At 68.0% G+C, this 454,974-nt stretch carries 395 protein-coding genes, 2 tRNA genes and 8 pseudogenes (2 of these 405 running past the window's edge); 213 read left to right on the forward strand and 192 right to left on the reverse strand.

Annotated features, from left to right (window positions below; all coding sequences use genetic code 11):
- The 9 genes from recF to MNR01_RS10805 form a co-directional block, all read left to right on the forward strand.
- Nucleotides 1-528 carry the final stretch of a DNA replication/repair protein RecF gene (gene recF / locus MNR01_RS10765; protein WP_241917806.1) on the forward strand. It extends 588 nt beyond the left edge of the window, so only the last 528 of its 1,116 coding nucleotides appear in the window; its start codon lies beyond the left edge, outside the window; the stop codon is at nt 526-528.
- 300 nt (nt 529-828) lie between these two features.
- On the forward strand, nt 829-3,294 hold the full coding sequence (gene gyrB / locus MNR01_RS10770; RefSeq protein WP_241917807.1) for a DNA topoisomerase (ATP-hydrolyzing) subunit B: 2,466 nt from the start codon (nt 829-831) through the stop codon (nt 3,292-3,294).
- Nucleotides 3,295-3,449: 155 nt separating this feature from the next.
- Entirely contained in the window at nt 3,450-4,253 is an 804-nt protein-coding gene (locus MNR01_RS10775) for a M48 family metallopeptidase (RefSeq protein WP_241917808.1), read from the forward strand.
- Between the two features lie 132 nt (nt 4,254-4,385).
- Nucleotides 4,386-5,603 carry a hypothetical protein gene (locus MNR01_RS10780; protein WP_241917809.1) on the forward strand — a complete coding sequence of 406 codons (1,218 nt, stop codon included), beginning with the start codon at nt 4,386-4,388 and terminating at the stop codon, nt 5,601-5,603.
- Between the two features lie 173 nt (nt 5,604-5,776).
- Entirely contained in the window at nt 5,777-6,451 is a 675-nt protein-coding gene (locus tag MNR01_RS10785) for an energy transducer TonB (RefSeq protein ID WP_241917810.1), read from the forward strand.
- Nucleotides 6,452-6,527: 76 nt separating this feature from the next.
- The gene (locus MNR01_RS10790; RefSeq protein WP_158732005.1) at nt 6,528-7,280 is read left to right on the forward strand and encodes a MotA/TolQ/ExbB proton channel family protein; all 753 of its coding nucleotides are present in this window, start codon (nt 6,528-6,530) and stop codon (nt 7,278-7,280) included.
- A 42-nt stretch (nt 7,281-7,322) separates the two neighbouring features.
- Nucleotides 7,323-7,745 (forward strand): biopolymer transporter ExbD, encoded by a 423-nt coding sequence (locus tag MNR01_RS10795; protein WP_241917811.1) that lies wholly within the window; start codon nt 7,323-7,325, stop codon nt 7,743-7,745.
- Between the two features lie 15 nt (nt 7,746-7,760).
- A complete protein-coding gene (locus tag MNR01_RS10800) occupies nt 7,761-8,177 on the forward strand; it encodes a biopolymer transporter ExbD (protein ID WP_241917812.1) in 417 nt (138 codons plus the stop codon).
- 158 nt (nt 8,178-8,335) lie between these two features.
- Nucleotides 8,336-8,749, forward strand: a complete 414-nt coding sequence (locus tag MNR01_RS10805) for a biopolymer transporter ExbD (protein ID WP_241917813.1) — start codon at nt 8,336-8,338, stop codon at nt 8,747-8,749.
- Nucleotides 8,750-8,829: 80 nt separating this feature from the next.
- Here MNR01_RS10805 and MNR01_RS10810 read toward each other — a convergent pair whose 3' ends face one another.
- The 4 genes from MNR01_RS10810 to cls (MNR01_RS10825) all read right to left on the reverse strand — a co-directional run bounded on the left by MNR01_RS10810 (nt 8,830) and on the right by cls (MNR01_RS10825) (nt 12,128).
- A complete protein-coding gene (locus MNR01_RS10810; protein ID WP_241917814.1) occupies nt 8,830-9,615 on the reverse strand; it encodes a pyridoxine 5'-phosphate synthase in 786 nt (261 codons plus the stop codon).
- Nucleotides 9,616-9,655: 40 nt separating this feature from the next.
- Nucleotides 9,656-10,141 (reverse strand): hypothetical protein, encoded by a 486-nt coding sequence (locus tag MNR01_RS10815; RefSeq protein ID WP_241917815.1) that lies wholly within the window; start codon nt 10,139-10,141, stop codon nt 9,656-9,658.
- A 165-nt stretch (nt 10,142-10,306) separates the two neighbouring features.
- Nucleotides 10,307-10,573, reverse strand: a complete 267-nt coding sequence (locus MNR01_RS10820) for a hypothetical protein (RefSeq protein WP_241917816.1) — start codon at nt 10,571-10,573, stop codon at nt 10,307-10,309.
- 118 nt (nt 10,574-10,691) lie between these two features.
- Nucleotides 10,692-12,128 (reverse strand): cardiolipin synthase, encoded by a 1,437-nt coding sequence (gene cls, locus MNR01_RS10825; protein ID WP_241917817.1) that lies wholly within the window; start codon nt 12,126-12,128, stop codon nt 10,692-10,694.
- Between the two features lie 224 nt (nt 12,129-12,352).
- Here cls (MNR01_RS10825) and MNR01_RS10830 point away from each other — a divergent pair, with 224 nt between their 5' ends.
- Complete coding sequence (locus MNR01_RS10830) at nt 12,353-13,411, forward strand: autotransporter outer membrane beta-barrel domain-containing protein (protein ID WP_241917818.1); 1,059 nt, start codon at nt 12,353-12,355, stop codon at nt 13,409-13,411.
- Between the two features lie 97 nt (nt 13,412-13,508).
- Complete coding sequence (locus MNR01_RS10835) at nt 13,509-14,597, forward strand: PA0069 family radical SAM protein (RefSeq protein ID WP_241917819.1); 1,089 nt, start codon at nt 13,509-13,511, stop codon at nt 14,595-14,597.
- A 148-nt stretch (nt 14,598-14,745) separates the two neighbouring features.
- On the opposite strand, the gene MNR01_RS10840 is transcribed toward MNR01_RS10835, so the two are convergent.
- Nucleotides 14,746-16,551, reverse strand: coding sequence for an SLC13 family permease (locus MNR01_RS10840; protein WP_241917820.1), 1,806 nt, complete (start codon nt 16,549-16,551; stop codon nt 14,746-14,748).
- Between the two features lie 117 nt (nt 16,552-16,668).
- Between MNR01_RS10840 and MNR01_RS10845 the strand changes: the two genes are divergently transcribed.
- On the forward strand, nt 16,669-17,802 hold the full coding sequence (locus tag MNR01_RS10845; RefSeq protein WP_241917821.1) for a PAS domain S-box protein: 1,134 nt from the start codon (nt 16,669-16,671) through the stop codon (nt 17,800-17,802).
- The gene (locus MNR01_RS10850; protein ID WP_158731994.1) at nt 17,802-18,236 is read left to right on the forward strand and encodes a response regulator; all 435 of its coding nucleotides are present in this window, start codon (nt 17,802-17,804) and stop codon (nt 18,234-18,236) included. Before MNR01_RS10845 ends, MNR01_RS10850 begins: the two co-directional genes overlap by 1 nt.
- Nucleotides 18,237-18,254: 18 nt before the next feature.
- Here MNR01_RS10850 and MNR01_RS10855 read toward each other — a convergent pair whose 3' ends face one another.
- The 3 genes from MNR01_RS10855 to MNR01_RS10865 all read right to left on the reverse strand — a co-directional run bounded on the left by MNR01_RS10855 (nt 18,255) and on the right by MNR01_RS10865 (nt 21,833).
- Nucleotides 18,255-18,998 (reverse strand): 2OG-Fe(II) oxygenase, encoded by a 744-nt coding sequence (locus MNR01_RS10855; protein ID WP_241917822.1) that lies wholly within the window; start codon nt 18,996-18,998, stop codon nt 18,255-18,257.
- Nucleotides 18,999-19,068: 70 nt separating this feature from the next.
- Nucleotides 19,069-20,484, reverse strand: coding sequence for a sigma-54 dependent transcriptional regulator (locus MNR01_RS10860; RefSeq protein WP_241917823.1), 1,416 nt, complete (start codon nt 20,482-20,484; stop codon nt 19,069-19,071).
- Nucleotides 20,485-20,780: 296 nt separating this feature from the next.
- A complete protein-coding gene (locus MNR01_RS10865) occupies nt 20,781-21,833 on the reverse strand; it encodes a class 1 fructose-bisphosphatase (protein ID WP_241917824.1) in 1,053 nt (350 codons plus the stop codon).
- Between the two features lie 163 nt (nt 21,834-21,996).
- Between MNR01_RS10865 and MNR01_RS10870 the strand changes: the two genes are divergently transcribed.
- Together MNR01_RS10870 and MNR01_RS10875 are read left to right on the forward strand one after the other, a co-directional pair.
- Nucleotides 21,997-23,460 carry an NIPSNAP family protein gene (locus tag MNR01_RS10870; RefSeq protein WP_241917825.1) on the forward strand — a complete coding sequence of 488 codons (1,464 nt, stop codon included), beginning with the start codon at nt 21,997-21,999 and terminating at the stop codon, nt 23,458-23,460.
- 76 nt (nt 23,461-23,536) lie between these two features.
- Complete coding sequence (locus MNR01_RS10875; RefSeq protein ID WP_241917826.1) at nt 23,537-24,220, forward strand: YafY family protein; 684 nt, start codon at nt 23,537-23,539, stop codon at nt 24,218-24,220.
- 29 nt (nt 24,221-24,249) lie between these two features.
- Here the strand turns inward: MNR01_RS10875 and MNR01_RS10880 are convergent, their stop codons facing one another.
- Nucleotides 24,250-25,764, reverse strand: a complete 1,515-nt coding sequence (locus MNR01_RS10880) for an acetyl-CoA hydrolase/transferase family protein (RefSeq protein ID WP_241917827.1) — start codon at nt 25,762-25,764, stop codon at nt 24,250-24,252.
- 152 nt (nt 25,765-25,916) lie between these two features.
- On the opposite strand from MNR01_RS10880, the gene crcB reads away from it, so the two are divergent.
- The 4 genes from crcB to MNR01_RS10900 all read left to right on the forward strand — a co-directional run bounded on the left by crcB (nt 25,917) and on the right by MNR01_RS10900 (nt 28,993).
- Complete coding sequence (gene crcB, locus MNR01_RS10885) at nt 25,917-26,300, forward strand: fluoride efflux transporter CrcB (protein WP_241917828.1); 384 nt, start codon at nt 25,917-25,919, stop codon at nt 26,298-26,300.
- Nucleotides 26,301-26,481: 181 nt separating this feature from the next.
- The gene (locus MNR01_RS10890) at nt 26,482-27,735 is read left to right on the forward strand and encodes a histidine kinase (RefSeq protein ID WP_241917829.1); all 1,254 of its coding nucleotides are present in this window, start codon (nt 26,482-26,484) and stop codon (nt 27,733-27,735) included.
- Nucleotides 27,728-28,507 carry a LytTR family DNA-binding domain-containing protein gene (locus MNR01_RS10895; protein WP_241917830.1) on the forward strand — a complete coding sequence of 260 codons (780 nt, stop codon included), beginning with the start codon at nt 27,728-27,730 and terminating at the stop codon, nt 28,505-28,507. The genes MNR01_RS10890 and MNR01_RS10895 overlap by 8 nt, the downstream gene beginning before the upstream one ends.
- A 90-nt stretch (nt 28,508-28,597) precedes the next feature.
- Nucleotides 28,598-28,993, forward strand: a complete 396-nt coding sequence (locus tag MNR01_RS10900; RefSeq protein WP_241917831.1) for a hypothetical protein — start codon at nt 28,598-28,600, stop codon at nt 28,991-28,993.
- A gap of 7 nt (nt 28,994-29,000) precedes the next feature.
- Here the strand turns inward: MNR01_RS10900 and MNR01_RS10905 are convergent, their stop codons facing one another.
- Both MNR01_RS10905 and MNR01_RS10910 read right to left on the reverse strand, forming a co-directional pair.
- Entirely contained in the window at nt 29,001-29,639 is a 639-nt protein-coding gene (locus tag MNR01_RS10905; RefSeq protein ID WP_241917832.1) for a response regulator transcription factor, read from the reverse strand.
- Nucleotides 29,640-29,649: 10 nt separating this feature from the next.
- A pseudogene (locus MNR01_RS10910) lies at nt 29,650-30,853 on the reverse strand (histidine kinase).
- Between the two features lie 51 nt (nt 30,854-30,904).
- Between MNR01_RS10910 and MNR01_RS10915 the strand changes: the two are divergent.
- Together MNR01_RS10915 and MNR01_RS10920 are read left to right on the forward strand one after the other, a co-directional pair.
- Nucleotides 30,905-31,603, forward strand: coding sequence for a hypothetical protein (locus MNR01_RS10915; protein ID WP_241917834.1), 699 nt, complete (start codon nt 30,905-30,907; stop codon nt 31,601-31,603).
- A gap of 177 nt (nt 31,604-31,780) precedes the next feature.
- Nucleotides 31,781-33,202: an FAD/NAD(P)-binding protein gene (locus MNR01_RS10920; protein ID WP_241917835.1), complete on the forward strand. Its 1,422-nt coding sequence runs from the start codon at nt 31,781-31,783 to the stop codon at nt 33,200-33,202.
- Nucleotides 33,203-33,245: 43 nt separating this feature from the next.
- Here MNR01_RS10920 and phhA read toward each other — a convergent pair whose 3' ends face one another.
- The gene (gene phhA, locus MNR01_RS10925) at nt 33,246-34,139 is read right to left on the reverse strand and encodes a phenylalanine 4-monooxygenase (protein ID WP_241917836.1); all 894 of its coding nucleotides are present in this window, start codon (nt 34,137-34,139) and stop codon (nt 33,246-33,248) included.
- Between the two features lie 121 nt (nt 34,140-34,260).
- Here phhA and MNR01_RS10930 point away from each other — a divergent pair, with 121 nt between their 5' ends.
- Nucleotides 34,261-34,737 carry an Lrp/AsnC family transcriptional regulator gene (locus MNR01_RS10930; RefSeq protein WP_241917837.1) on the forward strand — a complete coding sequence of 159 codons (477 nt, stop codon included), beginning with the start codon at nt 34,261-34,263 and terminating at the stop codon, nt 34,735-34,737.
- Here the strand turns inward: MNR01_RS10930 and MNR01_RS10935 are convergent.
- On the reverse strand, nt 34,734-35,471 hold the full coding sequence (locus MNR01_RS10935; RefSeq protein ID WP_241917838.1) for a glutathione S-transferase: 738 nt from the start codon (nt 35,469-35,471) through the stop codon (nt 34,734-34,736). The two genes, MNR01_RS10930 and MNR01_RS10935, sit on opposite strands and share 4 nt — an antisense overlap.
- On the opposite strand from MNR01_RS10935, the gene MNR01_RS10940 reads away from it, so the two are divergent.
- Both MNR01_RS10940 and MNR01_RS10945 read left to right on the forward strand, forming a co-directional pair.
- Nucleotides 35,445-35,915 (forward strand): Lrp/AsnC family transcriptional regulator, encoded by a 471-nt coding sequence (locus MNR01_RS10940; RefSeq protein ID WP_241917839.1) that lies wholly within the window; start codon nt 35,445-35,447, stop codon nt 35,913-35,915. The two genes, MNR01_RS10935 and MNR01_RS10940, sit on opposite strands and share 27 nt — an antisense overlap.
- Before the next feature lie 53 nt (nt 35,916-35,968).
- On the forward strand, nt 35,969-37,033 hold the full coding sequence (locus tag MNR01_RS10945; protein WP_241917840.1) for a pyridoxal-phosphate dependent enzyme: 1,065 nt from the start codon (nt 35,969-35,971) through the stop codon (nt 37,031-37,033).
- On the opposite strand, the gene fabR is transcribed toward MNR01_RS10945, so the two are convergent.
- Complete coding sequence (gene fabR, locus MNR01_RS10950) at nt 37,030-37,674, reverse strand: HTH-type transcriptional repressor FabR (protein ID WP_241917841.1); 645 nt, start codon at nt 37,672-37,674, stop codon at nt 37,030-37,032. The genes MNR01_RS10945 and fabR overlap by 4 nt on opposite strands.
- A gap of 175 nt (nt 37,675-37,849) precedes the next feature.
- Here fabR and MNR01_RS10955 point away from each other — a divergent pair, with 175 nt between their 5' ends.
- Both MNR01_RS10955 and MNR01_RS10960 read left to right on the forward strand, forming a co-directional pair.
- Entirely contained in the window at nt 37,850-38,962 is a 1,113-nt protein-coding gene (locus MNR01_RS10955; RefSeq protein WP_241917842.1) for a ferredoxin reductase, read from the forward strand.
- 8 nt (nt 38,963-38,970) lie between these two features.
- On the forward strand, nt 38,971-40,125 hold the full coding sequence (locus MNR01_RS10960) for an acyl-CoA desaturase (protein WP_241917843.1): 1,155 nt from the start codon (nt 38,971-38,973) through the stop codon (nt 40,123-40,125).
- A 25-nt stretch (nt 40,126-40,150) separates the two neighbouring features.
- Here MNR01_RS10960 and MNR01_RS10965 read toward each other — a convergent pair whose 3' ends face one another.
- From MNR01_RS10965 to MNR01_RS10985, 5 genes are all read right to left on the reverse strand, one after another.
- The gene (locus MNR01_RS10965) at nt 40,151-41,197 is read right to left on the reverse strand and encodes a patatin-like phospholipase family protein (RefSeq protein ID WP_241917844.1); all 1,047 of its coding nucleotides are present in this window, start codon (nt 41,195-41,197) and stop codon (nt 40,151-40,153) included.
- A 184-nt stretch (nt 41,198-41,381) separates the two neighbouring features.
- Complete coding sequence (locus MNR01_RS10970) at nt 41,382-42,410, reverse strand: TIGR00266 family protein (RefSeq protein WP_241917845.1); 1,029 nt, start codon at nt 42,408-42,410, stop codon at nt 41,382-41,384.
- A gap of 100 nt (nt 42,411-42,510) precedes the next feature.
- Entirely contained in the window at nt 42,511-43,200 is a 690-nt protein-coding gene (locus MNR01_RS10975; RefSeq protein WP_241917846.1) for an aspartate/glutamate racemase family protein, read from the reverse strand.
- A complete protein-coding gene (locus tag MNR01_RS10980) occupies nt 43,197-44,897 on the reverse strand; it encodes a M28 family metallopeptidase (RefSeq protein ID WP_241917847.1) in 1,701 nt (566 codons plus the stop codon). The genes MNR01_RS10975 and MNR01_RS10980 overlap by 4 nt, the downstream gene beginning before the upstream one ends.
- A 185-nt stretch (nt 44,898-45,082) precedes the next feature.
- Nucleotides 45,083-45,847, reverse strand: coding sequence for a rhomboid family intramembrane serine protease (locus MNR01_RS10985; protein WP_241917848.1), 765 nt, complete (start codon nt 45,845-45,847; stop codon nt 45,083-45,085).
- 91 nt (nt 45,848-45,938) lie between these two features.
- On the opposite strand from MNR01_RS10985, the gene MNR01_RS10990 reads away from it, so the two are divergent.
- Complete coding sequence (locus MNR01_RS10990; protein WP_241917849.1) at nt 45,939-47,108, forward strand: class I SAM-dependent rRNA methyltransferase; 1,170 nt, start codon at nt 45,939-45,941, stop codon at nt 47,106-47,108.
- A 159-nt stretch (nt 47,109-47,267) separates the two neighbouring features.
- Complete coding sequence (gene rmuC / locus MNR01_RS10995; RefSeq protein ID WP_241917850.1) at nt 47,268-48,626, forward strand: DNA recombination protein RmuC; 1,359 nt, start codon at nt 47,268-47,270, stop codon at nt 48,624-48,626.
- A 140-nt stretch (nt 48,627-48,766) separates the two neighbouring features.
- Here rmuC and MNR01_RS11000 read toward each other — a convergent pair whose 3' ends face one another.
- From MNR01_RS11000 to MNR01_RS11025, 6 genes are all read right to left on the reverse strand, one after another.
- On the reverse strand, nt 48,767-49,912 hold the full coding sequence (locus MNR01_RS11000; protein ID WP_241917851.1) for a VacJ family lipoprotein: 1,146 nt from the start codon (nt 49,910-49,912) through the stop codon (nt 48,767-48,769).
- Nucleotides 49,913-49,991: 79 nt separating this feature from the next.
- Nucleotides 49,992-50,273: an STAS domain-containing protein gene (locus MNR01_RS11005; protein WP_241917852.1), complete on the reverse strand. Its 282-nt coding sequence runs from the start codon at nt 50,271-50,273 to the stop codon at nt 49,992-49,994.
- A gap of 2 nt (nt 50,274-50,275) precedes the next feature.
- A complete protein-coding gene (locus tag MNR01_RS11010) occupies nt 50,276-50,956 on the reverse strand; it encodes an ABC transporter substrate-binding protein (protein WP_241917853.1) in 681 nt (226 codons plus the stop codon).
- Nucleotides 50,953-51,516 carry an outer membrane lipid asymmetry maintenance protein MlaD gene (gene mlaD, locus MNR01_RS11015; protein ID WP_241917854.1) on the reverse strand — a complete coding sequence of 188 codons (564 nt, stop codon included), beginning with the start codon at nt 51,514-51,516 and terminating at the stop codon, nt 50,953-50,955. Before mlaD ends, MNR01_RS11010 begins: the two co-directional genes overlap by 4 nt.
- Before the next feature lie 38 nt (nt 51,517-51,554).
- Nucleotides 51,555-52,304 (reverse strand): MlaE family lipid ABC transporter permease subunit, encoded by a 750-nt coding sequence (locus MNR01_RS11020; RefSeq protein ID WP_200607968.1) that lies wholly within the window; start codon nt 52,302-52,304, stop codon nt 51,555-51,557.
- Nucleotides 52,305-52,332: 28 nt separating this feature from the next.
- Nucleotides 52,333-53,121 (reverse strand): ATP-binding cassette domain-containing protein, encoded by a 789-nt coding sequence (locus MNR01_RS11025; RefSeq protein WP_241917855.1) that lies wholly within the window; start codon nt 53,119-53,121, stop codon nt 52,333-52,335.
- 231 nt (nt 53,122-53,352) lie between these two features.
- On the opposite strand from MNR01_RS11025, the gene recC reads away from it, so the two are divergent.
- The 3 genes from recC to recD are packed head-to-tail and all read left to right on the forward strand — an operon-like array spanning nt 53,353 to nt 62,101.
- Nucleotides 53,353-56,679 carry an exodeoxyribonuclease V subunit gamma gene (recC, locus tag MNR01_RS11030; protein WP_241917856.1) on the forward strand — a complete coding sequence of 1,109 codons (3,327 nt, stop codon included), beginning with the start codon at nt 53,353-53,355 and terminating at the stop codon, nt 56,677-56,679.
- Nucleotides 56,676-60,254, forward strand: coding sequence for an exodeoxyribonuclease V subunit beta (gene recB / locus MNR01_RS11035; protein WP_241917857.1), 3,579 nt, complete (start codon nt 56,676-56,678; stop codon nt 60,252-60,254). Before recC ends, recB begins: the two co-directional genes overlap by 4 nt.
- Entirely contained in the window at nt 60,251-62,101 is a 1,851-nt protein-coding gene (gene recD, locus MNR01_RS11040; RefSeq protein WP_241917858.1) for an exodeoxyribonuclease V subunit alpha, read from the forward strand. Before recB ends, recD begins: the two co-directional genes overlap by 4 nt.
- A 201-nt stretch (nt 62,102-62,302) precedes the next feature.
- Here the strand turns inward: recD and MNR01_RS11045 are convergent.
- A pseudogene (locus MNR01_RS11045) lies at nt 62,303-63,208 on the reverse strand (LysR substrate-binding domain-containing protein); the annotation flags it as partial.
- A 205-nt stretch (nt 63,209-63,413) separates the two neighbouring features.
- Between MNR01_RS11045 and MNR01_RS11050 the strand changes: the two are divergent.
- The 7 genes from MNR01_RS11050 (at nt 63,414) to MNR01_RS11080 (ending at nt 72,136) form a co-directional block, all read left to right on the forward strand.
- The gene (locus MNR01_RS11050; protein ID WP_241917860.1) at nt 63,414-63,653 is read left to right on the forward strand and encodes a hypothetical protein; all 240 of its coding nucleotides are present in this window, start codon (nt 63,414-63,416) and stop codon (nt 63,651-63,653) included.
- A complete protein-coding gene (locus MNR01_RS11055; protein WP_241917861.1) occupies nt 63,650-64,648 on the forward strand; it encodes an SDR family oxidoreductase in 999 nt (332 codons plus the stop codon). Before MNR01_RS11050 ends, MNR01_RS11055 begins: the two co-directional genes overlap by 4 nt.
- Nucleotides 64,645-65,838: an efflux RND transporter periplasmic adaptor subunit gene (locus tag MNR01_RS11060; protein ID WP_241917862.1), complete on the forward strand. Its 1,194-nt coding sequence runs from the start codon at nt 64,645-64,647 to the stop codon at nt 65,836-65,838. The genes MNR01_RS11055 and MNR01_RS11060 overlap by 4 nt, the downstream gene beginning before the upstream one ends.
- Before the next feature lie 113 nt (nt 65,839-65,951).
- Complete coding sequence (locus MNR01_RS11065) at nt 65,952-69,122, forward strand: multidrug efflux RND transporter permease subunit (RefSeq protein WP_241917863.1); 3,171 nt, start codon at nt 65,952-65,954, stop codon at nt 69,120-69,122.
- On the forward strand, nt 69,115-70,692 hold the full coding sequence (locus MNR01_RS11070; protein WP_241917864.1) for an efflux transporter outer membrane subunit: 1,578 nt from the start codon (nt 69,115-69,117) through the stop codon (nt 70,690-70,692). The genes MNR01_RS11065 and MNR01_RS11070 overlap by 8 nt, the downstream gene beginning before the upstream one ends.
- 201 nt (nt 70,693-70,893) lie before the next feature.
- Nucleotides 70,894-71,484, forward strand: coding sequence for a GTP cyclohydrolase I FolE (folE, locus tag MNR01_RS11075; protein WP_200607948.1), 591 nt, complete (start codon nt 70,894-70,896; stop codon nt 71,482-71,484).
- A gap of 157 nt (nt 71,485-71,641) precedes the next feature.
- Nucleotides 71,642-72,136 carry a BON domain-containing protein gene (locus tag MNR01_RS11080; RefSeq protein WP_241917865.1) on the forward strand — a complete coding sequence of 165 codons (495 nt, stop codon included), beginning with the start codon at nt 71,642-71,644 and terminating at the stop codon, nt 72,134-72,136.
- A 42-nt stretch (nt 72,137-72,178) separates the two neighbouring features.
- Here MNR01_RS11080 and MNR01_RS11085 read toward each other — a convergent pair whose 3' ends face one another.
- Nucleotides 72,179-73,669 (reverse strand): FAD-dependent oxidoreductase, encoded by a 1,491-nt coding sequence (locus tag MNR01_RS11085; protein WP_241920592.1) that lies wholly within the window; start codon nt 73,667-73,669, stop codon nt 72,179-72,181.
- 5 nt (nt 73,670-73,674) lie between these two features.
- Entirely contained in the window at nt 73,675-78,141 is a 4,467-nt protein-coding gene (gene gltB, locus MNR01_RS11090) for a glutamate synthase large subunit (protein WP_241917866.1), read from the reverse strand.
- A gap of 427 nt (nt 78,142-78,568) precedes the next feature.
- Between gltB and MNR01_RS11095 the strand changes: the two genes are divergently transcribed.
- Complete coding sequence (locus MNR01_RS11095; protein WP_241920593.1) at nt 78,569-79,867, forward strand: TCR/Tet family MFS transporter; 1,299 nt, start codon at nt 78,569-78,571, stop codon at nt 79,865-79,867.
- A 4-nt stretch (nt 79,868-79,871) separates the two neighbouring features.
- Here the strand turns inward: MNR01_RS11095 and MNR01_RS11100 are convergent, their stop codons facing one another.
- The 3 genes from MNR01_RS11100 to MNR01_RS11110 are packed head-to-tail and all read right to left on the reverse strand — an operon-like array spanning nt 79,872 to nt 81,052.
- Nucleotides 79,872-80,309: a barstar family protein gene (locus MNR01_RS11100; RefSeq protein ID WP_241917867.1), complete on the reverse strand. Its 438-nt coding sequence runs from the start codon at nt 80,307-80,309 to the stop codon at nt 79,872-79,874.
- Complete coding sequence (locus MNR01_RS11105; RefSeq protein ID WP_241917868.1) at nt 80,306-80,752, reverse strand: ribonuclease domain-containing protein; 447 nt, start codon at nt 80,750-80,752, stop codon at nt 80,306-80,308. The genes MNR01_RS11100 and MNR01_RS11105 overlap by 4 nt, the downstream gene beginning before the upstream one ends.
- 3 nt (nt 80,753-80,755) lie before the next feature.
- Nucleotides 80,756-81,052: an I78 family peptidase inhibitor gene (locus MNR01_RS11110; protein WP_241917869.1), complete on the reverse strand. Its 297-nt coding sequence runs from the start codon at nt 81,050-81,052 to the stop codon at nt 80,756-80,758.
- A 225-nt stretch (nt 81,053-81,277) separates the two neighbouring features.
- Here MNR01_RS11110 and MNR01_RS11115 point away from each other — a divergent pair, with 225 nt between their 5' ends.
- The 3 genes from MNR01_RS11115 (at nt 81,278) to MNR01_RS11125 (ending at nt 85,745) form a co-directional block, all read left to right on the forward strand.
- Nucleotides 81,278-81,907, forward strand: a complete 630-nt coding sequence (locus tag MNR01_RS11115; protein WP_241917870.1) for a DUF938 domain-containing protein — start codon at nt 81,278-81,280, stop codon at nt 81,905-81,907.
- Between the two features lie 135 nt (nt 81,908-82,042).
- Complete coding sequence (locus MNR01_RS11120; protein ID WP_241917871.1) at nt 82,043-83,953, forward strand: peptidase M61; 1,911 nt, start codon at nt 82,043-82,045, stop codon at nt 83,951-83,953.
- A gap of 202 nt (nt 83,954-84,155) precedes the next feature.
- A complete protein-coding gene (locus tag MNR01_RS11125) occupies nt 84,156-85,745 on the forward strand; it encodes a BCCT family transporter (RefSeq protein WP_241917872.1) in 1,590 nt (529 codons plus the stop codon).
- On the opposite strand, the gene MNR01_RS11130 is transcribed toward MNR01_RS11125, so the two are convergent.
- On the reverse strand, nt 85,721-86,314 hold the full coding sequence (locus MNR01_RS11130) for an HAD family hydrolase (RefSeq protein WP_241917873.1): 594 nt from the start codon (nt 86,312-86,314) through the stop codon (nt 85,721-85,723). The genes MNR01_RS11125 and MNR01_RS11130 overlap by 25 nt on opposite strands.
- Nucleotides 86,315-86,500: 186 nt before the next feature.
- Between MNR01_RS11130 and MNR01_RS11135 the strand changes: the two genes are divergently transcribed.
- Nucleotides 86,501-87,850, forward strand: coding sequence for an APC family permease (locus tag MNR01_RS11135; protein ID WP_241917874.1), 1,350 nt, complete (start codon nt 86,501-86,503; stop codon nt 87,848-87,850).
- 24 nt (nt 87,851-87,874) lie between these two features.
- Here MNR01_RS11135 and zapE read toward each other — a convergent pair whose 3' ends face one another.
- The 5 genes from zapE to MNR01_RS11160 form a co-directional block, all read right to left on the reverse strand.
- Nucleotides 87,875-89,002 (reverse strand): cell division protein ZapE, encoded by a 1,128-nt coding sequence (gene zapE, locus MNR01_RS11140; protein ID WP_241917875.1) that lies wholly within the window; start codon nt 89,000-89,002, stop codon nt 87,875-87,877.
- Nucleotides 88,999-89,691: an alpha/beta hydrolase gene (locus MNR01_RS11145; RefSeq protein WP_241917876.1), complete on the reverse strand. Its 693-nt coding sequence runs from the start codon at nt 89,689-89,691 to the stop codon at nt 88,999-89,001. Before MNR01_RS11145 ends, zapE begins: the two co-directional genes overlap by 4 nt.
- A 56-nt stretch (nt 89,692-89,747) precedes the next feature.
- Nucleotides 89,748-91,490, reverse strand: a complete 1,743-nt coding sequence (locus MNR01_RS11150) for an ExeM/NucH family extracellular endonuclease (protein ID WP_241917877.1) — start codon at nt 91,488-91,490, stop codon at nt 89,748-89,750.
- Between the two features lie 125 nt (nt 91,491-91,615).
- The gene (locus MNR01_RS11155; protein WP_241917878.1) at nt 91,616-92,131 is read right to left on the reverse strand and encodes a c-type cytochrome; all 516 of its coding nucleotides are present in this window, start codon (nt 92,129-92,131) and stop codon (nt 91,616-91,618) included.
- Between the two features lie 187 nt (nt 92,132-92,318).
- Nucleotides 92,319-92,395, reverse strand: a tRNA-Arg gene (locus tag MNR01_RS11160).
- A gap of 189 nt (nt 92,396-92,584) precedes the next feature.
- On the opposite strand from MNR01_RS11160, the gene ubiA reads away from it, so the two are divergent.
- A complete protein-coding gene (gene ubiA, locus MNR01_RS11165) occupies nt 92,585-93,493 on the forward strand; it encodes a 4-hydroxybenzoate octaprenyltransferase (protein WP_241917879.1) in 909 nt (302 codons plus the stop codon).
- 34 nt (nt 93,494-93,527) lie between these two features.
- Here the strand turns inward: ubiA and MNR01_RS11170 are convergent, their stop codons facing one another.
- On the reverse strand, nt 93,528-94,082 hold the full coding sequence (locus tag MNR01_RS11170) for a DUF308 domain-containing protein (protein WP_241917880.1): 555 nt from the start codon (nt 94,080-94,082) through the stop codon (nt 93,528-93,530).
- A gap of 147 nt (nt 94,083-94,229) precedes the next feature.
- On the opposite strand from MNR01_RS11170, the gene MNR01_RS11175 reads away from it, so the two are divergent.
- A complete protein-coding gene (locus MNR01_RS11175) occupies nt 94,230-94,745 on the forward strand; it encodes a Rid family hydrolase (RefSeq protein ID WP_241917881.1) in 516 nt (171 codons plus the stop codon).
- Between the two features lie 98 nt (nt 94,746-94,843).
- Here MNR01_RS11175 and MNR01_RS11180 read toward each other — a convergent pair whose 3' ends face one another.
- From MNR01_RS11180 to MNR01_RS11200, 5 genes are all read right to left on the reverse strand, one after another.
- Nucleotides 94,844-95,386: a DUF308 domain-containing protein gene (locus MNR01_RS11180; RefSeq protein WP_241917882.1), complete on the reverse strand. Its 543-nt coding sequence runs from the start codon at nt 95,384-95,386 to the stop codon at nt 94,844-94,846.
- A gap of 233 nt (nt 95,387-95,619) precedes the next feature.
- Nucleotides 95,620-96,210 (reverse strand): mobile mystery protein B, encoded by a 591-nt coding sequence (locus MNR01_RS11185; RefSeq protein ID WP_241917883.1) that lies wholly within the window; start codon nt 96,208-96,210, stop codon nt 95,620-95,622.
- Nucleotides 96,211-96,216: 6 nt separating this feature from the next.
- Nucleotides 96,217-96,705, reverse strand: a complete 489-nt coding sequence (locus MNR01_RS11190) for a mobile mystery protein A (protein ID WP_241917884.1) — start codon at nt 96,703-96,705, stop codon at nt 96,217-96,219.
- Nucleotides 96,706-96,911: 206 nt separating this feature from the next.
- The gene (locus MNR01_RS11195; protein WP_241917885.1) at nt 96,912-98,381 is read right to left on the reverse strand and encodes an Hsp70 family protein; all 1,470 of its coding nucleotides are present in this window, start codon (nt 98,379-98,381) and stop codon (nt 96,912-96,914) included.
- A gap of 79 nt (nt 98,382-98,460) precedes the next feature.
- Complete coding sequence (locus tag MNR01_RS11200) at nt 98,461-99,162, reverse strand: ComF family protein (protein ID WP_241920594.1); 702 nt, start codon at nt 99,160-99,162, stop codon at nt 98,461-98,463.
- 109 nt (nt 99,163-99,271) lie between these two features.
- On the opposite strand from MNR01_RS11200, the pseudogene bioB reads away from it, so the two are divergent.
- From bioB to MNR01_RS11235, 7 genes and pseudogenes are all read left to right on the forward strand, one after another.
- Nucleotides 99,272-100,273 (forward strand): annotated as a pseudogene (gene bioB, locus MNR01_RS11205) (biotin synthase BioB); the annotation flags it as partial.
- A gap of 101 nt (nt 100,274-100,374) precedes the next feature.
- Nucleotides 100,375-101,598 (forward strand): 8-amino-7-oxononanoate synthase, encoded by a 1,224-nt coding sequence (bioF, locus tag MNR01_RS11210; RefSeq protein ID WP_241917886.1) that lies wholly within the window; start codon nt 100,375-100,377, stop codon nt 101,596-101,598.
- A complete protein-coding gene (locus tag MNR01_RS11215) occupies nt 101,595-102,002 on the forward strand; it encodes an ACT domain-containing protein (RefSeq protein WP_241917887.1) in 408 nt (135 codons plus the stop codon). The genes bioF and MNR01_RS11215 overlap by 4 nt, the downstream gene beginning before the upstream one ends.
- Nucleotides 102,003-102,085: 83 nt before the next feature.
- Nucleotides 102,086-102,844, forward strand: a pseudogene (gene bioH / locus MNR01_RS11220) (pimeloyl-ACP methyl ester esterase BioH); the annotation flags it as partial.
- 104 nt (nt 102,845-102,948) lie between these two features.
- Nucleotides 102,949-103,863 carry a malonyl-ACP O-methyltransferase BioC gene (bioC, locus tag MNR01_RS11225; RefSeq protein WP_241917888.1) on the forward strand — a complete coding sequence of 305 codons (915 nt, stop codon included), beginning with the start codon at nt 102,949-102,951 and terminating at the stop codon, nt 103,861-103,863.
- Nucleotides 103,860-104,852: a multidrug resistance efflux transporter family protein gene (locus MNR01_RS11230; RefSeq protein WP_241917889.1), complete on the forward strand. Its 993-nt coding sequence runs from the start codon at nt 103,860-103,862 to the stop codon at nt 104,850-104,852. The genes bioC and MNR01_RS11230 overlap by 4 nt, the downstream gene beginning before the upstream one ends.
- A gap of 42 nt (nt 104,853-104,894) precedes the next feature.
- Nucleotides 104,895-105,497 carry a hypothetical protein gene (locus MNR01_RS11235; protein ID WP_241917890.1) on the forward strand — a complete coding sequence of 201 codons (603 nt, stop codon included), beginning with the start codon at nt 104,895-104,897 and terminating at the stop codon, nt 105,495-105,497.
- Here MNR01_RS11235 and MNR01_RS11240 read toward each other — a convergent pair.
- From MNR01_RS11240 to MNR01_RS11255, 4 genes are all read right to left on the reverse strand, one after another.
- The gene (locus MNR01_RS11240) at nt 105,467-106,990 is read right to left on the reverse strand and encodes a glycosyltransferase family 39 protein (RefSeq protein ID WP_241917891.1); all 1,524 of its coding nucleotides are present in this window, start codon (nt 106,988-106,990) and stop codon (nt 105,467-105,469) included. The genes MNR01_RS11235 and MNR01_RS11240 overlap by 31 nt on opposite strands.
- A 107-nt stretch (nt 106,991-107,097) precedes the next feature.
- Nucleotides 107,098-107,526 carry a ketosteroid isomerase-related protein gene (locus MNR01_RS11245; protein WP_241917892.1) on the reverse strand — a complete coding sequence of 143 codons (429 nt, stop codon included), beginning with the start codon at nt 107,524-107,526 and terminating at the stop codon, nt 107,098-107,100.
- Between the two features lie 175 nt (nt 107,527-107,701).
- The gene (locus MNR01_RS11250; protein ID WP_241917893.1) at nt 107,702-108,727 is read right to left on the reverse strand and encodes a pyridoxal-phosphate dependent enzyme; all 1,026 of its coding nucleotides are present in this window, start codon (nt 108,725-108,727) and stop codon (nt 107,702-107,704) included.
- Between the two features lie 9 nt (nt 108,728-108,736).
- Nucleotides 108,737-109,666 carry a DMT family transporter gene (locus MNR01_RS11255; RefSeq protein ID WP_241917894.1) on the reverse strand — a complete coding sequence of 310 codons (930 nt, stop codon included), beginning with the start codon at nt 109,664-109,666 and terminating at the stop codon, nt 108,737-108,739.
- 225 nt (nt 109,667-109,891) lie between these two features.
- Between MNR01_RS11255 and MNR01_RS11260 the strand changes: the two genes are divergently transcribed.
- Together MNR01_RS11260 and mnmG are read left to right on the forward strand one after the other, a co-directional pair.
- Nucleotides 109,892-110,524: a hypothetical protein gene (locus MNR01_RS11260; protein WP_241917895.1), complete on the forward strand. Its 633-nt coding sequence runs from the start codon at nt 109,892-109,894 to the stop codon at nt 110,522-110,524.
- A 718-nt stretch (nt 110,525-111,242) separates the two neighbouring features.
- Nucleotides 111,243-113,132 (forward strand): tRNA uridine-5-carboxymethylaminomethyl(34) synthesis enzyme MnmG, encoded by a 1,890-nt coding sequence (gene mnmG, locus MNR01_RS11265; protein ID WP_241917896.1) that lies wholly within the window; start codon nt 111,243-111,245, stop codon nt 113,130-113,132.
- Between the two features lie 34 nt (nt 113,133-113,166).
- Here the strand turns inward: mnmG and MNR01_RS11270 are convergent, their stop codons facing one another.
- Nucleotides 113,167-114,036: an AraC family transcriptional regulator gene (locus MNR01_RS11270; RefSeq protein ID WP_241917897.1), complete on the reverse strand. Its 870-nt coding sequence runs from the start codon at nt 114,034-114,036 to the stop codon at nt 113,167-113,169.
- A gap of 137 nt (nt 114,037-114,173) precedes the next feature.
- Between MNR01_RS11270 and MNR01_RS11275 the strand changes: the two genes are divergently transcribed.
- From MNR01_RS11275 to MNR01_RS11285, 3 genes are read left to right on the forward strand one after another with little or no spacing between them, the layout of a single operon-like run.
- The gene (locus MNR01_RS11275) at nt 114,174-114,935 is read left to right on the forward strand and encodes a hypothetical protein (RefSeq protein ID WP_241917898.1); all 762 of its coding nucleotides are present in this window, start codon (nt 114,174-114,176) and stop codon (nt 114,933-114,935) included.
- 46 nt (nt 114,936-114,981) lie between these two features.
- On the forward strand, nt 114,982-116,289 hold the full coding sequence (locus MNR01_RS11280; RefSeq protein WP_241917899.1) for a sialidase family protein: 1,308 nt from the start codon (nt 114,982-114,984) through the stop codon (nt 116,287-116,289).
- Nucleotides 116,286-116,711: an aldehyde-activating protein gene (locus tag MNR01_RS11285; RefSeq protein WP_241917900.1), complete on the forward strand. Its 426-nt coding sequence runs from the start codon at nt 116,286-116,288 to the stop codon at nt 116,709-116,711. Before MNR01_RS11280 ends, MNR01_RS11285 begins: the two co-directional genes overlap by 4 nt.
- Before the next feature lie 51 nt (nt 116,712-116,762).
- Here MNR01_RS11285 and MNR01_RS11290 read toward each other — a convergent pair whose 3' ends face one another.
- The 9 genes from MNR01_RS11290 to glyQ form a co-directional block, all read right to left on the reverse strand.
- Nucleotides 116,763-117,200, reverse strand: coding sequence for a nuclear transport factor 2 family protein (locus MNR01_RS11290; protein ID WP_241917901.1), 438 nt, complete (start codon nt 117,198-117,200; stop codon nt 116,763-116,765).
- A gap of 64 nt (nt 117,201-117,264) precedes the next feature.
- Nucleotides 117,265-117,480 carry a DUF4287 domain-containing protein gene (locus MNR01_RS11295; RefSeq protein WP_241917902.1) on the reverse strand — a complete coding sequence of 72 codons (216 nt, stop codon included), beginning with the start codon at nt 117,478-117,480 and terminating at the stop codon, nt 117,265-117,267.
- Nucleotides 117,459-118,259: a CPBP family intramembrane glutamic endopeptidase gene (locus MNR01_RS11300; RefSeq protein ID WP_241917903.1), complete on the reverse strand. Its 801-nt coding sequence runs from the start codon at nt 118,257-118,259 to the stop codon at nt 117,459-117,461. Before MNR01_RS11300 ends, MNR01_RS11295 begins: the two co-directional genes overlap by 22 nt.
- Nucleotides 118,260-118,392: 133 nt before the next feature.
- Entirely contained in the window at nt 118,393-118,905 is a 513-nt protein-coding gene (locus MNR01_RS11305) for a GNAT family N-acetyltransferase (RefSeq protein ID WP_241917904.1), read from the reverse strand.
- Between the two features lie 69 nt (nt 118,906-118,974).
- Nucleotides 118,975-119,685, reverse strand: a complete 711-nt coding sequence (locus tag MNR01_RS11310) for an SIMPL domain-containing protein (RefSeq protein WP_241917905.1) — start codon at nt 119,683-119,685, stop codon at nt 118,975-118,977.
- 40 nt (nt 119,686-119,725) lie between these two features.
- Nucleotides 119,726-123,622, reverse strand: coding sequence for a translocation/assembly module TamB domain-containing protein (locus tag MNR01_RS11315; protein WP_241917906.1), 3,897 nt, complete (start codon nt 123,620-123,622; stop codon nt 119,726-119,728).
- 7 nt (nt 123,623-123,629) lie between these two features.
- Nucleotides 123,630-125,426 carry an autotransporter assembly complex family protein gene (locus tag MNR01_RS11320; protein ID WP_241917907.1) on the reverse strand — a complete coding sequence of 599 codons (1,797 nt, stop codon included), beginning with the start codon at nt 125,424-125,426 and terminating at the stop codon, nt 123,630-123,632.
- 80 nt (nt 125,427-125,506) lie between these two features.
- Nucleotides 125,507-127,573, reverse strand: coding sequence for a glycine--tRNA ligase subunit beta (gene glyS / locus MNR01_RS11325; RefSeq protein ID WP_241917908.1), 2,067 nt, complete (start codon nt 127,571-127,573; stop codon nt 125,507-125,509).
- Nucleotides 127,574-127,595: 22 nt separating this feature from the next.
- The gene (gene glyQ, locus MNR01_RS11330) at nt 127,596-128,519 is read right to left on the reverse strand and encodes a glycine--tRNA ligase subunit alpha (protein ID WP_241917909.1); all 924 of its coding nucleotides are present in this window, start codon (nt 128,517-128,519) and stop codon (nt 127,596-127,598) included.
- A 138-nt stretch (nt 128,520-128,657) separates the two neighbouring features.
- Here glyQ and MNR01_RS11335 point away from each other — a divergent pair, with 138 nt between their 5' ends.
- Both MNR01_RS11335 and MNR01_RS11340 read left to right on the forward strand, forming a co-directional pair.
- On the forward strand, nt 128,658-129,395 hold the full coding sequence (locus MNR01_RS11335; RefSeq protein ID WP_256451841.1) for a glutamine amidotransferase: 738 nt from the start codon (nt 128,658-128,660) through the stop codon (nt 129,393-129,395).
- A gap of 64 nt (nt 129,396-129,459) precedes the next feature.
- Complete coding sequence (locus MNR01_RS11340; protein WP_241917910.1) at nt 129,460-130,305, forward strand: BPSS1780 family membrane protein; 846 nt, start codon at nt 129,460-129,462, stop codon at nt 130,303-130,305.
- A 116-nt stretch (nt 130,306-130,421) separates the two neighbouring features.
- Here the strand turns inward: MNR01_RS11340 and tatC are convergent, their stop codons facing one another.
- From tatC to MNR01_RS11360, 4 genes are all read right to left on the reverse strand, one after another.
- The gene (tatC, locus tag MNR01_RS11345; RefSeq protein ID WP_241917911.1) at nt 130,422-131,198 is read right to left on the reverse strand and encodes a twin-arginine translocase subunit TatC; all 777 of its coding nucleotides are present in this window, start codon (nt 131,196-131,198) and stop codon (nt 130,422-130,424) included.
- A complete protein-coding gene (tatB, locus tag MNR01_RS11350; protein ID WP_241917912.1) occupies nt 131,195-131,659 on the reverse strand; it encodes a Sec-independent protein translocase protein TatB in 465 nt (154 codons plus the stop codon). The genes tatC and tatB overlap by 4 nt, the downstream gene beginning before the upstream one ends.
- A 34-nt stretch (nt 131,660-131,693) precedes the next feature.
- Entirely contained in the window at nt 131,694-131,930 is a 237-nt protein-coding gene (tatA, locus tag MNR01_RS11355; RefSeq protein ID WP_241917913.1) for a Sec-independent protein translocase subunit TatA, read from the reverse strand.
- A gap of 103 nt (nt 131,931-132,033) precedes the next feature.
- Entirely contained in the window at nt 132,034-132,906 is an 873-nt protein-coding gene (locus MNR01_RS11360) for a lipid-binding SYLF domain-containing protein (RefSeq protein WP_241920596.1), read from the reverse strand.
- Nucleotides 132,907-133,234: 328 nt separating this feature from the next.
- Between MNR01_RS11360 and hemH the strand changes: the two genes are divergently transcribed.
- Both hemH and MNR01_RS11370 read left to right on the forward strand, forming a co-directional pair.
- A complete protein-coding gene (gene hemH, locus MNR01_RS11365; protein WP_241917914.1) occupies nt 133,235-134,260 on the forward strand; it encodes a ferrochelatase in 1,026 nt (341 codons plus the stop codon).
- A gap of 14 nt (nt 134,261-134,274) precedes the next feature.
- Nucleotides 134,275-135,144, forward strand: a complete 870-nt coding sequence (locus MNR01_RS11370) for an alpha/beta hydrolase (RefSeq protein ID WP_241917915.1) — start codon at nt 134,275-134,277, stop codon at nt 135,142-135,144.
- A 22-nt stretch (nt 135,145-135,166) separates the two neighbouring features.
- Here MNR01_RS11370 and MNR01_RS11375 read toward each other — a convergent pair whose 3' ends face one another.
- The 3 genes from MNR01_RS11375 to ttcA form a co-directional block, all read right to left on the reverse strand.
- Nucleotides 135,167-135,967 (reverse strand): SprT family zinc-dependent metalloprotease, encoded by an 801-nt coding sequence (locus tag MNR01_RS11375; protein ID WP_241917916.1) that lies wholly within the window; start codon nt 135,965-135,967, stop codon nt 135,167-135,169.
- A 159-nt stretch (nt 135,968-136,126) separates the two neighbouring features.
- The gene (locus tag MNR01_RS11380) at nt 136,127-137,032 is read right to left on the reverse strand and encodes a recombination-associated protein RdgC (RefSeq protein WP_241917917.1); all 906 of its coding nucleotides are present in this window, start codon (nt 137,030-137,032) and stop codon (nt 136,127-136,129) included.
- A 135-nt stretch (nt 137,033-137,167) separates the two neighbouring features.
- Nucleotides 137,168-138,073, reverse strand: coding sequence for a tRNA 2-thiocytidine(32) synthetase TtcA (ttcA, locus tag MNR01_RS11385; RefSeq protein ID WP_241917918.1), 906 nt, complete (start codon nt 138,071-138,073; stop codon nt 137,168-137,170).
- 82 nt (nt 138,074-138,155) lie between these two features.
- On the opposite strand from ttcA, the gene MNR01_RS11390 reads away from it, so the two are divergent.
- On the forward strand, nt 138,156-138,365 hold the full coding sequence (locus tag MNR01_RS11390; protein ID WP_241917919.1) for a YdcH family protein: 210 nt from the start codon (nt 138,156-138,158) through the stop codon (nt 138,363-138,365).
- A 32-nt stretch (nt 138,366-138,397) separates the two neighbouring features.
- Here MNR01_RS11390 and MNR01_RS11395 read toward each other — a convergent pair whose 3' ends face one another.
- A complete protein-coding gene (locus MNR01_RS11395; protein ID WP_241917920.1) occupies nt 138,398-141,109 on the reverse strand; it encodes a tetratricopeptide repeat protein in 2,712 nt (903 codons plus the stop codon).
- Between the two features lie 272 nt (nt 141,110-141,381).
- Between MNR01_RS11395 and MNR01_RS11400 the strand changes: the two genes are divergently transcribed.
- Complete coding sequence (locus MNR01_RS11400) at nt 141,382-142,089, forward strand: hypothetical protein (RefSeq protein WP_241917921.1); 708 nt, start codon at nt 141,382-141,384, stop codon at nt 142,087-142,089.
- Here MNR01_RS11400 and plsB read toward each other — a convergent pair.
- Together plsB and MNR01_RS11410 are read right to left on the reverse strand one after the other, a co-directional pair.
- Complete coding sequence (plsB, locus tag MNR01_RS11405) at nt 142,073-144,907, reverse strand: glycerol-3-phosphate 1-O-acyltransferase PlsB (RefSeq protein WP_241917922.1); 2,835 nt, start codon at nt 144,905-144,907, stop codon at nt 142,073-142,075. The two genes, MNR01_RS11400 and plsB, sit on opposite strands and share 17 nt — an antisense overlap.
- A gap of 26 nt (nt 144,908-144,933) precedes the next feature.
- Nucleotides 144,934-145,842 carry a hypothetical protein gene (locus MNR01_RS11410; protein WP_241917923.1) on the reverse strand — a complete coding sequence of 303 codons (909 nt, stop codon included), beginning with the start codon at nt 145,840-145,842 and terminating at the stop codon, nt 144,934-144,936.
- Between the two features lie 321 nt (nt 145,843-146,163).
- Here MNR01_RS11410 and MNR01_RS11415 point away from each other — a divergent pair, with 321 nt between their 5' ends.
- From MNR01_RS11415 to MNR01_RS11435, 5 genes are all read left to right on the forward strand, one after another.
- Nucleotides 146,164-146,769, forward strand: a complete 606-nt coding sequence (locus MNR01_RS11415) for a hypothetical protein (RefSeq protein ID WP_241917924.1) — start codon at nt 146,164-146,166, stop codon at nt 146,767-146,769.
- A gap of 62 nt (nt 146,770-146,831) precedes the next feature.
- Complete coding sequence (locus MNR01_RS11420) at nt 146,832-147,467, forward strand: hypothetical protein (RefSeq protein WP_241917925.1); 636 nt, start codon at nt 146,832-146,834, stop codon at nt 147,465-147,467.
- The gene (locus MNR01_RS11425; protein WP_241917926.1) at nt 147,464-147,928 is read left to right on the forward strand and encodes a hypothetical protein; all 465 of its coding nucleotides are present in this window, start codon (nt 147,464-147,466) and stop codon (nt 147,926-147,928) included. The genes MNR01_RS11420 and MNR01_RS11425 overlap by 4 nt, the downstream gene beginning before the upstream one ends.
- Nucleotides 147,929-147,930: 2 nt before the next feature.
- On the forward strand, nt 147,931-148,764 hold the full coding sequence (locus MNR01_RS11430; protein ID WP_241917927.1) for a hypothetical protein: 834 nt from the start codon (nt 147,931-147,933) through the stop codon (nt 148,762-148,764).
- The gene (locus MNR01_RS11435) at nt 148,761-150,731 is read left to right on the forward strand and encodes a carboxypeptidase-like regulatory domain-containing protein (protein ID WP_241917928.1); all 1,971 of its coding nucleotides are present in this window, start codon (nt 148,761-148,763) and stop codon (nt 150,729-150,731) included. The genes MNR01_RS11430 and MNR01_RS11435 overlap by 4 nt, the downstream gene beginning before the upstream one ends.
- 225 nt (nt 150,732-150,956) lie before the next feature.
- On the opposite strand, the gene MNR01_RS11440 is transcribed toward MNR01_RS11435, so the two are convergent.
- The 5 genes from MNR01_RS11440 to MNR01_RS11460 all read right to left on the reverse strand — a co-directional run bounded on the left by MNR01_RS11440 (nt 150,957) and on the right by MNR01_RS11460 (nt 155,563).
- Nucleotides 150,957-151,877 (reverse strand): 5'-nucleotidase, lipoprotein e(P4) family, encoded by a 921-nt coding sequence (locus MNR01_RS11440; RefSeq protein ID WP_241917929.1) that lies wholly within the window; start codon nt 151,875-151,877, stop codon nt 150,957-150,959.
- A 71-nt stretch (nt 151,878-151,948) separates the two neighbouring features.
- Nucleotides 151,949-152,440, reverse strand: a complete 492-nt coding sequence (locus tag MNR01_RS11445) for a GNAT family N-acetyltransferase (RefSeq protein WP_241917930.1) — start codon at nt 152,438-152,440, stop codon at nt 151,949-151,951.
- A 113-nt stretch (nt 152,441-152,553) separates the two neighbouring features.
- Nucleotides 152,554-152,805 carry a hypothetical protein gene (locus MNR01_RS11450; protein WP_241917931.1) on the reverse strand — a complete coding sequence of 84 codons (252 nt, stop codon included), beginning with the start codon at nt 152,803-152,805 and terminating at the stop codon, nt 152,554-152,556.
- Nucleotides 152,806-152,906: 101 nt separating this feature from the next.
- Nucleotides 152,907-153,296, reverse strand: coding sequence for a VOC family protein (locus MNR01_RS11455; RefSeq protein WP_241920597.1), 390 nt, complete (start codon nt 153,294-153,296; stop codon nt 152,907-152,909).
- A gap of 287 nt (nt 153,297-153,583) precedes the next feature.
- A complete protein-coding gene (locus MNR01_RS11460; RefSeq protein ID WP_241917932.1) occupies nt 153,584-155,563 on the reverse strand; it encodes a UvrD-helicase domain-containing protein in 1,980 nt (659 codons plus the stop codon).
- 198 nt (nt 155,564-155,761) lie between these two features.
- Between MNR01_RS11460 and MNR01_RS11465 the strand changes: the two genes are divergently transcribed.
- The 3 genes from MNR01_RS11465 (at nt 155,762) to MNR01_RS11475 (ending at nt 158,176) form a co-directional block, all read left to right on the forward strand.
- Nucleotides 155,762-156,544, forward strand: coding sequence for an SEL1-like repeat protein (locus MNR01_RS11465; RefSeq protein ID WP_241917933.1), 783 nt, complete (start codon nt 155,762-155,764; stop codon nt 156,542-156,544).
- Nucleotides 156,545-156,657: 113 nt separating this feature from the next.
- Nucleotides 156,658-157,533 (forward strand): methylglyoxal synthase, encoded by an 876-nt coding sequence (locus tag MNR01_RS11470; protein ID WP_241917934.1) that lies wholly within the window; start codon nt 156,658-156,660, stop codon nt 157,531-157,533.
- Between the two features lie 19 nt (nt 157,534-157,552).
- Entirely contained in the window at nt 157,553-158,176 is a 624-nt protein-coding gene (locus MNR01_RS11475) for a thymidine kinase (RefSeq protein ID WP_241917935.1), read from the forward strand.
- A gap of 2 nt (nt 158,177-158,178) precedes the next feature.
- Here the strand turns inward: MNR01_RS11475 and MNR01_RS11480 are convergent, their stop codons facing one another.
- From MNR01_RS11480 to mutM, 3 genes are all read right to left on the reverse strand, one after another.
- Nucleotides 158,179-161,010: a serine/threonine-protein kinase gene (locus MNR01_RS11480; protein ID WP_241917936.1), complete on the reverse strand. Its 2,832-nt coding sequence runs from the start codon at nt 161,008-161,010 to the stop codon at nt 158,179-158,181.
- A 21-nt stretch (nt 161,011-161,031) separates the two neighbouring features.
- Complete coding sequence (locus MNR01_RS11485) at nt 161,032-161,595, reverse strand: ECF-type sigma factor (RefSeq protein WP_158731879.1); 564 nt, start codon at nt 161,593-161,595, stop codon at nt 161,032-161,034.
- A gap of 115 nt (nt 161,596-161,710) precedes the next feature.
- Nucleotides 161,711-162,523: a bifunctional DNA-formamidopyrimidine glycosylase/DNA-(apurinic or apyrimidinic site) lyase gene (mutM, locus tag MNR01_RS11490; RefSeq protein WP_241917937.1), complete on the reverse strand. Its 813-nt coding sequence runs from the start codon at nt 162,521-162,523 to the stop codon at nt 161,711-161,713.
- A gap of 49 nt (nt 162,524-162,572) precedes the next feature.
- Between mutM and MNR01_RS11495 the strand changes: the two genes are divergently transcribed.
- From MNR01_RS11495 to MNR01_RS11530, 8 genes are all read left to right on the forward strand, one after another.
- Nucleotides 162,573-163,463 carry a CHAD domain-containing protein gene (locus MNR01_RS11495; RefSeq protein ID WP_241917938.1) on the forward strand — a complete coding sequence of 297 codons (891 nt, stop codon included), beginning with the start codon at nt 162,573-162,575 and terminating at the stop codon, nt 163,461-163,463.
- Between the two features lie 160 nt (nt 163,464-163,623).
- Nucleotides 163,624-164,811 (forward strand): fatty acid desaturase, encoded by a 1,188-nt coding sequence (locus MNR01_RS11500; protein WP_241917939.1) that lies wholly within the window; start codon nt 163,624-163,626, stop codon nt 164,809-164,811.
- A 44-nt stretch (nt 164,812-164,855) separates the two neighbouring features.
- Nucleotides 164,856-165,203: a hypothetical protein gene (locus tag MNR01_RS11505; protein ID WP_241917940.1), complete on the forward strand. Its 348-nt coding sequence runs from the start codon at nt 164,856-164,858 to the stop codon at nt 165,201-165,203.
- A gap of 127 nt (nt 165,204-165,330) precedes the next feature.
- On the forward strand, nt 165,331-166,416 hold the full coding sequence (locus MNR01_RS11510) for a histidine kinase (protein WP_241917941.1): 1,086 nt from the start codon (nt 165,331-165,333) through the stop codon (nt 166,414-166,416).
- A gap of 2 nt (nt 166,417-166,418) precedes the next feature.
- Complete coding sequence (locus MNR01_RS11515; protein ID WP_241917942.1) at nt 166,419-167,318, forward strand: LytTR family DNA-binding domain-containing protein; 900 nt, start codon at nt 166,419-166,421, stop codon at nt 167,316-167,318.
- A 241-nt stretch (nt 167,319-167,559) separates the two neighbouring features.
- Nucleotides 167,560-170,658, forward strand: coding sequence for an efflux RND transporter permease subunit (locus MNR01_RS11520; protein WP_241917943.1), 3,099 nt, complete (start codon nt 167,560-167,562; stop codon nt 170,656-170,658).
- A 26-nt stretch (nt 170,659-170,684) separates the two neighbouring features.
- Nucleotides 170,685-171,788: an efflux RND transporter periplasmic adaptor subunit gene (locus MNR01_RS11525; RefSeq protein ID WP_241917944.1), complete on the forward strand. Its 1,104-nt coding sequence runs from the start codon at nt 170,685-170,687 to the stop codon at nt 171,786-171,788.
- Between the two features lie 226 nt (nt 171,789-172,014).
- Nucleotides 172,015-174,384, forward strand: a complete 2,370-nt coding sequence (locus MNR01_RS11530; RefSeq protein WP_241917945.1) for a Tex family protein — start codon at nt 172,015-172,017, stop codon at nt 174,382-174,384.
- Nucleotides 174,385-174,495: 111 nt separating this feature from the next.
- Here the strand turns inward: MNR01_RS11530 and MNR01_RS11535 are convergent, their stop codons facing one another.
- Nucleotides 174,496-176,157, reverse strand: a complete 1,662-nt coding sequence (locus MNR01_RS11535; RefSeq protein ID WP_241917946.1) for an MFS transporter — start codon at nt 176,155-176,157, stop codon at nt 174,496-174,498.
- A 14-nt stretch (nt 176,158-176,171) separates the two neighbouring features.
- Nucleotides 176,172-177,629, reverse strand: a complete 1,458-nt coding sequence (locus MNR01_RS11540; protein WP_241917947.1) for a DcaP family trimeric outer membrane transporter — start codon at nt 177,627-177,629, stop codon at nt 176,172-176,174.
- A 290-nt stretch (nt 177,630-177,919) separates the two neighbouring features.
- Between MNR01_RS11540 and acs the strand changes: the two genes are divergently transcribed.
- The 5 genes from acs to MNR01_RS11565 all read left to right on the forward strand — a co-directional run bounded on the left by acs (nt 177,920) and on the right by MNR01_RS11565 (nt 183,485).
- Nucleotides 177,920-179,872 (forward strand): acetate--CoA ligase, encoded by a 1,953-nt coding sequence (gene acs / locus MNR01_RS11545; RefSeq protein ID WP_241917948.1) that lies wholly within the window; start codon nt 177,920-177,922, stop codon nt 179,870-179,872.
- Nucleotides 179,873-179,881: 9 nt separating this feature from the next.
- Nucleotides 179,882-180,550, forward strand: coding sequence for a response regulator transcription factor (locus MNR01_RS11550; protein WP_241917949.1), 669 nt, complete (start codon nt 179,882-179,884; stop codon nt 180,548-180,550).
- Nucleotides 180,551-180,716: 166 nt separating this feature from the next.
- Nucleotides 180,717-181,547, forward strand: coding sequence for a helix-turn-helix transcriptional regulator (locus MNR01_RS11555; protein ID WP_241917950.1), 831 nt, complete (start codon nt 180,717-180,719; stop codon nt 181,545-181,547).
- Between the two features lie 32 nt (nt 181,548-181,579).
- On the forward strand, nt 181,580-182,029 hold the full coding sequence (locus MNR01_RS11560) for a VOC family protein (protein ID WP_241917951.1): 450 nt from the start codon (nt 181,580-181,582) through the stop codon (nt 182,027-182,029).
- 136 nt (nt 182,030-182,165) lie between these two features.
- Complete coding sequence (locus MNR01_RS11565) at nt 182,166-183,485, forward strand: sorbosone dehydrogenase family protein (protein ID WP_241917952.1); 1,320 nt, start codon at nt 182,166-182,168, stop codon at nt 183,483-183,485.
- Nucleotides 183,486-183,488: 3 nt separating this feature from the next.
- Here the strand turns inward: MNR01_RS11565 and MNR01_RS11570 are convergent, their stop codons facing one another.
- Together MNR01_RS11570 and cls (MNR01_RS11575) are read right to left on the reverse strand one after the other, a co-directional pair.
- Entirely contained in the window at nt 183,489-186,947 is a 3,459-nt protein-coding gene (locus MNR01_RS11570) for a PAS domain-containing hybrid sensor histidine kinase/response regulator (RefSeq protein ID WP_241917953.1), read from the reverse strand.
- Nucleotides 186,948-187,032: 85 nt separating this feature from the next.
- On the reverse strand, nt 187,033-188,454 hold the full coding sequence (gene cls, locus MNR01_RS11575; protein WP_241917954.1) for a cardiolipin synthase: 1,422 nt from the start codon (nt 188,452-188,454) through the stop codon (nt 187,033-187,035).
- A gap of 289 nt (nt 188,455-188,743) precedes the next feature.
- On the opposite strand from cls (MNR01_RS11575), the gene MNR01_RS11580 reads away from it, so the two are divergent.
- A complete protein-coding gene (locus MNR01_RS11580; RefSeq protein ID WP_241917955.1) occupies nt 188,744-189,616 on the forward strand; it encodes a helix-turn-helix transcriptional regulator in 873 nt (290 codons plus the stop codon).
- Between the two features lie 33 nt (nt 189,617-189,649).
- On the forward strand, nt 189,650-192,508 hold the full coding sequence (locus tag MNR01_RS11585; RefSeq protein ID WP_345779007.1) for a TonB-dependent receptor: 2,859 nt from the start codon (nt 189,650-189,652) through the stop codon (nt 192,506-192,508).
- 192 nt (nt 192,509-192,700) lie between these two features.
- Here MNR01_RS11585 and rpmG read toward each other — a convergent pair whose 3' ends face one another.
- The 11 genes from rpmG to MNR01_RS11640 form a co-directional block, all read right to left on the reverse strand.
- Nucleotides 192,701-192,865, reverse strand: coding sequence for a 50S ribosomal protein L33 (rpmG, locus tag MNR01_RS11590; protein WP_137851610.1), 165 nt, complete (start codon nt 192,863-192,865; stop codon nt 192,701-192,703).
- A gap of 13 nt (nt 192,866-192,878) precedes the next feature.
- Nucleotides 192,879-193,115, reverse strand: a complete 237-nt coding sequence (rpmB, locus tag MNR01_RS11595) for a 50S ribosomal protein L28 (protein WP_158731856.1) — start codon at nt 193,113-193,115, stop codon at nt 192,879-192,881.
- A gap of 360 nt (nt 193,116-193,475) precedes the next feature.
- The gene (locus MNR01_RS11600) at nt 193,476-195,284 is read right to left on the reverse strand and encodes a DUF885 family protein (protein WP_241920598.1); all 1,809 of its coding nucleotides are present in this window, start codon (nt 195,282-195,284) and stop codon (nt 193,476-193,478) included.
- A 185-nt stretch (nt 195,285-195,469) separates the two neighbouring features.
- The gene (locus MNR01_RS11605) at nt 195,470-195,811 is read right to left on the reverse strand and encodes a lipid-A-disaccharide synthase N-terminal domain-containing protein (protein ID WP_241917956.1); all 342 of its coding nucleotides are present in this window, start codon (nt 195,809-195,811) and stop codon (nt 195,470-195,472) included.
- A gap of 10 nt (nt 195,812-195,821) precedes the next feature.
- Nucleotides 195,822-196,556, reverse strand: a complete 735-nt coding sequence (locus MNR01_RS11610; RefSeq protein WP_241917957.1) for a glycosyltransferase family 2 protein — start codon at nt 196,554-196,556, stop codon at nt 195,822-195,824.
- Nucleotides 196,557-196,564: 8 nt separating this feature from the next.
- Nucleotides 196,565-197,545 (reverse strand): NAD-dependent epimerase/dehydratase family protein, encoded by a 981-nt coding sequence (locus MNR01_RS11615; protein ID WP_241917958.1) that lies wholly within the window; start codon nt 197,543-197,545, stop codon nt 196,565-196,567.
- A 188-nt stretch (nt 197,546-197,733) separates the two neighbouring features.
- Complete coding sequence (locus tag MNR01_RS11620) at nt 197,734-198,159, reverse strand: hypothetical protein (protein WP_241917959.1); 426 nt, start codon at nt 198,157-198,159, stop codon at nt 197,734-197,736.
- A 39-nt stretch (nt 198,160-198,198) separates the two neighbouring features.
- Nucleotides 198,199-199,104, reverse strand: a complete 906-nt coding sequence (locus MNR01_RS11625; protein ID WP_241917960.1) for a ParB/RepB/Spo0J family partition protein — start codon at nt 199,102-199,104, stop codon at nt 198,199-198,201.
- The gene (locus MNR01_RS11630; RefSeq protein WP_241917961.1) at nt 199,101-199,922 is read right to left on the reverse strand and encodes an AAA family ATPase; all 822 of its coding nucleotides are present in this window, start codon (nt 199,920-199,922) and stop codon (nt 199,101-199,103) included. Before MNR01_RS11630 ends, MNR01_RS11625 begins: the two co-directional genes overlap by 4 nt.
- A 175-nt stretch (nt 199,923-200,097) precedes the next feature.
- Nucleotides 200,098-200,772: a 16S rRNA (guanine(527)-N(7))-methyltransferase RsmG gene (rsmG, locus tag MNR01_RS11635; protein ID WP_241917962.1), complete on the reverse strand. Its 675-nt coding sequence runs from the start codon at nt 200,770-200,772 to the stop codon at nt 200,098-200,100.
- A gap of 45 nt (nt 200,773-200,817) precedes the next feature.
- On the reverse strand, nt 200,818-201,414 hold the full coding sequence (locus MNR01_RS11640; RefSeq protein WP_241917963.1) for a 4'-phosphopantetheinyl transferase superfamily protein: 597 nt from the start codon (nt 201,412-201,414) through the stop codon (nt 200,818-200,820).
- Between the two features lie 81 nt (nt 201,415-201,495).
- On the opposite strand from MNR01_RS11640, the gene MNR01_RS11645 reads away from it, so the two are divergent.
- Together MNR01_RS11645 and MNR01_RS11650 are read left to right on the forward strand one after the other, a co-directional pair.
- Entirely contained in the window at nt 201,496-202,851 is a 1,356-nt protein-coding gene (locus MNR01_RS11645; RefSeq protein ID WP_241917964.1) for an AMP-binding protein, read from the forward strand.
- Nucleotides 202,852-203,013: 162 nt separating this feature from the next.
- Nucleotides 203,014-203,283, forward strand: a complete 270-nt coding sequence (locus MNR01_RS11650) for a GlsB/YeaQ/YmgE family stress response membrane protein (RefSeq protein ID WP_241920599.1) — start codon at nt 203,014-203,016, stop codon at nt 203,281-203,283.
- A 72-nt stretch (nt 203,284-203,355) separates the two neighbouring features.
- Here the strand turns inward: MNR01_RS11650 and xth are convergent, their stop codons facing one another.
- Nucleotides 203,356-204,126 (reverse strand): exodeoxyribonuclease III, encoded by a 771-nt coding sequence (xth, locus tag MNR01_RS11655; protein WP_241917965.1) that lies wholly within the window; start codon nt 204,124-204,126, stop codon nt 203,356-203,358.
- A gap of 255 nt (nt 204,127-204,381) precedes the next feature.
- Here xth and MNR01_RS11660 point away from each other — a divergent pair, with 255 nt between their 5' ends.
- Together MNR01_RS11660 and ltaE are read left to right on the forward strand one after the other, a co-directional pair.
- Nucleotides 204,382-206,289 carry a glycosyltransferase 87 family protein gene (locus MNR01_RS11660; protein WP_241917966.1) on the forward strand — a complete coding sequence of 636 codons (1,908 nt, stop codon included), beginning with the start codon at nt 204,382-204,384 and terminating at the stop codon, nt 206,287-206,289.
- 38 nt (nt 206,290-206,327) lie between these two features.
- Nucleotides 206,328-207,338 (forward strand): low-specificity L-threonine aldolase, encoded by a 1,011-nt coding sequence (gene ltaE, locus MNR01_RS11665; RefSeq protein WP_241917967.1) that lies wholly within the window; start codon nt 206,328-206,330, stop codon nt 207,336-207,338.
- 6 nt (nt 207,339-207,344) lie between these two features.
- Here the strand turns inward: ltaE and MNR01_RS11670 are convergent, their stop codons facing one another.
- Nucleotides 207,345-208,781, reverse strand: coding sequence for a coniferyl aldehyde dehydrogenase (locus MNR01_RS11670; RefSeq protein ID WP_241917968.1), 1,437 nt, complete (start codon nt 208,779-208,781; stop codon nt 207,345-207,347).
- 94 nt (nt 208,782-208,875) lie between these two features.
- Between MNR01_RS11670 and MNR01_RS11675 the strand changes: the two genes are divergently transcribed.
- From MNR01_RS11675 to MNR01_RS11710, 8 genes are all read left to right on the forward strand, one after another.
- Complete coding sequence (locus tag MNR01_RS11675; RefSeq protein WP_241917969.1) at nt 208,876-209,415, forward strand: gamma carbonic anhydrase family protein; 540 nt, start codon at nt 208,876-208,878, stop codon at nt 209,413-209,415.
- A 75-nt stretch (nt 209,416-209,490) separates the two neighbouring features.
- The gene (locus MNR01_RS11680) at nt 209,491-210,009 is read left to right on the forward strand and encodes an RDD family protein (protein ID WP_241917970.1); all 519 of its coding nucleotides are present in this window, start codon (nt 209,491-209,493) and stop codon (nt 210,007-210,009) included.
- Nucleotides 210,009-210,689: an RDD family protein gene (locus MNR01_RS11685; protein ID WP_241917971.1), complete on the forward strand. Its 681-nt coding sequence runs from the start codon at nt 210,009-210,011 to the stop codon at nt 210,687-210,689. The genes MNR01_RS11680 and MNR01_RS11685 overlap by 1 nt, the downstream gene beginning before the upstream one ends.
- A 1-nt stretch (nt 210,690) precedes the next feature.
- Nucleotides 210,691-211,707 (forward strand): stage II sporulation protein M, encoded by a 1,017-nt coding sequence (locus tag MNR01_RS11690; protein ID WP_241917972.1) that lies wholly within the window; start codon nt 210,691-210,693, stop codon nt 211,705-211,707.
- Nucleotides 211,704-213,371 (forward strand): DUF4129 domain-containing protein, encoded by a 1,668-nt coding sequence (locus MNR01_RS11695; RefSeq protein WP_241917973.1) that lies wholly within the window; start codon nt 211,704-211,706, stop codon nt 213,369-213,371. The genes MNR01_RS11690 and MNR01_RS11695 overlap by 4 nt, the downstream gene beginning before the upstream one ends.
- Complete coding sequence (locus tag MNR01_RS11700; RefSeq protein WP_241917974.1) at nt 213,368-214,498, forward strand: DUF4350 domain-containing protein; 1,131 nt, start codon at nt 213,368-213,370, stop codon at nt 214,496-214,498. Before MNR01_RS11695 ends, MNR01_RS11700 begins: the two co-directional genes overlap by 4 nt.
- A 34-nt stretch (nt 214,499-214,532) precedes the next feature.
- Nucleotides 214,533-215,525 (forward strand): MoxR family ATPase, encoded by a 993-nt coding sequence (locus MNR01_RS11705; RefSeq protein ID WP_241917975.1) that lies wholly within the window; start codon nt 214,533-214,535, stop codon nt 215,523-215,525.
- A 70-nt stretch (nt 215,526-215,595) separates the two neighbouring features.
- Nucleotides 215,596-216,930, forward strand: coding sequence for a DUF58 domain-containing protein (locus tag MNR01_RS11710; RefSeq protein ID WP_241917976.1), 1,335 nt, complete (start codon nt 215,596-215,598; stop codon nt 216,928-216,930).
- A gap of 88 nt (nt 216,931-217,018) precedes the next feature.
- Here MNR01_RS11710 and MNR01_RS11715 read toward each other — a convergent pair whose 3' ends face one another.
- The 4 genes from MNR01_RS11715 to aroE all read right to left on the reverse strand — a co-directional run bounded on the left by MNR01_RS11715 (nt 217,019) and on the right by aroE (nt 219,540).
- A complete protein-coding gene (locus tag MNR01_RS11715) occupies nt 217,019-217,351 on the reverse strand; it encodes a hypothetical protein (RefSeq protein ID WP_241917977.1) in 333 nt (110 codons plus the stop codon).
- Nucleotides 217,352-217,523: 172 nt separating this feature from the next.
- The gene (locus tag MNR01_RS11720; protein WP_241917978.1) at nt 217,524-218,339 is read right to left on the reverse strand and encodes a PHB depolymerase family esterase; all 816 of its coding nucleotides are present in this window, start codon (nt 218,337-218,339) and stop codon (nt 217,524-217,526) included.
- A gap of 75 nt (nt 218,340-218,414) precedes the next feature.
- On the reverse strand, nt 218,415-218,669 hold the full coding sequence (locus MNR01_RS11725) for a YkgJ family cysteine cluster protein (RefSeq protein ID WP_241917979.1): 255 nt from the start codon (nt 218,667-218,669) through the stop codon (nt 218,415-218,417).
- Nucleotides 218,670-218,697: 28 nt separating this feature from the next.
- Complete coding sequence (gene aroE, locus MNR01_RS11730) at nt 218,698-219,540, reverse strand: shikimate dehydrogenase (RefSeq protein WP_241920600.1); 843 nt, start codon at nt 219,538-219,540, stop codon at nt 218,698-218,700.
- Between the two features lie 81 nt (nt 219,541-219,621).
- Here aroE and MNR01_RS11735 point away from each other — a divergent pair.
- Nucleotides 219,622-220,509, forward strand: a pseudogene (locus tag MNR01_RS11735) (TolB-like protein); the annotation flags it as partial.
- Between the two features lie 139 nt (nt 220,510-220,648).
- Here MNR01_RS11735 and hemB read toward each other — a convergent pair.
- The 9 genes from hemB to MNR01_RS11780 form a co-directional block, all read right to left on the reverse strand.
- Complete coding sequence (gene hemB / locus MNR01_RS11740; protein ID WP_241917980.1) at nt 220,649-221,641, reverse strand: porphobilinogen synthase; 993 nt, start codon at nt 221,639-221,641, stop codon at nt 220,649-220,651.
- 61 nt (nt 221,642-221,702) lie between these two features.
- Nucleotides 221,703-222,746: a sulfate/molybdate ABC transporter ATP-binding protein gene (locus MNR01_RS11745; protein WP_241920601.1), complete on the reverse strand. Its 1,044-nt coding sequence runs from the start codon at nt 222,744-222,746 to the stop codon at nt 221,703-221,705.
- A 184-nt stretch (nt 222,747-222,930) separates the two neighbouring features.
- The gene (gene cysW / locus MNR01_RS11750; protein WP_241917981.1) at nt 222,931-223,785 is read right to left on the reverse strand and encodes a sulfate ABC transporter permease subunit CysW; all 855 of its coding nucleotides are present in this window, start codon (nt 223,783-223,785) and stop codon (nt 222,931-222,933) included.
- Nucleotides 223,778-224,650, reverse strand: coding sequence for a sulfate ABC transporter permease subunit CysT (gene cysT, locus MNR01_RS11755; RefSeq protein ID WP_241917982.1), 873 nt, complete (start codon nt 224,648-224,650; stop codon nt 223,778-223,780). Before cysT ends, cysW begins: the two co-directional genes overlap by 8 nt.
- Before the next feature lie 2 nt (nt 224,651-224,652).
- Nucleotides 224,653-225,678: a sulfate ABC transporter substrate-binding protein gene (locus MNR01_RS11760; protein ID WP_241917983.1), complete on the reverse strand. Its 1,026-nt coding sequence runs from the start codon at nt 225,676-225,678 to the stop codon at nt 224,653-224,655.
- A 20-nt stretch (nt 225,679-225,698) separates the two neighbouring features.
- On the reverse strand, nt 225,699-227,141 hold the full coding sequence (locus MNR01_RS11765; RefSeq protein WP_241917984.1) for a porin: 1,443 nt from the start codon (nt 227,139-227,141) through the stop codon (nt 225,699-225,701).
- 233 nt (nt 227,142-227,374) lie between these two features.
- On the reverse strand, nt 227,375-227,623 hold the full coding sequence (locus MNR01_RS11770) for a hypothetical protein (RefSeq protein ID WP_241917985.1): 249 nt from the start codon (nt 227,621-227,623) through the stop codon (nt 227,375-227,377).
- Between the two features lie 128 nt (nt 227,624-227,751).
- The gene (locus tag MNR01_RS11775) at nt 227,752-228,741 is read right to left on the reverse strand and encodes a pteridine-dependent deoxygenase (protein ID WP_241920602.1); all 990 of its coding nucleotides are present in this window, start codon (nt 228,739-228,741) and stop codon (nt 227,752-227,754) included.
- 14 nt (nt 228,742-228,755) lie between these two features.
- Nucleotides 228,756-230,174 (reverse strand): NAD(P)/FAD-dependent oxidoreductase, encoded by a 1,419-nt coding sequence (locus tag MNR01_RS11780; protein ID WP_241917986.1) that lies wholly within the window; start codon nt 230,172-230,174, stop codon nt 228,756-228,758.
- Nucleotides 230,175-230,409: 235 nt separating this feature from the next.
- Between MNR01_RS11780 and MNR01_RS11785 the strand changes: the two genes are divergently transcribed.
- The 9 genes from MNR01_RS11785 to MNR01_RS11825 all read left to right on the forward strand — a co-directional run bounded on the left by MNR01_RS11785 (nt 230,410) and on the right by MNR01_RS11825 (nt 237,634).
- Nucleotides 230,410-230,679, forward strand: a complete 270-nt coding sequence (locus MNR01_RS11785; protein WP_241917987.1) for a phosphopantetheine-binding protein — start codon at nt 230,410-230,412, stop codon at nt 230,677-230,679.
- 14 nt (nt 230,680-230,693) lie between these two features.
- Nucleotides 230,694-231,386, forward strand: coding sequence for a ketosynthase (locus MNR01_RS11790; protein ID WP_241917988.1), 693 nt, complete (start codon nt 230,694-230,696; stop codon nt 231,384-231,386).
- 49 nt (nt 231,387-231,435) lie between these two features.
- Nucleotides 231,436-231,729, forward strand: a complete 294-nt coding sequence (locus MNR01_RS11795) for a hypothetical protein (RefSeq protein WP_241917989.1) — start codon at nt 231,436-231,438, stop codon at nt 231,727-231,729.
- Entirely contained in the window at nt 231,726-232,745 is a 1,020-nt protein-coding gene (locus tag MNR01_RS11800; protein ID WP_241917990.1) for an acyltransferase, read from the forward strand. Before MNR01_RS11795 ends, MNR01_RS11800 begins: the two co-directional genes overlap by 4 nt.
- A complete protein-coding gene (locus tag MNR01_RS11805) occupies nt 232,672-233,355 on the forward strand; it encodes a LolA-related protein (RefSeq protein ID WP_305852235.1) in 684 nt (227 codons plus the stop codon). Before MNR01_RS11800 ends, MNR01_RS11805 begins: the two co-directional genes overlap by 74 nt.
- Nucleotides 233,356-233,365: 10 nt before the next feature.
- Entirely contained in the window at nt 233,366-235,729 is a 2,364-nt protein-coding gene (locus tag MNR01_RS11810; RefSeq protein ID WP_241917991.1) for an MMPL family transporter, read from the forward strand.
- Nucleotides 235,719-236,141 carry a phosphotransferase gene (locus MNR01_RS11815; RefSeq protein WP_241917992.1) on the forward strand — a complete coding sequence of 141 codons (423 nt, stop codon included), beginning with the start codon at nt 235,719-235,721 and terminating at the stop codon, nt 236,139-236,141. Before MNR01_RS11810 ends, MNR01_RS11815 begins: the two co-directional genes overlap by 11 nt.
- A gap of 90 nt (nt 236,142-236,231) precedes the next feature.
- Nucleotides 236,232-236,972 carry a 3-oxoacyl-ACP reductase FabG gene (fabG, locus tag MNR01_RS11820; protein WP_241917993.1) on the forward strand — a complete coding sequence of 247 codons (741 nt, stop codon included), beginning with the start codon at nt 236,232-236,234 and terminating at the stop codon, nt 236,970-236,972.
- An 80-nt stretch (nt 236,973-237,052) separates the two neighbouring features.
- The gene (locus MNR01_RS11825; protein ID WP_241917994.1) at nt 237,053-237,634 is read left to right on the forward strand and encodes a DUF4156 domain-containing protein; all 582 of its coding nucleotides are present in this window, start codon (nt 237,053-237,055) and stop codon (nt 237,632-237,634) included.
- 8 nt (nt 237,635-237,642) lie between these two features.
- Here the strand turns inward: MNR01_RS11825 and MNR01_RS11830 are convergent, their stop codons facing one another.
- The 3 genes from MNR01_RS11830 to MNR01_RS11840 are packed head-to-tail and all read right to left on the reverse strand — an operon-like array spanning nt 237,643 to nt 240,528.
- Entirely contained in the window at nt 237,643-238,485 is an 843-nt protein-coding gene (locus MNR01_RS11830) for a glycosyltransferase family 2 protein (RefSeq protein WP_241920604.1), read from the reverse strand.
- 10 nt (nt 238,486-238,495) lie between these two features.
- Entirely contained in the window at nt 238,496-239,353 is an 858-nt protein-coding gene (locus MNR01_RS11835) for a beta-ketoacyl synthase chain length factor (RefSeq protein ID WP_241917995.1), read from the reverse strand.
- Nucleotides 239,350-240,528, reverse strand: coding sequence for a beta-ketoacyl-[acyl-carrier-protein] synthase family protein (locus tag MNR01_RS11840; RefSeq protein ID WP_241917996.1), 1,179 nt, complete (start codon nt 240,526-240,528; stop codon nt 239,350-239,352). The genes MNR01_RS11835 and MNR01_RS11840 overlap by 4 nt, the downstream gene beginning before the upstream one ends.
- A gap of 148 nt (nt 240,529-240,676) precedes the next feature.
- Here MNR01_RS11840 and MNR01_RS11845 point away from each other — a divergent pair, with 148 nt between their 5' ends.
- Nucleotides 240,677-241,360, forward strand: coding sequence for a YdcF family protein (locus MNR01_RS11845; protein ID WP_241917997.1), 684 nt, complete (start codon nt 240,677-240,679; stop codon nt 241,358-241,360).
- Nucleotides 241,361-241,482: 122 nt separating this feature from the next.
- On the opposite strand, the gene MNR01_RS11850 is transcribed toward MNR01_RS11845, so the two are convergent.
- The 3 genes from MNR01_RS11850 to MNR01_RS11860 all read right to left on the reverse strand — a co-directional run bounded on the left by MNR01_RS11850 (nt 241,483) and on the right by MNR01_RS11860 (nt 246,443).
- Nucleotides 241,483-243,303, reverse strand: a complete 1,821-nt coding sequence (locus tag MNR01_RS11850) for a DUF885 domain-containing protein (RefSeq protein WP_241920605.1) — start codon at nt 243,301-243,303, stop codon at nt 241,483-241,485.
- A gap of 204 nt (nt 243,304-243,507) precedes the next feature.
- Nucleotides 243,508-245,715, reverse strand: coding sequence for a S9 family peptidase (locus tag MNR01_RS11855; protein ID WP_241920606.1), 2,208 nt, complete (start codon nt 245,713-245,715; stop codon nt 243,508-243,510).
- A gap of 41 nt (nt 245,716-245,756) precedes the next feature.
- Complete coding sequence (locus MNR01_RS11860; protein WP_241917998.1) at nt 245,757-246,443, reverse strand: glutathione S-transferase N-terminal domain-containing protein; 687 nt, start codon at nt 246,441-246,443, stop codon at nt 245,757-245,759.
- Between the two features lie 152 nt (nt 246,444-246,595).
- Here MNR01_RS11860 and MNR01_RS11865 point away from each other — a divergent pair, with 152 nt between their 5' ends.
- On the forward strand, nt 246,596-247,204 hold the full coding sequence (locus MNR01_RS11865) for a TIGR00645 family protein (protein ID WP_241917999.1): 609 nt from the start codon (nt 246,596-246,598) through the stop codon (nt 247,202-247,204).
- Between the two features lie 6 nt (nt 247,205-247,210).
- On the opposite strand, the gene MNR01_RS11870 is transcribed toward MNR01_RS11865, so the two are convergent.
- Entirely contained in the window at nt 247,211-248,137 is a 927-nt protein-coding gene (locus MNR01_RS11870; protein ID WP_241918000.1) for a hypothetical protein, read from the reverse strand.
- A 52-nt stretch (nt 248,138-248,189) separates the two neighbouring features.
- Here MNR01_RS11870 and uvrD point away from each other — a divergent pair, with 52 nt between their 5' ends.
- A complete protein-coding gene (gene uvrD, locus MNR01_RS11875) occupies nt 248,190-250,385 on the forward strand; it encodes a DNA helicase II (RefSeq protein ID WP_241918001.1) in 2,196 nt (731 codons plus the stop codon).
- A 48-nt stretch (nt 250,386-250,433) separates the two neighbouring features.
- On the opposite strand, the gene MNR01_RS11880 is transcribed toward uvrD, so the two are convergent.
- The 4 genes from MNR01_RS11880 to MNR01_RS11895 all read right to left on the reverse strand — a co-directional run bounded on the left by MNR01_RS11880 (nt 250,434) and on the right by MNR01_RS11895 (nt 252,904).
- Complete coding sequence (locus MNR01_RS11880; RefSeq protein WP_241918002.1) at nt 250,434-251,138, reverse strand: MOSC domain-containing protein; 705 nt, start codon at nt 251,136-251,138, stop codon at nt 250,434-250,436.
- A gap of 32 nt (nt 251,139-251,170) precedes the next feature.
- The gene (locus tag MNR01_RS11885) at nt 251,171-251,911 is read right to left on the reverse strand and encodes a 2OG-Fe(II) oxygenase (RefSeq protein ID WP_241918003.1); all 741 of its coding nucleotides are present in this window, start codon (nt 251,909-251,911) and stop codon (nt 251,171-251,173) included.
- Nucleotides 251,912-252,144: 233 nt separating this feature from the next.
- The gene (locus tag MNR01_RS11890; protein WP_241918004.1) at nt 252,145-252,594 is read right to left on the reverse strand and encodes a GNAT family N-acetyltransferase; all 450 of its coding nucleotides are present in this window, start codon (nt 252,592-252,594) and stop codon (nt 252,145-252,147) included.
- 10 nt (nt 252,595-252,604) lie between these two features.
- Nucleotides 252,605-252,904, reverse strand: coding sequence for a DUF2782 domain-containing protein (locus MNR01_RS11895; protein WP_241918005.1), 300 nt, complete (start codon nt 252,902-252,904; stop codon nt 252,605-252,607).
- Between the two features lie 114 nt (nt 252,905-253,018).
- Here MNR01_RS11895 and polA point away from each other — a divergent pair, with 114 nt between their 5' ends.
- Both polA and MNR01_RS11905 read left to right on the forward strand, forming a co-directional pair.
- A complete protein-coding gene (gene polA / locus MNR01_RS11900; protein WP_241918006.1) occupies nt 253,019-255,796 on the forward strand; it encodes a DNA polymerase I in 2,778 nt (925 codons plus the stop codon).
- Nucleotides 255,797-256,362: 566 nt separating this feature from the next.
- Nucleotides 256,363-256,854 (forward strand): YetF domain-containing protein, encoded by a 492-nt coding sequence (locus tag MNR01_RS11905; protein ID WP_241918007.1) that lies wholly within the window; start codon nt 256,363-256,365, stop codon nt 256,852-256,854.
- Between the two features lie 79 nt (nt 256,855-256,933).
- Here MNR01_RS11905 and hemF read toward each other — a convergent pair whose 3' ends face one another.
- Nucleotides 256,934-257,860 (reverse strand): oxygen-dependent coproporphyrinogen oxidase, encoded by a 927-nt coding sequence (gene hemF / locus MNR01_RS11910; protein WP_241918008.1) that lies wholly within the window; start codon nt 257,858-257,860, stop codon nt 256,934-256,936.
- 122 nt (nt 257,861-257,982) lie between these two features.
- Here hemF and MNR01_RS11915 point away from each other — a divergent pair, with 122 nt between their 5' ends.
- Both MNR01_RS11915 and MNR01_RS11920 read left to right on the forward strand, forming a co-directional pair.
- Nucleotides 257,983-259,695, forward strand: coding sequence for a DUF3300 domain-containing protein (locus tag MNR01_RS11915; RefSeq protein ID WP_241918009.1), 1,713 nt, complete (start codon nt 257,983-257,985; stop codon nt 259,693-259,695).
- Nucleotides 259,696-259,707: 12 nt separating this feature from the next.
- Nucleotides 259,708-260,610, forward strand: a complete 903-nt coding sequence (locus MNR01_RS11920) for a DUF2950 domain-containing protein (protein ID WP_241918010.1) — start codon at nt 259,708-259,710, stop codon at nt 260,608-260,610.
- Between the two features lie 60 nt (nt 260,611-260,670).
- On the opposite strand, the gene MNR01_RS11925 is transcribed toward MNR01_RS11920, so the two are convergent.
- On the reverse strand, nt 260,671-263,043 hold the full coding sequence (locus MNR01_RS11925) for a S9 family peptidase (protein ID WP_241918011.1): 2,373 nt from the start codon (nt 263,041-263,043) through the stop codon (nt 260,671-260,673).
- Between the two features lie 178 nt (nt 263,044-263,221).
- On the opposite strand from MNR01_RS11925, the gene MNR01_RS11930 reads away from it, so the two are divergent.
- The 4 genes from MNR01_RS11930 (at nt 263,222) to MNR01_RS11945 (ending at nt 269,423) form a co-directional block, all read left to right on the forward strand.
- Complete coding sequence (locus MNR01_RS11930; protein WP_241918012.1) at nt 263,222-264,625, forward strand: cytochrome ubiquinol oxidase subunit I; 1,404 nt, start codon at nt 263,222-263,224, stop codon at nt 264,623-264,625.
- A complete protein-coding gene (cydB, locus tag MNR01_RS11935) occupies nt 264,625-265,638 on the forward strand; it encodes a cytochrome d ubiquinol oxidase subunit II (protein WP_241918013.1) in 1,014 nt (337 codons plus the stop codon). The genes MNR01_RS11930 and cydB overlap by 1 nt, the downstream gene beginning before the upstream one ends.
- Nucleotides 265,639-265,840: 202 nt before the next feature.
- The gene (locus MNR01_RS11940; RefSeq protein WP_241918014.1) at nt 265,841-266,110 is read left to right on the forward strand and encodes a YcgL domain-containing protein; all 270 of its coding nucleotides are present in this window, start codon (nt 265,841-265,843) and stop codon (nt 266,108-266,110) included.
- Between the two features lie 37 nt (nt 266,111-266,147).
- On the forward strand, nt 266,148-269,423 hold the full coding sequence (locus MNR01_RS11945) for an ankyrin repeat domain-containing protein (protein WP_241920607.1): 3,276 nt from the start codon (nt 266,148-266,150) through the stop codon (nt 269,421-269,423).
- A gap of 5 nt (nt 269,424-269,428) precedes the next feature.
- On the opposite strand, the gene MNR01_RS11950 is transcribed toward MNR01_RS11945, so the two are convergent.
- Nucleotides 269,429-271,258, reverse strand: coding sequence for a monovalent cation:proton antiporter-2 (CPA2) family protein (locus MNR01_RS11950; protein ID WP_241918015.1), 1,830 nt, complete (start codon nt 271,256-271,258; stop codon nt 269,429-269,431).
- 160 nt (nt 271,259-271,418) lie between these two features.
- On the opposite strand from MNR01_RS11950, the gene MNR01_RS11955 reads away from it, so the two are divergent.
- The 6 genes from MNR01_RS11955 (at nt 271,419) to MNR01_RS11980 (ending at nt 281,025) form a co-directional block, all read left to right on the forward strand.
- Nucleotides 271,419-272,264 (forward strand): energy transducer TonB, encoded by an 846-nt coding sequence (locus MNR01_RS11955; protein WP_241918016.1) that lies wholly within the window; start codon nt 271,419-271,421, stop codon nt 272,262-272,264.
- Nucleotides 272,265-272,453: 189 nt separating this feature from the next.
- Nucleotides 272,454-275,765, forward strand: coding sequence for a YadA-like family protein (locus MNR01_RS11960; RefSeq protein ID WP_241918017.1), 3,312 nt, complete (start codon nt 272,454-272,456; stop codon nt 275,763-275,765).
- A 31-nt stretch (nt 275,766-275,796) separates the two neighbouring features.
- Nucleotides 275,797-277,569 carry a S8 family peptidase gene (locus tag MNR01_RS11965; protein WP_345779008.1) on the forward strand — a complete coding sequence of 591 codons (1,773 nt, stop codon included), beginning with the start codon at nt 275,797-275,799 and terminating at the stop codon, nt 277,567-277,569.
- Nucleotides 277,570-277,983, forward strand: a complete 414-nt coding sequence (locus MNR01_RS11970) for a hypothetical protein (protein ID WP_241918018.1) — start codon at nt 277,570-277,572, stop codon at nt 277,981-277,983.
- 101 nt (nt 277,984-278,084) lie between these two features.
- The gene (locus tag MNR01_RS11975; RefSeq protein WP_241918019.1) at nt 278,085-280,502 is read left to right on the forward strand and encodes a winged helix-turn-helix domain-containing protein; all 2,418 of its coding nucleotides are present in this window, start codon (nt 278,085-278,087) and stop codon (nt 280,500-280,502) included.
- A 295-nt stretch (nt 280,503-280,797) separates the two neighbouring features.
- Nucleotides 280,798-281,025 carry a hypothetical protein gene (locus MNR01_RS11980; RefSeq protein ID WP_241918020.1) on the forward strand — a complete coding sequence of 76 codons (228 nt, stop codon included), beginning with the start codon at nt 280,798-280,800 and terminating at the stop codon, nt 281,023-281,025.
- Between the two features lie 72 nt (nt 281,026-281,097).
- Here the strand turns inward: MNR01_RS11980 and rho are convergent, their stop codons facing one another.
- The gene (gene rho, locus MNR01_RS11985) at nt 281,098-282,816 is read right to left on the reverse strand and encodes a transcription termination factor Rho (protein WP_241920609.1); all 1,719 of its coding nucleotides are present in this window, start codon (nt 282,814-282,816) and stop codon (nt 281,098-281,100) included.
- A gap of 302 nt (nt 282,817-283,118) precedes the next feature.
- Entirely contained in the window at nt 283,119-283,445 is a 327-nt protein-coding gene (gene trxA, locus MNR01_RS11990; protein WP_200607627.1) for a thioredoxin TrxA, read from the reverse strand.
- Nucleotides 283,446-283,732: 287 nt separating this feature from the next.
- Here trxA and rhlB point away from each other — a divergent pair, with 287 nt between their 5' ends.
- From rhlB to rpoH, 6 genes are all read left to right on the forward strand, one after another.
- A complete protein-coding gene (gene rhlB / locus MNR01_RS11995) occupies nt 283,733-285,469 on the forward strand; it encodes an ATP-dependent RNA helicase RhlB (RefSeq protein ID WP_241918021.1) in 1,737 nt (578 codons plus the stop codon).
- 189 nt (nt 285,470-285,658) lie between these two features.
- A complete protein-coding gene (ftsE, locus tag MNR01_RS12000; RefSeq protein ID WP_241918022.1) occupies nt 285,659-286,345 on the forward strand; it encodes a cell division ATP-binding protein FtsE in 687 nt (228 codons plus the stop codon).
- A 74-nt stretch (nt 286,346-286,419) separates the two neighbouring features.
- Nucleotides 286,420-287,334, forward strand: a complete 915-nt coding sequence (gene ftsX, locus MNR01_RS12005; RefSeq protein ID WP_241920610.1) for a permease-like cell division protein FtsX — start codon at nt 286,420-286,422, stop codon at nt 287,332-287,334.
- Nucleotides 287,335-287,345: 11 nt separating this feature from the next.
- A complete protein-coding gene (locus MNR01_RS12010; RefSeq protein ID WP_241918023.1) occupies nt 287,346-288,188 on the forward strand; it encodes a response regulator in 843 nt (280 codons plus the stop codon).
- Nucleotides 288,185-288,904 (forward strand): uracil-DNA glycosylase, encoded by a 720-nt coding sequence (gene ung, locus MNR01_RS12015; RefSeq protein ID WP_241918024.1) that lies wholly within the window; start codon nt 288,185-288,187, stop codon nt 288,902-288,904. The genes MNR01_RS12010 and ung overlap by 4 nt, the downstream gene beginning before the upstream one ends.
- Nucleotides 288,905-289,018: 114 nt before the next feature.
- On the forward strand, nt 289,019-289,909 hold the full coding sequence (gene rpoH / locus MNR01_RS12020) for an RNA polymerase sigma factor RpoH (protein WP_241918025.1): 891 nt from the start codon (nt 289,019-289,021) through the stop codon (nt 289,907-289,909).
- A 142-nt stretch (nt 289,910-290,051) separates the two neighbouring features.
- On the opposite strand, the gene MNR01_RS12025 is transcribed toward rpoH, so the two are convergent.
- From MNR01_RS12025 to tal, 3 genes are all read right to left on the reverse strand, one after another.
- Nucleotides 290,052-291,317 carry an NAD(P)/FAD-dependent oxidoreductase gene (locus MNR01_RS12025; protein ID WP_241918026.1) on the reverse strand — a complete coding sequence of 422 codons (1,266 nt, stop codon included), beginning with the start codon at nt 291,315-291,317 and terminating at the stop codon, nt 290,052-290,054.
- Nucleotides 291,314-292,624: an MFS transporter gene (locus MNR01_RS12030; protein ID WP_241918027.1), complete on the reverse strand. Its 1,311-nt coding sequence runs from the start codon at nt 292,622-292,624 to the stop codon at nt 291,314-291,316. The genes MNR01_RS12025 and MNR01_RS12030 overlap by 4 nt, the downstream gene beginning before the upstream one ends.
- 118 nt (nt 292,625-292,742) lie before the next feature.
- The gene (gene tal / locus MNR01_RS12035) at nt 292,743-293,693 is read right to left on the reverse strand and encodes a transaldolase (protein WP_241918028.1); all 951 of its coding nucleotides are present in this window, start codon (nt 293,691-293,693) and stop codon (nt 292,743-292,745) included.
- Between the two features lie 136 nt (nt 293,694-293,829).
- Between tal and MNR01_RS12040 the strand changes: the two are divergent.
- From MNR01_RS12040 to MNR01_RS12050, 3 genes and pseudogenes are all read left to right on the forward strand, one after another.
- A pseudogene (locus MNR01_RS12040) lies at nt 293,830-294,552 on the forward strand (NYN domain-containing protein); the annotation flags it as partial.
- 81 nt (nt 294,553-294,633) lie between these two features.
- Nucleotides 294,634-295,374, forward strand: coding sequence for a protein-L-isoaspartate(D-aspartate) O-methyltransferase (locus tag MNR01_RS12045; protein ID WP_241918030.1), 741 nt, complete (start codon nt 294,634-294,636; stop codon nt 295,372-295,374).
- A 65-nt stretch (nt 295,375-295,439) separates the two neighbouring features.
- Entirely contained in the window at nt 295,440-297,866 is a 2,427-nt protein-coding gene (locus tag MNR01_RS12050) for a hypothetical protein (protein ID WP_241918031.1), read from the forward strand.
- On the opposite strand, the gene MNR01_RS12055 is transcribed toward MNR01_RS12050, so the two are convergent.
- Entirely contained in the window at nt 297,860-300,043 is a 2,184-nt protein-coding gene (locus tag MNR01_RS12055) for a primosomal protein N' (RefSeq protein ID WP_241918032.1), read from the reverse strand. The genes MNR01_RS12050 and MNR01_RS12055 overlap by 7 nt on opposite strands.
- 461 nt (nt 300,044-300,504) lie before the next feature.
- Here MNR01_RS12055 and MNR01_RS12060 point away from each other — a divergent pair, with 461 nt between their 5' ends.
- Nucleotides 300,505-301,515, forward strand: coding sequence for a sigma-70 region 4 domain-containing protein (locus tag MNR01_RS12060; protein ID WP_241918033.1), 1,011 nt, complete (start codon nt 300,505-300,507; stop codon nt 301,513-301,515).
- Nucleotides 301,505-302,131, forward strand: a complete 627-nt coding sequence (locus MNR01_RS12065) for a DUF3106 domain-containing protein (protein ID WP_241918034.1) — start codon at nt 301,505-301,507, stop codon at nt 302,129-302,131. Before MNR01_RS12060 ends, MNR01_RS12065 begins: the two co-directional genes overlap by 11 nt.
- Nucleotides 302,132-302,284: 153 nt before the next feature.
- On the opposite strand, the gene MNR01_RS12070 is transcribed toward MNR01_RS12065, so the two are convergent.
- Entirely contained in the window at nt 302,285-303,778 is a 1,494-nt protein-coding gene (locus tag MNR01_RS12070; protein WP_241918035.1) for a DUF3667 domain-containing protein, read from the reverse strand.
- A gap of 156 nt (nt 303,779-303,934) precedes the next feature.
- On the opposite strand from MNR01_RS12070, the gene MNR01_RS12075 reads away from it, so the two are divergent.
- Both MNR01_RS12075 and sppA read left to right on the forward strand, forming a co-directional pair.
- On the forward strand, nt 303,935-305,317 hold the full coding sequence (locus MNR01_RS12075) for an MATE family efflux transporter (protein ID WP_241918036.1): 1,383 nt from the start codon (nt 303,935-303,937) through the stop codon (nt 305,315-305,317).
- 135 nt (nt 305,318-305,452) lie between these two features.
- The gene (gene sppA, locus MNR01_RS12080) at nt 305,453-307,336 is read left to right on the forward strand and encodes a signal peptide peptidase SppA (protein ID WP_241918037.1); all 1,884 of its coding nucleotides are present in this window, start codon (nt 305,453-305,455) and stop codon (nt 307,334-307,336) included.
- Between the two features lie 82 nt (nt 307,337-307,418).
- Here the strand turns inward: sppA and MNR01_RS12085 are convergent, their stop codons facing one another.
- Nucleotides 307,419-307,622, reverse strand: a complete 204-nt coding sequence (locus tag MNR01_RS12085; protein ID WP_241918038.1) for a hypothetical protein — start codon at nt 307,620-307,622, stop codon at nt 307,419-307,421.
- A gap of 128 nt (nt 307,623-307,750) precedes the next feature.
- Here MNR01_RS12085 and MNR01_RS12090 point away from each other — a divergent pair, with 128 nt between their 5' ends.
- From MNR01_RS12090 to MNR01_RS12120, 7 genes are all read left to right on the forward strand, one after another.
- The gene (locus tag MNR01_RS12090) at nt 307,751-308,527 is read left to right on the forward strand and encodes an SDR family oxidoreductase (protein ID WP_241918039.1); all 777 of its coding nucleotides are present in this window, start codon (nt 307,751-307,753) and stop codon (nt 308,525-308,527) included.
- Between the two features lie 255 nt (nt 308,528-308,782).
- Nucleotides 308,783-310,906: a TonB-dependent siderophore receptor gene (locus MNR01_RS12095; RefSeq protein ID WP_241918040.1), complete on the forward strand. Its 2,124-nt coding sequence runs from the start codon at nt 308,783-308,785 to the stop codon at nt 310,904-310,906.
- A gap of 10 nt (nt 310,907-310,916) precedes the next feature.
- Entirely contained in the window at nt 310,917-311,198 is a 282-nt protein-coding gene (locus MNR01_RS12100; RefSeq protein ID WP_241918041.1) for a hypothetical protein, read from the forward strand.
- Nucleotides 311,198-311,461 carry a hypothetical protein gene (locus MNR01_RS12105; RefSeq protein ID WP_241918042.1) on the forward strand — a complete coding sequence of 88 codons (264 nt, stop codon included), beginning with the start codon at nt 311,198-311,200 and terminating at the stop codon, nt 311,459-311,461. The genes MNR01_RS12100 and MNR01_RS12105 overlap by 1 nt, the downstream gene beginning before the upstream one ends.
- A 4-nt stretch (nt 311,462-311,465) precedes the next feature.
- Nucleotides 311,466-313,079: a PepSY-associated TM helix domain-containing protein gene (locus MNR01_RS12110; RefSeq protein WP_241920611.1), complete on the forward strand. Its 1,614-nt coding sequence runs from the start codon at nt 311,466-311,468 to the stop codon at nt 313,077-313,079.
- A gap of 55 nt (nt 313,080-313,134) precedes the next feature.
- Nucleotides 313,135-313,614: an NUDIX domain-containing protein gene (locus MNR01_RS12115; protein WP_241918043.1), complete on the forward strand. Its 480-nt coding sequence runs from the start codon at nt 313,135-313,137 to the stop codon at nt 313,612-313,614.
- Nucleotides 313,615-313,690: 76 nt separating this feature from the next.
- Nucleotides 313,691-314,695: a cupin-like domain-containing protein gene (locus MNR01_RS12120; RefSeq protein WP_241918044.1), complete on the forward strand. Its 1,005-nt coding sequence runs from the start codon at nt 313,691-313,693 to the stop codon at nt 314,693-314,695.
- 58 nt (nt 314,696-314,753) lie between these two features.
- On the opposite strand, the gene MNR01_RS12125 is transcribed toward MNR01_RS12120, so the two are convergent.
- The 14 genes from MNR01_RS12125 to MNR01_RS12190 form a co-directional block, all read right to left on the reverse strand.
- Nucleotides 314,754-316,361 carry a serine hydrolase domain-containing protein gene (locus MNR01_RS12125; protein ID WP_241918045.1) on the reverse strand — a complete coding sequence of 536 codons (1,608 nt, stop codon included), beginning with the start codon at nt 316,359-316,361 and terminating at the stop codon, nt 314,754-314,756.
- A gap of 109 nt (nt 316,362-316,470) precedes the next feature.
- Entirely contained in the window at nt 316,471-316,722 is a 252-nt protein-coding gene (locus MNR01_RS12130) for a hypothetical protein (RefSeq protein ID WP_241918046.1), read from the reverse strand.
- Nucleotides 316,719-318,161 (reverse strand): aminotransferase class V-fold PLP-dependent enzyme, encoded by a 1,443-nt coding sequence (locus MNR01_RS12135; protein ID WP_241918047.1) that lies wholly within the window; start codon nt 318,159-318,161, stop codon nt 316,719-316,721. Before MNR01_RS12135 ends, MNR01_RS12130 begins: the two co-directional genes overlap by 4 nt.
- A 112-nt stretch (nt 318,162-318,273) precedes the next feature.
- Entirely contained in the window at nt 318,274-319,077 is an 804-nt protein-coding gene (locus tag MNR01_RS12140) for an SDR family oxidoreductase (protein WP_241918048.1), read from the reverse strand.
- 111 nt (nt 319,078-319,188) lie between these two features.
- Nucleotides 319,189-320,100, reverse strand: a complete 912-nt coding sequence (locus MNR01_RS12145) for a dienelactone hydrolase family protein (protein ID WP_241918049.1) — start codon at nt 320,098-320,100, stop codon at nt 319,189-319,191.
- Between the two features lie 93 nt (nt 320,101-320,193).
- Nucleotides 320,194-322,050, reverse strand: a complete 1,857-nt coding sequence (locus tag MNR01_RS12150; RefSeq protein WP_241918050.1) for a CocE/NonD family hydrolase — start codon at nt 322,048-322,050, stop codon at nt 320,194-320,196.
- Between the two features lie 158 nt (nt 322,051-322,208).
- The gene (locus MNR01_RS12155) at nt 322,209-322,874 is read right to left on the reverse strand and encodes a DUF4124 domain-containing protein (RefSeq protein ID WP_241918051.1); all 666 of its coding nucleotides are present in this window, start codon (nt 322,872-322,874) and stop codon (nt 322,209-322,211) included.
- Complete coding sequence (locus tag MNR01_RS12160) at nt 322,874-323,635, reverse strand: DUF4124 domain-containing protein (protein WP_345779009.1); 762 nt, start codon at nt 323,633-323,635, stop codon at nt 322,874-322,876. The genes MNR01_RS12155 and MNR01_RS12160 overlap by 1 nt, the downstream gene beginning before the upstream one ends.
- Before the next feature lie 14 nt (nt 323,636-323,649).
- Nucleotides 323,650-324,258: a DUF1579 domain-containing protein gene (locus tag MNR01_RS12165; protein ID WP_241918052.1), complete on the reverse strand. Its 609-nt coding sequence runs from the start codon at nt 324,256-324,258 to the stop codon at nt 323,650-323,652.
- 101 nt (nt 324,259-324,359) lie between these two features.
- A complete protein-coding gene (locus MNR01_RS12170; RefSeq protein WP_241918053.1) occupies nt 324,360-324,923 on the reverse strand; it encodes a Sua5/YciO/YrdC/YwlC family protein in 564 nt (187 codons plus the stop codon).
- A gap of 113 nt (nt 324,924-325,036) precedes the next feature.
- The gene (locus tag MNR01_RS12175; RefSeq protein ID WP_241918054.1) at nt 325,037-327,544 is read right to left on the reverse strand and encodes a DNA topoisomerase I; all 2,508 of its coding nucleotides are present in this window, start codon (nt 327,542-327,544) and stop codon (nt 325,037-325,039) included.
- A 435-nt stretch (nt 327,545-327,979) separates the two neighbouring features.
- Complete coding sequence (locus MNR01_RS12180) at nt 327,980-328,468, reverse strand: DUF494 family protein (protein ID WP_200607559.1); 489 nt, start codon at nt 328,466-328,468, stop codon at nt 327,980-327,982.
- A gap of 89 nt (nt 328,469-328,557) precedes the next feature.
- Nucleotides 328,558-329,727 carry a DNA-processing protein DprA gene (gene dprA, locus MNR01_RS12185; protein ID WP_241918055.1) on the reverse strand — a complete coding sequence of 390 codons (1,170 nt, stop codon included), beginning with the start codon at nt 329,725-329,727 and terminating at the stop codon, nt 328,558-328,560.
- Between the two features lie 91 nt (nt 329,728-329,818).
- Nucleotides 329,819-330,967 (reverse strand): LysM peptidoglycan-binding domain-containing protein, encoded by a 1,149-nt coding sequence (locus MNR01_RS12190; protein WP_241920613.1) that lies wholly within the window; start codon nt 330,965-330,967, stop codon nt 329,819-329,821.
- Nucleotides 330,968-331,232: 265 nt separating this feature from the next.
- Between MNR01_RS12190 and def the strand changes: the two genes are divergently transcribed.
- The 4 genes from def (at nt 331,233) to MNR01_RS12210 (ending at nt 335,857) form a co-directional block, all read left to right on the forward strand.
- Complete coding sequence (gene def / locus MNR01_RS12195; RefSeq protein WP_241918056.1) at nt 331,233-331,748, forward strand: peptide deformylase; 516 nt, start codon at nt 331,233-331,235, stop codon at nt 331,746-331,748.
- A 117-nt stretch (nt 331,749-331,865) separates the two neighbouring features.
- Nucleotides 331,866-332,780 carry a methionyl-tRNA formyltransferase gene (gene fmt / locus MNR01_RS12200; RefSeq protein ID WP_241918057.1) on the forward strand — a complete coding sequence of 305 codons (915 nt, stop codon included), beginning with the start codon at nt 331,866-331,868 and terminating at the stop codon, nt 332,778-332,780.
- An 11-nt stretch (nt 332,781-332,791) separates the two neighbouring features.
- Nucleotides 332,792-334,114 (forward strand): 16S rRNA (cytosine(967)-C(5))-methyltransferase RsmB, encoded by a 1,323-nt coding sequence (gene rsmB, locus MNR01_RS12205; RefSeq protein ID WP_241918058.1) that lies wholly within the window; start codon nt 332,792-332,794, stop codon nt 334,112-334,114.
- 57 nt (nt 334,115-334,171) lie between these two features.
- Nucleotides 334,172-335,857, forward strand: coding sequence for a glycosyltransferase family 39 protein (locus MNR01_RS12210; RefSeq protein WP_345779010.1), 1,686 nt, complete (start codon nt 334,172-334,174; stop codon nt 335,855-335,857).
- 41 nt (nt 335,858-335,898) lie between these two features.
- On the opposite strand, the gene MNR01_RS12215 is transcribed toward MNR01_RS12210, so the two are convergent.
- Nucleotides 335,899-336,768, reverse strand: coding sequence for a glycosyltransferase family 2 protein (locus MNR01_RS12215; RefSeq protein WP_241918059.1), 870 nt, complete (start codon nt 336,766-336,768; stop codon nt 335,899-335,901).
- Nucleotides 336,765-337,562: a glycosyltransferase family 2 protein gene (locus MNR01_RS12220; protein WP_241918060.1), complete on the reverse strand. Its 798-nt coding sequence runs from the start codon at nt 337,560-337,562 to the stop codon at nt 336,765-336,767. Before MNR01_RS12220 ends, MNR01_RS12215 begins: the two co-directional genes overlap by 4 nt.
- Nucleotides 337,563-337,608: 46 nt before the next feature.
- On the opposite strand from MNR01_RS12220, the gene MNR01_RS12225 reads away from it, so the two are divergent.
- Nucleotides 337,609-338,661 (forward strand): CDP-glycerol glycerophosphotransferase family protein, encoded by a 1,053-nt coding sequence (locus MNR01_RS12225; RefSeq protein ID WP_241920614.1) that lies wholly within the window; start codon nt 337,609-337,611, stop codon nt 338,659-338,661.
- Nucleotides 338,662-338,677: 16 nt separating this feature from the next.
- On the opposite strand, the gene MNR01_RS12230 is transcribed toward MNR01_RS12225, so the two are convergent.
- The 3 genes from MNR01_RS12230 to MNR01_RS12240 all read right to left on the reverse strand — a co-directional run bounded on the left by MNR01_RS12230 (nt 338,678) and on the right by MNR01_RS12240 (nt 341,725).
- Nucleotides 338,678-340,156: a PH domain-containing protein gene (locus tag MNR01_RS12230; RefSeq protein WP_241918061.1), complete on the reverse strand. Its 1,479-nt coding sequence runs from the start codon at nt 340,154-340,156 to the stop codon at nt 338,678-338,680.
- Nucleotides 340,157-340,183: 27 nt separating this feature from the next.
- Nucleotides 340,184-340,693 (reverse strand): PH domain-containing protein, encoded by a 510-nt coding sequence (locus tag MNR01_RS12235; protein WP_241918062.1) that lies wholly within the window; start codon nt 340,691-340,693, stop codon nt 340,184-340,186.
- Between the two features lie 63 nt (nt 340,694-340,756).
- On the reverse strand, nt 340,757-341,725 hold the full coding sequence (locus tag MNR01_RS12240; RefSeq protein WP_241918063.1) for a lauroyl acyltransferase: 969 nt from the start codon (nt 341,723-341,725) through the stop codon (nt 340,757-340,759).
- A 108-nt stretch (nt 341,726-341,833) separates the two neighbouring features.
- On the opposite strand from MNR01_RS12240, the gene dtd reads away from it, so the two are divergent.
- Both dtd and rpoD read left to right on the forward strand, forming a co-directional pair.
- Nucleotides 341,834-342,274 carry a D-aminoacyl-tRNA deacylase gene (dtd, locus tag MNR01_RS12245; RefSeq protein ID WP_241918064.1) on the forward strand — a complete coding sequence of 147 codons (441 nt, stop codon included), beginning with the start codon at nt 341,834-341,836 and terminating at the stop codon, nt 342,272-342,274.
- Between the two features lie 60 nt (nt 342,275-342,334).
- Entirely contained in the window at nt 342,335-344,203 is a 1,869-nt protein-coding gene (gene rpoD, locus MNR01_RS12250; protein ID WP_256451842.1) for an RNA polymerase sigma factor RpoD, read from the forward strand.
- 74 nt (nt 344,204-344,277) lie between these two features.
- On the opposite strand, the gene MNR01_RS12255 is transcribed toward rpoD, so the two are convergent.
- Nucleotides 344,278-344,661 carry a nuclear transport factor 2 family protein gene (locus MNR01_RS12255; RefSeq protein ID WP_241918065.1) on the reverse strand — a complete coding sequence of 128 codons (384 nt, stop codon included), beginning with the start codon at nt 344,659-344,661 and terminating at the stop codon, nt 344,278-344,280.
- 194 nt (nt 344,662-344,855) lie between these two features.
- On the opposite strand from MNR01_RS12255, the gene MNR01_RS12260 reads away from it, so the two are divergent.
- Both MNR01_RS12260 and MNR01_RS12265 read left to right on the forward strand, forming a co-directional pair.
- Nucleotides 344,856-345,575, forward strand: coding sequence for a helix-turn-helix domain-containing protein (locus MNR01_RS12260; RefSeq protein ID WP_241918066.1), 720 nt, complete (start codon nt 344,856-344,858; stop codon nt 345,573-345,575).
- 92 nt (nt 345,576-345,667) lie between these two features.
- Nucleotides 345,668-346,957, forward strand: a complete 1,290-nt coding sequence (locus MNR01_RS12265; protein ID WP_241918067.1) for an MFS transporter — start codon at nt 345,668-345,670, stop codon at nt 346,955-346,957.
- Here MNR01_RS12265 and MNR01_RS12270 read toward each other — a convergent pair.
- Both MNR01_RS12270 and MNR01_RS12275 read right to left on the reverse strand, forming a co-directional pair.
- Nucleotides 346,936-348,105, reverse strand: a complete 1,170-nt coding sequence (locus MNR01_RS12270) for a mandelate racemase/muconate lactonizing enzyme family protein (protein WP_241918068.1) — start codon at nt 348,103-348,105, stop codon at nt 346,936-346,938. The two genes, MNR01_RS12265 and MNR01_RS12270, sit on opposite strands and share 22 nt — an antisense overlap.
- Nucleotides 348,102-349,052 (reverse strand): dihydrodipicolinate synthase family protein, encoded by a 951-nt coding sequence (locus MNR01_RS12275; protein ID WP_241918069.1) that lies wholly within the window; start codon nt 349,050-349,052, stop codon nt 348,102-348,104. Before MNR01_RS12275 ends, MNR01_RS12270 begins: the two co-directional genes overlap by 4 nt.
- A gap of 255 nt (nt 349,053-349,307) precedes the next feature.
- Here MNR01_RS12275 and MNR01_RS12280 point away from each other — a divergent pair, with 255 nt between their 5' ends.
- From MNR01_RS12280 to MNR01_RS12295, 4 genes are all read left to right on the forward strand, one after another.
- Nucleotides 349,308-351,959, forward strand: coding sequence for a TonB-dependent receptor (locus MNR01_RS12280; protein ID WP_241918070.1), 2,652 nt, complete (start codon nt 349,308-349,310; stop codon nt 351,957-351,959).
- A 79-nt stretch (nt 351,960-352,038) separates the two neighbouring features.
- Nucleotides 352,039-352,779 carry an SDR family oxidoreductase gene (locus MNR01_RS12285; RefSeq protein ID WP_241918071.1) on the forward strand — a complete coding sequence of 247 codons (741 nt, stop codon included), beginning with the start codon at nt 352,039-352,041 and terminating at the stop codon, nt 352,777-352,779.
- A 32-nt stretch (nt 352,780-352,811) separates the two neighbouring features.
- Nucleotides 352,812-353,747 (forward strand): 2-dehydro-3-deoxygalactonokinase, encoded by a 936-nt coding sequence (locus MNR01_RS12290; protein WP_241918072.1) that lies wholly within the window; start codon nt 352,812-352,814, stop codon nt 353,745-353,747.
- Nucleotides 353,744-355,234: a 2-dehydro-3-deoxy-6-phosphogalactonate aldolase gene (locus MNR01_RS12295; protein WP_241918073.1), complete on the forward strand. Its 1,491-nt coding sequence runs from the start codon at nt 353,744-353,746 to the stop codon at nt 355,232-355,234. Before MNR01_RS12290 ends, MNR01_RS12295 begins: the two co-directional genes overlap by 4 nt.
- A gap of 13 nt (nt 355,235-355,247) precedes the next feature.
- Here MNR01_RS12295 and MNR01_RS12300 read toward each other — a convergent pair whose 3' ends face one another.
- From MNR01_RS12300 to MNR01_RS12320, 5 genes are read right to left on the reverse strand one after another with little or no spacing between them, the layout of a single operon-like run.
- Entirely contained in the window at nt 355,248-356,636 is a 1,389-nt protein-coding gene (locus MNR01_RS12300) for a glycoside hydrolase family 47 protein (protein ID WP_241918074.1), read from the reverse strand.
- Nucleotides 356,633-357,871, reverse strand: coding sequence for an AGE family epimerase/isomerase (locus tag MNR01_RS12305; RefSeq protein WP_241918075.1), 1,239 nt, complete (start codon nt 357,869-357,871; stop codon nt 356,633-356,635). Before MNR01_RS12305 ends, MNR01_RS12300 begins: the two co-directional genes overlap by 4 nt.
- Nucleotides 357,868-358,875 (reverse strand): carbohydrate kinase, encoded by a 1,008-nt coding sequence (locus MNR01_RS12310; protein ID WP_241918076.1) that lies wholly within the window; start codon nt 358,873-358,875, stop codon nt 357,868-357,870. Before MNR01_RS12310 ends, MNR01_RS12305 begins: the two co-directional genes overlap by 4 nt.
- Entirely contained in the window at nt 358,872-360,158 is a 1,287-nt protein-coding gene (locus tag MNR01_RS12315) for a sugar MFS transporter (protein WP_241918077.1), read from the reverse strand. Before MNR01_RS12315 ends, MNR01_RS12310 begins: the two co-directional genes overlap by 4 nt.
- Nucleotides 360,155-361,198, reverse strand: a complete 1,044-nt coding sequence (locus MNR01_RS12320; RefSeq protein WP_241918078.1) for a LacI family DNA-binding transcriptional regulator — start codon at nt 361,196-361,198, stop codon at nt 360,155-360,157. Before MNR01_RS12320 ends, MNR01_RS12315 begins: the two co-directional genes overlap by 4 nt.
- A 184-nt stretch (nt 361,199-361,382) precedes the next feature.
- On the opposite strand from MNR01_RS12320, the gene MNR01_RS12325 reads away from it, so the two are divergent.
- The 3 genes from MNR01_RS12325 to MNR01_RS12335 all read left to right on the forward strand — a co-directional run bounded on the left by MNR01_RS12325 (nt 361,383) and on the right by MNR01_RS12335 (nt 364,721).
- Nucleotides 361,383-363,776 (forward strand): GH92 family glycosyl hydrolase, encoded by a 2,394-nt coding sequence (locus tag MNR01_RS12325; RefSeq protein ID WP_256451843.1) that lies wholly within the window; start codon nt 361,383-361,385, stop codon nt 363,774-363,776.
- A 100-nt stretch (nt 363,777-363,876) separates the two neighbouring features.
- Nucleotides 363,877-363,952 (forward strand) — tRNA-Ile (locus MNR01_RS12330).
- Nucleotides 363,953-364,103: 151 nt separating this feature from the next.
- Nucleotides 364,104-364,721 (forward strand): hypothetical protein, encoded by a 618-nt coding sequence (locus tag MNR01_RS12335; protein ID WP_241920701.1) that lies wholly within the window; start codon nt 364,104-364,106, stop codon nt 364,719-364,721.
- Nucleotides 364,722-364,850: 129 nt separating this feature from the next.
- On the opposite strand, the pseudogene MNR01_RS17475 reads toward MNR01_RS12335, so the two are convergent.
- The 6 genes and pseudogenes from MNR01_RS17475 to MNR01_RS12365 all read right to left on the reverse strand — a co-directional run.
- Nucleotides 364,851-365,075 (reverse strand): annotated as a pseudogene (locus MNR01_RS17475) (aquaporin); the annotation flags it as partial.
- 69 nt (nt 365,076-365,144) lie between these two features.
- A complete protein-coding gene (locus MNR01_RS12345; RefSeq protein ID WP_241918079.1) occupies nt 365,145-366,086 on the reverse strand; it encodes a hypothetical protein in 942 nt (313 codons plus the stop codon).
- 56 nt (nt 366,087-366,142) lie between these two features.
- The gene (locus MNR01_RS12350) at nt 366,143-367,630 is read right to left on the reverse strand and encodes a hypothetical protein (protein ID WP_241918080.1); all 1,488 of its coding nucleotides are present in this window, start codon (nt 367,628-367,630) and stop codon (nt 366,143-366,145) included.
- Nucleotides 367,627-368,883: a hypothetical protein gene (locus MNR01_RS17505; protein WP_305852236.1), complete on the reverse strand. Its 1,257-nt coding sequence runs from the start codon at nt 368,881-368,883 to the stop codon at nt 367,627-367,629. The genes MNR01_RS12350 and MNR01_RS17505 overlap by 4 nt, the downstream gene beginning before the upstream one ends.
- Nucleotides 368,884-369,335: 452 nt before the next feature.
- Nucleotides 369,336-369,791: a DUF6010 family protein gene (locus MNR01_RS12360; RefSeq protein WP_241918081.1), complete on the reverse strand. Its 456-nt coding sequence runs from the start codon at nt 369,789-369,791 to the stop codon at nt 369,336-369,338.
- Between the two features lie 97 nt (nt 369,792-369,888).
- Nucleotides 369,889-370,245 (reverse strand): helix-turn-helix domain-containing protein, encoded by a 357-nt coding sequence (locus MNR01_RS12365; protein ID WP_241920616.1) that lies wholly within the window; start codon nt 370,243-370,245, stop codon nt 369,889-369,891.
- A 304-nt stretch (nt 370,246-370,549) separates the two neighbouring features.
- Here MNR01_RS12365 and MNR01_RS12370 point away from each other — a divergent pair, with 304 nt between their 5' ends.
- The 6 genes from MNR01_RS12370 to MNR01_RS12390 all read left to right on the forward strand — a co-directional run bounded on the left by MNR01_RS12370 (nt 370,550) and on the right by MNR01_RS12390 (nt 374,451).
- Nucleotides 370,550-370,738, forward strand: coding sequence for a DUF1801 domain-containing protein (locus MNR01_RS12370; RefSeq protein ID WP_241918082.1), 189 nt, complete (start codon nt 370,550-370,552; stop codon nt 370,736-370,738).
- A gap of 28 nt (nt 370,739-370,766) precedes the next feature.
- Nucleotides 370,767-370,892, forward strand: a complete 126-nt coding sequence (locus tag MNR01_RS17480) for a hypothetical protein (RefSeq protein ID WP_256451844.1) — start codon at nt 370,767-370,769, stop codon at nt 370,890-370,892.
- A gap of 48 nt (nt 370,893-370,940) precedes the next feature.
- Nucleotides 370,941-372,161 (forward strand): helix-turn-helix domain-containing protein, encoded by a 1,221-nt coding sequence (locus MNR01_RS12375; protein WP_241918083.1) that lies wholly within the window; start codon nt 370,941-370,943, stop codon nt 372,159-372,161.
- A gap of 43 nt (nt 372,162-372,204) precedes the next feature.
- Complete coding sequence (locus MNR01_RS12380; RefSeq protein ID WP_241918084.1) at nt 372,205-372,879, forward strand: glutamine cyclotransferase; 675 nt, start codon at nt 372,205-372,207, stop codon at nt 372,877-372,879.
- 143 nt (nt 372,880-373,022) lie between these two features.
- Nucleotides 373,023-373,805 (forward strand): thioredoxin family protein, encoded by a 783-nt coding sequence (locus MNR01_RS12385; RefSeq protein WP_241918085.1) that lies wholly within the window; start codon nt 373,023-373,025, stop codon nt 373,803-373,805.
- A gap of 19 nt (nt 373,806-373,824) precedes the next feature.
- Complete coding sequence (locus MNR01_RS12390) at nt 373,825-374,451, forward strand: hypothetical protein (protein ID WP_241918086.1); 627 nt, start codon at nt 373,825-373,827, stop codon at nt 374,449-374,451.
- An 80-nt stretch (nt 374,452-374,531) separates the two neighbouring features.
- Here MNR01_RS12390 and MNR01_RS12395 read toward each other — a convergent pair whose 3' ends face one another.
- Together MNR01_RS12395 and MNR01_RS12400 are read right to left on the reverse strand one after the other, a co-directional pair.
- Nucleotides 374,532-375,344: an outer membrane protein OmpK gene (locus MNR01_RS12395; RefSeq protein ID WP_241918087.1), complete on the reverse strand. Its 813-nt coding sequence runs from the start codon at nt 375,342-375,344 to the stop codon at nt 374,532-374,534.
- A gap of 73 nt (nt 375,345-375,417) precedes the next feature.
- The gene (locus MNR01_RS12400) at nt 375,418-375,987 is read right to left on the reverse strand and encodes a hypothetical protein (protein WP_241918088.1); all 570 of its coding nucleotides are present in this window, start codon (nt 375,985-375,987) and stop codon (nt 375,418-375,420) included.
- A 204-nt stretch (nt 375,988-376,191) separates the two neighbouring features.
- Here MNR01_RS12400 and MNR01_RS12405 point away from each other — a divergent pair, with 204 nt between their 5' ends.
- The 6 genes from MNR01_RS12405 to MNR01_RS12430 all read left to right on the forward strand — a co-directional run bounded on the left by MNR01_RS12405 (nt 376,192) and on the right by MNR01_RS12430 (nt 382,820).
- Entirely contained in the window at nt 376,192-377,232 is a 1,041-nt protein-coding gene (locus MNR01_RS12405; RefSeq protein ID WP_241918089.1) for an NADP-dependent oxidoreductase, read from the forward strand.
- Nucleotides 377,233-377,308: 76 nt separating this feature from the next.
- Nucleotides 377,309-378,088 (forward strand): hypothetical protein, encoded by a 780-nt coding sequence (locus MNR01_RS12410; RefSeq protein WP_241918090.1) that lies wholly within the window; start codon nt 377,309-377,311, stop codon nt 378,086-378,088.
- A 242-nt stretch (nt 378,089-378,330) separates the two neighbouring features.
- Nucleotides 378,331-380,928, forward strand: coding sequence for a Fe/S-dependent 2-methylisocitrate dehydratase AcnD (gene acnD / locus MNR01_RS12415; protein WP_241918091.1), 2,598 nt, complete (start codon nt 378,331-378,333; stop codon nt 380,926-380,928).
- Nucleotides 380,929-380,989: 61 nt separating this feature from the next.
- Nucleotides 380,990-382,174, forward strand: a complete 1,185-nt coding sequence (gene prpF, locus MNR01_RS12420) for a 2-methylaconitate cis-trans isomerase PrpF (RefSeq protein ID WP_241918092.1) — start codon at nt 380,990-380,992, stop codon at nt 382,172-382,174.
- 68 nt (nt 382,175-382,242) lie between these two features.
- Nucleotides 382,243-382,551: a hypothetical protein gene (locus tag MNR01_RS12425; RefSeq protein ID WP_241918093.1), complete on the forward strand. Its 309-nt coding sequence runs from the start codon at nt 382,243-382,245 to the stop codon at nt 382,549-382,551.
- A 35-nt stretch (nt 382,552-382,586) separates the two neighbouring features.
- Nucleotides 382,587-382,820, forward strand: a complete 234-nt coding sequence (locus MNR01_RS12430; protein ID WP_241918094.1) for a hypothetical protein — start codon at nt 382,587-382,589, stop codon at nt 382,818-382,820.
- 628 nt (nt 382,821-383,448) lie between these two features.
- Here the strand turns inward: MNR01_RS12430 and MNR01_RS12435 are convergent.
- Nucleotides 383,449-384,966, reverse strand: coding sequence for a DUF1214 domain-containing protein (locus MNR01_RS12435; RefSeq protein WP_241918095.1), 1,518 nt, complete (start codon nt 384,964-384,966; stop codon nt 383,449-383,451).
- A 180-nt stretch (nt 384,967-385,146) separates the two neighbouring features.
- Between MNR01_RS12435 and MNR01_RS12440 the strand changes: the two genes are divergently transcribed.
- From MNR01_RS12440 to MNR01_RS12465, 6 genes are all read left to right on the forward strand, one after another.
- Nucleotides 385,147-385,482, forward strand: coding sequence for a hypothetical protein (locus tag MNR01_RS12440; protein WP_241918096.1), 336 nt, complete (start codon nt 385,147-385,149; stop codon nt 385,480-385,482).
- A gap of 246 nt (nt 385,483-385,728) precedes the next feature.
- Entirely contained in the window at nt 385,729-386,259 is a 531-nt protein-coding gene (locus MNR01_RS12445) for a GNAT family N-acetyltransferase (RefSeq protein ID WP_241918097.1), read from the forward strand.
- Entirely contained in the window at nt 386,256-386,747 is a 492-nt protein-coding gene (locus MNR01_RS12450) for a BLUF domain-containing protein (protein WP_241918098.1), read from the forward strand. The genes MNR01_RS12445 and MNR01_RS12450 overlap by 4 nt, the downstream gene beginning before the upstream one ends.
- 6 nt (nt 386,748-386,753) lie before the next feature.
- Nucleotides 386,754-387,974 (forward strand): serine hydrolase, encoded by a 1,221-nt coding sequence (locus MNR01_RS12455; protein WP_241918099.1) that lies wholly within the window; start codon nt 386,754-386,756, stop codon nt 387,972-387,974.
- A gap of 93 nt (nt 387,975-388,067) precedes the next feature.
- A complete protein-coding gene (locus tag MNR01_RS12460) occupies nt 388,068-388,982 on the forward strand; it encodes a VOC family protein (protein ID WP_241918100.1) in 915 nt (304 codons plus the stop codon).
- Nucleotides 388,983-389,089: 107 nt separating this feature from the next.
- Nucleotides 389,090-389,629 (forward strand): hypothetical protein, encoded by a 540-nt coding sequence (locus MNR01_RS12465; protein ID WP_241918101.1) that lies wholly within the window; start codon nt 389,090-389,092, stop codon nt 389,627-389,629.
- Between the two features lie 58 nt (nt 389,630-389,687).
- On the opposite strand, the gene MNR01_RS12470 is transcribed toward MNR01_RS12465, so the two are convergent.
- The 3 genes from MNR01_RS12470 to MNR01_RS12480 all read right to left on the reverse strand — a co-directional run bounded on the left by MNR01_RS12470 (nt 389,688) and on the right by MNR01_RS12480 (nt 392,173).
- A complete protein-coding gene (locus tag MNR01_RS12470; protein ID WP_241918102.1) occupies nt 389,688-389,960 on the reverse strand; it encodes a hypothetical protein in 273 nt (90 codons plus the stop codon).
- Between the two features lie 84 nt (nt 389,961-390,044).
- Nucleotides 390,045-390,491 (reverse strand): Ohr family peroxiredoxin, encoded by a 447-nt coding sequence (locus MNR01_RS12475; protein ID WP_241918103.1) that lies wholly within the window; start codon nt 390,489-390,491, stop codon nt 390,045-390,047.
- A 347-nt stretch (nt 390,492-390,838) separates the two neighbouring features.
- Nucleotides 390,839-392,173, reverse strand: a complete 1,335-nt coding sequence (locus tag MNR01_RS12480; RefSeq protein WP_241918104.1) for an epoxide hydrolase family protein — start codon at nt 392,171-392,173, stop codon at nt 390,839-390,841.
- A gap of 471 nt (nt 392,174-392,644) precedes the next feature.
- Here MNR01_RS12480 and MNR01_RS12485 point away from each other — a divergent pair, with 471 nt between their 5' ends.
- The 4 genes from MNR01_RS12485 to MNR01_RS12500 all read left to right on the forward strand — a co-directional run bounded on the left by MNR01_RS12485 (nt 392,645) and on the right by MNR01_RS12500 (nt 396,752).
- The gene (locus MNR01_RS12485; RefSeq protein ID WP_241918105.1) at nt 392,645-394,030 is read left to right on the forward strand and encodes an epoxide hydrolase; all 1,386 of its coding nucleotides are present in this window, start codon (nt 392,645-392,647) and stop codon (nt 394,028-394,030) included.
- A gap of 54 nt (nt 394,031-394,084) precedes the next feature.
- Nucleotides 394,085-394,537, forward strand: coding sequence for an Ohr family peroxiredoxin (locus MNR01_RS12490; RefSeq protein WP_241918106.1), 453 nt, complete (start codon nt 394,085-394,087; stop codon nt 394,535-394,537).
- 189 nt (nt 394,538-394,726) lie between these two features.
- Complete coding sequence (locus tag MNR01_RS12495; RefSeq protein ID WP_241920617.1) at nt 394,727-395,509, forward strand: SPFH domain-containing protein; 783 nt, start codon at nt 394,727-394,729, stop codon at nt 395,507-395,509.
- Between the two features lie 118 nt (nt 395,510-395,627).
- Nucleotides 395,628-396,752 carry an alpha/beta hydrolase-fold protein gene (locus MNR01_RS12500; protein WP_241918107.1) on the forward strand — a complete coding sequence of 375 codons (1,125 nt, stop codon included), beginning with the start codon at nt 395,628-395,630 and terminating at the stop codon, nt 396,750-396,752.
- A gap of 295 nt (nt 396,753-397,047) precedes the next feature.
- Here the strand turns inward: MNR01_RS12500 and MNR01_RS12505 are convergent, their stop codons facing one another.
- The gene (locus tag MNR01_RS12505; RefSeq protein WP_241918108.1) at nt 397,048-397,629 is read right to left on the reverse strand and encodes an ester cyclase; all 582 of its coding nucleotides are present in this window, start codon (nt 397,627-397,629) and stop codon (nt 397,048-397,050) included.
- 241 nt (nt 397,630-397,870) lie between these two features.
- Here MNR01_RS12505 and MNR01_RS12510 point away from each other — a divergent pair, with 241 nt between their 5' ends.
- From MNR01_RS12510 to MNR01_RS12520, 3 genes are all read left to right on the forward strand, one after another.
- Complete coding sequence (locus MNR01_RS12510) at nt 397,871-398,251, forward strand: hypothetical protein (protein ID WP_241918109.1); 381 nt, start codon at nt 397,871-397,873, stop codon at nt 398,249-398,251.
- A 69-nt stretch (nt 398,252-398,320) separates the two neighbouring features.
- Nucleotides 398,321-398,704: a YbjQ family protein gene (locus MNR01_RS12515; protein ID WP_241918110.1), complete on the forward strand. Its 384-nt coding sequence runs from the start codon at nt 398,321-398,323 to the stop codon at nt 398,702-398,704.
- 85 nt (nt 398,705-398,789) lie between these two features.
- Nucleotides 398,790-399,041 (forward strand): YdeI/OmpD-associated family protein, encoded by a 252-nt coding sequence (locus tag MNR01_RS12520; protein ID WP_241918111.1) that lies wholly within the window; start codon nt 398,790-398,792, stop codon nt 399,039-399,041.
- Between the two features lie 43 nt (nt 399,042-399,084).
- Here MNR01_RS12520 and MNR01_RS12525 read toward each other — a convergent pair whose 3' ends face one another.
- Nucleotides 399,085-399,903, reverse strand: a complete 819-nt coding sequence (locus MNR01_RS12525; protein WP_241918112.1) for an arginase family protein — start codon at nt 399,901-399,903, stop codon at nt 399,085-399,087.
- Nucleotides 399,904-400,020: 117 nt separating this feature from the next.
- Complete coding sequence (locus tag MNR01_RS12530) at nt 400,021-401,181, reverse strand: IS30 family transposase (protein ID WP_241918113.1); 1,161 nt, start codon at nt 401,179-401,181, stop codon at nt 400,021-400,023.
- Between the two features lie 262 nt (nt 401,182-401,443).
- Between MNR01_RS12530 and MNR01_RS12535 the strand changes: the two genes are divergently transcribed.
- Together MNR01_RS12535 and MNR01_RS12540 are read left to right on the forward strand one after the other, a co-directional pair.
- Nucleotides 401,444-401,674 carry a hypothetical protein gene (locus MNR01_RS12535; protein ID WP_241918114.1) on the forward strand — a complete coding sequence of 77 codons (231 nt, stop codon included), beginning with the start codon at nt 401,444-401,446 and terminating at the stop codon, nt 401,672-401,674.
- 631 nt (nt 401,675-402,305) lie between these two features.
- Nucleotides 402,306-402,482 (forward strand): hypothetical protein, encoded by a 177-nt coding sequence (locus tag MNR01_RS12540; protein WP_241918115.1) that lies wholly within the window; start codon nt 402,306-402,308, stop codon nt 402,480-402,482.
- Nucleotides 402,483-402,496: 14 nt separating this feature from the next.
- Here the strand turns inward: MNR01_RS12540 and MNR01_RS12545 are convergent, their stop codons facing one another.
- Both MNR01_RS12545 and MNR01_RS12550 read right to left on the reverse strand, forming a co-directional pair.
- Nucleotides 402,497-403,684 (reverse strand): glycoside hydrolase family 18 protein, encoded by a 1,188-nt coding sequence (locus tag MNR01_RS12545; RefSeq protein ID WP_241918116.1) that lies wholly within the window; start codon nt 403,682-403,684, stop codon nt 402,497-402,499.
- Nucleotides 403,685-403,812: 128 nt separating this feature from the next.
- Nucleotides 403,813-404,256 carry a fasciclin domain-containing protein gene (locus MNR01_RS12550; protein ID WP_241918117.1) on the reverse strand — a complete coding sequence of 148 codons (444 nt, stop codon included), beginning with the start codon at nt 404,254-404,256 and terminating at the stop codon, nt 403,813-403,815.
- Nucleotides 404,257-404,591: 335 nt separating this feature from the next.
- On the opposite strand from MNR01_RS12550, the gene MNR01_RS12555 reads away from it, so the two are divergent.
- From MNR01_RS12555 to MNR01_RS12570, 4 genes are all read left to right on the forward strand, one after another.
- A complete protein-coding gene (locus MNR01_RS12555; protein ID WP_241918118.1) occupies nt 404,592-404,789 on the forward strand; it encodes a hypothetical protein in 198 nt (65 codons plus the stop codon).
- Between the two features lie 11 nt (nt 404,790-404,800).
- The gene (locus MNR01_RS12560) at nt 404,801-405,175 is read left to right on the forward strand and encodes a hypothetical protein (protein ID WP_241918119.1); all 375 of its coding nucleotides are present in this window, start codon (nt 404,801-404,803) and stop codon (nt 405,173-405,175) included.
- 103 nt (nt 405,176-405,278) lie between these two features.
- Nucleotides 405,279-405,674, forward strand: coding sequence for a GFA family protein (locus MNR01_RS12565; protein ID WP_241918120.1), 396 nt, complete (start codon nt 405,279-405,281; stop codon nt 405,672-405,674).
- A gap of 76 nt (nt 405,675-405,750) precedes the next feature.
- On the forward strand, nt 405,751-406,992 hold the full coding sequence (locus tag MNR01_RS12570; protein WP_241918121.1) for a glycosyltransferase: 1,242 nt from the start codon (nt 405,751-405,753) through the stop codon (nt 406,990-406,992).
- A gap of 12 nt (nt 406,993-407,004) precedes the next feature.
- Here MNR01_RS12570 and MNR01_RS12575 read toward each other — a convergent pair whose 3' ends face one another.
- Nucleotides 407,005-407,463: a MarR family transcriptional regulator gene (locus tag MNR01_RS12575; protein WP_241918122.1), complete on the reverse strand. Its 459-nt coding sequence runs from the start codon at nt 407,461-407,463 to the stop codon at nt 407,005-407,007.
- A 265-nt stretch (nt 407,464-407,728) separates the two neighbouring features.
- On the opposite strand from MNR01_RS12575, the gene msrA reads away from it, so the two are divergent.
- The 4 genes from msrA to MNR01_RS12595 all read left to right on the forward strand — a co-directional run bounded on the left by msrA (nt 407,729) and on the right by MNR01_RS12595 (nt 410,358).
- Nucleotides 407,729-408,235 carry a peptide-methionine (S)-S-oxide reductase MsrA gene (gene msrA / locus MNR01_RS12580; RefSeq protein WP_241918123.1) on the forward strand — a complete coding sequence of 169 codons (507 nt, stop codon included), beginning with the start codon at nt 407,729-407,731 and terminating at the stop codon, nt 408,233-408,235.
- A 184-nt stretch (nt 408,236-408,419) separates the two neighbouring features.
- Nucleotides 408,420-409,301, forward strand: coding sequence for a DUF2167 domain-containing protein (locus MNR01_RS12585; RefSeq protein ID WP_241918124.1), 882 nt, complete (start codon nt 408,420-408,422; stop codon nt 409,299-409,301).
- Nucleotides 409,298-410,005, forward strand: coding sequence for a hypothetical protein (locus MNR01_RS12590; RefSeq protein WP_241918125.1), 708 nt, complete (start codon nt 409,298-409,300; stop codon nt 410,003-410,005). The genes MNR01_RS12585 and MNR01_RS12590 overlap by 4 nt, the downstream gene beginning before the upstream one ends.
- Nucleotides 410,002-410,358 (forward strand): hypothetical protein, encoded by a 357-nt coding sequence (locus tag MNR01_RS12595; protein WP_241918126.1) that lies wholly within the window; start codon nt 410,002-410,004, stop codon nt 410,356-410,358. The genes MNR01_RS12590 and MNR01_RS12595 overlap by 4 nt, the downstream gene beginning before the upstream one ends.
- A gap of 9 nt (nt 410,359-410,367) precedes the next feature.
- Here MNR01_RS12595 and MNR01_RS12600 read toward each other — a convergent pair whose 3' ends face one another.
- Together MNR01_RS12600 and MNR01_RS12605 are read right to left on the reverse strand one after the other, a co-directional pair.
- Nucleotides 410,368-411,393 carry an acetylserotonin O-methyltransferase gene (locus tag MNR01_RS12600; protein WP_241918127.1) on the reverse strand — a complete coding sequence of 342 codons (1,026 nt, stop codon included), beginning with the start codon at nt 411,391-411,393 and terminating at the stop codon, nt 410,368-410,370.
- A gap of 69 nt (nt 411,394-411,462) precedes the next feature.
- Nucleotides 411,463-412,098, reverse strand: coding sequence for an XRE family transcriptional regulator (locus MNR01_RS12605; protein ID WP_241918128.1), 636 nt, complete (start codon nt 412,096-412,098; stop codon nt 411,463-411,465).
- 226 nt (nt 412,099-412,324) lie between these two features.
- On the opposite strand from MNR01_RS12605, the gene MNR01_RS12610 reads away from it, so the two are divergent.
- From MNR01_RS12610 to MNR01_RS12635, 6 genes are all read left to right on the forward strand, one after another.
- Complete coding sequence (locus MNR01_RS12610; RefSeq protein ID WP_241918129.1) at nt 412,325-414,367, forward strand: serine hydrolase domain-containing protein; 2,043 nt, start codon at nt 412,325-412,327, stop codon at nt 414,365-414,367.
- A gap of 19 nt (nt 414,368-414,386) precedes the next feature.
- Nucleotides 414,387-415,385, forward strand: coding sequence for a dipeptide epimerase (locus tag MNR01_RS12615; protein WP_241918130.1), 999 nt, complete (start codon nt 414,387-414,389; stop codon nt 415,383-415,385).
- A 14-nt stretch (nt 415,386-415,399) separates the two neighbouring features.
- Nucleotides 415,400-416,713, forward strand: coding sequence for a peptide MFS transporter (locus MNR01_RS12620; RefSeq protein WP_241918131.1), 1,314 nt, complete (start codon nt 415,400-415,402; stop codon nt 416,711-416,713).
- A gap of 99 nt (nt 416,714-416,812) precedes the next feature.
- Entirely contained in the window at nt 416,813-419,131 is a 2,319-nt protein-coding gene (locus tag MNR01_RS12625; protein ID WP_241918132.1) for a TonB-dependent receptor, read from the forward strand.
- A 6-nt stretch (nt 419,132-419,137) separates the two neighbouring features.
- Nucleotides 419,138-420,181, forward strand: coding sequence for a DUF1611 domain-containing protein (locus tag MNR01_RS12630; protein ID WP_241918133.1), 1,044 nt, complete (start codon nt 419,138-419,140; stop codon nt 420,179-420,181).
- A 26-nt stretch (nt 420,182-420,207) separates the two neighbouring features.
- Complete coding sequence (locus tag MNR01_RS12635) at nt 420,208-421,809, forward strand: serine hydrolase (protein WP_241918134.1); 1,602 nt, start codon at nt 420,208-420,210, stop codon at nt 421,807-421,809.
- Nucleotides 421,810-421,875: 66 nt separating this feature from the next.
- Here MNR01_RS12635 and MNR01_RS12640 read toward each other — a convergent pair whose 3' ends face one another.
- The 3 genes from MNR01_RS12640 to MNR01_RS12650 form a co-directional block, all read right to left on the reverse strand.
- Complete coding sequence (locus tag MNR01_RS12640; protein WP_241918135.1) at nt 421,876-422,448, reverse strand: DUF4136 domain-containing protein; 573 nt, start codon at nt 422,446-422,448, stop codon at nt 421,876-421,878.
- Between the two features lie 247 nt (nt 422,449-422,695).
- Nucleotides 422,696-423,400 (reverse strand): LytTR family DNA-binding domain-containing protein, encoded by a 705-nt coding sequence (locus MNR01_RS12645; protein WP_241918136.1) that lies wholly within the window; start codon nt 423,398-423,400, stop codon nt 422,696-422,698.
- Complete coding sequence (locus MNR01_RS12650; RefSeq protein ID WP_241918137.1) at nt 423,388-425,097, reverse strand: sensor histidine kinase; 1,710 nt, start codon at nt 425,095-425,097, stop codon at nt 423,388-423,390. Before MNR01_RS12650 ends, MNR01_RS12645 begins: the two co-directional genes overlap by 13 nt.
- 129 nt (nt 425,098-425,226) lie before the next feature.
- Between MNR01_RS12650 and MNR01_RS12655 the strand changes: the two genes are divergently transcribed.
- Nucleotides 425,227-426,750, forward strand: a complete 1,524-nt coding sequence (locus tag MNR01_RS12655; protein ID WP_241918138.1) for an alpha/beta hydrolase — start codon at nt 425,227-425,229, stop codon at nt 426,748-426,750.
- A 202-nt stretch (nt 426,751-426,952) separates the two neighbouring features.
- On the forward strand, nt 426,953-428,113 hold the full coding sequence (locus MNR01_RS12660) for an IS30 family transposase (protein WP_241918113.1): 1,161 nt from the start codon (nt 426,953-426,955) through the stop codon (nt 428,111-428,113).
- 38 nt (nt 428,114-428,151) lie between these two features.
- On the opposite strand, the gene MNR01_RS12665 is transcribed toward MNR01_RS12660, so the two are convergent.
- Nucleotides 428,152-429,687, reverse strand: coding sequence for a DUF1214 domain-containing protein (locus MNR01_RS12665; protein ID WP_241918139.1), 1,536 nt, complete (start codon nt 429,685-429,687; stop codon nt 428,152-428,154).
- Nucleotides 429,688-430,001: 314 nt separating this feature from the next.
- On the opposite strand from MNR01_RS12665, the gene MNR01_RS12670 reads away from it, so the two are divergent.
- Together MNR01_RS12670 and MNR01_RS12675 are read left to right on the forward strand one after the other, a co-directional pair.
- Nucleotides 430,002-431,036, forward strand: a complete 1,035-nt coding sequence (locus MNR01_RS12670) for a hypothetical protein (RefSeq protein WP_241918140.1) — start codon at nt 430,002-430,004, stop codon at nt 431,034-431,036.
- Nucleotides 431,037-431,156: 120 nt separating this feature from the next.
- Nucleotides 431,157-432,839, forward strand: a complete 1,683-nt coding sequence (locus tag MNR01_RS12675) for a serine hydrolase (RefSeq protein ID WP_241918141.1) — start codon at nt 431,157-431,159, stop codon at nt 432,837-432,839.
- Here the strand turns inward: MNR01_RS12675 and MNR01_RS12680 are convergent.
- The 8 genes and pseudogenes from MNR01_RS12680 to MNR01_RS12715 form a co-directional block, all read right to left on the reverse strand.
- Nucleotides 432,802-433,134: pseudogene (locus tag MNR01_RS12680) on the reverse strand (cupin domain-containing protein); the annotation flags it as partial. The gene MNR01_RS12675 and the pseudogene MNR01_RS12680 sit on opposite strands and share 38 nt — an antisense overlap.
- Before the next feature lie 125 nt (nt 433,135-433,259).
- Nucleotides 433,260-434,018: a 2-dehydro-3-deoxy-D-gluconate 5-dehydrogenase KduD gene (gene kduD / locus MNR01_RS12685; protein WP_241918142.1), complete on the reverse strand. Its 759-nt coding sequence runs from the start codon at nt 434,016-434,018 to the stop codon at nt 433,260-433,262.
- An 8-nt stretch (nt 434,019-434,026) separates the two neighbouring features.
- Nucleotides 434,027-434,872 (reverse strand): 5-dehydro-4-deoxy-D-glucuronate isomerase, encoded by an 846-nt coding sequence (gene kduI, locus MNR01_RS12690; RefSeq protein WP_241918143.1) that lies wholly within the window; start codon nt 434,870-434,872, stop codon nt 434,027-434,029.
- Nucleotides 434,873-435,026: 154 nt separating this feature from the next.
- Nucleotides 435,027-436,124: a LacI family DNA-binding transcriptional regulator gene (locus tag MNR01_RS12695; RefSeq protein ID WP_241918144.1), complete on the reverse strand. Its 1,098-nt coding sequence runs from the start codon at nt 436,122-436,124 to the stop codon at nt 435,027-435,029.
- Nucleotides 436,125-436,210: 86 nt separating this feature from the next.
- Nucleotides 436,211-437,491, reverse strand: a complete 1,281-nt coding sequence (locus MNR01_RS12700; RefSeq protein WP_241918145.1) for a TRAP transporter large permease — start codon at nt 437,489-437,491, stop codon at nt 436,211-436,213.
- Complete coding sequence (locus tag MNR01_RS12705; RefSeq protein ID WP_241920618.1) at nt 437,491-438,054, reverse strand: TRAP transporter small permease; 564 nt, start codon at nt 438,052-438,054, stop codon at nt 437,491-437,493. The genes MNR01_RS12700 and MNR01_RS12705 overlap by 1 nt, the downstream gene beginning before the upstream one ends.
- Before the next feature lie 3 nt (nt 438,055-438,057).
- Nucleotides 438,058-439,047: a TRAP transporter substrate-binding protein gene (locus MNR01_RS12710; protein ID WP_241918146.1), complete on the reverse strand. Its 990-nt coding sequence runs from the start codon at nt 439,045-439,047 to the stop codon at nt 438,058-438,060.
- Complete coding sequence (locus tag MNR01_RS12715; protein WP_241918147.1) at nt 439,044-439,895, reverse strand: 2-keto-4-pentenoate hydratase; 852 nt, start codon at nt 439,893-439,895, stop codon at nt 439,044-439,046. The genes MNR01_RS12710 and MNR01_RS12715 overlap by 4 nt, the downstream gene beginning before the upstream one ends.
- Nucleotides 439,896-440,224: 329 nt before the next feature.
- On the opposite strand from MNR01_RS12715, the gene MNR01_RS12720 reads away from it, so the two are divergent.
- Nucleotides 440,225-441,391 carry a hypothetical protein gene (locus MNR01_RS12720; protein ID WP_241918148.1) on the forward strand — a complete coding sequence of 389 codons (1,167 nt, stop codon included), beginning with the start codon at nt 440,225-440,227 and terminating at the stop codon, nt 441,389-441,391.
- Nucleotides 441,392-441,454: 63 nt separating this feature from the next.
- Here MNR01_RS12720 and MNR01_RS12725 read toward each other — a convergent pair whose 3' ends face one another.
- The 4 genes from MNR01_RS12725 to MNR01_RS12740 form a co-directional block, all read right to left on the reverse strand.
- The gene (locus tag MNR01_RS12725; RefSeq protein WP_241918149.1) at nt 441,455-442,198 is read right to left on the reverse strand and encodes a rhamnogalacturonan acetylesterase; all 744 of its coding nucleotides are present in this window, start codon (nt 442,196-442,198) and stop codon (nt 441,455-441,457) included.
- 16 nt (nt 442,199-442,214) lie between these two features.
- Nucleotides 442,215-443,381 (reverse strand): pectinesterase family protein, encoded by a 1,167-nt coding sequence (locus MNR01_RS12730; RefSeq protein ID WP_241918150.1) that lies wholly within the window; start codon nt 443,379-443,381, stop codon nt 442,215-442,217.
- 27 nt (nt 443,382-443,408) lie between these two features.
- On the reverse strand, nt 443,409-444,761 hold the full coding sequence (locus MNR01_RS12735) for a hypothetical protein (protein ID WP_241918151.1): 1,353 nt from the start codon (nt 444,759-444,761) through the stop codon (nt 443,409-443,411).
- Between the two features lie 142 nt (nt 444,762-444,903).
- Nucleotides 444,904-447,729, reverse strand: coding sequence for a TonB-dependent receptor (locus tag MNR01_RS12740; protein ID WP_241918152.1), 2,826 nt, complete (start codon nt 447,727-447,729; stop codon nt 444,904-444,906).
- A 211-nt stretch (nt 447,730-447,940) separates the two neighbouring features.
- Between MNR01_RS12740 and MNR01_RS12745 the strand changes: the two genes are divergently transcribed.
- The 3 genes from MNR01_RS12745 to MNR01_RS12755 all read left to right on the forward strand — a co-directional run bounded on the left by MNR01_RS12745 (nt 447,941) and on the right by MNR01_RS12755 (nt 450,132).
- Nucleotides 447,941-448,951, forward strand: coding sequence for a sugar kinase (locus MNR01_RS12745; RefSeq protein WP_241918153.1), 1,011 nt, complete (start codon nt 447,941-447,943; stop codon nt 448,949-448,951).
- A complete protein-coding gene (gene eda / locus MNR01_RS12750; RefSeq protein WP_241918154.1) occupies nt 448,938-449,573 on the forward strand; it encodes a bifunctional 4-hydroxy-2-oxoglutarate aldolase/2-dehydro-3-deoxy-phosphogluconate aldolase in 636 nt (211 codons plus the stop codon). The genes MNR01_RS12745 and eda overlap by 14 nt, the downstream gene beginning before the upstream one ends.
- 172 nt (nt 449,574-449,745) lie before the next feature.
- Nucleotides 449,746-450,132 (forward strand): HU family DNA-binding protein, encoded by a 387-nt coding sequence (locus MNR01_RS12755; RefSeq protein ID WP_158732745.1) that lies wholly within the window; start codon nt 449,746-449,748, stop codon nt 450,130-450,132.
- 119 nt (nt 450,133-450,251) lie between these two features.
- Here MNR01_RS12755 and MNR01_RS12760 read toward each other — a convergent pair whose 3' ends face one another.
- Both MNR01_RS12760 and MNR01_RS12765 read right to left on the reverse strand, forming a co-directional pair.
- Entirely contained in the window at nt 450,252-450,854 is a 603-nt protein-coding gene (locus tag MNR01_RS12760; RefSeq protein WP_241918155.1) for a nucleotidyltransferase family protein, read from the reverse strand.
- Entirely contained in the window at nt 450,851-451,831 is a 981-nt protein-coding gene (locus tag MNR01_RS12765; protein WP_241918156.1) for an XdhC/CoxI family protein, read from the reverse strand. The genes MNR01_RS12760 and MNR01_RS12765 overlap by 4 nt, the downstream gene beginning before the upstream one ends.
- A gap of 115 nt (nt 451,832-451,946) precedes the next feature.
- Between MNR01_RS12765 and MNR01_RS12770 the strand changes: the two genes are divergently transcribed.
- The 3 genes from MNR01_RS12770 to MNR01_RS12780 form a co-directional block, all read left to right on the forward strand.
- The gene (locus tag MNR01_RS12770; RefSeq protein ID WP_241918157.1) at nt 451,947-452,402 is read left to right on the forward strand and encodes a (2Fe-2S)-binding protein; all 456 of its coding nucleotides are present in this window, start codon (nt 451,947-451,949) and stop codon (nt 452,400-452,402) included.
- An 88-nt stretch (nt 452,403-452,490) separates the two neighbouring features.
- Complete coding sequence (locus MNR01_RS12775; RefSeq protein WP_241918158.1) at nt 452,491-454,665, forward strand: xanthine dehydrogenase family protein molybdopterin-binding subunit; 2,175 nt, start codon at nt 452,491-452,493, stop codon at nt 454,663-454,665.
- Nucleotides 454,666-454,675: 10 nt separating this feature from the next.
- Nucleotides 454,676-454,974, forward strand: the 5' portion of a protein-coding gene (locus MNR01_RS12780) for a hypothetical protein (RefSeq protein WP_241918159.1). The gene runs 289 nt beyond the window's last position; 299 of the gene's 588 nt are visible here — the first part of the coding sequence; its start codon is at nt 454,676-454,678; the stop codon falls past the right edge of the window.

Genomic DNA, 454,974 nt, shown 5'->3' on the forward strand with positions numbered 1-454,974 from the left:
GCCGGCGAACCCCTGAGCAGACGTCGCGAGCAATACCTGGAACAACTACAGCCTCGCTTCGCCGCCCTGCTGTCGGAACTGGCCCCCGCGCTGGGCCCGAGCCGGCTCGATTACGTACCCGGCTGGCGCAGGGACGAGCTCCCCCTGGCTGATGCGCTGCTACTGGCCCGCGACCGCGATCTCGTGGCCGGTTACAGCTCCGTCGGCCCCCATCGGGCGGATTGGCGCATCGTTTTCGGCGCGATTCCCGGCCGCGAAGCACTTTCGCGTGGCCAGGCCAAGCTGACGGCCCTATCGGCGCTCCTGGCGCAGGCCGAGCACCACGCTGCAGTGCGAGGGGAATGGCCCGTGGTCGCCCTGGACGACCTGGCCTCCGAACTGGACCGGCAACACCAGGGTCGGGTGCTGGCGCGGCTACAGGCCAGTGGGGCGCAGGTTTTCATCACCGGCACTGAAGCGCCCACTGGATTGCATGCAGAGGCGCAGGTTCGGCGGTTCCACGTGGAACATGGCGTAATCAGCGGTTGACGCGTGATTGGGCTGAGTCAGCGTCCTGCACTAACCCCAAGCAACGTCCTTGGATCCCCGCCTGAAGCCAGCAGCCCGCAGCCCGAAGAAGGCCGAAGACCCTAAGGCCCGAGAACCGAGGCCCTAAGCCCCAAGCCCCAAGCCCAATCGAGACAAGCCACCAGCCCGCGCCATTACCCCCGCGCAAGCTCCCAGTCAACCAGCAAGAAGGGTCCGCTGCTATACTCTCGCGTTGAATAGCTAATGTGTCTTGACGCCTCCGGCCCCGCCGGGTAACGCGTCGACGGAGCCTGTTGCCGCATGACCCATATCGAGCACGACCCCTCGCAAGACCCGACCGTCACCGCCGCACCCTCCCAGACCTACGATTCCAGCAAGATCACCGTCCTGCGTGGTCTGGAAGCCGTGCGCAAGCGTCCGGGCATGTACATCGGCGACGTGCACGACGGCACGGGCCTGCACCACATGGTGTTCGAAGTGGTCGACAACTCGATCGACGAAGCCCTCGCCGGCCACGCGAACGAAGTCACCGTGACCCTGCACAACGACGGCTCCTGCTCGGTCTCCGACAACGGCCGCGGCATTCCCGTCGACATCCACAAGGAAGAAGGCGTCTCCGCAGCCGAGGTGATCCTCACCGTGCTGCACGCCGGCGGCAAGTTCGACGACAACAGCTACAAGGTTTCCGGCGGCCTGCACGGCGTCGGCGTGTCGGTGGTCAACGCCCTGTCCGAGCACCTGTGGCTCGACATCTGGCGCGACGGACACCACTACCAGCAGGAATACACGCTGGGCGAGCCGACCTACCCGCTCAAGCAGCTCGAAGAGTCGCCCAAGCGCGGAACCACCCTGCGCTTCCTGCCGGCGAAAGAAATCTTCACCGACATCGAATTCCACTACGACATCCTGGCGCGCCGCCTGCGCGAACTGTCGTTCCTCAATTCCGGCGTCAAGATCACCCTCATCGACGAGCGCGGCGAAGGCAAGCGCGACGTCTTCGAATACGCCGGTGGCATCGCCTCCTTCGTCGAGCACCTCGCGCAGCTGAAGAACCCGCTGCACCCGAACGTGATCTCGGTGTCGGGCGAAATGAACGGCATCACGGTGGACGTCGCCCTGCAGTGGACCGACTCCTACCAGGAAACGATGTTCTGCTTCACCAACAACATCCCGCAGAAGGATGGCGGCACCCACCTCATCGGCTTCCGCGCCGCGCTCACGCGCACGCTGACCAACTACATCGAACAGAACGGCATCGCCAAGCAGGCCAAGGTCGCCCTGACCGGCGACGACATGCGCGAAGGCATGATCGCCGTGCTGTCGGTGAAGGTGCCCGACCCGAGCTTCTCCTCGCAGACCAAGGAAAAGCTGGTCAGTTCCGAGGTAAGGCCGGTCGTTGAGAGCGCGTTCGGTGCACGTTTGCAGGAGTTTCTCCAGGAACACCCGCACGAAGCCCGTGCCATCACCGGCAAGATCGTCGACGCCGCCCGTGCCCGCGAGGCCGCACGCAAGGCCCGCGACCTGACCCGCCGCAAGGGCGCGCTCGATATCGCCGGCCTGCCCGGCAAGCTCGCCGACTGCCAGGAAAAGGATCCGGCGCTCAGCGAACTGTTCATCGTCGAGGGTGACTCGGCAGGTGGCTCGGCCAAGCAGGGCCGCAACCGCAAGACCCAGGCGATCCTCCCGCTCAAGGGCAAGATCCTCAACGTCGAGCGTGCCCGCTTCGACCGAATGCTCGGTTCGGCCGAAGTCGGCACGCTGATCACTGCGCTCGGCACCGGTATCGGCAAGGACGAGTACAACCCGGACAAGCTGCGCTACCACCGCATCATCCTGATGACCGACGCCGACGTCGACGGCAGCCACATCCGCACGCTGCTGCTCACGTTCTTCTACCGGCAGATGCCGGAGCTGATCGAGCGCGGCCACATCTACATCGGCCTGCCGCCGCTGTACAAGATCAAGCAGGGCAAGAACGAGCTCTACCTCAAGGACGATGCCGCGCTCGACGCCTACCTGGCCAACAACGCCGTCGAAGGCGCATCGCTGCGCCCGGCCGTCGGCGAACCGGCGATCGAAGGTGCCGCGCTCGAGAAGCTGCTGCTCGCCTATGCCGGCGCGCGCGAAGCGATCCAGCGCAACGCGCACCGTTACGACCCGAGCGTGGTCGAAGCGCTGATCGATTCGATCCCGCTCGACACGGCCCATATCGGCGACCACGACGCACTGCGCGTCGAATTCGACCGCGTCGAATCGCGCCTCAACCTCGGCGGGCTCGGCAAGCCGCGCTACAAGCTGGAGTTCCACGAAGGCGGCGGCGAGCGCCAGTCGGCGCTGCTGGTCAAGCGCCTGCACATGGGCGAGGAAATGACCCAGGTGCTGCCGCTGGCTGCATTCGAAGGCGGCGAGCTGCGTGCGGTGCGTGAAGCCGCCTCGCAGCTGCACGGCCTGATCCGCGACGGCGCGCAGATCGTGCGCGGCAGCCGCGCGCAGCCGATCACGAGCTTTGCCCAGGTCCAGGCCTGGCTGCTCGAGGAGGCCAAGAAGGGTCGCCAGATCCAGCGCTTCAAGGGCCTGGGTGAAATGAATCCCGAGCAGCTGTGGGAAACCACGGTCAACCCGGAGACCCGGCGCCTGCTGCAGGTCCGGATCGAGGACGCCGTGGCCGCCGACCAGATTTTCAGCACCCTGATGGGCGACGTGGTCGAACCGCGCCGCATCTTCATCGAGGACAATGCGCTGAAGGTCGCCAACCTCGACGTCTGATTGGACATCCGATCGCCGCACGCCCCGCCGTGCGCGATCCCCGGGCCCCTCCTGCGAGGGTCCCGGGCCCCGAACCGACCGTCTCACCGCATTGACGAAGTGTTAATCCGGCGGACGTTACAACGCGTCATCAACCTGAAGCGGGATTCCCCGAGATGAAGCAAGTTCTGCTCGCAGTGGCAGTGGCCACCGTTGTCACCGCCTGCGCCACGTCCACCTCGCCCACCGGGCGAAAGCAGTACGTTGGCGCCGTCTCGCAGGAGCAGCTCGACCAGATGGGCGCCCAGGCCTTCGCCGAGGCCAAGGCCAAGCAGAAGGTCAGCAACGATGCGCGCATGAACGCCTACGTGCGCTGCGTGGTCAACGACATCACCCGCGAACTGCCGCAGGGCTGGCAGACGAACTGGGAAGTCGCGGTATTCGAGGACAGCTCGGCCAACGCTTTCGCCCTGCCCGGCGGCAAGGTCGGCGTGAATACCGGCATCTTCACCGTCGCCAAGAACCCGGACCAGCTCGCCGCAGTGATCGGCCACGAAATCGGCCACGTAGTCTCGCGCCACCACGACGAACGCATCACCAAGCAGCAGGGCACCTCGACGCTGCTGGGCATCGGCAGCGCGATCCTCGGCTCGGCCTATGGTTCCGGCGCGGCCAACGCCGCCGGCCAGATCGGCGGCGCCGCGGCGCAGACGTTCTACCTGCTGCCGAACTCGCGCACCCAGGAATCGGAAGCGGACGTGGTCGGCCAGGAGCTGGCTGCCAAGGCCGGTTTCGATCCGCGCCAGGCCGTGAATCTTTGGCAGAACATGGCGGCAGCAGGTGGCGAGCGCGCTCCGACCTGGCTGTCGACCCACCCGGATCCGGCCTCGCGAATCGGCGAACTCAGCGCCCGTGCCGGCAGCCTCATGCCCGTTTACGAGCAAGCCCGCGCCTCCGGCCATACGCCCAAGTGCGGGTGACCGTGTGCAGGGAACGTGAATCAGGACAGAAAACCCCGTATCGCTCGCTATCTCGTTTCTGATAGCGTGACGCCCCCTTGGCCTTGCCACCGAACCGCCCGATTACGTGCGGCCGCAGATTTGAGGTGATCGATGAACAGCTTCTCCCGCCGTAACCAACGCATCCTGGCCGCCGCCATCAGCGCGGTCCTGGTGTTCGGTGCGGTCAGCCAGGTCAATGCCCAGTCGGCACAGTCGCGTTCCGACGCCCGCCGTGCCGAGAAGGAAGAGGGCAAGAAGAGCTCGGGCAAGGTCACCAACGAATATCCGCAAGCCACGCGGCAGTCGCCCGATGCCAAGGCATCCAAGAAGGGCACACCGCAGCTGCAGAAGATGATGAAGCTGTATGACGACGAGAAGGGCGCGGAAGCCCGCGCCATCGCCGACGAGGTCATCGCCATGCCGGAAGCCAACGCCTACGACAAGGCGTTCGCCTCGCAGATCGCCGCCCAGGTCGCCTATGACAGCGACGATACCCCGGGCGCGATGAAGTACCTCAAGCAGGCAATCGACGCCAATGGCCTGGACAACAACGGCCACTTCGGCGCGATGTTGATGCTCAGCCAGCTGCAGCTGCAGGAAGACCAGTACGCCGAGTCGCTCAAGACCATCGACCAGTTCCTGGCCGAGACCAAGAGCCAGAAGCCCGAGCACCTGATCATCAAGGGCAACGACCTGTACCGCCTGGAGCGCTACAAGGACGCCGCGCCGGTCATCAAGCAGGCCATCGACCTCAGCCCCGAGCCCAAGCCCGAGTGGCAGCAGCTGCTGATGGCGACCTACGCCGAGTCCGGCGAGTCCGGCGAAGCGGCCAAGATCGCCGAAGGCCTGGCGGCCAAGAGCCCGGGCGACAAGCGCGCCCAGCTGAACCTGGCGGCCGTGTACCAGCAGAACGACATGCTGGACAAGTCCGCCGCCGTCCTCGAGAAGCTCCGCGCCAGCGGCCAGCTGACCGAGGACAAGGAATACCGCCAGCTCTACGCCACCTACCTGAACATGGATGGCAAGGAGAAGGAGGCGATCGGCGTGATCAACGAGGGCATGCAGAAGGGCATCGTCAAGCCCGACTACCAGACGTACCTGGCCCTCGCACAGGCGTATTATTTCGCTGACCAGCCCGCCCCGGCGATTGACGCCTACAAGAAGGCGGCCCCTCTGGCGCCGGACGGTGAGGCGTACCTGAACCTCGCCCGTGTCCTGTGGCAGGAAGATCGTATTCCCGAGGCAAAGGATGCCGCCAAGCAGGCGCTCGCAAAGGGTGTTAAGAAGCCCGACGACGCCAAGAAGATCATCGCGTTGCCTGGCAAGTAACGAGTTGAACGCCGGACTCGATTCGGCAACGCGAAATCATCCAATTGCACTTGGTCCAATGAGCGCAATTTGGTATATGCTAGGAGGTTCCCGCGGCTCGAAGTAGCTGCGGGAATCGTAACTGACGGCCCGAGGCGCCCTGGCGTCCGGAAATACCTCCCGAGCTACGGCGCATGACGCAAGACCTCGAAATCCACGCAAGAAATGATGACGACCGCGAAGGTCTGAACTGGGCGCGTATCGCCGGTGTGACCATGGCGATCGCTTTCCATGTCGCGGCCCTGCTGCTTTTGCTCGCTCCTATGGCCCCTCCGGCCCAGCAGCAGCAAGAGGAAGACGTCACGTTCGTCAACCTGATCAAGCCGCCGCCGCCGCCCCCGCCGCCGCCGCCGCCGCCGCCTGAGCCCCCCAAGGAGCTCAAGCCGCCGCCGAAGCTGACGCCGCCGCAGCCGACGCCGTTGCCGCCTCCGCCGGATGAACCGCCGGTGCTGGTAGACGACCCGAGCCCGGTTGACGTGGCCGCGCCGCCGCCGAGTCCCCCGTCGCCGCCGGCTCCGGCAACGACGATTGGCTCCAGCGTCGACCCGTCCTCGAAGCGGCTCAACCCGCCCAAGTACCCGCCGACCGAAGCCCGCCAGGGCGTTGGTGGCACGGTAGTGCTGATCATCACCATTGACGGCCAGGGCAATGTCCTGGACGTCGCGGTCGAGAAGTCGAGCCGTAACCGAAACCTCGACCGCGCTGCAATGGACGCCGCCCGGAAGTGGAAGTTCAACCCCGAGATGCAGAATGGCGTTGGCGTAACCAGCCGCGTCCGCGTCCCGGTCGATTTCGTCCCGCCGACCTGATCGGGGTCACGGGACAAGTTGTAGGCAATCCGTAATACCTCTTTCCTTCTTTCCACGACATTCAAAGGTAAGCGTCATGCTGCAGGAAACCACCACCGCTGCGACCGCCGGAGGCTCCAACGCCGAGGCACTCCAGCAGATGAGCTTCGCGCATCTGTTGCAGAACTTCGACCTGGTCGGCTGGGTCGTATTCCTCACCCTCGCCATCATGTCGATCCTCTCGATCTACTGGATCGTGGTGAACTTCGTGAAGAACCTGCGCCTGCGCGCCAGTTCTGATCGCGTGGTCAGCACGTTCTGGGAGACCCCGAACGCACAGGACGCCATCCGCTTCATGGAAGAGCAGGGTCGCTTCGAGCCGTTTTCGAAGATCGCTCTCGATGCTGCCCAGGCAGCAGCCCACCACCAGCGCCACGAAGGTTCGCGCCTGGTCGAGTCGCTCAACCGCTCCGAGTTCGTTGACCGCGCCCTGCGTCAGGGTGTGACCCGCGAGTCCTCGAAGCTGGAAGCCGGCCTGACCGTGCTCGCCACCGTCGGTTCGACCGCTCCGTTCGTCGGTCTGCTCGGTACCGTTTGGGGCATCTACCACGCCCTGATCCGCATCAGCGCCACCGGCCAGGCTTCGATCGACGCCGTTGCGGGCCCGGTCGGTGAAGCACTGATCATGACCGCCATCGGCCTGTTCGTCGCAATCCCGGCGGTGCTGGCATACAACTTCTTCACCCGTCTGAACCGCGTTACGAACAACAAGTTCGATACGTTCGCTCACGACCTGCACGACTTCTTCGCTACCGGCTCGCGCGTCGGCGAAGTTGTCAGCAAGCGCTAAGCAATAACCGACGCCCTCTCGCAGTAGGTTTGGAGTTCGTACATGGCCTTCAGTACAGGCAACGATAGCGGCGGCCCGATGGCCGAGATCAATGTCACGCCGCTCGTCGACGTGATGCTGGTGCTACTGATCATCTTCATGATCACCGCACCGCTGATGTCGCATAAGGTCCAGGTCGATCTTCCAGAAGCGAATCTGGACAAGCGTAACAATGAGGCTCCGCCGACTCCGCCGATCAACATCGCGGTGGAAGACAACGGAAACCTCTATTGGAACGATGAGCCGGTGACCAAGGACCTGCTCGAGAGCCGTCTGTCGATCGAAGCGCAGAAGACCCCGCAGCCGCAGATCAACGTCCGCGGCGACAAGACGACCAAGTACCGCATCGTGTCTGAAGTGGTGCAGATTGCGCAGGCCCAGGGCATGCGCAAGGTCGGCTTCATGGCGCTTAAAGAACCTCGCTAATCCGGAGATCCAGGTATGGCATTTGCATCGAAATCCGGTGGCGGTCCGATGGCGGACATGAACGTCACGCCCCTGGTGGACGTGATGTTGGTGTTGCTGATCATCTTCATGGTGACAGCGCCTCCTCTGACGTATCCGATCGAAGTAAACCTTCCGCAGAAGTCGCTTAACCCACCGCCGCAGACGAGAGAGCCGCCGCCGCCGATCAGGCTGCGCATCGACGCTTCGGGTCAGGTGTATTGGAATGACGCGCCGCAGCCGCTCACCGCGATCGAGAACATGATGGAAGTCGAGGTCCAGCGCGACCCGACCAACCAGCCGATGCTCGAGATCGATACCAGCCCGGATGCCGATTACGGCATCCTGGCCAAGGTGCTGGCCCACGCCAAGAACGCTGATATGGATAAGATCGGCTTCGTCCAGAACGATTGACCGATCGGCTTCGCTTACCGTCGTGAAGACGCCGCCTCCGGGCGGCGTTTTTTTTGCGTGTTCGCCGCAACGGCATGGCGGTCCTGACGCGCCACTTGCCTGCCCCCGGCGGACGGGCGTAGCGTGGAATCGGGCATGGGGCCCCATGGAGGTTGCATATGGCCGTCTCCTCGTTCTATCTGTCCGACTCCCGCCAGGGCGAGCATCGCGCCGTCGCCCAGATCAACATCACCCCGCTGGTCGACGTCCTGCTCGTATTGCTGGTGATCTTCATGGTGGCTGCCCCGGCCCTGACCGGTCGGCTCGACATGCGCCTGCCACAACAGACCACCATCAACCGCGGCAAACCGCCGCCGCCGGTGGAACTGCGTGTTGGCAGCGACGGCGGGTATCGGCTCGATGGGACAGTGCTGACGCGCGACCAGCTGACACCGGCGCTACAGGAACTGGCGCGCCAAAATCCGCACGCCGTGCTGAAGGTCGCCTCCGACGCCGAAGCCGACTACCAGGGATTCGCCTGGGCCCTCGCCGAAGCGCAGCGCAGCGGCCTGCGCGACATCGCCTGGGAGTAACCCGCACGGCAGTGCACCCCACCCGGGCTACCCAACGTAGCCCGGGTAAGGCCAAAGGCCGCACCCGGGGACGCGCCCGGTCACCGCCCCGTCGCCGCCCTGGAACGCGCAGACAGAACGCGCAGATACGAAGCGACAGTCGCCTCGATCCCCTGATAGAGCGCCTCGCCAATCAGCGCATGGCCGATCGACACTTCCAGGATCCCGGGCACGCGATCGAGGAAGAACCCTAGATTGGCCTGGCTGAGATCATGGCCAGCGTTAACGCCCAGGCCCGCATCCACGGCGCGGCGTGCGGCCTCGGCAAACTGCGCCGTCATCGCATCCGCCATCCCCGCTGCAAACGCCTCGGCAAACGGACCGGTGTACAGCTCGACGCGATCGGCACCGACAGCCGCCGCATGACCGATGCCTTCCCTGCCCGATTCCGTATGCGCATCGGCAAACAGACTGACGCGACAACCCATCGCCTTGAGCGCGTCGACATACGGCCGCAGCGATTGCGCATCACCGACGAAATCGAAGCCGTGATCCGACGTGAGCTGCGCATCGCCGTCCGGCACCAGCGTCGCCTGCGCCGGACGCACCCGTTCGCACAACGCCAGGAAGCCCGGATAGCCGGCACGCGCGGGCGCAAATGGATTGCCTTCGAGGTTGAACTCGACGCCGCGGTGCCGGGTCAGCTCGGACAGCGCATACACATCGTCGGCGCGAATGTGCCGCGCATCCGGACGCGGATGCACGGTGATGCCATGGGCACCGGCGTCCAGGCATGCAGTCGCGGCCGCGACGACACTGGGCTCGTCACCGCCGCGCGAATTGCGCAGCACCGCGATCTTGTTGACGTTGACGCTCAGGACGGTCATGACGCCATGCCCCGGCGCCGCGACGAAATGGACTGTCGACTCACTTGCACGCTTCGCTGTTGTGTTGGTAGATCACCGGCTCCCAATAGGTCTGCCCGATGATGTCGCTGCGATTGGCTTCGATCAGATGCGCTGCGAGAAGGTAGGTGGTGTTGGGTTGCACGTCCAGCTCGATGGTCTTGTAGCGATCCGATTGCTGCACGCGCTGGCGAAGCTGCATGCCGGTGAACTGGTTGTCGTCGATGGCCTCGGCGACCTCGAGCGTGTGCTTGCCGGCGCTGACGCGGAAGCTGCGCGCGGACGTCGGTCCGGGCAACTCGCCGTCGACGTTCATGAGTCGCGCGCGATAGAGGTCCTTGCTGCGCGGTGCGACGTCGAACACGCTGATGCGCCCGCAACCGGCGACGGCCGGTGCCACACTCGTGGCTGCCGGCGCACTCGCCGGATCGACCTGGGACGCCGGTTGCGCGGAAACCACGAACGCCATGCCAAGCAGCGGCAGGCAGTACAACGCGGACAGGTTCATGACAGGTCTCCTGTGATCGGACGCACACGCCGCGCACGAGCGCAGCGTGGCCTGCGGCGCGGCCATGCTAGCAGGCGTCATGCGGCGGGCCGCGTGAAACCCGGCCTGCAGGGACTGGTGCGAAGCATCCGCCAGACCGGCAGAAGCCGGCCTGGCCGTCGTGCCTCAGGCCGCCGGCGGTGTGCCGGGCGGGCTGCCGGCGGCGCTACGCCGGGCCTCGGCCTGTTCGCGCAGGCGACGCAGTTCCATCGGGTCGAGCATCATCGACGAGTCGCGGCTCTGGCTGTCCACGCGCTGGGCGAGCAGCTTCATCACCCAGGCCAGTGCCAGGGCCAGCGCCAGCAGCAGGCAGATGACCAGCACCGGCACCGACGTCGTCTTGAACGCGACCGCCAGGGCGGCCAGGGCGATTAGCAGTAAGAGCCAGTGCATGGGGCGATGCTCCGAATTTGGATTGCGATAGCGCCGGCAGTTTAGCCTGCGCCGCCGCGACCGAATCACCCGATTACCGGCTCGCCGCGACCGCCGGTCAGTCGTCGCGGGCGAGTGTCTACAGCACCGGTGATACCAGCCGAGCCAGGGCTTCGGGAACACGCGTGCCCCACAGCGGCCGGGCGCGATCGTCGCGCACACGCGGCGCCAGGTTGCACTCGCTGTGGATGAGCTCGGCCAGCTCGGCGCCCACGGTGCGATCGCGGAACATCACCGACACCTCGAAGTTCAGCCGGAAGCTGCGGTGGTCGAAATTGGCGCTGCCGATGATTGCGAGATCGTCGTCGCACAACAGTGCCTTGCTGTGCAGCATGCGCGGGCCGTATTCATGGATCTTCACCCCGGCCGCGAGCAGCTCGTCGAAATAGGAGCGCGCCGCCAGGGTGACCAGTCGGCTGTCGCACACCTTCGGCACCAGCAGGCGCACGTCGAGCCCACCGAGCGCAGCCGATGTGAGCGCCATGCGCGCCGCCTCGCCGGGGACGAAGTACGGCGTGACCAGCCAGACGCGACGCTGCGCCGAATGGATCGCCGCAACATGCAGCCGATGGATCGCTTCCCAGTCCGAATCCGGACCCGACACCAGCACCTGCGCCGAGATCGGGCCCGGCCGCGGTGGAGGATTGTGCAACCGCAACGGATCCTGGCCGGTGGCGTAGGCCCAGTCCTCGACGAACACCAGCTGCAGCTCGCGCACCACGTCGCCTTCCAGCCGCAGGTGCAGATCGCGATACGCGTCCTTGCGCAGGCGCTCGTCCTCGTCGTCGGTGATGTTGATCCCGCCGGTGAAGCCGACCAGACCGTCGATCACCACGATCTTGCGGTGCGTGCGCATGTTCAGCCACGGCCGCTTCCAGAACCAGTACGCCTTCATCGGATGGAACCAGGCGACCTCGGCGCCGGCATCGACCAGCGGCTGCAGGAAGCGGCGCCTGGTCTTGCCCGAGCCGACGGCGTCGAGCAGCAATCGCACTTGCACGCCGGCCCTGGCGCGCTCGACCAGCGCGTCGCGCAGCGAGGCTCCGGTGCGGTCGGGCAGGAAGATGTAGTACTCCAGATGGATGTGTTCACGCGCCTGCGCAATCGCCGCCAGCAGCGCGGTGTACTTCGCGCCGCCGTCGATCAGCAGCTCGGCGCGGGTTGCGGTGATCGGCGGCAGGCCGGTGGTTGCCTGGGCGAGTCTGGCCAGCTCGATGGCATCGGACGAGGGATGCATCCCATCCGGCGGCGGCGGCAGCGACGCCCGCGCGCGTCCGCGCCGCAGTCGCTGGCGATGGATCCGTTGCGGACCGAAGAAGTAGTAGATCAGGAAGCCGACGTAGGGCAGCGCCGCCAGGCTGATCAACCAGCTCAGCGTGGCCACGGGCTCGCGCTTCTGCAGCACGATCCACAAGCCCAGCCATACCAGGTAGCCGATCCATCCCAGCACCAGGTACAGCCGCAGGTGCGGGATATCCAGGAACCACGACCAGGCCAACTGCAGGGCTTCGAGCATGAGACGCCTCCATTCGGGCTGGTCAGGAACCTGTCCAGCGTTGGCAGGCCGGTCCAAGGCTAAGCCGCGCGCGCGAACTGCGCAAAGGTTCGCCGACGGCAGCTGCAGAACAGACGCGTCGTTGAGGCGAATCGTATGGATACGGCGTGCACCGCTATCTAGCCTTGCGGGCCAATGGCAATCCCATTGCCGGCGCACTGAAACGACAAGGACCGTACTCACCGATGAACAGCAAACTCCTGATCGCAGGCATCCAGCTGGTGCTGGGTCTCAGCCTGGCCGCCAATGCACAGGCGCAACAGGCACCAGCACTGGCGCCGCAGGCGTCATCGTACCTGGTGCACAACAACGGCCTGTTCGCCTTCGGCCAGCAGACCATCAGCTCCCTGCACCAGCGCCTGGGCGAGACCGGCGCGGGTCATCGCCCGGGCGAAGGCAACGGCGAATTCTTCACCCGCGGCTTCGGCGGCCAGAGCGAGTACTACAGCGACCTGTCCGCATCGCAGCTCGGCTATGACTACGAGCAGGACGTCTATGGTCTGCAGCTCGGCGGCAACTGGCTCAAGCTCCAGGGCGAGACCGGCAGCCTGCGCCTGGGCGCGGCGCTCAGCGCCGGCAAGTCGTACATCGAACCCGGTCTCGGCAGCGGCGGACGCCGCCTGCCGCTCGCCGCCGGACACGAGACAGTCGACGCCAGCAGCGTGGTCGCCACGGTGACGTGGCAGCAGGACTCGGGCTGGTATGTCGATGGCCTGGTCGGTGCCAGCCAATACCGCGGCGACGTGCGCGCCGCCACTGGCGGCCGTGCCGTGCGCCTGGATTCAAACGACGTCTTCGCTTCCGTCGAGACCGGTTACCAGTGGGTACTCGGCGAAGGGCTGATCGTGGAACCGCAGGCGCAGGTGTCGTGGCAGAAGCTCGATACCGATCGCGTCGCCGACAACAGCGGTGTCGTCGTCGACCTCGGGACGCCGGAGCTGTTCGTCTGGCGCGTCGGCGCGCGTGCGCTGTTCTCGCCGTCGGTGGGCAGCAACGGCTCGAGCCTGACCCAGTATGTGAAGTTCAACTACATCGACAGCGAAGGCCCTGATCAGCGGGCGTTCCTGTCCGGCGAGCGAGTCGCCACCGGCGCATACGGCAACACGGCCGAGTTTGGTTACGGCCTGACCGCGACGATGCGCAACCGCGTGTCGCTTTACGGCGACTTCTCCCTGCAGCAGGAAATCGGCGACGCCAGCCGCGAAGGCTGGGCTGCCAGCGCCGGCGCGAAGTGGGTGTTCTGAGCCCCGCCGACCGGCACGACCACCGGGGGGCGCCGCGAACGCGCCCCCGCATGGGCAGTCTCAGCCACTGCGACGCCGCCGGCGTACGATCGGCCGGATGGACGACGCCCGCAAAGCCCAGCAGCCGATCAAGGGTCGCGGCGCGGCTTCTCAAGTCGATGGCCGTTACGCGGTCACCATCGCGCGTGGCGAGGATGACGGCTGGGGATCGGTCTACGAAGACCTGGCCGAACCCGCCCGCCCGCAGACGCAGGTCACCGAAGAGCGCGCGCGAAGCATCATCAGCCGCAACGACTCGCCGGACATCGCCTTTGGCCAGTCGGTCAATCCGTACCGCGGCTGCGAGCACGGCTGCGTGTACTGCTTCGCCCGGCCCTCGCACGCCTACCTCGACCTGTCGCCGGGCCTGGACTTCGAAACGCGCCTGTTCGCCAAGACCAACGCGGCAGAGCGCCTGCTGGCGGAACTCGCGCGCCCCGGCTACCGCTGCGTGCCCATCGCGCTGGGCATCAACACCGACTCCTACCAGCCGATCGAGCGCCGCTACGGTGTCACCCGATCGCTGCTCCAGGTACTGTCCGCCTGCTCGCACCCGTTCAGCCTGATCACCAAGAACGCCGCCGTCACGCGCGACCTCGACCTGATCGCGCCGATGGCCAGGCGTGGACTGGCAACCGTGTACTTCTCGGTGACCACACTCGATAACCACCTCTCCGCCCGCATGGAACCGCGCGCCTCCGCGCCGCATTCGCGGTTGAAGGCGATGCGTGCGCTGGCCGACGCCGGCGTGCCGGTCGGGGTGATGGTGGCGCCGGTGATCCCGATGATCAACGACCAGGAGATCGAGCACATCCTCGAAGCCGCGCGTGAGCACGGCGCCGGCTCGGCCGGCCACGTGCTGTTGCGTCTGCCGCACGAACTCAAGCAGGTCTGGCGGGAATGGCTCCACCTGCATTACCCGGAGCGTGCCGCGCACGTGATGAGCCTGGTCCAGCAGATGCGCGGCGGCAAGGACTACGACAGCGCATTCGGCAGTCGCATGCACGGTCAGGGACCGTTCGCACAGCTGATCGAGCAGCGCTTCCGCAAGGCACACAAGCGCCTGGGCTACGGGCGATTGCCGCCGCTGGACACGTCCGCATTCGTGCCGCCGCGCAAGCCCTCACCGCAGGGTGAGCTGTTCTAGCCGTATTGCGCCGCGTGACAGACATGCAAACGATCGCCGCGACCGTGATGCCGCGGCGACCCTGCACCATTACCCATCACTCACCGCCGAGAATGGCGTCTGGTAGCTGACTCGCTTGCAGGCATACCACCAGAACAATTCGCAGGCCTCATCCGCCCGGCAACAGCGGCCCGCCCAGCCACAGCCAACGTGACATCCAGGCACTGACCAGCGCGATCAGCGCAGTCAGCGGCAGGCCGATGCGCAGGAAGTCCGAGAACCGGTACTGGCCCGGACCCAGGATCAGCAGGTTGCCGTGGTGGCCGATCGGCGTCAGGAACGCGACCACCGCGCCGAGTGCCGTGCAGACCACGAACGGGGTCGGCGCCAGTCCCAGCGATTGCGCAAGTTCGACCGCGACCGGCCCGAGCAGCACTGTCGTCGCCGCATCGGACAGGATCTGCGTCAACAGCGCAGCGACGGTGAACATCACCAGCAGCACCGCCAGTGCCGGCCATCCCGCGACCAGATGCAACAGGCCCGAGGCGAGCAGCTGCGCCGTACCGGTCTGCTCCATCGCGATACCGAGCGGAATCACGCCGGCGATCATCACGAAGATGCGCACGTCGATCTCGCGGTACGCCTGCTCGACATCGACGCAGCGCGTGGCCACCATCGCCACCGCGCCGAGCAGGAACGCCAGCGGTGCCGGCAGCCATTCGGTCGCGGCCGCGAGCACGGTCAGGGCGAGTATCGCCAATGCGACCGGCGCACGCACGCGCCGGCGTGCCTCGCCGGCGAATGGAACGAGCATCAGGAAGCCATGGTGCGCGGCAAGCTCGGCGAACTGCGAAGGGCGGCCCCACAGCACCAGCAGGTCGCCTTCGCGCAGGCGCGCTTCCGACAGCCGCGGTGGCGCGTCGCCATCGCGCCGCCACAGGCCAGCGATCACGGCGTGGAAGCGGCGGGCAAAGTCGAGTTCGCGGATGCTGTGGCCGATGAACTCCGAAGCGGGCGCGACCACCGCCTGGACCAGTTGCGCGTCGCCCTCGCCGCTTGCCTGCGCCCGATAGCGGGCGATCGGCTGCAGGTCCAGGCCAGGATCGTCATGCAGCGACGCCAGCGCATCGGCCGACGCCTCGACCAGGAGGATATCGCCGACGAGCACGCTCGACTGTGCTGCCAGGTCGTCGCGCAGCTGGCCGTCGCGCAGCCAGCCGACCAGCCGGAAGCCCTCACCCTGTGCCTTCTGCAATTCCGCCAGCGGCCGCGTGTTCCAGCGCGAGCCCTCGACCACGACCAGCTCGGTCCTGTAGCGGTCCAGGCGCAGGTAACCGTCGTCGCTCAGTGCACCGAAGCGTCGCGGCAGCAGCCAGCGGGCGAGCAGCATGTAGACCACGCCAATGGCCACCAGTGCCAGGCCAATCGGCGTGATCGAGAAGATGCCAAGGCCCTGCGCACCGGTGCGCTCGATCAGGTTGTCGGCGAGCAGGAAGGCCGGTGCGCTGACCAGGGTCAGCGTGGTGCCAAGCGAAGCGGCGAACGACATCGGCATCAGCAGGCGCGATGCCGACATGCCGCGCTGGCGCGCGAACCGCGTCAGGATCGGCAACATCATCGCCGTCACCATCACGTGATGGGTGAATGACGACAGCGCCGCCACGGCCGGCATCACCACCGCGATAGAGCGGCTCTCGCTGTGGCCGGCGGCGCGGCCGATGCCCTGGCCGATGCGCTCGGTGATGCCGGTCGCCGCGAGCCCGCCGGAGATCACGAACACCGCTGCAACGATGATCGCCGGTTCGCTGGCGAAGCCCGACAGGGCCTGCCGCGCATCCAGGACGCCGGCCAGCACCAGTGCCAGCAGGGTGAGCATCGCGGTCACGTCCACGCGCAGCCGCTCGCTGATGAACAGATACAGCGAGCCGGCCAGGATCAGCAGGAACAGCGCTTGGTGGGCTTGTTGCAGGTCCATGCCGGCCATTGTGCTGGATCGGCCCGCATGGCCATGGTTCCCAACCCGTGCACCACCCCGTCACAATCGGGTTGGATACACTCCGCCATTGCGGCAGGTTCAGAGTCACCCATCCCGATGAGCAACATCACCGGCCAAGAAACCGGAGTCGACCGCTTCCGGCTTGCGATGGCCGCGTCCGGGGTCGGCATGGCCATCGTCGATCTGAATGGACACTGGATCGAGGTCAATCCGGCATTTGAACGCATGTTCGGCTACAGCGCTGCCGAGGTGGTCGGCCGTCCAACGGTCGCCTTCACCCATCCCGACGACATCTCGCTCACGCAGGCCTACCTGCGCGGCCTGATCGATGGCAGCATTCCCACGCTCGACGCGCAGAAGCGCTATCTGCATCGCAGCGGCGAGACCCTGTGGGCCCACATCAACATTGCCGTGATGCGCGACGACTTTGGTGCACCCCTCTACCTGCTGGTGCAGCTGCGGGACATCAGCGCGCAGCGCGCCGCCGAGCTGGCGCTGGAATCGCGCGCAGAAGCCGAACACGCCGCGCGCGACGTCTCCAATCGCCAGCTGCAGCTTTTTGCCGATGCGGTCTCGCACGACCTGCGCGCGCCGCTGCGCTCGATCGAGAGTTTCTCGGCGCTGCTGGCCGACCGCGCCAACGATCGCCTCGACGACACCGACCGCGATTACCTGGCGCGCATCCGCGCCGCCGCGGCGCGGATGAGCGGCCTGCTCAGCTCACTCAACGACCTGTCCTACGTCACCCGCGCCGAACTCAAGGCAAGCACCGTCGACCTGAGCCTGCTGGCCGACTGGGTCGGCGCCGAGCTGCAGGATGCCGATCCGCAGCGCCGCGCCGAGATCCGCGTGCAGCCGGACCTGCAGGTCGAGGGGGATGAACGCCTGCTCAAATTGTTGCTGGTGCAGTTGATGGACAACGCATGGAAGTTCTCGCGTGAACGCGAGCCGATCCGCATCGAAGTCAGCGGCCACCGCGATGGCGACACGCTGCAGGTGCAGATCCGCGACCAGGGCATCGGTTTCGACATGCGGTATGCTCATAAGCTGTTCGAGCCATTCCAGCGGCTGCACGGACCGGACCAGGGGGGTGGTCACGGTCTGGGGCTGGCGATCGCCCGACGCATTGCAGAGCGGCATCGCGGCTGCGTGCGGGCCGAATCCCAGCCTGAAGCCGGTGCGATCTTTACCCTCGAGTTGCCAGTTACCGCGACAGAGGACGGTATTTGATGCACAAGGAAATTCTGCTGGTCGAGGACAATCCCGACGACGTCGAGCTGACCCGGCTCGCCTTCGACGAGGCCAAGATCGCCAACCGCCTGATGGTGGTCGGTGACGGCGCCGAGGCCCTCGACTATCTGTTTGCCCGCGGCAAATACAGCGATCGCGACCCCGAGGACCTGCCCTCGATCATGCTGCTCGACCTCAACCTGCCCAAGGTCGACGGTCGCGAAGTGCTGCAGGCCGTACGCGCCAACGAAGCCACGCGCACGCTGCCGGTGGTGGTGCTGACGACCAGTGCCGAACCCTTCGACGTCGAAGCCAGCTACGCGCTGGGCGTCAACAGCTACATCCAGAAGCCGGTCGACTTCGAGCAGTTCGTCTGGGCGGTCAAGCAGGTTGGCCTGTACTGGCTCGTACTGAACCACCCGCGCACGGCGTAGCGGCCCAGGCCGCCCGACTCATCCTGCGCCGAACAACTGCTCGGCGCGCTGGAACAGCACCCAGCTGGTCGCGATGAACTTGTCCCCACCCTTGGGCCGGTTGCCGCGATGGGTGTGTGTGAACGCTGCCGGTGCGATCAGCAGACTGCCCGTGCGCGGCACGATCTTGCGCTGCTGGTAGAGGAACTCGGTCTCGCCTTCCTCGAAGCCATCGTTGAGGTAGACGGTCCACAGCAGGTGCCGATGCAGCGTTTCCGCGCGCGGATCGCGCGGGTACAGCTCGCAGTGCCAATAGGGATAACCGCCGCGGTTGGCGCTATAGCGCTGCAGGTTGATCGAGCCCGGCCGCAGCACGGTCCGGATGACCGGGGCCAGGTCTTCATCGTCCATCGCCGCCATCCGCTCGGGAGTCAGGCGATGGCTCTTGCCGTCGGTGCCGGGGGTTTCCAGCATCAGCGGCGCGATCAGCGTGTGCGGGTAGCGGCGCAGGTAGGCGATCACGCCGCGGAACACCGCCAGGTTCAACGTCGTCTCGACATCGCGCCAGCCTTCGCGCCCGCTGATCGTGAGGTCGCGGCTGTCCTTGAGGTCGGGCATCACGCCACCGCCGACGCGTCCGGGAACCGTGTCGCCGCTGGCGCTGAAGCGCTCCACCAGGCTCGCGCACTGGTCGGGCGTCAGCACATCCGGATAGACCTCGATGAAGTCGTTGTCCTGGGCGAGGCGATCGCCGGCAACGGGGGCTGCGGGTTGGCTGGACATGCAGGAGGCAGGGAATCCGGCGGCAGCGGCCATCCTCGCACGCCGCCGGTCCGCCGTCTAAACCGTGCCCTCAGGCGATGCTGATGGTGTTCGGCGACTCTGGGTCGGAGGCGCGCAGGCCGTGGCGCTGCATCAGCCGGTACAGCGTCACCCGCGACACGCCCAGCTCGCGCGCGACATCGACCAGCCGACCGCGGTTGCGGTGCAGCGAATGCTCGATCGCACTTCGTGTGGCGGCATCGCGGACTTCGTCGAGCGTAGGTGGCGGTGTCGCCAGTGCGTTCTCGATGTGCAGGTCGGCCGCCGTGATCAGCCGGCCCTCGGCCATCACCACCGCCTGGCGGACGCGGTTGATCAGCTCGCGCACGTTGCCCGGCCAGCCGTGGCTGTGCAGGGCCTGGCGCGCACACGGGGCGAAGCCCTTGAGCGTGCGATGGCCTTCCTGCGAATAGCGCTGCAGCGCGTACTCGGCGATGCGGTCGATGTCGCTGCCGCGCTCGCGCAGCGGCGGCTGTTGCAGCCGCAGCACGCACAGGCGGTGATAGAGGTCGGCGCGGAAGCGGCCGTCGGCAACGGCGACATCGAGGTCATGGTGGGTGGCGGAGATGATGCGCACGTCGATCGGGATCTGCTCGTGGCCACCCAGGCGCTCGATGCTGCCCTGCTGCAGGAACCGCAGCAGTGAGGCCTGGCTTTCCAGCGGGAGGTCGCCGATCTCGTCGAGGAACAGCGTGCCGCCGTTGGCCATCTCGATGCGGCCGAGCTTGCGCTGCTGCGCGCCGGTGAAGGCACCGCGCTCGTAACCGAACAGCTCCGACTGGATCAGGCTATGCGGGATCGCACCGCAGTTGATCGCCACGAACGGATGCGCATGCCGGCGCGAATGCCGGTGCACCGCCATCGCCGCCAGTTCCTTGCCGGTGCCGGTCTCGCCTGCGATGAACACCGGCGCCTCGGTCAGGGCGGCCTTGCGCAGCGTGCGGCAGAGCGTTCGCATCGCCCCGCTCTCGCCGATCATGCCGTCGAAGCCGGCTTCGCTGGTGACGTCGCCGCCTTCGCACGCCAGGCCAGCCATGCCGTGGGCGTGGCCGATCACCGTGTTCATCACCGCTTCCGGGCACGGCAGCGTGAGGTAGTCGTAGCAGTAGTCGCGGATCAGCTTGCGCACCGGCTCTTCGTCAAGCTGGCGCGCATCGATGCCGGCGACCCAGCCGACGTTGGCAGCCGACAGCGCGCCGCCGAACTCGGCCAGGTCCTGTTGCGTGAAGCCCTCGCGCAGGTCGATCAGCGCCGCATGCGGTTGCCGCGGATCCCGTTGCAGGATGCGCAGCACGCTGCGCGCATCGGGCGCGCGGCGCAGGTTCCAGCCCATCTGCTGGAGGCCGCCCAGGGCCAGCACGCGGCCGGCGCCGCCGCGCGTGACATAGATCAACTCACGGGCACCGGGATCGCCCGACAGGGATTCCTGCGTTCCTTCGATCGCCATCTGCGTCTCCGTCTCCGGTTCCGTATGCGTGTCCGGACAGGCACTGCTGGCGCATTTCGTACGCGCCGGGTCCGGCCGCGCTGCCTGTAACCCGTAGGGCCTGTTCGAAATGCATTAACAGGCACTGCCGTGGCTGGCAAATCCTGCCACCACACATAGATACGCAGTGTTATTTACGGCAGGGATGACGATGAACGGTCAAAAAGAAGACGCAGAACCACGCATGGCGCCGGCACGAATCGCGCCAGCGTGGTTCAACTTCGTGAGTGCGGCGTGCGATCGCGCCGCACGCGCATTCAGTGTGCCGCGTTGTTCTCGTCGTGCTCGCGGTGGTAACGCACCGCAGCCTCGACTTCGCTCTTCGAGCCGAGGAACACCGGCACGCGCTGGTGCAGGCCGGTCGGCTGCACTTCGAGCATGCGCTGGCGGCCGGTGCTGGCGGCGCCGCCAGCCTGCTCGACCAGCATGCTCATCGGGTTGGCCTCGTACATCAGGCGCAGCTTGCCGCCCTTTGCCGCGCACTTGCTGTCGAGCGGGTAGCTGAAGATGCCGCCGCGGGTGAGGATGCGGTGCACGTCGGCGACCATCGATGCGACCCAGCGCATGTTGAAGTCCTTGCCGCGCGGGCCTTCCTTGCCGCTGAGCAGATCGCCGACGTAGTGCTGCATCGGCGCTTCCCAGAAGCGCTGGTTCGACATGTTGACCGCGAACTCCCTGGTCTCCTCCGGGATGCGCATGCCACGCGTGGTCAGCACGAAGCTGCCCACTTCGCGGTCGAGGGTGAAGGCATGCGTGCCGTTGCCGATCGTCAGCACCAGCATCGTGCTCGGGCCGTAGGTGCAGTAACCGGCTGCGACCTGGGCCGTGCCGGGCTGCAGGAAGTGCTCGTCCTGCGCGTGGGTGACGCCCTCGGGGCAGCGCAGCACCGAGAAGATCGTGCCGACGGAAATATTGACGTCGATGTTGGAGCTGCCGTCGAGGGGATCGAACAGCAGCAGGTAGTTGCCACGCGGATAGACGTCGGGAATCGGCTGCGAGGTGTCCATCTCCTCCGAGGCCAGGCCAGCGAGGTGTCCGCCCCAGGCGTTGGCTTCGAGCAGGATCTCGTTGGACAGCACGTCGAGCTTCTTCTGCGCCTCGCCCTGGATGTTGATGCTGGCCTCGCCGGCCGCACCCGCGTCGCCGAGGACGCCACCGAGCGCACCCTTGCCGACTGCGATCGAGATCGTCTTGCAGGCGCGGGCGACCACTTCGATCAGCAGGCGGGCATCGGCATTGATGCGCCCGGCGCGCTGCTCCTCGATCAGGTGGCGGGTCAGGGAGATGGATTGCGGCGTTGAGTTCGACATGGGCACGGCGGGCAGCGGCAACGGGGGCGCCATTGTCGCCGATGCGGCTGACCTGGGCACCACTGCCCACCACGCAAACGACGCGCGGCTGCTGACAGGAGGCTGGCAGCAGCACCGCCGCAATCTGTATCCGTGCGATTGGCACGCCGGCGGGAGCGCCGCAATGGGCATCGACAATGCGGCCAGCAGGACGGCCGGCAACATCCAACCGACGGTCTGCCCGGTCATCAGGCCAGCCATCCGCTCGAACCGGCCCGTCGCCGGCACCGTCGACCGCTATCGCCGCCTGCTGCTGCAGCTGGCCGCCAGCGCGCAGGCGCTGGTGCTGCTGCCTTTGCGGGCGGTCGCCCGCCCCGAACGGGCCTCGACGCCTGGAGCCCCCGCGATGAACGCCGGACCCGTCGCCGATGGACGCCACGATTTCGACTTCCTCCATGGCCAGTGGCAGATCCGCAACGAGCGCCTGAAACAGCGCCTGGCCGGTTCCACGGACTGGGAGATCTTCCACGCCAGCCAGTGGTGCCAGCCCATGCTCGGCGGGATCGGCAACGTCGAAGATTTCGTCAGCGACTGGCACCGCCCCGGCAGCGACGAGCGCTTCATCGGCATGACCCTGCGGCTGTTCAGCCCGGAATCGAGGCAATGGAGCATCTACTGGGCCGGCAATCACGACGGCCGCCTGGAACCGCCGATGGTCGGGCACTTCGACGACGGCACCGGCACGTTCCGCGGCCATGGCGAGCATGACGGCCGGCCGGTACAGGTGCGTTTCCTCTGGAACCAGGTCAGCGCCAACACCGCGCACTGGCAGCAGGCGTTCTCGCAGGACCAGGGTGAAACCTGGGAAACCAACTGGCACATGTGGTTCCGCCGCACCGACGGCGAAGGCCATCTGCTGCACGACGATGGCGTGATCGAGCTGCGTCAGTACGCGCTGCGGCCCGGGCGTCGCGACGATCTGGTCGAGCTGTTCGAGCGCGAGTTCATCGAGCCCCAAGAAGCCGTGGGCATGCATGTGATCGGCCAGTTCCGCGACCTCGACGACGACAACCGTTTCGTCTGGATGCGTGGCTTCCCCGACATGTCCATTCGCGCAGAGGCGCTGGGCGGCTTCTACGGCGGGCCGACGTGGGCCCGTTATCGCGACGATGCCAACGACACCATGGTCAACAGTGACGACGTGCTGTTGCTGCGTCCGGCGCGACCTGATTCGGCGCTTGCCAGCAGCGGGCCGCGTCCGGCGCAGGGCGGTGCGACTGACGTCGAAAAGGGTTTGCTCGAAGCCGGCATCTGTTACCTCGATGACCCCGCCGACAGCAGCTTCGTCGCCCGCTTCGAACAGCACCTGGCGCCGCGGTTGCGCGCAGCCGGCGCCGAACTGATCGGCGTCTATGTCACCGAGTCCGCGCCCAATACTTTCCCGCGCCTGCCGGTGCGCGAGGGCGAGCCGGTGCTGGTGTGGTTCGCGCGCTTCACCGATGTCGATGCCCATCATCGCTACGAGTCGGCGTTGCTTGCCGATGGACTATGGAACACTGCGGTCGCGCAGGCCCTGCTCGATGGCCTCAGGCAACCGCCGCAGCGACTGCGGCTGGCGCCAACCCGGCGCTCGGAGCTGCGCATATGAGACGCACGACAACGATCGGGCCGTTGTTATCGCTAACGCTCATTGAGCCGGAGGCGCGGGCGGGCGATCATGCCGCATGCGCCGCGCCGACCGCCTCTTCCTGCTGATCCATGCCCTGCGTGGACGCCGTTCCGCCATCACTGCACAACGACTGGCCGAGACCCTGGCCGTGTCGTTGCGCACGGTCTACCGCGACGTTGCCGACCTGCAGCGTTCCGGCGTGCCGATCGAAGGCGAGGCAGGCGTCGGCTACATGTTGCGCAAGGGTTCGGACATCCCGCCGCTGATGTTCACCGCCGACGAACTCGAAGCCCTGGTGGTCGGTACGCGTTTCGTCCGCGCCTTCGGTGGCGTGCGACTGGGACGCGAAGCGGCCGCGGCGCTGCTGAAGATCGAGGCCGTGTTGCCACCGGAGTTGCGCGAGCGAAGTGAACGTACGCGCATATTCGCGCCCGAAGTCGATCGGCTGGAGAACAGCGGGTTGATCGACGACCTGCATGCGGCCGTGACCAGCGCACAGGTGCTGCGCATGCGCTACCGCGACAACGACGCGCGTGCCAGCGAGCGCGAGATCGAACCGCTGTGCCTGGCATTCTGGGGCGGCAGCTGGACGCTTGGGGCGTGGTGCCGCCTGCGTGCGGACTTCCGCAACTTCCGGCCGGACCGGATCGTTAACTACTCGCCCACCGGGGAGACGTTCGTCGAGAGTCGCGAGCGTGGGCTGGCGGCGTATCTGCGGGCGGCGAATCCGCAGAAGTAGTTCGCGCGCATGCCATGGCGCATGTCCGGCTACGCCACCCGCATGTCGCCCGTGTCGATGAAGCGCTGATGCCACGACAGCGCCTCGTTCAGCAGGTGCGGCGTGTGCTTGCCATAGCTCTCGCGACGCGCGCGGTCGAAGTAGTCCTGCAGCATCGGCCGATAGGTCGGGTGCGCGCACGAATCGATGACGCGCTGCGCGCGCTGCTTGGGCGCCAGGCCGCGCAGGTCGGCCAGACCCTGTTCGGTGACCACCACCATCACGTCGTGTTCGGTGTGGTCGACGTGGCTGGCCATCGGCACGATGGACGAGATGCGCCCGCCCTTGGCCGTGCTCGGCGACATGAACACCGACAGATAGGCATTGCGCGCGAAGTCGCCGCTGCCGCCGATGCCGTTCATGATCCGCGTGCCTGCAACATGTGTGGAATTGACGTTGCCGTAGAGGTCGGCCTCGATCATGCCGTTCATGGCGATGCAGCCCAGGCGCCGCACCAGCTCGGGATGGTTGGAGATTTCCTGCGTGCGCAGCACGATCCGCTGGCGGTACTCGTCGACATGGGCGAGGAACTCGTCGATCCCCGCCGGGCTCAGCGAGAACGACGTCGCCGACGCCATCCGCACCACGCCCTGCTTGAGCAGCTCGAGCATGCCGTCCTGGATCACTTCGGTGAACGCGGTGAGGTCGCGGTAGCCGGCCTGGGCGAGGCCGGTCAGCACCGCGTTGGCAATGTTGCCGACGCCGGACTGCAGCGGCAGCAGCTTCGGTGTCAGCCGACCGCGGCGGACCTCGTGGGCATAGAAGTCCAGCAAGTGCGCGGCGATCTGCTTGGAATCGGCATCGGGCGGCGTGAACGGTGAATTGCGATCGGGTGCGTCGGTCTCGACGATGGCGATGATCTTGTCCGGGTCGCAGCGCAGGTACGGTTCGCCGATGCGATCGTCGGGATGCAGCAACGGGATGGGTTTGCGGTCGGGCGGCAGCGCGGTGCCGTAGTAGACGTCGTGCATGCCTTCGAGCGCCGCCGGCTGCCAGCGGTTGACCTCGAGGATCACCTTGTCGGCCTGGTCGAGCCAGGTCTTGTTGTTGCCGACCGACGACGACGGCACCAGGCGTCCGTCTTCGGTGATCGCGGTGACCTCGATCACGGCCACGTCGACCGCGCCGTAGAAACCGAACCAGGTGTACTGGGCGACGTGGCTGAGATGCAGGTCGATGTAGTCCAGCTCGCCGGCGTTGATGCGCTCGCGCAGCGTCGGGTCGGACTGGTACGGCAGGCGCAGCTCGATGCCCTGTGCGCGGGCGAGGACGCCGTCGAGCTCGGGCGCGGTCGAGGCCCCGGTCAGCACCTTGATGCGGAAGGCCTCGCCGGCGTTGTGCGCCTGTTGGATCTGCGCCGCCAACGCCTGCGGGACGGCCTTGGGATAGCCGGCGCCGGTGAAGCCGCTCATGGCGACGGTCATGCCGGGGCGGATCAGGGCGGCGGCCTGCTCGGCGCTCATGCGCCGGTCGCGCAGGCCGGGGTGGCGGATGCGGTCGCTCATGATGGAGATGCGGGGCGGGGGAAAAACCAGTCTAGTCCGCGCCCGTGGCGCCGATGTGTTGACGCCGGCCAGCCGCTTTGCCGCGAGCGGCCGCTCGTCGCAATCGTCCACCCTGGCTTACCCTTGCCGCGCAGACCCGCTGGAGTGACCCGATGCTCAACTCATTGCTGGCCATCGCGCTAGGCGCAACGCTCGGTTCGTGGGCGCGCTGGGGGCTGGGCGTCTGGCTGAACTCGCTGCACGGCAATGTTCCCATCGGCACGCTTGCAGCCAACCTCGGCGGCGGCTATTTGATTGGCCTGGCGGTGGCATGGTTCGGCGCCAGCCAGGGGGTGGCGCCGGAATGGCGGCTGTTCGTCATCACCGGCCTGCTCGGTGGGCTGACCACGTTCTCGACCTTTTCTGCCGAAACGGTGCACCTGCTGCAGCGCGAAGCCTATGGCTGGGCGCTGCTGACCATCGCGCTGCACCTGCTCGGGTCGCTGGCGATGACGGTGCTGGGGATCATGACGATGCGGTGGCTTCGCGGCGCCTGAGCAGGACCGGGTGGCACCGCCGCCAGCGCCGCCTGGAGCCCGCCAGCGAACCCTCCCCCGCATCTGGGGCGCCAGCGACGGGTTTCGTCGCGCCTGCGGCGCTTCCGTCGCAACCACCGCCCGGTCGCCGTGCACCGCCGCTATGCTCGGCCGCACAGAATCCCGACCCGACCGACGCCGCATGGCCACCAACCTCTACTTCATCGCCCGACTGATCGCCGCCTGGTTCCTGGCGTTCCTGGTGCTGGCGATCCTGATCGATGCGACGCCGCTGGGTCGGTTCGACGGTCTGCCGGTGACCTTCCTGTTCTTCGTCACGATCGGCTTCGTCGTCCTCGGTGCGGTGTCGCACCTGCGCCGGGTGCGGTTGATCGCCGGCCAGGTCGATGCGGTCACGCTGGGCAATCGCCAGCGCCGGCAGATCGAGATCCCGCTCGAAGCCGGGGAAGCATTCGACCTGCTCGACGCGGCCATCCGCGAACTGCCGCGCACCGAAGAGATCGAAAGCGTCCGCGACAGCCTGCAGATCCGCGCCAAGGTCAAGCGCCTGGAGCCCTACGGCCACTCGCCCTCGCGCTACGTCAATCCGCTGGTGCTGCTGGGCATTCCGCGCAACCAGATCCAGGCGACCGTGACGCCCGGCGAGGGCACCGGCAGCGTGACGCTGATCTGCGAGCCCGAGAGCGGTGCGTGGAGCGACTGGTTCCGCGTCGACGACGGCACCAACCTCGAGAACGCCGAGGCGATCACCCGCGCCGTCACGCGCCGGATCGCCGAACGCCGTCGCGGCGAGCGTGCCGCGGTGGCGCAGACGGTGACCGAGAAGGAACTGACCGTGGCCAAGCTGAGCCTGCTGCATGCGCAGGTCGAGCCGCATTTCCTCTACAACACCCTGGCCAGTGCGCAGTACCTCACCCGCACCGACCCGGCCCGCGCCGACGAGATGCTCGGGCACCTGATCCAGTACCTGCGCCATTCGCTGCCGCGCACCGACGATGCGCTGTCGACGCTGGGCGTCGAGCTGGAGAGATCGCGTGCCTACCTGGAGATCCTGAAGCTGCGCATGGGTCCGCGCCTGGCGCTGCAGATCGACGTCCCGGAAGACCTGCGCACGACGCCGCTGCCGCCGATGATGCTGCAGACGCTGGTGGAGAACGCCATCAAGCACGGGCTCGAGCCCAAGCCCGGCGGCGGCACCGTGTGGATCCTGGCGCGCAGCAACGATCGCGTGGTCTCGGTGACCGTGGCCGACGATGGCGATGGCTTCAACGCCGAAAGCACCGGCACCGGCATCGGCCTGAAGAACGTGCGTGAACGCCTGCGCCTGGTCTACGGCAATGCGGCAACACTGGCGATCGTGGCCAACTTCCCCAACGGCGTCGCCGCGACGATCACGGTGCCGATCGCCCCCGTGCAGGAGCCCGGCCATGGCTGAGCCACGGGTGATGAAAGCCGTCGTCGCCGAAGACGAGGAGCTGCTGCGCAACGCGCTGGTCGAACTGCTCGGCGAGGTCTGGCCGCAGTTGCAGATCGTGGCCGCGTGCGAGGACGGCGCCAGCGCGCTGGAAGCCATCGCCGAGCACCGCCCCGACGTCGCCTTCCTCGATATCCGCATGCCGGGCCTGACCGGGCTGGATGTCGCCGCTGCTGCCGCGCAGGCCAGTCCGGGGACGCAGGCGGTGTTCGTCACCGCTTACGACCAGTACGCGGTCGACGCGTTCGAACATGGCGCGATCGACTACCTGCTCAAGCCGGTCAGCCGCGAGCGGCTGGCGGCGACAGCGCAGCGGGTGCAGGCCCGTGCTGCTGCCGGCAGCGTCGATGCGGTCGCGCTGGCACAACTGGTCGCCACGCTCGACCTGGCGCCGCGCAACAGCGAGCCGCCGCTGACATGGATCACGGCCACCGCCGGTCGCGAGACGCGGTTGATCCTGGTCGACGACGTCGCCTACTTCCGCGCCGAGCACAAGTACACCGTGGTGATGACGGCCGAAGGTGAAGCGCTGATCCGCAAACCGATCCGCGAACTGCTGATCGCGCTCGACCCGGCCGTGTTCTGCCAGATCCACCGCTCCACCATCGTCAACCTCAAGGCGATCGCATCGATCGTTCGCGACGACAGCGGCAAGGGCGTGGTGCGCCTGCGCCAGCGTCCGGAAACCCTCACCGTCAGCCAGCCGTTCATGGCCCTGTTCAAACAGATGTAGCGGCCGCCCGCACAAAGCCCGCAAAAGCGGCGCCGCCCCGAATGTCATGCAGTACCCACGACGTGGCTCGATGCCGCGAAAGGATGCCCCATGCGCAACGTAATGGCTTTCGTCTACTTTCTCCTCGGCCTGGTCGGCGGGATCGGCGAGATCAGTGGGATCAGCGGGCTCGGCGCTACCGGCACCACGCTGGTCGCGCGCAGCACCGACAATGGCGTCGAGACGCTGCTGAGCAAGACCAGCATCGAAACCGGCAAGGTCCGCTTCGAGTGCATGCGCAGCGCCACCGGGCACTGCCACTACGCGCTGTTCACCGGCACGTGCACCACCTCGGCCGCTGGCGCGCACTGCGTGCATCGCCCGGCGGGCACGTTCGACGTGCAGGTCGGCCAGGTTCGCGACCGCAGCGATCTGCCTGCCGACTTCCGCCTCTGCGTCAGCCATCGCAGCGAAGCGGTGGACGCCGACTGCCGCCCAGCCGGCTGAGCGCGGCTCAGATCACCCGCAGCGTGATCGCCTTGAGCACTGCGCGCGTACGGTCGCGGGTGTCGAGCTTGTCGAGTATCACCGACACGTAGTTCTTGACCGTGCCTTCGGCCAGGAACATCGCCCGCGCGATCTCCTTGTTGGAATAGCCGCCAGCGAGCAGCCGCAGGATCGCGACTTCGCGCTCGGTGAAGTTCTCGCGCGGCGCTTCGCTGGCGTGGTACTGGTACCTCGCGCGCACCGGGTCGGTGCTGACCGGTTGCAGCAGCGTTTCGCCGGCGGCGAGGCGCGCGATCGCGTCGCGCAGCTCCTCCGGCGCGGCATCCTTGAGCATGAATCCCTGAGCGCCGGCAGCAGTCGCACGCAGCAGCAGCTCGCTTTCGTCGAAGGTGGTCAGCAGCAGCACCGGGGTGCTGTCGCCGCGCTCGCGCATGCGCCGCAGGGCCTCGATGCCGTCGACCCCGGCCATGCGGATATCGCTCAGCACGACGTCGACCGGCGTCGTCGCCAGCAGCTCGAGCAGCTGCGCGCCGTCCTCGGCTTCGAACACGACCTCGATGCCATGGCGCTCGAGCAATGCGCGCAGGCCGGCGCGGACGATGCCCTGGTCATCCGCCAGGGCGATGCGGACCGGGGCGGGTGTCATCGCTGCGAACTCATGCCGGCAAGCTCGCCTCGATGCGCAAGGCACCGCGCGCGGACGTGGACAGGTCGAGGCTGCCGCCGGCGGCGACGATGCGCTCGCGCATGCCGGCCAGGCCGTTGCCCTCGCGCAGCGCACCGCGGACGTAGCCGTCATCCTCGACCTGGATGCGCAGGCGTCCGCCATGGCAGGTCAGTGCGACCTGGACGACGTCGGCATCGGCGTGGCGGATGCTGTTGGTGAGTGCTTCCTGCACCAGGCGCAGGATCGCTTCGGCGACGGCAGGATCGGTCACCTGCACGCTGTCATCGATGCTCAGCCGCAGCGCCGGTCGCGGCAACGGCGCCGCCAGGGCGCGCAGGGCGGTGGCGAGATCGAGGCCGCGATCGTGGCGGATCGCCTGGACGATGCCGCGGATGTCGGCGAGCAGCTCGCTCGACAACTGCTGCGCAATGACTATCTCCTGGCGCCCGGCGAAGGCCGGATCGGCGGCGAGCGCGCGCAGGTTCAGCGTCATGGCCGTCAGCTTGTGGCCGGCCACGTCGTGCAGCTCGCGGGCGACGCGAAGGCGTTCGTTGTCGCGCGCCGAATCGGCCAGCAGTGCACGGGTGGCGAGCAGGTCGGCGTTGACGCGCGCCAGCGCATCGCGGGCGCGCTCGGCGCTGGAGGCATACCACGCGCACAGTGCGGCGAAGGCCTGGAAGCCGCCGTGGATGAACACGACCGTCAACGGCGCGCTGTGGTCGTCCGTGCGCAGCAGGAAGTAGTACGCGATGTCGACCACGACCACGGCGATCATGGTGGTGCGCAGCGAAAGGGTCATCGCCATCACGGCCGTCCACACCACCAGCAGCACGGGTGCCACCGACGGGCGCGGGTCGAGCCAGATCAGCGTCAGCGCGATCAGCGGCATCAGCACGATGGAGAGCGGCCGCAGCCAGGTCACGCGCGGCCACATGTCGGTCACCAGCAGCAGCGCCCCGAACGCGGCAACCAGGGCCAGGCCGTAGGGCAGCCGCTCCGGTGGCATCCAGCGCAACGCCATGCCGACCGCGACGAGGGTGAACACACCTGCCAGGTTGAGCGGTTGCAGCAGCGTGCGCAGGCGATCGTTCATGGCGGCCATGCTGCGACCGCGGCGACGCGCGCGCAATGCCGCCGGAGCAGAAAGTGACTTCCGGCAGGTCGCAGCGATGACCGCGGGCACTGCGATTCAAGATGATGCCGGCGCAGCCTGACCTCACTTCCGATGAACCGGGTTGGCGGCCATGACTCCCTATCAAGTTCTCGTTTCCGTCCACGGCGCGATCGGCGTGGTCGCACTGGCCACGTTCTGGAGCAACGCCGCCCTGCGCAAGGGCACGCCCCTGCACCGGCGCGTCGGTCGCGCGTTCCTGCTGGCGATGGCGGGCATCCTCGTCACCGGCGCACCGATGGCGTGGTTCACCTTTCGCGACGGGCGCCCGGTCACGGCGGCGTTCCTGGCCTACCTGGTGGTGATCACCGCCTCCGCGGTGTGGAGCCAGTGGCGCGCGATTCGCGACCAGGGCGACGTTGCCCGCTACACCGGGCCGGTGTACGTGGCACTGGGCGCGCTTTCGCTGCTGTCGGGCGTTGCCGTCCTGGCGCTTGGCATGCGCGTCGGCTCGCCGTTGCTGATGGGTTTTTCCGCGGTCGGCCTGCTCAGCGGTGCTGAACATCTCTACAAATGGCGGCATCGTGCCGAGCTGGGCGCACGCGGGCAGTGGTGGCTGGTGGAGCATTACAACGCCGTGCTGGGCAATGGCATTGCCACCCACATTGCGTTCCTGTCGATCGGACTGCCGCGCCTGCTGCCGTCGATCAGCGGCGGCGTGCTGGGCTACCTGGCATGGTTTGGCCCGCTGCTGGTTGCGGTGGTCGCGAAGGTGTTGATTGATCGGCGCTGGAAGCCGCGGGAAGTTGGGGAGCTTTCGTCGGTGGGGTGAGATCTGCGGTGAGGGGCCCCGGGTGCGCTTTGCTTGCCCGGGCTACGGGTTCGTGATGGTTATGGCGATCGGTTATGTCGCGCTGAAGAACGGTTCCGAGCGGATAACCTCAGATTTACCTCCGCGCGCCCGCGTCCGGTTACCAATGGACGCCCGACAGCGACGGAGACAACGGTCATGCGGATCAGCATCATCGGCGCCGGCTTCAGCGGCTGCGTACTGGCCACCGAACTGGCGCGCGCGGCGCCGGCCGGCGTGGACATCCAGCTGGTCGGTACGCCCGACAGCTACGGTCGCGGGGTCGCGTATGGCGAGGCGCGGCCCGAGCATCTGCTCAATGTCAGGGCGCGCGACCTCGGCGCGACCGCCGACCACCCCGGCGAGTTCGCCGACTGGCTGAGCCTGACCGAACGCGCACGCCACAGTTTCCTGCCGCGCCTGGTCTATGGCGAGTACCTGCATTCACGCTTGCACGGTGCCGCGCAGGTGTCCCTGGCGGCGCTGGCACGGGTCGAGCAGGAGGCCATCGCGATCCAGCGCGATGCGGGGGCCTTCCGCATCCACCTCGCCGACGGCGCCGACTTCCTCAGCGATGTGGTGGTGCTGACGGTAGGCGCACTGCCACCGCAACCGCTGGCCGGAGTCGGGCCACGCCTGGCGGTGCATCCCAGCTACCTGGGCTGGCCGTGGCAGAACGGACTGGACGGAACCGGCGCGATCGACGGCGTCCCGCCCGGCGCACGCGTACTGGTGATCGGCACTGGCTTGACCATGGCCGACGTGGTGACGACCTTGCACCGGCGCGGCCATCGCGGTCCGATCACCGCGCTGTCGCGGCATGGGCTGTTGCCCAACGCACACAGCGATGATCCCATTGCCGCCATCGCCCTGCCGCCGACGGTATTGCAGGCACTCAACAGCCACGACCTGCGGCAACTGGTCCGGGCGCTGCGCACGCTGACACCGATCGTGCCGGACTGGCGCGCGCTGATCGACGCGTTGCGGCCGTACATCCAGGGCTTCTGGCGTGGCCTGCCGCAACTGCAGCGCGGACAGTTCCTGCGCCATCTGCGCGCGCACTGGGAAGTGCTGCGCCACCGCCTGGCGCCGGCACTGGCGAACGAGATCGAGGAGTTGCGCGTGCGCGGCCGCCTGCGCATCCGCGCCGGCCGCATGCTGCGGGCGCGACGCGGTGGCGACGCGATCGAAGTGCTGATCCGCGAACGCGGCTTCGCCCACGCCAGCAGCGAACAATTCGACGTGCTCATTCGTGCCACCGGCTTCGATACCGACCTGGAGCGCACCAGTCATCCACTGGTGGCGCAGTTGCGCGACTCGGGGATGCTCAGCGGCGATCCGCTGGGACTGGGAATCAATGCCTCGCCGCGCTTCGAGGCACTCGATGGCAATGGCTCGGTGGTGCGTGGCCTGTATGCACTCGGGCCGCTGCTGCGTGCGCAGCTGTGGGAAATCACGGCCGTGCCGGAGCTGCGCGTGGCAGCGCGGACGCTGGCGAAGCAGTTGCTGGCGACGGCGTCCGCTCGCCAGTCAGGCGAGAGAGGCAATGCGGTGTGGCAGGAGGCGCGTTCGCCGGGATGACGTCAGCAAGCTCGGGACGCTGGGCGGTGGACGCCGACCCTGCTTAAACGTCGCCGTCCGTCGCCCAGCCTTCGCCGGTGCCGCGGTTGAACACCGTGTCGGTGGTGAGCACGGTGCCGGCCGGGATCGACTCCTGCTGCGCCAGTCGTGCATAGATCGGCGTGAAGTCCGGCGTGGTTGCTTCCATCAGCTGCTCGTAGCTGTCGATGACGAAGTAGGTCTTCTGGAAGGTGTCGATGCGGTAGCGGGTACGCATGATCCGCTCCAGGTCGAAGCCGATGCGGTTCGGCGACGCGCTTTCCAGGCAATGGATCGACTCGCCCTTGGACGAGACGATGCCGCTGCCGTAGATGCGCAGCCCGTCGGGCTGGCGGATCAGGCCGAACTCGACCGTGTACCAGTACAGGCGGGTCAGGTTGACCAGCGCGTCGGCACCCAGGCCATGCGCCTTCACGCCGCCGCGGCCATAGGCCTGCATGTAGTCGGCGAAGACCGGGTTCATCAGCAGCGGCACATGGCCGAACAGGTCGTGGAACAGGTCCGGCTCGGCCAGGTAGTCCAGCTGCTCGGGCTTGCGGATCCACCAGGTCACCGGGAAGCGACGGTTGGCCAGGTGATCGAAGAACGTCAGCTCCGGCAACAGGCCCTCGACGCCGACCAGCTCCCAGCCGGTCGCCTTGCGCAGCATGCGGTTGAGGTCGTCGAACTTCGGGATGCGGTCGGGCGTCATGCCCATGGCGTGCTGGGTGCGCAGGAACTCGTCGCTGGCGCGGCCGACGAGGACTTCGCGCTGGCGCTTGAACAGGGTCGCCCAGACATCGTGGTCGGCCTGGCTGTAGCTCGCCCACGGCTGCTCGACCACCGACGTCGTGTACACCGGCACATAGCCCTTGTCGGTGAGCTGGTGTTCGACGCGGTTGGGGGAGATTGCGTTCATGGGGGCTCCTTGTACTGACTTTCGACTTTAGCGCCCAAAACGCGCAATAGGCTTGCGTAGTTGCGCATGTAGCCGGTTACGGAGCAATATTCTTGCGCCAACAGCAATCAAGGCGCACGAAATGGCCGCTATCGAACTCGACCGGACCGACCTGCTGGTACTCGCCGAACTGCAGCGCAGCGGCCGCCTGACCAATGCCGAGCTGGCCGAGCGCGTCCACCTTTCGGCCTCGGCCTGCCTGCGCCGGGTGCAGCGGCTGGAGCGCGAGGGGGTCATCGCGGGCTACCGCGCCGAGGTCGATCCCGACCGGCTCGGCCTGGGCCTGCTGGCATTCGTCCGCGTGCAGCTGGTGCGCCACGACAGCGAGGCGATCGCCGCCTTCGTCGACTTCGTCAACGCCTGGGACGAAGTGGTCGCCTGCCACGCCCTGACCGGCGACATGGACTATCTGCTGCAGATCGTCGTGCAGGACCTCGAGCACTTCTCGCGCTTCCTGCTCGATCGCCTGCTCAACCAGGCCGGCGTGGCGGACGTCAACTCCAGCTTCGTGCTGCGTACGGTCAAGGCGTTCCGGGGGATGCCGCTGCCCGCGCGCTAATCCTGCGTCTCGCCCGACAAGGGCGTGGCCCGCATCGACGGCCGGGCGGCGAACGCGTCGAACCACGCGCCCAGTCGCGGGCGTCCGGCGCGGAACCCGGGCAGCTGGCGGAACTCCAGCCAGTCCAGCGCGGTGGCAACGGCGACATGGCCGACATGCAGCGTGTCGACGTCGAGCTCGCGCTCGAGCCAGTCGTAGCTGCTTTCGAGTTTGGCGATATGGCCGTCGCGCAGGGGCGGATAGCGCAGTTGCGGCGGACGCCGGACCGTTTCCCAGCGCACCGCGATGCCGGCGTCGGCCAGACCCTGCGCAACCGCCTGCACGCGCAGTGCATGCCAGCGCTGTTCGCCTTCGGCGGGAATCAGGCGCGGACCGCGGTGCAGGGTATCCAGGTACGCGCAGATCACGTCGGAATCGAACAGCGCCGGCAAGCCGGGCCGCAACAGCACCGGCACCTTGCCCAGCGGATTGCGCGCGAACACCGCCTCGTTGCGGCGGGTCGGGCTGGTCTCGTGGTGGACGACCTCGATAGCGCCAGCCAGGCCGGCCTCGTGGGCGAACACCAGCGCCTTGCGGGCGTAGGGGGAGTGGGTCTGATAGAGAAGTTGCATGCCACGAATACTGGCGCCGGCTTCGTGCGTGTTGGCGGCGTTGTGGCGCCCCGGCGCGCGCATTTCCTGCACGGCGGCCGCGATAAGCTGCGCGCCATGGAACTCGACCGCTTTGACCGACAACTGCTGAACCTCGTGCAGGAGGATTGCGGGCAGACCGCCGACCAGCTCGCCGAGCATGTTGCGCTGTCGCCGTCGGCGATCCAGCGGCGGCTGCGCCGCCTGCGCGAGCAGGGCGTGATCGAGCGCGAATCGGCGATCGTCGACCCCAGGGCCGTCGGCCGCCCGACGATCTTCATCGTCTCGCTGCAGGTCGAGCGCGAGCGCCCGGACCTGATGGCGCAACTGCGCAAATGGCTGGCTGCGCAGGAGCACGTGCAGCAGGCGTTCTACGTGACCGGCGAGGCCGACTTCGTGCTCGTCGTCACCGCGCCCGACGCCGAGTCCTACGATGCCTTGATGGGCCGACTGGTCAGCGAGAACCCGAACGTCGCCCGCTTCACCACCAACGTGGCGATGAGCGTGGTCAAGCGCGGCCTGACCATCCCGGTGGCAATCGACGACTGATCACCGCGCGCTGGCGCGGCGATACCGCAAAAGGACACTGGCAGGGTGATGACATGGAAAGCACGACACACGGCACCGCGGCGGATTTCGCCACCCTGTTCCCGCAGTACCGGCCCACGGATCTGGTCGAGCTGCCACGGCTGGCGGCCACGGCGCGCGTAGGCCGCGTCTTCGCCAAACTCGAGAGCCAGCGTCCCTTCGGCAACTTCAAGGTCCTCGGCGGCATGCTTGCCGGCCTGCGCGCGCTGGTGCGCGCCAGCGGCGCCGCGTCACTGCAGGATCTGCTCGCCGGCGGCACGCGCCAGCCGGGACTGCCGCGCCTGATCTGCGCCAGTGACGGCAACCACGGCCTGTCGGTGGCGCTGGCCGCACAGCGCGCCGGCGCCGAAGCGCGCATCTACCTGCCGGCATCGGTCGGGCCGGTGCGCGTGCAGCGCATCGCCGACCGCGGTGCGCAGATCGTGATCGTCGATGGCAGCTACGACGACGCGGTCGACGCCGCGGCCGCGGCCGCCGCCGCCGGCGACGGTCTGCTCATTGCCGACACCGACCCTGATCCCGCCAACCATGTCGTCGCCGACGTGATGGCGGGCTACCGGTTGATCACCGACGAGCTGGGCGTGCAGTTGCGCGAACTCGGGGTGCGGCCCGGCCATGCCTTCGTCCAGGCCGGAGTCGGCGGACTCGCCGCCGCCCTGGCCGATGGCCTGCGCCCGCACATGGGCGGCGCCGCGCGCCTGGTCGTGGTCGAACCCGCGGCTGCGGCCTGCGTTGCCCGCGCGCTGGAAATGCACAAGCCAACCCTTATCGAAGGCGACCTGCACACCGTCGCCGAAATGCTCGCCTGCGGCCTGGCTTCCGCGGCCGCCCTGCCCGCCCTGCGCCGCGCCGGCGCGACCGCGGTGGCGGTCGACGAGTCCGGTCTGGCCGAGGCGGTGTACCTGTTGCGCCAGTCCGGTGGCCCGGAGTCGACGCCGTCGGGGGCCGCCGGGCTGGCCGGCCTGCTGCGGGTGGCCGGGGATCCGGCCCTGTTCGAGGCGCACGGCCTGGCCGGCGACAGCGACGTGCTCCTGGTCGTGACCGAGCGGGCGCCAGAGATCGACGGCAACGGCGGTTAACTGGCCGCCAACGTCCTTGATCCGGCGATGATCATCCGCACCATCATCGTCAGCTGACGGATCAGCTCGGGGTCCTTTTCGGGCGGCGAGTCCATCGCCGCTGCGCCCATCGCGAACACCAGGCGGGTGATCGCCTTGGCCACCAGGGCCGGTTCGCGCAGGGGGATGCCCTGGGCGCGGGTCAGGCGGATCAGGTCGACGCGCAGTTCTTCCTCGAAGAAGTTCAGTTCGCGGTCGACGGCGTGCTTGAAGGCGTCCGACCCTACGGTGCCTTCGCGCAACAACACGTGCAGCAGCTTGTCGTCGGCACGCACCTGTTCCATGAACGCCTCGACCGAGCTGCGCACGATGCTGCGATCGGTCTTCGCCCGGTAACGCGCCTCGCCGACGATCTTGCGCAGCGAGCGGCCGGCCAGGTCGATCAGGGCCACGGCCAGCTCGTCGGTGTCGCGGAACTGGCGGTAGAAGCTGTTGGGCGCGATCCCGGCCTCGCGCGCGATCTCGCGCAGGCTCAGCGTCGAGACGCTGCGGTGCGGGCCGATCAGCTTCAGCGCCGCGGCGAGGATGTCCTCGCGCGAAATGGATGCCTTGCGACCGGCTGCGTGATCGCCATCGACAGGCTGTACAGGTGGTTGGGTCACTAGGGCGGCTGTGCTGATCGAAGTGGACATCATATCGGGGTGCGAACGTATATCCCGGCGCGTAGCCCGGGTAAGCGAAGCGCACCCGGGACCCGGCGCACCGGCACTTGGCCAGGTCCCGGTAATTAATGCACAGGTGTATACACGCCTGTATGCGTGTCTGTATAGTGTTCCCATGAACGCTGTTACCCGCCCCCGCGGCCCTCGCGTCGTTCGTCCGAGGAGCCCGCTGTCGCTGCTGCGCACCTGGGTTGCCCCGGATGTGTTCGATTTCTGGGCCTCGCGCCTGCATCCGACCTGGACCTGGGAGCGCCCGCTGGCGCGGATCGTTGCCAGGCAGGCGCAGTCGCGCGATGCCGTGACCCTGCTGCTGCAGCCCAACCGCCACTGGCGCGGCTTCCGCCCGGGCCAGCACGTCAACCTGGGCGTGGAGATCGACGGCGTGCGGATGACCCGCAGCTACAGCCTCAGCGACGCCCCGCGCGCCGACGGCCGGATCGCGGTGACGGTCAAGCACATCGAAGGCGGTCGCATGAGTCGCCACCTGTGCCAGGACGCGCGCGTCGGCGACGTGGTCGATCTCGGCCAGGCCTTCGGCGAGATGACCTGGCCGCAGGGCGCCGATGGTGCCTGGCTGTTCCTTGCTGCCGGCAGCGGCATCACGCCGTTGATGTCGCTGCTGCGCGCCCATGTCGCCAATGGCGCGTCGACGCCGCTGATGCTCCTCTACTGGGCACGCAGCCGCGACGAGCTGTGCTTCGTCGACGAGCTGCGCGCGCTGGCGAAGCAGCATCCGAATTTCGTGGTGCATTTCGTCCTGACCCGCGAAAGCACGCTGATGGACGGTGAGCACCGCGGTCGCATCGACGCAGCGCTGTTGTCGTCCCTGGTTTCCGACCTTGGTGATCGCGACGTCTACGCCTGCGGTCCCGGTGGCTTCGTCGACAGCGCACGCGCACTGGCCGGGGCCAACGCGCGCAGTTTCGCCGCCGAAGCGTTCACGCCGCCGGCGCGGCTCATCGAGGAAGGCGGCCACGTCGAGGTCACCCTCGCCGCCAGCGGACGAACCCTGAGCGTGCCGCGCGGGCAGTCGCTGCTGACCGCACTGGAAGGCCAGGGCCTGAAGCTCGCCAGCGGCTGCCGCATGGGCATCTGCAACACCTGTGCCTGCGGCAAGGTGTCCGGCACCACCCGACACCTGCATACCGGCGACGCCATCGGCGAACCGGTGTCCGCGCTGAGGCTGTGCGTCAACGCCGCCTCCAGCGACCTCGTACTCGACCTGTGAGCGATCGAATGACCGCCCCGACTGCCGCCAAGACCCAGCACCGCAACCGCCCGCTGACGCCAGCCGAACTCGACCGTTTCGGCGAGGAACTCGACGCCCTGCGCGCGCGCACCGTCGCCACGCTCGGCCAGCGCGATGCCGACTACATCCGCACCATCGTCAAGACCGTGCGCTACATGGGCGTGGCCGGGCGCGTGCTGCTGTTCGCCGGCGCGATCCTCGGCAGCACGCTGCTGCCGGCGCTGTTCTGGCCGGGCTGCATCGCCGGCACGCTGCTGCTGGCGCTGGCCAAGATCATGGAGAACATGGAGCTGGGCCATAACGTCATGCACGGCCAGTACGACTGGATGCGCGACCCCCATCTCGATGGCAAGACCTACGAATGGGACATCGCCGGCACCAGCGACAACTGGCGCAAGACCCACAACTACAAGCACCACACGTACACCAACGTGCGCGGCATGGACGACGACATCGGCTACGGCCTGCTGCGGATCTTCCCCGAGCAGCGCTGGCGCCCGTTCTACCTGGTGCAGCCGATCGTGGCGGTGGTGTTCGCGCTGCTGTTCGAGTGGGGCGTGGCGATACAGGACCTGAAGGTGGGCCGCTGGATCGCCGGCAAGACCAGCAATGCGCAGATGCGCAAGGCGCTGCGTCCGGTCGCGCGCAAGATGGGCCGCCAGGTGGTGAAGGACTACATCGTGTTCCCGCTGCTGGCCGGTCCGTTCTTCCTGCCGGTGCTGTTGGGTAACGTGGTGGCGAACGTCCTGCGCAACCTGTGGACCTACATGATCATCTTCTGCGGCCACTTCACCGCGGACGTCGAGACCTTCCCGAAGGAATCGGTGCGCAACGAATCGCGCGGCCACTGGTACCTGCGCCAGCTGCGCGGCTCATCGAACATCGCCGGCGGCCGCCTGCTCAACGTGATGTCGGGCAACCTGAGCCACCAGATCGAGCATCACTTCTATCCGGACGTGCCGGCCAACCGCTATTCGCAGATGGCGACGGAAGTGCGCGAGATCTGCGCGCGCTACGGCCAGCACTACAACACCGGCTCGCTGCCCAAGCAGTTCGGTGAGGTGATCTGGCGGATCCTGCGTCACGCCTGGCCGAGCCGGCCGCGCAAGACGGCGCCGCTGGTGCGGCAAGAGGCCGCCTAAGCGCCTCCCCCTGCTCGCAGGGGACTCAGGGCGCCAAAGCCTGCGCTGCCTCGCACTTGTCATCGCGCCCGAACAGGCTGCCGAGGCGGAAGCCTTCCTTCTCGCATACCGGATCGATCTTCACCGGCGCAACCACCGGCACCTTCGCCGCCTGCGCGGCGATGCGCGCGCGCTGCAGCTGCGCCAGCTTCGCGCGGATCTGCGGAATCGCCGCCAGCGTCGCACGCTCCCCTTCCATGATCGCGTTGTTGCGCTGCTCGAAATCGGCCGGACCGATCTCGTTGACGCTCGGGCGGATGACGACATCGGCGCGCGCCAGCTCCTGCTGGCCCAGGCGCTGGCCCATGATCGTGATCGACTGGTTGATGTTGCCCAGCACGCTGCCCGGGTTCTTGCCGCTGGCCTTGCTGGAGATGTCGACGGCGATGACGAAGTCGGCGCCGAGCTGGCGTGCCGCATCCACCGGCACCGGGCTGACCACGCCGCCGTCGACGTAGTGGTACTGGCCGATGGTCACCGGTTCGAACACGCCGGGGATGCTGCTGGAAGCGCGCACCGCCTGGCCGGTGTTGCCGCGCACGAACACCGTGCGCTCGCCTGTTTCCAGCTGGGTGGCGACCGCAGCGAACGGCTTGCGCATCTGCTGGATGGTCTTCTGCCCGACCTGCTGGTTGACGTAGTCCTGCAGCTTCTGGCCCTTCACCACGCCGCCGGAGAACAAGCTGTAGTCGCGGATCTTCGTCTCGTCGAGGGCGAACGCCTGCTTCTGCATCGCGAACGCGTCCATGCCGCTGGCATACATCGCCCCGACCACGCTGCCGGCACTGGTACCGGACACGACCTCGGGCTGGAAGCCGTTCGCTTCGAGCATCTTGATCACGCCGATGTGCGCGAAGCCCTTGGCCGCACCGCCGCCCAGGGCGACGCCGATGCGGATCTTCGGCGGCGGCGCAGGCGGCGTGACCACCACCGGCGGCGGCGTCGGCTTGACGACCTCAGCACCCCCGCAGGCAGCGAGCAGGAAGGCGAAGGAGGCCAGCAGCAGCGGGCGCAGGGCGGTGGACGGCTTCATGGGTAACAGGCGGCTCGGGCGATCAGCGGCGCAGCATACAGCCAGGCGGGCGGGGGAAATCGGACTGCCGTAGCAACCGTTCACCGCAGCGCTACCCGGGTGCGGCGTTGCCTTACCCGGGCTACCCGGCGCGGTCTGGTTCGTAGCCCGGGTAAGGCAACGCCGCACCCGGGATCCGTCACCGTCAGAAACCGTTGTCGCCGTCCAGGATGCGTCCCAACCCACCCAGCACCGAGCCCTCGCCACGATTCTGCCCGCCACCCTGCGGCGCCGCGGCCAGCATCCGTCCGGCCATGCGCGAGAACGGCAGCGACTGCAGCCAGACCTTGCCCGGGCCGGTCAGCGTGGCCAGGAACACCCCTTCGCCGCCGAACAGCATGCTCTTGATGCCGCCGACCGCGCGCACGTCCATCTGCACGCTGTCGTGGAAGGCCATCACGCAGCCGGTGTCGACATCCAGCCGCTCGCCGGCGCGCAGTTCGCGCTCGACCACGGTGCCGCCGGCATGGACGAACACCCAGCCGTCGCCCTCGAGCTTCTGCATGATGAAACCCTCGCCGCCGAACAGGCCGGTGAGGATCTTGCGCTGGAAGTGGATGCCGACGGTGACGCCGCGCGCGCCGGCCAGGAAGCTGTCCTTCTGGCAGATCAGGCGGCCACCGTGCTCGTCGAGCTTCATCGCCAGCACGGTGCCCGGGTACGGCGCGGCGAACGCGACGCGCGCCTTGCCGTTGCCTGAGTGGGTGAACACCGTGGTGAACAGGCTCTCGCCGGTCAGTACGCGCTTGCCCGCCGACATCAGCTTGTCCATGAGGCCACCGCCCTGGCCGCCCTGGCCGGTGTGGCGGCCGTCGCCGAACACCGTGTCCATCTGGATCGAGGCGTCCTTGTACATCAGCGCACCGGCTTCGGCGATCGCGCTCTCGCCCGGGTCGAGCTCGACCTCGACGAACTGCATGTCGTTGCCGACGATGCGGAAGTCGATGTCGTCGCTGCGCCCACGCGACGGCGGCGGCGACGGCGGCACGTGCGCGGGCGTGGTGCCGACCGACTCGGCGAACTCCGGCACCGACTTCACCGCCTGCCAGCCGGCCATGCCCTCGCGCCAGCACAGATCGGCGGGATTGCGGCGCGCGTGCGCCTGGGCAGCGGCCGGATCAAGCGGGCCGATGCGCTGCGTGCTACCGGCGGAGACGAAGTACCACTGCGACATGACGGCATCCTGCGGGGGTTGAAAGCGGCGAGTTTAGCCGCGCCCGGTGACCGGGCATCGGCCGAAGGTCACCTTCTTCCCGCCCGCAGGGGCGCTGCGTTCAGTCCAGCGCTGCCAGCGCGGCATGGCGCGCATGCAGTGCCGCGGTGTCGAACAGCGGCACGCTGGCGTCGTCGTTGCCGACCAGCAGACCGATCTCGGTGCAGCCCAGGATCACGCCCTGGGCGCCGCGCGCGACGAGGTCGGCGATGATCCGGCGGTACTGCTGGCGTGACTCGTCGCGGACCTGGCCAAGGCACAGTTCGTCGTAGATCACGCGATGGACGATGCCGCGGTCGTCGGCTTCCGGTATCAGTACCTCCAGGCCATGGCCCACCAGGCGCTGGAGGTAGAAGTCCTGTTCCATCGTGAAGCGGGTGCCGAGCAGGCCCACGCGCTGCAGGCCCTGGGCGCGGATCTCGTCGGCGGTGGCGTCGGCAATGTGCAGCAACGGCAGGCCGCTGGCGGCTTCCACCGCGTCGGCGACCTTGTGCATGGTGTTGGTGCAGATCACCAGCAGCTCGGCGCCGCCGGCACGCAGTGCGCGTCCGGCGTCGGCCAGCACCTGGCCGGCGGTGTCCCAGTCGCCACTCATCTGCAGGCGTTCGATCTCCGCAAAGTCGACGCTGTACAGCAGCAGCCGCGCCGAATGCAGGCCACCCAGGCGCTCCTTCACGGTCTGGTTGATCAGCCGGTAGTACGGCACCGTCGATTCCCAGCTCATGCCGCCGATCAGGCCCAGCGTCTTCATTGCGCGTGCGCCTCCGCTCCGGCGGCGGCCTGCTTGCCGAAGCGCTCGCCGAAGAAATCGCCGGCATTCCAGGCCGGACGCTGCGGCGCGTCGGCGATCAGGGTGCCGATGCGGGCATTGAGCCGGGCCAGTCGCGCCGCGTCGGCGTACTGGATAGGTTGGTTGATGTCGTCACCGGGCTGGTGGTAGCGCTGGCGCAGGAATTCCTCCTGGATCTTCTGCGCGCCCTCGGCCTCGCCCGCACCCGCGCCGTCAACGCCCTTGTAGCCGCCGTCGAGGTACACCGCCGGCACGCCGGCGCGGATGAAGGCGTACTGGTCGCTGCGTACGAACACCACTTCTTCCGGCGACGGATCCGGCGACAGGTCGACGCCAACCTCCTTCGCCGCCTGCTGCACCAGTGCCTGCAGGCTGGAGTGCTCGATGCCGATCGGCACGACGTCGGCGGTCGGCGCAAGCAGCATCGGCATGTCCATGTTGACGTTGGCCACCAGCGACTCGCGCGGCACGGTCGGATTGCGCGCGAACCAATCCGCGCCGAGCAGGCCCTTCTCCTCGGCAGTCACGGCGACGAACAGCAGCGAGCGCTGCGTCGGTGCCGGTGCGTGGGCGAGGCGATTGGCGGCTTCCAGCATCACCGCGATGCCGAGCGCATTGTCGAGCGCGCCGTTGTAGATCGCGTCGCCGTTTACCGGCGCGCCGATGCCGACGTGGTCGAGGTGGGCGCTGAACACCACGTACTCGGACTTCTTCGCCTCGTCGGTGCCGTCGATGCGGGCGACGACGTTGCGCGAGTCCACCGGCGTGATCATCGTGCGTGCCGCCAGCTTGACCGTGCCCGGCAGTTCGAACGCGCGCAGCTTGCCGTCGCGCAGGTCCTTGAACAGGCCCTTGGCGCTGCGGCCATTGGCCGACAGCAACGCATCGGCGCTGGCGGCGCTGATGCTCGCGGCCACCTTCAGCTGCGGCCAGGTGTCGATGCCCTTGCCGTCGCTGCCGCGCAGGCGCATGCCCGGGCGGTTCCAGTTGCTGGCCGCGCGCGCCCACGGCCGCTTCTTCTCGTCCTCGTCGCTCTGCACCACGATCACGCCGACGGCGCCGCGGCGGACCAGTTCCTCGGCCTTGGTGCGACTGGAGGAATAGAAGGCGCGGCGATCGTTGTCGAAGCGGGCCGGCGCACCGTTGAACAGCACCGCGATCCTGCCCTTGACGTCGACCCCGGCGAAATCGTCGTGGTCGAGCTCAGGCGCATGCACGCCCTGCCCCACGAACACCGCCTGCGCCTCGACATGCGCGTCGGCCTCGTTGTAGTTGACGTTCGGCAGGAACTCCTCGCCGAACACCAGCGCCCGGCCCTGGCCGTCGCGATTGATCACCAGCTCGTTGCCTTCGGCCTGGATCACGCCGCGCAGCATCGGCACGCGCTGGAAATAGCTGCCGTCGTCGCCCGCCGGAGCCAGTCCCAGCGCGCGCATGCGCTGGGCGACATACAGCGACGCCACGTCATAGCCGCGCGTGCCGGCCTCGCGACCTTCGAGCAGGTCGTCGGCGAGGAAGCGCACATCGGCCTCGATGCGGCGCGCGTCGGCGCCGGCCGACGCGTCATAGGCCTCTTTCTTCTGGGCGACAGGCGCGGCGGTCTCGCGCTGGCAGGCAACAAGCAACAAGGCAAGGCTGAGCAACGCGGCAGTGCGCATGTCCGGATCCGGTTCCCGATGTCAGGCCGCGACGCTAGCACCGCCGGCCTGTCGGGCCAAATGCCGGCCGGGCTAGGCTCGGCCGCACCGGGGGAACGCCCTGACGTCAGCTGCTGCTTCCCTGCCCGCCAGCCACATAGCGCAGCCACCCGCGCGCGGCGAAGCCAGCTGGGGCGCTGAAGGGCTTACGGTTCCCTGCGCCGGGGAAAGCGCAGCACGGTGCCGGGCTGCTGGTCCGGACGGTTCCACAGCACCGGTACTTCGCGCGGGCTCGGCGGCTCCAGCTCGTCGTTTGCCGGCACCATCGAGTCTTCCTCGTCTTCCCAGCTGTAGCGCTTGCGCGGCGGCAACGGATCCGCCCGACGCAGCAGCCACGCCGCCAGCACGCCGGCCGCCGCACCGCCCAGGTGCGCCTGCCAGGACACGCCCGGCTCGCGCGGCAGGATGGTCAGCAGCATGCCGCCGTAGAACATGAAGGCGAGCATGGCCGCGGCGATGCTGGCGCGGTCGCGGCGCAGCAGGCCGAGGACGAACACCAGGAACATCAGGCCGTGGCTGAGGCCACTGGCGCCGAGATGATGCGAACCGGGATCGCCCAGCAGCCAGGCGCCGAGCCCGGAACCCACCCAGATCAGCGGCAGCGCCCGCAGCGTGGCCCGCGGGTACAGCCCGCCGGCGAGCGTACCGAGCATCAGCAGGGCAATCGAGTTGGCCGCCAGGTGCTCGAACGAGCCGTGCAGCAGCGGCGCGGCCAGCAGGCCCAGCAGCCCCTGCAGCGACCACGGCTGCACGGTCCAGGCGGCGACGTCGAAATGGCCCTGGGCGCTGAACACCGCCGCCAGCACCAGCACGAAGGCCAGGCTGAGGTTGAAGGCGCGCAGCCAGCGGCGCTTGTCGGCTTTGCGCTGGGCCGGGGTATCGGGGACGGCTTCGGGCGTGGGCAGGTGCATGTTGAGCAGATTGATCCGGCGGGCGGCGAAAACAAGCCGGTCTGTTCGGGTTTGATCATCCCGCCACGCCCCTACCCCGTAAAATGCACCGATGAACGCCCCCTACCCCGCTGTACACCTCAAGAACGCCTGGAAATCCACCCACCCCTGGATCTTCCAGCGCCTGGTCGAAAAGCCCGCGCAGAAACCCAAGCCCGGCACGATCGTCGATGTCCATGGGGTCGAGGGCGACTGGATCGGCCGCGGCTTCTACAACGGCCACTCGCGCATTGCCGTGCGCATCCTGGAAACCAACCCCGACGTCGAGGTCGACGCCGCCTGGTTCGCGCGCAAGATCGCCGCGGCCGTCTCGCTGCGTCGCGACGTGCTCAAGCTGGACGCCGTCAGTGACGCCTGGCGCGTGTGCCACAGCGAAGGCGACGGCCTGTCGGGCCTGGTCGTGGACCGCTACGGCGACCTGCTGGTGGTGGAGTTCTTCAGCGCCGGCATGTTCCGCCACCGCGAATGGATCTACGAAGCGCTCAAGGCGCAGTTCCCGGGCTGCCGCTTCTACAGCTTCGCCGACGAGCACGTGCAGAAGCAGGAAAGCTTCGACTTCCGCGGCAGCGAACCGGTCCAGCCGGCGGTGATCAGCGAGTACGGCATCAAGTTCCGCGCCGATCCGGCCGGTGCCCACAAGACCGGCTTCTTCGCCGACCAGCGCGAGAACCGCGAGTGGCTGTCGCAGCAGGTCGAAGGCAAGCGCGTGCTCGACCTGTGCTGCAACACCGGCGGTTTCGCTGTGTACGCGGCGGCGCGCGGGGCCGAGGAAGTGATCGGCGTGGACATCGACGCCGACGTGATCGAAATTGCCAAGGCCAACGGCAAGCTCAACAACGTCCGCCCGCGCTTCATCCAGGCCGACATCTTTCCGTGGTTGCGCGACGCCGGCATCCGCGGCGACCAGTACGACGTGGTCATCCTCGACCCGGCCAAGATGACCCGCGACCGCGAGCAGATCATTCCGGCGCTGAAGAAGTACCTCGACATGAACAAGCTCGCCATGGGCGTGGTCAAGCCGGGCGGGTTGTTCGCGACGTTCTCGTGCACCGGCCTGGTCAGCGAGGAGCAGTTCCTCGACATGCTGCGTCGTGCGGCGTTCTATGCCGGACGCACCGTGCAGGTGCTGAAGGTGGCCGGCGCCGGCGCCGATCATCCGTGGCTGGCGCAGGTGCAGGAGTCGCGTTACCTCAAGGCCGTGTTCTGCCGCGTGGTTGATTGACCGATGGCACGACCCGGGTGCGCTGCGCTTACCCGGGCTACGTAACCCAAGGCCTCATCCGGGCGCGCCGCTTCGGGCGTAGCCCGGGTAAGGCCAACGGCCGCACCCGGGGAAGCACCGGTTCTCAGGCATTGAGACCGGACCGGCTAGACTGACGCCATGCCCGATCCGTCCCTGCTGCTGCTCGTCCTGCTCGTCGCGGTGATCACCGCGATCGTCCTCCTCGTCGTCCTGCTGCTGCGCAAGCCCGAAGGCCATCTCGACCGCCTCGAGCACGCCCTGCGCGAAGAACAGCGCGACGGACGCGGCGAGCTGCGGCAGCAGCTCGACAGTCTGTCGATGCAGCAGGAACAGCGGATCGAAGGCTTCGCCACCCGCCTCAACGACGCCGCCGCGCGCACCGACCAGCGCCTGGAAGACCTGCGCGAAGCACTGACCGAGGACGCCCGCAAGGCACGCAGCGAGACTGCGCTGGCCTTGAAGGATTTCGCCACCGCGCTGGACGCCCGCGTCGGCGAACTGACCCGCAACAACGAAGCGCGCATGGTCGAGATGCGCGCGACGCTTGAAGCCAAGCTGCGCGAGTTGCAGGCCGACAACTCCGCCAAGCTCGAACAGATGCGCGCCACCGTCGACGAGAAGCTGCACGCGACGCTGGAAACCCGCCTTACCGAGAGCTTCGGCAACGTCACCCAGATGCTGGCGCAGGTGCACCAGGGCCTGGGCGACATGAACAAGCTCGCCGCCGACGTCGGCGGCCTGCAGCGCGTGCTGACCAACGTGAAGTCGCGCGGTGTGTTCGGCGAAGTGCAGCTGGCCGGCCTGCTCGAGCAGGTGTTCGCGCCGGACCAGTACGCTTCCAATGTCGCCACCGTCCCCGACAGCACCGAGCGCGTCGAATTCGCCGTGCGCTTTCCCGGTTCGACCGGCGACGCTCCGGTGTGGCTGCCGATCGACGCCAAGTTCCCGCGCGAGGACTACGAGCGCCTGCTCGACGCCCAGGAACGCGGCGAACCGGAACTGGCGCGCGCTGCCGGCGACGCACTGGAGCGACGCGTCCGCCACGAGGCCGCGCGCATCCGCGAAAAGTACGTCGCGGTGCCGCACACCACCGAGTTCGCGATCCTGTTCCTGCCGACCGAAGGCCTGTACGCCGAAGTGCTGCGCCGCCCGGGCCTGGTCGATGCCCTCCAGCGCGACGTCCGCATCGCGGTAGCCGGCCCCACCACCCTGCTGGCGCTGATGACCAGCTTCCAGATGGGCTTCCGCACGCTCGCCATCGAGAAGCGCTCCAGCGAGGTCTGGCAGACGCTGGGCGCGGTGAAGACCGAGTTCGCGAAGTTCGGCACCGTCCTCGACGGCGTCAAGAAGAAGCTCGACGAAGCCAGCAACAAGATCGAGGAAACCGGCCGCCGCACCCGCGTGCTGACGCGCAAGCTGCGCGACGTCGAAGCCCTCCCGGCCGAGGAAAGCCTGCGCCTGCTCGGCGCCGACATCGAAGACCAGACCGACGATTGAAGCCGTTGGTGTCGCACTGCCCTGGCCCCCTTAGTTAGGGGGCGGTTCGCGCCTTGGCGCGAATGGGCCGGGGTATGGCCCTGCGCATAGGCGGATCGCTCGCTCCGCGAGCGTGTGGCGATTCCAGGCTTCGCCTGGAATCAGCCACCATCCGCCGGCATCACCGGCAACGCATCCACCGGCACCTGCGGATTGCTGTCGTCCTGCAGGTAGTCCGGCAGCGTGTCGGTCTCGTCGCCGTTGAGGCGGTCGCCCTGGATCTGGTAGTCGCGACGCTGGATCCAGGCGTCACGCACCAGCGTGTAGTCGTCCTCGGCGCCTTCGCGGAAGCTGTCGGTGGCCAGCAGCTGCGAGCGGATGTCGACCAGCTGCAGGCCCTGCAGCGGAATGCGCACCTTGTCGGCCTCGACCTGGCGCAGCGGGCTCAGCGGCGCGTCGCCGACCATGCCCAGCGAGTCGCGCAGCGTACGCGGCCCGAACAGCGGCAGCTCGACATAACGCGAGCGCTTCCAGCCCCACACACCAAGCGTCTGGCCGAAATCCTCGCCACGATTGGGCAGCTTGGCGTCGGAGGCCGGATCGAAGATGCCGCCGATACCCAGCGTGGTGTTGAGGATGAAACGTCCCAGCGACTGCCCTGCCTGCTTGGGCTTGCCCTGCAGCAGCGCATTGACCGCCGACACCGGCTGGCCAAGGTTGTTGAAGAAGTTGCTTATGCCAAGACGAAAGGGACGCGGCACGACCTTCACGTAACCGCGCGCCAGCGGACGCGCGACACCGCGGTCGATGGCGTTGTTGAAGCTGTGCATCTTCCGGTTGTACTTCTCCCACGGATCGTAGATCGCGGGCATCACCGCCGGCGTCGGCAGGTTCGGGTCTGCATAGCCATCGTCCGGCGTGCCGTACAGGGCGTCGTAGTCGCGCTCGGCGTCGGTGCGATCGTCGGTCTGCGGCGCCGGTGTCGGCTCGGGTTGCGGCTGCGTTTCCGGCTGAGCTTCCGGCGGCGTCGGCTCGACTGGCGTCGCAGGCTCGCTCGGTACCGGCGTCACCGGCTCAGGCGTCACCGGCTCGGTCGTAGCCGGCGGCTGCTCCGGCGTCGCCGGTTGGCCGTCAATCGACGCTTTCACGCACGCGCGCGCCTTGGCGGCGTCCTCGCCTGCTTCCTTCATGCAGCGATCGAACTCCTCGCGCTGCTGGCCCGACAACGGACGCGTGAGGATCTGCGCTTGGCCGAACAACGGCACGCAGGCGAGCACTAGAGCGATAAGAGGTGCGTGGGGGCGCATGGGTCGCAGTGTAGAGGCTCAGGGGAAGGCGCGGCCCGGCACCGGCGTGACCGTGGCCGGAACGCAGTGTTCGTACGGCTCAGCTGGCGAAGTTCAGTGCTTCGTCGAGGCGGTAGGCGGCGCGCAGTTCGGCCAGTCCCGGCGGATCGCCATTGACCTGGGCTATCGAACTGCGGGCACACAGCTCCGAGAGCAGCGCCAGTCCGGCGCTGTCGACCCGGCTGACCGCACCCAGGTCAATGCGACGCAGGCCCGGCCCGAGCGTGCGCAGCTGCGCCCACAGCGATGCAACCGCGGCGCGCTCGAGCGCGCCGCTGAAGGCGAGGGTGTCACCGTCCTGGCGGACCGTCGCGGTGGTCATGCTCAGTTGCTGCTTGCAGCCTGGGCCTGCAGCCTGCCCGCCTTGATGTCGGCGGCCACCTGCGGGATCGACTTCTGCTTGAGCGGGGCATCGAACTGGTTGCGGAACGTCTGCACGAAGCTGACGCCCTCGACCATCACGTCGAACACCTTCCACTGCGTGCCGACCTTGCGCATCAGGTAGTCGACCGGCACGGCTTCGTTGCCCTGGCGCAGGTACTCGCTCGAGACCTTGACGATGGCGCCGCCGCGGATCGGCGTTTCCGACTTCACCCGCACCTTGAGCTTGGTGTTGAGGTCGAGCAGGGACGAGCCGTAGCGCTGCATCAGGCTGTCGGCGAGGGCGTCGGCGAACACCTTCACGTCGGCGTCGGAAGCGCCGCGGCCATGCACGCCCAGCACCAGGCGGGCGGAGTAGTCGCGGTCGAAGATATTGTCGAATTCGCTGGCGATGAACTGGCGCAGCGCGGAGCGGTCCTTGCTGAACTCGGCACGACGGCTTTCCAGCGTCGCCAGGATGCGGGTGCTGTTGCTCAGCACCAGCGCGCTCGGCGAACCGGCCGGAGCGGTGCTGGCGGCGGCCGGAGCGGCGGCCGGCGCTGCCTGCGCCAGCACCGCGGCGGGCGCGGCCACGGCCAGGGCGGCGGTAATCATGAGGGAGAGAACGCGGTTGGACTGGTTCATTTTGTCTTGGTCTCGTCCGTGGGGGCGGCATCGCCCTTCAGGTAGTCGGGAACGTCGGCAGAGGGGTCTGCGGCTTGGCCGGCATTGTCGGAGGGCTTGGCGCCACCGCCGCTGAACATGTATTTGCCGACCAGCTGGATCAGATCCACCGCGGACTGGGTCAGGTAGATCTCGTCGCCCGGCTTGAGCGACTCGGGATCTCCGCCAGGAGCGAGATTGATGTAGCTCTCGCCCAGCAGGCCGCTGGTGAGGATGCTGGCGGCGGTGTCGGCCGGCAGCTTGTCGTAGCGCTTGTTCACCGCCATGGTCACAACGGTGTCGAACTTGACGGGATCTACTTCGATCTTGTCGACATGTCCGATCGCCACGCCACCGATCTTGATCGGTGCGTTGGGGCGAAGTGCGCCGATCGTCGAGAAACGTGCGGTCAACGGGTAGGTATCGCTGCCAAGGCCCCAGCGGCCGTTGGTCGAGGCCAGGGCCAGCACCAGCAGCGAGCCCAGGGCCAGCAACAGGAAGGCGCCGACGGCAAATTCGATACGGGGGGCGCGGATGCTCATCGGTGAATACTCATAAAGGCACCATGGAGTGCGTCGCCTTAGCGGAAGAGGAAGGCGGACATGACGAAATTGAACATCAGCACCAGCAGCGAGGCATTCACCACCGCGCGGGTGGTGGCGACCGAGGTGCCTTCGATGGTCGGTTCGGCGTGGAAGCCGACATAGGAAGCGACCAGCGCGGCGGTGCCGCCGAACACGGCCGACTTCACCAGCGCCATCAGGAAGTCGTCAACAAAATCGACGCTGTCCTTCAAAACCTGCCAAAACGTGCCGGCATCAAGCCCGATCACGTGCACCGACTCGAAGTAGCTGGCGCTGATCGCAAAGCTGCAGAAGAAGCCGGTCAGCAGCGGCACGCACAGCACCGCCGCCCAGAAGCGCGGCGCCACGGCCTTGCCGACCGGGTCGATCGCCATCAGCCCCAGGGCGGTGATCTGGTCGGTGGCCCGCATCAGGCCCAGTTCGGCGGCAATGGAGCTGCCGGCGCGACCAATGAAGAGCAGGGCGGTCAGCACCGGGCCCAGTTCTCGGTACATGCCCAGGCCGAGCAGGGCGCTGACCTGGGCGGTCGCGCCGTAGGTCTCGAGCGCGCGGTAGCCCAGCAATGTCACCGAAAGGCCGACGAACGCACCGCCAACGGCAATGATCGGCAGCGATCGTGCGCCGATCTTGTAGATCTCGCGAACCAGCTCGCGGAAGAAGTCCGGGGTCGGCTTCGAGGCCCGGAACACGGACAGCGAAAACAGGCCGGCGCGGCCAAGCGAACGGGTCGCGGCTACGAAAGGCATCAGGAGATCTCCCTCGACTGCGGGCGCATCATGCCGCCTCCGTCGCGCGCGGCGCGGCGTCGAACGCGATCGGACCGTCCGGCTCGCCCTTCAGGAACTGCTGCACGAGCGGGTCGTCGCTCGCCGCCAGCTGCGCCGGGGTGCCGGAGAAGACGATGCCGCCATTGGCGATGACGATGGCATGGTCGGCCACCGGCAGGGTTTCGTGGACGTGGTGGGTGACCACGATGCTGGTCAGCCCGAGCGTTTCGTTGAGGCGGCGCACCAGCGCCATCACCACGCCGCTGGCGATCGGGTCCAGGCCGGTCAGCGGCTCGTCGTAGATCATCAGCGGCGGGTCCAGCGCCAGCGCACGCGCCAGCGCGACGCGACGGGCCATGCCGCCGGACAGTTCGCGCGGGTAGGCATCGGCGGCGGCGCGCAGGCCGACCGCGTGCAGCTTCATCAGCACCAGCTGGCGGATCACCGGCTCGGGCAGGTTGGTGTGGGCGCGAATCGGCAGCGCGACGTTCTCGGCCGCGGTGAGGTCGGTCAGCAGGCCGTTGCCCTGCAGCAGCACGCCGATGCCCTTGCGCAACTCGAGCAGTGCACGCCGGCCCTGGGGCACGGCCTGACCGAAGACTTCGACGCTGCCTGCCGACGGCGCCAGCTCGCCGGTCAGTGCGGCCAGCAGCGTCGACTTGCCGCTGCCGGACGGACCGAGCACGGCGACAACGCTGCCGCGCGGCACGTCGAGGTTGATGTCGTGCAGCACCGTACGCCCGCCGCGATCGAGGCGGAGCTGGTTGAGGCGGACGATGGGGCCTTCGTGGTTCATGCGCGCAGGGTGCTATCCGGAACTGCCGTGCAGCAAGGCCGGCAGTGTCGCCGGACATGGCTGAACGGGAAGCGGGGCGGGCATTGTGGCAGGTTCGACCGGGATGCTCGACGGGATCGGGGGCAGGAGGTCGCAAAACCACAAAGTCACAAATAAAAGGGCGCTGTGCTGCCGGCATGCCGCCCTGGTCTGTCTCAGCGCCTGCGTCGCTGCTCCGGCAAGATAGCGGCGATGCCCGGCCGCCCCGACTTCCGTCTCTACCATTCCAACGCCCTGGACATCCTGGCGCAGCTGCTTGCGCAGGAGCTGCGCAGCCCTGCGCCGGGACAATCGCTGCTGGCACCCGACATCGTCCTCATCCCGCAGGTGGCGATGCGGCGCTGGCTGCAGGCGACCCTCGCCACGACCTACGGCATCGCCGCCAACCTGGAGTTCCTGACGCCCGGCGAGTTCGTCCATCGTTCCCTCGACGCGAACGTGCCCGGCGGCGACCACGACCTCGATGCCGACACGCTGCACTGGCACCTGTACGCCGCACTGGGCGACCCGGCCGCACTGCGCACGCCGGCATTGCGCCCGCTGCGCGCCTACCTGCAGGGCGCCGATGCCCTCAAGCCGTGGTCGCTGGCGGGCGAGCTGGCGGGCGTGTTCGAGAAGTACCAGGCCTGGCGACGCGACTGGCTGCTGGCGTGGGAGGCAGGGCACGAACCCGGCGACCCGCAGGCGGCACTGTGGCGCCGCGTGGCGTCCGGCGGCGGCCATCGCGCGCAGCGAATCGGCGAGTACCTGCAGCGTTTCGGCGACGAGTCGGGTCCGCTGCCGAAGGGCTTGCCATCGCGCCTGTTCGCCTTCGCCACCTTGAACATGTCGCCCGATGTGTTGCGCGTGATCGCCACACAGGCGCGGGTCGGAACGCTGCATTTCTATCTGCCCAGCCCGACGCGCAGTTACTGGGGCGACCTGCAGACCCTGGCCGAGCAGCTGCGCAGCGGCGCCGACGACCCGTTCGGCACGCCGGCTGACGAAAACCCGCTGCTGCAGGCCTGGGGTGCGGCGGGACGCGACTTCATTGCCGTGCTGGGCAGCTACGAAGTCGTGCATCCCTCGCACGAACACGCGCACTACGTCGATCCGGAAGCGGCCGACGGCGACCGGCCAGAAAACGACACGATGCTCGGCCACCTGCAGCGCGACCTGCTGCACCGGCGTGCGCCGGCGCCGTGGCGTGCACAGGTGGACCGCAACGACCCGAGCGTGCAGGTGCACGCCTGCCACACGCGCCTGCGCGAAGTGCAGGTGCTGCACGACCAGCTGCGCGGGCTGCTCGACGACCCGCGATTCGACCCGCCGCTGCAGCCGCGCGACATCGCCGTGCTTGCGCCCGACATCGATCCGTACATTCCCTGCATCGACGCGGTCTTCGGTGGGCGGGCAGGGCGCGAGGACTACATCCCGTTCGCGCTGGCCGATGCCAGCCCGCTCGCCGGCGAACCGCTGGCCGAACTCTTCCTGCGCCTGCTGGCCTTGCCGGTGTCGCGCTTCGGCCTCAACGAAATCCTCGACCTGCTCGCCAGTCCGCCCCTGGCCAGTGCCGCCGGGCTGGATGCACCCGCGCTGGAGCGCCTGCACGGCTGGCTGGAGGAGGCCGGCGTGCGCTGGGGCCTGGACGCAGGCCACCGCGTGCAGCACGACGCGCCGCGCGACGACGCCTACACCTGGTCCTTCGCCCTTGACCGCCTGCTGCTCGGCTATGCCAGCGGCAGCGACGAGGACATCGCCGGCATCGCCCCCTGGCCGGAACTGGAAGGCGGCGCGGTCGACGCGCTCGACACGCTGCTGCGCCTGATGCGCGTGCTCGCCCGACACCAGCGCACGCTGGCCGAGTCGATGCCGCCGGCGCAGTGGCGCGAACGCCTGCTTGGCTTGCTGGATGCTTTGTTCCTGCGGCCCCCGGCGGCCGCCGCCGGGCAACGCGCGCTGGAACGGCTGCGCCTGCTGATCGGCGACTTCGCCCAGTCCGCGCAACGCGCCGGCTTCGATGCGCCCGTGCCTGCCGAGGTCGTGCGCGCGCATTTCGCCGCGCGCCTGTCCGAAGCCGACACGCGTGCGCCGTTGCTCACCGGCGGCGTCAGCTTCGGCCGGATGGTGCCTATGCGGCTGCTGCCGTTCCGCGCGATCTGCGTGCTCGGCCTGAATGATGGCGATTACCCGCGGCGCGATCCTGCGGCCGGCCTGAACCGGCTGAGCGCCGAGCTCGGCACCGCCCATCGACGCCATGGCGACCGCTCGCTGCGCGAAGACGATCGCTTCCTGTTCCTGCAGTTGCTGGCTTCGGCCGGCGACGTGCTCTATCTGAGTTACCAGGGCGCCGACCCGCGCGACGGCAGTCCGCGCGAGCCATCGGTGCTGGTGTCGGAACTGCTCAATGTCATCGCCGACTACCACGCGGCGGACGCAGACGCGAAGCAGTCGCTGGTCGTCCGCCATCCGCTGCAGCCGTTCGCGCCGGCAGCGTTTGGCGATGCCGGCGAACCGCGCCGTTACAGCTATCGCGACGAATGGCACCCGGCGGCCAACCTGCGCGGCGGCGCGCGTCATGCACCGACGCCCTGGCTTGCTGGCCCGCTGGCCGCGGACGACGATGCAGCGCAGGTCACGATGCTCGACAGCCTGCGGCGCTTCCTCTGCGATCCGGCCGGCCAGTTCCTGCGCGAGCGCATGGGCATGCGCCTGCCGGCCGAAGTGGAGGCCGCCGACGACACCGAGCCGCTGCTGCTGCCCGGCGGTGGCTGGTCGCGCGCGCTGTTGCAGCGTGCGGTGCTCGAAGCCCTTCTTGAACAACAGACCGATGGCCTCTACGAACGGCTGCTGGCGCGCGCGCTGTTGCCCTCCGGCCCATTGGGCCGCCGCGAGTTCGAAGCGCTGGTCGGGCAGGCGCGGCCTTACGCGAAGGAATACGCGCAATGGCGCGGCAGCCGACGCCCGCAGGCGCTGACCGTGGAGACCACCGTCGACGACACCGTCCTGCGCGGCCGCATCGATAACGTCTACGACCACGGTCTGGCCCGCGTAAGGATCGGCGAGCCCAATGGGCCCTCGACGATTCGCGCCGGGCTGGACTGGCTGCTGCTGTGTGCGGCGGGACAAGGCATGCCGCTGGTGCAGTTCCACGACGACGGCGATGGCGCGCAGCGGATTGAACGCCCGGCACTGCGCGCCGAGCCGGCGCGCGAGGCATTGCGCCGGCTGTTGCAGCTGCGCGGGCAGGGGATGCGCGAGGCGCTCGCGTTTGCGCCGTACAGCGGCTGGGCGTTGTACAGCGCGCTGCGCGAAGGCATGGACGAAGAAAAGGCCTGGAAGAAGATGTCCGACCGCTGGACCGGCGAGGGCGGTCGCAACTGGGCCGAAGGGGAGGCCGACGCAATCCGGCTCACGCTGCGCGGCCGCGATCTGCTGGCCGAGGAAGGCCTGCGCAGCGCCTTCGCCGCGACCACTCAATGGGTGTTCGATGCCGTCACCGCATACGATCGCGCGACGGCGCCGGAGAGTGGCGCATGAACCTCGCGCTCAACGCCTCCGACCCCTACCTGGCACTGCCGTTGCACGGCGTGCGCCTGATCGAGGCCAGTGCCGGCACTGGCAAGACCTTCACCCTGGCCACGCTGGTCACGCGCCTGATCGTCGAACGCGACCTGCGCATCGGCACGATCCTGGTCGTCACCTTCACCGAAGCGGCCACGCAGGAACTGCGCAAGCGCATCCGCGAACGGCTTGAGGGTGCCGCCGCGCTGGTCGGCACGCCAGCCAGCGGCGAAGAGTCCGCGGATGTCGTGCTCACCCGTCGTGTCATCGAAGACCACCTGGCGGCCAGCGGCGAGGGACGCGAGCAGCTGCAGTTCCGCCTGAAACGTGCAGTGCTGGAAGTCGACCTGGCCGCCATCTTCACCATCCACGGCTTCTGCGCGCGCGTGCTGCGCGAGCACGCCCTTGAAAGCGACCAGCCGTTCGACGCACCGCAACTGCTGACCAGCGATGCCGACCTGCGCGACGCGCTAGCGCGCGACCTGTGGCGCGCCATCGCCGCGCACGGCGACGACGCCACGCTGCTGCCATCGCTGTGGCGCAATCCGGAGGAACTGGCCAAGGACCTGCCCAACCTGCTGGCACCGGTGCCGCTGTTGCCGGAGCCGGCACCCGTGGCGGAGCAGGACGGTGCGCGCGACGACGTCGACAATGCGTTCCGCACACTGAGGCAGGTTTTCACCGACCACGGAGACGCGGCGCGGCGGAAACTCGAGGATGCCATCGACGAAGCGCTGCTGAACAAGTCCAGTTACAAGCGAGAGCACCTCCCTCCACTGTGGAGCGCCCTGGAACAACAGCTCCAGCACGGCGGTCCGTTCGACGAGTACCACGAGAAACTACCCAACCTGCGCCAGGCCACGCTGGTCGACAGGACCAAGACGGCGCTGCGCGCGCGATGCCCGCATTCGCCATTGTTCGTCGCCGTCGGCGACTATCTCGATGCGCGCGCCCGCCATCGCCGCGAGCACGACCGTCAGCGCGTCGACCTGCTGCACCGCGTCCGCGCCGACGCGCGCCGGCGCCTGCACCAGACCAAGCAGACCCTGCGCCTGCAGACCTACGACGACCTGATCGATGATGTCGCCAACGCACTCGGCAGCGACCACGGCGAGGAGCTGGTGCAGCGCCTTCGCCAGCAGTACGCCTTCGCGCTGGTCGACGAGTTCCAGGACACCGACGCGCGCCAGTGGGGCATCTTCGACCGCGTCTTCGGCAAGGGCCGCACCGCCGATGACGACGACGGCGCCCTGTTCCTCATCGGCGATCCGAAGCAGGCCATCTACGGCTTCCGTGGCGGCGACGTGCATACCTACCTGGCCGCCGCCGCGGTCGCCGAGCGCGCGCCGCCGCTGGACCGCAATTTCCGGTCGCGTCCGGGCGTGCTGCGCGCCATCGAATCGCTGTACGGCAACGCCACCGCCGCGGGCGACAAGCCATTCGTGGTGCCGGGAATCGACTTCCATCCGGTCCACCCGGGCGATCTGCGCCGCGACGAGGATTTCCTGGTCGATGGCGCCGCCGCCCCGGCCCTGGTCGTGCGCATGATCGGTCCGGATCGCAACGGCGAGGCCCACAGCGCCGAGCGTTCGCGCGAGCTGGCCACCGACGCCTGCGTCGGCGCCATACACGACGTGCTGTCGCGGGCCCGAGAGAGCCGGGCGCTGATCGATGGCAGACCGGTGCAGCCCGGCGACATCGCCGTCCTCGTGCGCCGCCATCATGAAGCCACGCGGATCCAGCGCGCGCTGACCGCCGTCGGCATCCCGGCGGTGGCGGCCGGCATGCAGAGCCTGTTCGCCACCGACGAGGCGGCGGAGCTGCGCATGCTGTTCGAGGCGCTGCTGCAACCCGCCGACGATGGCCGCCTGCGCACCGCGCTCGCCACCGTCCTGCTGGGCGTGGACGCGTGCACGATCGATTCGCTCGAACGCGACGGCACCGCCTACCGCCAGCACCAGCTCGACGCGATGGCCTGGCGCGAGCGCTGGCAACGCAGCGGGCCGTTCGCGCTGGTGTCGGACCTGTGCGCGGCGCACGCAGAGCGACTGCTCGGCCTGCTCGACGGCGAGCGCCGCCTGACCAACTACCTGCAGCTGGGCGAACTGCTGCAGGACGCCGACGCGCGTTCGCTGGGCCTGCATGGCCTGGTCGACTGGCTCTGCCGGCGCATCGCCGAAGCCGACTCCAACGATGAGGCGCAGTTGCTGCGCCTGGAATCCGACGCGCAGTGCGTGCAGATCGTCACTCTGCACAAGAGCAAGGGCCTGGAATACCCGCTGGTGTACCTGCCGTTCGTCGCCATCGGCGGGCAGCCACCCAGCGCCGACCGCTATTGCATCGTCCACGACGGCGATCGCCGCCAGCTGCGCTGGAAGATCGACAAGGACGATCCGGACTGGAAGAACGCGGCGAGCGAATGGCGCAACGAGCAGCTCGCCGAAGATGCACGCCTGCTCTATGTCGGCCTGACCCGCGCCGGCCTCGCGCTGTGGCTGGCCAGCGGCGAGCTGTATGCCGCGGACAAGACGCGCCTGGCGAAGATGCTCGCCGATGCCGGTGCCCTGCGCGATCACCCGGACATGTCCGTCGTCAGCGGTGACGTCGTCGCGGTCACCACCCCGCTCAACGCAATGCAGACCACCGAGGTGGCGCCGGCGCGGTTGCCGCAGCGTGCGATCCCGCGCGACTGGTGGGTCTACAGCTTCACCCAGCTGGCGCAGGCCGAGGCCGGTGCGGAGGTCGTTGTCGCGGTGGACGAGCGCGGTGCGGTCGACGAGCCGGTCGAGGCCGAGGCGCGCACGGACGAAGTCGAGGCCTTCGACCCGCGCTTCAGCGGCAGCCGCTTCGGCAACGTCCTGCACGACGCACTCGAGCACACCGATTTCGGCGCGTGGCGCCATTGGTCGGACGGTGCCGTCGCGCCGCCGGGACAGGAAGACGTCCTCGCCGGTGCCCTGCGCGCCGGCGGATACGCCGATGAGGACGTCGCCGATGGCTTGCCGATCCTGACGCGCCTGGCCGGCCACACGCTCACCGCGACCTTGCCCGAGGGCGGTCGCCTGTCCGATCTCGACCCGGGTGCCCGCCGCGCCGAGATCGAGTTCCATTTCGCCCTGCAGCCAACCGCCGTCGATGCGCTGATCAAGGTGCTGCACGCCGGTGGCGTGGTCGCCTCACGCCAGGGCTTCGGCACGCGTCGCCGGCTCGAAGGCCTGATGACCGGCAAGATCGACCTGACCTACACCGTCGGCGGCCGCTGGTACGTGCTCGACTACAAATCCAATCGGCTGCCGGCCTACGACCGGGCCAGCCTCGATGCTGCGATGGCGCACAGCGAGTATGACCTGCAGGCGCTGATCTACACCCTGGCCCTGCACCGCTGGCTGCGCTTCCGCCTCGGCGATGGCTACGACTACGCACGCGATTTCGGTGGCGTGCGTTACCTGTTCTGCCGCGGTCTGGCGGAGGGGGAGGGTATCCACGCCCATGCGCCCGATCCGGCCCTGGTCGACGCGCTCGACTCGCTCTTCGCCGGAGGTGCGGCATGAGCCTGCTCGAAGCGCTGTACCGCGCCGGCGCCCTCAACACACTCGACCACGCCTTCGCCCAGAGCCTGCGCCGGCTGGGTCGCCGCGATACCAGCACGGATCTGTTCGGCGCCGATACGCCCGACACCGTGCTGGCCGCCGCAGCGCTGGCATCGCAGTCCGTCGCCCGCGGCCACGCCGCCTTCGACCCGGCGCAGCCGTCGTGGCTGCAGGACAACGCGGTCGCCTGGCCCAACGCGCGGGCGTGGCGCGATGCGCTGCAGGGCTCGCAGTGGGTCAGCGAGCCGCAAGCCGACGAGATTGCCGCCGGCGACCGGCCGCTGGTGTGGGAAAACGGCCTGTTGTACCTGCGCCGCTACCGCGAATACGAGCGGCGACTCGGCGTCGGCCTGCTGCGCATCGCGACGGCGCGACCGCGGTTCGATGGCGTCGATGGCGTGGCCTGGCTGTTCGCCACGCTGTTCCCGAACGCCCGCGAAGGCGATCGCCAGGCACGCGCGGCCGCGCTGGCGCTGATGCAGTCGTTGCTGCTGGTCACCGGCGGCCCGGGCACCGGCAAGACCACCACCATCACCCGCGTGCTGCTGTTGCTGATCGCCCAGGCACGCCACGCCGACCTGCCACCACCGCGCATCGCGCTGGCCGCGCCGACCGGTCGCGCCGCCGAACGCATGGCAGAGAGCCTGCGAGCGGCGAGCCTGCAACTGCGCGGGCTCGAAGGTGTCGATGCCACGCTCTGCGATGCCTTGCCCGTGGCCGCCAGCACCCTTCATCGCCTGCTCGGCACGATCCCCGGCAGCCCGCGCTTCCGCCATGACGCCGGCAATCCGCTCGCGTTCGATGTCATCGTCGTCGACGAGGCGTCGATGGTGGACCTGCCGTTGATGTGCAAGCTGGTGGAGGCCGTCGCCGATGGCGCCCGCCTGATCCTGCTCGGCGACAGAGACCAGTTGCCCTCGATCGAGGCCGGCGATGTGCTCGCCGCGATCACCGATGCGGCAGGCGAGGGCGAGGCGTTGCCGGTGTCATTGGCGCAGAGCCTGCAGCCCCTGCTTGGCGACACCGCAACGGCATCGCCTGCGGGCACCCCGTTGAGCGGACACCGCGTGCAGCTGCTGCGTGGTTACCGCCAGTCGCAGTCGCTGGACCTGGCGCCGCTCGCCGACGCGCTGCGTGTCGGCGATGCCGACCGCACCAGCGAACTGCTGCGCACCAACGCGCTCGCCGGCGTCCACTTCCACGAGGGCGTCACCGACCCGCTGGTCGGGCCGCGGCGGGAAACGCTGCTGTCCGTCTGGCGCGGGTTGCTCGAACTCGATGACCCGGTGGTCGCCCTGCAACGTGCGTCGGCCCTGCGCGTGCTGACCGCATTGCGCGAAGGCGCGCAGGGTGCAGGCGTGCTCAATGCCCGCATCGAAGAGGCGCTGGCCGGTGCCCATCGCGATCCGTACTTCCATGGCAGGCTGCTGCTGGTGACGGAGAACAGTTACCGCCACGGATTGTTCAATGGCGACATCGGCGTCTGCCAGCGCGACGCCAAGGGCCACACCGTGGCCTGGTTTGCCGGTGGCAGCGAAGGCGTCCGCGGCTTCCACCCCGCTGCGCTGCCGGCGCATACCGGCGCGTTCGCGATGACGGTGCACAAGGCGCAGGGCTCGGAGTTCGACACGGTGTGGCTGCTGCTGCCGCGGCAGGACGCGCGGACTTTGTCGCGCGAGCTGCTGTATACGGCGGTCACTCGCGCACGCAGCGAACTGCATGTGTGCGCGAGTGACGCGGTGCTGCGTGCGGCGCTGGCGCGACACGCGGCGCGGGTATCGGGGTTGGCCTGGCGGTTGCGGGGCTAGGGCGGCCCTCCAGTCCAAGGGAGTGCCGCCTCACTCCTCTTCGTCGATCTCCGACCCCACCGGCTCCTGCAGCGGCTTGGCCTTGCGCTTGGCTTTCGCCGCCGGCAGCCCGGCGACCTTGGCCAGCTCGGCGGTGATCGCTTCGGCGGCCGACTTCTCCGCTGCCTGGTAGCGCGCACGCACGTTCGGGCACAGCACCTGCATGTAGTCGGCGTCGAAGTTGAGGCGCTCGACCAGGAAGTCGACGAACGCGCGCACCTTCGGTGACTGCACGCGGCCGCGCGGGAACACGGCGTTGAACTCGTACTCCGGTCCGGTCCAGCCGGCCAGCACCCGCTGCACGTAACCCTGCTCGGCATAGGCCTTCACGGTGACGTCGCTGGCCAGCATCAGCCCTTCACCGCACAACAGCGCACCACTGAGCGGCGCCGGATCGTTGGCGAGCAGCACCGGGTCGATGCGGTAATCGACCGTTCGCTGGCCATCGCTCAGCGACCAGAAATACTGGCCGTTGCGACGCGACTTCGGCATCGCCACCGTGCGGTGGTGGATCAGGTCGTCAGGGTGCAGCGGTTCGCCGTGGCGGGCGATGTAGTTCGGGCTCGCATAGACCTGGGTACGGAACGTGGCCAGCTTGCGTGCGATCAGGTTGGAGTCGGGAAGGTTGCCCACGCGCAGGGCGACATCGATTTCCTTGTCGATGATGTCCAGCGCTTCGTTGGTCAGCACCATGTCGACGCGCACTTCCGGATGGCGCGCATGGAACTCGCCCAGCAGCGGCGCGATCCAGGTGATGCCGACCGAGTACGGCGCGGTGAAGCGCAACCAGCCGCGTGGGCCGCCCTGCAACTGGCCCACCGCGCTCTCGGCTTCGTCGAGTTCGCGCGCGATGCGCTGGCAATGTTCGAAGTAGATGTTGCCGGCTTCGGTCAGGCCGAGCTTGCGCGTGGTCCGGTGCAGCAGCTGCGCACCGAGGCGGGTTTCCAGTTCCTGGACCTTGCGGCTGACCGTGGTCTTGGGCAGCTGCAGGGCGCGGGCGGCGGAGATGAAACTGCCGTGTTCGACCACCCTCACGAAGATCAGGGTGTCATTTAGATCGCGGGCCATGGCGGGGGGCTCCTGGGTGGCGCGCCGGGGGAGGCGGGGAGGTCCATGGGGGGTTTGGACCGATCACGGGACAATTATTCCCTCAATTACCGGCTAATCAAGTGCCGGTCGGAGGCCTAGTCTGTCCCGCAGATTCCCCCAATCCCCTGCCTGGTCCCCCGCCATGTTGACTCCCCGCCAAGCCCGTTACGCCTTCCTGCCGTTGATGCTGATCGCCATGACGGCGCTGATCGGCCTGGCCGCGCTCGTGGTCCAGCAGGGCCTGGCCGCGGGCCCGGACGAATTCTGGATGCTGACCTGGGTGCTCGCGTTCACCCTCGTCCTGCCGGCCGCGATGCTGGTTCTTCCCATCATCAGTGCTGTCCTGCAGCAGGCCACGCGTCGCGAAACCGTCCCGGTGGCGGGAGAGAAAATCCCGCATTCGGGACATTGGAGCCGGATGTGAAATCCCCCGTCGCCCGTCCCGCCCAGCAGGCATCGGCCCAGAAGGCGTCGGTTGCCAGGACGCCCGTCGTCGTCCTGGGAGCCACGGGCGGAGTCGGCCGCGGCGTGGTCGAGGCCGCGCTCGCGGCCGGCCGGCCGGTGATCGCGGTCGCCCGCGACAAGTCCGGCCTGCAATGCCTGAAGTCGCACCACCCCAAGGCCGACCTGAGCGTGGTTGCCGGTTCGATCAGCAGTGACGCCGACGGCGAGCGCCTGGCCAAGGCGCTGGGCAAGCTCGGCCGGCCGATCGGCGGAGTAATCGCGGCGGTCTCGGGCAGTTCCGGCCGCGGCCGCCTGCTCGACCATCCCGCTGCCTACCTGCGCCAGCGCCTCGACGAGGACCTGCTGCCGCACCTGGCGGCGGCACGGCACCTGCTGCCGCTGCTGGCACAGGGCAACCGTGGTGGCACCTATGTGCTGATTGGCGGGCCGGGCGCGGAACAGCCATGGGCCGGCTATGGCCATCGCTCCATCGCCACTGCGGCGCTGCGCATGCTCGCGCGCGTGCTGCATGAAGAGGCGCGGAGCATGGGTGTGCGCGTGCAGCTGCTGTCGATCGACAGCCCGGTCAGCACCGAACTCAATCGCGAGCACGCCTGCCCGCAATGGCCCAGCGCGATTGCCGTCGGCCAGCGCGCATTGGCCCTTGTCGAACCGATTGGTACCGCTACCGCGGCGCAGGCGGTGGTCCGTTACGCCGACGTCGTACCCAACGACAGCGTCGATGTCGATTCCGTCGACGCTGGTTCGATTACCTCTCAGGTAACGGACGAATACGAAGCGCAAGCCCAAGCTGACGCTCAAACCGCAACCGAAGTCACATCGGGCCCTGACGCACTGCTGCCATCACGCTGTCTGCAGGACGCGCGCACGCTGCTCAGGAACCTGCTTTCACCCAGTAACGAAACCAATAACAACAACCCGCCGTTTTCGAACCAGGAACCTTCCTCGCCATGAGCCCCCGCAAAGCATTGGCCCGCTCCACCTCCGGAGTACCCGTCCTCGCCCTTGCGGCGAGCCTTCTGTTTGCTGCGGTCATCACCGCCTGCAGCAGCCAGGCCGAGCCCGGCGCGGGCATGCCGCCGCCGCCGGAAGTCAGCGTTGCCCAGGTGCTGAGCAAGCAGGTCAGCGAGTGGGACGACTTCACCGGTCGCGTCACCGCGATCGAAACGGTCGAACTGCGTCCGCGCGTCTCCGGTTACGTCGAGCGCGTGGCCTACCAGGAAGGCCAGGAAGTGAAGAAGGGCGACCTGCTGTTCGTCATCGACCAGCGCCGCTACAAGGCCCAGCTGGACCAGGCCCAGGCCGACCTCGAGCGCGCCCGCGCCGAGGCCCGTCTCGCCCAGACCCAGGACGTGCGTGCCCAGACCCTGGTCGAGGCGAAGGCGATCTCGCGCGAAGAGTTCGAGACCCGTCGTGCCGCCACCACCCAGGGCAACGCCGCGGTGCGTGCAGCCGAAGCGGCCGTCGCCAACGCCCAGCTCGACCTGCAGTTCACCCAGGTGCGTTCGCCGATCAACGGCCGCGCCGGTCGCGCCGCGGTCACCGAGGGCAACCTCGCCCAAGCCGATTCGACGCTGATGACCACGCTGGTCTCGCAGGACCCGGTGTTCGTCTACTTCGAAGCCGACGAGCAGAGCTTCCTGCGCTACCAGGCGCTGGCCCGCGACGGCAAGCGTGCGCAGTCGCAGAACCCGGTTCGCGTCGGCCTGGCCAACGAGCAGGGCTACCCGCATGAAGGCACGGTCGACTTCACCGACAACCAGGTCGATGCAGCCACCGGCACCATCCGCGCCCGCGCCGTGTTGCGCAACCCGGACCGCATCTTCACCCCGGGCCTGTTCGCGCGCGTGCAGCTGGAAGGCAGCAGCAGCGTCAAGGCGATGCTGATCGACGAGAAGGCCGTGCTGACCGACCAGGACCGCAAGTACGTCTACGTGCTCGGCCCGAAGAACGCCGCCACCCGCAAGGATGTGCAGCTCGGCCGCATCGTCGACGGCCTGCGCGTCGTCAACGCGGGCCTGGCACCGACCGACAAGGTGATCGTGCACGGCGTGCAGAAGGTGTTCTTCCCGGGCATGCCGGTGTCACCGAAGCAGATCGCGATGGGCGCGGCTGCTCCCGAGATGAAAGTCGCGATGAAGTAATCGAGTGCCCCTCCCCTGCCTGCAGGGGAGGGCGGAAAAAGCAGTCACCGTTTGGCGACGCCCCCGGCGTCGCCCAGGACTTTGCGGCCTGAAGGCCGCATCAGGAACCCCTCATGGACTTTTCAAAGTTCTTCATCGACAGACCGATCTTCGCCGCCGTGCTGTCGATCGTGATCTTCGCCGCCGGCCTGATCGCCATACCCATCCTGCCGATCAGCGAGTACCCGGAAGTGGTGCCGCCTTCGGTGGTGGTGCGCACGGTCTACCCGGGCGCCAACCCGAAGGTGATCGCCGAAACCGTGGCCACGCCGCTTGAAGAAGCGATCAACGGCGTCGAGGACATGATGTACATCAAGTCGGTCGCCGGTTCCGACGGCGTGCTGCAGATGACCGTCACGTTCCGTCCCGGCACCGATGCCGACGACGCGGCCGTGCGCGTGCAGAACCGCGTCGCGCAATCGCTCGCGCGCCTGCCCGAGGACGTTCGCCGGCAGGGCGTGACCACGCAGAAGCAGTCGCCGACGTTCCTGATGGTCGTGCACCTGACGTCGCCTGACGGCAAGTACGACACGCTGTACCTGCGCAACTACGCCCGCCTGCACGTCAAGGACGCGCTCGCGCGCATCCAGGGCGTCGGCGACGCGCAGATCTTCGGCGGTGGCGACTACGCCATGCGCGCCTGGCTCGACCCGGACAAGATCGCCTCGCGCGGCCTCACCGCTGGCGACGTGGTGCGGGCGATGCGCGAGCAGAACGTGCAGGTCTCGGCCGGCCAGCTCGGCGCCGAGCCGATGCCGAGCAGCGACTTCCTGACCCTGATCAACGCCCAGGGCCGCCTGCGCTCGGTCGAGGAGTTCGGCCAGATCGTGCTCAAGAGTGGCGCCGACGGCGAGATCGTCCGCCTGTCCGACGTCGCCCGCCTGGAACTGGGCGCCGGCGACTACACGCTGCGTTCGCAGCTCGACGGCAAGAGCGCGGTCGGCATCGGCATCTTCCAGGCGCCGGGCGCGAACGCGCTGGAGATCCAGGAGAAGGTGATCTCGTCGATGGACGAGATGTCCAAGCGCTTCCCGGCCGGCGTCAAGTACGAGGCCGTGTACGACACCACCATCTTCGTGCGCGATTCGATCAAGGCCGTGGTGACCACGCTGCTGGAAGCGATCGCACTGGTGGTGCTGGTGGTGATCCTGTTCCTGCAGACCTGGCGCGCTTCGATCATTCCGCTGATCGCGGTGCCGGTGTCGGTGGTGGGCACGTTTGCCGCGCTGTACCTGCTCGGATTCTCGATCAACACCCTGAGCCTGTTCGGCCTGGTGCTGGCGATCGGCATCGTGGTGGACGACGCGATCGTGGTCGTGGAGAACGTCGAGCGCAACATCGAGGAAGGCCTGTCGCCGATGGATGCGGCGCACCAGGCGATGAAGGAAGTGTCCGGGCCGATCGTCGCGATCGCGCTGGTGCTGTGCGCGGTGTTCGTGCCGATGGCGTTCCTGTCGGGCGTGACCGGGCAGTTCTACAAGCAGTTCGCGGTGACCATCGCCATCTCGACGGTGATCTCGGCGATCAACTCGCTGACGTTGTCGCCGGCCCTGGCCGCGCGCCTGCTCAAGCCGCACGGCGCACCGAAGGACGCACCGTCGCGCCTGATCGACCGCGCGTTTGGCTGGGTATTCCGTCCGTTCAACCGCTTCTTCAACTCCAGCTCCAACAAGTACCAGGGTGCCGTTTCCCGCACGCTGGGCCGTCGCGGCGCGGTGTTCGCGGTGTACGCGGTGCTGCTGGTCGCCACTGGCCTGATGTTCAAGATCGTGCCGGCCGGCTTCATTCCGATCCAGGACAAGCTGTACCTGATCGCCGGCGTGAAGCTGCCTGAGGGCTCGTCGATCGCCCGTACCGATGCGCTGCTGAAGAAGGTCAGCGACATCGCCATGAACACCGACGGCGTGGCGCATTCGATCGCGTTCCCGGGCCTGAACGCCCTGCAGTTCACCAACACGCCCAACACCGGCGTGGCGTTCTTCCCGCTCAAGCCGTTCAGCGAGCGCAACGGACGCACTGCCGAGCAGATCAACGCCGAGATCAACCAGAAGATCGCCGGGCTGCAGGAAGGCTTCACCTTCTCGTTCATGCCGCCGCCGATCCTGGGCCTGGGCAATGGTTCGGGCTACCAGATGTTCATCGAGGACCGTGGCAACCTCGGCTACGGCGCGCTGCAGAACGCGGTGAACTCGTTCCAGGGCGCGGTGTCGCAGACGCCGGGCATGGGCTTCCCTATCAGCAGTTACCAGGCCAACGTGCCGCAGCTCGACGCCGAGGTCGATCGCGTCAAGGCCAAGGCACAGGGCGTGCCGCTGACGGAGCTGTTCGACACGCTGCAGACCTACCTGGGTTCGGCGTACGTCAACGACTTCAACCAGTTCGGCCGTACCTGGCAGGTGATCGCCCAGGCGGACGGTTCCTACCGCGACAGCGTCGAGGACATCGCCAACCTGCGTACCCGCAATGACCGCGGCGAGATGGTGCCGATCGGCTCGATGGTGACGATCAAGCAGACCTACGGCCCCGACCCGGTGCTGCGCTACAACGGTTATCCGGCGGCCGACCTGGCAGGCGAAGCCGATCCGCGCATGCTGTCGTCGGCGCAGGCCATGGGCCAGCTCGAGGAAATCGCCGCCAAGGTGCTGCCCAACGGCATGAGCCTGGAGTGGACCGACCTGAGCTTCCAGCAGGCCACCCAGGGCAATGCCGCGCTGGTAGTGTTCCCGCTCGCGATCCTGCTCGCCTTCCTGGTGCTGGCGGCGCTGTACGAAAGCTGGACCCTGCCGCTGGCGGTGATCCTGATCGTGCCGATGTGCATGCTCTCGGCCCTGGCCGGCGTGTGGCTCACCGGTGGCGACAACAACGTGTTCGTGCAGGTGGGCCTGGTCGTGCTGATGGGCCTGGCGTGCAAGAACGCGATCCTGATCGTCGAGTTCGCCCGTGAACTTGAGATGCAGGGCAAGAGCATCGTCGAAGCCGCCCTGGAAGCCTGCCGCCTGCGTCTGCGCCCGATCGTGATGACCTCGATCGCCTTCATCGCCGGCACCGTGCCGCTGGTGCTGTCGCATGGCGCCGGTGCCGAGGTCCGCTCGGCCACGGGCATCACCGTGTTCGCCGGCATGCTCGGCGTGACCCTGTTCGGCCTGTTCCTGACTCCGGTGTTCTATGTCGCCCTGCGCAAGATGGTGAGCAAGACGCCGAAGTGGGTCAGCGAGCAGAGCTCGATGGGGAAGGCCCATGCGTAAGACGCCGATGAATGCACCGAACAGCCAGGCACTGAATCGCAACGAGGATTCCATCGTGCAGATACCGCAACGACTGAAGGTCGCCTCGGTGGCGAAAGTATTCGCGCCGTCGCTGCTGGCGCTCGCGCTGGCCGCGTGCGCGGTCGGGCCGGACTACGTTCGCCCTGACATGCCGAAGCCGGCCACCTTCGCCCGAGACGAAGGCGCACCCGCCACGGCCACCGCTTCGCCCGACGGCAGCAATGCCGCCGCGGCGGAGACGGCGACGCCGCAGGCCAACGCCGAGTTCTGGACCAGCTTCAACGACCCGCTGCTGACGCGGCTGGTCGAGGAATCGCTGGTCGCCAACCACGACCTGCGCATCGCCCTGGCCAGCTACGACCGTGCCAACGCATTGCTGCGCAACGCCAAGCTCGACCGCTTCCCGACCGTGACCGCCAGCGCCACGGGAACGGACTCGCGCTCGAGCGCGGACCAGGCACCGGGCGTCGGCCGCAACGATCGCGACGGCGAGAGCTACAACGTGCAGGCCGACGCCAGCTGGGAACTCGACCTGTTCGGTCGCGTCCGCCGCAACGTCGAGTCGCAGCGCGCTGAAGCATGGGCGACGGCTTCCGACCTGGACGCCTTGCAGGTCGCCATCGTCGGCGAAGTGGCCCGCACCTATGTCGAACTGCGCGGCCTGCAGGAGCGGCTGCGCGTGGCCCGCGACAACTCCGAGAACCAGCGCGAGACCCTGCGCCTGGTGCAGGCCCGCTTCGATGCCGGCCGCGGTACCGAGTTCGATACCTCGCGTGCCCGCGCCCAGCTCGAAGCGACCCTGTCGCGCGTTCCCAACCTGGAAGCGCAGGTCGCGGTGAACATGCATCGACTCGGCGTGCTCACCGGGCAGACGCCCGAAGCGCTGATCGGCGACCTGACGCCGCAGCAAGCGTTGCCGACACTGCCGGCGCGGCTCGACCCCGGTACCCCGGGCGAACTGCTGCGCAACCGTCCCGACGTGATCGCCGCCGAGCATCGCCTGCATTCCGCCACCGCCAGGATTGGCGTGGCCACGGCCGACCTGTTCCCGCGCTTCACGCTGTTCGGTTTGATCGGCAGCCAGGCAATCGACAGCAGCGCGCTGTTCGAGCGTGACAGCGAGACCCGCCTGGTCGGGTTGGGCATCGACTGGTCGTTCCTCGACATCGGCCGGGTGCGTGCGCGCATCGCCGCAGCCGATGCCGACGCGGCCGGCGACCTTGCCCGCTACGAGCAGGCCGTGCTGCTGGCGCTGGAAGACACCGAGAACGCGCTGGTGCGCTACGCCCGGGCCCGCGTCGAGGACCAGCACCTGGAGCAGGCCGCGATCGACAGCGCGACCGCGGCACGCCTGGCGCGCGTCCGCTACGAGGCCGGTGCGGCCGACCTGTTCGAGGTGCTCGATGCCGAGCGCACGCAGCTGGTCGCGCAGGAGGCCTTCGCCGACGGCCGTACCCGCAGCGTCAGCAACGCGGTCGCGCTGTACAAGGCGCTGGCCGGCGGTTGGCCGACCCGCGTGCCGCTGCGCGAGGACGTAGCCCAGCGCTGACACCCTTCCCCCATCCAAACCGACGGCCGGTGGCGGCACGCTTTCCCCCTCCCTCGGGCGTGTCGCCATCGGTTGCTCGGCGCGGTCAATCAAGGCCTCGCAGCCTTCTTCACGCCGCAGGGCCTCATCCCGCCTGCGGCGTTTTTTTATCCTCTCCGCCCCGGTGGAGTAGCATTTGCGTCCCCCAAAGGAGCCCGCGTCATGGCCGACAACGACAAGCCGTCCCGCGAACAGGCCGAAGCGGCCGTGCGCACCCTGCTGCGCTGGGCCGGCGACGACCCGGCCCGCGAAGGCCTGCTCGACACGCCCAAGCGCGTGGCCAAGGCATACACGGACTGGTTCAGCGGCTATGCCGAGGACCCGGCCGATTACCTCAAGCGCACCTTCGAGGAAGTCGAGGGCTATGACGAGATGATCGTGCTGCGCGACATCGAGTTCGAGAGCCATTGCGAACACCACATGGCACCGATCATCGGCAAGGCGCACGTCGGCTACCTGCCGGACGGCAAGGTCGTCGGCATCAGCAAGCTCGCGCGCGTGGTCGAGACCTACGCGCGACGCTTGCAGGTGCAGGAGAAGATGACCGCGCAGATCGCGCAGGTGATCCAGGATGTGCTGCAGCCGCGCGGTGTCGGTGTGGTGATCGAAGGCGCGCACGAGTGCATGACCACGCGCGGAGTGCACAAGCGCGGCGTGAGCATGATCACGTCGAAGATGCTGGGCAGCTTCCGCGAGGATGCGCGGACCCGTGCGGAGTTCCTGCAGTTCATCGATGTCGGGCCGGGGCGGTAACCGGCCGTACACTGCGTTGCCGTTGGTTCAGCCGACGAGCGAGCGCGATCGCGCCCTGATTCGGCCGCATTAAGCAAATCATGGCCGTTTCTTCGCACATCGTTTGCGAACGCTTTGGCAGGATCCAGGTTCACGTCAACGGATCCTGGAGATGCCCATGAGCGAGCCATCCGCGCGGAACACGTTGAAAGTGGTGTGCAGCATCGCGGCGGCATTCGCCGCCGGTGCGCTGGCGATGTACCTGATGGACCCCAACACCGGGCGCCGGCGTCGTGCCTTGATCCGCGACCGCAGTGCATCGCTAGGCAGCGATGCCGGACATTACGTGCGTGGCAAGGCCAGGCGCGCCGCCCATCGCCTCAAGGGCGTTGCCGCGCGCGGGCGCTCCAGCCTGTCGTCCGAGCTACTCGACGACGACCGCCTGCACGATCGCATCCGCGCCCGACTGGGTCGCGTGGTGGGTCATCCGCGCGACGTCGAGGTGCACGTGCACGATGGATGGGTGCAGCTCAAGGGCGCCGTGGCCGAGGAGGAGTTCGAGGATCTCCTGCGCGAGGTCTCGGCGATGCGCGGCGTACGAAATCTGGAAAGCTTGCTGCGCACCAATTCCTCGCCAGGGCAGCCGGAAGGGCCGCGACTGGGGCCGCACTGAACACGCCGCTTGTGTGCCGCAACACCTGCGGCACACCTTCCGTCACCCCAGGAGCAATCGCACAATCCCGGCGGCAGCTTCCCTTCCTTCGTACGCCGCCGTGACCACCAGGTCGGCGCCACGGACGCTGTCGCCACCGGCGAAGACCCGTGGATTTGCTGTCTGGAACGGCAGCCGCGCATCCGCGGGCGCCTTCTTCCGCGAGCCACAGCCCGTGGCGGCAGGCTGCACGCGAATGCGTCCGTTGCCTTCCAGCTCGATCCCATGCGCAGACAGCCATTCCGGCGGATCGGGCTGGAAGCCGAACGCGATGATCACCACGTCTGCCGCCAGCACGGACTCGCTGCCTTCGACGATCTCGGCATTCTGGCGGCCCTGTGCATCGGGTGCGCCCAATCGGGTCTCGGCCACGCGCACGCCGGAGACGTCGCCGTCTTCGCCGAGCAGTTCCAGCGGCTGCCGGTTGAACAGGAACTGCACGCCTTCCTCGCGCGCATTGGACACCTCGCGCGCCGAGCCGGGCATGTTGGCTTCGTCGCGGCGATAGGCGCAGGTGACGCGCGATGCGCCCAGGCGCACCGCGCTGCGCACGCAGTCCATGCCGGTGTCGCCGCCGCCGAGCACGACCACGCGCTTGCCGCGCAGGTCGGGCAGGGCGACGTGGTCTTCCCAGCCGGCGATCGGCTTGCCGACGACGTCATCGGCGCCGTGCACCAGGCGCCCGTTCTGCACCAGGAAAGGCAGGGCAGGCAGGACGTTGCGCAGGTCCTGGCCCGGCAGTCCGCCATCGGTATAGCGATAGCTGCCCAGTCCCAGGAACACCGCGTCGAACTCCGCCAGCAGCGTGTCCAGGCCTACGTCGCGACCGATCTCGACGCCGAGGCGGAACGTCACGCCCATGCCCTCGAGCACGTCGCGGCGCGTGGCCATCACCGACTTGTCGAGCTTGAAACTGGGGATGCCGAAGTGGAGCAGGCCGCCGATCTGTTCGTAACGGTCGAACACCACCGCTTCGATGCCGGCACGCGCCAGCCGGTCCGCGCACGACAGACCCGCCGGGCCGGCACCGATCACCGCCACGCGCTTGCCGGTGGCGACCACGCGCGAGAGGTCCGGCCGCCAGCCGTCGGCGAGCGCGCGGTCGGCGATGTACTTCTCGACCGCACCGATGGTGACCGCGCCGAAACCGTCATTGAGCGTGCAGCTGCCTTCGCACAGGCGATCCTGCGGGCACACGCGCCCACACACTTCCGGCAGCGGGTTGGTCTCGTGGGCGAGCGCGGCGGCCTCGTGGATGCGGCCTTCGCGCGCCAGTTCGAGCCAGTTCGGGATGTAGTTGTGCAGCGGGCACTTCCAGGCGCAGTACGGGTTGCCGCAGTCCAGGCAGCGCCCGGCCTGGTGCTTGGCCTCGGCCTCGCCGAAGCGACCGTAGAGTTCGTTCCAGTCGCCGCTCTGCCGCAACTCGAGCGGGATCCGCGCCGGCATCTGCCGGGGGGTCTCGCGGAAGGCGAACACGGGCTTCTTTGCGTCCATCTTGCTCACGCGGCCCTCCGCAGGTTCTCGGCCAACGATTCCAGGCTTGCCGCCTTCGGCTTCACCAGCCAGAACTTGCCCAGGTAGTCGCGCATCTCGTCCAGGATCCGCTGTGCCCAGGCGCTGCCGGTGAGGCGGATGTGCGACTCGAGCAGTTCGCGCAGGTGCGAGCGGTGGTTCTCGAAACCGTCGGCGGCAATGCGCAGGATGTCGATGAGTTCGTGGTTGTAGCGGTCGACGAAATCGCGCTCGGTGTCGAGCACGTAGGCCATGCCACCGGTGAAGCCGGCACCGAAGTTGAGGCCGGTGCGGCCGAGCACGGCGACGACGCCGCCGGTCATGTACTCGCAGCAGTGGTCGCCGGCGCCTTCCACGACCGCGGTCGCGCCGGAATTGCGCACCGCGAAGCGCTCGCCGGCGCGGCCGGCGGCATACAGCTCGCCGCCGGTGGCGCCGTACAGGCAGGTGTTGCCGAGGATCGGCGTTTCGTGGGCGACGTAGCGCGCACCCTGCGGCGGACGGATCACGATGCGCCCGCCCGCCATGCCCTTGCCGACATAGTCGTTGGCTTCGCCGTTGAGCTCGAAGTGCAGGCCGCCGGCGTTGAAGGCGCCGAAGCTCTGGCCGGCAGTGCCGTCGAAGCGCAGCGTCAGCGGCGTGTCGCTCATGCCGCGATCGCCGTGCACACGGGCGATGCGCCCGGACAGGCGCGCGCCGATGCTGCGATCGGTGTTGCGGATGGCATGGCGGTATTCGCCGCCAAGTTTCTGGTCGATCGCATCGGCCAGTTCGGCGTCGAGCCGGGCGGCGAGGCCTTGCGGATCGGCTGCCGGTTGCGGCGAGCCGCAGTGGCCGCCGTGCGCCAGGCCGGTGCCGGCCAGCAGCGGCGCCAGGTCGAGGCCATGCTGGCGATCGCTGTCGCCATCGACCTGGCGCAGCAGGTCGGTGCGGCCGACCAGTTCACCCAGCGTGCGCACGCCCAGTTGCGCCAGCCACAGGCGCACTTCCTCGGCGAGCAGGCGGAAGAAGTTCTCGACACGTTCCGGCAGGCCGGTGAAATGGTCGCGGCGCAGGGCGTCGTCCTGCGTGGCCACGCCGGTGGCGCAGTTGTTGAGGTGGCAGATGCGCAGGTACTTGCAGCCCAGCGCGATCATCGGCGCGGTGCCGAAGCCGAAGCTCTCGGCGCCGAGCAGGGCGGCCTTGATCACGTCCAGGCCGCTCTTGAGGCCGCCGTCGGTCTGCAGGATCACGCGTTCGCGCAGGTCATTGGCGATCAGCGCCTGGCGCGCTTCCGACAATCCCAGTTCCCACGGCGTGCCGGCGTAGCGGATCGACGACAGCGGGCTGGCGCCGGTGCCGCCGTCATGGCCGGAGATCGTGACCAGGTCCGCGCCGGCCTTGGCCACGCCGGTCGCAATCGTGCCGACGCCGGCGTGCGAGACCAGCTTCACCGAGACCAGCGCCTGCGGATTGACCTGCTTGAGGTCGAAGATCAGCTGCGCGAGGTCCTCGATCGAGTAGATGTCGTGGTGCGGCGGCGGCGAGATCAGGCCGATGCCGGGCATCGCGTAACGCAGGCGCGCGATCAGTTCATTGACCTTGTGGCCAGGCAGCTGGCCGCCTTCGCCGGGCTTGGCGCCCTGGGCGATCTTGATCTGCAGCACCTCGGCATTGACCAGGTATTCGGGCGTCACGCCGAAGCGTCCCGAGGCGATCTGCTTGATCTTGCTGACCTTGTCGGTGCCGTAGCGGACCGGGTCTTCGCCGCCCTCGCCGGAATTGCTGCGCCCGCCGAGGCGGTTCATCGCGATCGCCAGTGCTTCGTGCGCCTCCGGCGACAGCGCTCCCAGGCTCATCGCCGCCGAGTCGAAGCGGCGCACGATGGCCGACACCGGCTCGACTTCGTCGATGGAGATGGGCGTAACGGCCGAAGCATCGACTTCGAGCAGGTCGCGCAGCGCCGCCGTCGGTCGCTCGTTCACCGCTTCGGCATAGCTGAGCCAGTCGTTCCAGTCTCCCGTCGTCACTGCGCGCTGCAGGCGCACGACCACGTCGGGGTTGAACAGGTGGTACTCGCCGCCCGGCGTGTACTTGAGCAGGCCGCCAATCGCCGGCAGGGCATTGACGTTCCAGGCGTGGTCGGCGAGCTGGGCGGCGTCGGCATGCAGGTCGTCGAAGCCGGCGCCACCGATCCGCGACGGCGTGCCGGCGAAGCACAGGTCGACCACCTCGCGGTCGAGGCCGACGATCTCGAACAGGCGCGCACCGCGGTAGCTGCCGATGGTGCTGATGCCCATCTTCGAGATGATCTTGAGCAGGCCCTTCTTGATGCCGCGCCGGTAGCTGCGGCCGATCTGCGCGACTTCGCCGTGCTTGGTCTTGAGGATGCCGCGCACGCCCAGGTCGTGCAGCGTCTGGTAGGCCAGGTACGGGTACACCGCGGTCGCGCCGAAGCCGAGCAGGCAGGCGAAATGGTGCGGATCGCGCGCGGTGCCGGTTTCGATGATGAGGTTCGATTCGCAGCGGATGCCGGCGCGGGCCAGGTGCTGGTGGACCGCACCGGTGGCGAGCAGGGCGTGCGCCATCAGCCGCCCGGGCTGCGGGTAGCGGTCGCTGAGCACCAGCAGCACCTTGCCGGCGCGCGTGGCGGCTTCGGCCTCGGCGCAGATCCGCTCCAGTGCGGCCTTGAGGCCCTCCTCCGGCGCGTAATGCAGGTGGATCAACGCGTGCGACTCGTCATACGGCGCCATCGCCAGCAGCTGGCGCAGCTTGCGCTGCGAGAGCACCGGCGAGTTCAGATGCACGTGGCCGACATTGCCCGGGCCGTCGGCGAAGACATTGCCCTCGCGGCCCAGCTGCGTCGCCAGCGACATCACGCAGTCCTCGCGCAACGGATCGATCGGCGGATTGGTGACCTGGGCGAAGGCCTGGCGGAACTGGTCGTAGAGCGGTCGCACCTGCTGGCTCAACACCGCCATCGGCACGTCGTCGCCCATGGAGCCGATGCCTTCCTGCTCGGTCTCGGCCAGCGGACGCAGCACCTGCTCGCGCTCCTCGCGGGTGAGCTGGAAGAGCTTCTGGAATGCCGAAAGCGTCTCGGCGTCGAACGGTTCGGCCGCCAGCTGCGGGTCGATCAGCTCGGTCTGCAGATAGGTCATGCCCTGCTTGAGCCAGCGCTTGTACGGCGCGCGTGCGCGGTTGATGCGGTCGATCGCGTCGGAGTCGAGCAGCTCGCCCAGGTAGAGGTCGGCGGCGATCATCTCGCCCGGGCCGAGCTTGCCCTTGGCCTCGATCTCCTCGGCCGGCAGTTCCCACACGCCGGCTTCGGAGGCGATGAGGAAGTGGCGGTCGCGCGTGCGCAGCCAGCGCGCCGGGCGCAGGCCGTTGCGGTCGAGGGTGCACGCGGCGTAGCGGCCGTCGACGGTGACGATGCCGGCCGGGCCATCCCACGGCTCGGTGTTGAGCGCGTAGTACTCGTAGAACGCGGCGAGGTCGGCGTCCTTGTATTCAAGCGACTGCGTGGCCGGCGGGATCAGGATCCGCATCGCCTTGAGCAGGTCCATGCCACCGGCCTGGAGCAGCTCGAGCATGTTGTCGAGCGACTGCGAGTCCGAGCCGTCGGTGCTGATGACCGGATCGAACTCGGTCAGGTCCAGCGCCGGCGTGTGCCAGGCATGCACGCGCGCCTGCGCCCAGGCACGGTTGCCGGCGATGGTGTTGATCTCGCCGTTGTGCGCCAGCAGGCGGAATGGCTGCGCCAGCGGCCAGCGCGGCGTGGTGTTGGTGGAGAAGCGCTGGTGGAACACCACCACGCTGGCGGTGAGGTCGGCGCGCTGCAGGTCCGGATAGAGCTGGGCGAGGCGATCGGGCAGGACCATGCCCTTGTAGCCGATGCTCGCCGCCGACAGGCTGACCACGTAGAAGTCGGCCAGCTCGCGCAGCGCCTGCTCGGCGCGACGCCGGGCGAGGAACAGCGAGCGCTGGAAAATCGCCGCATCGAACGCGCCGGCAGGCTTGACGAAGACCTGTTCGATGCGCGGCATCGTCCGCTTGGCCAGCTCGCCGCAGGCGCTCGTGTCGACCGGGACGACGCGCCAGCCGGCGACATCGACCCGCTCGCGCTGCAGCTGCGCGTTGAGCGTGTCGCGCGCACGCGCGGCGTCGGCCTCGTCATGCGGCAGGAACACCAGGCCCGACGCGTAGTGCGAACCCAGCGCAATGCCGGCTTCGCGGGCGAGTGCGCGCAGGAAGGCATCGGGCTGGCGGATCAGCAGGCCGCAGCCATCGCCACTGAGGCCGTCCGCGGCGATGCCGCCGCGATGGGTCATGCGTACCAGCGCATCGATGGCGCGATCGACGATCGCACGGCTCGGAGCATCGTCGAGCTGCGCGATCAGGCCGAAACCACAGGCATCCCGCTCGTCGCGGGGGTCGTAAAGACCGACAGGGCCGGTGCGGTACTGCTGCTCCATCGTTACTCCGTCGTCGCTGTCAGGCAGTGAGTAGTGGCGGCTTGAAATCGTTGGACAACGAAACCTGGCTCGCAGCGACGCGGCATGACGGTCCGCTCGCGCAGTCCGTCCTGCCTTGACACTGGTTCAACCGAATAAAGCACAAATTGTGCGATGCGGCAATTTGCACCGTACGCAGGGCGATGGGGGTCGTTGGATTGGCGCTAAGTCATTGACGACAGTGGAGTTCTTTGGTGGGTTTCGGCGGATTTTGGTAACGCCTGAAACCATTGTTTGTGGCGTTGCGCGGCGGTGTCTCATGGACATGGGGTTCGCAACGATTGCGCCCGCAATCACCTCGTCCCCGCGTTCACCGCGATGACGGCGGTTCGGCCGGCGTGACCATGGGTACGCGTGGGCCGGTCTGTCGCCGCGATAAACTCTGGCGATTACCGACTCACGCCCCTGCGGCCCATCCGTGACCGATTCGATTCCTGCCAGCGGCGCGCGCCGTAGCGCCGCGCTCGCCTTCATTTTTGTCACCATCCTGATCGACGTGCTCTCGTTCGGGCTGATCATTCCGGTGCTGCCGCACCTGATCGAGCAGTTCGCCGGCGGCGACACCGCGCATGCGGCCTACTGGGTGGCGGCGTTCGGCTTCCTGTTCGCGGCGATCCAGTTCGTGACCTCGCCGATCCAGGGCGCGCTGTCGGACCGGTTCGGCCGCCGCCCGGTGATCCTGATCTCGTGCCTGGGCCTGGGCCTGGACTTCGTGTTCATGGCGCTGGCGCCGTCGCTGGCGTGGCTGCTGGTCGGGCGCATCATTTCCGGAATCACCTCGGCCAGCTTCACCACCGCCAACGCCTACGTCGCCGACGTCACCCCGGCCGACAAGCGCGCCAAGAGCTACGGCCTGCTCGGTGCCGCCTTTGGCGTCGGCTTCATCGTCGGTCCGCTGATCGGCGGGCAGCTGGGCGAGATCGATCTGCGCCTGCCGTTCTGGTTCGCCGCCGGCCTGGCGCTGGTCAACTTCTGCTACGGCTGGTTCGTGCTGCCCGAGTCGCTGCCGAAGGAGAAGCGCAGTGCGCGCTTCGACTGGTCGCACGCCAATCCGCTTGGCTCGCTGGTGCTGCTCAAGCGCTATCCGCAGGTGTTCGGGCTGGCGGCGGTGGTGTTCATCGCCAACCTCGCCCATTACGTCTATCCGAGCGTGTTCGTGCTGTTCGCCGACTACCAGTACCAGTGGGGCCCGCGCGAGGTCAGCTACGTGCTGGCGATTGTGGGCGTGCTCAACGTGATCGTGCAGGCGGGCCTGGTCGGGAAGATCGTGCATGCGATCGGCGAGCGCCGCGCGCTGATCACCGGTCTGTGCTTCGGCGCGGTCGGGTTCGCCATCTACGGCTTCGCCGATGTCGGCTGGGTGTTCCTGCTCGGCCTGCCGATCTCTGCGATCTGGGGCCTGGCGGCGCCCTCGACGCAGGCGCTGATCACGCGCCAGGTCGGGGCCGACGTGCAGGGACGCATCCAGGGTGCGCTGATGAGCCTGGTCAGCCTGGCCGGCATCATCGGCCCGGCAGTGTTCGCCGGCAGCTTCGGCTACTTCATCGACGATCGCGCGCCGGTGCACCTGCCTGGTGCGCCGTTCCTGATCGCATCGGTGCTGTTGGTCGCCGCAGTGGGGATTGCCTGGCGCTACGCGCGGGTGCCGGCGCCCGCGGCACCGGTGGCGGCGGCAGAGGCCGGCTGATCCTTCAGTCTTCCAGTGCCGCCAGCTGTTCGGCGGGGAATGGCAGCAACGCCCAGAACGCGGTGTTGTTGCCGGCCCAGCGGAACGCGCTCTCGTTGAGGATGTCGAGCAGCGTGTCGAAATCCTCGCCGTGCGCGGCGCGCCAGCCGTCGGCGTGCTCGACCAGCAGCAGGTAACCGTCCGCCGGCCGCCACGACAGGTCGGCCAGCGCATCGGCCAGGGCATCCCAGTTGCCGCCGAACCAGTCCGGGAACTGCCCCGCGGCAGCAAACCGCTGCATCAGCGAGGCCTTGTCGGCGCAGTCGGCCAGGTCGACGCGCAATACCGCGTAGTCCAGCGCTTCGCCGGCCTGCGCCATCGATTCGGTGTCGCGCGCATCGATGAAGTAGGCGCCGCTGTGGGCCGGATCGGCCAGGATCGAGCGCAGGTCAGTCGCACTCATCGGCGTGTCTCCAGCGGTGGCAGCTCGAAGCGCCGGAAGCTGCGGTAGTGATCCTGCGTGTACCAGTACTCCACCGGCGGGTCACCGCCGGTGATGATGCGGCGCGCACCGCGGTCGTCGGAACCCGGCGTCTCGACCGTGTACTCGCGGTAGTAGCCGCGCGGCTGCGCGGGCAGGCGCTTCTCGCGGTTCTGGAACACGCTGCCGTCCTGGCGGTGGGCGTACGGACCGCCCTGCGCGATGCGCGCGAGGACGTCATGCGCCTCACGCGGCAGGAAGGCGGGGTATTGCGTGCCGGTGGCGGGCAGCGCCGCCGGCGCCGACACCTGGCCAGCCGGCGTGGTCACCGGCGCATGCAGGTCGCCGTTGCCGGAAGGTCTGGTCCACAGCCACAGCCCGATCAGGACGATGGCGGCAAGGAGGCCGAGGTGCCGACGTTGCATCGATCAGCCGCAACGCAGGCCGGTGATCGCGCCGCGGTCGTTGACGTCGACGTTGATGCGGTCTTCGCGGTAATCCATGGTGGCTGCCTGGCCGGGACGCAGCACGCGCGATTCGCGGCTGCCGGTGTCGCGCAGGATGCGGTTGACGATGTCGTCGTTGACGCCCTGGCCGATCGCCCAGCGCGCGGCTTCGACATTGCACACACCCGACGGGGGCACGGCGCCGCCGGCGGCGGGAGGTGCCGAAGCGCAACCGGCAAGCGTCAATGCGATCACCGCGAAGGAAAGGCTGCGGAACATGGGGGTTCTCCGGTTGGGTCGGCGTGATGGGGCGCACGGTGCACCCGCTGCCGTGTGCGGGGTGTGGACGCGGGGGAGGATAGCGGCAGTTGGGTGACGGCACCGCGTCTGCCTGCGATTCGCGGTCAGCAGCCCGTCACGCTTTCACGTCCGGGCACTGGATCCCCGCCTGCGAGGATGACGGCGACGACGCCGTTCGACAGCCTGTTGCGCTATACAGCGTGCATGTCCGAGCGCCCCTACGCCCCTGCCTGCGATCGCAACCGCGATCCGATCCTCGATGTCCTGCGCCAGCACTTCGGCGATCGCCGCGACGTGCTCGAAGTCGGCAGCGGCACCGGCCAGCATGCGGTGTACTTCGCCGCGGCGATGCCGTGGTTGCGCTGGCAATGCAGCGACCAGGCCGCGTCGTTGCCGGGCATCCGCATGTGGCTGGACGAAGCGGACCTGGGCAACACCCCGGCTCCGGTGGAGCTGGAGGTGTCGGGCGGCACGTGGCCGTGCGCAGACAACGACGACGGCCGCTTCGATGCGGTGTTCAGTGCCAACACGCTGCACATCATGGGCTGGCCCGAAGTGCAGGCGTTCTTCGCCGGCCTGTCGACCGTGCTCGCCGATGATGCGGTGGTGGTCGTGTACGGGCCCTTCAACTACGACGGGCAGTACAGCAGCGACAGCAACCGCGATTTCGATGGCTGGCTGAAGGCGCGCGATCCGCGCTCGGGCATCCGCGACGCGGCAGACGTCGACGCGCTGGCCCGTGCCATCGGCCTGCACCTGGTCGAGGACGTGGCGATGCCGGCCAACAACCGCTGCCTGGTGTGGCGCCGCGGCGCCAACGTGGCATTGCGGTAACTTTGCCAATTCTGGCGAACGTGCCCGCGGTCACGCCCGACCGTGCCCAATGGCAGGGGTGCGCAGGCGCCAACCCTCGTAACGATGCGGGGTTGGCCGTCTTCCACAGGGGCCGTCTTCCACAGGGTTGAGTACATGCTTCGTCGTTCGTCTGCTGCGCCGCGCCTGCGCGCGCTGCCGCTGCTGGTTTCCTTCTTGCTCGCTGCACCGGTCACCCAGGCGCAAACCGCGCCGCCGCAGGACGTGGCCTATCCCGGCACGCTGTCGTTGACCATCGACGCCACCGACCTGAGCCATCGCGTGTTCCGCGCCAGCCAGCAGATCCCGGTGCAGCCGGGTCCGCTGACGCTGCTGTATCCGCAGTGGATCCCGGGCAACCACTCGCCCAGCGGTCCGGTCAACCGCGTCGCCGGCCTGAAGTTCAGCGGCAACGGCCAACCCATCGCCTGGCGCCGCGATCCGCTCGATGTCTATGCGTTCAAGCTGGTCGTGCCGGAAGGCGTCAGTACGCTGGAGGTGAGCTTCGACGTGCTCACGCCGACCGCCGGCGAGCAGGGTCGCATCACCATGACCCAGGACATGCTCAACCTGCAGTGGAACCAGGTCGCGCTGTATCCGGCCGGCCACTACGCGCGGCAGATCCAGATCGCGCCGGCACTGAAGCTTCCCGGCGGCTGGCAGGCAGGTACGGCGCTGGAAGTGGCCTCGCAGGAAGGCGACACGGTGCGCTACAAGCCGGTGCCGTTCGACACACTGCTCGATTCGCCGGTGTACGCCGGCCGCTACTTCAAGCAGGTCGATCTCGACCCGGGCGCGAAGGTGCCGGTGCGGCTGAACATCGTCGCCGACGATCCGAAGTACCTGGAGGCCAAGCCGGAGCAGATCGAGGCGCACCGCAAGCTCGTCGACCAGGCGTACAAGCTCTACGGCGCGCGTCATTACGATCATTACGACTTCCTGTTCTCGCTGTCGGACCAGATGGGCGGCAACGGCCTGGAGCACCAGCGTTCCAGCGAGAATGGAGTGGGCCCGGAGTACTTCACCGAGTGGGGCAAGAACGCGGCCGATCGCGACCTGCTGCCGCATGAGTTCACCCATTCCTGGAACGGCAAGTACCGCCGTCCGGCCGACCTGACGACGCCGAACTTCAACGTGCCGATGAGTGACACGCTGCTGTGGGTGTACGAGGGACAGACGCAGTACTGGGGTTATGTGCTCGCGGCGCGCTCGGGCCTGTGGAGCGCGGAGCAGGCGCGCGATGCGCTGGCGCTGGTGGCGTCGACCTACAGCACCGATCGCCCGGGTTTCGCCTGGCGCAACGTGCAGGACACCACGCTCGATCCGATCATCAACTCGCGCAAGCCGCAGGCGTACCGCAGCTGGCAGATGAGCGAGGATTACTACAGTGCGGGCCAGCTGATCTGGCTGGCGGTCGACAGCAAGCTGCGCGATCTCAGTGGTGGCAAGCGTTCGCTGGACGATTTCGCCAAGGCGTTCTTCGGGGTGAAGGACGGTGACTGGGACGTCAATACGTACGATTTCGATGAGGTGGCACGCACGCTCAATGGTGTGGCTGCTTACGACTGGGCGTCGTTCCTGCGCGAGCGGGTGGATGCCAATGCGGCGCCGCTCGACGGTCTGGCTGCCAGCGGCTGGAAGCTGGTCTATACCGATACGCCCAGCGAGTACCACAAGGCTGTCGAGGGTGATCGCAAGTCGGCAGACTTCAGTGCGTCGCTCGGGATGTCGGTGTCGAACAAGGATGCGACGGTCGGTGGGGTGCGCTGGGATGGTCCGGCTTTCGATGCCGGTATCGCGCCGGGCAGTACGCTGTTGGCGGTCAATGGTTATGCGTTCGAGAACGATCGTTTGAAGGATGCGATCAAGGCCAACCGAGATGGTTCGCGCCCGATCGAGCTGGTGGTCAAGCACGGTGAGGTGGTGCGCACGGTGCGGCTGGATTACCGCGAGGGCCTGAAGTACCCGCATCTGGCGCGCATCGCGGGTACGCAGGACCGGCTGTCGAAGATCCTCGCGCCCAAGTAGAGCTGGTCGGCGCTGGTCTGCGGGCCGGCGCCTTCTGCCGTCCGCCGGGTCGGGCCTCCGAGTTTCGGAGTGGCGTCGTCCGCCGGGTCGGGGATCCATGGACGTCGCTCCTTCTGGCGCAGTCGGCCACGCATGACAAGCACACGGGCTTCGCACCCCTCCAGCTAACCTGCGCGCCGGTTCGTGCCCGCGGAGACGCGACATGGTGTTTCGACTCTCGGTTGCGCTGCTGACCCTGCTCGTGCTCGCCGGCGTTATTGCGCCCGAGGCCTTCGGCAGCTGGAGCCAGCAGGTGCAGGCCAGCACGCTGGCCGGGGCCGGCTGGTTGTACCTGGTCATCGTGTTCGGGGTGCTGGTGTTCCTGGGCTATGTGGCCTTCAGTCGCCTCGGCACGCTGCGGATCGGTGGCGATGATGCCGAGCCGCAGTTCTCGCGCGGGTCGTGGTTCGCGATGCTGTTTTCGGCCGGCATGGGCATCGGTCTGGTGTTCTGGGGGGCGGCCGAGCCGCTGTCGCATTACAGCAAGCCGCCCGAGGGCATCACGCCCCTCAGCAGCGAGGCTGCACGTGCGGCGTTGCGCTATGCGTTCTTCCACTGGGGCCTGCACCCGTGGGCGATCTATGCGCTGATGGGCCTGGCCATGGCGTGGTTCCAGTTCAATCGTGGCGCGCGCGGTCTGGTCAGCGATCTGCTCGAGCCGTTGATCGGCAAGCATGTGCACGGCGTGGCCGGACATGGGGTCGATGTGCTGGCGGTGGTGGCGACTGCGGTGGGAGTGGCGACCACGCTGGGCTTCGGCGCCAGCCAGATCAGTGCCGGCCTCAATCACGTCACCGGTATCTCCAGCGGTTTCTCGACGCAGCTGTGGGTGATCGCGGTGGCGTTCGTGCTGTACATGGCCTCGAGTGCCTCCGGCCTGGAGCGCGGCATCAAGTGGTTGTCGAACTTCAACATGGCCGTGGCCGCGCTGCTTCTGGCGCTTGTCATCGTGCTGGGGCCGACGGGCTTCATCTTTGAAACCCTGACCACCACGCTCGGCTCGTACATCAACCTGCTGCCGTCGATGAGCCTGCGGATGGCACCGTTCTCGCAGAGCTCGTGGGTCGGGGAGTGGACGATCTTCTACTGGGCGTGGTGGATTGCCTGGGCGCCGTTCGTGGGGGCGTTCTTTGCGCGCATTTCCTATGGGCGGACCCTGCGCGAGTTCGTCGTCGGCGTGGTGTTCGGGCCGGCGCTGGTGAGTTTCCTGTGGTTCGCCGGGTTCGGCGGCACCGCGCTGTTCCAGCAGATGTTCGGCCACGTCGACCTGCTGACCGTGCTCGCGCAGGGCTACCAGCACGTGCTGTTCGCCGTGCTCGCGCAGCTGCCGCTGGCGACGCTGCTGGCGTGGGTGGCGATCGTGCTGCTGCTCAGCTTCTTCGTCACCTCGGCCGATTCGGCCACGCTGGTGCTGGCCAGCATGTCCAGCGACAGCGCCGAGGATCCGCCGCTGTCACGGCGCGTGGTCTGGGGGGTGATGCAGGCGGCGATCGCGGTGGCGCTGCTGGCCGCAGGTGGGCTCGACGCGCTGCAGGCGGTGGTGATCATCGCCGCGTTGCCGTTCGCGCTGTTGCTGGCAGCGGTGGTGGTGTCGCTCAATCGGGTCCTGTCGCAGGACCTGGCCCGGCGCGAACGAGAGGCACGCGAGCTGCAGCGCGCGGAGATGCGCTGGCTGAGGCAGGAGCGCGAGCGCAGCCAGGCCGCGACCGACGATCATGCGACCGACGATCAGGCCACTTCGCGCCAGCGGTAGTACCTGCGATCGGCCAGCTCCAGCAGGTCGAGGTCTTCGTGCGTGTCGCCGTAGGCGTAGACCACCGGATACGTGGCCAGGTCGAAGCGCTCGCGCACGCGTCGTGCCTTCTCCTCGCCGGCGCACTGCTCGCCGTCGTAACGGCCGGTCATGACGCCGTCGCTGGACTCCAGCGACGAGCACAGCAGCTCCAGCCCGTGCTGCGCGCACCAGTGCGACAGATACAGGTCGAGCGCGCCGGAGACCACCACCACCTTGTCGCCCTGTGCCTTGTGCCAGGCGATCCGTTCCAGCGCCATCGGCCGCAGCACCGCCGGCAGGACCTCGCGCGAGAAGCGCTCGCCTTCCGCCTGCACGTGCGCCAGGTCGACGCCGCGAAAGCCGAAATCGACCACGCGTGAACGCACGCGATTGGCGCTGACCATGCCGAGCTTGTAGCCGACCACCAGCGGCGCCAGCACGACCCTGCCGATGCTGTATCGCCGCGCCGGCACGGCCTGCTGCATGAAGTCGGCAAACATCTCGCGCGTGGTGATGGTGCCGTCGAAATCGAACAGGGCCAGATTCATGGGGGATGGATCGTCCTTGAGGGGGAAACCGCTGAACAGCCACGAGCGCCTTCACCTGCAACGCTTTCGTCCACCCCGGGGAGGCTCTTTGGCCCGTCCGGGGGAACGCAGCGGCGGACGCAAGCTTAGACATCTCCGGTGCCGATATGCGACCCTCCCCCGCAATCCAGGACCGATGCACGCCCAATGACGGACAACGCCAGCACTTCTCCCGACACGTCATTACGGGGGGAAGCTGCGCTGGTTCGTTCGCTGGGGTCGTTCCAGCTCGGCGCCTCGATCATCAACATCATCGTCGGCGCCGGCATATTCATGTTGCCGGCGCTGCTGGCCGCGCGCCTGGGCAGCGCGGCGCCGCTGGCGTTCGTGGCCGGCGCGGTGGCGATCATCCCCATCGCCCTGTGCTTCGCCGCCGTCGGCAGCCGTGCCTCGGCGACGGGTGGCCCCTATACCTATGTCACCGCCTGCTTCGGTCCGTTTGCCGGCTTCCTGACCGGCGCGCTGATGTGGATCTGCAACGTCGCCTCCAGCGCCGGCGTCGCCGCGGCGCTGACCAGCCAGGTCGCCCACGCCTTTCCGCAGTTCGCGCTGCCCTCGCAGCGGGCGCTGCTGATCGCGGTGGTGTACAGCGCCTTGTTCGCGCTCAACGCCTTCGGCGTCAAGCTGGGCGCGCGCATGATCGTGATGCTGGCGGCGCTGAAGCTGACGCCGTTGTTCCTGCTGGCGACGCTGGGCCTGTTCTTCATCGACTGGCAGCAGGTCAGCTTCGACTGGACCGCGGTGCCGTCCTGGTCGGCGCTGGGCTCGTCGCTGGTGCTGGTGGTGTTCGCCTACGCCGGCATGGAAACCGCACTGGTGCCATCGGGCGAGGTGCGCGACCCGGCCCGCCAGGTGCCGCGCGCGACGATGAGCGCGATCGTGATCGTGGTGCTGCTCTACATCGGCATCCAGTCGGTGTGCCAGGGCATGCTCGGCGCGGACCTGCCCGCCAGCACGGCGCCCATCGCCGACGCCGCCCACTCGCTATGGAGTCCGGGCCGCATCCTGCTGCTGGTCACCGCCTGCGTGTCGATGCTCGGGTTCCTGATGGGCAACCTGTTCTCGTCGTCGCGGTTGCTGTTCGCACTCGGCCGCGACGGCTTCCTGCCGCGCGCGTTCGGACTGGTCGACGCCCGTCACCGCGTGCCGATGCTGGGCCTGTTCGCCCATGCCGGTGTCGCCATCGTGCTGGCCGTGGCTGGCAGCTTCGAAACCCTCGCGCTGATCTCCGGCGGCGCGATCTGCCTGGTGTTCGCTGCGGTGGCGCTGTCGGCCTGGCGCGCACAGCGGATCAACCTGCGTGGCCAGGGCGAGCCGCTGGTGCTACCCGGCGGCCCGCTGGTGCCGGGGCTGGCGATGCTGACGATGGCCGCGATCCTGGCCACGCTCAGCGAGAACGAATGGCTGGCCATCGCGCTGTCGCTGACGGCGCTGGTGGTGGTCTACGCAGTGCTTGCGGCGATGCGCGGGCGCGGTGCGCGCAAGTCGGCGATCTGAAGGCCGCGCCCGCAGGCGACAGCCTCAGCCGCGGTGTTCCAGCGCCAGGTACTCCGCCGACTGCATTTCGATCAGGCGCGAGGCGGTGCGTTCGAATGCATGGGCGAGCTTGTTGCCGGCATACAGCGCGGTCGGGACCACCGCCGCGGTGCAGACCAGGTTGACGTGGCGGTCGTAGAGCTCGTCGATCAGGTGGACGAAGCGTCGTGCCGGGTCGTCGTTGCTGCCGTCGAACAGCGGAATGGAACCCACCAGCACCGTGTGGCACTCGGTGGCGATCTCGATGTAGTCGCTGGCCGCGCGCGGGCCTTCGCAGAGCGCGGCGAAATCGAACCAGGCATGGCCTTCGGCCAGCGCGCGCACCGGGATCTCGCGACCGTCGATGACCAGCGGACCTTCCTCGCGCGGGCAGGTCGCCGTCAGTTCATGCCAGCGCTCGCCCAGCCAGGTGTCCGACGCGGCGTCCAGCGGCGCGCGGTACACCGGCGAGCGGGTCAGCGCGCGCAGGCGGTAGTCGTGGGCGCTGTCGAGATGGAGCACGCGGCAATGACGTTCCAGCTGCGCGATCGCCGGCACGAAGCTGGCGCGCTGCAGGCCATCCTTGTAGAGGTTGCGCGGCTCGGTGTTGGACGTGGTGACCAGCGCCACGCCCTCGGCGAACAGGCGCTCGAGCAGGCGGCCCAGCAGCATCGCGTCGCCGATGTCGTTGACGAAGAACTCGTCGAGCACCAGCACGCGCAGCTCCTGCCCCCACTGGCGCGCGATTGCCGCCAGCGGATCGCTTTCGCCGGCGTGTGCGCGCAACTGCGCATGCACTTCGCGCATGAAGCGGTGGAAATGGGTGCGGCGCTTGCCGATCTGATCGTCGCTGCGATCCTGTGCCGGCAGCGCTTCGTAGAACATGTCGATCAGGAACGTCTTTCCGCGCCCCACGCCACCCCACAGGTACAGCCCCTTCGCAGCCTCCGGCTTGCGCCCAAGCAGGCCGTCGAGCAACCCGCGCCGGCGCGGTGACAGCAGCGCGGCATGGATGCGGTCGAGCTCGCGCAATGCCGCGTGCTGGGCGGGATCGTCGTTCCAGTCGCCGCGGGCGACTCCGGCGGCGTAGAGGATGGATGGCGTTGACGGCGCGGCCAGAAGCTCGGTGCTCATGCGTCCTGCGGTGCCTGTTCCGGTGGCAGGTAAGGCTTGACGCCGTGCTTGATCACGCCGCGCAGGTCGATCAGGCGACGGTGGAAGAAGTGGCTGGTGTCGGGCATCTTCACCAGCTCCGGCGGCTGCCGCAGCTGCTTGAGGCTGTCGATCCAGGCGTACACCGCCTGCGGGTCGACGATCTCGTCCGACTCGCCCTGGATCACCAGCCACGGGCACTCCGGCGGCACCAGCGTGCTGAAGTCCCAGCTGCGGCCGGCGGCCGGCGGTGCAATCGAGATCAGCATGCCCGGCTTGAGTTCGGCCGCGCACTTGAGGGTGATGTAGGAGCCGAAACTGAAACCGGCCAGCCACAGTTGTGCGTCCGGACGCTGCGCGCGCACCCATGCGGCGACCGCGCGCAGGTCGTCGGCCTCGCCATTGCCGTGATCAAAGTTGCCGGTGGAGGCGCCGACGCCACGGAAGTTGAAACGCAACGTCGCCACGCCCGACTCGCGCAGCGCGCGCGCCGTCATCGTCACGACCTTGTTGTGCATGGTGCCGCCATCGGTCGGCAGCGGGTGGCAGACGATGGCGACGACCGGTCGCACCGGCGCCTCGGCGGCTTCCACGGTGGCTTCGAGCACGCCGACCGGACCGTCCAGCAGCAGCGTCGTGGCGGCGGCGGTGGGGAACGCGGGACTGTTCATGCCGCCATGATACGGGGCGGCGGGTTCAGTCTCCGTAATCCGGCGGACCGGCGCGGTTACTTGCCGCGCAGATCGAAGCCGAGCAGCAACGGATCGTGGTCGGAACTGCGCCACGGTCCGGCGCCACCGGCACGATAACCGGCACCTTCGGGCTCGTCGGCGTTGCTGTGCCATTCGGCCGCGCCACGCAGGCGCTGCGCCAGGGCCGGGCTGAGCAGTGCATGGTCCAGCCGGCCGAGCTGGCCGTCATAGACGTAGCTGTAGGGCGAAACGACGCCGACAACGGCGAACGCGTCGCGCCAGCCGGCGTCTTCCAGCAAGCGCAGTGGCGCTTCGCGGGCGTAGGCGTTGAAGTCGCCGACCAGCAGCGTCCGCGCGCCACCGTGGCCAGTCGGATCGCGCTTGAGCCAGTCGTCGAGCAGGCGTGCCGACTCGCTGCGAGTCGCATTCCAGCACGCGGCACCGTCGCCCTGGTCACGGTCATCGGCTTGCGCGCCGCTGCAGCCCTTGGACTTGAAATGGTTGGCGACGATGACGAACGCAGCGCCATCGACACGGCCGGATTTCGTCGGCACGAAGGCCTGCGCCAGCGGTACGCGGCTGTGCGGCCCGAACGGACCGGCCTGCAGCGTCGCCGGTTTGCCCTGGCTGCGGACGCGGTCGCTGCGGTAGATCAGCCCGACGCGGATCGCGTTGTCGCCAGGCCCCTGGCCGGCATCGACGTAGCGCCAGGTGCCGCCGCCGGCATTGAGCGCATCGACCAGCGCAGCGATGCTGGAATCGCGACCGTAGCCGTCGTTCTCCAGTTCCATCAGCGCGACGATGTCGGCATCGAGGCCGGTGATCGTGGCGACGTGCTTGGCCAGCTGCGCCGACAGCTCGGGCGGCGTGCGCGCGCCGCGTGGCGTGGGAAAACCACCGCCGTGGCCATCGCCGTTGAAGAGGTTTTCCAGGTTCAGCGCAGCCACGCGCAGGTCGCCGGGCACCTGCGGTGGTTGTGGGCGCGACGCAGCTTGCAGCACAGGGGCCGAGGTCAGTTGCAGCCGATACCCGGCGCCTGCCTGGTCGAGCACGCCGGTTACGCCGCTCAGGCGACTGCCGCTGCGCGCGTCGGCCAGACCCTGCGGCCAGTCCGGAGCCGATGCGCCATCGGCCGCTTCGAGCCAGAGCTGGCGCCGGGCGTTGCCGGTGCTGACGGCACGCGCGGCGTCGCTGCCGGGCGCGGCACGTTCGCCGGGCTGCCAAAGACGTTCGCCGACGCTGGCCAGGACACGACCGTGCTTGCCCAGGTCGCCACTGTCGGCCAGCAGCACCGGCGTGTCGAAACGCAGCGCCATGCCTTCCAGCCGCTCCCAGTCGGGCGCGGCGTCGCGAATCGCCACCGGCACCAGCGTGCCGCGGCCCAGACGCTGCACCGTCGTTTGTTCGAGTGCGGTACGGCTGGCGCCGCCGCTGGCCTGCTCGGCGACCACGCCGCGGACACGGACCCGATCGCCCGGCTCGACTGCCGTGGCGGAATCGAGGACGAGGATCGCGTCGGAGCTGGCGTCATCGCCATCGCCGCCGTCCTGCAGGTACCAGCCGGGCTTGCTGCCCTGGCCGCCCTGGCCGGCGCGCGCGCTGACCACGCCTTCCACGGTCACCGTCTGGCCGAGCAGCGGACTCTGCGCGCCGGTGCCCTGCACGCGTCCGATGGCGATGGCCGCCCCGGTGGCGCCGCTGCCGGGCAGGGTGCTGCAGCCGGCCAGCAGGCATGGCGCCAGCAGCAGGACAAGGGCGGTCGGGCGGGTGCGGGTCATGGCGCGTCTGGCGGAAGGTGGTCGCGCATTATCACGAGCGCAGGCGACAACGGCTTGTCGCCGGCCGCCAGAAACGACAACGCCGCCCGGAGGCGGCGTCGTGCGAAGCAGGTCGGAACCTCGACTTACTTCAGGTTGCCCAGCATCCAGTCGACCGTGGCGATGACCTGCTCGTCGGTCAGGGCCGGGTTGCCGCCCTTGGCCGGCATCACGCCGGCCGTGCCGGTGAAGCCTTCGATGGCGTGCTTGTGCAGGGTGTCCTTGCCCTTGGGCAGGCGCTCGGCCCAGTGGGCCTTGTCCAGCGTCGGCGCGCCGCCGGCGCCGGAGGTGTGGCAGCCGGTGCACAGGTTGTTGAAGATCACCGAGCCGTCGGTGGTGCCGCCGTAGGCGACCTGCGAGGCGGCCTTGGCAGCGGCAGCGGCCGAAGCGGCAGCCTGGGCCGCGGCACCGGTGGTGCCGGCGTAGACCGCGCCGACCGGCGCGATGCGCTCGGCGGTGCGCTTGGCCACGTCGGGGTTGATCTCCGGCGGCAGCTGGTCGTGCACGTACATCGCAGCGACCATCAGGCCCACGGTGACCAGCATCAGGAAGCCGATCACCATCGAGAATTTCTTAAGGAACTCAAGGTCGTAATTGCGCACAAACCCACCTATGGCACGCACCCTTGGCGGGCACGCGTAGCTTCGACGAATAGTGGCCTGCGCGGATTTCCCGAATAACGGTCGTCCGAAGCCGGTCACGTCCAACACCGTCCGCACCAGGTGCGGCCTGCGCCAGTATAAAGCCCGCCCCCGTGATCCATGCCACAGTGGCCTGGAACACGGGAAGTGGCGCGCCCGGAGGGATTCGAACCCCCGACCAATGGCTTCGGAAGCCACTACTCTATCCGGCTGAGCTACGGGCGCCTGGCTAAGATCCTGCGCGGATGGCCTGACCGGATGAATCCGATCACAGTCGCTCCGCGCGGGGCTGGCATTCTAGCTGCAAATGCCCGGCTACGGGCTGCCGCACCCCGCCGCGGACCGCATTACGCGCCATCCGGGCGCCCAATGACCAACAACCGACCAGCAATCGGTCAGAATCTGTCGCTCGATATGAGTTACGAACGCTTCGAAACCCCCGCCGTCGCCCCGTGGAAGGCACGCCTGTCGCTGTACTGGCAGCTGGTCCGCGGCGACCGCCCGATTGGCTGGCTGCTGCTGCTGTGGCCGACCTGGTGGGGCCTGTGGCTGGCCGCCGGGGGCTTGCCGCCGCTGTGGACCCTGTTCGTGTTCAGCGCCGGCGTCTGGCTGACCCGCTCGGCCGGCTGCGTGATCAACGACTACGCCGACCGCTGGCTGGACCCGCATGTCGAGCGCACCAAGGAGCGCCCGCTGGCGACCGGCGCGGTGCGCGGCCGCGAAGCGCTGGCGCTGTTCGCTGTGCTGATGCTGGCGGCTTTCGCCCTGGTGCTCACGCTCAACCGCCTGACCGTCTGGATGAGCTTCATCGGCGTGCTGCTGGCCGCCAGCTACCCCTACCTCAAGCGTTACACCTACCTGCCGCAGGTCTACCTCGGCCTGGCCTTCGGCTGGGGCATCCCGATGGCCTTCGCCGCCGTGCGCGGCGAAGTGCCGGCGCTGGCGTGGCTGCTGTACGCGGCCAACATCGTCTGGGCGACCGCCTACGACACCTGGTACGCGATGGTCGATCGCGACGACGACATCCGCATGGGCAGCAAGTCGACGGCGATCCTGTTCGGCGAGCTCGACCTGGTCGCGCAGGGCGTGCTGTACGCACTGTTCTTCAGCGCCCTGGTGCTGGTGGGCCAGCGCGCCGAAATGGGGTCGTACTACTGGGCTGGCGTGGCGGTGGCCGCGGCACTGGTCGTGTACGAGTTCGTCATTGCCCGCACGCGCGATCGCAAGGCCTGCTTCCGCGCCTTCCTGCACAACCACTGGGTCGGGCTGGTCGTGTTCGCCGGCATCGCGCTCGACTTCGCGCTGCGCGCGCCGGCGCCGTGAGCGGGGCCGGCTGGCGGGCCGGCCAGCCGACCCGCTAGAACGCCTTCGCCAGCTTGCGCAGGCGGAAGCCGGCGATGATCTGCAGCACGCCGTAGATCAGCGCGACCACGCCGATCCACAGCGCCACGGTCACCAGGCCCGCTGCCGGGTGGACGAAGAACATCACGCCCAGCGCGATCGCCAGCACGCCGCTGAGCGCGATCAGCCATTCGCCTTCGATTTCCTTGCGTACCCGGATCGCCAGGACGATGCGCCAGATGCCGGCGATCACCAGCCACACCGCCAGCAGCAGCAACAGGATCCCGGCCACGGCCAGCGGGTGCAGGATGGCCATGATGCCGAACGCGATCGAGGCGATTGCGTACAGCGCCAGCCAGCCCTTGGACACGGTGACATCCTTGCGGAACAGCGCGAACGCGCTGATCAGGCCTTCGGCCAGGGCCATCACGCCGAACGCCCAGGCGATCGCCACCGCGGTGCTGCCGGGCCAGACGAACGCGCTGATGCCGAACAGGACCGCGATCACCCCGTACACCACCAGCACCCACCAGCTGCGTCCCAGGCTTGCCAACAGTCCGGTCCTGCTCATCGCGATCTCCTTGCGTGTCGATGGCGGGCAGGGTGAACGGCGACCGGTCTGGGGCGCGTGAAGCCCAAATGCACTTTCGTGACTGGTGCGGTGGCCGCAATTGCGCTGCAATCGCGCTGCAGCCATCCCCCGTGACGGAGCCCGACCATGCCTCGCCTGTGCCTGTCGTTCGCCCTGATCCTTGCCGCCGGTTCCGGCCTTTGCGGCCCCGTCCACGCGCAGCAGGCGCCCACGCGCGAGCATCTCGCCCCGTCGGGCTGGGAGGACTCGTACCACGACATCCACTACAGCCCGGTCGTGCGCATCGGCGACCGCGTGATCATTTCCGGCATCCCCGCCGCGGTCGGCGAGACCGACGAGGCGAAGATCCGCTGGGCGTTCCAGCAGATGCAGGCGCACCTGGCGACGGTCGGGGCGACGATGGCCGACGTGATCGAGCTGCAGAGCTTCCACGTCGCCCGCGACCATGAAGAGTTCCGCCGCGTCGTCGAGCCGGTGCTGAAGGTGCACCGCGAATTCTTCAAGGACCACTACCCGGCGTGGACGGCAGTCGGCACCACCGCGTTGTTCTCCAAGGGCGCACCGATGGAGATCCGCGCCGAGGCCATCATCGGCTCGGGCGCTCGGCCAAAGGCCGACATAGCCAAGCCAAAGAAACAATAAGCCTGGCCGTAGCCCGGGTAAGCGAAGCGCACCCGGGATTCATGCGTGTCGGACCCCGTGCACCCGCGGATCCAGTCCAGGGCAACCCGTGCCCCGCGTCACCGCCGGCGCAGCAGGCGCCAGCCCAGCAGCAACTGGAACGCGCCGTACAGCAGCGCGCCCACGGCCACCCACAGCGCGATCGTGTGCAGGCCGATGTCGGGCTTGGCCAGGAACAGCACGCCCAGCGCGATCGCCAGTGCGCCGCTCAGTGCCAGCAGCCATTCGCCGCTGACCAGCTTGCGCAGCAACGTCGCGAACACCAGTCGCGCGATGCCGGCCACGATCAGCCACAGCGCCAGCAACCACAGCATCGCTTCGGCGAGCCACAGCGGTTGATACAGCGCCAGCACGCCCAGTCCGATCGATGCGGCGGCATAGGCGATCAGCAACCAGTTCGGCAACGCGATGTCCTTGCGGAACACGCTCAGCAGGCTGACCGCACCGTCGATCAGGGCGAGCAGGCCGAAGGCCATCACCATCACCTGCACGGTCCGCTCGGGCCAGCACAGCATCGCGATGCCGAACGCCAGCGCGATGACGCCGTACAGCACGAACACCCAGCCGCTGCGCGCCACGGATTCTTCCGTCATCCTGCCCATTGCCCTCTCCAGTCCGTGAAATTCGCAGCAGGGATACGACGCGCGCGCGGTCAGGTCAAGCTGGCGCCATCGACGCGGGCATCCACGGATCGACCCGCGCAATGCCTGATCCGTTTGCCATGACGCCTCCCACGCGCGCGACGCGCGCCGGAGCGGCGCACCGGGAATTTTTCGCAAAGGTGCAACGCAGCTGGCGGCGGCGATCGCCGACACCCGGTCGCGACTCCTTTCATCTAGCCTCGAACGAATCCTGCCAACGGCGCGTAGTTGCCGGAGTCCGCTTCGCGAATCGCCTCCAGGTAGGTCCTTCGTACATGATTGGGTTGGATACGCCGCACGCCCCAGGTAAACGGGGCGGCGCCATTCTGAGTCAGGTAATAATCCGCCATCAGGCGGGAACTGCGCCCGTTGCCGTTGGGAAACGGGTGGATGGCAGTGAGTCGGTGGTGCAGCCGGTATGCCTGCTCGTCCATGGCGTAGGTATTGAACTCGCGCCAAGCATGCGTGTCGTCGAACAACTGGCGCAGCTGCGTGCTGATCTGATGGGGCGCCACCCCAATGTTGCGCTCGGTGTTCCGATAGGTTCCGGCCCACGTCCAGACGAGCCCGAACATGGCGGTGTGCAGCCCGCGCAGGAACTGGTCGCTCGCCACTTCCTCCCGTCGACGCAAGGCATTGTCGGCCCACGCATAGGCCAGATTGATATTTTCGTTCTCGACCTCGTTGAGGTCGCCGCGCGTGGCCACCCAATTTGGAATCAGGCCATGGGCCTCATCGGGATCCAGTGGTGTCTGCCCGTCTTCGATCTCGTCGTTGGCCTGCATCCGTGTTCATTCCTCCTTGCGCCAGAGCCTGCGGTCAGGAACCAGAAGCTCGGCTTGCGCACGGAGGTGTTCTTGCTGTCGGACGTCATCCACCTCTTGCGCCTCAAGGCGCATGTTCTGCTGGGTTCGCTTCTGCATGGATTGAAGGATTGCCAAACGCCGGTCAGCCACGACCTCCTGCAAGGGCTGGCGGGGAACCAAGGCATAGACCACTTCGCATCCCAACGCATCTGCTGCGCGATACAGCGAATCCAGCTGAATCGTCCGGCGGCGCTCGTTGGCCTCAAGCTTTGCGGCCGTGGCCCTGGTGACCCCGAGTCGATCGGCAAAGTCCTGCACGGACATTCCCAATGCCTCACGAATTGCCGCTATCCAGCCGCCACGAGGAACCGCGCGAATCCGCGGCCCCGCCTCTCGGAAGGCTCGGCCCGTCTCATCGAGGTTGCGGCGGGCGACCGACTGCATGCTTTTGCGCGAAGCAGGTGGAACTGCCATATCGACCTCCGATCGTTTTCCCGGCGCGCTACCCGCGCCCCACCTGGACGATGGATGCCTATAGGAATCCTTCTGTACGCCTAGTGGATGCTTATGGGCATCGATTGTCAAGTATAAACGATGCCTATAGGAGTCATTATTCAGTAATAAAAGATGCCTATAGGCATCACGTTTCCCGGCCGTGGTACTGCAACGAGACCAAAGCTCTACGTTCCCATGACGGCCTCGCCCTGGCCGGCCGCAGCCGCGTGTGCCAGCCCAGTCACTACGCCCAGCGACGCATCGCCGCTGACAATCTCCGCTCCCGGGAAGACCTCCCTCACGGCCAGCGGGACGTACGGCGAGCGCGACATGCCGCCGGTGAGGTAGACGACCTCCGGCTGGTAGGGCAGTTCCGCCCTGGCGCGGCGCATCAGATCGCCGAGGTGGCGCAGGAACGGGCTGGCTGCATCGTGCAGCCGCTCCTTGTCGAGGCGCACCCGCAGCCCGTCCTCGATGTAGTCGAGCTCGAACTCGATCTGGTCTTCGTCGCTCAGACCGATCTTGGCGCGCTCGACCGCGCGGTTCAGGCGCACGGTATGACCGGGGAGCTTGAGTTGTTCCAGGCGCTCGCCGTAAGGGGCCTCGACATGCTTGAACGACGCATGCTGGAACCTGCTCTGCCGCTCCAGGTCATGGACCGTCGAGGCCTCGTAGTAGCGATGCACCGCCGTCGGCGTCACGCCTTTGCCGAACAGCGCCATGACGCCGCGCATGCTCAGCTCGATGTCGACGTCCGTGCCGCCGACCGGGTCGCCCCACGATCCGTCGATGACCGGCGCCGCGCCCGGCCCGCCGACGTTGGCCAGCGCGATATCCGTCGTGCCGCCGCCTATGTCGAGGATGAGTGTCCGGCGCGGCATGGCCACGGCACGGTGGTACCCGTACGCCGCCGCCGCCGGCTCCTCCAGGAAATCGACGGAATCGAAGCCGGCGGCGTATGCGGCATCGGTGAGGATTTCCAGGGCCTGCACGCCGCCCGCTTCCTTCATGCTGCTGCGAAAGCGCACCGGCCGCCCCATGACCGCCGCGCGCACGTCGGCGCCGAGCTGGGCCGATGCCGTCGTGCGGATGTGGCGCAGCAGCTGCGTGGCAATCCGCAGCAGTGCCTCGCGCGCATTGCCTTCGAGCTTGTAGCCCAGCATCGACTTGGGCGAGACGACCAGGTGGCCGCTGCCGCTGGCCATGTACGCCTTGACTGCATCGTCGCCGTAAAGCGCGTTCTGCACGTCTGCGCCGGAATCCATTGCCTTGCGGATCTCGTCGGTTGCCCATTGCCGGCGCACGGCGACGACAGCGGCCCGATGCATTTCGTGGTCCGATTGCCTGCGCGCCGTCGGCACCAGCGCGAGCGCTTCGGCGCGAAGGTGCGCCGGACGCTTCATCGCTTCCTCGCGCAGGCGCTGCACGCGCGCCTGTTCCTGGGTCTGGTCGCGCTTCGCGCCGGCGACGAGCGCCCGCACCTGGTCGTCCAGTTCCGGAGTCAGTTCGAACTGCGTCACGTCGGGCATGCGCAGCGGGAAGAACACGGTCGTGCGGAACTGCCGGTCGTCGCCAAAGCGGATCAGCTGCAGGTTGCCGTCGATCACGGCGCCCGCAGCCGAGTAACTCGTTCCGAAGTCGATTCCAATCCGCATGCTGCCTTCTATTGCCGTGTTGCGCTGCTGGTGACCGGACAGTTTGACGTGAGCGCGTCGAACTGACGAACCCCGTCGCTCACAGCACCCGCGCGCACACCCACACATCGACGCGCGCCACGCCTGCGCGACACAGGGCAAGGGCCGCGGCGCGGGCGGTGGCGCCGGTGGTCATGACGTCGTCGATCACGGCGACATGCGCCGGCAGCGCGGCATCGGCCCGGGTCGCAAAGGCATTGCGCAGATTGCGGCGGCGGTCGGCGAGGCCCAGTTGCGACTGTGCCGCGGTGGCGCGGCGGCGCCGCAGCAGGTCGTCGCGCAGGGGCAGGCGCAAGGCGCGCGCCAGCGGTCGGGCCAGTTCCAGCGCCTGGTCGTAACCGCGACCACGCAGGCGCCCAGGGTGCAGGGGCAGCGGCACCAGTGCCTGAGGGCGCTCGGCACCGGCCAGTTCGCGGGCCATCAAGGTCGCCAGCAGGCGCGCGCAGGCCAGGTCGCCATGGAACTTCACCCGCGGCAGCAGGCGGTCGACCGGGGCGGCATAGACGAAGACGGCCCGCGCCGAGGCTTGCGGTGGCGGTCGCCGCAGGCACGCACCGCAGGTCGCAGCGAGGGGCAGGGTGGCGCTCGACACCGCGGCCAGCGGCAGGGCGCAGCAGCGGCAGGCCTGGCGGTTGTAGGGCAGGGCGGCCAGGCAGGGCCGGCACAGGTCCAGCCCGGCGTCGCCCGGTTCGCCGCAGAGCAGGCAATGCGGTGGCCACAGGGCCGCGCCGAGGCGCTGCAGCCAGCCTCCCGGGCGGCCGTCAACTGGATCGCCCCCTGTTTGGTTGACAGTGCCGGTCACCCTTTCCAGACTGCCGGCCCTGTCCCGCTGCAACCGTCGGAAAAGCCACATGTCAGCTGTCAGCGCTGCCCCTTCGTCTTCTGTCTCCCCCACTTCCGGCCTCAGCGCGCTGCGCCACGACTGGTCGCGGGCCGAGGTCCGCGCCCTGTTCGACCTGCCGTTCCCGGAGCTGCTGCACCGCGCCGGCCAGGTACACCGCGAGACCTTCGACCCGGCCGAGATCCAGGTCAGCACGCTGCTGTCGATCAAGACCGGCGGCTGCCCCGAGGACTGCGGCTACTGCCCGCAGGCCGCCCGGTACCACACCGGCGTCGAGGCGACCAAGCTGATGAGCACCGAGGCGGTGATCGAGAAGGCCCGCCAGGCCAAGGCCGCCGGTGCCAGCCGCTTCTGCATGGGCGCGGCCTGGCGTTCGCCGAAGGACCGCGACATCCCGAAGGTGGCAATGATGATCTCGGAAGTGAAGGCCATGGGCCTGGAGACCTGCGCCACCCTGGGCATGCTGTCGGGCTCCCAGGCGCAGGCGCTGCGCGAGGCCGGCCTGGACTACTACAACCACAACCTCGACACCGCGCCGGAGTTCTACAACCAGATCATCCACACCCGCGAGATGCAGGACCGGCTCGACACCCTGTCCCACGTCCGCGACGTCGGCATGAAGACCTGCTGCGGCGGCATCGTCGGCATGGGCGAGTCGCGCGAGCAGCGCGCCGGGCTGCTGCAGACCCTGGCGAACCTGCCGGCGCACCCGGACTCGGTGCCGATCAACCGCCTGGTCCAGGTCGAGGGCACCCCGCTGGCCGGGGCCGAGCAGCTGGACCCGTTCGAATTCGTCCGCACCGTGGCCGTGGCCCGGATCCTGATGCCGCGCTCGATGGTCCGCCTGTCGGCCGGCCGCGAGGCCATGAACGACGAATTGCAGGCCCTTTGCTTCCTCGCCGGGGCAAATTCCATCTTCTACGGTGAGAAATTGCTGACGACCGGTAATCCCGACACCGAGCGGGATATGGCATTGTTTGCCCGACTGGGCCTGCGACCGATGCAGGTCACTCAACAGGGGACAACCGTGCACGCCGAAATCGTCGAACAAATCGACGGCGACCCGTCGTCGTCGAATTTCCGTCCAGCCAGCCCGACCTGCGCGGCCTGACCATGGCCCGGGCGACGTGGCGTGAGCGAATCGATGCGGCGCGCGAGCAGCGCGTCGCCACCGCGCGCGTCCGCGTGCGCCGCACGGTGACCCAGCGCGATGGCGCGCGCTGCGTTGTCGACGGTCGATCCCTGCTGAACTTCTGCGGCAACGACTACCTCGGCCTGTCCCAGCACTTCGCCGTAGTTGGCGCGCTGCAGGACGCGGCTTCGCGCGAAGGCGCCGGCGGCGTCGCCTCGCACCTGGTCTGCGGCCACCACGCCATCCACGACGCGCTCGAGCGCGAACTGGCCGACTGGCTGGGCGCGCCGCGCGCGCTGCTGTTCGGCAGCGGCTACCTCGCCAACCTCGCGGTCATCCAGTCCCTGCTGGGCGACGATGACGTCTGCGTCCAGGACCGCCTCAACCACGCCAGCCTGATCGACGCCGCACGCCTGGCAGGCTGCCGCCTGCGCCGTTATCCGCACGCCGACGCCGAGGGCGCGATCCGCCAGTTGCGCGGCATGCCCGAAGGCCTGGCGATGATCGCCACCGACGGCGTCTTCAGCATGGACGGCGACGTCGCCCCGCTGCGCGAACTGGCCCTGGTTGCCCGCGTGCAGAAGGCCCTGCTCTATGTCGACGATGCCCACGGCATCGGCGTGGTCGGTCCTGACGGACGCGGCACGGTCTCCTCGGCCAAGCTCGGCATCGCCGACGTGCCGCTGCAGCTGGCCACGCTCGGCAAGGCGCTGGGTGGCTACGGCGCGGCCGTGGTGGGTGATGCCGACCTGATCGGCCACCTGTCCGAGACCGCGCGCAGCTACATCTACACCACCGCGTTGCCGCCGGCCCAGGCCGCGGCGACGCTGGCGGCGGTCAAGCTGGCCCGCAGCGAGCACTGGCGCCGCAACAAGCTCGAAGAGCTGACCGGCCGCTTCCGCGAACGCGCCCAGCGCCTGGGCCTGGACCTGCTCGATTCGCAGACGCCGATCCAGCCGGTGCTGTGCGGCGAAGACGACCGCGCGCTGGTGATGGCGCAGTCGCTCGAGCAGTCCGGCTACTGGGTCGCGGCGATCCGCCCGCCGACCGTGCCCGAAGGGCGCGCGCGGCTGCGCGTGACGCTGTCGGCCCTGCACGGCGCCGGCGATGTCGACGGCCTGGTCGATGCCATCGCCAAGGCACGCGACCGCGTCAACCTGGGCATGACCGGCCTTCCCGAGCGCAATCTCGCCCTCGTGCGATGAGCGGTGAGCGCGACCTCGCGCGCCTGCTTGCCAGCTTGCAGGTGACCGCGCGCGAGGGCGAATTCGTCTTCGTCAGCCGGCCCGATGCCGATCCTGGCCCGGCCGCGCAGGCCGAAGCCAGCGTCCGCGAGGCCGAAGGCGTCACTTACGTGCTGCCCCGGGCCAAGGCCGATGCACTGCGCCTGGCCTACGACTTCCGCGCGGCCTGGCTCAGCCTGGGCGTGCACTCGGCGCTCGATGCGGTCGGACTGACCGCAGCGGTCGCCACCGCGCTGGCGCGGCACGGCATCGCCTGCAACGTCCTGGCCGGCTTCCATCACGACCACCTGCTGGTCGCGGCGGAACGGCGCGAGGAAGCGCTCGCGGTCCTTTCGGCACTTTCGGTGCAGGCGTCGGCCCACTGAACCCGGATAATCAGCCGCCCGGGCAATCCCCGGACCGGACGCCATCCCCCACGCCGCAAGGCACCTGGTTCCAAGGCAACAACATGTACATCGAGACGCGCGGGCACGGTCCCGCGCTGGCAATGATCCACGGCTGGGCCATGCACGGCGGCCTGTTCGCGCCGCTGGCCGAGCGCCTGGCGCAGCGCTACACGCTGCACCTGGTCGACCTGCCCGGCCACGGCCATTCGCGCGACGACGCCACGCCGCTGCAACCGCAGGCGCTGGCCGCCGAACTGGTCGCGCGGGTGCCCGACGCCGTCTGGCTGGGCTGGTCGCTGGGCGGGCAGTTCGCGCTGCGCGCGGTGCTGGATTTCCCGGAGCATGTCCGTGGCCTGATCATGATCGCTTCGTCGCCGCGCTTCGTCGCCGGCAGCGACTGGCCGCATGGCGTGACGCCGCAACTGTTCGGCGATTTCGGCGATGCCCTGCGCCGTGACTTCCGCGGCACGCTCGAAGGTTTCCTTGCCCTGGAGGCGCTGGGTTCGCCGCACGCACAGGACGAACTGCGCAGCCTCAAGGTGCAGGCGTTCGAACGCGGCGAGCCGGCCGAGCGCGCGCTGCAGGAAGGCCTGACGCTGCTCGACGGCCTCGACCTGCGCGCCGAGCTCGCCGGCCTGCAGGTGCCGAGCCTGTGGATCTCCGGGCGACGCGATCGACTGGTTCCCGCCGGTGCGATGCCGGCCGCGGCCGCGCTGGCGCGCGATGCACGCAGCGTGGTGATCGCCAACGCCGGGCATGCGCCGTTCCTGGGGGCGACGGAGCAGGTGGCGCAGGAGATCGATGCGTTCATGGACGCAGTGGAACGTCATTCCCGCGAAGGCGGGAATCCAAGGACGTCCACGCCGTTCCCACCGGAAGCAACGTCCATGGATCCGCGCCTGCGCGGGGATGACGGGTCACTGGCATGACGGAGCTGTTCGACCACCGCCAGGTCCGCCGCGCCTTCTCGCGTGCCGCGCACGGCTACGACAACGCCGCTGCGCTGCAACGCGAGGTCGCCTCGCGCCTGATGGAGCAGCTGGACTACCTCGACGACCCCGCGCTCGATCGCGCACCGCCGCAGGTCGTGCTCGATGTCGGCTGCGGTCCCGGCCACGCCAGCATCGCGATGCAGAAGCGCTGGCCGAAGGCACAGGTGGTCGCGCTCGACCTGGCCCTGCCGATGCTGCGCGAGACGCGCCACAACGCCGGTGGCTGGCGCCCGCGCCTGTTCGGCGGTGCGCGCCCGGACGCCGTCTGCGCCGACGCGCGCGCGCTGCCGTTGCGCGACGGCAGCGTCGACGTGCTGTTCTCCAACCTGTGCCTGCAGTGGGTCGAGGACCTGCCGGCCGTGTTCGCCGGATTCCGCCGCGTGCTCAAGCCCGACGGCCTGATGCTGGTGTCGACCTTCGGCCCCGATACGCTGCACGAGTTGCGCGGCGCCTTCGCCGAGGCCGACAACGTGCCGCATGTCAGCGCGTTCGCCTCCATCGCGCAGTTCGGCGATTCGCTGATCGCCGCCGGCTTCAAGAACCCCGTGCTCGACCGCGACGAGTTCGTGCTCGGCCATGCCGACCTGGGCGAGCTGATGCGCGAGCTGCGCACGCTGGGCGCGACCAATGCCAATGTCGACCGCCGCCGCAGCCTGACCGGTCGCGCCCGCTTCGCCCGCGCCGCGCAGGCCTATGAGCCGTGGCGTCGCGATGGCCGGCTGCCGGCGACATGGGAAGTGATCTATGCCCACGCCTGGGGCCCGCAACCGGGCACGCCGATCCGCGTCGGCGGCGTCGACGAAGTGCAGGTGCCCGTGAGCCGGATTCCGATCCGGAAACGCACGTGACCACGCGCCGCGTGGCGCTGGGCGCGGTCGCCATCGCCCTGGCATCGGCGTTCTTCTTCACCTGCACCTACGTGCTCAATCGTGCGGCCGCCGTCGAAGGCGGCCACTGGGCGTGGACGGCGTGCCTGCGATACCTGATCACGCTGCCGCTGATGCTGCCGCTGATGCGATGGCAGGGCGGCATGATGCCGGTGTGGCGCGCGATCCGTGCGCACCCGGGGCCCTGGCTGCTGTGGAGCGGCATCGGCTTTGTACTGTTCTACCTGTGCCTGAGCTTTGCGGCATCGAGTGGGCCGTCGTGGCTGATTGCAGGCACCTTCCAGCTGACCGTCATCGCCGGGATGCTGTGCGCGCCGTTCCTCTACCGCGATGCGCGCGCCCGCATCCCACTGCCGGCGCTGCTCACCGGCACGCTGGTGGTGATCGGTGTGCTGCTGATGCAGTTCGGCCATGGCGGCGGCGGGCTCGACCGCGACGGCTGGATCGCGCTGGTGCTGGTGGCTGCCTCCGCGTTCGCCTATCCGCTGGGCAATCGCGGCTTGCTGCTGCACCTGGAGAAGGCCGGCGTCGAGCTCAACGCCACCCAGCGCGTGTTCGGCATGACCCTGGCCAGCCAGCCGATGTGGCTGGCCGTGGCCGCGTTCGCCTGGGCCGGTACGGGATTGCCGTCGACGGGGCAGGTCTGGCTTGCCGGCGGCGTCGCGCTGGGAGCCGGCGTGATTGCCACGGTGTTGTTCTTCCAGGCCACCGGCATGGTCCGCAACGATCCGACGGCGCTGGCCGCGGCCGAAGCGATGCAGGCGGCCGAGATCCTGTTCGCCACGCTGATTGGCGTGCTCTGGCTCGGCGAGCAGTGGCCGCAGGGGCGTGCACTCGGCGGGGCGGTGCTGGTGGTGGTCGGCATCGTCGTCTTCAGCCTGGTGGCCGCGCGCGCGGCGGCCGGTGACAAACGGGCAACGCAGGAGCTGCGCGGCGACCGGGGCGCCTAGCCACCACTGCAACGTTCAGGTGCCGCTGGTTAGATTCCAGCCATGCCGACCGTCAAACGCCTCGCCCTGCCTCCGCTGCTGGCCCTGTCGCTGCTCGCCGGCGCGCCCGCGTTCGCCCAGGACCCGCTCGCGCAGTGGGGGATCGATGCTGGCGCGCTCCTCGGCGACAGCCGGCAGCTGCTGCTGCGTGCGCCCGATGCCAGCGTCGACGGCCTGTTCCAGGCCATCCACGCCGGTGCGCAGTCGCCGCAGGACGCGAACGTGATGTGCGAGCTGTTCGATCCGGGCGCCGAGCGCACGATCGATGGGTACAACGAGGTCGCCTCGCAACTGAGCCAGACCAGCCGCGTGCGCTTCGCCAATGCCGTCGCCGATTTCCTGGTGGCCTCCGCGCAGAGCCCGCCGCAGCCTTACAACCCCGCGCTGGCGCAACAGGCGTTGAAGGCCGCCGGCGTCCGCGCTGCGATCCTCAACGACGGATTCCTCGCCGGACTCAACGGCAGCGACCACCCTGCGCGCTGCCGCTCGGTGGGTGCATTGCTCGACTCCCTGCAGACCCGCCCGGTCGCCGAACGCGCCTCGGTAATGCGGCTGCTGCTCAGCCAGGGACTGGATTACCTGGCGTTGGCGGGGGCAGTGCGCTGACCGGCTGCATCGTCGGGATGCACTTCGAACATCACGCGATGCCGGTAGGGCGTGCCCAATAGGGTGGCTCGATAACCCAGTCCGGCGATGCGCGCCAGGACCAGCGGCCAGTCCTGCTGCTTGCACACCCACACCACGCCGCTCTCGTGCTCATCGAGTTCGACGGCCAGCGGTTCGTCGTAGGCCGGATTGAAGCGCGGCTGCTGCAGCGCCACCAGCGAGATCTTCTCCACTTCCGTGCCCGTGCCCAGGTGCAGGTGCAGGCCGTAACGCGCCATGTCCTCGACGAACACCACTTCCTGCACCGGCACGCGCGCGCGTTCGCGGATGGCGTCGGCCCAGGCCCTCGCGTCCTTGTGCGTGGGCCACCAGGCCAGCGCCAGCTTGAGTGCAAGCAACATCGCCACCCACGCCAGCAGCCAGCGCCAGCGTGGCAACGGCCGGTCCTCGCGCTGCCATTGCAGTGCAACGATCAATGCCATCGGAACGAACAGGGGCAGCACGTACAGCGGCATCCGCGAGCGCGCCACGCAGAACACCAGCAGCGGCAGCAGCAACCACAGGCCCAGCAGCAGCCAGTGCGCATCGGCCTGGCGATGCTCCGCTCCCCCGCGCCACCGACGCACCGATGCGGGCAGTGCGCGTGCCCAGCGCCACAACGCCGGCGTCCAGGGCAACGTGCCGAGCACCACGGTCGGCAGATAGATCTCAAGCCAGCCGTACCATTCGCCGTGTCGGCCGAACTCGTCCGTCGTCACACGGTTCACCAGTTCGTCGCCGACGAAGTAACGGAACAGGCCCGGGTTGCCATGGAATACCGCCAGGTACCACGGCAAGGCCAGCACCGCGAACATGATGATCCCCGACCATTGCAGAACCCGATGCATGCGCCTGCCAGGCATCAGGTAGTCGAACAGCAACACCACCGGCAACGGCACCAGTCCGGCAGGACCTTTGGTGACGAACGCCAGCGCAAACCCCACCCACATCAACGCGACCCACCGGCGTGGATGCGGTCCCTTGCCGAAGCGGGCCTCGACGAACGCCCACATCGCCAGCGCTTCGCACGCCGCCAGCACGTAGTCGGTGGTGATCAGTTGCGAAGCGCCGACCGTGAAGCACATGGTGGCGTAGACGAGCATGGCGAAGTGCTCGCTTGCCGGTGACAGTCGCCTGGCGATGCGACCGGTCAGCCACACGCACAGCAGGTACGACAACGCTGCGGGCAATCGCGCCGCCCAGGTGTTGGCGCCGAACACGGCGATGCTGGTGGCGATCGCCCAATAGGTCAGCGGCGGCTTGGTCCAGTGCCCGACTTCGTGGTTGCGGTGCGGGTTGAGCCAATCGCCGCTGAGGAGCATGTTCAGGGCGACGTTGGTGTAGCGACCTTCATCCGGGTCCCACATTCCGCGTGTGCCGAGGAAGCACAGCGCCAGGATCACCGACGTCAGCGCGATCCAGAGCGACGGCGAACGCAGGGCGGTCCGGAGCATGCAGGCTCACTGGCGGCGCGGGTGGCGTGACTGTACGCGCGCAACCGTAAACTCCTTGTCGGAACGCGAGCCGGTCGCCGGCCCCATGGCCAGCGAAAAAACGCGGATCAGCCGCCAACCTGGGCGATCCAGTCCTCGAGGTTGTAGTAGTTGCTCACGCGCTGGATGCGCCCGTCGTTCACTTCGAAGAACGCACCGCCGGGCAGCACGTACTTCTGCCCTCGCGCCTCGGGCAGGCCGGTATCGCTGGCCAGGTACTCGCCATGGACGATGTACTCGGCAGCGGCGCGGGCGCCGTCGGGAGACACCATGACGACGATGTCGTGCAGCTGCTCGCGATAGCTGCGGGCCATGCGCTGGAGGAACGAGGCGAAGGCCTCGTGGCCGATCTCGCGCGGCCCCTGGTTGAGGTCGTGGACGATGCCGTCACCGAGCAGCGCCAGCATGGCGTCCCAGTCGCCGCGGTTGAATGCCGCGTAGTACGCCAGGATCAGTTCCGTGGCGCGGTCGTGGCTGCGGGTGCCGTCGATCTTCATCATCGCGTGTCCTTGCGGGGCAACTGGCGCCGGTCGGGGGTGGCCGGCAGGGCGATCATAGCGGCGTGGCGGGTGGCCGCGACCGTGACCGGTGCCGCCGATGGTCCGATGCCCCTGCCACCGCCTATCGGTTGATAGCGTTAACGTGTCAACCGGTCTCGACGGTGCCGGGCGCTCAGCCGCGTGCGAACAGCTCCGGCAGCGCGTCCGGATCGACGTTGCCGCCCGACAGCACGATGCCGACGCGCTGGCCGGCAAACAGGTCGGTGCGGGTCAGCACGGCCGCCAGCGCGACCGCCGACGACGGTTCGATGATCTGCTTGGTGCGCTGCCAGAGCAGGCGCATCGCCGCGACCGTGTCGAAATCGTCGACCTTCACCACCTCGGCGCGGTGCTGGTGGAGCATGCGGAAGTTGGGTTCGCCGAGGGTGCCACGCAGGCCATCGCAGATGGTGTCGGGCGTGAACTGGGTGACGCGCTCGCCCTGCTGCAGCGATGCCCAGGTCTCGGCCGCGCCGCTGGGCTCGGCCAGGATCAGTCGCGTGCGCGGTGACAGCGCGGCGACGCTGAGTGCGGTGCCGGCGGCCAGTCCGCCGCCGCCGACCGGCACCACCAGCGCATCGAACGCGCCGCCACTGGACAGCAGCTCCAGTGCCGCGGTGCCCTGGCCGGCGATCACGCGGAAGTCGGTGTACGGATGCACCAGCTCGGCGCCGGTCTCGGCCTGGACCTGCGCGCATCTGGCTTCGCGCGCTGCGATCGTCGCCGCGCAGCGGTGCAGCACGGCGCCATAGGCTTCGATTGCCGCCACCTTCGCCGCGACCGCGCCTTCGGGCACCACGACATGGCAGGCGACGCCGCGCGTGCGTGCGGCCAGGGCCAGTGCGGCACCGTGATTGCCGGACGAATGGGTGACCACGCCGCGCGCAGCTTCGGCTTCGGTCAGCGACCAGATCGCGTTGCAGGCGCCGCGGAACTTGAAGGCGCCGGCGCGTTGCAGCTGCTCGGCCTTCAAATGAAGCTCGCAACCTGCCAGCGCATCCAGGCTGCGCGCGCGCAGCACCGGCGTGACGTGGGCGTGCGGGGCAATGCGCGCCGCCGCGGCCAGCACCGCGTCGAAGTCGGGCAGGGCGTCGTGGTGGGCGTCCTTGTGGACGGCGGCCTTGTGGTGGGCAGTTCCGGCGGGGGATGCGTTGTTCATCCGCGGATGCTATCGCGACGCGGGCCGGTTGAGCAGGCTGACTGCCGCCGAGCCGGCAACGACCAGCGCCGCGCCGATCCAGCCCAGGGTGGTGATCCGTTCCGGGGCCAGCCATTGCGGCCACAGCGCATGCACCACGGTCGCCGCGGCGATGCACAACAGCGGCGTGGTGGCGAGGATCGCCGACACGCGCGACGCCTCCCAGTGCGCAAGTGCCTCGGCGAATGCTCCGTAGGCCCCGATGGTGTTGAACGCGCAGTACATCAGCATCGCCCAATGCACCGCATCGAGTTGCAGCAGCGCGGACGGATGCGCGAACGGCAGCAGTGCGACGCTGGCGAAGGCGTAGATGAAAAGCAGCACCTGCATCGAGCCCAGTCGCATCAGCAGCTGCTTCTGCAGCAGCGCGTACACCGCCCAGACGATCGCACCGACGACGACCAGCGCCGAGCCGAGTACATAACCGGGCGCCTGCGCGCTTGCGGCAAGCTGGTCGGCGAAGAACAGCCCCATGCCGGCCACCAGCAGCGCCAGGCCCAGCCACTGCGCGGCGCGGAAATGCTCGCCGAACACCCACACCCCGCCCAGCGCCATCAGCAGCGGTGCCAGCTGGATCAGCAACTGCGCGTTGGCCGGCGTCGTGTGCTGCACGCCGAGCAGGTAGAACACGTAGTTGCCGACCAGCATCAGCGCCGCAATCGCCAGCATCATCGAGCCGCGGCGCCCGAGCTGGCGATAACCGCCGAGCTTGCCGCGCCAGCCGAGCCAGGCTCCGGTGACCAGCGCCGCAACCAGGAAGCGGAACCAGGTCAGGGTGATCGGGTCGAGGACCTCCAGGACCAGTTTCAGCGCGATCGGCAACGTCGCCCAGCACAGCGCGGTGACCAGGGTCAGCAGCAGTCCCAACCGCCATTGGCCGGACGCACGGTGCAGGCTCATCGACACTCTCGCTCAGGCAAAGCGTGGCATGCTGGCATCGGCGCGCGGGCAGGGCAATGCACAGTCTGGCGACTGCGCGCAGGCGGCGCCGCCGCCGGTCGCAGGTCGCCCGGGCCTGCGCTCGCCTGAATGCCGTTCCGGTTGCCGCCAGGCAGCGGAAAAAATTAAGGCCGAGTTCAATTCCACGGCCTGATGCTGACGGCCTGACCCGGGGGGTTCCGCATCATGATCCGCAAACTGTTGGTTCCTGCGTTCGCCGCGCTGCTGCTGGCGGGCTGCATCACGCCGTACGCCTATCGCGGCCCTGGCGGCGCGGGCGATTACTACTACGGCCAGCCGAGCGTCGAGTACCGCTATTACGGCGGTTATGGCGGCGGCTACGGCGGTTACTACGGCGGCTGGGGTGGCTACTACCCGTATGCCTACCCGTACCGCTACGGCTATGGCTATGGCTATGGCTACGGCTCCCCGTACCGCTATGCCTACCCGTACCGCCATGGCTACGGCCCTTACGGTTACCCGGGCTACCGGGCCCCGTACTACAACTACCCGCGCTACAACGGGCACAACGGCGGCCATGGCCGCGGACATGGCTACAACGGCGGAAACGGCTACAACGGCGGACACGGCTACAACAACGGCAACTACCCGAACCGGCCCGGCTGGAGCGGCCAGGTGCCGATGCCGCAGCCGGGCGCGCGGCCTGGTCCGCGACCGGGCGGGCAGCCGGGCGGTCGCCCCGGCACGGTCCGTCCGCCGGAGCAGAACGCGAGCAATGAGCCGCGGCCGATGCCGCGAAACGACAGCCCGCGCCATCCGTCGGCTGGCCGCGAGCGCGTTCCGCGACACGAGCCCTGACGGGGTTGCGCAAGCTGGCCGCAATTCACATTTTTATGCTTGCGTCCGGCTTCGACTGACGGCAATCTGCGCCTATTGACCGATTGCGTCGCTTTTGGACGTAAATCGCAAAGCGGCCCAGCTTTCCATGTCGGCGCCCGGCGAGGAACCACGGATCCCCCCTGTTCCGTCCCCGTCGGGCGTCGGCGCCTAATCCGGCCCGCCGCCACCGCGCGGGCAAGTCGATCAAAGCCCCAAACGCACCCCGCGACCCCGCCCAGGCGGGGTCGTCGACGTTTAAGGGGCGAGCAGTCGTCGTCCGCCCGACCGGGCCCAAAAGTGGCGCAGCCGGTCCAGACGCGTATCAGATATCGAACAGCCCCCTTGGCAAGGGGGCGCGGCGGCAGCCGCAGGGATTGGAGGCTCAGCCCCGGGGCCCAAGGTTTGCGCAGCAAACTTTGGGTTTTTTATAGGCGCAGCCATAAAAAAAGGGGGCCGAACGTCCCCCGACATTCGGCCCCCCGGCTTCCCCCGCGAGCGCTTGGCCAGCCCCTGTTCCAATTCCGGCCGGCGATGAGCGCCTGCCCCGCTGGGTGCAATAGATACAAGCAGGAACCGTGCCAAGTTTCACGCGGCATTCAGACTGACCGGCAGGGCAAACCCGAGTGGCCTAAAATTCGCCATCGGCGCGAAGCCGTGCGCGCGAGCCGTGCTGTACCCCCGATACCCCCAGGACCCGATGAGCCAGAACTTCTACCAGTACGACGTGATCGTGATCGGCGGCGGCCATGCCGGTACCGAGGCCGCGCTTGCGTCTGCCCGCGCCGGCGCCCGCACGCTGCTGCTCACGCATTCGGTGGAGACGGTCGGTGCGATGAGCTGCAACCCGGCCATCGGCGGCATCGGCAAAGGCCACCTGGTCAAGGAAATCGATGCGCTGGGCGGCATCATGGCGCGTGCCGCCGATGCGGCCGGCATCCAGTGGCGCCGGCTCAATGCGAGCAAGGGCCCGGCCGTGCGTGCCACCCGCTGCCAGGCCGACCGCGCGCTGTACCGCGCCTACATCCGCCGCGCGGTCGAGAGCCAGCCGAACCTCACCCTGTTCCAGGCCGCGGTCGACGACATCGTCTTCGCCGACGGCCGCGTCGGCGGTGCGATCACCCAGACCGGTCTGCGTTTCGAAGCCCCCGCGGTTGTCCTGACCGCCGGCACCTTCCTCGCCGGCAAGGTCCACGTCGGCCAGACCACCTATGCCGCCGGCCGTGCCGGCGACCCGCCCGCCGTCGCCCTGGCCGCACGCCTGCGCGAAGGCCCGTTCGTGGTCGACCGCCTCAAGACCGGCACGCCGCCGCGCATCGACGGCCGTACCCTGGACTACTCGGTGATGGAAGAGCAGCCGGGCGACGATCCGCGCCCGGTGATGTCCTTCATGGGCAGCCATGCCGACCATCCGCGTCAGGTCTCGTGCTGGATCACCCACACCAGCGAGCAGACCCACGACATCATCCGTGGCGCGCTCGACCGCTCGCCGCTGTACACCGGCCAGATCGAAGGCATCGGCCCGCGCTACTGCCCGTCGATCGAGGACAAGGTGGTGCGCTTCGCCGAGAAGCCCAGCCACCAGATCTTCGTCGAGCCCGAAGGCCTGGACGTGGCCGAGATCTATCCCAACGGCATCTCCACTTCGCTGCCGTTCGACGTGCAGCTGGCGCTGGTGCGTTCGATCCGTGGCTTCGAGGACGCGCACATCACCCGCCCGGGCTATGCGATCGAGTACGACTTCTTCGATCCGCGCGGGCTCAAGTCGACGCTGGAGACCAAGGCGATGTCGGGCCTGTTCTTCGCCGGCCAGATCAACGGCACCACCGGTTACGAGGAGGCTGCCGCGCAGGGCCTGCTCGCCGGCGTCAATGCCGCGCGTTTCGTCCAGGGCTTCGAGGGCTGGTCGCCGCGCCGCGACGAGGCCTACCTGGGCGTGCTGGTCGACGACCTGATCACCCACGGCACCAGCGAGCCGTACCGCATGTTCACCTCGCGCGCCGAGTACCGCCTGCAGTTGCGCGAGGACAATGCCGACGCGCGCCTGACGCCGGTCGGGCGCGAGCTGGGCCTGGTCGACGACGCCCGCTTCGCCCGTTTCGATGCCAAGCGCGAAGCCGTCGCACGCGAGAACGCGCGCCTGGGCGCGGTCTGGGCGGCGCCGGGCAATGCCCTGGGTCGCGAGGCGATGGCCGTGCTCGGCATCGAGATCAGCCGCGAGACCAGCGCACTGGACCTGCTCAAGCGTCCCGAGCTCGACTACGCAAAGCTGATGCAGGTTCCTTCCCTTGGCCCGGCAGTGGCAGACGCCGAGGTGTCCGAGCAGGTCGAGATCGGCGTCAAGTACGCCGGTTACCTCGATCGCCAGCGCGAGGAAATCGCCCGTCAGCAGCGCCACGAAACCACGGCCATTCCGCACGATTTCGATTACGCCGGCGTGCGTGGACTGTCGGCCGAAGTGCAGGGCAAGCTCGAGCGCGTGCGTCCGCAGACCATCGGCCAGGCGCAGCGCATTCCCGGCATGACGCCGGCGGCGATCTCGCTGCTGCTGGTGCACCTGACCCGCGCCCGCCGCGCCCGCGTGGCCTGACGCCTGCCTTGCCTGACGTCTGCGTTGCCCGGCATCAGGGCAAATGCTGGCGCCGGAACTCTCCCGGCGCGCAGCCGGCATCGCGCTTGAAGAACTTGATGAAGTTGGCCGCCTCGTCGAAGCCCAGCTGCTCGGCGATGGCGGCGATTGGCAGCGCGGTCTGCGCGAGCAGGCGCTTGGCTTCCAGGTTGATGCGCGCGGCAATGAACGCCTTGGCCTGCACCCCGGCCACGTCCAGCGTCGTGCGCGTCAGGCTGCGTTCCGAGCATCCCAGCGCTTTGGCGTAGGCCGCAACCTGGTGCTGGTGGGCGAAGTTCGCCTCCAGCAACTGCTGGAACCGGCGAAACCGGTTGAGGCTGGCCACCGAAGCGCCCGACTGCGCCGCCTGCCGGCCGTGGCTCAGGTGCAGCCGCAGCAACAGCGAATACAACTGATGGCGCAGCAACGGATGCAGCTCATCCAGCGGCCAGCCCGAGGCGCAGTCGGCATGCATCTGCACGATCGTGTCGAGCACCGCGTGCCGCTCTTCGCCCTCCAGCGCCATGTGGCTCGGCAGCGCCTGCAGGCTGGCGTGCGCCTTGAGCTCGTCGATCCGCACCGTGGTCTGCAGCGGCGCGAGGAACTCGGGACGGAATATCACCACCCAGCCGTTCCAGTTGGCCTGCATGTTGAAATGCAGTGCCTGCCCGGGCCGCAGCGCCAGCAGCGAACCCGGGCGGCACTGCACCGCAGTGAAATCGACGGTGTAATCGAAGTGCCCCTCGGTCACGCAGATCAGCATGTGGAAACCGATGCGCTGGGTGACGCGGAAGTGCGCGTCATCGACGCGGCCGCGCAAGTCGGCCACCGTGAAAATCTCCACGTCCAGCCCGTACTCGCCAGGCGGCTGGTACGCGACACGCATGATGCTGTCGCCTTGCCGTTTCCGCATCTCAGGATGTCCGAAATTCACAGCTGGCTGTCGTCCATTGACCTGTGAATCATAGGCCCGCTGCGGAAAATGACCACCGACCGCATCGAACGAGAGACAGGACCATGACCATGTCGCCAAAAGCCCAGGTGGCGCTGCTGCTGAAAAGCATCGAGACCGGTGAGGCCCACCCGGTCGGCTACATCCATCCCAGCCGCTACGTGCAGCACAACCTCGCAGTCGGCGACGGCCTGGCCGGCTTCGGCGAACTGCTGGAGCAGCTGCCCAAGGGCAGCGCCAGAGTAAACACGGTGCGCGTGTTCCAGGACGGCGATTTCGTCTTCGCCCACACCGACTACGACTTCTTCGGGCCGAAAATCGGATTCGACGTCTTCCGCTTTGACGACGGCAAGATCGTCGAGCACTGGGACAACCTGCAGGAAAGGCCGGCCGCGCCCAATCCCAGCGGCCACAGCATGATTGACGGCACACTGCTGGTCGTCGACCTGGACCAGACCGAGGCAAACAAGGCGCTGGTGCGCTCGTTCATCGATGACATCCTCATCCACGGACGGATGGAGCGGCTGGCGGGCTACTTCGACGGCGACCGCTACATCCAGCACAACCCGCATATCGGCAGCGGGCTGTCGGCGCTGGGCAGCGCGCTCTACGCCATGGCCCAGCAGGGCAGGGCCATGAAGTACGAGCGCGTCCACCGCATCCTCGGCGAAGGCAACTTCATCCTCTCGGTCAGCGAGGGCCAGCTGGGCAGCCAGCACGTGGCCTTCTACGACCTGTGGCGGATCGAGAACGGCAAGCTCGCCGAGCACTGGGACACGATCGAGGCGATCCCGCCACGTGAGCAGTGGAAGAACGGCAACGGCAAGTTCTGACGGCGGGCACATCCCAGTGGCAGGCGGGGCGGGTTAGGCTTCGCCGATGAAGCCTGCCCTGCCAAAGCCCGCCCTGATCCTCCCACTGATGCTGCTGCTTCCGGTCGCCTGCGACAGGACGGCGCCGACCGCGACCACTGCCGACGCCAGCAGCACCGCGGCGGCGCAGCCCACGGTGCAGCCAGCGACCACCGCCATCGCGCAGCCCTGGCCGCTGCCTTCCGGCCAGGGCCTGGCGGCGCAGCCAGACCTTGTCCGCGCGCCAGACGGTTCACTCGTGCTGGCCTGGATCGAAACCGACGGCGACGCCCACGCCTTGAAGTTCGCGCGCCAGACCAAGGGCACGTGGAGCGACGTCCATGAGATCGCGCGCGGCGACGACTGGTTCGTCAACTGGGCCGACACCCCGCACGTTGCCGCGACGGCGGACGGCGCCCTGTGGGCGCACTGGCTGAAGAAGTCCGCCAAGGCGCCGTACGCCTACGACGTCGCGCTGGTTCGCAGCGGTGACGATGGACGCTCGTGGTCGCAGCCAATGCTGGTGAACGACGACGGCACGCCGACCGAGCACGGATTCGTTTCGCTCTGGCCTGCAGCGCGCGACCGCATCGGGATCGCCTGGCTCGACGGCCGCAACAGCGGCGGTGGCCACGAGGGTGGCCACGAAGGCCACGGCGGCGGTGCGATGACGCTGCGTGCTGCGCTGTTCGATGCCTCGCTGCAACGCGCAGACGAACGCGAAATCGACACGATGACCTGCGACTGCTGCCAGACCGATGCCGCCCTCGGCGACCGCGGGCCGTTGCTGGTCTATCGCGATCGCACGCCGGAAGAAATCCGCGACATCGCCATTACCCGGTTGCAGGATGGCGCGTGGACGCCGCCGTATCCGGTCCATGCCGACGGCTGGAAGATGCCGGCGTGTCCGGTCAACGGGCCTGCCGTCACCGCCCGGGGCAGCGATGCGCTCGTGGCCTGGTACACCGCCGCAGGCGGCACGCCGGCACTGAAGCTGGCACGCAGCAGCGACGCCGGCGACCGCTTCGCGGCGCCGCTCACCGTCGACGAGGGCATGCCGGTGCAGGGACGCGTCGACCTCGCACTCGACGCGAATGCCGCCTGGGTCCTGTGGATGCGCGAGGACGCCGGCGTTCAGTCATTGCACCTGGCGCGTTACGCCCCCGACCTGGGCCGCGAACTGCAACGCGTCGAAGTCGCGCGCCTGCAGGGACGCGGTCGCGCCACCGGCTTCGCCCAGCTCGCACTCGCCGACGATGGCGCCTACGTGGTCTGGACCGACGTCGTCGATGGCAAGCCACGGTTGCAGGGCCAGCACTACCGCGTGGCGCCATGACCGTCGCCCATGCCAGTTGCCATTGCCGCCGACTGGTCATGGAGGCGACGCTCACCAGGCCACTGCATGACTACGCGCCACGTGCGTGCGATTGCGACTTCTGCCGCAAGCACGGTGCCGCCTGGCTGACTGATCCCTCAGGCAGCCTGCGACTGCGCCAGCGCGGCAACGACAGTGCACGGCGTTACCGCCAGGGTTCCGACCAGGCCGAGTTCATCGCCTGCGCGTACTGCGCCGTGCTGGTCATGGCCACGTACGAAAGCGATGGCCATCTGTTCGCCGCACTCAACGTGCGCACGATCGAAGGAACCGCGGACCTTGCCGCGGAGCAGGTCGCGCAGCCGCGGCTGCTGTCCGCTGAAGACAAGCCGCTGCGCTGGCAGCAGCTATGGTTCGCCGACGTGCGGATCGAGGTTGGCTAGAAACGCAGTAGAGCCGCCAGTTCCAGCCGCGGCCTTGCGCCACGCTCGATCTCACCGCGGCTTCGAATACCAGAGCGCGTTGACGATGATCCAGCGATCGCCGAACTTGCCCATGTGGAAGAAGTCCACGAACCACGGCGTCTCCGCGCGCACCACCGCGGCATTGCCGGCGACGTCCAGTACGGCGCACGAGCGGTTCCATTGCTCCTTCGGCGTCTTCAGCGCGCCCTGCCGGGTCAGCTCGACCAGCTCTTCCTTGCTCATGCGGCGCAGGCCAAGTCTTTCATCCGGCGTATCGCCGAGCACGCGTCGCTTGGCGAGATCCGGGTGCAGCGAGCGGGCGACACGCTCGGGATCACCTTCCAGCTGGCCGTCGACATAGTCAAAACACGTCGCTTCGATGGCGGCGCGGGTGGCCGGTTCGATCGCGGCAGGTGAAGCCACGCTCGTAGCGGATGCAGCGGCGAACACCAGGCTCATCAGGGGCACGGGGCAACTCCTCGTATGCGGGGGACGGAACGCGACAACCCAACGCTGCGCTTTGGCTGAACTGCTAGGCCGCGCTCCGGGCGCGGTGATAGGCAACCAAGGCATTTGCATGCCCATGCCCAATCCCGTGCTCCGACTTGAGACAGGCCACAGCCTCCATGTGCTTCTGGTCCTTCATGGAGTCCAGGAGCTTCAGCCAGTGGCTGATCGGTTTCCCGTATGTCTTTTCAATCGACGGGAAATACGACGCCGGGCCCCTCACCTTCTGATCTGCTGCCATGCACATATCCTTTTGTGTGTGGAGAACTGGATGACGAAAAAGATCGCGTAGAACAACGCAATGCTGGCGCCGGTATCTCCGGCCACGGTGTCCCAAAGGCCTGCGCGCGATCCCGGTACGGTCAGTGCCAGTGCCGGAACGGCGAACTGCAGCAGGAAATTGTGGCTGGCATGGGCAAGCGTCGGCACCAGGACCGATCCCGAGCGCATCCGCAGCTCGCTCAGGACGAAGCTCATCGCGACGATTCCAACGCAATAGATCGCGGCCATGAGCAGGGCGTTGTCGACCTGGTAGAAGCCACCGAAGGCTATCAGCGGAAAATGCCACAGCGCCCAGACGAGGCCGCACACCAGATACGGATGGCGGACACCGCCGGCGATCAGCTTGGGTAACAGGAAACCGCGCCATCCGAGCTCTTCCCCGAGCGCACCGACAAGCCCCATGGCCAGTAGGGGCAGCAGTAGCGGGCTCAACTGCGACCACTGCTGCGGTGTGACCAGCGCGAAGTGGCGAATGTCGAGGGACGTCGCGGTCAACCCGACCAGCAGCGCGACCGCAAGCGGGATTGCGACGGCCTGCAGCCACGCTCCCGGGTTGCCGGACGTCAGGCCGATATCGTCAAAGCCAGAACGCAGGACAACACGCAGCGCGATCGAGACGGCACCGGGAATCCACATCAGCGCGACCAGCCACATCGGCCCGAAATGGCGGACGCCACCGTTGCCGATCAGGAACGCATCGAAACCCCAGCTGATCGCCAGCACGGCGGCAACGAACACCAGACACTGCTTTCGTGGGCTGACCATCCCCAACGTCCCCCGTCAGTCGGCATCCTGCGGCACCTTGCCGCGTCGTCCCGCCGACCACGCCCGGACACTATCGCGGCGGCAGGGCCGCCGCCAGTCGCGATGGTCAGGCTTCCAGCGCGTACAGTTTCAGCTGCTCGGCATCGGCACCCAGCTGCACCATCTCGCGATAGCGCAGGCCGATGCGCTCCAGCACCTTGATCGAGGCCTCGTTGCCGGGCGCCACGATCGCCAGCAGCTGCGGCATCGCCAGCGCTCGCAGCGCGTGGTCGCGCACGGCCTGGCAGGCCTCCACCGCATAACCACGGCCCCAGTAACGCGGCAGGAACGCATAGCCGATGTCGGCCGCCGGCAGGGTGTCGCGCCGGATCAGGCCGCAGGTGCCGACCGGGATGCCCGAGTCCTTCAGTTCCACCAGCCACAGGCCGTAGCCGTTGCGGGCATAGCTGTCGCCCGGGCTGGTGCGGATGTAGTTGAGCGCGCTGTCGAGATCGCTGACCCCACGGTCGCCGATGTTCTCCAGGAACGAAGGGTCGGTCAGCAGTTCCAGGATGAACGGCGCGTCGAGTTCGGTGATCTCGCGCAGGTTGAGCCGTTCGGTCTGCAGGATGAGGGCCATCAATCACCAGTCCTTTGCGCGCCGGCACCAGCATGGCGCCGGCATGGCGCCGATTCTAGCCGTTTGCCCTCAGCGCTTGAGTTCGAATACGGCCTGGATCGACTCGCGGTACTCGACTTCCGGCTGCAGGTAACGCCCCTTGGCGCGGGTGCCCGTCACCATGATGGAGTTGAGCGTGGTGGACTCGTTGTAGCGGAACCCCTCGTGCAACTGCACGGACAGGCTGTTGACGCTGTAGACCGGACCGAGCTGGGCATTGAACGAGGTTGCGAGTTCACCCGCGCGCTGACGGGCGTCGTCGACGGCCTTGCGCTTGGCATCGTCGCGCAGGGTCTTGGCCTGGCTCGAGGTGAAATCGACGTCGCCGATTCCGCTTGCGCCGGCATCCAGGCCGAAGTCCAGCAAGTCGTTGAGGCGGGTCAGGTCGTTGAGCACGATGGTCACGTTGCGCTCGGCAAGAAAGCCGTTGGATACCGGCTTGCCGTTGTCGTTGTAATCGATGTCTTCCGATGCGGTCAGATCGGAGGCGCGGATGTTGTCGGCGGCGATCGGAAAGCCCTTCAGGCCATCAAGGAGGTTGTTCACCGCCGAGTCGACCTGCTGCTTGGCGGGAAGCGGTCGCGGAGCGCGCCTGGAGAAATCGAAACGGATGCGCGCCGAGTCGGGCTTGGCCGAGACCTTGCCCTCGCCGGTGACCACCAGGTGCGGCCCATCCGGCAGGGGCGTCCCGGCCAGTGCCAACGTCGGAACAAGCAGCAGTGCCAGCAGTGTCGAGCGCATCGTCGTCCTCCCCCGGGAGTGGGCAGGCTAGCACGACGCGCTACTTCTCCTTGCGCCAGTTCAACGACGCCCGGTTCTCCAGCGTGCTCGATTCGATCTGCACGTCGAAGCCCTTGCGCAGCAGGTACTTCAACATCACCACCTGGCCGGTGCCGAGCAGCGACACGCCGTAGCCGACGTACAGGCGCGGGGAGATGTTCTTGCCGAAGCCGAGCACGCTGCCGCCGAGCGCCCGGCTGTCGCTGACGCCGGCGTCGTCGAGGCCGAGCTTGGCGCCCAGCTGCGAAGCGATCAGGCTGCCGCCGGCCGACAGCGCGGCGCTGGCAGCATTGAGCTGCTTGCTTTCATCGGTACTGGCACTGGCCAGCGGGCGGCCGAGGGTCAGGTAAGCCAACGCCTCGGACTGCGAACTGGCCGGATCCGACCAGACGTTGGCGGTCGGCGCGCTGGCGCGGCCGCGGATGTCGACACCGGCGGTCACGTCGCCGACGATGCGTTCGGCGCGGATATTGAGGATCGGATCGGAGACCGGACCGTTCGACCACGACAGTTCGCCGCGGGTGATGTCCAGCTTCTGCCCGTACGCCTTGTACTGGCCCTGCACCTTCAGCTGGCCGCTCGCGGTCATCTCGCGGCCGGGGTGCGAGCGCACGCGCATCTTGCCGCCAAGCGCACCGTCGAGGCCGAAGCCGTTGAGCCGCACGTCGTCGCCCAGCGCCAGGGTCAGGTCGAGTTCGAGCGGTGTGTCCCCGGTGTCTTCGGGGTCCTCGGGATCGAGCACGACGACATCGGGCGATGCCGACACGCCCTGGTCGAGTCGCTCCAGGTCGATCCTGGCCGACGGCACGGTCACCGTGCCGGTGACCTGCAGCGGCTGCCGGGCGGCATAGCGCACCTGGATGTCGGGGCTGGCGACGGCGTGCAGGTCGCGCGTGTCCGACACCAGCACGTTCTCGCCGCGCAGGGTCAGCGTCAGCGGCGCGTCCATGTTTTGCCAGTTGAGCGAACCGTCGACGTTGAGGATGCCTTCGCCCGAGCGCACCTGGCCATCGATGCGTGCGCTGCCATCGGGCAGGGCGTCGAGGCGGACGTCGCCACCCTCCAGCACGATCGCCAGCGACGGCAGCTCGGTGGTGAACTGCGACAGCCGCGCCTGCCCGCCCAGCTGCGGACGCGCGCGCGTACCGGCCAGGGTGATGCGTGCATCGAGCCGACCCTTGGGCTCGACGATGTCCGGCGAAAACAGCTCCATCCACACCAGCTCGTCGGTGTTGACCGACACCTCGCCGGCGATCGGCGCGAAGTCGTCCCAGCCGGTGGTGATGCGTGCGTCGATGTGGCCGCCGCTGTTGAACGCCGTGGTCAGTTCGGCATTGATGCGCTTGGGATCGAACGTCGCGTTCAGCACGAGGTTGTCGTAGCTGAGCATCTCGCGGCGCGCGCGTTCGCTGTTCTTCAGGCCACCACCGGCCGAGCGCACGTTGAACTGCCCGCGCCAGGCGTTGCCGACCGGACGCAGCTGGCCGTCGAGCGAGATCTCGCCGCGCAGCAGCCACGGCCGGCGCTCCTCGCGTTCCGGCAGATAGGGCACCAGCAGGCTCAGCGGCAGCGCATGGCCGCGCACGTCGAGGCCGCGCCGCGGCCAGTCGGCACTGGCGCACAGCGAGCCGCCGCCGCTGGAAGCGAAGCAGCTGTTGCTCAACGCGCCATTGCGGCCATCCCAGCGGAAGCGTGCGGCCTGCTGCAGGCGCCAGGATGCACCCTTGGCCGGCGCCAGCTGGAACGTGGCCAGTGCGCCTTCCCAGGTCGTGCCGCGCTTGCTGGCATTGCCCGACAACTCGAGCGTGCCGATGTCGCCGCGCGCCTGCGCCTGCAGTTGCAACGCCTCGACGGCGCCGCGTGCATCGACGGTGAGCGAGGACAGCGGCAGGCCGGCGTCGAGCCCACTGGCGCGCACCGCGATCGCGCCGTTGCCGCGTTGCCACGGCAGCCGGCCCTTGGCGCTGAACGAATCGGCGCGGTAGTCGCCGTACTTCAGGCCGCTGCCGGTAAGGTCGGCGACCACGTCAGGCGCGGTGCGCGGGCCACTGAGCTTGAGCGTCCCGCGCAGCGTGCCGGCGCCATCGGGCAGCAGGTCGCTGAGCACGAGTGGCGAGAATCTGGCATCGACGTCGAGGTTGCTGGCGACCTTGCCCTTGGCGTCGATGCGGCTGCCGCCGAGCGAAAGCGCGACATCGCCTTCGTAGGCGGTCTCGCCGCCGGCCGTGCCGGCACCGTGCATGGCGAACCGGCCCTTACCCTTCAGCGGCCGGTTGCGCAGGCGACCGCCCAGGTCGGTCGCGTCGACGCCGACCTCGAGTCCTCCGTCGTCGCGCGTGCTGCCCTTGGTCGCCAGTTGCCCGTTGATCGAGCCCTTCCAGTCCGGTGCGAAGTAGCCAGGATCGAAACCGGCGAGGCGGGCGTTGATCTCCCAGCCGAGCGCCGGTGCCCAGGCCACGCTGCCACTGCCATCGAGGCTGCCGCTGGGCATGGTGGCCTTGAGCGTCTTGAGCAGCATGCGTTCGTCGTTGCCGCGACCGTCGAACTGCACCAGCGCCTTCTCGCCATCGCGACTGAGCGTTGCGTTGCCGATTGCCGCCCACGCCTTGAGCGTGCCGGCGAAGCCGAGGTCGGCATCGGCACCGATCATCGGTGACGCTTCGGCCGCGCCGCCGGCCGTCTGCGCCGTGCCCTTTTCGCCGCCCCATTGCAGTTCGCGCGCATTGACGGCGAAGCGGAAGCTGGCGTTCTCCGGATCCTTGAAATCGGCATGGCCGCGCAGCGTCACCGAGCCATCGAAGATGCGCAATGCCAGCGGCTGCACGTCGAGCACCTGGTTCTCCAGCCGCACTTTCGACGGCAGCACGGTGGCAACCAGGTCGCCCTGGCGGAACTCCCCGCGCAGGTTGGCATTGCCACCGACGCCGTCGGCGCTGAAGCTGCCGATCAGCAGCTGGTCGTCGTCGCGCTTCTCGGCGGCCGTGACCAGGCCCAGGTCGAGGCCCTCGGCGTCGAGCACCACCTGCCAGCGCGGGTCGTCCTTGCCTCGCAGCACCAGGCTCGCATGCAGCGGCGCCGGCACGTGGCCGGCGATGGCGACGTTCATGCGCGACAGATCGCCGCGCGCGACCAGGCCGATGCGTGCCGGCGTGCGGCCGTCGGCAGCGGCCAGCAGGCCGCTGGCGGTGAGGTTGGTGCGGTAGTCCTCGCGCGGCACGTAGTCGCCGTTGAGGTTGAAGCGACCGTAGCTGCTGTCGACGTACAGCCGTTCGACGTGCAGCTTGCCCTGCTGCGCATCCAGGCCCGTGCGCAGCGTGCGGATGTCGACCAGCTCCTTGCCTTCCTGGGTGACCAGGAAACGGTCGACGCGCACGTCGTCGGCCTGCAGTTCCAGTGGCGGTGCGATCTCGGGCAGCACTTCCGGCCAGCGCGGCAGTTCGAACGGCTCGTCGCTCTTGGGCAGCTCCAGGTGTGCGTTGGCGATCTGCAGCGCATCCAGGCGCAGGCGCTTGCGGATCAGCGGCCGGATCGCCGGATCGATGTGCACGCGATCCGCGGTGAAGACGATGCGGTCATAGGTGAAGCGCACGCCGTTCATCGTCAGCGGGCCCGACAACGGGCCGTCGACCGAGCGCCACGACAGCGCCGCGTTCTCCGGCAGCCGCGAAACGATCTGCGCCAGCAACAGGTCGCGACCGCCAATGGTGGTCAGCAGCCAGTAGACGAAGCCGGCCAGCAGCAGCGTCAGCACGCCTGCAAGCACGCTCGCCCTGACGGCCAGCCAGCGCAGCCGCGCCCGGCGCCGCTTGCGCAGCTCGGCGATGCGCTCCTCGTGCGGGTCGGGAGGCGTTTGGCCAGGAGGCGTCTGGCCGGAACCCTGCGGTGTCTGCTCGCTCATGGCCACCTCACCAGTCTGCGCCGATGTTGAGGTAGATCTCGTAATCGGAGTCCGGGTCGTTCAGGCCGTGTGCGATGTCGAACCGCACCGGCCCCACCGGCGACTTCCAGCGTGCGCCGAAGCCTACGCCGGTGTGGATGTCGGGCGTGTCGTCGAAGGCGTCGCCGGCATCGACGAAGCCGGCCGCGCCCCAGGTGTCGTTGAAGTAATGCTCGAATTCGACCGAGCCGGTGAGCACGTTCTTGGCGCCCAGCGCGTACTTCTTGCCGTCGCTGCCAATGGTTGACGGGCCGACTTCGCGGAACGCATAACCGCGGATGCTGCGATCGCCACCGGCAAAGAAGCGCAGGCTCGGCGGCATGTCGACCAGCGCGTTGGTGAACGTGCCACCGGCTTCGGCGCGCACGATCAGGCGATTGCTCGCGCCCATGCCGTGGTACCAGCGCCCTACGCCCCAGGTCTGCAGGAAGTTGGCGTCGGAGCCGACGCCCTCCACGCCGCCGCGTACCTCCACGGTGATGCCGATGCCCTTGCGCGGGAAGATGCGGTCGTCGGCATCGATGTAGTCCGCGCGCAGCGACGGATACAGGAACGTGGCGTTGCGGTACTGCACCGGCGTGGTGTCGTCGCCGTCGTCGTCGGAAACGTAGGCCCAGCGCTCGCGCAGCGCATGGATCGAAGCCACGGCGTTGAGGCGGCGACTGACCTGGCCGCTGCGGCTGGCGACCAGCTCGACCTTGCGCGTGTCGATGTAATCGCTCTGCTCGTCGTAGTACTGGGCACTGAAGGTGTACCAGCCGTCGAGCCAGGCGAAGGCGGGAATGCGGTACTGCACCGTCGCGGTCTTGCGCTCTTCCGCCCAGTCGATCTGGCCCAGTGCCTTGTGGCCGCGATCGTTGACGTAACGGCGTTCCATCCCCAGCCGCACGCCCGCGCCGGTGTCGGTGCCGTAGCTGACACCGGCGGTGTAGACGGTGCGCTTGGCCGGCGTCAGGGTCACGAGCACCGGCACTTCGTTGTCGACGGCCTTGTCGGGGTCGGGCTCGATCTCGATGGACGAGAAATAGTCCAGCCGCGCCAGCGATTCGCGGAAGCGGTCGAGCTTGCCCTGGTGGTAGTAGCTGCCCTGTTCCCAGTACACGAGGTTGTCGAGCAGGCTGTCGCGGATGATGCGATGCGGCGTCTGCACGAACGTGATCGGGCCCATGTCGTAGCGGCCGCCACTGGTCCAGACCAGGTCGATGTCGGCGGCGTGCTGCGCGCGCGTGACCTCGACCCTGCGCGAGCTGAAATCGGCGTCGAAATAGCCGCGCTCGGCCAGTCGCCGGGTGATCTTGGTCTTGCTGGCTTCGTACTGTGAATGGTCGAAGACATCGCCGGTCTGCGGCTTGAAGGCGGCCAGGTCTTCCTTCAGGTACCGGTCCTCGCTGCCCTCGCCGATGATGGCGATGTCGGCGCGGCGCACGCGCACCGGCTCGTCCAGGGTCACGGTCACGATGACCCTGGTGTTGTCGCCGCTGCCCTCGCGCGTGACCTCGATCTTCGGCGAGTAGTAACCGAACGGTTCCAGCGCCTCGCGCGTTTCGTCATCGGCCTCGCGGACCAGATAGCCCAGGCGCCGCCCGGACAGGTCCTTGCCGATCGCCTGCACCAGCGACAACGCGCCATGCACGTTCAGCGTTTCCGCCTCGTCCAGGCCACGGATGTCGACCGCCGTGACTTTCGCCGCCTGGGCGGTCCCGGCTGTGGCGATCGTCAACACGGCGGTGGCCAACAGACGTTCGAGCCAGGAAAGGGGGCGCATCAATGCAGGATAACCGGGCTTCATCCGTCAGCCAGTGAACAATCCGTGAGCCAGCCGCGACGCTGCGGCCGTGATCTGGGTTACATCGACAGGTGCTCGATCGCAGCCACGCTGCCCAGCCGCTCGGACAGTCGCTTGAGCAGGGCCAGGCGGTTGTTGCGGATGCGCGCGTCGTCGACGTTCACCATCACGCCGTCGAAGAACGCATCGACCTGCGGGCGCAGGCGCGCCAGGCGGCCGAGCACGGCCACGTAGTCGCGCCCGTCGAGCAGCGGGTCGGTATCGGCCACTGCGCTGTCGACCGCTTCGCCCAGCTCGCGCTCGGCGGGCTCGACGAACAGTGCGGCATCGATCGCGTCCGGCACCGCGCCCTCGACCTTGCGCAGGATGTTGCGGATGCGCTTGTTGGCCGCGGCCAGTGCCTCGGCTTCGGGCAGCTTGGCGAACTCGCCGATCGCGCTGAGGCGGCGGTCGAAGTCCGGCAGCGAATCGTGGGCGACGTTCTCGACCGCGTCGAACTGCGTGCCCGCCACGCCGCGGTCGGCGTAATATCCGCGCAGGCGGTCGTAGACGAAATGGGTGATGTCGTAGCTGCCGATGTCCTTGGCCGAGGCCGGCTGCAGCGACAGCGCGCGCTCGACCAGGTCGTGCAGCACCACGTCGTGGCCGCCTTCGAGCAGCGTGCGCGCCAGGCCCAGCGCATTGCGCCGCAACGCGAACGGGTCCTTGTTGCCGGTCGGCTTCAGGCCCGCGGCGAAACCGCCCGCCAGCGTGTCCAGGCGCTCGGCAATGGCCAGCACCTGGCCCAGCCGGCTCGGCGCGATCGCATCACCGGCGAAGCGCGGCATGTAGGCCTCGTCGAGGGCGTGGGCGACTTCCAGCGGGTGGTTCTCGACCGCGGCGTAGTAGCGGCCGGCAATGCCCTGCAGTTCCGGGAACTCGCCGACCAGGCGCGACTGCAGGTCGGCCTTGGCCAGCAGCGCGGCTTCGCGTGCCTGCTGCGGGTCGACACCGACCTGCGCGGCAACCGCTTCGGCCAGCGTCGCCACGCGCGCGACCTTGTCGGCGATCGTGCCCAGCTTGTCCTGGTACTTGACCGTCTTCAGGCCGTCGTTCATCGCCGACAGGCCCTGCTTCATGTCCTCGACGAAGAAGAACTTCGCGTCGGCGAAGCGCGGACGGATCACGCGCTCATAGCCCTTGCGCACTTCGCTCTCGTCGCGCGACTCGATGTTGGCGATGCCGATGAAGTGCTCGCTGAGCTTGCCTTCGGCGTCGAGCACCGGGAAGAACTTCTGGTTGGTTTCCATGGTCGCGATCAGCGCTTCCTGCGGCACCGCCAGGAACTGCCGCTCGAAACTGCACGACACCGCCCTGGGCCACTCGGTGAGGCCGTTGACCTCCTCGAGGATGCCGCTGTCGATGCGCGCGCTGCCGCCGGCCGCGGTCGCTGCGGCGTTGACCTCGAGCACGATGCGCTCGCGGCGCTCGTCCGGATCGACCAGCACCTTGGCACTGCGCAGGAACTCGACGTAGTCGCCCGGCGTGCTGAACCACACCGGCTTGTCGTGCATGAAACGATGGCCTCGGCTCATGCGGTCGCTGCGCACACCGAAGATCTGCGCGTCGACCACGTCCTTGCCGTGCAGCAGCACCAGCCAGTGCACGGGGCGGGCGAAGCCATAGTCGTGGTCGCCCCAGCGCATCGGCTTGGGGATCGGCATGGCAGCAACGGCTTCGCGCAGGATCTCCGGCAGCAGCTCGCTGGTGCGCGCACCGGCCTTGACGGCGCGGTGGACGAAGCGCTCTCCCTTGCCGTCGCTGGTCTTCTCCAGCGCGGTCCAGTCGATGGCGGCCTTGGCCGCGAAACCCTGCAGCGCCTTGGTCGGCTGGCCGTCGGCATCGAGGGCGATGTTGAGGTACGGGCCGAGCACCTCGGACTTCTGTTCCGGCTGTTCGTCGGCGACGCCGGGCAGCAGTACCGCCAGGCGGCGCGGCGAGTACAGCGGCTTGGACTCACCACGGGCGAAGGCGACGCCGCGCTTGCGCAGGCCATCGATCACGCCGTCGAAGAAGGCCTGGGCGAGGCCCGGCAACGCCTTGACGGGAAGTTCTTCGGTACCCAGTTCGATCAGCAGCGGTTTCATGTCGTCACGTTTCTCGTTCTTCTCACGCAGGCTGCTGCGTCTTCTTCAACACCGGGAAGCCAAGCTTCTCGCGCTGCGCGTAATACGCCTCGGCCACGCCCTGGGCGATGCGGCGCACGCGCAGGATGTAGCGCTGGCGCTCGGTCACGCTGATTGCGCGGCGCGCGTCGAGCAGGTTGAAACTGTGGCTGGCCTTGCAGACCTGGTCGTAGGCGGGCAATGGCAGGCCCAGCTCGATCAGCTTCTGCGCTTCGGCCTCGCAGGCGTCGAAACGGTGGAAAAGTTCGGCGACGTCGGCGTGCTCGAAGTTGTAGGCGCTCTGCTCGACTTCGTTCTGGTGGTAGACGTCGCCGTAGGTCACCGGCGTGCCGTCCGGCCCGTGCGTCCAGACCAGGTCGAAGACGTTGTCGACGTTCTGCAGGTACATGCACAGGCGCTCGAGACCGTAGGTGATCTCGCCCAGCACCGGCCGGCACTCCATGCCGCCGGCCTGCTGGAAGTAGGTGAACTGGGTCACCTCCATGCCATTGAGCCAGACCTCCCAGCCCAGGCCCCAGGCGCCGAGGGTCGGCGATTCCCAGTTGTCCTCGACCAGGCGCAGGTCATGCACCAGCGGATCCACGCCGAGCGCCTTGAGTGAGTCGAAGTACAGCTCGACGATGTTGTCGGGGCTGGGCTTCATCGCCACCTGGTACTGGTAGTAGCGCTGCAGGCGGTTGGGGTTCTCGCCGTAGCGGCCGTCGGTGGGACGGCGGCAGGGCTGCACGTAGGCCGCATTCCACGGCTCCGGGCCCAGCGAGCGCAGGAACGTGGCCGGGTGGAAGGTACCGGCGCCGACCTCCAGGTCGAGCGGCTGGATCAGCACGCAGCCCTGGTCCGCCCAGAAGGCGTTCAGTCGCTGAATCAACCCTTGGAAAGTCGGTGCCTGGAAGGTAGGTGCGGCCATGGTTCCCGATTGGCGTGCTGCAAAGCGCGCTAGTATAGCCACGGCCCTTGATGCCGCTGGATTTTTTGCCCTTCCGGACCTGCGCCAGGGCGCTTGCCGCCGGAAGTCGTTCCAAACCTTGCCTGTGTTGTCTGCACCGTGACCCATCGCCACAAGCGGCCTTTCCTGATCGTCGAAACCGGCCAGCCCGTCGCCTCGATGCGCCGTCATCGCGGCTTTCCTCACTGGATCCGCGTCGCCGCCGGCCTGGAGGCCGACGAGGCGGTGGTGGTCAACGTCGAAGGCGGCCAGGCGCTGCCGGGCCGTGAAGGTTTCGCCGGCACCATCATCACCGGCTCGGCGGCGATGGTCACCGAGCGCCGCGACTGGAGCGAGCGCAGCGCGCAGTGGTTGCGCGACGCCGCACAGGCGGGCATGCCGCTGTTTGGCATCTGCTACGGCCACCAGCTTCTGGCGCACGCGCTCGGCGGCGAAGTCGGCGACAACCCGGCCGGCCGCGAGATGGGCACGATAGGCCTGCAATTGCACCCGCACGCCGAGCAGGACCCGCTGTTCACCGGCCTGCCGGCACAGTTCGCCGCACAGGCCACGCACCTGCAGACGGTGCTTCGCGCGCCCGAAGGCGCGACCGTGCTGGCCCGTTCGCCGCAGGACGACTGCCACGCGTTCCGCTGGGGCGAGCGCACCTGGGGCGTGCAGTTCCATCCGGAGTTCAGCGCCACCCACATGCGTGGCTATGTCCAGGCACGGCAGGACGCGCTGCAGCGCGAGGGCCGCTGTGCCAAGGCGCTCGCGCGCGATGTCAGCGCCACGCCGCACGCGCGGCGGGTGCTGCGCCGGTTCGTCCGGCACGCGCGCAGCCTGCACGATCACTGAGTTGCCGCCGGTCCTGGCGACCGCGGCCCCGGATACAACGACGACCTTAATGGATAGGGACAGGATGACGCAGATTCGAAAAGTGCCCGCGAGTGCGGGCGCGGAATGGTTGCTCGGTGGCTTCGCGCTGCTGCGCAAGGCGCCGCTGGCGCTGGGGCTGCTCGGCGTGATCTGGGGCAGCCTGTCGGCGCTGGCCTCGATGAGCGGGCTGCTGTGGCTGAGCTTCCTGGTCGCCGTGCTGGGCCCGATGCTCTTCGGTGGCGTGATCTATGCCGCGCGCGAGGTCGACCTGGGCCGTAGCGCGCAACCGGCGCACCTGCTGCAGGGCCTGCATGGCGGGCGGATGCCGCGCCTGCTGGCGATGCTGCTGCCGCAGATCGCGGCGCTACTGGTGCTGGCGGTGCTGCTGGTGGCGATGATCGGAGGCGAGCAGCTCCAGCAGATCGCCCTGATCATGCAGCAGATGCAGGGCAACCCCGACCCGGAACTGGCCAGGGCGCTGCCGGCCGGACGCATCTTCGGCTGGCTGGTGCTGGCGCTGGTGATCGGCGTGGTCGCCGGTTTCTTCACCTTCGTCGCCATTCCCGACGTGATGTTCACCGAGCGCGGTGCGTTCTCGGCGATGTCGATCAGTTTCCGCGCCTGCCTGCGCAACATCGGTGCGTTGCTGGTGATGATGGTGCTGATGGTGATCGCGATGTTTGCCGTCAGCATCGCCATCAACCTGCTGATCGTGGTGATGGCGTTCTTGATCGGCCAGCAGGGCGCGTTTTTCATCGGCCAGCTGATACTGATGGCGGTGCTGATGCCGGTGATGGGCGGAACGATCTACTACGCCTGGCGCAACATGCTCGGCGAGGCGCCCCCGGCCATACCGGCGGCACCGGCTGCGGGCGGCATCGAGGTCTGACGCCAGGCTTCATCGGCGCAGGAAGCATGAAAAAGCCCCGCGTTTGCGGGGCTTTTTTGTTGGTGTTGCGGCGACCGCACCTCGATGGGGCCCCGGGTGCGCCTTGCTTACCCGGGCTACGGGGTGGGGTCGGTTTCGGGCTTGGGCGGGACCAGCCAGCGCGCTGCGATGATGCCGACCTCGTAGAGCAGGCACATCGGGATGGCCAGCATCAGCTGCGAGACCACGTCGGGCGGGGTGATGATCGCGGCGATCACGAACACGCCGACCACCGCGTAGCCACGCGATTCCCTCAGCTGCTGCGGCGTGACCCAGCCCAGCAGCACCAGGATCACCAGCGCCACCGGCAGCTCGAAGCTGGCGCCGAAGGCCAGGAAGATCACCAGGACGAAATCGAGGTACTTGCCGATGTCGGGCATCATCGCCACGACATCCGGGGTGAACCTGGCGAGGAAGCCGAACACCGACGGCAGCACCAGGAAGAAGGCGAACGCACAGCCGATGTAGAACAGCGCCACCGCCGACACCAGCAGCGGCACCGCCAGGCGCTTCTCGCGGTGGTACAGGCCCGGGGCGACGAACGCCCAGGCCTGATACAGCAGCCACGGCACCGAGATCAGCAGCGCGGCGAAGAAGGCCAGCTTGATCGGCACGAAGAAGCCGCCGGCAGGATCATTGGCGACCAGTTGCCCGCTTGCCGGCAGGTTCGCCAGCAGCGGCGCCGCCAGCAGGCCGTAGATATCGGCCGAGAACGGCATCAGCACCAGGAACACCGCGAGCAGGCCGACCACTGCGCGCAGCAGTCGCGCGCGCAGTTCGATCAGATGGTCGATCAGGCGCGGTTCGGCGCCGGCGTCGCTGTCGGCCTGCGCGTGTGCGGGGTCGTGGTTCATCGGCGCTCGGCCACGTCGTCAGGGGCCGGGGAGGTGGCTTGCCGGGTCGGAGCATCGAGCGCGGAGTCGGCATCGGCGTCGACGTGGGGCAAAGCCGGCACTTCGGCGTCGGCGACCGCCTCGCTGGCCGTGGCCGGGGCGCGCAACTCGGCGTCGATCTCGTCGACGCCGCGGCGCAGGGCATCGCCCTCGCGCTGGATGCGGTCGCGGGCCTCGTCCAGGCCGGACTTGAGCTCGTCGTGGGCTTCGCGCAGGGTCTGCTCGGTGTCGCGCAGGTTGCGCTTGAGCTCCTCGGCGGCCAGCTCGTGCTCGAGTTCGGACTTCACCGAGTACCACTGCGCGCGGGCGCGCCGCACCCACAGGCCGGCGAAGCGCGCTGCCTTGGGCAGGCGCTCGGGACCCAGCACGAGCAGTGCGACGATCGCGATGACGAACAGCTCGGAAAAGCCGATGTCGAACATGGCCGGCTACCGACGCAGGTCAGGGCACGCCGCGTCAGCGCGGCGTGCGGTCGTCTTGCTTGTTGGCCGTGTCGCTGGACTGCTGCCCGGCGTCGCGCGAATCATCGCGCAGCTGCGCGGAGGGCTTGTCGTCCTCGTCGTGCATGCCCTTCTTGAAGCCCTTCACCGCTTCGCCAAGGTCCTTGCCGACGTTGCCCAGGCGCTTGGTGCCAAACACCAGCACCACGATCACCAGCACGATCAGCCAGTGCCAAAGACTCAAACCGCCCATGAGTATGTCCGCAGGAAATGGATGCTCAGGATACCCCAGCGCCGTTGCCGACGTTGTTACCGGGGTGTGCGAAGTCCCGCCAGATCAGTGCCTGGCGACCCGTTCAGGGCAGCGGTTCGGCCTTGACCGGGCTTTCGACGGTCTCGAACTGGCTCGGCTTGGGCTGTGCAGGGCCCGACTGCGGCGCCTGGATCGGCGCTGTGGTGGCTGCAGGTGCCGCCGGCGTGACCGGGTGCGCTACGGGTGCCGGTGCGGTGCCGCGGGCGCGCGCGTCGGCGCTGGCATTGCTGCGTGCGGTGCGCGCGATCGAGCTGGCTTCCTCGAGGCGATCGCGGAAGTCGACCACCGCCGTCGACGGCTGGCCGTTGGCGCGGCCCTCGAAGATCATCCGCGGCGTGGTGTCGGCGCCATAGACGGCTTCGTTGGCGGCGTCGTCGATCGCCAGCACGGCGCCGTCGAGGGCGATGCCGGCAAACAGGCCGCGCGCACGCGACCACGACCAGATCTCGGCCTTGAGCTGGCCGTCGGTGGCGGTGGAGGCGTTGCGACCGACCGGGCCGGCGGCGACACCGGCATCGGCGCCGAGGGTGACCTTGCCGTTGACGATCGAATCCAGGCCGCGGTCGCTGCGGAACACCAGCACGATGTCGGCCGACTGCACGCCGGCCTGGAAGCCGATGCTGCCGCCGGTGAGCTTGACGAAGCTGGGGTTGGACCAGGTGCCGTCGGGGTTCTTCACCGACAGCAGGCCATGGCCGCGACGGCCGCCCAGGACCAGGCCGATCTTGAGCGAATCGGGCACGACGACAATGCCGCGTGCCTCGTCGAGCAGCTTGTCAGGAATGCCGGACTCGGGAATCTGCTGGATCTGCGTGAGCACGCGGACCGCGTCGACGGCACGCTGGTCCTCGGTCGGACCCGCCACCGCGGTCACGGCAAGGCTGAGGCTGAGCATCAGGACGGCGAGGCGCGGCAGGCGACGTGACGGCAGACGGGATGACATGGCGGACTCCAGGGGATGTGGACTCGACCGCCAACAGGGCAGTCGCTTCAGGCTAGTTATATGGCGATGAATCCTCACCGAATCAGCGCGAAAGTAAAAGCGACGCAAATGGCCCTGGGTCGCATAAGCTGAAAGATCCCGCGGAAGATCGACCATGGTTCCGCGTCGCTGCCGTCGCGCAGGACATTACCCTTTCGCGGCAGTGGCCGGGGTTCGAATCCCGCCCACGCGGGGGGGGGGATTGACCGCTTTTGCCGGCGCCACTCTCGGCAACCTCGTGGCCAGCTGTCATCCTATGCGGATGCAAGCCCCCGCCAGCATCGCCGTCGGTGACGACGCGCCTCCCGCAACCACCCCCGACACGGCGCTGGTCCTGGTCAACCTGGGCACGCCCGACGCCGCGACACCTGCGGCGGTGCGGCGCTACCTGGCCGAATTCCTCTCCGATCGCCGCGTCGTCGCCCTGCCGCGCGCGCTGTGGCTGCCGCTGCTGCACCTGGTGATCCTGCCGTTGCGCTCCACTCCGGTGGCGAAGAAGTACGCCAGCATCTGGGTGCCCGGCGACGATGGCGGCTCGCCGCTGGCGGTCTACACCCGCCGCCTGGCGAGGGTCGTGCAGGACGAACTGCCGCAGTTGCGCGTGATCGATGCGATGCGTTACGGCTCGCCTTCGCTGGCCGCGCGCCTGCAACAGCTGCGCGGCGAGGGCGTGCGCCGCGTGCTGGTGCTGCCGCTGTACCCGCAGTACTCCACCACCACCACCGCGTCGGTTGCCGACGTACTGGCCGCCGCCGGCAAAGGCCTGCAGACGCGGATGATCGACGACTACCACCTCGACCCGGGCTGGGTCGACACGGTGGCAACGTCCATTGCCGGGCACCGCGCCGCCAACGGCAGCGGCGAGCACCTGCTGTTCTCCTTCCACGGACTGCCGCAACGGCTGGTCGATGCCGGTGACCCCTACGCCAGCCAGTGCGAGGGCAGTGCGCGCGCAATCGCGCAGCGCCTGGGGCTGGCCGACGACGCGTGGACGCTGAGCTACCAGTCGCGTTTCGGCCGCGACCGCTGGCTCGAACCCAGCACCCAGGGCACCCTGCGCGCCCTGGCCGGTCGCGGCGTGCGCACCGTCGACGTGGTCGCGCCCGGGTTCCCGGTCGATTGCATCGAAACGCTGGAAGAAGTGGCGATGATGCTGGCGGAGGATTTCGCCGCGCAGTTCGCCGATCACGGCGGCACGCTGCGCTACATCCCGTGCCTGAATGACCGTCGCGACCACGCCCGCGTGCTGGCCGCCATCGCAAGGAATCGCCTCGAGGCCTGGCACTGATGCCCGCACACCCCATGCATGAATTCGAACTCGACACGCCGCTGGGCCGCATCGCCGGCCTGCGCGGCGGTCAATCCGGCGCGCCGCGCGTGCTGGCCCTGCACGGCTGGCTCGACAATGCGGCCAGCTTCGTGCCGCTGGCCGAGCACCTGCACGGCATCGATCTGGTTGCTCCGGACCTTCCGGGTCATGGCGCCAGCGCGCACCTGCCGCCGGGCGCGGACTACTCGTTCGCCGCGGCGGTCAATGCCGTGCTCGACGTGGCCGATGCGCTGGGCTGGGATCGCTTCGCACTGCTCGGCCATTCGATGGGCGCCGGCATCTCCAGCCTGGTTGCCGCGGCCTGTCCGCAGCGGGTGGAGCGGCTGGTGGCGATCGAGGCGCTGGGAGCGCTGGCGGAAGTGCCCGAGCGCACTGTCTCCCGCCTGCGCGATGCGGTCGCGGCGATGCGCGCGCTGCCGGGCAAGTCGTTGCGCGTATTCCCCGATCCGACGGTCGCGGCGCGTGCGCGCATGGTTGCCGGCGCCCAGGTCGGCAGCCGGCTGAGCGAATCGGCGTCGAAGCTGCTGGTCGAGCGCGGCGTGATGCCGGTCGAGGGCGGTTTCGTCTGGTCCAGCGACCCGCGCCTGACGCTGCCGTCGATGCAGCGCCTGACCGAGTCGCAGGTCCGCGACCTCGTCGCCGGCATCGAGTGCCCGACGCGGGTGATCTTCGCCAGTCCGGCACAGTCGTACCTGCCCGACGAGTTGCGGCGCGAGCGCGCCGGCTTGCTGCCGCGCGGCGAGTTGATCGTGCTGGAGGGCGGCCACCATCTGCACATGGAGGATCCGGCGCTGGTGGCGGCGGCGATCGGCGATTTCCTGACGGTGCCGCGCGACGGCTGAGCGGGCTGCGCGACTGCGCGGTCTACGCCGCCGCCTTCCCGCACAACGCCCGCAGTGTCGCCTTCAACTGCCGTCCTTCGCCGTGGAAGTACTCGCGCTCATCGCGCCAGTACGGGCAGCGCGCTTCCACCTCGCGCCAGAACGCGCGTGAATGGTCGGCGTGGATCAGGTGGCACAGCTCGTGCACGACCACGTACTCGAACGCGCTCGGCCGCGCCAGCACCAGAGACAGGTCCAGCGCCATCGAGCCATCGGGCGCCAGCGACCCCCACTGCGACGACATCATCTTGAACGTCACCCGCCGCGGTGCCCGCGGCAATGACGGCAGGTAGCGCGGCAGCCAGCGGCCGACGTCGGCGCGTGCCTGTGCTTCGTAGAAATCGCGGGCGGCGCGGCGGATCGCCAGGTCGCCGGCACGCGCCGGCAGGGTGAACACCAGCGATTCGCCGTTCGCCTCGACCCGGCTGAAGCGCCCCTGCTGCCACTGCAGCGGCAGCATCGCGCCACGCAGTGGCAGCTGGTCGGTGACGTCGCGCTCAAGCACCGGCACGCCGTCGATGCCATAGCGGTCCAGCTGCGTCGCCAGCCACAGCCTGTGCTCGGCGACGAAACGGTCGGCGGCGGCGATGCTGCAGCGGGTCGGCATCGTCAGGCGCGCACCGCGTTCATCGACCGACAACTTCAGTCGTCGTGAACGCGGATCACGCACGCGCTGCAGGGCGATCGTGCGGCCGTCATCCAGTTCGACCTCGAGCGTCTCTCGCTCGATCGTGCGTGGTTTCGGCGCGAGCAGGCGACCGAACATTCGAAACTGGGAAGGCATGGCGGACGGCTCGGTGGGGATACGAACGCGGCTGCTTGCGGACGCCGGCCCTGTAACAGGGCTCAGTGGTGGCCGCGGGCACGGCAAGGGTTGCATCCGATCATACGTGCTCGCGGCCGCCGCGGGTTTCGTCCCGATGACGGCCGCGCGCCAGCGCCGTCACAGCTCGGCGCGGGACAGCTTGAGTGCACCTTCGAGAACCGTGAACAGGCGCTTGAACTCGCCGGCCATCAGCACGAAGCGCGCATCGAGTTCGGCACGCAGGTCGTCGCGCTCGGTCGATTCGAGCTCGTCGACGGCGCCGTCGAGCAGCTTGAACTTGCGCACCACCAGGTCCTCGCCGAGCACGAACGAAACGTGGTCGTCGAGCGTCAGCGCCAGGCGCGTGACCTGCTTGCCCGACTCCAGGTGCTTGGCGATCTCGTCGCTCTGCAGCTCCATGCGCTGCACCTTGACCACGGCGCCCTGGTCGATCGGGTCGCGCAGTTCGCATTCGTCGCCCAGCGAGAGACCTTCGGGCATCTCCTCGCCGGCGACCCAGCCGGTCAGCACCGTGCGCGGCGCGATCTCGGCGTTGAGCGGCAGGGCGGGGAAGCTGCCGAGCGCGCGGCGGATCTCGCTGACCACGTTCTCGCCGCTCTTGCGGCTGGAGGTGTCGACGGCGACCACGCCGTGGCCGAGGTCGATCAGGGCATCGGTGCGGCTGGGCTTTACGAACGCGCGCGGCAGCAGGTCGGTGATCAGCTCGTCCTTGATGCGCTTGCGGGTGCGGCCGCCGGGCTTGCGGCCTTCCTTCTGCTCGATCTCGGCCAGCTTCTTGGCGAGCATGTCGTTGACGACCGAGCCGGGCAGGATCTTGTCCTCGCCACCGACGGCCAGCCAGGTGGCATCGCCGCGCGTGTGCGAGAGCTCGTCGCCGCCGCGGCCGAACGGGGAGATGAAGCCGCGGCTGGACAACTCCAGCGGGCCGACCGGCTTGAGCAGGCATTCGCCAAGGCCGGTGTTGAGTTCATCGAGTTTGGTGGTGGTGGGGAAACGGAACAGTGTCAGGTTGCGGAAGAACATCATGATTCCTGATGGGAATTATCGGCCGTCATTCCCGCGCATGGGGGAATCCAGGGACGTTGGCTGCTGGGCAGGCGAAGCAACGTGCATGGATCCCCGCCTTCGCGGGGACGACGGTGAGTGTTGTGCAAAGTATCAAGGTGCCGGCGTGTCGTCGCCTTGCGGTTCTCCCGCCAGCCACGCGCGCGCATCCGGCAACGGCGCGTCACCGCGCCGCCCGAGCGAGAGGAAATCGAACAGGTTCGGATCCGCCAGATGCGAAGGACGCAGGTCGCCCAGCGCGCGGGCGATGGTTTCGATGCGGCCGGGTGTCTCGCGTTCCCAGGCGTCCATCATCTTCTTGACCTGCTTGCGTTGCAGGTTCTCCTGCGAGCCGCACAGGTTGCAGGGGATGATGGGGAACTGCCTGGCTTGCGCGTAGGCGCTGATGTCGTCTTCGCGCACATAGACCAGCGGGCGGATGACCACGTGTTGGCCGTCGTCGGATAACAGCTTGGGCGGCATGCCGGCGAGCTTGGCGTGGAAGAACAGGTTCAGGAAGAACGTCGACAACAGGTCGTCGCGGTGGTGGCCGAGGGCGATCTTGGTGAAACCCTGCGCGGCGGCATGCGCGTACAGCGCGCCGCGACGCAGGCGCGAGCACAGCGAGCACATCGTCTTGCCTTCCGGCACCACGCGCGTGACCACCGAGTAGGTGTCCTGCTCGAGGACCGTGTACTGGACGCCGATCGACTCCAGGTACGACGGCAGCACGTGTTCGGGGAAGTCGGGCTGCTTCTGGTCGAGGTTGACCGCGACCAGTTCGAACTTCACCGGCGCCCTGGCCTGCAGCTGCAACAGGATGTCGAGCATCGTGTAGCTGTCCTTGCCGCCGGACAGGCACACCATCACCTTGTCGCCGTCCTCGATCATTCCGAAATCGGCGATCGCGCGACCGACCTGGTGGCGCAGGCGCTTGGCCAGCTTGTTGTTCTCGTGCGCGCGACGCTGGACCGCGCGCACGTGGGGTTTGGGCTCGAGAAGTGGCAGGACGGTGCTCATCGGTCGCCCATTCTACCGGCCATGGCAGATGCCATGAGAGCCAGCGGTGACGCCTGCAACGCGACCGCGTTAAGCTTCACGGATGATCGAAAGCGACGATCCCGCCGTCCTCGCACGCCAGCTCGCCGAGCTGCGTCTGGAGCACCGCGACCTGGACGTGGCGATCGAGCGCCTGGTGCGCCAGCCCGATGCCGACGAGTTGACGGTCAAGCGCCTGAAAAAGCGCAAGTTGTGGCTGAAAGACTGCATCTCGCGGCTGGAAAGCGCGCTGATTCCCGACGAACCGGCCTGAGGCCGGGCATCCCGGGCACGGCCCGACCCGGTTCAGCCCTGCAATTTGCCGAGCAGCGCCGTCGACTCGCGCACCAGCGGATGCGCCGGTGCGTAGAACTCCCGCAGCATGGCGTTGCAGGCGTCTGCCTGCCGCCGGGCGCCGACGGCATCGTGCTGGCGCATGGTCAGCTGCGCACGCAGGCAATCGCCTTCGCCGCGCAGCGGATGGGCGGCGGGAAGCTCGTCGCCGACGCGTGCATCGTAGATCGCCAGCAGGGTGGCGGCGTCGTCCAGACGGTCCAGCGCCAGCGCGGCACGGACCCAGCGCAGCACTCGCGGAACGACGCGGTCCCCAGGCTGGTCGAACAGGCGGACGCGATCGCCCATCGCCGCCTGCAGGCGTGCCAGCGCGGCGGCGCGGTCGCCGCTCATCGCCTCGGCCCAGGCCAGGTTGGCCTGCGCGCGCAGCGGCAGCGGGTGATCAGGCTTCAGCGCGCCCGACCAGTTGTCGAGCAATGACTGCAGCAGCGCGCGGGCCTCGTGCCACTGGCCGCGGCGCAGGCGGATCTCGGTGCGCCAGATGTTGGGCATCTGCGCCTCGACCTGGCCGGCGCCCTGGGTCTGCTCGAAGATGCGCCGCGCGTTGAGCAGCAGCGGTTCGGCGGCGTCGTAATCGCCGGTCTCGACCAGCACGCTGCCCAGCGAGTTGTACGCCCACGCCGTCCAGGAGGTGGTTTCGCCCGAGCTGCGGTACAGCGCGAGCAGGTCCTCGAAGTGTTTGCGCGCCTGCGCATACTCGCCAAGTCCACGCGCGCACAGGCCCAGTGACCAATACAGCTCGCCCTGCGCCTTGGCATCACCGTTGAGCGCCTGCGATGCCAGCAGCGGCTGCAGGATCGCCTGCGCCTGCCGGTAGCGGCCCTGCTCGGTGCGCAGCTGGCCCATCTTCAGGGTCGCGAACGGGCGCTCGGCCGATGCTTCCTCGCTGCGGCGAAGGGCCGAGGCGCAGGCTTCCTCCGCTGCGGCAAGGTTGTTGGCGATGCGTTGCACGTCGCACAGGCCGGTCTCGACGCGGATCAGCGCCGGCAGCTGGTCGGGCGCGAGCCCGCGATACAGCGCGCGCGCCTGGCGGTAGTGCTGGATCGCCAGTGCGTGGCGGTCCTGGCCGAAGAAGACGTTGGCGACCAGCGCGTGCACCGTTGCCGCGGCCGCCGGATCGTCGGCGAAGCGCTGGTCGACCTGCGCCGCGGCGCGATCGACGGCATCGCGCACGCTGACCTGGTCGCCGCCGGCGCGATTGCCGGAATAGGGATCGGCCTGTGCCAGCACGTCGCTGGTGACGAAGTCGAGCACCGCCTGGCGTTGACGGGCATTTTCCTCGGCGAGCAGGCGCGCGCGATCGGCGCGCACCGACATCGCCGTGGTCGCGACCAGGCCCACCAGCAGCGCGGCGGTGACCGCCGCCCACATGCGCAAGCGAGTGCGCTCGCTCGCCTGGCGGTGCGCGCGGCGTTCGTCTTCATCGCGGCGGGCAAGTGCCTGGTCGCGCTCGGCATGGCGCTGGTCGAGCGTGCGCAGGCGCGTGGCCAGCATGCGCGGATCGAGCACGCGCTGGGTCGGATCCAGCGCGGCTGCCTGGGCGATGTCCTCGCACAGCAGCGGATCGTCGAGCGCCGCTTCCCAGCCCGGCGCCAGCGAACGGCGCAGGTCGCCGACCAGCAGCTGGTACAGCAGCACGCCCAGCGCATAGACGTCGCTGCTCTGTGTCGGCATCTCGCCGGCGATCACCTCCGGGGCGATGTAGAGCAGGCTGCCGGCCTGCGCCGATGACAGCGAGTGGCTGCCGTCGACCAGGCTGTAGGTAAGGCCCAGTTCGGCGACATGCGGTGCAAGTGCGGCTTCGCCGGCGCCGAGGTCGGCCAGGACGAAGCGCCAGCCGCCGGGCGCTGCTGCGTCGGCGACGGGGTAGAGGTTCTCGGGCTTGAGGTCCTTGTGCAGGATGCCGATCTCGTGGAGCGCGGCCACCGCCTCGCACAGCTGCACGCACAGCGACAGCCGCTGCTGGAACGACAGCGCAGCCAGCCCGCCCTGCGCCTGCGCCCAGTCGCGCAGGTGGCCGTGCGGGTAGTAGGGCATTTCCAGGAAGAACGGCGGCTGCGCCAGGTTCCAGCCCAGCACCGGTGCCACCGCTGGCAGGTCGGCGCGCACCGCCTGGATGTAGCGCGCGAGCGCGATCTCGCGCTTGAGGCTGCGCAGGCCGCTCTCGCTGGTCGCCAGCTTGATCGCGCGCGTTTCGCCGTCGTCCGATCGGGCCAGGCAGATGACGCCTGCGCTGCCTTCGCCCAGGCGCTGGACCAGGCGCCAGCCCGGCCGGTGTGGGAGCCGGTCGCCGTCACGCAGGCGCTCGGCATCGTGCGGATGTGCGTGCACCTTCTCGACGGCAACCGCTTCGAACCGCACCGCCGCCGCCAGCCGATAGCCGTAGCCGTGGACGACGCGGATCGCCGCTCCGTCCTCGCCCAGGGCCTGACGCAGGCGGCCGATCGCCTTGACCAGCGAGTTCTCCGACACCACGCGCCCCGGCCAGCCGCATTCGAGCAGCTCGTCCTTGGTCACCACTTCGCCGGCGTGGCGCAGCAGCGCCAGCAGCACGTCGTAGCTGCTGCGGTCGAGGTCGACCTCGACCGATCCGACTCGGACCGCGGCGATGCGCTCGTCGAGCACGACCTCGCCATACCGCCAGATGCCCGGCGATGACGACATGTTCAGTGATGACGGCGACTCGGCCACGGCCCCCTCCGTCGCGCCCCGTACCAACAGAGCATCGCACTTTGGCGCGTGGCCGTGCGACCGGCAAGGGGGTGGGCGCTCCCGGCGGTACGGGCGATCACAAATCCGCGCCGGCGATTCACAAGCTTTCAGAACTCTTCAGGACGCGGCAAGGACTGCCGGGTCCCGGCCCCGGCACGATGCCGGACCGCTCGCCGCGGGTACCTCCGCGGCGACAACGATCGAGCATCGGCCCGGGGGACGCCATGCAAACCGGATCCAGGGGACGCTACGGCCAGGCGCCGTTCGGCGACCGCGCCGCCGCGGCGCGCTGGCAGGAAGCGATCCAGACCGCCCAGCACGACCTCGCCGACGACCTGGCCCAGCTGACCGGCGGCGACGGCCTGGATCGCGACAGCTACCTGCGCTGGCTGGCAGCCGAGAACGCGCTGTGCCGCACCGGCGCCTTCGTCCTGGAATCGCTGACGCCGGCCCTGTCGACGCCGGCGCTGCGGCAATGGGCCGGCGAGCGCATGGCGAAGATGCGCGACTGGGAACGGATGGCGGCGGCGGACGTGCGCCGCACCGACGGCATCGTCGCCATTGCACCGGTCGCGGCCGAGCCCTGGCGCGATTTCGTCGAGCGGCACCGCCGGCAGCGTCCCTACCGGGTGCTCGGTGCGATCGCGCTGCACGAGGCGGTCACCGGCGGCATGGCGCGCGACGCCCTGGTCGCCGTGCTCGAGCGCTCGTTCCTGCCGGTGCGCGGCTGCACCTACCTGTTGCACCGCCTGCTGGCCGCCGACGACGGCTGCGACTGGCGCTGGTTGTGGCAGCAAGCCGAAGAAGGCGCACAGCGGCGCGCGCTGTGCGACGGGGCGTGGCATGCGGCGACGTTGTATCGCCGCATCGTCCAGGCCGCCCTGAAGGGCGCGCCCCTAAAGAGCGCGCCACAGCTCAGCCCGCCGGCGTAACCTCTGCGACCGGTTCGGCCTTCGCCGTTTCCGGGCTGATCTTCTCGATGGTGTGGCGCAGCTCGCGGCCGAGGATGACCTTGGCGTCCTTGGCCCAGGCATCCAGGCGTGCGTCGAAGGCCAGCTTGCCGTTCTCGTCGGGCCACACCAGCTTCAGTTCGCGCAGCTTCTGGATGAAGCCGCGGAACAGGGTCTTGTCGAAGAACTCCGGCGCCGCCGGCGCGTACAGCAGCGACAGGCGCTGCGCCGCCAGCTGGCACATGCTTTCGAGCTGTGAGGCGGTGAGCGTGCCGGCGCCGTTCTTCACCAGCACCGAAATGGCGATGTAGTAGCGCTCGAATGCCTGCTGCAGCGAATGGCCGATCGCGCGCAGGCGGAACACCTCGTCGGTCTGGCCGGCGTTGCGGGCGAGGATGCCGCCTTCTTCCTCGTTGATGCGTTCGAGCAGGCCTTCGCGGATGAACACCTCGATGGTGTCGGCCAGGCGCTGGGAGAACTGTTCCTCGCTCCACGGCAGGAACAGCTCGGCCTGCAGGAACGGATAGACGTTGCGGCCCAGGCGCAGCACGCCGGCCTGGCTCATGCGGCGGTTGTTCTGGAAGCAGCAGGCGATCCACGACGCTGCGGTGAACAGGTGCAGCACGTTGTTGCGGAAGTAGCTCAGCAGCACCGCGTTGTCGCCGCTGACACCCAGCACGTCGCCGAGCGGATGCGCGGTGCGGCTGAGGACATTGATCTCCTCGCCGTGGGCGACGATCTCCTGCGGCGAGTGCGGCGTCACGGTGACGCGGTCGGAGTAGGGCAGCGTGGCCAGCAGCGTCTTGCTCAGCGCGATCTGCGCCAGCAGGTCGGCCTCGCCCATCGCGTGCTTGGGCGTGGACAGCAGCGCCAGCGCGAGCAGGTTGATCGGGTTGACGTCGGCAGCGCGGTTGACGTTGACCTGGATGTGCTCCGCCAGCGCGTCGACGGCGCCAGACATCCATGCCGGCTTTTCTTCCTCGCCGACCGGCTTGCCGTCCCAGTCCGGAGCATGCTCGGCGAGCACGTCGTTGAGGCGGATAGGTTCACCGAAGTTCACCACGACCTGGCCGTAGTTGCTGCGCAGCACCTTGGGGATGCCCCACAGCAGCGCCCAGATCGATTCCTTCTCCTTCGGCTTGCCCGACAGTTCGTCGAGGTAGCTGGTGCCTTCCATCAGCTTCTCGTAGCCGATGTAGACCGGCTGGAACAGCACCGGTCGCGTCGGCTGGCGCAGGAACGCGCGCAGCGTCATCGCCACCATGCCGCCCTTGGGCTGCAGCAGCCGGCCGGTGCGCGAGCGGCCGCCTTCGACGAAGTACTCGATCGAATAGCCGCCCGACACCAGCTGCGCCACGTACTCGCCCAGCACCGCCGAATACAGCGCGCTGCCGCGGATGCTGCGGCGGATGAAGAACGCGCCGCCCTTGCGCAGCAGCGTGCCGACCACCGGCAGGTTGAGGTTGATGCCGGCCACGATGTGCGGCGGCACGATGCCGCGCGTGTACAGCAGGTAGCTCAGCAGCAGGTAGTCCATGTGGCTGCGGTGGCAGGGCACGTAGACCACTTCGTGGCCGGGCGCGTCTTCCTTGAGCTGGTCGAGGTGATGCACCAGGACGCCGCGGTAGATGCGGTTCCACACCGGCGCGAGCAGGAAGCTGACCGAGCGCACCACCGGGTGCGAGTAATCGGCGGCGATCTCGTAAGCGAAAGCGTGCGCCTTCTTCCACGCATCGGCGAGCTTGGAGTTGTCGCGGCGGGCCTGGTCGGCGATCGCGTCGCGGACGGTGCTCGAGGTCAGCACCTGGTCGACCAGCAGGCGGCGGGTCGACAGGTCCGGGCCGATCACCGCCGCGCGGATGCGGCGGAAGTGCGCGCGCAGCACGCGCGAGAGCTTGCGCACCGTCCGCTCGGCCGGCAGGCCTTCGTCGACGATCGAACGCAGGCCGATCGGCGGGGCGAAACGGACCAGGGTGTCGCGGCCATTGAGCGCGATCGCCAGCAGGCGGCGGAAGCGGCCGACCAGGGTCCAGTTTTCCGAGAACAGCACCGAGAACCAGCCGCTGTTCTTGTCCGGCGCGCGGCCGACGAAGATCGACACCGGCACCAGCTGCACATCGAGGGTGGGATCGGCGCGGTGTGCATCGAGCAGGCGCGCCAGCGAGCTGGAATGGCTCTTGGTGGTTGGCTCGGCGGTACCGGCCAGCGCCTGCAGCTGCGCCAGCGTGTTGACGTTGCGACGCGACAGCGCGAGATAGGCGCGCTTGCGGCGAAGCGGATCGCCCGGCAGTGGCTGCAGCGGCGAGGGCAGTCCGGACTCGCGGCAGGCGCGCTCCAGGATCAGCGCGTTGCTCAGGCCATAGTCCTCGAGCACGTAGCAGACCGGACGGCCACTCCACTCCTCGGGAATCTCGGCAGTCGGGTTGCGCGGCTCGATGGTCAGCTGCACCCACGGTGCCATCAGGCGACCGAGCAGCTTGGCCCACCACGGTCGGCGGGGTGCGCTGACCGAACGGCGGCGCTCGGGGCGCACGGACGCCGCAACAGCCGGAGCTGCGGGCATCGGCAGTTCGGGCTGGGCGGGGTCCGGTTCGATCGCGGCCGGCTCGACCGCGGCCGGGGCGTCGGCTTGCGGCGCACCAGCGGTCTCGGTGGAGGCGTCCGCAACCGCGTCCGCAGTCGCTTCCACCGCAGCGTCGGGCATGGCTTCGGAGCCGGCGGACGGCGTCGCGGCGGCGGCCGGCGCGTCCTTGGCCGGTTCCGGGAAAGGCAGGGGAGTCTGATTCGGCATCGCGGGCATTATGCCTTTCGCGGTCGAAACCGCGTTCAGCGGGTCGGCTGCGCGTCCGGGTCTGCCGCCTCGGGCGCCGCTGCGGGTGCCGACGCCTCGGTCTGGGCATGGCGAAGGGCGTCGCTGAGGTACCAGTGCCCGTCGTGGCGTTCGACCGCCAGCTGCGCCTGGATCTTCTGTCCGGCCAGGGTGTAGTCCAGCCGTACCCGGGCGCGGTCGCCGTCCTGTTCGATCAGCGTCGCCTTCGCGCCGGCCAGGTCGGCGTCGACGTCGAGGCCGTAGGTCCCCAGGACCTGCTTGAAGCGGGCGTAGAACGGACCGAACCGCTGGAGGCTGCGGCGCATGCCGAGCTGGCGGAACGTGTCGGGGCCGCCGGCCAGCCCGGTCTGGCGTGCCGCCGCGACCAGCTGCGGGATCGCGCGACGCGCGCGCTGCGGATCACCCAACGGCGCCTTCTGGCCCCAGCGGCTCAGCGCCGCGACCAGTTGCGCGTAGTGGGCGCGCTCGTCGGCGCTGTAGTCGCCTTCCTTGCGCAGGTACTGGGTCGCGAACAGGCCCAGGGTCGAGGCGGCCGAGCGCAACTCGGCGCCGGCGCCGGAGAACTGGCGGTTGTAGGTGGTCAGCAACTGCTTCTCCGCACCGGGCGCGGCCAGGGCGGTGATGAAGGCGGGCAGGCGATCGTCGAGCGGCAGCTCGGTCAGCGGCCAGCGCGTGCGGCCCTCGTTCCAGGCCTGGTCGATCCGGGCATGGAGTGCGGGCGGGACGGAGTGCCGGGACCAGGCAACGAAGTCGTTGCCGCGCAGGTCGGCAATCAACTGCTCGACCGCCTGGGCCGGTTCGGTCGGGGTGGGCGCGGCCACCGGCGCCTGCGTTCGCTCGCAGCCGGTCACCGCCACCGCGGCAACCAGAAGCAGCGCGGCAGTGGCGCGTCGGATCAATGGCATGCGGTGCGGTTCCCCTGTCGCTGGGTCCGAATCTTGGCCGGGGGCCGGGTCAGGGGCAAGCGACGACGTCCCGAATCCAGATTTCAGCGGGGAATTCTCCTATTCATAAATTATGAGGACACAAGGTGACGCCGATTGTCACTTTTGACTCAGCACGCTCAAAAGTGTGACTGGAATCTCGTTCAGCTTTGTCGAATCGGGTGGTCTTAACACCGTTTTCACGTCTTCAAGCTGGTTCTGCGACCGTTGGCACACTTTCTGCTTTCTAGGCACTAACCCGGTATTTCCGCCGGGAAGCAACGCTAGCCCGGAGTTTTCAAAATGAACAAGTTGCAGTCCCTGTCCGCTGCCGCCCTGCTGGCGGTGCTCCCCTTCGCCGCCAATGCTGAGTCCGATTTCAACACCAACACCAGCGGCAGCATCACCGCGAGCGCCAAGCTCGACTTCCAGGTGGTGATCCCGCGCGTCCTGTTCCTGCAGGTCGGCACCGGTACCAACCTGGCCGACAACACGGCCGTCGACATGCTCACCTTCACCGTCCCGGCCGCAAACCTCGGTGCCGGCGGTGCGGGCATTGCCGCGACCGGTGGCACCAGCGGCGCCAGCGGCGTGGGCGCGACCGTCAAGGGCAACGTCGGCGACATCAAGCTGAACGCCACGACCGTCGGCGCGATGAACAACGGCACTGCCGCTGAGACCCTGTCCTTCACCCAGATCGCGACCACCACCAGCAACACGTCGCTGCCGGCTCCGGCCCTGGCTGATGGCGCCGGTACCGCAATCACGCTGACCGCCACCAACAAGGTGGTAAACCAGACCGCGACCTGGACCTACAACTACGCCAACACTGCCTTCGCAGCAGCGGGCTCGTACGGTGGCGCCGGCGTCAACAACGGCCGCGTGACCTACACCGCGTCGAACCCGTAACCGAGCTGATGACTCGCAGCCGTGCCGGCATCGCCGGCACGGTGGACGGGACTGAAACCGCCATGCCGACCTTGATCCGACTGATTGCCGCGCTGCTGCTTGCCGGGTGGGCCTGCGCAGCGCAGGCCTACGTTGTGAACATCACGCCGCAGAATGGCCGCGCGGCCTACCTGCGCGTTGGCGATGGCGCCATCACCGGCGGCAACTACAACAACGGCGGTACGCCTGCGGACTTCGGAACGGTCAACGTCGTATCCGTCGCCGTGCCGGCCAACGTGCTCGGCAACGGCACTTCGCAGCAGATGTCCGGCAACGCCAGTCAGATGAACAGTCACTACGACGGATATCTGTTCTGCAATGCCGGCCAGATCTACGTGGGCGGCTTCTATCGCCGCAACTCATCGACCGGCGCGGCATCGCTGACCGTCGCGATCACCACGCCGCTTCGGACGCCTTCCGGCGAGACCATTCCGTTCACCCAGATCAGCTGGACCACGAGCAGCAACGGGCCCGATGGCGACATCACCGGCGAACCGATCACGGATTCGGCCTTCACCGGCGCAGCGTCGCAGGTCGTGGCCAGCTTCCCGGCCAACACCTGGCGGGAGACCTGCATGTCGTTCCGTTTCGCCAATGCTGCCATCTATGCGGCCGGAACCTATACCGGTCGTGTCACCTACACACTGACGACGCCATGAAGGCCATTCGCTCCAACCTGATGACTGCACTCGCCTGCGCACTGATCGTGCCGGCTGCTTCGGCGGCGACGTATCGCGTCGATGACAGTGCGAGCGAGGTCATTGGCAATACCGTCCAGATGCGCTGGGACACGCCGACTCCCGAACCAGGGCGCCGGCAGGTGATGTCGGGGGATATCACCGTGCTGGTCCGTCTGGATGTGGCGCAGTGGAAGGGGCGCCAGGGGCGCATCTACATGATTCTCCCGGCGCAATCCTTTGGCCAGGTCACGGCCAACTGGACCACGCGTGGGCGCCTGCTTCCAGGCACGCTTCGTTCGGGCGAGCGCACGCTCGTCCACTCCGGTCCGATCACCGACGATCGAATCGAGGACACCTTGTACCTGCAGATCGATGCAGACGGTCGCTATCTCACGCGAACCGAGCAACTCAACTTCAGCTTCGAAATAGACGTGGAATGAGCATGACGTTGTCCCGCCTCAACAAGACACTGCTGCCCGTTGTCGCTGCGTGCGCCCTTCTCGGCATGCACGCGCCGGCGAAGGCGCAAGGCTTCGCCGCGCTGGTTTCACCGCCGCGGTTCGAAGCCAGCGCGCGCGCCGGCACAACCTATCGCGATGTCGTCGAAATCAACAACGTATCGGGCGAGAGCGCGCACTTCTCGGTTGCGACGGCCGACTGGACCCTGAAGCCGGACGGGTCGGTCGACTTCAGCGACGGCCTGGCGCCGAACAGCTGCCGCCCCTGGGTCGGGCTGGAAGCGGCCGACATCACGCTTGCACCGGCAGGCAAGCGGCGCTATCGCTTCGAAGTTGCCGTTCCGGCCGACGCCCCGACAGGCGAATGCCGGTTCGCCATCATGATTTCCGGCGATCCCCAGGCGGCCAAGGGATCCGTCGCGGTTCCGGTGGCCGGCAGGATCGGCGTCATCGTCTACCTCGCGACCGGCGATGCGATGCCGAAGCTCGAAATCGTCGAGCGTGGCGTCAAGAAGGTCGAAGGGCGCGTGCTGCCGGTCGTGCGCGTGCGCAACAACGGCAACGCGCATGGCCGCGTGACGGGGCTGATCGATGGCACCGACGCAACCGGCCGACACGCGATCTTTGAACCTGCCAACCTTCCAATCCTGCCCGGCGAGACTCGCGACGTGGCGCTCACGCCGCGCGCCGACGATGACCAGTCGGCTCCGCCGAAGCTGACCTACCCTGTCCATCTCAAGGGCCGGTTGGAGTCAGGCAAGGAGCGCATGGATATCGACGAGTCGTTCGTCGACATCGACTCCACGTTCGCAAAATGACGTCGCGACGTCGCCCGATTCCGCTGGCGCTTGCCGCCGGCGTCGTGGCAGCGCTCGCTGGTGTTTCGGCGTGGGCGCAGGAAGCGTCGCCCAACTCGCCCACGCCCTATCAGGACAGGATCATATCGAGCAGTCAGCTCGCGCCATTGTCGGAAGACGAGGACGAGCTGACCAACCTGGACGGATTGCCGCGTTCGACGTGGTTCCAGCTCGACTACAGTCGCAACTCGCAGGGCGACGAAAGTTTTGAAGAGAAGGGTGTCTCGGGCGGTGGATTCTGGGAGTCGGCTGCGTACGGCACGTACTCCGTGGACGCGACGATCTTCAGGGACGACGGCGGTATCGCAAGCGACGGTGGCTGGAGTGGCAGCGCTTCGGTGTGGCAGCGCAACCTGTTCCTCGACGGCGGCTGGCTCGGCAGCAACGGGCTGGGCGTCCTCAACACCCCCACGCTGGGTCTCCAGCGCAGCCAATACCGCTTCATCCTGCCTACCGTGGCTTTCGCCGGCGCCAGCACCGACTGGATTGCCCTGGACGGATGGCAGGTGCAGGCAGCCTATGGGCGTGCCGGCAACTTCACCGGGACAAGAATGCTTGGCTTCGATCTGGCGGACGGCAACGTCGCCAGCTTCGGCGTCCAGCACGACTGGTCGCCGCAGCTCAGTGGCGCAGTGTCGTTCCTGGGGACCGATGGCCGTCTCGTCCCGGATGAGCAGGGTGACCCGTCGCTGGTACCCGCCGAGACGTATGCCGCTTACGCAGCGACCGCATGGCGCGGAGAGCGCGACATGGCCCAGCTCAACCTCCTGGCCAGCGACGCTGATGCCGGAAACGCACAAGGCGTGTGGGTCGATGCCAATTCACGTCGCGGCCGCATGAACCACAACTACGGCGTGTTCCGTCTCGAGCCTGAACTGTCCTGGGGCGATCTGCCGATCAGCAGCGACGTTGAAGGCGGCTACTACCGCGGCACCTACCAGTACGGTCGGTGGATGTGGAGCGGTGGCCTGGACGCCGTCCACTCGATCGACGGAAGCGGCTTCAGTGGCCTGTATGCAACCAACTACGCCCGCTATCAGGTCAGCACGAACTTCGGCTACGGCGGCAGCCTGAGCCTTTTGCGCGGCCACGATGACCGTTCGCACTCGATGCAGTTCTTCATGGACAACCGCTCGGACGCGGGCGATACGCGACTGCAGTTCGATCAGGCTGAAAACGAAGGCAACCGCAGCTGGCAGATCAACCTCGATCAGGCCTGGCCCTTGCGCCAGGGCAGTCGCCTGTCGACCTCGGTCGGATACGGCGCACTGTCCTATGACGACAAGGCCACGACGCGCAGCCTGCTGCTGGCCGCCTACGGCGCGGTAGATCTTGGCGAGCGGCTCAGCCTCGATGGTTCGGCGCGCTGGGCCGACGCAGATGGTCCGGATGGCTTCCGGGGTCTCGACCTCAATGTTTCACTGAACTGGCGCATTCGACCGCGCTGGTCCTTGCTTGCCTCGGTCTACCAGAGCGAAGGCTCGCGGATCTCGCCATTCGTGCTCGATCCGCTGGTGCCGGACAACCAGTTCATCAATCAGCCGCGCGACCGTTCGGTGTTCCTGACATTGCGCTATGACTGGCACGCGGGCAGGTCGCAGAGCGTGCTGGGCGGCCGTCCGGGCGCTGCCGCGGGCGGCTTGCGCGGCAGCGTGTACCTGGACGACAACGCCGATGGACAACGCTCCGCGTCGGAACTGGCGGCTGCCAACGTGACCGTGCTGCTCGACAACCGTTATGCCGTGCGCACCGACAGTCGTGGTGAGTTTGAGTTCCCGCGTGTCGCCGCCGGTGCGCACACTGTCACCATCGTGCCAGACAACCTGCCGTTGCCCTGGTCGTTGGAGGGAGGGGCAGCAAGTCGATCGATCGATGTCACCGTGCGTGGACAGACCCGCGTCGACTTCGGCGCGATCCGTCCCCGCTGATCCACGCAGGGCGGCAACCCAAAAGAAAAAGGAGGCCATGGGCCTCCTTCAAATCCGGCTTGCACCGGAGGACGTCGAGTTGTGGCATGGCTCCGGCTCGCGCCGGTCGGAGGGCAGACTAACCGCCCTCCAAACTTAAAGCAACACCTGAAGAAACGCGACGTAACCTATTGATTTAACGTGGCGACCTGGTGCTGCAATGCGCCAGCAACCGGCCCGACGGCGTTACGGCGCCACGTCCAGCGCTGCCCGCTTCGCCTCGCGCCGCGCTTCCAGCGACTGCGACCAGTCGTTGTTGAACGTCGCCGGCTCCCACGAGCCGTAGCTCGGGTTGGGCAGCATCCACCAGCGTTCGCCGAACCAGTCGCCGTATTCGTCGAGCAACTGCGAGCGACCTTCGCGCGTGTTGGCCACGACCTGGACGAAATCGCCCAGCTGGTCGCCGAACTGCATCAGCACGCGGTACTGCTGGCCCGCCAGCTGGCGGCGGCAGTTCTTCTCACTTCCGTTCTGCTCGCAGCCGTCGACGACGGTGCCCAGGCCGAGGAACACGCTGTCGTCCTTCACCGGCATGCCGACCGCCTTGAGGTTGGCGATGGTCGCGTCCTTCAGGTGCACGGCGCGGTTGGACAGATACAGGATGGTCACGCCCTTGGCCGCAGCGGCCTTGGCGAACTCGACCACGCCGGGCACCGGCTTGGCCTTCTTCTCGGCGACCCACGCATCCCAGCTGACTTCGTCGTAAGCCTTTCCGTCGCGCACCAGGCGCGCCTGGTAGGGCGAGTTGTCGAGCACGGTTTCGTCGACGTCCATGATGACCGCCGGCTTCAAACCGGTGGCGGCATTGCCGCGCTCGTCCGGCACCAGTGCGTCCCAGTTCTTCTGCGCCAGCGCAACGGCCAGCTTGTCGGCCGCGGCCCGGTACACGGTGGTGGCGGCTGCCTGGTACTCGGCCGAGGCCTGCATCCACAGCACGGCATTGAGGTTGTCGTCGGCAGCCACTGCGGCCGGCTTGGACGTCGCGACAGCGGTGGTCGGCGCCGGAGCGGCTCCCTCGGTCTTGGGCTCGGGCGCGGGCGCGCGCTGGCAGGCGGCCAGCGCGAGTGCGCAGGCGAGGGCGGACAGGGTGAGGGCGCGCTGGTTCATTGCGGTCGCAGGTGTTCTGGTCGGGCGGCGAGTGTAGCCGAGGCCGGCGCAGGCGCCATGACAGGCTGCCGTCAGGGCGTGGCGACCTGCAGCGAGACCTGCTTGCGGCCGTCGGCGACCCATTGCTGCCCCACTTCGCGGAAGCCGAAGCCGGCATGGAAGCGGCGCGATGCCTCGTTCGGCGGCCGCGTGTAGAACTCGCACGTCACCGCTTCGACGCCGCCGCCGCGGGCGAAGTCGAACAGGTCGCGGTAAAGCCTGGCGCCCAGGCCGCGGCCCTGGTGCGATTCGGCGACCACGACGCGATCGATATAGAGGAAACGCGTGTAGCGACCGGCGAACCACATGTAGTTGGGGCTGTCGTACTGCGCGCCTTCGCGGAAGGCGAGCAGGAAGGCGACGACGCGGTCGCCCTCGCACAGCACGCGGTGATAGGCCGACTGCCCGTCGAGCTGGACCAGACGCGGCGCATCGAGCGGGCTGAGCATTTCCTCGGAGGCGAGGTTCAACGCCAGGATCGCAGGGTGATCGCCGGCGTGTGCCGGGCGCAGGACGAGGTCCATGTAGTGGTTCGCAGGGCGGGCCCTCCATCGTGCCGCAGCGACCGTCGCCGAGGGAAGGCCGGCTTGAACGCGCCCCCGCATGCAGGTGGCGTCGGTGATGCGCATCGTGGCAGTCAGTCGCTGCCGCCGTCGCTGCTGCAGTCGCCACCGTCCGAACCGGTGTCCGAATCTGGGTCCGAGTCCGAATCGCACGACGCTTCGCGCTCGTCCTCCGGGCTGCAACTGCCGCCATCGGAAGTCAGGGGCGTCTGGTAACCCGCATCCCAGCCGCCGTCATTGCCGGACGACGTCCAGCGCCTGGAGGCGCGAACCAGCCACGCCAGCATAAGCAGGAACACGACGACTACTGCGAGCGTCGACAGCATGGGCGTCCCCGGTCTCTGGTTCCCGGCCCCATCACCGGGCCCGATGGCGCCGATGCTACGCGCCTGCACTCCCTCCGCGTCAACGCCGCAGGGCGGCAGGCTCAGGGTGCTTCGTACAGTTCGATCGGCAGTTCGTCCGGATCGGCGAAGAAGGTGAATCGCCGACCGGTGTACTCGTCAATGCGTATCGGCTCCACGGCGATGCCCTGTGCCTGCAGCTCCTCGGCGGCGGCAGCGACATCGGCCACCTCGAAGGCGAGATGGCGCAGGCCGCGGGCCTCGGGGTAGGACGGTCGCGGCGGCGGCGAAGGAAAGGAGAACAGTTCGAGCTGGCCGCCATCGGGCAGGGCCAGGTCGAGCTTCCACGAGTCGCGCGCGTGGCGATGCACTTCGGCCAGCACGCGCAGACCGAGCACCTGGGTATAGAAGTGCCTGGAGCGCGTGTAGTCGGCGCAGATGATGGCGACGTGGTGGATTCGTTGCAGCTGCATGGGGTGCATGGAGTGCTTCAGGGGGAACGGGTGGTCTCGGGCACGGCAGAGGCGTGGATGATTGGCGGCGGTGACGGAGACGGCGGTTCGCGGAATGCCACCTCGTACAGGCGGTAGCGTGCTGCAGCGACCGCCGATCGACAAGGTGTCATCGTCGCGGTAGACCTCCACGTCCGGGCGCAGCCAGGGTTCGATGCGCTCGAACTCGCCGCTGGCCATGGCGGCCTTGAACGACGGCCAGATGTCGTCCGGCCCGGCTTTGGTCACGGAGTCGTCGGCGGTTATCGCTACTCCGCCAGCAGCGCCTTGATCGCGGCGAACCCGGCCACGGCGCGCTCCTGCTTGCGCGCGGCATCGGCCACCGGGTCGGCGCCGTCGCGCTGGACTTCGGCCGCCGGCAGCTCCTCGAAGAAGCGGCTCGGCTGCAGGCGGATCTTGTCGCCCCAGCGCTGCGTTTCGCGCGAGTGCGACAGCCACAGCTGCTCCTTGGCGCGGGTGATGCCGACGTAGAGCAGGCGCCGCTCTTCTTCCAGGCTGCCTTCCTCCAGCGCCATCTCGTGCGGCAGCGTGCCGTCTTCCATGCCGACGATGAAGACGTAGCGGAACTCCAGGCCCTTGGCGCCGTGCAGCGACATCAGCCGCACCTGGTTGCCGGCGTCGCCCTTGTCGGCGTGCGACAGAAGCGCCAGCTGCGCGGCCAGTTCGCCGGGGCCGGAATTCTTGCCGCCGTCGAACCAGTCGGCCAGCTCTTCCAGGTTCTCCTTGCGGCGCTGGAAGCTGGCCTCGTCCTTGCATTGGGCGCGGATCGCGGCGAGCAGGCCGCTCTTCTCGGCCAGCACGCGCACCAGCTCGGACGGAGGAATCTTGAATGCCTCGCCGCGAAGGTGCCGGATGATGTTGACGAAGCCGTCGAGCGCGTTGCCGGCGCGCGGGGCCAACTGCTTGAGCATGCCGATCTGTTCGGCCGCGCGCGACATCGGCATGCCGGCGTGCTGCGCCATCTCGGCGAGCTTGGACAGCGTGGTCGCGCCGACTTCGCGCTTGGGCGACTGCACCGCGCGCAGGAACGCCGCATCGTCATCGGGATTGGCGATCAGGCGGAGCCATGACAGCGCGTCCTTCACTTCACCGCGTTCGAGGAACGCAGTTCCGCCCGACAGGTGATACGGCACGCGCAACAGCTGCAGCGCCTTCTCCAGCGCGCGGCTCTGGTGGTTGCCGCGGAACAGGATGCAGAAGTCGCTCCACGGCGCCTGCTTGGCGGCGGCGAGGAAGTGGATCTCGGCGGCGACCTTCTCCGCCTCGTGGGCGTTGTCGCGGCACTCCCAGACGCGGATGCGCTCGCCGTCGGCCTGGTCGCTCCACAGCGTCTTGGGATGTTCGTGCGGATTGTGCGCGATCAGCGCGTTGGCGGTGCGCAGCACGCGGTTGGAGCAGCGGTAGTTCTGCTCGAGCTTGATGATCTGCAGCGCCGGGTAGTCCTTGCCCAGGTTGAGAAGGTTGTCAGGGTTGGCACCGCGCCAGGCGTAGATCGACTGGTCGTCGTCGCCCACGCAGGTGAACAGTCCCTTGTCGCCGGCCAATGCCTTCAACAGGCGGTACTGTGCGTCATTGGTGTCCTGGCACTCGTCGACGAGCAGGTAGCCGATGCGCTCGCGCCAGGCCAGGCGCACGTCTTCCTCGGCTTCCAGGATCTGCACCGGCAGGCGGATCAGGTCGTCGAAGTCCACTGCGTTGAAGGTGGAAAGACGTGCCTGGTAGCGCTGGTACAGCAGCGCCGCCTCCATCTCGCGCGGGCTCTGCGACGCGGCCAGCGCCTCGTCGGGCGAGAGTCCGGCGTTCTTCGCGCGCGATATGAGATTGCGCGCGTTGTCGATGACGTCGTTCTTGCTGCCGGGCGGCAGCAGGTCCTTGATCTGCGCGGCGCTGTCGTCGCTGTCGAACACCGAGAAGCCGCGACGCAGCCCGACCTTGGCGTGGTCGATCTGCAAAAAGCGCAGTCCCAGCGCGTGGAAGGTGCACACGGTCAGGCCTTCGGCGGCATCGCCCTTGATGCGCTTGGCGACGCGCTCCTTCATCTCCTTCGCCGACTTGTTGGTGAAGGTGATCGCGGCGATGCGCTTGGCCGGCATCCGCCCGGATGCGATCAGGTGCGCAATCTTCTCGACGATGACGCGGGTCTTGCCGCTGCCCGCGCCTGCGAGCACCAGCAAGGGGCCGTCGGTGTGGAGGACGGCAGCGCGTTGAGGGGGATTCAGACCGTGCATTGAAGGATGTTTGCTGCCGCGGTTGCGGCGACGTATTGTGCCGCAAACACCCCCCGCCGCTGGCGCTTTGTGCCGCCATTGCGCGTATTTCGTCACCGGGGGGCGCAGGTGGCGCCGCGCGATATCATCCAGGTGCCGCTTCAGGCGGCCGATGGCGGCAATGGCCGCACCCTGCACTCCGTGTATGGAGGAATCGCCATGGCAACCCTTTCCGCTCGCAGCAAGGCCTGGTGGACGGGCGCGGTGCTGTCGCTGCTGGTCGTCCCGGCCCTCGCCGAGGAACCGCTCAAGCTCGTCACCGCCACCTACATGCAGGTCGACGCCCAGCTCAAGTCCGCACAGGGCCATCCCAACGAGACCTGGCGCCTGAACGGGCTCAAGTCCTACCTGTCCGGGCACTACGACGAGGCCGTCCAGCGCTTCGAGAATGCCGCGTCCTACGCCGACAAACATTCGCAGCACTACCTCAGCCTGATGTACTGGTACGGACAGGGCGTGCCGGCCGATCCGGTGCGCGCCTATATCTGGAGCGACCTGGCGGCTGAACGCGGCGTCAACCGGCTGCTGGTTATCCGCGAGAAGATGTGGGCAGGCCTGACGCCGGAACAGCAGCACCAGGTGCAGGAACAGGGCCCGGAGTACTACGCGAAATACGGCGACGGCGTCGCCCGTCCGCGCGCGGACGTCGAAATCCGCCGTTTCACCCGCGACATGACCGGCAGCCACGTGGGTTATCGCAACCAGACGATCGACATCTTCCAGGGCGGCCCGCCCAATGGTTCGTTCGGAAACACCACGCCGGCCCTGCTGGCCGCGTGGATGCAGACGGTGGAAGGCACCAAGGGCGAGCAGTTCTACGCCGCCGATCGCACCGCGAACGTCTCCTACTGGCAGGCGCAGGACGCCGAGCTGGGTTCCACCGACGCAGGCAGCGTCGGCGTCGGTCCGATGGCGCCGGCGCGCGACAAGCCCAGGAACTGACCACCGCCCAGACCACCGCTCATTCGAAAACCTCCTTAATGTAGGAGCCAGCTTGCTGGCGACCGCCCTGCGGTCGCCGATAAGCTGGCTCCGTTCATTCAGGGGGAACACCCATGCGCCTTGGTCTGGCCGCCAACCGTCTGCACCATCTCAGTGAGGACGCGGCGCTGTTCCGCTGGCTGCGCGCCTGCGAATCCGGAATCCGCGAGATGCAGGTCAGCCTGCACGTGGTCGGACGCACCTTCGACGCGATCACCGCCGCCGGCATGCTCGCCGGCTACCCGGGCCTGCGCCGCTATCCCTATGGCCGCGAGGGGGGCCTGATGAAGCTGGTGGCGGAAGTGGTGGGGGTCGACCATGACGAACGCACGCTCGACGGCGCGATCTACCTGATCGATCCGGTCGATCCGTCCTCGGTGTTTCCGGAGGCGGCCGCGCTCAAGCGCCAGTGCGTCATCCACGGCAAGCCCTTCATCACCACGGTGGCCTCGGCCCGCGACTGGGTCGAGGCGGAGCGGATTCGCGCCGGCCTGCTCCCGGACCCCTCCGCCGATCGCCTGCACGATTTCGAGGGGCAGACGATGGCGCTGATCGCCCACGATGCGATGAAGCCGCAAATGATGGCCTTCGCCGCCGAGAACTTCGACCTGCTCTCGCGCTTCGCCCGCCGCGTCGCCACCGGCACCACCGGGCAGCGCCTTAACGAGCTGGCCTGGAGCCGCGGCTGGCCGCAGGGCCGCTCGTGGGTGCATCGCTACCAGAGCGGCCCAATGGGCGGCGACGCCCAGATCGCCGACCTGGTGCTGGAGCGTCGCTGCCAGCGCGCGATCTTCTTCGAGGATCCGCACGTGGCGCGCCAGCACGAGGCCGACATCCAGCTGCTCGAGCGCGCGGTGACCACCGTCACCGACGAGGCCGTGTGCATCACTGCCCCGGCCGTGGCCCAGCGCTGGGCGAGTGCGGCAGCGGAGCGTGCCAGGCGCCGCTGACCGCCTTTAAACTGCACGCATGGCCAAGCTCTATTTCTATTATTCGGCGATGAACGCCGGCAAGACCACGACGCTGCTGCAGTCGGCGCACAACTACCGCGAGCGCGGCATGCGCGTGGCGATCCTCACCCCGCGCCTGGACGATCGCGCCGGCAGCGGCACGGTGGCTTCGCGTATCGGCCTGCGCGCCGATGGCATCGCCTTCGAGCGCAACGACGACCTGGAAGCCATCGTCCGTTCCGACATCCTCGCCCACGGCCCGTTGCATTGCGTGCTGGTGGACGAGGCGCAGTTCCTGAACCGGTCGCAGGTCTGGCAGTTGAGCGAGGTGGTCGATGCGCTGCGCATCCCGGTGCTCTGCTACGGCCTGCGCACCGATTTTCGCGGCGAGCTGTTCGAGGGCAGCCAGTACCTGCTCGCCTGGGCCGACGAACTGACCGAGATCAAGACCATCTGCCACAGCGGCAAGAAGGCGACGATGGTGGTTCGCGTGGATGCCCAGGGCCGTGCGGTGCACGAGGGGCCGCAGGTCGAGATCGGTGGCAACGACCGCTACATCTCGGTATCGCGCGCGGAGTACAAGAAGATCATGCGCGGCGAAGGCACGATCGAGCCGGTGCAGCCGTCGCTGCAGCTGGGCTAGCTTCAGCCGCAGCCGCGAACGATCGCCCCTACCTCGCGCGGGATCGCCCCGCCATCGGGCTGCGCCGTCTTCAACTGCTCCTGCAGCGTGTCCAGTCGCGCCAGCGCCGGCGCGCGGTCCGGTCCGTGGCAGCGCAGTTGCGCGGCGTACGCCTGCGCGCGCCACGCCGTGCGGCGCAGGTCGAGATCGTTGTGCGGCATTCCGGCCAGGGCGTCCAGTCGTAGCAGCGCGCTGTCATCGCCTTCCAGTGCCTGTTGCCGCGCCAAGGCCAGTTCGGCTTCGCGCGTGTGCGGATGGGTGGCGCCATAGCCGCTGCGCGTCAGCGTGACCGCTTGCGCGAGGTGGGCCATGCCCTGTTCGCGCTGCCCCAGCGCAAGCTCGACCTGGCCCAGCAGGCGGTCGGTATCGCCCAGCAGCGGATGACGTGGGCCGAGCTGCGCCAGGCGCAGTTCGCGCGCTTCCTGGATCGACTTCAATGCTGCGCGGTCGCGGCCCATCGCGTGCAGCACGCGGGCCTGGTCGTACAGCGCGTCGGCGAGGTGTGCGTTGTCCTTCTGCCTGCGCGCGATGACTACTGCGCGCTGCAATGCCGTCAGCGCGGTCGCGGTCTCGCCGCGTTCCCAGGCCACCTGGCCGAGGCGGCGCTGCAGGCCGCCCAGTTCGATCATGCCGCGGCGGGTCTCCGCCGGGTCGACGGTTTCGGGCGCCAACCGCCGTTGCAGTGCGGCGATCGCCGCGCGCAGCTCGGTCTCGGCCTGGCGATAGTGGCCCTGGTCGATGTGCAGCATCGCCATCTGCCGGCGCAGCGACAGCGTCACCGGATGCTGGGCGCCGTAGACCTCCAGCGCGATTGCGAAGGCCTCGCTGGCCTCGCGTTCGGCGGCGTCGACCTGGCCCAGGCCTTGTCGCAGCGATGCCACGCGGCTGCCGATCTCGGCCAGCAGGGCGTGCCGTTCGCCGACCTTCTGCCGCAGCTGCGTGCGTGCCTTGCCGTAACCGTCCAGCGCGGCACCGGTCTGCCCGGCATCGGCCTGCAGGTTGGCCAGGTCGATCAGGTTCTCGACCGTGCCGACTTCGTCGCGGTCATCGCGACGCAGTGCCAGCGAACGCTCGAACAGCAGCCGTGCGCCTTGCAGTTCGCCGTTGTCGCGACGGCAACGTCCGAACTGCGAATAGTATTCGCTGATCTGCGGCGGCAACTGCGCCTGCTCGCGACGCGCCATGGTCAGCGCCGGCAGCATGAGGTCGATGCACTGGCTGGGTTCGCCCAGCAACCGCAGCGCCTGTCCGCGCTGGGTCAGCGATTCGATCTGCAGGCTGACGGGAATGTCATCGGTGCTGGCCAACACGCCGGCCTGGCGGTTCAACAGCACCAGCGCCTCGCGGTAGTCGCCCAGGCCCATGCGCAGGCGCGCGATCACGCCCAGCAGTTCGGCGCGCGCACGCGGCTGTCGCGCCAGCTCGCGGTTGCCGCGCGCGAGCGAACCGTCGAGCAGGCCGCGCAGGTCCAGCGCCTGGCCTTCCGGCGTGCCGCGCGCACTTTCGAACACGCCGACCATGAAGTCCTGCATCGCCTGCGCGCGTCCGGCTTCGGCGACGGCCTGCCGGCCCTGCCAGGCGACGATCGCCAGCGCGGCGCTGAGCACGATCGCGATCAGTCCGCCGGTGGCGAGCGACCAGCGATGGCGTCGCAGGTATTTGCCGAACCGGTACCCCACGCTCTGCGGTCGCGCCTGCACCGGTCGGCCGGCCTCGTAACGGGTCAGGTCCAGCGCCAGCGCCTCGACCGAGGGATAGCGTTGTTCGGGGCGCTTGGACAGCGTCTTGAGGACGATGTTGTCCAGGTCGCCGGCGAGCATGCGCGCCTGGCGGCGCAGCGCGTGGACGTCGGCGCCGCTTTCCTCGCTCCGGTGCAGCAGCGTCTGCGAGGGGCGTTGCGGGTCGGCGGCGAGGATCGCCTCTTCCCACTCGGCGTCGGTCTGCCGCTTGAGGCGGTAGGGCTTGGTGTCGGTGAGCAGTTCGAACAGCACCACGCCCAGTGCGTACACGTCGGTCATCGTCGTGACCGGCTCGCCGCGCACCTGTTCCGGCGCAGCGTAGTGCAGGGTGAAGGCGCGCACGCCGGTGCGGGTCTGCTCGATCATCGGCGCATCGGAGTCGAGCAGCTTGGCGATGCCGAAGTCGAGCAGGCGCACGTCGCCGCTGGGGGTGACCAGGATGTTGGACGGCTTGAGGTCGCGGTGGACGATCAGGTTGGCGTGGGCGTGGCTGACCGCATCGCAGATCTGGTGGAACATCCGCAGCCGCTGCTCCACCGGCAGCTGGTGGTTGCGGCAGTAGTCGGTGATCGGTTCGCCTTCGACGAACTCCAGCGCCAGATAGGGCAGGCCGTCGCTGGTGACGCCGGCGTCGAGCAGGCGCGCGATGTGGGGATGCGCCAGCCGCGCCAGGATCTGCCGCTCGCGCGAGAAGCGCACGCGCAGGTTGCTGTCGGCCAGGCCCGGCCGCAGCAGCTTGAGCGCGACGCGGCGCTGGTAGAGGCCGTCGGCGCGCGCGGCCAGCCACACCTGGCCCATGCCGCCTTCGCCGAGCATTCGCTCGAGTTTGTAGGGACCGACCTCGGCACCGGCGCGCAGGCCGGCGAGCGGGGCGATCAGCGGTTCGGAAAGGAAATCCTCGTGGTGCTCGTCGAGGGTGATCAGCGTCTGCAGTTCGTCGGCCAGCGCCGGGTCTTCCTCGCGCAGGCGTTGCAGGCGCTGTTCGCGCGCCTGGTCATCGAGCTCGAACAGCGCGTCGAGCAGCGGTGATATCCGTTGCCAGCGCTCGGTGTCCACGGGGCTGCCCCTGGGCTGGCCTCAGGAGTCTTTCAGCGACGCCAGCAGGAACAGCCGCGCCTTCTGCCAGTCGCGACGGATGCTGCGCTCGGAGCGTTCCAGCAGTGCGGCGATCTCCAGCTCCGACAGGCCGGCGAAATACCGAAGTTCCACCACCTGGGCCAGGCGCGGATCGACTGCGGCCAGCTTGGTCAGTGCGGTGTCCAGGCCGAGGGTGTCCTCGTCCAGGCGCAGTCCGCCTTCGACATCGTCGGGCAGTTCGGTGACGCGGTGCAGGTCGCCGCCACGCTTCTGCGCCAGGCGCTGGCGGGCGTAATCGACCACCACCGAACGCATGGCGGAGGCGGCATAGGCGAAGAAATGCGCGCGATCGTCGAACTGCGCTTCACGGCGGCCGATCAGCTTGAGATAGGCCTCGTGCACGAGCGCGGTGGCGTCGAGCGTCTGCCCGTGCTGGCCGGCGAGCTGGCGCCGAGCCATGGTGTGAAGTTCCTGGTAGAGGGTGGCCAGGACGCGGTCCAACGCGCCACGGTCGCCTTCACGTGCAGCATCCAGCAGCAATGTGATATCGGCAGTTTCGGCCATAGGGAGCCCCCTCCGCAGTGGCCGGACTATAGCGCGTTTCGCTGTTTTGGCCTGTGCACGAAGGCCTTCACATCCATTGGTCATCCCCGGCTTCGCGGGGATGACGAGAGCGGGCCTACTTCTGGCAAGTTCCGCACCACACCGTCGCACGCTGCCCGATTGCAGCGTGTTTCAAGGGTCGGCCGCAACGCGGGCAGGGCTCGCCACCGCGGCCGTAAGCCGACAGTTCCTGCTCGAAATAGCCCGGCGCACCGTCGGGACTGATGAAGTCGCGAAGCGTCGTGCCACCGCGGTCGATGGCGTGGCCGAGGATGCGGCGGATCTGTGCGACCAGTGTCTGGTAGCGCTCCCGCGACACCTTGCCAGCCGCCCGCAGCGGCGAAACTCGGGCGGCGAACAGGGCCTCGGCGACGTAGATGTTGCCCACCCCGACCACCACCTTCTGGTCCATCAGGAAGGTCTTCACCGGCGCGCTGCGGCCGCGGCTGAGCGCGAACAGGTAGTCGCCGTCGAAGTCGTCCGACAGCGGTTCCGGCCCCAGGCCCGCCAGCAGGTCGTGGGTCTCGCCCGGCCCCTGCCAGAGCAGGCTGCCGAAGCGACGCGGGTCGTTGAAGCGCAGCACCTGGCCCGAGTCCAGGGCCAGGTCGACGTGGTCGTGGGCGCGCACCGGGGTGTCGCCCGGCAGCACCCGCAGGCTGCCCGACATGCCCAGGTGCAGCAGTGCACTGCCGGCGGCGGTGTCGAGCAACAGGTACTTGGCGCGGCGGCGAACCGCTTCGATGCGCTGGCCGGGCAGGACCTGGCGGATCTCGTCCGGGATCGGCCAGCGCAGGTCGGGCCGGCGCAGGGTGGCGGTGACCACGCGACGGCCTTCGACGTGCGGCGCCAGGCCGCGACGGGTGGTTTCTACTTCGGGCAACTCGGGCATGTGGCGAGCGTACTATCCGGACATCCGATGGGTGGGGTCCGGGCACCCGATGGTCAAGGCCGCAATGGGCACGAGCGCGGAAACGTCCAGCATTGCCGTCGACCGCAAGGTCGTCGCCATGCCCGTATTGCCGATGCCCTCGCCGGGGCCGGACCTGCGCGACTACGCGCTGTCCGAGCTGGACGCCGCCCTGGATGCGCTCGGCCAGCCCGGCGACGAAATCCATGAAGGCATCCACCGTGCCCGCAAGGGCCTGCGTCGCGTGCGCGCAGCCCTTGCGCTGGGCGACGGCATCCTCGGCCCGGGAGTTGCGCTGCTCGACCGCGAGATCAAGCACCTCAACACCGGGCTGTCCGGACTGCGCGATGCGCATGCACTGGTGGAAACGCTGGAGCGGTTGCGCAAGCGTTCGCGCAAGGGCGAGACCCGGCAACTGCTCGACCAGGCTGGGGCCGATGCCGTCGTCGCCCGCATGGCCATCACCGAAGTGGAGTTGTCGATGGATCCGGGCCTGGGCCAGCGCCGCGGATTGATCGAGGTGCTGGCGGCGGCGGTGCCCGCGCTGGACTGGGCGCGACTGACGCCATCTGCGGCGCGAATGGCCCTGGCCGACAGCGACGACCGCAGCCAGAACGCGCGCGACATCGCCCTGCGGAAGGGCCGGGACAGCGACTGGCACCGCTGGCGGCGCCGGGCCCGGCGCGCGTCGCAGCAGCGGCGCGCGCTGGAAGCGGCGGGCGTGAGCGTTCCGGCGACCGAGCCTGACGTCTTCGACAAACGCACCACCGAACGCCTCGGCGAAGCCCAGGATCTGACCCTGCTGCTCGACCACTGCGGCAAGGGATCCCCGTTCAGCAAGGAAGACCGCCGCGCCCTGCGCGCCTACGCCGAACCGGCCCTGGCGCGACTGCGCAAGCGGATTTCGACCGTCCGTCGCTGATCGCGCGGGTCGGTCTTGCGGGCCGATGTGAACGACCCCATCACATCTTCCGGCCATACCGGCGCGCAGGGTGGGCCGGGGCTGGCATCATCACCTCAGGATCGAGCGTGTTTGCCGGTCTGACTGTGCGGTCTGACTGTGCGTTTCGGGAGTTATTTCAATGTTCGTTTCATCCCTGCTCGATTTCCTTGCCGGCGGCATCCTCCAGGCCAGTTGGGTCGAGCTTCTCGTCTATCTCCTGGTCGTCACCCAGCTGACGATCTTCTCGGTCACGCTCTATCTGCACCGTTCGATGGCGCATCGCTCCGTCGACTTCCATCCGGTGCTGGCGCATTTCTTCCGCTTCTGGACGTGGCTGACCACCTCGATGATCACGCGCGAGTGGGCAGCGATCCATCGCAAGCATCACGCCAAGTGCGAGACCGAGGAAGACCCGCACAGCCCGCAGTTCAAGGGCATCGACACGGTGATGTGGCGCGGCGTCGAGCTGTACCGCGAAGCGCGCGCGCAGCGCGACGACATCGAGAAGTACGGCAAGGGCTGCCCGGACGACTGGATCGAACGCAACCTCTACACCCGCCACGCGACGATGGGGCCGGTGGTGTTGCTGTTCGTCAGCTTCGCGCTGTTCGGTTTCGCCGGCGTCGCCGTGTGGGCGATCCAGATGCTGTGGATTCCGTTCTGGGCCGCTGGCGTGGTCAACGGCCTGGGCCACTGGTGGGGCTACCGCAATTTCGAAACCACCGACACCGCGACCAACCTCACCCCGTGGGGCTTCTGGATCGGCGGCGAAGAGCTGCACAACAACCACCATGCGTTCCCGAGCTCGGCGAAGTTCGCGCTGCGCAAGTTCGAGTTCGACATCGGCTGGAGCGCGATCAAGCTGTTCGAGAAGGTGGGCCTGGCCAAGGTGCTGCGCGTCGCACCGACCCTGGACGTACGCCCCAACATCGCCATGCCCGACAGCGAGACGTTGAAAGCGTTGCTGGCGATCCGCTTCCAGGCGATGACCGACTACTACCGCAACGTCACCCTGCCGGCGCTGCGCGAAGCGAAGTTCAAGCTGCCGCGCAGCCTGCGCCAGGGCCTGGCCGACGACGGTCGCTGGCTCGACGACGACAAGCGCGCCAAATTGCAGGCCTGGCTGGCCGAGCGCCCGAGCATGGCCACGCTGGCCGAGTACCGCCAGCGACTGGCGCAGGTGCTCGATGAGCGTTCGCATGATGCCCAGGCTACGCTGGCCAAGCTGCAGGCCTGGTGCGCCGAGGCCGAGGCCAGTGGCAACCAGGCACTGCAGGCGTTCTCCGCACGGCTGAAGGGCTACGCCCTCGCACCGGCGCACGCCTGAGCACCTCGCGCGTGATGCCTCCGGTGTTGCGCAATGACACGCCCGTGCCGAAAGGTGCGGGCGTTTCGTTTGCGCTGCTGCTCGCACTTGCCCTGACGCCTGCGGTTGCGTTCGCGCAGGTGCAGGCCACTGGCGACTACCTCTCGCGCATGGACAGCGACGGCGACGGACGCATTGCCTTGCCCGAGTTCCAGGACTGGATGAGCTACGCCTTCACCCGCATGGACGTCGATGCCGACGGCGTGCTGACTCCGGCCGAACTGCCGGGCGGTCGTGGCAAGCCGGTCAGCCTGGCCGAGCATCGGCAGACGCTGGCGACCACTTTCGCCCGCCAGGACCGCAACAAGGACGGCTACCTGGACGCACGCGAGCTGGCGTCTCCGCCACAGTAAGCGGCCTCGACCTTCGCCCCCGCACGCCCAAGCGGCGAACCGTGCGTCCCCTGCGCCGAGCCGTTGCCGGCCCCCCACCCGCGCAGGCGTAGCATCTGGGTCCTGTACCGCCAGACCCGCTGCGCCCATGGCCATCGCTGCATCGCACCCGCTCGACCTGCCTCGCCAGCATCTGTTCTGGCTGCTCCACCTCAGTGGCTGGGCCGCCTATTTCTCGCTGGGCTACCTGTCCGCCATCGCCCACGACAAGCCATCGGGCTACTGGATCGTGCCGTTGACCGCGGCCGCCACCGGCGCCGTTGCCACCCTGGGCCTTCGCTATCTGTTGCGCGCCTGTTGGGGCCTGCCGCCGCGGCGACTGCTGATCGTGATGGTGGTGCCGATCCTCGCCAGCTCGGCAGTGATGGACCTGACCACGCGCACGGTGCTGATCGAGTTCTGCGAAACCTGCGTCCCGGCCAACCGCGCGGCCTACGTCGCCTATGCCCTGAGCTACATCTACGTGGTGCTGGCCTGGGTTGGCCTGTACCTGGGCATCAAGTACTACGGGCAGCTGCAGGACGAGACCCGACGCGCACTGGCGGCCCGCACGATGGCCCACCAGGCGCAGCTGAAGATGCTGCGCTACCAGCTCAACCCGCACTTCCTGTTCAACACGCTCAACGCGATTTCGACGCTGATCCTCGACCGCGACAACGCCACCGCCAATCGCATGGTGCAGGGGTTGTCGGCGTTCCTGCGGCATTCGCTCGACAACGATCCGATGCAGCGGGTGACGCTGCGCCAGGAGCTCGACGCGCTGACCCTGTACCTGGACATCGAGAAGATCCGCTTCGCCGAGCGCCTGCGCATCGAGACCGACATCGACGAGGACTGCTGGCGCGCGCTGCTGCCGAGCCTGCTGCTGCAGCCGCTGGTCGAGAACGCCATCAAGTACGCCGTCGCCAAGCAGATTGCCGGCGGCATGCTGCGGATCGAGGCCAGGCGCGAAGGCGCGCAACTGGTGCTGTGCGTGATCGACGACGGCCCCGGTTGTGATTGCCTGGAAGGCGGGCAGCTGCCGCCCGGCAAGGGCGTGGGCCTGCGCAACACGCGTGAGCGCCTGAGCGTGCTCTACGGCGATGCCAGCGGCTTCGGCGTGCGCAATCGCGAGCGCGGCATCGAAGTCACGCTGCGGTTGCCGTTCGAAACCTCCCAGACCATCGGAGAGTGAGCATGGACCGGGCAAGGACGGGCCGCGGCCACAACGGCACCGGCGACGGAAACGGAAACGGAAACGGAAACGGAAACCTTCGTGCAGGCGAGCCGATCACGAAGCTGCGCGCGATCGTTGTCGACGACGAGCCACTGGCGCGGCGCGGGCTGGAGATACGCCTGGCCGACCACGCCGACGTCGAGATCGTCGGTCAGTACGGTGATGGTGCCGCCGCCATCGAAGGACTGCGGCGGCACCGCCCCGACCTGATGTTCCTCGACGTGCAGATGCCGGGCATGGACGGTTTCGAGACCCTGCGCAGCATTCCCGCGGTGGAGATGCCGCTGGTGGTGTTCGTCACTGCCTACGACCACTACGCGATCCGCGCGTTCGAGGCCTCAGCCACTGACTACCTGCTCAAGCCGGTCGATGACACGCGCCTGCACCAGGCGCTGGCCAAGGTGAGGCAGGCGCACTCGCAACGCGAAGCCAGCGGCCACTGCGCGCACCTGCTGGGCCTGCTGAGCGAGCTCAGCGGACACCCGATGCTGGACCTCGACGAAGCCCTCAAGCCCGACGCGCTCGAACAATTGCGCCGCGAGGACAAGCTCGCCGTGCGCGATGGCGGGCGCACGGTCCGCGTCGATCTCAACAGCATCCGCTGGATCGACGCCGCCGGCGACTACATGTGCATCCATACCGACAACGAGACGCTGGTGTTGCGCGCGACGATGCGCGACCTGGAGAAGCAGCTCGATCCGCAGCGATTCCCGCGCATCCATCGATCGACGATAGTGAACGCGCGCCGCGTCGTCGAGATGCGTCCACACACCAACGGCGAAGGCTACCTGCGGCTGGACTGCGGGCAGGAACTGAAGCTGTCGCGCAGCCACCGGGACAAGCTCGACCTGCTGCTGTAGTGGCGGGCTGGGCAACGCTGAGAACAGGCGGAGGAACGCCCGGTTACGGCCGAGCCAGCTCCTGGCAGCGAGGCCGTGGCAAGAAGCGCGCCATTATTGTCGCTTCCGTTCCCCCTCAACGCTTCACCGCGCCCAACCCACCGTTCAACGCAAAGGCCGAGAACGCGTGACTTACGGGCCATCTGCGCGGTAAGCATCGCGGCGCATCGTGCGCACCGCACTCCCCCTGCGGACCAAGCCGATGAAACTCACCGACGCCTCGCTACGAAACCCGGCCGCGGTCGCCGTGATCGTGGCCATGGTCTGTGCATTCGGGCTGATGAGCCTGTTCAAGCTGCCGCTGCAACTGTTCCCCGACATCGAGCGCCCGCAGATGTCGGTGCAGACCAGCTGGCGCGCGGCCTCGCCGCAGGAAATGGAATCGGAGATCGTCGAGCCGATCGAAGCGGTGATGCAGGGCCTGCCCGGGCTGGAGGAGATCGAGTCCAACGTCAATGCCGGCAACAGCTTCATCAACCTGACCTTCGCCGTCGGCAACGACATGGATGCGATGCTGGTGGAAGTGCTGTCGCGCATGAACCGACTGCAGCCGCTGCCGCGCGACGCCACGCCGCCGGTGGTGCAGAGCGGCGCCGACAACGCCAACAACTCGCTCACCTACTTCTTCGTACAGAAGCTGCCGGGGACTCCCGGCGACATCCTCGACTTCCGGCAGATGATCGAGGACCGGATCGTGCCGAAGATCTCGGCGGTCGAAGGCGTGGCCGGTGTCGAGATCAACGGCGGTGCGCCGGAAGAGCTGACCATCAGCCTGAACCTGGAACGCGCCGCGGCGATGGGCATCCAGATTCCGGACGTTGCTGCCGTCGCCGCACGCGCCACCGATGTGTCCGGTGGCGTGGTCGAGGCCGGTCGCCGCGAGTACGTGCTGCGCTTCGCCGGCCGCTACTCGCCCGAGGCGATGGGAAATCTCATCCTGGCGTGGCGCGACGGCCGCCCTGTGCGCCTGGCCGATGTCGCCAAGGTCGAAGTGAAACGGCCCGAACAGCGCTTCTTCGCCTACCAGAACGGCAATCCGGCGATCGGCCTGCGCATCATCCGCGAGACCGGCGCCAACGTGCTCGACACGCTCGACGAAGTGAAGCGCGTGGTGGCGGAGGTCCGCGAGAAGGACCTGAAGCCGCTCGGCCTCGACATCGCCCAGAGCTTCGACGCCTCGGTCTTCATCAATCGCGCGATCAGCCTGCTGTCGGGCAGCCTCGGCGCCGGCGTGCTGCTCGCCGTTGGCTGCCTGTGGTGGTTCCTGCGTGACGTGCGCGCCACCGCGCTGATCGCCTGCGCCATTCCGATCTCGCTGCTGGCCACGTTCATCGTGCTGCAGCTCACCGGCCGCAGCCTCAACGTGATCTCGCTGGCGGGCCTGGCATTCGCGGTCGGCATGGTCATGGATGCGGCCGTCGTGGTCGCCGAGAACATCGTGCGCCTGCGCGAGGAAGGCATGCCCGCGCGCCAGGCCGCGCTCGAGGGCACCAGCCAGGTCGCCGTTGCGCTGGTGGCCTCCACCATCACGACCGTGGCGGTGTTCCTGCCGGTGATCTTCATGGAGGATGTCGAGGGACAACTGTTCGCCGACCTCGCGCTGACCATCTCGATTGCGGTCGCCATCTCGCTGGTCGTCGCCGTCACGGTGCTTCCGGCTGCAGCGGGCAGCTGGCTGCGCGAGCGCAAGGACACGCGTGAGCAGCACCGCACCTGGTCGCGCGTCAGCGACTGGGCCATGCGCGTCACCGCCGGGCGCCAGCGCCAGTGGATGTGGGTGGGTGGCCTGGTGCTTGTCCCCGCGCTGCTGGCCGCGCTGCTGATGCCGAAGATCGACTACCTGCCGCCGGTCAAGCGTGCCGCCGTGGACGCGATCTTCAACTTCCCGCCCGGCATGGGTCCGGAGCGGGTCAACCAGGAAATCGCGCCGTCCGTGCTCGAGCGCATGCGCCCGTACATGGATGGCGGGAAGAGCCCGCAACTGAGCAACTGGTACCTGCTGCTGTGGCCGGGCGGCGGCACGATCGGTGCACGCGTGGTCGACCCCGACCAGATCGGCGAGCTCGAGCGCGTCGTCCGCGACGAAGTGGTGGTGGGCTTCCCCGACACCCGCGCGTTCGCCAGCGAGGGTGAACTGTTCGGCAGCTTCGGCGGTTCGGCGCGTGCGATCGCGATCCACCTGCAGCATGCCGATGGCGACGCACTGGCGCGCGCCGCCGAGGCCGGCCGCAAGCTGCTGTCCGAGCGCTTCCAGGGGGCCAACGTCCAGGCATGGCCCAGCGCCGATGCCGGCACGCCGGAACTGCGCATCAATCCCGATGACCGTCGCCTGGCCGAAGTCGGCTGGCGCCGCCCGGAACTCGGCACCGTCGTGCGCACGCTGGGCGATGGCCAGTGGCTCGGCGAACACTTCGACGGCGACCGCCGGCTGGCGATCATCCTGCGCACCGATCGCGACAGCAGCATCTCGCGGCTGGGCGCAGCGCCACTGGCGACGCCGCAGGGCGGCGTGCTCAGCCTGGCCGAGCTGGCGCAGGTCGATACCGTCCTCGCGCCGAACCAGCTGCGCCGCATCGATCGCCGCCGCACGGTGACGCTCACCGTCGACCCGCCGGCAGCAATGTCGCTGGAGGAAGCCCTCGACATCGTCGATACCGACGTCGTCCCCGCACTGCGCAAGGACTTGCCGGCCGACGCCGAGATCCGAGTCTCCGGCAGTGCCGACCGCCTCGATGAAGTCGTGCGCAGCATGGGCATGAACTTCGCGATGGCGCTGGTGGTGTTGTTCATGCTGATGGCGGCGATGTTCCGCTCGTTGCGAGACAGTGCCTTCGTCATGGCGACCTTGCCCATGGCCGTGCTCGGCGGCGTGCTCGGCCTGCGCGTGCTCGACCTCGTCGCCGGGCAGACCCTGGACCTGCTGTCGATGATCGGCTTCATCATGCTGCTGGGCATGGTGATCAACAACGCGATCCTGCTGGTCGCGCAGACCCGCGATGCCCAGGCGGCGGGCGCCACGCTCGACGAAGCGCTGCACCAGGCCCTCGATCAGCGCCTGCGCCCGATCCTGATCGGCGCCCTCACCGGCGTGCTCGGTGCGCTGCCGATGGCCATCAACCCCGGTCCCGGCGCGGTGATCTATCGCGGGCTGGCGGCCGTGTCGGTCGGCGGCGTCGGTCTGAGCCTGGTTTTCCTCGTCGTGCTGATTCCCGCGCTGCTGCGACTGGCCGACTCGCGTCGTCAGACCGCGACGGCAGTCGATGGCATCGGCGCCGCGCCCGTTCCGCAGCCTTCCCCCTGAATGTCACTCCTCCCCCGGAGATCGCCATGCGCACCTTGCACAAGCCCGAAAAAGTACTGATTGCCGCGGCGCTGGCTGCGGTCCTGACCGTTCCGCTCATCGACCTGGATGCCGGCGCCAGCGCACCTCCCCCCGAGGCGCCGCCCGCGATCGTCAGCGTGGCCGCCGCGGTCAGTACCGAGCTGGCGCCGCGGCACTGGGCCCCCGGCAGCGTGATCAGCCGGCAGGACGCACACGTGGCCAGCGAGCAGGATGGGCGCGTGATCAAGGTCGCCGAAGTAGGGCAGAACGTGCGCGAGGGCGATCCCATCGCCGTCCTCGACGACACCGCGCTGCGTCTGCGCGAGCGTGAGGCGCAGGCCGACCTGGCCCGCATCCAGGCGCAGCTCGGCATGGCGACCCGCCAGGAACAGCGCTACGCCCAGCTCGCCCAGCAGCAGAACATCGCCCGCGCCCAGCATGAACAGTTGCAGGCCGATCGCGACATGCTGATCCAGGAGCGCGCACGTGCCCAGGCCCTGCTCGAACAAACCCGCCACCAGCGCACGCAGATGCTGGTGCGCGCACCCTTCGACGGTGTCGTCGCCGAACGCGAGGTGGAGCTGGGCGAATTCGTGAATACCGGCGACGCCGTTGCCCGCGTCGTCGACACGGCCGAGCAGGAAGTGCGCGTCCGCGCGCCGGTCGATCTTGCCCGGCACCTGGCGGTGGGCACGCCGGTGCAGGTGCGCGTGGGTGACAGCGAACGCGGGCATCCGGTGAGCGCGCTGGTCCCGGTCGGCGACGAAGCATCGCGGCAACTGGAGCTGCGCATCAAGATGGATGCGAGCGAGTTCCCGGTCGGCACCGCGGTCGAAGTCGGCATGCCGAGCGCGGCCAGGCGCGCCGTGGTGGCGGTGCCGCGCGACGCAGTGATCCTGCGTCGCGAAGGAGACTTCGTCCTGCGCGTTGGCGGCGACAACAAGGCCGAGCGGTTGCCGGTGAAGACCGGCACCGAGGTCGGCGATCTCGTCGAGGTCAGCGGCAACGTCAAGGCAGGCGACCGCCTGATCGTGCGCGGCGGCGAGCGCGTCGAACCGGGTCAGGCGGTCACCATCCAGGACCTGTCGCGTGCGGTGTCGGTGCGCTGACCGTGTCGACATGAAACCTCGTGGCCCGGGTAAGCGCAGCGCACCCGGGGCCAGCCCGCGGACCAGGCGTCCTCCCGGGTGCGCTGCGCTTACCCGGGCTACGGATGAACAGGGTCGGCAGGGGTGAACGCACTCCAGCGCGGTGCTGTCAACGGGTTACGCCCCAGCGCCTGCATTGCGACAATCGCCTTCTCCCCGGATCTCCGGGTTTTCACGATTGGATGCAATGCAGGACCACAAGCACGTCGCCGCTCAAGTCGCGAGCAAGATCGCCCGTCTCATCGCCGAGGAAATCGGCGCACAGACGCAACAGGCCCAGTCCGCCATCGCCCTGCTCGACGAGGGCGCGACGGTGCCGTTCATCGCGCGCTACCGCAAGGAAGTGACCGGCGGCCTCGACGACACCCAGCTGCGCAACCTTGAGACGCGTCTGACCTACCTGCGCGAACTGGAGGACCGCCGCGCCGCGGTGCTGGCCAGCATCGAGGAGCAGGGCAAGCTCAGCGACGAGCTGCGTGGCGAGATCGAAGCGGCCGACAGCAAGTCGCGCCTGGAGGACCTGTACCTGCCGTACAAGCCCAAGCGCCGCACCAAGGCGCAGATCGCGCGCGAGGCCGGCCTGGAGCCGCTCGCCGAAGGCCTGCTGGCCGACCCGATGCTGGTGCCGGAAGAGTTCGCCGCTGGCTTCGTCGATGCCGACAAGGGCGTGGCCGACACCAAGGCCGCGCTCGACGGCGCCCGCGCGATCCTGATGGAGCGCTGGGGCGAAGACGCGGCGCTGGTCGGCGAGCTGCGCGGCTGGCTGCATGAGGTCGGCGTGATCCGCGCCCGCGTCGCAGAGGGCAAGGAGCTGGCCGGCGAGAAGTTCCGCGACTACTTCGATCATGCCGAACCGCTGTCGAAGATCCCCTCGCACCGCTTGCTCGCGCTGTTCCGCGGCCGTCGCGAGGAGTTCCTGTTCCTCGACCTCGACCCGGGCACCGATGCCGCTGCCGGCCACCTGCAGGCCGAAGGCCGCGTCGCCGTGCATGCCGGTATCAAGGCGCAGGGCCGCCCGGCCGACAAGTGGCTGATGGACTGCTGCCGCCTCACCTGGAAGGCCAAGCTGCACCTGCACCTGCTGCTCGACCTGTTCGCGCAGGCGCGCGAGAAGGCCGAAGTCGAAGCGATCGATGTCTTCGGCGACAACCTCAAGGACCTGATGCTGGCCGCACCGGCCGGCGCCAAGGCGGTGCTGGGCCTCGATCCGGGCCTGCGTACCGGCGTCAAGGTCGCCGTGGTCGACCGCACCGGCAAGTTCGTCGACCACGCGACGATCTATCCGCACGAGCCCAAGCGCCAGTGGGACCAGTCGCTGTCGCTGCTGCGCCAGCTGTGCGTCAAGCACCAGGTCGAACTGATCGCGATCGGCAACGGCACCGCCTCGCGCGAGACCGACAAGCTTGCTGCCGACCTGATCAAGCTCGCACCGACGCTGTCGATGCAGAAGATCGTCGTCAGCGAGGCCGGTGCATCGGTGTACTCGGCGTCCGAGTTCGCCGCCAGGGAGTTCCCGAACCTCGACGTGTCGATCCGCGGCGCGGTGTCGATCGCACGACGCCTGCAGGATCCGCTGGCCGAGCTGGTCAAGATCGAGCCCAAGGCGATTGGCGTGGGCCAGTACCAGCATGACGTCGACCAGTTCCGCCTGGCGCGCACGCTCGATGCGCGCGTGGAGGACTGCGTGAATGCCGTTGGCGTCGATGTGAACACCGCCTCGGCGGCGCTGCTGACGCGCGTGTCGGGCCTGTCGTCGACGGTGGCCGAGAACATCGTCGTCTACCGCGACAGCAACGGCGCCTTCAAGAGCCGCAAGGAGCTGTTGAAAGTGCCGCGCCTGGGCGACAAGACCTTCGAGCAATGCGCCGGCTTCCTGCGCATCAGCGACGGCGACCAGCCGCTGGACGCATCGTCGGTGCACCCGGAGGCCTATCCGGTGGTCGAGCGCATCCTCAAGCAGTGCGGTCGCGAGGTGAAGCAGGTCATCGGCGATGCCTCGCTGCTGCGCGGCCTCAAGCCCGAGCAGTTCACCGACGAGCGTTTCGGCGTGCCTACCGTGCGCGACATCCTCAAGGAACTGGAGAAGCCGGGCCGCGACCCGCGCCCCGAGTTCAAGGCAGCACGCTTCGCCGACGGCGTCGAGGACATCAAGGACCTGCGCGAGGGCATGATCCTGGAAGGCGTGGTCAGCAACGTCGCCGCGTTCGGCGCGTTCGTCGACATCGGCGTGCACCAGGACGGCCTGATCCACATCTCGGCGCTGTCGGACAAGTACGTCAAGGATCCGCGCGAAGTGGTGAAGGCCGGCGACATCGTCAAGGTCAAGGTGCTGGAGGTCGATGTCGCCCGCAAGCGCATTGCGCTCACACGTCGCCTGGACGACACGCCGGCGCCGCGCGTGCCCGGCGAGGAGCGTGGCGCGCGGCCGAACCAGAACCGCGGCGGTCATCGCGACGGCAACCGGGACGGCAACCGTGGCGCGCCCTCGCCGAAGCAGGCGCCGGCACCGGCGAACAATGCGCTGGCGGCGGCGTTCGCTCGCGCCAAGAAGAACTGAAGCACCCGTCGTCCTCGTCCCGTCATTCCCGCGTAGGCGGGAACCGGACAAACAACAACGCCGGCCCAGGGCCGGCGTTGTCGTTACCGCACTACGACGAGAGGGACAGCGTTACTGCGTGATATCCACGTCCTTCGTCTCGCGCAGGAACAGCGAGCCGATCACGAAGGTCATCAGTGCGATCACGATCGGATACCACAGGCCGTAGTACATGTTGCCGGTGGCAGCGACCAGGGCGAAGGCGATCGTCGGCAGGAAGCCGCCGAACCAGCCATTGCCGATGTGGTACGGCAGCGACATCGAGGTGTAGCGGATGCGGGTCGGGAACAGCTCGACCAGCCATGCTGCGATCGGGCCGTACACCATGGTCACGTAGATCACCAGGATGGTCAGCACCACCAGCACCATCGGCTTGTTGATGCGCGCATCGTCGGCCTTCTCGGGATAGTTGCCGGCCTTCAGTGCGGCCTTCAGCTCACCGGTGAAGGCATCGCCCTTGGCCTTGCCGTCTTCCTTGCTCAGGCCCGCGCCTTCATAGCCAGCCACTTCGGTCGCACCGATGGTGACCTTGGCCACGCTGCCGGCCGGGGCTGCCTCGATCGTGTACGGCACGCCCGCCTTGGCCAGCGCCGCGGTGGCGATATCGCACGAGTTGGAGAAGACCTTCTTGCCGACCGGGTCGAACTGGAACGAGCAGGTGTCCGGATCGGCGTGAACCACGGCCGGGGCATTGGTGCTGGCTTCGGCAATGGCCGGATTGGCGTAGTGGGTCAGCGCCTTGAACAGCGGGAAGTAGGTCAGCGCGGCGATCAGGCAGCCGGCCATGATGATCTTCTTGCGACCGATCTTGTCCGACAGCCAGCCGAAGAACACGAAGAACGGCGTGCCGATGGCAAGCGCGGCAGCGATCAGCAGCCAGGTGGTGGTGGCGTCGACCTTGAGCGACTGCGTCAGGAAGTACATCGCGTAGAACTGGCCGGCGTACCAGACCACCGCCTGGCCGGCGGTGCCGCCCAGCAGCGCCAGCAGCACGATGCGACCGTTCTTGGTGAAGAAGCTCTCGGTGATCGGCGCCTTGGAGGTCTTGCCCTCGGCCTTCATCTGCTGGAACAGCGGCGACTCGTTGAGCTGCATGCGGATCCACACCGACACGCCGAGCAGGATGATCGACAGCAGGAACGGAATGCGCCAGCCCCAGGCCTCGAACGCCTCGGTGCCCAGGTAGGTGCGCACGCCCAGGATCACCAGCAGCGACAGGAACAGGCCGATCGTGGCCGTGGTCTGGATGAAGCTGGTGTACAGGCCACGCTTGCCGTGCGGGGCGTGCTCGGCGACGTAGGTCGCCGCGCCGCCGTACTCGCCGCCCAGTGCCAGGCCCTGCAGCAACCGCAACAGGATCAGGATGGCCGGTGCGGCAAAACCAATGCTGGCGTAGTTGGGCAGGATGCCGACCAGGAACGTCGATATGCCCATGATCACGATCGTGACCAGGAACGTGTACTTGCGGCCGATCATGTCGCCGATGCGACCGAAGATGATCGCGCCGAACGGGCGCACGGCGAAGCCGGCGGCGAAGGCGAGCAGGGCGAAGATGAAGGCGCTCGTTTCATTGAGGCCCGAGAAGAACTGCTTGGCGATGATCGCCGCGAGCGAGCCGTACAGGTAGAAGTCGTACCACTCGAACACGGTGCCGAGGCTGGAGGCGAAGATGACCTTCTTGTGCCCCTGTGTCAGCGCGGCGGGTTTGCCGGAGTTTGCGGTGATGGTGGACATTTGTTCGTCGCCCCTTAGAAGTTGTACTTCACGTGCGTCTGCAGGCGATTGAGGTCGCCGCGGTCGCCGTTCTCGAGTTCACGCTGGCCCCAGATCAGTTCGGCACCGAGATCGAGCTTGGGCAGCGGCGTGTAGATCACGTTGACGTGGCCGGACTGCGCCGCCTTGGTGATGAGAAGGCCGGTCAGCGCGGTGTTCTGGTCGTAGTCGGCGCGCGAGTAGAAGATGTTCGTGCGCAGCTTCGGACTGAACACGTGCCTCCAGCCGAGGAACCCGGCGACCACGTCGATGTTGTCCAGGTTGCCGGTGGAATCGAGCACGGCATCGTTGTTGAGTGCCAGGCCGATGTAGCGGCCGATGCCGCTGCCGCCGGTGACCATGTAGCGGATGTCGTCGTTCTTGCCGAGGTTGAACTTGCCCGAGACGCTGACGCCGTAGCCCATCTCGTCGGAGTCGATGTTGGCCGGGCCGTTCTGGAACTGCAGCTGTCGCACCAGGCCGGCGATACCGAAGTGGCCCCAGTCACCCTTGAAGGTATAGCGGCCGGTGAAGTCCGGCATCGGGCCATCGTCGCCCGACACCTGCGCCATGTTGCCGTTGAACGGCGTGTACACCGTCTCCGGGTTCTCCATCGAGAACGACCACGGGCCGTTGGTGTAGCGCAACTGGGCCTGGCGCACGAACACCGTGCCTTCGGTTGGGCCGAGGAAGTCGACCGTATCGGGCAGGGCGGCGGTGTCCTGGAAGTTGGTCCAGGTCTGGCCGGCCAGCCAGTTGTTCCATTGCACGTAGGCCTGGCGCAGGGTCAGCGCATAGGTGTTGGTGGCGATCTCGTTGCCGGTGAAGGCGGTGCTGCCGCCGCCGAACAGATCGAACTCCAGGTAGGCCTTGAGCTTGTCGCCGCTGTCTAGGTCGGTGTCGGCGCCGAACCAGAAGCGCGAGAAGTTCACGCCCATGTCGGTGTCGGAACCGCCCTCGTCGGTGTTGCCACCGCCGACCGGGATCGCCTTGGGCACGTAGAACAGGCGGCCGACGGTGCCGTCGGGGATGTCGCCGTCGTTGGTCTGGGTGAGCGAGGCGTCGAGCTTGATGAAACCGCCATAGCTGAAGCGCGTGCCCGGGTTGGCCGTGGCCATGATCGGTGCGGTCTGGATGGTCGGTTTGGCCGGCGCCGGCGGATTGCCGGCGGCGGCTCCGGCCGTTACGGCAGCAGCGGGGGCTGCAGGTGCGGCAGGGGCGGTCGCCTGGGCAGTCTTGACCTCGCTGATCTGGCTTTGCTGTTGCTGCTGTTGCGAGACCAGCTGCTTGACCATGGCTTCGAGCTGGGCGACGCGCGCTTCGAGCTCCTTCTCTTTCGCGGTCTGCGCGTAAGCCATCCCCGGCAACGCCAGCGCGACCAGCAGGGCGGCGGCGAGCGGGCGGCGACGCACGGTCGCGGCCTTCCTCGTCGGCGACGCAATGATTGCGGACATGATTCCTTCCCTCCCAACGGAACGCCGCACCCAATGCGCGGCTGCGGCCAGCCTGCTGTTGCATCGCGCTGCACAACCATTCCCCATTGGTCGTAGGCGAGGGGCTGTGGAGGCCATTTACGACTATCGTCTACACCCGGCGGGATGAGGCTTTAACGGTGAATGCGGCACACTGGACCGCTCGCCTCCCGGGCGCAGCCGGCCGCGGCCGCGCCGCCCCCGGGCCCGGACCGGAATCCCCGCCTCAACCCCGCCAGACACCCCGACAGAACCTTGTCCCGGAGCACGCCATGAACCACCCCGCCGTCGTCCATCCAGTCGATCCCGAATTCGCCGCCAGGTCACGGGTCACGCGCGAGGCGTACGAGCGCATGTACGCCGAGTCGGTCAGCCAGCCGGATGCGTTCTGGGGCAAGGTCGCGCAGCGCCTGGACTGGTTCAAGGCGCCGACCAGGGTCAAGGACGTCAGCTACCAGCTCGACGACTTCCATATCCGCTGGTACGAGGACGGCGAGCTCAATGCCAGCGTCAACTGCCTCGACCGCCACCTGGCCCAGCGCGGCGACAAGACCGCGCTGATCTTCGAGCAGGACGATCCTTCGAAGCCTGCCGAGCACATCACCTACCGCGACCTGCATGCGCGCGTGTGCAAGCTCGCCAACGCGCTGCGCTCGCTCGGCGTGCGCAAGGGCGACCGCATCACCATCTACCTGCCGATGATCCCGGAAGCGATCGTCGCGATGCTCGCCTGCGCCCGTGTCGGTGCGATCCACTCGGTGGTGTTCGGCGGCTTCGCCCCGAACTCGATCGCCGACCGCGTCGCCGACTGCACCAGCAAGCTGATCATCACCGCCGACGAAGGCCTGCGCGGCGGCAAGAAGGTGCCGCTCAAGGCCAACGTCGATGCGGCGCTGAAGATGCCCGGCACCAATACCGTGGAGACCGTGCTGGTGGTGCGCCATACCGGTTCGGCCGTCGACATGCAGATGCCGCGCGACCGCTGGTACGACGCTGTCGTCGACGGGCAATCGGAGGAGTGCGCGCCCGAGCGCATGAACGCCGAGGACCCGCTCTTCATCCTCTACACCTCCGGCTCCACCGGCAAGCCCAAGGGCGTGCTGCACACCACCGCCGGCTACCTGGTGTACGCCAGTTACACCCACGAGATGGTGTTCGACCTGCGCGACGACGACGTCTACTGGTGCACCGCCGACGTCGGCTGGGTCACCGGCCACAGCTATATCGTCTACGGGCCGCTGGCCAACGGCTCCACCGCGGTGGTGTTCGAGGGCGTGCCGAACTACCCGAGCGTGTCGCGCTTCTGGGAAGTGATCGACAAGCACAAGGTCACCATCTTCTACACGGCACCGACTGCGATCCGCGCACTGATGCGCGACGGCGACGAGCCGGTGAAGAAAACCTCGCGCGCCTCGCTGCGCCTGCTCGGCACGGTCGGCGAACCGATCAACCCCGAAGCCTGGCGCTGGTACTACGAAGTGGTGGGCGATTCGCGTTGCCCGGTCGTGGACACCTGGTGGCAGACCGAAACCGGCGGCATCCTGATCACGCCGCTGGCCGGCGCGATCGACCTCAAGCCGGGCTCGGCGACCAAGCCCTTCTTCGGTGTGCAGCCGGCGCTGGTCGATGCCAACGGCAAGCTGCTCGACGGCGAAGCCGAAGGCAACCTGGTCCTGCTCGATTCCTGGCCGGGCCAGATGCGCACCGTCTACGGCGACCACCCGCGTTTCATCGACACCTATTTCCGCACCTACCCGGGCATGTACTTCACCGGTGACGGTTGCCGTCGCGATGCCGATGGCTACTACTGGATCACCGGCCGCGTCGACGACGTGATCAACGTCAGCGGCCACCGCATCGGCACGGCCGAAGTCGAAAGCGCGCTGGTCTCGCACCCGAAAGTGGCCGAAGCGGCGGTGGTCGGGTTCCCGCACGACATCAAGGGCCAGGGCATCTATGCCTACGTGACGCTGATCGCCGGTGAAGCCGCGACGGAAGCCCTGCACAAGGAACTGATCGCCCACGTGCGCAAGGAAATCGGGCCGATCGCCACGCCCGATCACCTGCAATGGGCCCCCGGCCTGCCGAAGACGCGCTCGGGCAAGATCATGCGCCGCATCCTGCGCAAGATTGCGGAGAATGCACCCGATCAACTCGGCGACACCAGCACGCTCGCCGATCCGAGCGTGGTCGAAAGCCTGGTCAACGAACGTCGCGTGCCCTGACATCAGCCGATGCCGACCCTGCTGATCGCCGACGACCACCCGCTGTTCCGCGAAGCCCTGCGCGGCGCGGTCGCGCGGGTGCTGCCCGAGGCACAGCTGCGCGAGGCCGACAGCGTCGAAGCCCTGTACACGCTGGTGGAAGCAGAGCCCGACGCCGACCTGCTGCTGCTCGACCTGAACATGCCAGGCGCGCAGGGCTTCAGCGCCCTCGTGCACCTGCGCGGGCTGCACCCGCAACTTCCCATCGTGGTCGTGTCGGCGCGCGAGGAGCCCACGGTCATGCGCCGCGCGCTCGACCACGGCGCGGTCGGCTTCATCCCCAAGTCGGCCGATGCGGCGACGCTGGGCGAAGCGATCACGCGCGTACTCGACGGCGACCGTTGGGCGCCGGCGGCGGCGCTGTCGGCGCCGGCCGCGCACGCCGACGAACACGACGCCGCGCAGCGCCTGCGCGACCTCACGCCGCAACAGTTCCGCGTGCTGCAGATGCTCGGCTCCGGCCTGCTCAACAAGCAGATCGGCTACGAGCTGGGCGTGTCGGAGGCGACGGTGAAGGCCCACGTGACTGCGATCCTGCGCAAGCTCGGAGCCAGCAACCGCACCCAGGCCGTGCTGATCGCCGGCCGCCTCGCCCTGGACCCCAGCGCGATCGTCCCGCCCCCCGAAGAAGTCGAGTAACCCACCCGTAGCCCGGGTAAGCGAAGCGCACCCGGGATTCACGCGTGTCGCCCCGGAAGAAGTCGATAGCCCTGCCGTAGCCCGGGTAAGCGAAGCGCACCCGGGGTCCGCACGCATGAACCCCGGGTGCGCTTCGCTTACCCGGGCTACGGTGTACCCTGCGGCCATGAGCCTGCGGCGTCCCCTGCCAGCACTGCGACCGTATGTCGAAGCGGTCTGGGCCAGCGCTGCGCCGGCGCAATCGCTCGCACCGCGCGAGCACGTGTTGCCCTGCAACGGGATGCACATCGCCGTCCGCCTCGACGGCCCGCTGCGGTTGTATCGCGACGTCGACGACCTGCGCGGCGAGACCCTGTCGGCTGCGGTCGTGGCCGGCGCCCGCGCCGGCTTCTACGTCAAGGACACCACGCAACCCTCGCGATCGGTCGGTGTGATCCTGCGACCCGGTGCAACACAGGCCCTGTTCGGTTGCGACGCCGACGAACTGGCTGCCAGCCACACGCCCCTGGACGCGCTATGGGGCGCTGCCGCACAGCGACTGCACGCGCAGCTGCTTGAATGCGACGACGAGTCGCGCCAGCTCGACCTTCTGCAAAGCGCACTGCTGGCGCACCTGCGCCCGGTGCGGGCGATGCACCCGGCGATCGCGCAGACGATGCAGGGCCTCGGCCAGGGTGCTCCGGTCGCATCCCTGGCCCGGGCCAGCGGACTAAGTCATCGATTGCTGCTGGCGCGATTTCGTGCAGCCACGGGCCTTGCACCGAAGGCCTATGCCCGCGTGCTGCGCTTCCGCCATGCGCTCGGGCTGCTCGCGCGCGGACAACGCCTGGCCGAGATCGCCTTTGACGCCGGCTACAGCGACCAGGCGCACTTCAACCGCGAGTTCCGCGAGCTGTCCGGCATGACACCGCAGGCCTACAAGCGGGCGCCGGTGCGTGGCGAAGCCCACGTCGCCGTGGTCAATTTCCTTCAAGACGCCGGTGCCCCGCGGATCTAACGTCCACGCACACCCACTGCCGCGAGGCCGCCATGTCCACCCGCGAACTGTTCGCCTACCTCTGTGTCTGCAATGCGCAATCGGCCATCGACTTCTACCGTGAGGTCTTCGGTGCCAGCGAAACACTGCGCCTGGTCGACGCCGGCGGCCGCATCGGTCATGCCGAAGTCTCGATCGCCGGAACCACCCTGATGCTGTGCGAGGAATACCCCGAGTACGACATCCTTGCACCCGATCCGGCGGCGTCCAGCAGCGTGACCCTGCACGTGCACGTCGACAACGCCGATGCGGTGATCGAGCAGGCGGTATCGGCCGGGGCGACGCTGGTGATGCCGGCGCGCGACCAGTTCTACGGCGAGCGCTCCGGTGTCGTCCGCGATCCGTTCGGCCACCGCTGGAATATCGGCCACAGCATCGAGGACGTGACGCCGCAGGAGATGCAGCGCCGTTTCGCGGCATTGACCGCGGGACCGTGCGACTGACGCGCCTGCACGCGACGTCGACAGATCTGAACAGTAGCCGCCACCCCAATTGCGATATCACGTTCGGACGACGACCGCCGGCGTAGTGCTTGCAACCGCATCACATGCGCGCACAGGAGGCTGCATGCACTCATCAATGCGCTGTGCCACTTGCCTGGGCCTGGTTGCGACGTTGTCGGCGTGCGCCGGCCAGGCCTCGCTGTCGTCGGGCGAGGACACCGGACCGGATCCGGTGATCGCCAAGCCCGCGCCATCGGCGATCCCGACCGTCAACATCGCGCCCGCCCAAGGATGGCCCGCCAACACCACGCCCACGGCCGCGGCCGGGCTTTCGGTCCAGGCATATGCCACCGGCCTGGATCACCCGCGCTGGCTGTACGTGTTGCCCAATGGCGACGTACTGGTCGCCGAATCCAACGCACCGCCGGGCCGATCCGGCATCGGTGGCATCAAGGGCAAGGTCATGGGCGCGGTGAAGAAGCGCGCCGGCGGCGCGGTGCCGAGCGCGAACCGCATCACCCTGCTGCGCGACCGCAATGGCGACGGCGTCGCCGAAACCCGCAGCGTGTTCGCCAGCAATCTCAGCTCACCCTTCGGCATGGCCCTGGTCGGCGACACGCTGTACATCGCCAACACCGACTCGCTGATGCGCGCGCATTACAACGCCGGTGATACGCGCCTGTCTGCAACACCCACGAAGGTCGCCGACCTGCCGGGCAAGGCCGGCGACAAGTTCAACCACCACTGGACCAAGAGCCTGCTGCCCGCGTCCGACGGCAGCCGTTTCTACATCGGCGTCGGATCCAACAGCAACATCGCCGAGAACGGCATGGAGGCCGAGGCCAATCGCGCCGCCGTGCTCGAGCTCGACGCCGCCAGTGGCAGCCAGCGCGTATACGCCAGTGGCCTGCGCAATCCGGTCGGCCTGGCTTGGGAGCCGCGCAGCCACCAGCTGTGGGCGGTGGTCAACGAGCGCGACGAGCTCGGCAACGACCTGGTGCCCGATTACCTGACGCGCGTCGACCGCGGTGCCTTCTACGGCTGGCCGTACAGCTATTTCGGCCAGCACGTCGATACGCGGGTAAAGCCACAGCGTCCCGACCTGGTGGCCAGCGCGCGTCGACCGGACTACGCATTGGGCTCGCACGTCGCCCCGCTCGGGCTGACGTTCGCCAGCAGCGACGCACTGGGCGGCGACTACGCCGAGGGTGCCTTCGTCGGCCTGCACGGCTCGTGGAATCGCAAGCCGCTAAACGGTTACAAGGTGGTCTTCGTGCCGTTCCGCGACGGCATGCCCAGCGGCGCGATCCGCGACGTGCTGAGCGGATTCCTCGACGACGCCGGCAATGCCCGCGGCCGTCCGGTGGGTGTGGCGACAGACCGCAGTGGCGCATTGCTGGTCGCCGACGATGTCGGAAACGTCGTCTGGCGTGTGACCTCTACGGCGTCCAGGTAGCGCTCACGCCTGCACCGCCTGGCGCTGCGCCGCCAGGAAAGCGCGTAGCGAGGCCGGCTTGATTGGCTTGGTCAGCACCCGGCAACCGCGCTCGCGCGCCGCCAGCTTGAGGGCGTCGCTGCCGTCGCCCGTCAGCAATGCCGCCGGCAGGTCGCGACCGCACTGGACGCGCAGTTCCTCGATCACGCCCAGGCCATCGAGGCGGTCGTGCAGGTGATAGTCGACCAGGGCCACGTCCGGGCATTCGGTCAGCAACGCCAGTGCTTCATCGGCGGTGGCCGCGGTCAGTGTGGTCACGCCCCAGCGTTGCAGGAGGCTGCGCATGCCGTCGAGGATCTCGCGGTCGTTGTCCACGCACAGCACGCGCAGGCCGGCCAGCGAATCGCCACCGACCATCAGGTGCGGTTCCGGCAGCGGCGCCGCGTACATCGCACGGCCGAACGGCACGGTGATCGAGAACACGCTGCCAACGCCGATCCGCGACCGCACCCGCAGCGGATGCTCCAGCGTGCGCGCGATGCGCTGGCAGATCGACAGGCCCAGGCCGAGGCCGCGTTCGCCGCTGGTGCCGGGATGATCGAAGCGGCGGAACTCGTCGAAGATCTGCGCCAGATGGTGTTCGGAGATGCCGGGCCCGGTGTCCCACACCTGCAGTTCGACGGCGCCGTCGCGCACCCGCGCGGCGATCAGCACGCCGCCTTCGCGCGTGTAGCGCAGCGCATTGGCCAGGAAATTCTGCAGCGCACGGCGCAGCAGGCGGCGATCGCTGCGCACCGGCCGTGGCCGGTCCGGCGCGCGCACGCGCAACTGCAGGCCACGCCCGGAGGCCACCGGCGCGTACTGCGCCACCAGCTCGCGCAGGAGTTCGTTGACGTCGAAGTCGACGATCTCGATTCGCAGTGCGCCGGCGTCCAGGCGCGAGATGTCGAGCAGGCCGTCGAGCAGGTCCTCGGCGGCGCGCAGCGATGCGTCGACACGTTCGGCCAGGCGGTTCTGCTCGACCGGGTCGGGCGTCTCGCGCAGCGCACTGGCGAACAGCCGCGCAGCGTTGAGCGGTTGCAGGACGTCGTGGCTGATCGCCGCCAGGAAGCGCGTCTTCGACTGCTGCGCCGATTCGGCCTCGCGCGTGCGCAATTCCACGCGCAGCTCCAGCGTTTCGTTGACCTCGCGCAGCCCCTGCTCGGCGCGCTTGTAGTCGGTGACGTCGCTGTAGGTGGTGACGTAACCGCCGGGCAGCGGCCGTCCGCGCATCTCGATGACCTGGCCATTGGCGCGCACGCGTTCGAACACGTGCGGCGCACCGGCACGAAGGTGCGACAGGCGCCGCTGCACCTGCGCCTCGGTCTGTCCCGGCCCCATCTCGCCGCGTTCGGCATTCCAGCGGATGAGGTCGCTGACCGGGCGGCCGACATAGAGCATGCCGTCGGGGTACTCGAACAGTTCCTGGTAGCGGCGGTTCCAGGCCACCAGGCGCATTTCCGCATCGACCACGCTGACGCCCTGGCTGATGTTTTCCAGCGTCGTCGACAGGATCTGGCGGTTGAAGCGCAGCTCCTGGTTGGCTTCGTCGAGGAGCGCGACCACTTCGCCCAGCTCCATCCCCGAGCCGCGCAGGGCCGTGGTCAGGGTCAGGCGCGCCGAGGCGGCGCCGATCGCCGACGCCAGCAGGCGCTCGGTGAACTGCGCCAGCGCACGGTCGGCCGGCTGTTCGGGTTGCCACGCCTGGCCCTGCTGCTGCGCGTACTCCTCGAAGGCGCGGCGTGCATGGCGCTCGCCGACGATGCGCTCGGCCAGCGCCAGCAGTTCGCTGCCGCGCACGCTGCCCGCCCAGCCACCCGGGCCGAGCGCGGGCCGCTGCACGTAGGGATCCAGGTAGGGCGACGCCAGCAGCTGTTCCTGCAGGCGCGGCCGCTGCCGCACCGACACGAACAGGAACACGCCGACGTTGAACAGCAGCGACCAGAACGTGCCGTGGGTCAGCGGATCCCAGCCGTGCAGGCCGAACAGCTGCTCCGGCTGCAACCAGTCCACGCCGAGCGGCCCGTGCTCGAGCCAGCCCGCGCCGAACCAGCCGCCGCGCGCCAGTGCCGGCAGCAGCAGCGTGTACAGCCACAGCACCGTGCCGGCGAACAGGCCGGCGAACGCACCCGACCGGCTGGCGCCGCGCCAGTACAGGCCGCCGATCAGTGCCGGCGCGAACTGCGCGACCGCGGCGAACGCGAGCAGGCCGTGCTGGGCCAGGGTGTCTTCGGCGGCACGTCCGTAATAGGCCGAGCCGCGGTGGTAGGCGTACGCCATCATCGCCAGCGCGAGGATGGTGATGCGACGCACCCACAGCACCTGACGGTCGATGCCCTGGCCCTCGTGCAGCGCGCCACTGCGCAGCAGCAGCGGCACGATGAGGTCGTTGCTGACCATCGTCGCCAGGGCGACGCTGGCGACGATGACCATGCCGGTGGCCGCGGAGAAGCCGCCGACGTAGACGATCAGCGCCAGCGACTCCTGCTTCAGTGCCAGCGGCAGCGCCAGCACATAGGTGTCCGGCGACGCGCCGGTGCCGGCGAGCAGGGCCTGGCCGGTGAGCGTGATCGGCACCACCAGCAGCGAGATCAGCACCAGGTAGGCGCCGAACATCCAGCGCGCCGAGCGCAGGTCGGACGGGTCCTGGCACTCGACCACGGCAACATGGAACTGGCGCGGCAGGCAGACGATCGCGGCGAAGGCGAGCAGGGTCTGGGCAACGAAGCCGGCCGGCACGCCGGGCGCGGTCACGATGCTGGCCGCCTGCACCATGCGTTCGGGCAATGAGCCGATGCCCGGCAGATGGAACAGCGCGAACAGGCCGATGGCGAGGAACGCCAGCAGCTTCACCAGCGATTCCAGCGCCACCGCCAGCACCATGCCGCGATGGTGCTCGGTCGCATCGATCTGGCGCGTACCGAACAGGATGGCGAACACCGCCAGCAGCAGGGCGACATAGAACGCCGGGTCCTTGAGCAGCCCGGCGTCGCTGGGCACGTTGGCCAGCACTTCCACGCTCATCGCCACCGCCTTGAACTGCAGGGCGACGTAGGGCACCGCCGCGGTCAGCGCCACCGCCGCCACCAGTGCCGCCAGGCCGGGCGCGCGACCGTAGCGCGAAGACAGGAAGTCGGCGATGGAGACGATGCGGTTCTGCCCGGAGATCAGCACCAGGCGCTCGAGGATGCGCCAGCCGAAGGCGAGCATCAGCAGCGGGCCCAGGTAGATCGGCAGGAAGCCCAGCCCGGTGCGCGCGGCGGTGCCTACCGCGCCGTAGAACGTCCACGACGAGCAGTACACCGCCAGCGCCAGCGAGTACACGGCCGGCCGCAGCCAGCGCGCTTTGGGCGCGATGTCGCGCTGGTCGCCGTAGTAGGCAACCACGAACAGCACGCCGACGTAGCCCGCCGACACCAGCAGCAGGATCCAGCCTGGGATCACCGGTATGCGCCCTTTGCAGCCATGCCGGCAGTGTAGACCCGCGCTGGCGCGGCGGCTCTACGACCAAAGCGGGGCAGGGCGAGCGCTAGATCAGCGAATCGGCCAGCCGGGCGATCCCCTCCACGCTGCGGCGCCAGGCCGGGCGGGCGCGCCAGCTGTCCAGCGCGAGGATCTCGGCATCGGCCAGGTAGTCCTCCTCGATGCCGCGCAGCCGCTCGACCACGGCGCGGTCGTAGCACAGCAGTCCGACCTCGGCGTTGAGCGCGAAGGAGCGGATGTCGAGGTTGATCGAACCGATCAGGGCGATGTCGTCGTCGACACTCAGGTGCTTGGCGTGGAGGAAGTGCGGCCGGTACAGCGCGATGCGCACGCCGGCCTCCAGCAGCTCCTCGTAGTAGGACCGCTGCGCCCACCGTGTCAGGTTCTGGTTGTTGCTCTGCGACAGCACCAGCTGCACTTCCACGCCCGACAGCGCGGCCAGGTGCAGCGCGCCGAGGGTGACGTCATCGGGAACGAAGTACGGCGTGGTCAGCACGACCCGCCGGCGCGCGTGCTGGATCAGTGCGACCACGACGTTGCGCGCGTTCTGGAACGGGTAGGCCGGCCCGCCCGGCAGAAGCTGCGCCGGTGCCGCGCCGGTGCCGATGTAATCGCCGTCGGCCTGCAGGCGCCCACCGGTCTCGATCAGCCAGTCGCTGGCGAACAGCCCCGCCATCTGCCGCACCGCCGGCCCTTGCACGCGCGCGACCAGTTCGCGATTGGGACGTTCGCGCACGAACTCCGGCTCCGCCAGGTTCTGCGAACCGACGTAGCCGACCCGGCGATCGATCACCGCCAGCTTGCGGTGGTTGCGCAGGTCCATGCGCGACAGGCTGCGCCAGGCCAGGCCGCCGGCCAGCATCGCGTGGACCTCGATGCCGGACTCCCGCAGCGGCCGCGCGAACGCACGCAGCCCCGGCTTGGCGCCGACCGCATCGAGCAGCACCCGGCAGCGCACGCCGCGCGCGGCAGCACGCTGCAGCGCGGCGACGACCGCAGTGCCGACGCGATCGTCGAACATCAGGTAGTACAGCAGGTGCACTTCCTCGCGCGCGCCGTCGATGTCGGCCAGCAGCGAGGCCAGCGATTGTTCGTAGTCGTCGAGCAGCTCGATGCCGTTGCCGCGTGTCGGCATGAAATCGCCCAACCGCTCGGCCAGGCGCGGAACGTCAGCGCTGGCTTCGCCTTCGCCTCCCGGCGGCAGCCAGCGCCACTGGCGCAGGCCGTCCTGGCGTTCGCGGATGACACGTGACGCCAGCGCCTGGCGCTCGCGCCTTTGCCGCGCCAGCCAGGGATGGCCAAGCACCAGATACAGCGGCAATCCGAGCAGCGGCACGAAGCCGACCAGCAGCAACCAGCTGCGCGCCGCCGCTGGCGGGCTGCGAACCGGAATCCAGGCCAGCGCGGCCAGGCGGATCAGCCAATCCAGGAAGAACAGCCAGTAACCGGCATGCAGGTCGAAGGGCATGGCGGCATTGGATCACGTGTGCGTGATGACGGCATGGACCGGGCGGAGTTCTCCGACGCCCCGACCCCGGTCACCCGGCCGCCGCCGTCGCAGGTCAATGCCCAAGGTCACTTTGAGAAGGTTCTTATGTACTCATCGGCCACGCCAAGTGAGCCTGAACACCCTCACACGTCAGTCAGATCCTATGGAACGAGCAAAGTGGGCGGACCGCGGTCAACTGTTGCGGGTTGGTCCGGCCGAAAATCAGTGGGCGAGGTGCGTCGGCGCATCGCGCCTGGGAAGTGTCGAGTTGTCCAGCCAGGACCTGTCGATCTGGGTGCAGATGCGCGCCGGTTCCTGGGTGGAAGCCAAGGAAGGCCGGTTCTACCTGCACACCGGCGACTGGATCGCGTTCGCGAAGGACTCGATGCCACAGATCCAACCCGATCACGACGGCATCTGCATCGGCCTCACCATCACCGAGGACGCGTTGCGGGCGATGGGCCGCTTCTCCGATTTCGGCCTGTATGTCGGCCGCGGACGCCTCAAGCCGTGCCAGGTCAGGGCGGTGGCGCGCATGTGGTACCGGGCATCACGCAACATGGACCATGACGGCCGCACCGGCCGCATCCAGGCGCCGCTGCGCTCGATGCTGCTGTTCCTCGAGGAGATGCAGGCCGAGTACCGCGCGCGGCTGGGCCTGTGCCCGGGTGCATCACTGGGGCGCAAGCGGCAGGTGTTCGAGCGGATGCAACGCGCCAGCCTGTACCTGGAAGGGCATTGCCATCGCATCGTCCGCATCAGCGAACTGGCCGAGCGTACGCGCTTCTCGACCTGGTACTTCTCCAAGCTGTTCCACAAGCTCTACGGCGAAAGCCCGCTGGCGGCATCGGCTCGGATGCGACTGGACCACGCCGCCAGCCTGCTCGCGTCGACGCTGATGACCATCGGTGAAGTCGGCGCTGCCAGCGGCTTCGACAACAGTTGCAGCTTCGCCCGCAGCTTCCGCGCGCGCTTCGGCATGACCGCATCGGAGTACCGGGCTGCACGACGCGACGCAGACCTGATTCTGCAAAGGCGGCGGGTTTCCAATGCAAAAGAACTGAACGCCAATAGCGACGCTGTCAGATTCCTGCGGAAAAACGCGATCAAGAACTCCGGAATAAGGTTGGTAGGCGCTTAACGCGCCCATAACAAATATTCGGAGATTCACTACATGGAACACCGCAACCTGCGCACCGCGGTGCGCGTCGGCATGCTGCCGGCAGGTATCGCGATCGCACTGGCGCCGGCAATCGCCGGCGCACAGGAATCCAGTGACAAGGGCGCCACGACACTCGACCGCATTGAAGTGACCGGCTCGCGCATCAAGCGCGCCGACATCGAGACATCGCAACCGATCTTCTCGCTGAGCCGTGAGGACATCAGTGCACAGGGGCTGACGTCCATTGGTGATGTGATCCAGAGAATCAGCGCTGGAGGTTCGACCCTCAACTCCAGCTACAACAACGGCGGCAACGGCGAGACCCGCGTCAGCCTGCGCAATCTCGGTTCAAGTCGAACCCTCGTGCTGGTGAACGGAAAGCGCTGGGTCGGCGGCACCGGCCTGGGCGGCGCCGTGGACCTCAATACGATCCCAACCGCGGCAGTGGAGCGGATCGAAGTACTCAAGGATGGCGCATCGACGATCTACGGTTCCGACGCCATTGCGGGTGTCGTCAACGTGATCCTGCGCCAGGACTTCGACGGCGCCGAAGCCAACGCCTACCTCGGCCAGTACGACAAGGGCGACGGCGAGCGCCAGTCCTACGACTTCACCATCGGCTCCTCGGGCGATCGCTGGAACGCGATGCTGGGCGTCGGGTATGTAAAGGAAGAGCCGGTCTTCGCCGGAGATCGCGAGATCTCCGCGGTACCGTTCTTCGGTGCGACACCCGGCACGGGCAACAGTTCGACATCGCCCGCGGGCCGCTTCGGCATCCTTGGGTCCAACAATGGAAACGCCGCGCCGGTGCGTCCGGACGGAACGCCAGGATTTCTCGTGGCAACGGGAACCGGGGCAGGCGACTGGCGACCCTTCGGCACGTCGGACTCGTACAACTTCGCCCCGGACAACTACCTGCGCACGCCGCAGGAGCGCACTTCGCTGTTCGCCAGCGGCTCGCTGGACCTGACCGACAACGTCCGGTTCAAGGTGGCGACGACTTACAACGAGCGCGAATCCAGCCAGCTCCTGGCTGCTGGCCCCCTGGTTCTCGGCCGCAGCAACCCGGGCTCGCTGTCCGAGAACATCGTCATAAGCTCGAACAACATCTACAACCCGTACGGAAGCGATCTGAGCTACATCCAACGGCGCGCGACCGAGACCAACGGCCGTCTCTTCCGCCAGGACGTGGATACGTTCGCCTTCAATGGCAACCTGGAAGGCGAATTCGAGGCAGGCAAGAATCTGTTCTCCTGGGAGGCAGGCTACCTCTACGGCGAGAACAACCAGAAGGACACCGAGACGGGTCTGTTCGATGTGCGCGCGCTGCGCCATGGTCTGGGGCCCTCGTTCCGTGACGGCAATGGCGTGGCGCGGTGTGGCGCGCCGGGGGCAGAAATCGCAGGTTGCGTGCCCCTGAACTTCCTGGGTGCGAATACGCTCACGAAGGAAATGCTGGAATACGCCAGCTTCACCGGCATAAGCAGCTTCGGCTATGAGCTGAAGAACTACTACGCCAACATCGGTGGTGAACTGTTTCCGCTGCAGGGCGGAAAGGCCGCATTCTCCTTCGGTGCCGAGCATCGTAGCGAGTCGGGTTTCGACCAGCCCGATCCGATCACTGCATCAAGCAACAGCACGGGTAACAACCGCACCGCCACTGCGGGCGGCTACAGCGTGGATGAAGCCTACCTGGAACTGAGCCTGCCTTTACTGGCTGATCTCCCCGGCGCCAGGTTGCTGGAGCTCAATGTCGCAACCCGCTATTCCGACTACAGCACGTTTGGTGACACGCTCAACAGCAAGTTCGGCTTCAAGTGGAAGCCCATTGACGACCTGCTCGTTCGCGGCAACTACAGCGAGGGATTCCGTGCGCCCTCGATCCAGGAACTGTACTCCGGCGTCAGTGACACCTTCGAACAGGTGGCAGATCCCTGTGCCGGTGTTGTCGGGGGTACCGCCCAGCGGCCGCCAGCGTCCTGCGCGGGCGTCCCCGCCTACGATCAGGCCAACAGCCAGATCCGAACGACGGTAGGTGGTAATGCCCACCTGGGCCCGGAGACTTCGACCAGCAAGACGCTGGGGTTCGTCTATAGCCCAAGTTTCGTCGAAGGACTCGGCCTGGCCCTGGACTGGTGGAATGTCGAAATCGACGACGCGATCTTCTCCCAGACGGCACAGGAAGTGCTGGACCGTTGCTACCGCGCCAACGACGCATCGGCGTGTGCACTCCAGACGCGTGCCAGCGACGGCCAGATCTCCAACCTGCTCGTAACGTCGTTGAACGTGGGCACGTACGAGGTCGAAGGCTTCGACTTCAACGTTTCCTACCAGTTGCCGGAGACGAAATTCGGCAAGTTCGGGATCGACTGGGACAGCACCTACCTGACCAAGTACTACGTCGACGTAAACGGCGACGGCGAGGTGACGGACGACCCGGTGTCGGGGGAGGGTGGAAATCGTGTCGGCGAGTACAGGAATCGCGACAACCAGTGGCGCATCCGTTCCAACCTCGCCACAAACTGGGCGTACGGCGACTACGGCCTGACGGCGAACTTGCGCTACTACTCCAGCCAGACGGAGAGCTGCGCCTCGCTGCCGGTGTCGTCAACGCAGATTCCGCTGCTCTGCTCGGATCCTGGCCGCATCACCGCTGCCGGTGCCCGCCCGGAGAACAGAATCCCGAGCGTCACGTACACCGACGTCAGTGGTTATGTGAACGTTCCATGGAACGCTCGCATCACGCTGGGCATCAACAACATCTTCGATCGCGATCCGCCGCGTTCGGCGAGCACGTCGGCCAACAGCTACGACCCGCAGTACGAAGTTCCCGGCCAGTTCGTCTACATGCGCTACGCCCAGAAGTTCTGATCCTCCTCGGTGTGTGATGCACCGTTTCGGCCCCGCAAGGGGCCGTCTTTTTATGGCATGCCGGGATATGGATGCGCCAAAGAAAAACCCGCCTTTCGGCGGGTTCTCTTTGAAGCTTGAAGGCGCTGGATCCCCGCCTTCGCGGGGGTGGCCTGCTGACAAATCCACGCGCGTGGCGCGTGGGTCAGAAGGTCACTTGATCTTGCCTTCCTTGTACATCACGTGCTTGCGAACGACGGGGTCGTACTTCTTGACCTCCATCTTGTTCGGGGTGTTCTTCTTGTTCTTGTCGGTCGTATAGAAATGACCGGTGCCGGCAGAAGAGATGAGGCGGATCTTGTCGCGCTTGGAAGCCATGGTTCGATCCTCCTCAGATCTTTTCGCCGCGGGCGCGCAGGTCGGCGAGAATGGCGTCGATGCCATTCTTGTCGATGGTGCGCAGGGCGGCACTGGAAACACGCAGCTTCACCCAACGGTTCTCGGAAGCGACCCAGAAGCGGCGCTCATGGAGGTTGGGAAGGAAACGGCGGCGGGTCTTGTTCATGGCATGCGAGACGTTGTTGCCAGTCGTCGTTCGCTTACCGGTTACTTGGCATACACGGGCCATACGCACCTCGAAAGGTAATGGTGCTTCCCTTGGCCAGGGAGGCGGCGGCCCCTCCGCTGTCACACCGGGGTGTGGGCGGTGCGCGATACGGGTAGGAAATTCTCGCGGCACGAGGCGGGCCGGAATCGCGCTTCCGGGTTCCGCCCGGTCAAGCCCCTAAAGGCCAGCCGGACGCAGCGAGCCGCGCATTATGCCCGGGAAAAGCAGGTCGGGCAAGTAGTTATCCACAAGCTGGGGCCGGGCATCGCCGCCATCCCGGCGAACGCCGGGATCCATGTTGCGCTTGGGCCTCAGCCACAAGGGGCAACGTCCATGGATCCCCGCCTTCGCGGGGATGACGGTGGACGGGAGCGGCGGAAATCAGCCCGCTTTCGCCGTCTTCTCCGCCGATTTGGCGATGAACGCGCGGACCTGCTCTTCCAGCACCGGCAGCGGCACCGAGCCCTGGCTGAGCAGGGCGTCGTGGAAGGCCTTGATGTCGAACCGGCTGCCCAGGGCTTTCTCGGCCTCGGCGCGCAGGCGGACGATGGTGATCTCGCCCAGCTTGTAGCTCAGCGCCTGGCCCGGCCAGGAAATGTAGCGGTCGACCTCGGTGGTGACTTCGTGCTCGCTCAGGGCGGTGCGGTCGCGCAGGTAGGCCAGGGCCTGGTCGCGGGTCCAGCCCTTGTGGTGGATGCCGGTATCGATGACCAGGCGGCAGGCGCGCCACATCTCGTAGGTCAGGCGGCCGAAGTCCTCGTAGGGCGTCTCGTAGATGCCCATCTCCTTGCCGAGCCTCTCGCTGTACAGGCCCCAGCCTTCGCCATAGGCGGAGATGTAGGTCTCACGGCGGAACGCCGGCAAATCGCCCTGTTCCTTGGCCAGCGAGCCCTGCAGGGCGTGGCCCGGGGAGGACTCGTGCAGGGTCAGCGCGGGCAGGTTGTAGAGCGGGCGCGAGGGCAGGTCGTAGGTATTGAGCCAGTACGTCCCGGCACCGCCGCGACCGCTGGTCCAGAACGGGGCGATGTCGGCCGGCACCGGCACGATGGTGAAGCGGCCGCGCGGCAGGGTGCCGATGAACTTGCCGATCTCGCCGTCGACGCGCTTGGAGATCCAGGCGGCGCGATCGAGCAGCGCCTGCGGGGTGGTCGCGTAGAACTGCTTGTCGGTGCGCAGGAAGCGCAGGAACGCCGCGAAAGTGTTTTCCTTGGGCGGGCCCTTGAACCCCACCTGCTTGATGATCGTCTCCATCTCCGCCTGGATGCGTGCGACTTCATCCAGCCCGATCTGGTGGATCTGCTCGGGGTCGAGATCGAGGGTCGTGTACTCGCGGATCTGCTGGCGGTAGTAGGCCTCGCCGTCTGGCATCTGCGACGCGCCCAGGGTGGTGCGCGCCTGCGGGACGTATTCCTCGCGGAAGAAGGTCAGCAGCTTGGCGTAGGCCGGGACCATGCGATCGCGGATCGCCGCCGCGCCGGCGGCACGCAGGCGTGCCTGCTCGTCGGCGGGGATCGTCGCCGGCATGCGCTTGAACGGCTCGTAGAAACTGGACTGCTGCGGATCGGTGACCTCGGCCACCGCCGCGATCGAGACATCGCGGCCGTCCAGCACCGCACGCGGCACGCTGAAGCCGCGCGCCAGGCCGGCGCGCATGTTGTCGATCTGCTGGTCGAAGTAGCGCGGCACGTCGGCCAGGCGGTCGGTGTAGGCGCGGTAATCCTCGGCGGTGCGCATCTGCCGCCGCGTCATGAAGCCCAGGTTCGACCAGAACGAGGAGTCGGAGTTGAACGGCATCTCGTAGCCGTGCAGGCGCACGTCGGCGGCCAGGTTCTCGACCTGGGCCTTGTAGACGGCGAAGTTGATGCGGTTCTGCGGGCTGAGCCTGGCGGTGTCGATCCCGTCCAGGCGCTTGAGCACGTCCTCCCAGACCTTCAGGCGTGCGCCCTGGCTGGCCGCGTCGACCGAAGGCAGCTTGTGCTGGTCGGACGAGCCGTCGTTGTCCTCGTCGGCGGCGCCGGTCTGCTCCTGGCGCCACTTCCATTCCTGGTTGTAGATGGCTTCAAAGCGGGTGTCGGCGGGGCCGGCATGCGCGGCCAGGGAGGCAAGGGCGAGGTGGCCGGACAGCAGGGCCGCGAGGAGTGGTTTCACAGATAAGGACCGGGTGGTGGCACGAAGCCTCGATCTTCGCATTCCCGGAAGGCGCAGCGTTGGCCGGTTTGGCTGGTTCGACGATCCGGGCGCGGCCATGGTCCCCGCCCCACCCCGTAGCCCGGGTAAGCGAAGCGCACCCGGGGTCTGGCGGTCGGGCGCTGTGCGGTGGCGGTGCGGTGGCGGCAACGGGACCCGGGTGCGCTTCGCTTACCCGGGCAGCGTGCTCAGTGGCTGGCGCGGTCGCGGTGCCAGCCGCGGTGCTTGATGTCCAGGTACAGGCTGTAGGCGGCGGTGAAGGCCGGGAACAGATTCTGGATCACTCCGACCGAGTCCTGCTTCTGCGAGAACACGAAGTAGCTCAGCGTCATCACGCTGCCGACCAGGCTCATGTACCAGAACAGCCGCGGGATCACCGGCTTGCCGTGCTTGCGCGAGGCGATGAACTGCACCAGCCAGCGTCCGCCGAACATCAGCGCGCCGGTCAGGCCGATGATCTTCCACGGCGACATGTGCAGACCCGTCCATTCCAGCCAGGAAATGGATTGGTTCATGAAGTCGACGCTCATCGCCCGGACCTCAGCTCAGCTCGCGCACGGCAGTGACCTTGCCACGCTTGATCAGCCATGCAACGCCGCGCAGGTCGCTGATGCCCACAAGGGCGCGGTTGAGGTTGTTGTACTTCGACACGCCGGCCGAGCGCGGGCGATGGTTCACCGGCACGCTCACCGTCTTCCAGCCCGCGCGCTGCATCAAGGCCGGCAGGTAGCGGTGCATGTGGTCGAAGTAGGGCAGGTCGAGGAACGCGGCGCGTTCGAACAGCTTGATGCCGCAGCCGGTATCGGGCGTGTCGTCGCGCAGCATCCGCGAGCGGATCGCGTTGGCCCAGCGCGAGGCCCAGCGCTTGCTGCCGCTGTCCTGGCGGTTGACCCGCCAGCCGGCGAACAGCTTGATGCCTTCGCCGGCATCGCTGCCGTCGCGCTTGTCGAGCAGTTTGGGTATGTCGGCCGGGTCGTTCTGGCCGTCGCCATCCAGCGTGGCGATCCACTCGCCGCGCGCGGCCTTGACGCCGTTGCGCACGGCGGTGCTCTGGCCGCTCTGGGTGACGTGCTGGATGACGCGCAGCTCCGGCACTTCGGCCTTGAGCACCTGCAGTACCTGCAGCGTGTCGTCGCGCGAGTGGTCGTCGATGTAGACGATCTCGAAATCGGTCCTGCCGCGCAGCGCGGCGGTAATCTCGTGCACCAGCGGTGCGACGTTGTCGCGTTCGTTGAACACCGGAACGACGACGGAGAGTTTCGGATTTGCGGTCATATGCGGGCTCAGGCCTTGTCGCCGAAATAGGCGCGGCACCAGTCGACGACCTGCGGCAACCCGGTCTCGATCGGCGTGGCCGGCTCGAAGCCGAACGCAGCGTGCGCACGTGCAGTGTCGGCCATGGTCTCGACCATGTCGCCCGGCTGCATCGGCTTGTAGACCTTGGTGGCCTGCTGGCCGGCAGCGGCCTCTATGACCTGGATGAAGCGCTCAAGTTCCACCGGCGTGTGGTTGCCCAGGTTGAACACCCGGTGCGGCGCCGCCGGCGGTGCCAGGTCGGTGGCCGGCGGATGGTCGAGCGCGCCGAGCACGCCGTTGACGATGTCGTCGACGAAGGTGAAGTCGCGGCGCATCTTGCCGTGGTTGAACACGTCGATCGGGCGTCCGGCCAGGACGGCGCGCGAGAACAGCAGCGGTGCCATGTCCGGTCGGCCCCACGGGCCGTACACGGTGAAAAAGCGCAGGCCGGTCGAACGCAGGTCGTACAGGTGCGCGTAGGTGTGCGCCATCAGCTCGTTGGCGGCCTTGGTTGCCGCGTACAGCGAGCGCGGCTGGTCGATGCGCTGGTCCTCGGAGAAAGGAGGCGTCGCCGAGTCGCCGTACACCGACGACGAGCTGGCATAGACCAGGTGCTGCACGCCGCGATGGCGGCACAGTTCGAGCAGGTTGACGAAGCCGGCCAGGTTGCTGTCGACGTAGGCATGCGGGTGCGTCAGCGAATAGCGCACGCCAGCCTGAGCGGCCAGATGGATCACCTGCGCCGGCTGCACTTCGTCGAACAGGGCCGCCAGGCCATCGCGGTCACCCAGGTCGAGCGTGCGGATGTCGACGTCCGGGCAGAGGGCGGCGACGCGGTCGCGCTTGATCTGCGGATCGTAGTAGTCGTTGTAATTGTCCAGGCCGACGACATCCGCACCACGCGCGCGCAATGCGCGGCAGGTGTACGCGCCGATGAAGCCGGCAGCGCCGGTAACTAGGATGGTCATGGGTGGGGTCCGGGGGTGACTTCGTCCAATGTCCACTGCTCCTGGAAGCAACGGTGGGCCGATTCGGGTGCCGATCGCGTGTCACGCGGTCCGGCGGCCTGTCCGACCGGCGCCAATGATGCCCGATCCGGGCAATAACCGGCGGTGAATTTGGCTCAGGGCAGGTCGGAAAGCGGTCGGAGCGCCGATCAGGCGTCGTTGCCGGGATGGAAGTCGAAGCTCAGTGTCAGCTTCAGTTCGGCCAGGCCGGCGCTGAGTTCGGGCTGCAGTTCAAAGCCGAAGGCCTCTTCGCCGAACAGCCCGACGAACAGTCCGCAGCGGCCGCCCTGGGCGGCAAAGGCATGCAGGCAGTCGCGGTGGGCCGACAGGCGCTGGTGCACTGCGCGCAGGAAATCCTCGATCTGCTCGCGGCTCCATTCGCGCGGCTGTCCGTCGGGCGTCAGTTCGGCATAGCCGTAGCTGTCGCGATAGACGCCCTGGCCGCCATCGAGCGGCTTGGCCTGCCCGGCACGCCAGCTGCGCCGGGGCGTGAGCTCCAGCTGCTGGAACAGCGGCGCCAGGTCGGCGCTGGGATGGGTGGCTCGCAGCGAAACGCGATAACTGTAGGGGTTCATCAAGCCATCCTGGCTTTGTTCGGTGACGGCCTGGCGGCGTTACTCGGTGACGGTTCCGCGCAGCTTTTCCAGCACGCCCTCGAGCGAGTCGAGGTCGTTGTAGTGGATGACCAGGCGGCCCTTGCCGGCACGGCCGTGCATCACGTTGACCTTGGTGTTGAGCGACTCGGACAGCTCGCGCTCGAGCGCGGCGATGTCGGCCTGCGGCTTGGCCTTGGCGGCCTTGGGCTTGCTGCCCGAGGTCGGGATCACGCCAGCCGACAGCTGCTGCACGCGGTGCTCGACCTCGCGCACCGACCAGCCATGCTCGGCGGCCTGGCGGGCCAGCGCGATCGCGGCCTGCGGCGTCAGCGCCAGCAGGGCGCGGGCATGGCCCATCTCCAGCGCATGGGTCTCCAGCAGCACCCGGATCTCGTTGGGCAGTTCCAGCAGGCGCAGCATGTTGGACACCGACGCGCGCGAACGGCCGACCGCTTCGGCGGCCTGGGCGTGGGTCAGGTCGAATTCGTCGATCAAACGCTGCAGCGCGGTGGCTTCTTCCAGCGGATTGAGGTCTTCGCGCTGGATGTTCTCGATCAGCGCCATCGCGACCACGGTGCGGTCGTCGACTTCGCGGATCACCACCGGGATCTCGTTCAGCCCGGCCAGCTGCGAGGCGCGCCAGCGGCGTTCGCCGGCGATGATCTCGTAGCGCTTGCCGCCGATGTCGCGCACGACGATCGGCTGGATCACGCCTTGCGCCTTGATCGACTCGGCCAGCTCGGACAGCTTGTCCTGGTCCCAGTGCTTTCGCGGCTGGTACTTGCCCGGCGTCAGCGAATCGACCGGCAGGCTGCGCAGCACATCGCCCTCGGTCGCCTCCAGCACCGGCGCTTCGGCCGCTGCCTTGGGGCCGAGAAGGGCTTCCAGACCGCGGCCGAGACCGCGCTTCTTGGCTACGCTCATGCCGTGGTCTCCTTCGCTTCAGGCGGACGTGCTGCTGCCTTGGCGGCCTGGTCGCGCTCGCGCTGGCGGCGCAGCACTTCGCCGGCCAGGCCCATGTAGGCGATGCCGCCGCGGCTGGCGCGGTCGTAACCGACGATGCTCTGGCCGTGGCTGGGGGCCTCGGCCAGGCGCACGTTGCGCGGCACGATGGTGCGGAAGACGCGGTCGCCGAAATGGTTGGTCAGCTCGGCCGAGACGGCGTTGGCGAGGTTGTTGCGCACGTCGAACATGGTGCGCAGCACGCCCTCGATCTCGAGCTTGGGATTGAGGTTGGCCTTGAGCGCTTCGATGGTGTCGACCAGCGCGCTCAGGCCTTCCAGCGCGTAGTACTCGCACTGCATCGGGACGATGATCGAATCGGCGGCGGTCAGCGCGTTGAGCGTGAGCAGCGACAGCGCCGGCGGGCAGTCGATCAGGATGAAGTCGTAGTCCGGGCGCAGTTCCTGCAGCGCCAGGCGCAGGCGCTGCTCGCGGCCGGGTTCGGCCATCAGCTGCACTTCGACCGCGGTCAGGTCGATGTTGCCCGGCAGCAGGTCGAACTCCTCGGCGGTGCGCACGATCGCGCTGCGCACCTGCGTTTCGCCCAGCAACACTTCGCAGATCGAGTTCTCCAGCTCGCGCTTGTTGACGCCGCTGCCCATCGTCGCGTTGCCCTGCGGGTCCAGGTCCACCAATAGCACCCGCTTTGGCGTGCGCGCGAGCGCGGCGGCCAGGTTGACGGCAGTGGTGGTCTTGCCGACCCCGCCTTTCTGGTTGGCGACGGCGATGATGCGGGCCATGCGGCTCGTCCTGGGCTGTGTGCGGAAGTGGACCGGCGTGGGGCCGGACCGTGGATTATGCCCGGATGCGAACCCGTCCGCGTCCCCGCCTTGCTGTCTGGGCGATATGGGCGGGGGTGGCGACGAGCGGCGACCCCGGATCAAGCACTTGCGCCGACCTGGCGTCGTCGGCCGGCTAGTCCGCGCGTCCCACCACGACCAGGTGCCGCTCGGCATCCAGTCCCGGAACCGTGAGCGGGTGCACATCCTGCACGGCCCATCCGGCCGGCAGCGCCGCGATCTCGTCGCTGGGGTAGACGCCCTTCATCGCCAGCAGGCAGCCGCCGGGTTTGAGCAGGTGACCGCCCAGTTCGATGATCAGCGGCAGCGTGGCCAGGGCGCGCGCGGTGATCGCGTCGTATTCGCCCGGCTCGGCCACGGCCTCGATGCGCGACTCGGCAACGCGGACGTCGCGCAGACCGAGCTGGCGGATCGCCTCGCGCATGAAGCGTGCCTTCTTGCCCGCGCTCTCGACCAGGGTCACGCGCAGGCCCGGTTTGACGATCGCCAGCGGGATGCCGGGCAGGCCGGCACCGGTGCCCAGGTCGGCCAGGCTGAAGCCGCGTGCGGCGCTGCCGTCGACATGTGTGCTGTCGACGAACGGGTGCATCGCCAGCGAGTCGAGCAGGTGCTTGCTGACCATCTCCTGCGGGTCGCGCACCGCGGTGAGGTTGTAGGTCTTGTTCCAGCGCAGCAGCAACGCCAGGTAGTCGAGCAGCGGCGCCGACAGCGCCGGATCGAGGGCGAGGGCGCGCAGGCCATCGTCGAGCGTCTTGCGCAGCGACGGATCGAAGGGAGCAGGGGTATTCATCCGGCGCGCAGTATCGCCGATGCGTGCGCCGGCTCCTACCCGCGCCTACAAGGACGACCGCCAGGCGACGGCGCCGAGGTAGTCCTGCGCCGGCTGCAGTTCGTGCAGCTGCCACTGCTGCGGCGTCCCCAGGGCCGGATCGCAGGCCACCAGGCGCAGGCCATCGGCCTCGTCCTCGAACCGCAACCGGTCCAGGCCGAACGAGATGCCGTGGCCATGCGCTTTCAGCACCGCCTCCTTGGCGCACCACAGCCGCAGGAAGGCGTGGTCGCGCACCGCCGCCGACGGCGCGGCATGGAGCCAGTCGACTTCGGTCGGGGTGAAAAAGCGCTGGGCCAGTTCCAGCGCGCGGGCGCGCGGGCGCAGCCGTTCCAGGTCGATGCCGACCTGCACGTCCCGGCCCAGCGCGATCAGCAGGCCGTCGCCGCTGTGGCTCCAGTTGCAGTCCCAGCCGGCCAGTTCGCCGCCCAGACGGGGCCGCCCGCGCGGATCGCGGGCCAGCGGCAGGGCCGCGGCGGCGACGCCAAGCTCGGCCGCCAGCCACTCGCGCGCCATCGGTTCCGCCGGCTGCCGCGGCAGATGCGGACGCCAGGCCCAGCGCACGGCACCGGAGGAAGGCGTTGGGGGGACAGACAGGGTCATGAACTTGCGTTTGGGTTCGCAGGCGGCCTCCAGCGTAAGCTAATGCGGGGAAAGTCGGCGCCAGCCGCAGGAATCAACGTCATGTCCGCCGTCGTCGACGCCAGCACTGCCAAGCTCTTGCCCGTGCCGCTCACGCACGGCGACGGCGCGCATGCCATCGCCTTCGATGCCGCCGGCGCCATCGATCTCCAAACGTTCTCCCGCCAGGTGCGGGCGGTGGCGGCGATGCTTCCGGACAGCCGCCACGCGATCAACCTGTGCGAGGACCGTTACCACTTCCTGGTGGCGTTCTGCGCGGCCGCGGCGCGCGGTCAGACCACGCTGCTGCCGCCTTCGCGTGCACCTGCAGTGATCGACCAGGTGCGCCTGCAATATCCGGACAGCTACTGCCTCGGTGACGATGCGCTGGCACTGGCACCGCCCGATTGCGTCCACCTGCCGCAGCCATTGCCACAACTCGACGGCGCGCCGTTGCTGGTCGACCCCGAAGCGGTGGTCGCGATCGGCTTCACCTCCGGCAGCACCGGCCAGCCTCGTCCCTACGCCAAGACCTGGGCGAGCTTCCGCGCCAGTACCGCGCAGAACCTCGCCGCGCTGGCCGGCCTGCTCGACGAGGCGGGCGTGACCCATGCCATCGCCACGGTCCCGCCGCAACACATGTACGGCATGGAGATGTCGGTGCTGCTGCCGCTGCTCGGACCGGTCGCCGTGCATTCTGCGCGGCCGCTGTTCCCGGCCGATGTCGCGCGTGCACTGCACGACGCGCCGACACCGCCGTTGCTGGTGACCACGCCGGTGCACCTGCGCGCGCTCGTCGCCGACGCCGTCGACCTGCCACCCCTGGCGGGCATCGTCTCGGCGACCGCGCCATTGCCGGTCGAACTGGCACTGGCAGCGGAAGAACGCTTCGGCTGCGAGGTGCGCGAAGTCTTCGGTTCCACCGAAACCTGCGTGATCGCGCGCCGCCGTACCGCTCGCGAAACGGCGTGGACGCCGCTGCCCGGCGTGCGCCTTGCACCCCAGCCTGACGGCACCGCCGTGCATGCACCGCACCTGTCCGAGACGGTGGTGCTGGCCGACCTGGTCGAAGTCGATCCGCATGACGGCCGCTTCGAACTGCGCGGTCGCAATGCCGACATGCTCGAGATCGCCGGCAAGCGCGCCTCGCTCGGCGACCTCACCCGCAAGCTGCTGGCCGTGCCCGGCGTCGAAGACGGCATCGTGTTCCAGCTCGACGACGCCGATGCGATGGGCGTGCGCCGCATCGCGGCACTCGCGGTCGCACCGGGGCTCGACGAAGCGGCGATCCTGTCGGCACTGCGCCAGCAGATCGACCCGGTGTTCCTGCCGCGGCCCCTGCGTCGCGTCGCGGCGCTGCCGCGCAACGAGACCGGCAAACTGCCGCGTGCCGCGCTGGCCGCGCTGCTGCACGGCTGAGCGAGCCGCATAAACAGGCGCAATCGACGCTCAATGGTGCCGATTCGCCGCATTTTCTGACGTCGCCATCACGTCGACCCATCCAGACTCGCTTCGCCCCACTTCGGGGCCGAAAGGTTTCTCACGGACCATTCCGCGCGGATCTAAGGAGACACGAGCATGATGGGCATCCTCGTCTGGCTGATTGTCGGCGGCGTCATCGGCTGGGTCGCCAGCCTGATCATGAAGACCGACGCGCAACAGGGCCTGTTCCTCAACATCGTCGTCGGCATCATCGGCGCCTTCATCGGCGGCTGGCTGGGTGGCCTGTTCGGACTTGGCGGCGACATCAACGACGGCAACTTCAGCATGAGCGGACTGCTGATGTCGCTGGTCGGCGCAATCGTGCTGCTGGCAATCGTCAACCTGTTCAGGCGCGGTCGCGTGCGCTGATACACCTGCCCCCACGATGCACAAAGGCCCGGCATTGCCGGGCCTTTTGCGTTGAGGCGACTGCCGCGGGCTTCAGCTGCCCAGTTGCACCCATGCCGGGGCATGGTCGCTCGGCCGGTCCCACGTGCGCGTCTCGCGGTCGATGCCGGCGGCCACGCTATGCGGGCGCAGTGCCTCCGACACCAGGGTCAGGTCGATGCGCAGGCCGAGGTTGCGGCGGAAGCCGCCCTGGCGGTAATCCCACCAGCTGAACTGGCGCTCCTCCGGATTGAACGCGCGCCAGGCGTCGTGCAGGCCCAGGGCGTTGATCTTCAGCAGCGCATCGCGTTCGGCGCGCGAGGTGAGGATGTGGCTGTCGTTCCAGACCGTGGCGTCATGGACGTCGCGATCGTCCGGGGCGATGTTGAAATCGCCCAACACAATCATGCGCGGATGCGCCACCAGCTCGGTCGCCAGCCAGTCGTGCACTGCTTCGAGCCAGCGCAACTTGTAGGCGTACTTGTCGGTGCCGACGTCCTGGCCGTTGACCACGTAGAGGTTGACGATGCGCAGGTCGCCGACGGTCGCCGCCAACACGCGCTTCTGCTCGTCGACGAAGCCGGGGATGCCGATCTGCACGTCCCTGGCCGACTCGCGCGACAGCACGGCCACGCCGTTGTAGGTCTTCTGTCCGGCGAAGACGCTGCGGTAACCCGCGGCGAGCAGGTCGTCGTCGGGGAAGCGCTCGTCCTCGAGCTTGGTTTCCTGCAGCGCGACGATGTCCGGATTTGCCTGAGACAGCCATTGCTGCAGATGCGGCAGGCGGACGTTGAGCGAATTGACGTTCCAGCTGGCGATTTTCATCGGCGAAGTTTAGCCGGACGCTGGCTGCGTGGGGCTGCGGCAATGTGACGGTGGTGCGTTGCGGCTACTTGTCCGGGCGGGGCCTGCAATGCTGCAATGCCGGCGGGGAAAGGGGATGACGACGCGATTGGACGAGCTGCCGCCTTGGCTTCGTCGACGCTGGCCGACGTTCCGCCACGCCCTCGCCTGGGCTGACACCACGCCAAGGGCGAATCGATCGGACAGTTCCAAATCGGACAGGGAGGTTCTTGCGTCATGGCAATTGCACTGGACCGGGCGCATCGCCCCATGGCGTGGATCTCCCGGCGGTACGGCTTCACCGGTTGGCGCAATGTCATGGCAGCCGCCGTGACAGTGGCCGTCCTCGCCGGCGTCGCCTCGATGATGCTCGGCCAGGACAGCAATGCCGACCTGCGCAACTACCACCTCTACGGCGCATACGCCTACCTGACCGACCGGCTGGAACTGGACCTGGCGCCGGCCGGCCTGCAGAGCTATCTGCCGCCGCTGCTGGATGTTCCGTACTACTTGATGGCCACCCACTTGCCGCCCTTTGCCGGCGCGTTCCTGATGGGCCTGTGGCATGGGTTGAGCTTCATCCTGGTGGCAGGCATTGCCTGGGTCGCGCTCGGCAATGACCCGTTGCGGGCCAGCCGCGCGCCGCTGCTGGGTCTGGCTGGCGTGCTGTCGGGGGCCTTCCTGTCGGAGCTGGGCAACACGATGGGGGACAACTCCACCGCACCGCTCGTGCTGGCGGCGTTGCTGGCGGCGATCAGCCTGCGCGATGACGGTGGCAAATCGTTTCCGCGGCTGGCGGCCTGCGGGTTGGTGTTGGGACTGGCCGTCGGGCTGAAGCTGACCAACGCCGTCTTCGCCGTTGCCGTGGCGGCGGCGCTGCTCGCCAGCCAGCGACCCTTGCGCCAGCGTTTCGCCGACGTGGCCATCGTGGCGACCTTCGCGCTGGCTTCCTGCGTGGCCCTGGTAGGCGCCTGGTTCCATCGCATGTGGACGGTGTTCGGCAATCCGCTGCTTCCGCAGTTCAATGCGTGGTTCCAGTCGCCGCTTGCGCCGCAGACCATGGTGTCCGACACGCGCTGGTTGCCGAAGTCGCTCTCCGAGACCGTCGCCTGGCCGGCCGTGATGACCCTCGAACCGGGCCAGGTCGGCGAGTTGAAGATCGTCCAGGCCGTGTGGCTGCTCGTCTACCTGCTGCTGGTCTACTGGGGCGCGAGGTCCGTGATGGCGCGGCGGCGCGACAGCGGGCGGCCGCTGACGACGGTCGAGCGGCAGGTGCTGGTGTTCGTGTCCACGTCCTTCGTCGTCTGGATGGCGGTGTTCTGCATTCATCGCTACCTGGTGGCTGCGGAGATCGTCGCACCGCTGGCGCTGTGGATACTGGCCCGGCGCCTGTTTCCGCAGCGCGGCGTGCAGGTGGGCCGTGTGGCGGTGACCGCCTGCGCAATCGTGGCCGTGCTGGGATGGAGCACGTGGGGCAACGCCAAGCTGACCGGAAGTGGCTTCCACGTGGCCGGGCCGGAGCAGCAGCCGCGCGCCGCGAGCGTCGTCATGACGGGCATCACGCCACTGGCATGGATGCTGCCGTTCCTGCCCCGGTCGTACCGGTTCGTCGGCCTCGGGCCGGGCTTTCCGGAAGGGCCGGGCTACGTTCCCCGCGCCCGCCAGATACTCGGCACGACCCCGGGGCGCGTGTTCGCCATCGTGCCAGCGGTCGACGACAGCAAGTTGCGAAAAGTCGCGCGCATGAACCGCACGGCGACCTGGCTGGGCCTGGACCGGCGCTGCGACCGCATCGCCTGGCTCTCGCGGAAACTGAAGCTTGATTCCCGGCCGGCCGCACGCGGCGGTTGTGAGTTCGCATTGCCCAGCCACAAGCGTCTGGACGTGGCGGCGGCGGATGCACGGATGCAGGAGAAGGCCGATGCGATCCTTTCCAGCTACGGGATGGCGCTGCGCGCCGGCTCGTGCGTCCGCCACGAAGCAGGCATCGGAGGTGACGCGCTCCCCTATCAGTGGTGCCGGATCGAAACCACCCCGTGGGCCGGACCCGAGGTGGCAGACAGAGGGCGCGCGATCGCGGCCGGGGCGGGCCGCCACGCCGGCGAGTCGCCGCAGGCAGCGCCACTGGCATACTCGAAGCAGTAAGTCCCGCCACCTGCACTGCCACCGCCACAGACACGCACATGAACTGGATCGACCTTCGCAGCGACACCGTCACCGAACCCACCGGCGCCATGCGCGAGGCGATGCTGCGCGCGCCCGTCGGCGATGACGTCTACGGCGAAGACCCGACCGTCAACGCGTTGCAGCAGCGGCTGGCCGACGACCTGGGCTTCGCCGCCGGGCTGTTCGTGCCAAGCGGCACGCAGTCGAACCTGATCGGGTTGATGGCGCACTGCCAGCGTGGTGACGAGTACATCGTCGGCATGGATGCGCATACCTACAAGTACGAAGGCGGCGGCGCCGCAGTGCTGGGTTCCATCCAGCCGCAGCCGGTGGTGCAGGCCGACGATGGCAGCCTGCCGCTGGACGTGGTCGAGCGGGTCATCAAGCCGGTGGACCCGCACTTCGCGCGCACGCGACTGCTGTGCCTGGAGAACACCTGGCACGGCCGGCCCTTGCCCCTGGCGTACCTGGCGCAGGCGCGCGCGCTGTGTGACCGGCGAGGGCTGGCGCTGCACCTGGACGGGGCGCGGCTGTTCAACGCGGCGGTGGCGCTGGGCGTTCCGGCCCGCGAGATCACGCGGCACTTCGACAGCGTGTCGGTGTGCCTGTCGAAAGGATTGGGTGCACCGGTGGGCTCGGTTCTGCTGGGCACGCAGGCGCTGATCGACACGGCCAGGCGCTGGCGCAAGGTGGTCGGCGGCGGCATGCGCCAAGCCGGCATTCTCGCCGCGGCCGGGTCCTATGCGCTGGACAACAACATCGCGCGACTGGCCAATGACCATGCCCGCGCGAAGCGGCTGGCCGATGGCCTGGGCGGTTTGTCCGGGCTGCGGGTGGTCGCGCAGCACACCAACATGGTGTTCATCGATGTACCGGTGGAGCGGCACGATGCATTGCGCGGCGTGCTGGAGCAGGCGCGCATCCGGGTGTCGATCGGCTACACGCCGGCTATCCGGCTGGTGACGCACCTGGATGTGGATGATGCGGGTGTCGATCGGGTGATCGAGGCGCTGCGCGGAGAGGGATAGCCAGGCCTACTTCGCCAGCCAGCGAACCATCTTGTCGATCGCGCCGCTGTACGGCGGCTTGAGCAGGTCGCTGGCGGCCATGCGGCGCTGGCGGAAGACCGGCAGCAGCTTGCTGAAGGTGTCGAAACCGGTGCGGCCGTGGATCGCGCCGATGCCACTGGGGCCGATGCCGCCGAAGGGCAGGTCGTGCGCGCCGAAGTGCAACAGCGTGTCGTTGACGGTGACGCCGCCGGACAGCGTGTTGGCGAGGATCTTCTCGACCTTGCTGTTGTCGTTGCTGAACGGGTACAGCGCCAGCGGGCGCTCGAGCGACTGCACCTGCGCGATCGCCTCGTCGAGCGTGCGGTAGCCCAGCACCGGCAGGATCGGGCCGAAGATCTCGTGGCGCATCACCTCGGCATCGCGCGGCGGATCCAGCACCAGCGTCGGCGGGAACAGGCGGTCCTGCGCATTGCGCACGCGCGCTTCGTCATCGAGGTTGGGCGTCACCGGCTCGATCACGGTCAGGCCGCGCGCACGTGCATCGTCGACGTAGCCGCGCAGTCGCGCGAACTGCCCGTCGTTGATGATGCGGGTGTAGTCGTGCGGTGCCTTGAAGTCGCCATAGCGCGAACGCAACTCGGCGTTCATCGCCTCGACGAAAGCGTCGCGGCGCGCCGCATCGATCAGCACATAGTCGACGCCGATGCAGGTCTGCCCGGCGTTGAACCACTTGCCGGTGGCGATGCGCGCGGCGGCGCGGTCGAGCGGGTAGTCGGCGCAGACGATCGCCGGTGCCTTGCCGCCCAGCTCCAGCGTGACCGGGGTGAGGTTGGGCGCGGCCGCAGCCATCACCTTGCGCCCGACCGCCGTCGAACCGGTGAACAACAGGTGGTCGAACGGCAATCCGGCAAAGGCCGATCCGACTTCCGGCCCGCCCAGCGCAACCGCGACGCGGTCGGCCGGGAACACATCGGCCAGCAGCTCGCGCATCCACAGGCTGGTGCGCGGCGCGTGCTCGGACGGCTTGAGGTAGACGTGGTTGCCGGCCGCGATCGCCGACACCAGCGGCACCAGGGCCAGGTTCACCGGGTAGTTCCACGGCGACAGGATGCCGACCACGCCAACCGGCTCCGGGCGGATCTGCGCGCTTGCCGGCCAGAAGCGCCAGCCGACCGCGGCGCGACGCGGGCGCATCCACCGGCGCAGGTGGCCCAGCGCATGGTCGAGTTCGGCCAGCACGATCATCGCTTCCGACAGCAGGTTCTCGTGCTGGCTGCGATGGCCGAAATCGGCGCGGATGGCCGCGTGCATGTCGGCGATGCGGGCGCGGAACGCGTCGCGCAGGCGCAACAGGTCGGCGCGGCGCTGGGCGTAGTCCGGCTTCTTCTTCTGCCAGGCCTGGCCCAGGCGCTCGCGGGTAGCGGCCAGTTCGTCGAGGGGCGTGTCGGCGGTGATGTCCATACGGGTGAGTGTAGACCGCGCCGGGGCGGGCCGAGCAGGGCATTGGCGGACATCGACACCGCCGTTCAACCCCCCCCTCCGCTAGAATCGGTCCATGACCATGCGCCCCTACCTCGACACCTTCCCGACGCACGGCGAGCGGGTCTACATCGACCCCTCCGCGGTCGTCATCGGCGACGTCACCATGGGCGACGACGTCTCCATCTGGCCGATGTGCGTGATCCGCGGCGACGTCAACAGCATCCACATCGGTGCCCGCACCAACGTCCAGGACGGCACCATCGTCCATGTCACCCACGAGGGGCCGTTCACCCGTCCCGGCGGAGTACCGACCGTGATCGGCAACGACGTGACCATTGGCCACGGCGCCATCCTGCACGCCTGCACCCTCGACGACTTCTGCCTGATCGGCATGGGCGCGCGGGTGCTCGACGGCGCCCGCGTGCACCGCTATGGTTTCGTTGGCGCCGGTGCGGTGATCGCCCCGGGCAAGCAGGTCGGCGAGGGCGAGCTGTGGCTGGGTAATCCGGCCCGGCTGGTGCGCCGCCTCGGCGAGCGCGAGATCGAGCAACTGCACTACAGCGCCCAGCACTATGTACGATTGAAGGACCGCTACCTGGACATGAACGGGTAGCACGACGGCAGTCCGCGGCAGGGGGTCGCGGGCACCGTAGACGCAAGGAAATTCCCGCAAGGGAATGGGGGATACATGGAAAGTTTCGAGTACCGCAATCCGTATGCGGCGCCGACCGCGCAGGTCCAGCCCACGGCGGCGGAGCGTTTCGACGACGAACCCACTACCGCCGGACGGCTGCCGCGCCTGCTGGCGGCACTGGTCGATGGCGGCGTGTCGATGGTGATCGCCATTCCGGCCATCATCGGTGCACTTCGCTACACGCCGCAGCGCGGCATCGGTGAGCTGGGTGGCTCGCTGATCCTGCTCAGCGTGGTCGGCTACGTGGCCCTGATCATCTACACGCTGATCCTGCTCAGTCGCGAGGGCCAGACCATCGGCAAGCGCGTGATCGGCATCCGCATCGTGCGTACCGACGGCGACCGCGCCGGCCTGGGGCGCCTGTTCTGGCTGCGCTACTTCGTGCCGGGATTGATTGGCGCGGTTCCGTACGTCGGCTGGATCTTCAGCCTCGCCAACATCCTGTGGATCTTCGGCGAGCAGCGCCGCTGCCTGCATGACCACATTGCCGACACGATGGTCGTCAACGTCTGATGCTCGACACCTACCGGGAAGTGGTGACACCCGAGGGTGTCGCCCTTCACCTGCCCGCGGCCGGCCCGGTGCCGCGGTCCCTGGCCTGGTTGCTGGATCTGGCGATCCGGCTGGGCATCGTGCTGTTCTCGGCGATGGTGCTGGGCTTGCTTGGGCGCAGCGGCGCGGGCTTCAACGCGGTCGTGCTGTTCCTGGTGTACTGGTTCTATCCGGTGCTGTTCGAGGCGATGTGGGACGGCCGCACGCCCGGCAAGCGCGCGCTCGGGCTGCGCGTGGTCGCCGCCAACGGCGCGCCGGTGGGTTGGCTGGCCGCGTTCACGCGCAATCTGCTGCGCGTGGTCGACATGCTGCCGTTCGGCTATGCCGCCGGCCTGGTCAGCAGCCTGTTCGATCCCTGGGGCCGGCGCGTGGGCGACATGGTTGCCGGCACGCTGGTCGTTCATGACGTCCGTGCGCAGGCGCCGACGCCGACCCCGGTCGACCATGTGATGGCACCGCCCGTGCTCCTGCAGCCCTATGAGCAGGCCGCGCTGGTGTCCTTCGCCGAACGCGGGCCGCGGCTGACCCAGGCCCGGCAGGAAGAACTGGCCGAATTCGCAACGCCCCTGACCGGCGCGCGCGGCACCCTCGCGGTGACGCGCCTGTACGGCATGGCCAACTGGCTGCTGGGGCGGCGCTGAAATGCGGCAGGAACACTTCATCAAGCGTCACCAGCCCGAATGGAATGCCTTCGAGCAATGGCTCGATGCGCGCGGCGAGCATGCCAAGCGCGCGCGCATGTCGCGACGGCAGTGGCACGGTCTTTCCGATCACGACGTTCCGGCGCGCTATCGGCGCCTGTGCCAGCAACTGGCGCTGGCGCGCCGTCGCGGATACAGCCCGCTGGTGACCGATCGCCTGCAGCTGCTCATGCAGCGTGGCCATGGCCTGCTCTATCGCACGCCGCCGCCGCGCTGGCGGCGGATGGTGGAGTTCCTGCTGGCCGGCTTCCCGCGCCTGGTGCGCGCCGAGCGCGGCTGCATGGCCGCGTCCGCGCTGTTGTTCTGGCTGCCGCTGGTGGTGGTGTTCGTCGCCATCCAGCTGACGCCGGAGCTGTCGGCGTCGTTGTTCGATCCGGCCCAGCTGATGCAGTTCGAGTCCATGTACGACCCGGACGATCCGTTGCGCAAGCTCGGGCGCGACAACGGCACCGACGTGGCGATGTTCGGCCATTACGTGTGGAACAACGTCAGCATCGGCTTCCGCACGTTTGCCAGCGGCCTGCTCGCCGGAATCGGCGCGGTCGTGGTGCTGATCGTCAACGGCATTGTGATCGGCGGCGTCGCCGGCCACCTGCAGGCGGTTGGCCACGGCGACCCGTTCTGGCGCTTCGTCGCTGCCCACTCGGCGCCCGAACTCACCGCGATTGTCATCGCCGGCGGCGCGGGCCTGCGCCTGGGATTGAACCTGGTCGCGCCGGGGCAGCGCCGGCGTATCGATGCCCTCGTCGACGGTGGGCGGCGCGGTGCGCTGCTGTGCCTGGGCGTGCTGGCGATGCTGGTGTTCGCGGCGTTCGTCGAAGCGTTCTGGTCGTCGATCGCGTGGATGCCGGCGTGGATCAAGTACAGCGTCGGCGGCGTGCTGTGGACGCTTACGTTCCTCTGGTTGTGGCGAGGTGGACGCAATCTCGACCTCGCTGAGGCCGGCGCCACGCCATGAAGATCGAATCCCTGACCGTGGCATTGCGACCGCGCACCGCGTGGGAAGCGATCGAGCTGGGCACCGCGCTCACCCGCCGCCATGCTGCGGCAATCTGGAAACCCTGGCTGGCGCTGACCATACCAATCCTGCTGGCGGTCAATGCCCTGGCATGGGTGACGGAGTCGTTGTGGCTGGCCGGGCTGGTGATGTGGTGGTTGAAGCCGGTGTTCGATCGCATCCCGCTGTACGTGCTGTCGCGTGCCGTGTTCGGCGACGTGCCGACCACGCGCCAGACCCTGCAGGCGCAGCGCAGCTGGGGCCTGCGCTGGGCATTGCCGTACCTGACCTGGCGCCGGCTGGGCCCGGTCCGTTCGCTGTACATGCCGGTCGACCTGCTGGAAGGTGGCCGCGGCAGCGAGGCGGCGGAGCGCCGGCGAACCCTGGGCGCGCCCGCGTACGGTGTCGGCGCCGCACTGACGATCGCCTGCGTCCACTTCGAAATCGCGCTGTTGCTGGGGTTCTACGCCACCACGATGCTGTTCGTGCCTGACGAGTACCTGTCGCAGTTCGGCAGCACCGTGTGGAAGGTGGTGCAGAACATGCCCGCCTGGCTGCAGCTGGCCAGCAACCTGCTGGCCTGGGTTGCGACCAGCCTGATCGAACCGTTCTTCGTAGGCGCGGGACTGGGCCTGTACCTCAACCGCCGCACCGAGATCGAAGCCTGGGACATCGAGCTGGCCCTGCGTCGGCTCGGCGCGCGCCTGGCCAGTGCCAGTGCGCCGGTGCTGTTGCTGCTGGCGTTCGCGTTCGCGGCGATGCCCGCGGTGTCGCATGCGCAGGACGGGCCACCGCAGGCGCAGGCGCAGTCCGACGGCGGCAGCCAGGACGAGAGCACGGACGACAGCGCGGACGACAGCACGGACGACAGCACGGACGACAGCGAAGTCGAAGAGGCCGTGCAGAAGGCCCGCAATCGCAAGATCACGCGCGTCACCCCCGAACAGATCTTCGGCCGATCACTCGTCGACGACGCCAGCCTGCGCAAGGCAGTCACCAAGGCGTACGCCGATCCCACCGTGAGCCCCAAGCGCACGGTAGCCACCTGGAAGCCGCGCGATCCGAAGAAGCCGGACGAGAAGCGCGAACCGCTGCAATGGCAGTGGCTGGGTTCGATCGTGGCGCTGATCAGCGAGTTCGGGCTGTGGGTCGTGGTGGGTGTGCTGGTGATCATCCTGCTGCTGACCGCGCCGCGTTGGCTGGTCTGGTTCCGCGATGGCGTGGCGCGCGAGGAGCGCGAGGTCGGCGGACTGCGCCTGGCCGACCTGGCCGAGCCCGAGCTGCCGTTGCCTGACGACGTCCCCTCGGTGGTCCGGCGGCTCTGGCGCGAAGGCCGCGAACGCGAGGCGCTGGCGTTGCTCTACCGCGCCAGCGTCGAAGCGATGGTGGCGCGTACCGAAGCCGTGCTGGTGCCGGGCGCGACCGAGGCCGAATGCCTGCGCGCGTCGCGCAAGCTCGCGCACGCCGAGGATCGCGATGCATTCGCCCGCGCCGTGCGCACCTGGCAGTTCGCCGCGTATGCGCAGCGCATGCCCAGCATCGACGACCTCGACACGTTGATCGACGAACTGTCGCGCCGCTTCGCCTGGACGCCGGTCGCGGCGACGCCGGGGGTGGCGGCATGAGCAGGAACAACCTGCAGGCCGTCGTCATCACCGCGGTGATGCTGGCACTGGTGGGCCTGGGCGTGGCCTGGTGGTTGAGCCATTACGAGCGCGTCGAGGAATCGGTCGACATGCCGCGCACGGGCGAGGCGCGCAGCAACCCGCTCTACGTGCTGAAGCTGGCGTTGCGCGCCGATGGCGTGAAGGCCGAGGCACGGCCAGACCTGCAGCGCGAACGGCATCGCCTCGGCGAACGCGACACGGTGCTGTTGTACAGCGACCCACGCTCACTGAGTCGCGAAGACGGCCGCGCGCTGCTGGACTGGGTCGCCAGGGGCGGCCACCTGCTGGTGCGCACGCCTCCGCCCGGGCCGTTCGCCGCCGGCACGGTCGTGCCGGTGTTGTCCCAGCTCGACGTCGTCCCTGCGCGCACACCCATCCAATGCGCCGGCTGGGACGTGCGCGGCCAGGACCCGCACGTGGAATTCTGCAGGGGCCGCCGCGCCGAACTGCTCGGCACCGCCGGCGAACTCGCGCTGGGCTGGGCCGACAGCACCGGCAACGTGTTCATGCGGCTGGCCCATGGCCGCGGCTACGTCGACGTCCTGTCCGACTTCGATTTCCTCGCCAACGACTCGCTCAAGGACATCCCGCACATCGTCCTGGCGCGCCAGTTGCTGGCGCCGAACTACCGCGCCGGCACCGTGCACCTGATCTACGACGCCGACATGCCGTCGTTCTGGTGGACGCTGGTGCGACACAGCTGGATGGCGTGGCTGCCACTGCTGCTGGCACTGCTGGCCTGGTTGTGGCTGCGCGCGCAGCGTTTTGGTCCGCTGCAGCCGGCGCCGGCCAGCGAGCGCCGTTCGCTGCTCGAGCATGTCGTCGCCAGCGGCGAACATGTCTACCGGTATGGCTATGCCCACCTGCTGCACGAAGCCGTGCGCAATGCCTTCCTCGCGCGCCTGCGCCGTCGCGACCCGCAGGCCGCGGAGCTCGGCGGCGAAGCGCAGGTGGTGATGCTGTCCGAACGCTTCAACGTGCCCGCGGCCGAGATCCGCGATGCCCTGTCCACGCCGATCGCACGCGACCACGCCGCGTTCCGCAGCCGCATCGCCACCCTGGTGCGCCTGAGGAACCAGCTGTGACCGTCCCGCCCGACTTCACACACGAGTCCACGCCATGAACGCCGACACCAACCAACCCCTGGTCCCGATCACCGGCGCCGAGCTGGCCGAACGCGCCGCTGCCGTGCGCGAACAGGTCGGCAAGGCCTTCATCGGCCAGGCCGACGTGCTCGACCAGATCCTGATCGCGCTGCTCGCCGGCGGCCACGTGCTGATCGAGGGCGTGCCCGGGCTGGGCAAGACGCTGCTGGTGAGGGCGCTGTCGCGCGCGCTGGACTGCACCTTCGCGCGCGTGCAGTTCACCCCCGACCTGATGCCCAGCGACATCAGCGGCCACGCGGTGTGGAACCCGAAGACGGAGACCTTCAACATCCGTCGCGGCCCGGTGTTCACCAACCTGCTGCTCGCCGACGAGATCAACCGCGCCCCGGCCAAGACCCAGTCGGCGCTGCTGGAGGCGATGGCCGAACTGCAGGTCACCATCGAAGGCCACAGCTTCCAGTTGTCGGCACCGTTCCTCACCCTGGCCACGCAGAACCCGGTCGAACAGGAAGGCACCTACCCGTTGCCGGAAGCGCAGCTTGACCGCTTCCTGCTGAAGATCCTGATCGGCTACCCGTCGCGGACCGACGAGAAGCGCATGGTCGCCGCGGTCAGCCAGGGCCGCAGTGCGTCGGACTTCGACCTGTCGCAGGTGCAGCGCGTGCTCGGCCCGCAGGACATCGCGGCGATGCAGGCCGGCACCGCGCTGACGACCGTGGACGATGCGGTGATCGACTACGCGGTGCGGATCGTCGCCGCGACCCGTGACTGGGCGGGCATCGCGCTCGGCGCCGGTCCGCGCGGCAGCCTCGCCCTGGTGCGTGCCGCGCGTGCGCAGGCAGTGCTTGCCGGCCGCGACTTCGTCACCCCTGACGACATCCGCGAGATCGCCAAGCCGGCGCTGCGCCATCGCATCGCCCTGGCGCCGGAGCTGCAGATCGAAGGGCAGTCGCCCGACGATGTGCTGCACGCGCTGCTGTCGAAGGTGGAGGCGCCGCGCAAGTGAGCAGGGCGCCGAAGCGTCGCGACATGGACGCTCTCGCGCCTGCGCGATTGGGTCGGGCTGAGGGCATGCGATGACCGACCAGGTCGCCGTGCGCCGTTCCTTGCCGCGTCCTGCGCCGGCCATGTTGTGGCTGCTGGTGCTGTGGGCTGCGCTCGGCGTCGCGGTCGCGTCCGGGCACGCGCCGCTGCAGGCATGGTCCACCGCCGGCCTCGGCTTGCTGCTGCTGGCGCTGTTCGACGCCGCGCAGGTGCTGCGGCGTCCGACGCCGCGCGTGCAGCGCCGGCTCGCCGACACCTGGCCGATCGGCATCGAGCGCCCCGTCACGCTGGACCTGGACAGCGACGGGCATCGCCAGCGGCTCGATGTGTTCGACCTGCATCCCGGTGGCTGGCGCATGCACGGCCTGCCGCGACGCCTGCAGTTGCGCGCCGGCGAAGCGGCATCGTTCGACTACCACCTTTGCGCCCATGCCCGTGGCGACTTCCGTTTCGAAGGCGTGCAGTTGCGCCTGCATTCTCCGCTGCGCTTGTGGTGGCACTCGCGCGTGGCGGCGGTGGAGCAGTCTGTGCGGGTGTTTCCGAACTTCGCTCCGCTCGCGCGCTTTGCCATGTTCAGTGCCGAGCAGGCCTCGCGCCTGGTTGGCGCGCACCTGCGCCGACGCCGCGGCGAGGGCACCGACTTCCACCAGATGCGCGAGTACCGCATCGGCGACAGCATGCGCCAGATCGACTGGAAGGCCACCGCGCGTGCGCGGCGACTGATCTCGCGCGAGTACCAGGACGAGAAGAACCAGCAGCTGGTGCTGCTGCTCGACACCGGACGGCGCCTGCTGGCGCGCGACGGCGAAGTGGCGCACTTCGACCACGTCCTCGATGCCTCGCTGGTCGTGGCCTACCTGGCGTTGCGCCAGGGCGATGCGGTCGGCCTGCTCGCCAGTGGTGGCGACAGCGCATGGGTGCCGCCACGTCGTGGCGTCGGCGCGATCGACGAATTGCTGCGCGCCAGCTACGCGCTGCAGCCGCAGCCGGTGGCCACCGACTTCCTGGCCGCCGCGACCGAGCTGTCGCTGCGCCAGCGCCGGCGTTCACTGGTGATGATGGTGACCAACCTGCGCGACGAGGACATGGACGATGTGCTCGCGGCCGTGCAGATGCTGCGCAAGCGCCACCTGGTGTGCGTGGCGAGCCTGCGCGAGGGATCGCTCGACAGCGCGCTTGGCGAGACGGTGCAGGATTTGTCGCAGGCAATCCGCGCCGGTGCCACCGCGCAATACCTGGAACAGCGCAATGCCGCCCACGAGGCGCTGCGCAATCACGGCGTGATGGTGCTGGACGTGGCCTGCGACAAGCTCGCCGCGTCGCTGGTGGAGAAGTATCTTTCGGTCAAGCGCGACGGCTTGCTGTAGCGCAGACGATCAGCTCCGACGATCAGCTCCGACGATCAGCTCCGACGATCAGGGAGCAGGCGATGACCCGCACTGCTCCCCCCTCGACTCAGGCAGCTTCCTGCTGGCTCTGCGGCCAGCCATCGGCCAGCGATTCCGACAGGCGCTTTTCCGGCACCCACTCGCCGAGCGAGTACTTCACGATGTAGATGCCCATGACGGTGCCGATCGGCACCACGAGCATCGTGACCGCACCCAGTACCAGCGATGCCGTGCGTCCTTTGCAACCGTCCGCACTGCTGCCGACGATGAAGTGTGCTGCCGCCAGGATTGCCAGCGGCGCCGCGATCATTGCGGCCACCATTCCCGGATTGGTGCCAACTGCTGCGTAGACGAAAATCGCCGCGAGCACCATGACGACGCAGTAGATGCCCGCGATCATCCGGTGTGCGTGTGCTGCTCTTACGTGGTTTGCCATGCCTTCCCCCTGAGATAGTCCCCACTACCCGAAGCCCGGCCGGGCCGTGCTGCCCCAGCCGGTGCCCGCCTGCAGCCTATGGCAGTTCGGGCGGGTCGGCAAACGCGCGGAAGCCCCTGATTCCGCAGTCCCCTGTTCAGCGACGGCGCTGCGAGAACAGCCACTCCCGCCACCCGTGGCCGGGGTAGATGTCGGCCGGCAACCGGTGATCGAGTCCGTCGTACTCGCGCAGGCGGACCTTGCTGCCTCCCAGGGTGCGGATCGCGGCGATGAGGCGGCGGTCGGCGTCGATCGGGTTCTCGCTGTCGGCGTTGCCGTGGAGCACCCAGGCCGGCGTGTCGAGCAGTGCCCGGGCCGTGTCGTCGGCCGGGGCGATGCCCGACACCGGCACGATCGCGGCGAACAGGTCCGGGCGCGCTGCGGCCGCGAGCCAGGTCGCCGAGCCGCCCATCGAGAACCCGGCGGCGTAGATCCGCTGGCGGTCGACGGGCCGCTGCGAGGCCACGTGCTCGACCAGCTCGAGCGCCGCCGCCAGCGCCGGCGAGGCGACGGCCGACTGCGGATGCGTCGGCGAGTCGTAGTTGGCGCTGCGCTGTTCGAACTGCGGCACCAGCACATAGGCCGGGTAGCGACGGCGCACGTCGGGCATCGCCCAGGTCAACGGCATGCGTTCGATCTGTGCGGCGTTGTCGCTGCCGATGCCGCCGGAGGAATGCAGCTGCAGCACCAGCGGGTAGCGCTTGCCGCGCTTGCCATCCAGCGGCACCAGCAAGCGGTAGCGGATGCGGGTGCCGTCACTGGCAACGAACTCGCCACGCTCGAACGCGTCGGTGCTGGCGGCGGCGAGGGTGTCTCGGGACAACGGACCGACACCGAGGATGATCTCGTCGCCATCGCCGGCATGCGAGGTGAACGTAACGAGCAGGAGCACCAGCGCAGCAAGCAGCTTCATGCGATTCACAAGTGAACAGGGAGCCATAGCGTAGCCCGGGCAAGGCCAAAGGCCGCACCCGGGGAACGAACAACCTCAAGGCAAGGTCAACCGCTCCAGCTCACCAAGCGAGGCCATCGCCTCGTTGCGTTCACCCCCGCACATGTCGACCGTCGGCCGCAGCGACGCGCAGAACGCTGGCCTCTCGGGCCGGCCAAACAGTCGGCAACGCAGCTCATCATCGAGCTGGACGCAGGGCATTCCCGCCGGCTTGCCATGCGGCATGCCGGGAATGGGCGAGGTGATCGAAGGCGCGATGCAGCACGCGCCGCAGCGGGCGCGGCATTCCATCGGTTGAACTGGTGTGTCGTGTCCGCGGTCAGTCCGCGGTGACCAGCACCGCACGGTGCTCGCGCAGGAACTCGAAGCACGGATCGGTATCCGGGCGCACGCCATGCCAGCGCTGGAAGCTCTCGGCGGCCTGCTCGACCAGCATGCCCAGGCCGTCGATGCGGTCGTGCGCACCGGCTGCGTGTGCCCATGCCAGGAACGGGATCGCGACCTCGCCGTAGCTCAGGTCCACCGCTGCCGTGCGCGGTCCGGCCAGGGCCACCGGCAGGCTCGGCAGGGCGGCATCGCGTGCGGCCGAGGTGGCATTGATGATCAGGTCGAACATGCCCAGCGAATTGACGTCGCTGAAGTAGCGCGGATGCACGCGGCCGGGCTGGGCCAGCACGTCGGCCAGGGCGTCGGCGCGTTCGGGCGTGCGGTTGACGATGTAGAGGTCGCCGATGCCCGCGTCGAGCAGCGCCGGTGCCACGCCGCGCGCGGCGCCACCGGCGCCCAGCAGCAGGGTTCGGCGCGAGCGCAGGTCCAGGCCATGGCGTTCGGTGAGGTCGCGGACCAGGCCGACGCCGTCGGTGTTGTCGCCTTCCCAGCCCGTGGCGGAGCGGATCAGCGTGTTGACCGCGCCGGCGCGGCGCGCGCGCTCGGTCAGCGTGGTGCAGCTGGTTGCCGCGCGGGTCTTGTGCGGCAGGGTGATGTTTGCGCCCAGGCCGCCCTCGGCCGCGAATTCCACCAGCATCGCGTCGAAGTTCTCCGGCGCGGCGTCGAGCGCGATGTACTCCAGCGCGATCCCGGTCTGCTTGCCGAACGCAGCGTGGATCTTCGGCGACAGCGAGTGCGCCACCGGATGGCCGATGACCGCGAAGCGCTTGACGATGGCGGGATTTGCGACAGAGGCGAAATTGGACACGGGGGACCCTCGCTTAGACTTGAGGCCACAGACACAGGAGAACGTTCCATGCGACGTGCAGCGGCCTTGCAGGGCTTGAGTTTACTCCCCGCCTTGGCGCTGGGCGCCTGGATCATGTCCGGTCCGGCGGCGGCCTTCCTGTCCGAATTCGGGATCGAAGGCATGGGCGTGGTGTCGACCAAAGCCAGCGAAGTCCGTGCAAGCGTCAGCCCGGACGGCAAGCGTATCGTCTGGGGCAGCACGGACCGTGAAGGCGGCCCGGGCGGCCGCGACCTGTGGCAAGCCACGCTGAAGGACGGCCGCTGGCAGGACGCCACACCCCTGTCGATCAATTCAGCATCCAAGGACTACGACCCGCTGTTCAGCGCCGATGGACGCTGGCTGTACTTCTTCTCCGACCGCCCCGGCGGCGTGGGTGGCGATGACCTGTACAGGGCGGCGGTGCTGGACGGTGGCGGGTTTGGCAAGCCGGAGAATCTCGGCGCGGGCGTCAACACGCGCGGCAACGAATGGGCGCCGACCCCCAGCCGCGACGGCCGCCACCTGCTGTTCGCCAGCGACGGCCGTGGTGGCGCCGGCCGCCAGGATCTGTTCGTGGCGCGATGGGACGGCAAGGCGTTCAGCGATGCGAAGCCGTTGCCGGGCGTGAACAGTGCCGGCGACGAACTCGACCCGGCCTGGCTTGGCGACGGCGAAGCGATCGTCTTCACCCGCTCGAAGAACGTGAACGACCAGCCGGTGCGGTTGTTCGTCGCCCAGTGCGATGGCAAGCGCTATGACGACGTGCAGCCGCTCAAGCTGTCCTTCAACAGCGAAGACGGCATCACCTTTGGTCCGGCGCTGGACTGGAACAAGCCGGGCGAGCTGCTGGTCACCGGGACCGCGAAGTCGCCCAAGGCGGGCAAGTACGACATCTACCGGATGAAGGCGCCGGCGGTGACGGGCAAGGCGGGGTGCATCCCGGGGTGGCGGGAGCTGGGTGACGGGACCCGGGTGCGGCCTGCGGCCTTACCCGGGCTACCAAACCACCACCCAACACGTAGCCCGGGTAAGCGAAGCGCACCCGGGACCACCGTCACGCCATCTCGCGCAACCACCTCGCCGCATCGAGCGCGTAATACGTCAGCACGCCATCGGCACCAGCACGTTTGAACGCCAGCAACGCTTCCAGCGCAGTGGCGCGCTCATCCAGCCAGCCGTTCTGCGCGGCCGCCTTCAACATCGCGTACTCGCCGCTCACCTGATAGACGTAGGTCGGCACGCGGAATTCGTCTTTCACCCGGCGCACGATGTCCAGGTACGGCATGCCCGGCTTGACCATCACCATGTCGGCGCCCTCGGCGAGGTCGAGCGCGACTTCCTGCAGCGCCTCGTCGGCGTTGGCCGGATCCATCTGGTAGGTGTACTTGTTGCCCTTGCCCAGCGCCGCGGCCGATCCGACCGCGCTGCGGAACGGGCCGTAGAACGCGCTGGCGTACTTGGCGCTGTAGGCGAGGATGCGGGTGTTGACCAGCCCGGCCGCTTCCAGCGCATTGCGGACCGCGCCGATGCGCCCGTCCATCATGTCGCTGGGCGCCACCACGTCGGCACCAGCCTGCGCGTGCGACAGCGCCTGCTTCACCAGCGCATCGACCGTCTGGTCGTTGAGGATGTAGCCGGTGTCGTCGATCAGGCCGTCCTGGCCATGGGTCGTGTAGGGGTCCAGGGCGACGTCGGTGATCACGCCCAGTTCCGGGAAGCGCTGCTTGAGCGCACGCACCGCGCGCTGGACGATGCCGTCCTCGCTCCAGGCGATCGCGCCGTCGGCGGTCTTGCCGTCGGACGGCACGCCGAACAGGGTCAGCGCGGGAACGCGCAGTTCAACGGCCTGCTCGGCTTCGCGCAGCAGTTCGTCGATCGACAACCGCGATACCCCGGGCATCGAGGCGACCGGCTCGCGGCCGTCGCGTTCGTGAACGAACACGGGGTAGATCAGGTCGTTGGTGGTCAGGACCGACTCGCGCATCAGGCGGCGCGAGAACTCGTCGCGGCGCATCCGCCGCGGGCGTACGTAGGGGTAGCTGCTCATGGCGCGGCATTGTACGCCCCGGGAAAGGGGCGTCCGGTGCGGGATCGGGTGGAATGGCAGCTCAGGCCGCAAACACCCGGTACCGCAGCGGCTCCAGCCCGATCGTGCTGCCCGGCGCCGGCGTGGTCACGCCTGGCGAGGCAACGAAATCCAGTTCCAGCGGCCGCGTCTGCCCCTCCACGGCCAGCTCCAGGGTGATGCGGTCGGCCAGGCGGTGGGCGGCGATGACGAGCGCGGCGATGCCGGCCTCCGGCGTGGCCGGGGCGATGTCGTGCGGTCGCGCATAGAGCCGCGCCGGGCCATCGGCCACGTCCTGCGCGGGCAGCGCGATGGCATGGCCGGCGATGCGGAACTGGCCCTGCTCGACGCGTCCTTCGAACACGTTGGCGCGGCCGATGAAATCGAACACGTAGTCCGAAGCCGGTGCGCTGTAGATCTCGTCGGGCGTGCCGACCTGTTCGATGCGGCCGTCGCGAAGCACGACGATCCGGTCGGCCAGCTCCAGCGCTTCCTCCTGGTCGTGGGTGACGAACAGCGTGGTCTGGCCGGTGCGTTCGTGCAGCTGCCGCAGCCAGCGCCGAAGCTCGACGCGGACCTTGGCATCGAGCGCGCCGAACGGCTCGTCCAGCAGCAGCACGGTCGGATCGATCGCCAGCGCACGCGCCAGCGCGACGCGCTGCTTCTGGCCGCCGGACAACTGCTCGGGATAGCGCCCGCCGAACTCCGGAAGCTGGATCAGCCCGAGCAACTCCTCGACCCGGCGCGCGATCGTCGCCTTGTCGGGCCGGCGCCGGCGCGGACGGCTGCGCAGGCCGAAGGCGATGTTCTCGGCCACGGTCATGTGCTTGAACAACGCGTAGTGCTGGAACACGAAGCCGACGTTGCGCTCGCGCAGGCTCAGTCGCGTGGCGTCGTCCTCGCCGAACAGCACGCGGCCTTCATCCGGATGCAGCAGGCCCGCGATCACGCGCAACAGCGTGGTCTTGCCCGAGCCTGACGGGCCCAGCAGCGCGACCAGCTCGCCGGCCGCCACGTCGAGGTCGACGCGGTCGAGCGCGGCAACGCCGCCATAGCGCTTGCCGAGCTGGCGGATGTGCAGGTCCATGCCGCTCCGTGCCGGGTGGGGCCGGCGGTTGAATGGGGCGGACACGAGCGTGGCAGAGTCCGCGGCCGTGGTCACCTGCGGGGCCTGGGCGGGCCCGCGCCGCCAGCCGGTGCCGGGGGCGCCGATGTCGGCGGTGTCGGTCACCTCGCCCTCGGAAGCGTGAGCCTCGGGCGCGCGGACACGGTCAATGTCGACGATGGGATTGCGCAAGGGCGTCGCCATGGCGTGCCTCCAGCCAGAACTTCAGGACAAGGGTGATCAGGGCGAGGCCGGCCAGCAGCGACGCGGCGGCGAATGCCGCAGTGCTGTCGAACTCGTTGTAGAGGATCTCGATATGCAGCGGCAGCGTGTTGGTCAGCCCGCGGATGTGGCCCGACACCACCGACACCGCGCCGAACTCGCCCATCGCCCGCGCCGCGCACAGCAGCACGCCGTACAGCAGGCCCCACTTGATGTTGGGCAGGGTGACCCGGCGGAACATCGTCCAGCTGCCGGCCCCGAGTGAGCGCGCGGCCAGTTCTTCGTCGGCACCTTGCTGCTGCATCAGCGGGATCAGTTCGCGCACGACGAACGGGAAGGTGATGAACAACGTCGCCAGCACGATGCCCGGCCGCGCGAACAGGATCTTCACGTCATGCTCGGCCAGCAGTTCGGCGAACCAGCCCTGCGAGCCGAACAGCAGCACCAGGCACAGGCCGGCGACGACCGGCGACACCGCGAACGGCAGGTCGATCAGCGACAGCAGCAACTGCTTGCCGCGGAACTCGAAGCGCGTGACCGCCCACGCGGTGAGCATGCCGAACACGGCGTTGACCGGGACCACAATTGCCACGGTGAACAGCGTCAGCTTCAGCGCGGACAGTGCATCGGGCTCGGTCAACGAAGCGAACCAGACGCCGATGCCCTTGGCAAACGCCGCGCCGAGCACCATCAGCAATGGCATCAGCACCAGCGCGGCCATCACCAGCACGGCCAGCACGATCAGCGTCCAGCGCAGCCATGCCGGTTCCTGCAGGTCGTTGCGCGGTCGGTTACTCATGACGCCGGCTCCGCTTCTCGTGCGCGAACAGCGACGGAATCGCATTGATCGCCAGCAGGCAAACGAACGAGGCCGCCAGCAGCAGCGCCGCGATCGCGACCGCGCCGGGGTAGTCGTACTCTTCCAGGCGGATGGTGATCAGCAGCGGCGCGATCTCGGTCTTGTAGGGCAGGTTGCCGGCAATGAAGATCACCGATCCGTACTCGCCCAGTGCGCGTGCGAACGCCAGCGAGAAGCCGGTCAGCAGCGCCGGCAGCAGTTCCGGCAGCACGACACGGCGCAGCGTGGTCACGCGTGAGGCGCCGAGCGATGCGGCTGCCTCTTCCTGTTCGTGCCCGAGGGCCTCGAGCACCGGCTGCACCGTGCGCACCGCGAACGGCAGGCCGATGAACACCAGCGCGATCACGATGCCGATCGGGGTGTAGGCGATCTTGATGCCGAGCGGTTCCAGCCAGCGTCCGACCCAGCCGTTGGCGGAATAGATCGCGGTCAGCGAAATGCCTGCGACCGCGGTCGGCAGCGCGAATGGCAGGTCGACCAGCGCATCGAGCAGGCGCCGGCCGGGAAAGCGGTAGCGCACGATCACCCAGGCCACCAGCGCACCGGCGAACGAAGCCGCCACGGCGGCGACGAATGCCGCGCCGAAGCTCAGCTTCAGCGACGCCTGCACGCGCGGGTCATGGATTGCGCGCAGCCAGCCATCGAGGCCAAGGCCGGCGGCGCGGATCGCCAGCGCCGCCAGCGGCAGCAGTACCACCACGCTCAACCACGCCAGACCGAGGCCCAGGCTCAGGCCAAAGCCGGGCAGCGGCTGGCGAAAGCCCGGGATCCTGAGGCGTGGCAGGGGCAGAGCGTGGGCGGCCATCGTCACTTCGGCTGATAGATCTTGTCGAAGAAGCCGCCGTCGGCGAAATGCTCCGCCTGCGCCTTCTTCCAGCCGCCGAACGCGCCGTCAATCGTCACCTGCTTCACCTGCGGGAAACGCGCCAGCTCGGCCGCCGGCACCTTGTCCGGTTCGGCCGGACGGTACCCGTGCCTGGCAGCCAGGCGCTGGCCTTCCGGCGAATACAGGTAGCGCAGGTACGCTTCGGCCTGCTTGCGCGTGCCGTGACGGTCGATGTTCTTGTCGACCCATGCGACCGGCGGTTCGGCCTTGATGCTAAGGCTGGGTATGACGACCTCGAACTTGTCGCGCGTGTCGGCTTCCGACAACGTCAGCAGCGCTTCGTTCTCCCACGCCAGCAGCACGTCGCCGATGCCGCGCTCGACGAAGGTCGTCGTCGCGCCACGTGCACCGGTGTCGAGCACCGGCACGTTCTTGAACAGGCGCGTGAGGAAGTCGACCACCTTGCCGCCGTCGCGATACTCCTGCGACGCCCAGGCCCAGGCCGCCAGATAGTTCCAGCGCGCACCGCCGGAGGTCTTCGGGTTGGGCGTGATCACGGCGACGCCCGGCTTGACCAGGTCGCTCCAGTCGCGGATCTGCTTGGGGTTGCCCTTGCGCACCAGGAACACGATCGTCGAGGTGTAGGGCGCGCTGTTGTGCGGCAGGCGCGTCTGCCAGTTGGCCGGCAGCAGCTTGCCGTTGTTGGCGATCGCATCGATGTCGGCGGCCAGCGCGAGGGTCACGACATCGGCTTCCAGGCCGTCGATCACCGAACGTGCCTGCTTGCCCGAGCCGCCATGCGAGGCGCGGATCTTCAGCGTCTCGCCGGTCTGCTGCTTCCATTGCGCGGCGAAACTCTGGTTGACCTCGGCGTAGAACTCGCGCGTCGGATCATAGGAGACGTTGAGTAGTTCCACGTCCTTGGCCGCGGCGGTTCCGCCCGCCAGTGCGAGTGCGAAGCCGAGGACAAGGGTGCGTAGCAGGGTGGTGCGTGGAGTACGGGTCATGGCACGTTCCTGGGGGAAGGTCAGAACGAGAACTGCGCGCGGGTGAAGAAGGCCTTTTCGTCTTCGCGGTCGGCGCCGGCAGGCGCACCACCGTCGAAGTCGGTCTGTGTGTAGTTGGCTACCAGCTTGAAGTTGCTGTTGAGGTACCAGTTGACGCCCACGCCCCACGCCTTGGCGTTGCGTGCGGATACGGCGGGGTCGGCGAACAGCGGGAAGGCATCGTCGTCGATGTCCAGTTCGCCGTAACGCGCCACCAGCTCCCACGCACCCCAGCCTGCACTGCCGACCGTAAAAGGATGGTTAGGCCGTGTTACGCCCTTGTATCCGGCGTCCTCGCCAGTGAGCACGACGCCGGCGCTGAGCTGCCAGGCGCTGTTGTCGATCGATTCGCGCGCACCGGTGGCCGGCAGCACCACGTCCTGGCTGGAGCTGATGTACTCGCCGAGCAGGCCGAATGCGTTGCGGTAGTAGTACGCCTGCGGCGACCAGCGCGTGTTCTCGCCATCGGCGGCCACGGCGCTGCGGTAGTTGAAGAACTGCACCTGGCCGGACGAGCGGTAACGCGGCAGGAAATTGTTGCCGGTGCCCTGCTTGTCGCCGGCGCTGCCGGCAATGCCGAAGCCCAGGCCGGACAACGCGTTGCCATCGTTCTTCCACGGCTCGACGAAGACGCGTGCGGCGACTTCGAAATCGTTGTCCGGGTTGGTGGTCGAACCGTCGCGGCCATCGACCGCACCGTTGTAGACGCCCAGCGCGTAGCTGACGGTCGAGCTGGCGAACTCGCCCTGCAGCTGCACGCCGATGTCGCGGCCGGGCGCCAGTTCGCCGGGCAGGCCAAGCTCGACCTGTGCAGTCGATCCGCTCGACTGCAGCCGCTCCAGCCCGACCGGCACCTTGGTCTTGCCGATGCGGACCGTCGCGCGCGGATCGAACTTGAGGTCGAGGTAGACGTCGCTGGTGGTGGCGCTGTCGCCGGCCAGCTGCGCGGTGATGCGGTAGCCGATCAACGATCCCCACGTGCCTTCGATGGTCGGTTCGATCCGGCGCATCAGGAAGGTGTCGTTCTGCGGGTACTGGTCGTCATCGAAGTAGAAGCGTCCATCGCCCTGGACCAGCGCTTTGAACTTGACCTCGACATCGCCGGGCGGCGGCGACTTCACCGACAGGCCCTTGCTGGCGCTGAGGCTGACCGTCGGGGTGCTGGCGGCGCGGGTGGCGGCTTCTTCCGACTGCAGCTCGAGCTTGCGTTCGATCACGCGCAGGCGCTGGTCGAGGTCGGCCAGGCCGGCGTCGTCGGCGGTGGCGGACGGTGTGGTGCCCAGGCGCTGCTCGATGGCCTGCAGGCGGCGGGCGAGGTCTTCTACGGTCGGGGCGGTCTGTGCCTGGGTCGGGGCGGCCAGCGCGCAGGCCAGCGCGCCGCTCAGCCAGGCCACGGGGGACGACGTTGGGTGCGGGGTCGGCATCGCCGGCTCCTGTTCAGGATTGGGGAAGGGGCAGCAGGGAGCCGCATCCGGGCGGCATCCATGGCGCGACTGTGGCGGCCGCGGCGGGCGGTGGGAAAAGGTTTTGCGTCATCTGCTCATGCCGAACAGGCATCAGGGCAGGCCGGCAGTCGGTGTGGGAAAACCGGCGCCACCGGGCGCCGGTCAACCCGGTCTGGTCCGTCCCTGTCCAGTTCGCCGCAGGGGGCGCGCCGTCAGATGACGCCGCCGCCGATACCCAGGCGGACGATGCCGACAATGATCACGATGCCGTTGAGGACCAGTCCGGTCTTGGCCCGGCCGCGGTTGCCCGGGCTGGTGAAGAGGATGCCGATCGCCGCGATGATCGCGCCGACCGCGGCGAAGGGAATCAAAAGCCAGTTGCCCCATCCAAGCAGCGGAATCAGCGCGACCACCATCCAGATCATGGCAACGATGCCCCAGAGCAGGCTGATCAAACCCATTGCGGTATCTCCCCAGTCAGGTAGTGACTGTTGCCTTGGCACCTTAGCCGGGCTGGGCCGCAACGCAAGTGACGGCAAAGCGGTCATTCCCGCCTACGCGGGAATGACGATGGACGGGGAAGGACCGCCTAGGCGTGGACGCCGTCGATCTCGACCCGCAATTCGCGCCGGCACACCGCTGCGTGCAGCAGGATGCGCGGAACGTCCGGGCCCAGGCGCGCGTCCAGCTCGGCCGCCACGGCCGCCATCTCGTCGAGCTGGCGCACGTAGACCTTCAGGCGCGAGTGCGCGCCGAACTGCGGCGGCAATGCCGGCCGCTGCGCACGTGCGGCGGTCAGCAGGCTGTCGAAATTGGCCAGGGTCTCGTCGAGCTGCGTCACCACCGAATCGATATGGCGCGACTCGTGGCCGACGATCGCGGCAGTGCCCGACAGCAACAGCGGCATCGCGCCGTCGGCCGGGGGCAGCATCGCGCGGGCGAAGCTCGGCGGCTGCGGCCCGTACTGGCGCGGGTAGCGGTACGCGCTGATCTGGCGCGGGTTCTCCAGCGGCGTGCCCGGCATGCGCGCGGCCAGCCAGTACACCTGCAGGCGGCGCTCGCTGTCGACGCGGCCGATCGCGGTGGCCGCCGGCAGCGTCGCCGGATCGACCGTGCCCAGGCCGCGTGCGCGGCCCACGCAGAACTGGCGATAGCGCTCTTCGTCGCCTTCGCCGCTGGTGATGCCGTCGAGGTAATTCCACACCCGCAGCAGGTTCGGGTAGCCGCGCTCCTGCAGGAACGCCGCCAGCCGGGCGTACAGCCGCCCGGATGTGGCCTCGATGTCGCTCATGCCGTCGGGGCCGGCCGCTTCATCGAGTTCGATCGCGCCGAACTGCAGCGTGCCGTCCTCGGCCCAGGCGACATCGCCGTCGCGGCCGCGCATCACCGGGCCACTGCCACGCCAGACTTCGAACGGCGCGGCGCCATGCGGCTGCAGCGCGACGCGCAGGTAGCGCGGGTCGTCGTGGTGCGGGGCGTCGCTGCCGAAGCCGATCACCGCCAGGGTGTCGTTGCCGTCCAGCAGTTGCTGGGGGCTGGCGTCGACGTAGTCCACCGACAGGTGCGGCGGTTGCAGCATGGGGCGTACCGCGCTCACGACTGCGATTCTCCACTGCCCGGTTGCAGGGTGTCGCGGCCGCCGCCGAGGCCGACATCGACGCCCACCTGGCGGCGCCGGCGCAGCCAGCCACGCAGCGCTTCGGGCGCCATGCTCAGGGCCGTCATCGCATAGATGAAGCGGAACAACCGCAACCTGCGCAGCACGCCGGGGTTGTCGAACACATCGCCGGCCAGCATCGAGATCACGGCCTGTTCGACCTGCCAGTAGTTGCGCGGGTGGTTGAACAGGTGGCGCATCACCGGCGTGGTGAAGCGATAGATGAACCACTGGAAGTGCTTGAGGCCGCGCTTGAGGCGCCTGCTCATCGCGCGCTGCAGCGACGCTTCGCTGGAGGGATCGCGCAGTGCGCCATCGACGACCTGCGCGGCCTGCTCGGCGCTGTTCATGCCCAGGTACACGCCCGAGGAGAACACCGGATCGACGAAGGCATAGGCATCGCCGACCATCACCCAGCCCGGGCCGTGCATCTGCGTGCAGGTGTAGGAGTAGTTGCCGGTGACATGCACCGGGGCGATGCGCGTGGCGTTGCGCATGCGCTTCCACACCGACGGTTCGGACTCCAGCGCCTTCATCAGGAACGCCTCGGTGTCGCCGCGGCGCTGCTTGAGGAACTCCGGGAAGCACACCGCGCCGACGCTCATCACGCCATCGCGCAGCGGGATCAGCCACATCCAGCCGTGGGCGAAACGCTGCACGGTGATGTTGCCGGCGTCGTCGCCGGGACGGCGCTCGACATCGCTGAAATGACTGAAGATCGCTGCCGACTGGTGCAGCGGGTTCTTCCGCTTGAGCTTGAGCTGGCTGCCGAAGAACGCATCGCGGCCGCTGCCATCGACGATGTAGCGCGGCTTGATCGTGAACGCATTGCCGTCGCCATCGCGCGCGTGCACCAGCTGCGGGCGCCCGTCGGCGTCGAACTCGACGCGTTCGACGCGATGGCGCTCGCGCGCATCGACGCCGTTGGCCTGGCTGTGGCGGAACAGGACTTCGTCGAACTCCTCGCGCTTGACCTGGTAGGCGTAGCCGAACTGCGGGTTCAGCGCCCGCTCGAAGCGGAAGGTGTTGTAGTTGTCGGCGTCGATCGGGAACTCGGCGCCCGGCTTGAACGTGCCGATGTCCTTGACCTGGTCGAGCACGCCCAGGCGCTCGAGGATCGGCAGGTTCATCGGCAGCAGCGACTCGCCGATATGGAAGCGTGGATGGCGATCCTTCTCCAGCAGCAGCACGCGCCAGCCGCGGCGGGCCAGCAGGGTGGCGGCGGTGGTGCCGGCCGGGCCGCCGCCGATCACCAGTACATCGGTGTCGATCGGATCCGGGTGGGGGTGCTGCGCATTCAGGTCCGCGGCCGCGGTGGCGTCGGCCGGTGCGGGGGCAGGTGCGGTTTCGGTCATGTGCGAATGATACGGGAAGGCACGACCCCTCTCCGCGGGCGCCGCGCGCCCGTCTCTCTCCCCTCTCCGCGCCCGCCGCGCGCCCGTCTCTCTCCCCTCTCCGCGCCCGCCGCGCGCCCGTCTCTCTCCCCTCGTCCGGCAGGGGCAGGGCGGCGGCCGGGTGGAGGAGTTGCGCGCGGCGCCACGATGCCGGATCGTTGCGCCCCTCGCTTGCCCTTTGCCCCTGGATTGCCCGATGTCTGAACAAAGCCCCGTCGAACGCGAGCTGGCGCAGCTGCTGGTCGAAAGCCTGAACCTCGAAGACGTGGCGCCGGAGCAGATCGAGCCGGAAGCAGCGCTGTTCGGCGAAGGCCTGGGCCTGGATTCGATCGACGCCCTGGAGCTGGCGCTGGCGATCTCCAAGCGCTACGGCTTCCAGCTGCGCTCGGACAACGACGAGAACCGCCGCATCTTCGCTTCGCTGCGCGCGCTCGCCGCGCATATCGAGCAGCACAAGACCGCCTGAGGCGGGCTCCTCCCTTGAATCCGACCGTGCTGCTGCCGCTGATCCTTGCGGTCGCCTATCCGTTGCTCGCGCACTGGGCCAGCGAGGATGGCGGCGGCATGCCGGCCGCTATCGCGCTGGCCGACCTGGTGGTGCTGGTGCTGGCCGTGCCGATGCTCGAACGCCGCGGCTGGGCATGGGCGCTGGCGTTGCTGCTGGGCGCCGGCCTGGTCTGGCTGGCCGGCACGGCCTACGCGCAACTGCTGCTGCTGGCGCCGCCGATGCTGTTTGTCGCGCTGGTGGCATGGTTGTTCGGGCGCAGCCTGCTGGCGCCGCGCGAGGCGCTGATCACACGGATAGTTGCAGCGATGGAACGCACCATGCCGGCTGCGCTGGCACCGGAGCTGTACCGCTACTCGCGCCGCCTCACCGCCGCCTGGGCCGCCGTGCTGGCACTGCTCGCGCTGGCCAACGGCGTGCTGGCGACGATCGCGGTTCCCGGCGGCGTCCTGGCGCGACTGGGCCATGTCCCGGCGGTGTCGATCACGCAATCGCAGTGGTCGCTGTTCGCCAACCTGGCCAACTACGGCATCGTCGGCGGCTTCTTCCTCGGCGAGTACGCGCTGCGGCGGCAGCTGTTCCCGCACCGGCCGTACCGCAACCTGCTGGACTTCCTGCGGCAGATGGCCGCGCTCGGCCCGAAGTTCTGGCGCGACCTGTTCGCCTGAGCGAGGCCTTATCCTGTGCGTCCACGCACAGGTGCCCGCCGCTGCCGCCATGGGTTTCGTGATCGCCGCCGACCATCCCTGCCTGCCCGGGCACTTCCCGGGGCGGCCGCTGGTGCCCGGCGTGGTGCTGCTCGATCACGTCATCGCCGAGATCGAGGCCGGACACGGTCCGCTGCCGCCGCTCGGCCTGCCGCAGGTGAAGTTCCTGCAGCCGCTGCTGCCCGGCGAGGAAGCGCACATCGAAATCGCCGGCGCCGCGCCGCGCTGGCGCTTCCGCGTGCTGCGCGGTGACACGCTGCTGGCCAGTGGCGACATCGTCGCCGCCGGGGCGCAGCCGGTGTGAACGCGCACTGGAAGCAGCGTCCCGAAGGCGGCAGTCGCTTCGCCATCTGGCTGATCCGCAGCATCGCCCGCTACGGCGGTCGCGCGGTCGCGCGGCTGTGCCTGTACCCGATCACCGCCTACTTCCTGCTGGTGCGCGGACCGGAGCGGCGCGCCTCGCGCGACTACCTGGCGCGCGTGCTGCAACGTCCGCCGGCGTGGTGGAACGTCGCACGCCACGTCCACACCTTCGCCTCGACCATCCTCGACCGCGTGTTCCTGCTGAGCGGCCAGCTGTCGCGCTTCGACATCCGCGTCGAAGGCCTGGAGGCGCTGGCGCGGCGGGTGGATCGCGGCGAAGGCGTGCTCGTGTTCGGTTCGCACCTGGGCAGCTTCGACGCCCTGCGCGTGCTGGTGACGACGCGGCCGTCGCTGCGCGTGCGCATCGTCCTCGACATCTCGCACAATCCTGCGCTGACCCAGCTGCTCGATGCACTCAACCCGCGCCTGGCGCGCGATGTCATCGACGCCGGACAGGATGGCGTCGCCATCGTGCTGGCGATCCAGCAGGCGCTGGCGGCGGGCGAGCTGGTCGCGTTGCTGGTCGACCGCGCCGCGCCGGGAGAAACCGTCACGCGCGTGCCGTTCCTCGGCGACGACGCGCCGTTCCCGAACGCCCCGTGGCTGATCGCCGCGACGCTGCAGGTGCCGGTCGTGCTCGCCTTTGGCCTGTACCGCGGCGGCAACCGCTACGACCTGCGTTTCGCGGAGTTCAGCGATGGTCGCGATACGCTGCGCCAGCATGTGTCACGCAAGGACCGGCGCGATGCGGTTACCGCGCAGGTCCGGCGTTACGCGGCGTTGCTGCAGGAGCAGGTGCGCGGTGCCCCCTACAACTGGTTCAACTTCTACGATTTCTGGGACGGCGATGACGCGGCGGACGAAGAGCAAGCGCAGCAACAACGTGGCCGCGTGGGCGCGGCGACTGGCACCGGTGTGGATGCTGGCCAGCGCGACGCTTTGCGCAGCCGCACCTGAGGGCGCCGCGGCGGTCGAACCGGAGGTTGGCCCGGCGGTCGACCCGGCGTGGATCCTCAAGGGCATCGCGCGACCGGTGCCGGCGAGCACGCCGTTCGTGGAAGTGCGCGCATCGAAGCTGCTGAAGGCGCCGCTGCGCCTGTCGGGCCAGTACGTGCGGCCCGACCGCGACACGCTGGTGCGCGAAGTCCGAGCGCCCTATGTCGAGACCACCACCCTGCGCGCAGGCGAGGCCACCATCGCGCGCGCCGGACAGTCGTCGCGCAGGTTCGCGCTGTCGCGCGTGCCCGAGCTGGCCGGTTTCCAGGGCAACTTCGCCGCGCTGCTGGACGGCGATCGCGCCGGCCTGGAGCGTCACTACACGCTGTCCGCACAAGGCTCGCGCCAGCGCTGGACGCTGACGATGTTGCCGCGGGATGCGGCGCAGGCGACGCGACTGCAGGCGATCGCGTTGTACGGACGCGGTTCGGAATTGCGCTGCATCGAGACGCGCACCGTCGGCAACGCACCCCCGCAGCACACGCTCCTGGCCGGCGCCGCGGTCGACGCGGCCGCTGTCGTCGATGCCCCGGCGCTGGCGGAACTCTGCCACGGCGGCGCAGCACGATGAGCACGAACGCATGAGCGCGCCCCGGCGCCTCGCCCTCGCGCTGCTGTGGCTGGTCGCGTTGCTGATCCTGGCGACGCTGGTCGCACCGCGCCTGCAGCTCAGCGGCGACCTGCGCAAGTTCATGCCGGCGCCGCAGACCGCCGCGCAGAAGCTCCTGATCGATGAACTCGGCGAAGGCCCGGGCTCGCGCCTGCTGCTGGTCGGCCTGGCCGGTGCGGACGCGGCAACGCTGGCAACGCAGTCGCAGGCACTGCGCGAGCGGCTGGCGTCGCTGCCGTCGTTCAAGCTGGTCGCCAACGGTGCCGCGCTCGGGCCCGAGGCCATTCCGCCAAACCTTCGACCCTACCGCTACCTGCTGTCTTCGAAGCTGGACGCGCAGGCACTGGATGCGGACTACCTGCGTGCCGAGCTCGATGCGCGCGTGCAGGACCTGGGCTCGCCGGCAGCGGCGCTGATCGAACCGCTGCTGGCGGCCGACCCGACCCTGGAAACCCTCGCCCTCGCCGAGGCCTGGCAACCGGCGAATGCGCCGCAGCGCCTGCACGGCGTCTGGTTCGACAAGGCCGGCCGCGAAGCGCTGCTGGCCATCGAGACGCATGCCGCCGGCTTCGACCCGAAGGGCCAGCAGGTCGCCTTCGATTCGATCCAGGCGGCGTTCGCCGACGTTGCCCGCGGCACCGCCACGCGGATGTCGCTGACCGGACCGGGCGCGTTCTCGGTCGAGATCGGCAACCGCACCGCGCGCGAGGCCAGCCTGATCGGCACGCTCGACAGCCTCGTCTTCGTGCTGCTGCTGTGGCTGGCCTACCGCAGCTGGAAAGCGCCGCTGCTGGGTGGCCTGCCGTTGGCCAGCGCCGGCCTGGTGGGGCTGGGCGCGGTGGCGCTGGCCTTCGATGGCGTCCACGGCATCACCGTCGCATTCGGCTTCACGCTGATTGGCGTGGTCCAGGATTACCCGATCCATCTGTTCAGCCACCAGCGCGCCGGTGTATCGCCATGGGCGAGTGCGCGCGCGCTGTGGCCGACGCTGGCCACCGGCGTGGCATCGACCTGCATCGCCTACCTGACCTTCCTCGTCTCCGGCGTCGACGGCTTGCAACAGCTGGCCGTGTTCACGGTAGTTGGCCTGGCGACGGCAGCGCTGGCGACGCGGTTCCTGCTGCCGGCGCTGATCGATCCGGCGCCGCGCGATGCCGCCGACTCGGCCTGGCTGGGGCGCTGCTGGGAACGCCTGGCGCGCTGGCCACGCCTGCGCGGCGGCACGGTGCTGGCGATTGCGCTGGTCGCCGCCGCGGTGGCCGCATTCGCGCCCGGTTCGTTCTGGCAGAACGACCTCGGCCGCCTGACGCCGGTACCGCCGGCCGCACTGGCGCGCGATGCGCAGTTGCGCGCCGAACTGGGCGCACCCGACGTGCGCTACGTGCTGGTGGTGCAACAGCCGGATGTCGAGTCCGCACTGCGATCCTCCGAGCGGCTGTTGCCGGCGTTGCAACGCCTGCGTGCCGACGGCGCCATCGGCGGCTTCGATCTGGCCGCGCGTTACCTGCCGAGCGCGGCGACGCAGCAGGCGCGACAGGCACGGTTGCCCGATCGCCCGGCGTTGCGGGCAGCGCTCGACGCGGCGATGGCCGATGGTCCGTTCCAGTCCGACGCCTTCGATGAATTCGTTGCCGATGTCGAACGCGCGAAGAACGCGCCTGCACTGGCACCGCGCGACCTCGCCGGCACGCCCTTGTCGGCCAGCGTCGAAGGGCTGCTGCTGCAGCGCGGCGGCCACGTCACCGCGCTGGTGGCCCTGAGCGGCCTGCACGATCCGGCGGCTGTCGCGCAGGTCGCAAGCCGTCACGGCGCGCAGTTGCTGGACCTCAAGCAGGCGTCGGAGTCGCTGGTCGCCCAGTACCGCCAGCGCGTGTTGTGGGCGCTGGCGCTGGCGTCGGTGCTGCTGACCGCGGCGGTGTGGTTCGCATTGCGCTCGCCGCGGCGCGTGCTGCGCGTGCTGGCGCCGATGGCGCTGAGCACGCTGCTGATCCTGGCCCTGCTGCGCGCCGCCGGCGTCGAGCTGAACCTGTTCCACCTGGTGTCGTTGATCCTCGCCGCCGGCCTGGGCCTGGACTATGCGCTGTTCTTCGATCACGCCGGCGACGACCGCGCCGAGCAGCTGCGCACCCTGCATGCAGTGATCGTCTGCAGCCTGACGACCTTGCTGGTGTTCGCGCTGCTGGCGGCATCGAGCATCCCGGTGCTGCGCGCGATAGGGGCCACGGTCGCGCTCGGCGTGGTCTGCAACTTCGTGCTGGCGCTGTTGATCGTGCGCGCGCCGGTGGCGGCGGCGGGCGCGGCGGGCGGCGTGGGCGGAGCGGCCGATGGCGCGTGAGGACATCGAGCTGCTGATTCCCCACCAGGGTGCGATGTGCCTGTGGGAAGAGATCGTCGAATGGGATGGCGAGCACGTCCGCCTGCGTTCGCATGGCCACCGCGACCCGGCGCACCCGTTGCGCCACGTCGGCCGGCTGCACGCGGTGCACTTGTGCGAGTACGGCGCCCAGGCGATGGCCGTGCACGGTGGCCTGCTCGCGCGCGCCGCCGGCGAGACCGTGCGACCGGGCCTGCTGGTGACCCTGCGCGGCGTCGAACTGCACGTCGAGCGCATCGATGAACTGGCCGGCGCGCTCGAGGTCGAGGCGCGATGCCTGATCGCCGACGCCACGGGCAGCCAGTACCAGTTCGCGATCCAGCACGGCGGCGTCGAAATCGCCCACGGCCGCGCCGCCGTCCTCTACCGGTAGCCCGGGTAAGCGAAGCGCACCCGGGGTCCCGTGCCGCCTGAACCCCGGGTGCGCTTCGCTTACCCGGGCTACGCGGCGCACAATTGCGCCATGAATCCGTCCAGCTCACATCCCCGTCGCGCCCTCGTCACCGGTGGCAGCGGCGATATCGGCAGTGCGATCTGCCGGCGCCTGGCCGCCGATGGCTGCGAGGTGATCGTCCACGCCAACCGCAACCTCGAGCGCGCGCAGGAGATAGCCGCTGCGATCGAGGGCGCCGGCGGTCGGGCCGTGGCGGTGTCGTTCGATGTCGCCGACGGCGAGGCCACCGGCGCGGCGATGGCAGGCCTGCTCGAACACGGCCCGATCCAGATCGTGGTCAACAACGCCGGCATCCACGACGATGCGCCGCTGGCCGGCATGAGCGACCGGCAGTGGAAGCAGGTCATCGACGTCTCGCTGCACGGCTTCTTCCACGTCACCCAGCCGCTGCTGCTGCCGATGGCGCGCACGCGCTGGGGGCGGGTGGTGAGCGTGTCGTCGGTGGCGGCGGTGCTGGGCAACCGCGGCCAGACCAACTACGCCGCGGCCAAGGCGGCGCTGCACGGCGCGACCAAGTCGCTGGCGCGGGAAATGGGCAGCCGCGGCATCACCTGCAATGTCGTCGCCCCGGGCCTGATCGCCGGGCGCCTGGCGGATGCGGCGTTCCCGGCGTCGGCCATCAAGCAACTGGTGCCGGCGGCCCGCGCCGGCCGGTCCGACGAGGTCGCCGCGCTGGTGGCCTTCCTGTGCTCGGACGCGGCCGGCTACATCAACGGCCAGGTGATCGGCATTGACGGTGGAATGACCTGACTGAACGTCAGGAATTTCGCATTGGCCGGCCCGCGCGGCCTGGCGTAGGATCGGCGCATCTTCCAACCCCGGAGATCGCCATGCGTCGCGTCCTCCTGTCCCTCGTTCCCCTCCTGCTTGCTGTGCTGGCCGGCTGTTCGTCGACCTCGCAGCTGGTCACCGGCACGCCGCGCACGCCGATCGACCCGTCGCAGGTCCGCATCTACTTCACGCCGCCGCCGGGTGGCTACGAAGAGATCGCCCAGCTGGAAACCGCCAGCGGTGGCTTCACCTACGGCGAGCAGAACAAGCTCAACGACGTCATCAACAACCTGCGACTCGAGGCCGCCAAGCTCGGCGCCAACGGCGTGCTGTTCGTCGGCAGCGAGAACAGCTACGGCGGCAGCAGCATCGGCGTCGGTGCCGGTGGCGGCAGCTACGGCGGCTACCGCGGTGGCAGCTTCAGCTCGGGCGGCATCGGCGTGAGCATCTCGCCGACCAAGAAGTACGCGCACGGCGTGGCGATCTTCGTCGCCAATCCGCCGCCGGAACAGGGTCCGCCGGCGATGCAGCCGCAGCAGGGCGTGCCGCAGCAGGGCGTGCAGCAGCAAGGTGTGCAGCAGCAGGTCACTCCGCCAAAGGGCACGCCGCCGCAGGGCACGCCGCCGAACGGCAGCAAGTAGCCGCGCGTCTACCGCGTCGCGTCGTCGATCGCGGCAAGCGCCTCGCGGGCGGTCTCGCGCGAAAGCAGCGCTTCACCGTCGTCGATCAGCGGCGGATTGGCGCGGATGCTGCGGAACATAGCCGGAATGCTGCCGCGGCGGAACACGCCGGCGACGATGTGCGAGGTGATCCGGCTGAAGTCGCGCAGCGGCTTGAAGTGGCTGGCGCGGAACTGCTCGTCGCCGTGCACGCTCTGGTAGCGCGATTCGATCGGCACCGACACGCAGCGCGTGCCCAGCTGCTGCGCGGCCGAAATCAGGATCTGCGCCTCGAACACGAAGTCCTCGCCAGGCGTGTCGGTCAGCGCCGCCACCGCGGCCGGATACAGGCGCTGGCCGCTCTGGCTGTCGGCGATGCCATAACCGGTGCCCCAGGCGATGCCCCAGTCGGCGAAGCCGTTGGCCAGGCGGCGGTGCAGCGGCTGCTGCGAACGGCGCTGCAGGCGCGCACCGATGACGACATGATCGGGATGGCGATTGGCGCTGGCGAGCAGGCGCGGGATGTCGCGCGCCAGGTGCTGGCCGTCGCCGTCCATCGTCACGATGGCGCGTGCGCCCATCGTCAGCGCTACCGCGAAGCCGTGGCGCAGGCTGGCGCCCTTGCCCATGCGCACGGAGTGGCGAAGCACGGTCGCCGGCAGGTCGGCGATGCATTCGCCGGTGCCGTCGTCGGAACCGTCATCGATGACGATCACGCGCGGGCATTCGGCGAGCGCGCCGCTGACGACCTCGCGGATGCGCAATGCCTCGTTGAGCGCGGGAATGACCACGACCAGGTCGTCGCGGGTCAGGCGAGCCGGGCGCGTGGCGATGTGCAGGTCGTCAGCCATGCGCGAACTCCAGCAGCGCGCCGGCCACAGGCGCGTCCTCGCTGGCGGCACCCTGCGCCGGCGTGAGCTCGACCAGCAGGTCGTGGTCGGGGCCGGCGACTAGATGCACGTGACCGTGGCCGCGTGCGAGCAGGTCGAACAGCGGCAGCATCGGCGCCATGGCATTGGCTGCGGCCAGCGTCGACAACGGTCCGCGGGCGTCGCGACCGCCGCTGCGGGCCGTCAGCTGCACGCGCAGCTGCGGGCGTCCGGGTGCGGCCTCCCGCGACAGCACCAGCGCACCGCCGAGCAGGCCTTCGCTGGGTGCCATCCGCGCCAGTGGGCCGGCGGCCTGGCCGTCGTAGGCGACCAGCAGTACCGCCTCGTCGCCGCAGGCCAGCTGCGCCAGTGCATCGAGCAGGCCTTGCGCGAAGCTCGCTTCGCGCGCGCTGATCGCGCTGGCCGGTGCCATCGCGCCGGTACCGATGGTCCAGTAGCCGGCGGCGGCGTTGTGCACCGAGTTGTGGAAGCGCGTCGGCGACAGCGCCTGCGGATCGCCGGCAAGCGTCGCGCACATGTAGTCGGTGATGCCCAGGTCGCCGTGGGTCGAGGCGAACACCGACGGCAGCGTGGCCGGATCGCGGCCGGCGTCCTGGCAGGCCGCCAGGGCGACTTCGAGCGCGACTGCCACGGTATCGGGCGCACGCCGACGCTCGTTGGCGGGCAGCAGCTGCGGCGACGGGCGTGCCGGCGCATCGGCCACGGGCGTGCCGCCACCGTCGTCGGTGGCGTAGGCGATCGCGGTGCCCCACGAGGGCAATCCGCGCGTCCAGAAACCGATGCCTTCGATGTGGGCCGACAGCGGCGTCATGCGCGACCGAACACCAGCGAGCAGTTGTTGCCGCCGAAACCGAAGGAGTTGTTCATTGCGTATGCGATGTCGACGCGCTGCGGGTGGAAGCGGATCTGCGGGCCGCAGGCGGGGTCGGGCGTGGCGCTGTGGAGCGTGCCGGGCAACTCGCCGTGTTCCAGCGCGATCAGCGCGATCACCGATTCGACGATGCCGGCGGCGCCGAGCGTGTGCCCGGTCCAGCCCTTGGTCGAGCTGGCATGCAGGCTGTCCGGGAACAACCCGGCCACCGCGGCCGCTTCGATCGAATCGTTGGCGGGCGTGGCGGTGCCATGCAGGTTGAGATAGCCGACGTCGCCGGCGCTGATGCCGGCGCGGGCGAGCGCATCGCGCATGGCCAGCTGCGCGCCCAGGCCTTCCGGGTGCGGCGACGACATGTGGTGGGCGTCGCTTGACTCGCCATAGCCGCGCAGCTGCAGGCCGCTCTCGCCAGGCTGTGCGCGTTCGAGCACGGCGAATCCGCCGGCTTCGCCCAGCGACAGGCCGGTGCGTCCGGCGTCGAAGGGCTGGCACGGCCCGCTGGCGACCAGCTGCAGCGAGTTGAAGCCGAACAGCACGCTGCCGCACAGGGTGTCGACGCCACCGACCAGCGCCGCATCGGCGAGGCCGGCGGCGATCAGTCGCGCGGCCTGGGCGAACACCTTCGCACTCGACGAGCACGCCGTGGCCACGGTGACCGCGGGTCCGCGAAGGCCGCTGGCGTGCTGGACGAACTCGCCGAGCGAATGCGGCGTGTGCACGTCGGCGCGCGCCAGCGCCGGAGGAAATCCACCGTCGACGAGATGGGCGTAGGCATCCTCGGTCGCGCCGATGCTGGACGTCGAAGTACCGACCACGACCGCGATGCGATCGGCGCCATGGCGTGCGACCAGCGCGGCGATCGCCTCGGGGATGCCGTCCTGGTTCAGCGCCAGCCAGGCAAGGCGGTTGTTGCGCGAATCCCAGCGGCTGAACTGCGCCGGCAGCGGCATCTCTTCGAGCCCGTCGACGCGGCCGATCCAGCAGTCCAGTGGCGCCGACCCGAAGTCATTGCGGCGCAGGCCACTGCGCGACTCGCGCAGCGCCGCCGCCAGTGCCTCGCGACCACGGCCCACGGCGCTGGTCGCGGTGTAGGCGCGGATCGCCAGGGGCGGCATCGGCACCACAGCGGGACTGGCAGGACTCGGAGCAGGCGGCACGCGGGACTCTCTTTCCAACAGTGCGCAGTATAGCCAGCGCCCTTGCGGCCTATCCGGCGCGTAAACTGAACGACTTGTTCCCCGACCGACCACGCGCCCGTTCACAGTGACCAGCCGCAGCGCCCACCGACTGGCCCTTTTTGCCGACCGGGACGTCCTCCATGCCATGGCCGTGGCCGGCGCCGCCTGCCTTTTCAGTGCCGGGCTGGTCTATCTCGGCTACCTGGTCCATGTCCTGCGCGTGGCGCGGCGGGCGTCTTGCCGGCCCCAGCACGGCAACTGCGTGCTGCTGTTCGGCAAGCATTCACCGCAGGGCCGCATCGACCACGATTTCGAAGCACGCCTGGACCGGGCCGCCTCGCTGTGGAAAAGCAGCCCGCCGGCGAGCCTGGTGCTGCTCGGTGGCGGCGCGCCGGGCGAGGTCACCGAGGCGGAACTGGCGCGCGCCGGCCTGCGCGCGCGCGGCATGACCGATGACACGCCGTTGCTGCTGGAGTCCGATTCGCGCGACACGCTGCAGAACCTGCGCAACGCCAGGACGCTGCTGGGCGAGCGGATGCGCTCGCGCGTGACCCTGCTGAGCAGCCGCTACCACCTGGCCCGCTGCGCGCTGTTCGCCCGCCAGCTCGGTTTCGATGTCGAATTGTGCGCGGCCGAACCGCACCTGCGCCTGGACCCGCGCACCTGGCTGCGCCTGGTCGGGGAGGCCGGATATGTCTGCATGACCGACGTGGGCGCGCGCTGGGCCCGCCTGATCGGGCATCGGCGGATGCTGGCCCGGGTCAGCTAGTCGGGCGTTGAGGCACCGCGCCCCGGGTGCGGCCGGGGGCCTTACCCGGGCTACGGGGCTGCCCTCACCTGCGCCTGAGCCCTCTCCCGCTGGCGGGAGAGGGGTTGGGGTGAGGGCCGCGCTTACTTGCTGGCCTTCTGCGCCGGCACGAACACCTCACGCACCGCCTTCGCCAGCAGATCCGGCGGCAACAGCCCCTGGTCGAGCAGGAAGTTGTTGAAGGCAAGGCGGTCGAACTTGTCGCCCAGCGCCACCTCGGTCTCCATGCGCAGCTCGAGGATGCGCGTGTAGCCGTAGAAGTAGCTGCCGGCCTGGCCCGGGGCATTGAAGGTGTAGCGGTCCAGCTCCTGCTTGGTCATCGCCTCCGACAGGCCGACCTTCTCGCGCAGGATCCTGCCCGCGGCTTCGCGGTCGATCAGGCCCAGATTGAGCATCGGGTCGAGCATCGCGCGCGCGGCGCGCATCAGGCGGAACTGCAGCGCGATCAGCTGCCCGTCGAGCGGCTCGTACGGGACCATCTCGGCTTCGGCATACAGCGCCCAGCCTTCGACGTTGACCGAGTTGAAGGCGAACATCGTGCGCGCCAGCGAGATGCCGCGCTCGACCATGGCGGTGAACTGCAGCTCATGGCCGGGGCGGCCCTCGTGCGCCGACAGCGTCCAGCGCACTGCATCGAAGTTGAAGTCGTCGTACGACAGCGCCTTGCCGTCCGGCGTCGGCACCGACACCGGCAGCACGAACTGGCCCTGCTGGCCGGTGTTGCCGATCAGCGGCGCCGGCAGGAAATGCGGTGCCGGCTGCGCGGCCGATTCGGCCTCGCTGCCCAGGCGCATCACCATCGGCCGCTGCGGCACATCGACGATGCGCTCCTTGCGGATGATCGGATCGATCGCGTCGATGACGGTGCGGTAGCGCGCCTCGAGCTGGTCATTGGGCATGTTCTGCTGCTTGAGCGCGCCGATCACGCCGACGTAGTCGTGCACGTCGCCGACCTTCAGGCCCTTGTCCTTGGCCACCAGTGGGGCGAGCTGCTGCATCGCCGCGCGGGTTTCCATGAACTCGACCTGGGCGCGGCGGATCAGCAGCTGCGGATCGATGTCGATGCCGTACTGCTTGAGCTGGTTGGCGTACAGCTCCGCCGGCAGGCGCGTGTCGGTGCGCGCTTCCGGCAGCACGCTGGTTCGCGCCCACTGGCCGTAGGCCTTGAGCTGCGTGTCCATCGCCGCGAGTGCTTCCTCGGCGCCGGCGACCTTGTACTTGGCGAACAGGTCCTTGATGCCGGCGACATAGGTGTCGACGTTGCCCAGTGCCTGTTCGACTTCAAGCTTCGTCGGCCGCAGCAGCGCCTTGTCGCTGGTGCGTTCCTCGTAGCGCGCACGTGCCAGCTCGGTGATCGGCGTGGTGCCCGGCGCCTGGCCGACGTAGGCCTTGAGGCGGTCGAGGGCGCGGGCGCGACGTTCCGGCGGCGTCTGGTCGGAGAGCAGTCCCTGCAGGCCGCTGAAGACCGTCAGCGGTGCATCGGTCCACGGCAGGGTCAGGCGTTCGGTGAGCGCGCTGGTTTCGATGTTCTCGTCGGCGGCCTGGATCATGATCGCCAGGTCCTGGCGCACGTTCGGGTCACGCTCGGTGGCGAGCTTGCCCTGCAGCTCGGCCCTGGCCTTGGCGGTGGCGTCGCGGTAGCGCTTGGCGTTGTCGGGCTTGAGGTCGGCGACGCGGTCGTCGTAGCCCGGCACGCCGAAGAACGACATCTGCTCGGGTGCGAACTCGGCCTGTGCCTTGAGCAGGATCTGCGCGTACTCGTTGCTCTTGGTCACCCAGGCCGGCGAGGCCTTGGCGGCAGCGGACTTCGTGGCGGACGTCTTGGCTGCAGGCGTGGCGGCCTGGAGCAGGGCGGGCGAGCCCGCGGCGAGGGTCAGGGCAATGGCGAGGGTCAGCGGCTTGATCATGGCTTCGCGGGCTGGGGACAGTCCGGCGAGCATGGAGGCTGCGGGGTCTGGCGGCTATACCCCGAAGGTCACGGGGCCTGGGCCCCTCCCCCTGCTTGGAGGGGGAGGCTGGAAGGGGGCTGGGTGCGCTCCCGCGCCGGGGTCCGCGCGCTGCGGCCCACCCCCTGCGAACCCTCCCCTGTCAGCAGGGGAGGGAGCAGGTCACTTCAGGCAGCGGCCGAAGAACTCCTCGGTCAGGCGCAGGCGATGCAGGTTGTCCGCGCCCTTGAGGCCGTGCTTCGCGCCCGGGTAGGTCATCAGCTCGAACGGCTGGCCGCGCTTCTGCAGCGCGCTCATCAGTGCGGTCGAGTTGGTGAACAGCACGTTGTCGTCGGCCATGCCGTGGATCAGCAGCAGCTTCGACTTCAGGCCGCCGATGTGCTGCAGCACGCGCGCCTCGCGGTAACCGTCGACATTGCCTGCCGGCAGGCCCATGTAGCGCTCGGTGTAGTGCGTGTCGTACAGGCCCCAGTCGGTGACCGGTGCGCCGGCGACGCCGCAGGTGTACTGGTCGGAGGCCTTGGCCAGCAGCATCAGCGTCATGTAGCCGCCGTTGGACCAGCCGTACACGCCGATGCGCTTGCCATCGACCCACGGCTGCTTCTTCAGCCACTGCACGCCCTGCAGCTGGTCGGCCACTTCGACCGTGCCCTGCTTGCCGTACAGCGCGCCACCGAAGGCCGCACCGCGTCGCGGCGTGCCGCGGTTGTCGATCGAGAACACGACGTAGCCGTGCTGCGCCAGGTACTGGTTGAAGTCCGGCGCCCAGGTGCGCTTGACCGTCTGCGAGGCCGGGCCGCCGTAGACCATCACCACCACCGGATACTGCTTGTCGGCCTGGAACCCGGCCGGCTTGAGCACGCTGTAGTGCAGCTCGGTCGTGCCGTCGGCAGCGGTCAGCGTGCCGAACTCGATCGGCTGCTGGGCGGCGGCGAACTTCGAGTACGGGTGCTGCGGATCGCTGAGCTTGTTCTCCAGCAGCGCGGCGATGCGGGTGCCGTCGTTGCGGTACAGCTCCAGTTGCGGCGGCGTGGTCGGGTTGGACCAGTTGTCGACGAACACGCTGGCGTTGGCGGCGAAGCTGGCGGCGTGCATGCCGTCGGCCTGCGACAGGCGCGCGATCGCGCCGCCGGCGAGCGGCACGCGGTAGACCTGCGCGTCGAGCGGCGAATCCTTGCCGGCGGCGAAGTAGACCTGGCCCGCGGCTTCGTCGACCGCGAGTACGCCGTCGACCGGCCAGTTACCGCTGGTCAGCGCCCGGGCGTTGCCGCCGTCGGCGTCGAGCACGTACAGGTGTTCGAATCCGCTGCGCTCGCTGTTCCACAGGATGCGACCGTCGTCGAGGAAGCGCAGGTCGTTGTGCAGCGGCACCCAGGTCTTGCTGGTCTCGGTGACCAGCACGCGCTGCTTGCCGTTGGACAGGTCGTTCTCGATCAGTTCCAGCGTGTGCTGGTCGCGCGACTGGCGCTGGAAGGTCAGGTGCTTCGGATCGCGCCAATCCACGCGTGCCAGGTAGATGTCCTGCTGCTTGCCCAGGTCGACCCACTTCGGCGCCGCACCGGCCTTCGGCGCGACGACACCGAGCTTGACCAGCACGTTGTGGTCGCCGGCAGCGGGGTAGCGCTGCTCGACCACTTCGGTGCGATCCGGGTAGACCTCGTAGCGCTTCTGCACCGGCACCGGCGTTTCGTCGATGCGTGCGAACGCAATCGCCGAGTCGTCAGGCGCCCACCAGTAACCGGTGTGGCGGTCCATTTCCTCGTCGGCGACGAACTCGGCGACGCCGTTGCCGATCGTCGCGCTACCGTCGCGGGTGAGCTGGACCTGCTTGCCGCTGGCCAGGTCGATCACCCACAGGTTGCGGTCGCGCACGAAGCTGACGAAGCCGCCCTTGGGCGACAGCTTCGGGTCGGTGGCGAAGCCTTCGCCGCTGGTGAGCTTGCGCACCGCGGCCTTGCCCGACTTGCTGAGGTCATAGACGTACAGCTCGCCGCCGAGCGGGAACAGCAGTGCCTTGCTGTCCGGCGCCCACTGGTAGTCGACGATGCCGCTGAGCGCGGCGATGCGCTGGCGCTCGCGGCGCGCCTTCTCGGCGTCGCTGAGCACTTCGTCGCCGGGCAGGATGTCGTCGGCATCGACCAGCTTCACGGTCTGGCCGCTGGCGATGTCGTAGGCCCACAGGTCGAGGCGGTTCTTGTTGCTCTCCTTGCCGCGCAGGAAGGTCACGCGGCTGCCGTCGGGCGCGATCTTCGCCTTCATCAGGCTCGGACCCGACAGCGGCGCATCACCGGCCAGCGCTTCGAGCGTCAGCTTCTGCGGTGCGGCGGGGGCGGTCTTCTGGGCTAGGGCGGGTACGCTGGCAATCGACATGGCAAGCAGGCAGGCGGCGGCGCCGCGGGCAGTGAAGTTCTTCATTTAGTTTCTGGTGTTCCAAAAAGGATCTTGTGCATTTCCGGGGTCATTTCGCGCCTGGTGTAGCGCTCGGCAATCGCGTACGCGCGCTGCACGGCCGGACGCGCGGCCACGCCTGCATGCCAGCGGCGCAGGTTCGCGAACGGTTCCAGGTCGAGCGGCGCCTTGGTGTAGGGGTTGATCCACGGGTGCGCGGCCATGTCGGCGATGCTGAAGTGGCCGGCGATGAACTCGCGGTCGGCCAGTCGCTTGTCGAGCACGCCGAGCAGGCGCAGGACCTCGCGCTTGTAGCGGTCTTTCGCGTAGGGGATGTCCTCGGGCGCATAGACGTGGAAATGGCCGTACTGGCCGGTCATCGGCCCCAGTCCGCCCATCTGCCAGTGCAGCCACTGGTTGACCTCGACGCGGCCGCGCAGGTCGTCGGCGAAGAACCTGCCGGTCTTGTTGGCCAGGTACAGCAGGATCGCGCCCGACTCGAACACGCTGATCGGCTCGCCGCCGTCCGCGGGCGCGGTATCGACGATCGCCGGCATCTTGTTGTTCGGCGAAATCTTCAGGTACTCGGGTTTGAACTGGTCGCCGGCACCGATGTCGACGGGATGGATGGTGTATTCCAGCCCCGCTTCTTCGAGGAACAGGGTGATCTTGTGGCCGTTGGGGGTCGGCCAGTAGTGCAGGTCGATCATCGGTTCACGCCCGGACGATGGGATGTCGGAGTGTAAAGCGGCGGGCGCGGTCAGGGAGCGTGCCGAACGGCCAAAAGGTGCAAGGTCCCGGTTGGCGGCGCCCGAGGCCGGCCGGTACCCTAGCCGGCCCGAAAACCAACGGCCCACGCCGCATGACGCAGACGTCCGAACGCTCCCTCAATCCCCTTCCGGCCCTGATCTTCAGCTCGCGATGGATGCAACTGCCGCTTTACCTGGGCCTGATCGTCGCCCAGGGCGTCTACGTCGTGCTGTTCATCAAGGAGCTGTGGCACCTGATGTCGCATGCGACGTCGTTCGGCGAGCAGCAGATCATGCTGGCCGTGCTGGGCCTGATCGACGTGGTGATGATCTCCAACCTGCTGGTGATGGTGATCGTCGGCGGCTACGAGACCTTCGTCTCGCGCCTGCGCCTGGAAGGGCACCCGGACCAGCCGGAGTGGCTGAGTCACGTCAACGCCAGCGTGCTCAAGGTGAAGCTGGCGATGGCGATCATCGGCATCTCCTCGATCCACCTGCTCAAGACCTTCATCGCCATCGGCGGCCTCGGTGCCGACCCGGCGATTGCCGCTGCCGCCGCAGCTGCAGCGACCGACCCCGCGACCAAGGGCATGGTCTACACCGAAGCCGGCGTGATGTGGCAGACGATCATCCACTGCACGTTCATCCTGTCGGCCATCGGCATCGCCTACACCGACAAACTGATGGCGCAGTCGGCCAAGCCGCACAAGGCGGCGCACTGACCGGAACTAGCGTTGTGCGTGCGGCCGCATGATGGCCGCACGCAGTTTCCGAGCCTCGGCCCGGTCGGAGTACACCAGTCCTCCCGCGCCGCGTTCGATCCCTAGCGCCGAATAGGCGGTTTCCAGCGAAGGAAACTCGCGTGACTGCGCGTAACGCTTGTAAGCCGGCAGGAACACCGCCGCGCCGGCAAGCTCGTCCAGCTTCGCCATGAACGCTTCGGGCGCGACCTCGCCGGTGCCGCGCAGGCAGCAGCGCGAGTACTTCGACAGCACCTGGTCCAGGCTGCTGTGGTGCTCGCGCCGCAGCGCCAGGTCCACCTCCAGCCAGAACGCCGCGCCGGCCCAGTACACCCGCATCGTTCCGCGCCGGCCGAGCCCGTCCAGCGGCATGCCGCTGTGCTCGCGCTGGCCGCGGCTGAAGCCGGCATCGAGCTCCCGCCACGCCGCCTCCGGCGCCAGCAGGCCAGCGCGGGCGCGCAGGACGTTCTGGTAGTAGCTGGCCAGGCCCTCGGCCAGCCAGCGCCCTTCGCGGCCGAGATAGGGATGGAACAGGTGCGACAGCTCGTGCACCGCGGTCCAGTCGGCGCGCAGCTGCGCCAGGTCGGCATCGCGGCGCACGAACAGCAGCACCGATACGTCGTCGCCGCGCTGGGTCTGGCCCCAGGGCACCGGGCTCTCGTCGTCGCTGTCGATCTGGGTGATGCGGACAGTGGCGTCGGCGAGCGGATAGCGACCGAAGGCGGTCAGCGTCGCCCCGGCGGCCTCGGCCAGCCAGCGCTGCAGTTCGTCGATCCGCACCGGATCGGTGGTCTCGACCACCTCGACGTGCAGCGAGTTGCCGCCGGCGCTGAGCACGCGCTGGCTCGGCGCGCTGTCACCGGCCTTCGCCGGGACCGCCGCGAGGAGTGCCAGCAACAGCAATCTGGATTGCACGGCGCGACGCTCCGGGCGGGGGAGGGGGTGACGGCCCCGGTACAATACCCGGATGGATGTCTCCCACCTGCTCGACGCGCTGAATCCAGCGCAGCGCGAGGCCGTCAGCGCCCCGCCCGGTCACTATCTGGTCCTCGCTGGCGCTGGCTCCGGCAAGACCCGCGTGCTCACCCATCGCATCGCCTGGCTCAACGAAGTCCACGGCGTGCCCACCCACGGCATCCTGGCGGTGACCTTCACCAACAAGGCCGCCGGCGAGATGCGCGCGCGCGTCGACGGGCAGCTGCGCAGCGGCGCCCGCGGCATGTGGGTCGGCACCTTCCACGGCCTGGCCCACCGCCTGCTGCGCCTGCACTGGCAGGAGGCCAAGCTGCCGGAAGGCTTCCAGGTGCTCGACTCCGACGACCAGCTGCGCCTGGTCAAGCGCGTCGTGCAGGGCCTGGAGATCGACGAGGCGCGCTTCCCGCCGCGCCAGATCGCCTGGTGGATCAACGCCCAGAAGGACGAAGGCAAGCGCCCGCAGAACATCCAGCCGGCCGGCAACGATCGCGCTTCCAATGATCCTTGGGCGGACGTGATGCTCAAGTCCTACGAGGCTTACCAGGAGCGCTGCGAGCGCGCCGGCCTGGTCGACTTCGCCGAGCTGCTGCTGCGTGCGCACGAGCTGCTGCGCGACAACCCGGCACTGCTGGCCCATTACCGCCACCGCTTCCGCGAGATCCTGGTCGACGAGTTCCAGGACACCAACGCGATCCAGTACGCCTTCGTGCGCGTGCTCGCCGGCGACAGCGGCCATGTGTTCGTGGTTGGCGACGACGACCAGTCGATCTACGGCTGGCGCGGCGCCAAGGTCGAGAACATGCAGCGCTTCCTGAAGGATTTCCCAGGGACGCAGACCATCCGCCTGGAGCAGAACTACCGTTCCAGCGCCAACATCCTGGAAGCGGCCAACGCCGTCATCGCGCACAACCCCGACCGCCTCGGCAAGAACCTGTGGACCGACAGCGGCACGGGCGAGCCGATCGACCTTTACGCCGCCTACAACGAAATGGACGAGGCGCGTTTCGCAGTCGATCGCCTGCGCCAGTGGGTGCGCGACGGCGGCAGCTTCGGCGAAGTCGCCGTGCTCTATCGCAGCAATGCGCAGTCGCGGGCATTCGAAGAAGCATTGCTGTCGGAGCAGGTGCCATACCGCGTCTATGGTGGCCAGCGCTTCTTCGAGCGCGCCGAAATCAAGGACACCCTGGCCTACCTGCGCCTGATCGCTTCACGCCTGGACGATGCCGCGTTCGAACGCGCGGTCAACACGCCCACGCGCGGCATCGGCGAGCGCACGCTCGACGAAGTGCGCCGGCGCGCGCGCACCGACGGCGTCGCGCTGTGGGAAGCGGCGCGGCGCACGGTCAGCGAGAACGGCCTGACCGCGCGTGCGCGCAATGCCATCGCCGGTTTCCTCGCCCTGATCGACGACGTCGACACCGAAGCGCAGACGATGACGCTGCCGGAGAAGATCGACCACGTCCTGATCCGTTCGGGCCTGCGCGACCACTACTTCAACGAATCGCGCGGCCAGCTCGACTCGCGCGTCGACAACCTCGACGAACTGGTTTCGGTGGCCTCGCGCTTCACCCGCACCGACGAGGAAGACGCCGCGGCGATGCCGGAGCTGGTCGCCTTCCTCAGCTACGCCGCGCTCGAGGCCGGCGAAGGCCAGGCCCAGGCCGGCGAGGAAGGCGTGCAGCTGATGACGCTGCACAGCGCCAAGGGCCTGGAGTTCCCGCTGGTGTTCCTGGCGGGCATGGAAGAAGGCGTTTTCCCGAGCGGGCGCTCGACCGAGGAATCCGGGCGGCTCGAAGAAGAGCGCCGGCTGGCCTACGTCGGCATCACCCGTGCGCGCCAGAAGCTGGTGCTGAGCTACGCCGAAACGCGCCGCATCCACGGCGCCGACATGTACGGCGTGCCGTCGCGCTTCCTGCGCGAGATCCCGCCGGCGCTGCTGCACGAAGTGCGGCCGAAGGTGCAGGTGTCGCGGCCGATGTACAACTCGCAGCCACGCCGCGACATAGGCCACGCCGCGATCGAGGCGCCGCCGATCAAGCTGGGCGCGATGGTGCGCCATCCCAGCTTCGGCACCGGCACGGTCACCGATTACGAAGGTGCCGGCGCGCACGCACGCGTGCAGGTCAACTTCGACGACGCCGGCAGCAAGTGGCTGGTGCTCGCGTACGCGAACCTTCAGCCGGCCTGAGGTCGCGGCGTGCCGTCCGGGCGCGCCGGCCGGGCGCAGCGCCGGACATCAGTGCCGGCCGGGGCCTTCGATGCGCTTGCCCCAGTCTTCGACCTCCGCGCGCTGCAGCCGCGTTTCCAGCAGCTTGCGCCAGGACGGCACCAGCGGCAGGTCCAGCGCCGGGTGCAATTGCGCCGGATCGAGCTGGCGCTCGAACAGCAGCGTGCCCAGGCGCCGCAGCGACCACTGCGGATGCGGCCGCGCCTCCAGCGCCATGGCGTCACCGGCGCGCACCGCGCCGGGCTCCAGCACGCGGTAGTACCAGCCGGTGCGGCCGGTGGCCTGCACGCGCCGCGCCAGGTCGGCGACTGCGAAGCGATCGTTGAGCTTCCAGCACGGCTGCCGGCCCTGACTGACTTCCAGCAGCGCCGTGCCGATGCGGAAGCGGTCGCCCAGACAGACCTCGTCTTCGGTCAGGCCCTGGCTGCTGAGGTTCTCACCAAATGCGCCTGCGGCCTTGAGGAGATCGAGATCGCCCAGGTCTTCGCGCCAGCGCGCGTAGTGATCGAACGGGTAGTGGTGCACCGCCTTGTCCGGGCCGCCATGGACGCGCAGGTCGCCCTGTTCGTCGCCGACCAGGCCAAGCGTTTCGATCCGGACCACGCCATCCGCCGGTCGCTTGTCGATGGCGCTGACGCTGCCGGGCCGCGTGTAGGGCCGTGCCCGGCCGAGCAGGACGGCATCGATGGAGATCGGGCGTGACGGGTCGCGCATGGGGTGAATGTACCTCCCTCAGGCCGCCACGCTCACAGGGCGTCGTGGAAGATCACCCCCAGCGTGTGTCGCCGGCCAGAATGGATGCGGCTGACGCCGTGGCGCATCCGCACGCGGTAGCTGCCGCGCGCGCCCGTGACCGGCCGCTCCCGCACCGCGAAAACCACGCCATCGCCCTGCTGCAACGGCACCACTTCGGCGCGCGACTGCATGCGCGGACGCTGCTCGGTCAGCACCAGCTCGCCGCCTTCGAAGTCGCGGTGCGGTTGCGACAGCAGCACCACCAGTTGCAACGGGAACAGGTGTTCGCCGTAGACGTCCTGGTGCAGGCAGTTGTAGTCGCCCTTGTCGTAGCGCAGCAGCAGCGGCGTCGGCCGGGTCTGGCCGGCCTCGTGGCAGCGGTCGATGAAGCGCGCATGCTCGTCGGGGTAGCGCGCGTTGATCGCCATGGCCTCGTTCCAGCGATTGGCGATTGCGACCAGATGCGGGTAGATCGCGGTTCGCAGTGCCGCCACCGTTGCCGGCAATGGATAGGAGAAGTAGCGGTACTCGCCGCGCCCGAAACCGTGCCGGGCCATCGTTACCGTGCTGCGGAAGCCGCCGGGGTGGTCGTACAGGCCTGCGATCGCGTCGCAATCGGCCTGGTCGAGCAGCGCCGGTATGCGGGCACAGCCATGGGCATCGAGTTGCGCACGGATACCGGGCCAGTCGACCCAGTCGATGCGCTGCGCCAGGCCGTCGCCGTTCCAGCGTTGTTGCAGCACCGCGTTCATGCCTGCGCCCCGAGCGCGGTCGCGCCGGCATGGAGCAGGTCGTTGTGAAGCCAGTCGTTGTGAAGCAGGTCGTTGCGGAAGGTGGGAGTTTTCATCGCGTGCCTCGTTGACGGGGACGCGAATCAATCTAGGTGGCATGCCGCCGGGCCGATATCCGGTTCTTGCAAGGCAGGCAGTTGTCGCCGGACAGGTGGCCAGCCTGGATCCCGGCATGCACCGGGATGACAGTGCAGTTACTTCAGCGCAGTTCCGAAGTGGAATGCCTCGATGCGCAGCCCTTCTCGCAGGTAGAACGCATGCGCATCCTGGCGATGGGTGCCGGAGTCCAGCTGCAGCCGGGCGCAGCCCAGGCGGCGCGCTTCGGCCTTGAGCCAGTGGAGCATGGCCTTGCCATGGCCGCGGCTGCGGGCGTTGGCGTCGGTGACCAGGTCATCGACGTAAACGTGCTTTCCGACCGCCAGCATCTCCATGACCCGCCAGCAGGCGAACGCGCGCGGCGCGCCGCCTTCGTCGAACAGCACCGTCGCCCGGCAGCCCTCGCCGATCTGGCGCTGCATCTGGGTGACGAAGCGGTCCTCGTCGAACTCGGGGCGAAGCTGCGAGACCAGCGGCCAGATCGCGCGCAGGTCGGTTTCCGCGGTGAGCGTGCGGATCTGGTGTCCGCGGTCGTGCTGTGTCGTCATCGTGCCTGGCTTACCAGCTGAAGAGTTTGTACTGCACCGGCGAGATCGGGCCCTCGCCCTTGCTGCTGTCGAGGATGCCGTCGCCGTTGCTGTCGGTCAGGTAATAGACCGGGCCGCGGGCCGGGGTGATCTTCACCACGCGCAGCTGGCCGGCGACGTGGTACTCCTCGATGACATCGCCGCCTTCGATCGTGCGCGTACGCACTTCGGCGCCCTGCAGGCCGGCGGTCGGGTCGTCGCCTGCGCCCATGGTCGCGCAGGCCGTCAGGGTCAGCGGCAGCAGCACGAGGGCGAGCAGGTGGTTGCGCATGGCGGTCTCCAGTCCGGTGGGGGTCGCAGCCCACAGGATACGCGCTCGCGCTGAAGCGGCGGTGATGGACAGGTGGCCATGTCGCCGTGCAGGCGACCCCGTAGAATCGGCCGAATGAACCAGCCCGCCCCCCGCCTCGTCCTGATCGATGGCTCCAGCTATCTGTACCGCGCCTTCCATGCGCTGCCACCGCTGACCAACGACGCGGGTGAACCGACCGGCGCATTGTTCGGCGTGGTCAACATGCTGCGGGCGACGCTGAAGGAACAGCCGACCTACGTCGCCTTCGTGGTCGACGCGCCCGGCCCGACATTCCGCGATGAGCTGTACCCGCAGTACAAGGCCAACCGCCCGCCGATGCCCGACGACCTGCGCGCCCAGGTGCAGCCGATGTGCGACATCGTCGAGGCGCTGGGCATCACCATCCTGCGCATCCCCGGCGTCGAAGCCGACGACGTGATCGGCACGCTGGCGCTGCGCGCGGCCGAGCAGGGCATCGACGTCACCATCTCCACCGGCGACAAGGATTTCGCCCAGCTGGTGCGCCCGGGCATCGCCCTGGTCAACACCATGAGCGGCAGCCGCCTGGATTCGGAGGCCACCGTGATCGACAAGTTCGGCGTGCGCCCGGACCAGATCATCGACCTGCTGGCGCTGATGGGCGACACCGTCGACAACATTCCCGGCGTCGACAAGTGCGGCCCGAAGACCGCGGCCAAGTGGCTGGGCGAGTACGGCACGCTGGATTCGGTCATCGCCCATGCCGACCAGATCAAGGGCAAGATCGGCGAGAACCTGCGCGCCGCATTGCCGCGGCTGCCGCTGAATCGCACGCTGACCACCATCCGCACCGACCTGGAACTGGAGCGCGCGCCGACCGGGCTGTCGCTGCGCGCGCCCCACGCCGACGACCTGCGCGTGATGTACGCGCGCTACGGCTTCAAGCAGGCGCTCAAGGAACTCGAAGGCGCCAGCGGCGCCAGCGATGACGGCGATGCGCGTGGCGCCGGCGTGCGCAACACCGCCGCCGGCTACGCGCGATCGGCGACGGCGGCAGAAGCACCGCATCCCGATCTCGGCATTCCGGGCGAGTACGAAACGATCCTGACCAGCGACCAGCTCGACGCATGGATCACGCGCCTGCGCGAGGCCGACGAGTTCGCCTTCGACACCGAGACCGATTCGCTCGATCCGATGCAGGCGCGCCTGGTCGGCCTGAGCTTTGCCGTGGAGGCGGGTCGTGCCGCCTACCTGCCGCTGGGCCACGACTATCCGGGCGCGCCGCCGCAACTGGACCGCACCGGAGCGCTGACTGCACTGGCGCCGCTGTTCGCCGACGCGGGCAAGAAGAAACTCGGCCAGCACGGCAAGTACGACCTGCATGTCCTGCGCCGCAACGGCATCGAGGTCGCCGGCTATGCCGATGACACGATGCTCGAAAGCTTCGTCTACAACGCCACGGCGACCCGCCACGACATGGACTCGCTGGCCAAGCGCTACCTGGGCTACGACACCATCAAGTACGAGCAGGTCGCGGGCAAGGGTGCCAAAGCGATCCCGTTCTCGCAGGTCGCGCTCGACGACGCCACGCGTTACGCCGCCGAAGACGCCGACGTGACCCTGCGCCTGCATCGCGCGCTGGCGCCGAAACTGGCGGCCGAGGCGGGGCTGGAGCGTGTCTATCGCGACATCGAGATGCCGCTGGTGCCGGTGCTGGCGCGGATCGAGGCCAACGGCGTGATGATCGACGGCGACGAACTGCGCCGGCAGTCGGCCGACCTCGGCCGGCGCATGCTGGCCGCGCAGCAGAAAGCGACCGAGATGGCCGGCCGCAGCTTCAACCTCGACTCGCCGAAGCAGCTGGGCCAGCTGCTGTTCGACGAACTCAAGCTGCCGGCCCTGGTGAAGACGCCATCGGGCGCGCCTTCGACCAACGAGGAAGCGCTGGAAGCGATCGCCGAGCAGCACGAGCTGCCGCGCGTCATCCTCGAATACCGCGGTTTGGCCAAGCTGCGCAGCACCTACACCGACAAACTGCCGGAGATGGTCAACCGCGACACCGGCCGCGTCCACACCAGTTACCACCAGGCCGGTGCGGCCACCGGACGGCTCGCATCGAGCGATCCGAACCTGCAGAACATCCCGATCCGCACCGACGACGGTCGCCGCATCCGCCAGGCATTCGTCGCGCCACCCGGTCGGCGGATCGTCGCCTGCGACTACTCGCAGATCGAGTTGCGGATCATGGCGCACCTGTCGGAGGACGCCGGCCTGTTGCGCGCGTTCGAGTCCGGCGCCGACATCCACCGTGCCACCGCCGCTGAAGTGTTCGGCAAGGCGATGGAGGACGTCAGCGGCAACGAGCGCCGCGCCGCCAAGGCGATCAACTTCGGCCTGATGTACGGCATGGGCGCATTCGGCCTGGCGCGCCAGCTCAGCATCGCCCGCGGCGAGGCGCAGGACTACATTGCGCTCTACTTCAGTCGCTACCCCGGCGTGCGCGATTTCATGGAGCGCACCCGCCAGCAGGCGCGCGAGCAGGGCTATGTCGAGACCGTGTTCGGCCGGCGCCTGTATCTGGAGAACATCCAGGCACGAAACCAGGGGCTGCGCGCAGGCGCCGAGCGCGCCGCGATCAACGCACCGATGCAGGGCACCGCGGCCGACATCATCAAGCGGGCGATGATCACCATCGATGCCTGGCTGGCCGGGCAGGGCGCCCGCGCCCTGATGGTCCTGCAGGTCCACGACGAACTGGTCTTCGAGGTGGAGGAGGGTTTCGTCGACACGTTGCTGACCGAAGTAGGCTCGCGGATGTCCGGCGCGGCCCAGCTGCGGGTTCCCCTGGTGGTCGACAGCGGGGTCGGGGCCAACTGGGACGAGGCGCACTAGGGCCCTTCCCGAACGGCTCCAGCCGACGAGCGGAGCGCCCGCGACCCCTTCCTGGCGGGATCGGGCTCCCGGCGAGTTTCATGCCATCGCATTCAGTGTTTTGCTGAACGGGAAAAGCGCTGGGGTAACCGTTTTCCCAGAATGAATCCGTCCTGAATCCAACGGATTGTTAACCCCAATCTTCACGAACCATCCATGTACGGAATGGTCATATAGGTCGCGACAGGTGCAACGCCTGTCGTAGATCTCTCCCTCCCCTGGAGTGATCCCCCGGAGCGAAGACCCCTCCCCAGGTCCCGCTCCACCAGCCCCGCCGGCCCCCCCTGCCTGCGGGGCTTTTTATTGCCTGCGCTTTTTGCGCAGGGCAAAAAAACCCCAACGTTTGCTGCGCAAACCTTGGGCCCCGCTATGTGCTTCCGATCCTTGGCGGCTGCCGCCGCGCCCCCTTACCAAGCGGGCTGATGACTCCAGATGGGTTTCGTCGCCGTCATCCCGGCGAACGCCGGGATCCATCTTGATCTTGGGCGTGGTGCACAATCGCCGCGAACCTCGCGCTGGAGCGCCGCATGTTCGAGCTGTCGATGCCGTGGTGGGAGTTCGTCTTTCGTGCGGTCGTGGTCTACGTGGTGCTGCTGGCGATGATCCGCATGTCGGGCAAGCGCACGATGGGGCAGTTCACTGCGTTCGACATGCTGCTGATCGTGCTGCTCGGCAATGCCGTGCAGAACGCGCTGCTCGGCAAGGACACGTCGATGACCGGTGGGCTGCTGCTCGCGGCCACGCTGATCATCCTCAACTGGCTGGTCGGTTTCGTCACCTCGCGCAGCAAGACCGCCGAACGCATCCTCGAGGGCGAACCGGTGGTGCTGGCGCGCAACGGCCACGTCTATCGCGACGTGCTCAGGCGCGAACTCGTCAGTCGCGACGATCTCGCCAAGGCCATGCGCGAGGCCGGATGCAGCGACATCGAGCACGTAAGGCTGGCACTGCTGGAAACCGACGGCCACATCACGATCATGTCGGCCAACCCGGAAAACGGCGACAGCAACGTCCCCTGAAACGCACCCCACCCCACGTAGCCCGGGTAAGCGCAGCGCACCCGGGACCCGTCAAGCAGGAAGCCCCGTCACACCCCGCTCAACCCACCAGTTCCCTCAGCCAGTCACGCGGCCGCAGGTAATCGGCCAGGCGCGCCTCGGCACTGCCATCTTCCGGCGTGAAGCCGTACTCCCAGCGCACCAGCGGCGGCAGGCTCATCAGGATCGATTCGGTGCGGCCGCCCGATTGCAGCCCGAACAGCGTGCCGCGGTCGAACACCAGGTTGAACTCGACATAGCGTCCGCGCCGGTACAGCTGGAACTGGCGCTCGCGATCGCCATGGGGTGTGTCGCGGCGTCGTTCGACGATCGGCATGTAGGCATCGAGGAAGCCATCGCCGACTGCGCGCATGTAGGCGAAGTCCTGGTCGGCGTCCTCATGCAGGTCGTCGAAGAACAGGCCGCCGACACCGCGCGTCTCGGCGCGGTGCTTGAGGAAGAAGTACTCGTCGCACCAGTGCTTGTGCTTGTCGTAGCGCTGCTGCCCGCCGAACGGTTCGCACAGGTCGCGCGCGGTGCGGTGCCAGTGCAGCACGTCGGCGTCGAACGGATAGAACGGCGTCAGGTCGAAGCCGCCGCCGAACCACCACGCTACCGTTTCGCCATCGCGGATGGCGCGGAAGTGGCGGACGTTGGCGTGCGTGGTCGGCAGGTACGGATTGCGCGGATGGAACACCTGCGACACGCCCACCGCGCGCCACGACGCACCGGCAAGCTCCGGTCGCGCGGCCGTGGCCGACGGCGGCAGTTTGGTTCCGGACACGTCCGAGAAGCCGATGCCGGCCTGTTCGAACACGCCGCCGTCGCGAAGGATGCGGGTGCGTCCGCCACCGCCTTCGGCGCGCTGCCAGAGGTCCTGGCTGAAGCGCGCGCTGCCGTCCACCGCTTCGACGGCCGCACAGATGCGGTCCTGCAGGCCGGTGAGGTAGTCGCGGACGGCATCGAAGCCGGGGGCTGGCTCGGTCATGTTCACAAGAAACTTGCAGGGGTGGTGCGCATGATAGCCGCCGCCTGAACCAGGGGCCGGCCCGGGACCCGTGATCGCCCACCGGCTGCAGGTTTCAAACGCCACAGCGTTGGGAGTCGTCCGTGCGCAACCATCGTCGAATTGGCCTTCTCATGGTCCTGCTGTCGCTGGCCGCGTGCTCCGGCGACAAGACTCCCGCGCCAGCGGCGACAGCGCCGGCGCCCACGCCGGCCGCTCCCGCGGCCACGCCCCCTGCTGCGGCACCGGCGGCGGCTCCCGCCTCGACATCGTTCAGCAAGGAAGAGCTCGACCAGATGGTCGCGCCGATCGCGCTGTACCCCGATCCGCTGCTGGCGCAGGTGCTGATGGCGGCGACCTATCCCGGCAACGTCGCCGATGCTGCGGCCTGGTCGAAGGCGAACCCGAACGCCAAGGGCGATGACGCGGTCAAGCAGGTCGCCTCGCAGCCGTGGGACCCGAGCGTGCAGGCGCTGGTGGCGTTCCCGCAGGCGCTGGACACGCTTGGCCAGGATCCGGCCTGGGTGCAGCGCCTGGGCGATGCGTTCCTGGCGCAACCGGACGCGGTGATGGATGCGGTGCAGCGACTGCGTCGCCAGGCGCAGGCCGCGGGCAACCTCTCATCCAACCAGTACCAGAACGTCACCGTGCAGGCCGCCGCGCCGGCTCCCGCGCCTGCGCCCGCTGCGGCGCCGTCGGACGGTGGCACCACGATCATCCAGGAAGCGCCACCGCCGGCCGAGCAGACCATCATCATCGAGCCGAGCGACCCGGAGGTCGTCTACGTCCCGTCGTACAACCCGACCGAGGTCTATGGCAGCTGGGCCTACCCGTCCTATCCGCCGGCCTACTACCCGCCGTCGCCGGGCTACTACGCCGGCAGCGCCTTGATGGCCGGCCTCGCCTTCGGCACCGGCATCGCCGTCACCAATGCGTTGTGGGGCGACTGCGACTGGGGCAGCAACGACGTCGACATCGACGTCAACCGCTACAACAACATCAACACCAACCGCACCATCAACAACAGCAACTGGCAGCACAACTCGCTCAATCGCGACGGCGTGCCGTACCGCGACAACGCCAGTCGCGAACGCTACGGCCGCCAGCTCGACGGTGCGCAGAACCGCAACCAGTTCCGTGGTGATGATCCGGGCCGTGCCGACGCGCGCAACCGTGCCCGCGATTCGATGCAGCAGCGCGGCATCGATTCCCCCGCCAGGAGCAACAGCGAGGCCCGCGCCCGCGCCCAGGCGGCAAACCGCGACGTCCAGGGGCGTGACCGTGGCCAGGGCGGGGGCCAGTCGCGCGACGCGCAGCGCCAGCGTGCCCAGTCCGCCGCACAGCAGCACGCCTCGCGCGATCGTTCGAAGCCGACAGATCTGGGTGGCAACCGGCCGAATGCCGCGCAGGACCTTGCCTCGCGCGACCGTTCACACAACGCCGATCGTGACCGTGCCCGCGCAGCGTCCGGCGGCGGCGCCGGCAACCGCAGCCAGGCCGATCGCCAGCGCGCGCAGCAGACGGCGCAGAACCGCCAGCAGCAGCGGCCGCAACAGCACCGCCAGACGCAGGGCAACAACCAGGCGCGGCAGCAGGCGCGTTCGCAGCATGCGTCACGGCAATCGCCCAATAACAACGCCTTCGCCGGCGCCCGCAACCCGCAGCAGTCGCGCTCGCAGGCCAACCGCGGCAGTGCCAGCCATGCCTCGGCACAGCGCTCGCATCAGTCGCGCGGTGGTGGCGGTGGTGGTGGTCATCAGGTTTCACGTCAATCCCGCCCGCCGCAACGCCAGGGTGGCGGCGGTCGTGGTCGCTGAGGGGGCCTATCCATGAAATCCGTCCTGCGCATGCTTCCCGTAGCGATGCTGACCCTGTTGGCCGTGCCCGCATGGGCGCAGCAGGCCTATCCCACGCCCGACGCGGCGGCCGAGGCGTTCGTTGCCGCGCTCGGCACCCAGCGCGCCGACGAGCAGAAGCTGCAGGCGCTGCTGGGCAAGGACTGGCGTGAGTACATCCCGATCGCGGGCGTCGACCGCAGCGATGTCGAGGCGTTCCTGACCGGTTACCGCGACAAGCACGTGATCCAGACCGGCAAGGACGGGCGCGCCCATCTCGCCGTCGGCAAGGACGCATGGGTGCTGCCGATCCCGCTGGCCAAGGGCAAGGACGGCTGGGCGTTCGACACGCACGCCGCCACCGAGGAGATCCGCGTGCGCCGCATCGGGCGCAACGAAGACGACACGATCGAATCGGAGCTGGCCTATCACGACGCGCAGACCGAGTACGCGCTGGTCGATCGCGATGGCGATGGCGTGCTCGAGTACGCGCAGAAGGTCCTCAGCACCGATGGCCTGCACGATGGCCTGTACTGGGCCGACGACGACAGCGGCGAAGTCAGCCCACTGGGCCCGCTGTTCGCCGACGCAGAGCCGGGCAGCGACTGGCACGGCTACCACTTCAAGATCCTCACCGCGCAGGGGCCGTCGGCACCGGGCGGCGCCTACAACTACCTGCTGGGTAAGAACATGAGCCGCGGCTTCGCGCTGATCGGCTGGCCGTCGAAGTACGGGGACACCGGCGTGATGAGCTTCATGATCAGCCACGAGGGCGAAGTGTTCGAGAAGGACCTCGGGCCCGACAGCGAGAAGCTGGCCAAGGCGATGACGAAGTTCGATCCGGACAGCAGCTGGAAGGAAGTGAAGCCGGACGCTGCGGCGGCTGCGTCGAAATGAGCCACCCTTCTCCCGCTCGCGGGAGAAGGGGTCGGCAAGCGGGAGAGGGAGCCGGGCGGGTTACTTCAACGTCCGCTCAAACAGCTCATAGATCCGACGGTACTCGTCGTACCAGCTGTCCGGATGCGTGAAGCTGTGGCGCTCCAGCGGATACGGCGCGATCTCCCACTTGTCCTTGCGCAGCTCGATCAGCTTCTGGCTGAGCATCACCGAGTCCTTGAAGAACACGTTGTCGTCGATCATGCCGTGGGCGATCAGCAGGTTGTCCTGCAGGCCGTCGGCGAACTCGATCGGTGACGAAACCTTGTACGCCTGCGGGTCGAGCTCGGGCGTGTTGAGGATGTTGCTGGTGTATTCGTGGTTGTACTGCGACCAGTCGGCCACCGGGCGCAGCGCGGCGCCGGCCTTGAACGTGCCCGGCGAGCGGAACAGCGCCATGAACGTCATGAAGCCGCCGTAGCTGCCGCCATAGATACCGGCGCGGTCCTTGTCGCCGCCCTTGTTGGCGACCAGCCAGTCCAGGCCGTCCAGGTAATCCTCGAGCTCCGGATGGCCCATCTGGCGGTAGATGGCCGTGCGCCAGTCGCGGCCGTAGCCCTCGCTGGCGCGGTAGTCCAGGTCGAGCACGATGTAACCCTGCTGCACCAGCAGGTTGTGGAACATCTGCTCGCGGAAGTAGTTCGGATAGCGGTCCGACACGTTCTGCAGGTAGCCGGCACCGTGCACGAACATCACGATCGGATACTTGCGCGACGGGTCCGGATTCTTCGGACCGTAGTACTTGCCCCAGACCACGCCGGCGCCGTGCTTGCTCGGCACCTGCACGTACTCGGGCTTGATCCACTCGCGCGCCTTGAACTCGGGCTTGCGCGTGTCGGTCAGCTGCACCAGGCCGTCACCGCCGGTGTTGACCACTGCCAGTTGCGGCGGCGTGTAGCTGTCGGAGTGACGCACCAGCACCCTGGAACCGTCCGGCGACAGCGAGAAGTCCTCGACGCCGTCGAGCGAGGTCACCTCGCGCACGTCGCCGCCATTGCGATCGACCGCGCAGACTTCGTAGTCGCCCGGCCACTTGCGGTTGCAGACGAAGTAGAAGCTGCGGCCATCGCTGGACAGCTGCGGCGCCGACACTTCCCACTTGCCCGAGGTCAACGCGCGCGACTTGCTGCCGCCGTCGTTGAGGTACAGGTGGGAGTAGCCGCTGCGCTCGGACAGGAACCACAGCGAACCGTCGGCGGTCCAGCCGAAGTCGTTGAAGCCCCAGTTGATCCATGCCGGGTCGGTGAGCCGGTCGCGCACGGCGAGCTTCGCATCGGCCGCGGGCGCAACGGTCGCAATCCAGCGGTCCTTGTTGTCGATCGCACGGATCAGCACCGCAGCCTGGCGGCCGTCGTTGCTCCAGTGGATCGCCGGGCCGGTGCCATCGCCATCGGTCTCGATGCGCACGGCGCGATCGCCCTTGAGCGGATCCTTCCTGGCCGCCTTGCGCATGGCCGCGAGCGGGTCGTCGTTGATGCCGGGCAGGGCGTCGAACTTGAGCTCGGTCGCCTTGGCCGCGTTGACATCCACCAGCCACAGCTTGTGCGCCACCGGCGCGTTGCGGCCGACGCGCACGCGCACGTCTTCGAATTCCTCGTAACCCGATTCGGTCACGTACTTGGGCATCTTGCCGGCCTTGCCGTCGTCGGCGTCCTTGGCCGAGGTGACCACCAGCAACCACTTCGCATCCGGCGACAGCGCGCTGTCGACGATCTTGACGTCGTCGCCCAGGTAGGTCGGCGCGGCGGCACGGGTCGGATCGGCCTGGCGCCACTGTTCGTTCTGGGCGCGCGCGGCGTCCTTCTGGGCGCGGTCGTTCTTGAGCGTGGCGATCATGTCGAGCTGGCGCTCACGCAGGTCGTCGGCCTTCGGCGCGGCTGCCGGATCCTTCTCGGCCTTGACGATCGCCGCCTGCGCGGTGCCCTGGCCGGCGCGCCACTGATACCAGTCGTTGCCGCTGCGGAAGACCAGGTTGCCGTCGTTGCTCCACTGCGGCGTGGCCTCGTCCTCGTTGCTGCGCGTGACCTGGGTCAGCGCGCCGTTGCGCAGGTCGCGCACGAACAGGTCGCCGTTGCGCACGAAGGCCATGCGCGTGCGCTGGGCGTCCATCACCGGGTTGGCACCATCGAGGTCGGCGCGGGCGGCGCCGTCCAGGCGCGCGGCACTGCCGCCGCCGATGCCCTGTTGCCAGGTGTCGCGGATCGTCGCGCCTTCGCGGCGCAGCTGGTACTGCACGCGCTGGCCGTCCCAGGCCCACCAGGCCTGTTCGACCGGCGGCCCGATCCAGTCCGGATCGGCCATGGTCTGGGCCAGGGTGATGGGCGTCTGGGCGTGGGCGACGGAAAGCAGCAGCGTCGACAGGGTCAGGGCGGTGGCAAGCGGCGTAAGGCGCATGTATTCGGGACCGGGCGTATGGACAAGGCGTATGGGCACAAAACCGGCGCAGCGTATCAGTCCCGGGCTTTGCTGGATCGGGTCATGCGTCATGGGCAACACCAAATTGCCCCAGGCGCGCGTGACAGCCCCTGTGACGCGGCGCACAATCATGTCCAGGAAGTCATGGAGTCACGCCGTGGACGCACTGCTCCTTTCGCGCATCCAGTTCGGCTTTGTCATCTCGTTCCACATCCTGTTCCCCGCGTTCACCATCGGCCTGGCGAGCTGGCTGGCCTTCGTCGAATGGCGCTGGCTGCGCACCCGCGACACGCTCTGGCGCGACCTGTATTTCTTCTGGACCCGGATCTTCGCCCTGTCGTTCGGCATGGGCGTGGTGTCGGGCATCGTCATGAGTTTCCAGTTCGGCACCAACTGGGCCACGCTCAGCGAGCAGGCCGGCAACATCCTCGGGCCATTGCTCAGCTATGAGGTGCTGACGGCGTTCTTCCTGGAAGCGACGTTCCTCGGCGTGATGCTGTTCGGCTGGGGTCGCGTCAACGAACGGATGCATTTCCTCGCCACCTGCATGGTCGCGCTGGGCACGCTGATCTCGACGTTCTGGATCATCTCGGCCAACAGCTGGATGCAGACGCCGACCGGTTACCGCATCGTCGATGGCGTGTTCGAGCCGGTCAGCTGGATGCAGATCGTCTTCAACCCCTCTTTCCCGCTGCGGCTGGCACACATGGTGCTGGCGGCGTTCATCACCACGTGTTTCGTGATCGGCGGCGTCGGCGCGTCCTACCTGCTGCGCGGCGTCCATGTCGAAGCCGGCAAGCGCATGCTGAAGGCGGCAGTGATATTCGCCGCGATCACCGTGCCTGCGCAGGTGATCGTCGGCGACCAGCACGGTCTGGTTGCGCTCGAGCACCAGCCGATCAAGGTCGCGGCGATGGAAGGGCACTGGGAGCACTATCCCAAGGGTGAAGGCGTGCCGCTGGTGCTGTTCGCGGTACCCAACGAGAAGGCCGAGCGCAACGACTACGAAGTCGCGATACCGAAGCTGGGCAGCGTGATCCTGACGCACACGCTCGACGGCGAAGTCACGCCGCTCAAGTCGGTGCCGGCCAGCGAACGTCCGCCGGTGAAGCCGGTGTTCTATGCGTTCCGGGTGATGGTCGGCCTGGGCACGCTGATGCTGCTGCTGGCCATGGCATCGTTGTGGATACTCTGGCGCGGGCGACTGTACGAATCGCGCATCGTGCTGCTGGGCTGGAAGACGCTGATGCTGGCCGGCTTCGTCTGCATCCTCGCTGGCTGGTACGTGGTCGAGATCGGGCGACAGCCCTATGTCGTCTATGGCCTGCTGCGCACGGCCGATGCGGTCAGCCCGATCCTCGCCGCGGCCAGCGTGATGACCTCGCTGATCATCTATGCGCTGGTGTACGCGATCGTCTTCGGCGCCGGCATCTGGTACCTGCGCAAGCAGGTGCTGCAGGGCCCGCTGCCGCACGAACCGCCACAGCACACCGAAGGCGGCGACAAGACGCCGGCGCGGCCGCTGTCGGCAGCAGTCGACAGCACAGGGGAGGGCGCGTGATGGACCTGGCGACCGTACTACCGGTGGTGTGGTTCGGCGTGATCGGTTTTGGCGTGCTGATGTATGTCGTGCTCGACGGATTCGTGCTCGGCCTGGGCATCCTCGCGCCGTTCGCGGAGGACGAGCACCAGCTCGACCACATGATGAACACCGCAGCGCCGATCTGGGACGGCAACGAGACCTGGCTGGTGCTTGGCGGTGCCGGCCTGCTGGCGGCGTTCCCCAAGGCCTACGCGGTGGTGCTGTCGGCGCTGTACCTGCCGGTGCTGTTGATGCTGATCGCGCTGGTGTTCCGCGGCGTCGCCTTCGAGTTCCGCTTCAAGGCCCATCGCAGCAAGCCGGCCTGGGGCGCGGCGTTCTCGCTGGGATCGATGCTGGCCGCGTTCGCCCAGGGCGTGATCCTGGGTGCGCTGGTCGAGGGAATGCCGCTGCAGGGCGGCAAGTACCTCGGCGGCGTCTTCGGCTGGTTCAGCCCGTTCTCGATGCTGACCGGCGTGGCGGTGGTGTTCGGCTATGCGCTGTTGGGCTCGACCTGGCTGATCCTCAAGACGGAGGGCCGCACGCAGCTGATCGCGCGCAGCCTGACCCGGCCCCTGGTGCTGGTCGTGGTCGCCTTCATGGGGCTGGTCAGCGCGTGGCTGCCGTTCCTGGACTCGCGGATCATGGCGCGCTGGTTCGACGGCCCGAACTTCTGGTGGCTGGCGCCGGTGCCGCTGCTGGCCCTGGCCAACGCCTTCGCCCTGTGGCGGGCAGTGATGCGCGAGGGCCGCGACGCGGCGCCGTTCCTGTTGACCCTGTGCTTCTTCGCGCTCGGCTTCGCCGGGCTGGTGCTGGGCATCTGGCCGAACATCGTTCCGCCCGCCCTGACCATCTGGGATGCGGCCTCGCCGCCGTCCTCGCAGGGCTTCGTGCTGGTCGGCCTGATCATCCTGCTGCCGGCGATCCTGGGCTACACCTACTGGTCCTACAGCGTGTTCAGGGGCAAGGTCGCGGCGGACGCGGGCTACCACTGAGGTTCTCGCTGGGTTCTCGCTGGGTTCTCGCCCGGGTTCGCGCCGGCACGTAACCGGCCCGGGCTCACGATCGGGCGCTCAAAACAGGGCGGACGCAGGCCAAAAACCTGAACCTTTCGTTGTGCGCGCGCGCCACAACGACAGGTATGCTGTGTCCAACATCACGTTGCGGCCGTATTTGCCGCTGCTTTCGTCCGGACCGATGCAAGCCTACGTCTACAAGAGCCTCCGCAAGGCCGACACCTACTTGTACCTCGCCAAGCGCGATGACTTCGCGCGCCTGCCCGAACCGCTGCGCACGCAACTGGGGGCGCTGCAGTTCGTCCTCGAAGTGGCGCTGACGCCGGAGCGCAAGCTCGCCCGCGAGGACGCCGTCGTGGTCCGCGAGAACCTGACCTCGCGCGGTTTCCACCTCCAGTTCCCACCCACCGTGGAAGATCCGATGACGGAGGACTGGGGAACCGATGCCTGAGCACACGCCGCTGAGACCTTCGTCTTCGACACAGTCGATGCGCCTGGGCGGCCTGCTCGCAGGTGCGGTCGGGCTGGGCCTGATCGCCGGCACCGGTGGCGTCGTGGCCGTGATCGCCGGCGTGCTGGCGCAACCGCTGGCGGCTCTGGCCGTTCGCGGCTGGCGCGACGGCGCGCTGCCGACGCGCAACGAAGCACTGCGCGAAGCCGGCGTGCTGGCACTGCTGTGGACCGCGGCCGTCGCCGTCCTGGCCGCGGTCATTGCCTGGCCGCTGTCGTCGCTGCTGCAGACCGGTTCCATCTCGTCCGTGCTCGGCCTGAGCGCCCTGGTCGGCGTTGCCCTGCTCGGGCTGTGGCGGCTGTGGCCGCTGTGGCTGGGCATGGAACGCGAGGGCGGGCCGCTGGGCGAGCACTGGCAGTCCCTGGGCGAGCTGGAGCTGAGCGCCTGGCGCGGGCTTGGCGTCGCCGCGATCGTGCTGGCGCTGTCGGCCGCCGTGCTGCTGCTGGCCTGGCCGGGCCTGCTGGTGGGCGCAGGCGCACGCTGGACCGTGGCCGTGCTGTTCGCGCTGGCTGCGCCGGTGCTGCACTACCTGCTGCAACAGGTCGACCCGGCCGATCCACTGCCCGGGTTCGCCTACGCCGATGACGACGAGGAAGAGGACGAGCCGGTCGCCCTGGTCGATGGCGAACCGCTGGCGCCCGCGCTGTATGCCGCGGCCCGCAGCGGACGGGTTGAACGCGCGCTGGAACTGATCGAGCTCGGCGCCGACGTCAATGCGCCGCCGCCGGCAGACGAGCGCGACCAGCGCAGCCTGGCGGTACTGGCCGCCGTGCTGCCGGACCTGCGCCTGCTGCGCACGCTGATCGCCCACGGCATCGACCTCAACGCCACCCATGCCGGCATGAATCCGTTGCTGGCCGCCACCCGCGACAGCTGGCACGGCCGCCCCGACGCGGTCATGACCCTGCTCGCCAACGGCGCCGACCCGCGCCGCACCGACGCCGAAGGCAACACCCCGCTGCACCACGCCGCGCGCAGTTCCGACCCGGGCGTGGCGGCGCTGCTGCGCGATGCGGCGGCCGAACTGGATCCGCTCAACCACGACGGCCTGTCGCCGCTCGGCGTTGCCTGCGCAAGCGGCAACTGGCGCCTGGCCAAGTTCCTGCTCGAGCGCGGGGCCCGTCCCGAGCCGGCCGGCGGCCAGCCGGTGCTGCTCGCCGCCGCCGGTGGCGACGAGGACGACGTCGCTGGCGTCGGCCTGCTGCTCAAGCACAAGGCGCGCGTGGATGCCCGCGATCGCCGCGGTCGCAGTGCCCTGCACGAGGCCGCATTCGCCGGCCATCTCGACATCGCTGCGGCGCTGCTCGCCGCCGGTGGCGACGCCGATGCACGCGATCTTGAAGGCCGCAGTCCGTTCCTGGAGGCCGCCCGTGGCGGCCATCTCGAGATGCTCGAGCGCCTGCTCGCGCAGCTGCCGCGCGCCGGCGCCGAGGCCGCGCGCGCACTCGACACCCGCGGCCGGAACGCGCTCGTGCTGGCCTGCATGGCCGACGCGCCGTCGCCGGCGCTGGTGCAGCGCCTGCTCGACCTGGGCGTGGATGCCGAACAGCGCGACGCCGACGGCAAGCGCGCGATCGATCGCGCCGCCGAAGCTGGGCGCTGGTCGCTGGTGGCCGCGCTCGACCGCGCCTACCCGTTGCCTTCTGCGCTCAGCGAAGACGGCGAAGACGATGCGCCGCTGCCCGACCGCGCCCCGACCGTGCTGCTGCGCGACGGCCTGCGCGACGGTCGTGCCGGCGAGCTCGGTGGCCTGGCGCAGTTGCTCAGCGCCAGCGAGCGCGGCGCGCTGCTGCATGACGAAGAGTCGGCGACCTCGGCGCAACGCGTGCACTGGCTGCTCGACCAGGGCGCCGATGCGGAAGCACGCAACGCGGCCGGCGACACGCCGGTACAGGCATTGATGGCGCGCGGCCGCGACGCCGTGCCGTCGCTGCGGGCGCTGCTGCAACGCGGTGCGTCGCCGGCAGGCGCCGGTGGCGTGGCGCGTTTCCTCGCCGCCTGCCACGGTGACGATGGCGACGACGCAAGCCTGGAACTGCTTGCGCTGGAACTGATCGAACGCGGTGCCGACCCGTTCGCACGCTCGCCGGCGGGCGACCCCGCGCTGGCGCTGGCGGTGCGCCTGGGCTGGACGCGCCTGGTCGAACGCCTGTTGGCGATCGGCATCGACCTCAACGCCCGCGACAGCCATGGCATGAGCGCCCTGCACCTGGCCGCCGCGCTGGGCCGTGACGAAATGCTCAAGCGCCTGGTGGCGCAGGGTGCTGCGCCCGACCTGCTGGCCGCCGACGGACAGACCCCGCTCGGCGTGGCCCTGGCCTCGGGCCGCCGCGACCTCGCCGACTGGCTCGACTGGCGCGGCTGGCCGCTTCCCAGGCGTCCGCTGCAGGCGCAGGACGTACCCGCCGCCGCGATCATGGGCGACGCCGACGCGGTGCGCCGCCTGCTCGACCTCGGCCTCCCGGTCGATGCGATCGACGCGCAGGGTTGCACCGCACTGCTGCGCGCGGCCGGTGGCGGCCATCGCGCCGTGGTCGACCTGCTGCTCGCGCGCGGCGCCGATCCGAAGGCCACCGCAAACTCCGGCGCGACGCCGCTGTCGGCGGCGGTCAGCATGCGCCACGCCGAGATCGTCGACCGCCTGATCGCGGCCGGCGCGCCGCTGGAGCAGCGACTGCCTGGCGAACTGACCGTGCTGATGGTCGCCTGCGCCCTCGGCCTGACTGACCTGGCCGCGCGCCTGCTTGCTGCCGGCGCCGACGTCCAGGCCTGCGATGCGCAGGGCCGACAGGCGCTGCATTGCGCGGCGATGTTCGGCTTCAATGCGCGCGAGCGTTCACGCCTGGTGGCACTGTTCGACACGCTGCTGCTGGCCGGCGTCGATGCCGATCACCCGGCCGCCGGTGCGACGCCGCTGCTGCTGTTGCTGGGCGCACGCGCCGAGCCAGGCACCGGCGCCGACGAGGATGTGCTGATTGCGGGCATGCAGCTGCTGATCGACCACGAGGCCGCGCTCGACGCCAAGGACCCGCGTGGCTTCGGCCCGCTGCACCTGGCGGCGCTGCACGGCCTGCTGCGCGTGGTCCAGTTCCTGATGCGCGCCGGTGCCGACCCGGACCTGCGCGATGCGCTCAACCGCACCCCGCGCGAGATCGCGGTGATGCGTGGCTTCATCGACATTGCCGCGGAGTTCGCACCGCCGGCATCGGGCCAGAACATGTCGATGGCGCGGTTCCTGCGCGAGCCGCGCTAGGCGCCTCACTCCTCGTCCAGCACGTTCTCTTCGTTGCGCGTCGCATCGGCGATCTCGCCGAGCACGCCTTCGCCGAAGTCGGCGTTGAACAGTTCTTCCAGTTCGCGTCGCGCGTCCTGCGTTGATTGCAGCAGTGCGTCTTCGTCGTCGCGGATCAGGTACTGCGCACGCAGCAGGCGCTGGTCGTGCTCGCGGAAGCGTTCGGCGTGGTCGCGGGCAACGTCTTCGGGCAGGCCCAGCTCGACCAGCACCTTCTCGCCCATGCGCAGGCTGCTGTAGAACGTCTCGCGCAGCGCCCGCGCACCCAGGTCCATCAGTTCCCAGGCATGGCGGCGATCGCGCGCGCGGGCGAACACCGTCGCCTCCGGGTACAGGCGACGGATCGTGCGCACCGTGTGCAGGTTCTCCTCGACGCCGTCGATGGCGACCACGAACACCTTCACGTGGGCCGCGCCGGCCGACCGCAGCAGCTCGGCCTTGGCCGGATCGCCGTAGTACACCGGGTTGCCGAAGCGGCGCACGAAATCGACCTGGTCGGCGCTGTGCTCGATGCCGATGAACGGAATCTTCTGCGCGACCAGCAGTCGCGCGACGATCTGGCCGAAGCGGCCAAAGCCGGCGATCAGCACCTGCGGGTGCCCATCGTCGGGGAGCGTGTCGAACTCGCGCTCCTTGCGACGTGCCGGATTGGCCGCGAGCAGTCGCGATATCGCGATCAGCAGCAGCGGCGTCAACGCCATCGACACACCGACCGCGGCAGCGAGCCGATCGCGCATCGGGTCGTCGATCAGGCCCGACTTCACGCCTTCGTTGAACAGCACGAACGCGAACTCGCCACCCAGTGCCAGCACACCGCCCAGCTGCAGCGCAGCCCGTGGATCGAGCCCGCCCGGGCGGCGCCCGATCAGGTAGAGGATGGCGAACTTCACCACCATCAGCACCACCACCAGCCCGGCGATCATCCACGGCTCGGACAACACCCGCTGCAGGTCGATGCTCATGCCGACGGCAATGAAGAACAGGCCCAGCAACAGGCCCTTGAACGGATCGATCTGCGCTTCGAGTTCGTGGCGGAATTCCGAATCGGCCAGCAGCACGCCGGCGATGAAGGCGCCCAGGCCGGCCGACAGTCCGGCGATCTGCATGATCCAGGCGCTGCCCAGTACCGTCAGCAGTGCCGCGCCGGTGAACACTTCCGGCATCTGCGCGCGGGCGACCACGCGGAAGACGTGCCGCAGTACCACGCGGCCGCCGATGACCAGTGCGACCACCGCGCCGACGGCCTTGAGCACATCGTCCCAGCCGAACTCGGCGGCGCCGGCGCGACCCAGCAACGGGATCGCCGCCAGCAACGGGATCGCGGCAAGGTCCTGGAACAGCAGCACGCCGAACGCCACGCGGCCGTGGTCGGTGGTCAGCTCCTTGCGCTCGGACAGCAGCTGCAGCCCGACCGCCGTCGACGACAGCGTCAGTCCCAGGCCGACCAGCAGCGATGCCTGCCAGCTCAGTCCGGCCACCATCGCCAGGCCGCCCAGGGCCAGTCCGCACAGCAGCACCTGCAGGCCGCCGACGACGAAGACCGGCTTGCGCATCACGCGCAACCGCGCCGCCGACAATTCCAGGCCGATCACGAACAGCAGCATCACCACGCCGATCTCGGCGGCGGTGAGCACCCGCTCGGCCTCGGTCACGACGCGCAGGCCGTAGGGGCCGAGCACCACGCCGGCGGCCAGGTATCCCAGTACCGCGCCCAGACCGAAGCGGCGGAATATCGGCACCGCGATCACGGCAGCCAACAGGAATACCAGAGCAAGTTCCAGACCACCGCTGTGCATGAGCACCTCCTGCCTTCGAGTATAAGTGCCGACCCCCGCAGGCAGACCGTGATGCCTTCACGCCATTGCGCGCGGAAGGTGCCGTGGGGAAGGGGTCGCCAACGGCTCCGGAATCGCGATAATCCGTTCCGACCACTGAGCTTCACCCAAGGAAGGCGCCATGAAGGCATCGAGACTGATTGCGGCATTGACGTTGGCGTTGTGCTTCGGAGCGGCACTTGCCGGCGGTCGGGGCGCGGTCCGCAAGCAGATCGAGTCGACGTTGCTTGCGACCGGTACGGTCGACATCGAGACCGATGGCAGCGTCAGCGGCTACGTCCTCGATCGCGGCGGGGAACTGCCGAAGGTGGCTTTCGAATTGCTCGACAGGGCCACTCGCGTCTGGAATTTCGAGCCGATCCTGGTGGCAGGCAAGCCAGTCCGGGCGCGCACGACGATGAGCATCCGCCTGGTCGCCACGCGTGCCGGAGATGGCGACGGCGTCGAGGTGCGCATTGCCTCGGGCAATTTCGGCAAGCTCGACGTCGAGGGAGCCATCAGCAGCGTGTCACTGCCACCTCCGCAGTACCCGATGGACGCCGCTCGCGCAGGCGTCCGCGGCACGGTCTACGTCCTGGTGCGGGTCGGCAGGGATGGAAGCGTGGAGGACGCGGTTGCCGAACAAGTGAACCTGAAGGTGATCGACACCGAGGTCGGGATGGATCGCTGGCGCCAGATGCTGGCGAAGGCCGCACTGCGTGCCTCCGGCGCATGGACGTTCAGTCCGCCGACCCGCGGGGATGAGGTCGATGCCCCGTTCTGGATCGTGCGCGTGCCCGTCGACTTCGTGCTCGCCGACGAGAAGTCTCCCCGGTACGGCCAATGGGTTGCCTATGTGCCTGGCCCGCGTCAGCGCGCGCCCTGGCTTGGCGACATCGACACGTCGCTTGGCGCAGATGCGGTCGCCGCCGGATCGATCCAGCCGCTCGGCACCGGGCCGAAACTGCTGACACCGATCGGCGGGTGATCCTCCGGTCGCGTCGCCGGGGCGAGGCTGCCTGAACGGGTAATCGAGTCGGGCGCCACCCCAAAATCAACAAGTTGTCACTCCGATGTCAGGGATGTCACGCGCCTGAGGGCGGATGTCAGGCCCCTGTCACCCGGGGCGGATGGGGCGTTGCGAGGTTATCGGCTTTCCACCGTGAGCCGACCGACCATGCCTTCCGCGATCCAGAGCCGCCTCCAGCGGCGTGTCCTTACCGCCGCGCTGCTGTCGGCGCTGACCCTGCCGGTCTACGCCGGCGTTACCTGCCAGCTGTTCGACAGCACCGGCAATCCGCTGCCAGTCAACAACAGCGCCACCGGCACCGATGCCTTCGCCTGCGGGCCGAAGGCCAAGGCCAGCGGTGACCGCGCGACCGCGCTGGGCGATGAGACCTCCGCCGACGGCGCCGGCTCCACGGCCGTGGGCACCTGGTCCGACCTCAACGGCGACGGCGTGGTCGATCCGAACGAGATCACCTGGGCCAAGGGCCTGAACTCGACCGCAGTAGGCGCCGCCGCCCAGGCGATCGGCGACAACAGCACCTCGATCGGCGTGCGCGCGGTGAGCAATACCGCCGGCAGCGTGGCCATCGGCAACCAGGCCGCGACCACCCACGCCGGCGCGACCACCACGACCACCACCGTCTACAGCACGCCGCGCCAGACCACGACCACCAAGGTCGCGACCACGGCTCCGGGCAGCAGCAGCAACAGCATTGCCGTGGGCACCAGCGCCACCGCCAACGGCAGCAACTCGATCGCGATGGGCACCGGCGCGGTGACGCGCGTGCTCAACGGCACCGGGACCGTCACCGAAGATGCCAACCACATCGTCACCAAGGTCGAGACGATCAACGAAACCCCGTCGCAGGGCGCGGTGGCGATCGGCAACAACGCCCAGGTCAACGGCAACAACTCCATTGCATTGGGCACCGGAGCCACGGTCGAAGGCACCAAGGGCTATCGCGTCGATACGGCGACCAATGGCAGCTTCGGCGGCCTGCTCCCGGAAACGGCGGTCAACTCGATCGCCATCGGCAACAACGCGCGTTCGCGCGGCAACAACAACGTGGTGATCGGCTCGGGCGCCGCCACCGGCGGCGATTACGAGTACTCGCCCTACGGCACGGGCTACTTCCCGGACCAGAACTCGACCGTCGTCGGCGCCGGCGCCCAGTCCATCCGCGGACCGGGCACCGTGTTCGGCTACAGCTCGGTGTCCTACAGCGCCTATTCCACCGCGGTGGGCTACATGTCGTTCGCCCTGGGCTACGGCTCGACCGCCATGGGCGGCTGGCTGGACTGGGCCCAGGCATTCGGCGCCGCGCCGCGGGGTCCGGGCAACCTGGCCAACTCCTACGGCAAGGCCTACTCCGCCAGCCTGGGTACCGTCGCTGTCGGCGGCGGTACCTATGCCTTCGGCAACTACAGCTCGGCCTTCGGCCCGGGCGCGTCCACCGGTGATCGCGATACGGAGCACCCCGGCGAAGCCCATGCCGTCACGCGCCAGTACGACAGCACCAATCCGGCGGTGATCTCCGGTTCGACCGCAGTGGGCTTCTATGCCCAGGCGCAGGGTCGCTCCAGCATCGCCGTCGGCAACCAGAGCTATGCCCCGGACGCCGAGAGCATCGCCGTCGGCACCGACGCCCAGGCCTACGGCTGGGACAGCATCGCGCTGGGCACCGGCGCCATCTCCGGTTATCACAAGAGCATCGCCATCGGCGAGTTCGCACTGGCCGACGGCTACACCGGCACCGCCAACATCGCCTTCGGCCAGAACGCCACGGTTTCCCCGGGCGTGAGCGGCGAGACCAGCAACGCCATCGCCTTCGGCACCGGCGCGCTGGCCAACGAAACCGGCGCGGTTGCGATTGGCGCGGCCAGCCAGGCCACGGGCCTGGGCTCGACCGCGGCCGGCAACGGCGCGCAGGCGCTCGCCGATGGCAGCGCGGCATACGGCGAAAACAGCCAGGCGACCGGTCTGTACGCCTCCGCGGTGGGCAACTACGCCTACGCCGCTGGCGAGTCGGCCGTGGCAGTGGGCACCAATGCCTTCGCCACCGGCATGAACGCCGTTGCCACCGGCAACAGCGCCTACGCCGCCGGCGACGATTCGGTCGCGCTCGGTTCCTACGCGGTCGTCGAAAGCGCCGGCAGCATCGCGCTGGGCAGCGGCGCCACCGTCTATGGCGCAAACAGCGTGGCCATCGGCATGAACTCGCTCGCCGATCGCGACAACGTCGTGTCGGTCGGCAGCGCCGGCGCCGAACGGCAGATCGCCAATGTCCGCGCCGGCAGCGAGGCGACCGATGCGGTCAACAAGGGCCAGCTCGATTCGGCCATCGCCGATGTCAGCAGCAACGTCAGCGGCCAGGTGGGCGAGCTGTCGGCGGCAGCCGTGAAATACGACGACGCGACAAACAAGGACACCGTCACCCTTGGCGGTACTGGCGGCACCACCCTGGCCAACATCAAGGCCGGTACGCGCGGCGACGAAGCGGTCAATGTCGCTCAGCTGTCTGCGGTTGCTTCCGTGTTGGGTGGCGGTGCCGGGCTTCGCGCCGACGGCATGATGACCGGCCCGACGTACCTCATCCAGGGCGGCAGCCACAACACCATCGGCGCGGCCTTCGGCGCCATCGACAGCACGTTGACCGGCATCATCGGGCGCCTGGGTTCGCTCGAACACAGCCCGGGCAGCGGCGTTCCCGGCGGCACCGGCGCTGGCATGGCGATTGGTCCGGGGAGCCACGCCGAAGACGCTCGCGACACCGCCATCGGCAACGGCGCGGTGGTCGACGCCGACGGCAGCACTGCGCTTGGCAACAACAGCACGATCGGTGCGGCGGCAACCAATGCCGTGGCGGTCGGCGCCGATGCCAATGTCAGCAACGCCGGTGGCACTGCGATCGGCCAGGGCGCCTCGGTCACCGCAGACGACGCAGTGGCGATCGGCCGCGGCTCGGTGGCGAACGAAGCCAACACCGTCTCGGTGGGCAGCGTCGGCGCCGAACGCAAGGTGACCAACGTCGCCGCAGGCGTCAACGCGACGGACGCCGCCAACGTGCAGCAGATGCAGGCCGGCGACGAGCAGGCCGTGGCCACGGCCAACGCCTACACCGACACCACCGCCACGCAGACGCTGACCCGCGCCAACGCCTACACCGACAGCAAGCTCGATGCCTGGAACGACAGCTTCGACGAACTGCGCAACGACCTGGGCTACCGCCTGACCAAGCAGGACGAGCGTATCGACCGTCAGGGCGCGATGAGCAGCGCAATGATGAACATGGCGATCAATGCGGCCAACAGCCGCAGCCCGCGCGGCCGCGTCGCGGTCGGTGCCGGCTGGCAGAACGGCGAGAGCGCGCTGTCGGTGGGCTACTCCAAGGCCCTTGGCGACCGTGCCTCGATGAGCATCGGCGGTGCCTTCAGCAGCGACGACAGCTCGGCCGGCATCGGCTTCGGCATCGACCTCTAACACTCCAGCGAACACTCCAGGAAATCCACACATGAAAATGCAACGCACTTTGCTGAGCGTCGTGCTCGCCGGCCTCTGCACTCCCGTGTTCGCCGGCCAGGTCGACCTGACCGCACTCGACGACGCCACCACGCTGGCACCGCGCTTCATCGTGAAGTACCGCGCCGGCACCGCGCCGACGCAACAGGCCAGCGCCCGCCAGGCAGCGCTGGATGCCGCCACCGTCCGCGCCTCGCGCGCGGCCGGTGCCGCCATTGCCACCAACGGTTCGCAGGCGGTCACGCTGCGCACCCTGCGGGCTACCTACGCAGGCAAGCACGTTGTCGCCGCCAACCGCCACCTCGACCGCCAGCAGGCGGAGGCCGTGATGCGCCAGATTGCCGCCGACCCCAACGTCGAGTACGTCGGAGTCGACCGGATGATGCATGCGACCGCACTGCCGAATGATCCGGCGTTGAGCAGCGCCCAGATGTGGCACTACGGCACCGGTGCCGGTGGCGCGCGCGTCACCACGGCATGGGAAGCGGGCGCCACCGGCGCCGGCGTGGTGGTGGCGGTGATCGACACCGGCGCCACCGCGCATGCCGACCTCGCCCCGAACCTGCTGCCGGGCTACGACTTCATCACCGCCTCGTTCATCTCGCGCCGCGCCACCGATGGCCGCGTGCCGGGCGGCTGGGACACCGGTGACTACTCGGCCGCGAACGACTGCGGCGCCGGTTCCCCGTCCAGCAACAGCAGCTGGCACGGCACGCACGTGTCGGGAACGATCGCCGAGGTCACCAACAACGGCGCCGGCGGCGCTGGCATCGCCTACAACGCCAAGGTCGTGCCGGTGCGCGTGCTCGGCCGCTGCGGCGGCTACACCTCCGACATCAACGACGCGATCGTCTGGGCGGCCGGCGGCCACATCGAAGGTGTGCCCGACAACACCAACCCGGCTGAAGTCATCAACATGAGCCTGGGCGGCACGCACGAGTGCGAAGCCGACACGCAGGCGGCGATCAACAAGGCGGTATCGCTCGGCGCCACGATCGTGGTTGCCGCCGGCAACGACAACTCGCCGGTCGCCGGCCACGCACCGGCCAGCTGCGCCAACATCGTCACCGTCGGCGCAACCGGTGCGTCCGGCCAGCGCGCCAGCTACTCCAACTACGGCGCGGGCGTCGACCTGGCAGCGCCGGGCGGCGCGGGCGTGGAAGGCAATCCGGCCGGCTACATCTGGTCGACCCACAACGCCGGCGCCACCACGCTGGGCGCCGATCAGATGGCGGGCATGACCGGCACCTCGATGGCCACCCCGCACGTGGCCGGCGTGGTCGCGCTGATGCAGAGCGTGGCACCGCAGCCGCTCACGCCGTCGCAGGTCGAAGGCCTGCTCAAGGCGACCTCGCGCCCGTTCCCGGTCAAGCAGACGCAGGTCAACGGCGTCGGCCTGCTCGATGCCGCGGCGGCAGTCGAACGTGCCCGCACCTTCGGCCAGCCCATCGACGGCCTGCCCACCACTCCGGGCGTGGCGATGGTGCTGCCGCCGATGGCAACCGGCGCCCGCGAGCTGTACACGATCAACGTGCCGGAAGGTGCGACGAAGATCGAAATCACCACCTACGGCGGTCGCGGCGAGCTGCAGTTGCTGCTCGGCTATGAAGCCGATCCGCTGCCCAACCAGAACGTCGGCAGCTCGGTCCGTCCGGGCATCAACCAGGTGATCACGGTGGCAGCCCCGGCATCGGGCCACTACTACCTTGCCCTGTCGGCGACCAAGGACGTCAGCGGCGCGCGCATGCTGGTGAAGGTGAACTGATTGTCGCGGAAGCTCGCCTTTGCCTGTGTCGTCCTGGGGGCGAGTGTCACCGGCTTCGTCAGCTGGTACGTGGCGTCGGGTCTGGCAGACCCGACGCCCGCACCCGCCTCGATGCCCGATCACGGGATCGTCCAGCTGCAGATCGCCGACGCCGGACGTGAGGTCCGGCTGCGGCCCGGCCAGTGGCTGGCGGTGAACCTGCCGGCGACCTCGGCATCGGGCTACCGGTGCTGGATCCAGGACCCGGCTTCCCGGGTGCTCAGCATCGAGCAGGAACCGGCCCGGGCCGTCCTCAGCCATGCGTGGATCTTCCGCGCCGCCAGTGGCGGACTGGGCCACCTGGGTTTCGACTGCCGTCACGATCTGTCGGTGGAGCCGCCGCTGCGTTTCGAGTACATGATCCGCGTCGATTGACTCGGCGCGAATGGAGCCGGATGTGAGCCGGGCCCGGTCCGGCAGTGCGCCCGCTATCGTAGGATGCAGGGACGTACACGGTGCCAATGCAGGCCGGGTGAATGCGTTTTATCCGCTACAGGTTCGGCGAGTTCGAGCTCGACCCGGCATCGCGCGAACTCTGGTGTTCGGGCGAGCGCCGTCCCGTGCCGCTCAAGTCACTCGAGTGCCTCGCTTACCTGGTGGCCCACCGCGAACGCGCGGTCGGCCGCGACGAACTCATTTCCGCCGTCTGGGGGCGCACCGAGGTCAGCGACACGGTGGTGGCGCAGACAATGCGTCGCGCCCGCAAGGCGCTGGACGACGCCGGCGACCGCCAGACCATCGTGCGCACGGTGCAGAACTTCGGCTATCGCTGGGTGGCGCCGGTCGAGGTGGTGGAAGCGCGTGCGGAAGAATCGAATGCACGGACGGCAGCCGCCCCCGAAGCGACACCCCTGACCGAAGCTGCCGGGCAGTCGCCGGTCTCCACGCCAGTTCCCGAGCCGTCGCCGGCGCCAGCACCGGACCGCACTGACGCGCAGTCGTCACCCGGTGTTGCCGCTGGCGCACGCAGGCCCTGGCCGCGGCTGCTGGCGGCCGGGCTGCTCGTGATCGTGTTGATCGCCGGGGCATGGTGGCTGCGAGAAAATCGATCGGGCACGCAAACTGCGCCGCCCGCTGCGGTGGCAAACGGCGTGATCGTGCTGCCGGTCAGCATCGAACCGCCCGACCCGGAGTTCACCTGGGTGCGCCTGGGCGCCATGGAGTACGTCGCCGGGCGCCTGCGCGCCAGCGAGCTGAAGGTGACGCCGAGCGAACAGACGCTGCATCTGAACGCAGCCATGGGCAAGGACGTCAACGCCGGCACGGCCATGCCCAGCGACGCGCAACTCCAGCAGGTGCTGGCCGAGAGCGGTGCGCACTGGCTGCTGGTTCCGCATGCGCAGCGCGATCGTGATCGCTGGCGCGTGCAGTTGCGTGCGCTCGACCGTCGTTCGGAAGTGCGCGTGGACGCACAGGGCGACACACCCCTGCAGGCCATGGCCGTCGCCAGCGACGCGTGGATGCGCCGGATCGGTCGCGCGCCGTCGGCGCTGGCAGGCCCGACGCCGCTGGTCGAACGACTCCAGCGCGTTGATGCCGAACTCGACGCCGGCCAACTCGACGCCGCGCGCGAGCAGATCGTCCGCGCCCCTGTGGCGCAACGCAGCGACCCGCGCATGCTGGTTCGCGAAGGCCAGCTTGAGTATCGGGCCGGCCGCATCGACGAGGCGCAACAACTGTTCGACCGCGCGATGGCTGGCGACACCGCCACGGCCGACGCCGCTACGCGCGCAAAGGGTCTGATGGGGCTCGGCGCGGTTGCCCTGCGGCAACGGCGTTTCGAAGATGCCGAAGCACGCTACGCACAAGCTCTGTCGCTGCTGCGGGCTCCAGCGGGCGGCGCGGAGGATCCGGTCTTGCTGGGCAACGCGTACAACGGCCGCGGCGTGGCCCGGATCCGTCGCAACGATCTCGACGGCGCGGTCAGCGACCTCGGCCTGGCGCGCGTGGCCATGCAGCAGAACGGCGATACCGTGTCGGCGGCGATGGTGGGCTCCAACCTCGGAAGGCTCGAGGCCATACGCGGCCATCTGCCGCAGGCCGTGCAGGAGTTCGACAGTTCCATCGCAGTATTCGAGCGCTACCAGGTGCTCGACTACCTCGCTGCGACGCTGCAGGCGAAAGCATCGGCACAGCTGGCGATGGTGCAGCCGGCCCAGGCCCTGCAAACCCTGGAGCGGACGCGGCCCCTGTCCGGATCGATCGAGGACCCGACGCTGCGCAGCGCATTGGCGATCACCCAGGTTGGCGTACTGATCGCGAACGGGTTGCTCGACGGGGCGCAGCGTGAACTTCAAGCCTTGCCCGACGACCCGGTGGACGACACCGACGGCACGCTGTCCGGTTTGAAGATGCGGCTGGCGATCGCACGCGGCGATCGCGCTCAGGCGGCGGCGTTGGCGGCGCGGGTGCGACCGGCGTCTCCTCCGACCGACGACGGCGTGGTGGTGACGGCCGTGCAGGCCGCCGGCAACGCGACCGACGCCCGCGGCTGGCGCGCCCTGATCACGCCGGAACCCTCGTCGAATTCCGACGAGAGCGCACTGACGGCAATGTTCGCCACGGCCGTTGTCGAGCGCCGCTTCGGTGATCGCCGTGCAGCACTTGCCGCGGCCACCAGCGCGGCCCTGCTGGCCGGCCGCGATGGCAGCCCGGACGACCGCCTGCGCATGTCCGTCATCCGCGCGCTGTTGCTGATCGACGACGGACAACTGCAGGAAGCCACGGCGGTGCTGGGTGAGCTGGACCCGTATGCGTCGGTCGACTATCGCGTGGCATGGCTGGCCTGGACGCTGTACCAGCGCAGCGGCAACCCGGCCATGGCGAAGCGATCACTGGCCCGCGCCGAAGCCCTGCGTGGACAGAGGCCGCTGATGGCGGAGCCGCTGCTGTAGCGTATGTCGGCTTCCGACCCCCAAGCAGACGAGTTCTGCCATCGAGCGGGCTGCTCGACTGCGGCCTTCTAGTTGAACCACCATGCAAGCCTTCAAGAACGCCCCGCATCGTCAGCAGGATGCGACCAGGGTGCACCCAAGCGCGTTCCCGATGCCGAAACTCCATACGTCGCGGTCGAAGGCACGCCGGCGACGGATATCGAAGAGGCCAGGTGGCTCCGCCGCAATGGCTATCCAACGCCAACCGAGCTTCTGCAGCTCCAGGCGTCACGGAAGTCTCTATGCCTACTACGGAGTGTCCGCGATCTATCGCAATCATCCGGGTTTCAAGAACTACATCGAAGCTGCCGCTTTTCTTCGTGTTGCCTACATCCTGGGTGATGGCAAGGCCGCCGGACAGATCCTGAAGGACTTTCCCAAGTACGGTCCGGTCGACTACACGATCATCGATCGAAGGGCGTCGTCGCTCTACCGGACATTCGCCAAGGAGAGGAGGCCGAGCGTCCGGCCCGTCTCGCGCTGACTTCGGCGCAGCGGGCTGCCAAAAGAAAACGCCCCGCATTGCGGGGCGTTCTCGTCACGACTGTCGCAAGACTCAGCGCTTCATCGAACTGAAGAACTCGTCGTTCGACTTGGTCGTCTTCATCTTGTCGAGCAGGAACTCCATCGCGCCGATCTCGTCCATGCCGTGCAGCAGCTTGCGCAGGATCCAGATCTTCTGCAGCAGTTCCGGTTCGATCAGCAGGTCCTCGCGGCGGGTGCCGGAGCGATTGATGTCGATGGCCGGGTAGACGCGCTTCTCGGCGATGCGGCGGTTGAGGTGCACTTCCGAGTTGCCGGTGCCCTTGAACTCTTCGTAGATCACCTCGTCCATCTTGCTGCCGGTGTCGACCAGCGCAGTGGCAATAATGGTCAGCGAGCCGCCCTCTTCGACGTTGCGCGCGGCGCCGAAGAAACGCTTCGGGCGGTGCAACGCGTTGGCGTCGACACCACCGGTCAGGACCTTGCCCGACGACGGCACGACGTTGTTGTAGGCACGGGCCAGGCGGGTGATCGAGTCGAGCAGGATGACCACGTCCTTCTTGTGCTCGACCAGGCGCTTGGCGCGCTCGATCACCATTTCGGCGACCTGCACGTGGCGCGCGGCCGGCTCGTCGAAGGTCGAGGAGACGACTTCGCCGCGCACGGTGCGCTGCATCTCGGTCACTTCTTCCGGACGCTCGTCCACCAGCAGCACGATCAGGTGCACGTCCGGGTGGTTGTGCGTGATGGCCGTGGCCACCTGCTGCATCATCATCGTCTTGCCGGCCTTGGGCGGCGAGACGATCAGGGCGCGCTGGCCTTTGCCCTGCGGCGCCATCAGGTCGAGGATGCGGCCGGTGATGTCCTCGGTCGAACCGTCGCCGCGCTCGAGGCGGAACTTGCGACGCGGGAACAGCGGCGTCAGGTTCTCGAACAGGACCTTGTTCTTGCTCGCTTCCAGCGGCTCGCCGTTGATCGTGTCGACCACGGCCAGGGCGAAGTAGCGCTCGCCGTCCTTCGGCCAGCGGATGCGGCCCGACAGGTGGTCACCGGTGCGCAGGTTGAAGCGGCGGATCTGGCTGGGCGAGATGTAAGTGTCGTCCGGACCGGCCAGGTAGCTGGCTTCATGCGAGCGCAGGAAGCCGAAGCCGTCGGGCAGGATTTCCAGCACGCCGTCGGCGGCGACGCCCTCGCCATGGCGGGTCAGGACCTTGAGCAGGGCGAAGATGACGTCCTGCTTGCGGGCACGGGCGACACCTTCCTGGATCTGCAGGGTGTCGGCGAGGTCGAGCAGCTTGTTCGCCGGCATCCGCTTGAGGTCGCCCAGCGAGTACTGCGGGAAACCCTCGGGAACCTGCGGGTGCGGGCGCGGCACGAACTGCTCGCCGTTGCCACCGTCGTCTTCCATGCCACCCTGGAAGCGGTCGCGCTGGCGGTCACGGCGGTTGCGGAAGCGGTCGCGGCGGTTGTTGCGGCCGCCTTCGTCGCCGCCCTGGCCCTGCTGGCCCTGGCCGCCCTGGCCCTGCTGGCCCTGGTGCCGGTTCTGGCCCTGGCCCTGGTTCTGGCCCTGGTTCTGGCCGCCCTGGCCACGCTGGCCCTGGCCGCCTTCGCCGCCCTGCTGGGCGGGAGCGCCGTCGGCACGCGATTCAGTGGGAGCGGCAGCCGGTGCAGGCGCGCTGGGAGCGGGGGCGGCCGGCGGCGGAGCTTCCGCACGCGGCGCCGGAGCGCTTTCGGATGGGGTCTGTGCGGCGGCGGCGTTGTCGGCGGCCTTGCTCACACGCGGCTTGCGCACGCGCTTTTCGGCGGTGTCGCCAGCGTCGGGGGTGTTATCGGACAAGCAGGGATTCCTCGCTAAGGCGAGCGCTCGCAGACGGCGAGCGGGACGTCAGGGACGATGGGTTATCAGAGGGGGTGCGGCGCCGCGACTGGTCACGCGACAGGTCTGCGGAAACGCCGGGTGAGACGAAACTAGCACTGCCAAAGCGTGGCGGCAAGCGTCTGGACAGGGGGCGTTCACATCGCCGGAGAGGCCGGCGGAGCTGCGCCCGCGGGCGGGCGCAGCGGAGGGGCTCGTGGGCGGGCCGGGGCCCGGCCTCAGAGCGCCTTGTCGATCATCTGGCTCAGCTGGGCCTTGCCCACGGCGCCGATCTGGGTGGCCTGGACCTGGCCGTTCTTGAACAGCAGCAGCATCGGGATCGAGCGCACGTGGTACTTCATGGCCGTGTTGCGGTTGTGGTCGACATTGACCTTGGCGATCTTGACCTTGCCCTCGTAGGCGGCGGCCAGCTCGTCCAGGGCCGGGGCGATCATCTTGCACGGGCCGCACCATTCCGCCCAGAAGTCCACCAGGACCGGCTCGGACGACTGCAGCACGGCGGCATCGAAATCGGCATCGCCGACGTGCAAAATTTTCTCGCTCACGGGGTTCTCCTGCGGGTTGGAACGTCAGCCGGGGGGCGGCACGGGCCGCCGGCCCGGCTAGGGCCGGCCCGGGACCGGCGGTGCCGGATCGGGCGTTACGGTAAACTGGGGCGTTTCGCGGCGACTTCAAGCCCGCCGCCGACACCCGAACCGAGCCGGCCCGATGAGGCATGACCCTCTCTGGGACCGGCCCCGGCAGTCTGCGATGCGGACGCCACCCACGCAAGCGCACCGGTGCAAAACTGCATACCGCAGATAGCACGGTCCGCGCGGACAGACTGAAGCTGATGAGCGACAAGCCCCTAACCGATATTTCTTTCTCGACCTACGACCTGCATCCGAGCCTGTTGGCCGGACTCGAGGCCGCAGGATTCACTCGCTGCACCCCGATCCAGGCACTGACGCTGCCGATCGCACTGACCGGACGTGACGTCGCCGGCCAGGCCCAGACCGGCACCGGCAAGACGCTGGCGTTCCTGGTCGCGGTGATCAACCGCCTGCTGACGCGTCCGGCGCTGGCCGAGCGCAAGCCCGAGGACCCGCGCGCGCTGATCCTGGCGCCGACGCGCGAACTGGCGATCCAGATCCACAAGGACGCGGTCAAGTTCGGCAGCGACCTGGGCCTGAAGTTCGCCCTGGTCTACGGCGGCGTCGACTACGACAAGCAGCGCGAGCTGCTGCAGAAGGGCGCCGACGTCATCATCGCCACGCCCGGCCGCCTGATCGACTACGTCAAGCAGCACAAGGTCGTTTCGCTCCATGCCTGCGAAGTCTGCGTGCTCGACGAAGCCGACCGCATGTTCGACCTGGGCTTCATCAAGGACATCCGTTTCCTGCTGCGCCGCATGCCGATCCGCACCGAGCGGCAGACGCTGCTGTTCTCGGCCACGCTCAGCCACCGCGTGCTGGAGCTGGCGTACGAGCACATGAACGAGCCTGAGAAGGTGGTCGTCGAGACCGAGTTCATTACTGCAGCCAAGGTCCGCCAGAAGGTTTACTTCCCGGCCGACGAAGAGAAGATCCCGCTGTTGCTGGGCCTGCTCTCGCGCAGCGAAGGTGCGCGCACGATGGTGTTCGTCAACACCAAGGCGTTCGTCGAACGCGTTGCGCGTGCGCTCGAGCGCGGCGGCTACCGCGTCGGCGTGCTGTCGGGCGACGTGCCGCAGAAGAAGCGCGAATCGCTGCTCAACAAGTTCCAGAAGGGCCAGCTCGAGATCCTCGTCGCCACCGACGTGGCTGCGCGCGGCCTGCATATCGACGGCGTTTCGCACGTCTACAACTACGATCTGCCGTTCGATGCCGAGGACTATGTCCACCGCATCGGCCGTACCGCCCGTCTGGGCGCCGAGGGCGACGCGATCAGCTTCGCCTGCGAGCGCTATGCGATGTCGCTGCCGGACATCGAGGCCTACATCGAGCAGAAGCTGCCGGTAGTGGCGGTCGAGCCCGACCTGCTGGTCGCGCTGCCGCGCACGCCGCGCGAAGTGCCGGCCGGCGAGCCGGGCGAAGAAGAAGAAAGCATTGGCGCGATCTTCAAGGAAGCGCGCGAACAGCGTGCAGCCGACGAGGAGCGTCGTGGCGGTGGCAAGGGTCGCAGCGGCAGCAGTGCCGGTGGCCCGCGTCGCAGCAGTGGCGGTCGCAGCGATGGTCGCCCGGGCGAGCGTCGTGAAGGCGGAGCGCCGCGTGGCGAGCGCAAGCCGCGCGCGGCCGCAGCCGTCGCCGAGGCCGGTGCATCGGTCGTGGCTGCGCCGGTCGTCGCCGCGGTCACCGCGCCCACGCCGGGCCTGGCCGATGCCGAGCGCGCGCCGCGCAAGCGCCGTCGCCGTCGCGGCGGCAAGCGCGTCGAGGGCAACGGTGAAGCCACAGCCGCATCGGCCGCCGCGCCGCAGAGCAAGGGAACCCAGCAGGTGCATGCGCAGAAGCCGCCGAAGGCCGCCGCGTCGGGCGAGAAGACCGGCCTGCTCAACCGCATCGGCCGCAGCCTGAAGTCGCTGATCACCCGCGCGCCGCGCAGTCAGCACTGACGCCTGAAGCCCTCTCGGTCCTGAGCCCCTCTCCCGCTGGCGGGAGAGGGGTTGGGGTGAGGGCAGGGGCGGAAGAAGGGCGCGCAACTCCGATCACCGTCGCGGATTTCATGCCGTGCCAGTTCCCGCCGCTGGCCTTCCTCGCCCGCGCCACCGATACTTGGCGGCACGAGCAAGCACCGGTGAGCGATGAGCGTCCTGCGCTTCGACAATGTCAGCAAGCGATACAGCGGCGGCCACGACGCGCTGAGCGAAGTCAGCTTTGAAGTGGCGCCGGGCGAGATGCTGTTCGTGACCGGCCATTCCGGTGCCGGCAAGAGCACCCTGCTCAAACTCATCCATCTTTCCGAACGGCCCAGCCGCGGCGCCGTGCTGTTCGGTGACCGCAACCTGCTCAAGGTGCGCGGCCGCCGCATCGCCCTGCACCGTCGCGACGTCGGCGTGGTCTTCCAGGACCACCGCCTGCTCGCCGACCGCAGCGTCGCCGACAACGTCGCCCTGCCGCTGATCCTGCGTGGCCTGCGCCGTGGCGACATCGGCAAGCGCGTGCGCAGCGTGCTCGACAAGGTCGGCCTGGGTGCGCGTGCCGAAGCCCTGCCGACGCAACTGTCGGCCGGCGAACAGCAACGCGTCGGCATCGCCCGTGCCATCGTTGGCGAACCGCGCCTGCTGGTGGCGGACGAACCCACCGGCAATCTCGATCCCACTTTGTCGGCCGAAATCATGGCGCTGTTCGAGTCGCTGCCCGAGCGCGGCACCAGCGTGCTGGTCGCCAGCCACGACCTGGCGCTGGTCAAGCGCATGAAAAAGCGCGTGCTCGTGCTCAACCAGGGCCGCCTGGTCGACGACATCTCGCCGGAGGACCTGGCCCAGTGAGCGCGTCCTCGCAGGAAGCGACCAAGCCCCAGGCCCCTGCCGCGAAGACGCGTCCGCAGGCGCCGCGCTCGCGCCTGGGCACCTGGTTCGACCACCACCTCTACAGTCTGGTCGCCAGCCTCGGCCGCATGTTCCACAAGCCCTGGGCGACCGCGCTGACCATCGGCGTGATGGCGGTGGCGATCACCCTGCCGCTGGGCCTGTGGGCGGCACTGGGCAACATCGAGCGCTTCACCGGTTCGGTCCAGCAGGCGCGCCAGATCAGCCTCTTCCTCAAGCCGGCGGTTGCCCTCGACCGTGCCCGCGCGCTCGCCGACGAGCTGCGCGGCCGTGCCGACGTCGCCGCGCTGGAACTGCGCACACCCGAACAGGGCATGCAGGAACTGCGCGAGCACAGCGGCCTGGGTGAAGCCATTGCCGCAGTCACGTCGGATGGAGGCGAGGGCAATCCATTGCCGAGCGTGTTGATCGTCAGTCCAAAGGGCGACGAGGCCATGCTCGCGGCATCGCTGGCCAACCTGCCCGATGTCGACGTCGTCCAGCACGACGCCGGCTGGCGCCAGCGCCTGGACAGCTGGCTGCGCTTCGGCGTCCGCCTGGCCTGGGTGCTGGCAGTCCTGCTCGGCCTGGGCGCGCTGCTGGTGGTAGGCAATACGGTGCGCCTGGACATCCAGGCGCGCCGCGAGGAAATCGCCGTGCTGCAGCAGCTCGGCGCGACCGACGGCTTCATTCGCCGGCCCTTCCTTTATCTGGGCCTGAGCTACGGCCTGGTCGCAGGCGCGATCGCGCTGGCGCTGTTGACGGCCGCCGACCAGGCGCTGCGCGACCCGCTGGCCGACCTCGCCCGCAGTTATGGCAGCAGCTTCACCCTGCGCGGTTTCGACCTGCGCCAGGCCGCGGCCATCGTTTTCGGGTCCGGCCTGCTCGGCTGGATCGGCGCCGGTCTCGTTACCGGTCATTACCTGCGCCAGACCCGGCCCATCTCGTAAGCAGTGAACGCATGACCTCCCACGATCTTCGCCACCTTGCCAGCACCGCGCCGCGGATCATGGTCGTGGACGGTTCCAAGCTGGTGCGCAAGCTCATCGGCGACGTGCTCACGCGCGAACTCGCCGACGCGGTGGTCGTGCCCTGCGCCGGCATCGCCGAGGCGCGCGCTGCACTGGCCGAGGGTGCGGTCGACCTGGTCACCACCTCGCTGGTGCTGCCCGACGGCGACGGAATCTCACTGGCCCGCGTGGTGCGCGAGTCGGCCGGCCAGGCCTACGTGCCGATCATCGTCGTCTCCGGCGATGCGCAGTCGCACCTGGAATCGCGCAGCTTCACCGAGGATGTGACCGACTACTTCGACAAGGGCCTGGGCCACACTGCGCTGGCGGCTTTCATCCGCGGCTATGTGCAACCGCAGCCGATCGTGGGCGCGCGCGTGCTTTACGTCGAGGACAGCAAGGTCGTCGCGCTGGCGACCAAGCGCATGCTCGAGCGCGCCGGCCTGAGCGTGCTGCATTTCATCGGTGTCGAGGAAGCGCTGGAGTTTCTCGAGACGCGTCGCGGCCAGGACGACATCGGCGCCGACCTGGTGCTGACCGACGTCTACCTGAAGGGCGCACTCAGCGGCAACGACCTGCTCGAGCGCCTGCGCCAGGACTTTGGCCACGGCAAGCGCCGCCTGCCGGTGCTGGTGATGACCGGCGATGCCAACGCCCACAACCAGAGCGCGCTGCTGCGCGCCGGCGCCAACGATCTGGTGCTCAAGCCGATCGAAGAACGCCTGCTGATCACCAAGACGCTGTTCCAGCTGCGCCTGTCGCGCCTGCCGGAGCAGGCGGCACTGGACGCATGAACGACGGCGGCGACCGCGCAGATCGCGTCAGTCTCGAACCGTCCTGGAAGGCGCGGGTAGGCGACTACCTGCAGCGCCCCGACATGCAGGCGCTCTCGGGCTTCCTGCGCGAGCGCAAGGCCGCCGGCGTCAACGTCTATCCGCCCGGCCCGAGCATCTTCGCCGCCTTCGACGCGACTCCGTTTGATTCGGCCAAGGTCGTCATCCTCGGCCAGGACCCGTACCACGGCCACGGCCAGGCCCATGGGCTTTGCTTCTCGGTGCTGCCCGGCGTGCCGGTGCCACCGTCGCTGCTCAACATCTACAAGGAGATCGAGCGCGACCTCGGCCTCCCCAGGCCCGACCACGGTTGCCTGCTGCCCTGGGCGCGGCGCGGCGTGCTGCTGCTCAATGCCGTGCTGACCGTCGAGGAAGGCCGGGCCGGCGCCCACCAGGGCAAGGGCTGGGAAGGTTTCACCGACCACGTCGTCGACACCCTCAACCGCGAGCGCGAGGGCCTGGTGTTCCTGCTCTGGGGCAGCTACGCCCAGGCCAAGGGCAAGGTCATCGATTCGCGCCGGCACCGGGTGCTCAAGGCCCCGCACCCCTCGCCGCTGTCGGCCCACCGCGGGTTCCTTGGCTGCGGCCATTTCTCGGCCGCAAACGAGTACCTGCAGCGGCGCGGGCAGGGTGGAATCGATTGGTCCCTTCCGCCCCGGGCCCAGCTGGCTGTCTGACTCCGCCTGCGGCACGATCCCGAAGCTGAACGGTTCCATTGTTGCGCTGCTGCAACAGTGCGGAACTTCCAGGGCCTTTAGCAGTCCTACAACCCGACTGCTAAGATGCCTGCCATGACCACGAACAGCCTTTCCAACGCAAGCCTGTCCACTGCCCTGGTTGCCAACAACCTGCCGGTGCCGAGCGCGCTCGGCTCGCTGGACGCCTACGTCAACGCCGTGCACCGCATCCCGGTGCTGACTGCCGAAGACGAACAGGCGCTGGCCCGCCGCTTCCGCGAAGGCGAAGACCTCGACGCTGCCCGCGAGCTGGTGCATTCGCACCTGCGCTTTGTCGTGCACGTCGCCCGTGGCTACAACGGCTACGGCCTGCAGATCGGCGACCTGATCCAGGAAGGCAACATCGGCCTGATGAAGGCGGTCAAGCGTTTCGACCCCGACCAGGGCGTGCGCCTGGTGTCGTTCGCCGTGCACTGGATCCGTGCCGAGATGCACGAGTTCATCCTCAAGAACTGGCGCATCGTCAAGGTCGCCACGACCAAGGCGCAGCGCAAGCTGTTCTTCAACCTGCGCAAGTCCAAGACCCGCCTGGGCTGGATGAACGCCGAGGAAGTCCGCGCGGTAGCCAAGGACCTGAACGTTTCCGAGCGCGAAGTGCTGGAGATGGAATCGCGCCTGTCGGGCCGCGACATCGGCTTCGACGCCCCGGACGATGACGACGATGGCGCACCGCCGTCGCCGGTCGCCTACCTGCGTGCCGACGGCGAGGATCCCTCGCAGACCTACGAGCGCGAAGACGAGGAAGACGGCCACCTGGCACTGCTGCGCGAAGGCCTGCAGGAGCTCGATGCCCGTTCGCGCGACATCATCAAGCGCCGCTGGCTCGACGACGAAAGCAAGATCACGCTGCAGGAGCTGGCCGACGAGTACGGCGTCAGCGCCGAGCGCATCCGCCAGATCGAGGCGAACGCGCTCAAGAAGATGCGCGCGCTGTTCGCGGCGTAAGCATCAACGCGACGTAATGCACAACGGCCCTGGAAACCGGGCCGTTCTCGTCCAAACGTAGCCCGGGTAAGCGAAGCGCACCCGGGAGCGTCACGGCCCGATCCCCGGGTGCGCTTCGCTTACCCGGGCTACGGGTTGCGGGCTACGGCGTGGATCTGTCCTGCCCCAGGATGATCCGCGCATGCCGCTGGTAGCTCCAGTACGCCCATGCCCAGTTGATCAGCACGATGATCCGGTTGCGGAAGCCGATCAGGAAGAACACGTGCGCGGCCAGCCAGAACCACCACGCCAGCAGCCCTGACAACTTGAACCCGTGCAGGTCGACCACCGCGGCCATGCGGCCGATCGTGGCGAGATTGCCGAAGTCCCGATAGCGGAACGGCACCGCCGGTTTGCCGGACAAACGGGCGCGGATCGCCGTCGCCACGTGCGCGCCCATCTGCTTGGCCGCCGGCGCCACGCCGGGTACCGGCTTGCCGTCCTGCACGACGCTGGCGAGGTCGCCGGCAATGAAGATTTCCGGATGGCCAGGCACGCTCAGGTCGGACGCCACCGGCACGCGCCCGGCGCGATCGCGCTCGACACCCAGCAGTGCTCCCAGCGGCGAGGCGGCGACGCCTGCCGCCCACAACACGGTGCGCGCAGGCACGAACTGATCGCCCAGGGTGAAGCCGCGCCCATCGATCGCGCTGACCGGCGTGCCGGTCACGACCTCGACGCCCAGCTTCTCCAGTTGCCGCTGCGCCTTGGCCGACAACGACTCCGGGAACGAGGCCAGCACGCGTGGGCCTGCTTCGATCAGCCGCACGCGCGCATGCGAGGGATCGATGTTGCGGAACTCGCGCTTGAGCGTATGCCGCGCAATCTCCGCCAGCGTCCCGGCCAGTTCGACACCGGTCGGGCCGCCGCCGACGACGGCAAAGCTCAGCCATGCCGCCCGCTCATCGGGGTCGTCGCAGGCCTCCGCGCGTTCGAATGCCAGCAGCAGGCGGCGCCGGATCGCCAGTGCGTCGTCGAGCGTCTTCAACCCCGGCGCATTGCTGCTCCATTCGTCGTGGCCGAAGTACGCGTGCGTCGCGCCGCTGGCGAGCAGCAGGTAGTCGTAGGGCAGTTGCTCGCCGTCGGCGAGCGTGACCGCACGCGACTGCGTATCGATGCCGGTGACCTCGCCCAGGCGCACTTCCACGTTGCGCTGGTTGCGCAGGATGTGTCGCAGCGGCGCGGCGATATCGGGCGACGACAGGCCGGCGGTGGCGACCTGGTACAGCAGCGGCTGGAACAGGTGGTGGTTGCGCCGGTCGATGAGGGTGATGTCGACATCGTCGCCGGCCAGTGCCCGCGTCGCCCAGAGGCCGCCAAAACCGCCGCCGACGACAACGATGCGCGTGCGCGCAGGGGTCGAGCTCATGCCTTGGCTGCTCCTTGATGGGCGTCTTCGTGGTCGCGGTCGATGCGCGAGTGGTGCTTGGTGTCGCGCATGCACACGTACACCGACAGCGACACGGCGACGCATGCAGTCACGTACCAGTAGAAGTACGACTCGTGGCCGATTTCCTTGAACCACAGCGCCAGGTACTCGGCGGTGCCGCCGAACACCGACACGGTCAATGCATAGGGCAGCCCGACGCCGAGCGCGCGTATGTGCGCCGGGAACAACTCGGCCTTCACCACCGCATTGATCGACGTGTAGCCGCTGACGATCACCAGCCCGGTCATGACCCACGCGAACGCACTCCACACGCTGCTCGCCGACGCGATGCCGCTGAGGATCGTGTAGGTGAAGAGCGTGCCGAGCACGCCGAAGGCGATCAGGATCGGGCGCCGCCCGGTGCGGTCGGACAGCGCGCCCACCAGTGGCTGCAGCAGCATGAAAACCAGCAGCGATACCGCCGAGATGAGCGTGGCATCGGCCTTGCTGAAGCCGCTGGTGTTGACCAGGAACTTCTGCGGGTAGGTGGTGAACGTGTAGAACGAGAGCGTGCCGCCCATGGTCAGGCCAACGACGGTCAGCACCTCGCGCGGATGCTGCAGCAGCACGCGCAGGCTGCCGCGGCGCTTCGGATCCTGGCTGGCGGCGGCGACAAACGACTCCGTCTCCTGCATGCCGCGTCGCAGGTACAGCGCGGTGACCGCGCACATCGCGCCGACCACGAACGGGATCCGCCAGCCCCAGTCGTGCAGCTGTTCTTCGGTGAGCAGCAGGCGTTGCAGCAGTACCAGCAGCGCCAGCGCGATCAGCTGTCCCATCACCAGCGTCACATACTGGAAGCTCGACCAGAAGCCGCGACGGCGCGCATCGGCCATCTCGCTCAGGTAGGTGGCCGAGGTGCCGTATTCGCCGCCGACGCTGAGGCCCTGCAGCAGGCGCGCGAACACCAGCAATGCCGGTGCGGCCAGGCCGATGCTGTCATGGCCCGGTGCCACGGCGATCAGCAACGAGCCGGCGCACATCAGCAGCACCGACAGCATCAGCGCCGCCTTGCGGCCGTGGCGGTCGGCGTACAACCCCATCAGCCAGCCGCCGACCGGACGCATCAGGAAGCCGACCGCGAACACCGCGGCGGTATCGAGCAACTGCGCGGTGGTGTCGCCTTTTGGAAAAAAATGCGGTGCGAAGTAGATGGCGAACGCGGAGTAGGCGTACCAGTCGTACCACTCCACCAGGTTGCCGACCGAACCGCTGAAGATGCTGCGCAGGCGGTGGGCGGGTGTCATCCGGGTCGTCGCATCCATGCGCACAGTTTGCCTCAGCCCAGGCCGCTCATGCGCGTAGCCCGGGTAAGCCGTCGGCCGCACCCGGGAAACGTAACGACAACGTCGCCCGATGCTCCGCTCAGCGAAGCCGATCGGCCAGCAACGCCTCAAGCTTGCGCTGATCCGCGGCGAAGCGGCGGATGCCATCGGCGAGCTTGTCGTTGGCCATCGCATCCTCGTTGTGCTGCCAGCGGAAGGCCGCTTCGTCGAGCACGGCCGGCGCCGGTGCGCGATCGCCCGTGTCGTTCAACGCGCGCGGCACGCCGCCTTCGCTGGCGGCCAGTTCGGCCAGCAGTTCCGGCGAGATCGTCAGGCGATCGCAACCGGCCAGCGCCAGCACCTGCCCGGTGTTGCGGAAGCTCGCGCCCATCACCACGGTGTTGAAGCCGTGGCGCTTGTAGTGGTGCCAGATGCGGGTGACCGACTGCACGCCCGGATCGTCCTGCGGCGTGGCCGGCTTCTCGCCGCCGTTGGCCAGGTGCCAGTCGAGGATGCGGCCGACGAAGGGCGAGATCAGGAACACGCCGGCCTCGGCGCAGGCCACGGCCTGGGCGAACGAGAACAGCAGGGTGAGGTTGCAGTTGATGCCTTCGCGCTCGAGCTGTTCGGCGGCGCGGATGCCTTCCCAGGTCGAAGCGGTCTTGATCAGCAGGCGCTCGCGGCCGATGCCGGCCTTCTCGTACAGCGCGACCAGCTTGCGGGCCTTGGCCAGGGTGGCGTCGGTGTCGAAGCTCAGGCGCGCATCGACCTCGGTCGAGACCCGGCCCGGGATCAGCTTGAGGATCTCGGTGCCGATGGTGACCGCCAGGACATCGGAGGCATCGGCCACGCGCTCGGCGAGGTCGGCGCCGCGCGCCTGCGCCAGTGCCGAGTCGATCAGCGGCGAATAGGCGGGGATCGAGGCGGCTTTGAGCAGCAGCGACGGATTGGTGGTGGCGTCGAGCGGATGGAAGCGGGCGATCGCCTCGATGTCGCCGGTGTCGGCGACGACGGCGGACAGGGTGCGCAGTTGTTCGAGCTGGCTGGTCATGGTGTCGGTGGCTTCGGTGTCGGGCTCATTCTCTCCGATTAGATCATGGTAGCGCTAACATTCGTACGGTGATGCATGTCATCCCGACACTGCCCGCCTGGGGTAGGCTCGCCGGGACCCAGCATGGAAGCGTGTCATGGCCGAACCCGAGCGCCGCATTGCCCTGCTGATCGACGCCGACAACGCGCCGGCCGCCAAGATCGACGTGATCCTGGCCGAAGTGGCGCGCCACGGCGTGGCCAACGTCCGCCGCGCCTATGGCAACTGGAAGAGCCCCCACCTGAAGAGCTGGGAGGCGACGCTGCACGAGTACGCCATCCGCCCGATCCAGCAGTTCGCCTACAGCAGCGGCAAGAACGCCTCCGACATGGCGATGGTCATCGACGCGATGGACCTGCTCTACGCGCGCAACCTCGACGGCTTCGCGATCGTGTCCAGTGATGCCGATTTCACGCCGATGGTGATGCGGCTGCTGACCGAAGGCGTGAAGGTGTATGGCTTCGGCGAGAAGAAGACGCCGTTGCCATTCGTCAACGCCTGTTCCAAGTTCACCTATCTGGAAGCGCTGGTGCAACCGAACACCGAAGCCACGGCGGTGGCGACCAAGCCGCGCACTGCCAAGGAACTGCGCGACGACACCCGGCTGCTGCAGATGCTGCGCAGCGCGGTGGAGTCGGCCAGTGGCGACGACGGCTGGGCGCACCTGGGGCAGGTCGGCCACCAGATCAGCAACCAGGCCTCGTTCGATCCGCGCAATTACGGCTTCCGCAAACTCAGCGACCTGATCGAGGCTACGGGCCTGTTCGAGGTCAATCGCGAAAACCAGATCCTGTGGATCCGGCCCCGGCAGCGGGCCAAGACAACGGCCGTCAAGAAGGCCTGATGGCCTTCACGCGGCCCTTGCCGAAAGGGTAACGGGGCAGCTCCTAGACTCGCCGCCATGCAGGGCGGTGCCACCATCGCCGGAATCGCGCGCATGGCCGTGCTGGTCGTGGCGCTATGCAGCGCAGTCGCGCACGCGCGGCAGGGCGACGCGTATTCGCAACCACGGCGCGCGCTGATTGCCGAACTCCAGGCCGAGGCGCGGGCCGGCGCCGGCACCACCGCGCGCATCGACCGCGACGTGCTCGACGCGCTCGCACGGGTGCCACGCCACCAGTACGTGCCCGCCAGCGAACGCGAGCACGCCTACGAGAACCGTCCGCTCGCCATCGGCCACGGGCAGACCATCTCGCAGCCGTACATCGTCGCCCTGATGACCACGCTGGTGCGACCGCGCACGGGCCAGAAGATCCTCGAGATCGGCACCGGTTCGGGCTACCAGGCGGCGGTGCTGGCGGAGTTCGACGTGCAGGTGTATTCGATCGAGATCATTGCGCCACTTGCAGACCAGGCAGCGAAGCGACTGGGACGCCATGCCAACGTCACCACGCGCAAGGGCGACGGCTACTACGGCTGGAAGGACCGGGCGCCGTTCGATTCGATCATCGTCACGGCGGCGGCGTCCTCGATACCACCGCCGCTGCTGGCCCAGCTCAAGCCCGGCGGGCGCATGGTGATCCCGGTCGGCAGCAGTTTCTTCACCCAGACGCTGATGCTGGTGGAGAAGGACGCGCAGGGGCGCGCACGGACACGGCAGGTGCTGCCGGTGCGCTTCGTGCCACTGACGGGCGGGCACTGACGCTCGTGGCGGACGCTCCCGAAGCTGGCATTCCTGCCGCGGCTCCGGATGAAGTCCAGGGGCGATTGCCGTTTGCCATCGCATTGATATCGGCGGCGGCGCTGGCGTACCAGTTGCTGTTGATGCGCTGGCTGGCGATCGAGCACTGGCATCCGTTCGCGGTGATGATCATCAGCCTTGCCCTGCTGGGGCACGGCGCGAGCGGCACCTGGCTTGCGGTGTGGTTGCGCGGCCGCGGCAGCGAATTCCTGGCGCCGCGATTCGAAGCCGTGTTCGTCGCTTGCGCGTTGCTGTTCGCCATCAGCGCAGCGCTGACCCTGCTGGTTGCACGCGCGATTCCGTTCAACGGCCTGGAACTGGTCTGGGATCCGCGCCAGTTGCTGTGGCTGTGTGCGCTCTATCTGGTGCTGGCCGTGCCGTTCTTCTTCGCGGCCAGTTGTTTCGGGCTGGCATTCGCCCGTCACGGCGCGCGCATTCCGGCGCTTTACGGTGCCGACCTGATAGGAGCTGGCGCTGGCGCGCTGGTGGCCCTGGCGCTGGGCTTCCTGCCGACCGGACGCGGTCTGGTACTGGCGGCACTGGGCGGCGCCTGGGCGGCCTTCCTGGTGTCGCGGGTCAACGGGCGCCGGATCGTGGCGCTGCTGGTCGCGATCGTCCTGGTGGCGTTGATACCCACCAGGCTGCTGCTTCCGCAACCCAACCCCTACAAGGGCCTGAGCAAGGCGCTGCTGTTGCCGCAGGCCCGCGTGATCGCGCAACGCTGGGGACCTTACGGCTGGATGACCGTGCTCGACTGTCCGCAGGTGCCGCTGCGCCATGCGCCCGGCTTGAGCCTGGGCTTCGCGGGCGAGCCGCCGGCACAGCGGGGTCTGTTCACCGACGGCGATGGCTTGTCGGTGATCACGCGTGATACCGGGGCGCCACCGCGCGAGTGGCTCGACGCGATGACATCCGCGTTGCCGTATCACGCACGAAAGCCGCGGTCGGTGCTGGTGCTGGGTGCAGGCGGGGGCATGGACGTTCTGCAGGCGCTGGCGCTGGGTGCCGGCCGCGTCGATGCGGTCGAGTTGTCCGCGCAGCGACTGGCCATGGTGCGCGACGACGAGGCTCGCTATGCGGGTCAGCTCTATCGCGATCCGCGCGTGCACGCGGTCGTCGCCGATCCGCGTGCGCACGTTCGCGCGGCGCGGGGGCAGCACGACCTGATCGTGCTGGCAGGTGGCGAATCGTTCGCCAGCGGCGGCGCCGGCGTGCAGTCGGCAAGCGAACAGTACGCGCTGACCGTCGAAGCGATGAGCGACTACCTCCAGCGCCTGTCGCCAACGGGAATGATCGCCATCACCCGCTGGAGCAAGCAGCCACCGCGTGATGAACTCAAGCTCCTGGCGACGATGGTCCGGGCGCTGCAGCTGCAGGGCGCTGTCGCGCCGGGGCAGCATGTCGCGGCGATCCGCAACTGGGATGCGAGCACCTGGCTGCTGTCGCGGCGACCCTTCGCGCCGGACGAAGTCGCGGCGATGGCCGGTTTCGCCGGGGCGCGCGGCTTCGATGTGGTGCAGTTGCCGGGCATCGGGGTCAGGCCAGCAAACAACCTGCACGTGCTGGATCCGCCGTACCTGTTCGATGGCGTGCAGGCCTTGCTGTCGCCACGCGCGGAAGACTTCATCGACGACTACAAGTTCATGATCGAGCCGGCCAGCGATGACCGGCCGTACTTCGGTCACTACTTCCGCTGGCGCAGCCTGCCGGAACTTTGGAAGCTGCGCGGGGAGGGCAGTGCGGTGCTGCTCGATTCGGGTTATCTGCTGCTGGTGGCAGCGCTGCTGCAGGCGTTGCCACTGGCCTTGCTGCTGGTGCTGCTGCCGCTGCGGGTGCTGGCGCGAGTCGATGCCGGGCAGCGTGGCGGAATATCGCGCACACGCGCCGCCGCGTACTTCGTCGCATTGGGGCTGGCGTTCCTGCTGATCGAGATCGCGACGCTGTCGCGGTTGACGCTTCTGGTAGGACATCCATTGCTGGCAGCCACCGCCGGACTGGCCGGCGTGCTGCTGTTCGCCGGAGCGGGAAGCGTGCAGGCACAGCGCTGGCTTGAACGCGGTGACACCTCGACGCTGGCCATCACGCTGCGCATCCGCTGGGCGGTACGCGCGATCGCGCTGGGCCTGCTGTGGCAGTTCGCGATGTTCGCCATCGCCATGGAGTACGCCGCGTCGTGGCCGCCGGCGGCGCGCACGCTGCTCGGGCTGGCCGGCATCGCGCCGATGGCATTCGCGATGGGGATGCCGTTCCCGCTGGGGCTGGCGCGCCTGGCGCGGTCGGCGCCGGGATTCGTACCGTGGGCGTGGGGCCTCAACGGGTGCGCTTCGGTGCTGGCGGCGATCCTGGCGCTGCTGCTGGCGATGGCCTTCGGGCTGCGCGCGACGTTGCTGATCGCGCTGGTGCTCTATGTGTGCGCCGCGTGGGTGTGGCCGGTGCGGGCGCGCGATCAGTAGAGATCGACCGGGTCGACATCCAGTGACCAGCGCACCTTGCGGGCGTCGGGCAGGGCGTGGATCGCCGGCATCGCGGCATCCAGCGCTGAATGCAGCGTGCGCCGGTCGGCGGACGACAGCAGCAGCTGCGCGCGCTGGTAGCCGGCACGGCGCGGCATCGGCGCCGGCAGTGGTCCGTGCAGGTCGAGGGCGGCGCCGGTGTCGTGCAGGATCGCGCGCGCCGAACGCAGGAAGCTTTCGCAGGCTTCGGTCTGCTTGGCTTCCGCGCGCAGCATCGCCAGGTGTGCGAACGGCGGGAAACCGGCGGCTTCGCGCTGCGCCAGCTCTTCTTCGGCGAAGGCGGAGTAGCCACCGGTCAGCAACGTCGCCAGCAACGGGTGGCCGGGGTGATGGGTCTGCAGCAGCACTTCGCCGCGGCGTTCGGCGCGGCCGGCGCGACCGGCCACCTGGATCAGCAGCTGCGCCAGTTTCTCCGGTGCGCGGAAGTCGGCCGAGAACAGGCCCTCGTCGATGCCGACCACGGCCACCAACGTCAGCTGCGGCAGATCGTGGCCCTTGGCCAGCATCTGCGTGCCGACGAGGATCCCGCGCTGCGTGCCAAAGCGGGCCAGGTGCTGTTCCAGCGCGTCGCGGTGCTGGGTGGTGCCGCGGTCGATGCGCAGCACCGGGACGTCGGGAAAGCGCGCGGTCAGCGCTTCCTCGATGCGCTCGGTGCCCGCGCCCTGCGCCTGCAGCGCAAGCCCGCCGCAGTCGGGGCAAGCGTTGGGCACGGGGCGGCGTGCCCCGCAGTGGTGGCATTGCAGGCGCCGGCCGCCGGCGTGCACGGTCATGGGCGAATCACAACGCTGGCACTGCGCGCTCCAGCCGCAGTCGTGGCACAGCAGCACGGGCGCATAGCCGCGGCGGTTCTTGAACACAAGCACCTGGCCGTCGGCATCGAGGGCGCGGCCGATCGTGTCCAGCAGCTCCTGCGACAGGCCGGCCTCCAGCGGGCGTTTGCGCACGTCGCACACGCGCACGCTCGGCGGCTGCGCATCGCCGGCGCGTTCACGCAGGCGCAGGTGCGTGTAGCGACCGGTCTGGGCGTTGCGCAGGGTCTCCAGCGACGGCGTCGCACTGCCCATCACAACCGGAATGCCGAGGGTCTTGCCGCGCACCAGGGCGAAGTCGCGGGCGTGGTAACGGATGCCGTCGAGCTGCTTGAAGCTGCCGTCGTGCTCTTCGTCGATCACGATCAGGCCGGCGTCGGGCATCGGCAGGAACACCGCCGAGCGCGTGCCGACCACCACCCGCGCCTCGCCGCGGGCGAAGGCGGCCCAGGTGCGGGCGCGCTCGGCGTCGCCCAGGCCCGAGTGCAGGGCATGCACCGGCACGCCGAGGCGGGCGCGGAAGCGCGCCAGGGTCTGTGGGGTCAGGCCGATCTCCGGCACCAGCACCAGCGCCTGGCGGCCGCGCGCGAGGCAGTCGGCGATCGCGTGCAGGTAGACCTCGGTCTTGCCGCTGCCGGTGACGCCGTCGAGAAGCAGGGCGGCAAAGCCGTCGCGGCTGGCCAGCACCGCGTCGACGGCGGTCTGTTGCTCGGCGTTGAGGGCCGGGCCGGGCCGGGGCGCCGGTGCCCGTTGCGTCACCGGCACGGCGATGCGTTCGGCCAGTTCGCGCTTGGCCAGGGCGCGGGCGGCGCTGCGCCAGTCTCCGAGTTCGTCGTCCAGGGTGTCTTCGTCGCAGGCACCGTCCTGCAACCGGTCCGCCAGTCGCCGCGGCTTGCCGGCGCGCAGTCGCTCGCGCGCGGTCTGCCCGGCCTCGGTCAGTTGCCAGGCCCAGGCGTGGGTATCGGCCAGGGCCTCGCCGCGGCGTAGGGTGGCCGGCAGTGCGGTGGCCAGCACTTCGCCGAGCGGGGCATGGGTATATCGCGCCAGCCAGCGCAGCGACTCGAGCAGCTCGCCGTGGAACAGCGGCTGTGGATCCAGCCGGGCGATGGCGTGCTTGAGCTGGGGCGCGTCATCGCCGGCAGCGCCAACCTCGGCGATGACCCCGACCAGTTCGCGGCTGCCGAACGGCACCCGCACCCGGCTGCCGACGTCGCCCGCGCTCGCTGCCTCGCCCACGGGGGGCAGGTAGTCGAAAAGGCGGGGCAGGGGCAGCGGCAGGGCCAGTCGCCAGACCGGCGAATCAGGCATCGGGGCATCGGGCATCGGCGCAGTCTACCGAGCCACGAGGATGCCCATGAGCGGTCCGGAGAGTTGCGGGGCATTGCTGCCCACTCTGTGACAAAAGTCACGCAAGTGATGGAAGTAAAAGGCAATTGGGCCTTATCCACATCGCCTGTGGATAAATCTGTGCATGGTGTGTCGGCAGATTGGTCCGACTACAGAAAAACAGGCCTCGTGGCCACGTTGGTGAAAAAAGTGCCAACGCGGTTATTCTCTTTTAAATCATATAGTTGACTGTGAAACATCGCTGTCATGCGGTCACGCACCGGGGTCGGGCGTCCGACCGTGACGATTCCATTACTGCTGTGCACAACCGCTTTTCGGGTGCAAGCCACGTCCCGCTTCGCGGAGCACGTGTTAGCGCGTTGTCAAGCGGTTTTGTGGCATGCCGGCATCGCTATGATGCGGGGCATGGTGATGCAGTCCCGATGAGCGTTTCTTCCCCCTCCCACAACTCCACTCCGCCCCCCGCCCTGTCCGCGTTCCTGCGCGGAGTGGAGCGCCGTGGCGCGGTCCTGGCCGAGCTCCAGGCCGGCGATGCCGGCTCGGGCGATGCCGCCCTGGCGACGGCGATGGCCCAGTTCCGCGGCGAGGCCGAGTCACTGGCGATGCCCGCCTGGCCGACCCGGTTCTGGAGCCTGCTGCTGGCCCAGCCGCAGCTGCGCAACCGCACCGCGGTGGCCTTGCCGATCGATGTCACCGACCGCCTCGGCGAGCTCGGCAGCGGTCCGCGTGCGGCCTTGCTGCTACGGGTGGCCGCCGGGCTCTCTGAGGACGAGGGCGCGGCCGTGCTGGGCGTGTCCCAGCCGAGCTTCCGCCTGGCTTTGCAGCGGGCGCTGCCGCACCACGAGGACGGCCGCGCCGATCCCGAGGCGTGGCAGCGGCTTCGCGAGCAGATCCATCGCCGGATCAAGACCCTGCCGGCCGACCGGCTGGTGCGGCTCAGTGCCGCCCGCGACGCGGTGATGCGCGGCCCGGCACCGGCTTCGTCGTCCGCCGATGCGGCCAGTGCCCGCCGTCGCCCGCGCTGGCTGATGGCGTCGCTGTGGGTGCTGCTGGCGACGTGCGTGCTGGCATTGGCGGTGAGTTTCATCTGGCCCGACCTGCTGACGCCCTGGCAGCGCGCGCTCGGCCTGGAGCCGGGCGTGAAACGCGTCCGCGTGGAACCCTTGCCGGAAGGTGACGAGCCGGCCGCGCGCTACTCCCCGGAAACCGCCCTGGTCGCCCACCGCGACTTCGAGCTGCTAGCCGATCCGCAGGCGCAGGTCGATGCCGGCGACCTCGAGTTCCACAGCTGGTACGCCGCCCAGCAGGCCGCGGGCGTGACCGAGCCCGCTCCGCCCAGCGACGTGCCGCCCGCCGATGCGATCGCACCGACACCGGCCACCGGGCCCCCGACCGGCAGCGAGACCGAGACGGAGTCGTCCGATGCGCCGTAACCGTCGTTTCCTCGCCATGGCGCTGCTGCTGGCCGTCGCCCCGGCCGGATCGACCCCACCGGAGCTGCGCGACGTGCTGGCGAAGCTGCCACCGGCCGCGCACGCGCAACTGCAGCGGCAAACGCAGCAATGGGCCGCCTGGTCGCCGCAGCAGCGCGCGGACTATTCACGGCGTGCCGCGCAGTGGGATGCCCTGCCGCGCAGCGAACGCGATGCCTTCCGCGAGCGCTATCAGGCCTGGCGTGCGTTACCGGTGGACGAACAGGTCCGCATCCAGGCCGCCGCCACGCAGCTGGCGACGCTGCCGGCAGAACAGCAGCGCGCCTGGCGGGCGCAGTTCGACGCGCTCGACAAAAGTGAGCAACGGGGCTGGTTGCTGGGGCCCGCGCTCGGCGGCGACTACGCGATGTTGCAGCCGTTGCTGGCGCAGGTACCGGAGCAGGAGCACGCAGCGCTGATGCAGGCGCTGCGGACGATGACGGCACAACAGCGCAGGGATCTGGGCGTGTTGGCCCAGCGGACGCCGCCGACCCAGCGCGAGGCGCTGCGCCGCGGCCTGCTGGCCGCCGGGGCCGAAGGGCGCGGCGACTGGCTGTGGCAGCAGCTGCAGCACTGACCGGCGTCGAACCCTACGCGTGCGGAGCGAAGCGCTCCAGCACGATGAGCACCCGGCGCTGCGCGCGGAACGCGTCGCCGAACCGCGCCAGTCCTTCGCTGCGCATCTCGTACACGACCTCCAAGGACTCCACGACCTCGCCGCCGCCCGAACTCACATCCGCACCAGGCTCGCCAGGGCGAGGAAGGTCGCGGCGAAGGCGAGCAGGACGAAATAGAGATTGCCGATCACCAGGTATCGCAGGACGGTCACAGGCCAGCCGTTGCGATACACGCGCTTCTGCATCAGCAGCAGGTAGAACGGCAGCCACAGCCACAGCAGCGTCACCAGCAAGCCGCTGATCCAGCCGTAGCCGGCCCAGTGCGGCGAGATCGCGTTGTCGAGCGCGATCAGGATCAGGAACGCCAGCATCGTCAGGCACATGTAGGCATGGCTGTAGAGGGCGATGACCAGGTGCTCCAGGTACAGCCGGCCGGACCCCAGGTAAGCCAGCTTCAGCAGCAGGGCAAATACAGGCACCAGCAGGAACAGCGCCGAGGGCACCGCGGCGAGCAGCGCGCGCACCCACAGCCCCGGATCCTTCTGTGCGCGCGAGACGTTCTCGCGGCCATGTGCGATCTGGCGATTGATCCAGTGATTGACGAAGCCCGGCGCCGAGCCGATCACCAGCGGATTGGTTTCCTCGTCCCACGGCTCTTCGCTGCCGAACAGGGTCAGGCGGTCGTAGCAGTCCGGATCGCCATAGATGCGTGCATCCTCGGACTCCTTGCGAACGCGGTCGCCTTCGGTGCTGGTCGCATCGGCGATCTGCAGCTGCGCGGCCCGGCAGCCGGCGGCGATGTTGATGTCGCGGATCTCGTTGAGTTCGTGGCGACGCGCAGCCGCGGCGTTGGCCGGCAACCCGGCCAGCTTGACGTGGTGCGGCGCCAGCCGCTCGTCGCGCAGGCGTTGCAGCGTCGCCAGGTCGGCGGCCTTCTCGAGGTTCTGCTTCGCCGTCTCCATCGCGACGGCGGCGCGGCGTGCGCCGTCGGTCTTGGCCGCGGCGATCTGTTCGGCGCTCATGCCCTTCTCGCGACCGATGGCCTCGATGCGGCCGTCGGCGGCGCGGTTGACGTCCTCGATCGCTACGTCTATCGCCTTGCGCGCGTGCAGCAGCACCGCCGGGATCGCCGAACGCGCCTCGGCCAGGTCGGCCAGGTTCTTGCGCCGGACCTGCTCGACGTCGGCAATGCTGGTCGCCTTGGCGAAGGCCTTGGACTGCTTGGCGGAATTCTTGTTGCTGGAGACGCCATCCTTGAGCTGCACCATCGGATTGGCGCTGTCGTTGTTGTCGACGTGGATGACCATCTGGGCGAAGAAGAAGGTCACCACGCTCAGCACCAGGAACAGCCGCAGCGGTGCGACGTAGCGCGCGCGCTGGCCCGCAAGGTAGTTGTTGGCGACGCGTCCCGGGAACAGCAGGTCGCGCAGGGTGTGGAAGATGCGGCCGTCCAGATGCCAGAACGATTCGAACACTTCTTCCAGCGCATGCCCGGCGTCGCGCACCGGATTGACCACCGACTGCCCGCAGTCGTGGCAATAGTGGCCTTCAAGGGGCGCATTGCAGTTTTCGCAATGGCTGGGAATGTCGTGTCCCTTTGCGCTCATCGGTTGTTCCCTCTCCCCTGGGTGCCACGGCATGTGCAGGCCATGGCAACGAGCTGTTCAGATCAAGCCGCTAAGATAGCGGCCCGCCGCGACCCGGCGCCAGCGCCCGACATCGGATTCGGTCGCGCGGCCGCAGTCGTGCGTCTGGTTGTAACGATGTCCCCGTCTCCCACGCTCGCCGTTCCTGCCCGCAAAGGGCTGCTCGGCGAAGTCCGCACCACCGCCATCCTTGCCGCGCCGCTGGTGGGCGGGCACCTGTCGACCGGCCTGATCGCGTTCGTCGACAACGTCCTGGCCGGCCACCACAGCACCACCACGCTGGCCTCGGTCACCATCGGCACGGCGCTGTGGTGGCTGCCGATGATGGTGCCGATCGGGACGCTGCTGTCGGTGCCGCCGTCGGTGTCGCAGCTCGACGGCGCCGGACAGCGCAACCAGATCGGCGCATTGTTCCGGCAGGCGCTGTGGCTGGCGCTCGGCCTGGGGCTGGTGCTGTTCGCCTTCCTGACCTTCATCCCGCTCGCGCTGGGCCCGATGGGCATCACCCCCGAGATCATTCCCGGTGCCACCGCCTTCCTGCACGGCATCCGCTGGGGCGTGGTGGCGCTGACGCTGTTCTTCTGCATGCGCTATCTCAGCGAAGGCCTGCACTGGACTTTGCCGACTCTGGTGCTCAGCGCTGGCGGCCTGCTGATCCTGCTGCCCGTCGGCTACGTGCTCACCTTCGGCAAGTTCGGCTTCCCCGAGATGGGGGCCGGCGGACTCGGCGTGGCCTCGGCGATGATGCTGTGGATGCAGGCGATTGGCTTTGCCGTCGTGCTGTGGCGATCGAAGCGCTTCGCCGACCTGAAGCTGTTCGAGCGCTTCGACATGCCGGAGTGGTCCATCGTCCGCAACCTGCTCGCCACCGGCCTGCCGATCGGCGTGACGGTGCTGATGGAAGGCGGACTGTTCATCGCCACCGCACTGCTGATGGGGCGCCTGGGCGAAGTGCCGGCGGCCGCGCACCAGATCGCGATCAACCTGGCATCGCTGTGCTTCATGGTGCCGATGGGCCTGGCCGAGGCCACCACCGTGCGTGTCGGCCATGCGCTCGGCCGCGGTGACTTCGCCGGCGTGCGACGTGCCGCCTATGCCGGCTACGCGATCGTGATCGGCACGCAGCTGTTTTCCGGCCTGGTGCTGCTGACCGGCAACGACCTGCTGGTCAGTTTCTATACCGCCGATGCGGCGGTGGCGACGCTGGCCGCCTCCCTGCTGCTGTACGCGGCGGCGTTCCAGTTCCCCGACGGCGTGCAGGTCCTGTCGGCCGGGGCACTGCGCGGGCTCAAGGACACCCGCGTGCCGATGGTGCTGGCGGTGCTGGCCTACTGGGGCATCGGCATGCCGCTCGGCGCCGGCCTCGGGCTTGGGCTGGGGTGGGGACCGAAGGGCATGTGGATCGGCCTGATCGCCGGACTGAGCGTGGCCGCGCTGCTGTTGTGCAGCCGATTCCTGCGTTCGAGCCAGCCCGACCGGCTGGTGATGCGCGGTCCTTGAACCGGCATCGGCCGGCCGTTGTCACACCTCCGTACCGCCGCATCACGCCAATGGCCGCTAGGGCGTGTTACGAATGGCGGGTGAATTCCATGCCATCCGGGATTAGGCTGGAAACGTAAGCCAGGAGCCTTTGCAATGAACGATACGCCCCGTCGTGGCCCGATCGCCCGCTTCTTCGTCGGGCTGTGGGATGCGATGAACTTCACCCGAAGGTTGGTCCTCAACCTGGTGTTTTTCTTCCTGCTTTTCCTGTTCCTCGCGATCATGATGTCGGGCCCGCGGACCAAGCCGCTGCTCGATCGCACCACGCTGGTCATCGCGCCGGAAGGGACCCTGGTCGAGCAGTACAGCAGCGACCCGCTGACGCGCGCGCTGGGCAAGGCCCTGGGCGAGCGCGGCGGCGAAGTGCAGCTGCGCGACCTGGTGCGCGCACTGGATGCGGCGCGCGAGGACAAGCGCATCGAGCGCGTCGTGCTCGACCTGGACGAACTCGAGGCCGGTGGCTTCGCTTCGCTGCGCGAAGTCGCGCAGGCGGTGGCGCGGGTCAAGGCCAGCGGCAAGCAGGTCGTGGCGTTCGCCGAGATGATGGACCAGAAGCAGTACCTGCTGGCCGCGCAGGCCAACGAGGTCTACCTCGATCCGATGGGCGGGATGCTGCTGGAAGGCCTCGGCCGCTATCGCACGTACTACCGCCAGGGCCTGCAGGACAAGCTCGGTGTCGACGTGCACCTGTTCAAGGTCGGCGAGTACAAGTCGGCGGCCGAGCCGTACGTGCTCGACGCGGCGTCGCCGGAAGCGAAGGAAGCCGACCTGTTCTGGATGAACGACCTCTGGCAGCGCTACCTGGGCGACGTCGCCAAGGCGCGCAAGCTCGATGTCGCGCAGCTGGCACAGGGCATCGAGCAGATGCCGGTCGGCATCGCCGATGCCCAGGGCGACCTGGCCAAGTTCGCGCTGCGGACCCGGCTGGTCGACGGCCTGAAGACCCGCGAGGAGGTCGACGACCTGCTGATCCAGCGCGGTGTCGCCGATGACGATGCCGACGGCGGTTTCCGCCAGGCCTCGCTCGACGAGTACCTGGTGCAGCTGGACAGCGGCCTGGACGCCGTCGATCTGCGCCGCCCGCAGGTGGCCGTGATCGTGGCCGAAGGCGAGATCCAGGGCGGCGAGCAGCCGCCGGGCACGGTCGGTGGCGTGTCCACCGCGGCCCTGCTGCGCGAAGCGCGCGACGACGAGAACGTGAAGGCCGTGGTCCTGCGCGTCGACTCGCCCGGTGGCGAGGTGTTCGCTTCCGAGCAGATCCGCCGCGAAGTGGTCGCGCTGAAGAAGGCCGGCAAGCCGGTAACGGTGTCGATGGGTGACCTGGCCGCTTCGGGCGGTTACTGGATATCGATGGATGCCGACCGCATCTACGCCGATGCCTCGACCATCACCGGCTCGATCGGCATCTTCGGCCTGATCCCGACCATCCCGCGCGCACTCGACAAGATCGGCGTGCATTCCGACGGCGTCGGCACGACCCGCTTCGCTGGCGCGTTCGACATCACCCGGCCGCTGCAGCCGGAAGTCGGCCAGGTGATCCAGTCGGTGATCGACAAGGGTTACCGCGACTTCACCGGTCGCGTCGCCACGGCCCGCAACAAGCCGGTCGAACAGGTCGACTCGATCGCCCGCGGCCGGGTCTGGAGCGGCGAGCAGGCGAAGGAGCGCGGTCTGGTCGACGAACTCGGCGGCCTGCAGCAGGCGATCGATTTCGCCGCCACCAAGGCCAAGCTCGAAAAGGACAGCTACCACGTGCGCTACATCGAGAAGGCAGCGACGCCGTTCGAGCGCTTCTTCACCGGCTTCATCGGCAGTCGTGCCGGCGGCGCCTGGCTGCGGGAGTCCGACATCGCCCGCAGCCTGCTGGCCAAGGCTTCGCCGCAGGCCGCGGCCGACCTGCGCTTCCTCGAAGGCGCGATCCAGCCCACGCGCGGCGTGCCGGTGAAGGCGCTGGCGTACTGCTTCTGCGGTTTGTGATGGTTGCCCTGCCTCCCTTCCGCCAAGGAAGGGAGGCGACTACAGAACGCCCGGCCGAAGCCGGGCGTTTTTTGTTGGACGCTCAGTCGCCGGTGCCCGACTCGGCCGCGTCGATCGCCGCCCGCTGCTGCTCGGCCGCTTTCGCGGTGTCCGCCTCCACCGCACGCGCCTTGTCCAGCGGCGCCTGGATCGCATCGCGCAGCTGCGTGGCCTGCGGCTCCGGCGGACGTTCCTTCTCAGGCGGCTGGGGCCTGGAGCACCCGGCCAGCAGTGCCAGCGTAGTCATTGCGCACAGCAGCGATCGCGACATCCGGGCACCCTCGACTGGTCTGGCGGCTATGCTACAGCGGCCGTCGCGTGCGGCAACGTGCCAAGGCGCGACCCACTTCACGCAGTGCGATACCGGAGAGCGGCATGGACCCGAAGCGTTGGCGCCTGGACGGACAACTGGCCCTGGTCACCGGCGGCAGCGCCGGCATCGGCCGCGCGATCGCACGCGAACTGCTCGGCTTCGGTGCCGACGTGCTGCTCGCCGCGCGCGACTCGACCGCGCTCGATGCCGCGCGCAGCGAGCTGGTCGAGGACTTCCCCGAACGTGACATCCAGGGCTTCGTCGCCGACGTCGCCGACGAGGAGCAGCGCCGCGAGCTGCTGGACTGGGTCGAGGATTTCGGCGAAGGCCTGCACATCCTGGTCAACAATGCCGGCGGCAACGTCAGCAAGGTCGCCACCGATTACACCGAGGACGAATGGCGCCAGGTGTTCGAGGTGAACGTGTTCTCCGCGTTCGAGCTCTCGCGTTATGCGCATCCATTGCTGACCCGGCACGCCGCGTCGAGCATCGTCAACGTCGGCAGCGTCTCGGGCATGACCCACGTGCGCACCGGCGCGCCGTACGGCATGAGCAAGGCGGCGATGCACCAGATGACGCGCAACCTCGCGGTCGAGTGGGCCGAGGACGGCATCCGCGTCAACGCGGTGGCGCCGTGGTACATCCGCACGCGCCGCACCTCCGACAAGCTGGCCGATCCGGACTACCTCGACGAGGTGCTGCTGCGCACGCCGTTGGGGCGCATTGGCGAGCCGGAGGAAGTGGCGGCGGCGGTGGCCTTCCTGTGCCTGCCGGCGGCCGGGTATGTGACCGGCGAGTGCATCGCGGTAGACGGCGGGTTCCTGCGCTACGGGTTCTGAGGCGCTTACTCCGTCCCTCCAGACTGTCATTCCCGCGCAGGCGGGAATCCATGGGCGTTGCCCCTCGCGCCGTCATTTCCGCCTGCGCGGCAATGACGGGCGGAGGTGCGGCCGCCCGCCGTTTGCCCTGAGGCCGGCCCCACCCTTAGAATGCGAATCATTCCCATCTACTGCCGGGCGGAATGTCCACCGGTTTCACCCGGTGCCCGCCGCAACCCCATGGACGGGGTGCCCGCCCCTTCCTCTGGTTCCCACATGTCCCTTCGCCGCGCCGCCACCTCCGCCGTTGTCTCCCGCCGCGCCCTCGTGCTGGCCCTCGCTGCTGCCGTGACCGCGCCGGTCGCCGCGCAGGCCCAGACGGCCTCGCCGTCGGCCACCGACCTGGACTCGGTCGAGGTGCACGCCCCGCTGGCCCGCAGCAGCGGCAGCGCGACCAAGACCGATACCCCGCTGCGCGAGATCCCGGCCTCGGTGTCGGTGATCACCGATCAGCAGTTGCGCGACCGCGCGGTGCACGGTGCCGAGGAAGCGGTCTGGTACACCGCCGGCACCCAGGGCGGCGGCTACGGTCCCGACCCGCGCAGCGACTGGCTGCTGGTGCGCGGCTTCACGCCGGCACGCTACCTCGACGGTCTCGCCCTCGCCGATGGATCCGGCACCAGCATCACCCGCATCGAGCCGTTCGGCCTGGAGCGCATCGAAGTGCTGAAGGGGCCGGCCTCGGTCACCTACGGTGCGATGCCGCCCGGCGGCCTGGTCAACTACGTCAGCAAGCGCCCGGTCGACGAGGCGCTGCATGAAGTCGAGTTGCAGGCCGGCAGCTACGACATGGTGCAGGCCGCGTTCGACTTCGGCGGCGCCCTCGGTGGCAATGGCGAATGGTCGTATCGCCTCACCGGCCTGGCCCGCAACAGCGATGACGTCGTCGATCATGTCCACGACGACCGCTACTACATCGCGCCCGCGCTGACCTGGAAGCCGGACGATGCCAACACGCTGACGCTGCTGGCACGCTACCAGCGCAACGACACCATCGCCGGCGCCGGTTTCCTGCCGTCGGAAGGCACGCTGCTGCCGAACCCGAACGGCAAGATCCCGATGAACCGCTTCACCGGCGAGCCGGGCTACAACACCTACGACAAGACCATGAAGTCGCTGGGCTGGGAGTACAGCCACGACTTCGGCGGCGGCACTGTGTTCAAGCAGAACGTGCGCTACGGCACCACCGACATCGACCCGGCGGTTGCGGTCGGCGCGTTCGGCCTGCTCGCCGACCAGCGCACGCTGTTCCGCTATCTGTGGGCGACCGAGGAAGAGTCGAAGAACACCGGCATCGACAACCAGCTGACCTTCGCCTTCAACACCGGTCGCGCCCAGCACACGCTGCTCGCCGGCCTGGACTACCGCGATGGTCGCAACGAGTACGCGCAGGCGTTCGCGTTCACCGCGCCGACGCTGGACATCTTCAACCCGGTCTATGGCAGCCCGATCGTCAAGCCTGACTACACCTCGCGCACCGTGCAGGACCAGGACCAGACCGGCCTGTACATCCAGGACCAGATCAAGCTCGACCGCTGGGTCGTCACGCTCGGCGGTCGCCAGGACTGGGTCGGCACCGACACGCGCGAGCTGATCGACGGCGCCAGCAGCCACCAGAGCGACGACGAGTTCTCCGGCCGCGTCGGCATCAACTACCTGTTCGACAACGGCGTTGCGCCGTACGTGGGTTACTCGCAGTCGTTCCAGCCGACGGTCGGCACCGATTTCAACGGCAACGCGTTCGTGCCGACCACCGGTGAGCAGATCGAGGCCGGCATGAAGTACCAGCCCGCGCACAACCGCGTGCTCGCGACGCTGGCGGTCTACCGTCTGGTGCAACAGAACACTCTCACCGTCGACCCGAACCACACCCTGTTCTCGGTCCAGCAGGGCGAGACCGAGGTCAACGGCATCGAGCTGGAAGGCCGCTGGAACGTCGGCAACGGTTTCAGCATCTACGGCGCGTACACCTACACCGACTCGGAAGTCACCCAGTCGACCGACCCGCTGTCGCTGGGCAAGGAAATCGCGCTGCAGCCCGAGCAGGTCGCCTCGCTCGGTGCCGACTACACGATCACCTCCGGCGCGCTGTCGGGCCTGGGCTTCGGCGGCGGCGTGCGCTACACCGGCGAACACTACGGCGACGCCTACAATCTGTGGCAGACGCCGTCGTACACGCTGTTCGACGCCGCGGTGCACTACGACATCGGCCAGTGGCGCCTGCAGCTCAACGCCAACAACCTGACCGACAAGGAATACATCAGCGCCTGCAACAGCGCGGCCTGGTGCTATTACGGCTATCCGCGCACGGTCACCGCGACCGCACGCTTCCACTGGTAAGCGCACTGGCATGGAAACGGCACTGGCATTGTCGGCACTGATCAGCACGCTGCTGTCGGCGCTGGCGCTGTATGCCGGTTCGCGCAACTGCCGCTGGACGCCGCGCCCGAAGCACCCGCACCGCTCCACGCGCATCGGCCTGGCGCTGGCGGTGGTCGGGCTGGTGCTGTGGATGCGCCTGCTCGGCGGTGGCGCTGGCCTGTGCGCGATGCTCGGCACCTGGATGCTGGGCATGATGGCGCTGCCGTACCTCGCCCTGCGTTCGCCCGCACACCCGAAGGAGTCGCGCTGATGTGGGGCCGCGCCACCGCCGCCGCGATTCCAGGTTTCCTGCTGTCGGCCGGCGTGACCGGCCTGGCCTGCTGGCTGCTGCCGGGACCGTGGCAGTCGACGCTGGTCGCCGGCATCGTCGCGTTCTTCGCCGTCTGGATTGCGGTGATGGCGCTGGCCTTCCAGTGCCGCAACGGCAAGCGCGCGTGGGCCTGGTTGGGTGGCGGCGCGGCGGTGAGCCTCGCCACGCTGTGGCTCTTGCAGACGTTGCAGTGGGTGCGCTGACGTGATCAAGCTCAAGTCCAACACCCTGCGCACCTTCACCAGCGTGCACACCTGGGTCGGCCTGGTCGCCGGCTTCGCCTTGTTCGTGGCGTTCTACGCCGGCGCGATCACGGTGTTCCACCACGACCTGCAGGCCTGGCAGACGCCGCACGCGGCGCAGTCGGCGGAGCAGGGACTGGCCGATGCGCAGCGGCTGCTCGACGAAACGCTGGCCCGCCATCCCAGGGCGCGCGAGCACGTCGGCATGGTGTTCCCCGGTGGCGAGTACCCGCAGGCAGCCAGCTACTGGCAGGACGCGAATGGCCAGTGGCGCTACGCCACGCTCGACAACCTCGACGGCGGCGACAAGATGCCCGGCGGCGCGCTGTCGGAGCTGGTCAACGAGTTGCACTACACCGTGGGCATTCCGGTCGCGGGCCGCTACCTGATGGGCATCATCAGCCTGCTGTACGGCCTGGCGCTGATCTCCGGCCTGGTGATCCATCTGCCCAAGCTCGCCGACGACCTGTTCGCGCTGCGCCCCGGCCGGAACCTCAAGCGTTTCTGGCAGGACGCGCACAACGTCATCGGCGTGCTCAGCCTGCCGATGCACTTGATGTTCGCCGTCACCGGCGCGCTGTTGAGCCTGGCGATGGTCGTGCTGCTGGCGCTCAACCCGCTGGCCTATCGCGGCGAACTGATGACGGCGCTGGGCCCGGCGATGGACACCGCGCCGGCATCGAGCGCGGCTGGCCGCGCGCTGCCGATGGGATCGCTGGCGATGCTGCATGCGCGCGCGATTGAAGTCGCACGCGCGCAGGGCCTGGCGTCGTTCGAGCCGGCCTACTTCAAGCTCGCGCATGCCGGCGATGCGAATGCCACGATCGAGATTTCCGGCGAATCGCCCGGGTCGCTCGGCCCGGTCGGTGCGGTTGCACTCAACGCCAACACCGGCGCCGTGCTCGCAACGCAGCTACCGGGCAGCCGCGACGCCAACCACGCCACCCTGGCCTCGGCCTACGCGCTGCATTTCGGCGAGTACGGCAACGCCTGGGTGCAAGTGTTGTATTTCGTGCTCGGCATCGGCGGCGCGTTCCTGTTTTATTCCGGCAACCTGCTGTGGGTGGAGTCGCGCCGCAAGCGACGCCAGGCCGAGCAGGGCAGGGCGCAGCTCGGCATGGCCCGCGCCACGGTCGGCGTCTGCATCGGCGTGTGCGTGGCGATCTCGATGGCGTTCATCGCCACGCAGCTGGCGCAGTGGCCGGCGTTGCGCATCGGCGGCGACATCGAAGTGACGATCAGGATCGCGTGCTTCGTCAGCTGGGCGCTGTGTGCACTGTGGGCGGCGCTGCGTCCGCCGGTGCGGGCCGCGCAGGAGCTTCTGTGGGCCGCGGCGATCACCACCGCTATGGTGCCGCTGGCACACGGAGTGGTGACCGGCGCCTGGCCATGGCTGACGGCGATGCAGGGCCAATGGTCGCTGTTCTCCATCGATGCCGGCGCGCTGGCGATGGCTTTCGGATTTGGCTGGCTGGCGCGTGCCACCGCACGGCGCGCCCGCGACGGCGAACCCAACAGCGTCTGGGCCGACCCGCGCGCACGGGCGGCGCAGGCGGCCGCGAGCCTGGTGACCGACTAGCCCGCGGCGACGGGCACGGTGCTAGAGTCTTCGCGCCGCACTCGGGCATACGACCATGCAGCTCAACCCTCGCGTCTTCGATGTATGGGCATTCCGGCGTGACGCCGACGCCGTCCGCTACCTGCTGCTGCATTCGTCGCAGCACAAGGCGGACCGGTATTTCAACGGCGGCCGCTTCTGGCAGCTTGCCAGCGGCGCACGCGCCGAGGCCGAATCGATGACCCAGGCCATCGACCGGGTCCTGGCGCCGTACGGCATCGAGGCAAGCGCCATCTGGGCCGCCGAGCACGCGTACACGATCTACAACCGCCGCTTCGACGAGATGCAGCTGGTGAGCGTGTTCGCAGCGCAGGTCGACGCCGATGAGGTCCGCCTCAACCCGCTGGAACACGCCGACTACCGCTGGGTCACGGTCGACGAGGCATTGGCGCTGGTCCATTACCGCGGCCTCAAGGACGGCCTGCGTTCGGTGGTCGAGTACGTCACCGGCGTCGCGTCGCCGGCGCGCGAACTGTGCCTTCGCGGGCCGGGCTGAGCCCGCGCACGGCCGCCCGCCGCAGCACCTGTTCCGATAGCATCGGCTTCCGGACATAGCGATCGCACAAGGCCTGATGCCCACCGCAATCGAGGAAATCCTGCCCAGCGCCGAGCCGTTCACCGCCGATCGTCTCGTCGATGGGGGCCGGCCCGTGGTGCTGCGCGGCCTGTGCCGGCACTGGCCGCTGGTGGCGCTTGCGAAGCAATCGGACACCGCGTTCGCCCAGGCGCTGCTCGGCTACGACAACGGCACGCCGGTCGATGTGCTGGTGATGCCGCCGGAAGAGGGCGGCATCGTCGGCTACAACGCACAGCTGGACAGCTTCAACTACAAGCGGTTCCGCGTCACCTTGACCCAGGTGCTGCAGCGCCTGGCCTCGTACAGCCGGCTGGAGGACACGCCCGGCGTGGCGATGCAGAGCGCGTTGATCGCCGACAGCCTGCCCGGGTTGCTCGATGAACATGCCCTCCCGCTGCTGGACGCGGCCGTGCGCCCGCGCCTGTGGATGGGCAACCGCGTGACCACGCCGGCGCATTTCGACAGTTCCCACAATCTGGCCGTAGTCGTCTGCGGACGGCGCCGCTTCACGCTGTTTCCGCCGGAACAGGTGCGCAACCTCTACGTCGGTCCGCTCGACTTCGCACCGACGGCCGCCGCGATCAGCCTGCCGCGATTGCAGGACCATGCCGACCCGCGCTATCCGCGCCTGCGCGAAGCGATCGAGCATGCCCAGGTCGCGGAACTGGAACCGGGCGACGCGATCTACATTCCGCCGGTGTGGTGGCACCACGTCGAATCGCTCGAACAACTCAACGCACTGGTGAACTACTGGTGGCGCCCGGAGGCATACCCGGGGCATGTCGCCGAACCGGGGCTGGATGCACTCGCGCACTGCATCCTGGCATTCAAGTCGCTGCCCGATGCCGAACGCGCGGCGTGGAAGGCGCTGCTCGACCATTACGTGTTCGGCGACGAAAGTCCGGCCGCGCATATTCCCGAAGCGCGGCGCGGGATCCTCGGGCCGCTGACGCCCGAGGTAGTGGCGAAGCTGCGCCAGTTGGCCGGTCGCCACGGCTAGGACGCATTGCCAGGCGGAGCCCACGATGAATGCCGGTTCCCAGGGCTGACACTGCTCGCTATTGCGTCGCCGCCTGCGCCGGCTCGCGGCGGAACCAGGCCTGTGCATTGCCGCGCGCCACCATCAGCGAGTGCACTTCGCCCCTGGCGTCGCGCACGAACTCGAAGCGCATCTGGCTGATGTCACCGGGACCGATGAAGCGGGTCGGCGTGAGCGCCTGCAGCTTCATCGGCGGCGAGCCCTTGTCCTGCACCGAAACCGAAGCGTCGCTGACGGCAACGTCGAGCACGTCCGATTCGAATGCACCGGAGAGATTGCCGGCGAGGTCCTTCGGCACCGTGGTATCGAGGCGATAGCTTCCGGCGAAACCGGACACCGCAGCCGGCGGCAGCGCCAGTGTCCGCAGCGGCGGGTTGACGCCGCGCCCAAGCGCGTCCGACAGCGCATTGCGGATTTCCATCATCAGCTTGCTGCCGTTACTGCCGTTGGTGAGGATGACCAGGCCATCACCGGTCTCCAGGTAACCCTCGATCCAGGCGCGGTAACTGTCGTTGGAGCCGCCGTGATGGAAGATCCGGGTCTGGCCCTCGCCTTCCAGGCGCGGTCCGAGGCCGTGGATGCTCGGCGAGACTTCGCTCATCATCTGCTGAGCCAGCGACTGCGGGAGGAAGTCGTCCTGGCCCCGGTAGCTGCGCAGCAGCGCACCGACGAACGCGCCCAGGTCGTTGGCGCTGGTCCATAGGCCCGAAGCGGCCTGTTCCGGGAACGCCTCCCAGCCGCGCGGCAATGCCGTCAGGTTGCCGTCCTTGTCGTGCGCCTTGGCAATGTTGCCCAGCGTGGCCGGCAACGGATTGAGGTACGAGCTGCGACGCATGGCCAGCGGTGCGAACACGGCACCACGGGCGATCGCTTCCAGCGGCTTGCGCGTCGTGTCCTCGAGCACGAGCTGCTCGACGGTGACACCGCCACCGGAGTAACGCATTCGCGACCCGGGTTCGAAATCGATCCGTACCGGGTCGTTCTTCGCCGGCGCCACGCCATCGAGGGTCTGCACGATGGTGGGCAGCTTCGCGCCGGGCAGGTAGTCCTCGAAGCCCCACACCGTCAGCCCGGACGTGTGCGACATCAACATCCGCAGGGTCAGCGTGTCCTGGGAGAAGGCGGGCGCATCGGGCACCTTCCACGAGCGCAGGTAGCTGTTGACGTCGCGATCCAGGTCGAGCTTGCCCGCGGCGACCTGCCGCAACGTGGTCGCCGCCGTCACGACCTTGCTGACCGATCCGACCGAGAACATCGTGTCGGCATCCACCGCATCGTTGCTGCCGGCTTCGCGCAGACCGAAGCCACTTGCCTGGACGACCTGGCCATCACGGATCACCGCGATCGCAACGCCGGGCACGTGATGGAATGCCATGCGCTCGCGCAGCGACCAGCCCGGCAGGGGCGCATCGGCGGCGAGCGTGGTGGGGCGAAGGCCGTGGTCGAGGGCGCCGAACACCCCCTGCGATGCCGGCGCGAGAGGCGGCGTCTGGGCACCGGCTGCCGTTGCCAGCAACCCGCCCGCCAGCGCCAGGCACGCAAGCGCGCTGCGTCGGCGTGCGAAGGCAGTACAGGCCGCCGTGGTCAAAGGTGCGCTGCCACTGTCCTGCCTGCGTGCGACATCCATGCGGAGCTCCTTGTCTGGTTGCAGAGACCCCGACTCCCGGGGTGGGTAGGACAGTAATCGTCGCAGTGGCGGTCAGGTTGACACGGTGACCGCCGCCGCCGCTCCAGCGTCAGGAGTACTTCAACGCCAGCTCGGGCACCTTCGGCTGGAGCGCATAGAACAGGTCCTGGAACTCTTCCTCGGTCAGTTCATCCGGGGCATAGACGGCCACCGGCTCGATCCCGCGGTCGCTCGACACCGGAACGCGTGGTCCCGCACGTCGCGAAAACGGCCGGCCTTTGTAGTCGACCAGGTCAGGTGCGTCCTCCCAGTGCTCGATGGCGTAGTCGTCGCTGCCCAGCAGCAGGATGATCTCGATCATGTCGATGCGTCCTCTCGGGTTGGTCCGGGCCCGGCGTCGCGCAGCGACCGGAACACGCGGATGATCGCGGCGACACTGCGACTGGCGTCGTCTTCGGTGGTCGCCCAGTTCGATACCGAGATGCGCATCGCCGCCTGGCCCTGCCAGTTGGTCCCGCCAAGCCAGCAGGTGCCGTCACGCTGCACGCCGGTGATGACCGCGCGGGTGATGTCGTCATCGTCGTCGAAGCGGACCAGTACCTGGTTGAGTGCGACCTCGTTGAGGATGCGCACGCCCGGCTCATGCGCGAGCTGCCCGGCCATCTGCCGTGCACGCGCGCAGCAGCTGTCGATCAGGTCGGCGATGCCGTCGCGTCCGAGCGCGCGCAGCGTGGCGTAGACCGGTATGCCGCGCGCACGGCGCGAGAACTCGGGCACCCAGTCGACGGCGTCGCGTTCCTCGCCCTGGGTCTGGATCAGGTAGGCCGCGGCCGTCGTCATCGCGGCGCGATGGTCCTGGGCATGGCGGACCATGGCAACGCCGCTGTCGTAGGGCACGTTCAACCACTTGTGCGCGTCGGTGGCCCACGAATCGGCCAGTTCGATGCCGTCGGCGAGGTCGCGCCGTGACTGGCTCGCGCGCGCCCAGAGCCCGAAGGCGCCGTCGACATGCAGCCACGCGCCGGAGTCGTTGGCGATGCGGCCTATCTCGCGCAGCGGATCGAAGGCACCGGTGTTCACGTTTCCGGCCTGCGCGCAGATGATGGTCGGGCCCGTGAGCGAGGCCACCTTGTCGGCAAGCGCATCGACGCGCATCCGTCCCTGCGCATCGGTCTCGACCCGCTGCAGTGCACGCGTGCCCATCCCCAGGTAGCGCATCGCCACGTCGATGGTGATGTGCGACTCGGCCGAGGCGATGACGTTGATGCGTGGTGCGCCGGCCAGTCCGTCGACTTCGACATCCCAGCCAACGCGCCGCAGCACCCCATGCCGGGCCGCGGCGAGGCAGGTGAAGTTGGCCATCTGGCAACCAGTGACGAAGCCGACGCCGGATTCGGGTGGCAGGTCGAACAGTTCCAGCAGCCACTGCGCCGCGACTTCCTCCGCCACCGACACCAGTGGCGAGATCGCATAGATGCCGGCGTTCTGGTCCCAGGTCGACACCAGGCAGTCGGCAGCCAGGGCCACCGGGTAGGCGCCGCCTATGACGAAGCCGAAGTAGCGCGGTGAGTTGCAGGCCACCGCGCCGCGATCGACCTGGGCTGCAAGCAGGTCAATGACGTCGCCGCCTTCGTCTCCCTGGCGGGGCAATGGCACGCGCAGTGTTTCCAGCAGTTCGTCGCGGCTGGCGCGCGCGCCGACGTGGCGATCGGGGAGCTTGCGCAGGTACGACGAGGCGTGCGCCATCGCCTTCTTCAGGTACTCGTCGAACACGGCGGACGCAAAGCGGTCGTTGGCCATGGCGCAGGGATCCCTTGGGAACCGGCCAAGGATACGGGACGCACCGTCGCCGGGCGGAGAACGCAGCGTTTCACGCCAGCCGGGCAGGCCTCATCCACGAACTCCGCCGCGACTATCGGTCGGGCGACATGGGATTGGGGTGGTGGACATGCGGCATCTCGATCGCGCCGGAGAGATAGCTGTCGAGCCAGTCGCGGAAATGGGTGGGTGTCAGCAGCGCGTTCGACCCGGGCGTGAGCGTGTGGTCATCCAGCAGCGCGTCGTAGTACCGCGCCGTCGCGTCCGCCACCACCGGCCGATCGTCCTGGTAGCTGTACATCACCCATTGCACGAGCTCGTTCAGCCGGTAGGTCTCGGGGCCGGCGATTTCGACGATCGAGTTCGACGGTGGCTTTTCGATCAGGTCCGCCAGCTGCGCGGCGACGTCGTCCGCCGCCGCAGGCTGCACCAGCGCAGGCGACAGCTGGACGAGGTCCTTGCTGTGGCCTGGCGGGATGATGCTGGCCATGAACTCGAAGAACTGCGTCGCCTGCACCAGGGTGTGCGGCACCTTCGAGCGCTTCACCAGCCGCTCCTGCGCATCCTTCGCCCGGAAGTAGGCGCTGGTCTGCAGGCGCTGCGTGCCGATCACCGAAAGCGCCAGGTGATGGGCGATGCCGGCGCGCTCGCCAGCGGCAAGGAGCTGCTCGCTGGAACGGGTGAAGAACTCGGTGACCTCCGGTTCCTCGAACGACGGCGCATTCGTCACGTCGACGACGGCATGCGCCCCGTCCAGCGCTTCCTGCAGCCCCTCGCCGGTAAGCGTGTTGACGCCGGACCGGCGCGAGGCGGCAACGACCTCGTGGCCGCGCAGCTTCAGCCTGGCGACAAGCTTGGATCCAACGAGGCCATGCCCGCCGGCCACCACGATCTTCATTGTCCGGGTTCCTCATTTCGCGGTCGCATCACGGTAGGTCTGCCCGCACCGCGCCGGAAGGCCTGGCCGCGGACACCCCGTGTTGTCCCGCGCGCAACAATCCGGTTGCGGTTACGGCTTGCCACCCTCGCGCAAGGTGCGATTGAACAGGGCAAGCGTGCGTGTCCAGGCTTCCTTCGCCGCTGCCTCGTCGTAGCGCGGCGTGGTGTCGTTGTTGAAGCCGTGCTGCGTACCCGGCGGCTGGAACAGCGTGTAGTGGACATCCGCCGCCTTCAGCGCCGACTCGTAGGCCGGCCAGTTGGCGTTGATGCGCTCGTCGTTGGCGGCCAGGACGACCAGCAACTCGGCCTTGATCTTCGGCACGTCCTCCAGAGGCGCGGCGGCACCGTAGAACGGCGCTGCGGCGGCGAGAGTGGGCAGGCGCGTGGCGAGGAAGTTGGCGATGCCGCCGCCATAGCAGAAGCCCACCGCGCCGAGGCGACCGTTGCCGCCCTCGATGCCGGCCAGCATGCCCGCCGCGGCGACGAAGTCCTCGCGCGTCTTCGCCTGGTCGAGCTGGCCGAACAGGGTGCGCGCCGCATCTTCGTTGCCGGGGTAGCCGCCGAGCGGGAACAGCGCGTCGGGAGCGAAGGCGATGAAGTCCGCCAGCGCCAGTCGCCGCGTGATGTCCTCGATGTGCGGATTGAGGCCGCGGTTCTCGTGCGCCACCAGCACCACCGGAAGCGGCCCGCGCGCCTTGGCCGGTCGCGCCAGGTAGCCGCGTGCGGTGCCGTAGCCCTGCGGCGAAGCGAACTCCAGGTACTTCGCCGTCAGGCGCTTGTCGTCGGGCTTGACCTGCTGCGCGGCGGCGAACTGCGGGCTCAGTGCGGCGAGCAGTCCGGCCGCGCCCGCGGCGCCGGCGGCGAAACGGGCCGCACCGGCGAGGAAGCCGCGTCGATCTATCGCGCCATGGACGTACTGATCGAACAGGCGCAGCACCTCGGGATCGAAGTCGCTGGCCTTCAGACGGGGAGGATTGGGCATGGTGGTCTCCGCACGGTTTCGGCTGGCGGCGTCCACGCCACCAGCGCTTCGGGACGCCGAGCATACCTTTCCGCGGCTGCGCCGGCGGGACGGCTACGCCTGCGGCTCGGGCGTCGCGAGCACCGGCAGCTCGAGGTAGGAGCCGTCAACGCCGCCGAGGTGGATGCGGTTGAGTGCGCGTGCCGGGACAGACTCGTCGTAGTTGCGGCCGCCGGTGTTGAGGTTGCGCTCCAGCCGCGGAAAGCTGCTGCTGGTGATGTCGAGGCGGATGCGGTGGCCGCGCGGCACCAGGTAGGCGATCGAGCGCATGTCCACCGTCAACGCGTAGGTCTGGCCGGGGGCCATCCGGGTCGGGCAGAAGATGCCGTCGCGATAGCGCGCGCGCATCGCGCCTTCCTGGATATTGGTGGCGCGTCCGTCGGGCCACACATGCACCAGGCGGGCGACGAAGTCGGTGTCAGGCGCCGAAGACGACACCGTCAGGTGCGCGCGCAGCGGTCCGACGATGCGCATCGGCGCCTCCAGCGGGGCCGACGTATAGACCAGCACATCGTTGCGTGTTTCGACATCGCGCTGGTCGACGGGTCCCGACAACGCATGCGGATCGGCGCTGCAGCACAGCGGCCCGCCGCGCGAGGGCGCCGGGTCCAGCGGGTCGTAGAGGTAACCGTCGGAGTGCTCGCTCTGGTCCGGTTGCGGGCCCAGCGTGCCGTCGCCGTCGCGGGTATTGGCCTTGCCGTCGCTGCGCAGGTACCAGCGCTGGTGGCGTGCCTGCACCGGCGGCCACGTGTTTGCCGTGAGCCAGCGCTGCTCGCCGACGACGAAGTAGAGGTACGGCGGCAGGCTTGCCAACCCGTCCCCCTTGCCGCGCAGCCAGTAGTCGAACCATTGCAGGTACCACTGCCGGTAGGGCTGTCCGGCATTGCGCACGGGCAGCTCGCCGAAGCGGCCCATGTCGGCGATCAGTTCATGCTCGCAGTGGTTGCCCGGGGCGATGATCACGTGCTGGTGGGCGGCGGCCACCGGCGATGCGCGACGCACCGCTTCGCTGATCGCCAGCGTGCCCTCGATGGACGGGTCGCCCCAGGTGTTGATCACCAGCGCCGGCGTGGTGACGCGATCGGCGTCGGTAACGTAATCCAGGTCGTTCCAGCCGGCATCACCGAGTGGCGTCTGCAGGAAATCCTCGAAGGCGTTCGGGCCTGGACGCGCGCGTCGCACCAGTTCCAGCACCGGCAGCTGTGGCAGCAGTCCGGCCATGCCGGGAACGTCCGGCGAACCCGAGTGCGCCAGCTTGCCGCCATGCCGCGAGAACCAGCCGGTGGCGCCGGCCAGCTGCAGGACGCCGCCCTCGAACGCGCCGAAGTACTCGGCGTTGCCGGCGAGCATGCCGGCGGCGCCGCCGGCGGCGCCGGGAATCATCGCGGCGTGCGCGGGATGGTTCGCCCGTGCCAGCGAGTACTGCAGTTCGCCCAGCGCCGAACAGCCGATCGTGCCGACCTTGCCGTTCGACCACGACTGCTTCGTGATCCATTCCAGCGTCGCCACGCCGTCGCTGGTGGCATGACGCCACGGCACGAAGCCGTCGCCTTCGGATTCGAACTTGCCGCGCACGTCCTGCACCAGCACCGCGTAGCCGTTGCGCGCGAAGAACATCGCATCGCCCAGCGCCTCGCCGTAGCGCTTGCGGTCGTAGGGCAGGCGTATGTAGACGGCGGCCAGTGGCCCGCTGTCGCCGCGTGGACGGTACAGGGTGCCGGCCAGGCGCACGCTGTCGGGCATGGTGATCCAGACGCGATCGTCGATGCGCACGTTGAACATCAGCGCCCGCACCGGCAACTGCCAATGTGCCGGGATGTACTCGCGCAGGGTGTAGACCAGGCCGGCAGCCACCGACGCGACCATCAGGCCCGTGATGATCAGCAGCCACCAGAATGAAGCGGGTCGCACCGCGGACAAATCCATCTCCAAGTCGGCGTTCCTTGCGGCGCGCGTATCAGTTGGAACTGCTCAGTCGGAACTGTTCAGTCGGAACTGTCGCCGGCTAGCGCGTGCGACGCTTCGGTAAACGCAGTGAACCGTGCATGGCGGACAGCCTGCCACGCCGCTCAGGGGGGCGCGCAAGTGCTTCCGGCGATGATCGCGCGCAGGCGCGTGGCTTCGGCCTGGGCGTACGCGCGATTGTCGGCGCCACCCACCGACTGCGACTCGACGTCGCCCAGGCGCTGCGTCCATCCCTGGCACAGGAGGGCGTCGGGCACGGGCTGGCACTGGTCGTCGACCATCTGGCAGGCCGTGCCGGTGCCGCCATTGGATCCATCCAGGCCGGTCACCGCCAGCGGCACGCACCGCGGCGGCGGCTGGGCGTCGTCGCCCAGGTAGCGGTGGCCTTCCCACGTGCGGCATTCGAACAAGGGCGGCGGCGCGGTGCGCCCGCCGCGTTCAGGTAACGGGGGCGCCGATGCGGCCGTTGCGGAAGCGGGTGCGGAGGCCGGCGCAGCGGGCGCGGCCCTGGTCGCCGCAGGCGCCGGCGCAGGTGCGGCGCCCGTGGAGAGGAACTGCGCGCGCGACTGCTGCGGCGCCGGCTCGACCACGCGCTTCACCTCTGTGCTGCCCTTGGGGCAGGGGACGCCGTTCTGCAGCGTCACTGCGCCGCTGGCATCGGTGCAGCGGTAGATCGCCACCTGCGCCTGTGCATGCGGGGCAAGTGCGAGCAACAGCAGCAACCACGGCAAGCGTCGTCGCGCGCCGTCCCCACCCACTGCCAATCGCATCAGACGCCACCGCAATCGTTGGCCAGGCGTGCATCGATTCCGCGCTGTTCGCGGTCGATCGCCTGGCGCTCGCCCTGCAGGGCGCTGTTGTAGGACCGCCCGAGATCCCAGCGGCGATCGCGCAGGCGCGCGCAGACTTCCTGCTGCGGAAGTTGCGTGCAGGTGTCGCGAACCCAGCTGCCGGGGCCGTAGGGGTCATACACGAACTGTCCGCCCATCGGCGGCCCGGGTTGCGAGCCCGAAGGTCCGGTGGGCCGCCCACCGATGTTGTCGCCGAGCGAGGTACGTGAATCCACCACCGGATAGCCCAGGGCCCACAGCGGCATCCAGCGCGGATTGCCCTCGCCGGTCTCGCTCATGTAGTTGGTGCCATCGGGCGTGGTGCATTCGTACATCGGCTTGGGTGGGGTCATCACGATATAGCGTGTCGTCGCGACCGGCGCCGATGCGGCAGCCGTCACCGTTGCCACCGCCTTCGACGGCGCGCGCGTGGTCGTCGCCTTGGCCTTGGCGCGCTTGGGCGGATCCTTGGGGCGTTGCATTTCCTTGGCCTGCTGGGTCTCGCCCTTGTGGCAAGGTGAATCGCGCAGCGTCAGCTTGCCGTCGCCGCCGGTGCACCGGTAGATGGTGATGTCGCCCGCGCTCGCCGCCGCCGATGCAATCAGCAGTGGCAACGAGGCAAGCAGCATGAAGCGACGCGGCGACATGCGTGCAGCATGCGCCGTCGGCGTCGCCTGCGATAGGTGTGGATGCACGAACATGGCCGCTGCTCCCTTCACTTCTGCCGCGTGTAGTCGATCTGCATCGTCTTGGCTTCCTTGCCGGCGCGGGTCTCGTACATCTCGAACACCTGGTGGTCGTTGTCGACCACGCGCACGACCTGCCGGACCGGGACCTTCGCGCCCTTGGAGGCCGGGTCCGCCATCTCGCCGCGGTAGGTGTAGGTCTTCGTCGCCGGGTCGTAGTCGCCGTACGACACGTACATTCCCGTCGAACCGCTGTCCATCCAGGTGCTGTAGTACTTGCCGGTGACGTTGTCGTACCCGTTGAAGCCGACGCCTTCGAACGGCTGGCCCATCCACTTGCTGCGGAAATCCTGGCGGATGTGGCGGCCGCCGAGCACCAGCGTGTTGGTTGCCGAACCCGTCTCGGTCATCGGCGGCGTGTCAGGGTCCATCCACATCGTCTGCCGGGTGGTCCACTTGCCGACCATCGCGGCCAGCTGCTTGTGCTGCTCGCCCGGCTGCGCGGCCTTTTCCCAGGCCTGCATCATCGCCTGCTGCTCGGGCGTGAGTTGTGCTGGCTTGGCCGACTTGTCCTGTGCCGCCAGTGGAAGCGCGGCGAGCAACGCCAGCGTGAGCAGGGAGATCTGCGCGATCTTCATGACGGCCTCCTGGTGGGCCCCGGTCCGTGGCGTTGCCGATCAACGCCGGCGCCGGGACGCTACGACCTTGGCCGTTAAGCCAGCGTGCCGGCAGGCGGTGACTACGCGCGCAACTGGGCGCCGCTGCGTGCGTCGCGAATGGTGGTGGGCGAGGCCAGGCCGCCGGTTTCACCCGCGGTCACGCCGTCGAGCTGGACCAGCAAGCGCGGGTCGAGCGCCTCGCGGGCGTGCACGGGCGGCTCGCCGCTGAGATTTGCGCTGGTCGAGACCAGCGGCGCGCCGAATGCCGCGCACAGCGCGACGACCGTGGGGTGGGCGCTGATGCGCACGGCGACGCCGTCGTGGGCGCCGGTGATCCAGCGCGGCACGCGTGCAGTGGTTGGCACGATCCAGGTGTTGGGCCCCGGCCAGGTCGCCAGCACCGCTTCGCGGCGCGGTGGCGGCAGGGCCTGCCAGTCGAGCAGACCGTCGGTCTGATCCAGGGAACCGGCGATCAGGATCAGGCCTTTTTCGACCGGACGCTGCTTGATGGCGAGCAGTCGCATCACCGCGGATTCGTCGAACGGGTCGCAGCCCAGGCCCCAGACGGCTTCGGTCGGGTAGGCGATGACGGCGCCCTGGCGGAGGGCGATGGCAGATTCGGTGGGGGTGGCGGGCGTCGGCATGGGGGGAAGGATAGCGGGCAAAAGCAGCCCTCATCCGCCCTGCCGGCCACCTTCTCCCGCACCCCGAGCGCTGTGCGCTCGGGCCGGGGTGCGGGTTGGGGTGAGGGCAGCCCTCAGGCCTTGGCCTTGGCGACCTTCTTCACCACTTTCTTCGCCGGCGCCTTCTTGGCCACAGCCTTCGACACGGCCTTCTTCGCCGGCGCCTTCTTGGCCGCCGTCTTCTTCGCCGCCTTCTTGGCCGGTGCCTTCTTCGCGACGGCCTTCTTCACCACCGCCTTCTTGACCGCCGGCTCCTTCTTCGCCGCCGCCTTCTTCTTGCCGAAGCGGCCGCGCACCGGCTTGCCCGTATCGGCCAGCAGCTGGGTGACTTCTTCCAGCGTCAGCGATGCCGGCTCACGGTCCTTGGGAATCTTGCCGTTGAGCTTGCCGTCGCTGATGTACGGGCCGAAGCGGCCGTTGAGGACCTGGATGTCGCTTTCGTCCCACTGCTTGATGATGCGGTTGCGGGCGATCTCTTCCTTCTCTTCGATCAGGAACACCGCGCGGTCGAAATCGATGGTGTGCGGATCGTCTTCCTTCGGCAGCGAGGCGTACACGGTGCCGCGCTTGGCGAACGGACCGAAGCGGCCGATGCCGACGCTGACTTCGTGGCCGTTGCTCTGGCCGAGCTTGCGCGGCAGCTTGAACAGCTCCAGCGCGTCGGCCAGCTCGATGGTGTGCATGCTCTGGCCGGGGCGCAGCGAAGCGAATTCCGGCTTCTCCTCGTCCTCGACCGTGCCGATCTGCGCGTACGGTCCATAACGGCCCAGGCGAACGCTGACCGGCTTGCCGCTCTTGGGGTCGGTGCCCAGCTCGCGCGCGCCGGTGGCTTCGCTGCGATCGACCGACTCGGTCTTGTCGAGCACCAGTTCCTTGAACGGGCCCCAGAACTTCTCCATCAACGGCACCCATTCCTCTTCGCCGCGCGACACCGCATCGAGCTCGTCCTCGAGCTTGGCGGTGAAGTCGTAGTCGACGTACTGGGTGAAGTGGCTGGAGAGGAACTTGCTGACCGCGCGGCCGACGTCCGACGGCCGGAAGCTGCGGCCTTCCATTTCGACGTACTTGCGGAACAGCAGGGTCTGGATGATCGAGGCGTAGGTCGAGGGACGGCCGATGCCGTACTCCTCGAGCGCCTTCACCAGTGCCGCTTCGGTGAAGCGCGGCGGCGGCTGGGTGAAATGCTGGTCGGCATGGATGCGGTCGAGCGGCACGCGGTCGCCGATCTTCATCGCCGGCAGCTTGCGGCCTTCGTCCTCGTCATCGCTGGTCTTGGTGTCCTTGCCTTCCTCGTAGACGGCCAGGAAGCCCGGGTCGACCACGGTCGTGCCCGAGGCGCGGAAGCTGTGCTCGCTGCCGGCGGCCAGGTCGACCGAGACGGTGTTGAGCGTGGCCGGGACCATCTGCGAGGCGACGGCGCGCTTCCAGATCAGCTCGTACAGGCGGCGCTCGTCGTCGCTGAGGAAGCGCGACACCGATGCCGGCGTGCGCAGCGCCGAGGTCGGGCGCACGGCTTCGTGCGCTTCCTGGGCGTTCTTGGACTTGGTCTGGTAGGTGTTGGGCTTGTCCGGCAGCGCGCGCGTGCCGTAGTCGCGAGCGATCACGTCGCGGATCTCGCCCAGTGCTTCTTCCGACAGGCTGACCGAGTCGGTACGCATGTAGCTGATCAGGCCGACCGTGCCCTCGTCGCCGAGGGTCACGCCCTCGTACAGCTTCTGCGCGACCTGCATGGTCTTGCGCGTGGTGAAGCCGAGCTTGCGCGAGCCTTCCTGCTGCAGCGTGGAGGTGGTGAACGGCGGCGACGGACGGCGCTTGCGTTCCTTGCTGGCCACGTCGGTGACGTGCAGGGCGCCATTGGCGGCCTTGACGATGCGCTGGCGGGCGGCCTCGGCGGTGTCGCCGTCGGTGACGGTGAACTGCTCGAACTTCTTGCCGTCGAGCTTGTTGAGCTTGGCGGTGAAGGTCTGCGTCGGGTGCGCGCACTCGGCCTCGATCGACCAGTACTCACGGGCGATGAAGGCTTCGATCTCTTCCTCGCGCTCGACGATCATGCGCAATGCCGGCGATTGCACGCGGCCGGCGGACAGGCCGCGCTGGACCTTGCGCCACAGCACCGGCGACAGGTTGAAACCGACCAGGTAGTCGAGCGCCCGGCGGGCCTGCTGCGCGTCGACCAGGTCGGTGGCGATCTGCCTCGGCTGGTTCATCGCTTCCTTGATGGCGCGCGGGGTGATCTCGGTGAACACCACCCGCTGCAGGGTCTTGCCTTCGAGCAGGCCGCGCTCACGCAGGATCTCGGCGATGTGCCAGCTGATCGCCTCGCCCTCGCGGTCCGGGTCGGTCGCCAGGTACAGCGCGTCGGCGCTCTTGGCGGCCTTGGCGATGGCATCGACGTGCTTCTCGTTCTTCTCGATCAGGTCGTAGCGCATGGCGAAGCCGCGGTCGGGATCGACCGCGCCCTCCTTGGGCACCAGATCGCGGACGTGGCCATAGGAGGCCAGGACGGTGAAGTCCTTGCCTAGGTACTTGTTGATCGTCTTGGCCTTGGCAGGCGACTCGACGATTAGGAGATTCTTGGCCATGGGGGCTCCGCAGGACCAGTTCCGGCGCTGCTGGCGGTTGTAACGGTTGAGGTCTGTAGAAGGCTGGGCCCGGCATCGAGGCGGGGCGCAGGGGGGCTTCCTTATTTATTGAGGGCACGCAGCGGCCACGGCTGTCAAGCGCGACTGCGTGAAGTCGGGACAGCAAGCGCAGCGGCTGCGGTGCTGTTCAGTTTCATCGGCCGCGAATCCGGGGGGGCGCCGGCGGAACCAGCGCCCGGCAGAAAACAACGCTCAGGCCGCAATCGCAGCCGCCGGTGGCGAGGGAGACGAAATTGAGGCGCTGCCAAGCAGCCTGCACAGCGCGTTCTACGATCCCAGGGCGCATTACGCCCGTCGCTGGCAGGCGGGCGACGTCGTCGTGTCCGCTTCGAAGGTCGGCGTCCGACCGACCCCCTGCGCGGGGGCCGGTAGTCTTCAGTGCACCGGCTCGGGCTCGTCCTCGAACATCTGCGTTTCCATCCAGGCGTAGGCCGCCTCGGAACCGGGCTGGTTGAACAGGACCATCAGCACGACCCATTTCAGGTCGTCCAGGTCGAGTTCGTCCTGGTCCAGGGCCATGGCGCGGTCGAGCACCAGCTCGCGCTGGCCGGCATCGAGCACGCCGTGCTGCTCCAGGAACATCAGGAAGCCGCGGCACTCGACGTCGAGTCGGTCGAGTTCGGGGCCGAAATAGATGCGGGTCGGACCGTCGGCGCGCGGGGCGCTGGCACTGGGCCGTTGCTGGGCCAGCGCATCGAGCCATTCGAAGGCTTTGTTGATCTCGGCGGGGCTGAACCCGGCTTTGCCGAGCTCGTCAAAGAGAGGACCGCTGCGGAGCGAATCGTGGTCGCGGACGAGGTCCGCGTCTTCAGTGAAGTAGTGCTCGAACAGGTACAGCAGGACGTCCAGAATGCTCTCTTTCATTTCCCTCGGCCTGCGCCGCATGCGGCGCGGTGGGCAGAAACTTGCGGGTGGCCCGCGGGTCGCTTCGTGCCAGCGTTTGAAGGCCGCATTCAGCGATTGCGGAAGTACCGGCCGTGTTGTGCCTGAACACGACCATCAAGCTCCATGAGCAGCAGCATGGAGGACACTGCTGCGGCCGTCAATCCAGTCCGTGTGACGAGTTCATCCATATTGGTGGGGTCGTGACCCAGGGCCAGCCACAACTGCTGGTAGTCGGGGTCTTCGCGCGCTGAATCCTTCGCGGGCCGGCTAACGGCTTCCTCACCGCGATGAATTGGGGCGTCCAGGCGTGTCCGCAAGTCCTGCGCCAGTACCTGTGCCTGCGGGGCGAGTGCGGCGATGACCTCGGCGGGGTCCTCTACCAGCCCGGCACCCTCGCGGATCAGGCGGTGACAGCCGCGGGCGAGCGGGTTGCGTATCGAGCCGGGCAGGGCGAAGACATCGCGCCCTGCCTCGGCGGCCAGGCGGGCGGTGATCAGGGCGCCGGACTGCCAGGCCGCTTCGATCACCAGGGTCGCCAGCGACAGGCCGGCGATGATCCGGTTGCGGGTCGGGAAGTGCCATGTCGACGGACCGGTGCCCGGCAGGTGCTCGCTGACCACCGCACCGCGCTCGGCGATACGTGCCAGCAGGCGGGCGTTGGCGCGCGGGTAGGCGACGTCCGGGCCGGTGCCCAGCACGGCCACGGTGATGCCGTCGGCGGCGAGCGTGGCTTCGTGTGCGGCGGTGTCGATGCCGGCGGCCAGGCCACTGGTCACCGCCAGACCTGACCGCGCCAGTGCGTGGGCGAAGTCGGCGGCGTGCGCGGTCCCGGCAGGCGTCGGTCCGCGCGTGCCGACGATGGCAACCGAGGGATGCCAGAGCAGGGTGGGGTCGCCGGCGACAAACAGTGCCAACGGCGGGTTGGGCCCGCGTAGCAACAGCGCCGGATAGTCGCAGTGACGGCAGTCGAGCAGATGGTGGCCGGGCTCGCGCAGCCACTTTTCCGCGTTCTCCAGTCGCACCGCATCGGGCCTGGATAGTTTCGCCATCTGTTGCGCCGCCAGCCCGCACTCGCGCCAGGCGGCAGGGCCCGCGGCCAGTGCCTGCGCAGCACTGCCATGCCGTTCGAGCAGGCGTCGCCGCGGCTCGACCGCGCCTGCGGCCACCAGCAGCCGCAGCAGGGCGTGGGCGTCGTCGCCGGGGGCGGTGGCAGGGGGCGGTGGCGGTGCGGGCGGCATCGCCCAAGCCTGGTCCGGAAACGACGACGGCGCCCTAGGGCGCCGTCGACTTGGATCGTAGGTCAACCCTGCTCGCAGGGCGCCCGGTTGCTCAGTTGGTCGCGTCCGGGTGCTTCAGGCGGTAGCCCAGGCGGGTCGGACGGACGCCGTCCATGACCAGCGCGTAGCTGACCTTCTCGAAGGTGCGGAAGACCATGACGTGGCTGGCGAACTCGTCAGGCAGCTTGACCTCGCCACCGCGGGTGGTGGCGTCGTAGCTGCGATCGATGCCGGCCTTGACGCGGTCGATCTCGAGGCTGCCCTGGCGCCAGGTCGACAGCACGGTGCCATTGTCGATGCCATCGGCGGTGCCGACCGACAGTGCCACGACGTCACGGTTGCCGCCGCTGGTGAGCATGTCGGCGACGGCGATCACGCGGGCCTTGTCGAGCGGCAGCTCCTGGTTCGGGGCGTGCGGCATGAACTGCAGGTCGTAAGCCTGCGCTTCGACCGGGATCAGGCGATCGCCGACGCGGACTTCGCGGCCGTTGCCGTCGATCACCAGCGTGGCGGCGTCGGAGTCGCCGACGATGCCGCGGCTGATGGTGCCGGTGGTCTGCTTGGTCAGCTCGTAACCCAGGAAGTCGCCACCGCCGGCCGGCAGCTGGTAGTTCCACAGCGACTCCAGGCCGATGTTGCGCTTGCCGCGGAAGTCGAGGTCGGCGGCGCGGCGACCGGAGTTGTCGCAGCAGCGGTCCGGATCCATCGTCACGTAGCGGTGCGACGGACGGACGATGGCGTAGCGCTGGCCCGGCTGGGCGTCGGCCAGGCCCTTGATGTAGGCCACCTGGTCGAGGCTGCCGGCGAGGCGGTCTTCTTCCAGGCCGACCACGTAGGGCAGGCCCTCGAAGTCCTCGACCACGCGCATGTCCTTGAGGAAGGCCTCGACGTCGGACAGCGGGATGGCGTTGATCGGCGCCTCTTCACGCGGGCCCTCCTGCACCGCGACGCGGTCCAGGTAAGCCAGCGAGAGCACGTCGCCGGGGTAGATCAGGTGCGGATTCTTGACCTGCGGGTTGGCCTGCCAGATTTCCGGCCACAGCCAGGGCTTTTGCAGGAACTTGCCGGCGATGTCCCAGAGGGTGTCGCCTTTCTTGACCACGTAGGTGTCAGGATGGTTGCCCGCGACCTCGGCGGCCACGCCGTAGGTGGCGACCGTCAGCAACGCAGCGGTCAGCACCGTGCGCAACGGTTTGAAAATGGTGACCATCTGGTTTTCCCCTAATGAGCCTGGATCGACGGCCCCTTGACGTGCTGCCCCAGGCAGCTTCCCCATCCGCCGGTAAAGGCGGGGCCCCGCGGCAATATAGCCCAGAAGAAGCGCACGGTTGCAAGCGTGGCTACCCCCCAACGGGGTTACAATCGCACTACTTGTTGTGGTTGTGACACACGCCCCCATTTAAATCGCTGCCCTGAATCGCCCCGTCCAGAATCGCCCCGTCCAGAATCGCCCGCCCACAATCGCCATGGCCCTGCTCCCCATTCTCGAGTTTCCCGATCCGCGCCTGCGCACCGTTGCCGCGCCGGTCGATCCCGCACGCGTGACCAGCGCCGAATTCCAGAAACTGCTCGATGACATGTTCGAGACCATGTACGAGGCCCCGGGCATCGGCCTGGCCGCCAGCCAGGTCGACGTGCACCAGCGCTTCATGGTCATGGACATCAGCGAGGAGCACGACCAGCCGCGGGTCTTCATCAATCCGGAGATCACCGCCCGCGACGGCGAGCAGGTTTACCAGGAAGGCTGCCTGTCGGTGCCCGGCATCTTCGCCGACGTGACCCGCGCCGACCGGATCACGGTCAGCTTCCTCGACCGCGATGCCAAGCCGCAGACGCTCGAAGCCGAGGGCCTGCTGGCAGTGTGCATCCAGCACGAGATGGACCACCTGGCCGGCAAGCTGTTCGTCGACTACCTCTCGCCGCTCAAGCGCGAGATGGTGCGCAAGAAGCTGGCCAAGCAGCGCCGCCAGGCCGCGGCCTGAGCCACCCCGGTCGTCCCGGGCGCGGCGAGGACATCCATTGCGCTACCGCCCGGCGACACGCAGCCTGCTGCCTGCCCGCCGGGATGACACCAACCCTCCCTTGGCGCACATCCCCCGATGAGAATCGTCTTCGCCGGCACCCCCGACTTCGCCGTGCCGTGCCTGCGCGCAGCCGCGCAGCGCAATGAGGTCGTCGCCGTCTACACCCAGCCCGATCGTCCCGCCGGGCGCGGGCGCGGCCTGACCCCGTCACCGGTCAAGCGCGAGGCGCTGCTGCGTGGCATCGAGGTGTTCCAGCCGGAGAACTTCAAGTCGGCCGTTTCCAAGGACGCGCTGCGCGCGCTGAAACCGGACCTGATGGTAGTGGTGGCCTACGGCCTGATCCTGCCGCAGTCGGTGCTCGACATTCCCACCTACGGTTGCTGGAACGTGCACGCCTCGCTGCTGCCGCGCTGGCGCGGCGCCGCGCCCATCCAGCGCGCGATCGAGGCGGGCGACCGCGAGTCGGGCGTGTGCCTGATGCAGATGGAGAAGGGCCTGGACACCGGTCCGGTGCTGCTCTCGCAATCGCTGCAGATCGGCGAACAGGAAACCGGCGGCCAGCTGCACGACCGCCTGTCCGCGCTCGGCGCGCAGGTGCTCGCCGACGGCCTGGGACTGCTGCGCGCCGACATCCGTCCGCTGCCGCAGCCGCAGCCCGAAGAAGGCGTCACCTACGCGCACAAGCTCGACAAGGCCGAGGCGCGCCTGGACTGGTCGCGGCCGGCGACGGTGCTGGCCAACAAGGTGCGCGCGTTCAACCCCTGGCCGATGGCCGAGGCGGTCGTGGCCGGCGAGCGCCTGCGCCTGCACGGCGCGGTCGCCCTCGACGAAGTCCACGGCGCCGAGCCGGGGTCGCTGCTTCGCGCCGGCCGCGATGGCCTCGATGTCGCCTGCGCAACGGGCGTGCTGCGCATCCGCGTGCTGCAGCGTGACGGCGGCAAGGCAATCACGGCCGCCGATTACCTCAACGGTCGTCCGGACCTGCGCTGACGGCCGCTGCCATGCCACGTCCTGACTCCTCCCCCATCACCAACAGCGGCGCCGCCTCACGCGCTGCCGCGGCGCGTGTGCTCGATGCGGTGCTGCATCACGGCCGTTCGCTGAAGGCTGAGCTTGCGCTGGCATTGCCGCGCATCGCCGATCCGCGTGACCGCGCGCTGGTGGAAGCCATCTGCTTCGCGGTGCTGCGCCAGCCAGCGCGATTCGAGTCGGCGTTGCTGGCATGGGTGCCGCGACCGTTGCCCAAGCGCGACAGCGAACTCAAGGCGCTGCTGTTCGTCGGTTTCGCCCAGCTCGACCCGCTCGGCCTGCCGGCGCATGCCGCGGTGGCGGCGACGGTCGAGGCCGCGCGCACGCTCGGCCGACGCCACCAGGCCGGCCTGGTCAACGCACTGCTGCGCCGTGCCCAGCGCGAAGGCCTGCCGGCCGGCGAGCCGCACGCACACTGGCCGAAGTGGCTGCGCGAGCAGATCAATCGCGACTGGCCGGACGATGCAATGGCGATCCTCGACGCCAGCGCCGCCGAGCCGCCGATGTGGCTGCGCGTGAACCGTCGCCAGCAATCGCGTGACGACTATCGCGCCCGCCTGCACGAGGCCGGGATCGAAGCGCAGGTGGACGATCGCCTCCCCGATGCACTTCGCCTGGACACGCCGGCCGCGGTCGCCGTGTTGCCTGGCTTTGCCGATGGTGCAGTGTCCGTGCAGGACGCATCGGCGCAGCTGGTCGCCGAGGCGCTCGCACCGCCTCCCGCCGGCCGCGTCCTCGACGCCTGCGCCGCCCCCGGTGGCAAGGCCGCGCACCTGCTCGAGCGGGATGCCGCATTGCGCCTGGTCGCGCTGGACATCGATGCGCAGCGGCTCGACCGCATGCGTTCGGGCTTCACCCGCCTGCGCTTGGGCGATCGCATGCAACTGCTCGCCGCCGACGCCGCCGACACCGCGGCCTGGTGGGACGGCGTGGCATTCGATGCAGTGCTGCTGGACGCGCCGTGCTCGGCGACGGGCATCGTCCGTCGCCAGCCCGACGTGCTGCAGCACCGTCGTGCATCGGACCTGACCGCGCTGGTGGCGACGCAGTCGCGCCTGCTCGACGCGCTGTGGGCCACGGTCGCTCCCGGTGGCGTGCTGCTCTACGCGACGTGCTCGATCCTCAAGGCCGAGAACGAAGCGCAGGTCGATGCCTTTCTGGCGCGCACGCCCGATGCAGTCGCCGAACCGCTCGACGAGCGTTTCGGCCGGGTCAGCGGCGCCGGCCGCCAGCGCCTGCCCGGTGAGCTGGACTGCGATGGGTTCTTCTACGCGCGGATGCGCCGGAAGGGCTGACGTCCGGCCCGATCCGTTCCGACATCGCGACGACGCCCGCCCGCTATCATCCGCCGCATGCTCAAGCCGATCGCCTCGCGCCCGACCTGGCGCAACGACACCACGCTGTTCTGGATCATCGCCCTGCTCGTGCTCGGCGCCGGCCTCGGCCTTCGCGACCCGTGGCCCGCGGATGAGCCCCGCTTCACCCTGGTCGCCCGGCACATGGTCGAAAGCGGCGACTGGCTGTTCCCGCATCGCGGCAGCGAGTTGTATTCGGACAAGCCGCCGTTGTTCATGTGGTTGCAGGCGATCGCATACACCGTGTTCGGCAACTGGCGCATCGCCTTCCTGCTGCCGTCGCTGCTCGCGGCGCTGGGTACGCTGTGGTGCGTGGTCGACCTGGGTCGTCGCCTGTGGACGCGACGCGTCGGCATCTACGCCGGCTACGCGTTGCTGTTCGCACTGCAGTTCACCTGGCAGGCGAAGAAGGCGCAGATCGATCCGCTGGTGGTGTTCTGGATCACGCTGGCCAACTACGGCCTGCTGCGGCACGTGCTGCAGGTTGCCCGCAACCAGGGGCCGAACTGGCCGATGTGGATGCTCGGCTGGGCCGCGGCGGCGCTGGGCACGATCAGCAAGGGCGTGGGCTTCATCGCGCTGCTGATGCTGATCCCCGCCGGCATCGCCTCGCTGCGCGGCTGGGACGTGAAGGTGCATGCCGGTCGCGCGAAGTTCTGGCTCGGTCCGCTCGCTTTCGTGCTGGCCGCGTGCGTGTGGCTGGTGCCGATGCTGATCGCCGCGCTGGGCAACGCCGGTCCTGAGTACCGCGCCTACATCGACGACATCCTGATCCGCCAGACCGCCAAGCGTTACGGCGCGTCATGGGACCACGGCCAGCCCGTGTGGTACTTCCTGGAAGTGATGGCGACCATGTGGTTGCCGACAGTGCTGGTGCTGCCGTGGGCGCTGCCCGCCTGGTGGCGGCGCCTGCGCCGGCGTGATCCGCGCTACCTGTTGCCGCTGGCGTGGGTGCTGCTGGTGCTGGTGTTCTTCACCCTGCCCAACGGCAAGCGCGACATGTACATCCTGCCGGCCCTGCCGATGCTGGCGCTGGCACTGGGTCCGCTGCTGCCGGGCCTGCTGCGCCGCAAGGGCGTGCGCCGGCTGGCCTATGGATTCACTGCAGTCCTGGCCGTCGGCCTGCTGGTTGGCGGGCTGGCGATGCTGCTGGGCGATCCCGGGTTCGAGCGTCGCTTCGTGGCCGAACGTTCGCTGGAAGACGTGTCGACGGCGCTGGCGGCCAGCATCGCGGCACTGGGATTCTTCTGTGTCGGCTGCCTGCTGTGGTTCGGTCGCGCGCGTCCGGTCGCCGCCATGCTGGCGACGCTGAGCGGTCTGTGGGTGTGCTTCGGCATGGCCCTGGCGCCCCTGCTCAACGACTCCTCGTCGGCGCGCGGGCTGATGACCGAAGTCGGTCGTCGCATTGGTCCGCAGGCGGAACTGGGCCTGGTTGCCTGGCGCGAACAGAATCTGTTGATGGCAGACCGGCGTGTCGCCGAGTTCGGCTTCAAGGTCGACTTCGACGAGCAGATGCAGCGTGGTCTGGCCTGGCAGCGACAGGCGCCTGGGACGCGATGGCTGCTGGTGCAGGACGTGGCGCTGGCCGCGTGCATCGAAACGGGCAAGGCGCAGCACCTGGGTCACGCCAACCGGCGCGGATGGACGCTGGTGCCGGGCGCCGCCGCGGCCAATTGCCGGTAATCGGGGCGCGTGCAATCCCGGGTGCGCTTCGCTTACCCGGGCTACGGGGTTTGGCGCAGGTCGGGGAGGGGGTTGGCTGCGAAGTCGGCGATATGCGCGTCCAGTCCGAGCGGGCTGCGCACGCGGCCGCTGGCGCGGGTTTCGGCGAGCAGGGCGTCGTTCGGGCTGGCGCCTTCCTCGTGCCGCTCGGGGTGGTACAGGTGCGTGGCCAGCCCTGCGAAGCGCAGCGATCGGCGCTCCAGCCCGGCATGGAACGCACGCACGGCCAGGTCCTTGTCCTCGCGACCCCAGCCCTCGAAACGCTCATCGAAACCGTTGAGCATCACCAGGTCGTCGCGCCACCAGCCCTGGTTGCAGGTCTTGATCGCGCTGCCGCTCTGGCCGCGCGTGGTGCGCAGCGACAGCGCCGCCAGTGGCGGGATCCGCAGCGTGTGGCGACGACGGGTCAGGCCGCGGTCGAAGAAGCCCAGTTCGGACACCTCGCGCCTGAGCAGCCGGTCGCGGCCTTCCTCGTCGGTCAGCACGCGCATGCCCTGGACGAAGGTACCGCGCTCGGCGGCGTGCAGATGGTCGGCAACGAACATCGGGTGCGGCAGCATGTCGCCGTCGAGCAGCAGCACGTAGTCGCCACTGGTCGCAGCGATCGCGCGGTTGCGGGCAAGCGAGACGCGGAACCCGCGGTCTTCGATCCAGCTGTGCCGCAACGGTACCGGGAAGGCGCGCGCGACGCGCTCGAGCATCGCGCGGGTGTCGTCACGCGAACCGTCGTCGGCGACCACGACCTCGTGCGGCAACGTGTGTTGGCGCGCCAGTGCTTCCAGCGCCAGCTCCAGCGCCTGTGGCCAGTTGTAGGTGGTGATGACGACGCTGGCGCGCGTCGGGCTGGCTTGCATCGTGACGTCGGCGTTCATCGGTCCGGTCCGCTCACGCGCTGCCCGTTCTGCAGCATCCACAGCATGATCGTCTTCTGTCGCACGTAGTTGGCGCGGACGTAGGCGTAGACCAGGCCGTGCCAGCCGTCGCGGAAGCCGCCACGCAGCAGGTAGCCGCGCCAGAACCGCCACGCCGGCGACAGCACCAGGCCGGTCAGTGTCGCCCGCTTGCCGCGGGCGAAATCGTGCTCGGCCATCATCCGCGCGTAGCGCTGGGTCTTGAGCAGTTGTTGCTCGAGCGAGCGGTAGGGGTAGTGGATCAGGTCACCGCCAATGGTCCGCACCGGGCCATCGACGCTGGCGGCCTCGTGCACCTCGCGCGTGCCGCGCCAGCCGCCACGGCGGCGGTCGAACAGCCGCAGGACCCGGTCGGGGTAGGCGTTGCCATGGCGCAGGAACTTGCCGAAGTACTCACTCAGGCGAGCGAAGCGAAAGCCGGCGGCGTCACCGAAGGCGCCGGCGCGTTCGGCCTCGATCGAGGTGCGCAGGGCGTCGCTGACGCGCTCGTCGGCATCCAGGCACAGCACCCAGTCGTGCGCGGCCTGGTCGATGGCGAACTGCTTCTGGCTGCGGAACCCCTCGAACGGTCGCTGGATCACGCGTGCGCCGAGGTCGCGGGCAATCTGCGCGGTGGCATCGGTGGAGTTCGAGTCGACCACGACGACCTCGTCGCAGAACGCCAGGGAGGCAATGCAGTCGCCGATGCGGTCGGCCTCGTTGAACGTGATAATGCAGCCTGAGAGCGGGCACGCTGACAGCGGCCGTGCTGACATGGGCAGGCCTGGCGTGTCCTGCGTCGATGGCGTATTCGAGGAAGCGTTGATGGCCGATTACCTGTTGTTCGCGAGCGAACGCTATGCGCTGCCCATCCTGCAACCGCTGGCGCAGGCGCTGCAAGCAGCGGGGCACGGCGTCCACGCCTGGTTCGTCGATGGCGCCGCCGGCGCCGAACTGCCGGCGCCGGTGCGAATGATAGGCCTGCACGAGGCGGTCGCGCTGAAACCGCGTGCGGTGTTCAGCGCCGCCAACTGGGTGCCGCCGTTCGTTTCCGGCGCCAAGGTGCAGCTGTTCCATGGCTTCAATGTCGAGAAGCGCTCCGACGAGCGCGGCCATTTCCGCGTGCGTGGGCTGTTCGATCTGTACTGCACGCAGGGCCCGGCGACGACCGCACCGTTCCAGGCGCTGGCCGCGCAGGCCGGGCACTTCGCCGTGGTCGAGACCGGCTGGCCCAAGCTCGACCCGCTGTTCCGCGATGACGAGGGTGCCTCGGCAGCGCTGCGCGCGCCGGCCGGTTCGCGGCCGGTGGTGATGTTCGCATCCACCTTCACCGAGCGTTTGAGCGCCGCGCCGCGCCTGTTCGACGCGATCGCCGCGGAGGTGGCCAGGGGCGACCGCTACTGGCTGCTGACCCTGCATCCCAAGTGCCCGCCGGAACTGTTCGCGCGATATCGCTCGCTGGCCGGTGCCAACGCGGCGTTCTTCGAAACCGAACAGCTGGTCGCCGCGCAGCGCGCCGCCGATGTGCTGCTGGCCGACACGACCTCGGTGGTGTCGGAGTTCGTCGTGCAGCGCAAGCCGGTGGTGACGTTCCGCAATCGAGCGCCAAAGCCGCACATGATCGAGTTCGGCGATCCGGCGCTGCTGCCGCAGATGCTCGACCGAGCGTTCGCGCCGGAACCGGCACTGATCGCTGCGCTGTCGGCCTACGCCGATTCGATCCATCCCTACCGCGACGGCCGTTCCTCCGAACGCGTGATGGCCGCCACCGAGGCGCTGCTCGACGGCGGGTTGGGCGCGCTGCGGCGCAAGCCGCTGTCGTCGCTGTGGCGCGCGCTGCAGATCCGTCGCGAGCTGAACTACTGGCGGCCCTGACCGGGCCGCAGCAGCGTCACCAGCGCAGCGGGCGCCTGGCCAGTTCGCTCGCCAGACGCTCGTACAGCGCCCGCGCGTCGGCCTCGGGCAGGAAGCGCACGCGCAGCGGCGGTGCCATCGCGCCGGCGCCGCTGGTGTCGAGCCACAGCGTGGCGGTGCCGCAACGGCGGTCGATCGGTGAACGAGTCAGCTGCAGCGCCTGCAGCTTGTCGATCTCGGCGAAGCGCCAGTGGCGGGTCCACCAGCCTTCGCGTACCGCGATCACTTCCTCGCCAACCGCGTAGGCGGCCCGCTGCGCACGCCGGCGCGCCTTGAAGGCCGACCACGGCAACCACAGCAGCGCCAGCAGGCCCCATGCGCCGAACCGCGCGCACAGCACGACCGTCACGATCAGCACCCACGGCAGCGAGGGCAGGAACAGCCGCCACCAGCTCGACGCCGGCAGTGGCTGCCACGCCAGCTGCGACCAGGTCGCGCGCGGCAGCAGGTGCTCGATCAGCGCATCGCACGCGCCCGGCGTGGCGATCGGCGCCAGCTCGCGCAATGCGCGCTGCTGGCGGCCGTCCTCGGCCACGGCGGTGTCGACCTCGAGACTGCGCCGCTTGAGCCAGCGGTGCAGCACGCCTTCGCGCAGGGTCCAGGCCTGGATGCGGCGGCGCGATGCGCTGGTGCGCCAGCGCGCCAGCAGGCCGCGTTCGACCGTGAGGCGGCGATCCTGCTCGCTCAGCGTGAAGCCAAAGTACTGCAGCAACGCCAGCAGCATCGACAGCAGCCGCAGCGCGCCCACCAGCACGGCGAACACCGCCAGGCCGGCGGCGGCATATTCGGCCGGACCAAAACCGTGCTCGCCGGCATAGCCGAACATGCGCGTGCCCACCGCTTCGAACAGGTTCGGGATCAGCTTCGGGCTGAACTGTGCCGAGCCGGCGAATGCGGCGCCGACGACCAGCATTCCGCGATTGGAGACGATGCCAAGGCGCAGCACTTCGGCGGGCGGCAGGGTCAGCAGGATGTCGGCAGCGGGCTCTTCGACGACCACATCGGCGGCGGCGCCGCGACGGCGCACCAGCGCTTCCAGCGCCAGCGCATCGTCGAGCTTGAGCACGCGCATCTGTGCCTCGGGCTTGGCGCCACCGGCCGACTCCAGGCGCACTTCGGCCACGCCGAAAACCCGGTGCAGCAGCGACTGCTGCAGGGCGACGTTGTGGATGCGCGCGAACGGGATCACGCGCAGGCTGCGCTCGAGCAATCCGCTGCGCACCACCAGGTGATCGCCGGCGACACCGTAGCGGTAGGTGAAGTACTGCCACAGCGAGGTCACCACCAGCACGGCGACACCGATCAGCGGCCACAGTTCGTTGCGGTCGCCGCGACCGAAGAACAGCAGTACCGCCAATGGCACGATGAACTGCTTGAGCTGCTGCAGCAGCACGAACAGCCATGACATCGGATGCAGGCGACGCTCGGGTTCTGTTGCTGTCACGGGTCCGTTCATGAGGTCCAGTCGCACGCGGGCCGACCGTCAGCGGTCGTCATCGTGGTCGATCTGGCGACCGAGGCGATCGCGCAGGCGTTCGGCATCGTCGGCGTCCAGGTGCGGAACCGCCACCGAGCTGTGCCGGGTGCCGGCGGTGTGCACGACCAGCGTCGCCAGGTTGCGCCGGCGCTGCAGCGGGCCGCGCTTGAGGTCGAGGTGCTGCACGCGCGTGGCCGGCACCCGCGTCTCGCGCTGCCACATGCGGCCGCGACGGATCGCCAGGCCGTCCTCGTCGAGGCGCCAGAAGGTGTAGCGGTACTGCTTCAGTCCCAGCCAGATGCCCAGCGCCAGGCCCACGACCAGGCCCAGCGGTGCGAGCAGCGCGGGCAGTTCGAAGACCCGGGTGAAGATGAACCCGGCGAAGGCGAACGGGATCGCCAGCGGCGCCGTTCCCAGCAGGAACAGTGTGCGGGCGCGGACGGGCAGCGGCTGCCATTCGGCGGCGGAATCGACGCCAGTGGCTGGCGTGGCGTGCGGCGAATCGGGCGTGAGCATGGGCATCCGTCAGTGTCGGGCGTCGGCCGCGCCGGCGATGCCTGTCGTTCGGCAGGCGCCCGGTCAGCGGTTCCAGTACGGGTTCTCTTCCCCAGAACCCGGCGGTCGCAGCGTATAGCGTTTGTAGGTCCACTGGTATTGCGCCGGGTCGCGCCGGGCAATGTGTTCGACCGCGGCATTGAGCGCGGCCACGGCCACCTTCGGATCCGGGTCGGAGACCGCGGCCGGCGCGGCCTCGATGTGCAGGGCGAAGCCGGGGTGGCCGGTATGGGTGTCCACGCGCTCGCACCAGGCGAACAGCACGGTCGCGCCGGTGCGCGAGGCCAGTCGCCCGAGCAGGGTCATCGTCAGCGCCTGCATGCCGAAGAACGGCGCGAACTCGCCATCGCCGGCCTTGGGTTGCTGGTCGGGCAGGATGCCGACCACGCCGCCATCGTTGAGGCGCTTGAACAGCTGCCGGATCGCCGGCCCTTCGGCGCGGACCTGGGTGACGCGCTCGCCGTCGTCGCCACCGTCGTGCCCGGAACCAGCGTGCCCGGAACCAGCGTGCCCGGAATCCGCGCGGACCAGGTTGAGGAATGCCTCGACCACCGCCGACTCCGGCGGCCGGTACAGGATCGCCAGCGGCGTGCGCCAGGCCAGCCACTGGTTGAGCAGTTCCCAGTTGCCATGGTGGGGCGCGGCAATAATCACGCCGCGGCCGGCGGCGATCGCCTGGTCCATCAGCTCCGTCCCGTGCTGTTCGCGCAGCAGGCCCAGGTTCTCATCGTGAGGACGGGTCCACAGGCGCACGGTTTCCAGCACCTGGCGCGCGGTGGTGCGCAGGATGGCCTGGTGCAGCTCATCGCGTTGCGCCGGCAGCAGCTCCGGGTAGGCCAGCTCCAGGTTGATCCGCGCCACGCGGCTTTCGCGGACGTCGCGCCAGCGCCACCACGCCGCCAGCGCATCGCCCAGACGCATCAGCCACGACCAGGGAAGGCGGCCCAGCAGGGCCGCGGAGACGTACAGCAGGCGGGCGGCAAAGCCGGTCATGGCGTGGTTCGACGAGGGAGGGGGAGCGCTCCGGGGTTCCACCCGGACCGCGCCTTAGGCTACAACAGCCCCGCAACCCCACTTCCGCCGACCGAGCCGACCCCCTGCATGCTGGCCCTGATCCAACGCGTGACCGAGGCGACAGTCCGGGTCGAAGGCGAAACTGTCGGCGCCATCGGCCCCGGCCTGCTGGCCCTGGTCGGGGTCGAGCCGGGCGACGGCGAAGCCCAGGCGCAGCGGATGGCCGAACGGCTGCTCGGATACCGTGTATTTGCGGACGAGGCCGGCCGAATGAATCTCGGCCTGGCGGACACCGGCGGCGGGTTGCTGCTGGTCAGCCAGTTCACCCTGGCGGCCGATACCCGCAGCGGGATGCGTCCGGGCTTCAGTACCGCCGCCGCGCCCGGGCTGGCTGAACCTTTGTTCAGCAGGCTGGTCGGAATATGCAGGGAAAAACACACAGGGGGGCTGGAAACGGGGCGCTTCGGTGCCCATATGGTGATCAGCCTGGTCAACGACGGCCCGGTCACCTTCCTTCTCCGTTCCTGAGTCCGGCCCCGACCCCTCCGGCCTGATATACTGGAACGTTCCCAACCCTCTCATAGCGCGGTGGCGCAGCACATGGCCAACGAACGTCAGCCCCCCTCCTCCGATATCAAGCAGTTGATCAGCAAGGGCCTGGAGCAGGGCTACCTGACCTATGCCGAGGTCAACGATCACCTGCCCGACGATCTCGTCGATGCCGAGCAGATCGAAGACATCATCGGCATGATCAACGGCATGGGTATCGAGGTCCACGAAGTGGCCCCCGATGCCGAAACCCTGCTGCTCGCAGACGGCGGCACGGGCAACCGTGAAGTCGACGACACCGCCGCCGAAGAAGCTGCCGCTGCGCTGACCGCGCTCGACGGCGAAGGCGGTCGCACCACCGACCCGGTGCGCATGTACATGCGCGAAATGGGTACGGTCGAACTGCTTACCCGCGAAGGCGAAATCGCCATCGCCAAGCGCATCGAGGAAGGCCTGGGCCAGGTCCAGGCGTCGCTCGGTGTGTTCCCGGCAACCATCGCCTCGATCCTCGAAGACTACGAGCAGCACAAGGCGGGCAAGAAGCGCCTGGCCGAGATCATCGTTGGCTTCAACGATCACCTCGACGACGTGCCGGAGCCGCCGGCACCGGTGGTCGTGGCCGATCCCGACGCCGAAGTCGATGACGACGAGGAAGAAGCACCGGTCGCCGAGGAAACCGAAGAGGTCGTCAGCGGTCCGGACCCGGTCGAAGTCGCCTCGCGCATGGAAGCCCTGGCCGACCACTACAACAAGTTCCTCAAGGCGCACGCCAAGCACGGTGCCGGTCACAAGACCGCGCTGAAGCTGCGCGAGGACATGGCCGCGGTGTTCGTCACCTTCAAGCTGCCGCTGCCGCTGACCGACGTGCTGGTGCGCAACCTGCGCGAGGTCGTCAACAAGATCAAGGACCACGAGCGCCGCATCCTCGACCTGTCCACGCGCGTCGCCAAGATGCCGCGCAAGGACTTCATCCGCGCCTGGGAAGGCAACCAGACCAATCTGGAGTGGGTGGACGAGCTGCTCAAGCGCAAGCAGAAGTGGTCGTCGGGCCTGCGTGACGTCAAGGACCAGATCATTTCCGAGCAGGAAGCCACGATCGCGGTCGAAACCGCATCGCTGCTGACCCTGGCCGACATCAAGGACATCTCCCGCCAGATGGCCTATGGCGAAGCCAAGGCGCGCAAGGCCAAGAAGGAAATGGTCGAGGCCAACCTGCGCCTGGTGATCTCGATCGCCAAGAAGTACACCAACCGTGGCCTGCAGTTCCTCGACCTGATCCAGGAAGGCAACATCGGCCTGATGAAGGCGGTCGACAAGTTCGAGTTCCGCCGCGGCTTCAAGTTCTCGACCTATGCGACCTGGTGGATCCGCCAGGCGATCACCCGCTCGATCGCCGACCAGGCGCGCACCATCCGTATCCCGGTGCACATGATCGAGACGATCAACAAGCTCAACCGCATCAGCCGCCAGATGCTGCAGCAGTACGGCCGCGAAGCGACTCCGGAAGAGCTGGCGAAAGAAATGGACATGCCGGAGGACAAGATCCGGAAGGTCATGAAGATCGCCAAGGAACCGATCTCGATGGAAACCCCGATCGGCGACGACGAGGATTCGCATCTGGGCGATTTCATCGAGGACACGAACATCGAGTCCCCGGTCGAGGCCACCACCAACATCAACCTGACCGAGACGGTCCGCGACGTGCTCGCCGGCCTGACCCCGAGGGAAGCCAAGGTGCTGCGCATGCGCTTCGGCATCGACATGAACACCGACCACACCCTCGAGGAAGTCGGCAAGCAGTTCGATGTCACCCGTGAGCGCATCCGCCAGATCGAGGCCAAGGCGCTGCGCAAGCTGCGTCACCCGAGCCGTTCGGAACAGCTGCGCAGCTTCCTCGATATCGATTGACCGGTGTCGGCATGAGTTGAAAAAAAGCCCCGCGAAAGCGGGGTTTTTTTTGGCCAGCGACGTAGAGGAGTGCATCAAGCGGCGGGTGCGTCCACGTCGTAGAAGAACTGCTCGTGCACGATCTTGCCGTTGCGCACGCGGTACACGCAGATCTCGCGCATGTCGACGCGGCCCATGCCCTTGAACGTCGCATCCACGCCCATGGCAACACTGAACCAGTTTCCGGCGACGACGGCATCGCTGCACGAAACGCCATGGAACGTCTCCACGCTGTCGTGGAACCTCTGGCTCTTCACCTGGATCGCCGCCAGTCCCTTGACGTTGCCCAGCGCGCCCGCCGGCAAGCCCTCCGGCTCGATGCTCACCGCATCGTCGGCGTAAAGCTCACGCTGCGCTTCGTCGAACTTTCCGGCCCTGCACAACTCGACCAGCCTTGCGGCCACCTGTTCGGTCTTCATGGTTCGTCTCCGGGGGAAGGAAAGGCGAGCGTACGCCTGGCCGCTGACAGCGTGCTGTCAGCAAGTGCTGGAGCCCACCGTCCCGTCATCGCCGCCTTCGCGGAAATGACGGTGAGGGTGACGGCAGCTGTCACATTCGTTGCGCATATAGCAGCCATCTGTCCCCCGGCCCCGTTCGCCGTTACCCTGAACGGATGAAAGCCAAGCCCAATGCGCAGCCCAACCAGAGCCTGATCGACGGGATCGCCACGCTGCAGGCGCTGGCCTCCTCGCCCGAGCCCGTGGGCTGCCGCGAGCTGGCGCGCCAGCTCGACGCCAACCCGACCCGCGTCAACCGCCTGCTCAAGACCCTGGCCTACCTGGGCATCGCCCGCCAGACGGCCAACCGCAAGTACACCGCCGGCCCGGGCATGCATGTGCTGGCGGCGCAGAGCCTGTTCGCCTCCGGCCTGATCCGGCGCGCGCTGCCGGTGCTGGAGGAGCTGCGCCGGTACGGTCATACCGTTGCCCTGGGCGTGCTGTGGAACCACAGCGTCAGCTACCTGTTCCATGCCCCGCCGGGGATCGAGGCCGCGCGCGGCCTGGGCCGCATCGGCCTGCTGCCGGCGACCACCAGCGGCATCGGCATCGTTCTTCTCGCGCAGATGACCGACGAGGAAGTGCGCGACCTGTATGAGGGTCACGAGATCCCGATGTTCCCCGAGGGCATCGAATCGCTGCTGGCGACGCTGCAGGCCACCCGCGCGCAGGGCTATGCCCGCATCCACGTCGCCGACGACCGCGACCACCACATCGTCGCCGTGCCGATGGGCGATCCGGTGCATGCGGGCATCGCGATGTCGGGCTGGATCCAGGAGTCGGCGACTGCCGACCTGGTCGCTGCATTGCGTGAAGCGGTGAAGGAGATCGGTTGAGCGGTGCGCCTGGGGTGTGGTGCAGTGCGGATTGACGTGTTGCTAAATTAGCAATAACGTCCAGCGACACCTTGGGGAGCGGGCGGTACTTCGTGAACTGGAAAGGATCGGCCCGCGTCCGCTGGGCACTGCTCGCCCTGCTGTTTGTCTCCACCGTCATCAACTACCTCGACCGCCAGGCGCTGTCGATCCTGGCCACGACCATCCAGCGCGACCTGGGCATGGACGATCCGGCCTACGCGCGCGTGGTGCAGATGTTCCTGCTCGCCTACACCGTCGCCTACCTGCTGGCCGGGCGCATCACCGACTTGCTCGGATCGAAGGTGGCGCTGGCGCTGTTCGTCGGCTGGTGGTCGATCGCCAACCTGTTCACCGGACTGGTGCGCACCGCCGGTGAACTCGGCGCCGCGCGCTTCGCGCTTGGCCTTGGCGAGCCGGGCAACTACACGGTCGGTTCGAAAGTCGTCTCCGAACATTTCCCGCCGCAGGAACGCGGCCTGGCGCTGGGCATCTACACCGCCGGCGCGATGGTCGGCGCGACGATCGCGCCGCCATTGATCGGCGGCATCGCGGTGGTGTTCGGCTGGCGCTGGGCGTTCATCACCACCGGCGCAGTCGGCCTGCTGTGGATCGTGGCGTGGTGGTGGATATTTCCGTCGAAGCCGCGCGGCGAGGCCGTGGCCGCGACGCCGGCAAGCGCGGAGGCTCCCGCGATCAAGGGCGAAGGCTCCCTGTGGCGAAACCTGCTGCGCGACCGTTCGATGTGGCTGCTGGTCCTGTCGCGCGCGGTGGCCGACCCGGTCTGGTACTTCTATCTGTTCTGGTTTCCCAAGTACCTCAACGACCAGCGCGGCATGACGCTGGTCGCAGTCGCATCACTGGCATGGCTGGTGTACCTGGCGGCCGACGTCGGCAGCATTGGCGGCGGCGCGATATCCAGTGGCCTGATCAAGCGCGGCATGACGCCGGTGCGCAGTCGCCTGGTCGCGATGACCGGTGCGGCGATGCTGGCACCGCTTGGGTTGATCGCCGCGTTCCATCCGCCGCTCACCATCCTGTTCGCGATCGCCTCGCTGGTGGCGTTCGCCCACCTGGTGTTCCAGATCAACATCAGCACGCTGGTGGTGGATCTGTATCCAAGCCGCTACATCGCCACCGTCTTCGGTTTCATCGGTGCCGGCAGCGGTTTGGGCGGCATGCTGTCGACGCAGGTGGTGGGCAAGCTCGTCGCCGGGCACCAGTTCGACCGCACGTTCGTGCTGATGGCGATGCTGCATCCGATCGCGATGTTGCTGGCCTGGTTGGCGGTGCGGCAGGCGCGGCATTCGCGCCTGATCCAGTCACTCGACGGCAACGTCGCTCAGGCGACGCCTTCGGCGTAATTCCAGAAGCGCGTTCCCGGCGTCACGCCCAGGCCGGGGCCGGTCGGCAGGCGGTAATGGCGATCGGCGTAGTCCATGTCGGTGTCGAGCAGTTCCAGCGAACGGGCGAACACCGAGTGCTGCCACTCGTGGCGCCACAGGCCGCTGACCACCGTCGAAGCGTGCAGGCTGGCTGCCAGGAAGATGCCGGTGCCGATGGTCGCGTGCGGGGCAATCGCCACGCCGGCCGCCTGCGCCAGTCGCGCGATGCGCAGGAACTGGGTGATGCCGGTGTGGCCCATCTCCGGCTGGATGTAGCGCACGGCGTTGGCCTCGAGCCGCAGGCGTGCCTCGTACTCGGTGTGCCATTCCTCGCCGGCGGCGACCGCGATCGCACCTTCGCGGGCGACACGCGCCAGGCCGCTGACATCCTCGGGTTTGACCGGCGCTTCGACGAACTGCAGGCGGTAGGGCGCGAGATGGTCGATCAGCGCGAGCGCCTGGTCGGCATCGAACTTCCAGTGCAGGTCGACCATCAGTTCGGCGTCGTCGCCCAGCGCCTCGCGCAATGCGGCGGTCTCCTCGACGATGCCCTCGCTGCTGACCACGGCGTGGATCTTGAAAGCGTCATGTCCCTGCTGCTGGAACTCGCGCGCCATCTGCACGCGGCCAGCGACCGTCGCGGCAGGCAGGCCCGAGAGGTAACCGGGCACCTGTTCGCGCTGGCGCGTGCCGAGCAGCTGCCACAGCGGCTTGCCCTGCGCACGCGCACGCAGGTCCCACAGGGCGATGTCGAGCGCAGCGATGGCATCAACATAGAAGCCGCCAAAGCTGCCGCGCACGCGCATCAGTCCGTAAAGGTCGTCCCAGATCCGTTCGACATCCTGCGGATCGCGGCCGATCAGTTCCGGCGCAAGCAGGTCGTTGATGATCTCGCAGACGGCGCGGGGCGCGCAGATGCCGTAGGTTTCGCCCCAGCCGACCGCGCCGTCTTCGGTGGTGATGCGCACGACCACCGAACGGTCCACCGACGGGTAGATCGTGCCGTTGCCCTTGCGCACGACGTAACCGCGCGCGTTGACGCGTTCGCCCGGGCCGAGCGGTCCCAGGTAAGGCGTGTCGCGCGGCACGGTGACGATGAAGGTCTCGACGCTGCGCACCGTGCTCATGCCGAGGCTGCTCCGGGCACGCGATCGAGCGGGACAAGGTCGGCGATGCGTGCCAGCAGCGCATCGACTTCGCGCTGGTCGAACGCATCCAGTGCCGGCCCCGGCGCGCGCACGTGGTCGCCGCTGATCAGGCCGCGACGCTTGAGCACGGCCTTGGTCAGGCGCCAGCGGAACACGGCCTGCACGCTCAGCAGCGGCAAGCTGCGCTCGAACAGATCACGCGCGCCATCGATGTCGCCATCGGCGAAACGCTTGAGCATGGCCACGTGCACCTCGGTGACTTCGCAAGCCGGCATCGTACCCTTGGCGCCGCGTACCAGTTCATCGATCACGTAGCGCGCACCGGCGCCGCCGAACACGGCATCGAGGGCATCGCCCGCGCGCTCGGTCAGTTGGGTGATGCGCTGGCCCGAAGGTTGCGTTTCTTCTTTGACGTAGCGGATGCCCGGTACCTGTTCGGCCAGCCAGGCGACTTCGTCGACCGCAAGGCCGACGCCCATCGGCGCAGGCGCGTTCTGCAGCATCACCGGGATGCCACTGGCGGCGTGGATCGCATCGAAGTAGTCGGCCATCGCCTGCGGATCCCTGGCGTGACGGTGCGGCGTGAGCACCATCGACGCGACCGCGCCGGCATCGGCGCCTGCACGCGCGAACTGCATCGCCAGCTCCGGGTCGGGGCTGCTCGCGCCGATCACCAGCGGCACGCGGCCGGCGATCCATTCGCCCAGGCGCGCCGTCATCTCCAGGCGTTCGTCGCTGCCGAGCATGTCGTACTCGCTGGCCAGGCCGGGGAACACGATGCCGTCGGCACCGGCGGCAAGGATGTACTCGAGCACCGCGCGCGTGCCGGCGTAGTCGATCGCGCCGCTGTCTTCAAAGATGGTCGGCAGGATCGGGAATACCCCGGTAAGTGCTGCCGTCACTGCCTTCCCTGTGGATTCGCTCATGGCTTCCCCGTTGCGTGTCGCCTGCGGATGTGTCGCTGGACGTTGCTAACTCGGCAACAGTCCAACTGATTGAAATCTGGCATTTATTGCGCTGCAGCAACTATTTATCTGCAAAAACCCTTGCGTTGCGCAGAACATATATTGCTATATTAGCCACACAACGCAAGCAGTTCGTATCGCAACAAGATCCAGCAATGACTTCGGGGGGAGGCCCGGTTCATGCGCAAGCTTCGTCGAACGATTCTGTCCACACTGATGACACCCGCGCTGCTGGCGTCCATGGCCGCAGCGGCACAGACCACCACCGCCGCACCCGAAGCGGCGACACCGGCTCCCCAGAGCAGCGCCAGCACCAGCGACGAACCGCGCACGCTCGACCAGGTCACGGTCATCGGCATTCGCGGCAGCCTGGAAGCGGCCAAGGACATCAAGCGCGACTCGACCCAGATCGTCGACGCGATCGTCGCCGACGACATCGGCAAGCTGCCCGACACCAACGTCGCCGAATCGCTGGGCCGCGTCGCCGGCGTGCAGCTCGAACGCGGCATGGGCGAGGGCAGCGACATCCTGGTGCGTGGCCTGCGCGAGAACGTGATCCTCTACAACGGCCGCCAGATCGTCGATGCGACCGGACGTGGCGGCAACGGCCTCGACCAGCTCAACACCTCGACCTACGGCCTGCTGACGCTGGTGCCGTCGGAACTCATCTCGCGCCTGTCGGTGACCAAGCTGGCCGGTTCCGACCAGATCGCCGGTGCGCTGGGCGGCATCATCGACATCGAGACGCGCAAGCCGCTGGCCGGCGACGCCACGCAGAACGTGGTCACGGCCGAAGCCGGCTACGACGAACTCGGCGGCAACGGCGGCGGCGGATTGTTCACCCTGCTGTCGGGTCGCAACAGCGACAACACCTTTGGTGGCCTGCTTTCGGCGACCTACAGCAAGTACGACGTGGTCCAGCAGGGCCTGGACACGTTCTCCGGTTACGCCCGCTTAAACGACACCACGGTGACGCCGGCGCGCACGCGCTTTGGCAGCACCGACATGCGCGCGCAGGACATCAACGACGATCGCGAGAAGTACGGCATCAGCGCCGTGCTGCAATGGCGCCCGACCGATGGCGTCGAGCTCACGGCCGACACCTTCTACTCCAAGCAGGATGCCGAGCGCGACCGCTACTGGATCGCCTTCAATCCGAGCGCGGCGCTGTCGAACGCGGTGTACTCGCCGCACGACATCCTGATCAAGGGCACCTCGGCAGGCCCGGTGCTGGTCAATACCGAGATCGCCGACATCGACGCCCAGGTCTGGTCGAGCGCACTGCGCGCGACCTTCCGCGGCGACGGTCACCTGGGCGGCTCGGCGGAAGTGTCGTACGGAACTTCCAACGCCGAGTACCACCAGAACTACATGCGCCTGCAGCCGGTCGTCGGCCGCACCTCGCTGGTCGACTTCGACCTCACCAATGGCGACTTCGGCAGCTTCAACGTGCGCGGCGTCGACCTCACCGATCCCAACCAGCTGCGCCTGTCGATCCTGTTCGACAACCGCTACCGCGCCGAGACCGACACCACCGCCGCGCGCACCGACTGGACCTGGGACTTCGACGACTCGGCGATCCGCGCGCTCAACTTCGGCGCCCGCTACAGCTCGCTGGACACCACCCAGAATCCCTCGCGCGCCGACATCCGTCCGGCCGGCGGCATTCCCGCGAACCAGCTTGGCGACTTCCTTGAAGTCCACAGCAACAACGACTTCATGGATGGCGAGTTCGCCGGCCTGCCGCGAAGCTTCCTGGCAGCCACGCGCAACGCCTTCACCGGTTGCGCCGCATTCACCTCGTTCCCGTCGATCTCGCAGAACCCGCAATGCCTGGACGGTACCAACAACACGCTGGCCTACGCCGGGACGTTCAACATCGGCGAGGACTTCACCGAGGCCTACGCCAAGCTCGACCTCAACACCGCGGTGGGCAACATGCAGCTGGCCGGCAACGTCGGCATCCGCTATGTCGGTCGCGACATGGACTCGACCGGCAACCTGATCAACCCCAACGGCTCGCCGCAGCCGACGGTGTTCAGCCGCAATGACGACTACTGGCTGCCCTCGGGTATCGCCAAGCTCGACATCAACGACAGCCTGGTGCTGCGCGGCGGTGCCGCCCGCGTGGTCGCGTTCCCGAACACCGAAGACCTCAACAACGGCGTCTCGCTCAACAACAACGCCGTGTTCGACAACGGCGTGCAGATCACCCCGGGCACCGGCACCGGCGGCGCGCCGGGCCTGGATCCGTTCGAGGCAGATCAGTACGACCTGTCGCTGGAGTGGTACTACAGCGACGAGGGCATGCTGTCAGCCGGCCTGTTCTACAAGGACGTGTCGACATTCATCGTCCAGCGCCAGAGCGCCGAGACCTACGGCGGCGTCAACTTCCTGATCAACCGCAAGGTCAACGGCGACAGCGCCACCATCCAGGGCCTGGAGCTGCTGGCGCAGGTGCCGATCGGCGGCGGCTTTGGCGTCGTCGCGACCTACACCTACATCGACTCGAAGACGCCGATCACCGACATCAACGGCAATGAGATGGCCTTCCCGGGCCTGTCGAAGAACAACGCCAACCTGATCGGCTACTACGAGCAGGGACCGTTCAGTGCGCGCCTGGCCTACAACTGGCGCGACGAGTACCTGGTCGCGCTGTCGGCGGCGGCCACCGGCATCTACAACGACACCTACTCGGACCTGTCGGCCACGGTAAGCTACGACCTCAACGACCGCATTACCTTCCAGCTCGACGGCATCAACCTGCTCGACAGCCAGCAGAAGACCTTCGACGGGTATGACGAAGGCCTGCGCACCAACGTGGTGTTCGGTCGCGGTTACAAGGCGACGATGACCTTCCGCTTCTGAGGCACCGTGGTAGCTGCAAATGGCGATCGACCTCGAGCAGGCGGAGAATCGGGCGGAGAATCGGGCGGAGAATCGCGGGATGAGCGAAGGCAGCATGGCGGGCCGGGTGGCCCTGGTGACCGGGGCCGCCGGCGGGATCGGCGCAGCCGTCACCCGCCGGTTGCAGCAGGACGGCGTGCGCGTCGCGGCGCTGGACCTGCATCGCGCGCCCGCCGCCGACGCGTCAGCCATCGCCGACCTGCGCTCGGCCACGGCCATCGACGCGGCCGTGGCCGAACTGGAAGCGGCGCTTGGCCCGGCCGACGTGCTGGTCCACTGCGCCGCAATCTGTCCGCCGGGAACATTGATGGACTCGGCGGACGAACTGTTCGCCGACACCTACGCCGTCAACGTGATCGCCGCCGCGCGCCTGATGCGCCACTGCGCCGCCCGCATGCGCGAGCGTGGCGGCGGCTCGATCGTGTTGTTGACCTCGATCAACGCCCGCTTCGCCACGCCGACGCTCGCCGCCTACGCCAGCTCCAAGGCGGCGCTGGAGGAACTCGCGCGTACCGCGGCACTGGAGCTGGCGCCGTGGCAGATCCGCGTCAACGCCATCGCGCCGGCCTCGATCGATACCGCGATGCTGCAATCCTCCTTTGATCGCGAGCCTGATCCCGCGATGGCGCGCGAACGCAACATCCAGCGCCATCCGCTCGGCCGCCTGGGCACGCCGCAGGACATTGCCGAGCTGGCCTGGTTCCTCGCCAGCGACCGCAGCGGCTGGATCACCGGCGGCGTGTTCCCGGTCGACGGCGGTGCCGGCGTCACCAGGCGCTGAGTGTCGCCACCCCCACCCACGCCAGGAACCAGATGAATCAAAAGCACATGCAAGGCTGCATCGTCGGCATCAACTGGGGCAGCTCGAATTTTCGCGCCTATCTGATCGATGCCGACGCCAAAGTCGTCGACGCGATGGAGGCTCCGGCGGGAATCGCTGGCCTCGACCGCGACGGCATGATCCGCCACATGGCCAGCGTGGCCGTGCGCTGGCCCGGCGTTACGCACGTCTACGCCTGCGGCATGATCGGCTCGAACATCGGCTGGATCGACGCCGGCTACGTCGAATGCCCGGTGGCCCTCGGTGGCCTGGCGCAGGGTCTGCGCGAGACGCGCATCGGCGAGGTCGAGGTGCTTGTCGTGCCCGGGCTGGCTTGCCGCCGTACCCGCGACAACGCCTCCGACATCATGCGCGGCGAGGAAACCGAGCTGTTCGGCCTGCTCGTTTCACGACGCCTGCCGCAGTCGGGCATCGTTGCCCTGCCGGGCACGCACACCAAATGGGTGCGCATGGACGGTGGTCGCGTGCGCGAGTTCTCGACCGCGATGTCGGGCGAGATCTTCGACCGCCTCACCGCTGCCGGCCTGCTCGCATCGATCGTCGACGGGCCGGCGCACGCCAGCCCGGCGTTCTTCGACGGCGTGCGCGCCGGCGTGCGTCGCGATGCGGGCCTGGGCACGTTGCTGTTCGGTGCACGCGCGGCGGTAATCCGCGGCGACATCAAGCGCAGCGAGGGCGCCTCGTACCTGCGCGGCCTGCTCATCGGTTCGGAAGTCGCCGATGCGCGCGCGCTGTTCCCCGAGCTTGCCGAGGCCAGCATTCCCCTCGTCGGCTCCGGTACGGTCTGCGCGCTGTATGCGGCCGCGCTGAGCCATCTCGACATCGACAGCCACGCCGTGGAGTCGCGCGAGGCCATCGCCAGGGGCTTCGCGGAGATGCATGCATTGCGCCTGGGGTCGCCGGCATGAAACCGGACCTTGCGATGTTCACGGCCCAGTTCGACGAACGGTTGCGGCGCTCGCCGATCATCGCGATCCTGCGCGGGATCTCCACGCAGGAGTCGATTGCGGTGGCGGCCGCATTGCTGGATGCAGGCATCACGCTGGCCGAAGTCCCGCTGAACTCACCCGATCCGTTCACCACCATCCGCGTACTGCGCGAGCATTTCGGCGAGCGCATGGCCATTGGTGCCGGCACGGTGCTGACCGTGGCCGATGTCGAGCGACTGGTCGATACCGGTTGCCAGTTCTGTGTTGCCCCCAATACCGATGCCGACGTGATCCGCGCGAGCCTGGCGAACGGCATGCTGCCGCTGCCGGGCTTCGCCACCGCCAGCGAAGCCTTTGCGGCGATCGCCGCGGGCGCGCGCCATCTCAAGGCCTTTCCGGCCAATGCCGCCACCCTTGCCGCGATAAGAGCGGTGATGCCTGCGGGTGTGCAGCTGATCGTCGTCGGAGGCGTCACGCCCGAAGCGGTGCCGTCGCTGGTCGCCGCCGGTGCGGTCGCGTTCGGTACCGGCTCGGACCTGTACAAGCCCGGCCGCAGCGCCGAGGCGGTCGGCGCGCGGGCGCGCGAATGGGTGGCGGCCGTTGCGCGAACCGCGCCGCCGAGCGTGGAACTGGTCTGCAATCCCCAAGCCACCGTGGGCGAAGGCCCGGTGCTGCACGGCGGGCAGATCCTTTGGGTGGATCCTGTCGGACGGCGCCTGCTTGCATGCAAGCCGCACGATGGCGACTGGTCGCAGGCATCGATGATCGAGCCAGTATGGTCGCTGGGCGTGTTGCCCGACGGTACGCTGGTAGGCAACGGCGAAGGCGCATTCCTGCGGATCGATGCCATCACCGGTGCGGTGCTCTCGCGTGGCCCGGTCATCGATGCCGGTCCCGGTTGCCGGCTCAACGACCTCACCGTCGACAGCCGCGGTGGCCTGTGGGGCAGCAGCATGCACCGCGGCGTGCTGGCCGGCCGTGGCGGCGTGTTCCATGCGTCATCGCCGGACGCATCAGCAGCCAGGGTGGCCGAAGGCCTCGGCGTGGCCAACGGCATGGCCTTCTCCGCCGACGAGCGCACGCTGTTCGTGATCGACACGCTTGCGCGGACGCTGCTCGCCTATCCGGCCGACGTGGTCGCCGGAACGCTGGGTGAGCCGGTCATCGTCACCGACTTCCTCGATCTGCCGGGCAAGCCCGATGGCATGGCGATCGCGGGCGATGGCAGTTTCTGGGTGGCGATGTGGGGCGCTGGCGAGGTCGTGCGGATCGCGCCGAATGGCGCCTGCGTACAGCGCGTGCGGGTGCCGGCCCCGCACGTCGGCAGCGTATGCATCGGCGCCGGTGGTGAGCTGTTTGTCACCACGGCGCGGGCGCGCTTGAGCGAGGCCGCGCTGGCGGCTTCACCCGGGTCGGGCGGGCTGTTCAAGGTCCAGGTCACCGCGTCCCCGCCTGCGCGGGGATGACGGCGACCGCTGACTACTTCCAGGTCCTGCGCAGGGGATGTGCCTCGGTGTTGAGGACCACCTTGCCAGGATCGAGCGTCTTCGCTGGCGCGAACAGCAGGTAGAAGTACTTGAACGTCTCGGCCAGCACGAAGCTCTCCATGTCGTCTTCCTTCTCCTTGGTCACCACGCTCTTGAGCGTGGCGAAGCCCGAGTCGGTGCGCGTGTAGCGGACGAAGTCCTCGAACATCTCCTGGCCCATCGCCTGGTACTGCTTGTCGCCGGTCAGGCGGTGCAGGTACCACGCCGACTCGATGATCTCCGGGCGCAGCGGATAGCCGGCATGCGTCACCTCGCCCTTGCGGTAGTCGTACTGTTCCGGCTCGATCCCGTGCACGCGCCACATCGTGAACGACGATGCCTGCAGCCGGCGTGCGCGGTCGACGTCGCCCGAGTACGCCAGCAGCCCCGGGTAGAACGCGTCGAGCGCGCCGTACAGGCTGCCAAGCCGCTTGCCGGTGTTCATGTCGACGTGGCCGACCCACAGCGCGCCGTTGACCTCGTCCGGGTAGTAGCGGTTGGCCGCGGCGATGCTGGTCTTCCACATCGCCAGGCAGTCGCGGTCGCCGAACAGCTTCCAGCACTTCCACAGGTACTCGTAGTACGAGTCGATGCGGGCGCCGACGTGGCTGCGCGTCTGCGTCCACTTGCCGCTCTCGACATCGAAGCGCTCGCCGACCAGGCCGATCTTCGAACGACGCTCGTAGGTGGCGACCAGGGCGCGCTTGGCCTTGTCGTAGAACACCGGGTTGCCGGTGAGCTTGCTGAGCGTGCCGTACTCGAGCAGCAGCGTGCCGGCTTCGGCGGGGTTGCTGTCGTTGCCGTGGGCCTTGCCGGTGCGCAGGTTGACGTAGACGTACGGCAGGCCGGTCGGCGAATCGAACGCCGGCAGCATGCGCGTGCCGAGGTCTTCGGCCAGCTTGAGCAGGCGCTCGTCGCCGCTGAGCTGATAGCCCGACAGCAAACCGCCAAGCAGCCGGATCACGATCTCGAAATGCTTGACGTCGATGTCGCGGTCGAACGACAGCTGCGTGGCGATCAGCTCGCGCGCGTCGCGGGCTTCGTCGTCCAGGCCCATCAGGATCATCGTGTCGAGCGCGTCGACCGGCGTCATCAACAATGACTGGCCGTACCAGTCGTGCGGTGCGTTGCTCAGCGGCTTGAGACCGTCATGGCCCAAGGCGTGCTCGCGGTAGCCGCGCCAGGCGTGCAGGAACTCGGCCTTGACGCGCTCGGCGCTCTGCGCGGCCTGGGCCTGGGTGAGTACGGGCGGCGTCGCGGGCTTCTTCAGGGTGGGAGAAGCCTCGACGCCGACCGTGGGGAACAGCAGCAAGGACAGCAGCAGCGGACGAAGGTTGGTCACGCGTCAGTCTCCGGCGCGTGCGCGCGCAGCAGGTGGAGGACGTCGTAGCACGCGCCCATGGTGTGGTAGTCGGTCTTTCCGGCCGGGCTCTTCTCGTCGCTGTACTTGCGGTTGTTGCGATCGAGGATGCGGTACCAGGCGCCTTGGTCGTGGTCGATGAAGTAGCGCCATGCGTAGTCCCACAGGCGCTGGTACCAGTCCCAGTAGCGGTCGTCGCCGGTGGCCTGCGCCAGCCGTGCCGCCGCGGCGAGCGATTCGGCCTGCACCCAGAAGTACTTGTCGTGGTCGCAGACCGGGTGGCCGGCTTCTGGCGAGAAGCCGTAGAACAAACCGCCGTGGCGCGCGTCCCAGGAGGCGGTGACCGCCGTGTCGAACAGGTGCGCCGCACGCTCGCGCAGCCACGGTGCGGCCACGCCGCGCTCGCGCAGGTGGGAATCGAGGATCAGCAGCAGCTTGCTCCACTCGGTCTGGTGACCGGGCTGGAACCCCCACGGACGAAAGAGGTGTTTTGGATCGTCGCGGTGGTAATCCCAGTCGATGTTCCAGTCGCGGTCGTAGTGCTCCCAGACCAGGCCGCCGGCGTGCGCGGCCTGGCGCCGCGTCATGTGGTCGGCCAGCGCAAGCGCACGCTCGAGGTAGCGCGGCTGGCCGCTGGCCTCGAACGCGGCCAGCATCGCCTCGCACATGTGCATGTTGGCGTTCTGGCCGCGGTAGCTGGAAAAGTTCCAGTCGGCGTCGGCCTCGTCGCGGTAGAGCCCGTGCGCGGGTTCCCAGAAGCGCGATTCCAGCAGTTCCCAGGTCTCGTCCATCCACGGCGCGGCCTCGCTGATGCCTGCTTTGAGCGCGGTGGAGTAGGCGAGCAGCACGAAGGCGACGCCGTAGCAGTGGTTGGTGCGGTCCTCGGCGACGCCGTCGCGGATCGTCCAGGCGTAGCCGCCGCTGCGTGGGTCGCGGTGGACCTCTCGCAGGTAGCGCAGGCCGTGGCGGGCGACGTCCAGATACTCGGCGTTGCCGAACTCGCGCGCCGCCATCGCGTAGTTGAAGACGAAGCGCGTGCTGCTCACCAGGTGCCGGTGGGCGGCGTCATAGACGCTGCCGTCGTCGCGGAAGTAGTGGAAGAAGCCACCGGCCGGATCGATCGCGCGCGGATGGTAGAACGTCATCGTCGCGGCGATGTGCGCGCGCAGGAAGTCCTGGCTGCGGAAGTCGGGCGGGGAAGGGGGAATGCGGCTCATGGTTCCGTCCTTGCAATGGGTCGCAGGAGTTGATCGAGGTCGTCGCGGCCGGGCATGGCGGCAAACGCGCCGTGGCGCGTGGTCGCCAGCGCGCCACCGGCTGCGGCGTGCCGGAGTGCGTCGGTGAGCGCGACGCGGTCGTCGAGCAGCGTCACCAGACTGTCAGCCCCGGCGCCGCGTTCGACCAGCCGGTGCAGCAGCGCGCCGACGAACGCATCGCCGGCGGCGGTGGTGTCGATGACCGTGACGGCGAACGTCGGCGCGACGCCATCGGCATCGCGCGTGAACCAGCGCACCGGCTGGCCGCCGTCGGTGATGAGCACGCACTTGGCGTGCCCCTGCCACAGACGGCGCAGCATCGCCTTCTCGTCGCCAGCGCGGCGGATCAGGAAGTCGGCCTCGCTACGGCAGAGCTTCACCAGGTCGGCCTGCGCGAGTGCATCCCACAGGCGCGGCGCCGGGTCGACGCCTTCGGGCCACAGCGACGGACGCAGGTTGAGGTCCATGCTGACCATCGCCCCGGCCTCGCGCGCCAGGCGCATGCCGGCGAGCGTGGTGGCGGCGATGTCGGCTTCGGTGAGGCTGTTGGAGCACACGTGCAGCACGGCCGCATCGTCGAAGCAGGTCGGGTCGAAGTGCTCCTCGCGGAACAGCAGGTCGGCGGCCGGCGGGCGGTAGAAGCTGAAACTGCGCTCGCCATCGGCATCCAGCGAGACGAAGGCCAGCGCGGTGCGCGCCGCGGACGTGTGCACGGCGTAGCGCGTGTCCACGCCCATCGCGCGCAACTGCGACATCAGGAACTCGCCGAACATGTCGGCGCCGAGCATGCCGACGAAGCGCGAGTTGCCGCCCAGGCGCGCCACCGCGGCGGCGACGTTGGCAGGCGCGCCGCCGGCGTACTCGGCGAACTGGCGTGGCTGCCCGGCCACTGGCGGAACCGCGAGGAAATCGATCAGCGCCTCACCGAAGCAGGCGATGGCGGTACGGCCATTCACCGCGCTCATGGCGTGGTCACCGCCGGTGCCAGCACCGTCGTTTCGGCGCGTCGTGCACCACGGAAGCCGTACCAGGCAATGTAGACGTAGCACAGCAACGGCAGCACGAAGGCGTGCTGGATGCCGATGCGATCGGCCAGCACGCCCTGCAGCAGCGGCACGACCGCGCCGCCGACGATGGCCATCACCAGCAGGCTCGACGCCTTGCTGGTCAGCGGCCCGAGACCGTCGATGCCAAGGGTGAAGATGGTCGGGAACATGATCGAGTTGAACAGGCCGATGGCGATCACGCTCCACATCGCGACCGGACCTTCGTTGAGCATGGTGGTCGACAACAGGGCGATGGCGACCATCGCGAACAGGCCGAGCAGGATCCGCGGCTCGATCCTGCGCAGCAGCGCCGAGCCGATGAAGCGGCCGACCATCGCCGCGCCCCAGTACCAGGCCACGTACCTGGCCGCCGATGCCTCGCTGATCGCGCCGATGCGGGCATCGGTGATGTAGTTGATCAGGAAGCTGCCGATCGCCACCTCGGCGCCGACGTAGAGGAAGATGGCCGCCACGCCGAAGCGCAGATGACCATGGCGCAATGCCTCGGCAAAGGTATGGCGACGATCGTCAGCGCGTTCGGTCGCCTCGGTCAGCGCAGGCAGGCGGAACACGACCACGAACGCCGCCAGCAGGAACAGGCCCAGCGCGATGCCGACGTACGGCATCTGCACCGATTCGGCCTGGGTCACGCGGTAGGCGGTCTGCTGCGCTTCGGTCATCAGCGCCAGCTCGGCGCCACCGATCACCACGCCCGACAGGATCAGCGGGCCGACCAGCAGCGGGCCCAGCGTGTGGCCCAGCGAGTTCAGCGCCTGCGCCAGCGTCAACCGGCTCGACGCCGTCTGGCCGTCTCCTAGCAGCGCGATGTACGGATTGGCCGATACCTGCAGCAGGGTGATGCCACTGGCGAGCACGAACAGAGCGAACAGGAACAGCGGATACGACGGAATCCTCGCCGCCGGGAAGAACAGCAACGCGCCGGCGCCCGCCACGCACAGCCCGATCACGATGCTGTGCTTGTAGCCAAACAGCGACACGACCTTGCCGGCCGGCAGTGACATCAACAGGTAGGTGCTGAAGAAGGTGAACTGGATCAGCATCGTCTGCGCGTAGTTCATCTCGAACACGGCTTTCAGGTGCGGGATCAGCACGTCGTTGAGGCTGGTCAGCGCGCCCCAGGTGAAGAAGATCGTCGTCAGCACCGCGATCGCGGCGGTCGAGGACAGGTTGCGTCTGCTCATGCGTTGTCCCCTGGTGAGGCATTGAGGCTGCTCGCGCGCAGCTTCAGCTGCACGGGCGCGATGGTGGCGGTGGAGGGCGCGGACGGATCGCGCAGGCGTTGCAGGATCAGCTCGGCGGCCTGGCGGCCGCGCGCGCGCGGATCCACCGCGACGGTGGTCAGCGGCGGTGCGCTGACGGCGGCTTCGGGGATGTCGTCGAAGCCGGTGACGGCGAAGTCGTGACCGGCGCGGCGACCGCGCGTGGCCAGTCCTGCCATCAGCCCAAGCGCGACCGCGTCGTTGTAGCAGACCGCCGCGGTCGGGGCGGGGTCGCGCACGAACAACGCGCCGGTCTGGCGCGCTGCTTCCAGCCGTGTCGGCGCGCACTCGACCAGCCACTGCGGCTCGGGCGTGATGCCGGCTGCTACCAGCGCCTCGCGATACCCCTCGCGACGCTGATGGCACGAGCTTGAATCCTGGTGTCCGCCGAAGAAGGCGATGCGGCGATGGCCCTGCGCCAGCAGGTGCTCAGTGGCCATGCGCGCGCCACGCACGTTGTCGAGCGAGAGGAAGTCCCAGTCGGCGCCAAGTTCGCGGTTGAACACCAGCGTCGGCGTGTGCACGCCGAGCAAGCCACGCAGGCGCGCACCGTCGCTGCCTTCGGCGGGCGAGAGGATGATGCCGGCCGGGTCGTGCTCGAGCAGGGAGGCAAGCACCGTCTGCTGACGTTCGGCCGATTCGCCGGTGCTGCCGAGCAGGGTGACGTAGCCGGCGGCGGCCAGGGCCTCGTCGACGCCCGCCGCGAACTCGGCGAAGAACGGGTTGGACAGGTCGTTGATGACCAACGCCACGGTCGAGGACACGTTGCGGCGCAGGTTGGCGGCGCCGCGGTGATAGACGTAGCGCTGGCGCTTGAGTTCGGCCTCGACCCGCGCCCGCGTCTCGGCATTGACCAGCGGGCTGCCGCGCAGGACCAGCGAGATCGTCGCCCGCGACAGGTCGCAGGCGTTGGCGATGTCGGCCAGGGTTACCCGGGCGCGGGGTCGCACCGGTGGGGTCATCGCGGGGTTCCGGAGGGCATCGGGCGGCAATTTGGATCGTTCTAAATTGCGCACATCCTGCGCCCGGGGCCGGAGCAGCGCATTCTGCAGCGCAGCATGAAGTGGCTTCGGTCGCGTGCTAGGTTGCCGCGGTTTAGAACGATCCAAATTTCCGTCCGCCAGCGCCACGGACCCAGGAGCAACCATGCCCCGCCTTGCCCGCCAGACCACCCCTTCGCCCGCCGTCCCGCGCCGCCTGTTCCTGCTGTCGGCGCTGTGCACCTGGGCGATGGCCGGCATGGTCGTCGCCGCCCCCGCGACGAGACCCGATGCCGCCGCCGCCCGCGCCTACGCCTCGGTCGACCCCTTCATCGGCACCGGCGGCGAAGGCCACACCTTCCCGGGTGCGGTGGTGCCGTTCGGCATGGTCCAGCTCAGCCCCGACACCCAGATCAAGTCGCGCAAGGAAGGCTACGGCTGGGCCGCCGGCTACCGTTACGACGACAACACGATCACCGGTTTCTCGCACACGCACTTCTCCGGTACCGGCCACTCCGACCTCGGCGACGTGCTGGTGATGCCGATTGCCGGCGAGGTGAAGCTCGAACGCGGCGACGCAAGCAAGCCCGGCAGCGGCTACATGTCGCGTTTCAGCCACGACGGCGAGATCGCCCAGCCCGGCTACTACGCGGTGACGCTGCAGGATTACGCGATCCGCGCCGAACTGACCGCCAGTGCGCGCGTCGGCGTGCACCGCTACCGGTTCCCGAAGGGCAAGCCGGCGCACGTGCTGGTTGACCTGCGCACCAGCATGTACGACTACCCCGGCAAGGTGCAGTGGTCGCGGTTGCGCCTGCGCAGCGACGACACCGTCACCGGCTTCCGCGAAACCCGCGGCTGGGCGCCGGGCCGACAGCTGTACTTCGCCATGCGCTTCTCGCAGCCGGTCAGTGGTCACCAGTTCCACGACACCGAGCAGGACGTCCCCTACAAGGGCTTCCCGCCGCCGGGCGAAAAGGACCCGCGCCAGCGTGCGCAGATCGAAGGCCGCCAGCTGGTCGGCGCCTTCGACTTCGACGCAGCCGCCGGCAAGTCGATGGTGGTGAAGGTCGCGATCTCGCCGGTGAGCGAGGACAGCGCCATCGCCAACCTCGACGCCGAAGTCCCGGGCTTCGACTTCGACGGCGTGCGCAGTGCTGCCAAGGCGCAGTGGATGCAGGCGTTGGGCGCAGTCGACATCGATGCCCCCGAAGCGCAGCGCCGCAGCTTCTATACCGCGCTGTACCACACGCTGATGGGCCCGAGCCTTTTCATGGACAGCGACGGACGCTACCGCGGCCCGGACAATGCCGTGCACCAGGCCAAGGGCTTCACCCACTACTCGACGTTCTCGCTGTGGGACACCTACCGCGCACTGCATCCGCTGCTGACGCTGGTGCAGCCTGAGCAGCGCAACAACGACTTCGTCAACTCGCTGCTGGCCTCGCATGACCACAGCCCGTATGGCGTGCTGCCGGTGTGGGCGTTCCACGGCCAGGAGACGTGGTGCATGATCGGCTACCACGCCGTGCCGGTGATCGCCGATGCCTACATGAAGGGCATCCGCGGCTACGACACCGACAAGGCGCTCAAGGCGATGGTCGACAGCGCCAGCTACGGCCCCTACGACGGCATCGCCCAGTACATGCAGCTGGGCTACGTGCCGATCGACGAGGAAGGCGAGGCGGCGTCGAAGACGCTCGAGTACGCATTCGACGACTGGACCATCGCGCGCATGGCCGAGTCGATGGGCAACAAGGACGTTGCCGACCGGTTCGGCAAGCGCGCCGCCAACTGGCGCCATGCCTTCGACGAAAAGACCGGGTTCATGCGTGCGCGCAAGCGCGACGGCAGCTTCCGCGAACCCTTCGACGCCACCGCCAGCGGCTACGGCAGCGACTACACCGAAGGCAATGCCTGGCAGTACTCGTGGTACGTGCCGCAGGACGTCGCCGGCCTGGCTGCCGCGCACGGCGGCGAGGACAAGCTGGTCGCGCGCCTGGACGCGGTGTTCGACGCAAAGGTCGACCCGAAGATCTTCGAGCACATGGAAGACATCACCGGCCTGATCGGCTGGTACGCGCACGGCAACGAACCCAGCCACCACGTCGCCTACCTGTACGCGTACGCCGGCCAGCCGTGGCGGACCCAGGAGCGCCTGGGGCAGATCATGGCCACGCAGTACGCAGCGCGCCCGGATGGGCTGGCGGGCAACGACGACCTGGGGCAGATGTCGGCCTGGTACGTGTTCACCGCGCTGGGCTTCTACCCGGTCGCGCCGGCCAGCAACGAGTACATCATCGGCCGGCCGTTCCTGCCGCGCGCGAGCCTCAACCTGCCCAATGGCAAGCGCTTCACGGTAGTAGCCGAAGGGATTGATGCAGCCCATCCGTACATCGGCAAGGCGATGCTCAACGGCAAGCCGCTGGAGCGCGCCTTCATCCGCCACGAGGAAATCATGGCCGGCGGCGAGCTTCACTTCACGATGCAGGCGCAGCCGGACAAGGCATGGGCGACGGGGGCGGCGCAGCGGCCGTACTCGATGTCCGCCGGACGTTGACACCGCGGCGGCCTCGCCCGACGGGCGAGCCGTCCAAAGCAGGAGCCGTGCAAAAGCAGGAGCCGTCCAAAAGCATGGACTGGTAAGATGCGCAGCCTACGGGCCTATAGCTCAACGGTTAGAGCAGGGGACTCATAATCCCTTGGTTCCAGGTTCGAATCCTGGTGGGCCCACCAAATCGAGCAGTCACGGTCATCTCGCAAAGCCCTTGGGCTTGTTCGCCTCGATCTTTCGCTGGAGCTGCGTGCGCAGCCTCCGCTGACTATGCCGTCCCAGTAACTATTGCCGCGCGATCATCGTTCGATACACCGGTCACAAGGAAATCCGATGAAGATCAAACCCACGGACAAGGTGAACTATCCGCCCAGATGGAAGGACTACGAGGCCAATGTGCCGTCGGGCCTCCCTCAGATGGGTTTTGGAAAGGACACAACAGTCGGAGATCTAAACCGGTTTGGTGCGCGCTATAGGGCAGCGAAGTCGTTCAAACATGCCGACTTCGCTGTCCTTGGCGACAGTACCGTTCACGGCTATACGGCCCTTATCAAGCTACAGCTCAGTTACTCCGCATTCGAGCATCTTCTGGGCTGCTTGGGATGGGGGCAAAAGGACGCGGAGGGGGCTCTGCCCGCTGGCGAGCAGGACCGCGTCATGGAAAAGCTGCGCGGCATCGAAGGTGACGAGAAGTTCTTTCGGGCCGCCGCCGACCATCTCGACGGCGACAAGCGCTTCGTCGAGGACTATCTTGCCGGCAAATCGGTGAATCCGGCCGCGCTGGCGGGTGCGATTCGCCATGCGTTCGCCCACGGCAAACTCACGCCTGGGGCGGGAGGCAATGATGGAGCCTGTCCCGGGTGTTGCTTCGTCCTGGTCAAATTCCTCGGCGTTTTCATGGATCGGGAGTTCATTGCGCGAGTAGGCAAGTTGGACCGTTCGCCGGAGTGAGAAGCCGTGTGTGGCTACGACCCAGAGCGGGCATGGGGTAATCCGGCTGATGTCCCAGAAGCGATACGCAAGCCAGGGGGTTCGGCGCGGTTCCGGCACTTGATACCCGTGCCGGCGATACACAACGCCACCCAGCAGCCCGCCGGCAATCGGTGCATCCCAGAACAGCCAAAGCTGCGTCATCACGACACGGCCCTCCAATAGCGCCACGCCTGTCGAACGCGCCGCGTTAACCGACGTATTCGTCACCGCGATTCTGATCAGTTGGATCAGCGTCACTGCATCAAGTCGTTCCCACACTCGTGGCAGATATGAAGTGGGTGGCACGCGAAAAGAATGACCGGGACGCGGCACAGGTTGGACAGGGAAGTGGCCGCGTGCCGCATTGGAAGCAGGCTAGCGCGTCTGCCACCGCGTGGCCCGCTAAACCTTGATCCACAACGTCTCCGCCAAGGCCTTGCTCACCGGAGCCCCGCGGCGCGGGCTGATCTCGCCCTCGTCCAACAGGTCGGGGCGGAAGTCGCGGGCGGGAAGATTCAACTTCGGAATCAGCACGCTGCCGGCCGCGGGCACATGCCGCTTCGCGCCGATCGCTTCGAGCTGATCCTTGACGAACTCGCGTGCCTGGGTCTGCGCGTCCTTCACCGCGTCCGACGCAGTCGCCTCCACGTTTCCGGCGCGAGCCGGTGCGGTGAAGTAGTTCAGCGTGAACGTGCCAACGGCGATCAGGACGCTCCTCACGACCTGATCCGCCGTCACGCCCGGTTTCAGGGTGACGACCCCGTTGGCGTCCTTCTGCACGAAGCGGTTGATCGTGTCCAGCGCGACCTTCACCCGCGCTTCGTCCTGCTTGGTATGCGGTCCGGAGAATCCGTGGACGGCGGGCACCCAGATGCCGGTGTTCATGGCCGTCGGGTGCTGCATCTGGACCTGACTGTTGATGGTGTTGCCGTCCTTGAGCTTGAACCCCGACCAACGCGTGGGGAATCGGACGCTCGAGAAATCGTCGACGACATTCTTCAATCGTGCCATCTCGACGTTGCTCAGGTTGCGCTTATCGAGTTGTATCAGCAGGTCGCGCACATAAGAGGTCCTGACGAACTCGTCCTGCGCTTCCCAGAGCCCACGGTAGAAGTCGTCGAATTTCCCCTTCATACCGGGATTCATCTGCAGCTCGAGCTTGGCGATGGCCTTTTTCGGGTCGTGCGCCTTCAACGTGTTTTGGACAGGTACCACCTTGCTGATGGGTTTCTTCAGCAGCGCATGCATAACCCGCGCGCTCTTCTCGGTCTGCGTGGCGCGTTGCCGGGGCGTGTACCGCTCGCGGTACTGCGGTGGGACCAGCTCCTTCGATTGCTTCGGCACGATTGCTCCTCGTTCGGAAGCCGCTGCGGCGCGCGTGGCACCGCAGCGTTCTGGAATCACGACACAACGATGGCGGCCAGGCAGTAACGGGCGGTCGCAGGCGGCGGCGACTCAGCGGTCGAAACCGTCACCTTGATCTCGTTAAGCCCGACCTTCAGGTAATCGCAGAAATCCTCGGCCATGTAGTCGACGGAACGCAGGATGATCTGCGTGCGGTTGCTCATGCCGCCCACGCCCTGTTTCGCGTCCACGTACTGCGCAGGCAGATCGAACTCGTTGACCTTGATGTCGAGCCGGACGGCGGCAGCATCGTGCTTCCAGTGCTTCAGGTACAGCGACACCTCACCCACCGTGTCGGTCACCTTGAACGCCAGGTGGTAGGTCGCTGGCGTCGTCGCCACATCGGCCACCATGCCCGCCGTGAAGCCCTTGGCGACGCACAGCAGTGTGTTCGTCGGGGAGGTGACCGTCAGTGGCGTGGTGGTCGGAAAGCGCTTCGCCGGCAACTTCTCCAGATTAAGGCTGGCATCGTTGCGCCCGGGCACTAACGCATTGAGCGCAAGGCATTCCAGCTCCCACCAGGTCAGCGTGAATTCCTTCGTGTCCCGCGCCGGCGTGCTCAGCTTGAACGCCAGCGAGTATGGCGGGCTGGTCCCGGTGCGCTCGTGCGAGCCCAGCATGTACGCCGTGTCGACCGACAGGGCGACCAGCGGCGTGTCCATGTCCACATTCTCCTCAGTGGGCGTGAAGCTCCAGTCCGAAGTGAAGGTGAAATCCGTCCCGAACAGCGACAGCTGCGAGGGCGGCAGTACGCAGTCGTCGATCAGCATCCGATCGAGGATGGGGCGCGGCATTTCGATATCGCCCGTACCACCGGTGACGCTGCGGAACTGCAGCACGTCCCAGGGGTACTCCTGCGCGCACACCCAGCCCGCCTGCAGGTTCGTCTGGTTCGACGAGGCGTAGATGCCCCAGTCCTTGATGCTGAAGGAATCGACATTGCCCAGTTGCTGACCGGTGCTGGTGCCGCTGGCCTGCGCGTTCTCCCGGCTCTGCGCCTCGGCGTAGGCGTGCTCGTAGCTGAAGCCGACCGACCACATCGGCATGTCCATCATCACCCCTCCCTGCACGTTGACGCCGAAGGAGTTGGTCTGCGAAGTACTCGAACCGACCGACTGCTGGGTCGAGTTGGTCAACTGTTGATCGTGCGAGTCGCTGCGCGAGGTGTTGATCGCGGAGTTGACCGTGATGGGCGCGTACGACAGCAGGCGAAAGTTGTTTTTCTCCGCCGCGACTTTCGATGTCAGCGTCTTGGTGAAGCTGAACAATGCGGGGTAGTCCTTGTACTCGGTCATCGGGCCCGGATTGATGTTGATGCCCTTGGGGTTGTAGATCGACACCTTCAGCGCAGCGCGGATCAGGTACACCACTCTGGACTCGAGGTTGACCGTCGAGATCCGCTTGAACACGAACAGCTTCAGGCGCACGTCGCCGTTGGCGCTGAGCGAGTACGGATAATCCTGCGCATGCAGCTCGGAGGTCATGACCCACGCTCCAGTTCGATCGCGATCGATTCGGGCGGCACGTAGGTGCCCGGGATCAGCTGCGGCGCTGTGCCGTAGCCGCCGCCGTCCTGGCCCTTGGTGCCGGGGCTGCCCATCAGGCCGGTGTTGCCGTCCTTTCCGCGGGAACTGCCGTGACCGCCCTCGCCGCCCTTGCCGGGATCGCCGGGCCAACCAGCCTCGCCAGCTGCGCCACCACCGCCGGGCGACGACTGCTGCCCCGTGTAGACGAAGAAGCTTGGCCCTTTCTGTGCGGAGTTGATATTGAGGTTGATCAGGCCGCCATTGACGCTGTTGCCGCCCTTGCCCCCGTTACCGCCGGTGCCGCCGTTCCCCCCGTTGCGGCCATTGCCGCCGTCGGTGCCTTCGCAACCCGACTTGCAGCCGTTGCCGCCGTCGCCGCCCTGTTGCCCGCGTCCGCCATTCCCACCCTTGCCGCCGGTTCCACCGCGTCCCGACATGCCGAACAGCACCAGCGGCGCCTGCAGGGTGGCGAAATTGGCGATGTTGATCAGCGCACCCAGGCTCGGCAGACCGTCTTTCGCGTCTTCGCCCTTGCCACCGGTGTAGCCGACGTTACCCTCCGTGCCATCACCGCCTGAGCCTGCGCCGGTGCACACTCCGGGCGAAGGCACCGGTGCGTCCTTGCCGCGCGGCGCCTGCTTCTGATCCTCTGCGTTCGGCCCTGCAGGGCCGTCGCCTCCGGGCGCGCCGAGGATGCCGATGTGGTACGGGCGGCCTCCGCTGGATTTGATCTTCAGCTCATTGGTGACCCACAGCGTGAAGTTGGTGTTCTGCACCACATAGGAACCCCCGTCGAAGATCAGGTCGTCACAAGACACAAAATGGGGTGGGGAACCCGGCTCGATGACGACGTCCGTCTTCACCTCCACCGTCTGTGCGACGGCAACGTGCACGGTCATGGGAAAGCGCTTCTTGAAGAAGGCGCTGCCGATGCTGGTGTCGAGTTCGCTGACGCCGCACAGGTAAGCGGAGAAATGTTTGAGCCCGGCCTCGTAGGAATCCGGATGCTCATCGGTGAGTTCCAGCGCCGCGGCGATGCGATCGAAGTCGCTGCCCGGAGCGCGCACCGCCAGCAGCTTCTTCATCTCCTGCGGGGTGGGCACGACCACCGTTGTTTTCAGCGTCTCGCCGCGCTCGAGGCGGCCGACGTCCAACTTCAGATTCGTTGCGAGCGTGCGAAGAGCTTCGCTGATCGGACGGCCAGATGACATGGTCATGCTCCAGCATGAGATGGAATGGGAGGGGGGGATGACGGTGCGAATGCCGGGCGGGCAACCTGATCCTTCCGTGGGCGAGGAGGCGAACTTCGATGTTCCGCGGCTGCGGGGACGCCAACCAGGCGGCGTCCAGTAGCGGTAACGCGGAAGATTCACGTCGCCGGCCAGCGATGGACCGACGTTTCGCACGATGCACGAAGCATTGCGATGCGGGCAGCGCTACTGCCCTATCGATGTCTGCGCTCACCACCCACGAGACGTGACGGCAGCACTCGCGCACTCGCGGCGCTGATGTCCGCGATACGACTGCGAACCGAAGCAAACAATGCCAGGGCATCGGAAGCGCCCGCCGACGTGGCAATCGCTCATGTCGGCGTCCCCGCTTCGCGCGCCGACTGTTCGGCGGGCGGGTCGTAAGCGGCACCGGATCCACTGAGCGCAAGCGCTCAGATCAACCCGTTCCTGCTCCAGATCACCAGCAACCCCACGCCCACGATCACATCGATCACCACGCACCACGGCACGTACCACCGCGGGATCTTCACCAGCGACAGCCGCGAGCGGTTGTGGTGCGCCAGGTCCCAGGCGGCGTGGGCGAAGTAGGCGATCGCGACCAGCACCGGCCACAGCAGCAATCCAAGCAGGCCCGCCACGGCGAACAGTCCGGCGACGTTGAACTCCACCAGCTGGTCGCGGCTGGACCCATTCATCACGGCGAAGCCGAAGTAGATGCCGGCGATCAGGGCGATCAGCACGGCGGCGAAGCCGAGCGATGCCTGTGGCGTCAGGAATACATGTGGCAGCAGTGAGCCGATGCCAACGGCCACACCGGTCAGCAGCGGGCGTCGGGCAAAGACCGAGTTGTTCAGGCGCTCGTGGGCATGCGTCGTCGTGGTCGACATGGAGACCTCGTGGCCTGGCCGCCTGGCGGGTCACCAATTTCGTCGATGCCGTGCTGCCGTTCTGTGAAAGCGGCGGAGGCCGGTTGACACTGTCGCCTCAGCGCAGGCTCGCGAACATCTCGACGATCCGCACCGCCGCCTCGCGATCGCGGCTGTGCACTTGCCGCAGCCCCAGCAGTACGCGGCTTTCCAGCTCGTCGCGGGCGTAATCCTGCGCGATCACCGCGGTGTCCAGCTCGCCCGTGCTGGGATGGGACTCGCCACGCCCGGTCGCCAGCCACTCGAAGTGCACCTGCGTTTCGCAGGCGATCTGGGTCAGGTGCGACAGGCTCGGGTGTGTTCCGCTCTCGCGCTCCCATTGGGTCACTGCACTGCGCTGCACGCTGAGTCGGCGCGCAAGCTCGGCCTGGGTCAGGCGGGCCGCGACCCGGGCCCGTCGTATCCGTGACGACATCGAGAACACAGGGCACTCCTCGGTGGAACCTCTGCTTGGTCAAACGTAAGTTCCGCTATCGGGCAGCCAAGCCCGCTGTGCCAGTCCGGACGCATCGGCCACCTTGAGGCCCTCCACAGCGCCTTTTGCGGCCATCCGGACAGCTGGCCTGCCCGGGCAGCGTCCCTGACATCATCTAGGACAGCCGTGCTAACCAGGGCCCGCGGCCGCTGGCTGGCCCGCCGGGCAGAGGGCGGGCGCAAGCGCAGCTAAGCGATCGCGCCCCGGACCCGGGGCGCCGAGTTGCGGCAGCTGGTTCCTCAGCGTGCACGCCTTCACCAACTACATGAAAGTGGCCTTCTTCCGCGGCACCTCGCTGCATCCCGTTCCCGAGGCCGCGTCGAAACACCCGGGCATGCGCTACCACCATATCCACGAGCACGACGAGTTCGACGAAGCCCGGTTCGCCGACTGGGTGAAGCAGGCAAGCAAGCTGCCCGGCGAGCGCATGTAAGCGCTTCGCAGACCGAGCGACAACCGTCATGAAGAGCGGCACGAAGGAAACGAACGAAGGCTCGGTCTCCGAGCAGATCGACGAGAAGGCATTGAAGGCACTCATCCGCGCCGCCGTGGCGCTGAACCAGAGCAAGACCAAGGCGAAGCGGTGACGCAGGGGCCAATGGCATCGGAGTGACCGGGCGCAGTAGCCTGTCGCCATGGACTCCCTGATAGCCGCCGCCGGGCGCGCGCTGGTCGCCGGTGACGCGCTCGGTGCCCTCAAGCGCGTAGCCCTGCGCGATGACCCGCCGGCGCTCGCCCTGCGCGGCATCGCGATGGCCCAGCTGGGGGAATATCCACGCGCCCGCGAACTGCTCCGGCGCGCCGCGCGTGGCTTTGGTGCACGCGAGGAGCTGGCCCGCGCCCGTTGTGTCGTCGCCGAGGCCGAGGTGGCGCTTGCGATGCGCGACCTGGGTGGCTCGCCGCGCACGCTGGCCGAGGCGGCGACGGCGCTCGACGCGCGCGACGATCGCGCCAACGCGCTGCAGGGTCGGCTGATCGCGGTGCGCCGCTTGCTGTTGCTCGGTCGTCTTGACGAGGCGGGCTCGGCATTGAGGGGCCTGGATACCCAGGGCCTGCCGCCGTCGCTCGCGGCCGTTGCCGGACTGGCGAAGGCGGAAGTCGCGCTGCGCTCGCTGCGCACGGCGGACGCGAAGTCGGCGCTCGATGATGCCTACCAGGCGGCCGGACGTGCCGGTGTCCCGGCGCTGCTCGCCGAAGTGGCCGAAGCACGCGCCGCACTCGACCGTAGCGCCGCGCGCCGCATCCACGCCGGCCACGAAGAGCCGTTGCGCCTGGAGGAAGTCGAAGCGCTGATGGCTTCGGGCGTGCTGGTGGTCGACGCCTGCCGTCGCGGACTGCGTGGCGGCGATGTCTGGCTGCCGCTGGCGCGGAGGCCGATCCTGTTCGCCTTGCTGCGTGCACTGGCCGAAGGCTGGCCCGACGACGTCGATCGCAATGGACTCATCGCACGCGTGTTCCATACGCGTCGCCCGGATGAAACGCATCGCGCGCGCCTGCGTGTCGAGATCGGCCGCTTGCGAAAGCTCGTTGCGCCATTGCTGGACATCGAGGCCACTGCGCGCGGCTTCGCACTGGCGCCGCGCGAGGGCCGATCCCTTGTCGTGCTGGTGCCGCCGATCGATGGAGAGCAGGCGTCGCTGCTGGCGCTGCTTGCCGATGGCGCCGCCTGGTCGACCTCGGCGCTCGCCCTGGCGCTGGGGGACAGCCAGCGCACCGTCCAGCGCGCACTGGCCGAGCTGGAATCCGCCGGGCAGGTGCGTTCGATCGGGCGGGCGCGTGCGCAGCGCTGGTTGTCGCCGCCGCTGGTCGGATTCACGACGACCTTGTTACTCCCTGCCGCGCTGCCCGCTGAGTAGATTGACCCTACGCGCCAGCACCGGCGCCAACAGGAGCCAGGCAATGCCCACCCTCGTGACCATCGACAAGACAGAAGAGAAAGTGCCGGCGCGCGCAGCGGAGATCGTGCGCGAGTACGGTCCGTTTGACGGCGCCGACAACATCGGTGGCGTCACTTTCGACGGCAGTCGCGTCTGGGCCGCCGGCGGTTCGAAGATGCTCGCCATCGATCCCGCAAGCGGCCAGGTCGCCCGCACGCTCGACCATCCCGCACATGCCGGCACCGCCTTCGACGGCACGCACCTGTACCAGATCGCCGAAGCGCGCATCGACAAGATCGATCCGGCCACCGGTAATGTCCTGGCGTCGATCCCGGCGCCCGGCGCGGGCGGCGATTCGGGCCTGGCCTGGGCCGAAGGCAGCTTGTGGGTCGGTCAGTACCGCGACCGCAAGATCCATCAGGTCAATCCCGACACCGGCGCGATCGTGCGAACGATCGAATCCAACCGCTTCGTCACGGGCGTGGCCTGGGTCGACGGCGAGTTGTGGCACGGCGTCTGGGACGGCGACGAAAGCGAACTGCGCCACATCGACGCCGACAGCGGCACCGTGCTGGAGCGCCTGGAGATGCCACGCGGTGCCGGCGTCAGCGGCCTGGAGTCCGACGGCGCAGGGCTGTTCTATTGCGGCGGCGGCGCCAGCGGGAAGGTCCGCGCGGTGCGTCGGCCGGGCAAGTAACGCCGGCACCGGTTCGCGGCGCTGACGCGAATCGCGAACGCAGCAATTTCACCTTGTAACCCAACTCCGGCCGCCCGACCGGAGACGGGCAAGCCTTGCCCCGCAAAACGCGGTAAAGGCGAATCCACTATCTGGAGAACCCCATGAACACCGCAATCGACAACCAACTCGACCGCAACGACCATCCCGTTGTCGCCAGGGATCGCTGGCTGACCGAGCGCCTGGCGCTGCTGGCACGCGAGAAGGAGCTCACCCGCCTGCAGGACCAGATCGCCCGCGAGCGGCGGGCGCTGCCGTGGGTCCGCGTCGACAAGGACTACGTCTTCGACACGCTGCAGGGCCCGCGCCGCCTGGCCGACCTGTTCGACGGCCGCAGCCAGCTACTGGTGCAGCACTTCATGTTCGCGCCGGGCTGGGAGCAGGGATGCAAGAGCTGCTCCTTCATGGCCGACCACAACGACGGCGCCAACCTCCACCTTGCGCAGCGCGACGTCACGTTGATCGCGGTGTCGCGTGCGCCGCTGGCCGACATCGAGCGCTTCCGCCAGCGCATGGGCTGGAAGTTCAACTGGGTGTCCTCGCATGGCACCGACTTCAACCATGACTTCGGCGTCAACTTCAGCCACGAGGAGCGGTCCAGCGGCAAGGTCGATTACAACTACGTCCGGCAACCGTTCCCGCACGAAGAGGCGCCGGGCATCAGCGTCTTCCATCGCGACGAGTCGGGTGAAGTCTTCCACACCTATTCGCGCTACGGTCGCGGCGTGGAGGTGATGATGCATACCTACAACCTGATCGAGCTGACGCCCAAGGGGCGTGACGAGGACGAACTGGACTATCCGATGGCCTGGGTGCGCCACCACGACCGCTACGAGCCGGAAGCGCCCGCCAAGGCCGCCGCCTCTTGCTGCGCCACGCACGAATGAACCCGGCGGGGAACCGTTGATGGCAACCTGGTGGCCATGGCTGGCCGTCGCCGGGCTCGGCGCATTGCATGGGCTGAGCCCGGCCAATGGCTGGATGTTCGCGGCCGAGCGCGGCATTCGCTCCGGCGACAGCGCACAGGCACTGCGTGCCTTGCTGCCCATCGCGGTCGGGCACGCCGCATCGGTCGCAATGGTGGTCTGTGCGGTCGCGCAAGGCGTGCTGATCGACCGCGTGCTGGTCCAGGTCCTGGCGGGCGCATTGCTTGTCGCCGTCGCCTTGCATCGCTGGCTGGGTGTCTGGCCGCATCGGCACCACGTCGCCAATCGCGGCCATGCCGGCATCGCGGTGTGGTCCTGCATGATGGCCACCGTCCACGGCGCCGGCCTGATGCTGGTGCCGGCACTGCTGCCGCTGTGCATGACCAACTCGCCGGCACGCGAGATCACGGCCTCGGGATCACTGGCCATGGCCCTGGCTGCCGTGGGCCTGCACCTGGCGGTGATGCTTGCCACCACCGGCGCGGTTGCCGCCGGAGTCTGCAGGGGCATCGCACTGATTCCAGACCGTCTGCCCCGCGCCGCGTTGCGCCATGCATGGACGGTGTCGCTCGCGATTACCGGTGCTGCACTGCTGATCGTTCGCTAGGTCAGGCCAGGCCAGGGCAGGCCAAGGCAGGAAGGACACAGGCTCTCCCGAGCCCTGAACTGCCTGCGCACCCGCCACGCCTACAGGTGGTACTTGAGCATGAAGCTCACGGCGTTCTGGTTGGTGTCGAAGAAGGGCGAGTTGACGATCTGGTACTTGTTCCACCACAGGTCCACTTCGACGCCGATGAACAGCTTCCCGGGGGTGTTCCAGATCGTCGCGCCGGCATCCCAGGAGATCTGCGGATTGAGGTGGTAGCTCCAGTCCTCGGAGCCAAGCCCGGTGACCCAGTCGAAGTAGCCATCGACCAGGAACGCCGCCTTGCCGATCCGGAACGGGTAGCTGGCGGCCAGCGTGACCTGCGCGTCGTGGAAGCCATGCCGCGCGCCGTCGATCAGCTCCGCGCGGCCATAGACATTCAACTGCACGTAGTTGAACTTGCCCAGCCCGCCGAGCGGTCCGGCCTGGCGGACGTCGAGGTTCAATCCCAGGCCGACCAGCGCGGCTTCGGCGAGGTCCGGATCCTCGCCGCGTTCGTACTGCATGGCCAGCAGGACATCCTTGATCTCGAACAGGCTGTGACGGAAGAGCGTGCGCGACAGATCCTTGTCGAGCATCTTGCCAAAGCTCAGGCGCGGCCCGAATTCGCCGTACCACGTGGAGTCGGTGGGTGGCTGGCCATGGAAATCGGTCCAGTCGATGAACATGAAGAAGTCGCCGATCTTCGACTCGTGCGCGTGCTCGAGCGTGAACGTCGACTGCTCATCGGGATCGACCGCGAAACCCTTGCCGTAGGCCAGCAGCGTAATGCTGGTGTCGTTCCACAGGAAGAATGACGGCTCGTCGGCAGGCGCAGGTGTCTCCTGCGCGATCGCCGGACAGGCGGCGAACATCAGTCCGCCGAATGCCGCCCCGATGAGGGCGTGCGCTGTCCTCGCAGGAGATTCCAGCAGTGCCACGGCCGGCTTACAGCTTACCCTCGGAACCGGTGTAGCTGACGTTCCAGACCTTGCCCTTCTGGTCGGTCATGCACGCCCATGGCGCGTCCGCACCCGGCACCGTCACCGAAACCGAGATGCCGGCTTCGCCGCCCAGGGCATCGATGACCGAAAGCTTGCTGCTGGCCACGCCCACCTTCTTGGCCACGGCGGCCAGGCACGCCTGCTCCGACGCCGGATACGTCTCGCGCGGGGTGGCGGCAGCAGCACGGGCATCGTCTGAACCGGCAGCGTCGGCACCTGCAAGCGAGCAGACGCCGTGGGCGCGGTTCTTGCCCGTGTACGACACGTCCGGCGAACCGTCGGGGTTGATGGTGATGGAGATGGTGGTGGCGGTCGCTGCGTCCCTGGCCTCGTAGGCGTTCTCGTTGAAGACCTTGAGGGTGGCCTCCTTGCCGTTGACGTAGACCGGCCCGCCCTGGTCGACGTGGACCTCGAGATTGCCGGGGCAGGTGGCGTTGATCAGTGGCAGCTTCGCCTGGGCATTGAAGGCGAGCAGGGAGGCGACGATGGCGGCCGGCACCAGTAGCGATTTCATGGCGGTGAACCCGTGCGGGGGAAAGCGCTCAATACAGCGCCCCGGAGTGATGCCTGCGTGATGGCCGGACGACAGCGCAGCATGGGGCGGGTCCGCGCCCTGGCGGGCCAAAACAGAATGCTGTGTTGACCGGCTTGTGTCGCAGCGCAACTTGAAAAGGCACCCGGCGCCCGCCATGCCTGCAGGGTCATCCGGAGAAACCCCATGCCGCAGAGCCAGACTATCAATCGCCGCATCGTCCTCGCCTCCCGCCCGAAAGGCGCGCCGACTCCGCAGGATTTCCGTCTCGAGCAGCTCGATGTGCCGACACCCGCTGAAGGCGAGGTGCTGCTGCGCACGCTGTATCTGTCGCTCGACCCCTACATGCGTGGACGCATGAGCGATGCGCCTTCCTACGCGCCACCGACGGCGATCGGTGACGTCATGGTCGGCGGCACGGTCAGTCGCGTGGTCACGTCGCGTCATCCGAAGTTTGCCGAAGGCGATCTCGTCCTCGGCGGCGCCGGCTGGCAGGACTACACCTTGTCGGATGGCCGCGACCTGATGTCGCTCGGCAACGCGCCCCATCCATCGTATGCACTGAGCGTGCTCGGCATGCCCGGCTTCACCGCCTATCACGGCCTGTTGAACATCGGCGAGCCCAAACCCGGCGAGACCGTGGTCGTTGCCGCAGCCAGTGGCGCGGTCGGCGCGGTGGTCGGGCAGATCGCCAAACTCAAGGGCGCCAGGGCGATAGGAATCGCCGGCGGTGCCGACAAATGCCGGTACGTGCTGGAAGAGCTGGGCTTCGATGCCTGCATCGACCGCAACGATCCCGATTTCGCCCGGCAGCTCGCCGATGCCTGCCCGGGCGGCATCGATATCTATTTCGAGAACGTCGGCGGCGCAGTGCTCGATGCCGTGCTGCCACTGCTCAATGACGGCGCCCGCGTACCGGTGTGCGGACTGATCGCCCACTACAACGACCAGAAGCTGCCCCCCGGGCCCGATCGACTGCCGCTGCTGATGGGCCTGGTGCTGCGCAAGCGCATCCGCCTGCAGGGTTTCATCATCCTGGACCACTATGCAGACGGCTTCGCCCAGTTCTACCGGGACATGAGCGGCTGGGCGGCGGCGGGCAAGGTGAAGCTGCGCGAGGACATCGTCGACGGACTGGAGAACGCACCCGAGGCGTTCATGGGCATGCTCCAGGGCAGGAACTTCGGCAAGCTGGTGGTGCGCGTGGCCGATCCCACCGGATCGTAAGCCCGCTCCCGCCATCACGACCCCCTAATGGGGCCTCGCCAAGACTCGCGACAGCACACTGAGTGGAGCGACGAAGGTGAGCTTCGCATTGCAGGTGGTCGTGTTCGCCCTCGGCCTGTTCGCGGGGATCGTGCTGTTCGTCGAAATCGGGCGACGGGTCGGTCTTGCCCACCTCGCACGCGAGGGCCGCGGGCTGACCCGCGGCGCGGACGCCGCCGAAGGTGCGGTGTTCGGTCTGCTCGCGCTGCTGATCGCCTTCACCTTTTTCGGCGCGGCGCAGCGATTCGATGACCGCCGCGAGCTGGTCGCCGACGAAGCCAACGCGATCGGCACCGCCTACCAGCGGCTGGACCTGCTTCCGGCCGATGCCAAACCGGAGCTGCAGGCACTGTTCCGGCGCTACCTGGAAGTGCGCCTGGTGACCTACCGCAATGCCGAGGATCGCGCGGCGACGCAGGCCCGCCTCGACCAGGGCTACGCACTTCAGGACCAGATCTGGGAGAAGGCGGTGCGTGCGAGCCAGCGTCCGGGCGTGCCGGCATCGGCGGCGATGCTGGTGATTCCATCGCTGAACGAGATGTTCGACATCACCGACAGCCGCGTCGCGGCCACCCGCCACCATCCGCCCCGCGTCGTCTACTGGCTGCTGGCGAGCCTGTGCCTGATCGCGGGGCTGCTGGTCGGGTACTCCACCGCGGTCAACGCCGACCGCAGCTGGCTGCACAGGTTCGTGTTCGCCGCCATCCTGTCGTTGACCGTCTACGTGACCATCGAGATCGAGTACCCGCGCCTGGGCCTGATCCGCGTCGATTCGGCCGATCAGGCCCTGATCGACCTGCGCCAGCACCTGCGATGAGTCCGGGCTGGACGGCGTGGTGAACCGCCGGCGCGCCTGGAAACCACCCGCTGTGCCGATCCCGGCCATCCGCGGCGGCGGAAATGGGGGGTCCGGGGCCCGGCCAATTGCGGGATAATCGCCGATGCCGGGATTTCCCCGGCCCCAGCGCACCTGCCCGCCCGGGCTCCGCATGGCAGCACGATGCGAAGTCCGCGCCCGAGTGTCGCTGCAGCACTCCGATCAAGAATCCAGCAGCCGCCATGAATACCCAATACCGCAAGCCGCTCCCGGGCACCGCGCTCGACTGGTTCGATGCACGTGCCGCGATCGACGCGATCGCACCCGGCGCCTATGACCGGCTGCCGTATACCTCGCGCGTGCATGCCGAGAACCTGGTGCGCCGCGCCGAGCCGAACATGCTCGATGCCTACCTGACGCAGCTGATCGAGCGCCGTCGCGACCTCGACTTCCCGTGGTTCCCGGCCCGCGTGGTCTGCCACGACATCCTCGGTCAGACCGCGCTGGTCGACCTGGCCGGCCTGCGTGACGCCATCGCCGAGCGCGGCGGCGACCCGTCGCAGATCAATCCGGTGGTGCCGACGCAGTTGATCGTCGACCACTCGCTGGCGGTGGAGCATGGCGGCTTCGACAAGGACGCGTTCGCCAAGAACCGCGCCGTCGAGGATCGCCGCAACGAAGATCGCTTCCACTTCATCAACTGGACGAAGAAGGCGTTCCGCAACGTCGACGTGATTCCGCCGGGCAACGGCATCATGCATCAGATCAATCTGGAGCGGATGTCGCCGGTGGTGCATGCGCGTGATGGCGTTGCCTTCCCGGACACGCTGGTCGGCACCGACAGCCACACGCCGCACGTCGATGCGCTGGGCGTGATCGCGATAGGGGTAGGCGGCCTGGAAGCCGAGAGCGTGATGCTCGGCCGCGCCTCCTGGATGCGCCTGCCCGACATCATCGGCGTCAACCTCACCGGCAAGCCGCAGCCCGGCATCACCGCCACCGACGTCGTGCTGGCGCTGACCGAGTTCCTGCGCCAGCAGAAGGTCGTTGGGGCGTACCTGGAGTTCCATGGCGAAGGCGCATCGGCGCTGACCCTGGGCGACCGCGCCACGATCTCCAACATGGCGCCGGAGTACGGCGCGACCGCGGCGATGTTCTTCATCGACGACAAGACCATCGACTACCTGCGCCTGACCGGCCGCGAGGACGCGCAGGTCAAGCTGGTCGAGACCTACGCCAGGCAGGCCGGCCTGTGGGCCGATGCGTTGCAGACCGCCGAGTACGAACGCGAACTCACCTTCGACCTGTCGTCGGTGGTGCGCAACGTGGCCGGCCCGTCCAACCCGCACAAGCGCCTGCCGACCTCCGACCTGGCCGCGCGCGGCATCGCCGGTGCCTGGGACGACGTGCCGGGGCAGATGCCCGATGGCGCGGTGATCATCGCCGCCATCACCAGCTGCACCAACACCAGCAATCCGCGCAACGTCATCGCCGCCGGCCTGATCGCGCGCAACGCCAATGCCCGCGGGCTGGTGCGCCGGCCGTGGGTCAAGTCGTCGCTGGCGCCGGGCTCCAAGGCGGTGCAGTTGTACCTGGAAGAAGCCGGCCTGCTGTCGGAGCTCGAGAAGCTCGGCTTCGGCATCGTCGGCTTCGCCTGCACCACCTGCAACGGCATGAGTGGCGCGCTGGATCCGGCGATCCAGAAGGAAGTGATCGACCGCGACCTCTACGCGACCGCGGTGCTGTCGGGCAACCGCAACTTCGACGGCCGCATCCATCCGTACGCCAAGCAGGCGTTCCTGGCCTCGCCGCCGCTGGTGGTGGCCTACGCGATCGCCGGCACCGTGCGCTTCGACATCGAGCGCGACGCACTCGGCCATGACGCCCACGGCAACCCGATCACGCTCAAGGACATCTGGCCGAGCGACGAGGAGATCGACGCGATTGTCGCCAGCAGCGTCAAGCCGGACCATTTCCGCCAGGTGTACGAGCCGATGTTCCGCATCAGCGAAATGCACGGCGAGAAGGTCGGCCCGCTGTACGACTGGCGCCCGCAGAGCACCTACATCCGTCGCCCGCCGTACTGGGAAGGCGCGCTGGCCGGCGAGCGCGCACTCAGCGGCATGCGTCCGCTGGCGGTGCTCGGCGACAACATCACCACTGACCACCTCTCGCCGTCGAACGCGATCATGGCGTCCAGTGCCGCCGGCGAGTACCTGGCGAAGATGGGCCTGCCGGAAGAGGACTTCAATTCCTACGCGACCCATCGCGGCGACCACCTGACCGCGCAGCGCGCCACGTTCGCAAACCCGAAGCTGCTCAACGAAATGGTCCGCGACGAGGCCGGCAACGTGAAGCAGGGCTCGCTGGCGCGCATCGAGCCGGAAGGGCAGGTCACGCGCATGTGGGAGGCGATCGAAACCTACATGGAGCGTCGCCAGCCGCTGATCATCATCGCCGGTGCCGACTACGGCCAGGGCTCGTCGCGCGACTGGGCGGCCAAGGGCGTGCGCCTGGCGGGCGTCGAGGCGATCGCAGCCGAGGGCTTCGAGCGGATCCACCGAACCAACCTGATCGGCATGGGCGTGCTGCCGCTGGAGTTCCTGCCGGGCACCAACCGCACCACGCTGGCCATCGACGGCACCGAGACCTTCGACGTCATCGGCGAGCGCACCCCGCGCGCGCAGCTGACGCTGGTCATCAACCGCCGCAACGGCGAGCGCGTCGAAGTGCCGGTGACCTGCCGCCTCGACACCGCCGAGGAAGTATCGATCTACGACGCAGGCGGCGTGCTGCAGCGTTTCGCCAACGACTTCCTGGAATCCGCACAGGCGGCCTGAGGCCGCCCGTGTGACCCCCATCTGCACGCCCTGCACGCACTGATCGACGGAACCACTGCCCATGTCCCATCTCCCCCAGATCCGCATCCCCGCCACCTACATGCGTGGCGGCACCAGCAAGGGCGTGTTCTTTCGGCTGCAGGACCTGCCCGAGGTTGCGCAGCTGCCGGGCCCGAAGCGCGATGCGCTGCTGATGCGCGTGATCGGATCGCCCGATCCCTACGGCAAGCACACCGACGGCATGGGCGGCGCGACCTCGAGCACCAGCAAGTGCGTGATCATCTCGAAGGCGTCGGTGCCGGATCATGACGTCGACTATCTCTACGGCCAGGTCGCGATCGAACAGGCGTTCGTCGACTGGAGCGGCAACTGCGGCAACCTCAGCTCGGCGGTGGGCCCGTTCGCGATCAGCGCCGGCCTCGTCGATGCCAGCCGCGTTCCCGCTGATGGCATCGCCGTGGTGCGCATCTGGCAGGCCAACATCGGCAAGACCATCATCGCGCACGTGCCGATGAGCAACGGCCAGGTGCAGGAAACCGGTGATTTCGAGCTGGACGGCGTGACCTTCCCGGCCGCCGAGATCGCCCTGGAATTCATCGACCCGGCCGACGACAGCGACGGCGGCACGATGTTCCCGACCGGCAACCTGGTCGATGACCTGGAAGTGCCGGGCGTCGGCACGTTGCGGGTGACGATGATCACCGCCGGCATCCCGACCATCTTCGTCAACGCCGCCGACCTGGGCTACACCGGCACCGAGCTGCAGCCGGTGTTCAACGAAGACCCCAAGGCGCTGGCACGGTTCGAAGCGATCCGCGCGCACGGTGCGATGCGCATGGGGCTGATCGAGAACATCGAGCAGGCCGCCAAGCGCCAGCACTCGCCCAAGGTCGCCATCGTCGCACCGGCGCAGGACTACGTCGCATCCAGCGGCAAGCACATCGCCGCATCCGAGATCGACCTGCACGTGCGTGCGATGTCGATGGGCAAGCTGCACCACGCGATGATGGGCACGGCTGCGGTCGCGATCGGCACCGCTGCTTCTATCCCCGGCACCCTGGTCAACCAGGCCGCCGGTGGCGGAGAGCACGGTGCGGTCCGTTTCGGCCATCCGTCGGGCACGCTGCGAGTGGGCGCCGAAGCACGCCAGGTCGACGGTGAGTGGACCGTCACCAAGGCGGTGATGAGCCGCAGCGCCCGCGTGCTGATGGAAGGCGCGGTCCGCGTGCCTGCGGACTCGTTCTAGCAAGATCCGGATAGTGAGCCGGTAGCAAAGTTGCGAGGCTGAGCGTCCCCTGGCCGGACGCGACGCCGATGAAAGCCCTGTTCCTGGTTGCCGCGTGCGCGGCGCTCCTGCATAGCCCGCCCGTCAGCGCGGACTGCACGCTGGCATTCGCGCCGGCCGCCATGCGGCGGGCAGCCAGCGAGCACTACTACCGGTCGACGAAGCGCGACGCGATACCGCCCGGCCAGCTTCCGCCCGGCAGTCGGCCAGCGGCGGACGTCGAGCCTTTCCCGGCCAACACCCCGTCCAGCACGCCGCGAGCCGGCGATGATCCTTGCCGTGACCGTGCCGGCAGTGATTGCCCGGACCCTGAAGCGGAGACCCAGCCGCTCGGGTAACCTGTCGCCAGCTGTCGCACGCAAGGGGGAGCGCAATGAGGCTGTTGCGGAAACTTGTGACATGGGGCTTGCTGCTTGTCGGCGGCGGAATAACGGCGTTCGGTCTCTACCAGACCGGTCGCGTTACCTGGGCCATGCTGCATCCACCGCCGCCAGGTGCGGTGTTCGAGCCTTTGATTCCTTTGATTGCCAGTGTGTTCTTCGTACTGGTCGGCATGGCCGTGCTCGCGGTCGCCGGGGCTTTCAGTCCTGTTACGACGGATGGATGAGACCCTTCGGCCAGTGCGCGTTTCGGGCTGGTTTCCAAGGCATCAGGGCCATCCGAATCACGGAGGCAAGTGAATGCTCACAGGTCGATGCTTGTGCGGTGCATCCCGATATCAGTCGACGGGACCGGCGATGTTTTCCATCGTCTGCCACTGTCGGGACTGTCAGCGCACCTCGGGAAGCGGTGGAGTTCCTGTGCTGGGCGTTTCCAGGCTTTCATTCACCAGTGCCGGGCCGATAAAGCAATCGCGCACGACGGGGGGAAGCGGGCAACCTGCCGTCCGCAACTTCTGCGCGGAATGCGGCAGCCTGCTGTTTGGCACACCAGAGTCCGCGCCTGACCTGGTGACCATCTACGCCGGAAGCCTCGACGATCCCGACGCTTTCGAGCCTCGTGAGGCTTTATTCGTCGGACAGCGGCCACCATGGGCCAGGTTGGCGTTGCCTCTGGTCGAGCATAAGTAATAGTGCGGGTGTCGCGGGCCGAAACCTGTTTGGCAGGAACGTGAGTCTATTGTCGTGACCGCATCTGGCCGCTAGCGGACGTCTGGGCGGGACGGCGCCGCCGCCCGCTGGTCATGTCCGCTTTCGACCCGAAGCGGTCTTCTGATTCGACGAAAGCGCGCTCCATCAATCAACTCGGTTCAGTTGCGGCATTTTCCACTGATCGGACAACACCGCATCACTGGGCTGGTACATGCGCAGGATCACGTAGAAGTCGCCTTCGGGCGCTGGCAGCCAGTTGGCTGCGTCGTCTCCCGCCGGCTTGTCGTGCTGTATGGGAATCGTGAAGGAGCCATCGGCAGCCTTTTTCAGACCCTGCGTATCCGTTCCGACCTTGTAGCGGTTGATCTCGTTCGCAACGAGCATCTTGTCGCCCGCGTTGTACATCGTCACCGACCAGAATGCGTCGACTGGCGGTGCCGAGTCGAAGTGGATGGAGTAGCGGTGCTTGCCGTTCAGCACTTCGCCCTTCGCGTCGGTGTAGCGAATCGGGTACATCGCCTCGTGTTCCCCGTTGCCGCCCAGGTAGGGGCCAGCGACGACGGCACGTAGAGAATAGTTGTAGCCGAAGCTGTCCAGCCCGGTCACCCAGTCCCACCCGTTTCGTTTGGTGGCTGTACTGGCCAGAGCGGCCACAGCAACCGCAGGCGCGTCGGCAAGACCCCGCGCCATGCCAGCGCGAACCTGCGGGTTCAACGTCGACGGGTCGAACCCCTTCTCGGTCAGGCCGATGCGCGCGAACTGACCAAACAATGCCTTGTCCGTCTCCCGGATGGGGTTGTTCTGCACCGCTGCGCCCAGCTCCGTGAAGAAGCCGAACTCATCGCCCTGGACAGACGGCAGTGGTTTGAGGGGCTCGGCGGACTTGCTCGCAGCGCCTGCCTTTCCAAAGGCGGACAGCGGGACCAGCTCGAACTGTTTCTGCAGCGCCAACACCGGTTCCACCGGCTCGCCCTGGGCGATGCGCAGGCGTCCCCATAGCCAGACCTTGTTGGTGCTGACATCCAGCCGTTTCGCGCCGGGCGGCAGCGCGCCCTTCCAGCCGGGCGGCACGATGGCATAGCGCGCGGCCTTGGTGCCGGTGGTGCGCCTGCCGATGTAGTGCTCAAGCTCCTGATACATATCGAAGACGTTCACCACGTAGTAGCGGTCGTTCGTATCGGGGACGGACAAGATGTACGGCTCGTCCAGCTTGACCACCGCGCTCATGTAGAACGTGTCGTTGTTGGCCGTCGGCATGTCGTGCGCATCAGGCGTGGCGAGCGACGTGGCCCAGCCGATCTGATTGAGCGGCGCGCGGTAGCTGGTGTCCGGCTTCGGACTCGGAACATTCGTGTAGTCCCGGGCAACGCGCTCCATGCGAACCAGCGGGTAACCCCAGATGTAAGCCGACACCGCGAGCTGATACCCGTCGGTCTCCAAACCTTTTGCCACCACCTCGGGTGTCGCTGGCGTGGTGAGCAGGGCATCGGCGCCGTCCGCCGGAGCCTTCGTCCCGGACACCGGGGGCTCAGCGGTGGTCGTGGGAGCGGTTGTTGCAGCCACCTTGCCCTCGGGTGCGCCATTGGGCTCGCTGGGCTGGCGACTGCAGCCAACGGCGACGACCGCCGCGAGGATCGAGAGCGCGATCAGTGAGGTCTTCATTGCCAGCCCGTTCGACAGAAATGGAGTGCCGACGGTAATGCGCTGGCGTGAAGTATGCGTCAAGGCGAATGTCGGCTTCTGGCCGAAAGCGGTCGTCGGGGCGGGCCGCCTCGACCAGTGCAAACGATTGTTGTCTGGATCCGGGTTGCATAAGCTGAAGAAGCATTGGGGGAGGCGGTTGTGAACTGGGGAAAGATTGCAAGATACGCCGCGGTGCTGTTCGTCGTGCAGGTCGTGCTCGGCCTCTTCGAGGCCGACTTCTTCGTGTCCGCCGAGAGTGCCGGTGAATTCGTCGCGTCACTGATTGGCCGATCCTTGATCTCGTTCGCAGCTTGTGCGGCCGTGTTCGTGCATCTGTCATTCCGCCAGTCAGTTCGGCCGTTCGCGCATGCTTGGCTGGCGCTCTTGCTCCAGGCGGGTGCTGGAACCTTGCTCTCGATGGCGTTGCCCGGATTGCTCGGAAGCACGCCATTCGCCTTTGCGAGCGGTATGTGTGCCGAACCGGGGCAGGCCTGATCAGTAGTTGGGCGCTTTATGAGGGCTATCGTTTTCCTTGCTGCGAATTCGACTCTAGGCGGCTCTCCTGGCATCCCGCCAAGCATTTGGCTTTATGGGCCCAGCGGATCCTACGATCCAGGCGTCGCGCCGCCGCGGTGAGGCTGTTGGCCTTCCGGCCTGCCATCGCCTGCATGGATGGTTGACCGATAGGCACGGCGACTGGACCATTGGCTCTCGCCTCATGGGGCATTCAGTGGAGGTCTCGTGGCAGTCGACGTGGAAGTCCGCCGGGCGCGAGTCGGCGATGAGGATGCTTTGTCGCTGGTCGGCCAGGCGACATTCCTGGAGACGTTCTCGGGCGTTCTCGACGGGACGGCGATCGCGGAGCACTGCCGCAAGGCACATTCGCCCTCGCAGTACCTGCATTGGCTGGGCGATGCGCGATCTGCGGTCTGGCTGGCGGGTGTCGCTCCGGGCCATGCGCCGGTCGGCTACCTTGTTGTAGCGGCGCCTGACCTCCCAGGCGCCAACCCGGCCCACGATCTCGAGCTCAAGCGCATCTACCTGCTGGGGCGGTACCAGGGAGGAGGTCTGGGCAAGAGGCTGCTGCAGCAGGCGGTCGAGCATGCCGAGGGTGCGGGAGCGACCCGCCTGCTGCTGGGTGTCTATGCCGGCAACCACGCGGCCCTCGCCTTCTACAGGAAACAGGGTTTCAACCACTTCGCCGATCGCCAGTTCGTGGTCGGTGGAACTGCCTACGATGACCATGTGATGAGTCTGGAACTCGGCCGATGACGTCGATGACCGGCGGATTTCACGCCATTGCCTACGTCAGCAGGATCGCGCGGAGATTGCAGCCTGCCGAGATCGATGGGCTCTTGCTCGATGCAAGAGGATTCAACGCTGTGGCGGGTGTAACCGGAGTGCTGCTCTTCAATGGCAGCGAGTTCTTCCAGTACTTCGAAGGATTGAACGACAGCGTTGAGGCGGTGTATGAGCGGATAAAGCCGGCAAAATGCCACACCGACATTCGCGAACTCATGAATGCACCTGTTGAAGGTCGCCAGTTCGAGACCTGGCACATGGGCTTCCGCAATGCGCCGGCGACCGCTCTGCAGGAACTCGCGCAGGCACGATGGGAGCTGTCGGTTCCGGTAACCCGGACGTCCATGAAGTGCCCTGAGGGCGTCGCGCTCCTGGCCCATTTCTGGAGCAAGTGGCAAGCCGAGAATCCACGCGACTGGCAGGCATACGACCGGTCTGATCTGGAAGGGGGCGAGTAACCGCTTTTGCCGCAAGGCCTCGGCCTGCAAGGCTTCGTGGTAGTGCGAATCTGCGAACCCGGCCAGCGGAGCGCTTTTCCGTCCTGGTACCTTCGCCGCGGGGACAGGGCGGCTGGCCTCGGCTTCATCATGACCTCACAAAACCCGGCCAGGTTGCCCGGATGGAGAATCGGTCCGATGAAACGAACGCTGCTTTCCATTTGGGTCGCCACCGCGTCGTGCAGTGCGGCAGCCGCCGACGCCGGCCAGTTCGAGCGGGCCCAGAAGGCTGTCGAGCAGGGCGAGTACAAGGCCATCACCAGCATCCTGGTGTCCCAGGACGGCAACGTTGTTTACGAGCACTACTTCGACGCGGACGGCGCCGAAGGACGTCGCAACACCCGCTCGGCGACCAAGACGGTGACCGGGATGCTCGCGGGGTTGGCGATCGAGGACGGCAAGCTCGCTGGCACTTCCGCGCGCATCTTCGACATTCTGCCGCCCGCGCGCCGGCAGAAGATGCTAAACGCCGATCCGCGCAAGGAGGCCATCCGGGTCGAGGACCTGATGACGATGTCGTCGATCGTCGAGTGCAACGACGAAGACCAGTTCTCCCGGGGCAACGAAGAACGGATGTACCTGATCGAAGACTGGGTGCAGTTCTACGCAGACCTTCCGGTGCAGGGCTTTCCCGCCTGGGTGGCCAAGCCGGCCGATTCACCGTATGGCCGCAACTTCCGTTACTGCACTGCTGGCGTGAGCACACTGGGCGAAGTGATCCAGACCGCGGTGCATGAGCCGTTGCAAACCTATGCACAGCGTCGCCTGTTCGACCCGTTGGGAATCCAGGCTCCCGCCTGGCAGTTCTCGCCGCTGGGTCTCGCCCAGGCCGGAGGCGGGCTGGGGCTGCGCACACGCGATCTGTGGAAGCTGGGGCAGCTGTACCTGGACGAGGGACGCGCAGGTGGAAAACAGGTGGTGCCCGCCGCATGGGTCCGCCAGTCGTTGTCGCCCAAGGCCACAGCCCGCGAGGACGCCGACTACGGCTATCTGTGGTGGCTGATGAAGATTCCCAGCGGCAACGGCGTCATCACGGCACCGACGATGGCCGGCACGGGCGGCAACGCTGTGTTCCTGCTGCCGGAGAAGCGGGCGGTGGTGGTGATCACCACGACCAACTACAACGAGCGGCAGCCGCATGCGCTGACGTACAAGCTCCTCACGCGCGACCTGATGCCTGCGCTCTGACGGCGCGTGTTCGCGGGCCGGCTTCACGCCCCGTGAATTGCCGACCCGTTAGACCGTCGTAGCTGACGCATGGGCCGCGCAAGGAGATCCCGCATGTCACTGGTCAAACCGATCACGCCGCACCTGTGGTTCGACAAGCAGGCGAAAGAGGCTGCCGAGTTCTATTGCTCGGTGTTCCCCGACTCGAATGTCGACGCCATCACCCAGCTGCGCAACACGCCGTCGGGCGACTGCGACGTGGTGTCGTTCACCGTGCAGGGGCAGCCCTTCATGGCGATCAGCGCCGGGCCATTGTTCAAGTTCAACCCGTCGGTGTCGTTCTTCGTCAACTTCGATCCGTCGCGCGATCCGGATGCACGGGCCAAGCTCGACAAACTCTGGGCAGCACTGGTCGACGGCGGCCAGGCACTGATGCCGCTGGACAGCTACCCCTTCAGTGAGCACTACGGCTGGGTGCAGGACCGTTACGGCGTGTCGTGGCAGCTGATCCTGGCCAACCCCGGCGGGAAGCCACGGCCGCCCATCGTGCCGTCGTTGATGTTCACCGGCGAGGCCTACGGCAAGGCCGAGGCGGCGGGCGCTTTCTACCGTGCGGTTTTCGACGGCTCGCAGTCCGGGCAACTGATGAAATACCCCGCCGGCATGCCCCAGGACCGCGAAGGCACGGTGATGTTCTCCGACTTCCGGTTGGGCGATACGTGGTTCGTTGCGATGGACAGCGGCCACGCGCATGGCTTCGGCTTCAACGAAGCGATCTCGTTCGTCGTCACCTGCCGCGACCAGACTGAGATCGACCGCTACTGGGCGCAGCTGTCGAGCGTGCCGGAGTCCGAGCAGTGCGGGTGGTGCAAGGACCGGTTCGGGCTGTCCTGGCAGATCACGCCGCAGCTGATGGACGAGATCCTGGCGGCCGGCGACCAGGCCACCATCGACCGCGTGACCCAGGCCTTCCTGCCGATGCACAAACTGGACGTGGCAACGATCGAGGCGGCGGCAGCGGCGTCCTGAGCCGTATAGTTGACCCATGCTGGCCGGTCGCCGACAGCTGCCATTCAATCGGCTGTTGTTAGCGTCAATGTCTGCCACGCGCGTTCAGCACACCCCAGAGGCTCGCCATGAATCCGGTCACGACACGCAGTTTCCTGCTCTTGTGTGGCGTGCTGGCCTTCGCGCCGGCGGTGGCGCAGGACGATGCGTCCGCTGCTCCCGCGCTGGACCTGAGCGTGCCGGCGACACGGATCGATTTCGCCAACACCGCCGATTACCGCAATGAGCCGCCTGGCACCTGGCGCGGCGACCAGCAGGGCGGCCTGCCGGTTGGCAACGAGCTCATCAAGCCCGGCGAGAATGCCAACAGCGACTGGCAGGTGCACGGCGACGTGGGCGTGGGCGTTGGCTGGTCCAAGATCGGCGGCAACAGCAACTGGCAGGCCGCCGATATCAGCATGAACAAGACCTACGCCACTGACGACGGCGGCACTGGCCATGTCGGTGTGAACATCAGCGTCGGTCAGTACGACGGCCCGGTGTTCGGGCCGGGATATGGATCCGGGTACTACTACGGTCCCGGACCGGGTCCGATGTCCGGGCCGATGCCGGGGCCAATGCCCGGCCCCATGCCTGGACAGTTCGGCCAGGGGCAGATCCGCCGCTGATCGTCGCCCAAGGGATGCTTCGCGGCCACGCGCGGTTGGCCGTGATGCTGCCTGGGCACTAGATGCCGCACGATGAAGCGTCGTAGTCGGCCAAGCGGGCGCCGTCGACGTCGACCAGCCGGTCAAGGCGCACGATCTCGCCGGTGCTCATCGACAGGTATTCCTCGCCACTGCGCGCGAAGACATCGGTAATCACCGCATCGCGGTGCTGGTCGGCACCGTTCTCGTCGCGGAAGTTGATGCGCGCGGGCTTGCGCAGGGTCGCAAGGTCCTCGAGGCGATCGTGGAACTCGCAGCTGATGGGGTGATAGGCAGTACGTTCGTGGGTCATGGCGGTTGCCTCGGCGTGGGGTTGCGACTGCGCCTCCAGGCCCGGCCGACCTGCGATGTGCAGGCCGGCCGTGCGGAAGTGTCCTTACGAAGTGATGACGTTGACTGAAACGTCGATCTTTCCGTGCGCCAGCTTCGAGTACGGGCAGATCTCGTGGGCGGCGTGTGCAAGCTTCTCGGCAACGTCCTGCGCCAGGCCCGGAATCCGGATCTCGAAGCGGGCTTCCAGCAGCCAGGCGGCACCGGTCTGGCCCAGGTCGACCTCGACGTCGACGGACAGGTCGGCCGGCAGCGCCACGCGCTTCTGCGCGGCAATCAGGCCGATCGCAGTGATATAGCAGGCCGACCAGCCACCGGCGAACAGCTCCTCGGCGGTCGGGTGCGGCGCAACGGTCGTGAGCTGCTGCTCGTGGCCGGCGTGGCTGGGCGAGGACAGGGCCAGGTTGAGGCTGCCGTGGTCGGCGGGCGTGGGGGCCTGGGCAACGGTGGTGTGGGTCTTGCCAGTAAAGAGGACTTTGTCGATCTTGGTCATGGTGGCTTGCTCTGGTGGGGAGGGGTTTTTGACATCGCGTCCGATTGAATCGTGTACGATGGGTGTGGACTGTAGGGAGGTCGGTGGAAGCAGTCAATCGGTGGGGAGGAGGTGGTTCAGACTTTATTAATCGCATCCGCGTGTATCGCATGCGATCTAAGCATCCTCGCGCAAGCGACCGGGTGTGTCAACTTGCGATCGACCGCATTCCGACGAACGGGCGATCCGGGGCGAATGTGCTTCCAGAAGCCGTGCCGCGCCCCATTCAGATCGTTCTGTGGGTCTGGTCAAAAGCACCACCATGCGGCCGGGCCCCCAACACCCGGCCGATGGATGCCCCCTGCGACTCACCTCAGTGTCTTGAATCCCGCGCGAACTTCCTCGGAGAAGAGCTTGGGCTGCTCCCAGGCCGCAAAGTGCCCGCCCTTCGGCAGCCGGTTGTAGTACACAAGCTTGGGATAGGCCTTCTCCGACCAGCTCTTCGGCGCTTGGAAGAGTTCGTCCGGAAACGCGCTCACCGCGACGGGAATCGTGACGCCCTTGACCGAGAAGTACGGCGTCTTGTTCTCCCAGTAGAGACGGGCCGAGGACAGCGCCGTGTTGGTCAGCCAGAACAACGTGATGTTGTCGAGCACGTCATCAGGCGTCAGGCCTTCCGGCACGCCGTCGATGGAGCGGGCAATCATCTCGTAGCTGCGGTGGTCGTGGTCGAGCAGGAACGCCGCCAATCCGACCGGTGAATCCGCCAGGCCCGTCAGCGTTTGCGGCCTGTCGCCCATCATCAACGCGTAGGCGATGTGCTTGTAGGTAAAGGCGAGCTGGTCGCAGGCCTGCTTCTCTTCCGCGCTCAGGCTCAGGCCCGCAGGCAGCGGGTCACCGCGGAACAGCGCCTTGTCGATGTCCGGAGGCACCACGCCCGCCATGTTGGTATGGATGCCGACAAGGCCCGGCGGTGTCTTCAGTGCCATCTGGTCGACAACGATTGCGCCCCAGTCGCCGCCCGAAGCGCCCCACTTGCTGTAACCGAGTCGACTCATCAGCGTGTTGTACGCCTCGGCGATGCGGATCGCAGTCCAACCGGTGGTGGTTGGCTTGCCCGAGAACCCGTAGCCAGGCATAGACGGAATCACCAGGTGGAAGGCGTCCGCCTCGCTCCCGCCATGGGCAGTGGGGTCTGTCAACGGGCCGATGATCTTCATCTGCTCGATGATCGACCCGGGCCAGCCGTGTGCCACCAGCAGCGGGAATGCGTTCTCATGCTTGGAGCGGATATGCATGAAGTGGATATCCAGCCCGTCGATGCTGGTGAGGAAGTTGGGCACGGCATTGATCTGGGTTTCGATCCTTCGCCAGTCGTACTTGCTGGACCAGTGCTGGGCGAGCTTCTGGATCGTTGCGAACTGCACTCCCTGCGATGAATCCTTGACGGTTTCGCGATCGGGCCATCGCGTGGCCTCGATACGCTTGCGCAGGTCGGCCAGTTCCGCGTCCGACGCCTTGTAGGTGAACGGGCGCAGCTCGGTTGAGCTGGTACTTGCCGTCTTCTTCTCCGCGACTTCGTTCATGGGTTCTTTCCTCCCGGTGCAACCAATCAAGCCCAATGGCGCAGCAGCCAGCGTCGTCGCCGTGGCAACGCAAAGCCTGCGCCGCGTTTGGAAGGTGGTGTCGTTGTTCTCTTGCATGCGGCCTCCTTGAGCGTGCAGATGCCCGCCACGTGGAGCAGGCTCCAAATGGGAAGTCTTGAGCTCAGAACCGCCCGTCTCAATGCGAGTCATGGCCCGAAGCCATTCGCTTGTTTGGGGGTAGTTCCGTCGAGGCTTGCGTACTCCGTACGCGACACGTGGGCGATACCGCCCTGGACAGCTGCCGGCTCACCTTGTCCGCTGCAACCGTTGCGGTTGCCAGGTGGCCGCTGTCTTCGCGCTTGCCGAATGTATTTCTACGCCGCGATGATGCGTCTTGCAACAGCCTTGAGGCATGGAAATGCAAGCGCTGTGCGCAGAGCGGACACGTGACCGTGGAGTCATGTCACAACTGTCGTCGCGCGCGATACGAGCGTGTTGCAGGTCGCGGCCAAGCAGAGTAGATAATCAATCGGCAGACACCACGAGCGGCCTCCCGGCAACCGCAACGGTTGCATCAGGACAAGGGCCATGCCGCTTACCCGGGCCAACTGGCCTGAAAGTTGCTTGCAGATGGCGCAAGCAGGTCTCGCACGCATCGATGGACCGAAATTTGCGCCGCCCTGGGCGTTCGCCTGTCGCGGTCGGGGCCATTGCCGCCGGGTAACACGTTCGGTTTCCCATCTGTCTCGCGAGAACGACGCCATGAATGCAACTGCGGATGCAACGCCTGCGAGAGTCGACTCCGCTGCGCTTCGACCATTCCAGTTTCGTGCATCGGATGCCGACCTCGCAGATCTTCGCAGGCGCATCGACGCGACGCGCTGGCCGGATCGCGAGACTGTCGGTGACGCCAGCCAGGGCACGCAACTATCGACGATCCAGAAGCTGGCCCGGCACTGGGCCACCGCGTACGACTGGCGCAGGATCGAAGCGAAGATCAATGCCGTTCCGAACTTCCTCACCGCAATCGACGGTCTGGACTTCCATTTCATCCATGTCCGGTCCAGGCATGAAGACGCGCTGCCATTGCTCATGACGCATGGCTGGCCGGGCTCGTTCGTCGAACGGATGAAGGTCATCGAGCCGCTCACCGATCCGACCGCGCATGGCGCAGCTGCCGCCGATGCATTCCATCTGGTAATTCCCTCGCTGCCGGGCTTCGGCTTTTCGGCCAAGCCGGACACGACCGGCTGGAACCCGCCGCGGATCGCCGATGCCTACAACGAACTGATGAGGCGGCTGGGCTACACCAGATGGGTCGCGTCGGGGACCGACTGGGGCGCGATCGTCGTAGACCTGATGGCGGCGAAGATGCCGCCGGGCCTGGTCGGCATCCATACCAACATGCCGGGTGTGGTTCCGCCGGAAATCGACGGCGCGATGTTCCGCGGTGACCCGCCGCCGCCCGGGTTGTCAGACCAAGAAGTGCACGCGTGCGAACAGATCGCGTTCGCCTACCGGCACATCGGCTACTCGCTGCTCAACGGAGACCGGCCGCAGACGCTGACTGGCTTCGCCGACTCGCCCGTGGGATTGGCCGCCTACATGATCGACCTCTACCCCAAGAGCTATGACCTGATGGCGCGTTCCATCAACGGGCAGCCCGAGGGCATCAGCCCCGATGATGTCCTCGATGCGGTCACGCTGTTCTGGCTGACGAATACCGCCATTTCCTCGGCCCGTCTCTACTGGGAGAACAAGACGCCGTACTTCGGCGAGAAGGGCGTGACCCTCCCGGTCGCGGTCAGCGTGTTTCCGGATGAGCTTTACGAAGCGCCCAGGAGCTGGTGCGAGAAGGCCTATCCGCGACTGGTGCACTACAACCGGCTGCCCAAGGGTGGCCACTTCCCGTCGTGGGAACAGCCGGAGTCTTTCTGTGAGGAAGTCCGGGCCGGGTTCAGGACACTCCGGTAGCACACCAAGGATCGCGAACCATAACGACCAACCAGAGCACAGAGGGAGTCCCCCATGTCCAGGATCGAGAAAGTCCTGTTTACCGGCAAGACGCACACCGCCGCCACACCGCGCGATGCCGCATCGCGCAGCGCCCACGGCCGCCTCGACATCAAGACCTCGGCGTCCGGATCCGGCACCAGCCAGGAGCAGGTCTTCGCCGCGGCACTCGCACATCCGACGGCCGAGCAGTTGTTCGCTGGCGCCTGGTCGGCCTGCTACATCTCCGCGATCGGCGTGGCGGCCCAGCAGAAGAAGATCGAGCTGCCGCCGGACCTTGCCGTCGACCTCGAAATCGACCTGGGCCAGACCGGGAGCGCCTACTTCATCGAGGCCCGCTTCAACGTCATCGTGCCGGGCATGGACCGTGCGGTCGCCGAAGGTCTCGTCCACGAAGCCCACGAAATCTGCCCGTACTCCAAGGCCATCAAGGGCAACATCGACGTGGGCGTGAACGTCACCGTCTAGACATCGATCGTACGTTCGGACCGGCGGCATATGGATGTCGCCGGTGCCCTGCGTACCTTGAACTTCCCCCGGTCATCGCACGCTCGCGCCGGATTACGCGGTCCGGTAACCTGCACACCAGGCCGGAGCCGATTCTGTGGCCGGCGTTCCAGGGGGAACTGAGTGAAGCTTTCGTCTCGTCGTTTCGCGATGCTCGCCATCGTGCTGTGCATGACCGTCCCGAGCATCGGCTGCACCGTCGCACAGCCCGACCCGGGTGACGTCGCCGTCTACCAGGACCGCCCTTACATCTTCGGCCATGAAGGCATCCGCGCTGAGGTCCTGAGCGAAGGCCGCGACGTGACGTGGTGGTCCACCAAGGTCATCTACGTCACCACCGCGCCGCAGACCCTGCACGTGCCGTTCCAGGACCTGTCGTCGATGGACAACATCCTGCTCGACTTCGACACCAGTGTGCAGCTGCGCGTGATCGATGCGGCGGACACGCTCAAGCGCTTCGGTCCGCAGTGGTGGGCGAACAACGTGCTGTCGCCTTACAACTCGATCGTCCGCAAGGCGGTCAAGTCGGAAAAGATGGCGCAGATGATGTCCGACCCCGTGGCGGCCGAGAAGGTCGATCAGGAAGTGACCGAGCAGTTGCGCGCGCTGATCAAGGCATCGGGCATCCGCGTGGAAGTGATGGCGGTCAACCTCGGCAAGGCCAAGCCGAACGACAACGTCCTGGCGCAGATGAACAACACCGCGGCCGAGCAGCAACGCAACCTCACGCTGGTCGCCGCCACGATCGCCGAACAGCAACGCAAGCTGGAGCAGGAAGCCAAGGCCGACGCCGACAACGCCTACCGCAACAAGATGGGTCTGTCGCCCGAGCAGTACCTCGCCCGCCAGCTGGCAGAAATCCAGGCCGAAGCGTGCAAGACGGCAGACGCGTGCTACCTCGTACCGCAGGGCACCAGCATCGTCTCCAAGTGAGTCTTTGGCGGCTTGCAACCCGTGATCCTCGGACGAGCACCCTTTCCATCGGCGGCCGGTCATTGAGCAGTTCCCGTATGCTTGGCCCGACGTCGCCCCACTTGATCGGGAGTGCCTTATGACGGTTGGACAGACAGTCGAGTCAGACGTCGCACGCCGCGGCCTGCGACGCGCGCCTGCCGGCGTCGCGAAACGCATTGCGCTCATTCTCGCTGGGCTGACGGCCTTGGTGCCGGCCTTTCCGTCACCAGCAGCTTCCGCTGAAAGCCGCCTCGTCACGGCGCAGATCGAGTCGACCAGTTTCGCCAACAGCCGGATTGGCATCAACCCGCTCCGCAAGGCGACCATCTATCTGCCTCCGGGCTATGCCGATTCCAGGCGACGCTTTCCAGTGGTCTATTTCCTCTCGAACTTCTTCGAGGATCAGACGGCACCGTTTGCCGGTAACGACGCCAAACGCGTGTTCGATGCGGCCATCGCGGCGCGAGTCATCGGCGACGTGATCGTGGTCACGGCGGACTTCTCGACGCCGACGGGGACGTCGTGGTTCGTCAATTCGGCTGCGACGGGGAACTGGGAGGACTTCATGGTCCGCGAGCTGGTTCCCTACGTCGATCAGCACTACCGGACCTTGCCGAGGGCGGCGTCGCGCGGGATCGCGGGAGATCGCGCGGGCGGCCATGGCGCAATCCGCTTCGGCATGCGCTACCCCGATGTCTTTGGCGCCGTTTACGCCCTGCATCCGATCGGTGTCGGGCAGGGGGTCCAGACGATGTTCTCCCGACCGGACTGGGCATTACTCGAGCGAGCGGCATCGCCGGACGATCTGCGGGCAGATGGATACTCGCTGGTCTTCACTTCAGTCTTCCAGGCCTACCTGCCCGATCCGGGTCGGCCGCCGCTCTTTTTTTCGCCACCGGCCCGCCGCGTGGGCGATCGCCTGGAAGTCGATGCCGCGTTGACCCAACGGTTGCAGGACGCCTTCTTCCTCGATCGTCAGGTCGCCGACCATGCGTCCAACATGAAGAAGTTGCGTGGCATCAAGTTCGATTGGGCGCGCGGCGACACGGTCGCCGACCATATCGTCTCGCTCCAGGCGTTCACCCGGACGCTTGACGAGTATGCCGTCCCGTACGAAGCGGAAGAGTATCGGGGCGGCTGGGGCGAACGGAACTGGGGCCTGGATGGTCGCGTTTATACCGACATGCTGCCGTTCTTCCAGACAAAGCTGCTGTTCGACTAATGGGCCGCCGCCGCCGTGACGGGGCCGGTGCAAACGTCGGCTCCCGACCCGAAGCGGACTCTCGCGTTTGGCCAACCGAAGCCGCTAAGTCCAGTGGAATCGACCTCGGGCGGTACGCCTCGATACCTTTGGGCAAGGACTGACCGAAGATCGCAGTGAATGGATGTATGTCTTTCATTGCAAGCCATTACCGCCACCGTCCGCATCGTCGTCCGGAATCCGATCCTGCACGTAGGCGGGCCAGCCGGCTACGAGCGGCACGACCTGTTCGGTCCTTCTTGCATAGCGCCCACTCTCAGTTGCCGACGCCAAGCTGCTTCATGAAGGCGGCGTTGTCCCAGTACAGAAACTCCTCGGCCATCTGTCCCTCCTTGTTCCAATGGCCCAGCGTGGCCATGGGCAGGCGGTACTTCTTGCCTGTGGGCTGGATCACTGTGCCGTCGGGCAACACCATCGGCTTGGTGAAGGTGCCTTCGATGAAACCCGCCACTGCAGACCATTCCCCGTCCGAACTACCGAAGCGCACAGGGTGCTCGGTGATCCGGTTGTCCGGTGCGAAAGTCCACATGAAGTCCAACTCCTTGATGTGATCCGGGAGCCCGGTGGTGGTGTGGCCGTCGGGATAGTGGACGACGATGTCCTTGGCGTGGCTCAAGTGCAGGTCATCCCACTCCTGCTTTGTGTACACGCGGAAATCCAGGTCGTCGAACGTGGCCAGGTTCTTCGCCAGGATCGGGGGCATCCCCTTTGCTCTCGGGGTCGCTTCGCCGACCTTGGTGGCGGGCCATGCACCGGTTTGCGGGTCAGCCGCGTGCGCCGTTGCGACTGCGGCGATGGCGATGGACACGGACAACGCGACCTTCTTGATGGTGTTCATGGATTGACTCCTGTGGGAGGGGTGTTGCGGTACCGGCGTTCGTGACGGTCCGCCGCGATCGCCGATGTGGATGATGGGGATGTCGAGGTGATGCGCCAGTTCACGTGGACAGATGCGCGGGAAGGCGGTAGATGTCCGACCCCGCTACATGGACACCTCGCCTGGGCTAAGCTCTCTTTGGGGTTATCGGGAGCCGCCGCGTGACGGGCAGACGGATCGGATGAACATAGGGGGATCATGGATGCTGCTGGAACTATTGCTCGCCAGCCAGTTGAGCGCGGCTCCCGGCCAGACCGAGTTCGAGCTTCTTCGCGACAAAGCAGCGGCGCAAGAAGTAGCGCTCAATGGGGATGAACGACATTCGCTCCTGCTATTGAGGGCGCGGCTATACGCACAGGCATTGTCGTCCTGCGGGCTCAGCAATTCCAAAGAGCGCATCGACTTTGATGCAATCGCAGAGATTCGGGAGCATGGCCGAATGAAGGTCGTCGCTCAGTCGGGCAAGCCTGATCGGGCGGCACGCTGCGTAACGAAGTACCTCAACCAATCAATGGTGCCGGAGCTCCCTTTCCTGCCGGAGCTGATTCGTTTCAGCATCTCCTATGTGCCCGGTGGGCCATGACATCAGATTTCCGCTCTGCATGCCGGCCTTATCTTGACAATTTCGCCCAGCAGCGACCAAGGACAACCAATGACTGACCCATACAACTCCTCGGCAATCCGTGCGACACCGTCAGTCTTGAATGACTCGATGGTTACGACGGCGCTTGAGCTGCCTGGCTATCGAATCGTCCGCAATCTTGGCCTGGTGCGCGGCATCACGGTCAGGTCCCGCTCGATCGTCGGCAACTTTCTTGGCGGAATCCAGACGCTGTTCGGCGGCAACATCACCATCTACACGGAGTTGTGCGAGCAGGCGCGTCACGAGACTTATCGGGACATGGTGCAGCACGCCAGGCAGCTGGGCGGCAATGCGATCATCGCAGTCCGTTACGACGCCACCGAGCTCATGGCCGGCCTTACCGAGGTGCTGTGCTATGGCACGGCAGTTGTTGTCGAGCCGAACGGTGCCTGACATTCTGAACTTCGATGGGGCCATGCCTTCGAAAGGCGGCCGGCGGATTCGCCATGCGTCGTGCAAAACGGACACGGATTGACATATGACCGCTCAAAAACTCGCCGGCGGCACGGTTCATAAGCTGCCTGCCGATCTCCGGGAAGCCATCGAATCCGATGGCGCGGCCAAGAATCTTTGGGCCGACATCACGCCACTGGCGCGGAACGAGTGGATCTGTTGGGTCACGTCACCCAAACAGGAAGCGACCAGGAAGCGTCGCATCGAGGTCGGCATCGACAAGATGCGAGGAGGCATGCGCAGGCCATGCTGTTGGCCCGGGTGCCCGCACCGCTGACCGAGTGGAGTTGATTCGAAGCGATGGGCATCGCCATCAGGGCTCACTTGGCCTGAGAGGACGGAGCGATTGCCGCCTCGCAGAGGCGTTCTATCACCCGGCTGCCGGCGCGGGCTTCATCTTCGTCGGCGGGAGCAAACTCGGTCACGGTAAAGCCGACCAGATCCGCTTCGCGTGCGATGCGCCCCACGAGTGCGATCGCATCATCAATGCGAAGCTTGCCGTCGGGATAAGCGACGTAGGGAAACTCAAGCGGATCCAGCGCGTCCAGGTCAAAATGGATGTGCACCGGTCCGTCGAGGGCTGCCTGCGGGGCCAGCCGCTGCAGATCCAGCTCGCGTTGCAGTTCCCAATCGCCATCGTCGCCCACTTGGATGCCGACGTAGCGGAAGCGCGCCGGCTCGAGCGGCGTTCCAAGGTACGGTCGCATCGGTCCAGGCGCGCGCCCCAGAATCGCGCTGACCGGCATGCCGTGGAAGTTGCCACTGGGCGAGGTTTCCGGTGTGTTGGCGTCGAGGTGTGCATCGATCCAGATGACCTGAAGATCCGGATGCACGCCTTTCAGGTAGTCGATCACAGCGACATCCACGGCGCAGTCGCCGCCGGCGGTCAGGACGCGCGTGGCGCCCGAGCTGGCGAGGATGTCCTGCGCACTGCGGAGCTGCGCGAAGATCGCTCGCCAGCGGTGAATGCCGTGGAGCAATCCGTCATCGGCCTCGTCATCGCCATGCGCAGGCGGAACCCGGACCAGCGGGGCGAACCGTCCGCAGATTTCCGAGACCGCTTCGGCGCCGCGCGGCAGGTTCTCGTAGCGCCCCGATCCCTGCCATTGCGGGTAAGAAAGACTGAGGTCGAACGGCATGGTTCTGCGCTCCTGTCAGGTCGCCACAATAAGCCCACCACCCTCATCCATTTCGACCCCGAGCGGAGCAAAGCTTGGCCCGGTCGTCAGTGGTAACGTCCGCTTCCGACTGCGGTTTCAACCGGTCGATGCAACAGCTTGTTGAAATCGTTCGGCCGGTGTTTCGTAGCCTAGCGTCTTCCGGGGCCGTCCGTTCAACTCTCTGGCCACGGCGTCAAGCTTGGCCTGCGTGATCGTGGACAGATCGAGACCCTTGGGGAAGTACTGCCGAAGCAATCCGTTGGTGTTCTCGTTTGAACCGCGCTGCCATGGATGCTGCGGATCGCAGAAGTAGACCTGGATGTCGGTCGCCATGGTGAATCGGCGATGATCAGCCATCTCCTTACCGCGGTCCCAGGTCAACGATCGATACAGTTCCTTCGGCAGGCGCCGTGCGTTGTTGATCAGCGCGTCGATGACCGTTTCGGTGTCCTTGCCGCCGACCTTCACCAGCATGACGTAGCGCGTATGCCGCTCCACCAGCGTGGCAATCTGACTGTTGCTGCTGCCAAACAACAGGTCGCCCTCCCAATGGCCCGGCACGGCCCGGTCTTCGACCGCTGCAGGGCGCTCGCGGATCGATACGGTGTCGCTGATGCGGCCGTGGTTGTCGGCCTTCTGTGTGTGGTGGCGTGAGCGGCGCATTGCTCGCGTGCGCCTCAGGTAGCCCAGAAGCTCCTGTTTTAAGGCGCCTCGGGCTTGGATGAAGAGCGTGCGGTAGATCGTCTCGTGTGACACCTGACCGCTCGCGTCGTCTGGATGGATGCGCTTGAGCCATCCGGCGATCTGCTGCGGAGACCAGCGCTGTTGAAGCTTAGCTGCGACCTGCCGCGCCAAGGCTCGATGCCGGGCCAGCTTACAAGTCTTTGGACGACGCGCCCGGTCCCAGGCGGCCTGGTCGGCCCGGTTCGCCCGGTAGCCATCAGAACCCTCGTTGCGTCGCAGTTCGCGGCTCACTGTGGACGGCGCCCGCCCCAGCGCGGCCGCGATCGAACGGATCGATTGCCCGCTCACCACGCCCCGCGAAATCTCTTCCCGCTCGGCCAAGCTCAGCGTCCGCTCAGAACGGCGGCGCTGAGGTGGCCGGATCCCACCGGACGCGGCCAGGATCCCGCGAACCGAGCTGTGGCGACGATCAAACAGCCGGGCGATTTGGTGCAGCGAATCGCCCTGTTGCCAGCGGTCCCACATCAGGGCCTTCTGGCCTTCCGTGTAACAGATCCTTGCCCGGTACTTCATCTGCAACACTCCTGCTGCCGAGGCAGCCTTCAGTGTGTTGCATCGACCGGTTGAAACCGCAGCCGTAAGCGGACATTGGGGTAGGGCGGCCGCCTTCAGCCAGTGCTAACGTCCGCTTCCGACCCAAAGCAGTCCCGCGTGTCTGGCATCTGTCCGGGTTCGCCAGTATGGTTTCAATGACAGCTTTGAAACTTGCTCAAATCTCGGGGACTCGTTTGTGGCTGACCAAGCGATAGCGCGACCGTTCGCACTCCGATTTGCCATGGCTGTTGTGACCAGCCTCCTCCCCATCTTCATCTCGTCGGCCGCCGTTCGCGGATTCTCTTTTGAACCCGTTGACGTGCTCTGGGCCGCAGTCGGGTTACTCGTGTTCTCCATTCCTGCCGGAGTCGTAGCAGCGTTGGTATTCAAACGTAGCGATGCGGGACTGATCGTTTCCGCGCAGTTGCTGACGGCGCTCAGCATGGCCGCTTTTTCTTTTGCCACCGCCTAGCAACACATAAAGCCGCGAGGTGGCTCGGCGAGCTTGAAGCACTGTTGAGCGACCGCTTCTGGCCGGACATCCGGCCAGCAAGTCGGCGCGAGGCAGTCCCGAAGTCCGCTTCCGACCCAAAGCGGACGTCAGGACAGACATGAGATGGACCTCGATGCGACCGGTGTGCGCCCCGAAGGCGGTAGGCCTTCTGATGTGCTTTGCGACCCTGCCAGCTTTCGCAGGTTTTTCGCTCGTCGACATCCCCGCAGAAGTGACTGACGTGTGGTCCGCTGGTCAACACCGCCTGGTGAGAACTGAAACGTGTGCCGCCGGCCGCTGCGAGAAACAGTTGCATCTACAGGAAGTAGCCAAAGGTGAGGCCGATGACAGAGTTGTGTGCTCACGACTCGTTACTGGCGTAGCGAGGCACGACTTGGGTGTGATGGCGAGGTGGGACGCAATTGTGTCGGTGCAGAAGCCGCCTGAGCCGGTGCTGATGTGGTTCGAGTCGGTTTACGGAAGGCTGTATGCAGGACCGGACTGCACCTTCACCTACGAGGAGAAGGCTCCCGAAGAATGGGGCGCGTTCGATCGCGACCGAGGCGGAAAGTTACCTGTCGAATGACCGCTACTGGCCGGAAGCGGTCACATGTACCACTGCTCGCTTGCCGTTGCGTTCAAGGCAGACGAGAACCTCAACTACGCGGCGTCTTTCGATCTGGTCGCGGGCAATCGCGTCTGCAAGGCCGCGGTCGAATCCCAACATGGGGACGGCATGGCCGAGCAGGTCAGCCATCGCACGATTCCCTATCTGTGCCCCAGCTGATGTGACGGCGACGCCTACCGACCCGCTTCGAACGGTCGCACCATCGCGTTCAACAGGCTCTGCTGGTCATCGTCACCGGTGAGTTCCCACATGAAGACGCCACGCAGCCCGCGATCCTTCGCCAGCTCGGCGCGCAGACCGATCGACCTGGGGTCTTCGTAGCTCACGAAAATGCGGTCAGCTTGATGAAACAGCCACGGTGATTGCGCAGTCGGGTGCCAGTGCTGCTGCCACTTCGGATCGGTCAGCAGGCGGGCCTTGATGGTGCGCCAGTCGCCCGCCTGGAACGGGCCGTGGTAGGGCTGGTACAGGCCGTCACCGGCGTCGCTTGTCACGCGGAACCCGCGGCCGTAGAAGGGCACGCCCAGTACCAGCTTGTCCGCGGGCACGCCGTGCCGGAGGTAGTAGTCGACGCCACCCTCGACATTGTTCCAGCGCCGCAGTCCCGGTTCGAGCGGATCGGCCCGGTCCTCGCGAAGGGGTGCGTTGAACGTGGCCACGGGCGAGAAGGTGGTGCCCATGTCGTAGGTCATCAGGTTGATGAAATCCAGAGTCCCGGCGAGCTGCGCGAGCTCGAAGCTGCGCGCAGGATCGTACGGGCCGGCCGACTGCAGGCGGCCGACCGGCAACGCGGCGGTCAGCAGGAACTGTTGCTTGCGCGCCTTGGCGACGGCGTCGAGGCGAGTGCGGAACTCGCCCGCCAGCAAGGTCACGTTGCGCTGGTCCTGCGGGCGCGCGGTGATGTTCGCAGGCCCGCCGTAGACCGGAAACTCCCAATCGATATCGACCCCGTCAAACGCGCCGCGGTACTGGTCGAAGAACAACGCGATGCACGACGCAACGAAGCGCTTGCGGCTGGCCGCAGTGAGCGCGGCATCCGAGAACCCGCCCGCTTCCCAGCCGCCGATCGAGATCAGCGTGCGCAGGTGGGGATGCTTGCGCTTGAGTTCGGTGAGTGCGGCGAAATGCGCGCCGGCATCGGGAGCGACCACGCATCGTCCGTCCTCGATCCGGGCGAAGGCATAGAACAGGTGCGTCAGCTTGTCGGCCGGGATCTGCGCGACCGGATAACGGGATGCCGAGCCGCCCGGGTAGTAGGCGCCGATGACGCTGGGGGTGGGCGCATCACCTGCATTTGCGGCGAGCGCGATGCTGTTGGCGAGGACGATGGCGGCGAGCGCCCGCAGGGAGCATCGGAACATCGAGGGTTTCCTCACTGGAAGCATGCCGGCCGGAGATGCCCGCCCGGGCGGAGGGTAGCGCAGCAATCAGCTCCAGAAAAGGAAACGGCGGGGCAAGCCCCGCCGTTCCAATGGTCAATCCGACGGCATTACTGCTTGGTCGGAACATTGACCTTGTCGATGCCGTGGATGACGCCGTTGCTCGAGCCGATGTCGGCCGAGGTGACGTTCGCGCCGTCGATGCTGACCTGGTCGTCGGTCATCTTGATCGGAGCGGACTGGCCGTTGACGGTCTTGGCGGCGTCCCACTTGCCGATGTCGGCCACGAGCTTGCGACCGCTGACGACGTGATAGTTCAGCAGCGAAACCAGTTCTTCCTTGTTCTCGGGCTTGAACAGGTTCTCCAGGCGGCCGGCCGGAAGGTTCTCGAATGCCGCATCGGTCGGTGCGAAGACGGTGAACGGGCCCACGCCGCGCAGGATGTCGCTCATGCCAGCACGATCGATGGCCTGCCCAAAGGTCTTGAACGAGCCATTGGCGGCGGCGGTATCGACGAGGTTCTTGCTGTTCGGGGTGTTGTTGACGGTATTCATGGAGTTCATTGCCTTTGATGCGATCCGCAGTGGCACGGAATCGAGGACGGCCGAAGCCAGGCCCCTGCCGGTGGCGGGGGCGATAGGGCTCAGTGCGGATGGGGGATGGGTCGTACTGCGCGGCTGAGTGGCCGTTACGACATTGCGTCGTAGTGCCAGCGGAGCTTGCGCCGCGAACTGTTAGTTATTCGTAATCTGGCGAAGCAACCGGGATCATGTTCATCGTGCGGTATGCATCGTGGTCAGCTCGGCAAAGGTGCTACATTCAAGATTGCACCGCGTTGTCGAACGCGGATGCTGTTAGGTCTGCCATGGACAGACCTGTGATGGAAAACATGATTGAAGTCAGACGCCAGACCGCCGTGAACCAGGCGGAAGGCCACGAGAAGATGGTTGCGCTGTGCTGGGCGTTTCGCGCGCAGCTGGAAGACATGCAGTCGCGACTGTCGCCTGCGGACTACATCTACGCCGAAGCGCTCAAGACCTTCCTGCTTCGGGCTCGCGGAGTCCAGGTTCGGCCACAGATGCCATGAGCACGGATGTAATGAGCACGGATGTAATGAGGACGTACCCGCCTGAGTCCGAGTTGATCGTCGATCTCGATCGCCATGACGAGCTGGTCCGCCTGTGTGCGTCCGGCCGCTTGCCGTTCTGGGACTTCTGCGCCACCTACGACAACTTCTATTGGCGATACGCCCTGGACGGCAATGATGCTGACGCGACGGACATGGTCGTGCTGGGCAGGCTCGCCGACCGCATAGCGCCACATCAGCATCTGGCCGATACCGTCCTGGCGAGCGTCTGTTCCGACAGCCACCCTGAGAACGGCAGCTACGGTCGCTCAGGTAGATTTGGCCCCGAGGAAGCCATGGTCCGGCTGAGAGCAATCGCCGAAACCCTCCCGCGAGCGACTGCGTGACCCAGTAGCGGCGCCGCTCAACCCACACGGCTCATCGGCCATCTGCCACGCCTGCCCGGGCGTGAGGTATAACCGCACCCACCGTCTTCTGGTAGGGGGCGTCATGACCGATCGCATTGCCTCGTGCAGTTGTGGACGTCTCACCGTCCGCACGGTGGGAGAGCCGGTCCGCGTCTCCATCTGCCATTGCCTGGCTTGCCAGAGACGTACCGGCAGTGTGTTCAGTGCCCAGGCCCGGTTCCCGGCCGAAGCAACGAGCATCGATGGCCCGAGCAGGGAGTACGTGGGTACCGGCGACGAGGGCACGTCCGCCAGGTTTCACTTCTGCACGGAATGTGGCTGCACGGTCTTCTATCTGATGGACGCTTTCCCCGGGTTTGTCGCCATTCCCGTCGGCGCTTTCGCGGACCCCGATTTTCCGCAGCCGCGCGTTTCGGTCTACGGGGTGCGCAAGCACCATTGGGTGCGCCTGCCGGATGGCATCGAAAGCGGCGATTGAACGTATAGAAAGGGCTCGCCCGCGGAACTGACTTCACTTGAGCGGTACCGGCAGGGACAGCCCGAGGAGAAGCTGCATGAAAATCGTCGCCGCTACCTATGGCACCGAGGGCGATACCCGCCCGCTGGCCGCGTTGTGCCATGTCCTGCGCAGCGCCGGCCACGACGCGCGCCTGCTGGCCGATGCCGGCACGCTGGGTAGCGCGCATGCGCTGGGTGTGCCGAGCACCGCGCTCGCCGGAGACATCCGTGGCGCGCTGGGGCCGGGGCAGGGGATCGGCACGGTGGTCGGTGGCAGCAGCGATCTCAGTGCCACGGCCAAGGCCCTGGCTGCAATCGCCAACACCCATGCGTCGGCCTGGCTGCGCACCATCCTCGATGAAGCCCGCGACGCCGATCTGTTGCTGGTGTCCGGCCTTGCCGCGTTCGTGGGACTGGCCGCGGGCGATGTCCTGCGAATCCCGGTGATCGGCACCGGCATGATCCCGCTGTCGCCAACGCGGGCGTTTCCGTCTCCGTTCCTGCCGCCGTCTCTGGTGCCGCGGGTGCTCAATCGCGCCAGTCACCAGTTCGTCAACGCGATGATGTGGCGCGCGTTCCGCGCATCGACCAATACCACGCTCACCCAGGTCGGCGGCCTGCCCGCGCGCAAACGCATGTGGGAAGGCCATCCGATGCTCTATGGCGTGTCGCCCACATTGCTGGCCCGGCCGGACGACTGGCCGGCCAATACGCTCGCATGTGGGCAGTGGCTGTTGCCGTCGCCAGACTGGGTGCCGCCGCCGGAGCTGGAGACGTTCCTGGCGGCGGGCGAACCGCCCATCTACATCGGCTTCGGCAGCATGACCGGCTTCGATACGCAGCGGCTGAAGCAGGCGATGGTCGCGGCGTTGCGCGGTCGGCGCGCGCTGTTCTTTGCCGGTTGGAGCGGTGTCGACACGGGCGATCTCCCGGCCAACGTACTGGCCATCGGCGAAACCTCGCACGAGTGGCTGCTGCCGCGCACCGCGCTGGCGATCCACCACGGCGGGTCGGGCACCTCGCATTCGGCGTGTCGCGCCGGCGTCCCGTCGGTGGTGGTGCCGTTCGCCGGCGACCAGTTCTTTTGGGCGGCGCAGTTGCAGCGGCGCGGCGTGGCGGCGCCGGCAGTGAAGGGCCGCGACATCACCGGCGATGCACTCGCCGGCCGCATCGACCAGGCGCTCTCGGCGCCGCTTCGCGAGCGTGCCCGCGAGTTGGGGGCGCGCATGCGCGAGGAGAACGGTCTCGTCACCGCGGTAGCGGCGATCGAGGATCTGACGGCAGGTGCGCGCCGCTGACGGGTTGCGCCGTCAGTCGGCTCGATCGGTGGCCTGGATCAGGCTGTTGCGCAGCGCGACGATCTCCTTCTGCAGCCGCGTGAACTCCTTGGCGGTCAGGCCGCATGCGTCGCCGAGGTCGACCACGGCCCGGTCGCGCAGGCGGTGTCCGGTCTTCGTCACCCGGATCCGGACATGGCGCTCGTCGGCCGGGTCTCGCGCACGCTCGACATAGCCCATCGCCTCGAGCTTCTTGAGGATCGGGGTCAGGGTGTTGGACTCCAGGAAGAGCTTCTCGCCCAGCCCGCTGACGGTCTGGTCGTCCTCCTCCCATAGCGCCACGAGCGTGACGTACTGGGTGTAGGTGAGGCCAAGCGCGTCCAGGATCGGCCGGTAGGCCTTTCCGAACGCCAGGTTGGCGGAGTAGACGGCAAAGCACAGGAACTCGGACAGCTTCAGGTCCGATCCGCGTTCAGTCTGTCGGGTCTTCATTGCATGCCTCTGGTTCGGCGTGGTGCGATGCTGGAATAGTAGCGCGTATGCGATATAATCGCTATCGTTTCATGCGGCCGGTCTGTACAGCGCACACGATACACGCGGATACGATTAATGCAGGTTGAACGAGCCTGGCCGCGGCCTTGCAACGCGCCCGCACCGCTCCCAACTTGAACAGGTCGCATCCGGCGCTTGCGGCACCCATGCCGACACGGTGCGGCAATCCTGCCGCCCATCCCGAACTTGTGTGGAGAGAACCGAAATGACCACTGGAACCGAGACTGCCATCCTTGCCGGCGGCTGCTTCTGGGGAATGCAGGACCTGCTGCGTCGCTACCCCGGTATCGTCTCGACGCGCGTCGGGTACACGGGAGGCGATGTCGCCAATGCCACCTATCGCAACCACGGCACGCACGCTGAAGCGATCGAGCTGGTGTACGACCCGTCCGTGATCAGCTATCGCAGGATCCTGGAGCTGTTCTTCCAGGTCCACGATCCGACCACGAAGAACCGCCAGGGCAACGATGTCGGCTTGAGCTATCGCTCGGCCATCTTCTACCTGGACGATTCGCAGAAGCGCGTGGCCGAGAACACCATTGCCGACGTCGATGCATCGGGCCTGTGGCCCGGCAAGGTCGCCACCGAAGTCGCGCCCGCCGGTCCCTTCTGGGAGGCCGAGCCGGAGCACCAGGACTACCTCGAGCGCTACCCCGAAGGCTACACGTGCCACTTCATCCGGCCTGACTGGACGCTTCCGGAACGCGGGTGATCCTGGCGAGGTGATGCCAGGCCAGTGACAGGCCTGCGCGCGGGTGGCGTCCACGGGACGGTTGCCCGCGCGCGGTCCTGCACTTAGGCTTGGCACCGTCCTGCGCATGTGGAACAACGGCGGGACCGGGCGGTGGGGACCGCCTGGCACGCACGAACCACATCAAACAGGGGACGAAGGAATCATGCGGAAGCATTTGTTTTCCGTGCTGGGGGCGATCGCGCTCACGCTGGCACACGGGCTCATGCCTGCAATGGCGCAGGACTCGGGCGGGGACTCGGGCGGTGACTCGGATATTTCCAGCCTGCCGTGGCAGGTCGGCCCGGCCAAGGGCGTGATCGCCGACAAGGCCGTGATCGACGTGCCCAAGGGCTATGCCTTCCTCGGTGCGGAAGGCACGCGCAAGCTCAATGAAATGATGCACAACCCGTCCGGCGAAGGCGACGAGTACACGCTGGCGCCCAAGGACCTGAGCTGGTTCTCGTTCTTCAGCTTCGACGACGTCGGCTACGTGAAGGACGACGAGAAGCTCGAGCCCGACGACATCCTCGCTTCGATCAAGGAAGGCACCGAGGAGTCCAACGTCGAGCGTCGCCAGCGCGGCTGGGAAACGATGCACATCGAGGGCTGGAGCTTCAAGCCGCAGTACGACAAGAACCTGCAGCTGCTGGAATGGGCGATCCTTGCCGAAGTGCAGCCGTCGCGGAACAAGGTGGTCAACTACAACACGCGCCTGCTCGGTCGCCACGGCGTGATGGAAGTGGTCCTGGTCGCCAATCCGGAAGGGCTCGACGCCGCCATTGCCGACTTCAAGGGCCTCGTGCCCGGTTACTCGTTCAATGCCGGCGAGAAGTACGCCGAGTTCCGGGCGGGCGACCACGTGGCCGAGTACGGCCTGGCCGCGCTGATCACCGGCGGTGCAGCGGCGGTGGCGTCGAAGAAGGGCTTCTTCGCCGCGATCGCGCTGTTCCTGGCCAAGGCCTGGAAGCTGGTGCTGCTGGCGGTGGCCGGTGGCTGGGCGGCATTTCGCAAGTTCCTCGGCAAGAAAGACGGCGCTTCCGAATGAACCTGCCGATGGAGTTGCTGCTGGTGGTCGGCGTCTTCGCGCTCTACCTGCAGGACTCCATGCTGCTGCTGCACTACGACGAAGTGGTGCTGGAACGGTCGGGCTGGCGCTGGCGGGCTTCGACCGGTTCCGGCTTCGAGCTGGCCGGTCGGCGCCTGTACCTGCCCGACCCTTGGCGGCCGGGAAGCGCAATGTTCCGCCTGACCTGGCTCGGTGACGGTGCCCCGGCGCCGCAAGGGCACTGGGCCGCGCTGAATCACTTCGTCGCCGCGCTGGACGCACTGAAAGGCGGTTGCCGGCTGCTGTGGGTTCTCATGCTGGTGGCGCTGCCACTGCTGCTGTGGCGCTTCCCGCATCCGGTGGTGCTGCTGGCGCTGGCGGCGGCGGTGTACGCCACCGGTGGCTGGCTGGTCGTGCAGCTGTGGCGGTACCGGCGCGTGTTCGGATTGAGCACGCGCGAGGTTGGTTCCATTGGCTTCGAAGCACTGTGCTGTCCGCCGCACGCCATCAACCTGGTGCGACGCCTGACATTGCGACGGGGCCTGCGCGGCAATGCCATCGACGTGGCCAGCCAGGTCCTGGATCGCGATGGCGCCACGCGCATCGGCCAGGCCATCGGCGCACGCATGGCGGTTGCACTGGATTTCGCCGAAGGCGACGAGCGGCTGCTGCAGGCCAGGCAGCGACTGGAGGTATTGCGATGACGACGACCGAACTGATGGTGATCCTTGGCGGTGGCGCGCTGGGCTACTGGCTGGTGGCCGTGATGTGGCCGAACCTGCGCCAGGGCCGGCGACCGGCGCCGCCGCCCGTGCCGCAGGCGCAGTCGCAGGGCCAGATGTGGCACGAGGTACTGGGCATCACCGCCGATGCCACGCGCGAGCAGATCGAAGCGGCGTACCGGGCAAGGAAGAGCGAGAACGATCCGGCACGGGTGGCGCACCTGGCGCCGGAGGTCGGCGAACTGACCAGGCACCGGAACGAGCAGCTGGACCTTGCCTACGATGCGGCGCTGCGCGACCTGGAGTGGCTGCGCCCGCGCGGTCGCGAGGTCTGAAAGACCCGGCTACTTGTAGGCGATGGCGGCGCTGGCCGGGCCGCCCAGCGGCAGCACTTCGGTACGCGTGAATCCCGCCTCCCTGCACCAGCCGTCGAAATCGCGCGCGGTGAAGTCGAACGCGTCGCCGAACTCGATCAGCATGTTCAGCGACATCATCAGGCCGAAGGCGTTCTCGCGGCGGTCGTCGTCGATGAGGTTCTCGATGACGACGAACGCGCCGCCCTTGCGCAGCGACTCATAGGCGGCGCGGACCAGGTGGCGCTTACCTTCCAGGTTCCAGTCGTGGAGGATCATGCCCATGGTGATGATGTCCGCGCTGGGCAGCGGCTGGGTGAGGAAGTCCACCGACTGCGCGCGGACCTGCTCCGACATCCCGGCCCTGGCGATCTCGCGTTCGGCGATGGGCGTCACCACCGGCAGGTCGGCGCTGATGCAGCGCATGTGCGGGTGGCGCCTGGCCACCGCCATCGACAGCTGCCCGGTGGCGCCACCGACATCGCACAGCGTCGTGTAGCGGGAGAAGTCGAACGCGTCGGCGAAGGCCTTGAAGTTGCCAGCCGAGATGCCGGCCATCGCGCCCATGAACTGCTCCAGCCGCGCCGGGTCGCGATACAGCTCCTCGAACATCGAGGCGCCGGTCCGCTTGATCTCGTTCTGCGGCTGGCCGCTGCGCAATGCTTCGCTCAGGTCGCCCCAGAACGGATACAGGCGATCGTTGGCCATCGACAGGAAGCCGCCGATGTAGCCCTCGCTGCCGCGGTCCAGGAACAGAGCCGTCTCCGCCGTGTTGCGATAGAGCGCCTGCGGGCCGTCACCGTCGCGCTCCAGGAAGCCCAGCGCCAGCAATGTGTCGAAGAAGTCGGGATTGGCGCGCGGACTCAGCCCGAGCGAGGCCTGCAGCTCGGCGCCGGTCATCGCACCGGCGGCCCCGAGCCGTGAGAACAGGTCCAGGTCCACGGCCGACAACAGGGTCTTGGCGGGCCAGAAGCCCATGCCGATCTCGATGATCCGGGCAGGGGACAAGTCGTTCATGGCGCCACCTCGGCAAACCGGAGTCTGCTGAACAACGCGGCCGGGCGGTGGTCTCGGCCACCGCCCACATCACCGCGCTGCGGTTTCGTCGCCGTGCAAGGTCATCAGCGACTGCATCAGCTGCTCGTCGCTGCTGGAGCACACGCCGAGCAGGACCACTTCCTCGCAACCTTCCGCGGCGACATAGGCATGGCCCATGTTGGAGTCGATGTACACCGATTCACCGGCCTCCAGCACGATCGGGTCGTAGAACTCGGTGTGCACTTCGGCGCGCCCTTCGAGCACGTAGATGTACTCCTCGCCCGAATGCCGGACCAGGTCGCCGAACTCGCTGATGCTCTTGGCGCGCACGCGCGTGACCACCGGAATCATGCGTTTGCGGCGCAGTTCCGGGCAAAGGTAGTAGTAGTCGTAGTTGGGCGTGTTGACGCGGATGGAGTCGTCGAGGCGACCAATACTGCGGCGCGCGGTCACCGCCGGCTCGGAGGCCTCGTCGGTCTCGGCGAACAGCTCGGACATGCGGATGTTCAGGCGCTGGCTCAGCTGCAGCAGCTTGTCGTAGGTCAGCGTCAGCCGGTCGTGCTCGATCTTCGACAGCGTCGACAGCGGGATGCCGCACTTCAGGCTCATTTCCTTGAGCGTCCAGCCGTTACGGGCGCGCAGCGAGCGCAGCAGGCTGCCAATGGTGGGGTGTTGCGAAGTCATTGCGTGGAGGCTCCTGCCGGCGGGTCCGGGGGGCCGCCTGGCGGGCGGACCGGGGGACTGTGGCCATGATCCTGCGTTTTGCCGAAATTGGCCAGAACGGGTTGACAATTCTCTGATTAGGATCATTCTTGCCCAAACGGGTCGATAGTCGGCCTGAGTGCGCCCGGTTCTCCGGCTGCGCCAAGTGGATCCGCCCTACGGGCATGAACTTGGGGAGTACGTGTCGATGCGTCTGACTGCAGTCTCGTGCCTGATCGGAATGATCCTGGCCCTGCCGGCAACTCTGGGCTTGGTGCAGCCGGCTTGGGCCCAGGAAGGACAGGACATCAAGCCGGCGGTGCCGGTACCGGGTGCGCCGGCGGCGGCCCTGCCGCAAGCGCCGGCCGTGGCGACCGACGTGCCGGTTCCCGGCGTGGCCGCGCTCAACCGCGCCGACGTCGAAGCCTGGCTCGACGGCTTCATGCCCTACGCGCTCAAGCGCGGCGACATCGCCGGCTCGGTGGTGGTGGTGGTGAAGGACGGCCAGGTGCTGCTGCAGAAGGGCTACGGCTATGCCGATGTCGCCTCGCGCAAGCCGGTCGATCCGGACAAGACCCTGTTCCGCCCCGGCTCTGTGTCCAAGCTGCTGACCTGGACCGCGGTGATGCGGCTGGTGGAGAGCGGCAAGCTCGACCTCGACCAGGACATCAACAAGTACCTGGACTTCCAGGTCCCCGCCCGCGACGGCAAGCCGGTCACGCTGCGCCAGGCCATGACCCACACCACGGGCATGGAAGAAACCGCGCGCGCGCTGATCGCCAACGACGAGAAGGGCCTGATTCCGCTCGAGGCCTACCTCAAGCACTGGGTGCCCACGCGCATCTATGACCCGGGCACCACCCCGTCTTACTCCAACTACGCCACCGCGCTGGCTGGCTACGTGGTCCAGCGCGTGTCGGGCATGCCGTTCGACGACTACATCGACCAGCACATCTTCAAGCCGCTGGACATGCAGCATTCGAGCTTCCGCCAGCCGCTGCCGAAGAACCTGCAGCCGCTGATGGCCAGTGGCTACTCGCGCGCGTCGGAGGGCAAGGCCAAGTCGTACGAGATCGTCAACCCGGCGCCGGCCGGCAGCCTGGCTGCCACCGGTGCGGACATGGCGAAGTTCATGATCGCCCACCTCAACAACGGTGCCTACGGCGACACCCGCATCCTGTCGGAAGCGACCGCGCGGCAGATGCACGACACCACGCTGACGATCCTGCCGCCGCTCAACCGCATGGCGCTGGGTTTCTACGAGGCCAACATCAACGGCCACCGTTCGGTCGCGCACGCCGGCGACACGCAGTGGTTCCACAGCGACCTGCACCTGTTCCCGGATGACGGCGTCGGCCTGTACATCTCGGTCAACTCCGGCGGCAAGGAAGGCGCGGCGCACGTGGTCCGCACCGAACTGTTCCAGGAGTTCGCCGAGCGTTACCTGCCCGGCCCGAATGCCGAAGGCAAGGTCGACGAAGCCACTGCCAAGCAGCACGCCGCGCAGATCGCCGGTCGTTACGACAACAGCCGCCGCTCCGAGGATGGCTTCGTCGCGATGGCCTACCTGCTCGGTCAGACGACCGTCGTGGCCAACGAGGACGGCACCATCACCGTGCCCGACCTGCTCGGCGCCAACGGCGCACCGCGCAAGTGGCGCGAAGTCGCACCGTATGTCTGGCGCGACGTCGACGGTCCGGACCGTATCGCCGCCAAGCTGGTCGACGGCAAGGTCGTGCGCTTCAGCACCGATCCGATCTCACCTTTCATGGTCTTCGACCGCACGCCCTGGCACCGCTCGGGCGGCGTGTTCCTGCCGATCCTGGCCATTGGCCTGGGCGCGCTGCTGCTGACCGTGCTGGCCTGGCCGATCTCGGCCCTGGTGCGCCGCCATTACAAGGTGCCGTACCAGCTCAACGGTGCCGACGCCACCTGGCACAAGCGCATCCGCATCACCTCGCTGGCCGTGCTGGTCGCGCTGGGCGCCGCAGTGGGCCTGGCGATCGGAATGCTGAGCAGCCTGGACATGCTCTCGCCGAGCAACGACAAGTGGGTGCACACGCTGCGCCTGCTGAACCTGGTGGTGCTGCCGCTGGGCGCGCTGGTCGGACTGGCCAATGCGTGGCACGTGCTACGCAGCGACCGCCGCTGGCCAGCCAAGCTGTGGAGCGTCGTGCTGGCACTGTCGATGCTGGGACTGCTGTGGTTCGGCATCTCCCAGAACATCCTCGGCTACAGCGCCAACTACTGACGACGGCAGGAATCATCCAGTGACTACTGCCGTCAGTGTCGACGTCCGCAATGAACTGCTGCGCCTGGCCAAGCCGTTCCGCATCTCCGGCCACGTGTTCCGCGATTCGCCGGTGACGGTGGTGACCCTGCGCCATGGCCCTCACCAGGGCCGTGGCGAAGGGGCGGGGGTCTATTACCTGCGCGATGAGCCCGCCGACATGCTGGCGACGCTGGAATCGCACCGCGAGGTGATCGAGGCCGGGCTCGGCCGCGACGAGCTGCGCGCGCTGCTGCCGCCCGGCGGCGCCCGCAACGCGCTCGATTGCGCGCTGTGGGAGCTGGAATCCAGCCGCGCCAGCGTGCCGGTGTGGAAGCTGGCCGGGCTGGAATCCGCGCGACCGTTGCTCACCACCTACACGCTGGGTGCGGACGAGCCGCAGGTGATGGGCGCCGGTGCGGTCGCCTACTCGCATGCCCGCGCCATCAAGATGAAGTTGACCGGCGAAGTCGACATCGACATCGAACGCGTCCGTGCCGTGCGTGCCGCACGTCCGGACGTCTGGCTCGGCGTCGATGCCAACCAGGGCTATGTCGCCGACACGCTGCAACGTCTGGTGCCGGTGCTCGTCGACGAAGGCGTCTCGCTGCTCGAGCAGCCGTGCGCGCGCGGCAACGAGGCCTGCCTCGATGGCCTGGATTGCTCCGTGGCCATCGCCGCCGATGAAAGCGTGCAGGGCCTGGACGAGATCGAACCGCTGCTGGGCCGCTTCGACGTGGTCAACATCAAGCTCGACAAATGCGGTGGCCTGACCGAAGGCCTGCTGATGGCCGAACGTGCACGCGCGCTGGGCCTGCAGGTGATGGTCGGCAACATGATCGGCACCAGCTGGGCGATGGGCGCCGGTTTCGTGCTCGGCCAGCACTGCGACATCGTCGACCTCGACGGTGCGCTGTTCCTGGCGCAGGACCGCAGCCCGGGGGTGATCTACGCCAACGGCCAGGTCGACTGCCCCGGCGACGTCTGGGGCGGTTGCTGACGATGGAGGCCAGCGTGCGCAGCAGCCGGGACCTGTTCGGCCAGCCGCGAGGCCTCACGGTGCTGTTCCTCACGCAGATGTGGGAGATCTTCTCCTACTACGGCATGCGCTCGCTGCTGGTCTATTACATGACCAAGCAGCTGCTGCTGGGCCAGCAGCAGGCGTCGCTGGTATATGGCATCTATACCGCGACCGTCTACTTCACGCCGATCATCGGCGGTGTCGTCTCCGATCGCTGGCTCGGCCGTCGCCGGGCCGTGATCATCGGCGCCTCGATCATGGCGTTCGGCCATTTCCTGATGGCCTCCGAGAGCCTGTTCTACTTCGCGCTGGCCGCGATCGCACTCGGCAACGGTTTGTTCCTGCCGAGCCTGCCCAGCCAGATCGACGGTCTGTACGCCAAGGACGACCCGCGCCGTGGCTCGGCCTACAACGTGTACTACGTCGGGATCAATGTCGGTGGCCTGCTGGCGCCGCTGGTGTGCGGCACGCTGGGCGAACTCTACGGCTGGCACTACGGTTTCGGCGCGGCCGGCATCGGCATGGTCGCCGGCCTGCTGATCTATGTGCTCGGCGCGCGCCACCTGCCCGAAGAAGGGCTGCACCCGCGTCGCATCGACACGCCAGCGCAGCCGACCGTTGCGCTGCAGCGCCATGAACTGTGGCAGCGCGTGCGCGTGCTGGTCGCGATCGCGCTGACGGTGATGCTGTTCCGCGGTGCCTACGAGCAGGTCGGCAACACGATCGCGCTGTGGGCCGACACCGGCATCAACCGCGTCCTCGGTGGCTTCACGATCCCGATGACGTGGTTCCAGTCGCTCAATCCGCTGCTCGTGATCGTGCTCACGCCGTTGTTCGTGGCGCACTGGACGCGGCAGGCGCGACACGGTCGCGAGCCCGCACCGGCGCGCAAGATGGCGATGGGCGCGGTGGGCGTGGCCTGCGCCTACCTGCTGCTCGCCGCCGTCAGCGCGAGCACGTCGGCGGGGCAGGCCAGCTGGATCTGGCTGGCGCTGTTCTTCCTGGTGCTGACCTCGGGCGAGCTGTTCATCCTGCCGATCGGCCTGGGCCTGTTCGCGCGACTGGCGCCGGCCGGGCATGGCGCCACCACCATCGCCGCGTGGTTCTCCGCGACCTTCGGCGGCAGCCTGCTTGCAGGCTTGCTGGGCACCTACTGGAGCGTGCTCGGGCCTACCTCCTTCTTCGTACTCATGGGCGCGGTCGGCATTGCCGCCGGCGTCCTGCTGTGGCTGCTCGACCGTCCCACCCGCCGGGTGGAAGCGGTCGCGCAGCTGCCCGCCGCGGCCGTGGGCCCGGCAACTCCTTAGTCCGCACAACCAGTCCACCAGCTTCCAGTTCACCAGGGGAACGAAGACATGCACGACGTTGACGCAAGCAGCAAACAGGCAAACTCGAAGCGCACGTCGATGCGAACGCTGCGCCGCAGCCCGCTGGCGATGGTCATCACCGGCACGCTGGCCATGGCCGTGACCGGATCGGCCTTCGCCCAGGACGCCGCCGCCGCCGGCGGCCGCAGCGCGACCGAGCTCGACAAGGTCGTGGTCACGGCCAACAAGCGCTCGGAGAACATCCGCGAAGTGCCGTCCTCGATCAGCGTGATCACCGAGGAGAGCATCGAGAACTCGCACGCCACCCAGCTCAGCGACTTCCAGTCCACCGTGCCGGGCCTGTACATCAGCACCAACGGCTCGCCGGGCAAGACCCAGGTCTCGCTGCGCGGCGTGTCGCCGCTCTCCTCCAGCGCAACCGTCGGCACCTATCTGGACGAAACCCCGCTGGGTTCCAGTGGCATCTACCAGGCCGCCAACTTCTTTGCGCTCGACCTGCTGCCGTACGACATCGGCCGGATCGAGGTGCTGCGCGGACCGCAGGGCACGCTGTACGGCGCAAGCGCCATGGGTGGCCTGGTCAAGTACGTGTCGGTGGCGCCGGACCTGGCCAACACGGAATTCCGTGTCGGTGGCGGACTGTCGAGCGTCGAGGACTCCGGTGACCTGGGCTGGAACGCCCGGTTCGGTGCGAACCTGCCACTGGTCGACGATCGCCTCGGACTGCGCGTGAGCTACGCGCAGAACGAACTTCCCGGCTACATCGACAACGTCGTCAATGGCGAGGAAGACATCAACTCCGGCAAGCAGACCAGCGCGCGGGTCGCGCTGCGCTGGCAGGGCGAGGCCGCCACGCTCGACCTGACGGCGATGCGCCAGACCGTCGACAGCGACAACAACGGCGTGGTCGCGCTGGACCCGGAGAGCCAGCAGCCGCTGTTCGGCGATCTCACCAACAACGTCATTGTCGATGAACCGTTCTTCAAGGACGTCGATTACTACTCGGCCACGGTGAACTGGAACCTGGGCTGGGCCGACTTCGTTTCGGCCACCGGCTATTCCGAGTCGCGCAGCAACCAGCGCCAGGACACCACCGTGCTGTATGGCGGCGTCGCCGACATGCTGCTTGGCCTGCCGGAACCGGGCAGCTCGTACTTCGACATCGGCCTGGACCTGGACAAGTTCACCCAGGAGTTCCGACTGGTCTCGAAGGAGAGCGGTCCGTTCGAGTGGATGGCCGGCGTGTTCTACACCAAGGAAGACGCTTTCCAGAAGCAGACGGCGAAGCTTAACCAGCTTGACGGATCGCCGCTGCCGGCGCCGTTCGACGCCATCGCAGGCACGCTGGCGGTCCTGCAGATCCCCAGCACGTATGAAGAAACCGCGTTCTTCGCCAACGGCGCCTACAACTTCACCGATGCATTCAAGATCGGCGCCGGCGTGCGCTGGTCGCGCAACGAGCAGGATTTCTCGCAGGACGTCACTGAAGGCATCCTCGTGCCGCTGGGCAGCACGCCCAACAGTTCGTCCGAAGACGTCTTCACCTGGAGCCTGAGCCCGCAGCTGCAGCTCAGCGATGAGGCGATGCTCTACGCGCGCGTCGCCACCGGCTACCAGCCGGGTGGTCCGAACGTGCTGGTCGAGGGCCTGCCGTCGCAGGTCGATGCCTCCACGCTGACCAACTACGAGCTCGGCCTGAAGTCGCTGTGGCTCGACAATCGCCTGCAGTTCGACCTGACCGGCTTCCATATCGCGTGGGAAGACATCCAGGTCGCATCGGTGGTGAACGGCATCTCCGGCCTGGTCAACGCCGGCAAGGCCAGCAGCACCGGTATCGAACTGGCGGCGGTGTTCCATGCCAGCAGCAACTTCGACCTCGGCCTCAACGGCTCCTACACCGACTCCAAACTCGACGAGAGCTTCCCGGTGATCTCGGTGGAGTCGCCGCCGTACCTGGTGGAGATCACGAGCGGTGCCAAGGGCGACGCACTGCCGTACGTGCCCGAGTGGTCCTGGAACGCCACGGCCGACTACTACCTGCCGCTTTCCAATGGCTGGACCGCGCACTTCGGCGGCGCCCTGCGCTACGTCGGCGCGCGTCGCAACGGCACCACCAACCGCCAGGACATCCTCGATCCCAGCACCACGCCGCCGACGCTGCTGATGAGCGACGTCACCCTGCCGCTGGAGCTGGACAGCTACACGGCAGTCGACCTCAATGCCTACGTCAGCAACGAGAACTGGACGTTCCGCGCGTATGTGAAGAATGTCAGCGACGAACGCGCTTACCAGTCCATCAACGACGTCACCAGCGAGCTGACCGACGTCACCGAGAAGCTCGTCGCCGCGCCCATCCAGCCGCGGACCTTCGGCATCGAGGTCGACTACAGGTTCTGACCGAAGATGCACGCAGCCCGCTCGTTGCACGAACCCGTCTCGCCCGCATTGCCCGCGCCGTACCTGCTGTTCCTGGGGGACACGGTCGAGCCCGGTTACGCCAAGACCGCCTTCGGTCTGCGTGACTGGGCGCCGGAGCGGTGCGTGGGCGAGTACCTGCTACCCGGCGCCCGTGTCAGCACGGGCCTGCCGGCGATGTCGCCGGCGCAGGCGCACGCGGCCGGTGCGCGCGCGCTGGTGATAGGAGTGGCCAACGCCGGTGGCGTCATTCCCGAACACTGGGTGGCGGCGCTGGTCACCGCTGTCGAATCCGGGCTCGACATCATCAGCGGCATGCACATGCGCCTGGCGGAGCTGCCTGCACTGCAGCGCGCCGCCACGCGTCATGGCCGCCGGTTGATCGACGTGCGCCGTCCACCGGACAAGCTGCCCATTGCCACCGGGCACAAGCGCAGCGGCAACCGGTTGCTGACGGTCGGTACCGATTGTGCGCTGGGCAAGAAGTACACGGCACTGGCACTGGCACGCGCCTTCACCTCGCGCGGGCTCGATGCCGACTTCCGCGCCACCGGCCAGACCGGGATCCTGATCGCCGGCGGTGGCATTCCCATGGATGCGGTGATCGCCGATTTTGCCGCCGGCGCGGCCGAGATGCTCTCGCCCGATGCAGCCGCTTCGCACTGGGACGTGATCGAAGGCCAGGGCTCGCTGTTCCATCCGGCCTACGCCGGCGTGTCGCTGGCGTTGCTGCATGGCAGCCAGCCCGACGTGGTCGTGGTCTGCCACCAGCCCGGCCGCGATCGCGTGCTTGGCCACGCGCACTACGCATTGCCGAGCATCGAAGACACCATCGCGCTGAACCTGCAGCTGGGCCGTCGTACCAATCCGCACATCCGTTGCGGCGGCGTCAGCCTCAACACCGCGCACCTCGACGTAGACGCCGCGCGTCGCCTGCTGGCGGCCGAAAGCGATCGCCTCGGTTGCGCCGTCGCCGACCCGATCCGTGGCGGCGCCGAATTTGAAGCAATGGTCAACCAATGTCTGGGATGAACATGAAAACGTCTGGGAAGCGACGGATGCACAAACCCACCATGCTGCAGCTGATGCCGGCCATTGCCGGCGTTGCCTTCAGCTTTGCCGCATGGGCGGCGCCACCGGCCGACCTGGACGAGCATGTCAACGCGGTGATCCGCGAACAGGGCGTGCCGGGCATGGCCGTCACCATCGTCGAGCAGGGCAAGGTGGTGCACGCCAGGGGCTACGGCGTGCGCAAGCTTGGCTCGCCCGAGCCGGTCGACGCGGACACGATCTTCCCGACCGGATCCACCGGCAAGGCGATTACTACCGCGGCGCTGGCCGTGCTGGTCGACGAGGGCAAGATCGGCTGGGATGACAAGGTCATCGACCACATCCCCGGCTTCCAGATGTACGACGCCTGGGTCACGCGCGAGATGACCATCCGCGACCTGCTCGTGCACCGCAGCGGCCTGGGCCTGGGCGCGGGCGACCTGATGTTCGTGCCGCGCTCCTCGCTCAGCCGCGCCGAAACCGTGCGTCGCCTGCGCTACATCAAGCCGGCGACCAGCTTCCGCAGCGGCTATGCCTACGACAACCTGCTGTACGCCGTCGCCGGCCAGCTGATCGAGGAAGTCAGCGGCCAGGACTGGGAGACGTTCGTGCGCGAGCGCGTGCTCAAGCCGGCCGGCATGCGCACCTCGACCACGCGCGATGTCGACCGCTGGGCCACCGCCAACCGCGTCCAGCCGCATGCGCGCATGGACGGCGGCTTCCGCGGCGTCGGCAAGCAGGAAGTGCTGGACGAGCGCCAGAGCCTGGGCGCCAATGCCTCGCCGGCCGGCGGCGTGTCGTCGAGCGCGAACGACTTCGGCCGGTGGCTGTCGATCCAGCTCGCCCACGGCGCGTTGCCGGACGGCAAGGGCCGCCTCTTCAGTGAGGACGCCTCGCGCGAGATGTGGACGCCGCAGGTGCTGATGCCGATCAACGCCTATCCGGCGCCCATTGCCGAGGCCACGCCGCAGTTCTCGGCCTACGCGCTGGGCTGGGACGTGCGCGATTACCGCGGCGCCAAGATCATCGAACACGGTGGCGCCGTATTTGGCGTGCAGACGATGGTGGTGCTGATCCCCGAAAAGCAGGTCGCCTTCTCGCTGCAGATCAACTCCGAGGACGGCGTGGTCCTGCGCGGCCTGACCTTTGAGTTGCTCGACCACTACCTGGGCGCACCGAAGCGAGACTGGGTCGGCGACTTCGCGGCCTACAAGAAGGCCCGCGTCGATGGCGCGCTGGAGTTCCTGGCCAAGAGCAAGGCGGAGAAGAAGCCTTCGCGCCCGTCACTGCCGCTGGACGGCTACGCCGGCAAGTTCGCCGACCCGTGGTACGGGCCGATCGAGATCACCGTTGGCAAGAGCGGCGCGGAGAACGGTCGCCTGCGCCTGAACTTCAGGCAGACGCCGAACATGGTCGGCACCCTGGAGCACTGGCAGTACGACACCTTCCAGGTTCGCTGGGATGACCGCACTGCGGAGCCGGCCTATGTGAGCTTCGGCATCGATGCCGACGGCAAGGTCGACCGGATCAAGATGAAGGCGGTGTCGCCGCTGGCGGACTTCAGCTGGGACTACCACGACCTGCTGTTCACGCCGCAAGCAGGCGGGTGAGAAAAGTGCGGCGCCGGTTCTCTCCCCGGCGCCGCACTGCTGTGCCCTGATCGTGCCTGCTGCCGCTTACTGCGCCTGGGCGACCGGCGTGCCTGGCGGGAACGTCGCGAACATCTTGTCGACGCTGGCGAGCATGTTGGTGGTCTGGCGCTGCGGATTGGACGGCACCGTGCCCTGGGCAATGCCGCGCCAGATCGCGCGCTTGCTCTGCGCATCGAACATATCCAGCACCAGCGTGCCGTAGGTGTAGGCGCGGGTCGTGGTGGAGCCATAGCTGGCGCCCCAGCCCCAACCGCCGCAGCAACCCCAACCGCCACCCCAGCCCCAGCCGCCCCACATCGGGCCGCTGTAGAAACTGTCGAGGCTGTAGCGCGTCTCGGTGGCGACGTTGGCGACGATGTCGATCTGCGCCTCGGTCGATTGCGTCCAGCCGCGCTCGCGCAGCTTGGCGTCGACCGCCGCGACCAGACGCTGCTGCTCGAGCGGCGAATAGCCTTCCGGCTTCTGCGCCCAGCGGTAGGTCCGGTACTGACCGAAGCTCACGCCCGGGTCGTAGTCGGTAAACACGGCAGGCGTGGTGGCGCAGCCGGACAGCATCGCGATGCCCATCGCGACGACGAAAATGAGTGAACGTTTCATGGCCGGCTCCCAAGTGGCGGCGACATCAGCATACGCCTGCCGCGGTAAGGCAAGCGAGGGTTGGCAGGCCGCTTTCTGAAGCATTCAGTCTGCGCCGGGGGCGATCACATCGCCATGACGAAAGCTGGCATTTCTCCCAGTCTGGATTCGACGCCCGGGTGACCAGCCCCGGCGGGATCGGTTCCCGATGGCGTGCGGGCGGCGGAATCCCGTCGTCACCACGGCTGCCTGCCGCCCGGGCGTCCCGCTACGTGGCCAGGGCGAGCTCGCCCCGCAGCGCCGCGACGTGGGCCCGACCGACGGGCAGCTCCGCACCGTCGTTCAGCACCAGCCAGTAGCGGCTGCCCGAACCCGCATGCAGGGTGCGGACGTGGCGCAGATTGACCAGGTACGAACGGTGGCAGCGGACGAAATCGGGCGGCAACACCGCGGTCAGGCTGGCCAGGGGTTTGTCGTGCAGTTCGCTGCGGCCGTTGAGCAAGCGCAACTGGCTGTAGTCGCCGTCGGCGCGGATCCACAGCACGTCCGCCAACTCGACCAGGGCCGTGCCCTGTGCGCGCCATATGCCGAGGTAGCGGGCGCCGCCGGAGCGATAACGGCCGACATCCAGCAGTCGCTCGAGTGCAAGGCCGAGGCGCTCGCGCGGGAAGGGCTTGGGGACGAAATCCAGTACGCCATGCTCGAAGGCCTGCAGCGCACGCTCGCGATGGGCCGAGACCACGACGCAGTGGTAGCGTCCGGCCACCGCGCTGCGCAGCAGTTCGAATCCGTCCTCGCCCCCGAGGTTCAGGTCCAGCAGCAGTCCGTCGTAGACGTTGCGCTGGAGCCGGTCGCCGGCCGATTCCAGGTCGGCGACGGCGTCGAAGCGTGCACGCGCGCCCGCCAACTCGGTGCACAGGCGTAACAGGCGCTGGCGAACCAGCAGCTCGTCCTCGACGATCAGGATGCGCATGTCAGCTCCATCGTGCCGCACCAGTCCGCGCCGTCGGCGCCCTGGACGAAGCGCCAGCCGCCGGGACAGGCGGCGGCCAGGCTGGCCTCGATGTAGCGCGTGCCGGTGCCGTGGCCGCGATGCGGAGCGGACCCGCGTGCGCCGCGCAGTTCCAGGATCCAGCGGTCGTGCTGGCGACGCACGCGCAGGCGGAACGGATGTTGTGCGCAGGCGACGGCGCCGGCATGGGTCAGCGCGTTCTCGACCTGGGCGTGGAGGACGCCGGGTGGCAGCCACAGTCCGGTCTGCTCGGCGTCGACCTCGAAACCGATCTGGCGATCCAGGGCCTGGCCGACGATGTCCAGGTGGTTGCGGCACAGGGCCAGTTCGTCCTCCAGCGGAACGCTCTGGCGGGAGCTGCTCTCGCGCAGGCGATCGAACTGATCGGCCAGCGACTCGACCAGGCGGCTGGCGCGCATCGGCGCCTGCTCGATCAGCTCCTGCAGGCAGGTCAGTGTGTTCATGAGCCAATGCGGCTGGATGCCCCGCTGCAGCAACTGCAGCGAAAGACGGGCGCGCTCGTCGCGCAGTTGCCCGTTATGGCGGTCCAGGGCGCGCAGCTGCGCCGCGTGGCACAGCAGCAGGAAGCCCATCAGCACCGCCAGGAACAGGAAGTACGGACCATCGAGAAAGGCGCCGCCGGACAGTGGCACCGCCAGTGCGCCGGCCAGCACCAGGGTCAGGATCGGCCAGCGCTCCTCCGCCTCACCACGGGCGCGCAGCAGCAGCCATGCCGAGGTCAGCAGACTGAGCAGCAACAGCGCAGCGCCGCGATCATCGAAACCCGGCAGGAACACGATCACCGCCACCAGCGTTGCCAGCCATGCGATGCGCGTGCCCGTGGACACCGCGACACCGAAGCGACGCGCGATGTAGGCCGGCAGCAGCACCGCCGCTGCCATGTGCAGCAGTTGCAATGCGAGCAGGCGTGGTCCGTGCCAGGGATACGCATAGCCCAGCAGCGGGCGCCAGGCCTCGACGGCCGGCAACGCAAGGCCGACCGCACCCAGCGCGAGCAGCAGGCGGGCACCTGGCACGCGTGGCCGGCCGCGTCGCACTACCAGGAAGTACAGGCATGCCGCACCGAGTGCGCCGGTCGCGAGCGCCGCGATCAGCCAGGGTCCGATCCGATGGCCGTAGATCGACTCGACCGGCCCCATCGCAATGAAGGCATCCGCGCTGCCCGGGCGAATCCACTGGTGATGACTGGACGCGAGCACGACCAGCTCATCGTTGCCGGTGGCAGACGAAGGCGGCAGCACGCGGACGATGTCGATCAGGCCCGGTTGCTCTTCTTCCGCGCTGCGGCCCACCGTGCCATTGACTGCCAATGGCTGGCTGTTCCAGTAGGGCTGGCTGGCGGCGCGCAGCGAAAGCCGAATCGCGCGGTCGGTGGAGTGCTGCGCCGACGATGCAGGCAAGCGCCAGCGCAGCCAATAAGGATCGCGCCAACCAGCGAGCTCGCGCTGATCCAGCGGGCGCCAGTCCAGATCGCGTGGTGGGTGCGTTGGCAGAGCCCCGGACACCGTCATCGAGGCAGGCGCCATCTCCGCGGCTTCCACGTACGACGTCCCCGGCGGCGGCGCCGCAAGGGCCAACCATGCGGCAACTGCAGCGAGCAATACGGTGAGTGCGATCAACGGGCGCGGAATCTGCATGCAGCCATCGTATCGGTCGCGCGGAGACATTGGGCCCCCACCTGGAGATGTTCGGCGGACGGGTGCGCCCGGACCACCACGACGGAGCAGATGCTGGCGACGTGCACTTCCTCCCACCTGGAGTCCGTCATGTCCTGCGTATCGATGTTCCTTTCCCGTGTTCGCCGTCCCGGCCTGCATGCAGCGGCCCCGACGATGCGGTTGGCGGCGATGTGCGTGGCGCTCGCCAGCGCGGCGCCCGTGATGGCGGCCGATGCGCCCGCACCGCTCGTGTTCTCGCCGTACGCGTTCGAAACCCAGGCGCACGGCACGATCGCGGCCGAGGCCGCGTACCTCGAAGTGCCGCGCCGGCATGGTGATCCGGACGGAAAGCGCATGCGCCTGCGGGTCGTGCGCCTGCCGGCGACGGGTGGCAATGGCCACACTGCGCCGGTGGTCTACCTGGCCGGCGGCCCCGGTGGCTCCGGCATCGGCACGGCGCGCGGGCCGCGCTGGCCGGTGTTCGACCGGGTCCGACGTGAGACCGACGTGCTGCTGCTCGACCAGCGTGGTGCGGGGCTGTCGGAACCGCCGCCGCCATGCCCGCACGAGCACCGTTTCGAAGACGCCCAGCCCATGCAGCGCGACACCGCGCTGGCCGCGTTGCAGGCCACGGCCGCGCGCTGCGTCGCCTACTGGCGGGAGGCGGGCGTCGATCTGTCCGCCTACACCACTGCCGAGAGTGCCGCCGACCTCGACGATCTCAGGCGCGCGCTGGGTGTGCCGAAGCTCAGCCTGTGGGGCATGAGTTACGGCACGCACCTGGCCCTGGCCACCGTTCGCTTGCATGGTGCGGGCCTGGATCGCGTGGTGCTGATGGGCACCGAGGGTCCCGATGACACGTTGAAGCTGCCGTTGGCCGCCGATGCCCTGCTGGGGCAACTCGCCGCCGTCGCCGCCGATGCCGGTTTCGATGACCTGACTGGGTCGGCCCGTCGCGTACTGGAGGCACTGCGCCAGCAGCCTCGCCAGGGTCGAAGCGGCATGCACGACGGCAGGCAGGTGACGATCGGCGAGTTCGACGCGCAGCTTGCAATAGCAGTTTCGCTCGGCCAGCGCCCGACCCAGCAGTGGCTGCCGCTGGTACTGCGCGAAGCCGATCGCGGCAACTACGACCCGCTGGCCGACATCGTGCTGCTGTTGCGTGCGGAGTTCGGCCAGTTCACGGCCATGTCGCTGGCGATGGACGTGGCATCGGGACAGAGCCCGCAACGCCGGTCCCTGGCCGAGGCGCAGGCGCGCCAGAGCATGTTCGGCGATGCATTGAACTTCCCGTTCCCCATGATCGGCGACGGACTCGGCCTCGTCGACCTGGGCGAATCATTCCGCGGGCCGTTGCGCAGCGACGTGCCGGTGCTGTTCGTCAGTGGCACGCTGGATGGCCGCACGCCGCCGGCGAACGCCGAGGCATTGCGACCCGGTTTCAGCGACAACAGGTCGCTGCTGGTGCGCGGTGCCAGCCACGGCAACGAGCTGTGGCTTGGCCAGGCGGCCATCGCCGACAGCATCGCCGGCTTCCTCGCCGGTCAACCGGTGAACGATGCCGTGCTGGATGTGTCGCCGCCCGTGTTTGCCAGGAGCGTGAGCGAACTGCTTGATTCGCGTCCGAAGTGACGCAGGAGGGAGTTCGCTGCTGAAAGTGCATGGGTTTCAAAATATGCCGCGCAAGCGCTTACGCCGGGATGTTCGCTTCTGGCGTTAGCGGACGTCTGGGCGGGACGGCGCCGCCGCCCGCTGGTCATGTCCGCTTTCGACTGCGGTTTCAACCGGTCGATGCAACACACTGAAGGCTGCCTCGGCAGCAGGAGTGTTGCAGATGAAGTACCGGGCAAGGATCTGTTACACGGAAGGCCAGAAGGCCCTGATGTGGGACCGCTGGCAACAGGGCGATTCGCTGCACCAAATCGCCCGGCTGTTTGATCGTCGCCACAGCTCGGTTCGCGGGATCCTGGCCGCGTCCGGTGGGATCCGGCCACCTCAGCGCCGCCGTTCTGAGCGGACGCTGAGCTTGGCCGAGCGGGAAGAGATTTCGCGGGGCGTGGTGAGCGGGCAATCGATCCGTTCGATCGCGGCCGCGCTGGGGCGGGCGCCGTCCACAGTGAGCCGCGAACTGCGACGCAACGAGGGTTCTGATGGCTACCGGGCGAACCGGGCCGACCAGGCCGCCTGGGACCGGGCGCGTCGTCCAAAGACTTGTAAGCTGGCCCGGCATCGAGCCTTGGCGCGGCAGGTCGCAGCTAAGCTTCAACAGCGCTGGTCTCCGCAGCAGATCGCCGGATGGCTCAAGCGCATCCATCCAGACGACGCGAGCGGTCAGGTGTCACACGAGACGATCTACCGCACGCTCTTCATCCAAGCCCGAGGCGCCTTAAAACAGGAGCTTCTGGGCTACCTGAGGCGCACGCGAGCAATGCGCCGCTCACGCCACCACACACAGAAGGCCGACAACCACGGCCGCATCAGCGACACCGTATCGATCCGCGAGCGCCCTGCAGCGGTCGAAGACCGGGCCGTGCCGGGCCATTGGGAGGGCGACCTGTTGTTTGGCAGCAGCAACAGTCAGATTGCCACGCTGGTGGAGCGGCATACGCGCTACGTCATGCTGGTGAAGGTCGGCGGCAAGGACACCGAAACGGTCATCGACGCGCTGATCAACAACGCACGGCGCCTGCCGAAGGAACTGTATCGATCGTTGACCTGGGACCGCGGTAAGGAGATGGCTGATCATCGCCGATTCACCATGGCGACCGACATCCAGGTCTACTTCTGCGATCCGCAGCATCCATGGCAGCGCGGTTCAAACGAGAACACCAACGGATTGCTTCGGCAGTACTTCCCCAAGGGTCTCGATCTGTCCACGATCACGCAGGCCAAGCTTGACGCCGTGGCCAGAGAGTTGAACGGACGGCCCCGGAAGACGCTAGGCTACGAAACACCGGCCGAACGATTTCAACAAGCTGTTGCATCGACCGGTTGAAACCGCAACCCAAAGCAGCCATTCGTATGCCCGGGCCGCTACATGACCTTCTCGAAATCGGGCATTACGAAGGTCTTCTTATTGAGCGCGTCCGTTGGGCCGTAGAAGCGGAACGTAGGCATGGGGCGTTTGCCGGCGGTTGGAATCCAGTTCGCATCCAAGCCATCCGGCGCCTTCGGGCCGACGTACAGGGTCACGCTGCCATCGGCGTTCTTCTTAATCTTGTCCAAGTCGTATGACGACAGCGTGGTCCGCTCCGGATCGGCATAGATGAAAGAGAACGTGGCACGGTCGTAAACGGTCAGCGCCCAGAACTGCTTGACCGGCATGTCCGCCGGAACATTGACCTTGTAGAGACTGCCAGCCTGCAAAGGTTGCCCGTCCTTGTCGGCCATCGCGGTCATGTATTGCGTCGCGGGCGACTCGCTCAACTCTTTGGGCACGTACGTGCACCAGAAGTACTGCGCCGCGCGTTGATCAAGCGCGATCCGGTCGTCGTACTCGAACGTGAAGGTACGGTTCTTGTCGGCGTTCAGAAGGGTGCCGTAGTGGCGATCAGGCCAGTACAGCAGCTCCTTGGGGAACGCATCGAATTTGCCCTGCAGGTAATGCCAGGCATCGATGGCGCCTTGGCGCATCGCCCGCTTGGCGGTATCGTCCGGCGCGAATGGCTTGCCGCGCTCGATGCCCAACGACGAGAGCATGCCCATCATCAACTTGTCCTGCTCGCGCACGGGCTCGACGCTGAAGATGTCGTACACGTCCTTGAAGTAACGCTCGTCGTAGAACGGCAGTGTGGCGTAACGCTTGTCGGACGGGTCCACGAAACGCTGTTTGGGCGGATTGGCCGCTTCGGAGAGGTAATACATCCGCAGCTTCTGCGCATAGTTGAACGCGTCGGTCTGCGTCATGCCCGGACCCACGATCGACCGGAAGGCAAAGGCGATTCGGTAGTTCGGCGACGGTACGTGCAGGTAGCCCGCAGGAATCTTGTCCTTGTAGCCGGGCGGCGTGAAGAGGTATTTGGTCGCCTTGCCCTTGTCCATGCCGGAAGGCCCGACGTCGGCAATGGTGAACTGCCATGCGTCTACCACCTGGCCGTACAGCGTTCCCGGCGTGCCTGCCTCAGGAACCTCCAGCACCACCGGCCCCTTCTGCAGGTCTGTGAAGGCTGAGATATAGGGCGTGCTGCTGTTGGCGGTCAGTGCTTCGAGCTTGGGCGAAGCGGTGTGGGAGTAGGTGATGATGTCGTTGTCCTTCATTCCCAAGTCGCTAAAGGCGGCCCCGCGGAAGCGGTAGATCGCCACGGCCGGCATGCCCCATAGCACTGCTTCGAAGGCGCGCTGGTACTTGACCTGATACTCGAGGTCGGACGTAGATGCTTTTGTGTCCGCGGGTGGTTGGCCACCCAGAGGTTCGTCCGTCGGGCGGACAGCATTGGAAGTCGTGGGTGTAGCCGATGCGGCGGCCTTCTGTTTGTCGGTGCTCTCCGCTGGCGAACTGGACTGACGGTTGCAAGCGCTCGCGCTGACCAAGGTCAGAACCGCAAGCATCACCAACTTGGGCGTATTCATTGAGAGCAGGTTCCCGCTACAGGTGCGGTGACGGTAATGACCTGCCCCGTGAATGTGGCGTCAACACCGCTGACCGCTTTTGGCCGAAGGCGATCGTTGAGCCGATGCCGATGCCGATGCCGATGCCGATGCCGATGCCGATGTCCGCTTGCGTGAACTCAACTTGGCACGATTGGGACTCGGCTGAGCGCAAAGTCTACTCGCGGACCGAGACGGGCCCCGGCGGGCGACGATAGGATCGCCGCTCCTCAACCCGAAGGGGGGGCTCGGCGATGCACCGAAGGGAACTCATCGGCGCGCTGGCAGCATTGCCGTTGGCCATCGGCTTGCCTGGCTGCGCGCAGGTCGGTGGAATCAGAGCCAAGGACCGGCAGGTGATGACGGTCGCGGGCCCCATCGACGCCTCCGCGCTCGGCATGACGCTCAGCCATGAGCATCTTTTCGCCGACCTGCGACCCTATGCCGAGCAGATCTCAACACCCATCCCGCTGGGCGGTGATGTGGTCGAGGTGATACTGCCCCATCTCCAGGAGATCCGGCGTCTGGGTTGCCGCTCGGTGATCGACTGCACTGCAACGACGCTCGGGCGCAACCCCGCCCTGATCAAGCGCCTGTCAGAGGCGAGCGGGTTGCAGATGCTTACGGTGACAGGGGCATATGTCGCCGCGGGTGGCCGCTTCGTCCCACCTTACGTATTGGACGAAACCGACGAGGAGCTCGCCGCGCGCTGGATCGGCGAATGGCGGCACGGAATTGGCGACACGCGAATCCGCCCAGGCCTGATCAAGCTCGGGATCGAGGGCGATCCGCTCAGTGCTACCGAGCGCAAGGTGCTGCTTGCCGGCGCACGTACGCATCTTGAGACGGGCCTCGTTATCGCATCCCACACCGGTCCCTGGGCGCAAGTCGAGCCCGGTCGCAATGCCCGGTGTGCGTTCGCGCAACTGGACCTGCTGGAAGGCGCCGGCGTCGATCCGTCTGCATGGATCTGGGTTCACGCCCAGAACGAAGTGCGGGGTGACCTTCACGTCCAGGCGGCCGGGCGTGGTGCCTGGGTGTCGTTCGACGGGTTCCGGCCCGGTCAGGAGAACGGGTACGTCGCCATGATCGGACGCATGCGCGACGAAGGTCTCCTGGAGCGCGTGCTCGTGTCGCAGGACGCTGGCTGGTACAACGCCGGGCAGCCACGAGGCGGCGAGTTCAAGCCCTTCCATCCGATCTTCACCGCGTTGATCCCGGCCTTGCGGAAGGGGGGATTCGACGAAAGCCAGATGCAGATGCTCTTCGTCCACAACCCGGCGCGCGCATTCGCCCTGCGGACGTCGGAATGGATCAGCGGTGACACGTGATTGCGTGCCGAAATTCTCGCCTAAATCAGTTCGTGTGGGGGCGGCGCCAGGTTGCGCGGTCCCACGCTGTCGTGTGCAAACAACCAGGGGTCACTCGTGCGTGTAAGTCCATCCGCTTTCTTGATTACGATCATCACCGCCGCTTTGGCCGCGCAGCCATCTGCCGTGCGAGCCCAGTCAGCAAGCGCTTCACCCGCTGATCGCCACAAGCAAGTGGACGCGATCTTCGCGCCATGGAGCGGCACCACCACGCCAGGCTGCGCGGTGGGCATATCCCGCGACGGCGTGCTGGATTACACGCACGGTTACGGCATGTCGAATCTCGAGTACGACGTGGCCATCACCCCGGAATCGATCTTCCACGTCGGCTCCATCTCCAAGCAGTTCACCGCCTTCTCGGTCGCGTTGCTGGCGCAAGACGGAAAGTTGTCGCTGGACGATGACATCCGCAAGTACGTGCCGGAGATGCCGGACTTTGGCAAGACGATCACCATTTCGCACCTGATCCATCACAGCAGTGGCCTGCGCGAGCAGGGGCAGCTGCTGTACCTGGCCGGCTGGCGCAGCGACGACATGATGACCGAGGCCGACATGCTGGCGATCGCGGCGAAGCAGCGCGGGCTGAACTTCGCGCCGGGGACCGAGACGCTTTACAACAACCTGGGCTATACGTTGCTGGCAGTGATTGTGAAGCGTGTATCCGGCAAGCCGCTGTGGGCCTTCGCCGATGAGCGGATCTTCCAGCCATTGGGCATGACCGACACGCACTTTCAGGACGACCACACCGAGATCGTGCGGCGTCGCACCGCGGCGTATCAGGCGCACAAGGACGGCGGATGGCGCATCAGCATCCCGGCGTCCGACTACTACGGCCCGACCGGTCTGTTCACCACGGTGGGCGACCTGCTGAAGTGGCAGGACAACTTCGTCCACGCACGTGTTGGCGGACGATCGCTGGTGGAATCGATGCAGACATCGGCCACATCGGACAACGGAGCGGTGAGCGGCTACGGTGGTGGAGTGTTCGTCCGCAGCTATCGCGGCCTGCGCACGGTAGGCCACGACGGCGTGCACGCTGGCTATCGCGCGGACGCTCTTGCCTTCCCCGATCAGCGGCTGGCAATCGTGACGCTGTGCAATGGCGCCACGATTGCCCCCCAGGAGCTCACACAGAAGGTCGCTGCCGTGTATCTGGGTAATCGCATGACGCCCATGGCACCCTCGGTGAAGGAGCCGGATGCAGCGTTGTCGACGCTGGCTGGGGTCTACTGGAGTTCGTTGACGGACGAAGTGGTGCGGGTGGAGGTGAAGGACGGTGTGCTGCGCCCCCTTGGCGCGTCGTCTCCGCTTGAATCACTCGGGAGTGGGCTGTTTCGCTTGGGCGAGGCGGCACAATGGCGATTCGACACCGCCGCCGAGGATGCGCCGGGAGAACGCGAACTGCGGATCTGGGACGCCTGGCCCACGCCGCGGGTATTTGCCCGCGTCAACGAGCCGATGCCATCTGCGTCGGCGCTGGCCTCCTTCGCGGGGCAGTACCGCATCGACGAGGTCGACATGACCTATACGGTACTCATGGCGGACGGCAAGCTGACCCTGCGCTGGCCTCGCCAGGCTGATCTCATGCTTGAAGCCGTCGGCGGTGATCGCTTCGTCAGCGGCGCATGGACGGTGACCTTCACACGGACGGCGTCGGGCGAGGTGGATGGATTGACGATGACTGCACGTCGACTGCGGCGCATGCGCGCGGAACGGCTCGGTACCGCTACAGGGCCTTCGCTTGCTTTCGATACGCCACGATGATCACCAGGTCTTCCTTGCCGCGCTGGAACAGCGCATGCGTGCTGCCATCGCGGGTAAGGATGGCGTCGCCCGGGCCGACCCCGCGACGCTTGCCGTCGAGCAGCAGTTCGCCGCGGCCGGAAAGCACGTAGTAGATCTCGTCCTTGTCGTTTCGGTGCTCGCCGATGGTCGCGCCCGGGTGCAGGGCACGCTGGCGGAACACCAGGTCGAAGTCGGCGGCGTCGGCGAAGAACGGATAGGCCGTCGTGGTGCCCTGGCCTTCGTGCGGGCCTGGCTGCTGCACCGCGATGTCGCGCGCCTGCTCCACGTAGGAGTCGCGCCGCGGCTCGCCGGCTGCAGCAGCGCCCCAGGCGAGGGTGGCGACGAGGGTGATCACGTTGAAAGTGCCTGCTCGCATCGTCGCCCACCGTTTCCGCTTGCTCAGCGCGCCAGCCAGCCGCCGTCGACCGGGATGATCGCGCCGTTGACGTAGTCCGAAGCGCGCGAGGCCAGGAACACCGCCGCGCCACCCAGGTCCGACGGTTCACCCCAGCGCCCGGCCGGAATGCGGCCGAGGATCTGCGCATTGCGGTCCTCGTCGGCACGCAGCTGCGCGGTGTTGTTGGTGACCATGTAGCCCGGCGCGATCGCGTTGACGTTCAGGCCCTTGCTGGCCCATTCGTTGGCGAGCAGGCGGGTGATGCCGGCGATGCCGCTCTTGCTGGCCGCATACGACGGCACGCGGATGCCGCCCTGGAACGACAGCATCGAGGCGATGTTGATGATCTTGCCGCTGCCCTGGCCGATCATGTGGCGGCCGGCGGCCTGGGCGAGGAAGAACGCCGACTTGAGGTTGACGTTCATCACGTCGTCCCAGTCCTGCTCGCTGAAATCGACCGCGTCGGCGCGGCGGATCATGCCGGCGTTGTTGACCAGGATGTCGAGGCCGCCGAGTCCGTCGACGGTCTCGCGCACGATGCGGTCGACCGGCTCCAGGCTCGACAGGTTGGCCTCGATCGCGATGAAGCGGCGGCCCAGTGCACGCACCTTCTCGCCGGTCTCGGTCGGCGCCGAAGTGCCGGCCGCGGCGATGTCGGCGCCTGCCTGCGCCAATGCCAGGGCGATGCCCTGGCCCAGGCCTGTGTTGGCACCGGTGACGACGGCGACCTTGCCCTGCAGGTTGAAGATTTCCGTGCCCATGCGTCCCCTTACTTGAGCTGGCAGATGTCGAGCTGGTTCATGTCGGTGTAGTCGAGGTTCTCGCCACCCATCGCCCAGATGAAGCAGTAGTTCTTCGTGCCCGAGCCCATGTGGATCGACCACGGCGGCGACACGACGGCTTCGTCGTTGGCGATGACGATGTGGCGCATGTCGGCCGGCTCGCCCATGAAGTGCATGACGCGCTCGCTGCCCAGGTCGAAGTAGAAATAGACCTCCGAGCGGCGGTCGTGCAGGTGCGGCGGCATGGTGTTCCAGACGCTGCCGGTCTTGAGGATGGTCAGGCCGAGCAGCAGCTGGCACGACTTGACCGTCGCCGGAACGATGTACTGGTAGATCGTGCGTTCGTTGGAGGTTTCCAGCGAACCGCGCTCGAGCGGCACTGCCTGCGAAATCGAGATGTGCTTGGCCTCGTAGCGCGTGTGCGCCGGCGTCGAGGCGAGGTAGAACCTGGCCGGGTTGGCGGCATCGCTGGAGGCGAACTCGACCTTCTCGCTGCCCATCGGCACGTACAGGCCGTCCTTGGGTTCGAGCGTGTAGGCGGTGCCGTCGACGGTGACCGTGCCGGTGCCGCCGCCGACGTTGACCACGCCCAGCTCTCGCCGCTGCAGGAACGGCTGGCCGGCGGCCGAGGCCGGTTCGGTCTGCGCCGGCAGTGCGACCGGCGCGGCGGTCGGGGCGGCGCCGCCGATCACGAAGCGCTCGTTGTGCGAGTAGTTGAGGACGACCTGGCCGGCGACGAACAGGTCCTGGATCAGGTAGCGCTCGCGCAGCTGGTCGTTGCTGGCCCCGTCCATCATGTCCGGGTGGGTGGCGTGGTAGGTCTTGCGGAACATTGGGCCTCCGAAACGATACGTTTGCCGGGTGCCAGCAGGCGCGCGGCGGGATGATGGGGCGATGATAACGGGGTTTTGGTAACCGGTGTCAAAAGCGCGTCTGCAGGCTGCACATCGGCGCTTCTGCGGCAAATCGGGGCGTGCTTGAGGGCCCTCAGACCTTCGGGCGCTGGCTCGAATCGCGAACGACCAGCTGCGGTGTCACCGTCCTGGGCACCGCCGGTGCGGCGGCTTCGTTGGCCAGCAGCATCTGCGCGGCCTGGCGGCCGAGGTCGCGGATCGGCGAATGGATCGTGGTCAGCGCCGGCCACAGCTGCGAGGCCAGCGGGCTGTCGTCGTAGCCGACCACCGACAGGTCGCCGGGGATCGACAGGCCGCGGCGCATCGCCGCCTTGTACACGCCGGCGGCCATTTCGTCGTTGCAGGCGAAGATCGCCGTCGGCCGCGGCGACTTCGCCAGCAGGTACTCGGCGCCGGCGACGCCGGATTCGAAGGTGTAACCGCCTTCGAACATGTAGTCCGGCGGCAGCTCGATGCCGCGCTCGGCCAGGCCGGCGAGGAAGCCACCACCACGCTCGATGGTCGACCGGTAACGGCGCGGGCCGGTGATCAGGCCCAGCGTGCGGTGCCCCAGCGATTCCAGGTAATTGGCGGCCTCGGTGCCGGCGCGGCGGTCGTGGGTGACCACCATGTTGCTGGCCTGGTCGAGCGGGATCGAGGCGATGCGCACGTAGCGCACGCCGATCTCGCGCAGCGCGGTCGCCAGCTGCTCATCCTCGGACACGCGCGGGATCAGGATCACGCCATGCAGCTTCTGCTGCTGGGCGAAGCGCCGCACGCCGTCGATGTAGTCGTCTTTCGAGCTGTCGCACGGGTGCACGACCAGCTCGTAGCCGGAGTCGCGCAACGCATCCAGCGCGCCGTACTGCATGTTGACGATGAACTGCGCGGTCGGGTTGTCGTAGACCAGGCCGATCAGGAACGAGCGCCGGAACGCCAGTCCGCGCGCCTGCGGGTCGGGCGAGTAGCCCAGCTGCTTCATCAGCGCCAGGACCTTCTCGCGGGTCTCCGGATGCACCAGCGGCGAATCGTTGATCACCCGCGACACGGTCTTCTTCGACACGCCCGTCAGGCGGGCAATGTCGTTGATCGTCGCCTTGCCCACCAGCGCCACCGGTTCGGACGGCGTTGCCGCGGCAGTGGCCGTGGTGGTGCGGACGCGGCGGCGGGGTCGGGAGGTCGAGTCGGTCATGGGTGGCCCGTGGGTTGGCCCATTCTAGCCGCCGCGGACCAGAACGCGGTCGCGGCGGCAGGTTTGGGCCCGGCCGTGGTCCCGGCTCACTTCATCATCGCCGGCAGCCAGAGCGAAAGCTGCGGCACGAATGTCACCACCAGCAGCACCGCGAAGGCCGCCAGCCAGAACGGCCAGATCGTCTTGAGGGTCTCGCCGATGCTGATCTTGCCGATGGCGGTGCCGACGAACAGCACCGAGCCCAGTGGCGGGGAAATCAGGCTGATGCCGCCCTTGAGGATCAGGATCACGCCGAAATGCACCGGATCGACGCCAATGGCCTTGGCCAGCGGCAGGAAGATCGGCGTGCAGATGATGATCATCGGCGCAAGGTCCATGAAGGTGCCCAGCACCAGCAGGATCAGGATCATCAGCAACAGCAGCAGGTTCTTGTCCGTGGTGATGCTGGTCAGCCCTTCGACTGCGGCCGACGGCACCTGCAGGTAGGCCAGCAGCCAGCCGAACGACGCCGCCGAGGCGATCACGAACAGGATCATGCCGGTGGTGCGCGCTGCACCGGTGACGGTCTCGAGAAAATCGCGCCAGCGCAGGTTGCGGTAGACCAGCGCGGTCACCAGCAGGGCATAGACGACGGCGATCGCCGCGCTCTCCACCGCGGTGAAGATGCCAGCGCGGATGCCGACGAAGATCAGCGCGACCAGCAACAGGCCCGGTGCTGCCGCGACCAGCCGGCGCAGCACCACGCCGAAGCCCGGGAACGCCTCGATGGCGTAACCGCGGCGGCGGGCGATGATCCAGCAGGTCACCATCAGCGTCGCAGTCATCAGCAGCGCGGGCAGGATGCCGGCCGCGAAGAGGTCGGCGATCGAGATGCTGCCGCCGGCCGATGCCGAGTACAGGATGAGGTTGTGCGAGGGCGGCACCAGCAGCGCGACCATTGCCGCGGTCATGGTGACGTTGACGGCGAAGTCGCGGTCGAAGCCGCGCCGCACCATCTGCGGGATCATCGCGCTGCCGATCGCTGACACATCGGCGATCGCCGAGCCGGAGACGCCGCCGAAGAACAGCGAGGACAGCACGCTGACCTGGCCAAGACCACCGCGCAGATGGCCGACCAGCGACGACGCAAGGCCGATCAGGCGCTCGGAGATGCCGCCGCGCAACATGATCTCGCCGGCGAAGATGAAGAGCGGAATGGCGATCAGCGAAGCCGAGCCGGCGCCGGCGGCGGTCTGCTGCACCATCACGATTGGCGGCAGACCGATGTATAGCAGCGTCGCCAGCGCGGCGGACGCCAGTGAGAAGGCAACCGGCACGCCGATGACGAGGAGCACGCCGAACACGACGAAAAGGACCGTGACTTCCATCATTCACTCCGTGCGGAAGCGACAGGCGCGGTGATGACCGCGACCAGGCGCTGGAGGGCGAACGGCACCATCAACGCGCCAGCGACCGACATCGGCGCGAACACCGCGCTCTGCGGCAGCGGCGCACCGGCCATCGGGATGTCGATGCCGTCGAGCAGCAGTTCGCCGCCCCACATCGCGAGCACGAAGCCAATCCCGGCGATCACCAGGTTGGTTGCCGACAGCAGGACCTTGCGCAGTGCCGGCGGCGCCGAGTGCACGAGGATGAAGAAGCCGAAGTGCGAGCCACGATGCACGCCGGCGGCCGCGCCGAAGCTCATCGCCGTGTTGAGCAGCAGCAGTGCGACCGGCTCGGTCCAGCCCGGCGAGTCGTTGAGCACGTAGCGCGCGAATACCTGCAGCGCCTGCACCGCGACCATGCCGACCAGGGCGACGCCGGCGATGCCGATGGCGACGCTGGCGATGCGGTCGAGCCAGGTGCGCGGACCCAGCCCGGCTTCGCTGCCGGCGAGCTCGGCATCGACGTCAGGCGGAATTGCAATGGGAGCTTCTGCCATGGAGATGCCTCAGGCCAGTGAACGAATTTCGCGGTACAGCGCTTCAATCGCCGGGTCGCGGTGGTAGTCGGCCAGCAGCGGCGCCACGGCCTGGCGGAACGCGCCGAGGTCGCAGTCGTTCATGCGGACGTTGGCGGCGATCAGTTCCTTGCGTGCGGTGGCTTCCGACTCGTCCCACAACTTGCGCATCACCGCCACCGATGCGCGCGAGATGTCGAGCAGCAGTGCCCGATCGCGCGGTTGCAGCGAATCCAGGCTGCGGCGCGAGATCAGCAGCACGTCCGGCGAATAGGAATGCTCGGTCTGCGACCAGTAGTGCGCGGCCTCGAACTGGCGGCTGGAGTGGAAGCTGCGCAGGTTGTTCTCGGCACCGTCGATCAGGTGCGTCTGCAGCGCCGAGAACACTTCGCCGTAAGCCAGTGGTGTCGGGTTGCCGCCGAGCAGGCGGATCATGCGCATGAAGATGTCTGAAGCCGGCACGCGGAACTTGAGGCCGTGCATGTCGGCCGGCTCGTGGATCGGGCGGCGCACGTTGTAGAAGCAGCGCGCACCGCAGTCGTAGATTGCAAGGCCGACCAGGTCGCGCTGCTCGAAGCCCTTGAGCACGGCCGCACCGACCTTGCCGTCGAGTGCCGCGCGCAGGTGCGGGACCGAATCGAAGACGTAGGGCAGCGACAGCGCCTGGGTCAGCGGGAAGGCGTTGTTGAGCGCGCCGGAGTAGACACGGGTGATGTCGATCGCGCCGAACCGGGCCATGTCGATGGCCTCCGACTCGCGACCGAGCTGGCCGGAGTGATACACGCGCAGGCGCAGTCGTCCGCCGGTTTCGTCCTCGAGCTGCTTTCCGATCCATTGCACGGCGGCAACGGTCGGATAGTCCTTCACGTGGACGTCGGTGGCGGTAAGGATGCGGACATCCGGGCTGGCGCCCAGCGCCGGCAGTACCGACGCACCGCAGGCGGCGGCGATGCCGGCAAGGAAGCGGCGTCTTTCGATCATGCGCGGCCCTCCGTCATGCTGCCCTCGTCGCTGGCGGTGGCAGCGGTGGTGCGGCAATGCAGTTCGCCCCAGCGGCCGAAGCTGATGCGCGATTGCTGTCCGGCAAGGATGTCGTGGATGCCCGTCGCCGCACCAGTGGTGACCAGCATGCCGGCCTTGAGCGGATGACCGCGGCTGGCGCAGCGAGACAGCGCGAACGCAAGTGCGGCGAGCAGGCCGCCCGGAATCGAGTCGGCGCCGCCGCTGCCGACCGACTGGCCGTCGATGAAGGTTTCGCAACGCAGCTGCGCACTGTCCACGGACTGCCAGTCCGGTACTTCGGCGCCGAGGATGAGGCCGGTGTTGTTGCCGAAGTCCGAGACCACGATCGGCGGGCCCAGCACGTTGATCAGCGGCAGCGGGCTGCCGGCCAGCTCGACGCCGACGAGCAGAGCGTCGACCAGCGCTGCGGCTTCCTGCTCGCTGTAGCGGGTCTTGTCGGCAGGCGCATCGGCGCGCAGGCGGAACACGTACTCGGCTTCCACCGCGGCAAAGCCGCCGGTGATGACGGCGAACTCGCCGACGCCATCGGCAGGTGCCTGCACCGCACCTTCGAAGATCGGACCCACCAGGCGCTCCTCGCCCAGGCGCGCTTCCCAGTCGGCCGGAATGCGGCCGACCTTCCAGCCCACCACCGGCCGTCCCCACAGCGCGATGGCATGGTCCTGGACCGCATAGCCCTGGTTGAGCGTCTCCGGCAGGGCGCCCGGATAGTCCGGCAGCGCCACCGCCTGGTGACGCGCCGTGACCAGCCGTTGCGCGATTGCGGCGCTGTCGGCGCTGTCCCCTTCCGGCGCGAGTCTGTCCATGCGGTGCGATTTCCCCTGGTGATGTCTCTTCGATGGAGTTGTATAGGAAACCGGTGTCATTGACAATCGGGGCCTACACTCGGATCACGACTCGGGGAGAGGCACGGATGGGGACGAAGGGGAAGGGGCGCGTTTTTCAGGGGCTTGGGCGTGGAATCGCAGTCACCGCACTGGCCCTGGCGATGGCCGGCCCCGGTCTGGCGGCCGATCCGGCCCCCGGCCCGGGCGTGTCCCAAAGGACAGACGCCGCAACGGCCGCGCTGGCCTTCCCCGGCGCGCAGGGCTGGGCCGCGCACACGCCCGGCGGCCGAGGCGGCCGGATCATTCGCGTGACCACCCTCGAGGCCTCCGGCCCCGGCTCGTTCGCCGAAGCGCTGGCGGCGAGCGGACCGCGCATCGTCGTGTTCGAAGTCGGGGGCGTGATCGACCTGGGCATGAAGGAACTGCGCATCACCGAACCCTTCCTGACCATTGCCGGCCAGACCGCACCGCAGCCGGGCATCACCTTCATCAAGGGCGGCCTGACCATCGCCACCCACGACGTGGTCGTGCGCCACATCCGCATGCGCCCGGGCGACGGCAACAAGCCCAAGTGGTCCGGCGACATCGACGCGATCACCACCGTGCGCGGCGCGCGCGACGTGATCGTCGACCACTGCTCGCTGACCTGGGCCACCGACGAGAACCTGTCGGCGTCGAGCACGCGCTTCTTCGGCGAGAGCGAGAAGGACTGGATGGATGCCGCTTCGCGCCGCATCACCTACAGCAACAACATCATCGCCGAGGGCCTGGCCAATGCCACCCACGCCAAGGGCGAGCATTCCAAGGGCTCGCTGATCCACGACCACGTCAACGACGTGCTGATCATCGGCAACCTCTACGCGCACAACTACGAGCGCAACCCGCTGTTCAAGGGCGGCGCGCGCGGGCAGGTGATCAACAACCTGATCTACGACCCGGGCCAGCGCGGCGTGCACTACAACCTGATCGCCGAGGAATGGCTGGGGCATCCGTACTCGCGCGGGCAGGTGATCGCGCGCGGCAACGTCATGCGCGCGGGCATCTCGACCGAGGAAGTGGCGTTCTTCAGCGTGGGCGGTTCAGGCGATCTGGATGTGTATCTCGACGACAACCTCGCCGTCGACCGCCTCGGTGCGCCGCTTCCGCAGCAGGGCCGCTACACCACGACGCCGATCAAGGTCGATGCCCTCAAGCGCCCGCCGGCGTTGCCGTTCGGCGTGACCGTGCTGCCGTCGGCGCAGGTGCAGGATGCAGTGATCGCCAATGCCGGCGCGCGACCGTGGGACCGCGACGATGTCGATCGCCGGATCCTCGCCGACACAATCGAGGGCCGCGGCCGGATCATCGACAGCCAGGAGCAGGTGGGCGGGTATCCGAAGCAGCAGGCGACGACGCTGGCCTTCGTGCCGGCGGACTGGGACCTGGAGACGATGGAGCCGCTGAAGCCGCTGCCGCGGCGTGCGCCGTTGAAGTAGCAGCCGCGCAACGCGTCGACTGAACGTCATCCCGGCGAACGCCGGGATGACGGTGCCAGTTGCTCACTTCAACGACTGCGCCACCGCCAGCCCCGACTGCCGCAACGCGAACGCAAACTCCTCCGCCATCCGCTCCGCGCCGGCCGGCGAGAAGTGCGTGTTGTCCTCCACGCCCTTCGGGTAGTTCGGGTTCCCGCCGGCCGCGACCCACAGGAACAGCCGCTTCGACGGCTCCACGCCGGTCTCCTGCAGCACTGCCGCGCTGCGCCGCTCCATGTCGATCAGCGCCACCTGCTCGCGCGCGGCCAGCGCCCGCACCAGGTCCGGGTACTCGCCGTGGCTGGCGAGCACGCGGCCGGCGTCGTCGAAGCGCCGGCGCGCCACCGGCGTCAGCAGCACCGGCGTGGCCTGCCGCGCGCGAACGTCGGCGACGAAGCGCGCAAGGTTGCGCTCGTAGTCGGCCGGAGGCGTGTAACGGTCCTTCTTCTCCACCGACTGGTCGTTGTGGCCGAACTGGATCAGCACCACGTCACCCGCCCGGGTTGCATCGAGCAGCGCCTGCCAGCGACCTTCCTCGATGAACGTGCGCGTGCTGCGGCCGTTCTTCGCGCGGTTGTCGACGAGCACCGTGCCGGGCTTGAACCGGGCCGCCAGGAACTCGCCCCAGCCGGTCTCCGGACGCTTCTCCGGCAGCTTTTCGGCCATCGTCGAATCGCCGGCAAGATGGATCGTGACGGGACCGGACGCGCCCGCAGGGGCGGCCACGGCCAGCATCGACAGGCACAGCGCCAGGCCGAGTTTCAGCATTGCAGTCTCACTCTCGTTACAGGTCGGGATGCCAGTCGCCGAGCACGCGCTCGCGCGAGTACAGCGCAAGTTGCTTCTGATCGAGCTGGCGGCGCGTGGCTGAGTCGTGTGCGCCGGGGCCGCGGCTGTCGTGCTCGAAGAGCCGGGCAAGTTCCGGTTCGAGCATCACGCGCCGGCCGTCGCGGCCGGTGTAGCCCATCGCGTCCCAGCCCTTTGCGTCGATATGCGCATCCATCCAGCACGACAGGTACACCGCGGCGCCCAGCGCATCCGGGTCGCCGTACTTGCCATCGGCGAACGTGCGGCCCGGCCGCCATGCGCGCCCGAGTGCCACGCTGCCGTCGGGGATCTGCGGGTCCCGGCTGAGGCGGCAGTGCAGGAACGTCAGTCCGTAGACCTGCGACGCCCGAGTGGACGGCACGGCCACGTAGCCCTGGCGGTCCTTGCCGGGACGGAAGCGCGAATGCAGGCCACAGTCCTCGAACAGCGCGTTGCCGCCGCCGAAGATGAAGTCGACGCTGCCGCTGATCCGGCAGTTGCGGAACAGGCTGCGCCCGGCATCGGTGAACAGCGTGTCCTGGTGGCCGATCAGATCGACGTCCTCGAACACGCAGCGGTCCGCGCCGGCATCGAGCATCAGCGCCACTGCCTGCGCGCCATTGGGTCCGATCGGTTCGAACTTCGGTGCGGCCAGGTTGCCGACATAGTCGAATGCGTTCTCGATCGCCAGGCGCTGCACGCGGAAGTCGGGTGCGCGCACAGTCACGCTGGCGCAGCCCCAGGTGCCCCAGGGTTCGCCGTCCGGGCGTTTCATGCCGGCGGCCGCATCGAAGGTGAGCATGCTGGCGCTGCGGTCCTCGCCGACGAGGTGGATGTTGGGGCGGTCGACCACCAGCTTTTCGTGCCAGCGCCCGCGCGTGACCAGGATGCGGAACGGCGAGCGTCCGTTGGCGGGAGCCGCCGCAATCGCCTCGCCGACACTGGCGAACGTGCGCACGCCCGGATGGGGCGTGCGCGCGACGACGGCATCGAACGGAGGCGCTGTGGCGGCAGCGCGAAGCGGTGAGATGGTCGCCACCGAGGCAGCCAGCGACGCCTGCAGCAGGCGTCGCCGTTGCATCAGCAGGTCATGTCTCTTGAATTCATGTCCCTTGAAGTCACGGTCCCAGAAGTCATCGCGCATGCAGCTCCGCTCCCCGACGGTTCGTGCTCACTTGAATGGTCCAGCCCCCAGGATCACCGTCAACGGCACCGACCAGGTCGGATCGATACGACGGTACAGCGTCGGCGTCCATGTCACGTTCGGCTGCAGCGGCGTGGCGCTGGTCGCGTTGAAGGCGGCGACCACGTCGACCTCGCTGTAGCGGGTGAATCCGTTCAGCAGCGTTCCCTGTGCCTGCAACGCGGTGCCGTTGAAGCGTTCCACGAACAGGTCCGGCGTAACCGCGACGGGCATCAGGAAATGGTTGTTCTGGGCATGGATCTGCCCCTCGATGCCGGCGCCCCAGCTGTATCCGTACGTCTGGGCGCCGTCCGGGGTCAGGCTGTACTGGTTGTTGTAGACGTGGACCTGGCCGTAACGCACCCGCGGCACGCGCTGGCCAAGGTCGTGGAACAGGTTGTGGTGCAGCGTCACGCGCAGTTTGCCGCGGTCGGCCACGGCACTGTCGGACGAGCCGAACAGCATCGCCTTGTCGTGGTTGGCCAGCAGGTTCCACGACACCGTCACCAGGTCGGACTCGTTGGTGACGTCGACCAGGCCGTCATGCACCTGGTACAGACGCCCGAAGTAGGTCGGCTGGGTGCTGTCGGCGGTGTCGATGTCGAGGAAGGCGTTGTGGTCGATCCAGACATGGGTCGAGTTGCGCACCGAGATCGCGTCGTACAGCGAGTTCCAGTTGCCTTCGGCGCCGTCGGTCGGTGCCCACTGCGGGAAGCAGTCGTAGGTGTCGACGAAACTGAGGTTGCGCACGATCACGTTCATCGGCTGATTGCCGCTGGTGCTGCTGGGACGGATGTCGACCCAGCCGCCGCGCAGGCCGGCACCGCGTCCGACGCCGACGATGGTGGTGTTGGCCGGAACGCGGATGCGCACGCGCGCCTGCTGCGCCGCGGCCGAGGCCACGCGCGCGCGCTCCAGCGGACCACTGGGATTGATGCGTCCCCACACCGCCGGGTCATAGGTGGCAAGGAAAGCGTCGAGCGAGTAGGGCGTGCCGGTCTGCGGATCGGGTCGCGCGTAGTCGGCGCAGGCCAGGGCATTGCCGGCGTCGTCGACATTGGCGTCGATCATGCCGGTGATGCGGATGATCTTGGGCGTCGGATCGGGGAAGGCGAGTGCCGCGACCAGCGCGTTGCGGTCGCTGACGTCATGGACGCGGGCGACATCGGCGGCCGAACCACCGGTGGTGCCCAGCGGCAGTGCCGCGGTGGGCAGCGATGCCCAACCGTCATTGGCGGGAAGTGCCTGGCGTTCAAGGGCCGGCGGCGGCGCCGCGATTACGCCCGGTGCGGACAAGGCCAGCAACAGTGCAGACAGCAGGACGGACTTGCGAGTGCTCATCGGTACCGCTCCTTCGTGGTGTGGACGGAGCGGACGTCGGCAGCGGAGGCGGCACGGCGTCCGCTGGTGGGACACGACATGCGACTGCGAAAGCAAAAACCCCTCTCCCGCTTGCGGGAGAGGGGCTCAGAGCAAGCAACGATCAGAACTTGTAGCGGGCGCCCACGAAGTACTGGCGGCCGGTGTGGTGGTAGACGGAGGCGCGATCGCCCACCGAGTCCACCCACTGGTCCTGGTACTCGTCGGTCAGGTTCAGGCCTTCCAGCGTCAGCTCGAACTGGTCGTTGATCTTGTACGAGGCCGACATGTCGAAGGTCAGCGTTTCAGCCGTGCCCTCGACGTCGTTGCCGTTGCGGCCCGGCACCGTGGTCAGGTAGTCGTCGCGGTAAGCCGCCGAGACGCGTGCGCTGAACTTGTCGCCTTCGTAGTAGAGCGTGGCGTTGTAGGCGTTCTTCGACAGGCCGGTCAGGTCGGTGCGCAGCGACGGCGCGCCGGTCGAGGTCACGTACTGGATCTTGGAGTCGACATAGGTGTAGTTGAGCTGCACACCGAAGTCGCTCCAGAAGCCCGGCAGGAACACGAACGGCTGCTGGTAGGTGAACTCCAGGCCCTTGAGCGGACCGCCCTTGCTGTTGATCGGGACGTTGAACTGGAAGTCGTCGTTGACCGTGGCGCCGGTACCGATCAGCAGGCTCTCCGGCAGGCCGGAGGTCGAGTACGGGCGGGTTTCGCGCGAGGTCAGCACGAAGCTGTCGATGTCCTTGTAGAACAGGCCCAGCGCCAACAGCGATTCCTCGGCGAAGTACCACTCGAAGCTCATGTCGACGGTGTCGGCGCGGAACGGATCCAGCATCGGATTGCCGCCGGTGACGACGCGGTTGCCGCCGCTGACATTGACCGTGACACCCGGCGTGAGGTTGCCCAGGCCCGGTCGTGCCATCACCTTCGATGCCGCCAGGCGGATCAGGAAGTCCGGCGTGATGTCGGCGACCAGGTTGAACGACGGCAACGTGTCGCTGTAGCTGCGCGAGACGGTGATCTGCTGCGCCGGGCCGCTGGCGGGGGTGGAGAAACCGGTCGAGGTCTGCTTGGTGTCGACCTGGCGCACGCCGAAGTTGCCGCTCAGCGGCAGGCTGCCGATCTGGGTGCTGAAGTCGGCCTGGACGAAGAAGCCCTGGTCACGCTCGACCACGCTGCGGTTGTTGCCCAGCACGGCCGGAACGCGGTCGCTGACGGCAAAGATGCCCTGGTCGCTGTAGATGTTGAAGACGCGGTTGAAGGCGTCGATGTCCGGGATCAGCCAGGTGTTGTCGCCGACGCCGCTGATGCCCTCCAGTCCGATCTGCTTGGTCAGGTCGGCCAGGGTGGTGCCGGCTGGCAGCGCCGGCACGACCAGTTCGGACGTGCGACGCTCCTCGCGGGTTTCGAACGTGTACTCCTTGAACTGGCCACCGGCCTTGAGGCTGAAGCCGTCGTTCAACTGCCAGGTGAAGCCGAGCTGGGCGTTGTCGATGGTGTTGTCGGCGAACTGCGGGCGCAGGCGGATTTCCGAACCCGGCACCGCGGTGGTGCCGTTGACGAAGGACCACTGCGACGGATCGTTGACGTCGAAGCCGTTGGTGATCACCGGCAGGCGGTTGTCGCCGCGGTAGTCGTAGACGTACCCCTGGGCGTTGAGCTTGTCGATCGTGATTGTGGTCTGGATCGGGTTCTCGAACTCGGACTTCGCCGTGCCAGCCTCGAAGTTGATGCTGAAGTCGTCGGTGATCTCGTGGTCGGCGTAGAAGTTGAACTGGGTGAACTTGGTTTCCAGCTCGTCGTAGCGCGCTTCCGAACGCACGTCGACGTTGTTGAACTGGCCGTACACCAGGTTGCCGCGACCGTCGATGGCGCTGTCGACCACCACCGTCTGCGGCTTGCCGGCCGCGCCGGCACGGCTGAAGGACAGGCCGTTGAGGAAGTTCTCGGTACGCGTGGCATCGAGGTCGGCGTACATCACGTCAAGACCCATCGAGGTCTTGTCGGTCGGGTCGAACTGCAGCGACGCGGTGACGCCAAGGCGCTCCTGCTCGTGCTCGAGCACGCCGTAACGCGGGATGCGCGGATGGAACACGGTGGCGCTTTCGGCCGCCGGCGTGCCCGAGAAACCGCCGTTGGCGTTGCCCGGATCCCAGCGCACGGTGCTGTGGCCTTCCTCGACCAGGCGGCGCTTGGTGTAGGCGACCGACACCAGGGCGCCGAACTTGTTGTCGAACCAGGTGTTGCTCATCAGCATGGTGGCGCGCGGATCGAGATCCCCGGCCAGGTCGTTGTAGCCCAGCTGCGCACCGGTGACGAAGGTGAAGCCGTCGTAGTCGAACGGACGCGCGGTCTGCAGGTCGACGGTGGCGCCGAGTGCGCCTTCCTCGATTTCCGCCGATGCGGTCTTGCGCACGGTGATGCTGTTGAACAGCTCGGACGCGAACACGTTGAAGTCGAAGCCACGGCCGCGGTTGGCGCCGCCGGAACTGTCGGTGCCGCCGGTGGTGGTCAGCGCCTCCATGCCGTTGATGCGCACGCGGGTGAACTGGCTGTCGAGGCCGCGCACCGAGATCTGGCGGCCTTCGCCGGCATCGCGGGCGATCGACACGCCCGGAATGCGCTGCAGCGATTCGGCCAGGTTGAGGTCCGGGAAGTCGGCGATGTCTTCGGCGACGATCGCATCGACCACGCCGACTTCGCTGCGCTTCTTGTCCAGCGCTTTTTCCAGCGCGCCGCGGAAACCTGTGACGACGACCGCATCGAGGTCGGTCGCGTCCTGGCTCTGCGGTGCGGCAGTATTGGCGACCGATTCGGTCGGTGCGGTGGTCTCATTGGACGTTGACGCATCCTGGGCAAGCGCGCTGAGCGCCGCCATCTGGAGCGCCAGGCCTATCGAGGCCGCCAATAAGGTAACCGGTGTCTTTTTGGTGGCACGCTGAAATTGCATAGGTTCCCCTCCCATATGACTAAGACAGCTTGTAAGGTGCTTGTTGACTGGCTTGCGACGCTTGCTATCGTGTTCCCGCGGTGCAAATGACACCGATGGTCAAAACCCTAACAAAAGGGACAGCGGTTGGCATGCTGCGGTGCGCCATAACCGGCCAGTTGTCGAGACAGTCGCTATCAATAGGGACAATTCCATCCTCCGGGAGCAGGGCGTGAGTCAACGGATCGTGTGTTTTGGGGAACTGCTGCTGCGCCTGTCGGCGCCGGGGCGGGAGCGTCTGCTGCAGTCACCGGGCCTGGAGGTCCACATCGGCGGGGCCGAAGCCAACGTCGCCGTGTCGCTGGCGCGCTTCGGCCATGACGCGGCCGTGGTCAGCACGGTGGCCGACAACGCGCTGGGTGAGGCCGCCGTCGGCGAGCTGCGCCGGCACGGTGTCGATGCCCGCAATGTGCGCACAGCGCCCGGACGCATGGGCCTGTACTTCCTGTCGCACGGCGCCATGCAGCGGCCGAGCGAGGTGCTGTACGACCGCGCCGATTCGGCGTTCACCCGCGCGACCGATTACGACTGGGATGCGCTGCTCGACGGCGCGGACTGGCTGCACCTGTCCGGCGTGAGCCCGGCGCTGGGCGCGGCCACCGCCGAAGCCACCATTGCTGCAGCGCAGGCCGCTCGCCGGCGCGGGGTCAAGGTGTCGTTCGACGGCAACTTCCGCGGCAAGCTCTGGCAGGCCTGGAACGGCGACGCCGCCGCGATCCTGCGCCGCATCTTTGCCGAGGCCGACCTGGTGTTCGCCGACCACCGCGACATCGAAGTGGTGCTGGGCAAGCGCAGTGCCGGCGAAGGCGAAGACGCCGTGGCCCAGGCCGCCGCGCACGCCTTTGGCGCATTCGAACACCTGCAATGGCTGGCCTGCACGCTGCGCAGCCAGCACAGCGTCGACCACCACACGCTGTCGGCGCTGATGGTGGACCGCGACGGCGTGCGCCATCGCGCACCTGCCTATGAGCTGGAGGCGATCGTCGACCGCATCGGCACCGGCGATGCCTTTGCCGCGGGTGTCCTGCACGGGCTGATGACCGGCATGGCACCGGCCGAACGGCTGCATTTCGGCCTCGGCGCGGCCTGCCTGAAGCATTCGCTGCCGGGCGACTTCAACCTGGTCGCGCGTGAGGACGTCGAGGCCTTCACCGCTCAGGCCGGCTTCCATGTCCGTCGTTGACGCCCTGGCGCTGCTGCGCGGCAGCCGGATCATTCCGGTCTACACGCCCGGCAGCGTCGCCGAAGCCGTGGCGGTGGCACAGGCGCTGCTGCGCGGTGGCATCGACGCGATCGAGGTGACGCTGCGCACGCCGGTGGCACTCGATGCGATCGCCGCGGTCGCCGCGCAGGTGCCGGGGATGAAGGTCGGGGCCGGTACCGTGCTCGATGCCGCGCAGATGCGCCAGGTGCAGCGCGCGGGTGCATCGTTCGCCGTCTCGCCGGGGGCGTCGGCGGAACTGCTGGCCGCGGCGCGCGACCAATCGATGGCCTACCTGCCCGGTGTTGCCACCGGCAGCGAGGTGATGGCGGCGATGGCTGCCGGCTTCGGCCTGCACAAGCTGTTCCCCGCGCATGCGATCAACGCGCTGGAACTGCTGGCCGCCTGGCGTGGACCTTTTGCCCAGGTGCGTTTCTGTCCCACCGGCGGTATCGACGCCGCGCGCGCGCCCCTCTACCTGCGCCAGCCCAACGTCGCATGCCTGGGCGGATCGTGGCTGACTCCTGCCGATGCACTGGCAAAAGGCGACTGGGATCGCATCGAAAATCTGGCGCGCGAGGCCTCCGCACTGTCGTCCGGCTGACCGACGGACGGCCAAAACAGGTCGCCGTGGCGGCCAATGGCGAAGAAAGTAGCGATTTCCAGTGTTTTTTTGCCTCTTACCACTTGGCGCCGCCTTTTCCTTGCCCTACATTCCGCTTGCCTAGCGGGGAAATCCGGGCACCCATCAACTAATCGAGTATTACGAGACACATATGGCGAAGACGAAGAAAGTGGCAAAGAAGGCCGCGCCGAAGAAGGCCGCCGCCGCCAAGCCGGCTGCACCGAAGCCGATCAAGGAAGCGCTGACCAAGTCGGGCCTGGTGGCGCACATCGCCGAGGCTGCTGGCGTTGCTGCCAAGGACGTGCGCGCTGTCCTGGCTGCGCTGGAAGGTGCCGTGCACGGCTCGGTCAGCAAGAAGGGCGCCGGTGCATTCACCCTGCCGGGCCTGCTGAAGATCACCGCCGTCAGCGTTGCGGCCAAGCCGAAGCGCAAGGGCATCAACCCGTTCACCAAGGAAGAAGTCTGGTTTGCCGCCAAGCCGGCTTCGGTCAAGGTCAAGGTTCGTCCGCTCAAGAAGCTCAAGGACGCAGCGGCCTAAGCCGTTGTGATCTGCCGGGATGCGGTGTGCGCAAGCCACCGCATCCTCTCCCGGCCGTCGCCTGCGGCGGCCGTGGATGAACTGTCCCGGGGCGCGATGCGCTCCCGCCGATCCGCACTCTAGCGATCGAGCAATCCCAAGCCCAACGCCGCCGTGACGTCGTCTTCGCGATCGATGTCCAGCTGCAGTTCCGGCGCGTCCATCCGCCACACCGCATCCGCCATCGCCGTCAGCTGCGCGCCCAGTCCGCGGTCGCCCTGGAGCTGCGCGGAGGCGTCCATCAGCGCCATCGAGACCACGGCCGGAATGCCGGCTGCGTCGCCGTGCGCGGTTGCCGCGCAGCCCGATGCCGCCGTGCCGGCACCGCGCAGCAGCGCCTGCAGGTGAGCCCCTTCGAGCGCCGGCTGGTCGCAGCCCAGCACCAGCACCGCACCGCCGAATCCCGACAACGCCGCTGCCGCGCGCTGCAGGCTGCCGGACAGCCCCAGTGACCAGTCGGGGTTGAAGACGATCCCGGCACCGAGCCCGGCCGCCGCATCCGCGACCTGTGCCGAGTCCGCACCCGTCACCAGCAACAGCCGTTGCGGCCGGGTCGCGGCAGCCAGCCGCAGCATGCGATGCACCAGTGTCTCGCCATCGCGGCGCAGCAGCTGCTTGGCACGCCCGAGGCGACGGCTGCCGCCCGCCGCGAGCACCACCGCGGCATGCGTCGCCTCGCTCACGCGCGACCGCCATGCAGGTGGTTGTGAAGCTGCGCGGCGATGCTCAGGGCGATGGCCTCCGGTCCGCTACCGCCCAGCGCCAGCCCGACCGGCGAATGCAGGCGCGGCATCAGTGCATCGCGGACCGAAGACGGCAATACGCGGAACAGGTCTTCGCGACGCCGCACCGGACCGAGCAGGCCGACGAAGCCGATCGCGCTGTCCGCCAGCGCCGCCAAGGCTTCGCGATCGAGTTCGAAATGGTGGTGCATCACCAGCGCTGCATCGAACTGGCCATCGGCTGCAGGCAACACCTGAGCCGGCGACTGGGCCACGGTGACGTCGGCAGAGGCGGCGGCGGATTGCCAGCGAGGGCGACGTTCCACCACCGTGGTGGTGGCGCCGATCAGGCGCAGCATCGGCAACAGCAGCGCCGTCTCCGGGCCGGCGCCGAGCAGCAGCACCGACGGCGGCCGCGCGATGCTGAGCGTCCACGCAGGCGGCACATCCGGCCACGGCACGCCGGCGGCCTTGAAGCGGTGCCGGCCCTGCTGCGTACCGACGCTGGCAGCAAGCGCACCGGAAGGATCCAGGGTGACCTCGAACGCTCCCTGCCGCGAGCGCCAGGCAGTGATCAGCGCCGGCCACGGCGCCAGCGTCGCCAGCGGCAGCAGTGCGATCCGCAGCCGACCACGGCAGCCGACGGCGGATCCGGAAAGCAGGTCTTCGTCGTTGCGCGTGTCGATCTCCAGCCACTGGATCATCTGCGTTCGCACCGCCTCGTCGGCGCGCAGCGCGATCTCGGGCTCCAGGCAACCGCCGCTGAGCCAGCCGACCTGGCGGCCTTCGCTGCCGAACAGTGCCAGCGCCCCGGCATGGACGTAGGTGGAGCCCGACGTCTCCAGCACCACGGCAAGGGCCGCCGGCTCGCCGTGGGCGATCGCGTTGGCAGCGGCTTCGAGCACGCCACGGGTGGCGCCAGGCAGGAAGGTGTCCATGGCGCGAGTCTAGAGCCAGTCCGGTCGCGCTTGCCGTGATCGCCGCTCCTGCACGCCGTCCAAGCAGGGGCGGTGCTAGGCTGCCCCGGTCCCCAGCCGCCGCAAGGGAATGGCCATGAAGTTGCTAGTCAACGGCAGCGAACACGAAGTCACCGCACCGGCCGCCATGCCGCTGCTGTGGGTGCTGCGCGATCTACTCCACCTCACCGGCACCAAGTTCGGCTGCGGCATCGCCCAGTGCGGCGCCTGCACGGTGCACGTCGACGGCGCACCGCGACGCGCCTGCGTCACGCCCGTGGCGAGCGTCGAAGGCAAGCAGATCACCACGATCGAAGGCCTGTCGAAGGACGGCTCGCACCCGGTGCAGCGTGCCTGGGCCGAACTCGATGTCGTCCAGTGCGGCTACTGCCAGTCCGGCCAGATCATGTCGGCGGCGGCGCTGCTGGCGAAGGTACCTGCGCCTACCGACACCGACATCGACCAGGCGCTGTCGGGAAACATCTGCCGCTGCGGCACCTACCAGCGCATCCGCGCGGCGGTGCATCGCGCCGCCGACCTCGACAAGGCGTGACCCTGGCCCTGCCTCCCATCGGGAGCAGATCCAGGTGTTGGACAGCACAACCGCAAGCCAAGCTTCCGGAGATCCCATGAACGCCGCGATGCAAGCATCCCGTCGTCGTTTCCTGAAGGCCAGCGCCGCCGCAGGTGCGGGCCTGGTCGTCGCCTTCGTCATCCCGGCGGCCAGTCGTTTCGCGATGGCCGGCCCCGAGGCGGCCGCCGTACCCGTGTTCGCGCCAAATGCATTCCTGCGCGTGGGCACCGACGACGCGGTGACCGTGCTGGTCTCGCACTCGGAAATGGGCCAGGGCATCTGGACCGGCCTGGCGATGCTGATCGCCGAGGAACTCGATGCCGACTGGTCGAAGGTCAGGGTCGAGCACGCACCGGCCGCACCGGCCTATGCACACACTGCGTTCGGCATGCAGATGACGGGCGGCTCGACTTCGACCTGGTCCGAGTTCGACCGCTACCGGCAGGCCGGCGCCACCGCTCGCGCGCTGCTGGTGGCCGCTGCCGCGCAGCGCTTCGGCGTGCCGGTCGACCAGGTCCGCACCGAGAATGGCGTGGCCATCGCCGGTGACCAGCGTGCGCGCTACGGCGAGCTCGCGCAGGCCGCCGCGCAACTGCAGGTGCCGCCGGCGGTGGCATTGAAGGACGCCAAGGACTGGAAGTTGATCGGCCACCCGACCAAGCGCCTGGACACACCGGAGAAGATCACCGGCCGCGCGCAGTTCGGCATGGACGTGCAGTTCGACGGCCTGCTGACGGCGCTGGTCGCACGTGCGCCGGTGTTCGGCGGCACGGTGAAGTCGTTCGACGCCACCGCGGCGAAGGCCGTGCCTGGCGTGCGCAACGTGGTGCAGGTGCCCAGCGGCGTAGCCGTCATTGCCGACCACTTCTGGGCGGCCAAGCTCGGCCGCGATGCCCTGCGCATCGATTGGGACCTGGGGCCGTATGCAGCGCTCGACACTGCCACCCTGCGCGAACAGTTCCGCGCGCTCGCCGCCGGCGCAGGCGCCGTCGCCAGCACGGCCGGCGATGCCAGGGCCGGCGTGGCGAAGGCGGCGCGCACGCTGGAGGCCGAGTACCACGTGCCGTACCTGGCGCACGCGCCGATGGAGCCGCTCAACTGCACGGTGAAGATCGATGCCGAGGGCTGCGAAATCTGGACCGGCACGCAGTTCCAGACCATCGACCAGCAGGTTGCGGCGAAGATCACCGGACTCAAGCCCGAGCAGGTGCAGATCCACACCACCTTCCTCGGCGGCGGCTTCGGCCGGCGCGCGACGCCGACGTCCGATTTCGTCAGCGAGGCGGTGGAAGTGGCCAAGGCCGCCGGCGCGGCGGTCAAGACCGTCTGGACGCGCGAAGACGACGTGCGCGGCGGCTACTACCGGCCGATGTACGTGCAGCAGGCGCGCATCGGCCTCGACGCGCAGGGCATGCCGGTGGCCTGGCACCACGTCCTGGTCGGCCAGTCGATCCTCGCCGGCACCCCGTTCGAGGCGATGATGGTCAAGAACGGCATCGACGCGACCTCGGTGGAGGGCGTCGCCGATTCGCCCTACCTGAAGGCCATCGCCGATCATCGCGTCGAACTGCATTCGCCGCGCACCGGCATACCGGTGCTGTGGTGGCGGTCGGTCGGGCACAGCTACAACGCCTTCGTCATGGAGAGCCTGATCGACGAACTGGCGCACGCAGCCGGCAAGGATCCGGTCGAGTACCGCCGCACCCTGCTCAAGGACCATCCGCGCCACCTCGCCGCGCTGAACCTGGTCGCGGAGAAATCCGGCTGGGGCACGCCGCTGCCGAAGGGACGCGGGCGCGGCGTCGCCGTGCACGAATCGTTCGGCAGCTACCTGGCACAGGTTGCCGAAGTCTCGGTCGAGAACGGCGCGATCCGCGTCCATCGGGTCGTGTGCGCGATCGACTGCGGACTGGCGGTCAACCCCGAAGGCGTGCGCGCGCAGATGGAGTCGGGCATCGCTTTCGGACTGGGCGCCGCGCTGCACAGCGCGGTGACCTTCAAGGACGGCCACGTGCAGGAGTCGAACTACCAGGACTACCAGGTGTTGCGCTTGAACGAGATGCCGAACATCGAAGCGCACATCGTCGCCAGCAGCGAGAAGATGGGCGGTGCCGGCGAACCGGGCACCGCACCGGTCGCACCGGCCGTTGCCAACGCCGTGTTCGCCCTGACCGGCCAGCGCCTGCGCGAACTGCCGTTGCGCCTGGCCGATGCCTCCGCTCCAGCCGCGCCGACTACCTGAGGAGCCGACCATGCGTCCCGCTATCGCATCGTTGCTCGTGTCGATGCTCGTCGTATCGGCCACCGCCTGTGCGCCGAAGGTGAGTCCGGAGCAGACAGCCCAGGGCGTTGCCGCCTTCGCCACCATCGAGAAGGTGTTCCAGCACCCGCGCTGCAGCAACTGCCACATCCCCGGCGACCAGCCGCTGCAATTCGACGCGCAGACGCCGCACACGATGAACGTCGTGCGCGGACCCGAAGGCAAGGGCGCAGCGGGCCTGCCGTGCGCGAGCTGCCACGGCGAGGCCAACCTGCCGGCGAGCTATGGACC

This window comes from Lysobacter sp. S4-A87 (assembly GCF_022637455.1).
Classification (GTDB): domain Bacteria; phylum Pseudomonadota; class Gammaproteobacteria; order Xanthomonadales; family Xanthomonadaceae; genus Lysobacter_J.

Bases quoted from the DNA above. Each gene is read 5' to 3' on its own strand.
- MNR01_RS11510 (WP_241917941.1), top strand. From the start codon at position 165,331: ATGGCCATCGCTGCATCGCACCCGCTCGACCTGCCTCGCCAGCATCTG.
- MNR01_RS12435 (WP_241918095.1), bottom strand. From the start codon at position 384,966: ATGAAGACCTCACTGATCGCGCTCTCGATCCTCGCGGCGGTCGTCGCC.
- MNR01_RS12295 (WP_241918073.1), top strand. From the start codon at position 353,744: ATGAAACCGGACCTTGCGATGTTCACGGCCCAGTTCGACGAACGGTTG.
- MNR01_RS11455 (WP_241920597.1), bottom strand. From the start codon at position 153,296: ATGCAGCTGCAACGAATCCACCACGTCGCCATCATCTGCGCCGACTAC.
- kduD (WP_241918142.1), bottom strand. From the start codon at position 434,018: ATGGGCACGGAAATCTTCAACCTGCAGGGCAAGGTCGCCGTCGTCACC.
- MNR01_RS11065 (WP_241917863.1), top strand. From the start codon at position 65,952: ATGGACTTTTCAAAGTTCTTCATCGACAGACCGATCTTCGCCGCCGTG.
- MNR01_RS11720 (WP_241917978.1), bottom strand. From the start codon at position 218,339: ATGAAGCTGCTTGCTGCGCTGGTGCTCCTGCTCGTTACGTTCACCTCG.
- uvrD (WP_241918001.1), top strand. From the start codon at position 248,190: ATGGATGTCTCCCACCTGCTCGACGCGCTGAATCCAGCGCAGCGCGAG.
- MNR01_RS12715 (WP_241918147.1), bottom strand. From the start codon at position 439,895: ATGGACAGACTCGCGCCGGAAGGGGACAGCGCCGACAGCGCCGCAATC.
- recB (WP_241917857.1), top strand. From the start codon at position 56,676: ATGAACCTCGCGCTCAACGCCTCCGACCCCTACCTGGCACTGCCGTTG.
- MNR01_RS10865 (WP_241917824.1), bottom strand. From the start codon at position 21,833: ATGTCGAACTCAACGCCGCAATCCATCTCCCTGACCCGCCACCTGATC.
- MNR01_RS11610 (WP_241917957.1), bottom strand. From the start codon at position 196,556: ATGACCGCAAATCCGAAACTCTCCGTCGTCGTTCCGGTGTTCAACGAA.
- MNR01_RS12215 (WP_241918059.1), bottom strand. From the start codon at position 336,768: ATGAACGCCGACGTCACGATGCAAGCCAGCCCGACGCGCGCCAGCGTC.
- MNR01_RS12160 (WP_345779009.1), bottom strand. From the start codon at position 323,635: ATGTTCGTGCATCCACACCTATCGCAGGCGACGCCGACGGCGCATGCT.
- MNR01_RS11825 (WP_241917994.1), top strand. From the start codon at position 237,053: ATGCGTCGCGTCCTCCTGTCCCTCGTTCCCCTCCTGCTTGCTGTGCTG.
- dprA (WP_241918055.1), bottom strand. From the start codon at position 329,727: ATGCCGCCCGCACCGCCACCGCCCCCTGCCACCGCCCCCGGCGACGAC.
- MNR01_RS12655 (WP_241918138.1), top strand. From the start codon at position 425,227: ATGTCCTGCGTATCGATGTTCCTTTCCCGTGTTCGCCGTCCCGGCCTG.
- MNR01_RS11245 (WP_241917892.1), bottom strand. From the start codon at position 107,526: ATGAAGATCGACGGCACCCGCAGCCACGACCGCGCCACGGAACTGATC.
- MNR01_RS11240 (WP_241917891.1), bottom strand. From the start codon at position 106,990: ATGCTCCGGACCGCCCTGCGTTCGCCGTCGCTCTGGATCGCGCTGACG.
- MNR01_RS11150 (WP_241917877.1), bottom strand. From the start codon at position 91,490: ATGACCCGCACCCGCCCGACCGCCCTTGTCCTGCTGCTGGCGCCATGC.
- MNR01_RS11070 (WP_241917864.1), top strand. From the start codon at position 69,115: ATGCGTAAGACGCCGATGAATGCACCGAACAGCCAGGCACTGAATCGC.
- MNR01_RS10820 (WP_241917816.1), bottom strand. From the start codon at position 10,573: ATGCACTGGCTCTTACTGCTAATCGCCCTGGCCGCCCTGGCGGTCGCG.
- MNR01_RS12220 (WP_241918060.1), bottom strand. From the start codon at position 337,562: ATGTCAGCACGGCCGCTGTCAGCGTGCCCGCTCTCAGGCTGCATTATC.
- MNR01_RS11080 (WP_241917865.1), top strand. From the start codon at position 71,642: ATGAGCGAGCCATCCGCGCGGAACACGTTGAAAGTGGTGTGCAGCATC.
- MNR01_RS11960 (WP_241918017.1), top strand. From the start codon at position 272,454: ATGCCTTCCGCGATCCAGAGCCGCCTCCAGCGGCGTGTCCTTACCGCC.
- MNR01_RS12235 (WP_241918062.1), bottom strand. From the start codon at position 340,693: ATGCTCACGCCCGATTCGCCGCACGCCACGCCAGCCACTGGCGTCGAT.
- MNR01_RS11630 (WP_241917961.1), bottom strand. From the start codon at position 199,922: ATGGCCCGCATCATCGCCGTCGCCAACCAGAAAGGCGGGGTCGGCAAG.
- MNR01_RS12280 (WP_241918070.1), top strand. From the start codon at position 349,308: ATGACACCCGCGCTGCTGGCGTCCATGGCCGCAGCGGCACAGACCACC.
- MNR01_RS11895 (WP_241918005.1), bottom strand. From the start codon at position 252,904: ATGCGCAACCACCTGCTCGCCCTCGTGCTGCTGCCGCTGACCCTGACG.
- MNR01_RS11585 (WP_345779007.1), top strand. From the start codon at position 189,650: ATGGAACACCGCAACCTGCGCACCGCGGTGCGCGTCGGCATGCTGCCG.
- MNR01_RS11260 (WP_241917895.1), top strand. From the start codon at position 109,892: ATGATCCGCAAACTGTTGGTTCCTGCGTTCGCCGCGCTGCTGCTGGCG.
- MNR01_RS10960 (WP_241917843.1), top strand. From the start codon at position 38,971: ATGACCGCCCCGACTGCCGCCAAGACCCAGCACCGCAACCGCCCGCTG.
- MNR01_RS12735 (WP_241918151.1), bottom strand. From the start codon at position 444,761: ATGAGCACTCGCAAGTCCGTCCTGCTGTCTGCACTGTTGCTGGCCTTG.
- MNR01_RS11975 (WP_241918019.1), top strand. From the start codon at position 278,085: ATGCGTTTTATCCGCTACAGGTTCGGCGAGTTCGAGCTCGACCCGGCA.
- MNR01_RS12315 (WP_241918077.1), bottom strand. From the start codon at position 360,158: ATGAGCAGACGCAACCTGTCCTCGACCGCCGCGATCGCGGTGCTGACG.
- hemF (WP_241918008.1), bottom strand. From the start codon at position 257,860: ATGACCGAGCCAGCCCCCGGCTTCGATGCCGTCCGCGACTACCTCACC.
- MNR01_RS11565 (WP_241917952.1), top strand. From the start codon at position 182,166: ATGCGCTGTGCCACTTGCCTGGGCCTGGTTGCGACGTTGTCGGCGTGC.
- MNR01_RS10875 (WP_241917826.1), top strand. From the start codon at position 23,537: ATGCGCCGCGCCGACCGCCTCTTCCTGCTGATCCATGCCCTGCGTGGA.
- MNR01_RS10845 (WP_241917821.1), top strand. From the start codon at position 16,669: ATGAGCAACATCACCGGCCAAGAAACCGGAGTCGACCGCTTCCGGCTT.
- MNR01_RS12530 (WP_241918113.1), bottom strand. From the start codon at position 401,181: ATGAAGTACCGGGCAAGGATCTGTTACACGGAAGGCCAGAAGGCCCTG.
- MNR01_RS12500 (WP_241918107.1), top strand. From the start codon at position 395,628: ATGACGGTTGGACAGACAGTCGAGTCAGACGTCGCACGCCGCGGCCTG.
- MNR01_RS12095 (WP_241918040.1), top strand. From the start codon at position 308,783: ATGTCCCTTCGCCGCGCCGCCACCTCCGCCGTTGTCTCCCGCCGCGCC.
- MNR01_RS11010 (WP_241917853.1), bottom strand. From the start codon at position 50,956: ATGAACCAGTCCAACCGCGTTCTCTCCCTCATGATTACCGCCGCCCTG.
- MNR01_RS12090 (WP_241918039.1), top strand. From the start codon at position 307,751: ATGGACCCGAAGCGTTGGCGCCTGGACGGACAACTGGCCCTGGTCACC.
- MNR01_RS11400 (WP_241917921.1), top strand. From the start codon at position 141,382: ATGCAAACCGGATCCAGGGGACGCTACGGCCAGGCGCCGTTCGGCGAC.
- MNR01_RS11185 (WP_241917883.1), bottom strand. From the start codon at position 96,210: ATGCAGGCCAACGACGAGATCGAAGACGGGCAGACACCACTGGATCCC.
- MNR01_RS10855 (WP_241917822.1), bottom strand. From the start codon at position 18,998: ATGTCCAGCCAACCCGCAGCCCCCGTTGCCGGCGATCGCCTCGCCCAG.
- MNR01_RS11340 (WP_241917910.1), top strand. From the start codon at position 129,460: ATGACGCAGATTCGAAAAGTGCCCGCGAGTGCGGGCGCGGAATGGTTG.
- MNR01_RS12275 (WP_241918069.1), bottom strand. From the start codon at position 349,052: ATGAGCGAATCCACAGGGAAGGCAGTGACGGCAGCACTTACCGGGGTA.
- MNR01_RS12730 (WP_241918150.1), bottom strand. From the start codon at position 443,381: ATGCGCGATGACTTCTGGGACCGTGACTTCAAGGGACATGAATTCAAG.
- MNR01_RS12010 (WP_241918023.1), top strand. From the start codon at position 287,346: ATGACCTCCCACGATCTTCGCCACCTTGCCAGCACCGCGCCGCGGATC.
- MNR01_RS10990 (WP_241917849.1), top strand. From the start codon at position 45,939: ATGAACGCCCCCTACCCCGCTGTACACCTCAAGAACGCCTGGAAATCC.
- MNR01_RS11410 (WP_241917923.1), bottom strand. From the start codon at position 145,842: ATGCCATTGATCCGACGCGCCACTGCCGCGCTGCTTCTGGTTGCCGCG.
- MNR01_RS12565 (WP_241918120.1), top strand. From the start codon at position 405,279: ATGACCGATCGCATTGCCTCGTGCAGTTGTGGACGTCTCACCGTCCGC.
- MNR01_RS12125 (WP_241918045.1), bottom strand. From the start codon at position 316,361: ATGGATGTCGCACGCAGGCAGGACAGTGGCAGCGCACCTTTGACCACG.
- MNR01_RS11450 (WP_241917931.1), bottom strand. From the start codon at position 152,805: ATGCTGTCGACGCTCGCAGTAGTCGTCGTGTTCCTGCTTATGCTGGCG.
- MNR01_RS11745 (WP_241920601.1), bottom strand. From the start codon at position 222,746: ATGGACCTGCACATCCGCCAGCTCGGCAAGCGCTATGGCGGCGTTGCC.
- MNR01_RS12270 (WP_241918068.1), bottom strand. From the start codon at position 348,105: ATGAGCACGGTGCGCAGCGTCGAGACCTTCATCGTCACCGTGCCGCGC.
- MNR01_RS12765 (WP_241918156.1), bottom strand. From the start codon at position 451,831: ATGGACACCTTCCTGCCTGGCGCCACCCGTGGCGTGCTCGAAGCCGCT.
- MNR01_RS11770 (WP_241917985.1), bottom strand. From the start codon at position 227,623: ATGGGTTTGATCAGCCTGCTCTGGGGCATCGTTGCCATGATCTGGATG.
- MNR01_RS10980 (WP_241917847.1), bottom strand. From the start codon at position 44,897: ATGCGCACTGCCGCGTTGCTCAGCCTTGCCTTGTTGCTTGTTGCCTGC.
- MNR01_RS12165 (WP_241918052.1), bottom strand. From the start codon at position 324,258: ATGAAGATCGCGCAGATCTCCCTGCTCACGCTGGCGTTGCTCGCCGCG.
- MNR01_RS11175 (WP_241917881.1), top strand. From the start codon at position 94,230: ATGCCTCGCCTGTGCCTGTCGTTCGCCCTGATCCTTGCCGCCGGTTCC.
- msrA (WP_241918123.1), top strand. From the start codon at position 407,729: ATGACCACTGGAACCGAGACTGCCATCCTTGCCGGCGGCTGCTTCTGG.
- MNR01_RS11520 (WP_241917943.1), top strand. From the start codon at position 167,560: ATGAAACTCACCGACGCCTCGCTACGAAACCCGGCCGCGGTCGCCGTG.
- MNR01_RS12400 (WP_241918088.1), bottom strand. From the start codon at position 375,987: ATGAAATCGCTACTGGTGCCGGCCGCCATCGTCGCCTCCCTGCTCGCC.
- MNR01_RS12210 (WP_345779010.1), top strand. From the start codon at position 334,172: ATGCTCAAGCCGATCGCCTCGCGCCCGACCTGGCGCAACGACACCACG.
- ttcA (WP_241917918.1), bottom strand. From the start codon at position 138,073: ATGAGCACCGTCCTGCCACTTCTCGAGCCCAAACCCCACGTGCGCGCG.
- MNR01_RS12590 (WP_241918125.1), top strand. From the start codon at position 409,298: ATGAACCTGCCGATGGAGTTGCTGCTGGTGGTCGGCGTCTTCGCGCTC.
- xth (WP_241917965.1), bottom strand. From the start codon at position 204,126: ATGAAAATCGCCAGCTGGAACGTCAATTCGCTCAACGTCCGCCTGCCG.
- MNR01_RS12060 (WP_241918033.1), top strand. From the start codon at position 300,505: ATGAGCGTTTCTTCCCCCTCCCACAACTCCACTCCGCCCCCCGCCCTG.
- MNR01_RS12230 (WP_241918061.1), bottom strand. From the start codon at position 340,156: ATGAACGGACCCGTGACAGCAACAGAACCCGAGCGTCGCCTGCATCCG.
- cls (WP_241917817.1), bottom strand. From the start codon at position 12,128: ATGCTCGAAGCCCTGCAGTTGGCCTGGTCGTGGTTCCTGGATATCCCG.
- MNR01_RS11375 (WP_241917916.1), bottom strand. From the start codon at position 135,967: ATGCCTTCCCAGTTTCGAATGTTCGGTCGCCTGCTCGCGCCGAAACCA.
- MNR01_RS11560 (WP_241917951.1), top strand. From the start codon at position 181,580: ATGTCCACCCGCGAACTGTTCGCCTACCTCTGTGTCTGCAATGCGCAA.
- MNR01_RS12775 (WP_241918158.1), top strand. From the start codon at position 452,491: ATGCAAGCATCCCGTCGTCGTTTCCTGAAGGCCAGCGCCGCCGCAGGT.
- MNR01_RS11615 (WP_241917958.1), bottom strand. From the start codon at position 197,545: ATGACCATCCTAGTTACCGGCGCTGCCGGCTTCATCGGCGCGTACACC.
- MNR01_RS11880 (WP_241918002.1), bottom strand. From the start codon at position 251,138: ATGCGCGACCCGTCACGCCCGATCTCCATCGATGCCGTCCTGCTCGGC.
- MNR01_RS11390 (WP_241917919.1), top strand. From the start codon at position 138,156: ATGATCGAAAGCGACGATCCCGCCGTCCTCGCACGCCAGCTCGCCGAG.
- MNR01_RS11100 (WP_241917867.1), bottom strand. From the start codon at position 80,309: ATGAGTGCGACTGACCTGCGCTCGATCCTGGCCGATCCGGCCCACAGC.
- MNR01_RS11250 (WP_241917893.1), bottom strand. From the start codon at position 108,727: ATGAACAACGCATCCCCCGCCGGAACTGCCCACCACAAGGCCGCCGTC.
- MNR01_RS11050 (WP_241917860.1), top strand. From the start codon at position 63,414: ATGCTGATCGCCATGACGGCGCTGATCGGCCTGGCCGCGCTCGTGGTC.
- dtd (WP_241918064.1), top strand. From the start codon at position 341,834: ATGCTGGCCCTGATCCAACGCGTGACCGAGGCGACAGTCCGGGTCGAA.
- MNR01_RS12240 (WP_241918063.1), bottom strand. From the start codon at position 341,725: ATGACCGGCTTTGCCGCCCGCCTGCTGTACGTCTCCGCGGCCCTGCTG.
- MNR01_RS12055 (WP_241918032.1), bottom strand. From the start codon at position 300,043: ATGCCTGATTCGCCGGTCTGGCGACTGGCCCTGCCGCTGCCCCTGCCC.
- MNR01_RS12600 (WP_241918127.1), bottom strand. From the start codon at position 411,393: ATGAACGACTTGTCCCCTGCCCGGATCATCGAGATCGGCATGGGCTTC.
- MNR01_RS11465 (WP_241917933.1), top strand. From the start codon at position 155,762: ATGGCAACCCTTTCCGCTCGCAGCAAGGCCTGGTGGACGGGCGCGGTG.
- MNR01_RS12470 (WP_241918102.1), bottom strand. From the start codon at position 389,960: ATGACCCACGAACGTACTGCCTATCACCCCATCAGCTGCGAGTTCCAC.
- MNR01_RS17505 (WP_305852236.1), bottom strand. From the start codon at position 368,883: ATGTCATCTGGCCGTCCGATCAGCGAAGCTCTTCGCACGCTCGCAACG.
- MNR01_RS11785 (WP_241917987.1), top strand. From the start codon at position 230,410: ATGTCTGAACAAAGCCCCGTCGAACGCGAGCTGGCGCAGCTGCTGGTC.
- MNR01_RS11815 (WP_241917992.1), top strand. From the start codon at position 235,719: ATGGCGCGTGAGGACATCGAGCTGCTGATTCCCCACCAGGGTGCGATG.
- MNR01_RS12695 (WP_241918144.1), bottom strand. From the start codon at position 436,124: ATGACCGACTCGACCTCCCGACCCCGCCGCCGCGTCCGCACCACCACG.
- MNR01_RS12625 (WP_241918132.1), top strand. From the start codon at position 416,813: ATGCGAACGCTGCGCCGCAGCCCGCTGGCGATGGTCATCACCGGCACG.
- MNR01_RS12660 (WP_241918113.1), top strand. From the start codon at position 426,953: ATGAAGTACCGGGCAAGGATCTGTTACACGGAAGGCCAGAAGGCCCTG.
- rsmG (WP_241917962.1), bottom strand. From the start codon at position 200,772: ATGAATACCCCTGCTCCCTTCGATCCGTCGCTGCGCAAGACGCTCGAC.
- MNR01_RS12650 (WP_241918137.1), bottom strand. From the start codon at position 425,097: ATGCAGATTCCGCGCCCGTTGATCGCACTCACCGTATTGCTCGCTGCA.
- MNR01_RS12140 (WP_241918048.1), bottom strand. From the start codon at position 319,077: ATGAAGATCGTGGTGGCCGGCGGGCATGGCCTCGTTGGATCCAAGCTT.
- MNR01_RS12630 (WP_241918133.1), top strand. From the start codon at position 419,138: ATGCACGCAGCCCGCTCGTTGCACGAACCCGTCTCGCCCGCATTGCCC.
- MNR01_RS12475 (WP_241918103.1), bottom strand. From the start codon at position 390,491: ATGACCAAGATCGACAAAGTCCTCTTTACTGGCAAGACCCACACCACC.
- MNR01_RS12485 (WP_241918105.1), top strand. From the start codon at position 392,645: ATGCCGCTTACCCGGGCCAACTGGCCTGAAAGTTGCTTGCAGATGGCG.
- MNR01_RS12525 (WP_241918112.1), bottom strand. From the start codon at position 399,903: ATGCCGTTCGACCTCAGTCTTTCTTACCCGCAATGGCAGGGATCGGGG.
- MNR01_RS12425 (WP_241918093.1), top strand. From the start codon at position 382,243: ATGAAAGCCCTGTTCCTGGTTGCCGCGTGCGCGGCGCTCCTGCATAGC.
- tatA (WP_241917913.1), bottom strand. From the start codon at position 131,930: ATGGGCGGTTTGAGTCTTTGGCACTGGCTGATCGTGCTGGTGATCGTG.
- MNR01_RS12725 (WP_241918149.1), bottom strand. From the start codon at position 442,198: ATGCTGAAACTCGGCCTGGCGCTGTGCCTGTCGATGCTGGCCGTGGCC.
- MNR01_RS12405 (WP_241918089.1), top strand. From the start codon at position 376,192: ATGCCGCAGAGCCAGACTATCAATCGCCGCATCGTCCTCGCCTCCCGC.
- phhA (WP_241917836.1), bottom strand. From the start codon at position 34,139: ATGAACGCAATCTCCCCCAACCGCGTCGAACACCAGCTCACCGACAAG.
- MNR01_RS11940 (WP_241918014.1), top strand. From the start codon at position 265,841: ATGCAAGCCTACGTCTACAAGAGCCTCCGCAAGGCCGACACCTACTTG.
- cydB (WP_241918013.1), top strand. From the start codon at position 264,625: ATGGACCTGGCGACCGTACTACCGGTGGTGTGGTTCGGCGTGATCGGT.
- recC (WP_241917856.1), top strand. From the start codon at position 53,353: ATGCCCGGCCGCCCCGACTTCCGTCTCTACCATTCCAACGCCCTGGAC.
- MNR01_RS11855 (WP_241920606.1), bottom strand. From the start codon at position 245,715: ATGTCGATTGCCAGCGTACCCGCCCTAGCCCAGAAGACCGCCCCCGCC.
- MNR01_RS10815 (WP_241917815.1), bottom strand. From the start codon at position 10,141: ATGAACCTGTCCGCGTTGTACTGCCTGCCGCTGCTTGGCATGGCGTTC.
- MNR01_RS12155 (WP_241918051.1), bottom strand. From the start codon at position 322,874: ATGCGATTGGCAGTGGGTGGGGACGGCGCGCGACGACGCTTGCCGTGG.
- MNR01_RS12770 (WP_241918157.1), top strand. From the start codon at position 451,947: ATGAAGTTGCTAGTCAACGGCAGCGAACACGAAGTCACCGCACCGGCC.
- rmuC (WP_241917850.1), top strand. From the start codon at position 47,268: ATGCCCGATCCGTCCCTGCTGCTGCTCGTCCTGCTCGTCGCGGTGATC.
- MNR01_RS10780 (WP_241917809.1), top strand. From the start codon at position 4,386: ATGAACAGCTTCTCCCGCCGTAACCAACGCATCCTGGCCGCCGCCATC.
- MNR01_RS12610 (WP_241918129.1), top strand. From the start codon at position 412,325: ATGCGTCTGACTGCAGTCTCGTGCCTGATCGGAATGATCCTGGCCCTG.
- MNR01_RS12605 (WP_241918128.1), bottom strand. From the start codon at position 412,098: ATGACTTCGCAACACCCCACCATTGGCAGCCTGCTGCGCTCGCTGCGC.
- MNR01_RS12065 (WP_241918034.1), top strand. From the start codon at position 301,505: ATGCGCCGTAACCGTCGTTTCCTCGCCATGGCGCTGCTGCTGGCCGTC.
- MNR01_RS11235 (WP_241917890.1), top strand. From the start codon at position 104,895: ATGCCGACCGTCAAACGCCTCGCCCTGCCTCCGCTGCTGGCCCTGTCG.
- gyrB (WP_241917807.1), top strand. From the start codon at position 829: ATGACCCATATCGAGCACGACCCCTCGCAAGACCCGACCGTCACCGCC.
- MNR01_RS11370 (WP_241917915.1), top strand. From the start codon at position 134,275: ATGCATGAATTCGAACTCGACACGCCGCTGGGCCGCATCGCCGGCCTG.
- MNR01_RS10835 (WP_241917819.1), top strand. From the start codon at position 13,509: ATGGACGACGCCCGCAAAGCCCAGCAGCCGATCAAGGGTCGCGGCGCG.
- MNR01_RS12135 (WP_241918047.1), bottom strand. From the start codon at position 318,161: ATGGCCAACGACCGCTTTGCGTCCGCCGTGTTCGACGAGTACCTGAAG.
- MNR01_RS11765 (WP_241917984.1), bottom strand. From the start codon at position 227,141: ATGCCGACCCCGCACCCAACGTCGTCCCCCGTGGCCTGGCTGAGCGGC.
- MNR01_RS10920 (WP_241917835.1), top strand. From the start codon at position 31,781: ATGCGGATCAGCATCATCGGCGCCGGCTTCAGCGGCTGCGTACTGGCC.
- MNR01_RS11715 (WP_241917977.1), bottom strand. From the start codon at position 217,351: ATGATCGCGGGCATCTACTGCGTCGTCATGGTGCTCGCGGCGATTTTC.
- kduI (WP_241918143.1), bottom strand. From the start codon at position 434,872: ATGTTCCGCAAGACCTACCACGCCACCCACCCGGACATGATGGACGGG.
- glyQ (WP_241917909.1), bottom strand. From the start codon at position 128,519: ATGGCCGCACCTACCTTCCAGGCACCGACTTTCCAAGGGTTGATTCAG.
- MNR01_RS12335 (WP_241920701.1), top strand. From the start codon at position 364,104: ATGAAGATCAAACCCACGGACAAGGTGAACTATCCGCCCAGATGGAAG.
- MNR01_RS12115 (WP_241918043.1), top strand. From the start codon at position 313,135: ATGCAGCTCAACCCTCGCGTCTTCGATGTATGGGCATTCCGGCGTGAC.
- fmt (WP_241918057.1), top strand. From the start codon at position 331,866: ATGAGAATCGTCTTCGCCGGCACCCCCGACTTCGCCGTGCCGTGCCTG.
- MNR01_RS11890 (WP_241918004.1), bottom strand. From the start codon at position 252,594: ATGACGACACAGCACGACCGCGGACACCAGATCCGCACGCTCACCGCG.
- MNR01_RS11965 (WP_345779008.1), top strand. From the start codon at position 275,797: ATGAAAATGCAACGCACTTTGCTGAGCGTCGTGCTCGCCGGCCTCTGC.
- MNR01_RS12130 (WP_241918046.1), bottom strand. From the start codon at position 316,722: ATGATCGAGATCATCCTGCTGCTGGGCAGCGACGACTACGCCATCGAG.
- MNR01_RS11710 (WP_241917976.1), top strand. From the start codon at position 215,596: ATGACCGACCAGGTCGCCGTGCGCCGTTCCTTGCCGCGTCCTGCGCCG.
- plsB (WP_241917922.1), bottom strand. From the start codon at position 144,907: ATGCCCGCGATGCCGAATCAGACTCCCCTGCCTTTCCCGGAACCGGCC.
- MNR01_RS11620 (WP_241917959.1), bottom strand. From the start codon at position 198,159: ATGAACCCCTACAGTTATCGCGTTTCGCTGCGAGCCACCCATCCCAGC.
- MNR01_RS12260 (WP_241918066.1), top strand. From the start codon at position 344,856: ATGAAAGCCAAGCCCAATGCGCAGCCCAACCAGAGCCTGATCGACGGG.
- hemB (WP_241917980.1), bottom strand. From the start codon at position 221,641: ATGAGCAGCTACCCCTACGTACGCCCGCGGCGGATGCGCCGCGACGAG.
- MNR01_RS12740 (WP_241918152.1), bottom strand. From the start codon at position 447,729: ATGCAATTTCAGCGTGCCACCAAAAAGACACCGGTTACCTTATTGGCG.
- MNR01_RS11110 (WP_241917869.1), bottom strand. From the start codon at position 81,052: ATGTTCCGCAGCCTTTCCTTCGCGGTGATCGCATTGACGCTTGCCGGT.
- MNR01_RS11085 (WP_241920592.1), bottom strand. From the start codon at position 73,669: ATGGACGCAAAGAAGCCCGTGTTCGCCTTCCGCGAGACCCCCCGGCAG.
- mlaD (WP_241917854.1), bottom strand. From the start codon at position 51,516: ATGAGCATCCGCGCCCCCCGTATCGAATTTGCCGTCGGCGCCTTCCTG.
- MNR01_RS12395 (WP_241918087.1), bottom strand. From the start codon at position 375,344: ATGTTCGCCGCCTGTCCGGCGATCGCGCAGGAGACACCTGCGCCTGCC.
- MNR01_RS11005 (WP_241917852.1), bottom strand. From the start codon at position 50,273: ATGACCACCGCGACGGTCCGCCAGGACGGTGACACCCTCGCCTTCAGC.
- MNR01_RS11170 (WP_241917880.1), bottom strand. From the start codon at position 94,082: ATGAGCAGGACCGGACTGTTGGCAAGCCTGGGACGCAGCTGGTGGGTG.
- prpF (WP_241918092.1), top strand. From the start codon at position 380,990: ATGTCCCATCTCCCCCAGATCCGCATCCCCGCCACCTACATGCGTGGC.
- MNR01_RS11955 (WP_241918016.1), top strand. From the start codon at position 271,419: ATGAAGGCATCGAGACTGATTGCGGCATTGACGTTGGCGTTGTGCTTC.
- MNR01_RS11115 (WP_241917870.1), top strand. From the start codon at position 81,278: ATGTCCGAGCGCCCCTACGCCCCTGCCTGCGATCGCAACCGCGATCCG.
- cysT (WP_241917982.1), bottom strand. From the start codon at position 224,650: ATGGCCGCCCACGCTCTGCCCCTGCCACGCCTCAGGATCCCGGGCTTT.
- MNR01_RS11920 (WP_241918010.1), top strand. From the start codon at position 259,708: ATGAAATCCGTCCTGCGCATGCTTCCCGTAGCGATGCTGACCCTGTTG.
- eda (WP_241918154.1), top strand. From the start codon at position 448,938: ATGTCCGTCGTTGACGCCCTGGCGCTGCTGCGCGGCAGCCGGATCATT.
- MNR01_RS11700 (WP_241917974.1), top strand. From the start codon at position 213,368: ATGAGCAGGAACAACCTGCAGGCCGTCGTCATCACCGCGGTGATGCTG.
- MNR01_RS11105 (WP_241917868.1), bottom strand. From the start codon at position 80,752: ATGCAACGTCGGCACCTCGGCCTCCTTGCCGCCATCGTCCTGATCGGG.
- MNR01_RS12145 (WP_241918049.1), bottom strand. From the start codon at position 320,100: ATGCCCAATCCTCCCCGTCTGAAGGCCAGCGACTTCGATCCCGAGGTG.
- MNR01_RS11840 (WP_241917996.1), bottom strand. From the start codon at position 240,528: ATGCCGCCCCTGGCGATCCGCGCCTACACCGCGACCAGCGCCGTGGGC.
- MNR01_RS12495 (WP_241920617.1), top strand. From the start codon at position 394,727: ATGCTCGCCATCGTGCTGTGCATGACCGTCCCGAGCATCGGCTGCACC.
- MNR01_RS10810 (WP_241917814.1), bottom strand. From the start codon at position 9,615: ATGACCGTCCTGAGCGTCAACGTCAACAAGATCGCGGTGCTGCGCAAT.
- MNR01_RS11605 (WP_241917956.1), bottom strand. From the start codon at position 195,811: ATGAGCGTCGACTTCATGAACCAATCCATTTCCTGGCTGGAATGGACG.
- MNR01_RS11315 (WP_241917906.1), bottom strand. From the start codon at position 123,622: ATGAGCGAGCAGACACCGCAGGGTTCCGGCCAGACGCCTCCTGGCCAA.
- MNR01_RS11415 (WP_241917924.1), top strand. From the start codon at position 146,164: ATGAACAAGTTGCAGTCCCTGTCCGCTGCCGCCCTGCTGGCGGTGCTC.
- MNR01_RS10985 (WP_241917848.1), bottom strand. From the start codon at position 45,847: ATGCACCTGCCCACGCCCGAAGCCGTCCCCGATACCCCGGCCCAGCGC.
- MNR01_RS11950 (WP_241918015.1), bottom strand. From the start codon at position 271,258: ATGCACAGCGGTGGTCTGGAACTTGCTCTGGTATTCCTGTTGGCTGCC.
- MNR01_RS12635 (WP_241918134.1), top strand. From the start codon at position 420,208: ATGCACAAACCCACCATGCTGCAGCTGATGCCGGCCATTGCCGGCGTT.
- MNR01_RS11025 (WP_241917855.1), bottom strand. From the start codon at position 53,121: ATGAACCACGAAGGCCCCATCGTCCGCCTCAACCAGCTCCGCCTCGAT.
- MNR01_RS10965 (WP_241917844.1), bottom strand. From the start codon at position 41,197: ATGAAGCCGTCCACCGCCCTGCGCCCGCTGCTGCTGGCCTCCTTCGCC.
- ftsE (WP_241918022.1), top strand. From the start codon at position 285,659: ATGAGCGTCCTGCGCTTCGACAATGTCAGCAAGCGATACAGCGGCGGC.
- def (WP_241918056.1), top strand. From the start codon at position 331,233: ATGGCCCTGCTCCCCATTCTCGAGTTTCCCGATCCGCGCCTGCGCACC.
- MNR01_RS12180 (WP_200607559.1), bottom strand. From the start codon at position 328,468: ATGAAAGAGAGCATTCTGGACGTCCTGCTGTACCTGTTCGAGCACTAC.
- MNR01_RS12285 (WP_241918071.1), top strand. From the start codon at position 352,039: ATGAGCGAAGGCAGCATGGCGGGCCGGGTGGCCCTGGTGACCGGGGCC.
- MNR01_RS10830 (WP_241917818.1), top strand. From the start codon at position 12,353: ATGAACAGCAAACTCCTGATCGCAGGCATCCAGCTGGTGCTGGGTCTC.
- MNR01_RS11835 (WP_241917995.1), bottom strand. From the start codon at position 239,353: ATGACGCCGCTGTCGGCCCACATCGAAGGCATCGGTTTCTGGACGCGC.
- MNR01_RS12175 (WP_241918054.1), bottom strand. From the start codon at position 327,544: ATGGCCAAGAATCTCCTAATCGTCGAGTCGCCTGCCAAGGCCAAGACG.
- MNR01_RS12575 (WP_241918122.1), bottom strand. From the start codon at position 407,463: ATGAAGACCCGACAGACTGAACGCGGATCGGACCTGAAGCTGTCCGAG.
- MNR01_RS12515 (WP_241918110.1), top strand. From the start codon at position 398,321: ATGACTGACCCATACAACTCCTCGGCAATCCGTGCGACACCGTCAGTC.
- recD (WP_241917858.1), top strand. From the start codon at position 60,251: ATGAGCCTGCTCGAAGCGCTGTACCGCGCCGGCGCCCTCAACACACTC.
- MNR01_RS12030 (WP_241918027.1), bottom strand. From the start codon at position 292,624: ATGACACCCGCCCACCGCCTGCGCAGCATCTTCAGCGGTTCGGTCGGC.
- MNR01_RS11305 (WP_241917904.1), bottom strand. From the start codon at position 118,905: ATGGCCCTCATCCTGCAGACCGAACGGCTCAACCTGCGCGAGATCACC.
- MNR01_RS10790 (WP_158732005.1), top strand. From the start codon at position 6,528: ATGCTGCAGGAAACCACCACCGCTGCGACCGCCGGAGGCTCCAACGCC.
- MNR01_RS12505 (WP_241918108.1), bottom strand. From the start codon at position 397,629: ATGAACACCATCAAGAAGGTCGCGTTGTCCGTGTCCATCGCCATCGCC.
- MNR01_RS11280 (WP_241917899.1), top strand. From the start codon at position 114,982: ATGAAGCCTGCCCTGCCAAAGCCCGCCCTGATCCTCCCACTGATGCTG.
- MNR01_RS12290 (WP_241918072.1), top strand. From the start codon at position 352,812: ATGAATCAAAAGCACATGCAAGGCTGCATCGTCGGCATCAACTGGGGC.
- MNR01_RS12025 (WP_241918026.1), bottom strand. From the start codon at position 291,317: ATGAGCTCGACCCCTGCGCGCACGCGCATCGTTGTCGTCGGCGGCGGT.
- MNR01_RS11195 (WP_241917885.1), bottom strand. From the start codon at position 98,381: ATGCGGATTGGAATCGACTTCGGAACGAGTTACTCGGCTGCGGGCGCC.
- MNR01_RS12360 (WP_241918081.1), bottom strand. From the start codon at position 369,791: ATGTCGACCACGACGACGCATGCCCACGAGCGCCTGAACAACTCGGTC.
- MNR01_RS12570 (WP_241918121.1), top strand. From the start codon at position 405,751: ATGAAAATCGTCGCCGCTACCTATGGCACCGAGGGCGATACCCGCCCG.
- bioC (WP_241917888.1), top strand. From the start codon at position 102,949: ATGACGGAGCTGTTCGACCACCGCCAGGTCCGCCGCGCCTTCTCGCGT.
- bioF (WP_241917886.1), top strand. From the start codon at position 100,375: ATGGCCCGGGCGACGTGGCGTGAGCGAATCGATGCGGCGCGCGAGCAG.
- MNR01_RS12520 (WP_241918111.1), top strand. From the start codon at position 398,790: ATGACCGCTCAAAAACTCGCCGGCGGCACGGTTCATAAGCTGCCTGCC.
- MNR01_RS11675 (WP_241917969.1), top strand. From the start codon at position 208,876: ATGACCATGCGCCCCTACCTCGACACCTTCCCGACGCACGGCGAGCGG.
- MNR01_RS10880 (WP_241917827.1), bottom strand. From the start codon at position 25,764: ATGAGCGACCGCATCCGCCACCCCGGCCTGCGCGACCGGCGCATGAGC.
- MNR01_RS11680 (WP_241917970.1), top strand. From the start codon at position 209,491: ATGGAAAGTTTCGAGTACCGCAATCCGTATGCGGCGCCGACCGCGCAG.
- sppA (WP_241918037.1), top strand. From the start codon at position 305,453: ATGAACGATACGCCCCGTCGTGGCCCGATCGCCCGCTTCTTCGTCGGG.
- rpmG (WP_137851610.1), bottom strand. From the start codon at position 192,865: ATGGCTTCCAAGCGCGACAAGATCCGCCTCATCTCTTCTGCCGGCACC.
- MNR01_RS11130 (WP_241917873.1), bottom strand. From the start codon at position 86,314: ATGAATCTGGCCCTGTTCGATTTCGACGGCACCATCACCACGCGCGAG.
- MNR01_RS11865 (WP_241917999.1), top strand. From the start codon at position 246,596: ATGACGCAGACGTCCGAACGCTCCCTCAATCCCCTTCCGGCCCTGATC.
- MNR01_RS12700 (WP_241918145.1), bottom strand. From the start codon at position 437,491: ATGGAAGTCACGGTCCTTTTCGTCGTGTTCGGCGTGCTCCTCGTCATC.
- MNR01_RS11475 (WP_241917935.1), top strand. From the start codon at position 157,553: ATGGCCAAGCTCTATTTCTATTATTCGGCGATGAACGCCGGCAAGACC.
- MNR01_RS11795 (WP_241917989.1), top strand. From the start codon at position 231,436: ATGGGTTTCGTGATCGCCGCCGACCATCCCTGCCTGCCCGGGCACTTC.
- MNR01_RS11470 (WP_241917934.1), top strand. From the start codon at position 156,658: ATGCGCCTTGGTCTGGCCGCCAACCGTCTGCACCATCTCAGTGAGGAC.
- MNR01_RS11485 (WP_158731879.1), bottom strand. From the start codon at position 161,595: ATGGCCGAAACTGCCGATATCACATTGCTGCTGGATGCTGCACGTGAA.
- MNR01_RS10840 (WP_241917820.1), bottom strand. From the start codon at position 16,551: ATGGACCTGCAACAAGCCCACCAAGCGCTGTTCCTGCTGATCCTGGCC.
- MNR01_RS12385 (WP_241918085.1), top strand. From the start codon at position 373,023: ATGAACACCGCAATCGACAACCAACTCGACCGCAACGACCATCCCGTT.
- MNR01_RS11215 (WP_241917887.1), top strand. From the start codon at position 101,595: ATGAGCGGTGAGCGCGACCTCGCGCGCCTGCTTGCCAGCTTGCAGGTG.
- MNR01_RS11255 (WP_241917894.1), bottom strand. From the start codon at position 109,666: ATGAGCCTGCACCGTGCGTCCGGCCAATGGCGGTTGGGACTGCTGCTG.
- MNR01_RS11945 (WP_241920607.1), top strand. From the start codon at position 266,148: ATGCGCCTGGGCGGCCTGCTCGCAGGTGCGGTCGGGCTGGGCCTGATC.
- MNR01_RS11020 (WP_200607968.1), bottom strand. From the start codon at position 52,304: ATGCCTTTCGTAGCCGCGACCCGTTCGCTTGGCCGCGCCGGCCTGTTT.
- MNR01_RS10940 (WP_241917839.1), top strand. From the start codon at position 35,445: ATGGAACTCGACCGCTTTGACCGACAACTGCTGAACCTCGTGCAGGAG.
- ubiA (WP_241917879.1), top strand. From the start codon at position 92,585: ATGAGTTACGAACGCTTCGAAACCCCCGCCGTCGCCCCGTGGAAGGCA.
- MNR01_RS11600 (WP_241920598.1), bottom strand. From the start codon at position 195,284: ATGCGAAGATCGAGGCTTCGTGCCACCACCCGGTCCTTATCTGTGAAA.
- MNR01_RS12755 (WP_158732745.1), top strand. From the start codon at position 449,746: ATGGCGAAGACGAAGAAAGTGGCAAAGAAGGCCGCGCCGAAGAAGGCC.
- MNR01_RS11540 (WP_241917947.1), bottom strand. From the start codon at position 177,629: ATGTCCGCAATCATTGCGTCGCCGACGAGGAAGGCCGCGACCGTGCGT.
- MNR01_RS12105 (WP_241918042.1), top strand. From the start codon at position 311,198: ATGTGGGGCCGCGCCACCGCCGCCGCGATTCCAGGTTTCCTGCTGTCG.
- MNR01_RS11705 (WP_241917975.1), top strand. From the start codon at position 214,533: ATGAACGCCGACACCAACCAACCCCTGGTCCCGATCACCGGCGCCGAG.
- MNR01_RS12380 (WP_241918084.1), top strand. From the start codon at position 372,205: ATGCCCACCCTCGTGACCATCGACAAGACAGAAGAGAAAGTGCCGGCG.
- mutM (WP_241917937.1), bottom strand. From the start codon at position 162,523: ATGCCCGAGTTGCCCGAAGTAGAAACCACCCGTCGCGGCCTGGCGCCG.
- MNR01_RS12120 (WP_241918044.1), top strand. From the start codon at position 313,691: ATGCCCACCGCAATCGAGGAAATCCTGCCCAGCGCCGAGCCGTTCACC.
- folE (WP_200607948.1), top strand. From the start codon at position 70,894: ATGGCCGACAACGACAAGCCGTCCCGCGAACAGGCCGAAGCGGCCGTG.
- MNR01_RS12535 (WP_241918114.1), top strand. From the start codon at position 401,444: ATGGCTGTTGTGACCAGCCTCCTCCCCATCTTCATCTCGTCGGCCGCC.
- MNR01_RS11395 (WP_241917920.1), bottom strand. From the start codon at position 141,109: ATGTCGTCATCGCCGGGCATCTGGCGGTATGGCGAGGTCGTGCTCGAC.
- MNR01_RS12085 (WP_241918038.1), bottom strand. From the start codon at position 307,622: ATGACTACGCTGGCACTGCTGGCCGGGTGCTCCAGGCCCCAGCCGCCT.
- MNR01_RS11425 (WP_241917926.1), top strand. From the start codon at position 147,464: ATGAAGGCCATTCGCTCCAACCTGATGACTGCACTCGCCTGCGCACTG.
- MNR01_RS12460 (WP_241918100.1), top strand. From the start codon at position 388,068: ATGTCACTGGTCAAACCGATCACGCCGCACCTGTGGTTCGACAAGCAG.
- MNR01_RS11525 (WP_241917944.1), top strand. From the start codon at position 170,685: ATGCGCACCTTGCACAAGCCCGAAAAAGTACTGATTGCCGCGGCGCTG.
- MNR01_RS11925 (WP_241918011.1), bottom strand. From the start codon at position 263,043: ATGCGCCTTACGCCGCTTGCCACCGCCCTGACCCTGTCGACGCTGCTG.
- MNR01_RS12585 (WP_241918124.1), top strand. From the start codon at position 408,420: ATGCGGAAGCATTTGTTTTCCGTGCTGGGGGCGATCGCGCTCACGCTG.
- MNR01_RS11780 (WP_241917986.1), bottom strand. From the start codon at position 230,174: ATGACCGAAACCGCACCTGCCCCCGCACCGGCCGACGCCACCGCGGCC.
- MNR01_RS10975 (WP_241917846.1), bottom strand. From the start codon at position 43,200: ATGAAGACGCTGGGCCTGATCGGCGGCATGAGCTGGGAATCGACGGTG.
- tatB (WP_241917912.1), bottom strand. From the start codon at position 131,659: ATGTTCGACATCGGCTTTTCCGAGCTGTTCGTCATCGCGATCGTCGCA.
- MNR01_RS12490 (WP_241918106.1), top strand. From the start codon at position 394,085: ATGTCCAGGATCGAGAAAGTCCTGTTTACCGGCAAGACGCACACCGCC.
- MNR01_RS12255 (WP_241918065.1), bottom strand. From the start codon at position 344,661: ATGAAGACCGAACAGGTGGCCGCAAGGCTGGTCGAGTTGTGCAGGGCC.
- polA (WP_241918006.1), top strand. From the start codon at position 253,019: ATGAACCAGCCCGCCCCCCGCCTCGTCCTGATCGATGGCTCCAGCTAT.
- MNR01_RS11120 (WP_241917871.1), top strand. From the start codon at position 82,043: ATGCTTCGTCGTTCGTCTGCTGCGCCGCGCCTGCGCGCGCTGCCGCTG.
- MNR01_RS11690 (WP_241917972.1), top strand. From the start codon at position 210,691: ATGCGGCAGGAACACTTCATCAAGCGTCACCAGCCCGAATGGAATGCC.
- zapE (WP_241917875.1), bottom strand. From the start codon at position 89,002: ATGAGCACCGAGCTTCTGGCCGCGCCGTCAACGCCATCCATCCTCTAC.
- MNR01_RS11445 (WP_241917930.1), bottom strand. From the start codon at position 152,440: ATGGACCTCGTCCTGCGCCCGGCACACGCCGGCGATCACCCTGCGATC.
- MNR01_RS12350 (WP_241918080.1), bottom strand. From the start codon at position 367,630: ATGACCTCCGAGCTGCATGCGCAGGATTATCCGTACTCGCTCAGCGCC.
- MNR01_RS10970 (WP_241917845.1), bottom strand. From the start codon at position 42,410: ATGTCGCAGTGGTACTTCGTCTCCGCCGGTAGCACGCAGCGCATCGGC.
- MNR01_RS11145 (WP_241917876.1), bottom strand. From the start codon at position 89,691: ATGAACAGTCCCGCGTTCCCCACCGCCGCCGCCACGACGCTGCTGCTG.
- MNR01_RS11310 (WP_241917905.1), bottom strand. From the start codon at position 119,685: ATGCGCTCGACACTGCTGGCACTGCTGCTTGTTCCGACGTTGGCACTG.
- MNR01_RS11645 (WP_241917964.1), top strand. From the start codon at position 201,496: ATGTCCGCCGTCGTCGACGCCAGCACTGCCAAGCTCTTGCCCGTGCCG.
- MNR01_RS10785 (WP_241917810.1), top strand. From the start codon at position 5,777: ATGACGCAAGACCTCGAAATCCACGCAAGAAATGATGACGACCGCGAA.
- MNR01_RS12365 (WP_241920616.1), bottom strand. From the start codon at position 370,245: ATGTCGTCACGGATACGACGGGCCCGGGTCGCGGCCCGCCTGACCCAG.
- MNR01_RS10805 (WP_241917813.1), top strand. From the start codon at position 8,336: ATGGCCGTCTCCTCGTTCTATCTGTCCGACTCCCGCCAGGGCGAGCAT.
- MNR01_RS11295 (WP_241917902.1), bottom strand. From the start codon at position 117,480: ATGGCAGCAGATCAGAAGGTGAGGGGCCCGGCGTCGTATTTCCCGTCG.
- MNR01_RS10915 (WP_241917834.1), top strand. From the start codon at position 30,905: ATGACTCCCTATCAAGTTCTCGTTTCCGTCCACGGCGCGATCGGCGTG.
- MNR01_RS11550 (WP_241917949.1), top strand. From the start codon at position 179,882: ATGCCGACCCTGCTGATCGCCGACGACCACCCGCTGTTCCGCGAAGCC.
- MNR01_RS12450 (WP_241918098.1), top strand. From the start codon at position 386,256: ATGACGTCGATGACCGGCGGATTTCACGCCATTGCCTACGTCAGCAGG.
- MNR01_RS11500 (WP_241917939.1), top strand. From the start codon at position 163,624: ATGTTCGTTTCATCCCTGCTCGATTTCCTTGCCGGCGGCATCCTCCAG.
- tal (WP_241918028.1), bottom strand. From the start codon at position 293,693: ATGACCAGCCAGCTCGAACAACTGCGCACCCTGTCCGCCGTCGTCGCC.
- MNR01_RS11670 (WP_241917968.1), bottom strand. From the start codon at position 208,781: ATGGACATCACCGCCGACACGCCCCTCGACGAACTGGCCGCTACCCGC.
- MNR01_RS10775 (WP_241917808.1), top strand. From the start codon at position 3,450: ATGAAGCAAGTTCTGCTCGCAGTGGCAGTGGCCACCGTTGTCACCGCC.
- MNR01_RS12480 (WP_241918104.1), bottom strand. From the start codon at position 392,173: ATGCAAGAGAACAACGACACCACCTTCCAAACGCGGCGCAGGCTTTGC.
- MNR01_RS11530 (WP_241917945.1), top strand. From the start codon at position 172,015: ATGCAGGACCACAAGCACGTCGCCGCTCAAGTCGCGAGCAAGATCGCC.
- crcB (WP_241917828.1), top strand. From the start codon at position 25,917: ATGCTCAACTCATTGCTGGCCATCGCGCTAGGCGCAACGCTCGGTTCG.
- MNR01_RS12560 (WP_241918119.1), top strand. From the start codon at position 404,801: ATGAGCACGGATGTAATGAGGACGTACCCGCCTGAGTCCGAGTTGATC.
- MNR01_RS11860 (WP_241917998.1), bottom strand. From the start codon at position 246,443: ATGATCGACCTGCACTACTGGCCGACCCCCAACGGCCACAAGATCACC.
- MNR01_RS11685 (WP_241917971.1), top strand. From the start codon at position 210,009: ATGCTCGACACCTACCGGGAAGTGGTGACACCCGAGGGTGTCGCCCTT.
- MNR01_RS12430 (WP_241918094.1), top strand. From the start codon at position 382,587: ATGAGGCTGTTGCGGAAACTTGTGACATGGGGCTTGCTGCTTGTCGGC.
- MNR01_RS11060 (WP_241917862.1), top strand. From the start codon at position 64,645: ATGAGCCCCCGCAAAGCATTGGCCCGCTCCACCTCCGGAGTACCCGTC.
- MNR01_RS12100 (WP_241918041.1), top strand. From the start codon at position 310,917: ATGGAAACGGCACTGGCATTGTCGGCACTGATCAGCACGCTGCTGTCG.
- ltaE (WP_241917967.1), top strand. From the start codon at position 206,328: ATGAACTGGATCGACCTTCGCAGCGACACCGTCACCGAACCCACCGGC.
- MNR01_RS11435 (WP_241917928.1), top strand. From the start codon at position 148,761: ATGACGTCGCGACGTCGCCCGATTCCGCTGGCGCTTGCCGCCGGCGTC.
- MNR01_RS11725 (WP_241917979.1), bottom strand. From the start codon at position 218,669: ATGGAATGCCGCGCCCGCTGCGGCGCGTGCTGCATCGCGCCTTCGATC.
- MNR01_RS11270 (WP_241917897.1), bottom strand. From the start codon at position 114,036: ATGCGTGTCGCGTACCAGCCGCCTGGCGAGTACGGGCTGGACGTGGAG.
- MNR01_RS10850 (WP_158731994.1), top strand. From the start codon at position 17,802: ATGCACAAGGAAATTCTGCTGGTCGAGGACAATCCCGACGACGTCGAG.
- MNR01_RS10860 (WP_241917823.1), bottom strand. From the start codon at position 20,484: ATGGCGATCGAAGGAACGCAGGAATCCCTGTCGGGCGATCCCGGTGCC.
- MNR01_RS11625 (WP_241917960.1), bottom strand. From the start codon at position 199,104: ATGAGCGTAGCCAAGAAGCGCGGTCTCGGCCGCGGTCTGGAAGCCCTT.
- MNR01_RS12510 (WP_241918109.1), top strand. From the start codon at position 397,871: ATGCTGCTGGAACTATTGCTCGCCAGCCAGTTGAGCGCGGCTCCCGGC.
- gltB (WP_241917866.1), bottom strand. From the start codon at position 78,141: ATGGAGCAGCAGTACCGCACCGGCCCTGTCGGTCTTTACGACCCCCGC.
- glyS (WP_241917908.1), bottom strand. From the start codon at position 127,573: ATGAAACCGCTGCTGATCGAACTGGGTACCGAAGAACTTCCCGTCAAG.
- MNR01_RS11660 (WP_241917966.1), top strand. From the start codon at position 204,382: ATGGCAATTGCACTGGACCGGGCGCATCGCCCCATGGCGTGGATCTCC.
- MNR01_RS10905 (WP_241917832.1), bottom strand. From the start codon at position 29,639: ATGACACCCGCCCCGGTCCGCATCGCCCTGGCGGATGACCAGGGCATC.
- MNR01_RS12170 (WP_241918053.1), bottom strand. From the start codon at position 324,923: ATGCCGACGCCCGCCACCCCCACCGAATCTGCCATCGCCCTCCGCCAG.
- MNR01_RS12540 (WP_241918115.1), top strand. From the start codon at position 402,306: ATGTACCACTGCTCGCTTGCCGTTGCGTTCAAGGCAGACGAGAACCTC.
- MNR01_RS11640 (WP_241917963.1), bottom strand. From the start codon at position 201,414: ATGACCCTGTCTGTCCCCCCAACGCCTTCCTCCGGTGCCGTGCGCTGG.
- MNR01_RS11320 (WP_241917907.1), bottom strand. From the start codon at position 125,426: ATGCGCCCCCTTTCCTGGCTCGAACGTCTGTTGGCCACCGCCGTGTTG.
- MNR01_RS12640 (WP_241918135.1), bottom strand. From the start codon at position 422,448: ATGAAACGTTCACTCATTTTCGTCGTCGCGATGGGCATCGCGATGCTG.
- MNR01_RS12595 (WP_241918126.1), top strand. From the start codon at position 410,002: ATGACGACGACCGAACTGATGGTGATCCTTGGCGGTGGCGCGCTGGGC.
- MNR01_RS12390 (WP_241918086.1), top strand. From the start codon at position 373,825: ATGGCAACCTGGTGGCCATGGCTGGCCGTCGCCGGGCTCGGCGCATTG.
- cls (WP_241917954.1), bottom strand. From the start codon at position 188,454: ATGCCCTTCGACCTGCATGCCGGTTACTGGCTGTTCTTCCTGGATTGG.
- MNR01_RS10945 (WP_241917840.1), top strand. From the start codon at position 35,969: ATGGAAAGCACGACACACGGCACCGCGGCGGATTTCGCCACCCTGTTC.
- MNR01_RS11810 (WP_241917991.1), top strand. From the start codon at position 233,366: ATGAGCGCGCCCCGGCGCCTCGCCCTCGCGCTGCTGTGGCTGGTCGCG.
- MNR01_RS12320 (WP_241918078.1), bottom strand. From the start codon at position 361,198: ATGACCCCACCGGTGCGACCCCGCGCCCGGGTAACCCTGGCCGACATC.
- rpoH (WP_241918025.1), top strand. From the start codon at position 289,019: ATGACCACGAACAGCCTTTCCAACGCAAGCCTGTCCACTGCCCTGGTT.
- MNR01_RS12070 (WP_241918035.1), bottom strand. From the start codon at position 303,778: ATGAGCGCAAAGGGACACGACATTCCCAGCCATTGCGAAAACTGCAAT.
- MNR01_RS12550 (WP_241918117.1), bottom strand. From the start codon at position 404,256: ATGAATACCGTCAACAACACCCCGAACAGCAAGAACCTCGTCGATACC.
- MNR01_RS11515 (WP_241917942.1), top strand. From the start codon at position 166,419: ATGGACCGGGCAAGGACGGGCCGCGGCCACAACGGCACCGGCGACGGA.
- tatC (WP_241917911.1), bottom strand. From the start codon at position 131,198: ATGAACCACGACCCCGCACACGCGCAGGCCGACAGCGACGCCGGCGCC.
- MNR01_RS10795 (WP_241917811.1), top strand. From the start codon at position 7,323: ATGGCCTTCAGTACAGGCAACGATAGCGGCGGCCCGATGGCCGAGATC.
- MNR01_RS12710 (WP_241918146.1), bottom strand. From the start codon at position 439,047: ATGATCGAAAGACGCCGCTTCCTTGCCGGCATCGCCGCCGCCTGCGGT.
- MNR01_RS11420 (WP_241917925.1), top strand. From the start codon at position 146,832: ATGCCGACCTTGATCCGACTGATTGCCGCGCTGCTGCTTGCCGGGTGG.
- MNR01_RS12325 (WP_256451843.1), top strand. From the start codon at position 361,383: ATGCCCCGCCTTGCCCGCCAGACCACCCCTTCGCCCGCCGTCCCGCGC.
- MNR01_RS11905 (WP_241918007.1), top strand. From the start codon at position 256,363: ATGTTCGAGCTGTCGATGCCGTGGTGGGAGTTCGTCTTTCGTGCGGTC.
- MNR01_RS10870 (WP_241917825.1), top strand. From the start codon at position 21,997: ATGGGCATCGACAATGCGGCCAGCAGGACGGCCGGCAACATCCAACCG.
- MNR01_RS17480 (WP_256451844.1), top strand. From the start codon at position 370,767: ATGAAGAGCGGCACGAAGGAAACGAACGAAGGCTCGGTCTCCGAGCAG.
- MNR01_RS12665 (WP_241918139.1), bottom strand. From the start codon at position 429,687: ATGAATACGCCCAAGTTGGTGATGCTTGCGGTTCTGACCTTGGTCAGC.
- MNR01_RS11275 (WP_241917898.1), top strand. From the start codon at position 114,174: ATGTCGCCAAAAGCCCAGGTGGCGCTGCTGCTGAAAAGCATCGAGACC.
- rhlB (WP_241918021.1), top strand. From the start codon at position 283,733: ATGAGCGACAAGCCCCTAACCGATATTTCTTTCTCGACCTACGACCTG.
- acs (WP_241917948.1), top strand. From the start codon at position 177,920: ATGAACCACCCCGCCGTCGTCCATCCAGTCGATCCCGAATTCGCCGCC.
- MNR01_RS11555 (WP_241917950.1), top strand. From the start codon at position 180,717: ATGAGCCTGCGGCGTCCCCTGCCAGCACTGCGACCGTATGTCGAAGCG.
- MNR01_RS11285 (WP_241917900.1), top strand. From the start codon at position 116,286: ATGACCGTCGCCCATGCCAGTTGCCATTGCCGCCGACTGGTCATGGAG.
- MNR01_RS11430 (WP_241917927.1), top strand. From the start codon at position 147,931: ATGACGTTGTCCCGCCTCAACAAGACACTGCTGCCCGTTGTCGCTGCG.
- MNR01_RS11000 (WP_241917851.1), bottom strand. From the start codon at position 49,912: ATGCGCCCCCACGCACCTCTTATCGCTCTAGTGCTCGCCTGCGTGCCG.
- MNR01_RS10895 (WP_241917830.1), top strand. From the start codon at position 27,728: ATGGCTGAGCCACGGGTGATGAAAGCCGTCGTCGCCGAAGACGAGGAG.
- MNR01_RS12465 (WP_241918101.1), top strand. From the start codon at position 389,090: ATGAATCCGGTCACGACACGCAGTTTCCTGCTCTTGTGTGGCGTGCTG.
- MNR01_RS12310 (WP_241918076.1), bottom strand. From the start codon at position 358,875: ATGAGCGCGGTGAATGGCCGTACCGCCATCGCCTGCTTCGGTGAGGCG.
- MNR01_RS12375 (WP_241918083.1), top strand. From the start codon at position 370,941: ATGGACTCCCTGATAGCCGCCGCCGGGCGCGCGCTGGTCGCCGGTGAC.
- MNR01_RS10930 (WP_241917837.1), top strand. From the start codon at position 34,261: ATGGCCGCTATCGAACTCGACCGGACCGACCTGCTGGTACTCGCCGAA.
- mnmG (WP_241917896.1), top strand. From the start codon at position 111,243: ATGAGCCAGAACTTCTACCAGTACGACGTGATCGTGATCGGCGGCGGC.
- MNR01_RS11135 (WP_241917874.1), top strand. From the start codon at position 86,501: ATGACGGACAACGCCAGCACTTCTCCCGACACGTCATTACGGGGGGAA.
- MNR01_RS11460 (WP_241917932.1), bottom strand. From the start codon at position 155,563: ATGCACGGTCTGAATCCCCCTCAACGCGCTGCCGTCCTCCACACCGAC.
- MNR01_RS10955 (WP_241917842.1), top strand. From the start codon at position 37,850: ATGAACGCTGTTACCCGCCCCCGCGGCCCTCGCGTCGTTCGTCCGAGG.
- acnD (WP_241918091.1), top strand. From the start codon at position 378,331: ATGAATACCCAATACCGCAAGCCGCTCCCGGGCACCGCGCTCGACTGG.
- MNR01_RS11650 (WP_241920599.1), top strand. From the start codon at position 203,014: ATGGGCATCCTCGTCTGGCTGATTGTCGGCGGCGTCATCGGCTGGGTC.
- MNR01_RS11695 (WP_241917973.1), top strand. From the start codon at position 211,704: ATGAAGATCGAATCCCTGACCGTGGCATTGCGACCGCGCACCGCGTGG.
- MNR01_RS11885 (WP_241918003.1), bottom strand. From the start codon at position 251,911: ATGAACGCGGTGCTGCAACAACGCTGGAACGGCGACGGCCTGGCGCAG.
- MNR01_RS12645 (WP_241918136.1), bottom strand. From the start codon at position 423,400: ATGCGCATCCTGATCGTCGAGGACGAGCTGCTGGTTCGCCAGCGCCTG.
- rpmB (WP_158731856.1), bottom strand. From the start codon at position 193,115: ATGGCCCGTGTATGCCAAGTAACCGGTAAGCGAACGACGACTGGCAAC.
- MNR01_RS11125 (WP_241917872.1), top strand. From the start codon at position 84,156: ATGGTGTTTCGACTCTCGGTTGCGCTGCTGACCCTGCTCGTGCTCGCC.
- MNR01_RS11180 (WP_241917882.1), bottom strand. From the start codon at position 95,386: ATGGGCAGGATGACGGAAGAATCCGTGGCGCGCAGCGGCTGGGTGTTC.
- MNR01_RS11495 (WP_241917938.1), top strand. From the start codon at position 162,573: ATGGTCAAGGCCGCAATGGGCACGAGCGCGGAAACGTCCAGCATTGCC.
- fabG (WP_241917993.1), top strand. From the start codon at position 236,232: ATGAATCCGTCCAGCTCACATCCCCGTCGCGCCCTCGTCACCGGTGGC.
- MNR01_RS11190 (WP_241917884.1), bottom strand. From the start codon at position 96,705: ATGGCAGTTCCACCTGCTTCGCGCAAAAGCATGCAGTCGGTCGCCCGC.
- hemH (WP_241917914.1), top strand. From the start codon at position 133,235: ATGCAAGCCCCCGCCAGCATCGCCGTCGGTGACGACGCGCCTCCCGCA.
- MNR01_RS10800 (WP_241917812.1), top strand. From the start codon at position 7,761: ATGGCATTTGCATCGAAATCCGGTGGCGGTCCGATGGCGGACATGAAC.
- MNR01_RS11760 (WP_241917983.1), bottom strand. From the start codon at position 225,678: ATGACCCGTACTCCACGCACCACCCTGCTACGCACCCTTGTCCTCGGC.
- MNR01_RS12555 (WP_241918118.1), top strand. From the start codon at position 404,592: ATGATTGAAGTCAGACGCCAGACCGCCGTGAACCAGGCGGAAGGCCAC.
- MNR01_RS11535 (WP_241917946.1), bottom strand. From the start codon at position 176,157: ATGTCCACCATCACCGCAAACTCCGGCAAACCCGCCGCGCTGACACAG.
- MNR01_RS12305 (WP_241918075.1), bottom strand. From the start codon at position 357,871: ATGAGCCGCATTCCCCCTTCCCCGCCCGACTTCCGCAGCCAGGACTTC.
- MNR01_RS12075 (WP_241918036.1), top strand. From the start codon at position 303,935: ATGTCCCCGTCTCCCACGCTCGCCGTTCCTGCCCGCAAAGGGCTGCTC.
- MNR01_RS10890 (WP_241917829.1), top strand. From the start codon at position 26,482: ATGGCCACCAACCTCTACTTCATCGCCCGACTGATCGCCGCCTGGTTC.
- MNR01_RS11440 (WP_241917929.1), bottom strand. From the start codon at position 151,877: ATGAACCAGCGCGCCCTCACCCTGTCCGCCCTCGCCTGCGCACTCGCG.
- rsmB (WP_241918058.1), top strand. From the start codon at position 332,792: ATGCCACGTCCTGACTCCTCCCCCATCACCAACAGCGGCGCCGCCTCA.
- ung (WP_241918024.1), top strand. From the start codon at position 288,185: ATGAACGACGGCGGCGACCGCGCAGATCGCGTCAGTCTCGAACCGTCC.
- MNR01_RS12045 (WP_241918030.1), top strand. From the start codon at position 294,634: ATGCAGGGCGGTGCCACCATCGCCGGAATCGCGCGCATGGCCGTGCTG.
- cysW (WP_241917981.1), bottom strand. From the start codon at position 223,785: ATGAGTAACCGACCGCGCAACGACCTGCAGGAACCGGCATGGCTGCGC.
- MNR01_RS10900 (WP_241917831.1), top strand. From the start codon at position 28,598: ATGCGCAACGTAATGGCTTTCGTCTACTTTCTCCTCGGCCTGGTCGGC.
- MNR01_RS12545 (WP_241918116.1), bottom strand. From the start codon at position 403,684: ATGTTCCGATGCTCCCTGCGGGCGCTCGCCGCCATCGTCCTCGCCAAC.
- MNR01_RS11380 (WP_241917917.1), bottom strand. From the start codon at position 137,032: ATGTTCTTCCGCAACCTGACACTGTTCCGTTTCCCCACCACCACCAAA.
- MNR01_RS11775 (WP_241920602.1), bottom strand. From the start codon at position 228,741: ATGCTGCAACCGCCGCACCTGTCGGTGGACTACGTCGACGCCAGCCCC.